Source organism: Rhodanobacter sp. 7MK24 (genome assembly GCF_014842995.1).
Classification (GTDB): domain Bacteria; phylum Pseudomonadota; class Gammaproteobacteria; order Xanthomonadales; family Rhodanobacteraceae; genus Rhodanobacter_A.
Genome location: NZ_JACYXL010000003.1, coordinates 113,407 through 571,636, shown reverse-complemented (window position 1 = coordinate 571,636; position 458,230 = coordinate 113,407). Strand labels below are relative to the sequence as shown.

At 65.2% G+C, this 458,230-nt stretch carries 395 protein-coding genes, 1 tRNA gene, 1 pseudogene and 1 riboswitch (1 of these 398 cut by a window edge); of the genes and pseudogenes, 224 read left to right on the top strand and 173 right to left on the bottom strand.

Features of this window, described 5'->3' with window-relative positions; genetic code table 11:
• Positions 1-370, top strand: the 3' end of a protein-coding gene (locus IHE49_RS09075) for a cytochrome c (RefSeq protein WP_192157024.1). Its footprint begins 923 nt before the window's first position; only the last 370 of its 1,293 coding nucleotides appear in the window; its start codon lies off the left edge, out of view; the stop codon is at positions 368-370.
• Between the two features lie 12 nt (positions 371-382).
• Here the strand turns inward: IHE49_RS09075 and IHE49_RS09070 are convergent, their stop codons facing one another.
• The 8 genes from IHE49_RS09070 to IHE49_RS09035 form a co-directional block, all read right to left on the bottom strand.
• A complete protein-coding gene (locus IHE49_RS09070; protein WP_192157022.1) occupies positions 383-1,036 on the bottom strand; it encodes a glutathione S-transferase family protein in 654 nt (217 codons plus the stop codon).
• Between the two features lie 28 nt (positions 1,037-1,064).
• The gene (locus IHE49_RS09065; protein ID WP_192157129.1) at positions 1,065-4,103 is read right to left on the bottom strand and encodes an efflux RND transporter permease subunit; all 3,039 of its coding nucleotides are present in this window, start codon (positions 4,101-4,103) and stop codon (positions 1,065-1,067) included.
• A gap of 29 nt (positions 4,104-4,132) precedes the next feature.
• Positions 4,133-5,251 carry an efflux RND transporter periplasmic adaptor subunit gene (locus tag IHE49_RS09060; RefSeq protein ID WP_192157020.1) on the bottom strand — a complete coding sequence of 373 codons (1,119 nt, stop codon included), beginning with the start codon at positions 5,249-5,251 and terminating at the stop codon, positions 4,133-4,135.
• Positions 5,248-6,621: a TolC family protein gene (locus tag IHE49_RS09055; protein ID WP_343227561.1), complete on the bottom strand. Its 1,374-nt coding sequence runs from the start codon at positions 6,619-6,621 to the stop codon at positions 5,248-5,250. The genes IHE49_RS09060 and IHE49_RS09055 overlap by 4 nt, the downstream gene beginning before the upstream one ends.
• A 243-nt stretch (positions 6,622-6,864) precedes the next feature.
• A complete protein-coding gene (locus tag IHE49_RS09050; RefSeq protein ID WP_192157016.1) occupies positions 6,865-7,404 on the bottom strand; it encodes a mismatch-specific DNA-glycosylase in 540 nt (179 codons plus the stop codon).
• The gene (locus tag IHE49_RS09045) at positions 7,388-8,086 is read right to left on the bottom strand and encodes an ATP-binding protein (protein WP_192157014.1); all 699 of its coding nucleotides are present in this window, start codon (positions 8,084-8,086) and stop codon (positions 7,388-7,390) included. The genes IHE49_RS09050 and IHE49_RS09045 overlap by 17 nt, the downstream gene beginning before the upstream one ends.
• Positions 8,083-9,453: a HAMP domain-containing sensor histidine kinase gene (locus IHE49_RS09040; protein ID WP_192157011.1), complete on the bottom strand. Its 1,371-nt coding sequence runs from the start codon at positions 9,451-9,453 to the stop codon at positions 8,083-8,085. Before IHE49_RS09040 ends, IHE49_RS09045 begins: the two co-directional genes overlap by 4 nt.
• Positions 9,454-10,338: 885 nt before the next feature.
• Positions 10,339-11,004: a response regulator transcription factor gene (locus tag IHE49_RS09035; RefSeq protein WP_192157009.1), complete on the bottom strand. Its 666-nt coding sequence runs from the start codon at positions 11,002-11,004 to the stop codon at positions 10,339-10,341.
• A gap of 147 nt (positions 11,005-11,151) precedes the next feature.
• Between IHE49_RS09035 and rng the strand changes: the two genes are divergently transcribed.
• From rng to IHE49_RS18590, 4 genes are all read left to right on the top strand, one after another.
• Entirely contained in the window at positions 11,152-12,630 is a 1,479-nt protein-coding gene (rng, locus tag IHE49_RS09030; RefSeq protein ID WP_192157008.1) for a ribonuclease G, read from the top strand.
• A 27-nt stretch (positions 12,631-12,657) separates the two neighbouring features.
• Entirely contained in the window at positions 12,658-16,641 is a 3,984-nt protein-coding gene (locus IHE49_RS09025) for a YhdP family protein (protein ID WP_192157006.1), read from the top strand.
• Positions 16,642-16,708: 67 nt separating this feature from the next.
• The gene (gene tldD / locus IHE49_RS09020; RefSeq protein WP_192157004.1) at positions 16,709-18,148 is read left to right on the top strand and encodes a metalloprotease TldD; all 1,440 of its coding nucleotides are present in this window, start codon (positions 16,709-16,711) and stop codon (positions 18,146-18,148) included.
• A gap of 114 nt (positions 18,149-18,262) precedes the next feature.
• On the top strand, positions 18,263-18,679 hold the full coding sequence (locus tag IHE49_RS18590) for a hypothetical protein (RefSeq protein WP_255523413.1): 417 nt from the start codon (positions 18,263-18,265) through the stop codon (positions 18,677-18,679).
• A 136-nt stretch (positions 18,680-18,815) separates the two neighbouring features.
• On the opposite strand, the gene IHE49_RS09010 is transcribed toward IHE49_RS18590, so the two are convergent.
• The 4 genes from IHE49_RS09010 to IHE49_RS08995 form a co-directional block, all read right to left on the bottom strand.
• Complete coding sequence (locus tag IHE49_RS09010) at positions 18,816-20,003, bottom strand: serine hydrolase domain-containing protein (protein WP_192157000.1); 1,188 nt, start codon at positions 20,001-20,003, stop codon at positions 18,816-18,818.
• A 378-nt stretch (positions 20,004-20,381) separates the two neighbouring features.
• Positions 20,382-20,786 carry a GFA family protein gene (locus IHE49_RS09005; RefSeq protein WP_343227560.1) on the bottom strand — a complete coding sequence of 135 codons (405 nt, stop codon included), beginning with the start codon at positions 20,784-20,786 and terminating at the stop codon, positions 20,382-20,384.
• Between the two features lie 77 nt (positions 20,787-20,863).
• Positions 20,864-21,304: a nuclear transport factor 2 family protein gene (locus IHE49_RS09000; protein ID WP_192156998.1), complete on the bottom strand. Its 441-nt coding sequence runs from the start codon at positions 21,302-21,304 to the stop codon at positions 20,864-20,866.
• 71 nt (positions 21,305-21,375) lie between these two features.
• Positions 21,376-21,702 carry a MazG nucleotide pyrophosphohydrolase domain-containing protein gene (locus tag IHE49_RS08995; RefSeq protein WP_192156996.1) on the bottom strand — a complete coding sequence of 109 codons (327 nt, stop codon included), beginning with the start codon at positions 21,700-21,702 and terminating at the stop codon, positions 21,376-21,378.
• A gap of 129 nt (positions 21,703-21,831) precedes the next feature.
• Between IHE49_RS08995 and IHE49_RS08990 the strand changes: the two genes are divergently transcribed.
• Positions 21,832-22,056, top strand: coding sequence for a hypothetical protein (locus tag IHE49_RS08990; RefSeq protein WP_192156994.1), 225 nt, complete (start codon positions 21,832-21,834; stop codon positions 22,054-22,056).
• A 236-nt stretch (positions 22,057-22,292) separates the two neighbouring features.
• On the opposite strand, the gene IHE49_RS08985 is transcribed toward IHE49_RS08990, so the two are convergent.
• Entirely contained in the window at positions 22,293-23,018 is a 726-nt protein-coding gene (locus IHE49_RS08985) for a type 1 glutamine amidotransferase domain-containing protein (protein ID WP_225578289.1), read from the bottom strand.
• A gap of 205 nt (positions 23,019-23,223) precedes the next feature.
• Here IHE49_RS08985 and ribE point away from each other — a divergent pair, with 205 nt between their 5' ends.
• Genes ribE through IHE49_RS08970 form a run of 3 tightly spaced genes read left to right on the top strand, consistent with a single transcriptional unit; the run spans position 23,224 to position 24,679 of the window.
• Entirely contained in the window at positions 23,224-23,700 is a 477-nt protein-coding gene (ribE, locus tag IHE49_RS08980; protein ID WP_192156992.1) for a 6,7-dimethyl-8-ribityllumazine synthase, read from the top strand.
• Positions 23,700-24,146 (top strand): transcription antitermination factor NusB, encoded by a 447-nt coding sequence (gene nusB / locus IHE49_RS08975; RefSeq protein ID WP_192156990.1) that lies wholly within the window; start codon positions 23,700-23,702, stop codon positions 24,144-24,146. Before ribE ends, nusB begins: the two co-directional genes overlap by 1 nt.
• Positions 24,146-24,679 carry a GNAT family N-acetyltransferase gene (locus IHE49_RS08970; RefSeq protein WP_192156988.1) on the top strand — a complete coding sequence of 178 codons (534 nt, stop codon included), beginning with the start codon at positions 24,146-24,148 and terminating at the stop codon, positions 24,677-24,679. The genes nusB and IHE49_RS08970 overlap by 1 nt, the downstream gene beginning before the upstream one ends.
• 9 nt (positions 24,680-24,688) lie before the next feature.
• Here the strand turns inward: IHE49_RS08970 and IHE49_RS08965 are convergent, their stop codons facing one another.
• Positions 24,689-25,150, bottom strand: a complete 462-nt coding sequence (locus IHE49_RS08965; RefSeq protein ID WP_192156986.1) for a nuclear transport factor 2 family protein — start codon at positions 25,148-25,150, stop codon at positions 24,689-24,691.
• A gap of 134 nt (positions 25,151-25,284) precedes the next feature.
• Here IHE49_RS08965 and thiL point away from each other — a divergent pair, with 134 nt between their 5' ends.
• From thiL to IHE49_RS08950, 3 genes are all read left to right on the top strand, one after another.
• A complete protein-coding gene (gene thiL, locus IHE49_RS08960; RefSeq protein ID WP_192156984.1) occupies positions 25,285-26,253 on the top strand; it encodes a thiamine-phosphate kinase in 969 nt (322 codons plus the stop codon).
• Positions 26,250-26,756: a phosphatidylglycerophosphatase A gene (locus IHE49_RS08955; RefSeq protein ID WP_192156982.1), complete on the top strand. Its 507-nt coding sequence runs from the start codon at positions 26,250-26,252 to the stop codon at positions 26,754-26,756. The genes thiL and IHE49_RS08955 overlap by 4 nt, the downstream gene beginning before the upstream one ends.
• Positions 26,757-26,945: 189 nt before the next feature.
• Positions 26,946-27,722, top strand: a complete 777-nt coding sequence (locus IHE49_RS08950; RefSeq protein WP_192156980.1) for a hypothetical protein — start codon at positions 26,946-26,948, stop codon at positions 27,720-27,722.
• A gap of 203 nt (positions 27,723-27,925) precedes the next feature.
• On the opposite strand, the gene IHE49_RS08945 is transcribed toward IHE49_RS08950, so the two are convergent.
• Positions 27,926-28,870 carry an NAD(P)H-binding protein gene (locus tag IHE49_RS08945; protein WP_192156978.1) on the bottom strand — a complete coding sequence of 315 codons (945 nt, stop codon included), beginning with the start codon at positions 28,868-28,870 and terminating at the stop codon, positions 27,926-27,928.
• Positions 28,871-28,960: 90 nt separating this feature from the next.
• Between IHE49_RS08945 and IHE49_RS08940 the strand changes: the two genes are divergently transcribed.
• From IHE49_RS08940 to IHE49_RS08930, 3 genes are all read left to right on the top strand, one after another.
• Positions 28,961-29,869, top strand: a complete 909-nt coding sequence (locus IHE49_RS08940) for a LysR family transcriptional regulator (RefSeq protein WP_192156976.1) — start codon at positions 28,961-28,963, stop codon at positions 29,867-29,869.
• 44 nt (positions 29,870-29,913) lie between these two features.
• Entirely contained in the window at positions 29,914-30,903 is a 990-nt protein-coding gene (locus IHE49_RS08935) for a hypothetical protein (protein WP_192156974.1), read from the top strand.
• A 191-nt stretch (positions 30,904-31,094) separates the two neighbouring features.
• The gene (locus IHE49_RS08930; protein WP_192156972.1) at positions 31,095-31,973 is read left to right on the top strand and encodes an alpha/beta fold hydrolase; all 879 of its coding nucleotides are present in this window, start codon (positions 31,095-31,097) and stop codon (positions 31,971-31,973) included.
• Between the two features lie 10 nt (positions 31,974-31,983).
• Here IHE49_RS08930 and IHE49_RS08925 read toward each other — a convergent pair whose 3' ends face one another.
• Complete coding sequence (locus IHE49_RS08925; protein ID WP_192156970.1) at positions 31,984-33,474, bottom strand: alpha-L-fucosidase; 1,491 nt, start codon at positions 33,472-33,474, stop codon at positions 31,984-31,986.
• Between the two features lie 230 nt (positions 33,475-33,704).
• Here IHE49_RS08925 and IHE49_RS08920 point away from each other — a divergent pair, with 230 nt between their 5' ends.
• From IHE49_RS08920 to IHE49_RS08910, 3 genes are all read left to right on the top strand, one after another.
• Complete coding sequence (locus IHE49_RS08920; protein WP_192156968.1) at positions 33,705-34,673, top strand: aldo/keto reductase; 969 nt, start codon at positions 33,705-33,707, stop codon at positions 34,671-34,673.
• 92 nt (positions 34,674-34,765) lie between these two features.
• Complete coding sequence (locus tag IHE49_RS08915) at positions 34,766-34,981, top strand: hemin uptake protein HemP (protein ID WP_192156966.1); 216 nt, start codon at positions 34,766-34,768, stop codon at positions 34,979-34,981.
• 170 nt (positions 34,982-35,151) lie between these two features.
• The gene (locus tag IHE49_RS08910; protein ID WP_225578288.1) at positions 35,152-35,562 is read left to right on the top strand and encodes a hypothetical protein; all 411 of its coding nucleotides are present in this window, start codon (positions 35,152-35,154) and stop codon (positions 35,560-35,562) included.
• A 74-nt stretch (positions 35,563-35,636) separates the two neighbouring features.
• Here the strand turns inward: IHE49_RS08910 and IHE49_RS08905 are convergent, their stop codons facing one another.
• From IHE49_RS08905 to IHE49_RS08895, 3 genes are read right to left on the bottom strand one after another with little or no spacing between them, the layout of a single operon-like run.
• Positions 35,637-37,718 carry an FAD-dependent oxidoreductase gene (locus IHE49_RS08905; protein ID WP_192156964.1) on the bottom strand — a complete coding sequence of 694 codons (2,082 nt, stop codon included), beginning with the start codon at positions 37,716-37,718 and terminating at the stop codon, positions 35,637-35,639.
• Positions 37,715-39,058 carry an amino acid permease gene (locus IHE49_RS08900; protein ID WP_192156962.1) on the bottom strand — a complete coding sequence of 448 codons (1,344 nt, stop codon included), beginning with the start codon at positions 39,056-39,058 and terminating at the stop codon, positions 37,715-37,717. The genes IHE49_RS08905 and IHE49_RS08900 overlap by 4 nt, the downstream gene beginning before the upstream one ends.
• A complete protein-coding gene (locus tag IHE49_RS08895; protein ID WP_192156960.1) occupies positions 39,055-40,125 on the bottom strand; it encodes an SRPBCC family protein in 1,071 nt (356 codons plus the stop codon). The genes IHE49_RS08900 and IHE49_RS08895 overlap by 4 nt, the downstream gene beginning before the upstream one ends.
• 276 nt (positions 40,126-40,401) lie before the next feature.
• Here IHE49_RS08895 and IHE49_RS08890 point away from each other — a divergent pair, with 276 nt between their 5' ends.
• The 30 genes from IHE49_RS08890 (at position 40,402) to IHE49_RS08745 (ending at position 80,829) form a co-directional block, all read left to right on the top strand.
• Positions 40,402-42,420: a tetratricopeptide repeat-containing sulfotransferase family protein gene (locus tag IHE49_RS08890; RefSeq protein WP_192156953.1), complete on the top strand. Its 2,019-nt coding sequence runs from the start codon at positions 40,402-40,404 to the stop codon at positions 42,418-42,420.
• Positions 42,421-42,493: 73 nt separating this feature from the next.
• Positions 42,494-45,043, top strand: a complete 2,550-nt coding sequence (locus IHE49_RS08885) for a TonB-dependent receptor (protein ID WP_192156951.1) — start codon at positions 42,494-42,496, stop codon at positions 45,041-45,043.
• A gap of 408 nt (positions 45,044-45,451) precedes the next feature.
• Entirely contained in the window at positions 45,452-46,723 is a 1,272-nt protein-coding gene (locus tag IHE49_RS08880) for an efflux RND transporter periplasmic adaptor subunit (RefSeq protein WP_192156949.1), read from the top strand.
• A gap of 154 nt (positions 46,724-46,877) precedes the next feature.
• Positions 46,878-47,603 (top strand): ABC transporter ATP-binding protein, encoded by a 726-nt coding sequence (locus IHE49_RS08875; protein WP_192156947.1) that lies wholly within the window; start codon positions 46,878-46,880, stop codon positions 47,601-47,603.
• 44 nt (positions 47,604-47,647) lie between these two features.
• A complete protein-coding gene (locus IHE49_RS08870; RefSeq protein WP_192156945.1) occupies positions 47,648-48,991 on the top strand; it encodes a TolC family outer membrane protein in 1,344 nt (447 codons plus the stop codon).
• 79 nt (positions 48,992-49,070) lie between these two features.
• Complete coding sequence (locus tag IHE49_RS08865; RefSeq protein ID WP_192156943.1) at positions 49,071-50,384, top strand: ABC transporter permease; 1,314 nt, start codon at positions 49,071-49,073, stop codon at positions 50,382-50,384.
• Positions 50,385-50,394: 10 nt separating this feature from the next.
• Positions 50,395-51,636 (top strand): FtsX-like permease family protein, encoded by a 1,242-nt coding sequence (locus tag IHE49_RS08860; protein ID WP_192156941.1) that lies wholly within the window; start codon positions 50,395-50,397, stop codon positions 51,634-51,636.
• Between the two features lie 89 nt (positions 51,637-51,725).
• On the top strand, positions 51,726-53,051 hold the full coding sequence (locus IHE49_RS08855; RefSeq protein ID WP_192156939.1) for an ABC transporter permease: 1,326 nt from the start codon (positions 51,726-51,728) through the stop codon (positions 53,049-53,051).
• A 10-nt stretch (positions 53,052-53,061) separates the two neighbouring features.
• A complete protein-coding gene (locus tag IHE49_RS08850) occupies positions 53,062-54,315 on the top strand; it encodes an FtsX-like permease family protein (protein ID WP_192156937.1) in 1,254 nt (417 codons plus the stop codon).
• Positions 54,316-54,376: 61 nt separating this feature from the next.
• Positions 54,377-55,684 carry an ABC transporter permease gene (locus IHE49_RS08845; RefSeq protein ID WP_192156935.1) on the top strand — a complete coding sequence of 436 codons (1,308 nt, stop codon included), beginning with the start codon at positions 54,377-54,379 and terminating at the stop codon, positions 55,682-55,684.
• Positions 55,685-55,694: 10 nt separating this feature from the next.
• A complete protein-coding gene (locus IHE49_RS08840; RefSeq protein ID WP_192156933.1) occupies positions 55,695-56,930 on the top strand; it encodes an FtsX-like permease family protein in 1,236 nt (411 codons plus the stop codon).
• A 58-nt stretch (positions 56,931-56,988) separates the two neighbouring features.
• Positions 56,989-58,296, top strand: a complete 1,308-nt coding sequence (locus IHE49_RS08835; RefSeq protein WP_192156931.1) for an ABC transporter permease — start codon at positions 56,989-56,991, stop codon at positions 58,294-58,296.
• A 10-nt stretch (positions 58,297-58,306) separates the two neighbouring features.
• Positions 58,307-59,536 (top strand): FtsX-like permease family protein, encoded by a 1,230-nt coding sequence (locus tag IHE49_RS08830; protein WP_192156929.1) that lies wholly within the window; start codon positions 58,307-58,309, stop codon positions 59,534-59,536.
• 54 nt (positions 59,537-59,590) lie between these two features.
• Positions 59,591-60,895, top strand: a complete 1,305-nt coding sequence (locus IHE49_RS08825; protein WP_192156927.1) for an ABC transporter permease — start codon at positions 59,591-59,593, stop codon at positions 60,893-60,895.
• A 60-nt stretch (positions 60,896-60,955) separates the two neighbouring features.
• On the top strand, positions 60,956-62,161 hold the full coding sequence (locus tag IHE49_RS08820; RefSeq protein WP_192156925.1) for an FtsX-like permease family protein: 1,206 nt from the start codon (positions 60,956-60,958) through the stop codon (positions 62,159-62,161).
• Between the two features lie 51 nt (positions 62,162-62,212).
• A complete protein-coding gene (locus IHE49_RS08815; RefSeq protein WP_192156923.1) occupies positions 62,213-63,517 on the top strand; it encodes an ABC transporter permease in 1,305 nt (434 codons plus the stop codon).
• 11 nt (positions 63,518-63,528) lie between these two features.
• Entirely contained in the window at positions 63,529-64,746 is a 1,218-nt protein-coding gene (locus IHE49_RS08810) for an FtsX-like permease family protein (protein ID WP_192156921.1), read from the top strand.
• Between the two features lie 54 nt (positions 64,747-64,800).
• A complete protein-coding gene (locus IHE49_RS08805; RefSeq protein ID WP_192156919.1) occupies positions 64,801-65,961 on the top strand; it encodes an alpha/beta hydrolase in 1,161 nt (386 codons plus the stop codon).
• A gap of 82 nt (positions 65,962-66,043) precedes the next feature.
• Entirely contained in the window at positions 66,044-67,354 is a 1,311-nt protein-coding gene (locus IHE49_RS08800) for an ABC transporter permease (protein ID WP_192156917.1), read from the top strand.
• 142 nt (positions 67,355-67,496) lie between these two features.
• Entirely contained in the window at positions 67,497-68,729 is a 1,233-nt protein-coding gene (locus tag IHE49_RS08795) for an FtsX-like permease family protein (protein ID WP_192156915.1), read from the top strand.
• 52 nt (positions 68,730-68,781) lie between these two features.
• Positions 68,782-70,095, top strand: coding sequence for an ABC transporter permease (locus IHE49_RS08790; RefSeq protein WP_192156913.1), 1,314 nt, complete (start codon positions 68,782-68,784; stop codon positions 70,093-70,095).
• Positions 70,096-70,099: 4 nt separating this feature from the next.
• The gene (locus tag IHE49_RS08785) at positions 70,100-71,326 is read left to right on the top strand and encodes an FtsX-like permease family protein (RefSeq protein WP_225578287.1); all 1,227 of its coding nucleotides are present in this window, start codon (positions 70,100-70,102) and stop codon (positions 71,324-71,326) included.
• Positions 71,327-71,436: 110 nt separating this feature from the next.
• A complete protein-coding gene (locus tag IHE49_RS08780) occupies positions 71,437-72,747 on the top strand; it encodes an ABC transporter permease (RefSeq protein WP_192156911.1) in 1,311 nt (436 codons plus the stop codon).
• 12 nt (positions 72,748-72,759) lie between these two features.
• Entirely contained in the window at positions 72,760-73,995 is a 1,236-nt protein-coding gene (locus IHE49_RS08775; RefSeq protein WP_192156909.1) for an FtsX-like permease family protein, read from the top strand.
• An 86-nt stretch (positions 73,996-74,081) separates the two neighbouring features.
• Positions 74,082-75,422, top strand: a complete 1,341-nt coding sequence (locus tag IHE49_RS08770) for a sigma-54 dependent transcriptional regulator (RefSeq protein WP_192156907.1) — start codon at positions 74,082-74,084, stop codon at positions 75,420-75,422.
• A 74-nt stretch (positions 75,423-75,496) separates the two neighbouring features.
• The gene (locus tag IHE49_RS08765) at positions 75,497-75,817 is read left to right on the top strand and encodes a hypothetical protein (RefSeq protein ID WP_192156905.1); all 321 of its coding nucleotides are present in this window, start codon (positions 75,497-75,499) and stop codon (positions 75,815-75,817) included.
• A gap of 10 nt (positions 75,818-75,827) precedes the next feature.
• Positions 75,828-77,213, top strand: a complete 1,386-nt coding sequence (locus tag IHE49_RS08760) for an ATP-binding protein (RefSeq protein ID WP_192156903.1) — start codon at positions 75,828-75,830, stop codon at positions 77,211-77,213.
• A gap of 142 nt (positions 77,214-77,355) precedes the next feature.
• Positions 77,356-78,300 carry an SPFH domain-containing protein gene (locus IHE49_RS08755; protein WP_192156901.1) on the top strand — a complete coding sequence of 315 codons (945 nt, stop codon included), beginning with the start codon at positions 77,356-77,358 and terminating at the stop codon, positions 78,298-78,300.
• Between the two features lie 823 nt (positions 78,301-79,123).
• Entirely contained in the window at positions 79,124-79,573 is a 450-nt protein-coding gene (locus tag IHE49_RS08750) for an NfeD family protein (protein ID WP_192156899.1), read from the top strand.
• A complete protein-coding gene (locus IHE49_RS08745; RefSeq protein WP_192156897.1) occupies positions 79,570-80,829 on the top strand; it encodes a threonine/serine exporter family protein in 1,260 nt (419 codons plus the stop codon). The genes IHE49_RS08750 and IHE49_RS08745 overlap by 4 nt, the downstream gene beginning before the upstream one ends.
• 170 nt (positions 80,830-80,999) lie before the next feature.
• Here IHE49_RS08745 and IHE49_RS08740 read toward each other — a convergent pair whose 3' ends face one another.
• The 3 genes from IHE49_RS08740 to IHE49_RS08730 form a co-directional block, all read right to left on the bottom strand.
• Positions 81,000-81,323, bottom strand: a complete 324-nt coding sequence (locus IHE49_RS08740) for an H-NS histone family protein (protein WP_192157121.1) — start codon at positions 81,321-81,323, stop codon at positions 81,000-81,002.
• 227 nt (positions 81,324-81,550) lie between these two features.
• Positions 81,551-83,248 (bottom strand): proline--tRNA ligase, encoded by a 1,698-nt coding sequence (locus tag IHE49_RS08735; protein WP_192156895.1) that lies wholly within the window; start codon positions 83,246-83,248, stop codon positions 81,551-81,553.
• A gap of 184 nt (positions 83,249-83,432) precedes the next feature.
• Entirely contained in the window at positions 83,433-83,876 is a 444-nt protein-coding gene (locus tag IHE49_RS08730) for a DUF4124 domain-containing protein (RefSeq protein ID WP_192156893.1), read from the bottom strand.
• 128 nt (positions 83,877-84,004) lie between these two features.
• On the opposite strand from IHE49_RS08730, the gene pssA reads away from it, so the two are divergent.
• Genes pssA through rimI form a run of 3 tightly spaced genes read left to right on the top strand, consistent with a single transcriptional unit; the run spans position 84,005 to position 85,751 of the window.
• Complete coding sequence (pssA, locus tag IHE49_RS08725; RefSeq protein ID WP_192156891.1) at positions 84,005-84,790, top strand: CDP-diacylglycerol--serine O-phosphatidyltransferase; 786 nt, start codon at positions 84,005-84,007, stop codon at positions 84,788-84,790.
• Positions 84,790-85,257, top strand: coding sequence for a hypothetical protein (locus IHE49_RS08720; RefSeq protein WP_192156889.1), 468 nt, complete (start codon positions 84,790-84,792; stop codon positions 85,255-85,257). Before pssA ends, IHE49_RS08720 begins: the two co-directional genes overlap by 1 nt.
• A 5-nt stretch (positions 85,258-85,262) precedes the next feature.
• Positions 85,263-85,751 carry a ribosomal protein S18-alanine N-acetyltransferase gene (gene rimI, locus IHE49_RS08715; RefSeq protein ID WP_192156887.1) on the top strand — a complete coding sequence of 163 codons (489 nt, stop codon included), beginning with the start codon at positions 85,263-85,265 and terminating at the stop codon, positions 85,749-85,751.
• A 77-nt stretch (positions 85,752-85,828) separates the two neighbouring features.
• Here the strand turns inward: rimI and IHE49_RS08710 are convergent, their stop codons facing one another.
• The 5 genes from IHE49_RS08710 to ettA form a co-directional block, all read right to left on the bottom strand.
• Positions 85,829-88,660 (bottom strand): valine--tRNA ligase, encoded by a 2,832-nt coding sequence (locus tag IHE49_RS08710; RefSeq protein WP_192156885.1) that lies wholly within the window; start codon positions 88,658-88,660, stop codon positions 85,829-85,831.
• Positions 88,661-88,790: 130 nt separating this feature from the next.
• Positions 88,791-89,207 carry a VOC family protein gene (locus IHE49_RS08705; RefSeq protein WP_192156880.1) on the bottom strand — a complete coding sequence of 139 codons (417 nt, stop codon included), beginning with the start codon at positions 89,205-89,207 and terminating at the stop codon, positions 88,791-88,793.
• 63 nt (positions 89,208-89,270) lie between these two features.
• Positions 89,271-89,783 (bottom strand): TrmH family RNA methyltransferase, encoded by a 513-nt coding sequence (locus IHE49_RS08700; RefSeq protein WP_192156879.1) that lies wholly within the window; start codon positions 89,781-89,783, stop codon positions 89,271-89,273.
• 109 nt (positions 89,784-89,892) lie between these two features.
• Positions 89,893-90,711, bottom strand: coding sequence for an orotidine-5'-phosphate decarboxylase (pyrF, locus tag IHE49_RS08695; protein ID WP_192156878.1), 819 nt, complete (start codon positions 90,709-90,711; stop codon positions 89,893-89,895).
• A gap of 225 nt (positions 90,712-90,936) precedes the next feature.
• On the bottom strand, positions 90,937-92,598 hold the full coding sequence (ettA, locus tag IHE49_RS08690) for an energy-dependent translational throttle protein EttA (protein ID WP_192156877.1): 1,662 nt from the start codon (positions 92,596-92,598) through the stop codon (positions 90,937-90,939).
• A 154-nt stretch (positions 92,599-92,752) separates the two neighbouring features.
• On the opposite strand from ettA, the gene IHE49_RS08685 reads away from it, so the two are divergent.
• The 9 genes from IHE49_RS08685 (at position 92,753) to ldcA (ending at position 102,357) form a co-directional block, all read left to right on the top strand.
• Positions 92,753-93,511 (top strand): sulfite exporter TauE/SafE family protein, encoded by a 759-nt coding sequence (locus IHE49_RS08685; RefSeq protein ID WP_192156876.1) that lies wholly within the window; start codon positions 92,753-92,755, stop codon positions 93,509-93,511.
• Between the two features lie 89 nt (positions 93,512-93,600).
• Positions 93,601-94,869, top strand: a complete 1,269-nt coding sequence (gene glyA / locus IHE49_RS08680) for a serine hydroxymethyltransferase (protein WP_192156875.1) — start codon at positions 93,601-93,603, stop codon at positions 94,867-94,869.
• 10 nt (positions 94,870-94,879) lie between these two features.
• Complete coding sequence (locus IHE49_RS08675; protein WP_192156873.1) at positions 94,880-95,578, top strand: CTP synthase; 699 nt, start codon at positions 94,880-94,882, stop codon at positions 95,576-95,578.
• 1 nt (position 95,579) lies between these two features.
• Positions 95,580-96,110 (top strand): transcriptional regulator NrdR, encoded by a 531-nt coding sequence (gene nrdR, locus IHE49_RS08670; protein WP_192156870.1) that lies wholly within the window; start codon positions 95,580-95,582, stop codon positions 96,108-96,110.
• A gap of 35 nt (positions 96,111-96,145) precedes the next feature.
• Positions 96,146-97,276: a bifunctional diaminohydroxyphosphoribosylaminopyrimidine deaminase/5-amino-6-(5-phosphoribosylamino)uracil reductase RibD gene (ribD, locus tag IHE49_RS08665; protein WP_225578286.1), complete on the top strand. Its 1,131-nt coding sequence runs from the start codon at positions 96,146-96,148 to the stop codon at positions 97,274-97,276.
• A 159-nt stretch (positions 97,277-97,435) separates the two neighbouring features.
• Positions 97,436-98,944 (top strand): glycosyltransferase family 39 protein, encoded by a 1,509-nt coding sequence (locus tag IHE49_RS08660; protein WP_192156868.1) that lies wholly within the window; start codon positions 97,436-97,438, stop codon positions 98,942-98,944.
• A gap of 108 nt (positions 98,945-99,052) precedes the next feature.
• Positions 99,053-99,231: riboswitch (FMN riboswitch) on the top strand.
• A gap of 125 nt (positions 99,232-99,356) precedes the next feature.
• A complete protein-coding gene (locus IHE49_RS08655) occupies positions 99,357-99,998 on the top strand; it encodes a riboflavin synthase (protein ID WP_192156866.1) in 642 nt (213 codons plus the stop codon).
• 169 nt (positions 99,999-100,167) lie between these two features.
• Complete coding sequence (gene ribB, locus IHE49_RS08650; protein ID WP_192156864.1) at positions 100,168-101,259, top strand: 3,4-dihydroxy-2-butanone-4-phosphate synthase; 1,092 nt, start codon at positions 100,168-100,170, stop codon at positions 101,257-101,259.
• A gap of 165 nt (positions 101,260-101,424) precedes the next feature.
• Positions 101,425-102,357, top strand: coding sequence for a muramoyltetrapeptide carboxypeptidase (gene ldcA / locus IHE49_RS08645; protein ID WP_192156862.1), 933 nt, complete (start codon positions 101,425-101,427; stop codon positions 102,355-102,357).
• Positions 102,358-102,411: 54 nt separating this feature from the next.
• On the opposite strand, the gene coaE is transcribed toward ldcA, so the two are convergent.
• The 4 genes from coaE to pilB all read right to left on the bottom strand — a co-directional run bounded on the left by coaE (position 102,412) and on the right by pilB (position 107,130).
• A complete protein-coding gene (gene coaE / locus IHE49_RS08640) occupies positions 102,412-103,020 on the bottom strand; it encodes a dephospho-CoA kinase (RefSeq protein WP_192156860.1) in 609 nt (202 codons plus the stop codon).
• Positions 103,017-103,874 (bottom strand): A24 family peptidase, encoded by an 858-nt coding sequence (locus IHE49_RS08635; RefSeq protein WP_192156858.1) that lies wholly within the window; start codon positions 103,872-103,874, stop codon positions 103,017-103,019. Before IHE49_RS08635 ends, coaE begins: the two co-directional genes overlap by 4 nt.
• A 114-nt stretch (positions 103,875-103,988) precedes the next feature.
• On the bottom strand, positions 103,989-105,260 hold the full coding sequence (locus IHE49_RS08630) for a type II secretion system F family protein (protein WP_192156856.1): 1,272 nt from the start codon (positions 105,258-105,260) through the stop codon (positions 103,989-103,991).
• Between the two features lie 148 nt (positions 105,261-105,408).
• Positions 105,409-107,130, bottom strand: coding sequence for a type IV-A pilus assembly ATPase PilB (pilB, locus tag IHE49_RS08625; protein ID WP_192156854.1), 1,722 nt, complete (start codon positions 107,128-107,130; stop codon positions 105,409-105,411).
• A gap of 140 nt (positions 107,131-107,270) precedes the next feature.
• On the opposite strand from pilB, the gene IHE49_RS08620 reads away from it, so the two are divergent.
• Both IHE49_RS08620 and IHE49_RS08615 read left to right on the top strand, forming a co-directional pair.
• Complete coding sequence (locus IHE49_RS08620; protein ID WP_192156852.1) at positions 107,271-108,146, top strand: glycosyltransferase family 2 protein; 876 nt, start codon at positions 107,271-107,273, stop codon at positions 108,144-108,146.
• Positions 108,147-108,293: 147 nt separating this feature from the next.
• On the top strand, positions 108,294-109,418 hold the full coding sequence (locus IHE49_RS08615) for a glycosyltransferase family 4 protein (RefSeq protein ID WP_343227559.1): 1,125 nt from the start codon (positions 108,294-108,296) through the stop codon (positions 109,416-109,418).
• Positions 109,419-109,459: 41 nt separating this feature from the next.
• Here IHE49_RS08615 and IHE49_RS08610 read toward each other — a convergent pair whose 3' ends face one another.
• The gene (locus tag IHE49_RS08610) at positions 109,460-110,398 is read right to left on the bottom strand and encodes a glycosyltransferase family A protein (protein ID WP_192156848.1); all 939 of its coding nucleotides are present in this window, start codon (positions 110,396-110,398) and stop codon (positions 109,460-109,462) included.
• Positions 110,399-110,518: 120 nt separating this feature from the next.
• On the opposite strand from IHE49_RS08610, the gene IHE49_RS08605 reads away from it, so the two are divergent.
• A complete protein-coding gene (locus IHE49_RS08605) occupies positions 110,519-111,337 on the top strand; it encodes a glycosyltransferase family 2 protein (protein WP_192156846.1) in 819 nt (272 codons plus the stop codon).
• Between the two features lie 2 nt (positions 111,338-111,339).
• On the opposite strand, the gene IHE49_RS08600 is transcribed toward IHE49_RS08605, so the two are convergent.
• From IHE49_RS08600 to IHE49_RS08525, 16 genes are all read right to left on the bottom strand, one after another.
• Positions 111,340-112,314 (bottom strand): GDP-mannose 4,6-dehydratase, encoded by a 975-nt coding sequence (locus tag IHE49_RS08600; RefSeq protein WP_192156844.1) that lies wholly within the window; start codon positions 112,312-112,314, stop codon positions 111,340-111,342.
• 6 nt (positions 112,315-112,320) lie between these two features.
• Complete coding sequence (locus IHE49_RS08595; RefSeq protein WP_192156842.1) at positions 112,321-113,427, bottom strand: glycosyltransferase family 1 protein; 1,107 nt, start codon at positions 113,425-113,427, stop codon at positions 112,321-112,323.
• Between the two features lie 7 nt (positions 113,428-113,434).
• Positions 113,435-114,340, bottom strand: coding sequence for a glycosyltransferase family 2 protein (locus IHE49_RS08590; RefSeq protein WP_192156840.1), 906 nt, complete (start codon positions 114,338-114,340; stop codon positions 113,435-113,437).
• A gap of 9 nt (positions 114,341-114,349) precedes the next feature.
• A complete protein-coding gene (locus tag IHE49_RS08585; protein WP_192156838.1) occupies positions 114,350-115,870 on the bottom strand; it encodes an oligosaccharide flippase family protein in 1,521 nt (506 codons plus the stop codon).
• Entirely contained in the window at positions 115,870-116,637 is a 768-nt protein-coding gene (locus tag IHE49_RS08580) for a cephalosporin hydroxylase family protein (RefSeq protein ID WP_192156836.1), read from the bottom strand. The genes IHE49_RS08585 and IHE49_RS08580 overlap by 1 nt, the downstream gene beginning before the upstream one ends.
• A 5-nt stretch (positions 116,638-116,642) precedes the next feature.
• Positions 116,643-117,554, bottom strand: a complete 912-nt coding sequence (locus tag IHE49_RS08575) for an NAD(P)-dependent oxidoreductase (protein WP_192156834.1) — start codon at positions 117,552-117,554, stop codon at positions 116,643-116,645.
• A gap of 4 nt (positions 117,555-117,558) precedes the next feature.
• Positions 117,559-118,782 carry a class I SAM-dependent methyltransferase gene (locus IHE49_RS08570; protein WP_192156832.1) on the bottom strand — a complete coding sequence of 408 codons (1,224 nt, stop codon included), beginning with the start codon at positions 118,780-118,782 and terminating at the stop codon, positions 117,559-117,561.
• Positions 118,779-119,330 carry a dTDP-4-dehydrorhamnose 3,5-epimerase family protein gene (locus IHE49_RS08565; RefSeq protein ID WP_192156830.1) on the bottom strand — a complete coding sequence of 184 codons (552 nt, stop codon included), beginning with the start codon at positions 119,328-119,330 and terminating at the stop codon, positions 118,779-118,781. The genes IHE49_RS08570 and IHE49_RS08565 overlap by 4 nt, the downstream gene beginning before the upstream one ends.
• Complete coding sequence (gene rfbG, locus IHE49_RS08560) at positions 119,327-120,412, bottom strand: CDP-glucose 4,6-dehydratase (RefSeq protein ID WP_192156828.1); 1,086 nt, start codon at positions 120,410-120,412, stop codon at positions 119,327-119,329. The genes IHE49_RS08565 and rfbG overlap by 4 nt, the downstream gene beginning before the upstream one ends.
• The gene (gene rfbF, locus IHE49_RS08555; protein ID WP_192156826.1) at positions 120,403-121,173 is read right to left on the bottom strand and encodes a glucose-1-phosphate cytidylyltransferase; all 771 of its coding nucleotides are present in this window, start codon (positions 121,171-121,173) and stop codon (positions 120,403-120,405) included. The genes rfbG and rfbF overlap by 10 nt, the downstream gene beginning before the upstream one ends.
• On the bottom strand, positions 121,170-122,153 hold the full coding sequence (locus tag IHE49_RS08550) for a GDP-L-fucose synthase (RefSeq protein ID WP_304626366.1): 984 nt from the start codon (positions 122,151-122,153) through the stop codon (positions 121,170-121,172). Before IHE49_RS08550 ends, rfbF begins: the two co-directional genes overlap by 4 nt.
• A 4-nt stretch (positions 122,154-122,157) precedes the next feature.
• A complete protein-coding gene (gmd, locus tag IHE49_RS08545) occupies positions 122,158-123,267 on the bottom strand; it encodes a GDP-mannose 4,6-dehydratase (protein WP_192156824.1) in 1,110 nt (369 codons plus the stop codon).
• Positions 123,268-123,283: 16 nt separating this feature from the next.
• Complete coding sequence (locus tag IHE49_RS08540; protein ID WP_225578285.1) at positions 123,284-125,320, bottom strand: hypothetical protein; 2,037 nt, start codon at positions 125,318-125,320, stop codon at positions 123,284-123,286.
• 17 nt (positions 125,321-125,337) lie between these two features.
• Complete coding sequence (locus IHE49_RS08535; protein WP_192156822.1) at positions 125,338-127,290, bottom strand: hypothetical protein; 1,953 nt, start codon at positions 127,288-127,290, stop codon at positions 125,338-125,340.
• Between the two features lie 47 nt (positions 127,291-127,337).
• Positions 127,338-127,766, bottom strand: coding sequence for a pilin (locus tag IHE49_RS08530; protein ID WP_192156819.1), 429 nt, complete (start codon positions 127,764-127,766; stop codon positions 127,338-127,340).
• 140 nt (positions 127,767-127,906) lie between these two features.
• The gene (locus tag IHE49_RS08525; protein ID WP_192156817.1) at positions 127,907-128,365 is read right to left on the bottom strand and encodes a pilin; all 459 of its coding nucleotides are present in this window, start codon (positions 128,363-128,365) and stop codon (positions 127,907-127,909) included.
• Between the two features lie 432 nt (positions 128,366-128,797).
• Here IHE49_RS08525 and IHE49_RS08520 point away from each other — a divergent pair, with 432 nt between their 5' ends.
• On the top strand, positions 128,798-130,936 hold the full coding sequence (locus tag IHE49_RS08520) for a S9 family peptidase (RefSeq protein WP_192156815.1): 2,139 nt from the start codon (positions 128,798-128,800) through the stop codon (positions 130,934-130,936).
• A gap of 33 nt (positions 130,937-130,969) precedes the next feature.
• Here IHE49_RS08520 and IHE49_RS08515 read toward each other — a convergent pair whose 3' ends face one another.
• On the bottom strand, positions 130,970-131,938 hold the full coding sequence (locus tag IHE49_RS08515) for a magnesium and cobalt transport protein CorA (RefSeq protein WP_192157114.1): 969 nt from the start codon (positions 131,936-131,938) through the stop codon (positions 130,970-130,972).
• Between the two features lie 197 nt (positions 131,939-132,135).
• On the opposite strand from IHE49_RS08515, the gene IHE49_RS08510 reads away from it, so the two are divergent.
• On the top strand, positions 132,136-134,160 hold the full coding sequence (locus tag IHE49_RS08510; protein ID WP_192156813.1) for an acyltransferase family protein: 2,025 nt from the start codon (positions 132,136-132,138) through the stop codon (positions 134,158-134,160).
• Between the two features lie 3 nt (positions 134,161-134,163).
• On the opposite strand, the gene IHE49_RS08505 is transcribed toward IHE49_RS08510, so the two are convergent.
• The 6 genes from IHE49_RS08505 to miaB all read right to left on the bottom strand — a co-directional run bounded on the left by IHE49_RS08505 (position 134,164) and on the right by miaB (position 140,085).
• Positions 134,164-135,384, bottom strand: coding sequence for a DUF4105 domain-containing protein (locus IHE49_RS08505; RefSeq protein ID WP_192156811.1), 1,221 nt, complete (start codon positions 135,382-135,384; stop codon positions 134,164-134,166).
• A 149-nt stretch (positions 135,385-135,533) separates the two neighbouring features.
• Complete coding sequence (locus IHE49_RS08500; RefSeq protein ID WP_192156809.1) at positions 135,534-136,385, bottom strand: transporter associated domain-containing protein; 852 nt, start codon at positions 136,383-136,385, stop codon at positions 135,534-135,536.
• A gap of 340 nt (positions 136,386-136,725) precedes the next feature.
• A complete protein-coding gene (gene ybeY, locus IHE49_RS08495) occupies positions 136,726-137,184 on the bottom strand; it encodes an rRNA maturation RNase YbeY (protein ID WP_192156807.1) in 459 nt (152 codons plus the stop codon).
• The gene (locus IHE49_RS08490; protein ID WP_192156805.1) at positions 137,181-138,167 is read right to left on the bottom strand and encodes a PhoH family protein; all 987 of its coding nucleotides are present in this window, start codon (positions 138,165-138,167) and stop codon (positions 137,181-137,183) included. The genes ybeY and IHE49_RS08490 overlap by 4 nt, the downstream gene beginning before the upstream one ends.
• Before the next feature lie 76 nt (positions 138,168-138,243).
• Positions 138,244-138,735: a hypothetical protein gene (locus tag IHE49_RS08485; protein WP_192156803.1), complete on the bottom strand. Its 492-nt coding sequence runs from the start codon at positions 138,733-138,735 to the stop codon at positions 138,244-138,246.
• A gap of 6 nt (positions 138,736-138,741) precedes the next feature.
• Positions 138,742-140,085 carry a tRNA (N6-isopentenyl adenosine(37)-C2)-methylthiotransferase MiaB gene (gene miaB, locus IHE49_RS08480; RefSeq protein ID WP_192156801.1) on the bottom strand — a complete coding sequence of 448 codons (1,344 nt, stop codon included), beginning with the start codon at positions 140,083-140,085 and terminating at the stop codon, positions 138,742-138,744.
• Between the two features lie 259 nt (positions 140,086-140,344).
• Between miaB and IHE49_RS08475 the strand changes: the two genes are divergently transcribed.
• Positions 140,345-141,358, top strand: a complete 1,014-nt coding sequence (locus IHE49_RS08475; RefSeq protein WP_225578284.1) for a lytic transglycosylase domain-containing protein — start codon at positions 140,345-140,347, stop codon at positions 141,356-141,358.
• Between the two features lies 1 nt (position 141,359).
• Here IHE49_RS08475 and IHE49_RS08470 read toward each other — a convergent pair whose 3' ends face one another.
• Positions 141,360-142,532, bottom strand: coding sequence for a trypsin-like peptidase domain-containing protein (locus IHE49_RS08470; protein ID WP_192156797.1), 1,173 nt, complete (start codon positions 142,530-142,532; stop codon positions 141,360-141,362).
• A gap of 189 nt (positions 142,533-142,721) precedes the next feature.
• Between IHE49_RS08470 and petA the strand changes: the two genes are divergently transcribed.
• The 5 genes from petA to IHE49_RS08445 all read left to right on the top strand — a co-directional run bounded on the left by petA (position 142,722) and on the right by IHE49_RS08445 (position 146,536).
• Complete coding sequence (petA, locus tag IHE49_RS08465; protein WP_192156795.1) at positions 142,722-143,327, top strand: ubiquinol-cytochrome c reductase iron-sulfur subunit; 606 nt, start codon at positions 142,722-142,724, stop codon at positions 143,325-143,327.
• Positions 143,327-144,628: a cytochrome bc complex cytochrome b subunit gene (locus IHE49_RS08460; protein ID WP_192156793.1), complete on the top strand. Its 1,302-nt coding sequence runs from the start codon at positions 143,327-143,329 to the stop codon at positions 144,626-144,628. The genes petA and IHE49_RS08460 overlap by 1 nt, the downstream gene beginning before the upstream one ends.
• Before the next feature lie 31 nt (positions 144,629-144,659).
• On the top strand, positions 144,660-145,391 hold the full coding sequence (locus tag IHE49_RS08455; protein ID WP_192156791.1) for a cytochrome c1: 732 nt from the start codon (positions 144,660-144,662) through the stop codon (positions 145,389-145,391).
• Between the two features lie 75 nt (positions 145,392-145,466).
• Positions 145,467-146,090, top strand: coding sequence for a glutathione S-transferase N-terminal domain-containing protein (locus IHE49_RS08450; protein ID WP_192156789.1), 624 nt, complete (start codon positions 145,467-145,469; stop codon positions 146,088-146,090).
• Between the two features lie 20 nt (positions 146,091-146,110).
• On the top strand, positions 146,111-146,536 hold the full coding sequence (locus IHE49_RS08445; RefSeq protein WP_192156787.1) for a ClpXP protease specificity-enhancing factor: 426 nt from the start codon (positions 146,111-146,113) through the stop codon (positions 146,534-146,536).
• 61 nt (positions 146,537-146,597) lie between these two features.
• Here IHE49_RS08445 and IHE49_RS08440 read toward each other — a convergent pair whose 3' ends face one another.
• The 4 genes from IHE49_RS08440 to IHE49_RS08425 all read right to left on the bottom strand — a co-directional run bounded on the left by IHE49_RS08440 (position 146,598) and on the right by IHE49_RS08425 (position 150,597).
• Positions 146,598-147,062: a DUF3301 domain-containing protein gene (locus tag IHE49_RS08440; RefSeq protein ID WP_192156785.1), complete on the bottom strand. Its 465-nt coding sequence runs from the start codon at positions 147,060-147,062 to the stop codon at positions 146,598-146,600.
• A 37-nt stretch (positions 147,063-147,099) separates the two neighbouring features.
• A complete protein-coding gene (gene nadC, locus IHE49_RS08435) occupies positions 147,100-147,957 on the bottom strand; it encodes a carboxylating nicotinate-nucleotide diphosphorylase (protein WP_192156783.1) in 858 nt (285 codons plus the stop codon).
• Complete coding sequence (locus tag IHE49_RS08430) at positions 147,954-150,236, bottom strand: DUF1631 domain-containing protein (protein WP_192156781.1); 2,283 nt, start codon at positions 150,234-150,236, stop codon at positions 147,954-147,956. Before IHE49_RS08430 ends, nadC begins: the two co-directional genes overlap by 4 nt.
• 88 nt (positions 150,237-150,324) lie before the next feature.
• Positions 150,325-150,597, bottom strand: coding sequence for a Trm112 family protein (locus IHE49_RS08425; protein ID WP_192156780.1), 273 nt, complete (start codon positions 150,595-150,597; stop codon positions 150,325-150,327).
• Between the two features lie 61 nt (positions 150,598-150,658).
• Between IHE49_RS08425 and purE the strand changes: the two genes are divergently transcribed.
• Together purE and IHE49_RS08415 are read left to right on the top strand one after the other, a co-directional pair.
• Entirely contained in the window at positions 150,659-151,162 is a 504-nt protein-coding gene (purE, locus tag IHE49_RS08420; RefSeq protein WP_192156778.1) for a 5-(carboxyamino)imidazole ribonucleotide mutase, read from the top strand.
• Positions 151,159-152,316 (top strand): 5-(carboxyamino)imidazole ribonucleotide synthase, encoded by a 1,158-nt coding sequence (locus IHE49_RS08415; protein WP_192156776.1) that lies wholly within the window; start codon positions 151,159-151,161, stop codon positions 152,314-152,316. Before purE ends, IHE49_RS08415 begins: the two co-directional genes overlap by 4 nt.
• A gap of 204 nt (positions 152,317-152,520) precedes the next feature.
• Here IHE49_RS08415 and tsf read toward each other — a convergent pair whose 3' ends face one another.
• Positions 152,521-153,399, bottom strand: a complete 879-nt coding sequence (gene tsf / locus IHE49_RS08410; protein WP_192156774.1) for a translation elongation factor Ts — start codon at positions 153,397-153,399, stop codon at positions 152,521-152,523.
• A 104-nt stretch (positions 153,400-153,503) separates the two neighbouring features.
• A complete protein-coding gene (gene rpsB, locus IHE49_RS08405; protein ID WP_192156772.1) occupies positions 153,504-154,379 on the bottom strand; it encodes a 30S ribosomal protein S2 in 876 nt (291 codons plus the stop codon).
• Positions 154,380-154,696: 317 nt separating this feature from the next.
• On the opposite strand from rpsB, the gene map reads away from it, so the two are divergent.
• From map to glnD, 3 genes are read left to right on the top strand one after another with little or no spacing between them, the layout of a single operon-like run.
• Positions 154,697-155,461 carry a type I methionyl aminopeptidase gene (gene map / locus IHE49_RS08400; RefSeq protein ID WP_192156771.1) on the top strand — a complete coding sequence of 255 codons (765 nt, stop codon included), beginning with the start codon at positions 154,697-154,699 and terminating at the stop codon, positions 155,459-155,461.
• 29 nt (positions 155,462-155,490) lie between these two features.
• A complete protein-coding gene (locus IHE49_RS08395; RefSeq protein WP_192156770.1) occupies positions 155,491-155,772 on the top strand; it encodes a hypothetical protein in 282 nt (93 codons plus the stop codon).
• A 31-nt stretch (positions 155,773-155,803) separates the two neighbouring features.
• Positions 155,804-158,437: a [protein-PII] uridylyltransferase gene (gene glnD / locus IHE49_RS08390; RefSeq protein WP_192156769.1), complete on the top strand. Its 2,634-nt coding sequence runs from the start codon at positions 155,804-155,806 to the stop codon at positions 158,435-158,437.
• 62 nt (positions 158,438-158,499) lie between these two features.
• On the opposite strand, the gene IHE49_RS08385 is transcribed toward glnD, so the two are convergent.
• Complete coding sequence (locus tag IHE49_RS08385; protein WP_192156768.1) at positions 158,500-159,627, bottom strand: HD domain-containing phosphohydrolase; 1,128 nt, start codon at positions 159,625-159,627, stop codon at positions 158,500-158,502.
• A gap of 40 nt (positions 159,628-159,667) precedes the next feature.
• A complete protein-coding gene (locus IHE49_RS08380; RefSeq protein ID WP_192156766.1) occupies positions 159,668-162,868 on the bottom strand; it encodes a diguanylate cyclase in 3,201 nt (1,066 codons plus the stop codon).
• Between the two features lie 163 nt (positions 162,869-163,031).
• Between IHE49_RS08380 and dapD the strand changes: the two genes are divergently transcribed.
• The 6 genes from dapD to IHE49_RS08350 are packed head-to-tail and all read left to right on the top strand — an operon-like array spanning position 163,032 to position 168,367.
• Positions 163,032-163,859, top strand: a complete 828-nt coding sequence (dapD, locus tag IHE49_RS08375; RefSeq protein WP_192156764.1) for a 2,3,4,5-tetrahydropyridine-2,6-dicarboxylate N-succinyltransferase — start codon at positions 163,032-163,034, stop codon at positions 163,857-163,859.
• The gene (locus tag IHE49_RS08370; protein WP_192156762.1) at positions 163,856-164,212 is read left to right on the top strand and encodes a Spx/MgsR family RNA polymerase-binding regulatory protein; all 357 of its coding nucleotides are present in this window, start codon (positions 163,856-163,858) and stop codon (positions 164,210-164,212) included. The genes dapD and IHE49_RS08370 overlap by 4 nt, the downstream gene beginning before the upstream one ends.
• Positions 164,213-164,215: 3 nt before the next feature.
• On the top strand, positions 164,216-164,713 hold the full coding sequence (locus tag IHE49_RS08365) for a DUF2165 domain-containing protein (protein ID WP_192156760.1): 498 nt from the start codon (positions 164,216-164,218) through the stop codon (positions 164,711-164,713).
• Between the two features lie 3 nt (positions 164,714-164,716).
• Positions 164,717-165,781 carry a VIT1/CCC1 transporter family protein gene (locus tag IHE49_RS08360; protein WP_192156758.1) on the top strand — a complete coding sequence of 355 codons (1,065 nt, stop codon included), beginning with the start codon at positions 164,717-164,719 and terminating at the stop codon, positions 165,779-165,781.
• Between the two features lie 50 nt (positions 165,782-165,831).
• The gene (gene dapE, locus IHE49_RS08355; protein ID WP_192156756.1) at positions 165,832-166,968 is read left to right on the top strand and encodes a succinyl-diaminopimelate desuccinylase; all 1,137 of its coding nucleotides are present in this window, start codon (positions 165,832-165,834) and stop codon (positions 166,966-166,968) included.
• 22 nt (positions 166,969-166,990) lie between these two features.
• Positions 166,991-168,367, top strand: coding sequence for an MBL fold metallo-hydrolase (locus IHE49_RS08350; RefSeq protein WP_192156749.1), 1,377 nt, complete (start codon positions 166,991-166,993; stop codon positions 168,365-168,367).
• Position 168,368: 1 nt separating this feature from the next.
• Here the strand turns inward: IHE49_RS08350 and IHE49_RS08345 are convergent, their stop codons facing one another.
• Positions 168,369-169,199 carry a helix-turn-helix domain-containing protein gene (locus IHE49_RS08345; RefSeq protein WP_225578283.1) on the bottom strand — a complete coding sequence of 277 codons (831 nt, stop codon included), beginning with the start codon at positions 169,197-169,199 and terminating at the stop codon, positions 168,369-168,371.
• Between the two features lie 141 nt (positions 169,200-169,340).
• Between IHE49_RS08345 and IHE49_RS08340 the strand changes: the two genes are divergently transcribed.
• Positions 169,341-169,727: a DUF3224 domain-containing protein gene (locus IHE49_RS08340; RefSeq protein WP_192156748.1), complete on the top strand. Its 387-nt coding sequence runs from the start codon at positions 169,341-169,343 to the stop codon at positions 169,725-169,727.
• Between the two features lie 7 nt (positions 169,728-169,734).
• Here IHE49_RS08340 and IHE49_RS08335 read toward each other — a convergent pair whose 3' ends face one another.
• Complete coding sequence (locus tag IHE49_RS08335; RefSeq protein ID WP_192156746.1) at positions 169,735-170,541, bottom strand: phosphodiester glycosidase family protein; 807 nt, start codon at positions 170,539-170,541, stop codon at positions 169,735-169,737.
• Positions 170,542-170,638: 97 nt separating this feature from the next.
• Here IHE49_RS08335 and IHE49_RS08330 point away from each other — a divergent pair, with 97 nt between their 5' ends.
• Positions 170,639-171,127: an 8-oxo-dGTP diphosphatase gene (locus IHE49_RS08330; RefSeq protein ID WP_192156740.1), complete on the top strand. Its 489-nt coding sequence runs from the start codon at positions 170,639-170,641 to the stop codon at positions 171,125-171,127.
• A gap of 179 nt (positions 171,128-171,306) precedes the next feature.
• On the opposite strand, the gene IHE49_RS08325 is transcribed toward IHE49_RS08330, so the two are convergent.
• On the bottom strand, positions 171,307-171,537 hold the full coding sequence (locus IHE49_RS08325; RefSeq protein ID WP_192156738.1) for a helix-turn-helix transcriptional regulator: 231 nt from the start codon (positions 171,535-171,537) through the stop codon (positions 171,307-171,309).
• 7 nt (positions 171,538-171,544) lie between these two features.
• Entirely contained in the window at positions 171,545-172,009 is a 465-nt protein-coding gene (locus IHE49_RS08320; protein WP_192156736.1) for a DUF2975 domain-containing protein, read from the bottom strand.
• A gap of 104 nt (positions 172,010-172,113) precedes the next feature.
• Here IHE49_RS08320 and IHE49_RS08315 point away from each other — a divergent pair, with 104 nt between their 5' ends.
• Genes IHE49_RS08315 through IHE49_RS08305 form a run of 3 tightly spaced genes read left to right on the top strand, consistent with a single transcriptional unit; the run spans position 172,114 to position 174,134 of the window.
• Positions 172,114-173,484, top strand: coding sequence for a retropepsin-like aspartic protease (locus tag IHE49_RS08315; RefSeq protein ID WP_192156735.1), 1,371 nt, complete (start codon positions 172,114-172,116; stop codon positions 173,482-173,484).
• Entirely contained in the window at positions 173,481-173,711 is a 231-nt protein-coding gene (locus IHE49_RS08310) for a hypothetical protein (RefSeq protein ID WP_192156733.1), read from the top strand. Before IHE49_RS08315 ends, IHE49_RS08310 begins: the two co-directional genes overlap by 4 nt.
• A gap of 45 nt (positions 173,712-173,756) precedes the next feature.
• Positions 173,757-174,134 carry an ACT domain-containing protein gene (locus IHE49_RS08305; RefSeq protein ID WP_225578282.1) on the top strand — a complete coding sequence of 126 codons (378 nt, stop codon included), beginning with the start codon at positions 173,757-173,759 and terminating at the stop codon, positions 174,132-174,134.
• Between the two features lie 143 nt (positions 174,135-174,277).
• Here the strand turns inward: IHE49_RS08305 and IHE49_RS08300 are convergent, their stop codons facing one another.
• The 3 genes from IHE49_RS08300 to IHE49_RS08290 all read right to left on the bottom strand — a co-directional run bounded on the left by IHE49_RS08300 (position 174,278) and on the right by IHE49_RS08290 (position 177,173).
• A complete protein-coding gene (locus tag IHE49_RS08300; RefSeq protein WP_192156723.1) occupies positions 174,278-174,751 on the bottom strand; it encodes a hypothetical protein in 474 nt (157 codons plus the stop codon).
• Positions 174,752-174,848: 97 nt separating this feature from the next.
• Positions 174,849-175,271, bottom strand: coding sequence for an FKBP-type peptidyl-prolyl cis-trans isomerase (locus tag IHE49_RS08295; protein WP_192156721.1), 423 nt, complete (start codon positions 175,269-175,271; stop codon positions 174,849-174,851).
• Positions 175,272-175,310: 39 nt separating this feature from the next.
• Positions 175,311-177,173, bottom strand: coding sequence for a 3'-5' exonuclease (locus IHE49_RS08290; RefSeq protein WP_192156719.1), 1,863 nt, complete (start codon positions 177,171-177,173; stop codon positions 175,311-175,313).
• A gap of 177 nt (positions 177,174-177,350) precedes the next feature.
• Here IHE49_RS08290 and IHE49_RS08285 point away from each other — a divergent pair, with 177 nt between their 5' ends.
• From IHE49_RS08285 to IHE49_RS08270, 4 genes are all read left to right on the top strand, one after another.
• Entirely contained in the window at positions 177,351-178,538 is a 1,188-nt protein-coding gene (locus tag IHE49_RS08285) for a GGDEF domain-containing protein (protein ID WP_192156717.1), read from the top strand.
• Positions 178,539-178,759: 221 nt separating this feature from the next.
• Positions 178,760-179,839, top strand: a complete 1,080-nt coding sequence (locus tag IHE49_RS08280) for a 3-deoxy-7-phosphoheptulonate synthase (RefSeq protein ID WP_192156715.1) — start codon at positions 178,760-178,762, stop codon at positions 179,837-179,839.
• 38 nt (positions 179,840-179,877) lie between these two features.
• Positions 179,878-180,153 (top strand): GNAT family N-acetyltransferase, encoded by a 276-nt coding sequence (locus IHE49_RS08275; RefSeq protein WP_192156713.1) that lies wholly within the window; start codon positions 179,878-179,880, stop codon positions 180,151-180,153.
• Positions 180,150-180,839: a DUF1345 domain-containing protein gene (locus tag IHE49_RS08270; protein WP_192156711.1), complete on the top strand. Its 690-nt coding sequence runs from the start codon at positions 180,150-180,152 to the stop codon at positions 180,837-180,839. Before IHE49_RS08275 ends, IHE49_RS08270 begins: the two co-directional genes overlap by 4 nt.
• Positions 180,840-180,977: 138 nt before the next feature.
• Here the strand turns inward: IHE49_RS08270 and IHE49_RS08265 are convergent, their stop codons facing one another.
• A complete protein-coding gene (locus tag IHE49_RS08265) occupies positions 180,978-181,460 on the bottom strand; it encodes a YajQ family cyclic di-GMP-binding protein (RefSeq protein WP_192156709.1) in 483 nt (160 codons plus the stop codon).
• A gap of 47 nt (positions 181,461-181,507) precedes the next feature.
• Between IHE49_RS08265 and IHE49_RS08260 the strand changes: the two genes are divergently transcribed.
• Positions 181,508-182,716: an NAD(P)/FAD-dependent oxidoreductase gene (locus IHE49_RS08260; protein ID WP_192156707.1), complete on the top strand. Its 1,209-nt coding sequence runs from the start codon at positions 181,508-181,510 to the stop codon at positions 182,714-182,716.
• A 107-nt stretch (positions 182,717-182,823) separates the two neighbouring features.
• Here IHE49_RS08260 and IHE49_RS08255 read toward each other — a convergent pair whose 3' ends face one another.
• The gene (locus tag IHE49_RS08255) at positions 182,824-183,285 is read right to left on the bottom strand and encodes a YaiI/YqxD family protein (protein ID WP_192156705.1); all 462 of its coding nucleotides are present in this window, start codon (positions 183,283-183,285) and stop codon (positions 182,824-182,826) included.
• Positions 183,282-184,163, bottom strand: coding sequence for a PhzF family phenazine biosynthesis protein (locus IHE49_RS08250; RefSeq protein WP_192156703.1), 882 nt, complete (start codon positions 184,161-184,163; stop codon positions 183,282-183,284). The genes IHE49_RS08255 and IHE49_RS08250 overlap by 4 nt, the downstream gene beginning before the upstream one ends.
• Positions 184,164-184,297: 134 nt before the next feature.
• Between IHE49_RS08250 and IHE49_RS08245 the strand changes: the two genes are divergently transcribed.
• The 3 genes from IHE49_RS08245 (at position 184,298) to IHE49_RS08235 (ending at position 186,484) form a co-directional block, all read left to right on the top strand.
• Positions 184,298-184,903: a rhomboid family intramembrane serine protease gene (locus IHE49_RS08245; protein WP_192156701.1), complete on the top strand. Its 606-nt coding sequence runs from the start codon at positions 184,298-184,300 to the stop codon at positions 184,901-184,903.
• A 126-nt stretch (positions 184,904-185,029) separates the two neighbouring features.
• A complete protein-coding gene (locus IHE49_RS08240) occupies positions 185,030-185,392 on the top strand; it encodes a hypothetical protein (protein ID WP_192156699.1) in 363 nt (120 codons plus the stop codon).
• A gap of 84 nt (positions 185,393-185,476) precedes the next feature.
• The gene (locus tag IHE49_RS08235) at positions 185,477-186,484 is read left to right on the top strand and encodes an aminopeptidase (RefSeq protein WP_225578309.1); all 1,008 of its coding nucleotides are present in this window, start codon (positions 185,477-185,479) and stop codon (positions 186,482-186,484) included.
• A 3-nt stretch (positions 186,485-186,487) separates the two neighbouring features.
• On the opposite strand, the gene IHE49_RS08230 is transcribed toward IHE49_RS08235, so the two are convergent.
• The 3 genes from IHE49_RS08230 to IHE49_RS18630 form a co-directional block, all read right to left on the bottom strand.
• Entirely contained in the window at positions 186,488-187,297 is an 810-nt protein-coding gene (locus tag IHE49_RS08230; protein WP_192156695.1) for a cytochrome c, read from the bottom strand.
• 53 nt (positions 187,298-187,350) lie between these two features.
• On the bottom strand, positions 187,351-188,307 hold the full coding sequence (locus IHE49_RS08225; RefSeq protein ID WP_192156693.1) for an alpha/beta hydrolase: 957 nt from the start codon (positions 188,305-188,307) through the stop codon (positions 187,351-187,353).
• Positions 188,308-188,417: 110 nt separating this feature from the next.
• Positions 188,418-189,065, bottom strand: coding sequence for a hypothetical protein (locus IHE49_RS18630; RefSeq protein ID WP_192156691.1), 648 nt, complete (start codon positions 189,063-189,065; stop codon positions 188,418-188,420).
• Between the two features lie 205 nt (positions 189,066-189,270).
• Between IHE49_RS18630 and ompR the strand changes: the two genes are divergently transcribed.
• The 4 genes from ompR (at position 189,271) to pncB (ending at position 193,734) form a co-directional block, all read left to right on the top strand.
• The gene (gene ompR / locus IHE49_RS08215) at positions 189,271-190,002 is read left to right on the top strand and encodes a two-component system response regulator OmpR (RefSeq protein ID WP_192156689.1); all 732 of its coding nucleotides are present in this window, start codon (positions 189,271-189,273) and stop codon (positions 190,000-190,002) included.
• Entirely contained in the window at positions 189,999-191,288 is a 1,290-nt protein-coding gene (locus IHE49_RS08210) for an ATP-binding protein (RefSeq protein WP_192156687.1), read from the top strand. The genes ompR and IHE49_RS08210 overlap by 4 nt, the downstream gene beginning before the upstream one ends.
• Positions 191,289-191,300: 12 nt before the next feature.
• On the top strand, positions 191,301-192,281 hold the full coding sequence (locus tag IHE49_RS08205; RefSeq protein WP_192156685.1) for a PHB depolymerase family esterase: 981 nt from the start codon (positions 191,301-191,303) through the stop codon (positions 192,279-192,281).
• 268 nt (positions 192,282-192,549) lie between these two features.
• Entirely contained in the window at positions 192,550-193,734 is a 1,185-nt protein-coding gene (gene pncB / locus IHE49_RS08200; protein ID WP_192157110.1) for a nicotinate phosphoribosyltransferase, read from the top strand.
• Positions 193,735-193,849: 115 nt separating this feature from the next.
• Here the strand turns inward: pncB and queG are convergent, their stop codons facing one another.
• The gene (gene queG / locus IHE49_RS08195) at positions 193,850-194,932 is read right to left on the bottom strand and encodes a tRNA epoxyqueuosine(34) reductase QueG (protein WP_192156683.1); all 1,083 of its coding nucleotides are present in this window, start codon (positions 194,930-194,932) and stop codon (positions 193,850-193,852) included.
• A gap of 41 nt (positions 194,933-194,973) precedes the next feature.
• On the opposite strand from queG, the gene IHE49_RS08190 reads away from it, so the two are divergent.
• The 5 genes from IHE49_RS08190 to IHE49_RS08170 all read left to right on the top strand — a co-directional run bounded on the left by IHE49_RS08190 (position 194,974) and on the right by IHE49_RS08170 (position 201,516).
• On the top strand, positions 194,974-196,455 hold the full coding sequence (locus tag IHE49_RS08190) for an NAD(P)H-hydrate dehydratase (protein WP_192156681.1): 1,482 nt from the start codon (positions 194,974-194,976) through the stop codon (positions 196,453-196,455).
• Positions 196,452-196,913, top strand: coding sequence for a tRNA (adenosine(37)-N6)-threonylcarbamoyltransferase complex ATPase subunit type 1 TsaE (gene tsaE / locus IHE49_RS08185; protein WP_192156679.1), 462 nt, complete (start codon positions 196,452-196,454; stop codon positions 196,911-196,913). Before IHE49_RS08190 ends, tsaE begins: the two co-directional genes overlap by 4 nt.
• Positions 196,914-197,117: 204 nt before the next feature.
• Positions 197,118-198,635 (top strand): N-acetylmuramoyl-L-alanine amidase, encoded by a 1,518-nt coding sequence (locus IHE49_RS08180; RefSeq protein ID WP_343227558.1) that lies wholly within the window; start codon positions 197,118-197,120, stop codon positions 198,633-198,635.
• Between the two features lie 38 nt (positions 198,636-198,673).
• A complete protein-coding gene (gene mutL / locus IHE49_RS08175) occupies positions 198,674-200,515 on the top strand; it encodes a DNA mismatch repair endonuclease MutL (RefSeq protein ID WP_192156675.1) in 1,842 nt (613 codons plus the stop codon).
• A gap of 77 nt (positions 200,516-200,592) precedes the next feature.
• A complete protein-coding gene (locus IHE49_RS08170) occupies positions 200,593-201,516 on the top strand; it encodes a DUF1684 domain-containing protein (RefSeq protein ID WP_192156673.1) in 924 nt (307 codons plus the stop codon).
• 51 nt (positions 201,517-201,567) lie between these two features.
• Here the strand turns inward: IHE49_RS08170 and IHE49_RS08165 are convergent, their stop codons facing one another.
• Complete coding sequence (locus IHE49_RS08165) at positions 201,568-202,350, bottom strand: enoyl-CoA hydratase-related protein (RefSeq protein ID WP_192156671.1); 783 nt, start codon at positions 202,348-202,350, stop codon at positions 201,568-201,570.
• 131 nt (positions 202,351-202,481) lie between these two features.
• Here IHE49_RS08165 and IHE49_RS08160 point away from each other — a divergent pair, with 131 nt between their 5' ends.
• The 4 genes and pseudogenes from IHE49_RS08160 to IHE49_RS08140 all read left to right on the top strand — a co-directional run bounded on the left by IHE49_RS08160 (position 202,482) and on the right by IHE49_RS08140 (position 205,453).
• Positions 202,482-203,225, top strand: coding sequence for an FKBP-type peptidyl-prolyl cis-trans isomerase (locus tag IHE49_RS08160; protein WP_225578281.1), 744 nt, complete (start codon positions 202,482-202,484; stop codon positions 203,223-203,225).
• A gap of 36 nt (positions 203,226-203,261) precedes the next feature.
• A pseudogene (locus tag IHE49_RS08150) lies at positions 203,262-204,043 on the top strand (DUF1289 domain-containing protein).
• Positions 204,040-204,888 (top strand): sulfurtransferase, encoded by an 849-nt coding sequence (locus IHE49_RS08145; protein WP_192156665.1) that lies wholly within the window; start codon positions 204,040-204,042, stop codon positions 204,886-204,888. Before IHE49_RS08150 ends, IHE49_RS08145 begins: the two are co-directional and overlap by 4 nt.
• A 76-nt stretch (positions 204,889-204,964) precedes the next feature.
• Entirely contained in the window at positions 204,965-205,453 is a 489-nt protein-coding gene (locus IHE49_RS08140) for a GNAT family N-acetyltransferase (protein WP_192156663.1), read from the top strand.
• A gap of 6 nt (positions 205,454-205,459) precedes the next feature.
• On the opposite strand, the gene IHE49_RS08135 is transcribed toward IHE49_RS08140, so the two are convergent.
• The 3 genes from IHE49_RS08135 to IHE49_RS08125 form a co-directional block, all read right to left on the bottom strand.
• Positions 205,460-206,215 carry an enoyl-CoA hydratase/isomerase family protein gene (locus IHE49_RS08135; protein WP_192156661.1) on the bottom strand — a complete coding sequence of 252 codons (756 nt, stop codon included), beginning with the start codon at positions 206,213-206,215 and terminating at the stop codon, positions 205,460-205,462.
• Positions 206,216-206,228: 13 nt separating this feature from the next.
• Positions 206,229-207,719 carry a DUF4139 domain-containing protein gene (locus IHE49_RS08130; protein ID WP_192156659.1) on the bottom strand — a complete coding sequence of 497 codons (1,491 nt, stop codon included), beginning with the start codon at positions 207,717-207,719 and terminating at the stop codon, positions 206,229-206,231.
• Positions 207,720-207,905: 186 nt separating this feature from the next.
• Positions 207,906-208,685 (bottom strand): IclR family transcriptional regulator, encoded by a 780-nt coding sequence (locus tag IHE49_RS08125; protein WP_192157106.1) that lies wholly within the window; start codon positions 208,683-208,685, stop codon positions 207,906-207,908.
• A gap of 168 nt (positions 208,686-208,853) precedes the next feature.
• Here IHE49_RS08125 and fucP point away from each other — a divergent pair, with 168 nt between their 5' ends.
• Together fucP and IHE49_RS08115 are read left to right on the top strand one after the other, a co-directional pair.
• Positions 208,854-210,140: an L-fucose:H+ symporter permease gene (gene fucP / locus IHE49_RS08120; protein ID WP_192156657.1), complete on the top strand. Its 1,287-nt coding sequence runs from the start codon at positions 208,854-208,856 to the stop codon at positions 210,138-210,140.
• 3 nt (positions 210,141-210,143) lie between these two features.
• Positions 210,144-210,512, top strand: coding sequence for an L-rhamnose mutarotase (locus tag IHE49_RS08115; protein ID WP_192156655.1), 369 nt, complete (start codon positions 210,144-210,146; stop codon positions 210,510-210,512).
• Between the two features lie 357 nt (positions 210,513-210,869).
• On the opposite strand, the gene IHE49_RS08110 is transcribed toward IHE49_RS08115, so the two are convergent.
• The 6 genes from IHE49_RS08110 to IHE49_RS08085 are packed head-to-tail and all read right to left on the bottom strand — an operon-like array spanning position 210,870 to position 217,156.
• Positions 210,870-212,282, bottom strand: coding sequence for an alpha-L-fucosidase (locus IHE49_RS08110; RefSeq protein ID WP_192156653.1), 1,413 nt, complete (start codon positions 212,280-212,282; stop codon positions 210,870-210,872).
• 17 nt (positions 212,283-212,299) lie between these two features.
• The gene (locus IHE49_RS08105; protein ID WP_192156651.1) at positions 212,300-213,634 is read right to left on the bottom strand and encodes an L-fuconate dehydratase; all 1,335 of its coding nucleotides are present in this window, start codon (positions 213,632-213,634) and stop codon (positions 212,300-212,302) included.
• A complete protein-coding gene (locus IHE49_RS08100) occupies positions 213,631-214,491 on the bottom strand; it encodes a fumarylacetoacetate hydrolase family protein (RefSeq protein ID WP_192156649.1) in 861 nt (286 codons plus the stop codon). The genes IHE49_RS08105 and IHE49_RS08100 overlap by 4 nt, the downstream gene beginning before the upstream one ends.
• 16 nt (positions 214,492-214,507) lie before the next feature.
• Entirely contained in the window at positions 214,508-215,254 is a 747-nt protein-coding gene (locus IHE49_RS08095) for an SDR family oxidoreductase (RefSeq protein WP_192156647.1), read from the bottom strand.
• Positions 215,255-215,291: 37 nt separating this feature from the next.
• Positions 215,292-216,167, bottom strand: coding sequence for an amidohydrolase family protein (locus IHE49_RS08090; RefSeq protein ID WP_192156645.1), 876 nt, complete (start codon positions 216,165-216,167; stop codon positions 215,292-215,294).
• Positions 216,164-217,156, bottom strand: coding sequence for an aldo/keto reductase (locus IHE49_RS08085; protein WP_192156643.1), 993 nt, complete (start codon positions 217,154-217,156; stop codon positions 216,164-216,166). The genes IHE49_RS08090 and IHE49_RS08085 overlap by 4 nt, the downstream gene beginning before the upstream one ends.
• A gap of 167 nt (positions 217,157-217,323) precedes the next feature.
• Between IHE49_RS08085 and IHE49_RS08080 the strand changes: the two genes are divergently transcribed.
• Both IHE49_RS08080 and IHE49_RS08075 read left to right on the top strand, forming a co-directional pair.
• Positions 217,324-219,570, top strand: a complete 2,247-nt coding sequence (locus IHE49_RS08080) for a family 20 glycosylhydrolase (RefSeq protein ID WP_192156641.1) — start codon at positions 217,324-217,326, stop codon at positions 219,568-219,570.
• 94 nt (positions 219,571-219,664) lie between these two features.
• Positions 219,665-220,150: a GNAT family N-acetyltransferase gene (locus IHE49_RS08075; protein ID WP_192156639.1), complete on the top strand. Its 486-nt coding sequence runs from the start codon at positions 219,665-219,667 to the stop codon at positions 220,148-220,150.
• A 6-nt stretch (positions 220,151-220,156) separates the two neighbouring features.
• Here the strand turns inward: IHE49_RS08075 and IHE49_RS08070 are convergent, their stop codons facing one another.
• The 3 genes from IHE49_RS08070 to uvrA all read right to left on the bottom strand — a co-directional run bounded on the left by IHE49_RS08070 (position 220,157) and on the right by uvrA (position 224,224).
• Positions 220,157-220,660, bottom strand: coding sequence for an AraC family transcriptional regulator (locus IHE49_RS08070; protein ID WP_343227562.1), 504 nt, complete (start codon positions 220,658-220,660; stop codon positions 220,157-220,159).
• A gap of 142 nt (positions 220,661-220,802) precedes the next feature.
• On the bottom strand, positions 220,803-221,297 hold the full coding sequence (locus tag IHE49_RS08065; protein ID WP_192156635.1) for a thioesterase family protein: 495 nt from the start codon (positions 221,295-221,297) through the stop codon (positions 220,803-220,805).
• Positions 221,294-224,224 (bottom strand): excinuclease ABC subunit UvrA, encoded by a 2,931-nt coding sequence (gene uvrA, locus IHE49_RS08060; protein ID WP_192156633.1) that lies wholly within the window; start codon positions 224,222-224,224, stop codon positions 221,294-221,296. Before uvrA ends, IHE49_RS08065 begins: the two co-directional genes overlap by 4 nt.
• Positions 224,225-224,406: 182 nt before the next feature.
• Here uvrA and IHE49_RS08055 point away from each other — a divergent pair, with 182 nt between their 5' ends.
• The 4 genes from IHE49_RS08055 (at position 224,407) to cgtA (ending at position 226,846) form a co-directional block, all read left to right on the top strand.
• Positions 224,407-224,901 carry a DUF2059 domain-containing protein gene (locus IHE49_RS08055; RefSeq protein ID WP_225578279.1) on the top strand — a complete coding sequence of 165 codons (495 nt, stop codon included), beginning with the start codon at positions 224,407-224,409 and terminating at the stop codon, positions 224,899-224,901.
• A gap of 145 nt (positions 224,902-225,046) precedes the next feature.
• Complete coding sequence (gene rplU / locus IHE49_RS08050) at positions 225,047-225,361, top strand: 50S ribosomal protein L21 (RefSeq protein ID WP_192156629.1); 315 nt, start codon at positions 225,047-225,049, stop codon at positions 225,359-225,361.
• A gap of 20 nt (positions 225,362-225,381) precedes the next feature.
• Complete coding sequence (rpmA, locus tag IHE49_RS08045; protein ID WP_192156627.1) at positions 225,382-225,639, top strand: 50S ribosomal protein L27; 258 nt, start codon at positions 225,382-225,384, stop codon at positions 225,637-225,639.
• Positions 225,640-225,775: 136 nt separating this feature from the next.
• Complete coding sequence (gene cgtA, locus IHE49_RS08040; protein WP_192156625.1) at positions 225,776-226,846, top strand: Obg family GTPase CgtA; 1,071 nt, start codon at positions 225,776-225,778, stop codon at positions 226,844-226,846.
• Between the two features lie 248 nt (positions 226,847-227,094).
• On the opposite strand, the gene ccsA is transcribed toward cgtA, so the two are convergent.
• Entirely contained in the window at positions 227,095-227,892 is a 798-nt protein-coding gene (gene ccsA / locus IHE49_RS08035; RefSeq protein WP_192156624.1) for a cytochrome c biogenesis protein CcsA, read from the bottom strand.
• 118 nt (positions 227,893-228,010) lie between these two features.
• Here ccsA and IHE49_RS08030 point away from each other — a divergent pair, with 118 nt between their 5' ends.
• From IHE49_RS08030 to rplS, 8 genes are all read left to right on the top strand, one after another.
• Positions 228,011-228,295 carry an autorepressor SdpR family transcription factor gene (locus IHE49_RS08030; protein WP_192156622.1) on the top strand — a complete coding sequence of 95 codons (285 nt, stop codon included), beginning with the start codon at positions 228,011-228,013 and terminating at the stop codon, positions 228,293-228,295.
• Positions 228,295-228,960 (top strand): SdpI family protein, encoded by a 666-nt coding sequence (locus tag IHE49_RS08025; protein ID WP_192156620.1) that lies wholly within the window; start codon positions 228,295-228,297, stop codon positions 228,958-228,960. The genes IHE49_RS08030 and IHE49_RS08025 overlap by 1 nt, the downstream gene beginning before the upstream one ends.
• A complete protein-coding gene (locus IHE49_RS08020) occupies positions 228,957-230,324 on the top strand; it encodes an alpha/beta fold hydrolase (RefSeq protein ID WP_192156618.1) in 1,368 nt (455 codons plus the stop codon). The genes IHE49_RS08025 and IHE49_RS08020 overlap by 4 nt, the downstream gene beginning before the upstream one ends.
• Positions 230,325-230,389: 65 nt before the next feature.
• The gene (gene ffh, locus IHE49_RS08015; protein WP_192156616.1) at positions 230,390-231,769 is read left to right on the top strand and encodes a signal recognition particle protein; all 1,380 of its coding nucleotides are present in this window, start codon (positions 230,390-230,392) and stop codon (positions 231,767-231,769) included.
• A gap of 246 nt (positions 231,770-232,015) precedes the next feature.
• Positions 232,016-232,270 carry a 30S ribosomal protein S16 gene (gene rpsP / locus IHE49_RS08010; RefSeq protein WP_192105606.1) on the top strand — a complete coding sequence of 85 codons (255 nt, stop codon included), beginning with the start codon at positions 232,016-232,018 and terminating at the stop codon, positions 232,268-232,270.
• Positions 232,271-232,280: 10 nt separating this feature from the next.
• Positions 232,281-232,802 (top strand): ribosome maturation factor RimM, encoded by a 522-nt coding sequence (gene rimM / locus IHE49_RS08005; RefSeq protein WP_192156614.1) that lies wholly within the window; start codon positions 232,281-232,283, stop codon positions 232,800-232,802.
• Positions 232,803-232,821: 19 nt separating this feature from the next.
• Positions 232,822-233,574 (top strand): tRNA (guanosine(37)-N1)-methyltransferase TrmD, encoded by a 753-nt coding sequence (trmD, locus tag IHE49_RS08000; RefSeq protein WP_192156612.1) that lies wholly within the window; start codon positions 232,822-232,824, stop codon positions 233,572-233,574.
• A gap of 135 nt (positions 233,575-233,709) precedes the next feature.
• Positions 233,710-234,105 carry a 50S ribosomal protein L19 gene (gene rplS / locus IHE49_RS07995; protein ID WP_192156610.1) on the top strand — a complete coding sequence of 132 codons (396 nt, stop codon included), beginning with the start codon at positions 233,710-233,712 and terminating at the stop codon, positions 234,103-234,105.
• A 145-nt stretch (positions 234,106-234,250) separates the two neighbouring features.
• Here rplS and IHE49_RS07990 read toward each other — a convergent pair whose 3' ends face one another.
• A complete protein-coding gene (locus IHE49_RS07990; protein ID WP_192156608.1) occupies positions 234,251-236,293 on the bottom strand; it encodes a bifunctional diguanylate cyclase/phosphodiesterase in 2,043 nt (680 codons plus the stop codon).
• A 132-nt stretch (positions 236,294-236,425) separates the two neighbouring features.
• Positions 236,426-237,448 carry an EF-P beta-lysylation protein EpmB gene (gene epmB, locus IHE49_RS07985; RefSeq protein WP_192156606.1) on the bottom strand — a complete coding sequence of 341 codons (1,023 nt, stop codon included), beginning with the start codon at positions 237,446-237,448 and terminating at the stop codon, positions 236,426-236,428.
• Positions 237,449-237,556: 108 nt separating this feature from the next.
• Here epmB and efp point away from each other — a divergent pair, with 108 nt between their 5' ends.
• The 7 genes from efp to folE2 all read left to right on the top strand — a co-directional run bounded on the left by efp (position 237,557) and on the right by folE2 (position 243,327).
• Complete coding sequence (gene efp, locus IHE49_RS07980; protein WP_192156604.1) at positions 237,557-238,126, top strand: elongation factor P; 570 nt, start codon at positions 237,557-237,559, stop codon at positions 238,124-238,126.
• Between the two features lie 204 nt (positions 238,127-238,330).
• Positions 238,331-239,662: a TRZ/ATZ family hydrolase gene (locus tag IHE49_RS07975; protein WP_192156602.1), complete on the top strand. Its 1,332-nt coding sequence runs from the start codon at positions 238,331-238,333 to the stop codon at positions 239,660-239,662.
• Positions 239,663-239,734: 72 nt separating this feature from the next.
• Entirely contained in the window at positions 239,735-239,989 is a 255-nt protein-coding gene (locus IHE49_RS07970) for a YciI family protein (RefSeq protein WP_192156600.1), read from the top strand.
• 87 nt (positions 239,990-240,076) lie between these two features.
• A complete protein-coding gene (gene ubiG, locus IHE49_RS07965) occupies positions 240,077-240,781 on the top strand; it encodes a bifunctional 2-polyprenyl-6-hydroxyphenol methylase/3-demethylubiquinol 3-O-methyltransferase UbiG (protein ID WP_192156598.1) in 705 nt (234 codons plus the stop codon).
• Positions 240,778-241,452 carry an HAD-IA family hydrolase gene (locus IHE49_RS07960; RefSeq protein ID WP_192156596.1) on the top strand — a complete coding sequence of 225 codons (675 nt, stop codon included), beginning with the start codon at positions 240,778-240,780 and terminating at the stop codon, positions 241,450-241,452. Before ubiG ends, IHE49_RS07960 begins: the two co-directional genes overlap by 4 nt.
• Positions 241,449-242,303 carry a squalene/phytoene synthase family protein gene (locus IHE49_RS07955; RefSeq protein ID WP_343227557.1) on the top strand — a complete coding sequence of 285 codons (855 nt, stop codon included), beginning with the start codon at positions 241,449-241,451 and terminating at the stop codon, positions 242,301-242,303. Before IHE49_RS07960 ends, IHE49_RS07955 begins: the two co-directional genes overlap by 4 nt.
• Positions 242,304-242,382: 79 nt before the next feature.
• Positions 242,383-243,327, top strand: coding sequence for a GTP cyclohydrolase FolE2 (folE2, locus tag IHE49_RS07950; protein WP_192156592.1), 945 nt, complete (start codon positions 242,383-242,385; stop codon positions 243,325-243,327).
• A 4-nt stretch (positions 243,328-243,331) separates the two neighbouring features.
• Here the strand turns inward: folE2 and yidD are convergent, their stop codons facing one another.
• Positions 243,332-243,625, bottom strand: coding sequence for a membrane protein insertion efficiency factor YidD (yidD, locus tag IHE49_RS07945; protein ID WP_192156590.1), 294 nt, complete (start codon positions 243,623-243,625; stop codon positions 243,332-243,334).
• Between the two features lie 117 nt (positions 243,626-243,742).
• Here yidD and dksA point away from each other — a divergent pair, with 117 nt between their 5' ends.
• The gene (gene dksA, locus IHE49_RS07940; RefSeq protein ID WP_192156588.1) at positions 243,743-244,831 is read left to right on the top strand and encodes an RNA polymerase-binding protein DksA; all 1,089 of its coding nucleotides are present in this window, start codon (positions 243,743-243,745) and stop codon (positions 244,829-244,831) included.
• 131 nt (positions 244,832-244,962) lie between these two features.
• Here dksA and IHE49_RS07935 read toward each other — a convergent pair whose 3' ends face one another.
• Both IHE49_RS07935 and cysS read right to left on the bottom strand, forming a co-directional pair.
• A complete protein-coding gene (locus IHE49_RS07935) occupies positions 244,963-245,409 on the bottom strand; it encodes a SufE family protein (protein WP_192156586.1) in 447 nt (148 codons plus the stop codon).
• Between the two features lie 55 nt (positions 245,410-245,464).
• A complete protein-coding gene (gene cysS / locus IHE49_RS07930; RefSeq protein ID WP_192156584.1) occupies positions 245,465-246,838 on the bottom strand; it encodes a cysteine--tRNA ligase in 1,374 nt (457 codons plus the stop codon).
• A gap of 335 nt (positions 246,839-247,173) precedes the next feature.
• On the opposite strand from cysS, the gene IHE49_RS07925 reads away from it, so the two are divergent.
• From IHE49_RS07925 to IHE49_RS07850, 16 genes are all read left to right on the top strand, one after another.
• Positions 247,174-247,731: a glycine zipper 2TM domain-containing protein gene (locus tag IHE49_RS07925; RefSeq protein WP_192156582.1), complete on the top strand. Its 558-nt coding sequence runs from the start codon at positions 247,174-247,176 to the stop codon at positions 247,729-247,731.
• A 462-nt stretch (positions 247,732-248,193) separates the two neighbouring features.
• Positions 248,194-249,201 carry an N-acetylornithine carbamoyltransferase gene (locus IHE49_RS07920; protein WP_192156580.1) on the top strand — a complete coding sequence of 336 codons (1,008 nt, stop codon included), beginning with the start codon at positions 248,194-248,196 and terminating at the stop codon, positions 249,199-249,201.
• Between the two features lie 7 nt (positions 249,202-249,208).
• On the top strand, positions 249,209-249,832 hold the full coding sequence (locus tag IHE49_RS07915) for an FMN-binding negative transcriptional regulator (RefSeq protein WP_192156578.1): 624 nt from the start codon (positions 249,209-249,211) through the stop codon (positions 249,830-249,832).
• Positions 249,829-250,302: an OsmC family protein gene (locus IHE49_RS07910; RefSeq protein ID WP_192156576.1), complete on the top strand. Its 474-nt coding sequence runs from the start codon at positions 249,829-249,831 to the stop codon at positions 250,300-250,302. The genes IHE49_RS07915 and IHE49_RS07910 overlap by 4 nt, the downstream gene beginning before the upstream one ends.
• A 28-nt stretch (positions 250,303-250,330) precedes the next feature.
• Entirely contained in the window at positions 250,331-251,521 is a 1,191-nt protein-coding gene (locus IHE49_RS07905; RefSeq protein WP_192156574.1) for an argininosuccinate synthase, read from the top strand.
• A gap of 1 nt (position 251,522) precedes the next feature.
• The gene (locus IHE49_RS07900) at positions 251,523-252,026 is read left to right on the top strand and encodes a DinB family protein (protein ID WP_192156572.1); all 504 of its coding nucleotides are present in this window, start codon (positions 251,523-251,525) and stop codon (positions 252,024-252,026) included.
• Positions 252,026-252,466, top strand: coding sequence for a GNAT family N-acetyltransferase (locus tag IHE49_RS07895; RefSeq protein WP_192156570.1), 441 nt, complete (start codon positions 252,026-252,028; stop codon positions 252,464-252,466). The genes IHE49_RS07900 and IHE49_RS07895 overlap by 1 nt, the downstream gene beginning before the upstream one ends.
• Positions 252,463-253,596, top strand: a complete 1,134-nt coding sequence (locus tag IHE49_RS07890; protein WP_192156568.1) for an acetylornithine deacetylase — start codon at positions 252,463-252,465, stop codon at positions 253,594-253,596. The genes IHE49_RS07895 and IHE49_RS07890 overlap by 4 nt, the downstream gene beginning before the upstream one ends.
• A 15-nt stretch (positions 253,597-253,611) precedes the next feature.
• Complete coding sequence (locus IHE49_RS07885; RefSeq protein ID WP_192156566.1) at positions 253,612-254,934, top strand: acetylglutamate kinase; 1,323 nt, start codon at positions 253,612-253,614, stop codon at positions 254,932-254,934.
• Entirely contained in the window at positions 254,934-255,551 is a 618-nt protein-coding gene (locus IHE49_RS07880; protein ID WP_192156564.1) for a GNAT family protein, read from the top strand. The genes IHE49_RS07885 and IHE49_RS07880 overlap by 1 nt, the downstream gene beginning before the upstream one ends.
• 1 nt (position 255,552) lies before the next feature.
• Positions 255,553-256,533, top strand: coding sequence for an N-acetyl-gamma-glutamyl-phosphate reductase (argC, locus tag IHE49_RS07875; protein ID WP_192156562.1), 981 nt, complete (start codon positions 255,553-255,555; stop codon positions 256,531-256,533).
• A gap of 55 nt (positions 256,534-256,588) precedes the next feature.
• Entirely contained in the window at positions 256,589-257,950 is a 1,362-nt protein-coding gene (gene proS / locus IHE49_RS07870) for a proline--tRNA ligase (protein ID WP_192156560.1), read from the top strand.
• Complete coding sequence (locus IHE49_RS07865; protein ID WP_192156559.1) at positions 257,947-259,242, top strand: argininosuccinate lyase; 1,296 nt, start codon at positions 257,947-257,949, stop codon at positions 259,240-259,242. Before proS ends, IHE49_RS07865 begins: the two co-directional genes overlap by 4 nt.
• Positions 259,243-259,254: 12 nt before the next feature.
• On the top strand, positions 259,255-259,614 hold the full coding sequence (locus IHE49_RS07860; protein WP_192156557.1) for a cupin domain-containing protein: 360 nt from the start codon (positions 259,255-259,257) through the stop codon (positions 259,612-259,614).
• Complete coding sequence (proB, locus tag IHE49_RS07855; RefSeq protein ID WP_192156555.1) at positions 259,611-260,762, top strand: glutamate 5-kinase; 1,152 nt, start codon at positions 259,611-259,613, stop codon at positions 260,760-260,762. The genes IHE49_RS07860 and proB overlap by 4 nt, the downstream gene beginning before the upstream one ends.
• Positions 260,759-262,024 carry a glutamate-5-semialdehyde dehydrogenase gene (locus tag IHE49_RS07850; protein ID WP_192156553.1) on the top strand — a complete coding sequence of 422 codons (1,266 nt, stop codon included), beginning with the start codon at positions 260,759-260,761 and terminating at the stop codon, positions 262,022-262,024. The genes proB and IHE49_RS07850 overlap by 4 nt, the downstream gene beginning before the upstream one ends.
• A gap of 47 nt (positions 262,025-262,071) precedes the next feature.
• Here the strand turns inward: IHE49_RS07850 and ggt are convergent, their stop codons facing one another.
• The 3 genes from ggt to IHE49_RS07835 all read right to left on the bottom strand — a co-directional run bounded on the left by ggt (position 262,072) and on the right by IHE49_RS07835 (position 268,876).
• Positions 262,072-263,898 (bottom strand): gamma-glutamyltransferase, encoded by a 1,827-nt coding sequence (gene ggt / locus IHE49_RS07845; RefSeq protein ID WP_225578276.1) that lies wholly within the window; start codon positions 263,896-263,898, stop codon positions 262,072-262,074.
• Positions 263,899-264,054: 156 nt separating this feature from the next.
• Entirely contained in the window at positions 264,055-265,650 is a 1,596-nt protein-coding gene (locus IHE49_RS07840; protein ID WP_192156551.1) for a tetratricopeptide repeat-containing sulfotransferase family protein, read from the bottom strand.
• A 112-nt stretch (positions 265,651-265,762) separates the two neighbouring features.
• Positions 265,763-268,876, bottom strand: a complete 3,114-nt coding sequence (locus IHE49_RS07835) for a TonB-dependent receptor (RefSeq protein ID WP_192156549.1) — start codon at positions 268,874-268,876, stop codon at positions 265,763-265,765.
• Between the two features lie 397 nt (positions 268,877-269,273).
• Between IHE49_RS07835 and IHE49_RS07830 the strand changes: the two genes are divergently transcribed.
• Complete coding sequence (locus IHE49_RS07830) at positions 269,274-271,163, top strand: M61 family metallopeptidase (protein ID WP_192156547.1); 1,890 nt, start codon at positions 269,274-269,276, stop codon at positions 271,161-271,163.
• A gap of 1,024 nt (positions 271,164-272,187) precedes the next feature.
• Here IHE49_RS07830 and gltS read toward each other — a convergent pair.
• Positions 272,188-273,393 carry a sodium/glutamate symporter gene (gltS, locus tag IHE49_RS07825; protein ID WP_192156545.1) on the bottom strand — a complete coding sequence of 402 codons (1,206 nt, stop codon included), beginning with the start codon at positions 273,391-273,393 and terminating at the stop codon, positions 272,188-272,190.
• A gap of 54 nt (positions 273,394-273,447) precedes the next feature.
• On the bottom strand, positions 273,448-274,488 hold the full coding sequence (dgcN, locus tag IHE49_RS07820; RefSeq protein ID WP_192156543.1) for an N-acetyltransferase DgcN: 1,041 nt from the start codon (positions 274,486-274,488) through the stop codon (positions 273,448-273,450).
• A gap of 217 nt (positions 274,489-274,705) precedes the next feature.
• Here dgcN and IHE49_RS07815 point away from each other — a divergent pair, with 217 nt between their 5' ends.
• Together IHE49_RS07815 and IHE49_RS07810 are read left to right on the top strand one after the other, a co-directional pair.
• Positions 274,706-275,611: a LysR substrate-binding domain-containing protein gene (locus IHE49_RS07815; RefSeq protein WP_192156541.1), complete on the top strand. Its 906-nt coding sequence runs from the start codon at positions 274,706-274,708 to the stop codon at positions 275,609-275,611.
• Positions 275,612-275,771: 160 nt separating this feature from the next.
• Positions 275,772-276,182, top strand: a complete 411-nt coding sequence (locus IHE49_RS07810; RefSeq protein WP_192156539.1) for a hemerythrin domain-containing protein — start codon at positions 275,772-275,774, stop codon at positions 276,180-276,182.
• 169 nt (positions 276,183-276,351) lie between these two features.
• On the opposite strand, the gene IHE49_RS07805 is transcribed toward IHE49_RS07810, so the two are convergent.
• The 4 genes from IHE49_RS07805 to IHE49_RS07790 form a co-directional block, all read right to left on the bottom strand.
• Complete coding sequence (locus tag IHE49_RS07805; protein ID WP_192156537.1) at positions 276,352-277,161, bottom strand: hypothetical protein; 810 nt, start codon at positions 277,159-277,161, stop codon at positions 276,352-276,354.
• Positions 277,162-277,403: 242 nt separating this feature from the next.
• Entirely contained in the window at positions 277,404-278,681 is a 1,278-nt protein-coding gene (kynU, locus tag IHE49_RS07800; protein WP_192156536.1) for a kynureninase, read from the bottom strand.
• 113 nt (positions 278,682-278,794) lie between these two features.
• Complete coding sequence (locus IHE49_RS07795) at positions 278,795-279,331, bottom strand: hypothetical protein (RefSeq protein WP_343227556.1); 537 nt, start codon at positions 279,329-279,331, stop codon at positions 278,795-278,797.
• Positions 279,332-279,340: 9 nt separating this feature from the next.
• A complete protein-coding gene (locus IHE49_RS07790) occupies positions 279,341-280,363 on the bottom strand; it encodes an amidohydrolase family protein (RefSeq protein ID WP_192156534.1) in 1,023 nt (340 codons plus the stop codon).
• Between the two features lie 147 nt (positions 280,364-280,510).
• Here IHE49_RS07790 and IHE49_RS07785 point away from each other — a divergent pair, with 147 nt between their 5' ends.
• Together IHE49_RS07785 and IHE49_RS07780 are read left to right on the top strand one after the other, a co-directional pair.
• The gene (locus tag IHE49_RS07785) at positions 280,511-283,303 is read left to right on the top strand and encodes a serine/threonine-protein kinase (protein ID WP_192156532.1); all 2,793 of its coding nucleotides are present in this window, start codon (positions 280,511-280,513) and stop codon (positions 283,301-283,303) included.
• Positions 283,300-283,860 carry an ECF-type sigma factor gene (locus IHE49_RS07780; protein ID WP_192156530.1) on the top strand — a complete coding sequence of 187 codons (561 nt, stop codon included), beginning with the start codon at positions 283,300-283,302 and terminating at the stop codon, positions 283,858-283,860. Before IHE49_RS07785 ends, IHE49_RS07780 begins: the two co-directional genes overlap by 4 nt.
• 70 nt (positions 283,861-283,930) lie before the next feature.
• Here IHE49_RS07780 and IHE49_RS07775 read toward each other — a convergent pair whose 3' ends face one another.
• Both IHE49_RS07775 and IHE49_RS07770 read right to left on the bottom strand, forming a co-directional pair.
• Entirely contained in the window at positions 283,931-284,488 is a 558-nt protein-coding gene (locus tag IHE49_RS07775) for a hypothetical protein (RefSeq protein ID WP_192156528.1), read from the bottom strand.
• A 105-nt stretch (positions 284,489-284,593) separates the two neighbouring features.
• A complete protein-coding gene (locus IHE49_RS07770; RefSeq protein WP_192156526.1) occupies positions 284,594-286,651 on the bottom strand; it encodes an FUSC family protein in 2,058 nt (685 codons plus the stop codon).
• 12 nt (positions 286,652-286,663) lie between these two features.
• Here IHE49_RS07770 and IHE49_RS07765 point away from each other — a divergent pair, with 12 nt between their 5' ends.
• Positions 286,664-287,299: a DinB family protein gene (locus tag IHE49_RS07765; protein ID WP_343227555.1), complete on the top strand. Its 636-nt coding sequence runs from the start codon at positions 286,664-286,666 to the stop codon at positions 287,297-287,299.
• A 33-nt stretch (positions 287,300-287,332) separates the two neighbouring features.
• Here the strand turns inward: IHE49_RS07765 and yeiP are convergent, their stop codons facing one another.
• The 5 genes from yeiP to IHE49_RS07740 all read right to left on the bottom strand — a co-directional run bounded on the left by yeiP (position 287,333) and on the right by IHE49_RS07740 (position 293,072).
• On the bottom strand, positions 287,333-287,896 hold the full coding sequence (gene yeiP / locus IHE49_RS07760) for an elongation factor P-like protein YeiP (protein WP_192156524.1): 564 nt from the start codon (positions 287,894-287,896) through the stop codon (positions 287,333-287,335).
• A gap of 196 nt (positions 287,897-288,092) precedes the next feature.
• A complete protein-coding gene (locus IHE49_RS07755; RefSeq protein ID WP_192156522.1) occupies positions 288,093-288,860 on the bottom strand; it encodes an SDR family NAD(P)-dependent oxidoreductase in 768 nt (255 codons plus the stop codon).
• Between the two features lie 272 nt (positions 288,861-289,132).
• Positions 289,133-290,032, bottom strand: a complete 900-nt coding sequence (locus IHE49_RS07750) for a hydroxymethylglutaryl-CoA lyase (protein ID WP_192156520.1) — start codon at positions 290,030-290,032, stop codon at positions 289,133-289,135.
• A gap of 105 nt (positions 290,033-290,137) precedes the next feature.
• The gene (locus tag IHE49_RS07745) at positions 290,138-292,126 is read right to left on the bottom strand and encodes an acetyl/propionyl/methylcrotonyl-CoA carboxylase subunit alpha (RefSeq protein WP_192156519.1); all 1,989 of its coding nucleotides are present in this window, start codon (positions 292,124-292,126) and stop codon (positions 290,138-290,140) included.
• Positions 292,127-292,280: 154 nt separating this feature from the next.
• On the bottom strand, positions 292,281-293,072 hold the full coding sequence (locus IHE49_RS07740; protein WP_192156517.1) for an enoyl-CoA hydratase-related protein: 792 nt from the start codon (positions 293,070-293,072) through the stop codon (positions 292,281-292,283).
• Between the two features lie 133 nt (positions 293,073-293,205).
• Between IHE49_RS07740 and IHE49_RS07735 the strand changes: the two genes are divergently transcribed.
• From IHE49_RS07735 to IHE49_RS07725, 3 genes are read left to right on the top strand one after another with little or no spacing between them, the layout of a single operon-like run.
• Entirely contained in the window at positions 293,206-293,448 is a 243-nt protein-coding gene (locus IHE49_RS07735) for a FeoA family protein (protein WP_192156515.1), read from the top strand.
• A complete protein-coding gene (locus tag IHE49_RS07730) occupies positions 293,445-295,280 on the top strand; it encodes a ferrous iron transporter B (RefSeq protein WP_192156513.1) in 1,836 nt (611 codons plus the stop codon). The genes IHE49_RS07735 and IHE49_RS07730 overlap by 4 nt, the downstream gene beginning before the upstream one ends.
• Entirely contained in the window at positions 295,277-295,621 is a 345-nt protein-coding gene (locus tag IHE49_RS07725; RefSeq protein WP_225578274.1) for a DUF6587 family protein, read from the top strand. The genes IHE49_RS07730 and IHE49_RS07725 overlap by 4 nt, the downstream gene beginning before the upstream one ends.
• Positions 295,622-295,632: 11 nt before the next feature.
• Here IHE49_RS07725 and IHE49_RS07720 read toward each other — a convergent pair whose 3' ends face one another.
• The 6 genes from IHE49_RS07720 to IHE49_RS07695 form a co-directional block, all read right to left on the bottom strand.
• Complete coding sequence (locus IHE49_RS07720) at positions 295,633-297,441, bottom strand: DnaJ domain-containing protein (protein WP_225578273.1); 1,809 nt, start codon at positions 297,439-297,441, stop codon at positions 295,633-295,635.
• 73 nt (positions 297,442-297,514) lie between these two features.
• Positions 297,515-299,407: a J domain-containing protein gene (locus tag IHE49_RS07715; protein WP_192156511.1), complete on the bottom strand. Its 1,893-nt coding sequence runs from the start codon at positions 299,405-299,407 to the stop codon at positions 297,515-297,517.
• The gene (locus IHE49_RS07710) at positions 299,404-301,095 is read right to left on the bottom strand and encodes a molecular chaperone HscC (protein WP_192156509.1); all 1,692 of its coding nucleotides are present in this window, start codon (positions 301,093-301,095) and stop codon (positions 299,404-299,406) included. The genes IHE49_RS07715 and IHE49_RS07710 overlap by 4 nt, the downstream gene beginning before the upstream one ends.
• Before the next feature lie 47 nt (positions 301,096-301,142).
• Positions 301,143-302,750 carry a carboxyl transferase domain-containing protein gene (locus tag IHE49_RS07705; RefSeq protein ID WP_192156507.1) on the bottom strand — a complete coding sequence of 536 codons (1,608 nt, stop codon included), beginning with the start codon at positions 302,748-302,750 and terminating at the stop codon, positions 301,143-301,145.
• A gap of 271 nt (positions 302,751-303,021) precedes the next feature.
• Positions 303,022-303,339 carry a hypothetical protein gene (locus IHE49_RS07700; RefSeq protein ID WP_192156505.1) on the bottom strand — a complete coding sequence of 106 codons (318 nt, stop codon included), beginning with the start codon at positions 303,337-303,339 and terminating at the stop codon, positions 303,022-303,024.
• Between the two features lie 132 nt (positions 303,340-303,471).
• Complete coding sequence (locus IHE49_RS07695) at positions 303,472-304,656, bottom strand: acetyl-CoA C-acyltransferase (protein ID WP_192156503.1); 1,185 nt, start codon at positions 304,654-304,656, stop codon at positions 303,472-303,474.
• A gap of 220 nt (positions 304,657-304,876) precedes the next feature.
• Between IHE49_RS07695 and IHE49_RS07690 the strand changes: the two genes are divergently transcribed.
• On the top strand, positions 304,877-307,702 hold the full coding sequence (locus tag IHE49_RS07690; RefSeq protein WP_225578272.1) for a S8 family serine peptidase: 2,826 nt from the start codon (positions 304,877-304,879) through the stop codon (positions 307,700-307,702).
• 272 nt (positions 307,703-307,974) lie between these two features.
• On the opposite strand, the gene IHE49_RS07685 is transcribed toward IHE49_RS07690, so the two are convergent.
• Positions 307,975-317,781, bottom strand: a complete 9,807-nt coding sequence (locus IHE49_RS07685; RefSeq protein ID WP_192156502.1) for an autotransporter-associated beta strand repeat-containing protein — start codon at positions 317,779-317,781, stop codon at positions 307,975-307,977.
• A 494-nt stretch (positions 317,782-318,275) separates the two neighbouring features.
• Here IHE49_RS07685 and IHE49_RS07680 point away from each other — a divergent pair, with 494 nt between their 5' ends.
• Together IHE49_RS07680 and IHE49_RS07675 are read left to right on the top strand one after the other, a co-directional pair.
• Entirely contained in the window at positions 318,276-318,974 is a 699-nt protein-coding gene (locus IHE49_RS07680) for a response regulator transcription factor (protein ID WP_192156501.1), read from the top strand.
• Entirely contained in the window at positions 318,974-320,833 is a 1,860-nt protein-coding gene (locus IHE49_RS07675; protein ID WP_192157094.1) for a 7TM diverse intracellular signaling domain-containing protein, read from the top strand. The genes IHE49_RS07680 and IHE49_RS07675 overlap by 1 nt, the downstream gene beginning before the upstream one ends.
• 165 nt (positions 320,834-320,998) lie before the next feature.
• On the opposite strand, the gene IHE49_RS07670 is transcribed toward IHE49_RS07675, so the two are convergent.
• The 5 genes from IHE49_RS07670 to IHE49_RS07650 all read right to left on the bottom strand — a co-directional run bounded on the left by IHE49_RS07670 (position 320,999) and on the right by IHE49_RS07650 (position 326,073).
• Positions 320,999-321,811 (bottom strand): sulfotransferase, encoded by an 813-nt coding sequence (locus tag IHE49_RS07670; RefSeq protein ID WP_192156500.1) that lies wholly within the window; start codon positions 321,809-321,811, stop codon positions 320,999-321,001.
• Between the two features lie 206 nt (positions 321,812-322,017).
• Positions 322,018-322,887, bottom strand: coding sequence for a DoxX family membrane protein (locus tag IHE49_RS07665; RefSeq protein WP_192156499.1), 870 nt, complete (start codon positions 322,885-322,887; stop codon positions 322,018-322,020).
• A 138-nt stretch (positions 322,888-323,025) separates the two neighbouring features.
• Positions 323,026-323,841, bottom strand: coding sequence for a DeoR/GlpR family DNA-binding transcription regulator (locus IHE49_RS07660; RefSeq protein ID WP_192156494.1), 816 nt, complete (start codon positions 323,839-323,841; stop codon positions 323,026-323,028).
• Positions 323,838-325,055 (bottom strand): amidohydrolase family protein, encoded by a 1,218-nt coding sequence (locus tag IHE49_RS07655; RefSeq protein WP_192156492.1) that lies wholly within the window; start codon positions 325,053-325,055, stop codon positions 323,838-323,840. Before IHE49_RS07655 ends, IHE49_RS07660 begins: the two co-directional genes overlap by 4 nt.
• A 151-nt stretch (positions 325,056-325,206) precedes the next feature.
• Positions 325,207-326,073: a fructose-bisphosphate aldolase gene (locus IHE49_RS07650; RefSeq protein WP_225578271.1), complete on the bottom strand. Its 867-nt coding sequence runs from the start codon at positions 326,071-326,073 to the stop codon at positions 325,207-325,209.
• A gap of 107 nt (positions 326,074-326,180) precedes the next feature.
• Between IHE49_RS07650 and IHE49_RS07645 the strand changes: the two genes are divergently transcribed.
• From IHE49_RS07645 to IHE49_RS07565, 17 genes are all read left to right on the top strand, one after another.
• Positions 326,181-327,383 carry an SIS domain-containing protein gene (locus IHE49_RS07645; protein ID WP_192156488.1) on the top strand — a complete coding sequence of 401 codons (1,203 nt, stop codon included), beginning with the start codon at positions 326,181-326,183 and terminating at the stop codon, positions 327,381-327,383.
• Entirely contained in the window at positions 327,380-328,306 is a 927-nt protein-coding gene (locus IHE49_RS07640; RefSeq protein ID WP_192156487.1) for a carbohydrate kinase family protein, read from the top strand. Before IHE49_RS07645 ends, IHE49_RS07640 begins: the two co-directional genes overlap by 4 nt.
• Positions 328,303-329,235 carry a 1-phosphofructokinase family hexose kinase gene (locus IHE49_RS07635; protein WP_192156485.1) on the top strand — a complete coding sequence of 311 codons (933 nt, stop codon included), beginning with the start codon at positions 328,303-328,305 and terminating at the stop codon, positions 329,233-329,235. The genes IHE49_RS07640 and IHE49_RS07635 overlap by 4 nt, the downstream gene beginning before the upstream one ends.
• 126 nt (positions 329,236-329,361) lie before the next feature.
• On the top strand, positions 329,362-332,388 hold the full coding sequence (locus tag IHE49_RS07630; RefSeq protein WP_192156483.1) for a TonB-dependent receptor: 3,027 nt from the start codon (positions 329,362-329,364) through the stop codon (positions 332,386-332,388).
• 122 nt (positions 332,389-332,510) lie between these two features.
• Complete coding sequence (locus IHE49_RS07625) at positions 332,511-334,574, top strand: enterotoxin (RefSeq protein WP_192156481.1); 2,064 nt, start codon at positions 332,511-332,513, stop codon at positions 334,572-334,574.
• Between the two features lie 87 nt (positions 334,575-334,661).
• Positions 334,662-336,917 (top strand): alpha-N-acetylglucosaminidase, encoded by a 2,256-nt coding sequence (locus tag IHE49_RS07620; RefSeq protein ID WP_192156480.1) that lies wholly within the window; start codon positions 334,662-334,664, stop codon positions 336,915-336,917.
• A gap of 116 nt (positions 336,918-337,033) precedes the next feature.
• A complete protein-coding gene (locus tag IHE49_RS07615) occupies positions 337,034-339,253 on the top strand; it encodes a glycoside hydrolase family 3 C-terminal domain-containing protein (protein ID WP_192156479.1) in 2,220 nt (739 codons plus the stop codon).
• Between the two features lie 159 nt (positions 339,254-339,412).
• Positions 339,413-340,864, top strand: a complete 1,452-nt coding sequence (locus IHE49_RS07610; protein WP_192156477.1) for a hypothetical protein — start codon at positions 339,413-339,415, stop codon at positions 340,862-340,864.
• 781 nt (positions 340,865-341,645) lie between these two features.
• A complete protein-coding gene (locus tag IHE49_RS07605) occupies positions 341,646-343,397 on the top strand; it encodes an alpha-L-fucosidase (protein ID WP_192156475.1) in 1,752 nt (583 codons plus the stop codon).
• A gap of 6 nt (positions 343,398-343,403) precedes the next feature.
• Positions 343,404-344,624: an FN3 domain-containing metallophosphoesterase family protein gene (locus tag IHE49_RS07600; protein ID WP_192156473.1), complete on the top strand. Its 1,221-nt coding sequence runs from the start codon at positions 343,404-343,406 to the stop codon at positions 344,622-344,624.
• Positions 344,625-344,640: 16 nt separating this feature from the next.
• Positions 344,641-346,110 (top strand): GH1 family beta-glucosidase, encoded by a 1,470-nt coding sequence (locus IHE49_RS07595; protein WP_192156471.1) that lies wholly within the window; start codon positions 344,641-344,643, stop codon positions 346,108-346,110.
• Complete coding sequence (locus IHE49_RS07590; protein WP_192156469.1) at positions 346,107-348,320, top strand: alpha-N-acetylglucosaminidase; 2,214 nt, start codon at positions 346,107-346,109, stop codon at positions 348,318-348,320. Before IHE49_RS07595 ends, IHE49_RS07590 begins: the two co-directional genes overlap by 4 nt.
• A gap of 189 nt (positions 348,321-348,509) precedes the next feature.
• Positions 348,510-350,342 (top strand): right-handed parallel beta-helix repeat-containing protein, encoded by a 1,833-nt coding sequence (locus IHE49_RS07585; protein WP_192156467.1) that lies wholly within the window; start codon positions 348,510-348,512, stop codon positions 350,340-350,342.
• Positions 350,343-350,895: 553 nt separating this feature from the next.
• Positions 350,896-354,015, top strand: coding sequence for a TonB-dependent receptor (locus IHE49_RS07580; protein WP_192156465.1), 3,120 nt, complete (start codon positions 350,896-350,898; stop codon positions 354,013-354,015).
• Positions 354,016-354,170: 155 nt separating this feature from the next.
• Positions 354,171-355,790, top strand: coding sequence for a tetratricopeptide repeat-containing sulfotransferase family protein (locus IHE49_RS07575; RefSeq protein ID WP_192156463.1), 1,620 nt, complete (start codon positions 354,171-354,173; stop codon positions 355,788-355,790).
• A 173-nt stretch (positions 355,791-355,963) separates the two neighbouring features.
• Complete coding sequence (locus IHE49_RS07570) at positions 355,964-358,444, top strand: glycoside hydrolase family 2 TIM barrel-domain containing protein (protein ID WP_192156461.1); 2,481 nt, start codon at positions 355,964-355,966, stop codon at positions 358,442-358,444.
• A 30-nt stretch (positions 358,445-358,474) separates the two neighbouring features.
• The gene (locus IHE49_RS07565; RefSeq protein ID WP_192156459.1) at positions 358,475-360,343 is read left to right on the top strand and encodes a beta-galactosidase; all 1,869 of its coding nucleotides are present in this window, start codon (positions 358,475-358,477) and stop codon (positions 360,341-360,343) included.
• Positions 360,344-360,504: 161 nt separating this feature from the next.
• Here the strand turns inward: IHE49_RS07565 and IHE49_RS07560 are convergent, their stop codons facing one another.
• From IHE49_RS07560 to IHE49_RS07545, 4 genes are read right to left on the bottom strand one after another with little or no spacing between them, the layout of a single operon-like run.
• Positions 360,505-362,844 (bottom strand): glycoside hydrolase, encoded by a 2,340-nt coding sequence (locus IHE49_RS07560; RefSeq protein WP_192156457.1) that lies wholly within the window; start codon positions 362,842-362,844, stop codon positions 360,505-360,507.
• Positions 362,844-363,905, bottom strand: a complete 1,062-nt coding sequence (locus IHE49_RS07555) for an alginate lyase family protein (protein ID WP_192156455.1) — start codon at positions 363,903-363,905, stop codon at positions 362,844-362,846. The genes IHE49_RS07560 and IHE49_RS07555 overlap by 1 nt, the downstream gene beginning before the upstream one ends.
• On the bottom strand, positions 363,902-365,077 hold the full coding sequence (locus tag IHE49_RS07550; RefSeq protein ID WP_192156453.1) for a glycoside hydrolase family 88 protein: 1,176 nt from the start codon (positions 365,075-365,077) through the stop codon (positions 363,902-363,904). The genes IHE49_RS07555 and IHE49_RS07550 overlap by 4 nt, the downstream gene beginning before the upstream one ends.
• A gap of 56 nt (positions 365,078-365,133) precedes the next feature.
• On the bottom strand, positions 365,134-365,307 hold the full coding sequence (locus IHE49_RS07545; protein WP_192156451.1) for a hypothetical protein: 174 nt from the start codon (positions 365,305-365,307) through the stop codon (positions 365,134-365,136).
• On the opposite strand from IHE49_RS07545, the gene IHE49_RS07540 reads away from it, so the two are divergent.
• The 3 genes from IHE49_RS07540 to IHE49_RS07530 all read left to right on the top strand — a co-directional run bounded on the left by IHE49_RS07540 (position 365,300) and on the right by IHE49_RS07530 (position 368,748).
• Positions 365,300-366,400: a DUF4861 family protein gene (locus IHE49_RS07540; RefSeq protein ID WP_192156449.1), complete on the top strand. Its 1,101-nt coding sequence runs from the start codon at positions 365,300-365,302 to the stop codon at positions 366,398-366,400. The genes IHE49_RS07545 and IHE49_RS07540 overlap by 8 nt on opposite strands.
• 23 nt (positions 366,401-366,423) lie before the next feature.
• Positions 366,424-368,289, top strand: coding sequence for a beta-galactosidase (locus tag IHE49_RS07535; protein WP_192156448.1), 1,866 nt, complete (start codon positions 366,424-366,426; stop codon positions 368,287-368,289).
• A gap of 72 nt (positions 368,290-368,361) precedes the next feature.
• The gene (locus tag IHE49_RS07530) at positions 368,362-368,748 is read left to right on the top strand and encodes a YkgJ family cysteine cluster protein (RefSeq protein ID WP_192156446.1); all 387 of its coding nucleotides are present in this window, start codon (positions 368,362-368,364) and stop codon (positions 368,746-368,748) included.
• On the opposite strand, the gene IHE49_RS07525 is transcribed toward IHE49_RS07530, so the two are convergent.
• Positions 368,745-369,536, bottom strand: a complete 792-nt coding sequence (locus tag IHE49_RS07525) for a zf-HC2 domain-containing protein (RefSeq protein WP_192156444.1) — start codon at positions 369,534-369,536, stop codon at positions 368,745-368,747. The genes IHE49_RS07530 and IHE49_RS07525 overlap by 4 nt on opposite strands.
• Positions 369,523-370,095: a sigma-70 family RNA polymerase sigma factor gene (locus IHE49_RS07520; protein ID WP_192156443.1), complete on the bottom strand. Its 573-nt coding sequence runs from the start codon at positions 370,093-370,095 to the stop codon at positions 369,523-369,525. The genes IHE49_RS07525 and IHE49_RS07520 overlap by 14 nt, the downstream gene beginning before the upstream one ends.
• A 122-nt stretch (positions 370,096-370,217) precedes the next feature.
• Between IHE49_RS07520 and IHE49_RS07515 the strand changes: the two genes are divergently transcribed.
• Positions 370,218-371,165 (top strand): metallophosphoesterase, encoded by a 948-nt coding sequence (locus tag IHE49_RS07515; RefSeq protein ID WP_192156441.1) that lies wholly within the window; start codon positions 370,218-370,220, stop codon positions 371,163-371,165.
• Positions 371,162-371,506, top strand: coding sequence for a cupredoxin family copper-binding protein (locus IHE49_RS07510; protein WP_192156439.1), 345 nt, complete (start codon positions 371,162-371,164; stop codon positions 371,504-371,506). The genes IHE49_RS07515 and IHE49_RS07510 overlap by 4 nt, the downstream gene beginning before the upstream one ends.
• A gap of 18 nt (positions 371,507-371,524) precedes the next feature.
• On the opposite strand, the gene IHE49_RS07505 is transcribed toward IHE49_RS07510, so the two are convergent.
• The 3 genes from IHE49_RS07505 to IHE49_RS07495 form a co-directional block, all read right to left on the bottom strand.
• The gene (locus tag IHE49_RS07505) at positions 371,525-371,800 is read right to left on the bottom strand and encodes a hypothetical protein (RefSeq protein WP_192156437.1); all 276 of its coding nucleotides are present in this window, start codon (positions 371,798-371,800) and stop codon (positions 371,525-371,527) included.
• Between the two features lie 216 nt (positions 371,801-372,016).
• On the bottom strand, positions 372,017-372,802 hold the full coding sequence (locus tag IHE49_RS07500; protein WP_192156435.1) for a class III extradiol ring-cleavage dioxygenase: 786 nt from the start codon (positions 372,800-372,802) through the stop codon (positions 372,017-372,019).
• A 137-nt stretch (positions 372,803-372,939) separates the two neighbouring features.
• On the bottom strand, positions 372,940-374,811 hold the full coding sequence (locus IHE49_RS07495) for a DEAD/DEAH box helicase (protein WP_192156433.1): 1,872 nt from the start codon (positions 374,809-374,811) through the stop codon (positions 372,940-372,942).
• An 86-nt stretch (positions 374,812-374,897) separates the two neighbouring features.
• On the opposite strand from IHE49_RS07495, the gene IHE49_RS07490 reads away from it, so the two are divergent.
• From IHE49_RS07490 to IHE49_RS07480, 3 genes are all read left to right on the top strand, one after another.
• On the top strand, positions 374,898-375,647 hold the full coding sequence (locus IHE49_RS07490) for an SDR family NAD(P)-dependent oxidoreductase (RefSeq protein ID WP_192156431.1): 750 nt from the start codon (positions 374,898-374,900) through the stop codon (positions 375,645-375,647).
• Between the two features lies 1 nt (position 375,648).
• The gene (rimJ, locus tag IHE49_RS07485) at positions 375,649-376,206 is read left to right on the top strand and encodes a ribosomal protein S5-alanine N-acetyltransferase (RefSeq protein ID WP_192156430.1); all 558 of its coding nucleotides are present in this window, start codon (positions 375,649-375,651) and stop codon (positions 376,204-376,206) included.
• 281 nt (positions 376,207-376,487) lie between these two features.
• On the top strand, positions 376,488-377,636 hold the full coding sequence (locus IHE49_RS07480; protein WP_343227554.1) for an MFS transporter: 1,149 nt from the start codon (positions 376,488-376,490) through the stop codon (positions 377,634-377,636).
• A gap of 110 nt (positions 377,637-377,746) precedes the next feature.
• Here the strand turns inward: IHE49_RS07480 and IHE49_RS07475 are convergent, their stop codons facing one another.
• The gene (locus tag IHE49_RS07475) at positions 377,747-379,090 is read right to left on the bottom strand and encodes a DEAD/DEAH box helicase (protein ID WP_192156429.1); all 1,344 of its coding nucleotides are present in this window, start codon (positions 379,088-379,090) and stop codon (positions 377,747-377,749) included.
• A 181-nt stretch (positions 379,091-379,271) separates the two neighbouring features.
• Between IHE49_RS07475 and IHE49_RS07470 the strand changes: the two genes are divergently transcribed.
• A complete protein-coding gene (locus tag IHE49_RS07470; RefSeq protein ID WP_192156427.1) occupies positions 379,272-380,504 on the top strand; it encodes an MFS transporter in 1,233 nt (410 codons plus the stop codon).
• Positions 380,505-380,823: 319 nt separating this feature from the next.
• On the top strand, positions 380,824-381,309 hold the full coding sequence (locus IHE49_RS07465; protein ID WP_192156425.1) for a peptidylprolyl isomerase: 486 nt from the start codon (positions 380,824-380,826) through the stop codon (positions 381,307-381,309).
• 150 nt (positions 381,310-381,459) lie between these two features.
• Here IHE49_RS07465 and IHE49_RS07460 read toward each other — a convergent pair whose 3' ends face one another.
• From IHE49_RS07460 to IHE49_RS07445, 4 genes are all read right to left on the bottom strand, one after another.
• Entirely contained in the window at positions 381,460-382,014 is a 555-nt protein-coding gene (locus IHE49_RS07460; protein WP_192156423.1) for a C40 family peptidase, read from the bottom strand.
• Positions 382,015-382,105: 91 nt separating this feature from the next.
• Complete coding sequence (locus tag IHE49_RS07455; RefSeq protein ID WP_192156421.1) at positions 382,106-383,323, bottom strand: TonB family protein; 1,218 nt, start codon at positions 383,321-383,323, stop codon at positions 382,106-382,108.
• A 1-nt stretch (position 383,324) separates the two neighbouring features.
• Positions 383,325-383,711 carry a BlaI/MecI/CopY family transcriptional regulator gene (locus tag IHE49_RS07450; protein ID WP_192156419.1) on the bottom strand — a complete coding sequence of 129 codons (387 nt, stop codon included), beginning with the start codon at positions 383,709-383,711 and terminating at the stop codon, positions 383,325-383,327.
• A gap of 72 nt (positions 383,712-383,783) precedes the next feature.
• Positions 383,784-385,115: a hypothetical protein gene (locus IHE49_RS07445; protein WP_192156417.1), complete on the bottom strand. Its 1,332-nt coding sequence runs from the start codon at positions 385,113-385,115 to the stop codon at positions 383,784-383,786.
• A gap of 91 nt (positions 385,116-385,206) precedes the next feature.
• Between IHE49_RS07445 and IHE49_RS07440 the strand changes: the two genes are divergently transcribed.
• Together IHE49_RS07440 and IHE49_RS07435 are read left to right on the top strand one after the other, a co-directional pair.
• On the top strand, positions 385,207-386,466 hold the full coding sequence (locus IHE49_RS07440; RefSeq protein ID WP_192156414.1) for an FAD-dependent oxidoreductase: 1,260 nt from the start codon (positions 385,207-385,209) through the stop codon (positions 386,464-386,466).
• Between the two features lie 427 nt (positions 386,467-386,893).
• Entirely contained in the window at positions 386,894-387,148 is a 255-nt protein-coding gene (locus IHE49_RS07435; RefSeq protein ID WP_192156412.1) for a hypothetical protein, read from the top strand.
• Positions 387,149-387,278: 130 nt separating this feature from the next.
• On the opposite strand, the gene IHE49_RS07430 is transcribed toward IHE49_RS07435, so the two are convergent.
• The 7 genes from IHE49_RS07430 to asnS form a co-directional block, all read right to left on the bottom strand.
• Positions 387,279-387,710 (bottom strand): Rid family hydrolase, encoded by a 432-nt coding sequence (locus tag IHE49_RS07430; RefSeq protein ID WP_192156410.1) that lies wholly within the window; start codon positions 387,708-387,710, stop codon positions 387,279-387,281.
• The gene (gene can / locus IHE49_RS07425) at positions 387,703-388,374 is read right to left on the bottom strand and encodes a carbonate dehydratase (RefSeq protein WP_192156408.1); all 672 of its coding nucleotides are present in this window, start codon (positions 388,372-388,374) and stop codon (positions 387,703-387,705) included. Before can ends, IHE49_RS07430 begins: the two co-directional genes overlap by 8 nt.
• Before the next feature lie 19 nt (positions 388,375-388,393).
• Positions 388,394-389,860 carry an aldehyde dehydrogenase gene (locus tag IHE49_RS07420; protein WP_192156406.1) on the bottom strand — a complete coding sequence of 489 codons (1,467 nt, stop codon included), beginning with the start codon at positions 389,858-389,860 and terminating at the stop codon, positions 388,394-388,396.
• A 213-nt stretch (positions 389,861-390,073) separates the two neighbouring features.
• On the bottom strand, positions 390,074-390,862 hold the full coding sequence (locus IHE49_RS07415; protein ID WP_192156404.1) for an SDR family oxidoreductase: 789 nt from the start codon (positions 390,860-390,862) through the stop codon (positions 390,074-390,076).
• 16 nt (positions 390,863-390,878) lie between these two features.
• Positions 390,879-391,193 carry a hypothetical protein gene (locus IHE49_RS07410; RefSeq protein ID WP_192156402.1) on the bottom strand — a complete coding sequence of 105 codons (315 nt, stop codon included), beginning with the start codon at positions 391,191-391,193 and terminating at the stop codon, positions 390,879-390,881.
• 2 nt (positions 391,194-391,195) lie between these two features.
• Positions 391,196-392,068 (bottom strand): MalM family protein, encoded by an 873-nt coding sequence (locus IHE49_RS07405; RefSeq protein WP_192156400.1) that lies wholly within the window; start codon positions 392,066-392,068, stop codon positions 391,196-391,198.
• Positions 392,069-392,082: 14 nt separating this feature from the next.
• On the bottom strand, positions 392,083-393,483 hold the full coding sequence (asnS, locus tag IHE49_RS07400; protein ID WP_192156398.1) for an asparagine--tRNA ligase: 1,401 nt from the start codon (positions 393,481-393,483) through the stop codon (positions 392,083-392,085).
• Between the two features lie 162 nt (positions 393,484-393,645).
• Here asnS and IHE49_RS07395 point away from each other — a divergent pair, with 162 nt between their 5' ends.
• The 6 genes from IHE49_RS07395 to alr all read left to right on the top strand — a co-directional run bounded on the left by IHE49_RS07395 (position 393,646) and on the right by alr (position 398,253).
• Positions 393,646-393,972 carry an iron-sulfur cluster assembly accessory protein gene (locus IHE49_RS07395; RefSeq protein ID WP_192156396.1) on the top strand — a complete coding sequence of 109 codons (327 nt, stop codon included), beginning with the start codon at positions 393,646-393,648 and terminating at the stop codon, positions 393,970-393,972.
• A gap of 274 nt (positions 393,973-394,246) precedes the next feature.
• Positions 394,247-394,651 (top strand): 30S ribosomal protein S6, encoded by a 405-nt coding sequence (rpsF, locus tag IHE49_RS07390; RefSeq protein WP_192156394.1) that lies wholly within the window; start codon positions 394,247-394,249, stop codon positions 394,649-394,651.
• Between the two features lie 14 nt (positions 394,652-394,665).
• Entirely contained in the window at positions 394,666-394,896 is a 231-nt protein-coding gene (gene rpsR / locus IHE49_RS07385; RefSeq protein WP_008213232.1) for a 30S ribosomal protein S18, read from the top strand.
• Positions 394,897-395,001: 105 nt separating this feature from the next.
• Positions 395,002-395,454: a 50S ribosomal protein L9 gene (gene rplI, locus IHE49_RS07380; protein WP_192156392.1), complete on the top strand. Its 453-nt coding sequence runs from the start codon at positions 395,002-395,004 to the stop codon at positions 395,452-395,454.
• Between the two features lie 302 nt (positions 395,455-395,756).
• Positions 395,757-397,151 carry a replicative DNA helicase gene (locus IHE49_RS07375; RefSeq protein WP_192156390.1) on the top strand — a complete coding sequence of 465 codons (1,395 nt, stop codon included), beginning with the start codon at positions 395,757-395,759 and terminating at the stop codon, positions 397,149-397,151.
• A gap of 13 nt (positions 397,152-397,164) precedes the next feature.
• Positions 397,165-398,253 carry an alanine racemase gene (gene alr, locus IHE49_RS07370; RefSeq protein WP_192156388.1) on the top strand — a complete coding sequence of 363 codons (1,089 nt, stop codon included), beginning with the start codon at positions 397,165-397,167 and terminating at the stop codon, positions 398,251-398,253.
• Positions 398,254-398,261: 8 nt separating this feature from the next.
• On the opposite strand, the gene IHE49_RS07365 is transcribed toward alr, so the two are convergent.
• Positions 398,262-399,620, bottom strand: a complete 1,359-nt coding sequence (locus IHE49_RS07365; RefSeq protein ID WP_225578269.1) for an MFS transporter — start codon at positions 399,618-399,620, stop codon at positions 398,262-398,264.
• A 252-nt stretch (positions 399,621-399,872) separates the two neighbouring features.
• Here IHE49_RS07365 and radA point away from each other — a divergent pair, with 252 nt between their 5' ends.
• Both radA and IHE49_RS07355 read left to right on the top strand, forming a co-directional pair.
• Positions 399,873-401,249: a DNA repair protein RadA gene (radA, locus tag IHE49_RS07360; RefSeq protein WP_192156385.1), complete on the top strand. Its 1,377-nt coding sequence runs from the start codon at positions 399,873-399,875 to the stop codon at positions 401,247-401,249.
• Positions 401,250-401,495: 246 nt separating this feature from the next.
• Positions 401,496-401,852 carry an RcnB family protein gene (locus IHE49_RS07355; protein WP_192156384.1) on the top strand — a complete coding sequence of 119 codons (357 nt, stop codon included), beginning with the start codon at positions 401,496-401,498 and terminating at the stop codon, positions 401,850-401,852.
• Between the two features lie 44 nt (positions 401,853-401,896).
• On the opposite strand, the gene IHE49_RS07350 is transcribed toward IHE49_RS07355, so the two are convergent.
• Genes IHE49_RS07350 through IHE49_RS07340 form a run of 3 tightly spaced genes read right to left on the bottom strand, consistent with a single transcriptional unit; the run spans position 401,897 to position 403,594 of the window.
• A complete protein-coding gene (locus IHE49_RS07350; protein ID WP_192156383.1) occupies positions 401,897-402,466 on the bottom strand; it encodes a GNAT family N-acetyltransferase in 570 nt (189 codons plus the stop codon).
• 13 nt (positions 402,467-402,479) lie between these two features.
• Positions 402,480-403,079 (bottom strand): YdeI/OmpD-associated family protein, encoded by a 600-nt coding sequence (locus IHE49_RS07345; RefSeq protein ID WP_192156382.1) that lies wholly within the window; start codon positions 403,077-403,079, stop codon positions 402,480-402,482.
• An 8-nt stretch (positions 403,080-403,087) separates the two neighbouring features.
• Complete coding sequence (locus tag IHE49_RS07340; protein ID WP_192156381.1) at positions 403,088-403,594, bottom strand: GNAT family N-acetyltransferase; 507 nt, start codon at positions 403,592-403,594, stop codon at positions 403,088-403,090.
• A 144-nt stretch (positions 403,595-403,738) separates the two neighbouring features.
• Here IHE49_RS07340 and IHE49_RS07335 point away from each other — a divergent pair, with 144 nt between their 5' ends.
• From IHE49_RS07335 to IHE49_RS07320, 4 genes are all read left to right on the top strand, one after another.
• Complete coding sequence (locus tag IHE49_RS07335; protein ID WP_225578268.1) at positions 403,739-405,262, top strand: serine hydrolase domain-containing protein; 1,524 nt, start codon at positions 403,739-403,741, stop codon at positions 405,260-405,262.
• Between the two features lie 73 nt (positions 405,263-405,335).
• On the top strand, positions 405,336-405,704 hold the full coding sequence (locus tag IHE49_RS07330) for a DUF6249 domain-containing protein (RefSeq protein WP_192156380.1): 369 nt from the start codon (positions 405,336-405,338) through the stop codon (positions 405,702-405,704).
• Positions 405,697-406,272, top strand: a complete 576-nt coding sequence (locus IHE49_RS07325) for an RNA polymerase sigma factor (RefSeq protein ID WP_192156378.1) — start codon at positions 405,697-405,699, stop codon at positions 406,270-406,272. The genes IHE49_RS07330 and IHE49_RS07325 overlap by 8 nt, the downstream gene beginning before the upstream one ends.
• Positions 406,269-406,592, top strand: coding sequence for a hypothetical protein (locus IHE49_RS07320; protein WP_192156376.1), 324 nt, complete (start codon positions 406,269-406,271; stop codon positions 406,590-406,592). Before IHE49_RS07325 ends, IHE49_RS07320 begins: the two co-directional genes overlap by 4 nt.
• A gap of 148 nt (positions 406,593-406,740) precedes the next feature.
• On the opposite strand, the gene rpsT is transcribed toward IHE49_RS07320, so the two are convergent.
• Positions 406,741-407,004 (bottom strand): 30S ribosomal protein S20, encoded by a 264-nt coding sequence (gene rpsT, locus IHE49_RS07315; RefSeq protein ID WP_192105491.1) that lies wholly within the window; start codon positions 407,002-407,004, stop codon positions 406,741-406,743.
• Between the two features lie 193 nt (positions 407,005-407,197).
• Here rpsT and murJ point away from each other — a divergent pair, with 193 nt between their 5' ends.
• From murJ to ispH, 5 genes are all read left to right on the top strand, one after another.
• Positions 407,198-408,805, top strand: coding sequence for a murein biosynthesis integral membrane protein MurJ (gene murJ, locus IHE49_RS07310; RefSeq protein ID WP_225578267.1), 1,608 nt, complete (start codon positions 407,198-407,200; stop codon positions 408,803-408,805).
• 171 nt (positions 408,806-408,976) lie between these two features.
• A complete protein-coding gene (locus IHE49_RS07305; RefSeq protein ID WP_192156374.1) occupies positions 408,977-409,930 on the top strand; it encodes a bifunctional riboflavin kinase/FAD synthetase in 954 nt (317 codons plus the stop codon).
• Between the two features lie 180 nt (positions 409,931-410,110).
• Positions 410,111-412,972, top strand: a complete 2,862-nt coding sequence (gene ileS, locus IHE49_RS07300; protein ID WP_192156372.1) for an isoleucine--tRNA ligase — start codon at positions 410,111-410,113, stop codon at positions 412,970-412,972.
• A gap of 171 nt (positions 412,973-413,143) precedes the next feature.
• Positions 413,144-413,644 carry a signal peptidase II gene (gene lspA, locus IHE49_RS07295; protein ID WP_192156370.1) on the top strand — a complete coding sequence of 167 codons (501 nt, stop codon included), beginning with the start codon at positions 413,144-413,146 and terminating at the stop codon, positions 413,642-413,644.
• Positions 413,645-413,759: 115 nt separating this feature from the next.
• Positions 413,760-414,719, top strand: a complete 960-nt coding sequence (gene ispH / locus IHE49_RS07290; RefSeq protein ID WP_192156368.1) for a 4-hydroxy-3-methylbut-2-enyl diphosphate reductase — start codon at positions 413,760-413,762, stop codon at positions 414,717-414,719.
• Between the two features lie 55 nt (positions 414,720-414,774).
• On the opposite strand, the gene IHE49_RS07285 is transcribed toward ispH, so the two are convergent.
• The 7 genes from IHE49_RS07285 to IHE49_RS07255 all read right to left on the bottom strand — a co-directional run bounded on the left by IHE49_RS07285 (position 414,775) and on the right by IHE49_RS07255 (position 426,720).
• Positions 414,775-414,850, bottom strand: a tRNA-Thr gene (locus tag IHE49_RS07285).
• Positions 414,851-414,868: 18 nt separating this feature from the next.
• A complete protein-coding gene (gene recD / locus IHE49_RS07280) occupies positions 414,869-416,869 on the bottom strand; it encodes an exodeoxyribonuclease V subunit alpha (protein WP_192156367.1) in 2,001 nt (666 codons plus the stop codon).
• Positions 416,859-420,500, bottom strand: a complete 3,642-nt coding sequence (recB, locus tag IHE49_RS07275; RefSeq protein ID WP_192156366.1) for an exodeoxyribonuclease V subunit beta — start codon at positions 420,498-420,500, stop codon at positions 416,859-416,861. The genes recD and recB overlap by 11 nt, the downstream gene beginning before the upstream one ends.
• Complete coding sequence (recC, locus tag IHE49_RS07270) at positions 420,497-424,036, bottom strand: exodeoxyribonuclease V subunit gamma (protein ID WP_192156365.1); 3,540 nt, start codon at positions 424,034-424,036, stop codon at positions 420,497-420,499. Before recC ends, recB begins: the two co-directional genes overlap by 4 nt.
• 236 nt (positions 424,037-424,272) lie before the next feature.
• Positions 424,273-424,635, bottom strand: coding sequence for a YXWGXW repeat-containing protein (locus tag IHE49_RS07265; protein WP_192156364.1), 363 nt, complete (start codon positions 424,633-424,635; stop codon positions 424,273-424,275).
• A gap of 135 nt (positions 424,636-424,770) precedes the next feature.
• A complete protein-coding gene (locus IHE49_RS07260) occupies positions 424,771-425,112 on the bottom strand; it encodes a hypothetical protein (protein ID WP_225578266.1) in 342 nt (113 codons plus the stop codon).
• A 135-nt stretch (positions 425,113-425,247) separates the two neighbouring features.
• Complete coding sequence (locus IHE49_RS07255) at positions 425,248-426,720, bottom strand: PLP-dependent aminotransferase family protein (RefSeq protein ID WP_192156362.1); 1,473 nt, start codon at positions 426,718-426,720, stop codon at positions 425,248-425,250.
• 157 nt (positions 426,721-426,877) lie between these two features.
• Here IHE49_RS07255 and IHE49_RS07250 point away from each other — a divergent pair, with 157 nt between their 5' ends.
• The 4 genes from IHE49_RS07250 to chaB all read left to right on the top strand — a co-directional run bounded on the left by IHE49_RS07250 (position 426,878) and on the right by chaB (position 429,816).
• On the top strand, positions 426,878-427,801 hold the full coding sequence (locus tag IHE49_RS07250) for a transporter (protein WP_343227553.1): 924 nt from the start codon (positions 426,878-426,880) through the stop codon (positions 427,799-427,801).
• 145 nt (positions 427,802-427,946) lie between these two features.
• On the top strand, positions 427,947-429,011 hold the full coding sequence (locus tag IHE49_RS07245) for a hypothetical protein (RefSeq protein WP_192156361.1): 1,065 nt from the start codon (positions 427,947-427,949) through the stop codon (positions 429,009-429,011).
• A 33-nt stretch (positions 429,012-429,044) separates the two neighbouring features.
• A complete protein-coding gene (locus IHE49_RS07240) occupies positions 429,045-429,452 on the top strand; it encodes an SRPBCC family protein (RefSeq protein WP_192156359.1) in 408 nt (135 codons plus the stop codon).
• A 136-nt stretch (positions 429,453-429,588) separates the two neighbouring features.
• Positions 429,589-429,816: a putative cation transport regulator ChaB gene (gene chaB, locus IHE49_RS07235; RefSeq protein WP_192156357.1), complete on the top strand. Its 228-nt coding sequence runs from the start codon at positions 429,589-429,591 to the stop codon at positions 429,814-429,816.
• Positions 429,817-429,912: 96 nt separating this feature from the next.
• Here chaB and IHE49_RS07230 read toward each other — a convergent pair whose 3' ends face one another.
• Genes IHE49_RS07230 through IHE49_RS07220 form a run of 3 tightly spaced genes read right to left on the bottom strand, consistent with a single transcriptional unit; the run spans position 429,913 to position 432,549 of the window.
• Positions 429,913-430,758 (bottom strand): energy transducer TonB, encoded by an 846-nt coding sequence (locus IHE49_RS07230; protein WP_192156355.1) that lies wholly within the window; start codon positions 430,756-430,758, stop codon positions 429,913-429,915.
• Between the two features lie 59 nt (positions 430,759-430,817).
• Complete coding sequence (locus IHE49_RS07225) at positions 430,818-431,645, bottom strand: energy transducer TonB (RefSeq protein ID WP_192156353.1); 828 nt, start codon at positions 431,643-431,645, stop codon at positions 430,818-430,820.
• Between the two features lie 58 nt (positions 431,646-431,703).
• Positions 431,704-432,549: an energy transducer TonB gene (locus IHE49_RS07220; protein WP_192156351.1), complete on the bottom strand. Its 846-nt coding sequence runs from the start codon at positions 432,547-432,549 to the stop codon at positions 431,704-431,706.
• A 332-nt stretch (positions 432,550-432,881) separates the two neighbouring features.
• On the opposite strand from IHE49_RS07220, the gene IHE49_RS07215 reads away from it, so the two are divergent.
• The 4 genes from IHE49_RS07215 (at position 432,882) to IHE49_RS07200 (ending at position 438,736) form a co-directional block, all read left to right on the top strand.
• Complete coding sequence (locus IHE49_RS07215) at positions 432,882-436,415, top strand: methylmalonyl-CoA mutase family protein (RefSeq protein WP_192156349.1); 3,534 nt, start codon at positions 432,882-432,884, stop codon at positions 436,413-436,415.
• A gap of 205 nt (positions 436,416-436,620) precedes the next feature.
• Complete coding sequence (locus IHE49_RS07210) at positions 436,621-437,667, top strand: hypothetical protein (protein ID WP_192156347.1); 1,047 nt, start codon at positions 436,621-436,623, stop codon at positions 437,665-437,667.
• Positions 437,668-437,675: 8 nt separating this feature from the next.
• Entirely contained in the window at positions 437,676-438,092 is a 417-nt protein-coding gene (locus tag IHE49_RS07205) for a hypothetical protein (protein ID WP_192156345.1), read from the top strand.
• Between the two features lie 161 nt (positions 438,093-438,253).
• Positions 438,254-438,736: a hypothetical protein gene (locus IHE49_RS07200; protein ID WP_192156343.1), complete on the top strand. Its 483-nt coding sequence runs from the start codon at positions 438,254-438,256 to the stop codon at positions 438,734-438,736.
• Between the two features lie 1,073 nt (positions 438,737-439,809).
• Here IHE49_RS07200 and IHE49_RS07190 read toward each other — a convergent pair.
• Together IHE49_RS07190 and IHE49_RS07185 are read right to left on the bottom strand one after the other, a co-directional pair.
• Positions 439,810-440,166 carry a hypothetical protein gene (locus tag IHE49_RS07190; RefSeq protein WP_192156339.1) on the bottom strand — a complete coding sequence of 119 codons (357 nt, stop codon included), beginning with the start codon at positions 440,164-440,166 and terminating at the stop codon, positions 439,810-439,812.
• A 300-nt stretch (positions 440,167-440,466) separates the two neighbouring features.
• The gene (locus tag IHE49_RS07185) at positions 440,467-441,930 is read right to left on the bottom strand and encodes a helix-turn-helix transcriptional regulator (RefSeq protein WP_192156337.1); all 1,464 of its coding nucleotides are present in this window, start codon (positions 441,928-441,930) and stop codon (positions 440,467-440,469) included.
• 170 nt (positions 441,931-442,100) lie between these two features.
• Here IHE49_RS07185 and IHE49_RS07180 point away from each other — a divergent pair, with 170 nt between their 5' ends.
• From IHE49_RS07180 to IHE49_RS07165, 4 genes are all read left to right on the top strand, one after another.
• Complete coding sequence (locus IHE49_RS07180) at positions 442,101-442,289, top strand: hypothetical protein (RefSeq protein ID WP_192156335.1); 189 nt, start codon at positions 442,101-442,103, stop codon at positions 442,287-442,289.
• A gap of 36 nt (positions 442,290-442,325) precedes the next feature.
• On the top strand, positions 442,326-442,673 hold the full coding sequence (locus IHE49_RS07175) for a BON domain-containing protein (protein ID WP_225578264.1): 348 nt from the start codon (positions 442,326-442,328) through the stop codon (positions 442,671-442,673).
• Positions 442,674-442,917: 244 nt separating this feature from the next.
• Complete coding sequence (locus tag IHE49_RS07170) at positions 442,918-443,121, top strand: CsbD family protein (protein ID WP_192156333.1); 204 nt, start codon at positions 442,918-442,920, stop codon at positions 443,119-443,121.
• A 424-nt stretch (positions 443,122-443,545) separates the two neighbouring features.
• Positions 443,546-443,707, top strand: a complete 162-nt coding sequence (locus tag IHE49_RS07165; RefSeq protein ID WP_192156331.1) for a DUF1328 domain-containing protein — start codon at positions 443,546-443,548, stop codon at positions 443,705-443,707.
• 169 nt (positions 443,708-443,876) lie between these two features.
• Here the strand turns inward: IHE49_RS07165 and IHE49_RS07160 are convergent, their stop codons facing one another.
• A complete protein-coding gene (locus tag IHE49_RS07160; RefSeq protein ID WP_192156329.1) occupies positions 443,877-444,794 on the bottom strand; it encodes a LysR family transcriptional regulator in 918 nt (305 codons plus the stop codon).
• 113 nt (positions 444,795-444,907) lie between these two features.
• Between IHE49_RS07160 and IHE49_RS07155 the strand changes: the two genes are divergently transcribed.
• Positions 444,908-445,786: an NmrA/HSCARG family protein gene (locus tag IHE49_RS07155; protein ID WP_192156327.1), complete on the top strand. Its 879-nt coding sequence runs from the start codon at positions 444,908-444,910 to the stop codon at positions 445,784-445,786.
• 350 nt (positions 445,787-446,136) lie between these two features.
• Here IHE49_RS07155 and IHE49_RS07150 read toward each other — a convergent pair whose 3' ends face one another.
• Complete coding sequence (locus IHE49_RS07150; RefSeq protein ID WP_225578263.1) at positions 446,137-446,649, bottom strand: hypothetical protein; 513 nt, start codon at positions 446,647-446,649, stop codon at positions 446,137-446,139.
• A 427-nt stretch (positions 446,650-447,076) separates the two neighbouring features.
• Between IHE49_RS07150 and IHE49_RS07145 the strand changes: the two genes are divergently transcribed.
• The gene (locus IHE49_RS07145; RefSeq protein ID WP_192156323.1) at positions 447,077-447,460 is read left to right on the top strand and encodes a DUF6632 domain-containing protein; all 384 of its coding nucleotides are present in this window, start codon (positions 447,077-447,079) and stop codon (positions 447,458-447,460) included.
• 94 nt (positions 447,461-447,554) lie between these two features.
• Here the strand turns inward: IHE49_RS07145 and IHE49_RS07140 are convergent, their stop codons facing one another.
• Complete coding sequence (locus IHE49_RS07140; protein ID WP_192156321.1) at positions 447,555-447,719, bottom strand: hypothetical protein; 165 nt, start codon at positions 447,717-447,719, stop codon at positions 447,555-447,557.
• 462 nt (positions 447,720-448,181) lie between these two features.
• Here IHE49_RS07140 and IHE49_RS07135 point away from each other — a divergent pair, with 462 nt between their 5' ends.
• Positions 448,182-448,973, top strand: a complete 792-nt coding sequence (locus IHE49_RS07135; RefSeq protein ID WP_192156319.1) for a hypothetical protein — start codon at positions 448,182-448,184, stop codon at positions 448,971-448,973.
• Positions 448,974-449,214: 241 nt separating this feature from the next.
• Here IHE49_RS07135 and IHE49_RS07130 read toward each other — a convergent pair whose 3' ends face one another.
• On the bottom strand, positions 449,215-450,459 hold the full coding sequence (locus tag IHE49_RS07130) for a DUF418 domain-containing protein (protein WP_192156317.1): 1,245 nt from the start codon (positions 450,457-450,459) through the stop codon (positions 449,215-449,217).
• A 399-nt stretch (positions 450,460-450,858) separates the two neighbouring features.
• On the opposite strand from IHE49_RS07130, the gene IHE49_RS07125 reads away from it, so the two are divergent.
• Positions 450,859-452,001: an alpha/beta hydrolase gene (locus IHE49_RS07125; RefSeq protein WP_192156315.1), complete on the top strand. Its 1,143-nt coding sequence runs from the start codon at positions 450,859-450,861 to the stop codon at positions 451,999-452,001.
• Between the two features lie 56 nt (positions 452,002-452,057).
• On the opposite strand, the gene IHE49_RS07120 is transcribed toward IHE49_RS07125, so the two are convergent.
• Positions 452,058-452,411, bottom strand: coding sequence for a hypothetical protein (locus tag IHE49_RS07120; protein WP_225578262.1), 354 nt, complete (start codon positions 452,409-452,411; stop codon positions 452,058-452,060).
• Between the two features lie 214 nt (positions 452,412-452,625).
• Complete coding sequence (locus tag IHE49_RS07115) at positions 452,626-453,105, bottom strand: hypothetical protein (RefSeq protein WP_192156313.1); 480 nt, start codon at positions 453,103-453,105, stop codon at positions 452,626-452,628.
• A gap of 344 nt (positions 453,106-453,449) precedes the next feature.
• Here IHE49_RS07115 and IHE49_RS07110 point away from each other — a divergent pair, with 344 nt between their 5' ends.
• Positions 453,450-453,947, top strand: a complete 498-nt coding sequence (locus IHE49_RS07110; RefSeq protein ID WP_192156311.1) for a DinB family protein — start codon at positions 453,450-453,452, stop codon at positions 453,945-453,947.
• A 60-nt stretch (positions 453,948-454,007) separates the two neighbouring features.
• On the opposite strand, the gene IHE49_RS07105 is transcribed toward IHE49_RS07110, so the two are convergent.
• Together IHE49_RS07105 and IHE49_RS07100 are read right to left on the bottom strand one after the other, a co-directional pair.
• Positions 454,008-454,496, bottom strand: a complete 489-nt coding sequence (locus IHE49_RS07105) for a hypothetical protein (RefSeq protein WP_192156309.1) — start codon at positions 454,494-454,496, stop codon at positions 454,008-454,010.
• A 223-nt stretch (positions 454,497-454,719) separates the two neighbouring features.
• Positions 454,720-455,418 (bottom strand): energy transducer TonB, encoded by a 699-nt coding sequence (locus tag IHE49_RS07100; protein WP_192156307.1) that lies wholly within the window; start codon positions 455,416-455,418, stop codon positions 454,720-454,722.
• Positions 455,419-455,724: 306 nt separating this feature from the next.
• On the opposite strand from IHE49_RS07100, the gene IHE49_RS07095 reads away from it, so the two are divergent.
• A complete protein-coding gene (locus tag IHE49_RS07095; RefSeq protein ID WP_192156305.1) occupies positions 455,725-456,240 on the top strand; it encodes a hypothetical protein in 516 nt (171 codons plus the stop codon).
• 143 nt (positions 456,241-456,383) lie between these two features.
• Here the strand turns inward: IHE49_RS07095 and IHE49_RS07090 are convergent, their stop codons facing one another.
• Both IHE49_RS07090 and IHE49_RS07085 read right to left on the bottom strand, forming a co-directional pair.
• Complete coding sequence (locus IHE49_RS07090; RefSeq protein ID WP_225578261.1) at positions 456,384-457,229, bottom strand: MBL fold metallo-hydrolase; 846 nt, start codon at positions 457,227-457,229, stop codon at positions 456,384-456,386.
• Positions 457,230-457,329: 100 nt separating this feature from the next.
• Positions 457,330-457,974, bottom strand: a complete 645-nt coding sequence (locus IHE49_RS07085) for a glutathione S-transferase family protein (protein WP_192156303.1) — start codon at positions 457,972-457,974, stop codon at positions 457,330-457,332.
• Positions 457,975-458,230: the final 256 nt, after the last annotated feature.

The following is a 458,230-nucleotide window of genomic DNA, read 5'->3' as shown; positions in this document are numbered from 1 at the left end:
GGTCTCACCGGCAGCGCCACCCGACGCTGCCCGCCTGGTGCAGCAGGGCAAGGACGTCTATCGGCAACGCTGTGCCGACTGCCACGGTGCCGACGGCCATGGCGCGCCTGGCACCTATCCGTCTCTGGACGGCAACGTCTCCGTTGTTGAGCCTGGCGCCATCAATGCCATCCGCATGGTGCTGCTCGGTGGCTTCGCCCCCAGCACCGTCGCCAACCCGCGGCCGTATTCCATGCCGCCGTATGCGCAGCAGCTCGACGATGCCGAAGTGGCTGCCGTGGTCAGCTACATCCGTCAAGCCTGGGGCAACCACGCGGGCGCCGTGAGCCCGCAGGATGTGGGAAGGTATCGGCATACTCCCGAGGACTAGGGTCGAACCCGGTCAGCCTGCGGGAGGTGGGCTTGCGTTGATTGCGAGTTGGGCGGCGAACGCCCGTTTGTACGCGGGGCGTGCTTCGCCGCGGGCCACATAGGCGGCTAGGTCCGGGAATTCGTCCAGGATGCCCGAGGATCTCGTCCTGAGCAGCACCGACACCATCATGAGGTCGCCTGCGCTGAACGCGCCGTCGAGCCAGTCGGCATCGCCAAGGCGAACGGAGAGCTCGCGCAGCCGGTGGCGGATGCGATCCTTGACGAGCGGCAGGCGCTCCGCGGCCCAGGGCTTGTCGCCCTCCATGAACTTGGCGGTTTGCAGGTCGAGGATGGGCGGCTCCACGGTGTTGAGCGCGGCGAACATCCACATGACCGCGCGCGCCCTGGCATCGGCATTGTCCGGCAGTAGGCCCGCATGGCGTTCGGCGATGTGGAACACGATCGCACCGGTTTCGAACAGGGCGAGATCGCCTTCCTCGTAGGTCGGGATCTGGCCGAAGGGATGCAGGCGCCGATGCGCGGGCTCCTTCATCGCACCGAACGAAACAAAGCGGACTTCGTAGGGCAGGCCCGTTTCCTCGAGCGCCCAGCGGACGCGCGTGTCGCGCGCCAGTCCCTTGCCGCCATCGGGCGAGCGTTCAAAGGCGGTAATCGTGATGGTCATCGCGGGGCTCCCGCAAAACAGGTATTGCCTATGGGTGGTCTGCGCTCTTCGACGGTTTGCGCAGCACCGAGTAAACCACCGGCAGCACCAGCAATACCAGCGGCACCTGCACCAGCATGCCGGCGATGATCGCCACCGCCAGTGGTTGCTGCATCTGCGAGCCTTCGCCGATGGCGAGCGCCAGCGGCAGCAAGGTGAGGATGGCGGCGATGGTGGACATCAGGATCGGCCGCATGCGGTGGTGGCCGGCGTGACGCAACGCTTCGTGCAGCGACATGTCTTGCTCGGCTTCGCGCAATTCGGTGAAGTAGAAGATCGCCAGCTCGGTGACGATGCCCACGATCATCGTCATGCCCATCATTGCCGAGATGTTGAGTTCGATACCGGTGATCCACAGCCCCACGAACACCGCCGCCAGCGCCAGCAACGGCGCCACCATGATCGCCAGCGCGACACGGAAGCTCTCGTACAGGAACAGCAACAGCGCGAACACCAGCGCGATGGCCGCCAGCATCACCAGGCGCAGGTCGTGGAAGGCGGTCTGCTGCTGCGCGTAGAGGCCGCCCAGCTCGTGGTACATGCCGGGTGGAAGCAGGCCCGGTTTGGCCAGTACCTGTTTCACGTCGTTGGCGGTGGAGCCTAGGTCGCGGCCCACGATGCGCGCAGTCACGGCGATCATGCGCTTGAGATTGTCGCGGTTGATTTCCGGCTGGCCCTGCACCGCGCGGATGGTGGCGAGTTCGGACAACGGGACGACGTGGCCGTCGCCTGCGCGTATCGGCAGCGTGGCGAGCTGTTCCACCTGCGCGCGCGAGGCAGGCGGCAGCCATACGCGCACACCGAGCATCTTCGGTCCCTGCGGCAGCTGCGCCGCCACGTTGCCGCCCATCGCGTCCGACACCTGCTGCGCCACCGTCGCCGGATCGAGGCCGAGCAGACCGGCCTTTGCCGGATCCACGCGCACGTCCAGCGCGTCGCCTGCGGGATTGATGCCGTTGTGCACTTCGGCGATGCCATCGACCTTGCCGATGGCGGCGGCCACCTTCTTCGCGGTGTCGTCCAGCTGCGTCTCGTCGTCGCCGTAGAGCATGATCTCGATGGGCTGCGGCACTTCGGTGAGGTCGCCGATCAGGTCTTCCATCAGCTGCGCGACGTCCACGTCGAGGCCCGGCACCCGTGCCGCGACCTGCTGGCGGATCTGCTCCATCACGTCGGCAGTGGCGGGGCGGGAGCCGTTCTTCAGGCGCACGAAGAAGTCGCCCGTATTCGCCTCGGTGAGCCCGCCGCCGAGCTGCAGGCCGGTGCGCCGCGAATAGGTGTCCACGTAGGGGTTGGCGCGGATGATTTTTTCCACCTGTTGCAGCAGGCGATCCGTCTCGTCCAGCGAGGTGCCGGGCGGCGAGAGATAGTCCAGTGTGAAACCGCCTTCGTCCATCTGCGGCATGAAGCCGCTGCCGACTTGCCGGTACGCCAGCGCGCCAGCCAGCAGCAACGGGATCACGCCGATCAGCACCAGCGCCGGGCGCTGCAGCAGACGGCCCAGCGTACGTTCGTAGCCGGCGAGCATGCGTTGCGAGAAGCGGCCTGGCGGATGTTCCGCGGCATGGCGTTCGTCGATCAGCCATTCGGCCAGCAGCGGCACCGCCACCCAGGTGAGCAGGTAGGAGATCACCAGCGCGCTGGCCATGGTCAGCGACAGCGCCTTGAAGAACGCGCCGGTGACGCCGCTCAGGAAAGCCAGCGGCAGGAAGATCACTGCCGTGGCGGCGCTGGAACCGGTGAGCGGGCGGGTGAATTCCAGCGCCGCGCCCGCGATGCGTTCGCGCACTTCGCCGGCGCCGCCGTCGCGCAGCCGGCGCATGATGTGTTCCAGCATCACGATCACATCGTCGATCAGCAGGCCCACCGCGGCGGCCATGCCGCCCAGCGTCATCATGTTGAAGCTCATGTGCAGCACGGTCAGCAGCAGCACGGTGACCGCCAGCGTGGCCGGTACCACGATCAGCGCGACCAGGATCACCCGCACGTTGCGCAGGAACACGAACAGCACCAGGGCCGCCAGAACGATGCCGATCAGGATCGCGTCGCGCACGCTGCCGGCCGCGCCCAGCACCAGTTGCGTCTGGTCGTACCAGTTGGCGATGTGCAGGCCCTTCGGCGCCTGCCGTTGGTACTCGGCCAGCCGCTGCTTCACGTCGTTGGCGATCTGTACGCTGTTGCCGTCGGGCTGCTGGAATACCTGCATCAACACGGCATCGTGGCCGTCGGCGGTGGTGCGTACCCACTGCGGCTCGTGACCCATGACTACCGTGGCCACGTCGGCCAGGCGCAGCAGGCCGTGCGCGTCGGCGCGCAGCACGATGTCGCCAAGCGCCTTGATGGTGGCGGGCTGGTTGTCGGCCAGCAGCAGGTACAGCTTGTAATGGTCCTGCAGGCGGCCCATCGATTGGATGGTGGCGGCGTTCGCCACCGCGTGCTCCACGTCGGTGAGCGCGAGGCCTTGCGCGCGCAGCTTCGCCGCATCCACATCCACATGGAACTCCGCGACTTCGCCACCCTGCACGTCCACCTGCGCGACGCCGGCGACGCCGGAGAGCAGCGGGCGCAGCTGGTATTCGGCAATGTCGTGCAATTGCGCGGGCGTTAGCGTGTCGGAGCGCAGGCTGTAGGCAAGGATGGGGAAGACGGTGGGATCGAGCCGGATCGCCTGCACGTCCACGCCGGGCGGCAGGTGCGGCAGCGCTTCGCCGACGGCGGCGTCGACGTCGAGCAGGGCGCGGCCCATGTCTGCGCCCCAGTCGAAACCGATGTTGATCTCGGCGCTGCCGCGACTGGTGGTGGAACGCAACTCGCGCACGCCGCGCACCTGGCGGATCGCTTCCTCGACCGGCCGCGTGACCATCGCCACCATCTGATCGGCGGGCTGGTCGCCGGTATCCAGCGTCACGCGTACGCGCGGGAACGACACGTCGGGGAACAGCGATACCGGCAGATTGAACGCGCCGAGGATGCCGCCGATGGCGAGGACGAAGGCGAGGAACAACAGCGAGCGGCGATGCCGGTGCATCCAGTCGGTGATCGTCGATGGCGTGGCGATCACGGTTTGCTCTCGCTGCCGGCCTTGTCGCCTGTCTGGTCGTCGTCGGCCTTGCTGTCGCCCGTGCGCACCGCCGAGCCGTCGTCGATTTCGTAGGCGCCCTGCACGATCACCGGAAGCCTTGCGTCGAGCTTGCCCAGCACGCCCACGGTATCGCCTTCCGGTTGGCGCAGCTGCACGTCCACGCGATGCGCCTTGTCGTGGTCGAGCTGGAACAGATAGTCGCCCTGCTCGTCGTTCAGCACGGCGGCGCGCGGCACGGCCCATGCGGTGTAGTCGTCGCTCTGGATCGTGGCGGCCAGCGCCACACCGGCCACCAGCGCCGCATGGCCGCTGGCGGCGATTTCCGCCTGCACGGGCAGCAGATGAGTCTGCGGATCGATCGCGCTGCCCACCATCGTCAGCTTGCCCGCGAACGGCTTGCCGTCGCCGTACACGCCGTGCAACTGCACAGGCATGCCCGCGTGGAGTAGCGCGCCGGCGTCGGGTTGCACGCCCAGTTCGGCGACCAGCGCGTGCGCGGGCATGAAGTTCAGCAGCGGCGCGTTCGCGGCGAAGCGGTCGCCCAGCGCCACCGACACGGCGGCCACCACGCCGTCGTCCGGCGCCGCGACAGTTTCCTGCGCAGTACCGCCGCCCAGCGCCTGCTGCGCTTCCAGGGCGGATTGCGCGTCGGACAACGCTTTGCGCGCGGTGGCGACCTGCGACTGCGTGGCCAGGTGCTGTGCCGCCATCTGTTCGGTGCGCCGCAATTCGCTGCCGGCCAGGGTCAGCGCGCCCTGCGCCTGCTGATAGGCGCTGCGCGCGACCGGATCGGGCGCAATCGTCAGCAGCGCGTCGCCGCGCTTCACCGTCTGTCCCGCGCTGACCTTCAACGCGATCACCTGGCCGCCGTGCGCGAGGCTGATGGTACGTGCGTGGTGCGGGTCGGCCACTGCACTGCCCCAGGCCTCCACGCTGTCGTGGAAGCGCTGCTGCGCCGGCATCACGGTGGTGACCAGTGCCACGCCCTTGGCGTCGCCGGATTGATCGTCGTCGCTTCCCTTGCCGCCGCAGGCAACCAGCAGCAGGGCTGTGGCGGCCAGCGCAGCACAGCGTACGAACAGGGATCGATTCATTGTCTGGGTGTCCGTTGCATGACGAAATCCGTACGGCCCAGCAGGGCTTCCAGCGCGATGGCCGTGGCGGAGCGCGATTGCCGCACCGCGATCAGGTCGGTGTCGGCGGCGAGTGCGTTGGCGCGTATCGAAAGATACGTCGGCCAGTCGATCAGGCCTTTCTGCCAAGCCTGCTGCGCGGCGTCGCGCGCGGCATCGAGCTGCTTTGCATGCACGGCCTGCGCCTGTTGCTGCGCATCCAGCGTACGCAGGTCGGCGGCAAGACGGCGCATGTCGCCGCGTGTGGCAAGCAGGCGCGCATCGTAGTCGTCCTTCAACTGCTGGCGCGTGGCTTTCTCGATGGCGATGTTGCCGCGGTTGCGGTCGAACAGCGGCAGGCTGAGGTTGATGCTGAAGCCGTTGGACTTGATGCCGGTATTGTCGCGAGCGTTGTTGAGGCCCACGCTGATCGCGGGGAATTGCGCGAGGATGGCGCCGCGCAAGGTGGCCTCCTGCGCGCGGTAGCCGGCTTGCAGCGCGAGCAGGTCGGGACGGTGCTTGGGCAGGTCGACCAATGCCTCTTGCAACTGCGCGTCATCCGGATCGGCGCGATATGGCTGGCCTACCAGGTCCAACGGGGCGTTGGGCGCAAGGCCAAGCAACTGGCGCAGGTCGCTTTCCGCCTGGTGCAAGGCCACTGCGTTGTCGGACGCCTGCTTGCGCGCGTCGGCCATCGCATTGAGCCCTGCGCTGGCGCCGTCGTAACTCAGGTTGCCGGCACGCACGGCGGCCTGCACCGCCTGGTCCACTGGCGCCAACGCCTGCTGCTCGGCATCGAGTTCGGCCTGCTGCGTGCGCAGATTCTGCACTTGCTCGAACAACAGCCGCGCCTGTGCGATGGTCTGCCATTCCGCCCACAGCAGGTCGAGGTTCACCTGCTCGGCCTGCGCATTTGCCGCGTGCTTGCGCGAGGAACGCAGCAGGATGGAACTGACGTCCTCGGCGATACCGAGGCTGTAGGCTCTGGTGACACCGCTTTCGCCGCCATCGCCATGCGGCAGATCCTCGCCGAAGCTCAATTGCGGATCGGGCAGCAGGCCCGCGGCGAAAGCCTGCGCGCGCGCGATGCCGAGTCCATCGCGCTGCGTCTTGAGGTCTGGATTGTTCGCCACCGCCAGCATCGCCACCTCGGTGACGTCGAGGCCATCGGCCGGATCGAAACGATGCGTCGCCAGTTCCGGCACGGGCATCGTGTTGGCCGGCACGCTGAGTTGCGTGGCACTGGCGGCACCCTCGCCGTTGCCCAAGGGCAGTGGGTGATAGGTGGCGCAGCTGCACAGCAGAGCTGCCGTGGCGAGCAGGGCAGCGCGAAGAAATGGGCGTGGGCGCACGTCGGAAATCATGCTGCATATGATTGCAGGGAGGCGCTTAGGGCTTTCTTATCGGTTGATGTTTTCGCAAGGTTCAAAGCGATTTCGAGCCGCTGTCGCGGCCTTTTCTCTGCGCGGCTGTATGGACCGGAGACATTGGTAACAGGTGTGCCAGGACATGGGTTACACCGCGGCAGGCGATCGAAAGCCCGCCGCAGGCGAGCCAAGTTGCGAAAGTGAAAACTTGTCGCGAGCCACCTGTCCTCATTCCATCCCTTTTTCCGGAGGGGAGAGGGAGACGAGCGCGGCCAGCGCGCGCCAGGGCTCGATGTCCCAATGTCCTCGCGCCTGTCCTGAGGGTGAGGGCAGCACGAACACGCTTGTCGTGCCAATGCACTCGTCCTGCAGGCCATACGAAACGGCGTGCCCCAATGCGGCGCGTGCCGCGTTCTTGCTGGTGAAGGCGATCACCCTAGGCGCATAGCGTTCCATCTTCGCGCGCAACGCCGGCACGTCGAACGCCCCGGGCGGCAGTTCGTCGTCGTTGCCGCTGTGGCGCTTGGCGAGATCGGTGAGGCCGATGCCGAATTGCGGCAGCAGAGGGAACTCCGCGGGAGCAAGCAGGCGTGCGGTGATGCCGGCTTCGTGCAGCGCACGCCAGAACAGGTTGCCCGGATGCGCGTAGTAGGCGCCTTCGGCGGCGGAGCGCTTGCCGGCCGCGGTACCGCAGAACACCAGCGCGAGACCGGGCTGCAGCGCGTCGGGCAGGACGTGTAGAGACAAGCTCCTAGCCTTGCGCGTCATCGTCGAGCAGGAAGTCGGTGAACTGGAAGCGGCCGTCGCGCAGCACGGATTCGCCGCGCTTGAGCCTGACCGGCTGGCGGAACAGCGGGCCGCCCCAGCTCAGAGTGTGGAACTCGCCGCGCTCGCCGCAGGGGTCGACGCCGGCGGGCAGCGCGTCGAGCAGGCTGGCGTCGTAGGCGCGGCCGCTGAACGCGGCGTCGAGCTGTTGCGTATCCACGCAGCACAACATGGCGCGGTGTCCCTCGGCCACGAAACGGCGCGACAGCGCAGCGGTGTCCTCGCCCCACAGCGGGAACACCGCACGCCAGTTGTCCCGGCCGAGCTGGCGCACGCGATAGTCGCGCACGTCTTCCAGGAACAGGTCGCCGAAGGCGCAATGGCGGATGCCGGGCCAGCGCATGCGTGCCTCGGCCAGTGCCTGTGCGTGGGCGGCTTCGTAGGATTCGTTGCTGCCCGGCCAATCCAGCAGCACTTCCACCAGCGGCAGGCCCAGCGCGGCCACCTGCGCCTGCAGCACGTCGTACCGCACGCCATGCATGGCGATGCGCTGATAGTTGCGGTTGATCGTGGTGAGCAGGGCGACCACCTCCCAGCGAGGATCGGTACGCAGGCGCTGCAGGGCCATCAGGCAATCCTTGCCGCCGCTCCAGGCGAGCAGGATGGGTGTGGGCGTGTCGCTCATGGCGTGGTCGTTTCCCGGATGACGGCTGCCTGCCAATCGAGTGTGGCATGCAGGCGTTGTTGCGGATCGAGGCGGAAGTCCAGTGCCATGCCCAGCGCGCGTGCGGCGGCGGCGGTGAGCGCCAGGCCGAGCCCGGCGTGCCCTGCATGGGGCAGCTGTTTGCGCCAGAAGCGTTGGCCGAAGCTGGCGAGGTCGGCGTCGGTGAGGCCGAACGCGGCGTTGTCGATGGCGAGGCCGCGTTCGCTGATGCTGAGCCGCACGGTGTCGCTTTCGGGAGCGTAGGCGCAGGCGTTGCCCAGCAGGTTGCCGACGATCACCTCCAGCAGGGCGGGATCGGTATGCAGTTCGGCCGGCGCCGTCCCCTTGATCACCAGCGCGATGCCGCGCGCGGCGACCGTTGCGTGCTGACGTTGCAGCTGGCGCTCCAGCCAGGGTGCCAGCGACAGTTGTTGCCACTGCGGCTGCTCCAGCCCGGACTGCAGGCGCGTGAGCAGGAGCAGGGCGGTGACGGTGGCTTCCAGCTCCGCGCCGATGCTGCCGATCTCCGCCAGCAGATCAGGCAGGCTGCGGCCGCTGGGGTAGCGCGCCTCCACCTCGGCCAGCGCACGCAGCTCGGCGAGACGCGTGCGTGTTTCATGGGCAAGGCCGCTGGCGAACTGGCGCTCGCGTGCAAGGCCGTCGTCCATGCGCGCCAACACATCGTTGAAGCGCGCCACCAGCGGGTCGAGTTCCTTGAGGCCGATGGGCGCAAGGCGCTGTCCTGGGGCCTGCGGGCCGATGCGTCCCATGTGATCCACCAGTGCACTCATCGGGCGCAGGCCGCGGCGTACCACCAGCGGCACGGCGATCAGGGCGATGGCGGCGGCGAGCAGCGGGCCCAGTGCGAGGATCCAGTCGAACGCCAGCATCAGTTCGTCGAGCGAGTGGCGGTCCTGTACGAACAGCAGGCGACAGGTGCCGGGCGCGGTGCTGCCGGGACGGGCGAAGCTCAGTCGCACCGTGTCCAGATGGTGCTGGTGGTGGCCGAGCCGTGCGTAGCGTGGCTTCGCATCCACGTTGTCGGGCCAGCCCTGCGGCACGGCTGGCGGTGGCGGGTCACTGCGTTGCGGTGGGGTACCGTCGCAGCGGAGTTCGTACCAGGCATCGTCGCCTGCCGGGCCGGCGACGACGTGGCCGGAAGGCGCGGCCTGTTCCTGGGCGAGCATGCTGCCGAGCGCGCGGGCCTGGTCGAGCAGGTTCTGGTGGAAGCGGCTGGACAGCTCATGGTCGATGCGCCAGTCCATCAGCTTTGCGCCGCCGCCCAGCACCAGCAGGCAGACGATGGCCAGCAGCACGGTGACGCGGGCGGAGAGGGAGGCGGGCTTCATGCTCGGCTTCGGTTTGCGGTCGGGGGCGTTGCTCTCGCCGGCCGTTTGTGGGCACGCGGGAAGGCGCCATGGATGGCGTCCGCTTTGAGGGATGGGGAGAGGTATCTGGGGCGACGGGCTTTTGCTTTCGCGCTATCGCAAGGAACAAGGCGGTTTCGTGCTGCTGCCGCAGCCCGAGCTACTTCTCTTTTGCATGCCCAAAAGAGAAGTAGCCAAGAGAAAAGGGCACCCCGCGGTGGCGCTCTCCGGGCATCCTGCCCCCCGAGTCCGTGAGGCGCGGCCGGGCTTTTCGGCCGGGCCTCCTGCCCGGTCGAAAAGGCGAGTCCATCCCTGGCCTCGCCCGCTGCGCGGCCTGATCGTCCTCGCCTCACCGCCACCGAGAGGGCCCGGAAGAGCAGGCGCGCATCGTGCGCGCCAGAAACAGAAACAGAAGCAAGTGCATCGTGAACTTGCAGCGCTTCGCGCCTGGTCTTGGCTTTGACTTGGCTTTGACTTGGCTTGAGTCTTTGGTTTTTGCTCTTTCCAGAAGTGCGCGCCTGGAGCGCGCTGCTTTACCCGGGGCCCCTATGGTGCGGCGGGTGGGTGGAGGAAAGCCCGCAGGGTGGCCCGCATGGATGCGGGCCAGTTTTTCGCCGGGACAGGAGTCCCGTCGAAAAAGCCCGCAGCCCAGCCGCGCACCCGCAGGGCAGGATGCCCGGAGGGCGCGCCATCGGGGTGCCCTTTCTCTTTGGGCACGCAAAGAGAAAAGAACTCGGCCACCGGCAGGTGGACGAAACCGCTCTGTTACTTGCCATAACGCAGCCAAAGCAAAAGCACCCTCTACCCCAACCCTTCTCCCGCAAGCCGGAGAAGGGAGAATGAGCGCAAGCGAGTAATGAAACGTCCTCACGGGATCAAATACCCCGCCCCGCGCCGCGTCTCGATCAACCCGGCGACGCCCGCCGCGTCCAGCTTGCGCCGCAGACCGAACACCAGCACCTCCACACTGCGGTCCGACACCTCACTGTCGCTGCCCGCGGTGCGGTCGAGGATCTCCTGCCGGCTGAAGGCGCGGCCCCGGTGGCGCAGCAGCAGGCCGAGCACGGCGAATTCGCGTGGCGTCAGCGCCAGCGGCTGGCCGTTGACGCTGGTGCTGTGCGAGCGCGGATCCCAGCTCAGCGCACCATGGCTGAGCACGTCGGGCCGGGCCTGCTGCGGGCGCCGCGACAGCGCGTGCAGGCGGGCCACCAGTTCGTCGAAGGCGAAGGGTTTGACCAGGTAGTCGTCGGCGCCGGCGTTCAGCGCCTCGATGCGGTCGGGCACCTGGTCGCGGGCGGACAGCACCAGCACGCGCGGCCGGCGCCCGCTGGCGGGCAGGCTGCGCAGCACGCCGATGCCGTCCAGCCGTGGCAGCATCAGGTCCAGCACCACCAGTTCGTAGTCGTAGCTGGTCAGGAAGCCGCAGGCTTCCATGCCGTCGCCGGCGGCATCCACGGTGAAACCCGCGCCCTGCAGGCCGTGGCGCAGGGTCTGGCGCAAGCGTTCGGAGTCTTCCACCAGCAGCAATTTCATGCCAGGTCCATTGTCCAAGCCGGGACGGGGAGGCCTATTGTCGCCGTTCGGGCTTAGCAAAACATTCGGCTTTTTGCACCCTGCGCCGCGCATCGACAGTTATGCCAGGCAACCGCTATAAAGGCTTTCTATTCGGGGAGTTACGCAGTGAGCGAAGAGATCCTGATCAACGTGACTCCGCGCGAGACGCGGGTGGGCGTGGTCGAGAACGGCATGTTGCAGGAAGTGCATGTCGAGCGCGCCTCCAAGCGCGGCTACGTGGGCAACATCTACAAGGGCCGGGTGCAACGGGTGATGCCGGGCATGCAGGCCGCGTTCGTGGAGATCGGGCTGGATCGCGCCGCCTTCCTGCACGCCTCGGACATCGTGCGCCCGGCGTTGCCGGAAGGCGCCGAGGGCAACGGCCACGGCAATGGCCATACGCCGTCGATCAGCGAGCTGGTGCACGAGGGCCAGGAGGTCGTGGTGCAGGTGGTGAAGGATCCCATCGGCAGCAAGGGGGCGCGCCTGTCCGCGCATCTGTCGATTCCCTCGCGTTACCTGGTGCTGCTGCCGTACGCCCATACCATGGGCATTTCCGCGCGCATCGAGGACGAGACCGAGCGCACGCGCCTGCGCGAGGTGATGGGCAGCCTGGTCGGCGAGAACCCGCTGGGCTACATCGTGCGCACCAATGCGGAAGGGCAGAGCGCCGAATCGCTGGCCTTCGACGTGACCTACCTCGGCAAAGTGTGGCGCGTGGTGCAGGAGAACATCGCCAAGACCCGCGTGGGCGAGCGCGTGTACGAGGAGCTTTCATTGCCGCTGCGCAGCCTGCGCGACATGCTCACCGACGACATCGAGAAGGTGCGCGTGGACTCGCGCGAAACCTTCGACAAGGTGGTGAAGTTCGTGCACAAGTTCATGCCCAGCCTGGACGACCGGGTGGAGCACTACGACGGCGAGCGGCCGATCTTCGACCTGTACAGCGTGGAGGACGAGATCCAGCACGCGCTGAAGAAGGAGGTGCCGCTGAAGTCGGGCGGCTATCTGGTGGTGGATCAGACCGAGGCGATGACCACCATCGACGTGAACACCGGCGCCTACCTCGGCACGCGCAATCTCGAGGAAACCGTCTACCGCACCAATCTCGAAGCGGCGCAGGCGGCGGCCCGGCAGCTCAGGCTGCGCAACCTCGGCGGCATCATCATCATCGATTTCATCGACATGGTCGACGAGGAGCACAAGCGCCAGGTGCTGCGCATGCTGGCCAAGGGGCTGGCGCGGGATCACGCCAAGACCACGGTATATCCGATGTCTTCGCTGGGCCTGGTGGAGATGACCCGCAAGCGCACCACCGAAAGCCTGGAACGCCAGCTGTGCGAACCGTGCCCGGCCTGCAGCGGGCGCGGCACGCTGAAGACCGCCGAGACGGTGACCTACGAGATCTTCCGCGAGATCACCCGCGCGGTGCGCCAGTTCAACGCCGAGAAGCTGCTGGTGATGGCCAGCCCCGCCGTGGTCGGCCGCATCCTCGAAGAAGAGTCCGCCGCGGTGGCCGAACTGGAGGAGTTCATCTCCAAAAGCATACGCTTCCAAGCCGAGGAACATTATTCGCAGGAACAGTTTGATGTGGTTCTGCTGTAACCCAGTCGCCATGGCCGTGGCCCCCCGATGAACGCCGGCTGGCAGCGGCGGCTGCACTTTGTCGCGCTCGCACTGGGCTGGTTCGCCGGCATCGCGGTGATCGCGCTGGCCGTGCTGATGGCGCTGGCGCAGTTGCTGGTGCCGCTGGTGGCACGGCATCCCGAGTGGGTGGCGCGCGAGTTGTCCGCGAAGCTGGAGCGCCCGATCAGCTTCGCCTCGCTGCAAAGCGGATGGAGCGGCTCCGGTCCGCGGTTCGTGCTGCGCGATGTCACCGTGGGCGTGCCGCCGGGGGGCGCAGGCAAGACCATCCACATTCCCGAATCCGAATTGCAGATCGATTTTGGCGGCTGGTTGCCCACGCGGCACCTGCTGAACCTGCGCACGCACGGCCTGCAGCTCGACCTCAGTCACGCCAGGGACGGCAGCTGGCACGTCAACGGCCTCGGCACCGGCGGCAGTTCGCAGCAGCCCGGTTTCGGCCGGCTCTCGGTGGAACTGTGGCTGGACGATCTGCGGCTCGACATCACCGAGGAGGCCAGCGGCAAGCATTACAGCCTGATCGCCAGTCAACTGCGGCTCAGCCGGCGGGGCAGCCACATCCGCGTCGGCGCGCTGCTGCGCCGCGAGGGTGCGCCGGGCGTGCTGCACGGTGCAGGAGATTTCCGCGACGACGGCAGCAGCGGCAGGGTGTGGCTGTCGGGGCGGCAGCTCGACCTCGCCGCGCTGTTTGCAGGAGTGGATCTGGGCGGCTACACCGTGCAGGGCGGCAAGGGCGACGTGGCCGCATGGCTGGACTGGAAGCAGGGCAAGGTGGTGCGCAACCTCAGCCGCTTCGATCTCGACGGCATGCGCATCACCGGCACGAACGGGAGTGCCGAGGTACCCGCGCTGCATGGCGAGGCCGAACTCACGCGCACTGCCAATGGTTATGAACTGCGCTGGGCTGGCGACGACCGCAGTGCGCTTGCGGTGTGGCTGCACGATCCCGGCACGCCTCGGCTCTCCGTGCAGGCCGCTGCGCGCGACCTGCAGATCGCGCCGTTGATGCCTTGGCTGGGTCTCGCTCCCAAACTGTCGCCCGCGCTGGCCGCATGGCTGGGCGGCGGGCGGCCACGCGGCAAGTTCGACAACGTGTCGCTGGCATGGTCGCAGGCCGGCGGCTTGCAGCGCCTGGGCGCCACGTTCAGCGGTCTTGCCATCGATCCGGTCGGCACGCTGCCCGGCGTGGACGGCCTCGATGGCACGTTGCGCGGCGACAGCGAGGCGGTATCGCTGGAGCTGCCCGCACAGGCGACGACGGTACGCGCCACGCACGTGTTCCGCCAACCCTTCGTCATGTCTAACGTGGCCGGTACGCTGGCGTTCTGGCATGCGGACGACGACTGGCATGTCGGCGTCGATGCGCTGGATTTCGAGGGACAGGGTTACGGCGGCCAGGCACGCGGCGAGATTCGCCTGCATGACGCCGGCGGTCCGCCGTTCCTCGACATCTATACCAGCCTGACGCATGCCGACGTCGTTGCCGCCAAGCTGTTCTGGCCGGTCAATGTGATGCCGCCGCCTACCGTGGCATGGCTGGATCGTGCGCTGGTCGGCGGCAGTATTGACCACGCCGAAGCGCTGGTACGTGGCGACCTCAGGGACTGGCCGTTCCAGCACAACGAAGGTCGTTTCGAAGCGCGCGCCGAAATCAGCGGCCTCGGCTTCCGCTACGCCGCCGACTGGCCCGAGGCCACCGGTGTCCACGCCATCGCCAGCTTCATCGACAGCGGCATGCTGGTGCAGGCCGATACCGGGCAGTCGCTCGGCGTGAAGGCCGACAAGGTGGTGGCGCTGATCCCGGAATTCGCCAACGGCACGCTGGATCTCAACGTCGATGGCCATGGCAACGGCGCCGACCTGTTGGGCTTCGTGCTGAAGAGCCCCATCGCGAGCAAGCAGGCCGACCAGCTGGCCAAGCTGACATTGGGCGGCAGCGGCAGCTTCGACTTCCATCTCTCGTTGCCGCTGGGCGCGCCGCAGAACTTCAAGCTCGCTGGCAATGCGCAATTGAACGATGTGGACGTGAACGACGAGGACTGGAGCCTCAAGCTCGACAAGCTCAACGGTCCGGCCACCTTCGACGGCAAGGGCTTCCATGCCGGCCCATTGAACGGCAGTGCACACGGCCAGCCCTCCACGCTGGACCTGGCCATTGCCGGCGCGACCGGCAATCCGAATACCGTGGTGGCGGCGAAGCTGAGCGGCATCTACAGCCTGACCGACATCACCAACGGCTATCCCTCGCTGGACTGGCTGGCGCCGCTGGGCGAGGGCCGCAGCGTCTTCAACATCGGTTTCAACCTCGCTGCGCCGGCCGATGGCGGCGAACTGGCGCAAACCCTCACCATCGACTCCACGCTGACCGGCATGGTGTTGAAGGTGCCGGTGCCGCTGAAGAAGGACGCCGCGACCGCGTTGCCGCTGCATCTCGTGCTGGCACTGCCGGTGAGCGGCGCCGATCTCAAGGTGCAGCTGGGCGAGCAGGCGCGCGGCCATCTGCGCCTGGCGGATGGCAGCAAGCCGCTGGCCGGCACGCTGGCGTTCGGTACGCAGATGCCCGCCGAGCTGCCCGCGCAAGGTCTGCGCATCCGCGGTCATGCGGCCAAGCTGGACGTGACCGGCTGGGTGCAGCAGGCCGTCGCCCTCACCTCCGGCAACAGCGGCGCCGCCACGGGCAGCGCAGGCAGCACGAGTAGCGCAGTGGGTGCGAGTAGCGCAGCGGGTACGAGCAGCGGCCCCGCGCTGGAAAGCGTGGACGTGAGCACCGACCACGCCGAGTGGTTCGACCACCCCTTGGGCGCGATGACTTTGCAGGCCACGCCAGCCGTCGGCCATTTGCAGGTGGACGTGGACGGCGCGGCGTTGGCAGGCCGCTTCACCGTGCCCGACAACGATCTCGACAAACGCGGCATCACCGCGCGTCTCACCCATCTGCACTGGCCCAACCCGCCTGCACCTGCCGGCAAGGCAGCCGCCAACCAGCCCGTCGAAGATCCCGCCAACACCGGCATCAATCCCGCCGCGCTGCCGCCGCTGCACCTGTGGGTGGGCGAATTGAGTTTCGGCGACGCCAAGCTGGGCGAGGCCCGGCTGGAAACCTGGCCCACGACGCAAGGCATGCACATCGACCAGTTGCGCGCGCTGTCGCCCAGCGTGCAGATCACCGGCAGCGGCGATTGGAACGGCACGCCTGCCAACAGCCACACCCGCATGCACATCGGCTTCGCCGCCGACGACCTCGGCAAGATGCTTGCCGCGTTCGGCTACACCGGTCTGGTCAACGGCGGCAAGACGGAAGACCAACTGGACGCGAGTTGGCCTGGCTCCCCCTCCGCCTTCAGCCTCGCCAACGCCACCGGCACGCTGGCTGTCGACGTCAGCGATGGGCGTATCCCCGAAGTGGCGCCCGGCATGGGGCGTTTGTTCGGCCTCATCTCGCTGGCCGAATTGCCGCGCCGCCTGACGCTGGATTTCGGCGACGTGTTCGGCAAGGGCCTCGGCTTCGATTCGATCAAGGGCGATTTCCAGCTCGCCGACGGCAATGCCACCACCAACAACCTGGCCATCAAGGGGCCGGCCGTGCAGATCAGCATCACCGGTCGCACCGGTTTGCGCGCCAAGGACTACGACCAGTACGTGCAGGCGACTCCGCATATCGGCAACAGCCTGCCGGTCATCGGCGCGGTGGTGGGCGGTCCGGTGGGCGCCGCCGCAGGCCTGGCCGTGCAGGGCATCCTGGGCAAGGGCCTCAACAAGATCGCCAGTACGCGCTACCGCTATCACGTCACCGGCAGCTGGGACAAACCGGTGATGACCCTGGTGGAGAAGAACGATGTGCCCGCCGCATCGGCCCCCGTGACCGTACCGCCCTTGTTGCCCGCCGCGTCGTCGTCCAGTCCCGCCATCACGATGCCGCTGCGCGATCCGTCGCAGGCGTTGCCCGCCGCGGCGTCCTCGACCGGTCGCTGACACGGCTTTGATTTCACGCGTTGCGCCCCCATTCTTACGACTCTCACCGCATCGACACTAAAGACCCATGGATTCCCTGATCGCCCAGGCCCAGAGCCGGCTGCTTACCCCCGGCGGACTCGCCACTGGCGACCTGGAGCGCGTATTCGCGCAATTGATGGGGCCGTCCATCGATGCCGCCGACCTGTATTTCCAGCACTCGCGCAGCGAGTCGTGGACACTGGAGGAGGGCATCGTCAAGGACGGCAGCCATTCCATCGAGCAGGGTGTGGGTGTGCGCGCGATTTCCGGCGAGAAAACTGGTTTCGCCTATTCCGACGAAATCGTGCTGCCGCAGCTGCTGGAAGCTTCCAGGGCCGCGCGCGCCATCGCGCAGGATGGTCGCGGTGCCGGCCAGCCGCTAGCGCTGGGCAACGCGCGGCAGCTCTATCCGGCCATCGACCCGGTGGAAAGCCTGCCCAATCCGGACAAAATTGCGTTGCTGCGTGAGGTGGACGCCTACGCACGCTCGCGCGACCCGCGCATTACCCAGGTCATCGTCAGCATCGCCGCCACGATCGACACCGTGCTGATCGCCGCCTCCGACGGCACGCTCGCGGCCGATGTGCGTCCGCTGGTGCGCCTCAACGTGCAGGTGATCGCCGAGGCCAACGGCCGCCGCGAGCAAGGCTATGCGGGCGGCGGCGGCCGTTACGGCTACCGCGAGCTGATCGAGAACGGCCGCGCACTGGCCTTCGCCGATGAGGCAGTGCGCCAGGCGCTGGTGAACCTGGATTCCGTCGATGCCCCTGCCGGCCAGATGACCGTGGTACTCGGTCCCGGCTGGCCCGGCGTGTTGCTGCACGAGGCGATCGGCCATGGCCTGGAGGGCGACTTCAACCGCAAGGGCAGCTCCGCCTTCGCCGGTCGCCTCGGCCAGCGCGTGGCTGCGCCCGGCGTCACCGTGGTGGACGACGGCACGCTGCCCGGTCGCCGCGGCTCGCTCAGCGTGGACGACGAAGGCACGCCGACCAACTGCACCGTGCTGATCGAGGACGGCATCCTCAAGGGCTACATGCAGGACAAGCTCAACGCACGCCTGATGGGCGTGGCACCTACAGGCAACGGCCGTCGCGAATCCTTCACCGCGCTGCCGATGCCGCGCATGACGAATACCTACATGCGCAGCGGCAGCCACGAGCCGGAGGAAATCATCCGTTCGGTGAAGAAGGGTCTTTATGCCCCCAACTTCGGCGGCGGCCAGGTGGACATCACCAACGGCAAGTTCGTGTTCTCCGCCAGCGAGGCCTACCTGATCGAGGACGGCAGGATCACCGCTCCCGTGAAGGGCGCCACCCTGATCGGCAGTGGCCCCGACGTGCTTACCCGCGTCTCCATGATCGGCAACGACATGAAGCTCGACGAGGGCGTGGGTGTCTGCGGCAAGGACGGCCAGAGCGTGCCGGTAGGCGTGGGCCAGCCCACGTTGAAGATCGATGCGATGACGGTGGGCGGGACTGCCGCGTAACGCCTGAGTTGCGCGGCTTTTGCCACCGGAGAATTTGATCGAGCAGGCAGCCAGCCCCTGCAGGCAGGGTCGAGCGCGTAGCTAGGCCGCGCTGCCGGGCGCGCCGGCAGCACAATGCGCAACTTGATCTTCCAGTCCTTTGATTTGCTCGCCAAGCGAATTCATGTGTCTCGCATTGGCCTCGTGATCAAAGACTTCCGGAGCATCGAGTGTCGAAGGATCTGCACCTGCGGCAAGCAAGTACGCCACGATGGCCGAGTGCCCGAAGTCGGAGGCTACCCGAAGTGGAGTAAAGCCGAATTCGCCCTTTTGATGCAGATTGATGCCGCTTTCGACGAGCAGTTTGGCGGCTTCGAGATCTCCCCAGACGCAGACGCAATGAAGCGCATTGTCCCCCAGGGCATTCGTATCGTTGATGCATTCGTATCGTTGATCGAGTGGAACGGCACGAAACCGAAGTCTGCGGTGCTCTGGACCTTTTCCAAGAGCTCTTGGATTTGCACTTTCATGGCGAAGCCTCGGAATGCTTGATGTTTGAATCAATCCGCGCCGCGAAATGGCGTCGGCTCATATGAACTGCCGCCCTTATTGCACGAGAAAAGCACCGCAGACGCTGTTGCCGTGCACTGGAAGATAGGCCCGATATCGAGGGCTCGCCAGCGCACTTCTAATTCGACTTCCCCGCCTGATCGCCGTATTCCCACTCGTAGGGCACACCGGTGTCGCCAAGGATGAAGCGGACAAGATCGGCAAAGCCGGCTTCGGCTCGCACGTCGTTGGCGAGGATCAGTACGCATCGCTCATGGGCCTCGATGCAGACAAGCGTGTTGCCGGTCTGCTCGTCATGGCCACCCTTGAAGAAGCCGTGCCCCTGCGGGCCATCGAACACGACCACGCCGAGCCCGGCATACAGGTCCTTGCGCTGCTGGTCGACAGGCAGGTCCTTCTGGACCGTCGGGAACTGCGTCCGCGTTCCGATGTGCAGTTGCGGCTTGACCATCTCCATGCGCGAAGCGGGTGACAAGCCCTTGCCGCTCACCAGAGCCGCGGCGAACTTCGAGAGGTCGTCGATGGTCGTGTCCATGGAGCCGGCGGCACGGACCTTCGAGCGCCTGTCATGCGGCTGCGGCTCGCCCTTGTCGTTCCAGCCGTCAGCGAGATTGCCGGCGAAGTCGGCACGCCACATCAGCGAGCTGCGCTTCATGTCGAGCGGCTCGAACACGTTCTCCTGCACGAGGTCGCCGACGTCCACGCCGAGGTGTTGTGACTTGCGGCCGTTCTCGATCGCAAACTGCAGCAGGATCATCCCTTCGCCCGAATAACTGAAATGCGAGCCCGGCTCGAAATGGATGCGCAGTTTGTGGTCGGGCTCAAGCCAATAGAAGTTCAGGAAGCCCGTCGAATGGGTCAGCACCATGCGCGGGGTGATCTTCTTCCAGCGCTCGTCGTCGGCGAGGTCCTTGTACGGACCGTACTTGTCCCGATAGATCGCCTCGGTGTCGTAGGCAGGGAGCGGCTTGTCGAGATATGCGGCGACCGGCGTGTCCAGATCGATGCGGTGCTGGTCGACCAGTCGCATCACCGTATAAGCAAAAACGGTCTTGGTCAGCGAAGCGCCGTACATGACCGTGTCGGTACGCAGCGGGTCGCCCTTGGCGTTCCGGTCGCCATAGGCCTTGATGTAGATCACCTTGCCGCGGTCGATGACGGCGATGGCCACGCCCCTGGCGCCCGTGTGCTCCATAAGCTTTTCGACCTGCCGGTCGATGGCACTGCCCGCAGGGAGTGCCCCGGGCTCGCGCGCCATGAGGGGAGCGGCGAACAACAGCAAGGCGAGTAGGCAGATACGCATCATGGTCGCTCCTACGATGAATTTCTGGGTGCCTGTTCGTGCGAGAGCCCGCGACTGCGCGGGCTGGCGTTTCAGTGCTCGTGCCTGCACGGACTCGGATCGGTACATGTCCCGATCAATCCCGGTCGAATGCCTGCCTGTGACCGATACGACTCATCTTCCTGTGGCTGGCGACTGAGCTAAGCGGTGGCGAAGCCATCCGCATTGAACGAAGCATTAGATGATTGCCTTGCCTTGCCTTGCCTCGCCTTGGCACAAGCGCAAGCGCAAGCGCAAGCGCAAGCGGCAGAATCATCATTGCAGAACTCGACGGGCAGGCAGCACCGTCTACCCGACATCCTCCCGCGTCCCCCAGATGCTGCCCATGACAGGGAGAACGATTCAAAACCAATAGTCAGCGACGCATCGACCGTCTCGTGGCAAGTCATCCGTAGTGGCAAGCCCGTCGTGACGGACGATGGGAATCTGCGCAACGCTCTCCAGGTCGGCCAGCCGCAGGTTGACCCCCATGGGGCGCAGCCTATTGTTGTCGTCCTTCAAACCGCGCCAGTAGGCCACGCAGCCGCAGACGGCGCAAAAATGAAACACGACCCATCTTCCCTGCGTGTAGGTTTGGGTAGGGCCCGAGACGTCAATGCCTTCCTCTTCATAAGCATAGGCCCACAGCGCGCCATAGCGGTGACATGCGGTGCAGTTGCACGCCGTAGCTGACTCGGGCACTCCTTTGAAGCGCCATCGAACAATGCCGCAGCGGCAGGAGCCATGGATCATTTCCGTCTTCGCCACGGGATTCTCCTTCGATCTCGCCGCCGCCATCCGACGCTTGATTTAAGCGGCGACAGGGCGTCCGCTCGGATGAATAATCAGTCGTTACCCGAATAGTTCAGTATGGCTTTCAAGGATTCTTGATCGATCGGTGCGGACGTGTGCTCGTGGAAGATTTTCCATGACTCGTCGGAGCGCTTTAACCCTATCGTTATGCGGTTGCTGAGCGATCGCAGCTCTTTCCCTTCGGCTGATACCGCGGTGTATGTAAGGATCGCGCGCCCAATGGCCAACGCCCCGGCCACAGTGGATTGAGCATCTCTGACATCAACAACAACGCGTTCGGTGCCGAGGGAAGAAAACCAGCCATCCGCCATGTTTCGCCACGACTGGATGCCGTGAAGCGACCATGTGCCCCACATGTCGAAGACATGCACGTCATCGTCATAGAGAGCTGCGAATGCGTCGACGTCTTTGGCAAAGACGGCTGCCTTGTACGAGTCGAGTATCTGTACAACCGGGTCGGTTCGTTCATTCATGCGAAATCTCCCTTGACGGCCGACGCCTGAACCAAAGCGCTCCGCGAAACGGTGCCGGCCCGGATGAATTGCTATGTGCCAAGCTCGCCAGATACATATTCGATCAGTTCTCGGGTGTTTCTGACAAACTCCGCCTCCAAATCAATGTCACACTTGCTTGCAAGAACCATGATCGACCACAAGCAATCCGACAATTCATGGCCAAGTTTTGCTTTGTAGCCGTCAATATCCCGGATGCCGGCGTTTGCCTGGATGAGCTTCGCCAGTTCGCCCACGTCCCCTACGAAACCAAGCATCAGTTCTTCCGTGGTCCAGGCGCGTCCATACTTCTTGATCTCAAGCTGCTCGTAGAGCTCATTCAGCTGCAGCGCCGATTTTTCAAGATCGCTGAGTTTCATATGGATTGCTCATGACTCTGGAGTTAAGCGGCGGCGGAGCCGTCCAACTTGGATGAAAGGTTAGAACTCTACGACGCGTACATGGCCTGCGAGCTCGCCTGAAAGCTGTTCTGCGAGAAGGACTGCGTCTTGAAGAGTTTCATTTGTGTCGTGGGAAGCGGTGAGCATGAAGTAGGGGTGCGAACCGTCTCCGACGCACAGCTCGTCAATGGCGCCCTCGATCCTTGCCGCGTCAACTCCAACCACTCCGACATGGCCGACCTGTTCCTTGATCCATTGCGCAACGATTCCATCGAGCTCAGTGCGATAGCCGTGCAGCGAATGAAGAACAACTTTGCGGGGAGGAGTCATTGAGTTTTAACTTGGATTCGGTTGTTGAATGAAGTCTAGTTCTGCAGCTTATCCCGACCTGCGGACTCCAGTCATGGATGGCTTTCTATACAGATCAACCATTCCCCCAGGTCGCGCTGTCTATTCCCAAGGCCTAATCCCGCAGCTTTTCCCGGATGCAACGATCGTGCGGCGATCCTCTCCTCAAAGCGGATGTCGGCAACCGCAAGGTGCGTGCAAGGCGTCGGCGTGCATCGAGCTCAGAGCAGCGCTGCAACCTTCTTCGCCGTCGCCCTGGCCGATTGCGGATTCTGGCCGGTTACCAGTCGGCCGTCGGCGACGACCTTCGAAGTGAACGGCAGCAACGCCTTCTCGTAGTGCGCGCCGCGCTGCCTCATGGCTTGCTCGGCGTTGTAGGGCACCTTTCGGGCGACCCCGGCCAGCACTTCCTCTGCCCATGCAAAGCCGGTGATCCGTCGTCCGGCGACCAGTAGCGTGCCGTCCGACAGCTTCGTGTTCAGCAGGCCGCAATAGCCATGGCAGACAGACGAAACGATGCCGCCGCGCTCATAGATGTCGCGCGTGATCCGCTGCAGCCCTGCGTCATCGGGGAAGTCCCACATGACCGCGTGTCCGCCCGTGAAATAGATCGCATCGAACTCCACCGGATCGATCTGGTCGGGCTGGGCGGTTTCCGACAGGAGTGCCATGCGGGCATCGTCGGTCAGCCATGCCTTCGCGGTCGCGTCGATGTTCGGCCATTTGAGGGAGCGCGGCTCCAGCGGCGAGATGCCACCCTTCGGGCTCACGATCCGCTGCGCCCAACCTCGCTCGGCGAAGACCTGATACGCGTGGGTCAGTTCCGACAGCCACAGGCCGGTCGGCTCGGATGGGTCGGCGTAGTGGGTCACGTTGGTGACGACGTGAAGTATGCGTTTGGTCATTGTGGCGACCCTGGCGGTGAGCACTTCCCAGGTGTGCACCATGGGTGCGGGATCGTCCAAAGCCAAGGTCTGCGTTGGCGACGCGATTCGTGACTAGCGCTGACAGCTGTCTTTCTTGGTTACTCATGAGCTGCGATGGGTGTAAGCGTCTTCAGGACTGAGGTAGGGATTCCAAGCAGCGTTGCCCCCAAACCCGTAAAATACCCTTCTCGCATGGGCGCCAGGCCCGTCAAGGATTGCTGCTGACATGAAGACCATCGAAGGCGATTTCGCCACGCCCAAGGGCCGATTTGCCATCGTCGCAGGCCGTTTCAACGGCTTCGTGGTGGAGCCGCTGGTGGCCGGAGCGCGCGATGCGCTGGTGCGCCATGGCGTGAAAGACGACGACATCGACCTGATCCGCGTGCCTGGCGCGTGGGAGATCGCTGCCGCCGTGCACAAGCTGCTCAATGGCTCCCGGGAGTGCGCCAATCGTTACGCCGCGGTGATCGCACTGGGCGCGGTGATCCGCGGTTCGACGCCGCATTTCGACTATGTGGCTGGCGAGTGCGCCAAGGGGCTGGCCAAGGCGGGCTTCGATTCCGGCGTGCCGGTGGCGTTCGGCGTGCTCACGACCGACTCCATCGAGCAGGCCATCGAACGCTCCGGCACCAAAGCCGGCAACAAGGGTGCCGACGCGGCGATGGCCGCGCTGGAGATGGTCAACCTGTACGGCCAGCTTTGATGCACGCGCGCCCCGAAGGCATCGACCTTGCCGCGCGCTCGCGCGCCCGCCGCCGTGCGCTGCAGGCGCTGTATGCGTGGCAGCTTTCCGGCAGCCACATGAATGCGGTGATCGAGCAGTTCCGCCACGAGCAGGACATGGAAGTGGCCGACCTCGACTACTTCGAGGATCTGCTGCATGGCGTGGAGCAGCACGTCGCCGAGCTGGACGCCTCGCTGCGCCCCTACCTCGATCGCGAAGTGGCCGAGGTCGATCCCATCGAGCGCGCCGCGTTGCGCCTCGCCGCCTACGAGCTGAAGCACCGTCCCGACGTTCCGTACCGCGTGGTCATCAACGAGGCGATCGAGGTCACCAAGCGCTTCGGTGCCGACCACGGCCACAGCTACGTCAACGGCGTGCTGGACAAGCTGGCTGCCGAACTGCGCAGCACCGAGAAGCGTGGCTGATGACCGGCATGGGCGTCTCGTCCGTGCCTGAGCTGGAAACTGCGCGGCTGCGCCTGCGCGCGCATCGTCCCGACGACCATGACGCCTGCACGGCAATGTGGGCCGATCCGGCGGTAGTGCGCTACATCGGCGGCCGGCCGTTCACCGCCGAGGAAACATGGCGCCGCATGCTGGGTTCGCGCGGCATGTGGAGCATGCTCGGGTTTGGCTACTGGGCCGTCGAGGAAAAGGCCGGCGGCCGTTACGTCGGCGACATCGGCTTCGGCGACTTCCGTCGCGAGATCGAGCCCTCGCTGGTCGGAATGCTGGAATTCGGTTGGGTGCTGTCACCGCAAGCCCATGGCCATGGCTATGCGAGCGAGGCGATCGCTGCGGCGACTGCCTGGGCCGATGTGCATCTGCCGGGTATGCGTGCGGTGTGCCTCATCAACGAAGGCAACGCCGCCTCCATCCGCGTGGCCGCGAAAGCCGGCTTCCGCGAGTGGCGGCGCACCACCTACCACGGCGAGCCTGCCCTGGTGTTTGCCCGCTGAGCGGGCGACTCACCTCGCCGGGCAATCGCGGCTGTTGTCGGCGATGCCGGTGATCAGCCAGCGCCCGTCCACCTGTGCCAGGTTGAAGACGTCGGTGCCGCAGTGGTGCGGCTTGCCGTCGAGCAGGAAGACATAGGGCGCCCATACCACGGCGATGTTGTCGTCCACGCGCACCTGCGGGTCGCGGATGCGTTCCTCGATGCTCGCCTTGCCCGGCTTCACATGGTCGACGAAGTCGCCCAGCGCGATTTGTTCCGGTTTGCCGTGGCGCATCAGCGTAGCCATGCCCGCAGGCAACACTTGCGCGCGCATGCCTGCCTGGTCGTAGCGCGACATGGCCGCGAAGAAGGCCTGGACCGGCGCCAGCACGGCTGCGTCGCCGGGTGCGGATGGCGAGGCTGCAGCCAGCATCGGTGCGGCCGCGAGCAGGGCAAGTGGCAGGACGGCAGGACGGAAACGGGCACAGTGCATGGCGGCAAGCTCCGGCGGGGAAGTGCAGCCAGCCTTGCACGCATGCGGCCCCGGCACATGCGCCGCAGGTCACGGGCTTGCGTCGCGTGCGCGCGGATGCTCTGCTCTTGGGTCATCCCTGCTGCAGATCCGCCATGGAATTCCGCCTCATTGACCGTATCCGCGAGCGCACGGCGCTGGGGCGCGAGGACGTGCGCCTGGGCATTGGCGACGACGCCGCACTGCTGGCCGTACCTGCGGGGCAGGAACTGGCGGTGGCGATCGACACCCTGGTCGAGGGCGTACATTTCCCGCAGGGCACCGCGCCGGCCGACATCGGCTGGAAGGCGCTGGCGGTGAACCTGTCCGATCTCGCCGCGATGGGGGCCGTACCGGCCTGGGCCTTGCTTGCGCTGACCTTGCCGCAGCCCGATGCGGCCTTCATCGACGGTCTTGCCGACGGCTTCGCGCAATTGGCACAGCCACATCGGCTGGCGCTGGTGGGAGGCGATACCACGCGCGGTCCGCTCACGCTCAGCGTGGCCGTGCACGGCTTCGTGCCGCCGGGACAGGCGTTGACACGCGCCGGCGCGCGCGTGGGGGACGCCGTGCTGGTCACCGGCACGCTGGGCGATGCGGCGGCAGGGCTACGCTGCCTGCAAGGGCCGATGCAGACGGACGCCCGGACGTCCATGCGCGATGTGCTGATCGATCGCCTGAATCGCCCCATGCCGCGGGTGGCGGCGGGATTGGCGCTGCGTGGCCGCGCCAGTGCCTGCCTCGACGTGTCCGACGGCCTGCTCGCCGACCTCGGTCATCTCTGCGACGCTGGCGGTGTGGGCGCGGAGATCGACGCGGCCCTGCTGCCGCGCTCGCCTGCATTGCTGGGTCTGTTCGACGAAGTGGCCGCACGCGATTTCGCGTTGGGCGGCGGCGACGACTACGAGTTGTGCTTCACCGTGCCTGTCGCGCGCGTGGCCGAGGTACAGATCGACCTGGCGCGGCTGGGCTGCGGCGCCACGCGCATCGGCAGCATCGTGGCGGGCGAGGGCGTGCGCGTGCGTGATGCGGACGGCCGCTGGCTGGAACCCGGACGTGCGGGCTGGGATCATTTCGCCGCATGAATACTCCCGTTGAACGCAAGGCACTCACCGCCGCGCAGCGCAGCGCACTGCTTGCCACGCCCGCGGGCTGGATCGCCTGCGGCCTCGGCTCCGGCCTCGCGCCGGTGGCGCAGGGCACCTTCGGCTCGCTGGCGGCGATCCTGCCGTGGCTGTTGCTGCGCGAGCTGTCGTTGCCGCTGAACCTGCTGGTGATCGTGCTGGGTTTCGCGTTGGGCGTATGGGCTTGCGAGGTGGCTGGCCGAGCACTGGGCGTGGACGACCATCGTGCCCTGGTGTGGGACGAGTTCATCGGCCAATGGATCGCGCTGCTGCCCGCGCTGCTGGCGCCATGGTGGGCGGTGATCCTCGGCTTCGCGCTGTTCCGCCTGTTCGACGTATGGAAGCCGTGGCCGATCCGCGTGTTCGACCGACGCCTCAAGGGTGGCATGGGCGTGATGGTGGACGATGTGATCGCCGGCGTGTTTGCTGGCTTGACCCTGCTGGCGGTCGTCAACTTGCTTTGAAGGGCACAGCGTACTCTGCTAATCGGTTGTGACAGGCCCGAATCCTTCCTCTTGCAAGGTCAGGACACCCTTGTGCAAGATGCCGAGATCGGTGTCGTGCAATGAAGATCATGGTATGGATTACGCGCCATACTGCTGGCCGCCATTGCGTCGTGAAGTCGGGAAGGCCTTCAAAACCAGGGGAAGCAAATGGATTCTGTCAGCAAGAAATTGTGGGCTGTTCTTGCCTTTGCAGTGCCGGCGACGGCGGTATGTGCTCAAGCCACCGGTTCGACCGTTGGGGGGCTGGACAGTCCTTCCGTCGCGGCGGTTCTGCACGACAAGGAGTCGTATCTGGCAAGGCAGTTCACGCCCGAGATGTTGCCCAAGCAGCTTATCGGCGCTGTTGTGCGAAGCGAGTCGGGCCATAACGACTTCAAGCGCATCAGCATTGACGCCAAGGTCGTATACGACAAGGCGGGAGCTGCCGTGCCGCAGGCGATGGAAAGTAGCGACTTGTATGTGGGTGCAGGCCATGGCTTTGTCAAACAATTGGTGGTGACAAAGGCAAATGGTTTCGAAGTCAGCGACCTCTTCGCGCTGACGTATCAGGGCTTGATCACTCTCAGTGCACAGACGGTTCCGGCTAACGCGACGGCGATGCCGCGAATCATAAACCTCTCCGATTTCCAGTATTCCGATGGATCCATCAGCGGTGCTCATTTTGGCTACCAAATCCGGGGTGGGGTAACGGAGCAACTTCGCTACGACTGCAAGGCGGGTGCTTCTTATCCAGGATCGCAACTCAACCCAGATATCCAGGGGCAGGCTCACGATGTGGACTGTCAGGTGCTAAATGCGAACGGGATTGCGATGAGTACCATTCGTTATAGCTACCTGGAAAAGTATGGTCTCGCCATCTTGATGCACTCCAAGACCATGGTCAGCGAATTCAGCAAAACCTTGGCTCACTTCTCGGCTGAGTAAAGGTTAAGGCGTCTCGCTGGTAGGCGGTGAGGCGCCAATGACCTGCCACTTTTCTACGGGACCATGCTGACTGCATCAGCGTCGTCAAGATCCCGACCGCATCGGCGAACTGAGTCTCGGTACAGGAACGGCCCAGGGTCACTCCAGAGACCGCGAACCATCAGAGCGCTGATCACATCAGATCAGCGTAGGCAATGTAGGGCTCACTCCACGCAACCGAAGCTGCGCAAGGTGGCTTCGACGGCCTGCTCCAGCGGGGTGTGCGGTTCCTCGCCCAGCCACGCCAGCAGCCGGCGATTGTCCAGTTGCAGCGGCTCGCTCCACAGGTAGCGCATCTCGCGCAGTTCGCGCAGCATCACCACGAACGGCGCGGCGAGCCATGTCAGCCACCATGGGAAGGCACGCAGCGGCAGCGCGGCATTGCCGGTGGTGCGACGCACGGCGGCAAGCAGGGCGGCTTCGTCCACGTGATGGCCGGCGAAGTGGAAGCGGGCATGGCGTTCCAGCTCGCCTTCGCGCTCCAGCAGGCGCGCCACCGTTTCGCCCACGTCGGGCAGATAGGCCCAGGCGTGCGGCAGGCCATGACGCCCCGGGTAAAGCAGGCTGCGTGCGGGGCGCCCCGGTTTGATCATCGCCGCGAACCAGTTGTTGCCCGCGCGCGGCCCGAAGAAGTCGCCGCAGCGCAGAGTCAGGCTGCGCACGTCGGTGGCCTCGGCCAGCCGCCGTTCCATGACCACGCGGATAGCGCCCTTGCGGGTCAGCGGTTGCTGCGGATCATCCTCGGCAAGCAGGGGGAAGGCGTCGGGGCCGTAGTTGTAGACCGTGCCCGGCAGCACCAGGCGTGCCGCATTGGCGCGCGCTGCGGCAAGGCTGTTGTCCAGCATCGGCAGCACCAGCTTGTCCCAGTCGCGGTAGCCCGGCGGATTCACCGCGTGGACCAGTACGTCTACGCCGGCGGCGGCTCGCGCCACGTCGCTGGCGTGCATCGCATCGCCTTCGCGCCATTCGATGCGTGGATCGAGGCCGGGGCGGTCAGCGTTGCGTACCAGCGCGCGCACCGTCCAGCCACGGCGCAGCAGGGCCGCGGCAATCGCGCCGCCAGCGCCGCCGGTGGCGCCGAGGATCAGGGTTGTCTTCGATGTGTTCATGGCGGTACTCCTGGATGGGTGGAGCCAGCCTGGTACAGGACTGCATATTTGAAAATTGCCTAATGTCGAATGTTTGCTATAAATAAATGTATGGATGTCAACGAGCCGGGTTGGGACCTCTACCGTTCCTTTCTCGCGGTAGCGAGCGAAGGCAGCCTGTCCGCGGCTGCGCGCATGCTGGGCATGACCCAGCCCAGCCTGGGGCGGCACGTGCGGCAATTGGAAACGACGCTGGGCGTGGCCCTGTTCACGCGCTCCCCGCAGGGATTGATGCTGACCGAGGTGGGGTCCGAACTGGCGGAACATGCGCGCGGCATGGCCGCCGCGTCATCCGCGCTGCGGCGCGCGGCTTCGGGCAGCCGGCAGGAGGTGCGCGGTGTGGTTCGCATCACTTGCAGCGAGGTGATCGGCGGCGAGGTGCTGCCCGCCATACTGGCCGGCCTGCGCCGGCAGCAGCCCGGCATCGTGATCGAGCTTTCGCTGTCGGACGCGCCCGAGGATCTGCTGCGCAAGGACGCCGACATCGCCGTGCGCATGTTGCGGCCCAGCCAGGCTGCATTGGTGGCGCGGCGCGTGGGTGCCATCGGCTTGGGGTTGTATGCCCACCGGCGATACCTGAAGGAACGCGGCACGCCGGACACGTTGGCCGATCTGCATCGGCACGCATTGATCGGTTTCGATCGCGAGACGCCGGCCCTGCGCGCGATGCGCGGCCGCGCACCGGGCGGAGAGGTGTTTGCGCGCGAGCATTTCGCGTTGCGCACCGACAGCGGGCTGGCGCAACTGGCGGCACTGCGCGCCGGCTACGGCATAGGTGCATGCCAGCGCGCGCTTGCCCGCCGCGAACGCCAACTGGTGCCGGTCTTGCCCGAGGCATTCGGACTGGACCTGGACACCTGGCTGGTGATGCACGAGGACCAGCGGGCGAACCGTCGCGTGCGGCTGGTCTACGACTACCTGTTCGAGGCACTGGCGGCCTACGCGGCCGAGAGCGCCTGAGGCCGCTCCACTTCCCGTTGTGCCTGGGCAGGACGGCGGGCGATATGGTTGCCAGTTTTTCGCAGCGGTTGAGCCAGAACCTTTGTCGCGCGGCTTGCGGGCATTTTGATCGTCGGCTTGGCTGGCAACGGGCGTTTATCGGTAATATCGGCGAACTGGTTTCGGTGGTGTGGAATGGTCGAAGCCATGCACCCACACCAGCTTTCTTGCATCGTGTTCACAGGGGGAGCGATATGCGTCAAGGGAAGATCGTAGGTGGCGTGTTTACGGCGACGGCTGCCGTTTTGCTGGCGGGTTGCGTGCCGCCTTCCGCGGTGCGGCCGCCAGTCACACAGGGGCAAACGACGGTCAAGTCGATCATGCAGGACACCGATGGCTATGTGAGCCGCGAGTTCTCGCCGTATGAGTTGTCTGCCGAGGTTCGCAACGATGTCGTCAACATGGATGCGAGTCCCGCCGGGTTCGGTCGGATCGTTGTGGAAGGGCAGACCATCAACAAGAAGATCGGCGGCACCGATGTTTCTCAATTCGATTACCACTGGGTGGTTGAAAATCAGGGAAACGGCATGATGCGCAGCGTCGTGACGATGTCGGCCAATGGCATTCCCGTGAACTTGGCGCTGAATCTCAATTATCGGAACATCTTCAATTTGCGTTCTCAGCTTGTGCGGCTGGACCAGACTTACGCCCCACGCATCATCGAGACCAACGCCATTTCCCATTTCGATGCCGTCTCGAGCGGCCGCAACCAACTGGACTATGAGTTCACCGAAACCTACGAGGGGCAGCCGCGCGGATCGGTCGACAGCCAGACCAAGTGCACCATGGGCGCCGCATTCAGTGCGGCGGATCTGAACCCGAAGATTGCCGGTTCCGCGCGCAGTCTCGACTGTGACTTCATCAACAGGAATGGTGTGACGACCAGCAGGTCGCATTACGCCTATCTGGACAAGTACGGCATTGCCATGCTGCTTGATCGCGAGAACGCCACGGCGCACATCACCTTCAAGGTCACCGACTTCACCGTCAACTGAGGTTCGTCGCTTTTCAGAGCGCACACGGCCCGTATCGAAAATGCGGGCCGAGTGCGCTCAGAGCATCGACTCGTGCGCGCGGCAGTCGTTGCAAGGGAGCAATGGCGGGGTGACGTGATTGCGGTTGTATTGCACTTTGCGCATTGGTTGGTGCAATGCGCGTGTCGCTTGATGGCTGGCTGGATGCATTCATGTCGAAGCGACGGACCCTGAAAACGGTCACGATCGGAGTGGGTGCCGTGGTACTCGCGCTGTCGGCGGCCATCTGGATCGCGGGCGTCGTATTGACGCATCCGGCGCGTGCCATCATCGGTGCGCCGCCAGCGGACTTTCCTGCGCGCGATGTGTCGATCGAGAGCGCCTCCGGCGCACTCCTGCACGGCTGGTTCGCACCGGGATCAGGAAAGGGTGCGGTGCTGCTGCTCCATGGCGTACGCGCCAATCGGCTGAGCATGTTGGACAGGGCGAGGTTCCTGCATGACGCCGGCTATTCCGTGATGCTCGTCGACTTCCAGGCTTCCGGCGAAAGCAGTGGCAGCGGGATCACCTTCGGTTATCTGGAGTCACGGGATGCGGCCGCGGCGTTGGCCGAACTGAAGCGACTGGCTCCGGGCGAGCGTGTGGGCATCGTGGGCACGTCGATGGGTGGTGCGGCGATCTTGTTGGCCGACCCGCCGCTGGATGCCAATGCGATAGTGCTCGAACAGGTTTATCCCACGCTGTCCCAGGCGCTGGATGATCGGTTGGAGTTGCACGCGGGTGTTGTAGGGCGTTGGCTTGCACCTTTGCTGGCTGTCACTGTCAAGCCGCGTCTTGGCGTAACAATGGAGCAGATGCGACCGATCGACCGGATCAGTCAGATTCGCGTACCGAAGCTGCTCATCGTCGGCGATGCCGACCAGCACACGCGCCTGGCCGAGTCGATGGCGATGTACCAGGCAGCGGCAGAACCCAAGGCATTATGGGTAGTCCGCGGCGCGGCCCATGTCGATCTTTGCAAGTACGGCGGCATGGAGTACCGGGCGCGCCTGTTGGCCTTCCTGGATCATTGGCTGCGCCCGTCTTCATGACCGGTTGCCGTCACTTCTCGTTGTGTCCCGGCCCGTATCGGCGATCCGGACCACGGTAGACCGCCACGCGCGAAAGCCGTGGCGTGTCGTAGGCGAATTCCAGCAACATGCGCAGCCTGCTCGTACGCACCGGGTCGAAGCGCGTGAGTTTCTTGTGGCCGATGGTGGTACCCCAGGCCAACGGTTGCCACGCGCCCTCGTTCCAGGTTTCCACGCGATGGTTGGCGATGCCCTGGCCCAGCGCGATTGCTTCGCCGAGTTCCAGCGTATCGAATTCGACCTCATGCGGCAGTTCGAATTCCAGCCACGCATTGCGCACGCTGCGCGCGGCGCTCCAGTACGCGTCGGGATTGGCGTCGAGCACGTTGGAGGCCGGGTGCGCGATGTCGCTGCTGCTGGCGTGCACGCTGGCGCCTTGCAGCAGATTGGCGGCGAGCAACGCGGTGCGCTTGGCGGTGAAGCCTTGCAGCGACGCGATGTCCGTATCTTCGAACAGCCCGTCGCGGTTCGGCGGCACGTTGAGCAGCAGTTTGCTGTTGCGGCCCACCGAGCTGAAGTAAAGCTCCATCAGCGCGTCGGGCGAGCGCACCTCGTCGTCCTCCTCGGGGTGCCAGAACCAACCGGGCCGGATCGACACGTCCGATTCGCCCGGGCGCCACGCGCTGCCGTGCGGGTCGCCGTGCCCCAGCAGGTCGCCGACCCAGGGGCGGTCGTAGCCGGGATAGGGCACGCTGGCCGGGGCGATGCTGGACCAGCAGGTTTCGCCGGCTACGCCTTTCTCGTCGCCGATCCAGCGTACGTCGGGGCCGGCATCGGAGAACATCACCGCGTCGGGTTGCAGCTTGCGTACGGTGGCGTGGATACGCGGCCAGTCGTAGGCCTGCTTGCGGCCGTTCGGGCCCTCGCCGTTGGCGCCGTCGAACCATACCTCCACGATCTTGCCGTAGTTGCCGAGCAGTTCGGTGAGTTGCGCTATGTAGTAGTCGTTGTAGGCCTCGCCGCTGCCGTAGACCTTCGCATTGCGATCCCACGGCGACAGATAGAGGCCGGCGCCGAGACCTTCGGCGCGGCAGGCGTCGGTGAACTCGCGCACAACGTCGCCTTGTCCGTTCCGCCATGGGCTGTTTTTCACCGAATGCTGGGTGGTGGCGGTTGGCCACAGGCAAAAGCCGTCGTGGTGCTTGGCGGTGAGGATCATGCTGCGGAAGCCGGCCTGCTTCGCCGTGCGCGCCCATTGCCGCGCGTCGAGCTTGCGCGGATTGAAGATGCCGGGCGATTCGGTGCCATCACCCCATTCCTTGCCAGTGAAGGTGTTCACCGTGAGATGCACGAACATGGCCAGTTCGTCGCGCTGCCAGCGCAACTGCTGCGGCGTGGGGCGCGGGCGCATTCCGACGGTGACGGGTGCGACCGTCGCGTCGGCGCGAGCGGTGCGGGTCAGGCCAAGCGCGCCCATCGAAGCGGCGGCCGAGCCGGCGAGCAGGAAACGGCGACGATCCATGGGCGAACCTCCGCGAGCGATGCCATGGCATCCGGTAGGCCACTATATTCAAATATGACCATATTGTTCAAATATGATCCATTCCGGCGACTGCATCCGGTGCCTGGCCTCATCGCTCATGCAAAGCACGCCGCGTACACGCGCAAGACTTGCATTGGTTCGATGCGCCGACGCAGCATGCGGAAGGATCGGCACACACCGATCGCCCCTGCCTGTCGATGGAGTCCCCCATGCAATACCGCCGCCTTGGCCAATCCGGCCTGCCTCTTTCGGTCCTCTCCTTCGGTGCCTGGGCCACGTTCGGCAAGAGCGTGGGGCGTTCGCTGGCGCGCGACATGCTGGCGCTGGCCTGGGATCGCGGGGTGAATTTCTTCGACAACGCCGAGACCTATGGCAACGGCGTGGCCGAGTCGCTGATGGGCGATGTGCTGGCCGACCTGCGCTTCCCGCGCGACAGCTGGTGCGTGTCCAGCAAGGTGTTCTTCGGTGCCAGCGATCATCCGAAGCCGACCCAGCGCGGGCTGTCGCGCAAGCACGTGGTCGAAGCCTGCCACCAGGCGCTGCAGCGGTTGCGCGTGGATTACCTGGATCTCTACTTCTGCCATCGCCCCGACCCGGACACGCCGATCGAAGAGACCGTGGCGGCGATGGATCTCCTGGTACGCCAGGGCAAGGTGCTGTATTGGGGCACCAGCGAGTGGCCCGCCGATGCGATCCGCGAGGCGTATCGCATCGCGCGCGAGAACCACCTGACGGCGCCGACGATGGAGCAGCCCCAGTACAACCTGCTGCACCGAGAGCGGGTCGAGGTGGAATACGCGCCGCTGTACCAGGACTTCGGCATGGGCACCACGATCTGGTCGCCGTTGGCCTCGGGCCTGCTCAGCGGCAAGTACGACGACGGCGTGCCTGCCGACTCGCGACTGGCGCACCCAGACTATGCATGGCTGCACGACACGGTGCTCGGCGAGCATGGCCAGCGTGTGGCGAAGGTGCAGCGGTTGCGGCCGCTTGCCGACGAGCTGGGTTGCAGCACCGCGCAACTGGCGATCGCCTGGTGCGTGGCCAATCCGCATGTGTCCACGGTGATGCTGGGCGCAAGCCGGCTGGAACAGCTGCAGCACAACCTAGACGCGCTGGACGTGTTGCCGAAGCTGGACGAGGCGATGCGTCAGCGGGTGGCGCAGGCAGTCGCGTAAGGCCGGCGACCGGCTCTGCCAATCGCGTCGATTGACATGTTAATGAGAATCATTATCATAAACTTCGCTTGAAGCTCACAGCGGAGTCATCCATGTCGATCGCCACTACCTTGAGTTTGCCGGCTGCCAGCATCCGCAAGCTGCCGCGTCTTTCACTGCGTTCCCGTGCCGACGAAACGACAGCCGCCGTGCGCCGCATCAGCAGCCAGTCGCTGCTGGAAGGCGGGCGCGAACTGGTGATCCAGCACCAGGGCAGCGAATACCACCTGCGGCTCACCCGCAACGACAAGCTGATCCTCACCAAGTAAGCGCATGGCCGGCGTTCGCAGGCGCAGCGGGCGACGGCGCGCGCTATTGCGGATCGGATGGCACGCGTTCGTGACGCTGGAGGCGGGCGATGCATGGTCCATGGTGGCGACAACGATTGACGCGATGCCTGCAGGCCGCACACGGGGACGTATGTCGACGCCATCTGCGCATGACGCCGGCGACGCTGGCCGCCGCGCTGCCGGCACTCGGCAGCGTGTTGTACATGCCGCTGGTTGTCTGCGGCCAGGATCTGCCGCAGCGGTCGTGCAAGGTGCTGGTGGCGACACCCGAGTTGGCGCCGCTGCTGCGGGTGGACTGGCTGTTGGCGGCCAGCGAAATCGCACCGGATGGTCCGCGCGAGTGGATCGACGGCATCGATCGTGAGGGGCATCCCTGCCTGCGCCTGCATCTTCTGCCGGATACCGACTACCTGGGCTGGGACCGCCTGTTGGCGCTTGGCAAACCGATATCGGTGCCGCCGCCGCCACACCTGCGGGCGCTGGACGCCCATCCGCTGCGCTTCCATCGCCAGCGGCTGTATGGCCTTGATTTGCTGCGCGGCGAAACGGTTGCCCGGTAGTCGCCTTTGGGTCGCCAACTGCTCGGACGCATCGTGGGTGCGCAGGCAGGGCAGGGAGATCGCGAACAAGGTTCTTAGCGCGAGCGAAGCAGGTCGTCGGCGTCAGGTGTGTGGAAATGCCGCTTGAATGCGACCTCGCCGGCGCGCGGTTCCTGCAGTTCGCGGGCGTAGCGATGGCCGGCGTAGACCGCGTGCGCGATCAGCCCTGGTGCCTCGGCGTCGCCGATGCAGCGCAGGCTGCGGATGCCGGCATCGGACCACTCAGCCTCACGCTGCTTCAATTCCCGGTACAGCGCATCGTCGGGCAGGCGGGCGGTGACGGTGACCACCGCATCGCAGGCCAGCTCGCGGCGCTGATGGGTCCAGACGTCCTCGACGGTGAGCGTGCCGCCGTCGTAACCGACGATGTCGTGCGATACCAGCGGCTCGATTCCCAGCTTGGCCATCCGCTTCCGGATATGCCGGTAGTCGAGCGTGTGCTGGCTCCACGGCGCGATGCCGTCGTCCGGGGTCAGGTGCACCACGTCGCAGCCGCGCAGGCGCAGCAGTTCGGCCGCTACGCTGCCGTGATAGAAGCCGTCGTCGTCGAACACCACCACGCGGCCTTGTGGCAGGCGACCGTCCATCAGGTCGTCGGGGGTGAACACGCACGGGTTGTCGGCGAAGCCGGGGATGTCGAAGCCGTTGCTGCGGCCGTAGCCGTCGCGGCGCCAATGACAGCCGGTAGCCAGCACCACGTGCTCGGCACCGAAGTCGAGCACGTCCTGGGCACTCAGCGCCGAGTCGAGATAGACGGCCACGTTTGCCAGCTTGTTGATCTGTCCGACGCGCCAGTCGCGCACGCGCGCCCATTCGGCCAGCCCCGGCATGCGCGACTCGCGGGTGACGCGTCCGCCCAGTTCGCGGCGTGCCTCGGCCACGCTCACATCACAGTCGCGCAGGCCCAGGGCACGCGCGGCTTCCAGTCCGGCAGGGCCGGCGCCGACCACCAGCACGCGGGTCGGGGTGCGTATTGGCGCGATGCGTTCGGGATGCCAATCCTTGCGCCACTCCTCGCCCATGGTCGGGTTTTGCGTGCAGCGGATCGGCGAGATGGTCATGTCGCCGGAGACGCAGATGTTGCAGCCGATGCATTCGCGGATGTCGTCGATGCGGCCCTCTTCGATCTTCCGCGGCAGGAACGGATCGGCGATCGACGGCCGCGCGCAGCCGATCATGTCCAGCACGCCGCGCTTGAGCTGCGACACCATAGTGTCGGGCGAAGTGAAGCGGCCAACACCCACCACCGGCTTGCTCGTGCTCTTCTTGACGAAGGCTATGAAGGGCTCCTGCGCACCCTCGGCGGCGAAGCGCGAAGGCACCGAGTCGTTGTACCAGGCGGCCAGGTTCACATCCCACAGGTCCGGCAGTTCGGCCAGCATGCCCACGATGTCCTGTGCCTCGGCAAGTTCCACGCCGCCGTGGCCAAGCAATTCCTCGGTGGCGAAGCGCAGCGCCACCGCGCAGCGGTCGCCCACCGCATCCTTCGTGTCCTCCAGCACCTCGCGCAGCAGGCGCACGCGGTTCTCCAGCGGGCCGCCGTATTCGTCGCTGCGCCGGTTGCGCCGTCGCTGCAGGAAGTGCATCGCCAGCGACAGGTCGTGCGCAGCGTAGACGTAGATGATGTCCATGCCTGCGCGCTTGCCGCGGATCGCCGCCTCGCGGTGCCAGCGCCGGTACTCGCGGATATCGTGCAACGTCATCTCGCGCGCCTGGTGCGGATAACCGTACTTGGTGGGCTGCGCTGAAGGTGCGAGCAGTACCTCGCGCGAATACAGGTTCGACGCGGTGGGGCCGTTGTGGGTCAGCTCCAGCGCAGCCAGCGCGCCGTGCGCGTGCACCTTGTCGCACATCAACGCCAGCGCGGGGATGTCGCGGTCGTCCCACAGCCGCGCCTCGACGTAAGGCGTGAGGTCGCCGCTGGGGTGGATTTCGCATTCCTCCGTGGAAACCACTGCCCAGCCGCCTTCGGCTTTGGTCTCGCGCATCGCCGCATGCGCCAGCGGCATCGCGTGGCCCATGCCATTGCAGTGCGGCACCTGGAAGAATCGGTTCTTCGCGGTGACGGGGCCGATCCTGAGCGGGGTGAACAGGATGTCGTAGCGCGGGTCCCTCATTCCGGCAGCACCCCGATGGTCGGGCCGGCATGGCGACGCAGGCGCATCAGCGCGTACAGCGGCAGGCCCGCGGCGATCAGCCCGAGTGCGTACAGAAAAGGTTCGCGGCCGGTGCCGACGAAGGCGAACACCACGAACAGCACGCAGACGCTCGCGACAATCATGGTCCGGCGCGTGGCGCAGGCGGCGTTGCGCCTGCGCCACAACACGGCCAGCGCCAGTCCGCAGCACAGGTAGAGCGGCAGGCTGGCGGCCGTGCCCACCCGGGTGAGGAAGGTGAACGCCGACACCAGCGACTTGCTGTAGCTCATCGCGATCATCGCCGAAGCCAGCGCACCAGTGACGAGCAGCGCCACCACCGGGGTGCCCTGGCGGTTGTGACGCGCCAGGACGGCGGGCAAGACGCCGTTGCCGGCCATCGTGCAGGTCAGCTCGCCCACCAGCAAGGTCCAGCCGTTCAACGCGCCCAGCCCGCTGATCGCCACGAACAGTGCCAGCCAGCGTCCGGAGCCGGCGACGGCATAGCGTTCCATCAGCAGCGCGAACGGCGCGCTGGCGTCGGCCAGTTCCTGCTGCCGGATCAGCAGCAAGGGCACGGCCGAGACGACGATGTAGATGGCCGCGGTGAGTATGGCGCCGACCATGGTGGAGCGCGGGATGGTGCGTGCCGGGTCGTCCACGCGTGCCGCCGGTACGCTGGCCGATTCGATGCCGATCATCGCGAACAGGGCGATGGTCGAGGCTGCGGTGACGCCGCCCAGGGTGATCGGCGTGGCGGGCAGGTGCGCGGTGTAGCTTGCCGGCGAGGTCAGCAGCACCCAGCCGCCCAGCAACGCGATCGCCAGCATCGGCAACAACTTCAGCACGGTGGTGAGGATCTGCATGCCGCCGCTGCTGCGCACGCCGCACAGGTTGACCGCCACCAGCGCGCACAACAGGCCTTGCGCGAACCACATGGGCGGCAGCGCGGCCAGCGGCGGGAACACCACGACCAGATAGCCGACCACGCCCGTCGCCAGCGCGGAATTGGTGAGCCACACCGACACCCAGTACGACCACAGCGCCAGATACGCCGTCAGCCTGCCCAGCGTGTGGCTGATGTAACCGTAAGGGCCGCCAACGTCCGGCAACGCCTGGGCCAGTTGCGAAAACACGCGGGCCAGCACCAGGCAGCCCGCCAGCACGATGCCCCAGCCGATCAGCGCGTTGAAGCCGTAAGGCGCCAGCGATGCCGGCAGCACGAAGATGCCCATGCCGATCACGTTGCCGATCACCAGCGCCGTGCAGGTCCAGAAGCCGATCTTGCGCTCGCCGTGCGCGGCGGCCGCGTTGTTGCTCATGCGGACTCCCCGGCAGGCCCGGCGTAGGCCGCGCGCAGCAGGTTCTGGAAATGCCAGACCCCGCTCTCGCGTTTCGGATTCAGCCGGCCGGGCACGTAGCGGCCGGAGGCGAGGCCCTTCTGTACCGCCTCGCAGATGGCGATGTCTTCGTGCTGCACCTCATCGCTGAAACCCTGGTCGGCGGCGATGCGCGCCTGCGCGCCCGCATCCTGCGCGTAGTAGTAGTCGAACACCACGCGGCAGCGACCGGGCCCCAGCGGCAGGATGCGGTTGGTCTGCAACCGCCCCGGCATGATGTTGAGCATCACGTTGGGATAGACGAAGTAATAGAACGCCTCGCCGTCGCCATAGATCTCGCTGCTGTTGCGCAGCGGCGAGGATTGCAGCGAGTGCCACGGGAACAGCTCGGTGTCGTAGGCGCGATAGTCGAGCACGCGCGACAGGCCGGGGTGCACATGCGGCAGGTGGTAGCCCTCGAGGAAGTTGTCGACGTAGACCTTCCAGTTGCATTCGATGTCGTAGGTGTCGCGGCGCAGGTAGCGCATCGCCGACAGGTCGATCGGCGCGATGCGCTCGGCGATGCCGCCGTAGACCGCATCGAATGGCGGCACCTCCGCGGCCAGCGCGACGAACACCAGGCCCTGCCATTCCTGCACGCGCAGCGGCGGCAGGCGGATGTCCTCGACCTTGAAGTCGCAGGCGTCCTGCATCTCCGGCGCGCTGCGCAACTGGCCTTCCAGCGTGTAGGTCCAGCCGTGGTATTTGCAATGCAGCGCGCGGATACCCTTGCCGTCGCACAGCGCCAGCGGGCCGGCGCGGTGGCGGCACACATTGGGGAAGGCGCGCAGCACGCCGTCCTGCCCGCGGACGAGCAGGATGGGAACGCCGGTCACCTGCTCGACCACGTGGTCGCCCGGCTCGGCCAGTTGCCCCTGCTGCGCGACCAACTGCCAGCTGCGTGCGAATACCGCGCGCTGCTCCATCGCCAGCATCGCCTCGCCGGCGTAGTAGCGGGCGGGCAGGGCATGCGCGCGATTGAGTTCCTCGACCCTGGTGTCGGCAGTCATGACGGCTTCGATTCCCCGGTGGCATGGGCGCAACGGGCCATCGTCTTCATCGGCGTCCCCGCTCGGCGCGTTCCGGCAGTGTATGTCCGATCACGGCGAGTGTGTCCATCGTCGCAGCGCCACCGTCGTGCCACTATCTGCCGGCCGGATTCGAATGCTAGATTGCCGCGAACCCAATGAGGAGCTGCCGTTGCCCATGCCACGCGCTGTGTTCCTGCCGTGCCGTTCGGGGATTGCCCCACAGGTACCTGTCGCATCGTCGCGGCAAGCCGGCGCATGACGGAAGTCGTCGTCACCGGCACGCTGGAGCAGGCCCTGGTTCACGCCGCGCGCTTGCTGGAGCGCGATCCGGCGCTTGCGGTCGGGCAGCTCGACGAGATCCTGCAGGCGGCTCCCGGTCACCCGGGCGCCCTGCAATTGCTGGCGACGGCGCGCTCGCTGCAGGGTGACTTGCCTGGCGCGCTGGACGTCCTCGCGCCGCTGGCGCGCGCCCAGCCGAACTGGGCGGCGATCCACTTCGACCTGGGCCTGGCCCTGGCGCGTAGCGGCCGCGGGCAGGAAGCCATCGCCGCGCTGCGCCGGGCGGTGATGCTGAAGCCGGATCTGCCGCAGGCCTGGCGCGTGCTCGGCGATTGCCTGATGGCGGCCGGCGAGCAGGAAGCTGGCGATGCGGCGTATGCCAGACACGTGCGCCATTCCACCCGCGATCCGCAATTGATGGCCGCCGCCGTCGCCTTGGTCGAGAACCGCATTCCCGAGGCCGAGCAACAGTTGCGCGCGCACCTGAAGCAGGTGCCCACCGATGTGGCGGCGATCCGCATGTTCGCCGAGGTCGCCGCCCGGCTGGGCCGCAACGAGGACGCCCTGCAACTGCTCGAGCGCTGCCTGGAGCTGGCGCCCGGTTTCCGCGAGGCGCGCCGCAACTACGCGCTGGTCCTGCATCGAAGCAATCTGCCGGAGCAGGCTCTGGCCGAGATCGAGCGCCTGCTCTCGGCCGATCCCGGCGACGCCAGTTGCCGCAACCTGAAGGCGGCGGTGTTGTGCCGGGTCGGCGACTACGAAGCGGCCATCCGCATCTACGCCGAACTGGTGGAGAGCTATCCGGACACGCCGAAGCTGTGGGTGAGCTACGGCCATGCGCTGAAGACTGCCGGCCATCTCGAACGCGCCGTCGCCGCCTATCGCCGCAGCCTGGAACTCGAACCCTCGTTCGGCGAAGTCTGGTGGAGCCTGGCCAATCTGAAGACCTTCCGCTTCGGCGCAGACGAACTGGCCGCGATGTGCGCGCAGCTGGCGCGCGCGGATCTGGCCGAGGGCGACCGTTTGCATCTGGAGTTCGCCGTCGGCAAGGCATTGGAGGATGCCGGCGAGTACGAACCGTCGTTCCGCCATTACGCGCAAGGCAACGCGATCCGCCGCGCGCAGTTGCACTACAGCGCCGACGACACCAGCGCGCGGGTGCGCTACATCCGCGAGCATTACACCCGCGATTTCTTCGCTGCGCGCGCCGGTGGCGGCAGTACGGCACCCGATCCGATCTTTGTGGTCGGCCTGCCGCGTGCCGGCTCCACCCTGATCGAACAGATCCTCTCCAGTCACAGCCAGGTCGAAGGCACGATGGAGTTGCCGGAGATCATCTCGATCACCCGCCTGCTGCGCCAGCAGGGCGACACCGACGAGGCGATGCCCTATCACGCTGCGCTGGCGGCGCTCGATGCCGACGCGCTGCGCGCGCTCGGCGAGCGCTACCTGGCGCACACCCGGATCCAGCGCAAGACTCCGGCACCGTTGTTCATCGACAAGATGCCGAACAACTTCATGCACATCGGCCTGATCCAATTGATGCTGCCGAACGCGAAGATCATCGACGCGCGCCGACATCCGCTGGCCTGCGGCTTCTCGGCTTTCAAGCAGCATTTCGCGCGCGGGCAGCATTTCAGTTACGACCTGACGGACGTAGGGCGCTACTACCGCGATTACGTGGCGCTGATGGCGCATTTCGACGCCGTGCTGCCTGGATGCGTCCACCGCGTGGCGTACGAGCGCATGGTCGAGGACACCGAGGGCGAAGTACGCCGGCTGCTCGACTACTGCGGTCTGCCGTTCGAAGACGCGTGTCTGCGCTTTTTTAAGAATCCGCGGCCGGTGCGCACGCCCAGCTCGGAACAGGTACGTCAGCCGATCTACCGGGAGGGGTTGGATCACTGGCGGCATTACATGGCGTGGCTGGAGCCGCTGGCATCGGCACTGGGGCCGGTGCTGGAGAGTTATCCGGAGGCGCCGGAAGGGGAGTAGCAGTTCGACAACGATCGACAGTCGTGGACTTGCCTGGGGAGGGTTTATGCACACGAGTAGATTGAAACGGATCATGGGGATGCGGCGGGTCCGGGTAGCCCGGCTGCCGCTGGCGGCGGCTATCTGCCTGGCCATCGCCGCGCCGGCCATTGCCCAGGACACAGGGCAACCTGCCGGGCAGGGCGGAACGGCGACGGCGACGGCGACGGCGAAGCAAGCAACGCCGCCGGCGAAGAAGCCAAAGACCACCACCCTGAGCGAGGTCACGGTGACCGCGCAGAAGCGCGTCGAGAACCTGCAGAAGGTGCCGATCAGCATCAACGTGCTGGAGAACGACCAGCTCCAGTCGTTGCAGGTGCAGGGCTTCAAGGACTACGTGCAATACCTGCCCAGCGTCGATTTCCAGGAAGGCGGCGGCGGCATCGCCACCGGACCGGGCTTCGCCTCGATCTACATGCGTGGCGTGGCCAGCGGCGGCAACACCAACCACTCCGGTTCGCAACCCAGCGTGGGCGTATACCTCGACGAGCAGCCGATCACCACGATCCAGGGGCCGCTCGACATCCACATGTACGACATCGCCCGCATCGAGGTGCTGGCCGGACCGCAGGGCACCTTGTACGGCGCCAGCGCCGAGGCCGGTGCGCTGCGTATCATCACCAACAAGCCCGACGCCAGCGCTTTCGCGGCGAACTATTCGCTGGATACCAACACGGTCACGCACGGCGGCATCGGCGGGACCGTGGAGGGGATGCTCAACATTCCGCTGAGCAGCGACGCGGCGATCCGCCTGGTGGGTTGGCACGAGCACGATGCCGGCTATGTCGACAACGTGGCCGGCACCCGCACCTACCCGACTTCCGGCATCACGATCAGCAACGCGGACAACTGCGTGCCCAGCGCCACGCTGCAGTGCGTGGGCCATGCCCGCAACGACTACAACGACGTCAACACCAGCGGCGGCCGCGCCGCGCTCAAGGTGGACCTGGACGACAACTGGTCGATCACCCCCACCCTGATGGGTCAGCAGACCATTTCGCACGGCACCTTCGCCAGCGACCCGACCGTCGGCTACCAGGACGTCACCCACTTCTATCCCGAATATGTCGACGACCGCTGGTGGCAGGGTGCGCTCACTGTGCAGGGCAAGATCGGCGATTTCGATCTCACCTACAACTACTCGCATCTCAAGCGCAACCAGGAGGAAGCGACCGATTACAGCGATTACTCCTTCTGGTACGACACGCTGGAGGGCTGGGGCAGCTATATCACTGACAACAGTGGCCAGCTGATCAATCCGTCCCAGTTCATCACCGACCGCGACCACTACACCGACAGCAGCCACGAGCTGCGCATCGCCTCGCCCAGCGACGACCGCTTGCGCTTGGTGGCCGGCGCGTTCTGGCAGAAGGACAAGCACGACATCATGCAGGACTACCAGATCGACGGCCTGGCGTCCTCGCTGTCGGTGCCCGGCTGGCCGAACACGATCTGGCTGACCCGGCAGATGCGCTACGACTACAACGAGGCGGTGTACGGCGAGCTGTCCTACGACTTCATTCCCGACGTGCTCACCCTGACGATCGGCGAGCGCTACTACCGGACCAAGAACAACCTCTACGGCTTCTACGGCTACAGCACCGGCTTCGACCCCACCTCGAGCTACGGTCAGGCCGGCTGCATCAACGCCTCGCCCTTCCTCGGCGCGCCATGCCTGGACTTCAACAAGTCAGTCAAGGACAGCGGTTCGCTGGGCAAGGCGAACCTGACCTGGAACATTTCGCACGACGCGATGATCTACCTCACCCACTCGGAGGGTTTTCGACCGGGTGGCATCAACCGCGCGGGCGATACACCGCCTTACCAAGCGGATTTCCTGACCAACTTCGAATTCGGCTGGAAGACCTCCTGGCTCGACAACCGCCTCTCGTTCAACGGCGCCGTGTTCCGCGAGAACTGGAACAACTTCCAGTTCAACATCCTCGGCCCCAACGGCCTGACCATCATCAAGAACGCGGGCTCCGCGCGCATCGACGGTTTCGAGTCGCAATTGGTCTGGCAGGCCAGCTACCACCTGAATCTCAGCGCAGGCGTCGCGTTCTACGATGCCAAGCTGACCTCGAACTACTGCGGTTTCACGGACAACGCAGGCAACCCGGTCACCAACTGCCCGGCCGGCACCATCAACCCGCAAACCGGCGACGCCGTGACCGGGCCGGAGGCGCCCACCGGCACCCACCTTCCGATCACGCCGCGCTTCAAGGGCAACCTCGTCGCGCGTTACACCTTCGACCTGGGCGACAACGATGCCTACGTGCAGGGCGCCCTGGTGCACGTGGGCGAGCGCAGCACCGACCTGCGAGTCGAGGAGAACAGCCTGTTCGGCGACCTGCCGGCGTACAACCTGGTCAACCTTTCCGCAGGTTTCGAGAAGGGCAGCTGGACGGCCAGCCTCTACCTCAACAACGCGTTCAACGCACACGCGGCACAGTACAAGTTCGCCGAGTGCGGCGTGGATATCTGCGGCGCCCACGGCGCATCGTCGCTGTATCCGGACGGGCAGGTCTATACCGGCTACAGCCAGCCGCGCACCTTCGGCGTCCGCTTCAAGCAGGACTTCTGATCGGCGGCCGCAGGCCGCCGATCAGGGCGATCCACGGACGGATCGCACACCGGTCAAGCGCTACGCTTGACCGGTGGAACTGCACCCGGACCCGGTCTGGGTGCAGCGAGCCCGGAAAGTGCAGTCCTGCACTTTCCGGACATCAGGCAAGCCGTTTCAAGCCGCTTCAAGGCGGATCGGCAAACCATCCGACGCCCTCAAACCGCGAATTGCTGCGTCCACCGAGCTTTTCGGCACCAGACCGCACTGCCCTGTCCGTTGTCCGCGCAGTGTCCGCGGACACCGGGTGGCCTCGGTGTCATGATCGCAAGTTGCAGTAATCAAAGGTGTTTTTGTGGAGTTTCGGGTTGGCATGCGGATTGCTGAAATGAGGGCAGGGTCGCACTGTCCGCGGCCGGGGAATACACGATGATCCGCGACACTTCCGCGCAAGACCGCATCGTCGAGGTCAAGCCCAACCGCAAGCGCCGCCTGCTGTTCATTGGCGGTGGCGTGGCCTTGCTGGTGGTGCTGGCGTTCGTCATGCCAAGCATCCTTCGCCTCTTCTCCGCCGATGCCTCGGTGAGCGCGTCGCGGTTGGCCTTCGCCACCGTCGAGCGCGGGCCGTTCGTGCGCGACATCGCCGCCGAGGGCAAGGTGGTGGCGGCGAACAGCCCCACGCTCTACGCCACCTACGGCGGCGCGGTGAAGCTGCTGGTGCACGCCGGCGACGTGGTGAAGAAGAACCAGGTGCTGGCCGTGGTGGACAGCCCCGAGCTGCGCAACAAGCTGGCGCAGGAACAGTCCAAGGCTGATGGGATGCAGGTTGACTACCTGCAGGCGCAGGTGGACGCCCGTACCAAGCGCGGCGACCTGCAGAAGGCCTACGACAACGCGCAGATCGACGCGAAGAGCGCCGCCAACAACCTCGACCGCGAGCAGAAGGCCTACGCCGCCGGCGCCTCCACCGGAGTCGCGGTCGACAAGGCCAAGGACGATCTGGAAAAGGCGCGCATCGCGCTGGACCACGCCAAGGCCGATCTCGGCATGAACAACGACAGCCTGAACTTCAACATCCAGGCGAAGAAGCTGGCGCACGACAACCAGATGCTGGTGGTGCAGGACCTGCAGCGCCAGGTGGACAACCTCAACGTGAAGTCGCCGGTGGACGGCCAGGTCGGCCAGCTGTTCATTGCGCCGGTGGCCACGGTGGCGAAGGACGCGCAACTGCTCAGCGTGATCGACCTCACCGCGCTGGAAGTGGAAGTGCAGGTGCCCGAGAGCTTCGCGCGCGACCTTGCCATCGGCATGGGTGGCGAGATCAGCGGCAACGGCACCACCTGGAAGGGCCTGGTCAGCGCGATCTCGCCCGAAGTGGTGAACGGCGAAGTGGCCGCCCGCGTGCGCTTCGAAGGCACCACGCCGAAGGAGCTGCGCCAGAACCAGCGCCTGTCCGTGCGCATCCTGCTCGACCAGCGCAGCAACGTGCTTACCGTGCAGCGTGGCTCTTTCGTCGACGAGTCCGGCGGCAGCTATGCCTACGTCGTCACCGACGGCATCGCCACCAAGACTCCGATCCGCGTCGGCGAAAGCAGCATCGACAAGGTGGAGATCCTGCAGGGCCTGAAGGAAGGCGACCGCATCGTGATCTCCGGTACCGACAGCTTCAAGGGCGCGCAGCGCGTAGCGATTAGCAGGTAAGGGCTTTTCCTCTCCCATCGGGAGAGGGTGCCCGCGGGGCGGGAGAGGGTACGGGCGGAGCACAACGTCTCGTTCCAGCCGAATCCTCTCCCCCAACCTCTCTCGCGGAGAGGGGCTTCAAAGAACCATCCACCACCACCGAGGAACGTGAACCATGCTGAAGATGACCCACCTGTCCAAGGTCTACCGCACCGAAGTGGTGGAGACCTACGCGCTGCGCGATTTCAATATCGACGTGAAGGAAGGCGAGTTCGTCGCCGTCACTGGTCCGTCCGGCTCGGGCAAGACCACCTTCCTCACCATCGCCGGCCTGCTGGAAACCTTCACCGGAGGCGAGTACCACCTCGACGGCATCGAGGTGAGCCAGCTCAACGACAACGCACGCTCGAAGATCCGCAACGAGAAGATCGGCTTCATCTTCCAGGCGTTCAACCTGATCCCCGACCTCAACGTGTTCGACAACGTGGAAGTGCCGTTGCGCTACCGCGGCATGAAGGCGCCCGAGCGCAAGCAGCGCATCATGGACGCGCTGGAGCGCGTGGGCCTGGCCTCGCGCTTCAAGCATTACCCGGCCGAGCTCTCCGGCGGCCAGCAGCAGCGCGTGGCGATCGCGCGTGCACTGGCCGGCTCGCCCCGTCTGCTGCTCGCCGACGAACCCACCGGCAACCTCGACACGCAGATGGCACGTGGCGTGATGGAGCTGCTGGAGGAAATCCACCGCGACGGCGCCACCATCGTGATGGTGACGCACGATCCTGAACTGGCAGCACGCGCGCAGCGCAACGTGCACATCATCGACGGCCAGGTGGTGGACCTGTCCGAGGATCCGCGCTTCCACGCCAGCGTGGCCGCCGCCCGCGGCAACGCCAGTCAGGCCTGAGCGCGCATGGCCGTCCACGTATCCATCAATCGCGAGTCTCATCCATGCGCCTGAAGCTGCTGCCCGTGCTGCTCCTGCTCGCCGTCGCCCCCGTCGCGGGGCACGGCGAGGATTTGATGGATGCCTACCGGCAGGCCATCGCCAACGATCCGGTGCTGGCCACGGCCGATGCGCAGCGGCTGATGGTGGCCGAGGGCGTGCCGGTGGCGCGCGCGGCGTTGCTGCCGCAGTTGTCCGGCGCGCTGGAGGTGGATCAGATCCACGGCGGTGGCGGTGAGACCACCAGCAGCAACGGCAACATCGTGAGCACCGGCAGCGGCGGTCACACGCGTGACCGCAACCTCTCCGGCAACCTCAGCCAGTCCATCCTCGACCTGTCCGCCATCAACAACCTGCGTGCAGCGGACGCCGCACGCGACTCGCAGGAGCAGACCTACCAGGCCGCGTTGCAGAGCCTCTACGTGCGCGTGGCCACGGCGTACTTCAACGTGTTGCAGGCACAGGACATGCTGGACATCGACCGCGCCTACGAGGACGGCTACAAGACGGAGTTCGAGCAGACTTCCACGCGCTTCAAGAGCGGTTTGTCGATGGAGGCGGACGTCAACCAGTCGAAGTCGTACTACCTGTACATCAAAGGTATGCGGATCAGCGCGGAGGACAATCTCAAGGACGCGCGTCGCGCACTGGAACAGATCACCGGCAAACCGACCGATGCGTTGAAGAAGTTGCGCGACGATATGCCCATGCAGGCACCGCAGCCGAACGACGAACAGACGTGGGTGGACGCGGCGATGAAGACCAACCCCACCGTGCTTGCCGCGCGCTACGCCGTGACCAGCGACGAGCACAAGGTGTCGGCCGCGCGCGCCGGCCACCTGCCCACGCTTACCGCGGGCGTGGGCTACAACAAATTCGGCCAGTGGTCGAACAGCATGCCGGGCACCGCCGCCTACGGGCCGGCCACCACCACCGTGGGCCTCACGCTCAACATTCCACTGTTCAGCGGCGGCCTGGTTCATGCGCAGGTCAAGCAGGCGCTTTACCAGCGCGATGCCGATCTCGGCACGCTGGAAAGCCAGCGCCGTCAGGCTGCGCGTGACGTCGCCAACTATTTCAACCTGGTCAACGACGGCATCGATCAGGTGGGCAGTGCGCGTGACGCGGTGGACGCTGCGCAGAAATCGCTGACCTCGATGCGCGCGGGTTATTCCATCGGTACGCAGACCCTGACCAGCGTGGTTTTCGCGATCCAGAACCTGGCCGAGACGCAGAGCCAGTACGCCGCGGCCAGGTACCAGTTCGTCCTCGACAAGCTGCTGCTCAAGCAGGCCGCAGGCACCATCGACATGCACGACCTGGAAGCGGTGAACGGGTTGCTGCAGTAACGCCAAAGCTCTCTCGCAGTCGAGAGAGAAGCAACGGGCCTCTCCCACGGGAGAGAGGAATCAACCAAGGAGCGAGGGCATGTTTGCCTATTACTTCCAACTCGGCCTGCGCAGCTTGCGCCGCAATCCCGCGCTTACCGCGTTGATGGTGATGGCAATCGGCTTCGGCGTGGCTGCGTCGATGACCACGTACTCCGTGTTCCGCGCGGTATCGGGCAATCCGATTCCCGACAAGTCGGCGCAATTGTTCACCCCACAGGTGGACAGTTGGGGGCCGCAGCAGAACCTGAAGGGCAACGAGCCACCTGATGCGCTGGATTACGTGGACGCGGTAGCGCTTCTGCATGCGCATGCGGCGAAGCGCCAGACCATGCTGTACAAGGTGCAGCTTGCCGTGATGCCGGATGCCAATCGCGATCTGCCGTTGAATGCGAGTGGCTACGCCGTGGGCAGCGACTTCTTCACCATGTTCGAAGTGCCGTTCCGCTATGGCGGCGGCTGGAGTGCGCAGGATGACGAGTCGCGCGCGGCCGACGTGGTCATCAGTGCGGACCTCAACCAAAAACTGTTCGGCGGTGCGAACAGCGTGGGGCGGACAATTAATTTCGGCGGCCATGACTATCGTGTCGTGGGCGTCGCCAGTCATTGGAACCCGCAACCGCGCTTCTACGACTTGTTCGACAACGACGATTTCGCCGAAGAGCCCGATTTCTACATGCCGTTCAGCCGTGCACTGGACCTGCAGATGTACACCGGTGCCCGCAACAGCTGCCGCGGCAAGCTCAGCTTCACAAATTGGACGGATTACACGCAAAGCAATTGCGTGTGGATCTCGCCATGGGTGGAATTGGACAGCCCGGCGGAAGTCGCGAGTTACCGCAGTTTCCTAACCAATTATTCCGCCGAGCAGCAGCGTGCAGGCCGCTTCGGCTGGGCGCCCAACATGCGCCTGCGCGACGTGGCGCAGTGGATGGACTACCAGCAGGTGGTGCCCCCGGAAAGCCGGATATCGCTCATGGTGGCGCTGGGCTTCTTCCTGATCTGCCTGGTTAACACCATCGGTTTGCTGTTGGCAAAGTTCATGCGCCGCGCCGGCGAAATCGGCGTGCGCCGTGCCCTTGGCGCAACGCGCGGCGAAATCTATACCCAGTACCTGATCGAGGCCGGCACGGTAGGCCTGGCCGGCGGCGTGCTCGGCTTGCTGCTCACTGCGGTGGGAGTGGGTGGTGTGGGCGTGTTATTCCGGCCCGAGATCGCGAGGCTGGCGAAGCTCGATCCGTCGCTGGTGGCGCTCACGTTTGCCCTGTCCATCGTCGCCACCGTGCTTGCGGCGTTCTATCCGGCGTGGCGCGCGGCGCACGTGCAGCCGGCCTGGCAATTGAAGTCGAGCTGAGGAAGACGCCATGAACATCCAGATCAGGCCCATCCTCGTCGCGCTGCGCCGGCACAAGGCGGGCACCTTGCTGATCGCGTTGCAGATCGCACTGACGCTGGCCATCGTGTGCAATGCGCTGTTCATCATCCACCAGCGGCTGACCAACCTGTCGGAAGTCAGCGGCGTAGATGAATCTAGCGTCTTCGTGATCCGCAACCAGTGGGCGGCCGACTGGCCGACGCCGCAGGTCGATGCACAGGTGAAAGCCGATCTGCTTGCGCTGCGGCAACTGCCTGCTGTGCGTGACGCCACGCCTGTCAGCGGCGGCTATCCGCTGTCGGGCGGCGGCTGGGACAACTTCGTCACGCTGACGCCTGACCAGCCCAAGCCGGTCACCGATTCCGCGGTATATACCGGTGACGAGCATTACATCGACACGTTGGGCCTGCGACTCATCGCCGGGCGCAATTTCCGGCCCGACGAGGTGATGGTGATGGGCACCCAGCAATCCATCACCCCAGCCGCGGCCATTGTGAGCAAGGCACTCGCCGACAAGCTGTTTCCCGATGGCAATGCGCTGGGCAAGAGCTTCTATGCGATGAGCCCCACGCCGAGCACCATCATCGGCATCGTCGATCCGCTGCACCGCCAGGGCGTGGATCAATACAGCAACGGCTATGCCGGGCAGGCGTTGATCTGGCCGCTGCGGGCAGACGATTCGCGCGGCATCTTCTATATGGTGCGCGCCAAACCCGGTCAGCTCGCCGCTGCGATGCGCGAAGCACCGCAGGCGCTGTATGCACAAAGTCGCATGCGCATCATCGACCCGAAGGACGGCATCCAGGACTACGCCACCATCCGTCGCAAGGTATTCGACAGCGACCGCGGCATGGCGATCCTGATGGGCATCATCTGCGTGGTACTGCTGGCGATCACCGCCGCGGGCATCGTGGGGCTCACCAGCTTCTGGGTCGGCCAGCGCCGCAAGCAGATCGGCGTGCGACGCGCACTGGGCGCACGGCAACGCGACATCCTCACGTATTTCCTCACCGAGAACTTCCTCATCAGTGCGGCGGGCGTGGCACTTGGCACCGTGCTCGCGATCGCCTTCAACCTGTGGACGGTGACCCGCTTCGCGATGAGTCCCATGTCGATGGCCTACGTGGGCGTTGGTGTGCTCGTGCTGATTCTGTTGGGACAGGGTGCCGTGCTGGCGCCGGCGCTGCGCGCCTCGCGCGTGTCGCCGGTCGAGGCGACGCGCTCGGTGTGACGTTTTTGATCCCTCGCCTGCCTGCAGGGGAGGGAAGGCAAACGTCTTCTCCTGATGAACAGGAGGAGACAAACCCCGGAGAGAACGAAATGTTCGCCTACTACCTTGACCTGGCACTGCGCAGCCTGAAACGCAGCCCCGGCCTCACCCTGCTGATGGTGCTCGCCATCGGCTTCGGTGTGGCCGCATCGATGACCACGTGGTCAGTGTTCCGCGCCGTGTCGGGCGATCCGATCCCGTGGAAGTCGTCCCGGCTGTTCGTGCCCCAGCTCGACATCTGGGGACCGGACAGCCGCAAGAAGGGTGGCTATACCGATATCTCCGATGCGTTCGACTACACCGACGCGTTGGCATTGATGCGCGACCACCGCGGCAAGCTGCAGTCGGCGATGTACCAGGTGTCGCCGTCGGTGGTGCCGGCGGATGCCGCCAAGCACCCGATCAACGTCAGCGGCCATGCCGTGTTCAGCGAGTTCTTCCCGATGGTGGAGGCGCCGTTCAAGTACGGCAGCGGCTGGAGCGCGCAGGACGACCAGAACCGCTCGCACGTGCTGGTGCTCAGCGACAAGCTCAACCAGAAGCTGTTCGGCGACGTCAACAGCGTGGGCAAGAGCGTCAACATCGAGGGCAAGGATTACCGCGTGGTCGGCGTGGTCGACCGCTGGAATCCGCAGCCGCGCTACTACGACGTGGTGAACACCGGCGGCTTCGTCGGCGACGGCGCCGAGGATGTGTTCCTGCCGTTCAATACCGCCATCGACGTGGGCATGCCCAACAACGGCAACACCAACTGCAACGAGATCCCGAAGGAAGCGGGCTTCATCGGCCTGCAGCATTCGAGCTGCGTATGGATCGCCTACATGGTGGAGCTGGACAGCGCCACCGACGTCGACAGCTACAAGAACTACCTCGATGGCTACATGCGCCAGCAGCAACAGGCCGGCCGCTTCAACTGGGCGCCCAAATACAAATTGAGCGACCTGCCCGCATGGCTGGACTCCGAGCACGTGGTGCCCGACGACACCAAGGTGTCGCTGCTGGTGGCGCTGGGCCTGCTGATCGTCTGCCTGGTCAACACGGCAGGGCTGCTGTTGGCGAAGTTCCTGCGCCGCAGCGGCGAGATCGGCGTGCGTCGCGCGCTGGGTGCTCCGCGCGCGGCGGTGTATGCGCAGTTCCTCACCGAGGCGGGCATGGTCGGTGCGGCGGGGGGCGTGCTGGGCCTGCTGCTCACCGGCGTGGGCGTGGCCTGCGTGGGTTGGGTGCTGCCGAAGGACATCGCCGCGCTGGCGAGGCTGGACGTGTCGCTGCTGGCCATGACCCTGGTGGTGGCGGTGATCGCCACCGTGCTGGCCGGTTTGTATCCCACCTGGCGAGCCTCGCGCGTGCAACCCGCGTGGCAGCTGAAGAGCAACTGAGGAGAGCGCCATGAAACTGCATCCCATGATCTCGGCGCTGCGCAGGCACAAGGCAGGCGTAGTGCTGATCGCGCTGCAAATCGCGTTGACGCTGGCCATCGTCTGCAACGCGGTCTTCATCATCGGCCATCGCGTGGAACGCGTGAATCGCGCCACCGGCCTCCAGGAGCAGGACCTGTACCTCGTCTCCCAGCAATGGGTAGGTGCGCCCACCGGCGACGATGCGGACAGCATCCAGAAGATGGACGCCATGCAGCGCGAGGATCTCGCCGCGCTGCGCGCGATGCCGGACGTGGCCTCGGTGACGCCGACGAATTCGCTGCCACTGCTCAACCAGAGCTGGAACGGCGCGATGTCGCTCAATGCGGACGCCAAGCTGCTCGACGGAAATGCGCGGACCACCTACTACTTCGGCGACGAGAATTTCGTGCATACGCTGGGCCTGCACCTGATCGCCGGACGCGACTTCAACGCAGGCGACGTCACCAACAAGGGCTTCCGCAACACCAGCGAACCCGCCGTGGTGATCGTGACCAAGGCGCTGGCCGACAAGCTGTTCCCGAAGGGCGATGCGGTGGGCAAGATCGTCTACCTCGACGGCAGCGGTACGCCCAGCACCATCATCGGCGAGGTCGAACGCCTGCAGGTGCCCTCGACGGGCAGCTGGGCCGGCAGCTTCGCCTGGAATGCGACGATCGAACCGGTGCGCCTCAACGGCAATTCGTCCAGCTACGCCGTGCGCGCCAAGCCGGGTCGCCTGCTGGCGGCGATGAAGGCCACCACGCCCCTGCTGTACAAGGTCAATCCCCTGCGCGTGCTGGACGACGACAGCGTCAAATCGTTCGCCGACATACGCAGCGACGCCTATCGCGCCGACGTGGGCATGGCCGCGCTGATGGGCGTGATCTGCGTGATCCTGCTCGGCGTCACCGCGGCCGGCATCGTGGGCCTCACCAGCTTCTGGGTGGGCCAGCGCCATCGCCAGATCGGCGTACGCCGCGCGCTGGGTGCGCGCAAAGTGGACATCCTGCGCTACTTCCAGATGGAGAACCTGCTGATCGCCGGCATCGGCGCCGTGATCGGAGTGGCATTGGCCATCGGCCTCAACCTGCTGCTGATGCAGCACTACGCGATGGACCGCATGCCCGTGCTCTACGTGCTGGTCGGCGTGGTGCTGGTGCTGCTGCTGGGGCAGGGCGCCGTGTTCAATCCTGCGCGCCGCGCCTCCAACGTGCCGCCGGTGGTGGCTACGCGGGCGGCTTGAGCTTTCGCTGTATCCCCCTCTCCCGCAGATGGGAGAGGGGCCAACCGGGGAGATGCACAGCGTGTTCGGCTACTACTTCGATCTGGCACTGCGCAGCCTCAGGCGCAACAACGCGCTCACCGCGCTGATGGTGCTGGCGATCGCGCTGGGCATCGGCGCGTCGATGACCACGCTCACGGTGCTGCACGTGCTGTCAGGCGATCCGCTGCCTGGACGCAGCGGATCGCTGTATTACCCGCAACTCGATCCGCGCGATGGCCATGGTTACGTGCCTGGAAAGGTGGAGCCGATGGACCAGCTGACCTGGATCGATGGCATGAACCTGCTGCAGGCGAAACGCGCCGATCGGCAGGCGCTGATGACCGGCGGCGACGTGGCGGTGCAACCCGACAACAGCACGCTTGATCCGTTCTACGAGGACACGCGCTTCACCACGACCGGATTCTTTCCGATGTTCGGCGTGCTCTTCGAGTACGGCCACGCCTGGGGCGACGCGGAAGACGAGGCGCATGCCAGGGTGGCGGTCATCAGCAGCCGGTTCAACGACAAGGTTTTCGGCGGCGGCGACAGCACCGGCAAGACGCTGCGGTTGGATGGTGCGGCCTTCCGCATCGTCGGCGTGACCGGCGACTGGCATCCCAACCCGAACTTCTACGACCTGAACCGCAAAAGCTACAACGAGGACGAAGGCGTGTTCATACCGCTGTCCACCTCGCAGGACCTGAGCATGGCCCACGACGGCAGCGTCAACTGCTGGGGCAACGGCGGCGCCGGTCAGGCGCCGGACCACGATTCCCCCTGCGCATGGATGCAGCTCTGGGTGCAACTGGACAGCCCGGCCGAGGTTGCCGCCTACAAGGAATTCCTCGTCCACTATTCCGAGCAGCAGAGGGCGCTGGGGCGTTTCCAGCGGTCGCCGAACGTCCGGCTGCGCAGCGTGATGCAGTGGCTGGACTACCAGCAAGTGGTGCCCGACGACGTGCGCCTGCAGACGGGGCTGGCCTTCGGCTTCCTGCTGGTGTGCCTGGTGAACACGGTGGGCTTGATGCTGGCGAAGTTCCTGCGCCGTGCCGGCGAACTGGGCGTGCGCCGGGCGCTGGGTGCCTCGCGTCGTGCACTGTTCGCGCAACTGCTGGTGGAGTCCGGCGTGGTCGGGCTGATCGGCGGCGTGGGCGGTCTGTTGCTGGCGCTGGTTGGCTTGTGGCTGGTACGCCGGCAGCCGGCGGAATACGCGCCGCTGGCGCACCTCGATCCTCTGATGTTGCTGGCCACCTTCCTGCTGGCACTGGGCGCGAGCCTGCTGGCCGGCCTGCTGCCCGCATGGCGCGCCTGCCAGGTGACGCCCGCCCTGCAATTGAAGAGCAACTGAGGACGCCACGATGGAGCTGCGACCGATCTTTTCCACCCTGCGGCGGCACAAGACCACGGCGTGGCTGCTGATACTGGAAATCGCGCTGACCTGCGCCATCGTCTGCAACGCGGTGTTCCTGATCGGGCAGCGCCTGCAGCGCATGGATCTTCCCAGTGGCATCGCCGAGCACGAGCTGGTGCAGATCCAACTGGGCCCCATCGGCAAGAACGCCGATGCCAAAGCGCAATCGGCCACGGATCTGGCTGCCCTGCGGCAGATCGCCGGAGTGCGGCAGGCGGCGATGACCAACCAGATGCCCTTCAGCTGCTGCAGTGATTCCACTGGCAGCATCATGCTCGATCCGCACCAGCAGCAAGGGACCGCGCAGGTCGCGGAGTTCATGGGCGGCGCCGGCTTGCTGAGCACGCTTGGAGCCGAACTGGTGGAAGGGCGCGACTTCCAGCCCAGCGAATACGTCGACTTCGATGCGGCGGTGCAGGCGCTGCACGATGGCAATGCGCGTGGCCTGCCGCAGGAAATCATTCTTACCCGAGGTCTTGCCGAACGCCTTTGGCCGGGACAGGAAGCCTTGGGCAGGACGGTTTACTTCGGCGACGCCTTGCCGTTCCGCGTCATCGGCGTGGTCGCGAGCCTGGCGCGGCCGAAACAGCTGGAGCAGGGAGTCCAGTACAGCGCGGTACTACCGATACGCATGACGGTAGCCGACGGCTCCAGCTACATCCTCCGCACGGCGCCGCAGGATCGCGAAGCGATACTCAAGGCCGCGGTGGCCAAGCTGAAGCAACTCGATCCCAACCGCGTGGTGCTGGTGAAGCGCACCTACGACGATGCGCGCCGAGAGTATTTCGCCGGTGACCGTGCGATGGCCGGCATCCTGGTGGGAGTGATCCTGGCGCTGCTCACCGTGACTGCGCTGGGCATCGTGGGCCTCGCCAGTTTCTGGGTGGGGCAGCGTCGCCGCACCATCGGCGTGCGCCGCGCATTGGGCGCTACCCGCGGCGACATCCTGCACTACTTCCAGGCCGAGAACTTTCTGCTGGCCAGCTTCGGCATCGCGCTCGGCATGGTGCTGGCCTATGGCATCAACCTGTTCCTGATGCTGCATTACGAATTGCCGCGGCTGCCCGGAATCTACTTCCCGGTGGGCGCCCTGGTGCTGTGGGGCATCGGCCAGCTGGCCGTGCTCGGCCCCGCGCTGCGGGCAGCGAACGTGCCGCCGGTGGTGGCGACGCGCAGCGTGTGAGTTTCCCTCTCCTTTCTTCCGTTTGCGGAAGAAGGGAATGCAGTAAGGAGAAAAGGATATGTTCGGCTATTACCTCGATCTCGCCTTGCGCAGCCTGAAGCGCCACAAGGTGCTCACCCTGTTGATGGTGCTGTCGCTGGCGCTGGGCATCGGCGCCTGCATCACCACCACGACCGTGCTGCGACTGCTTTCGGGCGACCCGCTGCCGCAGAAGAGCGGCCAGCTGTTCTATCCGCAGGTCGATCCCAACGCCAAAGAAGGCTATATCGCCGGCCAGACCGAGCCGCCGGCGACGATGACCTACGTCGACGCGATGTTCCTGCTGCACGCGCACCGCGCGAAGCGGCAGGCGGCGGTGGCGCTGACCTCGGGCAAGATCGCGCCGCAGCGGGCCAACGAGCGGCCCTTCTACAGCGACGGAGTGCAGACGACGGCGGATTTCTTCGGCCTGTTCGATGCGCCGTTCGAGTACGGCAGCGGCTGGACGGCGGCGGACGACGAGGGCGGCTCCCAGGTGATCGTGATCGCGGGCTTCCTAAACCAGAAGCTGTTCGGCGGCGCCAACAGCGTGGGCAAGACGATCCGCATGAACGACCACGACTTCCGCATCGTCGGCGTGCTCAAGCCGTGGTCGCCGCAGCCGCGCTTCTATGCGCTGGACCTGGGCGGCCATGACTACGGCGGCGATGGCGATGCGATGTTCCTGCCGCTGAAGACCGCCATGGATCTGAAGATGGGGCCGCAGGACATCGAGTGCTACAACGCAGTCACCGATGTCGACAACCTCGCGGCCGCGCCGTGCATGTGGCTGGGCGTGTGGGCGGAACTGCCGGACCAGGCGGCCGTGGCCGACTACCGGACGTTTCTCGCCAACTATGCGAAGCAACAGGTGGCCCAGGGTCGCTTCAGTCGCGACGAGACCGCGCTGCTGGATCTGATGGGCTGGCTGCGCGACCAGCAGGTAGTGCCCGACGACGTGCGGCTGCAAGCCGGCCTGGCGTACGGCTTTCTGCTGATCTGCGTGCTGAACACGGTCGGTCTGCTGCTGGCCAAGTGCCTGCGCCGCTCGCGCGAGATCGGTGTGCGTCGTGCGCTGGGCGCCACGCGCGGTGCGATCTTCGGCCAGTTCATGGTCGAAGCCGGCATCGTCGGCCTGGTCGGTGGCGTGCTCGGACTCTGCTTCGCCGAGCTGGGCCTGTTCGGGATACGCCACCAGCCCGCCGAGTACGCCAGCCTCGCGCATCTGGATCTGTCGATGTTCCTGTTTACCTTCGTGGTCGCAGTGATGGCCAGCCTGGTCGCCGGGCTGCTGCCCGCATGGCGCGCCTGCGCGGTGGCGCCGGCACCGCAACTCAAGGCCAGCTGAGGAGATACCTATGGAAATCCTTCCGATACTCGCCAGCCTGCGCAAGCACCGCATCCCGACCGTGCTCATCGTGCTGGAGATCGCGCTGACCTGCGCCGTGCTGTGCAATGCCGTCTTCATGATCGGCCAGCGCGTGAGCGCCATCCGCTTGCCCAATGCCATCGACGAGCACAGCCTGAGTACGGTCGGGCTGAGCGGCACCGACGAGAAAACCGCCGGCAGCGATATCCCGCGCAACCTCGCGGCGCTGCGCGGCATTCCCGGCGTGCAGGCGGTAGGGGCGATCAGCACCTTGCCGCTCAGCCACAACAACTGGGGATGGAGCTTCGGCACCTCGCCAGATGAGTCGATCTTCAACAAGAAGACGGTCAATTTCTCGCTGTTCTTCCTCGGCGAAGGTGCCGACAAGGCGCTGGGCCTGCGGCTGCTGGAGGGACGCTTCTTCAACGCCGACGACTACGCGGACAGCTCGTTCGGCAGCGCGCCCCTGCCGGAGACGCACGTGACCCTGGTGACGCACAGCATCGCGGAGCGCATGTGGCCGGGGCAGTCGGCGCTGGGCAAGACCTACTACACCACGTCGCATTACTACACTGTGGTCGGCGTGATCGCCGACGTGCTGCGGCCGAACATCGATGGCCAGGGCGAAGCGAGCAATTACTTCAGCGCCTTCTACCCGATGAGCGCGGAGGGCTCCAAGGGCAATCTTCGGCGCTATGTGCTGCGCAGCGCTCCGGGCGACCGCGACCGCGTGATGCGCGCGGCGGAGCAGAAGCTCATCGAACTGAATCCCAACGGCGTGACCAAGAGCGCGATCTACTCGGACATGCGCGATCAGTACTTCGCCGACATGCGCAGCATGGCGTGGATGCTGGTGCTGGTCTGCGTCGTGATGCTCGCGGTGACCGCGTTCGGCATCGTCGGCCTCACCAGCTTCTGGGTGGGGCAGCGGCGCCAGCAGATCGGCATCCGCCGCGCGGTGGGCGCCAGCCGCGGCCACATCATGCAGTACTTCCAGACCGAGAACTTCCTGCTCAGCGGCGCTGGCGTGGTGCTCGGCGTGGCGCTGGCCTACGGCATCAACCTGTATCTGATGCGGCATTACGAAATCACGCGGCTGCCCTGGTACTACCTGCCGGTCAGCGCGATCGTCCTGTGGGGGCTGGGCCAGCTGGCCGTGCTTGGCCCTGCACTGCGCGCGGCGAACGTGCCGCCGGTGGTGGCGACGCGTAGCGCGTGACGGCTCTTCCCCTCTTCCTTGGGGAGAGGGGAGCAATCGATGGAGGAGTATGAGATGTTCGGCTATTACCTCGATCTGGCCTTGCGCAGCCTGAAGCGCAACAGGGTGCTCACCGCCCTGATGGTGCTGGCGCTGGCGCTGGGCATCGGCGCCACGATCACCACGCTGACCGTGCTGCGGCTGCTGTCCGGCGATCCGCTGCCGCAGAAGAGCGCGCAGCTGTTCTACCCGCAGGTGGACCCTTATCCGGCGGGCAAGCCTTTCTCGCGCAGCGGCCAGATGCCGTGGCTGATGAGCTATGTCGATGCGATGAACCTGCTGCATGCGGGCAAGGCGCAGCGGCAGACGGCACTGGCGCGGTCGCGGGTCAAAGTGATGCCGAAGACGCAGGAGGGCAAGCCGTTCTACGCGGACAGTGTGATGACGACGGCGGACTTCTTCCCGATGTTCGATGCGCCGTTCCAGTACGGGGCTGGCTGGTCAGCGGCCGACGACGACAGCCGCGCGCAGGTCGCGGTGATTGCGGGCTTTCTCAATGACAAGCTATTCGGTGGTGCGAACAGCGTGGGCCGCATGATCCGCATTGAGGACCACGATTTCCGCGTCATCGGCGTACTCAAGCCCTGGGCGCCGCAGCCGCGTTTCTACGGGTTGCATCTGGGCGGCCGCGATTACGGCAACGGCGAAGGGGTGTTCATGCCGCTACTGGGTGCGCGCGCGGATGGCATCGGTCCCAGCATGATGATGTCCTACGGCCCCGGCGCCAGCATGGAGCACCTGGAGACTTCGCCCTCGATCTGGCTGGGCGTGTGGCTGGAGCTGCCGGATGCCTCCGCGGTTTCGGCTTACCGGCTGTTCCTTGCCGATTACGCGCAGCAGCAGGTGGCGCTGGGACGCTTCCAGAAGTCGCGCACGGCCTTGTCGGGACTGATGCAGTGGCTGCGCAACGAGCATGTGGTGCCGGATGATGCACGCTTGCAGACCGGCATGGCGTTCGGTTTCCTGCTGATCTGCGTGGTGAACACGGTGGGCCTGTTGCTGGCGAAATGCCTGCGTCGCTCGCGCGAAATAGGCGTGCGCCGCGCGCTGGGTGCCTCGCGCAGCGCGATCTTTGGGCAGTTCATGGCCGAGGCCGCCATCGTTGGCGTGGCCGGCGGCGCGCTGGGGCTCGTCTTTGCCGAGCTGGGGCTGTGGGGCATCCGTCATCAGCCGGCGCAATACGCCAGCCTCGCGCACCTCAACCTGCCGATGTTCCTGTTCACCTTCGTGGTGGCGCTGGCAGCCAGCCTGGTCGCCGGTCTGCTGCCCGCGTGGCGCGCCTGTGCGGTGGCGCCGGCTCCACAATTGAAAGCCAACTGATGCACTTTCCCTGTGCAGAAAGCGGTCACCCGTGGCCGCATTTTTCAAAGGAATCCAATCATGGAAATCCGTCCGATACTCACCAGCCTGCGCAAGCACCGCATTCCGGCCGCGCTGATCGTGCTGGAGATCGCACTGGCCTGCGCGGTGCTGTGCAATGCGGTGTTCATGATCGGCCAGCGCGTTGCCGATATCCATTGGCCCAACGCGATCGACGAGCAGGGCATTTCGGTGGTCACCGTGAACGGCGCCGATCCCAAGCTTGCCGTCAGCGACATTCCGCGCAACCTCGTCGCCTTGCGCGGAATTGCCGGGGCGACCGCAGTGGCCGCGGCGACCAGCATGCCGCTGGATCACAACGGGGCACTGTCGGACTTCACCGCCACGCCGAACGGCAAGACCACGGTGAACACCTCGATCTATTTCCTCGGTAGCGGCGGCGAGCAGGCACTGGGCCTGCACCTGCTGGAGGGGCGCTTCTTCAATGCCGAAGAGTATGCGGACAGCGGCTCCAAGGACTTCAATTCCACCGGTCACGTCGTGCTGATCACGCAAAGCGACGCGCAACGCTTGTGGCCGGGTCAGAGCGCCTTGGGCAAGACCCTGTACACCAATGACACCGGCTGGACGGTGATCGGCGTGGTCGCCGACGTGCTGGCACAGGATCCCAGGTTCAGCGGGCCGGGCGGCCGCTACTCCAGCGTGTTCTTCCCGCTGCATCCGGACGGGGTGATGGGCGACTACGTGCTGCGCAGCGCACCGCAGGACCGCGCACGCGTCGTGCGCGAGGCGGCGCAGCTGCTGGGTAAACTGGAGTCTGGCGCGGTGGTGGATGGAACGACCTACGCTGACATGCGCACCGACTACTTCGCCGACACCAGCAGCATGGTGTGGATGCTGGTGCTGGTCTGCGTCGTGATGCTCGCGGTGACCGCGTTCGGCATCGTCGGCCTCACCAGCTTCTGGGTGGGGCAGCGGCGCCAGCAGATCGGCATCCGCCGCGCGGTGGGCGCCAGCCGCGGCCACATCATGCAGTACTTCCAGACCGAGAACTTCCTGCTCAGCGCCGCCGGCGTGGTGCTCGGCACGGCGCTGGCCGATGGCATCAACCTGTACCTGATGCGGTACTACGAGATAACGCGCATGCCCTGGTACTACCTGCCGGTCAGCGCGGTCGCGCTGTGGGCCATCGGCCAGCTTGCTGTGCTCGGCCCTGCGTTGCGTGCGGCAGCCGTGCCGCCGGTGGTGGCGACGCGTAGCGCATGAGTTTTCCCTTCCTCGCGCGCGTGGAAGGAAATGCAACAAAGGAGAGATGCAATGTTTGGCTACTACCTCGACCTCGCCTTGCGCAGCCTCAAGCGCAACAGGGTGCTCACCGCGCTGATGGTATTGGCCATCGCGGTGGGCATCGGCGCCAGCATGACCACCTTGACGGTGGTGCATCTGCTGTCGGGCGATCCGATGCCCGGCAAGAGCAGCGTGCTGTTTTTCCCGCAGGTGGATCCGGAAAACCCGGTCACGCTCTCGCTGCATCGCAATCCATGGCCGGCCATGGATTACCGTTCAGCAGTCGACATCTGGAGTTCGCACCGAGCCGACCGTCAGGCGATTCTCACCAGCAGCTCCGTGAAAGTGCGCCTGCCGGATAGTGGTCAACCGCCATTGATGCTGAGCATGCTCTCCACGTCGACGGATTTTTTCCCGATGTTCGACGTGCCGTTCCAGTACGGCTCGGGCTGGAGTGCGGACGACGACGCCAGTCGTGCACGCGTGGCGGTGATCTCGGCCGACCTGAACCAGAAGCTGTTCGGCGGCGCCAACAGCGTGGGCCGCATCCTGCGCGTGCGCGATGCGGACATGCGCATCGTGGGTGTGCTGAAGCCCTGGCGCCCCACGCCGCTGTTCTACGACCCGTGGAGCCAGAACTTCAGCAAGTCGGAAGATGTCTTTGCTCCGTTCAGCAGCAGCCTCGAGATCAACAAGGGCAACTTCCAGGCCTACACCTGCTGGCACGTGCCGCCGTCGATGGGCAATCTGCAGGATGCCGATTGCGTATGGGTATGGGTGTGGGCCGAACTGGACAGCCCGGCCAAGGTGCGCGACTACGCGCGTTTCGTGGACGACTACGCCAACACGCAAAAGTCGCTGGGCCGATTTGCGGTGGGCAGCGAGCACGCGCGTTTGCACGACCTGATGACATGGCTGACCGATCGCGGCCAGGTGCCCGACGATGTGCGCTTGCAGGCATGGCTGGCGTCGGCCTTCCTCGTCATCTGCCTGTTCAACGCGGTAGGCCTGCTGCTGGCGAAATTCCTGCGCCGCAGCGGCGAGATCGGCGTGCGCCGCGCGCTGGGTGCCAGTCGTGGCGCCATCTTCGCGCAGTGCCTGGTCGAAGCCGGTTTGATCGGTTTGCTCGGCGGCTTCTTCGGCTGGCTGCTGACCCTGGTCGGCTTGTGGCTGGTGCGGCGGCAGCCTGTGGATTACGCCCATCTCGCGCATCTGGATACCGCCATGTTCTTCGTCACGTTCGCAATGGCCATCGGTGCCAGCCTGATCGCCGGGCTGATACCGGCGCTGCGCGCCAGTCGCGTGGTTCCCGGCTGGCAACTCAAGGCGCTGTGAGGAGGCCGAACATGCAGATCAAACCGATACTCGCGGCACTGCGCCGCCACCGCCTGGCCACTTTGCTGATCGCGATGGAAATCGCGTTCGCCTGTGCCGTGCTGTGCAACGCCTGTTTCCTGGTGGCGCGGCGCTGGACGATGATCCAGATCAACAGCGGCGTCGACGAGAGTTCGCTGGCGGTGTTGACGGTCAACGGCTTCGAACCGAGCCAAGCCGCCGACGTCAATGCGCGCATGCTGGCCGGCTTGCGGGCGATCCCGGGGATGCAGTCGGCCACCCTCATCAGCGAGGTGCCGTTCGGACCGCAAACAGGTGCAGCCGGCATCTCGCCAGATGCTGGCGGGTTCAAGGACCTGATCGGCGTGGTGGATTTCGTGATGGCAGGACCGGGCACGTACAAGGCGCTCGGTTTGAAACTGGTCGAAGGGCACCTGCCGCAGCCCGGTGACTACCAGCCTGCCACCAGCTTCGCTCCTGAGGATGTGCAGGTGCTGGTCACCCGCGCCCTGGCGGAACACGCATGGCCTGGCGAAAGCCCGCTGGGCAAGGATTTCTGGTGCGACAAGATGCATTTCCGCGTCATGGGCGTGGTCGATCACTTCGCCCGCGCCCAACCCGGTCAGTACGAGATGCAGCAGGGGGAGTGGACCGTGTTCACGCCGGTCGTGCCGGGTGGCTCGCTGGCCGGCACCTACCTGCTGCGGGGCCGGCCGCAGGATGTGCAGCGCGTGCTGCAGGTGGCGCGTGGTGCCGTGCAGAAGATCGCGCCCGACGTCGTTCTGGACCAGGACAACAGCAGGACCTTGAGCGACCTGCGCACGAAATACTTCCTGACCGACCGCATCATGATCGGCCTGCTGCTGGGCGTGGTCGCCCTCATGCTCGGTGTCACCGCTCTCGGCATCGTCGGCCTCACCAGTTTCTGGGTGGCGCAACGTCGCAAGCAGATCGGCATACGCCGTGCGATCGGAGCGACGCGCGGGGACATCCTGCGCTACTTCCAGACCGAGAACTTCCTCATCGTCACCTTCGGCATCGCCCTCGGCATGCTGCTGGCCTACGTGCTGAATGCGGTGTTGATGAAGTTCTACGAATTGCCGCACCTGCCGCTGTACTACCTGCCGATGGGCGCGCTTGCGCTATGGATGCTTGGCCAGCTCGCGGTGCTGGGTCCGGCCCTGCGCGCGGCGGCGGTGCCGCCGGTGGTGGCGACGCGATCCGTGTGATGTTCCAAATGGGCGGGAAGCCGCCACCAATCGTTGACCTTGATGGAGTGATGCATGAAGAAGATTCGGCGGGCAATCGGCACCGTATTGGCTACGGCCGTGCTCGTAACAGCAGGTGCCGCGAATGCCGCCCCGGCGGAGCAGGATGCCGCGCACTGGATGACACGTGCCCAGGTCACCGGCGTCATCGCCGCCAACCAGAAGATCGTTTCGTCGAACGGCATCCAGGAGCAGATCAAGGTACGCATCGGCGGCATCGACCAGTGGCTGACGATACGCGGCCGCGACCTGCGCAATCCCATCCTGCTGGTGCTGCATGGCGGCCCGGCTTCGACGGACATGCCGCAGGCCTGGACGTTCGAGTCGCCGTGGCAGGACTACTTCACCGTGGTCGAGTGGGACCAGCGCGGCGCGGGCAAGACCTATGCCGCGAATACCGAAGCGCAGATGGCACCGGGCATGAGCATCGCGGGGATGGCCGACGATGCGGCGCAGCTCGTCGACTACCTGCGCCAGCGCTTCCACAAGCAGAAGATCTTCGTGATGGGGCACTCCTGGGGCAGCGTGCTGGGCGTGGAACTGGCGCAGCGCCATCCGGACTGGCTCTACGCCTATGTCGGCGTGGGCCAGGTCGTGAACATGCGCCGGAACGAAGAGGACGGCTACGCCTTCGCCATGCGCGAGGCCAAGACGCATGGCAATGCCGCCGCCGTGCACGAGTTGGAATCGATCGCCCCTTATCCGGGGCCGAAGGACATCACGCTTGACCAGATCAGCGTGCGCGACAAATGGGAGATGTACTACGGCGGCCTCGCCTGGGGGCGCCAGGATTACCAGTTCGCGGCGGACACCTGGGACCTGTCGCCCGACTACAGCGAAAGCGATGTGGACGCCGTCGGCAAAGGCAGCCTTTTCTCGCTGAAGCATCTGCTGAAGCCGCTGCTGTCGGTCGATTTCGATCGCACCACCACCTTCGGCTGCCCGGTGGTGCTGTTCGTCGGCGCGCACGACAACACCACCTCGCACACCTTGGCCGAGCAGTGGTTCGACAAGCTCCAGGCACCGTCCAAGCATCTGGTGGTGTTCGCCGATTCGGCGCACATGATCATGCTGGAGCAGCCTGGTCGCTTCCTGGTTCATTTGGTGGACGACGTGTTGCCGTATGCGCAGAAGGCCGGCGATGCGGCGCCGACCGAGACCGAGCGCAACCACTGATCCTGGGCGAGGTTCCCGCGATGCTTCGGCATCGCGGGCGGCCTCGGGAGAAGTCTGTAGTAAGCATCTGGACGGGGAACCAATGCTCGGTTACTACCTGAATCTCGCACTGCGCAGCCTGAAGCGCACGCCGATCCTCACCGGCCTGATGGTGCTGGCAACCGGGCTCGGCATCGGCGCGTCGATGACGATGCTGACCGTGCTGCACGTGATGACCGACGATCCGCTGCCGGGGCGTAGCGCGCAGCTGTACACGCCGCATCTCGATCCGCTGCCGCTTGAGTACAAACTAAGAGACGACAGTCCCAATCCCACCGACGATCTGACCTGGCCCGATGCGATGGCGCTGCTCAAAGCCCATCGCGGCGTGCGGCAGGCGGCGATGGCGGGCGGCTCGTTGCTGCTGTGGCCGGGTCGCAGCGATCTGCGTCCTTTCTATGTGAACGGGCGCTACGCCACAGCAGACTTCTTCGCGCTGTTCGGCGTGCCGTTCGAGCGCGGCGGCGGCTGGAGCGCGGCAGACGATGCGGCCGCAGCGCAAGTGGTGGTGCTGACCGAAACGCTGGCGCGCAAGTTGTTCGGTACGGGCAACGCGGTCGGCCAGACGGTGCGCTTGGGCGAGCACGACTTCCGTGTGATCGGCGTCGCCGCCCATTGGGTGCCGAAGCCTCTGTTCTATGCCGACCAGACCGGCACCCAATACAGCGACGCCGATCTGTTCTTTCTGCCGCTCTCGGCGGCGGTGAGCCAGAAGTTGCAGGTCAGCGGCAATCGGTCTGGCTGGGCCAAGGGCGACGAGACTGCGCTGACCAGCGCGAACATGAGCTGGCTGCAGTTCTGGGCGCAACTGGATACGCCGGCACAGATCGCGGCATATCGGCAGTACCTTGTCGACTACTCCGCGCAGCAAAAGGCGCTGGGTCGTTTCCAGCGGCCGCCGACCAACGCGAAGCTGTACAGCCTGATGGGCTGGCTGGCGCACGAGAATCTGGTGCCCAACGACGTGCGTTTGCAGCTGTGGCTGGCGCTGGGTTTCCTGTTCGTGTGCATGGTCAACATCGTGGCGCTGCTGTTGGCGAAGTTCCTGCGCCGCAGCGGCGAGATCAGCGTGCGCCGTGCACTGGGCGCCCGGCGGCGCGACATCTTCGTGCAGCTGGGCATTGAGTCGGCGCTGATCGGCGTGGCCGGTGGCGCGCTGGGCGTGGCCATTGCGCAGCTGGGCTTGTGGAGCATCCGCCAGCGCCCGGACGACTACGCCAGACTGGCGCAGATGGACGCATCGATGCTGCTGGGCACGCTCATGTTCGCCGTCGTCGCCAGCGTATTGGCCGGCCTGCTGCCGGCGTGGCGTGCCTGCCGCGTGCCGCCGGCGCTGCAACTGAAAGCGATGTGATGGCGCGAAGCATCGCCATTTCTCATGTTCGTCCTCCCGGCGCAAGCCGGGGTCCAGTGGCGACCACGCCTGTACAGACCACACGGCCGCTGGATTCCGGCTTGCGCCGGAATGACGGTACGAATGCATCACGGGGCTGACCATGCAAATCCGACCCATCCTTTCCACCCTGCGCCACCACAAGCTCACCGCCACCTTGCTGACCCTGCAGGTGGCCTTCACCTGCGCCATCGTCTGCAACGTGGCCTTCATGGTGGCCAAGCGCGTGCAACGCATCAGCGTGCCAACCGGTATCGCTGAGAACGAACTGTCGGTGATCCACAGCGTCGGCATCGGAAAAGGCGAAAACATGCAGGCGCGGCAAACGACTGATCTGGCGGCCTTGCGCGCGATTCCCGGGGTGCGTTCCGCCGCGGCGGTCAGTTATTCGTTGCCGCTGAACCAGAACGAGTCGTCCAGTGGCATCTGCCCCAGCAAGCAGGCGCTGGATCGGGCGATACAGCTCAATTCGATCGATGGCAGCGGCTGCGTGCAACCTGCCTTGTACGACGGTACGCCGGGATTGATCGTCACGTTGGGCCTGCATCTCGTTGCAGGGCGCGATTTCCTGCCAGGCGAATACGTGAGCAAGGGCAAGCCCGCGGTTGCGATCGTCACGCGTGCGTTGGCGGAGAAGCTGTATCCGGGGCGGCCGGCGCTGGGGCAGAACATGTACGACGGCGACAATTTCATCCGCATCGTCGGCATCGTGGATACCCTGCTGCGGCCTGCCTTGCGCAAGCCGGGCGTCGACGCCGACAGCATGATCTGGCCGCAACGGCCCGACGACACCGGCGTCACCTACGTGTTGCGCAGCGCGCCGCAGGATCGCCAGCGCGTGCTCACGGCCGCCGAAGCCGCGTTGCTCCAGGCCAACCCCAACCGCATCGTCGATCCCCAGCAGATGCAGACCTACACGCAGATCCGCCGCGGCTACTTCCAGCGCGACACCACCATGATCGGCCTGCTGATCGCTTCCGCGCTAGGCCTGCTGTTCGTTACCGCGCTGGGCATCGCCGGGCTGGCGAATTTCTGGGTGCAGCAGCGCACGCGCAGCATCGGCATCCGTCGTGCCATCGGTGCAACGCGCGGCGACATCCTGCACTACTTCCAGGCCGAGAATTTCCTGATCGTTACCGCCGGCGTGGCGATCGGCGCACTGCTGGCCATCGGTCTGAACCTGCTGCTGATGACGCAGTACGAACTGCCACGCCTGCCATTGTGGTACCTGCCGGTCGGCGCGCTGGCACTGTGGGCGCTGGGCCAGCTTTCGGTGCTGTCGCCTGCGCGGCGTGCGGCGGCGGTGCAACCGGTGGTGGCGACGAGAAGCGTGTGATTTTTCTCCTCTCCCGCGGTGGGAGAGGACGGTGCGATTGAGGGAGACAGGAATGCTCGGCTACTACCTCGACCTGGCATGGCGCAGCCTCAAGCGCAACAGGGTGCTGACCGCGTTGATGGTGCTGGCCATCGCACTGGGTATCGGCGCGAGCATGACGATGATCACCGTGCTGCACGTGATGACGGCCGATCCGATACCGGGGCGAAGCGGACAACTGTTCTATCCGCAGGTCGATCCGCGTCCCATGGACAGCGACAACACGACACCCGATCCGCCGGATCAACTGACATGGATCGATGCGATGAACCTGCTGCATGCCAGTGAGGGTGTGCACAAGGTTGCGATGAGCGGGGGGCGCGTGACGGTGATTCCGCCACAAGGCGCTTCGCACGCCTTTTTCGTTCCACTGCGATCCACCACAGCAGATTTTTTTCCGATGTTCGATGTGCCTTTCGTTGACGGCAGTGGCTGGACGGCACGCGACGACGAGCAGCGTTCCCGCGTAGCGGTGATAGCGCGTGATCTGGCCGACAAGCTCTACGGTACGCCACATGCCGTCGGCCGGATGTTGCAGCTTGGCAAGTACGCCTTCCGCGTCGTTGGCGTGATCGACCAATGGAACCCATCGCCGCATTTCTACGATCTGGGCATGGGCAACTACACCAACCAACCGGAACAGGTGTATCTGCCCTTGCATGCCGGGCTGGATTTGAAACTCAGTACCTACAACAGCATCACTTGCTGGGGTGGCGGATATTTTCCTGACGACAACGACATGCGCAAGGCGACTGCTTGCGGCTGGATGACTCTCTGGGTGGAGCTGGACACGCCAGCGCAGGTCGCCGCCTACCGCGAGTTCCTCGTCAATTATTCGGAACAGCAAAAAGCACTCGGCCGCTTTGCGCGGTCGCCGAACACACGCCTGCGTGATGTGATGGCATGGCTGGACTACAACCATGTGTTGCCCGGCAGCGTGCAATTGCAAACGCTGCTGGCGCTGGGCTTCCTGCTGGTATGCCTGGTCAACACGGTGGCCATGCTGCTGGTCAAGTTCCTGCGCCGCGGTGGTGAGCTTTCCGTGCGTCGCGCGATGGGGGCGTCGAAGCGCGCGGTGTTCGCGCAATTGCTGGTGGAGGCATCACTGGTGGGAGCGGCAGGTGGTGTCGCCGGGCTGCTTCTTGCAGCCCTCGGCTTGTGGATCGTGCGTCAGCAGCCGGTGGAATACGCCGCGTTGGCGCACATGGATGGGGCGATGCTCGGCGCCACCATTGCACTTGCGGTGTGTGCCACCTTGCTGGCGGCCTTGTTTCCGGCGTGGCGCGCCTGCCGCATCGTACCGGCCCGTTTGCTCAAGACGCAGTGAGGCCATGACCATGCATCCGATCATTTCCGCACTGAAGCACCACAAGACCACCGTTGTTCTAGTAGCGCTGGAAATCGCGCTGACTTGCGCCATCGTCACCAACGCATTGTTTCTGATAGGAGATCGCGTGGCGGCCATACGCGCTCCTACCGGTGTATCCGACAACGAACTGGTGTGGGCCCAAACCAGTGGTCTCGATCTGGGACAGGGAGGCAAGGCAGGAGACGATACGGCTGCGGATATGGCCGCGTTGCAAGGCATGCCCGGTGTCGAATCGGTGGTGACGACCAGCGGGTTGCCGTTGTCCGGCGACATGTTCAGTAGATCCGTGTATCGCCGATCTGGCGACAAGGGAAGCAGTTTGGACAACGTCGTCGAGTACATGGGATCGCCCGGCATGCTCCGCACCCTTGGCATCAAGGTGTCAGAAGGACGCGACTTCCTGCCGAAGGAACACGTTGACTATGATCCGTTCAAGAAAGGTCAGCTGCCGCCGACGGTAGCCATCATCACGCGTACGTTGGCCGAAGAACTGTGGCCGGGCCAGGATCCACTGGGGAAGACCTTCTGGCAAGACAGCAACGGTAAGGATGCCCTCCAAGTGGTAGGCGTGGTGGACCACTTGCTCAATCCGCAAATCAACAATGCGCAAGGCATCGACCGCAGCTTCATCCTGCCTGTGGCCATGGTACGGGGCGGTCTTTACGTATTGCGTGTAAAGCCGGGTGCGCGCGGTGCGGTAAAGCGCGATTTGCCCGAGGTGCTCACCCGCATCGATCCACTGCGCATGGTCACCGAAGATCACATCTATTCCGATACCGTCTCGGACTTCTACCACGGCGACCGCGCCATGATCTGGGTGCTGGTGGTGGTCACGAGCTGCCTGCTGGCACTGACCGCGCTTGGCGTGGTGGGTCTGTCCAGTTTCTGGGTTCAGCAGCGCACCCGGCAGATCGGCATCCGCCGCGCCATCGGTGCCACGCGGCGCGACATCCTGCGCTACTTCCAGTTCGAGAACCTGTTGATCGTCACCGCCGGCATCGTGATCGGCTCGCTCGGTGCGGTCGGATTGAACCTGTGGCTGATGCAGCGCTACGAGTTGGCGCACATGCCGCTGGCGTGGCTGGCTACGGGCGCCGTCGTGCTGTGGCTGCTAGGCCAGCTCGCCGTGCTCGGGCCCGCATTGCGCGCTGCGCGCGTGCCACCGGTGGTGGCGACGCGGTCGGTATGAAGGTCGGCTAGAAGGAGCGTGCCAATGCGCGAGTGCACTGGCGCTAGATCGAAGCTATGAGCCATCGACCGCACGGTGCATTCCCGTGGGAAAGCGAAAGGGAGCGACATATGTTTGGCTATTACCTCGACCTGGCCTGGCGCAGCCTCAAGCGCACGCCGATCCTCACCGGCCTGATGGTTCTGGCGATCGGATTGGGTATCGGAGCGTCGATGACCATGCTCACGGTGCTGCATGTGATGACCGACGATCCGATGCCTGGGCGCAGCGCACAGCTGTATGTGCCGCATCTCAATCCGTTGCCGCTCAAGGGCAACTTTTTCGCCAATGGTTATGATCCCTCCGACCACCTCACCTGGCCGGATGCGATGGCCTTGCTCAAGGCGCATCGTGCCCGGCGGCAGGCGGCGCTGGCGGCGGGTTATTTGCTGGTGCGTCCAGCGGCTGCGGATTTGCGGACGTTCTACGTGAGCGGCCGCTACACCACGGTGGATTTCTTCGCCATGTTCGGCGTGCCTTTCGAGCATGGCAGTAGTTGGAACGAGGCTGAGGATTCGGCCAACGCGCATGTGGTGGTGCTGGCCGATTCGCTTGCGCGCAAGCTGTTCGGCGACACCGATGCCATCGGCAAGATGGTCAGGCTGGGTGAAAACGATTTTCGCGTGGTTGGCATAACTACCGACTGGCATCCGTCGCCCTTGTTCTATGCCGACGAGAGGGCCAAGAGGTACGCCGACCGCGACCTGTTCTTCCTGCCGTTGTCCACGGCAGTGGATTTGAATTTGAACACCGACGGTAGCGTGGACAGTTGGGGAAAAATGCCCAATGGCGATATGCGCAGCGCAACCACTGCATGGTTGCAGTTCTGGGTGCAACTCGATGGACCCACGCAGGCGGCTGCGTACAAGCGGTTCCTGATCGACTACTCCGCAGAGCAGAAATCGCTGGGCCGATTTCAGCGCCCGGCGACCGATGCCACGTTGTACAGCCTGATGGGCTGGCTGGCGCACGAAAACCTCGTGCCCGGCGACGTGCGCCTGCAAATGTGGCTGGCGCTGGGCTTCCTGCTCGTGTGCATGGTGAATGTCTTGGCCTTGCTGCTGGCGAAGTTCTTGCGCCGCAGCGGCGAGATCAGCGTACGCCGCGCCCTGGGTGCGCGGCGGCGTGACATCTTCGTGCAGTTCGGCATCGAGTCGGCAGTCATTGGCGTGGCCGGCGGCGTGCTTGGTGTGCTGATCTCGGAACTCGGGCTGTGGAGCGTGCGGCACAGACCCGACGACTACGCCCACATCGCGCGCATGGACGCGTCGATGCTGTTGACGACGCTGGCGTTGGCGGTTTTCGCCAGCACGATGGCTGGCTTGCTTCCCGCGTGGCGGGCCTGCCGCGTGGTGCCCGCGCTGCAACTCAAGACACTTTGAGGGGAGATCGCCATGCAGCTTCGACCGATTCTTTCTACCCTGCGCCACCACAAACTCACGGCCATGCTGCTGACGCTGCAGGTGGCGCTTACCTGCGCCATCGTCTGCAACGTGGCTTTCATGATCGCCAACCGCATCGCGGATGTTTTGATGCCTACGGGGATTGCTGAAAGCGGGCTGTCCACGATCCAGAGCATCGGCACCGACACCAAGCAGAACGCGCAGGCATTGCATGAAACCGATCTCGCGGCATTGCGTGCGATTCCAGGCGTGGAATCCGCCGTGGCGGTGAGCAGTGCGTTGCCGTTGAACCGTAACGACTCGTTTGGCCCCGCGTGCCCCAGTCGGCAGGTGTTCGACCAGGCGATGCGCACGTCATCGTTGTTCAAGGGGGGCGATTGCCCGTTGTCCAGTTTTTACGATGGCACACCCGGCCTGCTCCGCACGCTGGGGCTGCAACTGGTGGAGGGGCGCGATTTCCTTCCGGGGGAATACACGGCGAAAAACAATCCGTCCGTCGCGATCATCAGTCGCGAGCTGGCCGACAAGCTTTATCCGGGGCAGGATGCACTCGGTAAGGTGATGATTCTGGGCGGCAATGCCTTGCAGGTGGTTGGTGTTGTCGCTACGTTGGCGCGTCCGGAGTTGCATGGCATGGGGGATGGCTACCTGAGCGTTATCACGCCGCAGTTGCCGGACAGCACCAGCGAAGTCTATGTGCTGCGTGGGGCGCCGGGTGATCGCGAGCGCATCCTGAAGGCAGCGGAGGCAGCGCTGTTCAAGGTCGATCCCACACGCGTCATCGACCAGGATCAGGTGCAGACGTATTCGCAGATCCGCGACGCTTATTTCCAGCGCGACACCACCATGGTCGGCCTGCTCGTTGCTTCGGCGCTGTGCCTCTTGTTCGTTACTGCACTGGGTATCACTGGGCTGGCGAATTTCTGGGTACAGCAACGTACGCGCAGCATCGGTATCCGCCGCGCTATTGGTGCCACGCGCGGCGACATCCGGCGCTATTTTCAGGCTGAGAATTTACTGATCGTCACGATGGGCATCGTGCTTGGCGCGGTGCTGGCTGTGCTGCTCAATCTGTTGCTGATGATGCGCTACGAATTGCCGCGCTTGCCGCTCTGGTATCTGCCCCTGGGAGGCTTGGTATTGTGGGTACTGGGGCAGCTTTCGGTGCTTTCGCCCGCGCTACGCGCTGCGCGCGTACCGCCCGTGGTAGCCACGCGCAGCGTGTGATGCAGAATTTTTCGTGCATCTAGGTCGATGGTCATGGCAACCTTTTCCCTTGGAGCCGCATCCATGCGGACATGTGCAGGAACAAGATGCGTACCGTACTGATCGTCGATGACAACCCCGCCGTGGGCGAGGCGCTGTCGCTGCTGCTGTCGCTGCATGACATCCGCCCGCTGGTGGCGCTGAACCAGGCCGATGGCCTGGCTGCGCTGGAGCGCGAGCGGGTGGATGTGGTGATCCAGGACATGAACTTCACCGCCGACACCACCTCGGGCGAGGAGGGCGTGGAGCTGTTCCGCGCGATCCGCGAGCGGCACCCCGACCTGCCGGTGATCCTGCTCACCGCTTGGACGCACCTGGAAACCGCGGTGGAGCTGGTGAAGGCCGGCGCCGCCGACTACCTTGCCAAGCCGTGGGACGACAACAAGCTGCTGGCGACGGTGGAGAACCTGCTGGAGCTTTCCGAATCCACGCGCGAGGCAAGCCGCGTGCGGCGCGAGCGCCGCCGCCGCCGCGAGGTGTTGCAGAACACCTACGAGCTGGACGGCCTGGTGTTCGCTTCCGAGGCGATGGCGCGCACGCTGGACCTGGCCTGCCAGGTGGCGCGCGCCGAAGTGCCAATCCTCATCACCGGGCCGAACGGCGCGGGCAAGGAGCGCATTGCCGCCATCGTGCACGCGAACTCGCTGGTGAAGAAGGGGCCGTTCGTGGCGGTGAACTGCGGCGCGTTGCCGGGCGAGCTGATCGAGGCGGAGCTGTTCGGTGCCGACGCAGGTGCCTATACCGGCGCGAACAAGGCGCGCGAAGGCCGCTTCGAGCTGGCCGACGGCGGCACGCTGTTCCTCGACGAGATCGGCAACCTGCCGTTGCCGGGCCAGATGAAGCTGCTGCGGGTGCTGGAAACCGGGCAGTTCGAACGGCTGGGTTCCGGGCGTACGCGGCAGGCGAAGGTGCGCGTGCTTTCCGCCACGAATGCCGACCTCAAGGGGATGATACGCGCAGGCACCTTCCGTGAGGATCTCTATTACCGCCTCAACGTGATCGAAGTGAACCTGCCGCCGCTGTCCGAGCGCACGGACGACGTGCTGCCGCTGGCCGAACATTTCCTCGCCGGTCGCGCCGTGCTGGGTGACGCCGCGCGCGAGGCATTGCTGGCCTACCCATGGCCGGGCAACGTGCGCGAGCTGAAGAACGCCATCGAACGCGCGGCGCTGTTGGCCGGCGGCAAGCCGATCACGCCTGAGCTTCTCAACCTGCCGCAGGTCGCGCCGGCCGTCGCGCGCAACCTCGACGAACCCAGCCGCGAGGCAGTGGAGGGTGCGCTGCATCTGGCCGATGGCGTGGTGAGCCGCGCGGCGCAGTCGCTGGGTCTGTCGCGCCAGGCGTTGTATCGGCGCATGGAGCGTTATGGACTGACGGCACCGGCGTGACCTATGTCGCTTGCGGGCAGGGTGGCGGCATGGAAAGCTGCCGTGACGTTCGCGCTGCTCCACCGGGGGATCCCATGCGTATCCGAAGCCTTGCACTCCTGTCGCTCTGCCTGCCGTCCCTCGCGGCCACGGCGCAGACGGCATCCGACCAGTGGACCACGCCCGCGCCAGCCGCCAGCATCGCCACCGCACACGACTTCCGTTCGCAGGGCGACGATGCCGCGGCCAAGCCTTCGCCGTTCAAGTTCAAGGCCGAACGCAAGACATGGGAGGAGGAGCCTCCGCCGCCGCGCGCCAACGACCAGAACGCGGTGATGGGTACTGAACGCCCCTGGCAGAACGGGCAGCCGCCGGTGAGCTGCGCGCAGACGCCGCACGATCCCGCGTGCCATTGAGCAGGCTCCTATGTGGCGTCACCTGAATTCGTTGCAGTTCCGCCTGACCATGCTCCTCGCGGTGGCCGCGGTGGCGGGTGCATTGGTGTATGTGGGCCTTACCCAGTGGCCGCTGCCGCAGCTGATCGGGTGGCTGCACAAGGATCTGGCGGTGTCCTTGCGGACGCCAGCGCAGATGGGCATGTATGGCGGCCTCGTGGTCAGCGTACTGGTGCTGTTGCCGCTGGCATGGGGGTTGGCCTATCAGGTGATGGCGCCGGTGAGTCGGCTGCTGCGCGCGCTGGAAGGCGCGGTGGCGAGCTACCGGGACGGCGATTTCAGCTTCTCCATCGCAGCACGCCGCAGCGACGAACTGGGCGAGCTGATCCGCATGCACAACGCGCTGGGCCAGACCCTGCGCGACCAGCGCCAGCATCTGGTGCAGCGCGAGCTGTTGCTGGAGACGGTGGTGCAGAACACGCCGGTGGCGCTGGTGCTCACCGACATCAGCGGCCGCGTGGTGTACTCCAACATCGCTTCGCGCCATCTGTTCAACGATGGCAAGAGCCTCAACGGCTTGAACTTCGCCGACACGTTGACAGCTGCCCCGGAAGCCCTGTCCCGTGCGGTGGAAAGCGGCGAGGACGCGCTGCTCAGCGTGGAACTGGATGGTGCCGAGGAAACCTTCCACCTGTCGCAGCGGGCGTTCCGCCTGCAGGGTCGGCCGCATCGCCTGCACTTGTTCCGGCGCATGACGCGCGAGTTGTCGCGGCAGGAAGTGGCGACCTGGAAGCGGGTGATCCGCGTCATCAGTCATGAGCTCAACAACTCGCTGGCGCCGATTTCTTCGCTGGCGCATTCCGGCGCAGAACTGGCCCGTCGCGGCGACCTGGAACGCCTGCCCGGCGTGTTCGCCACCATCGGCGAACGCGCGCGGCATCTGCACGGCTTCATCGCCGGCTACGCCAGCTTCGCCAAACTGCCGGCGCCGCAGCCGCAGGCGGTGGAGTGGGAGCCGTTCCTTGCCTCGCTGGCCTTGCATTGCCGCTACCAGCTCGCTTCGCCCGTGCCTGCGCACCCCAGCCATTTCGACCCGGTGCAGATCGAGCAGGTGCTGATCAACCTGATCAAGAACGCGCACGAATCCGGCAGCGCCGAGGACGGGGTAAGCCTCGCCATCCTCGACGCCGGCAGCGAGTTGCGCATCGAAGTGGCCGATCGTGGCCCTGGCATGAGCGAAACCGTGCTGGCGCAGGCGTTGCTGCCGTTCTATTCCACCAAGCGCTCCGGCACCGGCCTGGGCCTTGCCCTGGCACGCGAGATCGCCGAGGCGCATGGCGGACGCGTACTGCTTGCCAATCGCGAGGGCGGCGGCCTGCGCGTGAGCCTGCGGCTGCCGCAATACGGTTCGCGCTAGGCACAAACCCGTAGAAGCGCACCCTGTGTGCGACGGCTCTTGGCTTCGGCCAGACACCGGAACATTCGCGCACAGGGTGCGCTCCTACGGCGGTCATCGCGCTCGCCTATACTGCCTTCCTCACCGGAAAGAGGGGCAAGTCATGGGATCGGTTCTTGCATTGGTCATCGTGGTGCTGGTGGTCGTCACCTTGCTCAAGATGGTGCGCATCGTGCCGCAGGGCTACGAATGGACGGTGGAGACTTTCGGCAAGTACACGCGCACGCTCACGCCGGGCCTGCACCTGCTGATTCCGGTCTACCAGGGCGTGGGCCGCAAGATGAACATGATGGAGCAGGTGCTGGACGTGCCCAGCCAGGACGTCATCACCAAGGACAACGCCGTGGTGCGCGTGGACGGCGTGGTGTTCTACCAGGTGCTGGACGCGGCCAAGGCCGCCTACGAGGTGGCCCAGCTGGAACAGGCCACGCTGGCGCTGATCATGACCAACATCCGTACCGTGCTGGGCTCGCTCGACCTCGACGAGAGCCTGAGCCAGCGCGACGCGATCAACGCCAAGCTGCTGCGCGTGGTGGACGAGGCCACCCATCCGTGGGGCGTCAAGGTCAACCGCATCGAGATCAAGGACATCGCGCCGCCGCGTGACCTCGTCGACGCGATGGCGCGGCAGATGAAGGCCGAGCGCGAGAAGCGCGCCAACATCCTCGATGCCGAGGGTTTCCGCCAGGCGGCGATCCTCAAGGCCGAGGGCGAGAAGCAGTCGGTGATCCTCGCCGCCGAAGGCGAGAAGGAAGCCGCGTTCCGCGCCGCCGAGGCGCGCGAGCGTTCGGCCGAAGCCGAGGCCAAGGCCACCACCATGGTGTCCACCGCGATCGCCAACGGCAACGTCAACGCGCTCAATTACTTCGTCGCCAACAACTACGTCGAGGCGCTGAAGGCGATGGCGGCCTCGCCCAACCAGAAGATGCTGTTGCTGCCGATCGAAGCCACCGGTGTGATCGGTGCGATGGCCGGCATCGCGGAGCTGGCCAAGGAGTCGCTGGGGCAGCAGCAGGCTGCCGCGAAGGCGATGCCGCCGGCACGGTGACGCGCAGGCCTCCCTCCCGCGGTGGGAGCTTTGTTTTCTTGTGGTTGGCAAGCGACGAAGTGATTTCGTGTGCCTGCCGGCGCCCGAACTACGTCTTTTTTGCGTGCCCAAAGAAAAGTGGCCAAGGGGTAAGGGCACTCCACGGAGGTGCTCTTCGGACGTCCTGCTCGGTCGAAAAGGTGTTGCCATCCCTCCTTGGCGACTCCCGTTGCGCAGCCTGATCCATGCGGCTCCGTCGCATAGTGGCTTCCAGGGAGCAGCGCGCTGATGCAATGGCCAGACGAGGGCTAAGCCGAAGCAGAGCGGAGCGAGGCGTTCGGGGCTCTGCTCGTCATCCCGGCGCAGGCCGGGATCCCGTGGCGACCAAGCTTGTCCATGCCGTCGCGCCAGTGGACGACCAGCTTCGTTGTTGTAAAGCTCCTCCGGCCTACGCCGGAATGACGAGCGCGTGGATCCTCGCTATCTGGGTATCGCGCGGTGTGGCCGTCCTGTCTATCGCGCAGGCGAGAGTGGCCTCCAAGTCCTCGACACGGCTTGCTCGTAGTTTCGGCGGATTGCGGATTCGGCCGGTTCATGCATACCAGCAAAGAGAGATGACCCGGGGCCGGTCGGTGACCGACACCGCTTTGCTCCTTGCTCCAGGCATCGAAAGCCGCATCGCCGCACCCACGGAAAGCAACGCCAACCACATATCCGAGAAAAGCCCGGTCAATGCGAGAAACGCCTGATCAACCTGCCCAATCTGGCCTATGATCGTTCGCCATCAGGACAAGCGAGCCCACTCCCCTAAGCAGGAGTGGAAACCAATCTTCTGGATACCTCCATGCTCGGACAGATCGCAACGCATTACCTGTGGTGGATCCTCGCCCTGGCGTTGATCGCCGGCGAGGTGATGATGCCCGGCTATTTCCTGCTGTGGATCGGCATCGCGGCGGCGGCGATGGGCGTGCTGCTCTGGCTGTTCCCTGGGTTGGGCCTGCTCGCACAAGCGGTACTGTTCGCCCTGCTGGCGCTGGCCGCATGCGTTGCCTATGCGCGCTGGTTGCGGCCGCGGATCGAGCGTGGCGCCCCTGGTGGCGAACGGCTCAACCGCCGTGGCGAGCAGATGATCGGCCAGCGCTACGATTTGATCGAACCCATCGTCAACGGTCGCGGCAAGGTGCGTGTAGGTGACGGCCAATGGCTGGTGAGCGGGCCGGACTTGCCCTTGGGCAGCACGGTGGAAGTGGTGGCGGTGGACGGCACCACGCTCAAGGTGCGCGCCGCCGCATGAGCGCCAGCTTCGCGGCCGCCACTGCGAATACGCGCATCGCTTTCCTGCTGGAACTGGCACGGCGACTGCATCAGTACGGCACCTCGGCACCCCGTCTGGAGATGTCGATCGACCTATGTGCGCGGCGGCTGGGCCTGCAAGCCGATGTGTGGTCCAGTCCCACCGCCATCATCATCTCCTTCGCGGATCTGGCACTGGGCGACGAGGGCGTGGCGCAGACCACGCAGGTGATGCGGCTTGCGCCCGGCGACGTGAACCTCGCACGCCTGTGCGACGTGGACGCCATCGCCGACCGTGTTATCGCGGGCGAACTGGATCTGCGCGAAGGCTTCCGCCTGCTGCGCACCCTCGGCGCGCCGGATACGCGCAAGGCGAAGGCCTATGTGGTCGCCAGCTACGGTTTGTCCGCGGCCAGCATCGCGGCGCTGTTCCTGCAGAGTTCCTGGGCCGACCTCGCGGTGGCCGCGGTGGTCGGCATGCTGATCGGTGCGATCACGTTGCTCTCCGCCACCCGCCCGCGCGTGGCCGCCGCCAGCGATGCGATCAGCGCCATCGTGGCGACCTCGGTGGCGATCCTGGTCAGCGCCTTCGTGGTGCCGCTGGCGATCAAGTCGGTGGTACTGGCGGCGCTGATCGTGCTGGTGCCTGGCATGTCGCTCACCACGGCGGTGCGCGAGGTTTCCAGCGGGCATCTGGTGTCCGGCATGGCGCGCATGGGAGGCGCCACCGCGACCTTGCTCAAGCTGGTGTTTGGCACGGTGGCGGCCACCGAGGTTTGCGCCGCGTTTGGCATCGAGCCGAACAATGCCGTTTTGCCGCCGTTGCCGGCTTGGACAGACTGGCCCGCCCTGCTGGTGGCCGCCGTGGCGTTTGCGATGCTGTTCCGTGCGGCCAGGCGCGACTGGCCGGCAGTGATCGTGGCGGTGATCGTCGGCTACCTGGCCACGCGTTGGGGCGGTGCCTTTTCCGGTCGCTTGCCCAGTGCGCCGTTCGGCGTATTCGTCGGCGGTCTGGTGGTCAGTGCGCTGGCCAATCTTTATGCGCGGACGCGGCACCGGCCGGGTGCGGTGATCCGCGAGCCGGGCATCCTGTTGCTGGTACCGGGTAGCGTGGGGTTTCGCAGCATGTCCTTCCTGCTCGAACGCGACACCACGCTGGGCATGGATACGGCCCTGCTGCTGGTTACCCTATTGGTATCGCTGGTGGCGGGTTTGCTGTTCGGCGAATTGCTGGTTTCGCCGCGTCGTTCTCTTTGAAGGGAGCGACGGTCCTGATCGGGGCCTGGGTTTTGCATCCGGCCTGTGGCGAACCCATCCGGTGCATTCCACCTGTTTCGCGCCAGGATAATCCGGGAAGAATCCGCTTGCGCCAGTAATAAAAACGCCGGCTCGGAAGCCGGCGTCTTCATGTCATGCAGAGAGGCGAATCAGACCAGCAGGTCCTTTTCCTTCTTGCCGGCCTTCAATGCATCGTTGAACCAGCGCGGACGCTTGCCGCGGCCGGACCAGGTCTGCTCGGCATTCGCCGGATTGCGATACTTCGGGGGCACTACGCCGCCGCTGCGGCGCTTGCCGCGCACGCCGCCGAAAATGTCGTCGAAGCTGTAGCCCTCGGCCTTGATCAGGGCATGGACCTTTTCACGCAGCTTGGAGACCTTTTCTTTCTTCAATTCATGCTGGCGCGACTGTGCCTTGGTGATGAGGTCATTGAGCTGGTTATGGTTGAGGTTCTTGATATCGATGGCGGCCATCGGAGACTCCAGTGACAGGATGGATTTGTGGCGACCCGGAAGCATGCGGACGAATGGCATTGCCGGCGCGGCGTTATTCTTACCTGAATAAACGACATTTTGCAAAGAAAATGGTTCCGGATTGGCCATTGCATGCATTTTGGCAATTATCCGGATAATCCCCGACATGGCCATGAAAGCAAACGGCCGCACAAGGCGGCCGTTTGTCGTTGCATTTGAAACCGATTTCAGCCGAGCATTTCAATCAACTCGTCGCGCGTCACGGCACGGCTTTCCGCTTCATGACGCGCACGGTATTCCAGCGTGCCGGCGGCGAGGCCGCGTTCGCTGACCACCACGCGATGGGGAATGCCGACCAGTTCCATGTCCGCAAACATCGCGCCGGGGCGCAGACCGCGATCGTCCAGCACGACTTCGATACCGCGCGCGGCGAGTTCCTGGTACAGCGATTCACCGGCAGCGGCGATATCCGGATTGCCCTTGGGATTGATCACGCATACGGCCACGCGCCACGGTGCCATCGCTTCCGGCCAGACGATGCCGGCATCGTCATGACGCTGTTCGATAGCCGCCGCCACGATGCGGCTGATGCCGATGCCGTAGCAGCCCATCATCATCACCTGGGACTTGCCCTGGTCGTCCAGCACGGTGGCGCCCAGTGCTTCGGCGTATTTGCTGCCAAGCTGGAACACATGGCCCACCTCGATGCCGCGGGCCAGGTGCAGCGTGCCCTTGCCGTCGGGCGAGGGATCGCCCTCGACCACCTGGCGCACGTCCTCGATGCGGGTGATGTGTGCGTCGCGCTCCCAATTGGCGCCGACGTGGTGCGTGCCGTCGGCGTTGCCGCCGCAGACGAAATCGGACAGCACGGCTGCGCTGCGATCCACGATCACCGGAATGGTGGCTGGCAAACCTGCCGGTCCGATGAAGCCGGGGCGCGTACCGGTGGCGGCGAGGATTTCCGCTTCGCTGGCCAGAACGACCTCATCGGGCAATTCGGCCAACTTGCCGGCCTTCACTTCGTTGAGTTCGTGGTCGCCGCGCAGGCACAGCGCCACCAGGCCGTCGCGGCCTTTCACCAGCAGGGTTTTCACGCATTGCATCGGCGATACGCCGAGAAATGCGCTCACTTCGGCAATCGTCTTCTGGGTGGGTGTATCGACGCGCTTCAATTCGGCGGCGGGAGCGGGGCGTGTGGTGGTGGGCGCCAATGCCTCGGCCTTTTCCACATTCGCCGCGTAATCGGAGCCATCGGAAAACACGATGGCGTCTTCGCCGGAAGCGGCCAGCACCTGGAATTCGTGACTGGCATTGCCGCCGATCGCGCCGGTGTCGGCCTGTACCGCGCGGAATTGCAAACCCAGCCGGCTGAAAATGCGCGAATAAGCGTCGTACATCGCCTGATAGGTTTCGGCCAGCGACTCCTGGCCGAGATGGAAGGAATAGGCGTCCTTCATCAGGAATTCGCGTGCACGCATCACGCCGAAACGGGGGCGGATCTCGTCACGGAACTTGGTCTGGATCTGATAGAAATTGACCGGCAGTTGCTTATAGCTGTTCAGCTCGTTGCGCGCGTAATCGGTGACGACTTCCTCGGCGGTGGGCGCGTAACAGAATTCCTGCTCCTTGCGGTCCTTGATCTTCAGCAGCTGCGGTCCGAATTTCGCCCAGCGGGCGGTTTCCTCCCACAGCTCCTTGGGCTGGATCGTGGGCATCAGCATTTCGATGGCGCCGGCGCGGTTCATTTCCTCGCGCACGACGTTTTCCACCTTGCGCAGCACGCGCAGGCCAAGCGGGGACCAGGTGTAGAGACCGGAGGCGAGTTTGCGGATCATGCCGGCGCGCAGCATCAGCCGGTGGCTGGCGATCTCGGCGTCGGCGGGTACTTCCTTGACGGTGGCCAGATGGAATTGGCTGAGGCGCATGCAGGCGGTTTCCGGCGTTGAAAGAGCCGGATTATAGCGGCGCGCGCAACCGCACCCGCGGGCCGCACTCGACGGCTCCGCGGATAGGCATGGCAGGGGAGATTCCGGTGCCGGTCGAGGTTGCGGCCGTTCCCGCAGCGAGTGCCTGCGTTGCAGGCACGGCACCAGCTGCGATCATTTGCGGTTATTTGCCTGCGCAGTACTGCTGGTATTGCGCGTTGGCGGTATCGACCTGCTGCTTGCGCTGGGCGTCGTCCAGCACGGCAGGCTTGCCGCCCTGCTGCATCACCACCGGGCCGCTTCCCTGCAGGGTGGTGAGGTTGGATTTCAGCGTGGCGCACAGCTTGGCGCGGTTGTCGGGCGTGTCGGCCATCGGGGCGGACGGGGCGGGGGGGGGAGTGTCGGCCTGCGTGGAGGCGTTGTCGGCAGCCGGTTGCTGGGCCGGTGCGTCGGCATCGGCGGATTCCACCCCGCCGGCCAGCTTCACCTGCTGGTATTTGGTGCCCTGTGCCGGCGCCGACTGCGAGTAGTGCACCGTGCCCGACGCATCGGTCCACTTGTAGATTTGCTGGGCGGTAGCCAGCGGGGCGAGCAACAGCAGCGCCACGGCGATCAGCGAACGGGACATGGGGTTCTCCAGAGGCTAGGTTGGGCGGGGCTCCCCACCCCGCACAGGTGCATTAGTAGAACTCCCGCGCGGCCGGGACTCAAGCGGGTGATGGTTTACACTTTCTGCACCCTGTCACGGATAGCTCCATGAGCGACTCGCTGCCCGCCCGCCAGCCAAGGCATCGCGGCATTTACCTGTTGCCGAACCTGTTCACCACCGGGGCGATGTTTGCCGGCTTCTACGCGATCCTGGCCAGCATCGGCGGCCGTTACGCCGATGCGGCGGTGGCGGTGTTCGTCGCCGCGCTGCTGGATGGGCTGGACGGCCGCGTGGCGCGGCTTACCGGCACCCAGAGCGAGTTCGGCGTGCAGTACGACTCGCTGTCGGACCTGGTGAGCTTCGGTTTGGCGCCGGCGCTGGTGATGTATACATGGTCGCTGTCCACGCTGCACGACTTCGGTCCACTGCTGGGCAAGCTGGGCTGGGCCGCCGCCTTCATCTATGCCGCCTGCGCCGCGCTGCGGCTGGCGCGCTTCAACACGCAGGTAGGCGTGGCGGACAAGCGTTATTTCCAGGGACTCGCCAGTCCGGCCGCGGCGGCGGTGTGCATGTCCTTCGTGTGGACGATGGACAAGTTCAAGATTCCCGGTGCCGAACTGTGCTTCGTCACGCCGTGGATCGCCGTGATCACCGGTCTGCTCATGGTCAGCCGCGTCCGCTATTTCAGCTTCAAGTCGCTGCCGCTGGGCGACCGCCAGCACGTGCCGTTCGGATGGATCGTGACGGCGCTGCTGATCCTGGTGTTGCTGTATCTCGACCCGCCGCGGGTGTTGTTCGTCGGCTTCAGCATCTATCTGTTGTCCGGCCCGGTGATGACGTTGTGGGGGCTGGCCCTGCATCGCCGGCGCGCACGGCGCGGGGGAGTCGGATGATGTCTGCCGCCGCGCATCGCGAGCGCGTGTTGCGCGCCCTGGGGCTGGAGACCTGGCAGCGCCGGCAGCAGGCCGTTGCCGACGCGCCGGTCATGGCCGCTGAAGCGCTGCCGTCGCCTGCGTCCAGTACCGATTGCGTGGTGTTGTTGCCGGCTGCCTGCGATGCACGCGAACTGGATCTGCTCGGCCGTGCATTGACCAGCGGCGGCGCGGCATTGGCACGTGCCGCGCGCGTGCGGGTGTCGCCAGGCGAAGCGGAAACGGCGATGCCGCAGGCGCGCGCCTACCTGGCCTGTGGGGAAGCGCAGGCGCACGCGCTGGGGCGCAGCTTGCCGATGCAGGTGACTGCACGGGCGCAGATCGTGCTGGTGGACGAGCCCGTGCGCCTGCTGGGCGACCCTTCGGCCAAGCGGCGGTTGTGGATCGCGTTGCGCACCTTGCGCCGCGGTCTTGCGGCGGGACGGTAGGCGCAATGGTCGCGGTGGCCAAACCGGCCAGCCACATGCGCCTGATGCGCATGGACGACCTCGATGCGGTCGCGGCGGTGGAGCAGGCTTCCTACGACTTTCCGTGGACGCGTGGCATCTTCGCCGACTGCATCAGGGCGGGGCATCCCTGCTGGGTGCTTTGCGTCGACGAGGAAGTGGCCGGCTACGGCATCCTCTCGGCAGGCGCGGGCGAGGCGCACGTCCTCAACATCTGCATCGCCGACGCATACCGCGGGCAGGGCTTGGGCCGGCACCTGTTGGGCCGTCTGCTGGACGTGTCGCGCTGGAGCGGCGCCCAGCGCGTGTTCCTGGAGGTGCGACCCTCGAACCCCTTGGCGAAGGCGTTGTACGAATCGGTGGGTTTTCGCGAGATCGGTCGCAGGCCGCGCTATTACCCTGCGAAGGACGGACGCGAGGACGCGATCGTGATGGAGCTCGATCCCAATACGGCCATGGGCCATATTGGGAAATAGGCGAGGGTGCTTTGCTTCTGTCGCAAGATTGGCCCCTCACCCCAACCCTCTCCCCAGGGGGAGAGGGGGAAAGTCAGTCAACCCTTCAGCTTTCCCGCCTGCTCCCGCATCGCCGCGAGCTGGGTGTTCCAGTCCACGATGCGTTGGCGCTCCTGTGCCACCACTTCCGCCGGTGCATTGGCGACGAAGTTCGCGTTGCCCAGCTTGCCCTCGCACTTCTTGATCTCGCCTTCGACGCGGGCGATTTCCTTGGCGAGGCGCGCCTGCTCGGCGCCGAGGTCGATCAGGCCGGCCAGCGGGATCAGCACGCGCAGGGAGCCGACCACGGCGGCAGCTGCGGCAGGTTCCTCTGCGCCTGGTTCGATCCACGCCGGCGATTCGGTGCGGGCCAGAAAGGCGATCTGCGCGGCGAACTTCGCGGCACGCGTGCTATCCGTGGCTTCGCCACCGGCGAGCAGCAGCGGGATGGTCTTGCCCGGTGCGATGTTCATTTCCGAACGGATCCTGCGGATGCCGGAGAGCACGGCCTTGAACCACTCGATCTCGGCGGCGGCCGCGGCATCGGATGCGAAGTCCGCAGCACACGGGTAGGGGCGCGCGTACACGCTGGATTCGGCGAGGCTGAGGCGCGGCGCCACTTCCTGGTAGATCTCTTCGGTGATGAACGGGATCACCGGGTGCAGCGCGCGCAGCACCGCTTCCAGCACTACCAGCAAAGTGTGGCGCGTCGACGCGGCCGCTGCCGCATCCTCGCCGTTGAGGGCAGGCTTCGACAGCTCCAGGAACCAGTCGCAATACTCGTTCCACACGAATTCGTACAGCGCCTGCGCCAGGTGGTCGAAGCGGTACGAGGCGAAATGCTGCTCCACTGCCGCCAGCGTCTGCCGGAGACGGGTGAGGATCCAGCGTTCGGCTTCGGTTGCCGGCGCACCGGCGGGTGCGGGAATCCGACCCTCGGGCAGGTTCATCAGCACGAAGCGTGCGGCGTTCCACAGCTTGTTGCAGAACGCCTTGTAGCCCTCGGCGCGCTTCAGGTCGAAGTTGATGGTGCGGCTGTAGCTGGCCAGCGCGGCGAAGGTGAAGCGCAGCGCGTCGGTGCCGATGGCCTTGATGCCCTCGGGGTATTCCTTGCGGATGCGCTTTTCCACCTTCTCGCGCACCTGCGGGATCAGCAACGACCGGGTGGACTTCGCCACCAGCGGCTCCAGCTCGATGCCGTCGATCAGGTCCAGCGGGTCCAGCGTGTTGCCCTTGGACTTGGACATCTTCTGGCCTTCGGCGTCGCGCACGATGGCGTTGATGTACACCTCGCGGAACGGCACCTGGCCGGTGAAGTACTTGGTCGCCATCACCATGCGCGCGACCCAGAAGAAGATGATGTCGAAGCCGGTGACCAGCACCGCGCTGGGCAGGAAGATCTTGTCGGCTTGCCAGTTGGCGATGACTTCGCCGCGCTCGTTCTTCACCGGGCCATCCAGTGGCCAGCCAAGGGTGGAGAACGGCCACAGCGCGGAGCTGAACCAGGTGTCCAGTACGTCCTCGTCCTGCTTCAGCGCGCCGACCGGCGCGACGGCGGCATGCGCGCGCGCGTCCGCCTCGTCCTCGCCCACGAAGATGCTGCCCGCTTCGTCGTACCACGCCGGGATGCGGTGGCCCCACCAGAGCTGGCGGCTGATGCACCAGTCTTGGATGTTGTCCAGCCACTGCGTGTAGGTGGTACTCCAGTTTTCCGGCACGAACTTGACCTCGCCCGAGCGCACGGCGTCGAGCGCGGGTTCGGTGATCGCCCTGCGGCCGCCCGGACGGCCGTCCGCCTGGATGTCCGACGTGAGGTCGACGAACCACTGGTCGGTAAGCATCGGTTCGATCACAGCGTCCGAGCGCTGGCTCACCGGCACCTGCAGCTTGTGCGCCTTGGTTTCGACCAGCAGGCCGGCGGCTTCGAGGTCGGCCAGCACACGCTTGCGTGCGTCGTAGCGGTCGAGGCCGCGATAGGCTTCCGGCCCGTTGTCGTTGACCTTTGCATCCAGCGTGAAGATGGTGATCGGCGCGAGCTTGTGGCGCTGGCCGATGGCGTAGTCGTTGAAATCGTGCGCGGGGGTGATCTTCACGCAGCCGGTGCCGAACTCGCGGTCCACATAGTCGTCGGCGATCACCGGGATCTCGCGGTTCGACAGAGGCAGCGTGAGCATCTTGCCGATGAGGTGCGCGTAGCGCTCATCCTCCGGATGCACGGCCACGGCGACGTCGCCCAGCATGGTTTCCGGACGCGTGGTGGCGACCACCAGCGATTCGTCGCTGCCGGTGACCGGGTAGCGAATCGACCACATGTGGCCGTCGCGCTCCACGTTGTTCACTTCGAGGTCGGAGACGGCGGTGCCCAGCACCGGGTCCCAGTTCACCAGCCGGTTGCCGCGGTAGACCAGGCCGGCGCGATACCACTCCACGAACACCTTGCGCACCGCGGCGGAGAGGCCTTCGTCCATGGTGAAGCGCTCGCGCGACCAATCCGCGGCGGCGCCGATGCGACGCATCTGGTTGGTGATGGTGGAGCCGGATTCCTCCTTCCACTGCCACACGCGTTCCACGAACGGCTCGCGTCCCAGGTCGTGGCGCGTCTTGCCCTCGGCGGCGAGCTGGTTCTCCACGATCTTCTGGGTGGCGATGCCTGCGTGGTCGGTGCCTACCTGCCAGAGCACGTTCATGCCGCGCATGCGCTGGTAGCGCACCAGCATGTCCATCACGGTCTGCTGGAAGGCATGGCCCATGTGCAGGGTGCCGGTGACGTTCGGCGGCGGCAGCAGGATGCAGTAGGGTTCGCCCTGGCCGGACGGCCTGAACGCGCCGCTGGCTTCCCAGCGGGCGTACCACGTCGACTCGATCTGGGCGGGTTCGAAACTCTTTTCCATGGGGGCTCGCGATGGCGCGCACCGGCCGGGTGCGGAATCTGGCGTCAAAGCCCTGAATTGTACGGGTGCGGGGGCGGAACTGACAAAGCGCCGGAACCGCCGGCGGTCGTGTCGCCAGGCGGGCGCAAGCTCAATGCTCGACCAGTTCGCCGCCCCAGCTGGCAGGGTCCGCATCGGCCACCGTCTGCGTGAACGTCCACAGGTGGCCGCCGATGTCCATGGCCGAATACTGGCGTTCGCCAAAGGGCCAGCTGGCCGGCTCGCGGACGATGCGCGCCCCCGCGGCGACGGCATGCGCATGATGTGCGTCGGCATCTTCCACCCGCACCATCACGGATTGCCGCGGCGGCTGTTCGTCGCTTTCCGGGCCGGCGTCGCTGACCACCATCGCGCCGTCACCGTAGACAAGCTGGATGCGATGGTCGCCGATGCGCAGCCTGGTACGGAACCCGAAAGCCCGGCACAGCCAATCGGCGGCCTCGTGCACGTCGGCGTAGCCGAGCACGGGGATGATGGTGGCGTTCGGGATGGACCGGTTGGTGCGCATGAGTGGACCTCGATGCGGGGTGGCGACTTCAGCCAGGTGCCGTGGCGACGCTTCCTTCGAGGATCATTCCAGCTTTCGCGCGATGACGTAAGTGGCGATGGCGCAGGCACTGGCGACGTTCATCGAGGAATTCTCGCCGCGCATCGGGATGTGCACGGTGGCGTCCGAGGCGTCCAGCAGCGGCTGGCAGACGCCGGCGCTCTCGTTGCCGAGGACCAGGCAGATGCGCTCGCCGGGCGTGATGGCGAGCTCGGCGAGGTCGATGCTGGTCGAGCTGATTTCCAGGCTGACGATGCGGTAACCGGCCCGTTTCAGCCCGGTCACGATCGGCAGCGGATCGTCGGCCTGCTCGAACGGCACGCGTTGCTCGGTGGTGCGCGCGGCCTTGCGTGCCTTCGGGTGCGCCGGCGTGCAGGAGCCGCCGGTCAGGAAAATCTTCTCGATGCCCAGCGCGTCGGCGAGACGGAACAGGCCGCCCACGTTCGCAGGTCGCCGCACGTCGTGCGCCAGCAGGCAGAGCGCGTGCTTCGCGGGCGCGGGCTGGTGCGTGCGGTGGCCGAGTTGCGTGTTCGACATGCCAGGAGGCGGCTGGTGGGTTTGTGTAGGAGCACCCTGTGCGCGATGGCTCTGGTACTGATCGGAGCAAAAGCCATCGCGCACAGGGTGCGCTCCTATGGAGGAGCAATCAGGCGCGGCGGTGCCGGTTGATGTTGTCGCGCAGTTCCTGCGCGGCCGCCCGCGCGGCCTGGGCGAAGTCCTCGCCGCTGCCGGCGTAGAGGATGGCACGCGAGGAGGAGATCATCAGGCCGCTGCCGCCGGCCGTGAGGCCATGCCTGAGCACGGCTTCCACATCGCCGCCCTGCGCACCGATGCCGGGCACCAGCAGGGGCATGTCGCCCACCACGCCGCGCACCTGGCCCAGTTCCTCCGGCCAGGTGGCGCCGGTGACCAGTGCGCAGTTGCCGTGCGCATTCCAGTCGCGGGCGATGGTTTCGGCCACGCGCAGGTAGAGCGGCGCACCGCCGCAGTCCAGCGCCTGGAAATCCGCGCCGCCGGGGTTGGAAGTGCGGCATAGCAGGATCGCGCCCTTATCGGCGCGCTCGAGGAAGGGAGCGATGGAGTCGCGGCCAAGGTAGGGATTCAGCGTCACCGCGTCCGCCTGGTAGCGCTCGAACGCTTCGCTGGCGTAGTGCTGCGCGGTGCTGCCGATGTCGCCGCGCTTGGCGTCGAGGATCACCGGCACGCCGGGGTGCCGGGCGTGGATGTGCGCAATCAGTCGTTCCAGCGCCTCTTCCGCGCGCAGGGCGGCGAAATGCGCGATCTGCGGCTTGAACGCGCAGGCCAGGTCGGCGGTGGCGTCGACGATGTCGCGGCAGAACTCGAACACCGCGTCAGTATGACCCTGCAAGTGCGCCGGGAATTTTGCGGGTTCGGGATCGAGGCCGACGCAGACGAGAGAACGGTGGCGCTGCCATGCGTTTTGCAGGGACTGCATGAAGTGCATCGGAATTTCCTCGTCGCCGCTTTGGTTTGCTCCCTCGCCCCTCCGGGAGAGGGTTGGGGTGAAGGACAATCTTGCGTTGCCGCCTGATGGTGGTGCTGTTCTTCCGGAGATCGAGGCCAGCCTTGGCCCCTCACCTCAATCCTCTTCCGCGCTCCTCAGAGCAGGGCCATCCATGGCCCTTCCCCACTCCCAGAGGGGAGAGGAGGCAAACGCAAAGAGTCGTGCTTACGCCAGCTTCTTGTACTTCACACGATGCGGCTTTGCGGCCTCGTCGCCCAGGCGGCGCTTCTTGTCCGCCTCGTACTCGTTGTAGTTGCCGGGGAAGAACTCGACGTGCGAGTCGCCTTCGAACGCGATGATGTGCGTGGCGATGCGGTCGAGGAACCAGCGGTCATGCGAGATCACGATCGCCGCGCCGGGGAATTCCAGCAGCGCATCTTCCAGCGCGCGCAGGGTTTCCACGTCGAGGTCGTTGGACGGTTCGTCGAGCAGCAGCACGTTGCCGCCCTGCAGCAGGGTCTTGGCCATGTGCAGGCGGCCGCGTTCGCCGCCGGACAGGCTGCCGACGATCTTCTGCTGGTCGGTGCCCTTGAAGTTGAAGCGGCCGATGTAGGCGCGCGACTGGATCTCGAAGTTGCCGATGGTGAGGATGTCCGAACCGCCGGAAACTTCCTGCCACACGTTGTTCTTCGGGTCGAGCGCGTCGCGCGACTGGTCGACGTAGGCCAGCTTGGTGGTGTGGCCCAGCTTCACCTCGCCCGAGTCCGGCGTCTCCTTGCCCATGATCATCTTCATCAGGGTGGACTTGCCGGCGCCGTTGGGGCCGATCACGCCGATGATGGCGCCCGGCGGCACCTTGAACGACAGGTCCTCGATCAGCACGCGGTCGCCGAACGACTTGGTGACGTTCTTGAACTCGATCACTTCCTGGCCCAGGCGCTCGCCCGGCGGAATGAAGATCTCGTTGGTTTCGTTGCGGCGCTGGTAGTCGACCGAGTTCAGTTCTTCGAAGCGGGCCAGGCGCGCCTTGCCCTTGGACTGGCGGCCCTTGGCGGCCGAACGCACCCACTCCAGTTCCTTCTCGATCGCCTTCTGGCGCGACTTCTCCTGGTTGGCTTCCTGCTTCAGGCGCGCGTCCTTCTGCTCCAGCCATTCGGTGTAGTTGCCCTTCCACGGGATGCCGCGGCCGCGGTCGAGTTCGAGGATCCACTCGGCTGCGTTGTCGAGGAAGTAGCGGTCATGGGTGACCGCCACCACGGTGCCGGGGTAATCGTGCAGAAACTGCTCCAGCCAGTCGACGGATTCGGCGTCGAGATGGTTGGTCGGTTCGTCCAGCAGCAGCATGTCCGGCTTGGACAGCAGCAGGCGGCACAGCGCCACGCGGCGCTTCTCGCCGCCGGACAGCGGGCCGACCTTGGCGTCCCACGGCGGCAGGCGCAGCGCGTCGGCGGCCACCTCGAGCTGGCGTTCCAGCGCGTGGGCGTCGTTCGCGGCCAGGATGCCTTCCAGCTGTTCCTGTTCCTTGGCGAGCGCGTCGAAGTCGGCGCCGTCCTCGGCATAGGCGGCATAGACTTCCTCCAGCCGCTTCTGCGCATCGAGGATCACCGATACGCCTTCCTCGACCACTTCGCGCACGGTCTTTTCCGGGTTCAGGTCCGGCTCCTGCGCCAGGTAGCCGACCTTGGTGCCGGGTTGCGCACGCGCCTCGCCCTGGAAGTCGGTATCCACGCCGGCCATGATTTTCAGCACGGTGGACTTGCCCGCGCCATTGACGCCGAGCAGGCCGATCTTCGCGCCGGGGAAGAAGCTCAGCGAGATGTCCTTGATGATCTGGCGCTTCGGCGGGACGATCTTGCTGACCCCGTTCATGGTGTAGATGTATTGCATGGGTGCTCCTCAGGGCAGCCCGCAGGCCGCGAAGGCGGTCTGGGCAGGCAGGGGAAAACAAAGACCGCCAATTATCGCCGATAGCCCCTTTTCCCGCCATGGCGGGCGCGCCGCGCTGGCAGAATGGCGTCTCGTGCCTATGGACCCGATGCCGATGCCCGCCGCCTGGTCGCTGCCCCTGCTCATCCTCGTCTCCTTTGCCGCCGGCGTGCAGAACGCGCTGGCGGGCGGCGGCTCGTTCATGACGTTCCCGGCGCTGCTGTTCGCCGGCCTCGATCCGCGCATGGCGAACATCGCTTCGACCATCGCGCTGTTCCCGGGACAGGTAACCACCGGACTGGCAGGGCGCAGGCAGGTTTCCGGCGCCGAGGGCCTGTCGTTCCGCATCCTGTTCTGGATCAGTCTGGCCGGCGGCGCGGCGGGCGCGGTGCTGCTGCTGGTGACGCCGGTCAGCGTGTTTACCAGGCTGGTGCCGTTCCTGGTGCTGTTCGCCACCGTGGTATTTGCCTGGGGCAGCTTCTTCCGCAAGCCGCGCAAGGAAGGCGAGCCGCCTGCGCTGGGCCACAAGGCGGCGTTGGCAGCGCAGGTCGGCATCGCCATCTACGGCGGTTACTTCGGCGCCGGCATCGGCATCCTGATGCTGGCGGCGCTGACGGCGGCGGGGCTGGCCGTGCGCGTGGCCGGTGCCACCAAGAACGTGCTGGCGGCGGTGATGAACGCGGCGGCGGTGGTGATCTTCATGGTGCAGGCACACACGTTGCCATGGCGGCTGATCGCCTGCGTGGCGGTGCCGGCCATCGTCGGCGGCCAGATCGGCGCCTACCTGCTGCGCCGGGTCAACGAGAAGGTGCTGCGCGTGGTCGTGGTGTGCATCGGCATCGCATTGACCGTGGGGCTGTTCGTCAAGCAGTAAATCGTGTCCGGACGGCTATTCGCAGCCGGATGCACTGGCTGCGCTATCATGGGCGGCCCCTTTCCCATCCCCGGATCCACGAGGTTCGAATGTTCCCGAAGGACTGCACCATCGCCGGCTACGACTCCGAGCTGGCCAAGGCCATTGCTGATGAAGGTCGTCGTCAGGAAGACCATGTCGAATTGATCGCCTCCGAGAACTACGCCAGTCCGCGGGTGATGGAAGCGCAGGGTTCCAAGCTCACCAACAAGTACGCCGAAGGCTATCCGGGCAAGCGCTATTACGGCGGTTGCGAGTACGTGGACGTGGCCGAGAAGCTGGCCATCGACCGCGTGAAGCTGCTGTTCGGCGCCGACTACGCCAACGTGCAGCCGCACTCCGGCTCGCAGGCCAACCAGGCGGTGTACTTCGCGCTGCTGCAGCCGGGCGACACCATCCTCGGCATGAGCCTGGCGCACGGCGGCCACCTTACCCACGGCGCCAAGGTCAACCTGTCGGGCAAGATCCTCAACGCCGTGCAGTACGGCGTGGACGGCAACGGCATTGTCGACATGGACGAGGTCGAGCGCCTCGCCCTCGAACACAAGCCCAAGATGATCGTGGCCGGCTTCAGCGCCTATTCGCAGGTGATGGACTGGGCGCGCTTCCGCGCCATCGCCGACAAGGTCGGCGCCTACCTGTTCGTGGACATGGCGCACGTCGCCGGTCTGATCGCCGCGGGCGTATACCCCAGTCCGCTGCCGCATGCGCACGTGGTTACCTCCACCACCCACAAGACCCTGCGCGGCCCGCGCGGCGGCATCATCGTCGCCAGCAAGCAGGGCATGGGCGAGGGTGCGGAGGAGATCGAGAAGAAGCTGCAGTCCATCGTGTTCCCCGGCATCCAGGGCGGCCCCCTGATGCACGTGATCGCCGCCAAGGCGGTGGCCTTCAAGGAAGCGCTGGAACCGGCCTTCAAGGACTACCAGGCGCAGGTGGTGAAGAACGCCCAGGCGATGGCCAAGACCATCATCGCGCGCGGCTACAAGATCGTTTCCGGCGGCACCGAGAACCACCTCATGCTGATCGACATGATCGGCAAGGGCGTCACCGGCAAGGACGCGGAAGCCGCGCTGGGCAAGGCGCACATTACGGTCAACAAGAACGCCGTGCCGAACGACCCGCAGAAGCCCTTCGTCACTTCCGGCCTGCGCGTGGGCACCCCGGCCGTCACCACTCGCGGCTATCAGGAGGCCGATTGCGTGGATCTGGCGAACTGGATCTGCGACGTGCTCGACGCGCCGAACGACGAGGCGGTGATCGCCGCCGTGCGCGCCAAGGTCGAGGCGCAGTGCAGGAAGTTTCCGGTCTACGGCTGAGCGATCCGGCATGCCAGCCCTGCAGGTAGGACTGATCGGCGATCGCAACGACGGGGTGATCGCCCATCGCGCCATCCCACTGGCGCTGCAGAAGGCGGCCGAGGCTTGCGAGATGACGGTCGAGCCGGTTTGGCTGCCGACCGATACGATCGGCGATGGGGCTGCATTGGCCGAGTTCGACGGACTCTGGTGCGTACCGGCCAGCCCTTATCGCGACATGGATGCTGCGCTTGCGGCCATCCGCGTGGCGCGTGAGCGGCACGTGCCCTTCCTGGGCACGTGCGGCGGCTTCCAGCATGCGGTGATCGAATACGCGCGCAACGTACTGGGATGGCGCGACGCAGAGCATGCCGAAACCGCGCCCGACGCGCAGCGCCAGGTCATCGTGCCGCTCTCGTGTCCGTTGGTCGAGGTGACCGATGCCCTGCGACTGGTCGAGGGTTCCCGGTTGGCGAAAGCCTATGGCGTCACCGAGGCCGCCGAGGGTTACCACTGCAACTACGGATTGAACCCGGAATTCCACACAGCACTCGCCGATGGCCCGCTGCGCATCAACGCGGTGGATCGCGTCGGTGACGTGCGTGGCCTGGAATTGGACGACCATCCGTTTTTCGTCGTCACGCTGTTCCAGCACGAGCGTGGTGCGCTGCAAGATCGGCTCCCGCCGCCGGTACGTGCATTCGTGCAGGCAATGATCGACACTCGCTGACATGCATTGCCCCTTCTGCCAGCACGAAGACACCCGCGTGATCGACTCGCGCCTCACCGACGACGGCTCCACCGTGCGCCGTCGTCGCGAGTGTCCGCAGTGCGGCGAACGCTTCAACACTTTCGAGACGGCCGAGCTCAAGCTGCCTGCCATCGTGAAGAGCGGCGAGCGACGCGAGGCCTTCGACGAGCGCAAGCTCAGGGTTAGCTTCGAGCGCGCGTTGCAGAAGCGCCCGGTGGCCAGCCACAACGTGGACAGCGCGGTGCGCGAGATCATCAACGACCTGCGCCGCAGCGGTGAGCGCGAGGTGCCTTCGCGCCAGGTCGGCGAGCTGGTGATGCGCGAGCTGAAGAAGCTCGACCAGGTAGCTTACGTGCGCTTCGCCTCGGTCTACCGCAAGTTCGAGGACGTGCAGGCTTTCCTCGAAGAAATCGCACGGCTGGAGCACGACTTGCCCGAGCTGGAAAAGCTGCAGTTGTCGCTGCTGGGCAGCGGCGAAGGTGCGGAGCCGCGCCGCTCCCGCAAAGGTTAGTCACCTTGCCGCTCTCCCCGGCGAGGAGGATCAGCATGAGCCAAGCCTTCACCGCCCTCGATCACCAGCACATGGCGCACGCACTGCGCCTTGCCGAGCGTGGCCTGTACACCACGCAACCCAACCCGCGCGTGGGTTGCGTGATCGCGCACGGCGACGAGGTGGTCGGCAGTGGCTGGCACCGGCGCGCGGGCGAACCGCATGCCGAGGTGCATGCACTGCGCGAGGCGGGTGAACGCGTACGCGGAGCCACCGCCTATGTGACGCTGGAACCCTGTGCCCATCACGGCCGCACGCCACCCTGCACGGATGCACTGGTCGCCGCCGGCGTGGCGCGCGTGGTGATCGCGGCGGAGGATCCCTTCCCGCAGGTGGCCGGTCGTGGCATCGCAAAGCTGCGCGCCGCCGGCATGACCGTGGACGCCGGTCTGCTGCGTGACGAAGCGAGAGAACTCAACGTCGGCTTCTTCAGCCGCCTCGAGCGCGGTCGCCCTTTCGTGCGGCTGAAGCTGGCGATGAGCCTGGACGGCCGTACCGCATTGGCCAATGGGGAGTCGAAGTGGATCACCGGCGAAGCCGCCCGCGCCGACGGGCACCGCTGGCGTGCGCGCTCAAGCGCCATTCTCACTGGCAGCGGCACGGTGCTGGCGGACGATCCCCATCTCACTGTGCGCCTGCCGGTGGCCGAAGCCTTCGCGACGCCGTTGCGGGTGGTGCTGGACCGCGACCTGCGCGTGCCGGCGCACTTTCACGTGATGGATGCCACCGCGCCCACCCTGTGCATCCACGATGCGCAACGGGCGCCGCCAACCGTTGCGCCGGCGTCCGTGCGCCATGCAGGCGTGCTGCTGGACGGAAACGGGCGGCTCGATCTGAACGCCGTGCTGGCGCTGCTGGCACGCCTCGAAGTCAACGAACTTCACGTGGAAGCGGGCTCCCGGCTCGGCGGCGCTCTGCTGGTTGCGGGCTTGGTCGACGAACTGCTGTTGTACGTCGCCCCAGTCCTGTTGGGCGACCTGGCATGCCCGCTGCTGGAGCTGCCGCCGCTGGCGTCGATGGCCGAACGCTGGCGGCTTGCCGTGGTCGAGCAACGCCAGGTTGGCGTGGACTGGCGGCTGCGCCTGCGGCCACAGCCAGCACGCCCATGGGCGGTCTCGCCGGACTGAACGGCGACCAACGTCCACGACAACGGAGACAACGCTGAAACATTGGTGGCGTTGGATGGCTGGGGAATCCTGCCGATCTTGCCGTCCGCCATGCCGTCGATGTACGCCGATACCGTCTTGCGCCCCGCTTCGCCGTCGTTCATGCGGGAGCCTCGCCCCATGGTCGGCGCCAGCTGGTCCCGCGGCGACTGGACGTGGCTGGTGCTGCTGTCGCTGCTGGCCTTGGCCGCTCGCTGCATCCGCCTGGGCCACCAGCCGTTCTGGCTGGACGAGGTTTTCACCTACCAACGCATCCGCCTGGACACCGCGACGCTGATCGCCGACAGCTTCGCCAACCGGCACATGCCCAATTATTTCCTGCTGCTGCGCTCACTGATGCCGGCGCAGCCGGACTTCGCCGCGTTGCGCCTGCCCTCGGCGCTGTTCGGCGCGCTGTCGGTCGGCGTGGTGTTCGCGATCGGGCGACGGGCCGCCGGGCGTTTTGCAGGTTGCATGGCCGCGCTGTTGATGGCGCTCGCGCCCACTCAGGTGCAGTACGGCCAGGAAGCGCGTTCGTATGCGCTGCTGTTGTTGCTGGTCGCGATCGCGCTGTGGGGCCTGATAGGTCTGGCGCAGCAGCCGGTACGCGCCGCCCTGGGCTGGCGCCGCCCGGACAACCTGTGGCTGGAGTGGGCGGCCTGGTTTGCCGGAACCATCGGTGCGCTGGACCTGCTGGGCGATGCGATGCCCTGGCTGCTGGCCTCCAACGGCACGCTGTTCTGCATCTGGCGGCACCTGCGCGTGACGCATCCACCGGCCCTGGCGCATGGATTTCTGCGTAACTGGTTGTGGATACAGGCGTTGGTGCTGGCGTGTTGCCTGCCGTTCTACGTCGCGATATGCGTCGCCAGCAACGCGCGCATGCTTGATGTCTTCGACTGGGTACCCGCGCTGAGCTGGCGCGGGCTGTGGGTGGCGGCCGGCAGCATCTACCTGATGCGCCCGGCCGAGGTGGTGCAGTTCGGCCTGATGCCGGCCGGGGCGGCCGTGCTCTCGCCTTGCGTGGTGGTGCTCTGCGGGCTGGGGCTGTTCCGTCTGCGCGGGCGCATGGAAGGACGCGTGCTGGGCCTGGCCTTCGCCGTGCTTCCCCTGCTGCTGCTGGCGGTGTCGCTGGTCAAGCCGATGCTGGTGCCGCGTTACCTGCTGTGGAGCGCGTTGGCGTTCTTCGTGCTGGCTGGCGTGGGCGCTGCCGCGCTGCCGCAGCGGTGGCGGCCGATCATCGCGGTAGCGTTGCCCTTGCTGTGCCTGCTCAACCTGTGGCCGGTGTATCGCGTCGAAGCCAAGCCGCGCTGGGATCGCACCGCCGCCATGTTGGCGACAGTCGCTCGGCCCGGCGACACGATCTACGTGGACGATCCGAATGCCCCCGCGATGCTGTCGACCCTGCAGCCACGCAGCCAGCCGCCGTTGGCCAGCAAGGCCCTGGTGACTGGCCGGCTGGATCTGGCTGTGGCGCGCTGGAGGCAGGGCAGCCGGGTATGGGCGGTGAACGGACGCTCGGCGCTGGGACAGCGCGAAAGTCTTGCGGGTTTCGAGGCGAAGCTCGCGGCACTCGGTCATCCGCAGCAAACAACGGCGCTGGGCCGCGAGATCACGGTGCTGGAGTTTGCGCCGCCTCCGGCGGGTTGATCCTGGTGTCGTGCGCCAGCGGAAACGCTGTGTCATGCCGCCGATCAGGGCTGCCAGGGGCATTGATGCTAGACTTTCGCTGTCGGCCCTTGAGGCCGGCGTTATGTTCAACGTCTTCAGGGCGGGGTGAAATTCCCCACCGGCGGTAGGTGTCCCCGCGGACACGAGCCCGCGAGCGCCTTCGCCGCAAGACGAAGGGTCAGCAGATCCGGTCCGACGCCGGAGCCGACGGTCAGGCCATCCCGGTTCACCGGGGCGGCGCACAGTCCGGATGAAAGAAGACGGTTCGACGCGCGGCCTTGCCGTGCGGCGGCCTCATGCCTTGGGGCGTTCTCGCTCGTTTCCACGGAGAACGTTTCATGATCCTGTTTGTGCCCCATGCCGTGGCGGCCTTCCCCGGGAGGCTGTGCTGATGTTCACCGGCATCATCCAGACCGTGGGCCGCATCGCGCGGCTCGAACCGCGCGGCGGCGACCTGCGTCTGCACATCGATACCGCCAACCTCGACCTTGCCGATGTGCAGCTGGGCGATTCCATCGCCGTTTCCGGCGTGTGCCTCACCGCGGTGGCGCTGGAAGCGCGCGGTTTCGCTGCCGACGTCTCGAATGAAACACTGTCGCTAACCACGCTGGGCGGGCTCAAAGCGGGCGATCCGGTGAACCTGGAGAAGGCGCTGCGCCTTGCCGACCGCCTGGGTGGCCATCTCGTCTCGGGCCACGTCGACGGCCTCGGCAAGGTGGTGTCGGTGACGCCCGATGGCCGTTCGCAGCGCTGGACCTTCGAAGTGGCGGCCAGCCTGGCGCGCTACATCGCCGCGAAGGGGTCGGTGTGCATCGACGGCACCAGCCTTACCGTCAACGAGGTCGCCGGCAATCGCTTCGGCGTCAACCTGATCCCGCACACCGTCGAGCGCACAACCTTCCACGCGAAGCGCGCGGGCGACGCGGTGAACATCGAAGTGGACGTGATCGCGCGCTATGTCGAGCGGCTGGTCGCTAGTGGGGATGCGCCGAAGCTCGACGAGGCTTTCCTCAAGCAGCACGGCTTCGCCTGACGCCCCAGCTTGTCATGCCGGCGCAGGCCGGCATCCAGTGACAAGAAGGCATCGCCAGGCGACGGCGTGCATTGCTTCCGGCTGATCGTGATCTCGTGCGTTGTCGTTACTGGATGCCGGCCGCGCCGACATGATTGAAAAACAAACTCCTGAATCATCTGGATTCCCCATGAGCTTCAACACCATCCCCGAAATCCTCGACGACCTGCGCGCCGGCCGCATGGTGGTGATCCTCGACGACGAGGACCGCGAGAACGAAGGCGACATCGTGATGGCTGCGCAGATGGTGCGGCCAGAGGACGTCAACTTCATGGTGCGCGAGGCGCGCGGCCTGCTGTGCCTCACGCTCACCGAGCAGCGCACGAGGCAGCTTGGCCTGCGCCCCATGGTCAGCGACAACACGTCGCCGTACCACACCAACTTCACCGTCTCGATCGAGGCGGCCGAGGGCGTCACCACCGGCATTTCCGCGCACGATCGCGCGCGCACCATCCAGGTGGCGGTGAAGAGCGACGCGCAGCCGCAGGATCTCTCGCAACCCGGGCACATCTTTCCGCTCACGGCGCAACCCGGTGGCGTACTGACCCGCGCTGGCCACACCGAGGCGGGTTGTGATCTCGCCGCGCTGGCCGGATTGGAGCCGGCCTCGGTGCTGATCGAGATCCTGCACGAGGACGGTTCGATGGCGCGCCGCCCGGAGCTGGAGGTGTTCGCGCAGAAGCACGGCCTCAAGATCGGCACTATCGCGGACTTGATCCGCTACCGGTTGGAAACCGAGAAAACCATCCAGCGCGAGCACGAAGAAGACGTCGACACCGAGTTCGGTCCGTTCCGGCTCATCGCCTGGCGCGACGCGATCCGCCATGGCCTGCACTACGCCCTGGTGCGCGGTACGGTGGACGATGGCGCGCCGGTGCTCAGCCGCGTGCACGTGCGCAACACCTTGTCGGATGTGCTGCACCTCAAGCGCGACGATCTGGGCCTCACCGTCACCAGCGCGTTGCGCCGCATCGCCGACGAAGGGCGCGGCGTGCTGTTGGTGCTCTCCGGCGAGGACACCCCGGATGCGCTGTTGGCCCGGCTCAGGCGCCAGCCCACGACGCTGGAGCCGGAAGCAGCGCAGCAGCAGGAATGGCGCCAACTCGGCCTGGGTGCGCAGATGCTGGCCGACCTCGGCGTGCACAAGCTGCGCGTGCTGGGTACGCCACGCAAGCTGGTGGGGTTGGGCGGCTTCGGCCTTGAAGTGGTCGAACACGTATAGGAGTGCCGCGCGCGCGATAGTCCTGTGTTTGGTCGAAGCCACGAAACGCCGTCAAACGTACACGGGGCGCTCCTGCACGATTGCCTGCGGCGTGCCACGCGCACGCCATATCTTGCGCGCCGCCTGCCCGCATAATCCGGGAATCCCAGCTGATCGACCATGGCCATGCCCGCGACCCGCGTCCGATTGATTGCCCCTTCCGGTTATCCGCGCGACAGCGTCGCGGTGGCACGCGGCGTGGATCGCCTGCGCGAGGCCGGTTGCACGCTGGACGGTCTGGACGTGCTGGATCGCATCGAACAACGCTACGCCGGCAGCGATGCCGAGCGTGCCGCCGACATCAACGCGCTTGCCACGCTGGATGTCTTGCCCGACATCGCGCTGGCGATCCGCGGCGGATACGGCGCCACGCGCCTGCTGGAACACCTGCGCTACGGTGCGTTGCGCGAGCGCCTGGCGGGCGCCGGCACCGTGCTGGTGGGACACAGTGACTTCACCGCAATCCAGTTGGCGCTGCATGCCAGGTGCGGCCTGATCACCTTTGGCGGGCCCATGTTCGATCCCGATTTCGACGCCGACGTTCCGAGCGAACTGACCTTGCCGCATTTCTGGCGCACGATTCGTTCGACGCAGGGATGCGCCGAGTGGAACAGCAGTGCCGAGTGCGAACTGGAGGTCGAAGGCCCGTTATGGGGCGGCAACCTCGCCATGCTGTGCAGCTTGCTTGGCACGCCGTATTTCCCGCGCATCGACGGCGGCATCCTGTTCGTGGAGGACGTGGGCGAGCCGCCGTTCCGCATCGAACGGCTGTTGTACCAGTTGCATCTTTCCGGTGTGCTGGGGCGCCAGCGTGCCCTGTTGCTTGGCGACTTCACCGAATGCAGGCATGGCATTCACGACAACGGCTACGACCTGGCTGCAGGTCTGGCGCAGATCCGCCGCGTCATCGGCATCCCCGTGCTGGAAGGTCTGCCGTTCGGCCATGTGCCGGACAAGTTCACGCTGCCATTCGGCGTGCCGGCGCGATTGCGCGCGAATGGCGGCAAGGCGAGGCTGGAATTCTCGAGCTACCCGCATTTGGGTGGTAGCGTACCCTAGTGCGATGGCTCAGGCGTTTGATCGAAGCCACGAGACCTCTCGCACGAGTGGCTCCTACCGGGTCGCTGCGAGTGCAAGGTAGCGCTGGTGCAGTGCAGCCACAGCCGCGTCCAGCGCGACCTCGTCGCCACTGTTGTCGATCACATCGTGGGCAAGCGCCAACCGTTGCTCGCGGCTGGCCTGTTGCGCCAGCATGCGCCGGGCCAGAGCCTCGTCGATGCCGTCGCGGGAAACCAGCCGTGCCAGTTGCAATTCGACCGGCGCATCGACCAGCAGCACGCGATCGATCCAGCGGTAGTGGTCGAGGTTTTCGACCAGCAGCGGGATCGCCAGCAGGCAGTACGGCGCTGTATCTGCCAGCGCCCGTTCGCGCAGCCATTGGCGAACGCGCGGATGGACGATGGCTTCAAGCGTTTCCCGCGCCGCAGGATCGGCGAACACGCGGCGGCGCATGGCAGGGCGATCCAGTCGACCTTCGGCATCCAGTGCCGTGTCCCCGAAAGCAGCCACCACGGTAGCCAGGCCTTCGCTGCCTGGTGCGACTACTTCGCGCGCGGCCACGTCGGCATCGTGTACCGGCACGCCCAGCGCGATGAATCGCTGCGTTACCGCGCTCTTGCCCGCGGCGATGCCGCCGGTGAGCGCGATAACGTCACTGCTCATCGCAAGCCCGTGAGCTGTAGATAGGTGTACAGCAAGCTATCGCCGGCTACGAACCAGACCCAGCCTGCCATGGCGATGAAGGGGCCAAAGGGCATGGGCACGCCACTTTCGTGGCGGCGCAAAGCGATCAGGCTGCCGCCCACGATCGCGCCGATCAGCGAGGAGATCAGCACGATAGGCAGCAGCGCCATCGGTCCCATCCACGCGCCCAGTGCGGCCAGCAGTTTGAAGTCGCCGTGGCCCATGCCTTCCTTGCCGGTGAGCAGCTTGAACAGCCAGTACACGCTCCACAGGCTGAGGTAGCCGATGGCCGCGCCAACAATGGCGGCGGACGTGGCGATGAACATGGCCTTCAGCGCAAGCAGCAGACCCAGCCACAGCAGGGGCAGGGTAAGTTGGTCCGGCAGCAATTGGGTTCGGAAATCGATGCCCGAGAGCGCGATCAGCGTCCAGGTAAACGCCAGTCCGGCCAGTGCACCCCAGGTCGCGCCGAACTTCCATACCACGATGGCGCTCAGCAAGCCGCTCAAGAGCTCCACTAGGGGGTACTGGATCGAGATCTTCGCCTTGCAGTAACGGCAACGCCCGCGCAGCAACAGCCAACCGAACAACGGGATGTTATCTGCAGCTGATAGTGGATGTTTGCAGTGAGGGCAATGAGAACGCTCGTGCACGATGCCGGGTGGCAGTGCTTCGTCGATGGCCTTCAACTCCAGAACATCACGTGCTTCGCGCCGCCATTCGACTGCCATGCGCTCGGGTAGGCGCAGGATCACCACGTTAACGAAGCTCCCAACCAGCAGGCCGAGCACGCTGGCTAGGGCTATCCATATGGAAAGAGGCAAATCGAGCATGCGCGTTAGGTAAAGTGTATATGGCGTTCAGAGCTTACGGTGTCGGCTGCGATAGCGCAGCCCGCATGCGATTTGTGCTTCTAAGCATTAAGGCACACATCTACAGCGGGAAGATCAGAACGTGCCGGCCAACTTGAAGATGGGCAAATACAACGCGATCACCATGCCGCCCACGACCACACCAAGAATCACCATGATCATAGGTTCAAGCAGGGTGGAAAGGGTATCGACGGCGTTTTCGACTTCTTCTTCGTAGAACTCGGCGACCTTGAACAACATGCTGTCTAACGCGCCTGATTCTTCGCCGATTGCGGTCATCTGCACCACCATATTTGGGAAAAGACCGGTTTGCCTCATCGCCAGTTGTAGTTGATGGCCTACCGAAACGTCGTCGCGGATCTGCTTCACAGCATCGCCATAGACCACGCTGCCGGTGGCGCCCGAAACCGAGTCTAGTGCCTCCACCAGCGGCACGCCGGCGTGAAAAGTCACACCCAAAGTCCGGGCAAAGCGTGCGATGGCTGATTCGCGCATGATTTTGCCAAACACCGGTAATTTCAGTGTTACGCGATCCATGAAATGAGCGAACTTCACCGAACGACGCTTACCCTCCACCAAACCGACCACGCTGCCGATGATGATGAGCAGTACCAGCCACCACCAGCTTTTCATGAAATTCGATGCACTGATTACGATTTGAGTGGGCGCAGGCAGAGCGGCACCGGCGTCATGGAAGGTTTGTGCAAATACAGGCACGACAAACAGCAGCATGATCATACTGACCAAGAAAGCCACTGCGATCACCATAATCGGATAGAATAACGCCTTCTTTATCTTTTTCTTCAATGCTTCCGTACGTTCCTTATACGTAGCCACGGTATCCAGCACCGTGTCCAACACGCCAGAAGCTTCGCCGGCGCGAACTAGATTGCGATACAGCTCGTCGAACTGCACGGGGTAGCGCCCCAATGCCTCGTGCAGTGATTGGCCACCTTCCAGGCCCTGCTTCACATCCATCAATATGTTTTTGAAGCGGATGTTTTTCTGGCCGTCGGCAATGATGTCGAAGGATTGCACCAACGGCACGCCGGACTTCATCATGGTAGCGATCTGGCGGCTGAACACTGCTACATCACGCGGCTTCACCGTGCTACCAGCAGATCCGAATAGAGGCTTGGCGCGCTCTTTCACGCTTTGCGGGTTCATCCCCTGGCGCCGCAGCTCCGCCTTCACTAGCGAAGCGTTCTTCGCCGGCATCTCGCCCTTCATAAGCTTGCCGCGCTTGTCCAGAGCTACCCAATCATAGGTGGTGAGCTTGCTGATCACGGCACGCTCGGCGCCGAGTGCGCGCGTGTCCTTTTTTACGGTGACGGATACCGTAGCCATATATGTCCCCTCATGATGCGTTCCGACAGGCCGTTGAGCCACGGAGTCGTTCTGATACCGTAGCTTACGTCATTTTCCTGCTGTAAAACCGTGGCGGCTGCCGCAGCTTCGCTGCTTATATCTGTCTGGCTTTTATGGTGGGCCAAGGTCAATCTTTGGTTACGCGATCGATCTCGGTAAGGCTGGTAAGGCCCTGTTTTACCTTGAGCATGGCTGACGCACGCAGGTCGTTGATGCCAGCTGCCCTGGCGACTTCGGCGATCTGCAGCGCGTTGCCGCCCTGCAGCACGATCTTCTGGATCTCTTCCAGCATGGGCATCACCTGATAGATGCCGACGCGCCCCTTGTAGCCCTCGTTGCACTCGTTGCAGCCCACTGCCTCGTAGAGAGTGAACCCCTCATCGATCTCTTTCTGGGTGAAGCCGGCGGCCAACAGGGCTTGCGGCGGCAGGTGCTGCTCGCGCTTGCAGCTATGCAAACGGCGCGCCAGGCGCTGGGCAATGATCAGAGTGACCGAAGAGGTGATGTTATACGGCGCGATGCCCATGTTCATCAGGCGCGAGATGGTCTGCGCCGCGTCATTGGTGTGCAGGGTGGAGAGCACCATGTGGCCGGTCTGCGCGGCCTTGATCGCGATCTCGGCGGTCTCCAGGTCGCGGATTTCGCCTACCATGATCACGTCCGGATCCTGGCGCAGGAAGGAGCGCAGTGCGCTGGCGAAGGTCATGCCGCGCTTGGCGTTTTGTTGCACCTGGTTGATGCCTTCGACGCGGATTTCCACTGGGTCTTCGGCCGTGGAGATGTTGCGCTCTGCGGTGTTCAGCATATTCAGACCGGTGTAGAGCGACACCGTCTTGCCGGAGCCGGTAGGGCCGGTGACCAGCACCATGCCGTAGGGTTTGTGGATGGCATCAATAAAGAGCTTCTGCTGATCCGCTTCGTATCCCAGCTTCTCGATGCCAATTTTCGCCGCCGCACCGTCGAGGATACGCAACACGATCTTCTCGCCGAACAGCGTAGGCAGCGTACTGACGCGAAAGTCCACCGCGCGGTTCTTGCTGAGGTTGAGCTTGATGCGGCCATCCTGCGGTACACGCTTTTCGGCAATGTCGAGCTGCGCCATCACTTTCAAGCGAGAGCTGATGCGACTGGCCATCTTCAGCGGTGGGCTGGCCACGGCGCGCAGCATGCCGTCCATGCGCAGGCGCACGCGATATTGGGTTTCGAACGGTTCGAAATGGATGTCCGAAGCGCCGCGGCGGATTGCATCCACCAATATCTTGTTGACGAATTTCACGACTGGGGCGTCGTCGTTGGCATTGGCGTCGATGCCAGTCGAGCCCTCCTCGCCGTCGCCACCTTCGGTATCAAGGTCGCTGAAGTCCTCGCCGCCCATGTCTGGCATCACGTCGTGCATGCTGTTTAGCGCGATGTCGATGGCTCGATTGAGCTGGGCTCGTTCGACCAGAATCGGCTCCACCATGCAGCCGGAGTGGAACTTGATCTCCTCCAGCGCATTCAGTTGCATAGGATCGGCGATGCCCACGAACAGACGCTTGCCGCGCTGGAAGAGCGGTAGGGCTCGGTGTTTGGTCAACAACGCCTCGCTGATTAGATTGATCGGTAGTTGCGCGGGGTTCATTGTCGTCACATCCAGTACCGGCATACCGAACTCCTGCGACGCGAGCCGTAGAAGGCGCAGACCGTCAACTAGGTTCCGATCTAGTAGCCACGACGTCAGAGTGACCCGTTGTTGAGTGCTTTCCTGCACGGCGCGGCGCGCATCTGCCTCGGGCAACAATTCTTCGGTTACCAGGCGGCGAGCAAGCCCGGTCAGTCCCATGAGCGGTGTTTGCATTGTCGATGACATGAATGGAGCCCCTTTACCCTTTATCTGCGGCCGAATCTACCCCAGTCCGCCCTGTAGGTCACCCGTGCGATGCAACTCGGAGTGCAGTCGCGCCCTCTGCTTCACGTTATGATTCGCGGAGACTTCAGGGGGAATAGCCGTTGAGCCGACTCAGCATCATCCTGCCCGCCAAGAACGAAGCGCCTGCGCTGGCCGGGTTGCTGTCACGCTTGCGCCTAGTTCAACCCGATGCGGAGGTCATCGTGGTGGACGATGGCTCCACCGATGACACTCGGCGGGTCTGTACCGAAGCAGGCGTCACTTGTCTTTCTTCACCGTACTCGATGGGCAACGGAGCGGCCATCAAGCGCGGCGCGCGGGCGGCCCAAGGCGATGTACTAGTATTCATGGACGGCGACGGCCAGCACGACCCGGTCGACGTGGGTCGCCTGCTGTCCATGCTTGACGAAGGTTACGACATGGTGGTCGGGGCCCGTGACTGGGGCAGCCAGGCGGGTGTGGGGCGCGGTGTCGCCAATACCTTATACAACTGGCTGGCCACACGGATGACCGGACACCAGGTGGTCGACCTCACTTCCGGCTTTCGCGCCGTGCGTGCGGACAAGTTCCGCGAGTTCATCCACCTGCTGCCGAATGGTTTCAGTTATCCCACAACCAGCACCATGGCCTTCTTTCGTAGCGCCTATCCGGTGGTCTATGTGCCGATCAAAGCGGCGCAGCGCGTGGGTAAGAGCCACATCAGACCACTCAGGGATGGAGTGCGCTTCCTGATGATCATCTTCAAGATAGCAACGCTGTATTCGCCGTTGAAGTTGTTTGCTCCGGTGGCTGCCTGCTTTGCTATCGCAGGTCTCGGGTGGTATGGATGGACCTTCCGCATGGGAGGTCGCTTTACTAACATGAGCATGTTGATGCTGAGTGCGGCTGTGATCATTTTTCTTATTGGATTGGTTTCGGAGCAGATTACCAGCCTCACTTATTTGGCGGCGCGTGATTCCAATGCCCGGTCATCGTGATCACCTGATTATTTTCGCAAGCCACTGCGCGCCTCAATCACACTGTCGTGGCTCGGAAGTTGACGCGTGACACCCGGTGTCCGTCCCGCCGTACTGGTGCTGACTTCTACATACCCGCGGTGGAAAGACGACCATGAGCCCGGATTCGTGCATGAACTGGCGAGGCGGCTAGTTGATCGTTTCCGCGTGATCGTATTGTGCCCTCATGCGATTGGTGCGTTGCCGCACGAAATCCTGGACGGTGTCGAAGTTGTCCGTTATCGCTATGCACCGGAGAGCTGGGAAACTTTGGTCAATGACGGCGGCATCGTCAATAACTTGCGACTCAACCGCTGGAAATATCTGCTGGTGCCGGGATTCGTGCTGGCCCAGGTTTGGCATGCGTGGAGAATACTATGCAAGGAAAATATTGAAGCCATCCATGCCCATTGGTTGATTCCGCAAGGCTTGATTGCCGCGTTACTCCAATGCTTGCCTGGAGCCAGAGTCCCATTCGTAGCTACGGCACACGGAAGTGACCTGCAGGCCCTGCATGGTCTTGCCATGGATGCATTGCGCCGATTTGTCGCACGGAAGGCCTCGAGGATTACAGTCGTCAGCAATATGCTTCGGGATGCTCTAGGGAGCACGGATGTATCACCGTCGAAAATCCGCGTACTTCCAATGGGGGTCGATCTCGATGGCCGCTTTGTACCAGACGGAAATAGTCGCCGTTCTGCGAATGAGATCCTGTTTGTGGGGCGGTTGGTAGACAAGAAAGGCGTGGATCGGTTGCTGGATGCCATGCCAGAGGTGCTACGACGCGTGCCGGGTGCAAAACTGGTCGTCGCAGGCCACGGTCCGATGTTCACGGCACTGAAAGAGCAGAGTGAGAGGCTCGGTGTGTCCGGCAGGGTGGATTTCCTCGGTGCCATCGCCCAGCGCGAGCTCCCTGCCTTGTATCGAAGAGCCGCTCTGTTTGTTGCGCCTTTCGACAAGGGAGAGGGGCTTGGGCTTGTGCTCGTTGAGGCCATAGGCTGCGGCTGCCCAGTCCTGGCGGGGGATGCGCCTGCGGCGGTCGACATTTTCGGCGAGGCCTGGGCTGAACACGTGGTCGACCCCAGAGATGCAGGGGCGCTTTCGGCCCGTATAGTCGCCGCATTGGAGTCCCCCAAGATTGCGTGCGAACGAGCGGAACGGTTACGTGGAAGGGTGTCAGCGCGATTCGGTTGGGATGGGGTGGCCGAGGCTTACGGGGCCATCCTCAAGGAGTGCGTCGCGGGGGAGGCATAGGCGCCTATCGGACAGGCTCGCCGAAATTGTCATGAACTGTCTCATCGTCGCGAGCGATCGTTAGAGCTATCCTGCGAGACTGAGCGGGTCGCGCTCCCGTACATGAAGGCGAGAGCGCTGGCCGATGCCACGAAGAAGGCGGAAAGAGTAAACGGCAAGCGCTGCAGGTGAGGGTCGATACGTCGGGCGAAGGGAAGCGCTAAAGGGCCCAGGGTGCGTGCAGGAATGCGCAGCCAATGATGTGCTTCCGTATCGAGATTCCCGTAGCCCAATGCATGATAGGCATCCGGATGATCTTTGGCGAACAGCGGCGCCGAGTGGCGCGCAGCCTCCACCATCTTTCTTGCGACGCCCTCAAGGCAGAGTTTGTCCGTGTGTATGGCTGGTGCTTCTTTGCTCCATGCGATATCACCCACTCGGGCGAGTCGCAGCAGCAGATCGCGGTCCTCGAAACCGTATTGGCGGTAACGTGTATCGAACCCCCCCACATCGCGAAAAGCGTCGGCCAGCACGGCCATGTTCTGTGAGCTTCCCATCCACACCTGCCCTGCGGCATGAGCGGACGCCCTGCGACACGATGCACGTTGCTGATAACGATCCCAGAATCCATGGCCTATGCCGAATACGTGACCTGTGCTGGCCACGACGCCTTGGGTCATGGCGTCGATATGTCCCCAGAGACTGCGGGTGCTCCCCGGGAGGCAGTCGCAGTCCATGAAGACAACGATGCGACCACTGGCTTTGGTGAAGCCTTCGTTGCGGGCGGCGGCGCGTCCGGCGTTTTTGAGGAGCGTCAGAAGAGTGGTATTCGATGTGGTGTCGATAACGGACGATTTACCGTCGTCGGAGCCATCATCGACGATGATGATTTCCAGCCTGGTCTCCGATGGCAATGCCTGGGACTGGAGCGATGCAATGAGCGACGATGCGCGTTGCCAGTCGCGATAGACCGGAACGACAACGCTTACGACTTCCGTCATGACAAACGCCCTTGGTGCATCAACAGTTCGGGCAACGATACATGACGCCGTGACGCGCTCGTTATGTCTGCGCGACAAGTGAGCGAGGTATCGATTGTCGATGGCTGCTTGAGTAGTGCCATGAAGGTAATTCGAGGGGATCAAAAAGAAATGAGTGTATTGAATGCTCCGGATGTATCAATCGTTACCGCAACATACAACGCGAATGCATCCATCGGGAGATGCCTGCTCAGCGTGGCGGGGCAGGTCGGTGTGACATGCGAGCACATCGTGATAGATGGCGGCTCAACGGACGGGACGGTGGAAACGCTTCGTGAACACGCGTCGGATCTGGCGTATTGGTGCTCCGAGCCCGATGCCGGTATTGCCGACGCCATGAACAAGGGGGTGGGGCATGCTGCTGGCGAATGGGTGGCATTCATCCATGCGGATGACAATTTGGCGAGCCCAGATGTTCTCGCGCAGGCGTTGAGAAAAGTCCCAGCCGATGCCGACATAGCCGCGTTCCCGGTGCTTTTTGGAGAGGGCCGGAGACGTAGGCTATTGCGCCCCAGGCCGGTTGGTCCTCTAACCCACTTCAAAATGGGAATGTGCCATCAGGGAATGCTTGTGCGCCGCGAGCTGTTCTGCCGCTTGGGAGGGTTCGATACAAGCTTCAAGGTATGCATGGACTATGAACACCTTGCGAGGGCTGTGCTAGCCGGGGCGCATGTATTCACGGCGGATATGCCCGTGCTGAGCTGCATGAGCGATGGGGGCATCAGCAGCCGCATGGATTGGCCATCTCTTAGTACACGGTTTTCCGAGGAGAAGCGTGTCAATGAGAAATACGCGGATACGCCCCTGTTGCAGCGCGTTTTGAGCGTGTACTGGTGGCTATATCTTCCGTACCGTCGATTGCGAGCGTGGATCCGCGATCTTGGTCGACATCGGCGTTGAGCTCAGCGGGTAGTGCTTGCAGGTTTTCCAAGTTCTGCGTCCAGCATCATGCGAACGACATCCCTGGCAGCGTGCCTGGCGCGCCAGCCAAGTGCCGACTGGGCCTTTGCCGGATTCGCTCTGCTTTCGGCCAGATCGGCTGGGCGAAACAGGGTTTCGTCAACGACGACATGTTCATGCCAGTGCAGTCCCACGGCATCGAACGCCGCATCGACGAATTCTTCCAAGGTGCAGGTCTGGCCGGTAGCTATCACGAAGTCCTGTGCTTGATCCAATTGCATCATCATCCACATTGCCTCGACATACTCGGGAGCCCAGCCCCAGTCGCGGGATATGGAAAGGTTGCCGAGATGGAGCTTTTCGTTGCTTCCGGAAGCAATCCGCGCCGCGGTGGCGATGATTTTTCTGGTGACGAAGCGCTCGGGTCGCAGCGGCGATTCGTGATTGAACAAGATTCCGGTGCAGGCGTGCAGCCCATACGCTTCGCGATAGTTCGCCACCGACCAGAATGCGGCTGCCTTGGCGACCGCATAGGGGCTGCGCGGGCGAAATGGCGTGTTTTCATCGCAAGGCTGCTTGGCCGATGCCCCGAAGCACTCGCTCGAGCCTGCGCTGTAAAATTTTGTATTGGCCGCTGTGAAACGTATGGCTTCAAGAAGATTGAGAGTGGAGATGCCAATGCTTTCCATCGTCTGTAAAGGCTGCTCGAACGACATTGCCACGGAGCTTTGCCCTGCGAGGTTGTATATCTCGTCGGGCGCCACGTGTGACACGGCATGCAAGACGCTTCGAAAGTCCGTTGTGGCCATCGATACGAGGTTTACTTTGTCCTTGATGCCCAAGGCTCGCAGGTTGTCAAACGACTGCATTTGGGCGTCGCGCGAGCTGCCGTAGACCTCGTATCCTTTCGAAATAAGAAGCCGCGCCAAATAACTGCCGTCCTGGCCGCTCACACCGCATATAAGCGCGCTTTTCATACTATTTCAGCCTCGGATAAGTTGCTTGTAAATATCGAGAGTTTCGCTGGCGCACTTGTCCCAGGAGAACTGGGCAATTCGCTCGCGGCCGCGAGCGATCAGTGATGTCGATACGACCCGAGATGACACGACTCGTTCGATAGCAGAGCGAATATCATCCGGGTCGTTTGGGTCAAAAAGCTCCGCTGCCACACCGACGACCTCTGGAAGCGAACTGGTATTCGAGCATAGCACCGGGCAGTTGTGCGCCATTGCTTCAAGTGGCGGTATGCCAAAACCCTCGTACAAGGACGGGTAGATGAATGCCGCCGCCCCGCTATACAAGCGAGACAACAAGCTGTCGTCGCCTTCGACATGAACGACGTGTTCGATTGGCAGACGGTGAGAGCGCACGAGTTCTCGTTCCTCTCGCGTGAATTTTCCGCCGCCGAAACAAACCAAGGCGTAGGTCTTTGGAAGGTCGATCGATTGCGCGTACGCCGCCACCAAATTGGCGAAATTCTTGTAGCCGGATCGATTGCCGACGTAGAGCAAATATGGGGTGTCTTGCGGTAATCGATAAGGCCTGCTGTCCGTTGCGACGCTGGTCAAGGAGTGGCCGAGGTACACGACGGAAGTCATGTGCGGTGGGACGCCGAAGAAATGGATCAGATCACGACGGGTGTTTTCCGAAATGCAGATGATGTGGTCGGCTTTCTGAACCGCAGAGCGCTTCTGTGCGGAGGTTTTTCCGCCATCCGCGAACGATTCGGGGAGGCGCTCATGTATCATGTCAAAAACTGTAAGTACGCGTTTTGACCACGCCGGTGCGTAGCTTCCTTTTGCATAATACGTGCTATGGAAAATATTAATATTTCTTTGCGATTTTATTAGTGCGTGTCCGATAATGCTGTTTACTGTGTCGATGGCGAGAGTCGATCCTCGAAATTTCGGCAGTCGCATGCCTCGGGCTGCATGGTCGGATTCAAGGTAAGCATTGATGTGAAAAGGGGCGAATATCTTTGCACTGTTGCTCTCTCCAAGAGGCATTCGGCGTGCAATTTCAAGAAAATAGCGCGATATTCCGCCATACTTCTGGCGCGCGAAGATTCGGTGGTCATAAATGATTTTCATGCGCTCTTCAATTCGCATGATGGCTTGTTTTTCGCCAAAGCTTGTTTATTCTGCGTGTGAAGACCGCCAGCAAGATTCTCGCTTCATAGACGACCTGAGTTCTCGCGGCTCGGACATTCAGCCAAAAAAGTCGCCGAAAGAGCAGTCGTTTGTATTTTCGATCGCCCTTGTCGAGCAAGCCGTTCGCGAGGCGTGACAGATCCAGGAACGGCACAATCCAGTGGGCAAGACGGGAACGGTACCTCGAAAAAATGTAAAGCTGATTGCTTGCTCCGTCCCGGCCAAGCTGCACATGGCCAGACTCCAGGCGTCGGAATTTGCCGCGTTTGAGCAGATGGATGATCAGTGCCCAATCCGCGCCCAAGAAGTTTTTTGGTTGCGCCAGCCAGAACGACAGTGTGCTTCGACGGAACAACGAATAGAACCTGCCGTTAGCGTGCCAGTGGTCAAAAAAGCTGGCGATATTAGCATTTGGATCGTCGTCGTCCAACGTGCGATCTCCCATGGCTACGGGGTCGGGTTGCGATCCGGTGAATCGAGTTGGACAGGTTGCACCGATGTAGTCACTGTTGTGATCGAGAAAATCGACGCACAGTGCGAGGAAGTCGGGTGAGCGCACATCGTCGGCCGCCGCCCACATGAAATATTCGCATTCGGCAGCGCGCAGTACGTAGTCGAAATTGGCCTCGGCCCCGATGTTGCTCTCTTGCCGGATGTATATGATGCGTGAGTCATGCCTTGCCATGGCTTGGCAGATCTTCGGTGTGGCATCGGTCGATGCATTGTCCGAGATGATCAGCGTGAAATTGCCATAGGTCTGTTGCGCAACCGATTCGATGGCGTCGGCCAAGGTTTTTTCGCCATTGAAGACTGGCATGCCGATGGCTACGCGAGGTTGATTGGTACCGGACATGTGGGGCATTTACCGAGAGAGCCAGGGGGGCGCAATCTGCTTCCAGCCCGCATGCCATGCGCAGGCCACCGTTGCCGCCAGGAAGGCCGCGGCAGCGAGTGCCAGTTGTCCGGTCATGGTGGACAAGTGGGTAGACAATGCGAACAGTGGCAATATCACCAGGGTCGACAAAACAACGGGAAGAAGCACGCATTTCACGAACCACGGTTTTCGTGCTTTCTCCAGCAGGCCATTGAAAGCCAGTGGCGCCGAAAACAGGATGTAGCCCAGATTCAAGACAAGCCATGGGCCAGACGCACCTTCAAGTCCGTAGTGCCTTACTAACGCCACGGTAAGGAGTGGCAGCAATGCTGCGGCGATGATGTTCTGTGCCAAGGGCAGACTGGTCTTTCTGTACGCCAGCAGTAATGCATATGGCATATGCATGAAGGCGTTGCACATGGTGCCCAGGGAAATGGCTGCCAGGGGCAGCCAGGCGAGGTCGGCGATGAGCTGGTTTCCAGTCCAGGCGCGCAACAATACTTGCCCGAAGAAAGCGAGAACCATTGCCGCCGGAACCACCATCACCGCGAGCAGTGCGCTGGCTTGGAGATACGTTTGTCTGAGATCGGATTTCTCCCCTGGTACATCGGCCAGCTCGGCAATTCTGGGGTAATAGGCGTTGAAGACGGGCCCGGTGGCGCGCAGGGTCAACGTGCCAGCCGACCATGCGATCATGTAGTACCCGAAGTATTCCAACGAGAGCAAGCGGGACAGGATGACTTTGTCGAGTTGCGTCAGGACCAGCCCCAGGATGTTGATGATGCCTAGGCTTGCGGTGAACCGTCCCGTGCCGCGTATCGAACCCCATCTGAATCGTGCAGGCGGTCGCCCGAGCGATCTCCAGGTCATGATATGGAAACAGACGAGAGCCAACGCGCCCACCACGCATTGCCATGCAAAAAAAACGGTCATGCTGGGCGAGTACAGCCATAGCAGCAAGATTGCCCCGGTGCCTCGCAAGGAAGACACGATGGCGTTTGCTGCATTCAGGCTTACTTGGCGTTGCAGCCCCACCAGGCATCCGATATGAAACCCCAGCACGAACTGCAAGGCGATGGCGATGCTGGCTAGAGCCAGTCCGCGACGGGTATCGTCAAGCCTCGCTGCAGGCACATGCAGCCAATGGGTAGCTAGGATTGGTGCCAGTAGCATCAAGATGACGCCCAGCACGGATGCGGCAGCCAGGAACAGGGTCTCGATGGTGTGGAACATGTCGATCAGGTGCTGTCGTTCCGTGCCGTTGCTGCTTGGATAGGCAACTGCCTCCCGGGTGACGGTGGCGCCCAGTCCTCCGTCCATGATTGCCAGCAGCGCGCTCAGGGTCGCGTAGAATCCGACCAGGCCGTACCCTGCTGCCCCCAGAAAGTGGAGATAGAACGGCACGAAGAGCAGCGCCATCAATGCAGACCAGCCTTGCCCCAAGAGATTGGCGAGCAGGTTGCGATTGATATGGCGCACAGGGTCGACGTTCGCTGTATCGCTGGTCATCAGGGACGGCGGCGCAGATAGCCGCCTGGGGCTACCGTGATGAGGAGCTTGGCTTCCATATCCTCATCCACCTCAAAGTCGTGGTTGCGAGACAGGAATTCGTGCACTGCCGTCTTGGGGTTGTTGCCTACATCCCAAGGACGATCAGGGTACATGCCAGCTGGCAGGTCCTCGATTACGGTATCGAACACCACGCAATAGCTACCCGGGCTGACCAAGGGGGAGTATGCATTTAGTTCTGCGAGCACATGTTCGTGCGTGTGGTTCGAGTCGAGAATCACCAGGATCCGGTTATAAGCGGCTGCTCGCCTGAGAACCTCGTCCACTATCTCTGGCGCGATTGACGAACCCTCGATCATATCGATGCGATGTGCCATCGGATGAGCCTCAATGGCTGTCCGGTTGTGGGCACGGATGTCGATGTCAATGCCAATTACCCGGCGGCGCGGCTTCCTTAGATCCAGTGCCTGGTCAGCCTCGACTGCGTCGCAGTAGTCCAATAAAGCAAGCATCGATGCGCTCAGAATCAGCGAGCCGCCGTGCGCGATACCGGTTTCTATGACGAGGTCGGGCCTGACCCTCCAGATCAGTTCCTGGAGAGCAACCATGTCCTGTGGGTACTGGATGATCGGGCGGCCCAGCATTGAGAAGTTGTACGAGTACTTTGGTTGCGTCGAGGCAACCATGAATTCGTGGGATGTGGCCTGGAGGACCTTGTCTTTCCTGTTCGCTTGAAGGCGTCCTTCAATTTCGAGAGCGAATTCCATTGAAATTATCCTGGGTTCGTTGATGGGGTGACCGGTGCCGGGGCAGGACGGTCCGGCGTGTCTTTATTTGGCTGAGCCGTGCTGTCGACGATAGCATCCAGCTTCTCGCGACTGCCCCAAAAGGCCATCGGCTCGTACGCTGAATAGGGTACCTTTCCTAGGTTCATTGCGATCTTCCCGCCAGACGCCTCTATCCAGGATTGCACCAGTTCGCGGACGGCAATCGGCCTTCCGCTGCAGACGTTGAAGATCCCGTTCAATTTCTCGTGCTGTGCAACCTCGACAATGATGCGTGCTGCTTCGTGGACTGGGAGAAAGTCACGCAGCTGTTCGCCGCCGCTCATGTCGAATGCCTTTGCATTGCGATCGATCGCAGCATGTAGCATGCGGTAAAGCGATTTCTCGGATTGCCCTTTGCCATACAGGTAGAACAGCCGCAGCCATGCCAAGTCCAGGCCGTGTTGCGTATGCAGGTCGAACAGCGCCTTGCGCAGCCTGTCCTTTGCTAGGCCATACTGCGTACACGGTCGCGTCGGGGTGTCTTCTATGAGGCCACCTGAGGCAAGCCCGTATTCGTAGCAGGTTCCAGTCACCACTAGTCTTTTCAGCCCGTGCCTGACGCACGAAGTAAGGAACGCCAGTTGTGTGGGCAGCTCGATCTCGACGTGACGACTGGCCTGATAATTCGGCAGTCCGCTCCATGCGAGGTGAATCAGAACATCTGGCGAACCCATGGCCTTGTACGGGTTGGCTGGCGCATTCGCGATATCCAACGCTACCCACCTGAAAGTCTCGGACTTTATGGCGCGCGGAGGAGCAGAGCGAGTAAGCGCAACAATATCGACGTCGCGCGCCTGCAACTCCCGGAGTACATACCGACCAATGAAGCCAGTGGCCCCGGATACGGCGATTCGCATGGGTCTATTCCACCCGTAAGGCAGGCACGGCAGTAACGAATTTTCCGCCCCATTCGCGGATGTAGTTCAACTGAGTCGTGATTTCCTCTCGCAGGTTCCAAGGCAAGATCACCACATAGTCGGGCCGGTCTTCACGGATATGCTTTTCGTCGACGACCGGGATGCGCGAGCCGGGTAGGTAACGACCCTGTTTGTGCGGTGAGGCATCAACTACGTAGTTGAGCAGATCGGGTCGCACCCCGGCGTAATTCAGCAGAGTGTTGCCCTTCGCCGCGGCTCCGTAACCAACGACCCGTTTGCCATCTCGCTTGCATTCGAGCAAAAAGGCCAGGAATGCGTTCTTGATGCCGTCAGCTAAGGGCTGGAAACCCAGATAGTGGCCTATATCCATCATGCCAGCGGCGGATTCTCTGGCCAGCAACGCGTCGACAGCAGATGTTTCATCTTGTGTTGCATTGAGATGGCAGGCCCACAGGCGCAGCGAGCCGCCATGGGTGGGCAGTTCTTCCACATCCCAGATGCGCAAGCCGTGGCTGACGAAAATCTGCCGAACGGTATGGAACGAGAAATAGGAGAAGTGCTCGTGATAGATGGTATCGAATTGGCAGTGCTCTAGCAGCTGCAGCAGGTGCGGAAACTCGACCGTGATAGTGCCATCAGGAGCAAGAGCAGCGCTGAGTCCGGCAACAAAGTCATTGAGGTCAGGTACGTGCGCCAGCACGTTGTTGGCGATGATCAGATCAGCTTTCTGACGCGTAACCGCAAATTCGCTCGCGAAGCGTTCGCTGAAAAAAAGCTCAATGGTTTCGATGCCGCGTGCTCGTGCCGCCGCCGCTGTGCTGGCGGTTGGTTCGATGCCAATGCATGGGATGCCGCATGCCTTGACGTATTGCAGCAGGTAGCCGTCGTTGGACGCTATTTCCATCACGAAATTATGCGAGCCTAAACCAAGCCGCCCGATGGCGTATGCCACGTACCGTTCGGCATGTGTCAGCCAAGTGCGCGAGTACGAGGAAAAGTAAGCGTAGTCACTGGAAAACAGCGCGTCGTGCCTCTGCACTTCGTCTACCTGCACCAGGTGGCAGTTGCTACAGGTATAAAGCCGCAGTGGGAAGTGCAGCTCAGGTGCGTCGAGGTCGGTCGCATTCAGGAGGGCATTGGACGGCGGCGCACTGCCCAGATCCAGGAATACGTCATGCAGAGAAGTATTGCAGTACCGGCATTTCATGCGGATACACCGGCGAATTCGCTGGAGATGAGGGCATAGCTGCGATCGCGATCGGAGGTCGTGGTCACAGCCAGTGGCCAGGCGATTGCCAGGCGAGGATCGTCATGGCGTAGGCCGCCCTCGCAAGCCGGAGTCCAGGGCGCGGTGTGCATATAGAGCAATTGGGCCTCGTCGGTCAGTGTCTGGAAACCATGTGCAAAACCTTCGGGAATGAACACTGCGCGGTCGTTGTCTTCGGCAAGCTCCATCGCGTGCCAGTGCAGGAAGGTAGGGGAGTCTGTGCGCAAGTCCACGGCTACGTCGAACACGCGTCCGCGCAAGCAGCGGATAAACTTGGCTTCGGCTGCCGGAGCTTTCTGGTAGTGAAGCCCCCGCAGAGTGCCAAGCCCACGGGTCTCGGACAGGTTGATCTGAGTGAAGTGCAGGCCAGGGCGAATCGCCGTGAGCTCCTGCTCGCAATACAGGCGAGTGAATCGCCCGCGTGCATCGCATATTGGCGTAGTGCGGATTTCGTGCAGACCTGCGAGTGGCGTGGTGAGCAATTTCATGCTGCCCACTCCAGACCGAGCCGCCGGGCGTCATTGATATAAGCGTTGAGGTCGTCGGTACTGCCAATTTGACCTGCTTCGTGGAAGCCTCGATACCAGTTGACGGTTCTGGTCAGCATGGTGCCGACGTTCCAGACGGGGCGCCAAGCAAGTCGCTGCGCCGCCTTATCGCAGTTCAGGCGCAGAATGGTCGCTTCGTGCGGCTGCACAGTCCGATCATGCTCGACGCGCAGGGCGGGCCAGTGCGTCTTCATTTGCGTGATGATCTGATCGACGCTGATTTCACCTGAAGTGCCAGGCCCGAAGTTCCATGCGCCGGCGAAATCCTTGCCACTCCACAGCTCTTGCCCAAGTCGAAGGTAGCCGGAGAGCGGCTCCAGCACATGCTGCCAAGGGCGTATCGACGACGGACTCCTGGCCAGCAGCGATTGGCCCGAAACGGCCGCACGCACCAGATCCGGCACCAAGCGGTCTTCGGCCCAGTCGCCACCGCCGATTACGTTGCCGGCGCGCGCGGTGGCGATGCGCGCTGTTGAATCCGGGGCGGTGAAGAAGGATTTGCGATAGCAATCCGAGACCAGTTCCGCGCATGCTTTGGAACTGCTGTAAGGATCGTGGCCGCCCAGCGGATCGGTTTCGCGATAGCCCTCGGTGGCAGCGCGTTCAGCATAGACTTTATCGGTCGTGGCGTTGACCAGCACGCGCACAGAGGGGCAGCTGCGGACGGCTTCGAGCAGATTGACGAGGCCCATAACGTTGCTGGCGAATGTCCCGGCAGGATCGCGGTAGCTATGCCGTACCAACGGTTGGGCAGCCAGGTGGAATACGAATTCGGGACGGTGTTCGTCGAAGACTTTGCGAACAGCCTGTGCGTCGCGCAAGTCCACCCGATGGTCAGAAACGTCATGCAAACCAAGCAACGACCAGTGCGATGGCTGCATGTATGGATCGAGCGCCAGACCGGCGACTCGAGCTCCGAGAGTATGCAGCCACAGCGTCAGCCAGGAGCCCTTGAAGCCGGTATGGCCGGTGACCAGCACGCGCCGATCGACGTAAACGTCACCGAACAGTTTCAAGGCCATACCTTCCACGGTGCCTTGCCGGATTGCCAGAGTTCCTCCAGTTTGATCTTGTCACGCAAGGTGTCCATCGGCTGCCAGAAGCCGCGATGCGTGTAGGCCGACAATTGCGCATCGCGCGCGAGGCGCTCCAGCGGGTCTCGTTCCCAGATCGTTGCATCGTTCTCGATATAGTCAAGGGCTCCTGGCTCTAGCACGAAGAAGCCGCCGTTGATCCATGTGCCGTCGCCCGCAGGCTTTTCTTCGAAGCGGGTGATGCGATGGCCATCGATGTCGATGGCACCGAAGCGCCCCGGAGGTTGAGCGGCGCACATAGTCGCCAACATGCCCTTTTCGCGGTGTAGAGCTAGCTCCGCATCGAGGTTGATATCGGCCAGCCCATCGCCGTAAGTGAAGAAGAACGTATCGCCATCGAGATAGGGAGCGACGCGCTTGAGTCGTCCACCGGTCTGCGTCGTGTCGCCGGTATCGACCAGGGTGACGCGCCAAGGCTCGGCATGTTTGTGGTGCACTTCCAGCTTGTTTGTGGACAGGTCGAAGGTGACGTCCGACATGTGCAGGAAGTAGTTGGCGAAGTACTCCTTGATCATGTAGCCCTTGTAGCCAAGGCAGATGATGAAGTCGTTAATGCCATAGTGCGAATAGATCTTGAGGATGTGCCACAGCACCGGCATACCGCCGATTTCTATCATCGGTTTGGGGCGCACGACGGTTTCCTCGCTGATGCGCGTCCCGAGACCGCCAGCAAGAAGGACGGCTTTCATGCCCCGTCATCCACAGTGTTGGCATTGCCTGCATCCACGTCCCTCTTTGCAGTGTTGCCAAGATAGTCGGCGTAGGTTTTCATGAGGCCGTTCTCGAGTGAGGTCATGTCCATTGGGCCGAGCAGCGAACGCATACGGCCGGAATCCAGCAGCTTTCGCGGTGTACCGTTGGGCTTGCTGGAGTCGAATGTTATCTTTCCTGCATACCCAGCCACGGTGGCGATCGTGCTCGCCAGCTCGGCGATGCTGACTTCATGGCCAGAGCCCACATTGACGATTTCCATGCCGCTATATCGCTCCATGAGTAGAACCAGCGCCTTCGCAAGATCGTCGACATACATAAATTCGCGCATCGGGGTGCCGTTTCCCCAGATCGCGATCTCTTGGCTGTCCGACAGTTTCGATTCGTGAAAACGCCGGATCAGCGCTGGAACGACATGGGCGTTCTCCGGGTGATAGTTGTCGCCAGGCCCGTACAGGTTGGTCGGCATGGCCACAATGGCGTTGAAGCCATGTTCAAGGCGGTAGGCCTGGCACATCCTTAACCCGGCGATTTTCGCGATCGCATAGGGTTCATTGGTTGGCTCCAGCGGTCCTGTCAGGAGATAGTCTTCCTTGATGGGCTGAGGGCAGTCGCGCGGATAGATACATGATGAGCCGAGGAAGAGTAGCTTCCTGACGCCATGCTTCCATGCCGAGTGGACGACATTGGTCTGAATGGCAAGATTGTCGCGGATGAATTCTGCAGGATACGTGCTGTTGGCATGGATGCCGCCGACTTTGGCGGCGGCAAGGAACACATAATCCGGGCGCTCGAAGGCGAAGAAATTATCGACAGAAGCCTGGCACGAAAGATCCAGTTCATCATGTGTACGCACGATCACATCGTGTGCACCAACGGATGCCAGGTAACGAACGATAGCGCTGCCGACCAGGCCCCGGTGGCCAGCGACATAGATGCGCCCGTGCAGCAAGTTCATTGCTTCATTCCTGCGCCGAATGGGTTTGGAAACCGGCCTGATGCATGAGGGCGTCGCGCTTTGCCAATGCCATGTCGGAATGCATCATCTCGGCGACGAGTTGCGAGAAACCGATACGGGGCGACCAACCCAGGCGCTGACGCGCCTTGCTGGCATCGCCGAGCAGCGAATCGACTTCGGCAGGGCGGTAGTAGCGTGAATCGATGGCCACGATGCGCTGGCCTGGTTTGACCGCCGAATCCGGCGGTACATCGATGGCGATACCTTCCTCGGCGGCTCGCTCGCCGCGCCAATCGAGCGTGATACCCATTTCGCGCGCGGCGCGTTCAACAAACTCACGAACAGTGTGCTGCTCGCCGGTCGCTATCACGAAGTCTTCAGGTTGCGGCTGCTGCAGCATTAGCCATTGCGCTTCCACATAATCGCGTGCGTGGCCCCAGTCACGCTTGGCGTCGAGGTTGCCGAGATGTAGGCACTCCTGAAGGCCTCGGTGAATACGTGCCAGACCACGGGTGATTTTGCGGGTCACGAATGTTTCGCCGCGCAAGGGGGACTCATGATTGAAAAGGATGCCATTGCAGGCATAGATCCCGTACGACTCGCGATAATTGACGGCAATCCAGTAGGCGTAAAGCTTGGCTACCCCATAAGGTGAGCGCGGATGAAAAGGAGTGGTTTCCCGCTGTGGCGTTTCCTTGGTCAATCCGTACAGTTCCGAGGTCGATGCCTGATAGAAGCGCGTCTTGTCGCCGAGTCCCAGGATGCGGATGGCTTCCAGCAAGCGCAGTGTGCCCAGGGCATCGGCATTGGCGGTGTATTCGGGTGTCTCGAACGACACCTGTACGTGACTCTGGGCGCCGAGATTGTAGATTTCGTCAGGCTGTACCTGCTGGACGATACGGATCAGATTGGTGGCATCCGTCAGGTCGCCATAGTGCAGGGAGAATTGGCGTTCCGGCTCGTGCGGGTCCTGATAGAGATGGTCGATGCGATTCGTGTTGAAAGACGATGCACGGCGCTTGATGCCGTGCACCTCATAGCCTTTTGCCAAGAGGAATTCGGCTAGATATGCCCCATCCTGGCCCGTGATACCCGAGATCAGCGCGCGCTTCATTGAAGAGTTCTTTGCCTTAGTGCAAGCGAAGGAGGTTGCTGAGCTCGCCCAATTGGCTGTCCAGCCTGCCACCAGTATCCAGCAAGCGTAGCCTATTCAGAGCCTTGATCGCTTCGTCCCGCTGCTCCTGCGAGGCAAGCATACGGATCATGGTGACCTGATAGGCAGGTTCGCTAGGGGCCCCCTTCACGGCGGATTCGATCATCCGTATGCCCAAGGCATGGTCGTCGAGCACATTCCATGCGTAGTCGGCATAGGCGGCCTGCAAACGCGGTGTTGGGTGCGCAAGCGCTGCCTGGAAAGCCTGGATCATGCGATCGGTGGGCAACGGGCACGCGCCATCCCGGGAGCACTGAACGAGGGCGACAAGGGAGCTCTCGTCCTGCACGCCAGGAGGCCGTTCCTTCAGCTTGGCGATCATGCTGTCCCACCACTCGGTCTTGAGCGGCAGGCCCATGCGCGAGTTCATGAAGATCAGTGCCTGTTGCGGAAGGATCGAGGATTCGGGAAAGCTCGCGGCCTTTTCCAGCGGTGCATAGGCTAGTCGGGTATAGAGTGAGGCAGGGTCGTAATGGGAATAGATGATGTAGGTGCGGCCGAGCTCGTATTGCGCGCGGGGCGAATCTGGCGCACGTTCGGCTAGCTCCTGCGCCAATCGCAGCGGGTTGCTCCAGGCAAAGGCAGTGATGGCGGTGAGAACCGTCCACCACAGCATCAAGCTGGCAAGCGCAATGCGGCGCAGCCACAGCCAAGCCGTTGCCTCTCGCCCTGCCTCTGCTAGCCATGGCACGACTGCCAACAGCACGCCGAGGCTGGCGAAATAGTTGCGATGTTCGTATACCAGTTCCAGTGGCAGGATGGTGCCTGTCAGCAGATGGCACCCGAGGTAGAGGGCGATGCCCAACGCAACCAGCGGTTGTCGACGACGCAACCGGAACATCGCGGCGACAAGTGCGATCAGGCCAAGCAGGCTGGCAAGGGTGGTCCACGGTGTCAGCAGGCCGGTCGAGACACGGACTTGGTCATGGTAAAACGACAACGCGTGGGGCGTGGGCAGCAGCGTCCATGCTAGATAGCCACAAACAATGCGTGCCTCGCTCAGCAATCGCGAATCAAGGGTGAAATTACGAGTGGCCCAGCCGGAGGCGCCTAGTACTTGCGGCAATAGCCACGCCGAGCCGACGGCCATTGGCAAGAGCAGTACAAGTACGAACAGGGTCGTGATGCGTTTATCCCGCGGTCCCGCGGAGGTCGGGCAATGTTGTCGAAAGTGGAATACGAGCCATTCGATCAGGAACGCATACAGCGGAAGCATTACTGCTGTTTCTTTGACGAGCAGACCAATAGCAGTGGGTAGCGTGATACAGACAATACACAGCCATAAGCCGCTCCGTCCATTTCGTACTTCATCTGTAAATGAGAAGTCAGTAATGCCATTGCCGCGCAACATTCTTTGCCGTCCAGCCACGTAGCCGATCAGCCCAAGCAGCACAAACAGATTCGCCAGACTTTCTTCGCGCTGCACTACATACAGCACGGCGGTAAGATTGATTGGCAGTAGCATCCAGCCGGCGGCGATCAATGCGGCAATCACGGTTCCGTTAGGAGGGGCATCCGCGGCTCTTATGTGGCTAACCGCTGTGGCCGAGGCCTTCGTCGTGGCGGTGACTAAGCGTCGCGCCAAAACGAATACAAGCACGCCATTCAACAGATGAATGATGAGATTCACTAGCTTCCATCCGAACGGATCCAGGCCGTCGGCCAGATAATTCGCTACGAAGCTTAGTGAGGCCAGCGGGCGTTTGAAGAACGCGCTAGCCGGAGAGGAAAGAGCGGCGCGCACCAAGACTGGTATGGTGACTTGGTGCGGTTGCACGCCTGGATTGTCCACGATATTCGGGTAGTCGTCGAACAGCCAGTATCCGAGCAGGCCCGGCCAATAGACGATCGTGACAACCAGCAGCGAAATCGGCAACAACCAGCGAGCTGCACGCGTTTTCCAAGAAAAGCTCATTTCATCGAAATCGTGAGAGGGGCCACTATTGTGGCGCATGGAGCGCCAAATGACCTTTATGGGGCCTTGCCGGTAGCCCTGCCCTCGGCAGTCTTGCGCATCTTCTCGATTTCGACGATGTCTGCTGCATTGATGGCGCGATCATTCACGAGCAGGCGGCGCAGCAACGGCAGGCGATTGTAGTCGACATCGCGCAGCACATTGACGGCTTGGTCATACAGCCCGGCGCTGACCATATATTTGGCCTCCAGACGCGGGATCTCTGCGTCTGGGTCATTCAGCCAGGTTGCCTCCAGTTCGTGGATGGCCATGCCGAGATTACCTTGGCTCACCGCCCAGCTATGCCGCTGGTAGTGCAGGAAGCCTGACGCGAGGCCGTTGTTGTGATATTCCGGATTGGCCAACAGCGCATCGGCGAGGCTCAACCAGGTCGCTGGCGTAAGAGCTGGACATTTCCCTTGAGCAGCCAGTTGGCGCAGCGTTTCTATGCCTTCCATGCCGCTGCGGTCGAAAATGGCGGTGCGCAGCAGCACATCCAGCTTGCTCAGGTCAGCCTGTGTCAGGTTGCCTTGTTCGCATTTGAGGAACGCGCCATTTTCGGCCAAGGAGGCGTCGTTCGGATGCAGTTGGGCGGCTTTGTCGATGACCTGCAGCGCCGCAGCTGACTGGCCGTGCTTGTAGAGGCGTTCGGCCAGATAGGTTTGGGCACGCACCGAGTCCGGTTGACTATTGGCCCAGACCAAGGCCAAGTGATCCTCGGACGCATACACGCGAGCGCTGAGCGTGGTCGTGATACAGCAGGCCAGTAACCAGAGGCCCGAAAGCATGGTCAGCATGCGTTGCTGATGCCCTTGGGGCAGCTGCGCTAAGGCCAGTGCCAAGGCCATCAACGGGCCGATCAACGGCACGTAATTGCGATGCTCGAAATACAGTTCCAGCATTACCGTGGAGCTTTCCAGCAACTGGCCGCCAAGGTACCAGAGCACCGCTAGGGCAAGCAGCGGCCAGCGGCGTAGGCCCAACGCCGCCATTACTAGTGAGCAGAGCAGGGCTAGCAGTGCAGGTAATGTCGTCCACGGAGAAGTGAGGCTGTGCGATACGACATAACCATCGTGATACAGGCCGTACAGGCCAAAGCGCGGTAGGAAAATCTTGCCGAGGTAGTCGCACAAGATGCGGGGTTCCGTCAAAAGCCGCTGCCCGACGGTGAAATCACGGGCATCATGGTGCCCCCACGCGGCGGGAAGTATCCAGATCAAGTAGCCGACAACGAACACCACGGCAGGCCAGATCAACAGCCGGCGCAGCCATGCCAACATCGGTGGCAGCCGTTGTACGTTCGTACGCAGCAGCGTGGCGTCCAGCACTAGCGCGTACATCGGAAGCAGAATGCCGTTTTCCTTGCTCAGGAAAGCGAGGCCCATGCATGCACCCAGCCCAAGCACCATCCACATGCCACGTCGCCGAGTGGACAATTCTGTGGCCAGCAATCCTTGTATGTACGCCAATAAACCCAACAACATGAACATGGCCATCAAAAGGGTCATGCGTTGAACCACAAGCACCACGCCCGAAAGCTGGATTGGGTTGAGCAACCACGCCGCCGCCGTCAGGCACGCAGCCAGGTAAGCGCTGTTGTCGAGTGAACCTGGCGTGGTTCGGCTACCAAGCCACTGGCGTGCAATGCGATAAACCAGCGCGAACACCAGCACACCGTTGAGCAGATGGATGCTCACGTTGACCAGGCGAAACGGGAACGGGTGATCCGGCCAGGAAGCCTTCTGCAGCAGAAAGCTCAACATGGCCACCGGTCGACCCGGAAAATTACGTGGCTGAGAAAGGTATATGCCCAAGTCCCGCCAGCTCGACACATGATCGATGCTGTCCAGCGCTGCTAGGTTGGGGAAATCATCGAACAGAAAGGGACCATGCATGGCCGGCCAATACAGCGCTAGGCATACGAGTACCGTGATCGTCAGCGCGAGCAGGGCGCGTGTTCGTGCAGGCATCAAAAGTCCTGATGGAGTGCGTCGGATTGAAGGCGCGGCGATGGAGGCTACTGACAAGTTTTGGGTAAATACATGGGGGCTGCGTTGCTGCTGCATTGCCAGCTCACAGCACCACCGGTTCCGCTCATGGTTAACGTGACCTGCTTGCCCTGCAATTGGGGGGCGACTGTATTGTTACGCATCAATGCGGTGATGGCGCATCCCGAGCCGCCAGCAGCGACGCTGATGCTGGCCACATATTTGCCGCTGTAGCTGGCGCCTGCTGGAAGGTCCGTACCCAGCGTAGGGCAGTTTCCGTTCTGCGTGTAGTAATCCGAAATATTGGATTTGACACCGTCGGCGATAGTGAAGGCCTCGCTCAGTTGTGCCTTAGTAATGGAGTTGGCATAGACCGATATGGCAATGCTGGCGAGGATGGCAATGATCGCCACCACGATCATCAACTCAATCAAGGTAAAGCCGCGTACATGTTTCATGTCGGTAGTGCCCCTTGTATATATGAATTACCAAGCAATTGGCACGCCAGCGGCCGGGTTCAAACGTGTTTTGCGTCGCAAAAAAAAGCCCCTCGAATGAGGGGCTTTTGGGTTGGGCGAATAATGCCCTTCTGAATCTATCAGTTGCCCACGCAGGCAGTCGGTTCATCCTGGGTGGGGATGCCGCTGGCGTGGCTCTTGTCGCACACCCACGAGAAGGAGCCGCCGTTGTTCGTGCCGGTGAAGACCACCGTCTTGCTACCCAGCGGGGTGGATACCGAACCTTGGGCCTTGAACGCAACCGTAATGGTGCAAGAGGGGGCGGTACCACCAGCCGTGGCCGTCGCGACATACTTGCCTACGTAGCTGGCGCCAGCAGCGGCGACACTGCCTTGGCCGTTGGTCGGGCAGTTACCGGTCTGGTTGAAGTACTCCACGATGGGGGTTTTCAGGCCATCGGCGATGGTCTGCGACTCCGAGAACTGCGACTTGGTGATGTAGTTCTGGTACTGCGGGATGGCGATGGCTGCCAGGATGGCGATGATCGCGACCACGATCATCAGTTCGATCAGGGTGAAGCCTTTCTGCAGGTTCTTCATGGTGGTTCCTCTGTTGGCTAGCTAGCGTTGTGGCCCCCCGGGTTCCGGCCCCGATACCCCCTAGGCGGGATCGAACCCTCACGACTCATGGTCAGGAACAACCAGGAAGCTGGCAGTATCAAAGCACCTAACGTGCCACGGCTACCGCGGCTATATTGCCTCATTTTTTGGTGCATGTGTGCTGTGCGTGTGATCACGAAAGCCTTCCGTCTCCAATATGGAATTGGATAGCTATATGCGGCCCCTGGAGATTGGGACTTTTTCACGGTACGCGGCTCATATGGTCAGCATGTGACGTTTTTTGTCAGTTCGTGGTTGATCGAGCTGACGCATGTCGTCCCAGGCATATGGTCGAGGGTTCTTGATCTTGGCTTGCGCAGCATTCGTACTCTGCTTACCTTGCTTCTTTGCCAATCCGTTTTGGGAATCATCATGAAGAGCACCCTGATTACCGCTCTATTGCTAGCGCTGGCGACTTCTCCCGCGCTGGCGGCGGATACCGACACCGTTGCGTCGGTGGACACCGCGATCACCGTGGACCACGCGCCGCATTCGTTCAACGTGCGCGACCTGGTGATGATGCAGCGGGTGAGCGACCCGCAGCTGTCGGCGGACGGACGCTACGCCGCATTTGGCGTGCGCAGCACGGATTACGCGGCGAACAAGGGCGTCAACGCCCTCGCGGTGCTGGACCTGTCGCACGACGGCAAGCCGGTGACAGTGGTGGACAAGGGGGCTTCGTCGCCGCGCTGGTCGGTTGACGGCAGAAGCCTTTATTACATAGCGCCGGGCGGTGCCGTGGCGCAGTTGTGGCGGCTGGATTTCGCGGCGGGCAACGGTGGTCTGGACCTCGCTGGCCACAAGGCGCCGATACAGGTGAGCCATGGTGCGCTGGACGTGCAGGCCTACAAGCTGGCGCCGGATGGCAAGAGCGTGCTGCTTTCCTACGCGGTGTTCACCGATTGCGGCACGCTTGCCTGCACCAAGCAGATGCAGGACAAGCGTGCGGCGGACAAGGCCAGCGGCACGATCTACAAGAAATTGTTCGTGCGGCATTGGGATACCTGGGCCGACGGCACGCGCAATCAGCTCTACCTCGGGCACTTCGATGCCAAAGGCCAGCTGCCCGCGGAGCCGACCCTGCTTTCGCGCGGCATCGATGGTGACATCCCAAGCAAGCCCTTCGGCGACGACGGCGAATTCGCGTTCTCACCCGACGGCAAGACGGTGTACTTCGACGTGCGCGTCGCCGGCAACAGCGAACCGTGGTCCACCAACTTCGACATATACAAGGTGCCGGCCGATGGTTCCGCGGCGCCGGTGAACCTCACTGCTGCGAACAAGGCCTGGGATGCCTATCCGGTGCCTTCGCCAGACGGCAAGACGCTGTACTACCTTGCGATGAAAACGCCGCGTTTCGAGGCGGACCGCTTCGGCATCATGGCGCTGAACCTGGCCACGGGTGCGACGCACGAGATCGACCCGCAGTGGGATCGCTCGCCGGGTGGCATGGGTATTTCCGCGGACGGCAAGACGCTTTACGTCACCGCCGACGACAATGGTCAGCATCCGCTGTTCGCCGTCGATGCGGCCAGCGGCAAGGTGCGCCAGATAGTGGGCGATGGCGAAGTGGACAGCTATTCGTTGGCCGGTTCGCGCTTGCTGATTGCGCGCAACGATCTGAAGCGTCCCACCGATCTCTACACTGTGGATGCCGACGGCAAGGATCTCAAACAGGTCACCCACTACAACGCTGCGATGCTTGCGAACGCGCACGAGGGCGACTTCGAGTTCTTCACCTTCAAGGGTTGGAACGACGAAACCGTGCAGGGTTACGTGGTGAAGCCGGTGGGCTACCAGCCAGGCAAGAAGTACCCGGTGGCCTTCATCATCCATGGCGGCCCGCAGGGCGCAATGACCAACAGCTGGAGCTACCGCTGGAACCCGCAGACCTATGCGGGGCAGGGCTTTGCGGTGGTCACCGTCAATTTCCACGGCTCTACCGGCTACGGGCAGAAGTTCACCGATGCCATCTCGGGCGACTGGGGCGGCAAGCCGCTGCAGGATCTCAAGCTCGGCTGGCAGGCCGCGCTGGGCAAGTACGGCTTCCTCGACGGCAATCGCGCGTGCGCCCTGGGAGCGAGCTACGGCGGTTACATGACCTACTGGATCGCCGGTGTGTGGAACCAGCCGTGGAAGTGTCTCGTCGACCACGACGGCGTGTTCGATGCACGCATGATGTATTACGCCACCGAGGAACTGTGGTTCGAGGAACACGAGAACGGTGGCCCGCAGTTCGAGGTGCCGGACAATTACGAGAAGTTCAATCCGATCGATCACGTCAAGGACTGGCGCGTGCCGATGCTGGTGGTGCACAGCGGGGACGACTTCCGCATCCCGATCACGCAGGGCCTGGGGGCGTTTACCGCGATGCAGCGTCGCGGTATCCCCAGCGAGTTCCTCACTTTCCCGGACGAGAATCACTGGGTGCTGAAGCCGCATAACAGCGTGCTCTGGCACGACACGGTGAATGAGTGGTTGAAGAAGTGGACCGCTGAGCCGCAGCAATAAGGGCTGGCCTGTAGGGGCGCGCAAGACGCGCCCCTACAGCCACTTCGCCCGCTTCAATCCGATGTAGATGCCGCCGACCAGGCAGGCCACCACTCCGATGATGAGCGGGTAGCTCCACGGCTTGGACAGTTCGGGCATGTGTTGGAAATTCATGCCGTACCAGCTGGTGATGAGGGTGGGGGCGGCGAGCATCGCGGCCCAGCCGGCGAGTTTTTTCATCACTTCGTTCTGGCCGAAAGTGACCAGTGAAAGATTCACGTTGATTGCTGCGGCGAGCATCTCGCGCATGGCGTTGATGGAGTCGTTCACCCGTGTCACATGGTCGTGCACGTCGCGGAAATACACCGCGAGCTCGTCGGGGATCAGTTGCGGATGCAGGCGCACCAGCTGGCTGATGACGTCCTGCAACGGGGCTACGGCAAGACGAAGCGTCATCAGGTCGCGCTGCATGTCGTACAGGCGACGCACGGTATCGCGGTTGAAGTTTTCGGAGAAAATGCTCTGCTCCAGCTCCTGCAGTTCCTCTCGGTGGTCGCGCACGATGGGCAGCAGGTTGTCCACGATGAAGTCCAGCACGCTGTACAGGCCATAGCTGGGGCCCAGCGCCAGCAGTTCCGGCGTGTGTTCGCAGCTGCGCCGCGCCGGGGCGTACGACAGCGATGCGCCGTGGCGAACGGTGACCAGGTAGCGTGGCCCCAGGAAGATATGCGTTTCGCCGAAGGCGATGTGGCCGTTGTCCAACTGCGCCGTCTGCACCACGATGAACAGCGAGTTGCCGTAGGCCTCGATCTTGGTGCGCTGGTGTGCGCTTTGCGCATCCTCGATGGCGAGATCGTGCAGGTCGAACTCTTCCTGCAGCTTCAGCAGTAACGCTTCATCGGGCTCGTTCAGTCCCACCCACACGAAGGTGTCCGGCTCCTTGAGTACGTCGCTGATCGAGTCGATGCTCACGTCGCCGATGCGTGTGCCATTGTTTTGATAGGCGACGCAGTTGATCTCCATATGAGCATCGATTGAGGTGATTGAGGGCATGGGCATATCTGCATGATGCCGCCTCGATACACATCCGGGCAATGCTGACGCGGCCTGGTATTGCCGCCGATTGCCGCGCATTTCACATAATGGGTGAGCTACCGTTAAGAGTGCCAACCTGTACCATTCCGAACTACATTTGCAACGGGAGCAGGGGTGTTGAGGCGATGAAGGATCGCGATTACAGGTTGGGTTATCGAGCTGATCTGGAGGGTCTGCGCGCTGTGGCCATCCTGTTGGTTGTAGCGATGCACGCAGGCGTGCCATGGCTGCTTGGAGGTTTCGTCGGCGTAGACGTGTTCTTCGTGCTGTCGGGCTTCCTGATCACCGGCTTGCTGGTACAGGAGGTGTCGAATACGGGGCGGCTGCGTTTCGCGGAGTTCTATGTGCGCCGTCTGCGCCGCTTGCTACCGGCGCTGCTGACGATGTTGCTGGTGGTTGGGGTATGCGCAGCGCTCCTGTTAGCTCCAACTGAGCAGCAGGAGCAATCTTGCACCGCAGCGATGGTGGCGTTGTGGTTGAGCAATATCCATTTTGCATTTGCTCAACTGGATTACTTCGCGCCCGGCACCGGAACTAATCTGTTTCTGCACACTTGGTCGCTTGGTGTGGAAGAGCAGTTCTACCTGATCTGGCCGATGCTGCTGGTATGGTTGCTTGGGTGTGATGGTGAGCGCGGCCTGTCGCGTCTAAAGGTCGGCATGCTCGTGGTGGCAACCGCCAGCTTTGCTACGTGCGTGTGGCTGAGCTATGAGGCGCCGCAGCTGGCGTTCTACATGATGCCGATGCGCGCGTGGCAGTTCGCCGCAGGTGCACTGGTCTGGCTGTGTTTCAAGGTGCCCGGCGCATCGACGGCCACACCGTGGTGGGATCGCCACGTGATGTGGTCGCATACGGCTGGTTGGCTAGGGCTGGCATTAATCGTGCTGACGGGATGGCGGTTCAGTGCCGATATTCCATATCCCGGCGCATACGCGTTGCTGCCGACACTGGGTGCGATCGGTGTCGTCGCGACCGGTTCCGTAACCGCAGCGCCAGTTGGTGCATCGCGACTACTGTCATGGCGACCACTGCAGTGGTTCGGTAGCATCTCTTATTCATGGTATCTCTGGCATTGGCCGATCTTGCTGCTCGGTCGAGCGATCACGGGCTCGAATGCGCCGTTATATCGTGCATGCTGGGTGCTGCTTTCGTTGTTGTTGGCCTGGATCTCCTGTCGATTTATCGAGACGCCGATCCGCAATCTGCGTGAGTGGCTGGTGCACCCACGCATGTCGATCTTCGGTGCTTTGGTGCTAATGCTGTTGGCCACCAGCTTGTGTGAGCACTGGTACAACCAAGCTTCCGAGCGAGTGCAACTACCCATCGTGCAGCGCTACGCTGCAGCACATTTCGATGGACCGGCAATTTATGGCATGCACTGTGATGACTGGTATCACAGTGATCAAGTGCACATCTGTGCATTCGGTCCAGCCGACGCGAGGCATACGGCGGTACTGATTGGCGACAGTCATGTCGGGCAGTGGTTTCCCGCAGTTGCCAAGGCTTTTGATCGGCCAGGTTGGCGCCTGCTAGTGCTGACCAAGTCGTCATGCCCGATGGTGGATGAGCCGTTCTTCTACGCACGCATCGGGAAGGAGTACACCGTGTGCTCGGTTTGGAGGGAAAATGCACTGAAGCAGGTTGCTGCGATCAAGCCAGATGTTGTAATGCTTGGCAGCGCCGAATATGGCTTCACCAGAGAGCAATGGATCGTCGGTACGGGCAAGGTACTTGGCATATTGGCTGCTGCTACAGGTCACATCTACATCTTGCGTGATACGCCGACCTTGCCCTTCGATGGGCCGGACTGTCTGGCAGAGCATGCGGGGCGCCCGTCATGGCTCGGGCTGCAGCATAACTGCAGTGCCCCGGCAGCGAATCCGAATGCATATCAGGTGTATTTGTGGTTAGAACAGGTTGCGGCCCACTACGGTAACGTCAGCATGCTGGATATGAACCAGCTGGTTTGTCCAAATGGGATGTGCTCGGCGGAACAGCGAGGATTAGTAGTTTTTCGTGATTCACAGCATCTGACCGGAAGCTTTGCTGCATCTCTCGGGCCGGTTCTGGCACAAATGCTCGGGCTCGACGCAGCAAGCAAGGGCGAAGCAGCCGGAACGTCCTCCACCAAGCCTTCGGTTACGCGTTGATACTCATTGTTTCAGTCGGGGCTTGTTTGTCCGCAAGCCCCTCGCCACTGCCAGCCACACCGGCAACGCAAACAGGATCCACGGCTGGTTCTGCTGCACGGTACCGGGCAGCAGGTGCAGCAGCACTGCGACTAGCGTGGCGAACAGTTGCAATGCCAGCACGGTGTTGGCGAAACGCGTGGGTGTGGTTCCGCATCGTGTACGCATTGGTGAGCGCAGAAGCAGGAAAGCGAGCGGGCTGAACAACAGCAGGTTGGCGTTGGCCCAGGCGGAGTGGTGGCTGGTGAGCGTCCATAGCGCGAGCAACACGACGCCGACGAGGCCGGCGGCGAAGAGGTAGAGTGTGCTGAGTAGTGCGTGCGCCGTTGGCCAGCGTTGCGCGGTCAGCGCGAGCGCGATGGCGAAGATCAAGCCGGCTATGCCGAGCGGCATGCGTAGATCGGGTGCCAGTGCCGGCGGCACCGAAACATGGTTGGGTGACAGCAGTTGCTCGTCCTGCACCAATGGTCGCTTGCCACCCTGATCGTCGGTTACGCGGACGTCGCGCAGGTTCGCCTGCAACTCGGCGGGAAGGAAGCTTCCCTGCCACGCATTGAGCGGTTGGTCGGCATAGGGGCCGAGTCCCAGGTCGAGCAGCAACATGAGCCAGGGCTGGGCGCTCATCAGGCGGTCGGTCTGCTGGCGGTAGGTCATGCCGGCCGCTTGTGCAGTCAGGTGCGCCTTGATGACACCGCCAAGCGCCTTGTCCAATGCATCCCGCACGCGGGTGGTGCAGTTGTCGGCGTAGTAGTCGTAGTTGTAGCCGGCGTTTTCCGGGCGCAGGTTCCAGAGCAGGAAGTCGCGCAGCGCGGCAGCCTGCCCCGGCGAGAGGGCGAGATGCTGGCGCGTGATCGAACGGCCTACCTGCACGTAGTAGCTCTCCTCGTCCTCGGTGGGCTCTGCATCCATCAGGTAGTGCATGCGGCCGCGTGCGAAGTTGAGGAAGAAGTTCTTCTCGTTGAAGTCGAACACGCCGTAGTTGAAGTTCATCGCCTCGCCGCTGACGGTGTCACGCAGCTCCAGCGCGTCGTGGCCGAAGCGCTCCCAATACACGTCGCCGGGCCCATAGGTGACCAGCGAGACTTCCAGGTTGGCGCCAGGAGCATTGGCGATGCTGGCATGGGCAGGCAAGACGGCCAACAGGAGCAGGACAAGGAAGGTGAGCAGGCGGGTGGTAGGGCGCATGGGTTCCGGGCTTTTCATCTTCCCCTGAACGCAGGGAAAGCATGGGACAAGGGAAGGCTTGTGACGAGAGGTGTATCCCGCCGCACCCCTCCTCTGCAACCAGGGGAGGGGTGAAAGCCATAGCCCATTGGTCACAGCAGATGCGTGGTTCAGGCGTCCGACGCGCGGCGCGTTACGTGGAACTGTTGCACGCGGCGGTCATCGGCTTCGGTGACGTGGAACCGGAATTCACCTGCCGTAGTTTCCTCGTCCACTTCGGGCAGATGGCCAAACTCGGCGGTGACGAGGCCGCCGATGGTGTCGAACTCTTCGTCGGAGAAGTCCGCGCCGATTTCCTCGTTGAAGTCCTCGATGGGCGTGAGCGCGCTGACCAGCCATGAGCCGTCGGCCTGGACATGAATCTGCGCCGGCTCTTCCGCGTCGTCGTGCTCGTCGTCGATCTCGCCGACGATCTGCTCGAGCACGTCCTCAATGGTGATGAGGCCGGCCACGCCGCCGTATTCGTCCACCACCATCGCCAGGTGGTTGCGGCTGCGGCGGAACTCCGCCAGCAGCACGTTGAGGCGCATCGACTCGGGAATCAGCACCGCGGGGCGCAGGATCGCGCGGATGTCGAAATCGGCACCGTTGCCGAAGTACTTCAACAGGTCCTTGGCCAGCAGCACGCCGAGGATCTCGTCCTTGTCCTCGCCGTGCACGGGAAAGCGCGAATGGCCCGATTCGACTACGGCGGAAAGGATGTCGGAAAGCGGGGCGTCGGCGGCGATCATCACGATCTGCACGCGCGGCACCATCACGTCGTCCACGGTGAGCTCGGTGACCTTGAGCGCGCCCTCCAGCATGGGCAGCGTGTCGGCGCTCAGCAAGCCGTTGGCCTGGGCGGTGCGCAGCTCGTCGATCAGTTCCGCGCGGTTGCGCGGTTCGCCGGAAAACAGGTGGCCCAGTCGATCCCACCATTTGCGATGGGCCGGGCCGCTGGTACTGCCGGGGTCGTCGTTCATTACTCGGGTTGCAACTGCCCGGATGCGGGCGGAAGCACGAGTCTAGCGGAAAAAGCGTGACAGTTCAGGGTGTAAGAGCCTGCTCACGATCTCCAAGCACCCCCGCGTTGCCATCGATTGGGCGTCCGGTGGAAGTGCGTGGCGCAATGCCAGACTACTGTCAGGTCAAGCCGCGCGCTGCCGTATGGCGCTCAATCGATGACAACGCGAAGGGCCGGGTTTGTTTGCGCGTAGGCTTGCGTCATCGCTCGGTCGTGGACGCACGTCCACTCCTTCGCTCTTCCTTGGCCTGCACGCAAACAGCCTCCGGCGCAGAGCGTTTGGAAATCATGGGCAGCCGTCACGCATAGGGATCGGCGATGCCCAGGCCTGCGAGGATGCGCGTTTCCAGCGCCTCCATCGCCACGGCTTCGGCCTCGACGATGTGGTCATGGCCGAGCAGATGCAGCACGCCGTGCACGGTGAGGTGGGCCCAGTGGTCGTGTGCGCGCTTGCCTTGTTCGGCGGCTTCGCGTGCCACCACGGGGGCGCAGATCACCATGTCGCCGATCAGCGGCAACTTCATGCCCGGCGGCAGTTCCGCCTCGAAGGACAGCACGTTGGTGGCGTAGTCCTTGCCGCGGTAATCGCGGTTGAGCGCACGGCCTTCGCCGGCATCGACGATGCGGATGGAAAGCTCGGTGGCTTTGCGCCGCTTGGCCCCACGCAGGGCGGCTTCCACCCAACAGCGGAAGCTGGTGGACGACGGGATGCCGGCGCGTGGTACGGCATAGCCCACATGCAGAGTCGTCGTGCTCACCGCGTTTGTTCCTCGGATGCCTGCTCGAAGGCCTCGTAGGCGCGCACGATCTTCGCCACCAGCGGGTGACGCACGACGTCGCGCGAGGTGAAGAAGGTGAAACTGATGCCGTCCACGCCACGCAGCACTTCCACGGCATGGCGCAGGCCGGAGCGCACATTGCGGGGCAGGTCGACCTGGCTGACGTCGCCGGTGATCACCGCCACCGAGCCGAAGCCGATGCGGGTGAGGAACATCTTCATCTGTTCGACGGTGGTGTTCTGCGCCTCGTCGAGGATCACGTAGGAGTCGTTGAGCGTACGGCCTCGCATGTACGCCAGCGGCGCGATCTCGATCACGTTGCGCTCGATCAGTTTGGCCACCTTTTCGAAGCCGAGCATCTCGTACAGCGCGTCGTACAGCGGGCGCAGGTAGGGGTCGACTTTCTGCGAGAGGTCCCCGGGCAGAAAGCCCAGTTTCTCGCCAGCCTCGACGGCAGGACGAACTAGCAGCAGGCGTTGCACGCGGTTCGCCTCCAGCGCCTCCACCGCGCTGGCCACGGCGAGGTAGGTCTTGCCGGTGCCGGCCGGGCCCACGCCGAAATTGATGTCGTGGCGCGCGATGGCGTGCAGGTAGCGCGCCTGGTTCGCGCCGCGGCCTTTGATCACGCCGCGCTTCACCTTGATGGCGACTTCCTGTGCGCCCTCGCCCGCGTCGTCGGTGAGAGAATCCACGCCCGACTCGGCGAGGTGCAGATTGATCTTCGCGCCGTTGAGGATCTCGTTCTCGGTGACGACGTACAACGCGCGCAGCACCTTCTCGGCGGCGCGCGCGCCGGTTTCCTCACCGATCACCCGGAACAGGTTGCCGCGGTGGTCGATCTCCACGCCCAGGCGCAGCTCGATCTGGCGCAGGTGCTCGTCGAACGGCCCGCACAGGCTGGCGAGCCGGGCGTTGTCTTCCGGGTCTAGGGCGAAATCGCGTTGGTTTAGATCATTGGGCATGGACGCGCTCTTAGAGGGAGGTGATGCATGGCATAGAGGCCGATAGGGCTAATTTCGTGGACCTGCAAGGAGCCACTCATGGATGCCCGACAACCTGGAGCGATGATCGATAGCGCGCCTCGACGATCAGGCCGGTGGCAAGCATCAGGATCATGCTGATCAGCCATAGCCAGTAACCGGCCTGATAGTGTGCGATAGCCGCGTAATGGCCGGCTTCGTCCGTGGGAATTTCACGATAGAACAGGAAGCTAAGTCCGAAGGCGATAGCGCTAGCGCTGGCGTACACCACGCCTTGTCCGCGCTGCCTGAACGACAGTATCCAGGCAAGCAGCAGGAAAGGATTGGCCAGCCAAGGGACGATGCCCATAAACACGCCGAGCCAGCCTATCAACAGGAGAGCTAATCCTCCCCAGGATCCGTCGTTGGCAGGTCCCACTTGCTGGTACGGATCCATATAGAGCGCCACTGCGTAGACCAACAGGCTACCCGCGACCAGCGCGCGTTTGATCATGATGTGACGGGTTTTGTCCGGCTGATGGTAGAGCACGGGTGGCAGGGGATTGGACATACGGGATTAGGCAGCTTGGTGCTCGGAAAGATGCACCCGGCCGCGCAGCGAGTTGGCCATGGCCTCGGTGACCAGCACGTCCACGAAGCGGCCGATCATGCGCGCGTCGCCGGGGAAGTTCACGTAGCGCATGTTCTCGGTGCGACCGGCGAGTTCGTGCGGGTTCTTGGTGCTGGGCTTTTCCACCAGCACGCGTTGCACGGTGCCGACCATCGCCTCGTTGATGGCCCTTGCCTTGGCGTTGATCGCGGCCTGCAGGCGTTCCAGCCGCTGATGCTTCACCGCCATCGGCGTGTCGTCGGCAAGGCTGGCCGCCGGGGTGCCGGGGCGAGCGGAGAAGATGAAACTGAAGCTCTGGTCGAAGCCCACGTCCTCGATCAGCTTCATGGTCTTCTCGAAATCCTCGTCGGTTTCGCCGGGGAAACCCACGATGAAGTCGGACGACACGCAGATGTCCGGGCGCACCGCGCGCAGCTTGCGGATCTTCTGCTTGAACTCCAGCGCGGTGTAGCCGCGCTTCATCGCCGCGAGGATACGGTCCGAGCCGGCCTGCACCGGCAGGTGCAGGAAGTTGGCGAGCTTGGGCACGCTGGCGTAGGCCTCGATCAGCGAGTCGGAGAACTCCAGCGGATGCGAGGTGGTGAAGCGGATGCGGCCGATGCCCTCGATCTGCGCGATAGCGTGGATCAGCACGGCAAGATCCGCGATGCCGCCGTCGTGCATCGGGCCCCGGTAGGCGTTGACGTTCTGGCCCAGCAGGTTCACTTCGCGAACGCCCTGTTCGGCGAGCTGCGCCACTTCCACCAGCACGTCGTCGAACGGACGGCTGATCTCGGTGCCGCGGGTGTAGGGCACCACGCAGTAGCTGCAGTACTTCGAGCAGCCTTCCATGATCGAGACGAAGGCGGTGGGGCCTTCGGCGCGCGGCTCGGGCAGCTTGTCGAACTTCTCGATCTCGGGGAAGGAGATGTCCACCTGCGGCTTGCCACTTTCGCGGCGCGACTCGATCAGCTCGGGCAGGCGGTGCAGGGTCTGCGGGCCAAACACCAGGTCCACGTAGGGGGCGCGCTTGATGATGGCCTCGCCTTCCTGTGAGGCGACGCAGCCGCCCACGCCGATCAGCACTGGCCTGCCGCCCTGCTTGTGTTCCTTCCAGCGGCCGAGCTGGCTGAACACCTTCTCCTGCGCCTTCTCGCGAATCGAGCAGGTGTTGACCAGGATCACGTCCGCCTCGGACTCGTCCTGGGTCAGCTCCAGGCCGTGCGATGCCTTGAGCACATCGGCCATCTTGGCCGAGTCGTACTCGTTCATCTGACAGCCGTGGGTCTTGATGAAAAGCTTGCCGCTCATGGTGCTGGTTACCGTGGTTGCGCGAGGCGCGGCGCGGATTGCGCCGAACCGCGCATTTTACGCCGGCTGGCTCTTACCTGCCATCAGCGGGCTTGTCGGATCAGATACTTGAGGCGGTTCGTTGCGCGGGCATGGTGCACGAAACGATGCGATCGCTCTTGGCGCGGAAGTCGCACGGCGGCACACTGCCGCCATGTTTGAAGCCGTGCGCCACAGGGGGAACGCCGGCCGGCCTGTTCCCGGTTCCCCAACGACCAGCATGATCCTTGCACGGATCGCGCTGGGCTGCGCCCTGCTGGCAGCATTCTGGCTGCCAAAGGCGCACGCCAGCACCCTGTACCGCTGCACCGGAGCCAGCGGCGAAGTGGCATATACCACCAGTACGGTGGGCTTTCGGGGATGCAGCCGCATAGCGGGTCCCCAAGGTCCGGCGCCGCGTCGTGCCGTGGCGAAACCGGCGGCGTCCCTGTCCGGCGTGACGGGGCGCGTGTACAGCGCGAGCATCGACCGATTGCCTCTGGCATCGCTGGCGCAGGTAACCAGCGAGGTATTCACCACGGCCCGGCCAGCATCGGAAGGAATGAGGGGAGTCGCTGCAGCCGAGGCCATGCCGAAGACAAATTCGGCGGCAGACAGCGGTCCAGGCGCTAACCCCGCACAGGATCAACAGACGCGCCACTACATAGAAACGCACTACTACAAAGTAGTGCACGCCGACGGCAGTGTGTATTTCGGCGATTCCATACCCATGCGGCAAAACGGCGATGTGCTGACGAAGAACGTGTTGATGATACTCACCTGTATCGCCTGCGATCTGCACTCGAATATCCATTGGGACACCGTGCATCTCAACACGGCCGACTACGCGGATGCCATCCAGCTGGCCAGCCGGGAATCGGGCGTGGACGAAGCCTTCATCCGGGCGATCATCCACGCCGAGAGCGCGTTCAATCCGCGCGTGCAGTCGATCAAGGGGGCGCAGGGATTGATGCAGCTGATGCCGGGCACGGCTGTCAGCATGGGGGTCCTCGACGCGTTCGACCCCAGCCAGAACATCCGCGGCGGAGCGCGTTACCTGGCCTTGCTGCTGCGCACCTTCAACGGGAACAAGCACCTCGCCGCTGCGGCCTACAACGCCGGCCCCGGGGCGGTGGAGAAGTACAACGGCGTACCACCCTATGCGGAAACGCAGGTGTACGTGGAACGTGTGGATACCCTGCGCAAACGTTACGAGGCGAAGCTGCACGAGCCGCAGGCGGAGCGCTCGGGCTGAGTCACTGCTGCTCGCCGTTGTCGGTCGCCGCGGCCGCGCTCATCGGCGGCCGTTCGGCCAGCGTGGCCGTGACATGGAATGGGCTGCCGTTGCGCAGCCCGGAGATTTCCACCTTGGTGCCGGGCTTGATTGCCGCTTCGCGCCGGCGCAGGTCTGCCGGGTCGCGGATGTCGTCGTCGCCGATGCGCAGCAGGATGTCGCGCGGCTGGATGCCGGCCAGCGCTGCGGGACTGCCCGGGTAAACGTCGACGACCGAGGCGCCGCGCGCCGCCGGCGGCAGGCCGCTGTTGGCGTCCACCGGCACGAACGTGTAATCAGCGCCCAGCCAGCCGCGCACCACGTGACCGGTGGCGACGATCTGATCCAGCACTTTCTTGGCGGTCCCGGCCGGAATGGCGAAGCCGATGTTTTTGGTGTTCGTGGTCTGGTTGATCAGCAAGGTGTTGATGCCCACCAGCTGGCCCGTGGTGTTGACCAGGGCGCCGCCGGAATTGCCGAGGTTGATCGCCGCATCGGTCTGGATGAAATCCTCGGCGCTGGAGGCGTTCAACTGGCGCCCCACTGCGCTGACGATGCCCATGGTCACGGTCTGGTTGAGGCCCAGGGGGTTGCCGATCGCCAGCACCACGTCGCCGGGGCGCAGGTTCTGCTCGGCGAGCTGGATCACCGGCAGGTTGCCGGCGTCGATCTTCAACACGGCGAGATCGGTTTCATCGTCCGCACCGACCAGGGTGGCCTTGGCCACGCGGCCGTCGTACAACAGTACCTGGATGTCGGTGGCGTGCGAGATCACATGGTAGTTGGTGAGCACATAGCCCTGCGCGCTGACGATCACACCCGACCCGAGCGTCTGTTCGCGGCGCGCATAAGTAGTGAGCGTGCCGCCGAGCATCTGCTGCAGGATGGGGTTGTCGTACATCTTGATCGCCCGTTCGTTGACGATCTTGTCGGCATAGATGTTCACCACCGAGGGCGCCGCCGCGGCGACCGCATCGGCATAGGACGCGGGGGCATGGAGGGGCGGTGCGTCGTTGGTCTGCGCGACAGGCAAGTGCAGGCGCGCACGAAGGCGCTCGCCGCTGGCCGGCCAGAGCAGGCCGATCACGAAGGCCGCGGCCAAGCCGGCGACGACACAGCGGGCGAGGAAGGCGAGCGTGCCGGCGGCATGTTTCATGTCGTGCTACGAGTCCGTGACGGGCGGGCTGGCGGTGGGTTAGGCTGGCGACGACGAGCAGCGTCGAATAGCCGCAGCCCTTTTATTGTACGGTGTGGGGGCTGACGCTAGACTAACGCGATTCACAGGGGTTCCAATCTGATTGCTGGGCGCGAGCCCTTCTTGACGCAGCAAGTACCGGAGAGCCTGATGGCGAACGAAGTCGTCGATCATGGCCGCCGCCGGTTTCTCACGTCGGCCACCGCAGTGGTCGGTGGCGTGGGGATCGTGTCGGCAGCCGTGCCCTTCATCAAGTCGTGGGAACCCAGCGCGCGAGCCAAAGCCGCAGGGGCTCCGGTCACCCAATCCCTCAAAAAGATAGAACCAGGCCAGCAATTGATCGTCGGCTGGCGCAGCCTGCCGGTATTCATCGTCAACCGCTCGCCGTCGCAGTTGGCCGCATTGCCCAAGCAGGACGCGCGGCTCGTCGACCCGAAATCCGACGGCGCCTCCGCCGCCCAGCAACCCAAGTACGCACAGAACGAAACGCGCTCGATCAAGCCAGAGTGGCTGGTGATGATCGGCATCTGCACCCACTTGGGCTGCGTGCCGAATTACGTGCCGGACCTCAAGCCCGAGCCGTTCGACCCGAACTGGCAAGGCGGCTACTACTGCCCCTGCCACCACTCGCGCTACGACATGGCCGGCCGTGTATACCAGGGTGTGCCTGCGCCCAAGAACATGGAAATTCCGCCGTACCACTTCATCGACGATACGACCGTGCAGATCGGCGTGGATCCGAAGGAGGGCGCGTGATGGCCAACGTATTCGTCCGCATCGGCGACTGGGTCAACGAGCGTGCGCCCGGCCTCGCGCCGACGTACCGCAAGCACATGACCGAGTACTACGCGCCGAAGAACTTCAACCTCTGGTACTACTTTGGCTCGCTGGCAATCCTGGTGCTGGTCAACCAGATCGTCACCGGCATCTTCCTCACGATGAACTACAACCCGAGCGCGGCCGGCGCCTTCGACTCGGTGCAGTACATCATGCGCGACGTGGAGTGGGGCTGGCTGATCCGCTACATGCATTCCACCGGCGCATCGCTGTTCTTCGTGGTGGTGTTCCTGCACATGTTCCGCGGCCTCATGTACGGCTCGTACAAGAAGCCACGCGAGCTGGTGTGGCTGCTCGGCATGCTGATCTTCCTGGTGTTGATGGCCGAGGCCTTCATGGGCTACGTGCTGCCCTGGGGCAACATGTCGTTCTGGGGCGCCAAGGTGATCGTGTCGCTGTTCGGCACCATCCCGGTGATCGGCAGCCACCTGGTCGAGTGGATCATGGGCGACTTCCTGCCCGCCGACGCCACGCTCAACCGCTTCTTCGCGTTGCACGTGATCGCGCTGCCGATCGTGCTGCTGCTGCTGGTAGTGCTGCACCTGGCCGCGTTGCACGAGGTGGGTTCCAACAACCCCGACGGCGTCGACGTCAAGCACGGCCCCAAGGGCAACCGCTGGGACGCGCTGAAGCCGGCCGACGGCATCCCGTTCCATCCGTACTACACGGTGAAGGATCTGTTCGGGGTTGGTTTCTTCCTGATCGTGGCAGCCTTCATCATCTTCTTCGCGCCGACCTTCGGCGGCTGGTTCCTAGAGCACGACAACTCGATCCCGGCCAATAACCTGGTTACCCCGGCAGAGATCAAGCCGGTGTGGTACTTCACTCCGTTCTACGCGATCGTGCGCATGATCCCGTCATTCGCAGGCACGGCCGTGTGGGGCGTGCTGGCGATGTTCGGCGCAATCGCGGTGCTGTTCCTGCTGCCCTGGTTCGACCGTGGCCAGGTCAAGTCGGTCCGCTACCGGGGCACCGGCTACAAGGTGGCGCTGACGTTGTTCGTGATCGCGTTCTTCGGCCTCGGTGCGGTGGGTGCGGGCATCACCGCGGAGGTGATCCCCGCATGGTTCGGCAACGTCGACCTGACCACGTGGGAGAACGCGTTCGGCCGCACGATGACGCTGATCTATTTCGGCTTCTTCGCTTTCCTGTGGGCCTACACACATTTCGGCTGGGAAAAGACCAAGCCGGTTCCGGATCGGGTGACGACGCATGACTAAGCCGACGCTCTTGATGAAGCCCGAGCTCCTGATGAAGCGACTCCTTCCTGCATTTGCGCTGGCTCTTGGCCTGCTGTTTGCCGGTCAGCCGGTGGCGCATGCCGAAGGCGAAGGGCAGTTGATGGCGTCCGGCTCCAACATCCGCGACCAGGCCTCCCTGCAGCGCGGCGCCAAGCTGTTCTTCAACTACTGCGTGGGCTGCCACTCGCTGAAGTACATGCGTTACTCGCGCATCGCCGACGATCTCGGGCTGACCGAGCAGCAGGTGATGCAGAACCTCAACTTCACCGGCGCCAAGTTCGAGGATCCGGTGATCTCGCACATGCCGGCGGAGGACGCGACGAAGTGGTTCGGCAAGGCCCCGCCGGACCTGTCGCTGGAAGTGAGTGCGAAGACCGCCGACTGGGTCTACACCTACCTCAATACCTTCTACCTCGACCCGAAGAGCCCGATCGGCTGGAACAACACCACGCTGCCGAACGCAGCGATGCCGTTCCCGCTGTGGGAACTGCAGGGCGAGCAGGTGGCGGTGACCAAACCCGGCTCCGATGAAGCGGAGAAGCTGGAGCTGGCGCATCCCGGCAAGCTGACCCCTGGGCAATACCAGCAGGCCACGCGTGACCTGGTGAACTTCCTGGAGTACGTTTCGGAGCCGGCGGCCCTGCAGCGGCATCACTACGGGGTCTGGGTCCTGCTGTTCCTGGCGCTGTTCACCCTGCTGGCCTACCTGCTCAAGAAGGAATACTGGAAAGACGTCCACTGATTCCCGGCAGCAATACCATCGAATGCGGCGGCCAGGGGCTGCCGCATTCGCGCAACCGCAACAGGAATATCGCGCATGGTTCCAAGCGCCCGCTCACGCAATGCACTCACCCTCTACACCACGGCCGATGACATCCAGTGCCATCGTGCCAGGCTGGTGTTGGCCGCCAAGGGCGTCAGCTACGAGCGCGCACTGGTCGAGCCGGGCAAGCCGCCGGAGGATCTGCGCGACCTCAACCCCTACGGCAGCACGCCCACCCTGGTGGATCGTGACCTGACCCTGTACGACGCGGCCGTGGTGTGCGAATACCTCGACGAGCGCTACCCGCACCCGCCGCTGATGCCGATCGACCCGCTCTCGCGTGCCAGGCTGCGCGTCGCTGCGGTGCGCATCGAGAAAGACTGGCTGGTTGAGGTGGATACCATTCGTGCCGGCGGGCGCACCGCCGAACCTGCGCGCAAGCGCCTGCGTGCGCACCTGCTGGCGGCGTTGCCGTTGTTCAAGGCATCCAAGTTCTTCCTCAATCCCGAGATGAGCCTGGCAGATTGCCTGGTGGCGCCGGTGGTCTGGCGCTTGCCGTGGCTGGGCGTGGATCTGGGGCGCGAGGGCAAGCCGATCTTGGATTATGGTGAGCGGCTATTCCACAGCCAGGGTTTTGCGCGCAGCATGACCGAGCAAGAAAAGGCCATGCGACCCTGATGAGCGAAGCAACGCAACCGATGACTTCCAATCGCCCCTACCTGTTGCGGGCGATCTACGACTGGATCAGCGACAACGGCCTGACCCCGTACCTCTTGATCGACGCCAGCGGCGAAGGCGTGCGCGTGCCGCCGCAAGTGATCAAGAACGGCCAGGTGGTACTCAACATCGCGATGCGCGCGGTGGCGAACCTGGAACTCGGCAACGACTGGATTGGGTTCTCTGCGCGCTTCTCTGGCGTCAGCCAGGTGGTGCGCATCCCGGTCGGCTCGGTGCTCGCGCTGTATGCGCAAGAGAACGGGCAGGGGATGATGTTCCCGACCGACGAGGAAGGTGGCGATACGCCACCGCCCGCGCCAGCGCCCGACGAGCCGCCATCCAGTCAGGGTGGTGCGGGCGGCGACAAACCCAAGCGCGGTGCACCGTTCCTGCGGGTCATCAAATAAGACAATGTTCCCGGATGCGGGGCGCTCGACGAGCGTACCGGGCTCCGGGTGCCGATCGATCTCAGTGCAGTGTGTTGCCGCCGCTGGAGCGGCGGCGTGGACGTAGCGGGATCACATTGCTGCCGGCAGCGCCGTCCGCGTGAGGTGCGCCCGGCTCGGTGGGTGGATGCCACGTTTCCGTGCCGGCGGCCGGGATATCGAGCTGATCCGACGGCGAGAGCACGACCGTGGGCAGCCGCAGCTCGCTGAGTGTATCGCCCAGTACCCACAACGAAGCCTGTTCGCGATCCGCGCCGTCGATGCTCACTTCGAAGCCGTAGCAGCGTTCCAGTCGCTGGCGGCCGGCCACGCGACGCAGCCGCAATGCACGCAATCCCACGGACTCGTCCAGCATTTGCAGGCCGTAGCGTTCGCACTGCAGGCGCGCTTCGGTGGCCGCGCGGTCGCGCGCGGCGCTCAACTTCAGCCACAACGCTATCGCGGCGACCAGCGCCAGCAGTATCAGGAGGTCATGGATGTTGCCCATGCATGCAGTGTGTGGGCAGGCGGCGCGGCGTGCAAGTTCAGGAAATGCGCAGGCGCAGCGAAAGGTCAACCGCGTGTACGTGCTTGGTCAACGCACCGACCGAGATGAAATCGACCCCGGTGCGTGCGTATTCGCCAATCGTGCGCAGGTCGACGTTGCCGGAGGCTTCCAGCGGTACGCGTCCCGCGGTGAGCTGCACGGCCTCGTCCATCAGCGGCACGTCGAAGTTGTCGAGCATGATGCGATCCACGCCTGCGTCCAGCGCCTGCTCCAGTTCGTCGAGGTTCTCCACTTCGACTTCCAGCAGCAGGTCGGGATGCAGACGGCGCGCGGCCGTCACCGCGGGAACGATCCCGCCGGCGGCGATGATGTGGTTCTCCTTGACCAGGATCGCGTCGTAAAGGCCGATGCGGTGGTTGTGGCCACCGCCGCAGCGCACGGCGTATTTCTGCGCCAGACGCAGGCCCGGCACGGTCTTGCGGGTGTCGAGCACGCGCGTGCGGGTTCCGGCCACAGCTGCCACGTAGGTGGCCGTAGCGGTGGCGGTGCCGGAGAGCAGTTGCAGGAAGTTCAGCGCCGAACGCTCGGCGCTCACCAGCGAACGGGCATGGCCGGACAGCCGGCAGATCGTGGTATCCGGTGCCACGCGCTCACCCTCGCGCACCTGCCAATGGATTTGCACGGCGGGATCCAGGCGCCGGAAGCAGGCATCGAACCATGGCGCGCCAGCAATCACCGCGTTGTCGCGGCAAGTGAGCACGGCATCGGCCACGGCGTCGGCCGGCAGCAATTCAGCGGTGGCGTCGCCCTTGCCGAAATCCTCGGCAAAAGCGCGTTCCACGTCGGTGGCGATCAACTCGGAGCTGGGCGGGTCGAACATGAAACCAGAATTCATCCGGCGTCCGGGCTGTTGGGTGCGTCGGGCTGGCGCAGGCGGCTGACGATGGCGCTCATCGCGCGGTCGAACAGCGCATTGGTGGCCAATACCTGGGCGTGGCCGCTGGCCAGCAGCACGGCCAGTTCCTGCGGCGAGTAATCGGCCACCTTCAGCCCGCGCCGGTTGACGAAAAGATAGCGGCCGCTCATCGGGCTGACCCAGGAAAGCTTGGCGCGCACCATCGGTTCGTCCGGCAGCTGGAACTCCAGCCATATGCCGGGCTGCAATGCCTCCACCTGTTTCCATTCGGGGCTGTCGGTGTCGACCGGTACGCTTTCCTCGGGCAATTCCTCCGGCTCGGCGTGCTGCTCGACGATGGGCTGGATGCTTTCCGGAATCGCGGCGACAGGGGCCGTTTCGGCGACTGTTGGTGCGTTGGGTGCGGCGACGCGCGCCGGCTCGCCCAGTTGCTGACCGTACCAGTCGCGCAGTTGGGCCAGCAGGCGCTCGATGTCCTGCGGCTGGAAAGCGACATTGGCCAGGCCCTGGCGCAGCGCGCGTTCGATGGCAGGCAGCAGTTGGCGCAATTGCTGGCGCGAGGTGGCGTCCGGCACGGGCCGCGTGCTGGCGATGAAGTCGTCCACAAAGCGCAGGGCGTCACGGAATTCGCCCGACTCTTCGCCCTGGCGCAGCAGCACCAGCACCAGATGGTTGGCCCAGGCGCGAGCCAGCACTTCATGCACCAGCGGCGGCAACTTGCGGCCGTCGATGCGTTCGACGATCTCGCGGGCGGCGCGTCGGCGCGCCTGCTCCAGCTTTTCGCGGCCGCGCGTGGACTCGGCCACACGCTGCTCGGCCAGTTCGGAGCGGCGCCGGTTGGATTCGTGGAACTGCTGCAGCCCCTGCAGCAGGCGCTCGAATAGGCCGAGATCGTCGTCGAACTCGTGGAGCAACTGGTCGACGATGCTCTTGATCGTGTCGTGCAGGCGATTGTCGCGATCGGACTCCGGCGACCAGCCCTTGGCCTGCTCGGCGAGGGCGTCAAGCAGGCGGCGCGCCGGATGCTGGCGATGGGCGAACAGCTTGCGGTCGAGGATCGCTGCCTTGAGGTAGGGAATCTGCAGCCGCGCCAGCAGCGCTTGCATCTCGGGCGGAAGGGTATGGTCGTCGAGGATGAACTCGAACAGCATGCCGACCAGGTCGATGGTGTCCTCGTCGACCCCGGCGACATGGCTGGGTCGCATACCGCGCAGCGCCCCGAGCTGGCCCAGCAGTTGTTCCTTGAGCTGCGAGACCGCTTCGCGATCGAAATTGCCGGTGCCGTCCACCATGGACGGTGACTGCTGGGCGCTACCGGCCGCCAGTTGGGTCTGCAGCACGCTGAGCGCACCCAGCAGTTCGCCGGCGGAAGGCGGTGGGCCACCCGCATGGCCTGCATGAGACGATGCCGGTGCTTCGCCGCCACGGCGGGCGACGAACAGACTATGCAGGGTCTGCAGCAGTTCGACGGCAGCGGGATCGGCAGCTTCGTCCGTGCCGGTTCCACCCGTGGCCGCGGATGCCGTTGACGTGGCGGTGCGCGTAGCGGTGCCGCCGCGCGGCGCCGCCACCCGCAGCTGCGGCAACACGCCTGCGCGCGCCAGCGTTTCGTTCGCATCGGCGTACAGTTCTTCCAGCGTGGACAGCACGTAGCGGTCGAACAGCTTGTAGATCAGAAGCTTGACGCGCATGTCCGCGGCCAGCTCTTTCAGCGCCAGGCGAAAGGCCTGCGACAGCGCTGCCGGGGCGATGGGGTTGCTGGAGTCCTCGACCTTGCGGCCGCCGCAGATCACCGAGAGGCGCTGGTTGATCGCAAACAGGTCGCGCGCCAGCCGGCTCTCGTGCTTGCTGCCCATGCTGGTGATCGCCAGCGACTCCTCCAGGTCGGCATCGGCCACCAGCGAAAGCTCGGCCATCGCTGGCGCCGGCGTGGCGGATGCCGTGGTGGCATTTCCGGTCAGACCGCCCAGCTCCCGGTTCACCGTGGCGAGGAAGCTGCGTTCGACCGCCGGCCGGCGCTTGCGCACCTCTCGCATGCCGTCGAAGTAATGCGTCTGGGTGGCGTTGTTCTCGGCCTTTTCGGCGAGATCGAACAGCGCGTCGTCCACATGCTCGAACAGGTTGCCCAGGCACTGCTGCAGCCGCTTGCCGGCAATGCCGCGCACGGCGTTGAGCAACTCGCCCACGCGTTCGCCCGTGTTGGCGTCGAGACGTGGCCCTAGCGGCACGATCTTGGGCGGTTCGAAGGCGTCGGTCATGGCCATACCGGGAGTCTGTCGTTGGCTAGGTGGCGTCTTGCGGGCGGGCCGGTCCATCGGCGGGTTCGTGGCGAGGGAAGGGGGGGGCTCAGGCGGCGGTCGGGAAGTCGTGCAGTTGGATAGTGGCGATCCCTTCCTCCGGCAGCATTACAGGGATGCCGTCGGCGACACGATAAACCAGCTTGCGGTCGATGGTGATCAGGCCTTCTTCAAGACGCTCGCCCACGGTGTTGCCGGCTGTCGTCACCAGGCCGCCGGCCGCTATGGCGCCGTTGAGCGCGCCCAGCTCGGCGCGACCGAGCAGGCGCACCGGTGTCTTGCTTACGGGGCAGCACAGGATGTCGAGCAGACGCTTGTCCATGGGGCAAAATCGTTGCGAAACCGGAAAGCCCGTACAATAACCCCTTTTGGACGGCCGAACCATGACAGCAACGACGGAAACGCCGCGGGTGGGCGTGGTAATGGGCTCGCGCTCGGACTGGGAAACCATGGAGCACGCCTCCGCGGTGCTGACCGAGCTGGGCGTTGCACACGAAGTGCAGGTAGTGTCCGCCCACCGCACGCCGGATCTGTTGTTTCGTTATGCCGAGCATGCAGCCGGGCGCGGTATCCAGGTGATCGTTGCCGGTGCCGGCGGTGCTGCCCATCTGCCGGGCATGCTGGCGGCCAAGACCCGGTTGCCGGTGCTCGGGGTGCCGGTGCAGTCGAAGGCGCTGAACGGCATGGATTCCCTGCTTTCCATCGCGCAGATGCCGGCCGGTATCCCGGTAGGCACGCTGGCGATCGGCCGCGCCGGTGCAGTAAACGCAGGCCTGCTCGCCGCCGCGGTGCTGGCGCTGCACGATACCCGCCTTGCGCAGGCGCTGGAGAACTGGCGCGCCAAGCAGACGCAGGCCGTGCTCGATCAGCCGGACCCGCGTGCATGAGCGAGTCGCGCCAACCCGTGCTCGGCATCCTCGGCGGAGGCCAGTTGGCGCGCATGCTGGCGCTGGCGGCGGCGCCACTGGGCGTGAACAGCCTGGTGGTGGACAGTGCCGCCGATGCCTGCGCCGGCCAGGTGGCGCCGCTGGTCAAGGCCGACTGGGGCGACTACGCCACGCTGGAAGAGTTTGCGCGCAAGGTCGACGTGGTTACCTTCGATTTCGAAAACGTGCCGGCCGAGACAGCGCAGTGGCTGGCCGAGCGCGTGGCGGTATTCCCGAACCCGCGCGCCCTGGCGGTGGCGCAGGATCGCCTCGCCGAGAAGACCCTGTTCCGCGAGTGTGGCCTGCACACGCCCGAGTTCATGGCGGTGGACGATCGAACCGGCCTCGATCGAGCGTTGGCCGCGGTGGGTGTTCCGGCCATCCTCAAGACGCGACGTTTGGGTTACGACGGCAAGGGTCAGTTTCGCCTGAAGTCGTTGGCTGACGCCGATGCGGCCTGGGCCGCGCTGGGGGCGCAGGCGGCGAAGCACGGCCTGATTCTGGAAGCCTTCGTACCGTTCCAGCGCGAGCTGTCGGTGGTGGCGGTACGTGGCCGCGACGGCGATTTCCGTACCTGGCCGTTGACCCGCAACTGGCATGTGGATGGAGTGTTGTCGATGAGCCTGGCTCCGGCGCCGCAGATCGACGAGCTGCAGCCGCGCGCTACTGCACTGGCGCGCACGCTGGCCGAGCATCTGGATTACGTGGGCGTGTTCGCGCTCGAGTTGTTCGTGAAGGATGGCGAGCTGCTGGGCAACGAGATGGCACCGCGCGTGCACAACTCCGGGCACTGGACCATCGAGGGAGCGCATACCAGCCAGTTCGAGAATCACGTGCGCGCCGTGCTCGGCCTGCCACTGGGCGACACCGGCGCACGCGGGCAGTCGGCCATGTTCAACTGGATCGGCGAGCTGCCCGACCCGGCGCCCGTGCTGCGGGGCGTCGATGCGCACTGGCATGACTACGGCAAGTCGGCCCGTGCCGGTCGCAAAGTGGGGCACGCCACGGTTTGCGCGCCGGACGCGGTGCAACTGGCACAACGGCTGGAAGTGTTGGGCCGTGAGTTGAACCGCGAAGCGCAGGTGGCGCCGACAGTGGAAGCGCTGCACGGCTAAACTGCCTGTCGCTTCAGGCATGAAAAAGCCGCGGGTGTCCGCGGCTTTTTGTTTACGGGCGTTTGGAAGGCTAGAGCAAGAGCATTCGTGCCTGATGGTCAAAAAGGGACTTTTGCTCTTTTTTGACTCGCCTGATTCGCAGGGCGAATCAGGCTCCGCTTCGCGTGCGCTCATTCCAGAGCGGGGAGCGCACGAGCGCGCTCCTCAGCCCTGCATCGCCTTGGCGACTTCGGCCAGATAGTCTTCCTGCACCTTCTCGATGCCTTCGCCCACGGCCAGGCGCACCACCGAAACCACGTCGGCGCCTTCCTTCTTCAGCGCGTCGCCCACGGTGACGTTGGTGTCCAGCACGTAGGGCTGGCCGACCAGGGTGACCTCGGAGACGATCTTGTTGATCTTGCCCGAGACGATCTTTTCCAGGATGTCGGCCGGCTTGGCCTTTTCCTTGTCCGACATCGCGGCCAGCGCGATTTCCTTTTCCTTGGCGATGAAGTCGGCAGGGACGTCCTCGGCCTTCACGTAGGGCGGGTTCATCGCCGCCACGTGCATGGCGATGCCCTTGGCCAGCTCGTCCGAGCCGCCCTTGAGCGCCACGATCACGCCGATCTTGCCGCCGTGCGAGTAGGTGGCCAGCGGGCCATCGTTCTCGACGCGCGCCGCGCGGCGCACTTCGATCTTTTCGCCGATGGTCGCGGTCTGCGCCTTGGCGGCTTCCTCGATGCTGGCGGCGCCCGGGAAGGCGGCGGCCTTCACGGCGTCGATGTCGCCGGCGCTGGCCTTCAGCGCGGCCTCGGCGACGGCGTTGGTGAACTCGATGAAGTTCGGCGCCTTGGCGACGAAGTCGGTCTCGCTGTTGACCTCGATCAGCACGGCCTTGCCACTGGCCTGCGCGGCGGCGATGCGGCCTTCGGCGGCAATGCGGTCGGCCTTCTTCTCGGCCTTGACCATGCCGGTCTTGCGCAGCCATTCCATCGCGGCGTCGATGTCGCCGTTGTTCTCGACCAGCGCCTTCTTGCACTCCATCATGCCGGCGCCGGAACGCTCGCGCAGTTCCTTCACGAGTTGGGCGGAGATATTGCTCATCGGTATTCCTCGAATGCTTGAGGCGTCGTGGCGGATCGCGCCACGACGCCGGGATGGGCTTCGTCGTTGTCGAAGCGACGGCGGTCGCCCGCCGTCACGTCGCCTTACTTGGCGTCGCGCGGAGCGCGGCCTTCGCGACCGCCGTCACGACGCGGCGCACCGGCACCCTTGCGCGGGGCGGCATCGCGGTCACGGCGCGGAGCAGCCTTGCGCTCGCTGCGCTCGGCCTTGGCGACCGGATTGCCTTCCTCGTCCAGCTCGACGAACTCGTCGGCGTCGCCCTGGGCGGCAGCCGGGGCAGCGGCCTTGCCTTCCAGGATCGAGTCGGCGGCAGCGCGGGCGTACAGCTGGATCGCGCGGATCGCGTCGTCGTTGCCGGGAATCGCGTAGTCCACCAGCTCCGGGTTGTAGTTGGTGTCGACCACCGCCACCACCGGGATGCCCAGCTTGCGGGCTTCCTGCACGGCGATGTCTTCGTGGCCGATGTCGATCACGAACAGCGCGTCGGGCAGGCGGTTCATGTTCTTGATGCCGCCCAGCGAGTTCTGCAGCTTCTCGCGCTCACGACGGCGTGCCAGCACTTCGTGCTTGACCAGCTTTTCGAAGCTGCCGTCGGTTTCGGCCGCTTCCAGCTCCTTGAGCTTGGCCACCGACTGCTTCACGGTGCGGAAATTGGTGAGCATGCCGCCCAGCCAGCGCGCGGTGACGAAGGGCATGCCAGCACGGGATGCTTCCTCGGCCAGCGCCTCGCGAGCGGAACGCTTGGTGCCCACGAACAGGATGGTGCCGCGCTTCTGCGCCAGGCCCGACAGGAAGTTCATCGCGTCGGTGAACAGCGGCAGGGTCTTTTCGAGGTTGATGATGTGGATCTTGCCGCGGGCGCCGAAGATGTACGGACCCATCTTCGGATTCCAGTAACGGGTCTGGTGACCGAAATGCACGCCGGCTTCGAGCATTTCGCGCATGGTGACTTGAGCCATGGTGTAACTCCTTAAAGCATTGGGCCTTGTGTAGGCGGCCCGGGGGTTGGGACCTCCACGCATCCCCGGCTTCGACCGCGGCAGCGAATGCTGCGCGCGGCACCCCGAAGAACGGTGCCGATGCGTGTGTGGCGTTGGGTTTGGGATGCTGCCGCGGCGCGGTTACAATCCCGTTTCGCCTTGCAGTGCGCACCGGTCGAAAGCCTCGATGACGGTCTGCAAAACTGTGAGATTGTAGCCGGTACGCCGGCGCGGCGGCAAGTTGCCTGCGATGCCGGCTTGATCGGCACAAGGACGCCGCCATCTGGGTTCCCACTATGGCCATTACGCTGAAATCCCCGAAGGACCTTGAAGGCATGCGCGAGGCCGGCCGGCTGGCCGCCGAGGTGCTGGCCATGCTCAAGGAGCACGTCAAGCCCGGCGTCACCACCGAGGAGCTGGACCGGCTGGCCTACGAGCACATCGTCAACGTGCAGAAGGCGGTGCCGGCCAACGTGGGCTATCACGGCTTCCCGAAGACGCTGTGCACCTCGGTCAACCACGTGATCTGCCACGGCATCCCCAGTCCCGGCAAGGCATTGAAGGAAGGCGACATCGTCAATCTCGACGTCACCGTCATCAAGGACGGCTGGCACGGCGACACCAGCCGCATGTATTTCGTGGGCACCCCCTCGGTACTGGCCAAGCGGCTGGTGGAGACCACGCACGAGGCGATGATGCGCGGCATCCGCGCGGTGCGCCCAGGCGCCACGCTGGGCGACGTCGGCCATGCGATCCAGCAGCACGCTGAAGCCGCCGGCTTCAGCGTGGTGCGCGAGTACTGCGGCCACGGTATCGGCAAGGTCTACCACGACGAGCCGCAGGTGCTGCACTACGGCAAGCCTGGCACCGGCGTGGAGCTGCAGGAGGGCATGACCTTCACCGTCGAGCCGATGGTCAACGCCGGCAAGCCGCAGACCAAGCAGCTGCCCGACGGCTGGACCGTGGTTACCAAGGACCACTCGCTTTCCGCGCAGTGGGAGCACACCATTGCGGTCACCTCCGACGGCTTCGAAATCCTCACGCCTTGGCCGGATGCCTAAAGCGTGGGTGCGGCAAGGTGGCATCAGGCGTGATCATCGTCTTTCTCGCTTCCCTGGTATTAATCGCGCTCTGCATCCTCTGGTTGCCAGCATGGTCGGCGGCATTGCTGCTGCGTCGCATGGGAGTGCCGCAACCGCATCGCGTATTGCGCGTCGTCATGCCGTCGCAGTTGCTGGTCGCTGCGGCTCTGATCTGGGCGGCCGATGCGACCGGATTGACCAATCCTGCCGGCTATTCGCTGGCAATCCTGCTGCTGACCGGCATCGCCGGCGCCGCCATCGTATGGCGCCAGCGGCGCGGAAACGTTTGACTGGTGCTGAGGCCGTGCTGTACTGGGCGCCATGACGACTGCGCCTCGGTTGCCCTTGCCTCCCTTACCGCGTCTGCCGCCGGCCGTGCCGCGTTCCGGCGTATCCGTGGACGCGCGGCGTGCGTTGCGGCAACTGCTCGGTGATGTGGACCGCGACCTGGCGACCGTCTTCCGCGAAGGTGCCGATGCCAGCATGCTGGCACGACGGCGTGCCGAGGCGGTGGCGCGCATCGTCGTGCATGTGTGGACGGCCTGCCTCGGCGAAGTGAGCGGCGCGGCGCTGTTCGCGGTCGGCGGATTCGGTCGCGGCCTGCTGTTTCCCCATTCCGACGTGGATCTGCTGGTGCTCGTCACGCAGCCCGAGCCGGCGCGCCTGCGTGCGCTGGAGCAATGCTTCGCCACGCTGTGGGACGTGGGTCTGAAAGTGGGGCATGCGGTGCGCGAGCCGGCACAGTGCCGTGCCCTGGCGGCCGAAGATGCCAGCGTGTTCACAAGCCTTCTCGATGCGCAATGGATGGCGGGCGATGCGGCATTGGAAGTCGCGCTGCGCGCCATCGTGGACGATCCCTCGCTGTGGCCGCCGCGCGATTACCTCGCCGCGCGACTGGCCGAGCGCGACGCGCGCCATGCGCGCCACGGCGACACGGCGAGCAATCTTGAACCCAATCTCAAGGACGGCCCCGGCGGCTTGCGCACGCTGGATTCGCTGCGCTGGCTGGGGCGCCGGCTCGCGCATGCCGGCGGTTTCGAGGCAATGCAGGATGCGGGCCTGCTGGATCCCGCCGAGCGCGCCAGCCTGTGCGATGCCGAAACCACGCTGCGGCGTTACCGCTGGGCGCTGCACCAGGAGGCCGCGCGGCCGGAAGAGCGCCTGCTGTTCGACTACCAGCGCGCGCTCGCCGTGCAGCTGGGTTTCGAGGACGAGCACGAAAAGAACCTCGGCGTCGAGCAGTTCATGCAGGGGTATTACCGCGCGGCCAGCCAGGTCGAGCGATTGGGTGTGCAGATCGCCGAACGTTTCGTCGAGCTGCTGGAGCCGCCCGGCGAAGCGAAGCCGGTGGGCGAGCATTTCGTGCGTTACGGCACGCGGCTGGCGGCGCGCGATCCAGAGTTATTCGCGCAGCGGCCGGCGGCGCTGGTGGAAATCTTCATCGCGCGGCTGGACGAGCCGGGCCTGATCGGCTTCACCGCCGACACCATGCGGCGCATCCACCAGGCTACCGCGCAACACGACGGCAAGCTGGCCGACGATCCCGCGGTGCTGGCGGCATTCCTGCACCTGCTCAAGCGCGGCGCGCCAGCGGTGGATGCGCTGTGGCGGATGAACCGGCACGGCCTGCTCGCCGCGATCCTGCCTGCGTTCGGCAAGGTGTTCGGGCGCATGCAGTACGACCTGTTCCACGTCTATACCGTGGACGAGCACACGCTGCGCGTGCTGCGCCAGATGGCGCGTTTCGCCGATCCGGATGCGCGCCGCGAATTCCCTGTCGCCTGCGATGTCTGGTCCAGCCTGGGGCAGCCGGAACTGATGCTGCTGGCTGGCCTTTTCCACGATATCGCCAAGGGGCGAGGCGGCGACCATTCCGTGCTGGGTGAGAGCGATGCACGCGCGTTCTGCGCCAGGCTGGGCTTGCCCGCTGCCGACGGCGAGCGCGTGGCATGGCTGGTGCGCTGGCACCTGCTGATGAGCACCACCGCGCAGCGGCAGGACATCACCGATCCCGACGTCGTGCGCAAGTTCACCGACGCCGTGGGCGACCGCGAGCGACTTGGCCGGCTTTACCTGCTGACCGTGGCCGACATCATCGGCACCAGCCCCAAGCTGTGGAACGGCTGGAAGGATCGCCTGCTGGTCGATCTCTACGTGGCGGCACGGCAGGCATTGCGCAGCGACACGCGGCCGGGACACGACGCAGCGGCACGCATCGACGCCTGTCGCGCGCAGGCGCTGATCCTGCTGCAGGAAGACGGTATCGCCGCGGCGACTGCCGAGCAGGCGTGGGGAGCATTCCCGGCATCCAGTTTCCTGCGTCATCGCCCCGAGCAGATTGCCTGGCAGACCGCGGCCATCGTGCGCGCGGGCGGCGTGTGGCCACTGGTCGCCGTGCATCCGCTCTCGGTGCGCGGCAGCACCGAGCTGTTCGTCTGCACGCCCGATCGCGACGGCCTGTTCGCCAGCGTCACCGCGATGCTGGACCGGCTGCATTTTTCGGTGGTGGAGGCGCGCATCCTCGGTTCGAACGCCGGCATGGCGATGGACACTTTTCTGTTGCTGGAGGCGGATGGCCAACATCCGGCCAGCGCGGATCGTGCGGAAGAACTGCACCAGCGCATGCAGCGCGCGCTGGCGCAGGGCGGGCGGATCCTGCCACCGCGGCGCAGCATGTCGCGCCAGCTGAAGCACTTCCAGATGCCGCCGCGCATCGACTTCCGGCAGGAGAGCGGGCGTACGCGCATGGCGCTGGTATGCAGCGATCGCCCAGGCCTGCTGGCTGCGGTGGCCCAGGTGCTGGTGGCCTGCGATGCGCGCGTGCACGACGCCCGCATCGCCACCTTCGGCGAGCGCGTGGAGGATTTCTTCCAGCTCACCGATCGCCATGATGCTCCGTTGGACGAAGCGCGGCGACAGCGACTGCGGCGGGCCTTGCTGGAGCGGCTGGGCTAGCCTTGCAGTGGCTCCTGTGGACGACGGGTTTCCGCACAAGGAACGCGTCCCCGGGGGAAACTTCAATCCGTTGCGTCGGCACCCCACAGCGCTTCCATGTTCACGTCGAGGTTCAGGTTCCACAGGTCCGCCACCTCGACGATGCCAAACGATTCCACGTCTCCGCTGCGCCGGATCGGCGAAACCAGGCGCAGGCCCTCCGGCGTGGTGAGCGAAGCCACCACGGGCTGGTGGCCGGCGATGCCGCGCTGGACCACGATGCCGGCCGAGCCGTTGCGCAGGCGCACGCCGGTGCCGGGCGGATAGATCCCCAGCGTCTTGATGAACACCCGGGCCAGTTGTTCGTCCAGCACGGCGTTCTCGTTGAGGAACAACCAGCGCAACGCCTGCTTCGGTGGCAGTGGCGAGCGGTGGTCGCGGCCGACGATGCGCGCGCAGTACACGTCCGCCATGGCCAGCAGGCGGGCGGGTCGGCCGACTTCCGCACCATGCTTGCCGGCGGGGTAGCCGCTGCCGTCGCCGCGTTCGTGGTGGTCGCGCACGGCGTCCAGCCAGATCGCATCGTCGATGCCCAGTTCGCGCAGGCGCGTTGCGCCGCGTTCGCAGTGCGCACGCACCGCCGCCCGCTGGGCGTGACTGATCGGGCCTTTATGCATGGCGAGTGCATCGTGCAGGGCGGACATGCCGATGTTCATCGTCAAGGCGGCGCAGACGGTGGAGGCCAATTCGTCGGCATCCAGCTCCAGTGCGATGCCGGTGATCTGGCAGACGATGGCCACGTTCACCGCGTGGCGGCTGCTGTAAGGCCCTTTGATGCACAGCAGGGCGCTGGCCAGTGCCACATCGGGGTTTGCCTCGCAGGCAGCACGCACCTGCGTGGCGATGTTCGCCAGTGTGGCCGAGAAGTTCTCACGCGCCGGGTTGGACAGCAAGGCATGCAGGCTCCGGCGAGCGCCCAGCACGCGTGCCAGTGGCGATGGCGGGGGCTCCTGCGACTCCAGCGGCAACGGTCCGCGGCATTCCTCTTCGGAGCCGTAGAACAGGCCGTGTTGCAACAGCATGTCCCGCAACGCCTCGCTGACGATGACCTGGCCTGAGCACAGCAGCAGATTGCCCCGCGCATCGTAGGCGTTGAAGCGCATGGGGCGGCCGACGATCAGCTCGCTAGTGTCGATGGGACGCCGCGGCACGGATCCTCCTTCGATTCGGTTGAGGTGGTGGAGAGGCTGTTCACTTCATCGCCTCCTGCGGTCCCGCACCAGCCCATGACGCCAGGATGGGAAGCGGCCCAGGCCCGGGCAGGCGGGCAAGCGCTTCCCGCAGCGCATCGGCGGTGTCGCCAGCCGGCGACGGAGTGGCCACGGGGGGGACGCCGGCCCAGGCATTGCGGCCTTGCCGCTTGGCCGCGTACAGGCACTCGTCGGCGAGGTTCACTACTTGTTCCCAGCGGAGTTTTTCCGGTTCGCCGGCAAAGAACGGGTAGTTGGCGAAGCCGATCGAGCAGGTGAGGTGCACGTGCTCGCCGTTGCCCAGGTCGAAGCGCTCGGCGGCCACGGCCGCACGGATGCGTTCGGCGAACTGCGGCCCGGCGTCCGGCGGGGCGGACCGGGCCAGGATCAGGAATTCCTCGCCACCCATGCGCACGGGCGTGTCGGCGCCACGGGTGGCCGACAGCAGCATGTCGCGGAACTGCTGCAGCACGCGGTCGCCGCTGGAGTGGCCCCAGGTGTCGTTGACCCGCTTGAAGTGGTCGATGTCCACCATCAGGAACAACAGGTGCATCGGCGGCAGGCCATGCATCAGCGCGTCCTGGTGATATCTGCGTGCGCTGGCCAGGTCGGGCTCGATGTGCTCGCTGAGGTAGCGGCGGTTCTTCAGGCCGGTGAGCGGATCGATGAGAACCTGCCGGGCGAGCGCTTCATTGGCCTGTTGCAATGCTTCGTTGGCCTGCGCCAACTCGGCGGTACGTTGCGTGACCAGCGTTGCCAGCGCGCGGTTGCGCCGACGCAGCGCCGTCGAGCGCCAGTGCACGAGCTGGGCCAGCACCAGCAAGGCCGAAGCGATCCATAACAGCCAGGCCCAGGTAGAGCGGTACCACGGCGGCAGGATGCGGAAGTCGAACGTGGCCTCGCGGCCCTGCTGGCCATAGACATTGCGCGCACGCACGTGGAAGCGGTAATGGCCATCGGGGAGATTGGTGTAGTCGCGGTAGGTGCTTTCGCTCCATGCCGACCAGTCGCGATCAAGCCCCTGCAGCCAGATCTGGTAGCGGGTGGCGTCGGAGAGGGTATAGCTGGGCAGGGCGAACTCGAAGCGGATCGAGTTCTGTTCCCAGGGTATGTCGGGCGAACCGGCTGTCGCGAAGTTGTCGGCGAACAGTACGTGATTGTCCGGACCGGTCGCGCGGCGCAGCAACGTGCTCAGCTGTGCATCCTGCGGTATGACGCGCGTGGAGTCGTAACGGAACAGGCCCGCGTCGCCACCCATCCACAGAATGCCGTCGGCGTCGTCCAATAGCGTGGAAATGTTGGTCCCCGCCAGCGGCTGCAGCGGGGCGGCCTTCCAACGCCAGCCTCGGGCGGTATGCACGGCATGGCGGACCTCTTTCAATCCATCGCCATGGCCGGTGTACATCCACAATTCGCCGTTGCTGTTCTGATGCAGTGCATCGATCTGCGGCGGCCCATCCGGGAACAGGTCGGCGAGCGCGGGGTCGGGTCCGAAGCGATTGCTTCGTTCGTCGAATCGATAGATGCCGTGCGCGGTGGTGAAGTGCAACGTGCCGTCGATGACGACGATATCGTTCTGCTCGGCGGGCAGGCCCGCCTCGTTGCCGTAGCGCTCGATCTTGAGGGTCCTGGGATCGCCGGGCCCCTGCCAGTCCGGCGGCAGGCCCAGGCGAATCGCGCCGCCGCCCCACAGGCTCAGCCATACATGGCCCGCTGCGTCCTGCCGGATGGTGCGCACTTCGTTCCGCACGCCGGGGATGTGGCCCTCGTCGATCCAATGATTGTTCTCGTATTTCAGCGTGCTGACGCCGTCCGTGCGGCCCACGAAGACGCGCGAGGGATCGGTGGTGGATTGCCGCAGGGAAAGCGCGGTGATCGAGAGCTGGGACTGTTGCGGAGCCAGCAGCTGTTGGAACGTGCCGCCGGAAACGGCGAACACCCCGCTGTCGCTGGCGATCAGCATCTGGTCGCCGATCTCGGCGAAACCCCAGATGACTCCTGGCACCTGCGTCACATCCTCGAAATGGGGGTTGGTGCCGCTCGCCAGGCGATACAAGCCTTCGGTGGACCCTGCGTAAAGCGTGCCGGCATGGCGATGCAATGCCTGTACGCTGCCCGGCAGTCCGCTGGACCGGTCGAAGATGGTCAGCGGACTGCCGATGTCGATGCGGGTGATGCCGTAGCCGCCGGCAATCCAGAGGCCACCCTCGCGATCCTGCATCAGCGCCAGCACCGCATTCGAGGTCAGGCCACTGTCGCGGGTCAGGGTGCGCAACAGATGGCCTTGTGCGTCGAGCAGGAGCAGGCCGCTGCGCAAGGTGCCGACGGCGAGCCGGCCGTCGGCCAGTCGGATGGCGTCATACAACTGGCCTTGCCGGACCGCGTCGTCAGCCTCGGTAATCCAGGGATGCCATGCGCCGCCATGGCTGACGAACCAACCCTGCGTACGAGTGCCTGCCAAAAGGTCGCCCGGCTGTGCGCCCGGGCCGCGCCATGCCAGCAGCGCGTAGACTTTCTCGTTGGCAAAGCGCTCGCCGCCGGGTACCGGCACCAGCTTGTCGCCGTCCAGTTGCATGAGGCCCACGCCTGTCTCGCGGACGTAGAACCGGCCGTCAACCACGAAACTCGTATGGAAGACGGCTCGCGGCTTCCATGTTTGCATTGCGCCGTTGCGATAGCGGAACAGCGTCGTCGTCGTGACGAAGACCATGCCGTCGGCCGTGGAATGGGTGGCCCAGACGTCGGCGAAGTTGCGTTCGCTCGGCGGAATCCTGTCCCGCAAGGAAACGAAGGCCAGTTGCCCGGTGGCATCCGGCTTCAGATAGCCCAGGTCGCCCACGGTGCCCATGTACATGCGACCATCCGCACCCAGTGCCAGCGAGCGCACGGTGGCCTGCTTGGGAGCCGGGATGTGTTGCCAGCGGGCACCGTCCCAGACCAGCACGGTGCCATCGTCGTTGCCTACGTAGATCGCACCTTGCTTGTCCTGCGCCAGCGCCCAGTTCTGCGCGGCGCCGCCGTAGCTCTTGGGGCTGAAGCTGTGGATGTAGTGGCGGCCGCCTTCGTAGTGGGCTGCCGTCGCGGTGGCGGACAGCGCGGGTGCGATCCATGCCATGCCGGCCAGCAGGCAACACGCAACCAACGCCAGCGCGCGGGCGAGGCGTTGCATTTGCTTGTCTATGGCGGCGACCCTTTCATCCATTGCACCCTCGCGGCAGGCCGCGTGTTGGCTGGCTCTTCTCGCAAGGTCATATCGGCCGCCGGGCACGAATCTTGAGTGGGCTGGCGATGTCTGCCGGTTTCGCTACGCCGTGCGGGCGGGCACAATGGGCATTCCCCCGCGACGATTTGGACGTCCATTCGCCATGCAGAGCATTGAATCCCTGATCGACGACGCCTTCGAGCGCCGCAACGAGCTGACCCAGGCCGAGGTCGAAACCCATCTGCGCCCAGCGGTGGGACAGGTGCTGGACCTGCTCGAATCCGGCGAGCGCCGCGTGGCCGAGCCGGACGGGCAGGGCGGCTGGAACGTCAACCAGTGGCTGAAGAAGGCGGTGCTGCTGTACTTCCGCATCAACGGCAATCGCGTGGTCGACGGAGGCCCGGCGCTCGCTTTCGACAAGGTGCCCCTGCGTTTTGCCCACGGCAGCGACGCCGAACTCGAGGGTTTGGGCGCGCGCGTGGTGCCAGGCGCGCTGGTGCGCCGCGGCGCGCACATCGCGAAGGACGCGGTGTTGATGCCCAGCTACGTGAATATCGGCGCCCATGTCGGGTCTGGCACGATGGTGGACACCTGGGCCACGGTGGGTTCCTGCGCGCAGATTGGCGCGGGCGTGCACCTCTCCGGCGGGGTCGGGATCGGCGGTGTGCTTGAGCCGCTGCAGGCCAGTCCCACCATCATCGAGGACCACTGTTTCATCGGTGCGCGCTCGGAAGTGGTCGAGGGAGTGGTGGTGGAGAAGGGCAGCGTGATCGGCATGGGGGTGTTCCTGGGCCAGTCCACCCGCATCTACAACCGCGCCACCGGCGAAACCAGCTACGGCCGCGTGCCGGCCGGCAGCGTGGTGGTGGCCGGCAGTCTGCCTGCGAAGGACGGTTCGCACAGCCTGTACGCCGCGATCATCGTGAAGCAGGTGGACGAGAAGACCCGGGGCAAGACCTCGATCAACGAATTGCTGCGGAGCGGCGAATGAGCACGACCGTCTACGGCCTGTCAACCTGCGATACCTGCCGCAAGGCGCGCAACTGGCTGGACCGCTTTACGGTGCCCTACACGTTCGTGGACTACCGCGCCAACCCGGTACCGGCGGCCACACTGAAGACCTGGGCTCAGCAGCTCGGCGGCTGGGAGGCGCTGGTCAACAAGTCCTCCACCACCTGGCGCAGCCTGTTGCCACAGCGCAAGAACCCCGGCACCGATCCCGAGTGGACCCTGCTGCTGAAGGAATATCCGGCACTGATCCGCCGCCCGGTGGTGCTGCAGGAAGACGGCAGCGTCAGCGTCGGTTTCAGCGACAACGGCTTCAAGAAACTGTTCGGTCGCTGACGGATGCTCCTGCGCCTGTGCAAGATCGCGGTGCTGGCGGCGATCGCGCTGTGGATCGCGCTGGTGGCCTTCGGCAACCTCAGCGACTACGGCAGCAACTGGCCGTTCGTACAACATGTGCTGGCGATGGACACGATCTTCCCCGACGCAAACATCCGTTACCGCGCCATCCATTCGCCGCTGCTGCAGCATGCGGCCTATGCGCTGATCATCGCGGTCGAGGTGTCGGCCGCCCTGCTGTGCTGGCTGGGCACGTGGCAGCTGTGGCGCACCCGGCGGGGCACGGCCGCGGCGTTCCAGCGCGCCAAGCGCATTGCCGTGCTGGGGCTGTCTGCCGGCGTGCTGCTGTGGCTGGGCGGCTTCGTGGCGATCGGCGGCGAGTGGTTCGGCATGTGGATGTCCAGCCAGTGGAACGGCATCGCCAGCGCGTTCCGCTTCACCATCGTGCTGCTGGCGATGTTGCTGTGGCTGGGCCAGCGCGACGACGAACTGGAAGGCTGACGCATGAGCGACCACCGCATCCGCCACTACCGCATCAATCTGCGCATCGAGCGCGACAACGCCGCCTTGTACACGCGGCTGGCCGGGCTGGCTGCCGACCCGCGGCTGGCGCGTGCGTACCGGCGCATCGCGGAGGGCGAACAGGTCAACGCGGCCTTTTGGGAATCGCGCCTGCGCGCATCGGGCGCCGCCGTGCCGTCGCCACGCATCGGTCTGCGCATACGGGTGCTGGGCTGGTTCGCGCAGGCTTTCGGCACCGAATTCGTGATGCCCACCGTGGTGCGGCTGGAACATGCCGACCACGATGCGACGCCGGTGGACCGTAGCGGCCACCGCGACCACTTCCTGCCGCCGCACCTGCGCACCGTGCGCGGCCACAGCCACCGGGCGCAGAGCGGCAACACGCTGCGCGCCGCTGTGCTGGGCGCCAATGACGGACTGGTTTCCAACGTCAGCCTGGTGATGGGCATGGCCGGTGCCTCCGCCAGCGACCGCGCCGTATTGCTGGCCGGCCTGGCCGGGCTGGTCGCCGGCGCCTGCTCGATGGCGCTGGGCGAGTGGCTGAGCGTGAACAGCTCGCGCGAGTTCTACCAGGCGCAGATCACCGAGCGGGCGGAGCGCCTCGCGGTGGCGCCCGAGGACGGTGTGAGCCATATCGCCGGCATCTATCGCGAAAAGGGCCTGGGCCACGCCGAGGCCGAACACCTGGCCGAGCACCTCACCGAGACGCCGCGCGCCGCGCTGGATACCGTTGTGCGCGAGGACCTTGGCGTCGATCCCTCCGAACTGGGTGGCTCGGCCTGGAGTGCGGCGATCTCCTCGTTCTGCCTGTTCGCGTTCGGCGCCGCGTTTCCGGTGGCGCCGTACCTGTTCCTGCGCGGACATGCCGCGTTGCTTGGGAGTGCCGCTGCCGCCGCAGTGGGGCTGGCATTGATTGGCACGGGGACCTCGCTGTTCACCGGACGCAGCATGCTGTTTTCGATCGCGCGCCAATTCGCCATCACGGTGGCCGCGGCGGCGATCACCTACGGTGTGGGGCACCTGCTCGGCACGGTGATCGCCGGCTAGGAACGGCTTGCTATGCTGCAGAGTCACGAATGCCTGCGGTGGCCTGTTTCATGTCCGATGTCCTCGACCTTGCCTGCGAACTGATCCGCCGCCGCTCGGTGACGCCGGAAGATGCCGGCTGCCAGGCGCTGCTGGCCGCACGCCTGCAGCGCGTGGGCTTCCGCATCGAGCACCTGCGCCACGGCGAGGTGGACAACCTGTGGGCCGTGCATGGTGCCGGCGGACCGACGCTTGCCTTCCTCGGTCACACGGACGTGGTGCCGAGCGGGCCGGAAACATCGTGGCAAAGCGCGCCGTTCGAACCGTCGATCCGCGAAGGAAAGTTGTACGGACGTGGTGCCGCCGACATGAAAGGTTCCGTGGCGGCGATGACCGTGGCGCTGGAGCACTTCGTTTCGACGCATCCCGGGCATGCCGGCCGCGTGGCGCTGCTGCTGACCAGCGACGAGGAAGGTCCGACCAACCTCGACGGTGTGCGCAAGGTGGCCGAAGGTTTCCGCGTCCGCGGCGAACGCATCGACTGGTGCGTGGTGGGCGAACCCTCGGCGAAGGAGAGGCTCGGCGACCTGATCCGCGTGGGACGGCGCGGCTCGCTCTCGGGCACGCTTGCCGTGCGCGGCGTGCAGGGCCATGTGGCCTATCCCGAGAAGGCGCTGAATCCCATCCACGCCTTCGCGCCGGCCCTGGCGGCGCTCGCCGCCGAACGCTGGGACCAGGGTAACGCCGATTTCCCGCCCACCTCGTTCCAGGTCTCCAACCTCAACGCGGGCACCGGCGCGACCAACGTCATCCCGGGCGAGCTCACCGCACTCATCAACTTCCGCTACTGCACCGCGAGTCGCGCCGAGGACCTGCGCGCGCGCGCCGAATCCATCCTCGCGCAGCACGGCCTGAACTACACGCTGGCGTGGAACCTCTCCGGCGAACCCTTCCTCACGCCGCCAGGCGGCCGCCTGCGCGAAACCGTGGTGGCGGTGTGCCGCGAACTGTGCGGCACGGAGCCCGAGCAAAGCACCGGGGGCGGCACTTCGGACGGTCGTTTCATCGCGCCGCTGGGTGCGGAAGTGGTGGAGCTCGGCCCGGTCAACGCCACCATCCACAAAGTGGACGAGTGCGTGGACGTCGCCGAGCTGGAGCGCCTGCCGGCCTTGTATCAGGCGATCTGCGAGCGGATGCTGGCGATCTGACTACGCGACAGACGGAGGCGGTATGCGTATCGAGTTCCACGGTGCGGCAGGTGGCGAGGTCACCGGGTCATGCCATCTCATCGAAGCGGCGGGCAAGCGCATCCTGTTCGATTGCGGCATGGTGCAGGGCGGCCGCGAGGCTGACGCGCGCAACGCCGAGCCGTTCGCGTTCGCCCCGGCCTCCATCGATGCGCTGGTCATCAGCCATGCGCACATCGACCACATCGGCCGCGTACCGCTGCTGGTCAAGCGCGGCTTCAAGGGTCCGATCTATGCGCAGGCAGCCACCTGCGACCTGTTTCCCATCATGCTGCTCGACGCCGCCTCGTTGTCGGAGCACAACGCCGAGCGCACGAACCGCGAACACGCATCCGGCCAACCCGAGGTCGCGCCGCTCTACACCGCCGCCGATGTCATCGCCGCGCAAGCGCAGCTGCATCCGCTGCCCTACGAAGCCGACACGGACATCCTCCCCGGCGTGACGCTGCGCCTGCACGAGGCGGGGCACATCCTCGGTTCGGCGATGCTGGAGCTGCGCGCGGACAGCCGTTCGGTGCTGTTCACCGGCGACCTCGGCATGCGCGGCACGCCCATCCTGCGCGACCCGGCACCGGCACCGCGCACCGACCTGATCCTGATGGAATCCACCTACGGCGACCGCAACCACAAGGATCGCGCCGCGACCGTGGCCGAGCTGGGTCAGATCCTCGCCGCGGCGCGTGCCGACGGCGGCAACGTGGTGATCCCCGCGTTCGCGGTGGGGCGCAGCCAGGAGTTGCTCTATTGGTTCGCCGAACACTTCGAAGACTGGAACCTCGCGCCGTGGACGATCTTCCTCGACAGCCCGATGGCGGCCAAGGTGATGGCGGTCTACGACCACCACGAAGAATTGTTCGACGCCGATGCCGCGAAGGTCTGGCAAGGGCGCATCAAGCCATTCAAGCTGCCTAACCTGCGCGTCAGCGCGGGCGTGGAGGACAGCAAGGCGATCAACCGCATCCATGGCGGCGCCATCGTCATCGCCGGCTCCGGCATGGCCAACGGCGGGCGCGTGCGCCATCACCTGGCCAACAACCTCGCCTTCGCGCGCAATCACGTGATCTTCGTGGGCTACCAGGCCGCCGGCACGCTGGGCCGGCTGCTGGTCAACGGCGTGAAGCAGGTGCGCCTGTTCGGCGAGGAGATTACGGTGCGCGCGCGCATCCATACCGTGGGCGGTCTGTCCGCGCATGCCGACCAGCAAGGCTTGCTGGAGTGGTACGGCGACAGCCCCAGCCATCCGCCGGTGGCACTGGCGCATGGCGAGAACCCCGCGCGCGAAGCGCTGGTGGCGATGCTGAAGCAGCGCTTCGGTATCACGGTAACGCTGTCGCAGCCGGGCATGCGGCTGGAGGTCTGACTCAATCCGCGTGCTGGCGCCGCGCGTAATCCGCCGGTGCGCAACCGACCAGGCGGCGGAAGTCGCGGATGAAATGCGCCTGGTCGTAGTAGCCGAGGGCCAGCGCCAGCTCGGTCCAGGCCAGCTCGCGGCCAGCTTGCAATTGCGCCACCGCTTCGTGCAGGCGATAGCGTGCAATCACCCATTTCGGACTGACTCCCACGTAGTCGCGGAACAGCCGCTGCAGGGCGCGCAGGCCCATGCCGGCGCGCTCGGCCAGTTGCTCGGCGCGTAGCAGTTCGCGATCGTTCGCTGCCTGCGCTACCAGGGCGCGAGCCTGCACTGCGAGCGGGTCGGGAGCGGGCGCCGTCGCCAACAACAGAGGTTCGACCAGGGCCACCATCGCGGCGATGTCGGTGCAGGCGGGAATGGCGGGCACGACGTCGTCGATGCCGGCTCCGAATACTTCGCGGGCGTGCAACGAGCGATTCGCCAACGCGCCTACCGATCCGCGCAGGAAGGCGTGAAAGCCGCCTGCGGCGAACTTCACTCCGAACACCGTTTCGCAGCCTTCCAACGTGCGACGGTAGCGACCTTCGTGCACGCCCCATACTCTCGCTTCGCCGCGTTCCAGCACCAGGTGCACGTTCGGGTGCGGCAGCGTCTCCTGCTGTTGCGGCGGACGATCGCGCAGGTCCCAGCGCACGCACCAGTAGTGTTCGACGAAGGCGGCCAGCGCCGGCGCGGGCGCCTGCCGTGCATGCCCGAACGCGCCATCGCCGAGGCGCATGTGCAGCACACCGCGCGGCGCATCGGTGGCGATGGAGTCGGTGTGTCGCGTTTTTCCAATCATCGGCGGCGGGGCGGTGCTGGAATGTGCAGGTGCCAGCCACGATCATCGCAGAGGCTTCGCCACGACACGATGGTTTCGTCGCAGCCCTGTCTCGCCACCCGGTCTCGTCGCAGCGGCCGCCACCCCTACGGAGGATTCACCATGCAAGCCAGCGGCATCTTCACGGTAAAACTCGAACCGCAATCGCCTGCACATGCCGACAGCGGGTTGGGCCGCATGGGCATCGACAAGCGGTTCAGCGGTGACCTCGAGGCGCACAGCCTGGGCGAAATGCTGGCTTACCGCAGCGCGGTGGACGGTTCGGCAGGTTACGTCGCGATGGAGCGCGTGGCGGGCGCGCTGCACGGCCGGCATGGCACATTCGTGCTGCAGCATTCGGGCACGATGGATCGCGGCGCTTCCGCGTTGCTGGTGAGCGTGGTGCCGGACTCGGGCACCGAAGAATTGTCCGGATTGACCGGCACGCTGGCGATCCACATCGATGCGCAGGGCGGTCACTCGTACACGTTCGACTACCAGCTGCCGTGATGCGGAATCACTGCGGCACGAATACCGCGAAGATGCCCGCATAGGGCTTCACGAGAAAGGCCGGTGCGCCGGCATAGCCTTCGCCTTCCACGAAGATCTGCGAGATGCTGCCGTCGAGATACAGCGCGTCGCGGCAGCCGAGCTTGTCGCGGAACAACCGCGCGAAGCCGTGGAAATTCACCGGTACTTCGCTCACCGCAAAGACCACTTCGGTGGGCGATTTCGCGCATACCCCGCTGCGCCACTTCAGACTGCCCGAGTCGTCCACGAAATTGGGGTTGAGCTGGCCGTCGATGACCAGCATCGGGCCGGACTGGGTGGCCCAGCGCACCGGCTTGCCGTCGGCCTTGAACGCCGCGCTGGTGCGCACCGCCGCGTGGCCGTCGGGGTAGATCGCGAACACGCCGTTCGGCAGCAGCGAAAAGTTGCCCGAGGCCGGGTTGCCGTGCGCCATGTTCAGCGGCACCAGCGTCTTGCCGTCTTCCACGTACAGGCCCAGCGGCTTGCTCTGGCGGTCGTAGATGCCGGCGTTGGCAGCGAACAGCAGGTGCTGGCCGCGCGACTCGCCCCACTGTTGCAGGGTTTCGACATCGCCAAAGGCATCGCCGCTGTCCGGGTCGCGCCAATGCAGGCTGAGTGGATCATGCTTCAGATCAAGCGACACCACGCGATAGTTCTGTCCATCGAACACCAGTTCGCGGCTCACCGGTATGCGCGACGACGCGCCGCAGGCGGCCGTGCCGGCGAGCAGCGCCAGCAACACGAACTGGCGGGGGAAACAGGCAGCGAAGCGGGAGCGAAACGTCGTGCACATCTGCCGATGGTCGCATGCCCGGTGCGGGTCGATGCAAGCCTGCGGCGCGGCCGCGTTGGCAGACGCTAGAATGGCCGCTTTCCCCAGCAATTTCGCCATGCCCTATACGCCCATCGTCGCCACCCTCGGCTACGTGCTTTCACCCGACCGCGGCCAGGTGCTGATGATCCACCGCAACGCACGGCCCGACGACCAGCACCTCGGCAAATACAACGGCCTCGGCGGCAAGATGGAGCCGGGAGAGGACATCGCTGCCTGCATGCGCCGCGAGATTCGCGAGGAGGCCGGTATCGAATGCCTCTCCATGCAGTTGCGCGGCACGCTCAACTGGCCCGGCTTCGGCAAGCAGGGCGAGGACTGGCTGGGTTTCATCTTCCTGATCGACCGCTACGAGGGCACGCCGCTGGCGAGCAACCCCGAAGGCACGCTGGAATGGGTGGCGCGCGACAAGCTGATGGAACTGCCGATGTGGGAGGGCGATCGCCACTTCCTGCCGCTGGTGTTCGACGACGACGCACGCCCCTTCCATGGCGTGATGCCGTACAAGGAAGGGCGCATGCAGTCGTGGTCGTACACGCGCTTGTGAGCGGAACGCCGTGATTCGCATTGTCGCCGTGGTGATCTGCGACGGTTAGGGCGACCTTTCCGCACCCGCGTGCGAATTGCGCGAGGAACTGGGTCGTACCCTGGACCGGTTCGGCACGTTCCCTCTGCCGTGCCAGTGAGCTGATTGCAGTTGCCGGGACTCCAGACCGACTTTCCAGCCTAATTGCCGCTTTTTTCCGCTTCGTCGTCGGGCACCCAGACCAGCAGGTCGCCGGGCTGGCATTGCAGGAATTCGCAGATCTTCCCCAGCGTCTCGAAGCGCACGCCGCGCACGTGCCCGGATTTGAGCAGCGACAGGTTGGATTCCGTGATGCCCACGAACTGGGCCAGGTCGCGCGAGCGGATCTTGCGCAGCGCGAGCATCACGTCGAGTCGGACGACTATGGCCATTGGCGCCTCACACGATCGAGCGGCTGTCGTCTTCGAGGCGTGCTGCTTCGTCGAACAGTCGCGCCACGAGGAAGAACACCGCCGTGATCAGCAATGCCAGCAGGTCGCCACCGTCGAATGTCAGCGTGGCGGCATGGCGGCCCGCCTGGCGGGCCGCGGCAATGGCGGCGAACGCCGGCAGCACGACGCGCAGCGCGGCCGCCAGCGCCAGCAGGCCGGCGAAGTGGCGGAAGTGGCGCGTCGCCGCCGGCGCGAACAGGGCGTGTTCCCGCACTTGGCCCAGCATGCGCGCCAATTCGATCAGGGCGGCGGCGCTGACCAGGGCCAACACCAGCACGATGCCTGCAGCCCAGGCATGGGGCAGGTCGCTGCCGGTCAAGGTGGCGGCGACCGGTGCCGTGGCGCCCGGCGGCACCAGCACGCCGACCACGGTGACGAGCACGCAGGCGGCGGCGCCCACCCAGGCGGCCATGCGCAGGATGCGAGCGGTCCTGACGATGTTTGAATTTGTTGTTGATCGCATAATTATTTCTGTAATACAATAAATTATGTTCATGAGACAGTGGTGAATCTAGCATGCCGTACCGGTTCGTTCGTGCGTGGGGTTGCCGCGGGGCGGCGCTCGTCGTCGGCATGCTGCTGTCGCTGGGCGGCGCCAGCGTCAGCGTGATGGCGGTGCAGGCGTCACCGATGCCGCCCGAGCCAGTCGCCAGCGTGGAGTCGATGCTGGCTGCGCCAGCGCAGGAGATCTTCGCCTTGCGCACGGCCTTGCCGCAGATCGAACCTCCGCTGGCGCTGCTGGCCCGGGCGCGCGTCGCAGCGGCACGATTGGACGGCAGGCGATCGGCGCAACTGGTGGAACAGTTCCTCGCCACCGGCAAAGCGTCCGATCCGCGGCAGCGCGCCATCGCCTGGGAAATCGCCGCCGACGCTGCCTTCGCCGATGGCGATTACGCACGTGCGGCCAAGGCGGCGCAGCAACTACAAGCCGCATTGGTGGCATCCCGCGCCGACGCGGCGGAGCAGGCCGGCGCCGCCCAGACGGCGGCGATGGCCGTGCAATTGGCCGCATTGCCGATGCAGCAGAAGGTCGCATACCAGCCGAAGGCGGAACCGGTGCGCAGGGACAAGGTGGGGTTGCCGCGTGCGACGGCGAGCATCGACGGTCGCGTGCAGGAAGTAGTGCTGGATACCGGCGCCAATCTGTCGGTGCTGTCGTTGTCGACCGCGCGCCGGCTGGGCCTGCACCTGCAACAGGGCGGCGCCAGCGTGGGCAGTTCCAGTCGCGACGCGGTGGCGGTGCGCTTGGGCTTGGCCGATACCCTGAGCTTCGCCGGGCTCACCCTGCACGATGTGCCGTTCCTGGTGCTGGACGATGCGCAACTGGCCATGCCGGTGCCGGGCGGCTACCGGATCGATGCCATCCTGGGCTTCCCCGTGCTGCGTGCCTTGCAGCGGTTCCGCATCACTGCCGCCGGGCGTCTGGAGCCGTCGCTGTCGACGGCGAATCCCGCGGCGGCGGAAACGGGAAACCTGCTGATGGTCGGCAACGACATGTACGTGCAGGCGAACGTCGGCGGTGCGTCGTCGGTCGCGATGCATCTGGACAGCGGCGCGGCAAGTTCCGCGCTGTCCGCCGGTTTCGCCCGGCGCCATGCGGCGTTGCTGAAGGGCCTGCCGTCACGTCGCGCCCACGTGGCGGGCGCCGGCGGCGCGGTGGAGCGACGTACGACGATCTGGCCCGCCGTGCAGGTGCGCGTGGGCGACCGCACGACGACATTGGCCCGCATGGACGTGGAACTGGCCGGCGATGCGGACACTGCACCGAATGTGCTTGGCGAGGACGTACTGGGCGCGTTCGAGTGGTGGTCGGTCGATTTCGGGCGGATGCGGCTGGAGCTCGGTCCGCCGAATCCAGAGGCGCCGCGGGCGAGGCATGTGCCATGAGCGTATCCCTGGCTACCGAACGCTCCTGCGGCGACACGCAGGCAACCCTTGCGGACAGGCTTGCGGTACTGCGGGTCGCCGGCGAAGTTGAACCCGATCCCGGCCGTGCGTTGACGTGGTACCAGGAAACGCCCATCGCCCGGTTCGGTTCCTGCACGGCCGACGAACTGGTCAGGCTAGGGCGCGTGGCGGACGTGATGGCTTTCCTGCATTCGATAGCGAAATAGTATCCGGCGTTGCAATCCGCGTATCTCGGGTGGGGCATGGACAAAATGATTGAACTGCAGGTGCTGGAGGGTCGCCACGGCATCGTTCGTCTGGACGGCGATGCGGCCATTCCGACGTGGGCCGATGGTGCGGGGTTTGTTTCGATCACCCGGAATGGCGATGAGTTGTCGATCACCTGCCGGGTCGAGCGGATCCCGGCGGGCGTCCGTGCCGACCTGGATTGGGTTTGCCTGAGGTTCGTGGGGCCATTCGCCTTTGGCGAAACGGGTATCGTGCTCTCCGTCGTGAAGCCACTGTCGGAAAACGGGTTGGGCGTTTTCCTCGTGTCCACGTTCGATGGCGATTGCCTGCTGCTCAAGTCGGAGGATCTGGAAGCCGGGAAACGACTGCTTGCCGCCGCAGGACACACGGTCACCGGCTAGACCGGAAATTCCGCGGCAGTTTCCTTAAGGAATTGCACGAACCGATGTGGAGCGTGGGTATCGGCATCGCGGCCCACGCAACCGCTTTGGTGCCCGCTCGTGATCGAACATCGATTCCCGCATTGAGGCTGCGGCTAGCGCTGCTACCACCCGCGCCCATGGAATTGCCCCTGGCTCACGCCCACGGAGAAGCTGACGCCGCCGCTGGGGTGATCGCAGTCGCCAAGGTTCTTGGTGACGCTGACCGCGCCGCTCTGGTAGCTGCCGCTCGTGTGGTTGCCGGACATCACGCCCATGCCCACGTCGCCGTGCACCTGCGGCTGGTTGTAGGTGGAGTCGTCGCAGGTTTGCGATGCGCTGGCGGTATGGGTGTCGGCGTTGCCCATGCGACCGCTGGTATCGCCGTAGTACGCACCGGGAGCGCTGGCCGCGCCGGAACTGTTGGCGGGCTTGGCCGAGCTGCCGCTGGCGGCCGGCAGGTCGGAGGGCATGTTGTTGACCTGCGGCAGCTTGAGGTTGAGCGGCGGCGGCGCCTGGTTGGACGAGGTCTGCGCCCAGGCCGTGCCGGCGAGCAGGCAGGCGGCGAGCAGGGCAACGGCAGTGCGGGTGGTCTTCATGGGGAACTCCGGGGCTTGCCGCTTCCAACGCGCGAGCCGATGTTGGGGAATACAGGCTTGGACGCCGCGGTCGGCGGATGGTTCCGTGCGCGGCGGGTCAATGCACGCCCACCAGCTCGACCTCGAACACCAGCGTGGCGTTCGGTGGCACCGCGTCACCCGCGCCGCGGCTGCCATAGGCCAGTCGCGCCGGGATGACGAGGGTGCGTTTGCCGCCTACGTGCATGCCCTGGATGCCCTGGTCCCAGCCGGCGATCACTTCACCCGCACCCAGCGTGAAGCTGATCGGCTCGCCGCTTTCCTCCGAGCTGTCGAACTCGGCGCCATGGTGGTCCTTCGCGCCAGCGTCGTACAGCCAACCGGTGTAATTCACCCGTACCACGTCGCCATCGCGCGCCACCGTGCCAGTGCCGACCACCAGGTCGGTTTTCTGCAGCAGGGTGACCTGATCCGTCGCCGGCGCGGGCAGCGGCGCGCCGGCAGCGAAGGCGAGCGTGGCGGCGAGAAGCAGGCGGCGCATGATGGGATTCCCGGGTGAGGTGCGCGCAGTCTATCGGGATCAGTGCGCCAACTGCCCCTGTACCTGGTTGATCGAATCGCGGATGCGCTTGGAGAAAACGGAGTCGAGGTGGTGGATCAGCACCAGCCGTTCGGTGGCGCGGGTCATCGCCACGTAGAGCAGGCGCGCCTCGTCCACTTCGCGCTGGCCTTCGTGCGGCAGCGAGCCGAGGCCGGGCACGATCACGAAGGGGAATTCCAGGCCCTTGCAGGAGTGCATGGTGAGCAGCTTCACGCTGTCCTTCACCACGAACAGCGCCTGCTTGCCGCGCTCGTCGGCGAGGCTGGAGGGGATGTCGATGCGCGTCAGTGCCTCGTGCAGCTTCTCGCCTTCCCAGTTGTTGCGATAGATCACTGCCATGTCGCTCCACGGACGGCCGTGCGCGTGCTCGTCGCGCAACTGGGCGATCAAGGCATCGAGCTGGGCGCCGGCCGTGTCGGTGCGGATCAGCTCGGGCAGCGGGCCGCGGCGGCCGGCGCTTTCCGGGGCGATCAGCGGCACGCCGTCGTCGTCCTCGCTGCGTGCGGCGAGCAGTTCGCTGGCGAAATTGCGCGCCACCGCGAGGATCTCCAGCGTGTTGCGGTAGTTGAGCTTGAGGATGGTGGTGCGGCCCTGCGCCTGTACGCCGAGGCTTTTCCAGCTGATGCGGCGGCGGTCGGCTTTGCCGTAGATGTTCTGCGCGTCGTCGTAAAGCACCAGCAGCGAGTTGGTGGCCGGGTCGATCATCTGCACGATGAGCTTGTACCAGTCCGGCTCGAAGTCATGGCCTTCGTCCACCAGCACGGCGCCGTACTGGAAGCGCGGGATCTGGCCCTTGTCCACGCCTTCGATCACCCGCTCTACCATCTGCTCGAAGAAGCGCTCGCCCTTGGGCGGCAGCTCCACGTGGTAGCTGGTGAGCATGCGCCGGCACCAGCGGTGGAAGTTGTATACCTGCACCTTGTCGCCGAGGCCGCGTTCGCCGATGAGTTCTTCCAGCCGTGCCGCCAGTGCCTTGTTGTAGCAGAGCACCAGGATCGGACGGCTCATCGAGCGCGCCAGCTGCATGGCACGGAAGCCGAGGATCATGGTTTTGCCGGAGCCCGCGACGCCGTGGATGATGCGGTGCTCGTCGCCCAGCGAACGCGCCAGCTGCTCCTGCTGCGCATCCATCACCTTCACCAGTTCGGGGATTTCCAGCGGGCGCGCGTCCTTGCCCGCGGCGGCGAACAGGCCGAACTGGCCGCTGCCCGGTTCCACACGGATCTCGGGAAACAGGTGCCAGCGCACGCGGTCGATCTGCGGCAGGGTGAGCGCCACCGGGAACACCTGCGGGAACATCGCCCACAGCTGCTCCTGGAAGGCTTCGGAATCCACCGTCTCGTACAGGTCGTCCCGGCAGATCGCAAGATGAGCGGGGATCACCGCGTCCAATCCACCTTCCTCGAACTGCTTGCGGGTGATGTTGGCCAGCACCACGCCGTAGCCCCAGGGCATGACCAGCTTGCCGGCGTAGCGATGGCCGTCCGGGTTGCGCAGCGCCGGGTCGTTCTCCAGCACCACGCCGATTTCCAGCGCATAGGCCCGTGCCTGCAGCAGCGGGCTGGTTTCCTTCGCCAGCCCGCGCTCGGTGACCAGGGTGAACTGGGTCTTGTCGGCGTGGCGGATGGTGTCCGCCTTCCAGTCCTTCACTTCCAGCACCAGCAAGCCGCGGCGCGGATGGAATACCACGAAGTCGGGCTGGCGCTGCTTCAGCCCCACCGGCACGTCGTACCAGAGCAGGTAATCGCTTTCGAGCTTCTGTTCCAGCCGTTCGGATACGCGCTTCTCGCCGCCGGTCATGCGCGGCAGGCAGCTGTTGCGGGAGGGTATGAGGGTGGCCATGCCTGCTTCCGTGGAGGGCTTGCCGGAAAGTAGCCGAACGCTGCGGCCTGTCAACGGCGCCTTGCATCGGCCGCTCTGCGGGTGTCGTATGCTTGAAAATGTGAACTGCGTCTCAAGAATTCCGGGCTGAGGCCGATACGACTTCGATATCCCAGACGTCTTGTTCGGGGAGGGTGGATGTCCGTTTTGGTGCAGAGCCTGTCGTTGCTGGGCGCGATGCAGGCCGCGACCGTGGCGTTGATGCTGTGGTTGGGCGTGCATTCGGACGAAAGCCGAGCAGTACGCAGCCTGCATCTGCGCGCCAGCGCGTTGGCGGTGGAAGCGTTGGGCTACAGCACGGTGGCATTCAGGCATTACCTGCCTGCAGGCACGGCGACCCTGGGCGGCAATGCCCTCAACCTGCTCGCGCAGGCGATGAGCGTGGTTGCGCTGCGGATGCTGCTGGGCGCGCCGTTGCGTTGGCGCGCGGCGGTTGCGGTAGGCGTGATCGGTTGGGTGGGCGTGGCCTGGTTCGCCGCCGTCCAGCCCGATTACCGGAGCCGTGTGCTGTGGGGCTCGGTGGCCATTGCCTGCAACCTCATGCTCAACATCGAGGCGCTGGTGCGCGGGCGCTGGGACAACTGGTCGCGAGCGCGCCATGCGCTGCTGTGGATCTTCGCGTTGTCGTTGCTGTTGCTGGTGTGGCGCAACGGCATGCTGTGGCTGGGGGACACGCGGCTGGACAGCGTGCTTGCGCCCAGCTCGATCAACGTCTTCTGGATGCTGCTTTCGGGCATGCAGTCGCTGTTCTACGGCCTGGGCTTCCTGCTGCTGTACAACGAGCTGCTGCAGCGCCAGCTGCACGTGATGGCGCGCGTGGATTCGTTGACCGGCGTGCCGAACCGGCTGGCCTTGGAAGAGCGGTTCACCGGCATGCTTGCCACGGATGCCGGCGCGCATGCGCCGTTCTGCCTGCTGCTGCTGGACATCGACCATTTCAAGAGCGTGAACGACCGTTTCGGGCACGACTGCGGCGACAAGGCGCTGAAGGCGCTGACGCGCCGCGTCCGCGACGTGCTGCGCGGCACCGACATGGTCGGCAGGCTGGGCGGCGAAGAGTTCATCGTGCTGGCACCGGACGTGGGCCGGGCGGCCGGCGAAGCGTTGGCGGAACGGATTCGCGAGGCGGTTGCCGGCGCACCGGTAAGCATCGACGACCGCGACCTGCCGCTCACCGTTTCGGTGGGCGTGGCCGAGGCCGAACTGCACGAGCGGGACATGTCTACCACGCTGCGGCGCGCCGACAAGGCGCTCTACGTCGCCAAGCACGGCGGCCGCAACCGGGTGGTGGTGGCGCCGACGTATGCCGGCGGCATGGCGCGATAGTCGCACCGGTTATTTGCAGTGCGCCGGGCGTGGTGCTATTGATGGACGTCATGAATCCCACCGCCCGCCAGTATTTTTGGTTTTATGGCTATCCGAAGCCGCTGGCGGAGGCATGGGTGCGATCGTCCTGACGAAACACTGAAACCCCATCCCGAAAGCCGCCAGCAATACCGAGGCGGCTTTTTTCATGGCCGCCGCACCCCACACGAGGAGCCGCCGCCATGTCCCACGTTTCCACCGATGATCTGCGCATCCGCAGTATCCATCCGCTCGCCACGCCTCTCGAGGTGATGGACGAGTGTCCCGCCACCAACGCGATGCTGGACACCGTGGGCAATGCGCGCGTGGCACTGCACCGCATCCTCGATGGCCTGGACGATCGGCTCGCGGTGGTGATCGGCCCATGCTCGATCCATGATCCGCGCGCCGCGCTGGATTATGCGCAGCGGCTGGCGGCGCAGCGCGAACGCCTCGGTGACGAGCTGGAAATCGTGATGCGCGTGTATTTCGAGAAGCCGCGCACCACCGTGGGCTGGAAAGGACTCATCAACGACCCCGACCTCGACGGCAGCTTCCGCATCGACAAGGGCCTGCGCGTTGCGCGCAAGCTGCTGTGCGGCATCAACGCGTTGGGGGTGCCGGCGGCTTGCGAATTCCTCGACATCATTTCGCCGCAATATCTCGCGGACCTGGTGGCGTGGGGCGCCATCGGTGCGCGCACCACCGAGAGCCAGGTGCACCGCGAGATGGCCTCGGGCCTGTCGTGCCCGGTGGGCTTCAAGAACGGCACCGACGGCAACGTGAAGATCGCGGTGGACGCGGTGCAGGCCGCCTCGCATCCGCACCATTTCCTCGCCGTGACCAAGCAGGGGCAGGCCGCCATCGCCGCCACCAGCGGCAACCGCGATTGCCACGTGATCCTGCGCGGCGGCAAGGTTCCGAACTATGACGCGGCCAACGTGGAAGCGGCATGCGCCGCCATCGCCAAGGCTGGCCTGCCGGCGCGGGTGATGATCGACGCCAGCCATGCCAACAGCAGCAAGAAGCCGGAGAACCAGCCGCTGGTTATCGCCGACATCGCCGGACAGCTCGAAGCGGGTGAACGGCGCATCGTGGGCACGATGGTGGAAAGCCATCTCGTCGCCGGCCGCCAGGACCTGCTGGAGGGCCATCCGCTGACCTACGGCCAGAGCATCACCGACGGCTGCATCGGCTGGGACGAATCGGTGCGCGTGCTGGAACAGCTGGCCGCCGCCGTACGCCACCGCCGCGCGGCGGCACGGAAAGGGCTTGCGGCATGAGAGAGGTATGCTTGACGGCATCGTCCACGGAGGCCGCCATGCATCTGGAGATTCATCATGACCGCGCCGCACAGCGCTTCGAGACGCGGGTAGAGGGCATGCATTGCGTGCTCGACTACAGGCTGGCTGCTGGCGTGATGACGATTACCCACACCATGGTGCCGCCGCCTGTCGGCGGCCGTGGCGTGGCCGGTGAGCTGGTGCGCTCGGCGCTGGAGTTTGCACGCGACGAGGGCCTGTTGGTGCAGGCGGCCTGCTCGTATGCTGCAGCATGGATGGAGCGTCACCCCGACTACGCGGAGCTGCGTGCATGAGCCACGGCCCGCTCGACTCCAACGGTGCGGCCAAGCCGCGACGCTGGCGACCGTTCCGCTACGTGAGGGCACGGCCGCGGCTGAGCGTGTCGTTCGTGATTTTCGTGGTCAGCGGTACGGTGCTGATCGCGCTGGGTCTGCGCCTGGCCACCGCGATCCTGCTGGGCTTCGACTTCGCTGCAGTGGTCTATCTGTTGGCGCTGGCGCGGCTGTTCAATCATTCCACGCCCGCGCATATGCGGCTGCAGGCCAAGGCGCAGGACACCGGGCGCTGGGGCGTGCTGTGGAGCGCGGTGGTGCTTTCCGGTGTGGTGTTGGTGGCGCTGGGCACCGAGCTGCACGCGGCGAAGGGTGGCGGCCTGCCTGCGCTGGGCGTGGGCGCGCTCAGCGTGGTACTGAGCTGGCTGTTCCTCAACATCATGTTCGCGCTGCACTATGCGCACGGCTTCTATGGTGATTTCGGCGAGAAGCACGCGGGGCTGCAGTTCCCGGACACGCCCAAACCCGACTACTGGGACTTCACCTACTTCGCCATCGTGATCGGCATGACCTTCCAGGTCTCCGACGTGCAGATCAGCAGCCGCTACCTGCGTCGCGTGGCGCTGCTGCACAGCGTGATCGCATTCTTCTTCAACGTGTTCATCATCGCGATCACGGTGAATATCGTGGCGGGGATGGGCGGATAACTGGCTGCCGTCAGACAGCCAGTTATCCCGATCCACGGATGGATTGGCCGGCGGAGCCGAGTCCGGCGAGCGCCGGATCCGGCGAGCCGGGAAAGGGCGGGAAAGCACTTTCCCGACAACAGGCAAGCCGCTTCGGCTTCAATCGCGGAAATTGTCGAACTGCAACGGCAATTCCACGTCGGCCTTGCGCAGCACCGCCATCGCCAGCTGCAGGTCGTCACGCTTCTTGCCCGTCACGCGCAGCTTGTCGCCGTTGATCTGCGCTTCGACCTTGAGCTTGGCTTCCTTCAGCGTGGCCACCAGTTTCTTCGCCACGGGCTGCTCGATGCCCTGCTTCACCGTGACCTTCTGCCGCGCGCCGGCCAGGTTGGTTTCCACCTCGCCGATGTCCAGCGCACGGATGTCGATCTTCCGCGTGGTGAGCCGGCCGCGCAGGATGTCCAGCATCTGCTGCAGCTGGAAGTCGCTGGGCGCGGTGAGCAGGATCTCGGACTGCTCCAGCGCGAACTTCGCCTCCGAGCCCTTGAAGTCGAAGCGGTTCGCCAGCTCGCGGTTGGCCTGGTCCACGGCATTGGTGAGTTCGTGCTTGTCGACTTCGGAGATCACGTCGAAGGAGGGCATGGCGAAAGCTCGCATGTGGGAAGGCGCAAAGTGTACGCGATGCGATAATGCGCGCCTTGCATGGCGGGAGTGGCCGGTTGAAAACGGATGTACTGATCGTCGGCGCCGGCGCCGCGGGCCTGATGTGCGCGATCACCGCGGGGCGGCGCGGTCGCCGCGTGCTGGTGGTGGATCACGCGAACCGCGTCGGCAAGAAGATCCTGATGTCCGGTGGTGGCCGCTGCAACTTCACCAACACCGGCACGTCTCCCGCCAACTACCTCAGCGCCAATCCGCATTTCGCCAAGTCGGCGCTGGCGCGCTATACGCCGGCGGACTTCGTCGCGCTGGTGGAAAAGCACGGCATCGCCTACCACGAAAAGGAGCTCGGGCAGCTGTTCTGCGACGATTCCTCCAAGCAGATCGTGCGCTTGCTGCTGGACGAATGCGCCGCCGCTGGCGTACGCGTCGAAACCAGCTGCGGTGTCGAGCGCGTGCGCAGAACGGACGAGGGTTTCGCCGTGCTCACTGCGCGCGGCGAGGTGCATGCGGAGTCGTTGGTGGTGGCGACGGGCGGCCTGTCGATCCCCAGCATGGGTGCCAGCGGTTTCGGCTACGAACTGGCGCGGCAGTTCGGCCATGCCGTGCTGCCCGTGCGTGCGGCGCTGGTGCCGCTGACCCTGAGTGGCAAGCACCAGGAGCATTACGCCGATCTCGCCGGCGTGGCGCTGCCGCTGGCCGGAACGCGCGTGGGCAAGCGCGCGTTCCGCGCGGGTCTGCTGTTCACGCATCGCGGCCTGAGCGGGCCGTCCATCTTGCAGATTTCCTCGTACTGGCAACCGGGCGACGACTTGCGGCTCGACCTCGCGCCGGATGTCGGCCTGGGCGACTGGCTGGTGCAGCAGCGCGGCGCGCGACCGGCGGCAGAACTGAAGAACGTGCTGGCTGACGCGCTGCCGAAGCGCCTCGCGCAGCGCCTGTGCGAACTGGTCTTCGAAAGCCGCCCCATGCGCCAGTACCGCGACGCGGATTTGCGCGAGATCGGCCGGCAGTTGCACGACTGGCCGATCACGGCCAGCGGCACCGAGGGTTACCGCACCGCCGAGGTGACGTTGGGCGGCGTGGACACCGACGGGCTTTCCTCAAGCACGATGCAATCGAGGCTGGTGCCAGGCCTGTATTTCATCGGCGAAGTGGTGGACGTCACCGGCTGGCTGGGTGGCTACAACTTCCAATGGGCATGGGCTTCGGGCCATGCGGCAGGTGAGGTTGCCTGAGCTCGTAGGAGCACCCTGTGCGCGATTGCCTTGCGCTTCGGTCGGAGCGAATGGCAATCGCGCATAGGGTGCCTTCCTGCATGAGCCCCGTGGGCGGGAGTGGCGCGTCAGCGCCGCCGCTGCTGCAGCCAGTGGTCGAGCTGGTTCGCGAACGCCTGCTTGTCACGTGCATGGAACGGCGCGTGGCCGCCGGTGTCGACGCCGGTGCTGCGCAACTCATCCATGAAATTGCGCATGGTCAGTCGTTGGGCGATGGTGTCGGGCGTGTGCAGCGTGCCGCGCGGATCGAGTGCCAGCGCGCCTTTTTCAACCACCATTGCGGCCAGCGGAATGTCCTGCGTGACGACGAGGTCGCCGGCATTCGCGCGACGCGCGATCTCTTGGTCGGCGACGTCGAAGCCGCCGGGCACCTGCACGGCGCGCACGTAGCGCGAGGGCGGCGTACGCAGGTACTGGTTCGCCACCAGCGTCACCATCACCTGTTCGCGATCGGCGGCGCGGAACAGCATTTCCTTGATGACTACCGGGCAGGCATCGGCATCGACGAGGATCTGCGCCGCGTTGCTCACGCCGCATTCCAGTGCAGCGTGCCGTCGACGATGGTATGGGTGCGGCCACCGACCCAGACCGTGCCGTTCACGATGTGGACGACAAGCTGGGCATCGTGGCCGATCTCGCGTCCCTGGCTCACGACATACCCGCCGGCTAGCGATCCGCCTGGTTCGGCGTGAGCGATGTATGCGGCGATCAAGCCGTTGGCAGCGCCGGAAGCGGGGTCCTCGACGATGCCCACGCCGGCTGGGAAGGCGCGCACTACCAGCTGGTAGTCGGGATGGGTGCTGCGCGCGAACGCGCACAGCCCCATGCTGTCGCTGGCATGGGCCAGCGCACCGATGGCGCTGTGATCGGGCTTCCAGGCGCGTAGCGCCGCCTCGCTTTCCAGCTCGGCCAGCCACCAACGGCGGCCGCCATCGACCAGAGCAGGTGGCAGGGCACCGCAGCCGGCTCCGGCCAACGAGGCAGCCAGCAGGGGATGCGCGTCATGGCCGGTGTCCAGCACGCGCTCGCCGGGAGATTTCAACAGCATGCAACGATTCGCACCTTCGCCTTCCACGCGCATCGGCAGCACGCCGGCACCGCACTCCTGCCACAGCTGGCCATCGACGGGGCGCACTAGTCCGCACTCCAGCGCGGCGTGCGCGCTGCCTACGCTGGGATGGCCGGCGAACGGGATCTCCTTGTGCGGCGTGAAGATGCGCACGCGGTAGCTGGCCGAAGGATCGGCGGGCGGCAGCAGAAAGGTGGTTTCGACCAGGTTCGTCCAGCGCGCGAAGCGCTGCATCGCGTCGCCGCTCCAATGCTCGGCGCCGACCACCACGCCGAGGTGGTTGCCGCCGCCGTGTGTGGCCGCAAAGACGTCCAAATGAAGGTAGCGAATCGCAGGCATGGGCATAGGGTTCGTGGGGAAGCGCGCATGATAGTCGCGTCCGCCAGCCGGCGGGGCGTTTTATCGCGGATTCGACAAGTGCGCGCGCTGCGGCCAAGATGCCGCCACCTCATCACCCGGGCGCGGAACCGTTCATGTTGATTACCCTCATCATCATCGCGATCACCTGCATCGTCTCGTTCATGGCGTTCAAGAACGGGCGGCTGATGAACGACCTGATCCTGTGGCCGCCGGCGATCAGCCGACAGCGCGAGTACCACCGGTTGGTGACCTACGGGCTGGTGCATGCGGACTTCAACCATCTGCTTTTCAACATGATCACGCTGTTCTTCTTCGGTCAGCAGATGGAGCGTTTCTACACCATGGCAATGGGTACGTTCGGCTTCGTGCTGTTCTACATCGGCGCGCTGGTGGTCTCGATCCTGCCTACGTATTTCCAGAACCGCGGCAATCCGAATTACCGCAGTCTTGGCGCGTCGGGCGCGGTGTCGGCGGTACTGTTCTCCTTCATCATGCTGGCACCGTGGTCGCGCATCATCGTGTTCGTGCTGCCGATGCCGGCGATCGTCTATGCCGTGCTTTACACCGCATACTCGATCTACATGGACAGGAGCGGGCGGGGCAACGTCAACCACAACGCGCACCTGTGGGGCGCCGCCTACGGTGTCGCATTCACCCTGCTGGTGGATCCGCAAGTGCTCTCGAGTTTCCTCGGCCAGTTGTCGCATCCGCGGTTCTGAACTCGGCTTCTGTTGGAGGCTCCCGCAAGGCCTCCTGCCGCATCCGGATGCCCCCGGCCGGCTCTCAGCACCGGTTCAAGCGGGTCGGCGCAAGCTGGCGTTGTCGTCTCCCAAGGAGGCCGTGTCATGAAACGTCTGATTTGCGGTTTCATCCTCATCGTGGTGGCCGCCTTGCTGTCCGGTTGCTACTACGAGCCTGGCTACGGCTACGTGCGCGCCACGCCGTATGCCGGCCCTGCCTATTACGGCAACGCCGTCGTCTATGGCGACAGTTACTACGCTGCGTCAGGCTGGTACGGCTATGGCGGCTGGTACGACGGTTATGGCTATGGTTGTTGTTATGCACCGGGCCTGGTGGTCGGCGGCGTGTGGTACGACCACTGGGGCCATCGCCATTATCGCGGGGGCTACTACGGACACGGTCCCGTCCACTCGGCTGGCGGCGTGCACGGCCACGTCAGCGTCCACACCGGCACCACGCACCACTGAGCACAGCTGCGGCATGATGGCGGGATGACCCGCCATCATGCCTTTGTTCGCCGCCTGCGGCCCGGGTACCTCGCGCTTGCGACGCTGGGTCTTGCGCTATGTGCCTGCAGCAGCCTCCGCTACTACGCGCAGGCAGTGCACGGGCAAGGCGAGTTGGTGCTGAGACGAGAGCCGGTAAGCAAGCTGTTGCGCAATCCGGCCACCGATCCGAAGCTCGCGGCGCGCCTGTCGCTCGCGCTCGCCGCACGCGAATTCGCTTCGCGGAAGCTGGGCCTTCCCGACAACCGCAGTTACACCAGTTACGTGGCGTTGCCTCGGCCGTACGTGGTGTGGAACGTGTTTGCCACCCCGCGCTATTCGGTGGAGGCAGTGCGGCACTGTTTCCCCGTGGCGGGTTGTGTTGCCTATCGCGGCTGGTTCAGCGAGGCCGCAGCCGAGGCCGATGCAGCGCGTCTGCGCAGCACGGGCGACGACGTATGGGTGGGCGGCGTGCCGGCGTATTCCACGCTGGGCTGGTTCGCCGATCCCATCCTCTCCAGCATGCTGCGCTGGGACGACGACGAACTGGCCGCCACGATCTTCCACGAGCTGGCGCACCAGCTGATCTATGCGAAGGGCGACACGGCGTTCAATGAATCCTTCGCCATGTTCGTGCAGACCGAGGGCCTGCGCGAATGGCGCGAATCGCGGGGCCTGCCGCCGGAGGATGGCCGCGCCCAGGCGATGGACGACGGCTTCACGAAATTGGTGCTGGATCTGCGCGACAGGCTGCAAGCTCTTTATGCCAGTCGCGCGGATCTTGAGGCGATGGAGGCGGGCAAGCAACGCGAGATCGCTGCGTTTCGCGAGCGCTATGCGCAGTGGCGCGATACGGACTGGCCGGGTGACCATCGCTACGACACGTGGATGACCAAGCCCATCAACAACGCCCGGTTGTTGCCGTTCGGCCTTTACGATCAGTGGACGCCGGCCTTCGCAGCGCTGTTCCGCGTGAGTGGCAGGCAATGGTCGGCGTTCTACGCGCGCGTGCGGGCGCTGGCTCGCGAGCCGAAGGCGGCGCGCGATGCGGAGCTCCATGCGCTGCTTCCTTGAGGGTCAATGCGCGGCCTTGTGTTTCGCCATGTAACGCAGGTAGGCAAGCACCGCGTCGAGGTCGGTATCGCTGAGCGATTCCTGGGTGGGGAAACCGATCATCCTTGCCTCGGGCCAGCGGCGCAGCGATTGCGGGTTGCGGATGTAGCCGCGCAGCAGATCCGCGCGCAGGTATTCGATGGGACTGTACGGCAGGTTGAGGTCGGGGCCAAGTTTCGAATCGCCCTCGCCGTTCATGGTGTGGCAGGCGAAGCAGGTGCGCTTGAATACGTCGAAGCCTCGGCGCACCTCGGCGGTTGCGCCGACCGCGGGCACGATGGCAGGAAAGCGCGCATCCACGCCCGAAAGCGTGCGGATCACGGCCAACTGGTAAGGCCACTGTTCCGGACTGACATGTACGCCCTGCGGATGCGTCCACACCAGGTAGAACGGGCCGGCGCCCTTGGCGTTTTCGGGCAGCGCTGGCCAGGGCCGCGCCGGATCTTCCACCGCCAGCCATGCCTGCGAACCCTGCTGGTTGAGTATCGTCGTGGCGGGAATTTCCGCCGCGAAGCCATCGGCGGCAACGAACTGCAGGTGCTGACCGGCACTCAGGCCCGGCAACAGCGCAAGCAGCGGCACGGCGCGATAGTGCATAGGGCGTCGGAACGCCACGTCGTCCGTAATCGTCATCGTGGTCGCATCGGCACGCGAAAGCAGCTCTGCGGTGCTCCAGGTTTTCGCGCCGTGGCCCAGGTCGATGCGCAAATCTGCCGCATGGACGAGCGGTAGCAGGCAGAGCCAGAGCAGGCAGCAGCAAAGCAGCGATTTCATGAAGGCACCGGCGATGGGAGGCGAAAACTCCGATTCATCTTCGCATGCCGGCATCAGCGCGAGTCCGCGTCGAGCCTCCTGGCCACGGCAGGATCGAGGCTGCGCATGAACGCTTCCACTGCAGCGGTGTAGTCCGAGGGCTGGCCGAGTTGCTCGTTGATCTCCTCGTGCGACAGATCTTCGGGTCGTACCTGCGCAAGCGTGCCCAGGCCCGCAGCCTTGGCCACGAAGCGTCGCGCCTGTGGGCAGGAATCTGCACGTTGCGTCGAACACACGGCGAGGAAGGGCGCGAGGCGCGAATCGAGTTGCTGCTGGGGCGAGGCCGCCGCCCAGTGGGAAGGATCGTTGCCGAATGCGGTGTCGTAGAGGCGCAAATGGCGGTTCTGCATGATCTCCGTCACATCGTAGGCGGCGCTGTCCAACGCTACGGTTCCCAGCCAGGGTGTGGCTCCCTGCCGCAGCGCCAGCGACGGCAGGGCGCTGATGAGGCTCACCAGATGCGCACCCGCCGAGTGACCCATCAGGATGAAGCGCAGACGGTCGCCACCCCAGCTGGCGGCCATGCGCTGCGCGGTTGCCAGCGCGAGGCCAAGATCCTGCGCCTGCCGCAAAGGTGTTGCCGCGGGTATCAGCGGGTAGTTTGCCGAGACCACGATGAAGCCGCGGGGTACCCAGCGCGCCACCTTGTTCTCCACTACCCGCGCGGAGGCCTTGTCACCGAATGCCCACGCTCCGCCATGCACCAGGAAAATCACCGGTGCGCCGCGCACAGGTTGCTGGGGCAGATAGACGTCGAAGCGTTCTTGCGCATCGCTGCCATAAGCCACGTCGTGGATGGCGCGTACGCCGGGTGGCAACACGGCCATGGGGTCTTGCGCACCCTGCTGTTGCAGGCGGCGCTGCATCAGCGCACGACGGAACATCCCTGTCTGCGCCGACGCAGACGGCGGCACCAGCATGGCCATGGCGATCGCGCCACCGAGCGCGGCGAGCCAGTTTTTGGGTTTCATGTCTGCTCTCCGGAAAGTGCACGGCTGCACGCTGGTCCGCTGGCCGTGACGACCACCGTGCACGCAGTTGAAGACTGTAGCGACGTGCGACGCGGACGGGGTTCGTTTCGTCAGCGTGGGCAGGAAATGGTGGTGCCGCTGGAGTCGGTGCAGGTTCCGGTGTGGGTGATGCCCTGGCCCTTGGTATAGCTCGTCTGGCCGGTATAGGTGTCGCCGGCGGCGTTGGTGATGGTGCTGTCATGGGTCGCGGTGCCGTTGGAGGCAGTCGTGCTGCCGTCGTAGCTGCCGCGCGTGCCGCTGGCCGTGGTCTGCCTGCTGCTGCTCCAACTGCCCGAACTGTTGCGCACATAGCTGCCGCTGCTGTCGTAGGAACCGCCAGCCGCATTGCTGCCGCTGCGCTGGAAGCTGCCCTGGGCGGAACCGTCGGCGTTCCGCGTGTAGTTGTTGCTGCCAGTGAAGCTGCCGCCGTTGACGCCATTGGCCTGAGTGCCGCCGCGGTGGCTGATGCTGCCATCCGGGTTCGCCGAGGTCACCGAGCCGTGCGTCACCGTGCCGTCGGCGCCGGAGACGCGCGTTGCGCGGAAGTGTTCGAGACCGCCCTGGCCGTTGCCAGTCGTGCCGCCCACGTGGCCTACCGTGTTGCCGTTGTGCTGAACGCGGAAGCCATGGACGCGCGCCTGTACTGGCAGGGTCGTGCCTGCGGCCAGGATCCCAATCAAGGCGAAGGAAGCAAGACGAGGGGCGTAGCAAGTGTTCATCGCGGAACTCCTGTGAAGGGGAGGGCCGGTCGCCCCGCCGGGCGACCGGTGCAGCGCGACTGTCGCGCAGACGCACCGCCAGAGTGTTTCCGCGCCGGTGCCAGATGTGAGCACCTGTTGCGGTCTGACCGTCCGGAAACAATTGCTTGCAATTGCCCTCACGGTCCGCTTGCCGTTGCCGCCGGACGCGCGGGATAGTCGCGCCATGGACACTCCCCACATCCTTGTCGTTGACGACGACCTGCGCTTGCGCGATCTGCTGGAACGTTATCTCGCCCAGCAGGGTTTCCATGTGCGCGGCGCCGCGCATGCCGCGGCCATGCATCGGGAGCTGGCCATGCATCACGTCGACCTCATCGTGCTGGACCTGATGCTCCCGGACGGCGACGGCCTCGAACTGTGTCGCGTGCTGCGTGCCCAGGGCATGGATATGCCCGTGATCATGCTTACCGCGAAGGGCGACGAGGTGGACCGCATCGTGGGGCTGGAGATCGGCGCCGACGATTACCTGTCCAAGCCATGCAATCCGCGCGAACTGGTGGCCCGCATCCGGGCCGTGTTGCGCCGCCGCCCGCGCGCTCCCGCGGGTGCGCCGCAGGCCGAGCGCGAACCGGTGTACTTCGGCCGCTTCAGCTTCGATCCGGCCGCCCGCCAACTGCGCGACGGCGACGAGTCAGTCAAGCTGACCAGCGGGGAGTTCGCCGTGCTGGCTGTCTTGGTGGACCATCCTTACGAGACGCTCAGCCGCGAGCGCCTGATCGCGTTGGCGCGCGGACGCGATCACGAGTCTTTCGACCGCAGCATCGATGTGATGGTGTCGCGGCTGCGTCGTTGCCTGGAGGACGACCCGCGGCGGCCGCGCTGGCTGCAGACGGTATGGGGCAAGGGTTATGTATTCGTGCCGGATGGCACGGCGCGGGACGGGGAGGGCGCATGAACCGCAAACCCACCACTTTTACGCTGGTACTGGCGCTGCTCGCGCTTGCGTTGCTGTTGGCGCTGGGCCTGTCCTCCGCGCTGTCGGTGCACTTCAACCGGCAGATCGCAGCCAATATTTACGGACGCCTCGCCAGCGCCACCGCGGTGGCCACCGACGAATTGGCGCTGCGCCACGACGCCGAGGCCGGACGCGTGCTTGCGCGGCTCGCCGAATGGGGCGTGCGTGTGGAGACAGGGACGCCGCCGCCGTCCACGGTACGTGTGGCCCCGGTCGCGCTGGCGGTAGGCAAGCAAGTCGGCGAGCAGTTGCGGCTTGCCGACCCTGCGCGCGTGGCAGTCGTGCAGACCCCCGATACGCACATCTGGGTTCCCAGCGCCCACGTGCCAGGCCAATGGGTCGTCATGAGCGAGCCGAGCAACCGAGCGCGGCTGCTGGCCTCGTCGGTAGGGATTGCCATGCTCGCCGGTCTGATCGCGCTCGTGCTTGCGGCCTTGCTGGCGCGCCTGTTGACGCAGCCGCTCGAACGGCTCGCCGGGAGCGCCGGTGCGCTGCTGGCAGGCGAGCCGGTGGCGCTGGACGGCAGCTCGCGCGAAGTCGAGCGCTTGGCCCAGTCGTTTCGCGAAGCGGGAGCGCGCCTGCGCGGCAGCGCCCGCGAGCGTGAATTGATGCTGGCCGGCATCTCCCACGATCTGCGCACGCCGCTGGCCAGGCTGCGGCTGGCGCTGGAACTGGGCGATGCCGCCGACCTGCAGCGCCGCGAAGCGATGGTGTCCGACCTCGAGGAGCTCGACGCCGCGTTGGAACAATGTCTTGCCTTTGTGCGCGACGGCCGCGACGAGGTTCCCGATGCCATCGATCTCGCCACTTTGCTTGGCCAGTTGCTGGGCTTGCGCCGAGAGCCCGATGCCTGGCAACTGGACGGCCCCGACAGCCTGCGCGTGGTCGCGCGCCCCCGCCTGCTGCGCCGCGCGATCAGCAACTTGATGGACAACGCCGAGCACCACGGCGCCGCGCCGTTCCGCGCGGTCATCGGCAGGGATGCGTGCGGTGTCTTCGTCAGCGTTGCCGACAAGGGGCTGGGCGTGCCGGAGCTGCTGCTGCCGCAACTCGGCCGGCCGTTCCTCCGCGGCGACCGCGCGCGCAGTACCGCCGGCACCGGTCTGGGCATCGGCATCGCTATGCGCGCTGCCGAGTTGCATGGAGGTGCGCTCGAACTCGCCAACATTTCCGGCGGCGGCTTCGTTGCCACGATGCGTCTGCCCGATCCTTCCTCTTCGCACTGACGAACCCTGGCCATGCTCCCGACTATCCGCTTCGCGCTCTTGTGCCTGCTGCTGTCGCTGGGCGTTCTCGCACCGGCGTTTGCCGGCGAGAACACGCTCTACACATTGCGTGCCGGCGGCCTCGAACGCAGTTACCTGGTGCACATGTCTCCCGGCAATGCGGACTCGCCACGCCCGCTGCTGCTGGTTTTCCATGGTGGCGGCGGTACCGCGCGCGGCATGCCGCGCTTCACCCATCTGGACGAGATCGCCGATCGCGAAGGCATGATCGTGGTCTATCCACAGGGCGTGGACCGGCATTGGAACGATGGCCGCGACTCGATCAAGCGCAAGGTGGATGACGTGGGTTTCGTGCGTGCGTTGCTGGACGACATGGAGAGCAACTTCGCCGTTGACCGCTCGCGCATCTATGCCGCCGGAATTTCCAATGGCGCGATCTTCGTCGAGCGGCTGGCCTGCGACATGTCCGACCGTATCGCCGGCATCGCGGCCGTGGCCGGCACCTTGGCGCGGGACTACCAGCCGCAGTGCCAGCCGCAGCATCCGGTGTCGGTCGTGCAGTTCGACGGCACCGCCGACCCGATCGTGCCCTACGCGGGCGGTGAGGTGGCCAATTTCGGCGGCCATGGCGAAGGAGGTCCGGTGCTTTCGGTCGATGCCACCACCGCGTTCTGGGCGCGCATGGATGGTTGCCCCGCGGCGGGCGCGCCGGCATTGCTGCCGCCGGAGGCGCCGCTCGATCCCACGCGGGTGTTCCGCAGCCAGTGGCGATCTTGCCGTGACGGCCGTGCCGTGGTGCTTTATTCCATCCAGGAGGGCGGCCATACCTGGCCTGGTGGGCCGCAATACCTGCCGAAGTTCATCGTGGGCCGTGTCAGCAGGCAGATCGACGCCAGCGAGACGATGGTGCGCTTCTTTCTCGACCACTCACGCGCCGGTTCCTTGGCGCGCGTCATGCCATCGCCGCCGTCGCCGCGGCTTGCTGGAAACTGAATCAGCCCCAAAAATTTGGTCGGATTACCTTGAACTTCAGCTTCATCGGCTACACTAAGCCTACGTATCGCCGTGAGGCGAAAGGAGACGAAGCAAAACATCGCATCGTCGAGGGGTCGGCCCCTCTCTCCCCTCTTGACGCGCCGACCTGACGAATCCCGGTAGCTACTCCCCTGGCTACCGGGATTTTTTATGCCCGCGATTCGGCTCCGGCATGGATAATCAACCTCTTGGCGCAACGGGCGCCGCCGTGCTGTACGGGCGACGCATGATTGTCGAATCGCTGCTGGACACCGATCTCTACAAGTTCTCGATGATGCAGCTGGTGCTGCATCACTACCCGGCCGCGCAGGTCGAGTACCGGTTCAAGTGTCGGAATCCGGGCATCGACCTGGTTCCGTACATCGCCGAGATCCGCGCCGAGCTGGAAGAGCTGTGCGAGCTGCGTTTCAGCGCGGAAGAGTTGGATTACCTGCGTGCGATGCGCTTCATCAAGAGCGATTTCGTGGACTTCCTGGGCCTGTTCCGGCTCAACGCGAAATACGTGACCATCGCACCGGCCGAGGCCAACAACGGCGAGATCGAGATCCGCATCAAGGGCCCCTGGCTGCATACCATCCTGTTCGAGGTGCCGCTGCTCGCCATCGTCAACGAGGTGTACTTCCGCAACACGCAGCCACAACACGATCTCGCTGAGGGCCGGCGCAGGCTGCAGGAGAAGATCGCGCTGCTGCACGGCACGCCTGGCTACGAGCACTGCCGCATCGCCGACTACGGCACGCGGCGGCGGTTCTCGCGCATCTGGCACGAGGAAGTTCTGGTTGCCTTGCGCGACGGACTGGGCACGCAGCTCGCCGGTACCAGCAACGTGTGGTTCGCCATGCGGCTGGGCCTCACCCCGCTGGGCACGCTGGCGCATGAGTACCTGCAGGCGCACCAGGCACTGGGCCCGCGCCTGCGCGATTCGCAGGTGGCCGCGCTGGAGGCCTGGGCGAAGGAATACCGCGGCGACCTCGGCATCGCGTTGTCCGATGTCTACGGGCTGGCCGCCTTCCTGCGCGACTTCGACATGTACTTCTGCAAGCTGTTCGACGGCGCGCGCCACGATTCCGGCGACCCGTTCGACTGGGGCGAGCGCATGCTGGCGCACTACCGCGCCAACCGCGTCGACCCGCGCGGCAAGGTGCTGGTGTTCAGCGACGGGCTGGACATACCCAAGGTGATGCAACTCTACGAACACTTCCGTGGCCGCTGCCTGCTGGCCTTCGGCGTGGGCACCAATCTCAGCAACGACACCGGGCCGACGCCGCTCAACATCGTGATCAAGATGATCCGCTGCAACGGCCAGCCGGTGGCCAAGCTCAGCGATTCGCCGGGCAAGAACATGTGCGAGGACGAGGCCTACGTGACCTACCTGCGGCAGGTGTTCGGCATTCCTGACACGCAGGGCTGACGCCGGGAGCGGAGCGTGTCTGCTCGTCATTCCGGGGCAGGCCGGAATCCAGTGGCCGCATAGCCCGGGCAAGCGTGACCGTTACTGGATCCCTGCCTGCGCCCGGATGACGGGTTTAGGTCGGGCCATGCTCGCAGCGGGCTTGCTGCGCCAATGCCCAGGCCACGTGCTCGCGCACGACGGGCGATGGATGGTCGGCGCGCGCATTGAGCGCCTCGCGCACCGCCGCCGAGACCGGTGCATTGCCCAGCGCCACCGCGATGTTGCGCAGCCAGCCTTCGTAGCCGGTGCGGCGGATCGCCATGCCTTCGGTGCGTTTCAGAAACTCGTCCTCGCTCCAGGCGAAAAGTTCGACCAGCTTCGCGCCGTCAAGGCTGTGACGCGGCGCGAAATCCGGTTCGTCGGTGTCCTGTGCGAACTTGTTCCACGGGCAGATCAGCTGGCAATCGTCGCAGCCGAAGATGCGGTTGCCCATGGGCGCACGCAGCTCCTCGGGAATCGTGCCCTTCAGTTCGATGGTGAGATAGGAAATACAGCGGCGCGCGTCGAGCCGGTACGGCGCCAGGATCGCCTGCGTGGGGCAGATGTCGATGCAGCGTCGGCAGGAGCCGCAATGCGCGCTGGCAGGGTCGTCCACCGGCAGCGGCAGGTCGGTGTACAGCTCGCCGAGGAAAAAGTACGAACCGGCACGACGGTTGATCAGCACCGTGTGCTTGCCGATCCAGCCCAGTCCCGCGTTGCGCGCCAGCGCCTTCTCCAGTACCGGCGCGGAATCGACATAGGCGCGGTAGCCGAAGTCGCCCACCACGGCGTGGATGCGTTCGGCCAGCTTCTGCAGGCGGTTGCGCATCAGCTTGTGGTAGTCGCGGCCCAGCGCATAGCGCGCCACGTAGCCGGCTTCGCCGTCGCGGATGACCTCCCAGGCATTGCGCGTGCCAGGCGGCACGTAGTCCATGCGCACCGAAATCACCCGCTGCGTGCCCGGTTCGAGTTCGGCTGGCCGCGCCCGCTTGGCGCCATGGCGCGCCATGTATTCCATCTCGCCATGGTGCCCATCGGCCAGCCAGCGCTCGAGGTGTCGCTCGTCCTCACCCAATGCCACGCCGCTTATGCCTGCTTCGGCGAAGCCCAATTCGAGCGCCCACTGCTTGATGTCGCGGGCGAGGGTGGCGTAGTCGATGGCGATGCTGGAAGGCATGCGCGCATTGTAGGTGCGCGGCGCTGCCTATAATCCGCGGCATGTGCGATCACCTTCATAGCCATCAGCTCTATACCGTCGCGCAGGTGCGCGAACTGGATCGCCGCGCGATCGAAGAACTGGGCGTGCCGGGTTTCGAACTGATGCGGCGCGCGGCGTGGGCGGCACTCTCCAGCCTTCGCCGGCATTGGCCGCAGGCGCGCCGCATCGCCGTGTATTGCGGGCCGGGCAACAACGGCGGCGACGGCTTCCTGCTGGCGGTACTGGCGCGCGAGGCCGGCCTGCAGGTGGACGTGTTCGCGCTGAATGAGGCGTCCGCGGGCGATGCCGCCACGGCCCGGCAGGCGTGGAAGGATGCCGGTGGCGCCGTGCGCCTTTGGCACTCGGGCGATGCCTTGCCTACCGTCGATGTCCATGTCGATGCGCTTTATGGGACAGGCTTGCGGCGTGCGCCCGAGACATCGGTGGCAGCGCTGATCGAAGCGATCAACGCCAGCGGTACGCCTGTCCTGGCGCTGGACGTGCCCTCCGGGCTGGATGCCGATACCGGTCGGACGCCCGGCACGGCGGTCCGCGCCGAACGCACGGTGAGTTTCATCGCGGCCAAGCGCGGCCTGCATACCGGTCGCGCGGCGAATGTCGTGGGCTCGCTGGAGCTTGATGCGCTGGGTTTGCCGGAATCGTTGTGGCGGGACGTTTCACCCGACGCACGGTTGCTGATGCCCGCGCACCTGCCGCCGCGCCTGCGTGACGCAAACAAGGGCACGAACGGCCACGTGCTGGCGATCGGCGGCGAGCACGGCATGGCTGGGGCGATCCGCCTGAGTGGCGAAGCGGCGTTGCGCACCGGCGCGGGTCTGGCCAGCGTGGCGACGCGCACGGAGCACCTGCTCGCGTTGAACGCCGCGCGTCCCGAGCTGATGGCACATGGCGTGGATGGCCCGCAGGCGCTGGAGCCGCTGCTGGCCCGCGCCAATGTGCTGGCCGTGGGGCCGGGCCTGGGGCAGGGTGCATGGAGCCACGCGCTGTGGCTCACCGCGTTGGACAGCGGCAAGCCGCTGGTGCTCGATGCCGATGGGCTCAACCTGCTGGCACGCGAGCCGCGCCGCTTCACGCAGCAGGCGGTGCTGACGCCGCATCCCGGCGAGGCCGCGCGCCTGCTCGGCGGCACGGTGGCCGAGGTGGAGGCGGATCGTTTCGCCGCCGCGCGCGCGCTGGCGCATCGTTTCCAGGCCGTGGTCGTGCTGAAAGGCTCCGGCAGCCTGATCGCCAATCCGGACGGACGTCTGAACGTTTGTCCCTGGGGCAATCCCGGCATGGCCGCGGGCGGCATGGGCGACCTGCTTACCGGCATCGTGGCGGCGCTGCTGGCGCAGGGCTGCGACGCCTGGCAGGCGGCCAGCCTTGGCGTCGGCCTGCATGCGCGCGCCGGCGACTGCGCGGCAAGGCAGGGCGAGCGGGGCCTGCTTGCCACGGATCTCCTCGCGCCATTGCGCGCACTGTGCAATGGAATCGACGCATGAACAGGCAACGCTGGGCATTGGCCGACGAGTCCGCCACCGATGCGCTGGGCCGCTGCTTCGCCGCCGCACTGGCCGGAGCCGGCATGGTGATCTACCTGCATGGCGACCTGGGTGCGGGCAAGACCACGTTCGCGCGTGCGTTGCTGGGCGCGCTGGAAGTGGGCGAGCGCATCAAAAGCCCCACCTACAGCCTGATCGAAGGCTATGCCGCCCAGGGGCGGCCGGCCTGGCATTTGGATCTCTACCGCATCGCCGATCCAGGCGAGCTCGAATGGCTGGGGTTGGACGCGCTGGCTGATCCCGCGGCGCTGGTACTGGTGGAATGGCCCGAACGTGGCCGCGGTGCGTTGCCGGCTCCCGATCTCACCTTGCACCTGGCTTACGCCGGGGCTGGCCGGCAAGTGCAGCTCGAAGCACATACCGCGCGTGGCCGCGATCTCTTGCAGCGCTTGCGCTGATTGAAGCCGGCAAGTCGCTATTTCTTCTGGAAAAACCCTCGTGGGCCTGGCGGGTGCTGGTGGCTCGGAGAATGGCAACTTGCGAGCCATAGCTAGATGTTGACTGATGAATGACCTGCAGGTCATGGATATTCAAAGGAAAACTTCTTGCTTTCCTGATCCGCCTGCGATTCAATGCGCCCCATGCGGGGATACCTGAACAGCTTGGGTGGGATAGTCGTCGTCGCTTTGGCCGCGGCGATGGCGCCCGTTGCCGCGCATGCGACCGATTTGATGGCGGCGCGCGTCTGGTCCGACGCCAGCCACACCCGGCTGGTGCTCGATCTGGATGGCAAGCCGAACTACCGCATCGATCGCCAGAGCGACCAGGTCGTGGTGGATTTCGCCCGCGGCCGGATCGCGGACGGCTATGCCGATCCGACAGCGCACGGCCTGTTTCGTGGCATCAGCCACAGCAGGCAAGGTGGCAGCCTGCAGCTCACCGCAAAGATGGCCGCTGGCAGCCAGGTGCGCAGCTTCGTGCTCGCGCCCAGTCAGGGTGACCATTACCGCTTGGTGCTGGATTTGTTGCCGGGTGGCGGTACGGGCGCAGCGGATGCTGCCGCCATCACCAAGCCCACCGGCGCCGCGGTCGCTGATGACGATGTGGCGGCCCCTTCGCCCGTCGTCGTGGCGGTGACCAATCGCCGCGGCGGCCAATCCATCGGTTCCACCCGGAGGGTCACCCAGCAGGCCGCCGCGTTGCTGAACGGCCAGCGCAAAGTGGTGGTGTGTATCGACGCCGGCCACGGCGGCAAGGACTCTGGCGCGATCGGTCCCGACGGCACGATGGAGAAGAATGTCACCCTGGCGGTGGCGCGCGACCTCGCGGCGCAGATCAACAAGCAGCCGGGAATGACGGCCATCCTCACCCGCGACAGCGATTACTTCATTCCGCTGGAGCGCCGCTACCAGATCGCACGCGAGCACGATGCCGACCTGTTCGTCGCCATCCACGCCGACTCCTATCTCAGCGGCGATGCGCGCGGCTCCTCGGTGTGGGTGCTATCTTCGCGCGGCAAGAGCTCGGTGGCGGCGCAGATGCTGGCCGACCGCGAAAACAGCTCCGACCTGATCGGCGGCGTATCGCTGAGCGACCAGAGCGATGGCCTCGCCAAGGTGTTGCTGGATATGCAGCAGGGCTGGGCGGTGCAGGCCAGCGACGTGGTCGCCGGCAACGTGCTCAAGGCGCTGGGGCAGATCGGTCCAACCCACCGTGGTTATGTCGAGCGTGCCAACTTCGTGGTGCTGCGTTCGCCCGACGTGCCTTCGATCCTGGTCGAGACGGCCTTCATCAGCAATCCGGACGAGGAACAGAAGCTGCGCGACCCCGGACACCAGCAAGCGTTGGCCGCGGCGGTGATGAGCGGCGTGAAAAGCTACTTCGAATCTTCGCCGCCGCAGGGCAGCTGGTTTGCGGCACAGGCCGCGCAGCGCAGCGGCGTTCAACTGGCTTCGGCCAAGTCCGGTCGATCGGATGGTGGCGACGATGGCGCTTCGGTCGCCGATGCCTCACCCGTCGCCGACGCCGGCGTACGCGACCTGCATCGCGTGGGCGAGGGCGAAAGCCTGCGCAGCATCGCGCGGCAATACGGCATCAGTGTCGGTGCGTTGAAGAGTGCCAACCACATCGACGGCAACGTGGTGCGCACGGGCACCGTGCTGGCCATTCCCGCAGGTTGATCCGGCGGCCTGATCGCCCCAACTGCTAAAATCCGCGGATGCCTGTCATCCGCCCGCTGCCTCCCGAGCTCATCAACCAGATCGCCGCCGGCGAGGTAATCGAGCGCCCTTCGTCCGTGGTCAAGGAACTGGTCGAGAACAGTCTCGACGCGGGCGCCTCGCGCATCGAGGTGGACATCGAGCAGGGCGGTGCACGCCTGATCCGCGTGCGCGACGACGGCGGCGGCATCGCGCCCGATGAACTGCCGCTGGCGGTGGCCTCGCATGCCACCAGCAAGATCGGCAGCTTCGACGATCTCGAACATGTCGCCAGCATGGGCTTCCGTGGCGAGGCGCTGGCCTCGGTGTCCTCGGTGGCGCGCTTCGCGCTCACCTCGCGCCTGCGCGAGGCAGACGCCGCGTTCCGCATCGAAGTGGATGGCGGCAGGCTGCAGGCCGCGCGCCCTGCGCAGCATCCGGCCGGTACCAGCGTGGAAGTACGCGACCTGTTCTACAACGTACCCGCGCGCAAGAAGTTCATGCGCGCCGAACGCACCGAGTTCGCGCACATCGACGATCTTCTGAAGTCACTGGCGCTGGCGCGTGGCGGCGTGGAATTCCGGCTCAGCCACAACGGCAAGCCGGTGCGCATCTGGAAAGCCGCGCGCGATGCGCAGGCGCAACTGGCGCGCGTGGCCGAAGTGCTGGGCGATGATTTCCCCGCCCAGAGTCTGCGCGTGGATCACGCCGCCGCCGGCATGCGTCTGTCCGGCTGGGTTGGCCTGCCCACTGCCTCGCGTTCGCAGGCGGACCAGCAGTACTTCTACGTCAACGGCCGGCTGGTGCGCGACCGCGTGGTGGCGCACGCGGTGCGCCAGGCCTACGCCGACGTGCTGTTCCACGGACGCCATCCGGCCTTCGTGCTGTATCTCGAACTCGATCCCGTTGGGGTGGACGTCAACGTGCATCCGGCCAAGCACGAGGTGCGTTTCCGCGAGCAGCGGCTGGTGCACGACTTCCTGTACCGCACCTTGCACGAGGCGTTGGCGCAGACGCGCGCGGGGCAGGTGGAATCGCATGCGCAGGACGACGATGGCCGCCTGCACATGAGCACCGCGGGAGCGGGCGCCATGCATGCGCACGCTCCCGGCCTGCCGTCCATCGCACGTACCGCAGTGTGGCCAGCGCGCGCGGAGCAGAACCGCCTTGCGCTTGGCGTGCGCGACGAGCCGCTGGCCGATTACGCGGCCTTGCTGGGCGAGTCGCCGCGCTCCGCATCTGCCGCGGTGGCGATGCCCGTCGCGGAGGAGGGCGAAGCGCCGCCATTGGGCTACGCGATCGCCCAGCTCAAGAGCATCTATGTGCTCGCCGAAAATGCGCAGGGCCTGGTGCTGGTGGACATGCACGCCGCGCACGAGCGCATCACCTACGAGAAGCTCAAGGCCGGCCGCACCAGCAGCAACCTGCGTTCGCAGCTGCTGCTGGTGCCGCTCAATCTTGCAGTGAGCGCGAAGGAGGCCGCCGCCGCGGAGGAGCACGGCGATGCGTTGGCCGAATGGGGTCTGGAGCTGTCGCGCAGCGGTCCGTCCGGTGTGGTGGTGCGGCGCATTCCCGCCTTGCTCGAAGGTGCCGATGTGACGCAGCTGACCCGCGACGTGCTGGCCGAACTCGCCCAGCACGGCAGTTCTCGCCGCCTGCAGGAGCTCGAAAACGAGCTGCTTTCCACCATGGCCTGCCACGGTTCGGTGCGCGCGGGGCGGCGCCTCAGCCTTCCCGAGATGAATGCGCTGCTGCGCGAGATGGAGGCCACTGAGCGCTCCGGGCAGTGCAACCACGGCCGTCCCACCTGGACGCAGCTGTCGCTTTCGGAACTGGACCGGTTGTTCATGCGCGGGCGATGAGGGCGTGCTGGATGTCCGCTTGCCTGTCCGGCATTTGGACGTCCATACTCGGACTTTCATTGCCGCGGATCGTCCCCATGTCGCGAATCGCCGCCGTCCTGTTCGCCTCGTTTTTCGGAGTCGTTGCCGTGTCTTTTGCCGAAACCCCCTCGTCCTATACGCACGAAATCGAACAATGGCGCGCCGACCGCGTCGCGCGGCTCACCGGCCCGGACGGCTGGCTCAGCCTGATCGGACTGGAGTGGCTGCACGAAGGTGCGAACCGCGTGGGCAGTGCCGCGAACAACGACATCGTGTTGAAAGCCGGTCCTGCGCATCTTGGTACGGTGACGTTGGCGGCGGACGGCGCGGTACGCGTTGCGCTGGACAAGGACAGCGGCGCCACCGTGGACGGCAAGCCTGTCGCCGAAGCTGCGCTGGTCGACGACATGCATGCTGCCGCGAACAGCGGCCCCACCATCGTGCGTTTCGGCAACGCCAGCTTCTTCGTGATCGACCGCGACGGCCGCAAGGCGCTCCGGGTGAAGGATGTCGACGCCGAGGCGCGCCGCGGTTTCCTGGGCATCGATTACTTCCCCATCGATGCGTCCTGGCGCATCGAGGCCGACTGGGTGCCCTTCGTGCCGGAGCACGATCTCGAGATCGGCACCGCCATCGGCACCATCGACAAGGTGAAAGTACCCGGCAAGGCGGTGTTCCGGCGCGACGGCCACACGTTCGAGCTATTGCCGTACCAGGAAGAGCCAGGTGGCGAACTGTTCTTCGTGATCGCCGACAAGACCTCGGGCAAGGAAACCTATGGCGCCGCACGTTTCCTCTACGCGGCGTTACCTGCCGGAGGCGTGGCCACGCCCGGCAAGGTCGTGCTGGATTTCAACAAGGCCTACAACCCGCCTTGCGCATTCACTCCGTTCGCCACCTGCCCGCTGGCGCCGCCGGAGAACCGTCTCGACGTCGCGGTGACGGCGGGCGAGAAGAAGTATCGCGGCGGCCATCACTGATCGCCGCTTTTCGCAGCGATCAGGATCAGGGGCCACGCTCGGCTTTCTGGCTTATCGTCCGCTGAATGCTGCCTTGCGCTTTTCCAGGAAGGCGTTGGTGCCTTCGCGCATGTCCTCGGTCGAAAACATCAGCGAGAAACCCTGCGTTTCGAATTCCAGCCCCTGGTCGAGCGAGGCCTCGCCACCTTGCAGCACCGCATCGAGGATGCCGGCGGCCGCCAGTGGTGCGGCGGCGGCGAGCTGGTCGGCCAATGCGTTCACCGTATCGTCCAGCGCCTCCGGTGCCACCACGCGGTTGACGACGCCCAGCTCGTAGGCGCGTTGGGCGTTGATCGTCGCGCCGGTGAGGCACAGTTCCAGCGCGGCGCTGCGGCCGGCGAGACGCAGCAGGCGCTGGGTGCCGCCGAAGCCGGGGATCAGGCCCAGGTTGATTTCGGGCTGGCCGAACTTCGCCTTTTCGCTGGCCACGCGCAGATGACAGGCCATCGCCAGTTCCATGCCGCCGCCCAGCGCAAAGCCCTGGATGCGTGCGATCACCGGTTTGCCGAGGCGCTCGATGCTCGTCATCAGGCGTTGGCCGGTACGCGAAAAGCCTTGTGCCTGTACGGGCGTGTAGCCGTTCATCTCGGCGATGTCGGCGCCGGCTACGAAGGCCTTTTCGCCCGCGCCGGCCAATACCACCACGCGCACGGCGTCTTCCTGCGCGGCCTGGGCGAAGGCGATGGTGAGTTCGTTGAGCGTGTCGCGGTTCAGAGCGTTCAGCTTGTCGGGGCGGTTCACCGTGATGATGCGCACCGCGCCGCGGTTGGCGATTTCCAGGTTGCGATAGGCCATGGGCCGGTTCCAGTGCTGCCGAAACGCTTATGGTAACAGCGGGAACCTTTGTGGCTGCGAGAGGTTCTCAACCTGCACTCGGCGGGCGAAACCCTTACGATGTGGCGCCTTGGTACGCGATGGAGAACGGCATGATTCGACTGCGTTGGTTGCTGCCCTGCCTGTTGCTGGCCGGCGTCGCGCATGCGCAGGATCAGGCGCAGTTGCCGGCACCGGTGAAGCTGGACAAGGTCAAGCTTTCCTACGCCATCGGCTACCAGATCGGCAGCCAGTTCGCTGCGGGCCGCAACCAGCCCGGCGTACCGGAAATCGACATCGCCACGTTGCAGCGCGCGATCCAGGACGCTTACGAGAAGCGCCAGCCCAGCGTGTCGATGCAGGCGATGCACCAGCAGTTGAGCTCCCTCAACCAGCAGTTGCGCACCGACGCGCAGGTCGAGTTCGAGCAGATCGCGGAAGCCAATGCACGCAAGAGCGCCGCGTTCATGGTGCGCAACGCCAAGCAGCCCGGCGTGATCCGGCTGCCCTCCGGCATCCAGTATTCCGTGATCAAGCGCGGCGACGGCACCGCCACTCCCATGGCCACCAGCACGGTGGTGGTGGACTATCGCGGCATGCTGGTGGACGGCACCGAATTCGACAGTACCTGGGCGCACAATGCGCCAGCGAGCATCACCGTGGATCACATGATCCCCGGCTGGCGTGATGTGATCCCGCGCATGCACGTGGGTGACCGCTGGAAGGTGGTGATCCCGCCGCAGCTCGCCTACGGCAAGGAAGGCCAGTTGCCGCGCATCGGCCCCAACGAGGCGCTGGTGTTCGAGATCGAGCTGCTGGCGATCAAGCCACCTGCATCCGACCAGGATTCGCACTGAGAGGGCGCTTGTCCCTGCTGCTAAAATCGCAGGGTCATGCCGAACGAACTTCCCACCGCACCGCCGCCCGTGGCCACGCCGTGCATCGGCGTCTGCCAGCTGGATCCGCAGGGTTACTGCATCGGCTGCCGCCGGACGATCGACGAAATCGGACGCTGGCGTGCGATGAGCGACGCCGAGCGCCTGCGCGTGATGCGCGACGTGCTGCCCGCGCGGAAGCACCCATGAACGACGATCTGCTGCAGGCGCTGTTGCCGCTCTCCACATCAACCGACACGCCCGGCTGGAACCACGCCGACATGAACGAGCTGCTGGGTACGGCACAGCGTCGCCCCGCGGCGGTCTTGCTGGCCTTGCGCGATGGCGAATCGCCGCTGGTGGTATTCACTGTCCGCACCGACAACCTGCAATCGCATGCGGGGCAGGTGGCGCTTCCCGGCGGCCGGGCGGACCCCGGCGATGCCGACGCGCTGGCCACCGCGCTGCGCGAAAGCGAGGAAGAGATCGGCCTGGATCCTGCCCAGGTCACGCCGCTGGGCTACCTCGACAACTTCGATACGATCAGCGGCTACCGCATCACGCCGGTGGTGGCGCGCATCGCAGAGCACAGCCAGTTGAAAGCCGCGCCCGCCGAAGTCGCCGAAGTGTTCGAGGTGCCGCTGGCGTTCTTTCTCGATCCGGCCAATCTGCGCCGCTACACCATGGAATTCCGCGGCCATCGCCGCGAAATGGTGGAGTTCGTGCACGGCGGCCATCGCATATGGGGCGCCACTGCGGCGATCCTGCTCAATCTGCTGAAGAGGATGGGACGCGCATGAAGACCACGTTGATTTCCGCGACCGAACTCGCCGCGCTGCCACCGGATGCGGTGCTGATCGTCGATTGCCGCATGGATCTCGCCGATCCTGCGCAGGGCCGCCGCGACTACCTTGCAGGCCATATCCCAGGCGCCGTATACGCCGAGCTGGACACCGACCTCTCCGACCTTTCGCTGCAATCGCAAGGGATGGGGCGCCACCCGCTGCCGTCGGCGGAAGCGTTTTCCGCCGTGCTCGGCTGCTGGGGCTGGCGGCCGGGCCTGCAGGTGGTTGCCTACGACGCGGGCAACGGTGCATTGGCCGCAGCGCGCCTGTGGTGGATGCTGCGCTTTGCCGGCGAACGGGCCGTGACGGTGCTCGATGGAGGCTACGCTGGATGGCAGAGAGCAGGCCTGCCGGTGGAAACCACTGTGCCGCTGCGCGCGGCGACCTCGGTCGCCGTGCAGTTCGATCCGGCCCAGGTCGTGCTCGATCACACCGCCTTGCACGCGGCACCTGCGCCGCTGCTGATCGACGCCCGCGCCGCGCCGCGCTACCGCGGCGATACCGAACCGCTCGATCCCGTCGCGGGCCATGTGCCCGGTGCGCGCAATCGCCCCTTCGCCGACAACCTCGCCGCCGATGGTCGTTTCAAGGATGCGGCGGAGCTGAGGCGCGATTTCCTCGCCGTACTCGGTACGCGAGCTCCTGCCGAAGTCGTGCACATGTGCGGCTCCGGCGTCACTGCGTGCCACAACCTGCTGGCGATGGAACACGCCGGCCTCGCCGGCTCACGGCTCTACGCGCCGTCGTGGAGCGGCTGGGTGAGCGACCGCTCGCGACCGGCGGCGACGGGCGAGGAGTGATCGCTGCATTTCGCGCATGGCGCGGAACGCGGAAGCATCGCCGACTCCGGCAACCGGTGTCTCACGGGAAGCGCGAATGACCACCCCGGCACGGCAAGACAATATCCGCATCGTCGGCTTCGACCCGCGCTGGCGCACGGCGTTCGCTGCGCTAAACATCGAATGGCTGGAGCACTGGTTCGTGGTCGAGGACTACGACCGCGAAGTGCTTGGCAACCCCGAGGGGCACATCCTCGCGAATGGGGGACACATCCTTTTTGCCATCGGCGAGGACGACCAGGCGCTCGGTACCGTCGCGTTGAAATACGAGGGCGACGGCGTCTACGAGCTCACCAAGATGGCGGTATCGCCCGAGGCGCGCGGTCGCGGGGTCGGTCGCCTGCTGATGGACGCAGCACTGGACTTGTACCGCGGGCTTGGTGCACGCGAACTGTTCCTGGAGTCCAGCAGCCTGCTCGGGCCGGCGCTGGCGCTGTATGAGAGCGTCGGCTTCCGACATCATCCCGCGCCACGCGCGGGGTCACACTACGCTCGGGCGGATGTGCACATGATCTGGGAACCCTAAGCGGGTTCAGCCTTTGCTCTTGAGCCTGGCCGCCAGCGCTTGCAGCGTGGCCTGCGTCTGCGGGTGATAGAAGCCTTCGACGAACTCACCGATGGGCAGCGTATCCAGGTCGGCATAGGTGGCGATGAGGTCGGCGCGCGCGACGCGGCGGGTGGCGAGCATGGCGTGCGGGGGCAGGGCGAGCAACCCGTTCATCCAGTGCAACGCGCGCGTCACCACCTGGTCGATGCCGGTGGTTTCGTCCACGAAGCCGCAGGCCAGCGCCTGTTCCGCGTCGATCATCTCGCCGGCAACCAGCAATCGCTCCGCGCGGTAGGCGCCCACCACGCGGCGCAGCGCGAGCTGGATGCAGTCGGGCACGGCAAGCCCCACCTGCACTTCGTTGAGGCCGATCTTGTAAGGCCCTTGCGCCATCACGCGGTAGTCGCACATCAGTGCCATCACCGCACCGCCGGCGGGACTGTGGCCGGTGACCGCGGCAGCCACCGGCACCGGCGAGCAGGCCAGCACGGAGGCCGTGGCGAAGAATTCGCGCCAGAAGGCCTGCACGCCGGCGCGGTCCGCATGCAACAGTGCCGGCACGTCTACGCCGGCGGAAAACATGCCAGGCACGCCGGAGAGCACGATGCCGCGTGCGCCATCGGCCACTGCCTTGTCCAGCGCGGCATGCAGCGTTTGCAGCAACTCCAGGTTCAGTGCGTTGACGGGCGGTCGTGCGAGATGGACTTCCGCAACGGCATCGTGATGGATGACTTCGATCATGGGATTGCTCCGGTCAGGGCTGCGGTTGCTGTTCCGCCGTCCAGGCGTAGTGCACGGCATAGTCCAGTACGGCCTTGCCGCCGGCTGGTACGTCGATGCGGAACTCCAGCGTGTCGGTGGTCTGCTTGCTGGGCGGCGTACTGGACGAAGCCAGCTTCCATTCGCGCCAGCGGTTGGGATGCTCGCGCACGGTGACGGTGCGCGCGCTGTCGCCGGCATTGGTGAGGGTGATGCGGAAGGCTTCGTCCATCGTGCGGCCAGCCTTGTCCACGTGGAAGGCGGTGCGTTCGCGCGTGGAGCGAAGATCGAAGGCGCTGCCCAGCTCGATGGTGGCGGCGCTGCCCTTGGGCGTGTCGCTGATGCGTCCTTCGCCGATGAATTGCGGGGTGCCGTGGCTGTCCTGCGTGAGCACGCGCAGGTAGCCGGCGGGCAGGCTGTCGAAGGCGGTGAACTTGAGCGTGCTGACGACGTTGCTTTCGCCGCCCGCGACGGGATCGGAACTCAGCATTGGCTGTTCGGGTTGCCAGACGCCGCCGCTTTCCACGAGATTGGTGCGTTCGCATGAAAGCGGGCGCGTGTCGTACAGCGGCACCTGGCTCACGCTGCCGTCGGGCAGGTTCACTGGAGACGGCAACGTGTAGCTGCGGTAGTTGTCCATTTGCTCCTGCTGCGGCTCCGTCTTGGCGGAGAACGAAAGAGCGGCTGCCCTCATCATCATCGGGCGCGGTGCGGAAGGCTTGGCGAAGTTCGGCTCGCCCGCGATCAGGGTGAGCTTCGCGTCGTTCCAGTCGCGCCCGCTGCGGTTAGCGATGCTGGCGCGCGATTCGAACTGCATGCGGCAACCGTTGTTGCCTGGCTGCAGTGCGGCCACGTAAGCGGCGCGCCAGCCCAGGCCGGAAGTGGGATAGCTGAGCACGGCCTCGCTGTTGCCGCCACGCGCGGCATCCACACGCAGGCGCAGGCTGGAGCCGGTGGGGAAATCGCCGCCGTTCACGCGCACGCCGGCGTACTGGCGGATCCAGGTCGTGCCCAGCACGCTTTTGCCGGAGACGCTTTCAATCATCAAGCCATCGTTGCTGACACGCTTCAATGTGCCAGTGGCAAGTGCCTCGCCGTTGTCACCCAGTATGGTGACCTCGCGGCCGATCAGGCCGGTCAGTGCGGCGCTCTCGCCCTGGCCCAGCAGCAGGCGCTGAGAAACCACTTTCGCGCCGCCATCGGGAAAGCCCAGCGCCAGCGCTTCGGCGTCGAGCTGGTCGGGCAGGTCGCCGAGGGTGATGTCCTGCACGCCGGGCTGCAGGGCGAGCGCGCGGCGCTCGCGGATCACCGCGTAGCCGTCGCTGACATTGCCGTCGCCGCTGCTGGCGTACAGCGCCGTGCTGTCGCTGCGGTAAAGCGTGATGTCGGCGCCACTCGCGGCAGGCGTGGCCGCGCCAACGGGCATGGCGACGGCGAGGCCGGCGACGCAGGCCAGTGCGAGGGCCGACAGGGCGGGCTGGTTCATGGCAGGGCTCCTTGCGTGGGAAGAGTTGCAATGAAGATCATGCACGGACTGTTGCGGTTTCCATCGCGTCCGGAGCTGTATCGCACGGCATCCGTTCATCTGAAGGCAGTCGAACAGCGAATGGATGGAGGGAGCAGGGCGCGTCGCATGCCCAGCTCCTTATTCGCTTTCAAGCCATCCATCGCTTCATCGTTTTTGCGTCGCCGTGCCGTAATGCAGGATGTCGGAGATTTCCGCGGTGGCTTTGCACAAGGCGGCGATGGTGCGCTGCTGGGTCTGCGCGGAGGCGCGCTGCGCGATGAAAGGCACGGTGAGCGCACACACGGCGCGACCGTGCTGCAGCACCGGCGCCGAGAGGTCGGTGACCGCGTCCACCACGTGGCTGCGCGCGCAGGCATAGCCCTGGTTGCGCACCTGCGCGAGTTGGCGGACCAGCTTCTTGCGGTCCAGGTCGGCCTCCTGGCCGGCGATGACGTCCAGCCAGTGCTCGCGCAGCTGTTCGTCCTGGAAGGCCAGCAGCACGTGGCCGGAGGTGGATTGAGACATCGGCCGGCGATGGCCGATGCGCACCACCAGGGCGATCTCGCCCGGCGGGTCGGCGCGGGCGATCACCACGATCTGGTCGCGCGAGGGCACCACGAGATGGCAGGCCTGCTCGGTGGTTTCGGCGAGGCGGTGCATCACCGGCAGTGCGGCTTCGATGGCGCTTTTCACGGGCGGCTGTTCCATCGCCAGCAGGAACAGCCGCGGCGTGATGCTGTAGCCGCCGTCGCCTTCCGTGCGTGCGAGGTAGTCGCGTTCCTCCAGCACCTGCAGCATGCGGAAGATTTCGCCGCGCGAGCGGCCGACGCCTTCGGAGATTTCCACGATGCTCAGCGGCTTGTGCGCGCTGGCCAGCAGTTCGAGGATGTCCAGGCCCTTGTCGAGCGCGGGAGCGCGGTATTTGGGAGCAGGCTTCGTCATGATCTTGCTAGCTTGCCGCATGTGGTGGACGACTTCCATGCGGAGGGGCATGTTGCAGCGCGTCTTTGCGCTGGTGAATAACTGTTTCATATTTGCACTGCCGTGTCCGGCATCTGTGAGTCGCAACGGGAGATCGGGGTGGATGCACGAATGACGACGGAATATCCGGCCATGTCGGCCACCGATGCGCCGCAAGGCCTTCGCCGCTGGCTGCCATTGTTCCTGATCGTTGGCCTGTTCTTCCTGTGGGGTGCCGCCAACAACCTCAACGACGTGCTGATCGCGCAGTTCAAGAAGGCCTTCGTGCTGGACGATTTCCAGGCGGGCCTGGTGCAGAGCGCGTTCTACCTCGGCTATTTCCTGGTGGCGATGCCGGCGGCGATGTTCATGCGCCGCTACGGTTACAAGCAGGCGGTGGTGCTGGGGCTGGTGCTGTACGGCGCGGGGGCGCTGCTGTTCTGGCCGGCGGCGGAGCTGCACACCTATGGCGTGTTCCTGTTCGCGCTGTTCGTGATCGCCACCGGGCTGGCCTTCCTGGAAACCTCGGCCAACCCGTTGATGACGGTGCTGGGTACGCCCGATGGCGCGACGCGCCGGCTCAATTTCGCACAGGCGTTCAACCCGCTGGGCTCCATCGCCGGCGTGCTGGTCGGCCAGCATTTCATCCTCGCGGGCGTGGAACACACGCCGGTGCAGTTGGCTGCGATGAGCGCCGCCGAGCGCGCCACGTATTACGCGGATGCGACGCACGCGGTGCAGCTGCCTTACCTTTGCATCGGCCTGGTCGTGCTGGCCTGGGCCGTGCTGGTGTTGCTGGCCCGCTTCCCTGCGGTGACTGCGCCGCATGCGCTTGCAACGCATGCCACCGGACGCGATGGCGTGCTGGCGCGGCTGCTGCGCGATCGCCGCTTCACCGGTGCGATGGCGGCGCAGTTTTTCTACGTGGGCGCGCAGGTCGGCGTGTGGAGCTACACCATCCGCTACGTGCAGGCGACGATGCCGGGCACGTCGGCAGCGTCGGCAGCCAACTTCATCCTCGCCGGGCTGGTGTGCTTCATGCTCGGCCGCTTTGCGGGCACGGCGCTGATGAAATACCTGGCGCCAGTGCGCCTGCTGCTGGCATTCGCGCTGATCAATGTCGTGCTTGCGCTGTATGCGCTGGCTTGGCCCGGCCTGAGCGGCGCCCTCGCGCTGGTGGCCTGCAGCTTCTTCATGTCGGTGATGTATCCGACCATCTTCGCGTTGGGCGTCGAAGGCATGGACGACGACGAGCGCAAGCTCGGTTCGGCCTTGCTGGTGATGACCATCATCGGCGGCGCGGTGCTCACGGCGGCGATGGGCAAGGTGTCCGACCTCGCCGGCATTGCGCGTGCGCTGAGCGTGCCGGCGCTGGGTTTCGCTGTGGTGGCCTGGTTTGCATGGCGGCGGCTGCCGCGTGCCGGCAACGCGGGGGGCTGATCGGTGCCTCGCCTCTACTACGCGCTCGATCTGCACGACGATGCGGCGGCCATCGCCGAGTACGAAAACTGGCACCGCCCCGATGTGGTCTGGCCGGAAATCGTTGCCTCGATCCGAGCTGCGGGCATCGAGGACATGGAGATCTTCCGCACCGGGAACCGGCTGGTGATGGTGATGCAGGTGCCCGACGGCTACGACGCCGCGGGCAAGCAGGCGGCTGATGCGACCAACCCGCGAGTGCAGGCCTGGGAGCGGCTGATGGATGGTTATCAGCAGCGCCTGCCGTGGGCGAAGCCGGGCGAAAAGTGGGTGGCGATGCGCGGGATTTTCTCTCTGAAAGACGCGTTGGCGGCGCCCGGAACCAGTCGTTAGTGTCAGTGCGAGATCATCAGCTCTTCCCTGGCCGGCAGATCGGGGTGCGTGCGCCGGTGCAAGTAACAAAGCGGTTTCGGTCGCCTGCCGGCGCCCGAGTTACCTCTCTTCGCTGGCCCACTCCGCCGCAGGAGCGGCGGCGAACATGAAGGGCGGAGGGCAGGGTGCCCGGAGTGAAGAGAGAGGTAACCCAGAGAAACGGCCTGAGTTCAATCCGCCGGAACTACGAGCAGGCCGCGCCGAGGATTTCGGAATCCTTCTTGCCTACGCGATTGACGGCGTGGCCCACCGCGCCGTATCTGGGAACTGAGGGGACTCGTTTCCAGCGCGGGATGTACCAGGGTTTTGAGTGCGTTCTCAGCGAGGGTTGGTGGTGACAACCAGCACGGTATCGATCGGATCGAGTGGCTTGGCGGGCAACTGCACATCAAGCTGCGTGCCGTGCTGGGTGAACTTGAGCGGGGTGTGCCGCGGATCGGCCAGCAGGTAGGCGCCGGTGGCGTGAATGTTCGCGTCGGCGACGTGGAACGAGCTTCCGGGCCATTCGAGCAGGTGGATGTAGACCTTGCCGGGCCGGCTGGTGGCACGCCAGTCCCAGGTGGGCACCCATGCAGGTTTGCCGTCGGAATCCTTCTGCGTGGTCGAGTAGCTGCCATGCGGATCGGCGAATGGCGTGGGGTGCGTGCCGTAGATCGATTCGCCGTTGATCTTGAGCCACTGGCCGATGGCCTGCAGGCGTTCGGCTTCGGCCGCGGGAATCACGCCGTGCGCGTCGGGTCCGACGTTGAGCAGGTAATTGCCGCCCTTGCTGGCGATGTCGACCAGGTTGCGCAGCAGCACGGTGGTCGACTTGAAATCGGTGTCGGCGGACTTGTAGCCCCAGGTGTCGTTGATCGTCATGCAGGTTTCCCAGTCCTTGCCGGGAAAGCCTTGCGGCGGGATGTGCTGCTCGGGCGTCTCGGTGTCGCCTGCGTAGCCGCCGCCCAGCCGATTGTTCCAGATCAGCTGCGGATACCGGTCGAGCAGCTTCACGATCTCTGAGGCTAGCTGCGGCGTCATCTCGCGGGTGGGTGTATCGAACCACAGCACCGCCGGGTGGTACTTCACCAGCAGTTCCTTGATCTGCGGGATCGCCTTGGTCTGCAGGTAGGTGGCGAAGTCGCCGTCCTGCGCCTTGTCCCAGTGGCCGCCGATCGCGGCGCCGCCCGGCGCGGTCCAGTCCTGGTCCTGCGAGTAGTAGACCCCGAACTTGATGCCCTGCCGCTTCGCCTCGTCGGCCAGTGCGCGCAGCGGGTCGTGCTTGAACGGCGTGGCGTCGACGATGTTGAACGCGTTCGCCTTGGAGTCGAACATCGCGAAGCCGTCGTGGTGCTTGGCCGTGATCACGATGTACTTCATGCCCGCGGCCTTGGCCAGCGAAACCCAGGTATGCGCGTCGAACTGCATCGGATCGAAGCGCGCGGGCAACTGTTTGTACTCGGCCACCGGGATGCGCGCGTCGTGCATGATCCATTCGCCCGCGCCGTCCACCGGCTTGCCCTGCCACACGCCTGCGGGCACCGAATACACGCCCCAGTGGATGAACATGCCGTAGCGTGCCGCGCGCCACCAGGCCATGCGTGCGTCGCGCTGCGCCGGCGTTTCGGTGTCCTGGATCGCGGCGACCGGATGCGTGCCGGCGTTTGCCGGCGTCGCGGCGTGCGCCATGGCGCACGTGGAGGCGAGGGCGCAGGCGAGGGCGGATTTCACGAGGCGATACGGCATGTTCATCATGCGACTCCGGTTTGTCAGGATTGCCACACCACGCCTTGCGGGAAGGCATAGTCGCGCAGCGAGCTTTCCTTCATCTCCGCAGAAAAACCCGGTGCCGTGGGCGCGATGTAACGGCCTTCGCGTATCACCACCGGATCAATGAAGTGCTCGTGCAGGTGGTCGACGAACTCGATGGCGCGGTCTTCCTTCTTGCCGGTGATCGCCACGAAGTCGGCCATCGCCAGGTGCTGCACCAGTTCGCACAGGCCCACGCCGCCGGCGTGCGGGAACACGCGCACGCCGAACTTGGCGGCCAGCAGCAGGATCGCCAGGTTCTCGTTGACGCCGGCCACGCGGGCCGCGTCGATCTGCACCAGATCCACCGCGCCGGCCTGGAACAGCTGCTTGAACATCACGCGGTTGTGGGTGTGCTCGCCGGTGGAGACCGGCATCGGCGCGACCGCGCGGCGGATCGCCGCGTGGCCGAGGATGTCGTCGGGGCTGGTCGGCTCCTCGATCCACGCGATGTCGAAGGCGATGAGCTGCTTCAGCCACGCGATGGCGTCGGGCACGTCCCAGCGCTGGTTGGCGTCGATGGCGATGCCGATGTCGGGACCGACGGCCTCACGCGCGAGGCGGCAGCGGCGCACGTCGTCCGCTGCGTCGAGGCCCACCTTGAGCTTGATCGTGCGGAAACCGTCGGCGACCGCTTCGTGCGCCAGCCGCTGCATCTTCTCGTCGCTGTAGCCCAGCCACCCGGGCGAGGTGGTGTAGGCGGGGTAGCCTTCGGCCAGCAGCTGTTCGATGCGCTGCTGCCGATGCGGCACCGCCGCGCGCAGGATGGCCAGCGCCTCGTCGGGCGTGAGCGCGTCGCTGAGATAGCGGAAATCGATGGCAGCGACGATTTCCTCCGGCGACAGCTCGGCGATGTAGCGCCACAGCGGCTTGCCGGCGAGGCGCGCAGCGAGATCCCAGGCGGCGTTGATCACCGCGCCGATCGCCATGTGCATCACGCCCTTCTCGGGGCCGAGCCAGCGCAGCTGCGAATCGCCGACCAAGCGCTTGGCGAAGCCGCCGAGGTCGTTGACGATGGCGTCGACGGAGAGGCCGGCGACGTGCTCGGCCAGCGCGGCCAGCGCGGCGGTCTGCACGTCGTTTCCGCGGCCGATGGTGAACACGAAGCCGTGGCCCACTATGTCAGGCCGGTCGGTGCGCAGCGTGACGCAGGCGGCCGAGTAGTCCGGATCGGGGTTCATCGCGTCCGAGCCGTCCAGCTCACGCGAAGTGGGGAAACGCACGTCCAGCGTGTCGAGCGCCACGATGCGCGTGGCACCGATGTTGGCAGGCGTGATGTCGATGGCGCTGCTCATGATTGCGCCGCGTCGCTGTAGGCCACGGTGCGCTGGCGCTGCGTGCCCAGCCCGTCGATGCCGAGCTCGATCACGTCGCCGGCACGCAGGTACACAGGCGGCTTGAAGCCCAGGCCTACGCCCGCCGGCGTGCCGGTGCTGATGACGTCGCCCGGCTGCAGGGTCATGTAGCGGCTGATGTAGCTCACCAGCTCGGCCACGCCGAAGATCATGTTGCGCGTGTTGCCGTTCTGGTAGCGATGGCCGTTGACCTCCAGCCACATCGCCAGGTCCTGCGGGTCGGCCACTTCGTCGGCGGTGAGCAGCCACGGGCCGATCGGGCCGAAGGTGTCGCAGCTCTTGCCCTTCACCCACTGGCCGCCATGCTCGAGCTGGAACTCGCGTTCGGAAAGGTCGTTCACCAGCACATAGCCGGCGACGTGGTCCAGCGCATCGGCCACGCTCACGTGGCGCGCGGTGTCGCCGATCACCACGCCGAGCTCGACCTCCCAGTCGGTCTTGACCGAATCCTTCGGGATGATGACGTCATCGTTCGGACCCATGATGGCGCTGGTGGCCTTCATGAACAGGATGGGTTGCTCCGGCGGCGTCGCGCCGGTCTCGGCGGCGTGGTCGGTGTAGTTCAGGCCCACGCAGATCATCTTGCCCACGTGCGCCACCGGTGCGCCGTGGCGCGGCCTGCCGGCGACTTCCGGCAGCGTGGCCGGATCGATGGCTGCCAGCCGCACACGACCGGCGCGCACCAGCGTAGCGGCGTCGATGTCACTGACGTGGGCGGAGAGGTCGCGCAGCTTGCCCTGCGTGTCGATCAGGCCGGGGCGCTCCTGACCGGGTGCGCCGTAGCGAACGAGTTTCATGATGATGTGTCCGTGTTCAGTTGGACCAGCCGCCGTCCACGACGTGGGTGGTGCCGGTGGTGAAAGAGGATTCGTCGGAGGCGAGATACAGCGCGAGGGCGGCGATCTCCTCCGGCGTGCCAAGGCGGCCCATCGGCTGGCGGTCGGTGAAGCTCTTCCACACTGCCTGTTCGTCGCCACCCAGCGCGCGCACACGGTCGGCCAGCGACGGCGTCTTCACCGTGCCGGGACAGATCGCGTTGCAGCGCACGCCGCGTGCCACGTAGTCGGCGGCGATGGAGCGGGTGAGGCCGATCACCGCGGCCTTGGTCGTGCTGTAGGCGAAGCGGTTGGGCACGCCCTTGATGCTGGATGCCACCGAGGACATGTTGATGATGCTGCCATGGCCGCGCTCCAGCATCGCCGGCAACACCGCGCGGCACAGCCAGTACATGCTGTCCACGTTGATGCGGAACGAGCGCTGCCAGGCGTCGTCGTCGGTGTCGAGGATGGTGCCTGCGTGCACGAAGCCGGCGCAGTTGAACAGCACGTCGAACGGCGCGTTGGCTTCGACCAGCGTGCGGATGGCGGCGTTGCTGGTGACGTCCAGCGTCTGGGTGCGGATGGCCGAGTGTTCCTGCGCGAGGCTGGCCAGCGCAGCGGCGTCGATGTCGGTGGCCAGCACCTGCGCACCCTCGCGCGCGAAGGCGAGTGCGGTAGCACGGCCGATGCCGGCACCGGCCGCGGTGACCAGGGCGTGCTTGCCTTGCAGCCGGGCGCTCATGCGCGTGGCCTCGGTTGGGTATTCATGGCGGCGGTATTCACGGGATAGCTCCTGCGGAGGCGGTGGATGCGCGTGCGCGTTGCGGCCGATAGAACGCCAGGGCGTTGCGACCGAAGATGTCGTCGAGTGCGTGCGGCGCGCGTTGCTGCGCCAGCGTGCGGGCGAGTTCCAGCCAGTGCGCGTAGTTGTCGCGCAGCGTGAGCACCGGCCAGTCGCTGCCCCAGATCAGCCGGTCCGCACCGAAGCAGGCGAACAGGTGGTCGACGTAGGGATCGAGTGCGTCGCCCGGCATGCCGGGCGCAAGCTCGGTCAGCAGGCCGGAAAACTTGCAGTGGACGTTGGGCAGCGCGGCGAGTTCGCGGATGTGCGCGGCCCAGTCGTCGAAATGGCCGTGAGCGATATCGGGCTTGCCGGCATGGTCCAGCACCACCCGCAGTTCGTGTTCGCGTTGCAGGCGTTTTTGCAGCGCCGGCAGTTGTGTCGGCTTTACCAGGGCATCGAAAGCAAGGCCCTGTTCCTGCATGCGGTCGAACGCCGCATCGAGTGTGGGATGCGCCAGCCAGTTCGGATCGGGATGGTCCTGCGCCATCGGTCGCAGCCCGAGCAGCAGGCCGCCGCCGTCGCGCAGCAGCGCATTGATGTGCGACGGCGCGTCTGGCGCCTCGAAATCCACCCAACCCACCACGCCGAGGATGCTGGGGTCGGCGCGGGCCAATTCAAACAGGTAGCGCGTTTCCGCCTCGGTTGCCGCAGCCTGCACCAGCACGCTGCCGGTCACCTTGGCGGTGATGCGCTGTGCTTGCAGATCAGAGGGAAGGAAATCGCGTTGCAGCGAGGTGGGTGCGCCGTGCAGCCACGCGTAATCGCCGCGATCCACACGCCAGTAATGCTGGTGGGCGTCGATCAGGTTCATGGTGTGCGCGCGTTGGCGTCGAGCACGCCAGCCTGGCGCAGCTGGTCCCACAGTGTTGGCGGCAGGGCGGTCTGCAAGCGCCGCACGGCACTGTCCACTTCCGTCATGGAACGCAAGCCGCACACCACGGTGGCGACGGCGGGGTGGCCCAGCGGGAATTGCAGCGCGGCGGCACCGACGCTGGCACCGAACTGGCCGCAGACGTCGTAGAAGCGTTGCGCGCGGGCGCGCGTCGCCTGGTCGGCAGCTGCGTAGTTATACGTATCGCCGGGTGCGTCGTCGGCACCGAGCAATCCTGAGTTGTACGGACCGGCCGCCATGATCGCGACATCCTGTTGCATGGCCAGCGCCATCAATTGCGCGCTGTCGCGTTGTTCGAACAAGGTGTAGCGGCCCGCCAGCATGATGACGTCGAGAGGAAATTCCGGCAGCACCTGCAGGCACACGTCCTGCTCGTTGACGCCGAGGCCGATCGCACCGCACACCCCCTGGCTGCACAGTTCGGCCATGGCCGGCAGGGCTTCGTCCAGCGCTTGCCGCAGGATGCTTGCGTGATTGGCGCCGTGGGTGAGTGCGCCGATGTCGTGCAGCAAAAGGATCTCGACATGATCGGTGCCCAGCCGGCGCAGACTGGATTCGACCGAGCGCAGGATGCCGTCGCGGCTATAGTCGAACACGGCGCGGTGGCCCTGCACGGCGAAGCCATCATCCGCTGCCGGAGCACTGCCGTCGGCGTCCAGCAAGAGTCGGCCCACTTTCGTGGACAGGCTGTAGTCGCCGCGCGGAACGCCGGCCAGCGCAGTCCCGAGTCGCGATTCGCTGAGGCCGTAGCCGTAATAGGGGGCCGTATCGAAATGGCGCACGCCGAGATGCAAGGCGTGGCGTACCGCATCGAGCGCGTCGCGCTCTTCCACGCCCGCATACAGGTTGCCGATGGGTGCGCCACCGAAGGACAGTCGCGGCAACTGGCGCGCTACGGGCTTCCGCATTTTTGCGGAGTGTGTCGAGTCGGGGGCCGTATTGGCGTGCGTCATGGATTCAAACCGCCTTGTGCCTTGCATGCTAGTGTGCACATATGAAACGATGATTTACAAGTGATTATGGATGTTGCCGCCACGGACTCCAGGCAACCCGAACCAACTGAGGGGTAGCACTGATGTCGAAGTTGCTTGCGCGATGCCTGCTGGGCCTGTCCACGCTAATGCCGGCCTTGGGCATGGCGTCAGGCATTTCGATCATTCCCGAGCCGCAGCATATGCAGGTCGGGCAGGGCAGTTACCAGTTGGATGCGCATGCACGCGTATCGGCGCCCGACGATGCGCGCGGCCGCGAAATTGCTGCCTTCCTGCGCGATGCGATCCGCGCGCAGACCGGCATTGCAGTACAGGAAGGTGATGCCGCGCACGGCATCGCCCTGAAACTCGACCCGGCCGTGAAAGGCGAGGAAGCCTATCGCCTCGCGGTGACGCCATCCGGCATCACGATCAGCGCTTCCGCCGAGAAAGGCCTGTTCTGGGGCGTACAGACGCTGCGCCAGCTGCTGCCGGTGCAGAAATCGACGAAGGTGGCGGTGCCCGTCGTGGACATCGAGGACGCGCCAGCCTACCCGTGGCGCGGCGTGATGCTGGACGTCGGCCGGCATTTCTATCCGGCGAGCTTCGTCGAGAAGCAGCTAGACCTGCTCAGCTACTACAAGATCAACACCTTCCACTGGCACCTCACCGACGACCAGGGCTGGCGCATCGAGATCAAGCGCTATCCGAAGCTCACCAGTGTCGGTGCATGGCGTACCGAGGCGGACGGTTCGCGCTACGGCGGCTTCTACACGCAGGCGCAGATCCGCGAAGTGGTGGATTACGCGCGCCGGCTCAACATCACCGTGATCCCCGAGATCGAAATGCCGGGGCACAGCGTGGCGGCGATCGCGGCCTATCCCGAATTGTCCTGCAGCAAGAAACAGGTGGCCGTGACCACTGCCTGGGGCGTGCACAAGAACATCGACTGCGTGGGCGACGAAGGCACCTTCACCTTCCTCGAGAACGTGCTGGACGAAGTGCTGCCGCTGTTTCCGTCGCAGTACGTGCACATCGGCGGCGACGAGACGCCGAAGGTCGCCTGGCACGAGTGCGCGTCCTGCCAGGCGCTGATGCACAAGCTGGGATTGAAAGATGAGGACGGTCTGCAGAGCTACTTCATCAAGCGCATCCAGCGTTACCTCGAAGGCAAGGGCAAGACCCTGGTCGGCTGGGACGAGATCCTCGAAGGCGGCGCCGACACGCAGGCCATCATCGAAGCCTGGCGCGGTGCGGACGAACAGGCCAAGGCCTTGGCGAATGGCAACCATGTGGTGGTCGCCGGGCCGTTCTACATCGACCAGGCGCTGGATTCGCTGACGGTGAAGGACGTTTTCCGCACCGACATCGCCAACGACAGCAGCCCGGACGATGCAAAGACGGACGCCGCCGTGTTCGCGGCGCACCGCTCGCAGCTGCTGGGCGGCGAGGCCCCGTTGTGGAGCGAGCGTGCGAACCCGGACAACGCCGAGTCCAAAATGTATCCGCGCGTGCTGGCCTTCGCCGAGAACCTGTGGCGCGGCAATGCGCACGACGATGCGGCCTGGGCGGATTTCCAGCAGCGCCTGCAGGCGCAGTACCCGCGACTGGATGCGTGGCACGTGGCCTACGGCCCGGAAGATCGTGTCGTGGCGAAGTACTCGATCGCGGCGGACGCGCAGGGCGGCTGGGAACTGCACGCGCAACGCGGTTTTGATGACCTGGTGAACCACTACACGCTGGACGGCAGCGTGCCTACGGCCAGCTCGCCTTCGTTCACCGACTCGGTGACCCTGCACCATGCGGGCACGCTGCAGGTGGTGCCGTTCCGCAAGGGCCTGCGCTACGACAACCCGGCCCGTTTCACGCTGGTGGACAACCTGGCCACTGGCACGCCGCTGAGCCTCGTCCAGCCACCTTCGACGAAGTATGCGCCTGCTGCTGCGTTGACCGATGGCGTGCTGGGCGGTGACGATTTCCACAACGGTCAATGGTCGGGTTGGAATGACGCCGACGTGGATGCTGCCATCGACCTGCAGAAGCCTTCGGTGGTTCATGCGATTGCGGTGGATTTCCTGCAGGACACGGGTTCGCGCATCCTGCCGCCGCAACTGGTGAGCTTCCAGGTTTCCGCGGACGGGAAGCACTGGACCGCGGTCGATACGGAGCAACCCAAAGCTGACGTGCTGGACTCGAGTCCCCACGTATTCCACATCGTGTTCAAACCGACCAAACCGTTGGGGACGCGGTATGTGCGCGTCGTGGCAGGCCGCTACACCACATTGCCGGCGGCCTTTCCGAATGGAGCGGCGAATACCTGGCTATTCGCGGACGAGATACTGGTGAAGTAATTCGAGCGGGGCGCTCCGGGTCAGAACGGTCCAAGCGCGCAACGAAGGCCTCCGGCAGACTGTCGCAATGACAGTCTGCCGGAGGCGGTTCAACATGACGACATCGGAAATCGGCATTGCGTCGGCCCGTTTTCCCGAAGACGGCGACGTGGTACGCGAGCTGTTCGCGGAATACGCGGACAGCCTCGGCATCGATCTCTCCTTCCAGGGTTTCACGGCGGAGCTGGCGGAACTGCCCGGCAAGTACGCGCCGCCGCTGGGCGACATCCTGATCGCTCGCGGCATCGCGGGCCTGCCGCTGGGTTGCGTGGCGCTGCGACCGGCAGTCATGCCGGGTGCCGGAGAGATCAAGCGTCTCTATCTGCGCCCCGCTGCGCGCGGGCAAGCGCTGGGGCGCCGTCTGGCGGAAGCGGCCATCACGCGCGCGCGGGAGCTGGGTCATGCACGCGTGGTGCTGGATACGCTGGCAACCATGGATACCGCGCGACATCTGTATGCAGCACTGGGGTTCCTTCCGGTGCCCCCTTACTACGACAACCCGTTGCCGGGCACGCTATACATGGCGCTGGAGCTTGGCTGAGCGGTCTTATGCGGCAGCAGCCCAACCACCACGAAAGGCAGCCGGCGTCATGCCATAGGTGCGGACGAATTCGCGGTTGAGGTGCGCCTGGTCATAGAAGCCGGCTGCCAAGGCGGCCTCCGCTACGGGAGCCTGCCGGCGCAATAGTGCCTTGGCTTGCTGCAGGGCGAGCACTACGTGGAAATTGTGCAGGCTGCTACCGGTCTCGCGGCGGAATGTGCGTGACAGGTGGCCTTCGGACACGGTACAGCCCTGTGCGATGGTGGCGACATCGGTGCGCAACGTTGGCCGTTGTGCAAGCAGCGTGGTAGCCCGTGCAGACAGCGTTACGGTTTCGTGGGCACTTGTATGCGACGGGGACGCGAAGCGCGAAACGAACGCCCAGCCATGTCGATCAAGCGGCTCGAAGCGATGAATCACGCCGGCTGGCACCACCAGCGTGTCGCCGGCAGCTACCTCGCGGCAGCCTTCGGGCAGGCGCAGTCTTGCGCGGCCGGCAAGTACGTGCACGATTTCGTCGCCGGCGTGGAAATGCGGGCGAAAGCACCAGGCATGGCGCGCGCCCGCAATGCTCTCGACCGGGCCGTCTGCGTCACGGTTGACCGCAAATGCGGTGCGGACGAGAGCGGGGCGGTCGCGCATTGCCGGCGATCTAGCTGACCGCGTCGCGGATCGCCTGCGGCAGCGATACCGGCTTGCCGCTGGTCGGGTCCATCCACACCATCACCACGTTGCCGTCGCAGTAGAGGATGCCGGCGTCGGCGGCGTCCACCAGGCGATGGGCGATGGTCATCGAGCTGTTGCCGATGCGCTCGCAATAGAGCTGCACATGCAGCTGCGCCGGCCACTCGATCGGGCGGCGGTAGTTGAGCTGCACGGCGGCCATCACCGGCATGCTGTGCTCGTCGAACCACGGACCGGGCACGTGGCTCAGCCACTGCAGCCGCGCCTCCTCCAGATAGGTGAGGTAGTTGGAGTTGTTGACGTGGTTGAAGGCGTCGAGGTCGCGCCAGCGCGCGGCGATGTCCGCGGTGAACAGCGGTGCCGGCGTGGCCTGCGCCGCATCCGCGATTGCAGGTGCAGCAGCCGGTTCGGCTTTCTTGCCGCGGCGCGCTGGCCTGGGTGATTCGTTGTCGGTGTTGCTCATGGGGTCTTCTTCTTTCCCCGCATCGGCTTGTACTTGTCGGCCGAGGCGATGTGCTTGAGTTCGTTCTTCGTCCGCTTGGTGGTAGCGGGTTTGGCCTTGGTCTGTTTCAGGTGCGGCGCGAGGAAATGGCCGGTGTGCGACGCGGGCGTGGCGGCCACGGTTTCCGGCGTGCCGCTGACCAGGATGCGGCCGCCGCCGCCGCCGCCCTCGGGGCCGAGGTCGACGATCCAGTCGGCGGTCTTGATCACGTCGAGGTTGTGCTCGATCACCACCACCGTGTTGCCCTGGTCCACCAGCTGGTGCAGCACGTCGAGCAGCTGCTCAATGTCATGGAAGTGCAGGCCGGTGGTGGGTTCGTCGAGGATGTACAGCGTGTTGCCGGTGTCGCGCTTGCTGAGCTCCTTGGAAAGCTTCACGCGCTGCGCCTCGCCGCCGGACAGCGTGGTCGCGCTCTGGCCGAGCTTGATGTAGTCCAGCCCCACCGCGCGCAGGGTGTCGAGTTTGCGCGCGATGGTGGGCACGTTCTCGAACAGCTTCAGCGCATCCTCTACTGTCATGTCGAGCACGTCGGCGATGGTGTGTCCCTTGTAGTGGATCTCCAGCGTCTCGCGGTTGTAGCGCTTGCCGTGGCAGACGTCGCAGGGCACGTAGACGTCGGGCAGGAAGTGCATTTCCACCTTCAGCATGCCGTCGCCTTCGCAGGCCTCGCAGCGTCCGCCGCGCACGTTGAAGCTGAAGCGGCCCGGCTCGTAGCCGCGCGCGCGTGCCTCGGGCACCTGCGCGAACAGCTCGCGCAGCGGGGTGAACAGGCCGGTGTAGGTGGCCGGGTTGGAGCGCGGTGTGCGGCCGATCGGCGACTGGTCGATGTCCACCACCTTGTCGAACAGTTGCAGCCCTTCCACCGACTTGAACGGAGCGGACTGCGCGCTGGCGCCGTTGAGCTCGGCGGCGGCGAGGCGGAACAGGGTGTCGTTGATCAGCGTGGACTTGCCCGACCCGGATACGCCGGTGACGCAGGTGAACAGACCGGCGGGAATCGCCAGGTCCACGTTCTTCAGGTTGTTGCCGTTGGCGCCGCGCAGGTGCAGCCAGTACGAGTCGTCGTTGGGCTGGCGGCGCTGCTTCGGCACTTCGATCGCGCGCGCACCGGAAAGGAACTGGCCGGTGACGGAACGCTTGGCGGCAAGGATGTCCTTCACCAGGCCCTGCGCCACCACTTCGCCGCCGTGCACGCCAGCGCCGGGGCCGATGTCGAGCACGTGATCGGCCATGCGGATGGCGTCTTCGTCATGCTCGACCACGATCACCGTGTTGCCGAGGTCGCGCAGGCGGGTGAGCGTGCCGAGCAGGCGTTCGTTGTCGCGCTGGTGCAGGCCAATGGAGGGCTCGTCCAGCACGTACATCACCCCGACCAGGCCCGCGCCGATCTGCGAGGCGAGGCGGATGCGCTGTGCTTCGCCGCCGGAAAGCGTGTCGGCCTGGCGGTCCAGCGTGAGGTAGTTGAGGCCCACGTCGTTCAAGAAGGTCAGCCGCTCGCGGATCTCCTTGACGATCTTCGCAGCGATCTCGCCACGCCAGCCGGCGAGCGTCAGTTCCGCGAAGAACGCGAGCGCGTCGTCGATGGAGCGGTTGGTGAGCGCGGGCAGCGCGCGGTCGGCCACGAACACGTTGCGCGCCGACCGGTTCAGACGCTGGCCTTCGCACTCGGGGCAGGGGTGGTCGCTGATGTACTTGGCCAGCTCTTCGCGCACCGCGGCGGATTCGGTTTCCTTGTAGCGCCGTTCGAGGTTGGGGAGGATGCCTTCGAAGGCGTGCTCGCGCGTGACGCGGCCGCCGCGTTCGGTGAGATAGCGGAAGGCGATCTTCTCCTTGCCGCTACCGTGCAGGATCGCCTGCTGGGTGGCCTTGGGCAGGTCCTGCCAGTGGGTGTCCACGTCGAAGCCGTAGTGCGCGGCCAGCGACTGCAGCATCTGGAAGTAGTGCGGGTTGCGTCGGTCCCAGCCGCGGATCGCGCCGCCGGACAGCGGCAGCTCCGGATGGCCGACCACGCGCGCGGGGTCGAACACCTGAGTCACGCCGAGGCCGTCGCAGGACGGGCAGGCGCCCACCGGCGAGTTGAACGAGAACAGGCGTGGTTCCAGCTCCGGCAGCGAGTAGTCGCACACCGGGCAGGAATAGCGCGAGGAGAGCAGTTGCTCCTTCGCGGACGGCTCGTCCATGTCCGCCAGGATCACCAGGCCGTCGCCCAGCCGCAACGCAGTCTCGAAGGATTCGGCGAGGCGCTGCTTGATGTCGTCGCGCGGACGGAAGCGGTCGATCACCGCCTCGATGGTGTGCTTGATGCGCAGGCCCAGCGGCGGCACCGCGTCGAGGTCGTACACCTGGCCGTCCACGCGGGCACGCACGAAGCCTTGGGCACGCAGTTGCTCGAACACCTGCACGTGCTCGCCTTTGCGCTCGCGCACCACTGGGGCGAGCAGCATGTAGCGCTTCTCCGGGTCGAGCGCGAGGGTGGCGTCCACCATCTGGCTCACCGTCTGCGCCTCCAGCGGGATGCCGTGATCGGGGCAACGCGGCGTGCCCACGCGGGCATACAGCAGACGCAGGTAGTCGTAGATCTCGGTGATCGTGCCTACGGTGGAGCGCGGATTGTGCGAGGTGGACTTCTGTTCGATGGAGATCGCCGGCGACAGCCCCTCGATATGGTCGACGTCGGGCTTTTCCATCATCGACAGGAACTGGCGGGCATAGGCCGACAGCGACTCGACGTAGCGCCGCTGGCCTTCCGCGTAGATGGTGTCGAAGGCCAGCGAGGACTTGCCGGAGCCGGACAGGCCGGTGATCACGATCAGCTTGTCGCGGGGCAGGTCGAGATCGATGTTCTTGAGGTTGTGCGTGCGCGCGCCGCGGATGCGGATGGTGTCCATGACGCCCTGGGGTCGTGGGGGAGCCCTTTACTATACCAAACAGTTTAGTTCGGTTCGCTTTATGGGCGTCTTGCGGCGGCATTCCCGGATATTCGTCGGTATGGCTAAATGCCCAGCGACCGCGGCCATGAGGGCCGTGGCCTCATCTTCAAGGGGAGAGGAGCATGGCTAGGCACAGGTGGATGGGCGCCATCGCAGGCGCCGCGATGTTGCTCGGAGCGGCAGGGCCGGCACTGGCCACGCAACCGAGCGAACAGCAGGTGCGCAAGTTGTTTCAGGTCATGCATCTGGATCAGAGGGTGATCCAGATGGGCAAGCAATTCTCCGGCACAATGGGGCACAACGTGCCGTGCGTACCCGCCAGCTACTGGGACGGTTTCGTCGACGAAGCAAGCGTCAACGATCTCATGGGGCGCATGGTGCCCATCTACCAGGCTCATTTCACGGCCGAGGACATTGCCGGTCTGCTGAAGTTCTACCAGTCGCCGCTGGGTCAGAAAGTGGTTACCGAATTGCCGAAGACCATGGAAGAAGGGATGTCGGTCGGCAGGCTCTGGGGTGAGGAGCGTGCCATGGCGCTGATCCAGGCCTTGCAGAAGAAAGGGACGCTCAATGTCGAGGGCAAATGCCCGGCCAGTCCGGCGGCGGATGGCACTGCGTTCGAACCCGGCAAGTGAGGTTTTCGCTGTCGTGGCGGCGGACTTGGCAGAGGGGTTGGTCACGATTTGACCAGCGCCGCGCCGGTTGGCTACAATCCCAGGTTCGTCCGGCTCGAAAGGCCGTGACGGAACCCAAGAGAATAACGACAGAAGGGCCATTCCCATGAGTTACGCAGTCATCAAGACTGGCGGCAAGCAGTACCGCGTGCAGCAGGGCGACGTCCTGCGCGTGGAGCTGCTGGACGCCGAAGAAGGCGCCGCCGTGAAGTTCGACCAGGTGCTGCTGGTTGGCGAAGGTGAGTCGATCACCGTTGGCGCGCCGGTCGTGGCCGGTGCCACCGTGTCCGCCACCGTGCGCAAGCACGGCCGTGCCGACAAGGTGCGCATCATCAAGTTCCGCCGCCGCAAGCATTACAAGAGGCAGCAGGGCCACCGCCAGCATTTCACCGAAGTCGAGATCACGGGCATCAACGCCTGATATAGCCGGAGTAAACAGTCATGGCACATAAAAAAGGCGTAGGTTCGTCCCGCAACGGTCGCGACTCCAACCCGAAGTACCTGGGCGTGAAGGTGTACGGTGGCCAGGCCGTCGAGGCCGGCAACATCATCGTGCGTCAGCGCGGCACCCAGTTCCATGCCGGTACCGGCGTGGGCCTCGGTCGCGACCACACCCTGTTCGCCCTGCTGGACGGCAAGGTGGAGTTCAAGGTTCGCGGCGAGAACAATCGTCGTTTTGTCAGCGTCGTGAAGGCCTGACCCTTCCGAAGCTGCTGCAAGAGCCCCGCTTCGGCGGGGCTTTTGTTTTGCGAGGCGGCCAGCGGGATTTTCCCGAGTAAGCTTGTTTCCCGCTTCATTCTTTCCTTTCCGATTCCTCGCTCCTGGTCCCCATGTCATGAAATTCGTCGACGAAGCCATCATCAAGGTCCAGGCCGGCGACGGCGGCAACGGCTGCGCGAGTTTCCGGCGCGAGAAGTTCATCCCGTTCGGCGGCCCGAACGGAGGCGACGGCGGCAGCGGCGGCTCGGTGTGGCTGGTGGCCGATGAGGGCATCAACACCTTGATCGATTTCCGCCACCAGCGCAGCTACAAGGCGCAGCGTGGCGAGAACGGCAGGGGCAGCGACATGTACGGCAAGGGTGGCGAGGACGCCACGATCCGCGTGCCGGTAGGCACCATGATCACCAACGTCGATACCGACGAGACCATCGGCGACCTCACTGCGCATGGCCAGCGCCTGCTGGTGGCAGAGGGCGGCAAGGGTGGCCTCGGCAACATCCATTTCAAGAGCTCGGTGAACCGTGCGCCGCGCCAGTTCACCAACGGCACGCCGGGCGAATCGCGCGAGCTGAAGCTGGAGCTGCGTCTGCTTGCGGACGTGGGTTTGCTCGGTTTCCCGAACGCGGGCAAGTCCACTTTCATCCGCGCGGTGTCGGCGGCGACGCCGCGCGTGGCGGATTACCCGTTCACCACCTTGCATCCGAACCTCGGTGTGGTGAGCCTGGGTACCGATCAGAGTTTCGTGATCGCCGACATTCCGGGCCTGATCGAAGGTGCGGCTGACGGCGCAGGTCTGGGCATCCAGTTCCTGCGCCATGTGGCGCGTACCAGCCTGCTGCTGCACCTGGTGGATGTCGCGCCCGTCGACGACACCGATCCGGTGGAGCAGGTGCGCGCGATCGAGCACGAGCTGGCGAAGTTCAACCCCGAACTGCTGGAGCGCCCGCGCTGGCTCGTGCTGAACAAGTCCGATGCCCTGCCCGAGGACGAGCGCCAGCAGGTGGCCGAGAGCATCGTGCGCCGCCTCGAATGGCAGGAGCCGTGGTTCCTCGTCTCCGCGCTGGCGCGCGAAAACACCATGGCAGTGTGCCAGCAGGTGCAACGCTTCTTCGAGGAGCAGCGCGCCGCGCGCGCGGAAGAGCGTGCCGAGATCGCGCCTGGCGACGTGCGCCTGCGCGGCGAGTGAGCGGTATCGCGGCACGGTTGTGCGCGGCGCGAATCTGAATTTGCTGCAGGAGCGTGGCGTGGGTGAGGTGGTGTGGGTCACGCGGCCGTGGCAGTTGCCCGAAAACAGGCGATGTCATCGCTTGATCGTGCCGGCTGTTCCTGAAGAGCGCGGCCATGGATGGCCGCGGTTGGCGCTCGGGTAAAGCGGACACTTGAAGCTAGCCGTATTACTGCGTCGAGTCGCGATTCCGGACGAATCGCACCAACTTACACGCTCCTGTGCAGGATCAATTCCAGCACCGCCTTGCTGCCGAAGAAGGCCAGCAACAGCACGGCCATGCCGGTCAGGCACAGGTTCACCGCGCTGCGCCCGCGCCAGCCATGCTTCCAGCGGCCCCACAGCAAGGTGCCGAAGATCAGCCACGCAAGTACGCTGAGCACCGTGGTGTGGATCAAGTGCTGGGCGCGGATGTTCTGGATGAACAACGAGCCGCTCAACAGGGTGAGCGTGAGCAGGGCAAAGCCGGCGCCGATCAGGCGGAACAGCAGCGATTCGGTCTGCGTCAATGGAGGCAGCGCGCGCATCAGCTGGATCGGGCGATGCGTGCGCAGTGCGCGTTCCTGCACGGCCAGCAGCACGGCCAATACCGCGGCGATCGACAACACACTGTAGCCAAGCAGGGCAATCGCCACGTGCAGGCTGATCTGCCAGTCCAGCGGATTCGGCGTGGTGGGCGGCGCGAAAAAGACGTCCAGTCCCAGCAGCAGCGCCGCCAGCGGAAACACGATCATGCCCAGTCCGGCCACCGGCTTCGACAGGTTCACCAGCAGGGTCAGTGCCGCGACCACGCAGGCGACCAGTGACAGCGCGGCGAAGAAGTGCAGGTCGACTCGTCCGCCATGCGCGCCTAGCAACACCGCGATGTGCAACAGCAAAGCCAGGGTTGCGGCACCCAGGCCGAGGCGCTGCGGCGTGCGCGGACAGCCGGTCAGCGGTGCGGCCAGCAGGCTGGCGCTGCCGAGGTAGAACACGATGGCGAGGGTGGTGGGCAGTGCGAGTGGCATGGCTTGGAAGTGTCGCACACGCTTCCGTGAGTCGTGAACGTGGCAAATAGTGCGATGGCACTTGCAATATTTAGAAAAATATCTAATTATCTAGAAACGCTCTCCAATGGCATCCCACATGAAGCAGCAGGAAGTATTCAAGGCCATGGCCGATCCCACCCGGCGCGCGATCCTCAAGCGCCTGCAGGGCGGTCCGCTCACTGCAGGCGAAATCGGCGAGGCGTTCGACATCACGCCGGCATCGCTGTCGCACCACTTCGCCGTGCTCAAGCACGCCGACCTGGTGCGCACCGAGCGTCGCGGCCAATACATCGTTTATTCGCTCAACAGCACCGTGTTCGAGGACCTCGCCCGGGTGCTGATGGATCTGTTCCCCACCAAGGGCAAGGCTGGAGGCAAGTGATGAAAACCGCACGTACCTTGATCGTTTCCGCCGTTTTCGTGGCCGTCGCCGTGGGTGTGGCGGTTTGGCTTTATCCGCAGATGCCGGCACGCGTGGCGACCCACTGGGGCGTCAGCGGGCAACCGAATGGCTATTCGCCCCGATTCTGGGCCGCGACCATGTGGCCTTTGCTGATTGCCGCCCTAGCCGTGCTGACGGTGACGTTGCCGCGGATCTCGCCGAAGCGTTTCGAAATGGAATCCTTCGCCGGCGTCTATGGCGTGCTGATGCTGGTGATTCAGGGCGTGATGCTGGTACTGGGCGTCACCGCGATGCTGGCCGGGGCCGGCCATGCCGTACCCATGGCGACCATAGCGCCACTGGGAGTCGGTGTGCTGCTGATCGTACTGGGCAATTACATGGGCAAGTTGCGCCGCAACTTCTTCGTCGGCATCCGCACGCCATGGACGTTGGCCAGCGAGGCAGCGTGGGAACGCACGCACCGGCTGGCTGGCTGGGTGTACGTGCTGGCCGGCGCGGCGATGGTCGTGCTGGGGCTGATCGGTGCCATGGCGGGATGGATGCTGGCTGCGGTGGTGGTCGTGCTGCTGATCCCGCACGTGTGTTCGTACTTCATCTATCGACGCCTCGAGGGGCATCATTCATCAGAGGGAGATTCGCCATGAAACTGCGTTCGATCCCGTACGTCACGCTTGCTGCGGGCATGTTGCTGGCCACTCCGTTCGTGCACGCAGCAGCGGGAGAGCTGACAGAGCCGTGCGCGGCGCGTTCCGCAACCCTGCTGGATGCGCTGGTGCATGCCAAGTACGCCGGGGCCGGCAGGAACTTCGGTCCGGAACTGGCCGCGAAGTTGGATGAGGACAAGCTCAAGCAGGCTTGGGCCGCCCTCCAGGGGCAGAGCGGCTCCTACGTCTCCAGTACTCCGGTGCAAAAGCTGTACGCGAACGACCAGCCGGTATTCGTCACGCAACTGAACCTTGCCAAGGGGGCGCTGGACATGGTGACCGCCTGCGATGCGCAGGGCCGGATCGCAATGTTGCGCTTCGCGCCCCCGACGATGGTGGCGATAACGACGCAGAAGACTGCGCCGCATGGCGTGGAGGCGCATGTCGAGGCTGACGGTGTTCGGGTTTCGCCGCTGGACGTGCCGACACCGTTCGGCCCGCTGCGCGGGGCCTTGACCTTGCCGGCGGGCCATGGACCGTTCCCTGCGGTGGTGCTGGTGGCGGGTTCCGGATCACACGACATGGACGAAACCATCGGCCCGAACAAGCCGTTGCGTGACATCGCCGAGGGACTGGCCCGCGCCGGTATCGCCACGCTGCGCTACGACAAGCGCCCCTACGATCATCCTGAAAGCGCCCGCGGCATGGTGATCGACACGGAGGTGACCGATGACGCCGTGGCGGCGGCCCATCTGCTGGCGCAGCAGAATGGGATCGATCCGAAGCGCGTGTTCGTGCTCGGCCACAGCCTGGGCGCGATGATGGCGCCGCGCATCGGTCAACGTGATCCGCAATTGGCCGGGTTGGTGCTGATGGGGGCGCCGGCGCGGAACATTCTCGATGTCATGGAGCAGCAGGGGCACGAGCAGCTTGCCAAGGAGCATGCTTCGCCCTCGGCGATTGCGCAGGACGACCAGGACTATGCGAGGGAGCGGCAATTGCTGGCCGCAGTCGGTACCGGGCAGCCGGCGCCACCGGGCAACTTCAATGGTGGCCCGCAGGAGTATTGGCTGAGCTGGTCGCGGATTGATTCGGTTGCCGATGCGAAGTCGATTGCGACGCCCATGCTGATTCTGCAAGGCGGCAGCGACTTCCATGTATCGCCCACGCTGGACTTCGCGCGCTGGCGGCAGGAGCTGGCTGGCCGGTCGCATACGTCGTTCCATCTGTACCCCGGCCTCAGCCACCTGTTCATGCCTGCCGGCAAGACGGGGACGCTGGCCGATTACAAGACGCCCGGCCATGTGGATGCGAAGGTGATCGACGACATCGCGGCCTGGGTGAAGGCGCAGCCCGCGCATTGAGCGTCAAACAGGTCCCGGGCGGCCTCGGCTATAATCATCCGTTCGCTCATACCGATGCCGCATTCATGTTCGAATCGCTCAGCCAACGCCTTTCAGCCACCGTCAACCGCCTGCGCGGCCGCGGCCGGCTGACCGAGGAAAACATCCGCGAGGCCTTGCGCGAAGTGCGTATCGCCTTGCTCGAGGCCGACGTGGCGCTGCCGGTGGTGCAGGCCCTGGTCCAGCGCGTGAAGGTGCGCGCGGTGGGCCAGGACGTGATGAAGAGCCTCACGCCCGGCCAGGCGCTGGTAAAGGTGGTCAGTGACGAGCTGACCGCGGTGATGGGCACGGCCAACAGCGAGCTGAACCTCGCCGTCACGCCGCCGGCGGTGGTGCTGATGGCCGGCCTGCAGGGCGCGGGCAAGACCACCACGGTGGCGAAGCTGGCGCGCCTGCTCACCGAGCGCAAGAAGAAAAAGGTGATGGTGGTGAGCTGCGACGTGTACCGTCCGGCCGCCATCGAGCAGCTGCACACGCTGGCCGAGCAGGTGGGCGTGAAGTTCTTCCCGTCCGAAGCGGGGCAGGATCCGGTCGAGATCGCCAAGGCGGCGATCATCGCCGCGCGCAAGGAAGTGGTGGACGTACTGCTGGTGGATACCGCCGGCCGCCTGCATGTGGACGAGGCGATGATGGCCGAGATCAAGGCGCTGCACGCCGCGATCACGCCGGTCGAAACCCTGTTCGTGGTCGATTCGATGACCGGCCAGGACGCCGCCATCACCGCCAAGGCGTTCGCCGACGCACTGCCGCTCACCGGCGTGGTGCTGACCAAGACCGACGGCGACGCCCGCGGCGGCGCGGCACTGTCGGTGCGCTACATCACCGGCCGCCCGATCAAGTTCCTCGGCGCCGGCGAGAAGACGGACGCGCTGGAGCCCTTCCATCCTGACCGCCTGGCGCAGCGCATCCTCGGCATGGGCGATGTGCTGTCGCTGGTCGAGGAGGTCGAGCGCAAGGTCGACCAGGAAAAGGCGCAGAAGCTGGCCCAGAAGGTGATGAAGGGCAAGCGCTTCGACCTCGAGGACATGCGCGACCAGCTGGAACAGATGAACAACATGGGCGGCCTGGCCGGCCTAATGGACAAGCTGCCCGGCGTCTCCGGCCTGCCCGACAGCGTGAAGTCCAAGGTCAACGATGGCGAGATCAAGCGCATGGTGGCGATCATCGGCTCGATGACGCCCAAGGAGCGCCGCCATCCCGACCTGCTGAACGGTTCGCGTCGCGCCCGCGTGGCCAAGGGCTCGGGCACCCAGCCCGCCGACGTCAACCGCCTGCTCAAGCAGTACATGCAGATGGAGAAGATGATGTCCAAGCTGTCCAAGGGCGGCGGCAAGGGGCTGCTGCGCCAGATGAGCGGCGCCCTGAAGGGCATGGGCGGAATGGGCGGCATGCCGCCCATGCGCTGACACGGCAGATCTCGTCACCCGTCGCGTAGCAACGGGTGATAGAGCCGGGGCCTGCCTGCTGGCCTTGGCGAACCTTGAAAGGGCAGGAAAGCCCTTCCAAGGCAATCAGGCAGTCGCTGCGGCTCTCGATAGGCCAAAGCATCGCCAACACTTCCTTTTTTGTGCCAATGTCCCTAAAATGCCGGATTCACCGCGCACGATACGCGTGCGCGAGGCCGGCACACCGGCATCTCTGGAGCTTTCATCATGGTCAAGATTCGTCTTTCGCGCGGTGGCGCCAAGGGCCGTCCCTTCTACCACGTCGTGGTCACCGATCAGCGCAACAAGCGCGATGGCCGCAACATCGAGAGCGTGGGTTTCTACAACCCGGTCGCCTCGGGCAAGGACAAGCGTCTCGAGCTGAACGTCGCGCGCGTGCAAGAGTGGGTGGGCAAGGGCGCCCAGCTGAGCGACAAGGTCGCCGCGCTCGTCAAGGAAGCCGGCAAGCAGCAGGCGGCCTGAGCCGGCTCTGATGAGTGAAGCGGTAGCCGGTCGCCGCGTCCCGGTCGGGCGCATCGTCGGGCTGTATGGCGTGCAGGGCTGGGTCAAGATCGAATCCTGGACCGAGCCGCGCACGAAGATCTTCGATTACCACCCCTGGCTGCTGGCAACGGCGCCGGGTGCGGTCACGGAGATCGCGGGAGCGAAAGGGCGCCCGCAGGGCAAGGGTCTGGTGGCCTGCCTGCCCGGCGTGGACGACCGCGACACGGCAGCCGCCCTCGTCGGCAGCGACATCCATGTCGCCCGCGAGCAGCTGCCGCCTCCCGGCAAGGACGAATATTACTGGGTCGACCTCGAAGGGCTTGAGGTCGTCACCACCGAAGGCACGGCGCTCGGGCGGGTCAGCCACCTGTTCGCCACCGGTGCCAATGACGTGGTGGTGGTGCGGGACGGCGAGCGCGAGCGGCTGATCCCCTTCGTCCAGGGCAATTACGTGCGTACGGTGGACTTGTCCAGCGGGCGCATGGTGGTGGACTGGGACCCCGAATTCTGAAGACTGGAGTTTGAGGTCCATGCGCATCGATGTCGTCACGCTGTTTCCCGACTTCATGCGCCAGTGTGCCGCCGTTGGTGTAGTGGGGCGCGCTCAGCAACGCGAGTTGCTGCAGGTGGAAACCTGGAACCCGCGCGACTACGCCACCGACAATTACCGTACCGTGGACGGTCGCACCTGCGGCGGCGGACCCGGGATGGTGATGCTGATCGAACCCTTGCGGGCGGCCATCAAGGCCATGCGCGAGGCGGCGCCGGAACCGGCGCACGTGATTTACCTCAGTCCGCAGGGAGCGCGGCTGACGCAGGGCAGGGTGGAGGCGCTGGCCAGGTTGCCGCGCATCGCCTTGCTCTGTGGGCGCTACGAAGGAGTGGACGAGCGTCTGCTGGCGCACGAGGTCGACGAGGAGCTTTCCATCGGCGACTATGTGCTGTCCGGCGGCGAACTGGGTGCCGCGGTCATCATTGACGCGGTGGGTCGGCTGCAGGATGGCGCGTTGAACGATGCGCAATCCGCTGCGCAGGATTCGTTCTCGGACGGCCTGCTGGACTGCCCGCACTACGCGAAACCGGTGCGGGACGCCTACGGCGATGTGCCGGCGGTGCTGCTTTCCGGCGATCACGCGGCAATCCGCCGCTGGCGCCTGAAGCAGGCGCTGGGCCGGACCTGGTTGCGGCGCCCGGAGCTGTTGGCGCAACGCGCGCTGGATGCGGAGTCCCGCGCGTTGCTGGAAGAATTCCGTCGCGAATACCACGCGGCGGGCGTATGTTGAAGAGTGCGGACAGGACGACCGCCGTTTGATCTCCGCGATCAGGACGATCGCAATTAACCAATGACAATTGCGGCCACGGACAGCCGCTGCTAGAAACCACGCGGTCAGGGATGCCCGCAAACCACTGAGGTCGCCATGAACAAGATCATCCAGCAGTTCGAAGCCGAGCAGATCACCCGTCCCTTGCCGGAGTTCGGCGCTGGCGACACCGTGGTGGTCAACGTCAAGGTGAAGGAAGGCAATCGCGAGCGCGTGCAGGCTTTCGAAGGCATCGTCATCGCCAAGCGCAACCGTGGCCTGCATTCGGCCTTCACGGTGCGCAAGATTTCCCACGGTACCGGCGTGGAGCGCGTGTTCCAGGCCCACAGCCCGGCCATCGAATCGCTGGAAGTGAAGCGCAAGGGCAAGGTGCGTGGCGCCAAGCTGTACTACCTGCGCAACCTGGAAGGCAAGGCTGCCCGCATCAAGGAAGACGTCGCCGCTGCCGCTGCCATCAAGGCTGCGAACAAGGCTGCTGCCCGCGCCGAGTAAGCGCGAACGCCTGCTTCGAGGCAAAGCAAAAACCCGCGGATTGCTCCGCGGGTTTTTTGTTGCCCGTCTGTTGCCGCGGGAGCGGCGCCAGGGCAGCAGGGCCAAGACCCGGATGCGCTTGGGTGCATGCCTCGGCAGTCGCGGTTCAGTCCAGCCGCTGCGGCACCTGCAGGAAATTGCCTTGCACGAAATCCACGCCCGCGGCGAACAGCAGCGAGGTGCTGGTGGCATCTTCGACCCACTCGGCGATGGTCTGCTTCTTCAGTTCGCGCGCCTGCTGACAGATCTCGGCGACCTTTTTCTGGTTGTCAGGCGACTTCGGCAGGTCGGCCATGTAGCTGCGGTCGATCTTGAGGTAGTCCACGTCGATGTGGCTGAGCAGTTGGAACGAGTTGAGGCCCGAGCCGAACTGTTCCAGCGCGAAACGGCCGCCCAGTTTTTTCCAGCCGGCGAGGAACTCCTGCGCGGGACGCAGCAGGGTCATCACCTTGCTCTCGGTCATCTCCAGCACCAGTCGGCCGCGCTTCAACCCGGCTTGTGCAAGGCGCTCACCCAGCCAGACGAGGAGGGTGGGATCCTGCAGCGAAGCGGCGGTGATCTTGACGAAGAATGTGGTCTGCTGGCCCATGCCTTCGCGTCGTTGCAGTGCGGTGATGGCCTGGTCCAGCACCCAGCGGTCGATGGCGCCGGTGAGGCCGTGCTTGTCGGCGATCGGCATGAAGAAACCCGGCAGCACCTCGCCTTGCGGGCCATCCATGCGCAGCAGGATTTCCGAGTAATCGCCCTCGGCATCCTGCAGACTGATGGTGTGCTGGTGGTAGAGCATCAGGCCCTTGCCGTCCAGCGCCTTCTGCAGCAGATCCAGCCAGTAGCGCTCGCGTTCCTCGTCGGCCTTCTCGCGCGCGGAGGGGTCGTGCAAGTCGGCCTGGTTGCTGCCGAGGCTCTGCGCCGTGCGCAGGGCCTGGCTGGCCTGGTTGAGCAGCAATTCGGTGTTGGCGTTCTTCTCGCCGAGCAGGCTGCCGCCGATGCTGGCGGTGGCGGTGATCGAGCGCGAGCCGGCATCGAAGATCGCGCCGGCGATGCTTTGCTGCAACTTGGCGATCCATTCGCGGATGGCTTCGTCCGAGCGCGAGTCGAGGATCACCCCCAGCGTGTGTTCGGCCAGCATGCCGGCGGTGTCGTTCGTGCCCAGCAGGATGCGTACGCGGTCGGAGAAGCTGGCCAGCAGCTCGTCGGCCTTGGCCAGCCCGATGCCGCCGACCATCGTTGCCCAGTTGTCCGGCTCGATCAGCAGCAGCGCCTGACCCTTCTTGCCCTTGGCCGCATCGGTCACCGCATGGTCGATGCACTCCAGCATGTGGGCGCGGTTGTACAGGCCGGTGACCGGGTCGCGCTGCAGTTGTTCCAGCATGGCCGGGTCGATCGTCTGGCGCCGGAACACGATCTGCAGGCAGGGCTCGCCCTCGAAGGTGGCCGGGGCGAATTCCACGGTGGCGTCGAACGGGCTGCCATCTGCACGGCGTGCGCGCAGGCTGACCTGGTTCGCCAGTTTCTCCTGACGGGTATGGCCGCGCAGCAGGTTCTTGAATTCGTCGACGCTGGAGGCGTCGATCATGTCGAGGATGGGCATGCCGAGCAGGTCGTCGAAGCTTTCGTGACCGAAGGCTTCCAGGTAGGCCTGGTTGGCGCGCACGTGCACGCCTTCGTGCACGTAGGTGATGGCATCGCGGGACGAGTCGAGCAAGGCGTCGCAACGGCGCTCCAGCTCGCGCTGCGTGCCTTCCAGCAAACGCAGCATGCGGCGGTTCTGCAGGGCGTCGAATTCGCGCCGGACCACGGCCAGCAACTGGCCGGGCATGCCGCGCGTGACGATGCCATGCACCCCCTGCTCGAACAAGGTGGCCACTTGCTGGTTGTCCAGGGTTCCGACCAGGCCAAGCACCGAATAGTCGATACCCTGCACATCCAGCATGCGGATCACCTCAACCAGGGTGATGGCGCCATTGCCGGGGTCGAACATCACCAGATCCGGTTCCAGCTCGGTCAGCGCGGCCTGCACCTGATCGGCGGCAGTGGCGCGCGCCGGACGCACCGCGATGCCGGTATTGCGCAGCAGGCTGATGATTTGTTCAGCATCCTCGACCGAATGTTCGATGAAGAGGATCTTGATGACGAAATCTTTTTTCATGGATTGTCGGCGTCGCGAAAAGCTGGTGGTGGTTGTTCGCGTCCCCCGCGAGGCGATCCGCAAGGGCGGTTGTAACGGATTGGCGCGGGAACCGCCAGCCGAGATTTGAACAGGCGAAGGTGCAACGGGTGTTTACAGGGGACGCTTCGAGGGGTCGCCACCCACCTCGCGCACCAGTTTCGGCACGAGGTAACCGGGCAGGCGCGCGCGCAACGTATCGAGCAACGCCAGCGCGCGGGCGTCGTCGACCTCGAAGTGCGCGGCTCCCTGGACGCGGTCGAGCTGGTGCAGGTAATACGGCAGCGCGCCGGCGGCAAAGAGGCGCTCGGACAGCGCGGCCAGCGTGTCGGCATCATCGTTCACCCCGCGCAACAGCACCGACTGGTTGAGCAAGGTGGCCCCGGCGTCGCGCAGACGGGCGCAGGCGGCATCCACGTTGGCGTCGAATTCGTTGGCGTGGTTTGCGTGCAGTACCACCACTTTCTGCAGCGGCAGCGTAGCGAGCCAGCTCGTGAAGGTCTCGTCGATGCGTTCGGGCAGCACCACCGGCAGCCGGGTGTGGATGCGCAGGCGGGTGACGTGCGGGATATCGGCCAGTCCGCGCGAAAGCTCTTCCAGCTTGGCGGTGGACAGCGCCAGCGGATCGCCACCGGAGAGGATCAGTTCCCGGATGCTGGCGTCCTGCCGCACGTGTTCCAGCGCCTTGCGCCACTGGCCGGCGGCAGCCATCTCCTCGCCGTAGGGAAAGTGCCTGCGGAAACAGTAACGGCAATTGATCGCGCAACTGCCGCTGGCGATCAGCAGCGCGCGCCCGTGGTACTTGTGCAGCACGCCCTGCGCCTCGCGGGCGGCGAGGTCGCCCACTGCGTCGGCGACGAAGCCGGGCACCTCGTCCAATTCGGCCAGTTGCGGCAAGACCTGCAGCAGCAGCGGATCGCGCGCATCGCCATGGCGCATGCGAGCCACGAAGCCGCGCGGCACGCGCAGGGCGAAGCCGGCATCCGCGGGTGGCAGCCGCACAGCAAGCGGCGACAGGCCCACCAGGGCGAGCAGTTCGGCGGCGTCGGTGACGGCCTCGCGCCACACCTGCCGCCAGTCGCCGGCTGGCGTGGCGGCGGCCTGTGTAATGCGTGCGCCGGGGCTTGCGGTTATCATGTATGGCCTTGTCCGGGCCGTACCGGACCCTCGAATCGCCCATTTTAGCCGCCGTTGCGGCACGAGGGGCGTTCGGGCCCCGACCCATTCACCTTTGGAGTTCATCGCATGGCCACCGCTGGTCTCAACGACGTCAAGAAGGGCATGAAGATCCTTCACAACAACGATCCTTGGATCATCACCGAAGCCGAGTTCATCAAGCCCGGCAAGGGCCAGGCGTTCACCCGCATCTTCATCCGCAACCTGAAGACCGGCCGCACCACCGAGCAGACGATGAAATCCAGCGACAGCTTCGAAGTCGCCGACGTCACCGACACCGACATGCAGTACCTGTACTCCGACGGCGAGTTCTGGCACTTCATGCACCAGGAGAGCTTCGAACAGCACCAGGCCTCCAAGGCAGGTATCGGCGACACCGCGAAGTGGCTGAAGGGCGAGGAAGAGTGCGTGGTCACCCTGTTCAACGGCGAGATCATCGCGGTACAGGCGCCGAACTTCGTCGAGCTGAAGATCACCGAGACCGACCCCGGCGTGCGTGGCGACACCTCCGGCGGCGGCGGCAAGCCGGCCACGCTGGAAACCGGCGCCGTGGTGCGTGTGCCCCTGTTCGTTGGTCAGGACGAAGTCGTCAAGGTCGACACCCGCACCGGCGAATACGTCAGCCGCGTCGGCAAGTGACGCAACGGCCCGCGCGCAGGCGCGCGGGCCGTTGCGTCATCCCGGCGTAGGCCGGGATCCAGTGAAGTACCTGCGCGCAGCGTTCGTTACTGATGTGCTTCGCATGAATACTGGACTGGGTCCCGGCCTGCGCCGGAATGACGAGCCAAGGGGCGGCGCCGCAAGGTTGGCCGCCCTTCGCTTATCCGCTTGATGGAGTTTTTCATGAGCGACACGCAGCCCCAACCTGTCGACCTCCTCATCGAAGCCCGCTGGATCGTCCCCGTCCAGCCGCATGGCGTTGCGCTGGAAGACCACGCGGTGGCGGTCGACGGCGACCGCATCGTGGCCCTGCTGCCCATCGCCGAGGCGCGCGCCGCCTACGCTCCGCGCGAAACCGTGCGGTTGCAGGAGCATGCGCTGATCCCCGGTCTGGTGAACGCCCACACGCACAACCCGATGACCCTGCTGCGCGGACTGGCCGACGACCTGCCGCTGATGGTCTGGCTGCAGCAGCACATCTGGCCGGCCGAGGCCAAGGTGATCGGCCCTGAATTCGTGCGCGACGGCGTGGAGTTGGCGGTGGCCGAGATGCTGCGCGGCGGCACCACTTGCGCCAACGAGAATTACTTCTTTCCCGACGCCATCGGCGCCACCTACCGCAAGCTTGGCTTCCGCGCGGTGGTGGGCCTGCCGGTGATCGAATTCCCAACCGCATGGGCGAAGTCGCAGGACGAATACTTCGAACGCGCCAGCGAAGTGCATGACAGCTTCCGCGGCGATGCGCTGGTATCCACCGCGTTCGCGCCGCACGCGCCGTATACCGTCTCCGACGAGAGCTTCGCGCGCATCCGCGTGCTGGCCGACCAGCTCGACATTCCGGTGCACCTGCACCTGCACGAGACCGCGCACGAGGTCGAGGAAGAGAAGCAGAAAAGCGGCCTGCGTCCGTTCCAGCGCCTGCAGAAGCTGGGCCTGGTCAACGACCGCCTGATCGCCGTGCACATGACCCAGCTCACTGACGGCGAGATCGTTGCCTGCGCCGAGGCCGGAGTATCGGTGGTGCATTGCCCGGAGTCCAACCTCAAGCTCGCTTCCGGCTTCTGTCCGGCAGAGAAGCTGCACAAGGCTGGCGTGAACCTCGCCATAGGTACGGACGGCTGCGCCTCGAACAACGACCTCGACATGTTTGGCGAACTGCGTACTGCCGCGTTGCTGGCCAAGGCAGTGGCACAGGACGCCGCGGCCCTGGATGCCGCCAGCGCACTGCGCGCGGCCACGTTGGGCAGCGCGAAGGCGATGGGACTCGACGCGAAGATCGGTTCGATCGAGCCGGGCAAGCAAGCCGACCTTGCCGCGGTGCGGTTGTCGGACCTGGAAACCCAGCCGCTGTATCACGTGGCCTCGCAACTGGCCTATGCCACGGGGCGCCACCAGGTCAGCGACGTGTGGATTGCCGGTCGCCGCAAACTGGCCGCGCGAGAGCTGGTAGGCATGGACGTCGATGCCATCCTTGCCCGTACCCGCGCCTGGCGCGAACGCATCGCGACGCATTGAGCTTGCATGCGTCTCCGAGTTTTAGGCTCAAGAGGCGCCGTTCTTGGCTGCGCTTTTCAACAGGCACCTATCATGCACCGTTATCTCGTCCTACTCATGCGTCGCCCGCAGTGCGATCCGGCAATCGTCCCGTTGCATCGCGAGTTTCTCGAGACCTTGCGCGCGCAGGGGCGCAACGAGTTGTCGGGCCCGTTCGGCGACAAGAGCGGCGGCGCCTACCTATTGCGCGCAGAGTCGCTGGACGAAGCATGCGCGATAGCCCATGGCGATCCGGCCTACGCCAGTGGAGGCTGGGACATCACGTTGCATGAATGGCATGCTGCTTAAGCTCTTGCGCCCATCCATGACATGCAGATCAACGACGCGACCGTCCATGGGCACACTTTTCAATAAACTCATGCGATGAGTACCGTCATGACCGCAAGCAACGTCAGCCACGCCGAGATCGCCCGCTTCGACCAACTGGCCGCGCGCTGGTGGGATCTCGACGGCGAGTCGCGCCCGCTGCATGATCTCAACCCCGTGCGCGCCGATTACGTCGCTGCGCGCGTGAACCTGCGCGGCGCGAAGATCGCCGACGTGGGTTGTGGCGGCGGCCTGCTCAGCGAGGCGCTGGCGCGTGCTGGCGCACAGGTCACCGGCATCGACATGGGCCTCAAGGTGATCGAGATCGCGCGCCTGCACCTGCACGAATCCGGCCTCAAGGTGGACTACCGCAAACAGTCGTCGGCCGAACTGGCCGCTACTGAGCCGGAGACGTTCGACGCCGTGTGTTGCCTAGAGTTGATCGAGCACGTGCCCGATCCCGCCGCTCTGGTGCGCGACCTCGCAGCCATGCTCAAGCCCGGCGGGCGCGTATTCCTGTCGACGCTCAACCGCACGCCGGCCGCATTCGGTGCGGCCATCCTCGGTGCGGAGTACCTGATGCGCCTGCTGCCGCGTGGCACGCATCACTACGCGCAGTTCCTGAAGCCCTCCGAGCTGGCGCGCCTGCTGCGCACGGAAGGGCTGGAGCTGGAGGACGTCAGCGGCCTGGGCTACAACCCGCTCAGCCGGAAGGCATGGCTCAGCCGCATCACCGCGGTGAACTACATCCTTTGCGCGAGGAAGCCGGCGTGAAGGCCCCGCCTGCGGACATCGAAGGCGTGCTGTTCGACCTCGACGGCACCCTGCTCGACAGCGCTCCCGACCTGCATGCCGCGCTCGTGGCCTATTGCGCGGAAGTCGGCGCACCCGCGCCGGAATACGCCGCGGTGCGCAATGTGGTTTCGCGCGGCAGCCGTGCGATCCTGCGTTGTGCCTTCGACGAAGGCGACGAGGTTCTGCTGGCGCGCATGCCGCGCTACCTCGAGCTATACCAGGGCATGCTAGCCATGCATACGCGGCCATTCGAGGGCATCGCCTCGCTGCTGGAAAACATCGAGTCGCGCGGACAGCGCTGGGGCATCGTCACCAACAAGCCTGGCTTCCTCACCGAAGAACTGATCGCGCGCATGGATTGGGACCTGCGTGCCAGCGCGGTGGTTTGCGGCGATACCTTGCCGGTGAAGAAGCCCGATCCCGCACCGGTGCTGCTGGCCTGCGCGCGAGCTAGCGTGGCGCCCGCGCGTTGCGTGTTTGTCGGCGACGACGCGCGCGATGTCGAAGCCGGACGAGCGGCCGGGCTGTACACGGTAGCCGTGCGATGGGGCTACCTGGATGGCGGCGACCCGGATCATTGGGGCGCCGACGTGGTGGTCGACGATCCGTATCAGCTGGCGTCCCTGCTGGGATTGCAGGTGGCCGCGTGAGCGAACCGGTGGTCTCGCACGGAGCGTTGCAAAGTTACGTCGACAAATGGCTGGCAGTGCAGCCGGCGCAGCGCATGGCCCTGGTCTTCGTCGATCCGGGGAAATACTCCGGACACATTGCGCTGGCTGCGCTTGAGCAGGAACTGCTCTCTGCGGCCTACGGTATCCGCGAACCGCACGTGGCCTTGGGCAAGCTCAACTGGTGGGCCGAGGAATTGTCAGGAGCCGGCGCCAGCGGCGGTCGCCACCCCCTGACCCAGGTGCTGTTCGACGACGAGCGCGCCCATGCGATCGCCACCGAACTCTGGATGGCCCCCGTGCTCGCCGCCATGGCGCAACTGGAAGAGGGCACGGCGGCGGATTTTCCCGCCCAGATCGCCGCCGCCAGTTCATTGCACGGCGCGCTGGCCGAATTGGAAACCGCATGGTGGTATGGCAACGGGGCGGCGTCGGAACGCGCCGCGCGCGTGGCCACGCTCAGTCACCTGCTACATGTGTTGCGTCGGTTGGAGGACGATGCCGAGCGTGACCGCCTGCCGTTGCCAATGGCGCGGCTGGCCCGCTACGGCCTTGCCCGCGACGCCTTGCGGCGGCGCAGCGAAGCGCGCGACGAGGCGATCAGGGCGCAATTGGCCGACCTGCAATCGAGCTGGCGCGAGGCAGGGCGGCTATCCGGGACGCTCAGCGTGTTCCGCGCACTGGAGTCGCGTGAAGCCGAACGCTTGCTGGGCCGTGCGCGCGGAGCGGACGATCCACTGGCCGCGCTGCAACAGGGCGGGCGGGGCAACTTCGGCACCACCTTCGCCGCGTGGCGGGCGGCACGTCGCTGGCGGACAGCGGCGGCCGACTGAACGCAGCGTTTCCCGCCGTTGTCTGTTGCAATGCGCCAGACCGGCCCAAAATAGACGACTCCGCGCCACGAGTACGCTCATGCATAGCCACGAGAACACTATCCGCCTGATGCCCGACGTCGCCACACAGGCGCAGCCGCATCTGCGTGGGGCGCTGGACTGGGTGGGCATGGACGGCATCGAGGTGCCGGTGCGGTTCGATGCGGGCGACGGCGAGGTGCAGCGCGCCAGCGCGCAGGTCGGCGCCTTCGTCAACCTTGTGCAACCCGACAAGCGTGGCATCCACATGTCGCGGTTGTACCTGTTGGTCGATCACCACCTGGGCACGCAGCCGCTCAGCGCGGCGATGCTGGAAAGCCTGCTGCACGCCTTCCTCGAATCGCATGGTGGGCTGTCCGACCACGCGCGCCTCAGCATCCGCTTCGACGCGCTGGTGCGCCGAAACGCCTTGCGCAGCGCACACAGCGGCTGGCGCAGCTATCCGGTGTCGGTCGAAGCGAGCTTGGGGCCGGAGGGTTTCCGACTGGAATTGGGCACCGAGGTGGTCTACTCCTCCACGTGCCCGGCTTCCGCGGCGCTGTCGCGCCAGCTGATACAAGAGCAGTTCGCGCGCGACTTCGACGCGGCCACGCCAGTCGATCATGCTGCCGTGCTGGCGTGGCTGGGCAGCGAGCGCGGCATCGTCGCCACGCCGCATGCGCAGCGCAGCGCGGCGCGCCTGCTGGTGCGGTTGAAGGAAGGCGTGCCGTTCGACCTCCTGGCCACGCTCGACCGCGTGGAGCAGGCCCTGGGCACGCCGGTACAGACGGCGGTGAAGCGCGAAGACGAACAGGCCTTCGCGCTCGCCAATGGCGGCAACCTGATGTTCTGCGAGGATGCGGCGAGACGCATACAGCAGGCACTCGATGCGGACGCCCGCCTTGCCGATTTCCATGTGCGCGTGGAGCATCAGGAAAGCCTGCATCCGCACGATGCGGTGGCCTACGCCAGCAAGGGCGTGGAGGGCGGCTTCGGTTCGCCTTGACTCCTCAATGCCCCTCGCCCGCTTGTGGGGGAGGGACGTTCGATTCGCCCTGGTGCCGGCAGCGCACGAAGTGGAAGTGCCCCGGGACGGGATCCTCTCCCCCGGCGCACAGCGGCTGGCAGCGCAAAAGCCGCCAGGCGGCGAGCAGGCAACCGCGCCACGGGCCGAAGCGCACGATCGCGCCGCGTGCATAATCGGAGCAAGTGGGGTAGAAACGGCAGTGCTGTCCGATCAGGGGGCTGAGCCAGCGTTTGTAGAGGCGCAGCAGGAGCAGCAGGAATCGGCTAGGCACATTCACGTTGCTGGAACAACTTGTTGCTGGTTAATGTGGCGAGTATCCCAGAAGCCGGCTTGCCGGTGCAGGGTACATGGGCTATAACACGCGGCCGCCTAGGCCAATAAATGGTGAAGGAAGATGGCGAAAACCACGCGCAGTTCGACCGCCGCCAAGGCTTCGAAAGGGAAAGCCGCAGCTAGCAACGCATCCGCCAAGGCGAAAGCTGCCGGCGCGAAGGCGTCTGCGAAAAAGCCTGTCGCCAAGAAGGCGGTCAGGCCGGCAGCGAAGAAGCCTGTCGCGAAGAAGGCCGCGGTGAAGAAGGTCGTGGCGAAGAAAGCCCCGGCCAAGAAGCCGTCGCCGGCAAGCAAGCCTGCCGCAAAGAAGCCGTTAAAGGCGGCCACGAAGAAAGCGGCCAAACCCGCGGCCAAGAAGCCGGCAGCCAAGCCGACCCCGAAGGCTGTAGCGAAGAAGCCGCTGAAGCCCGCAGCCAAGGCGGCAACCAACAAGGCCGTGGCCAAACCGGCAGTCATCGCCAAGCCGGCCAAGGGCAAGACCGCCGCTCCCCAGCCGGTGGCCGTACCGGTCAAGGCACCGCCTGTCGAGAAGAAAACATCCCCGTCGCCCGTCACCCCGCCGATTAAAGGCAAGGTGGCGAGCGCCACGGCCATGGTGCTGCCACGTACCGCAGATACCATCGCTTCCGCATCCCACAAGCCATCGAAAAACGCATCATCCGCAATGAACAAAAAGGCAGAGAAGAACACCGACAATGGCGTCACCCGCGAAGACGGGCGCTACGCGTTGCCGGCTACCACCCAGATCGCGTTGCCCAAGGGTTACCGCCCCTCCTCCAAGGAGGAGTACATGAACCCGATGCATCTGGCCTATTTCCGCAACAAGCTGCGCGACTGGCGCGATCAGCTGGTCGAAGAGTCGCGCCAGACCATGGACAACCTGCGTGACGAAGTGCGCGACGTGGGTGACGAGGCCGAGCGCGCCACGCGCGAAACCGAGAACTCGCTGGAACTGCGTACCCGCGACCGCTACCGCAAACTGATCTCCAAGATCGACAAGGCGCTGCGTCGCATCGAGGACGGCAGCTACGGTTACTGCGAGGAAACCGACGAGGAGATCGGCGTGGAGCGCCTGGACGCGCGTCCGATCGCCACGCTGTCGCTGGATGCGCAGGAGCGTCGCGAACATCTGCAGAAGCAGATGGGGGATTGATTTCTGCGCTCCCTCGTGAGCGTAAAGATCAAACCCGACATCCATGCCGGACTTTTCAAAGGAGCCCCGCTTCGAGCGGGGCTCCTGCGTGGAGCGAAGCGAAAGGCGCGGTGCTGCGCCGCTCCCTTTGCTCACTCCTTACTTGCGGCCGCAGCGGCGTAGCCTTTCAGCTTGGTGAGCATCGCCGCCAGCCCGTTCGAGCGCGTCGGCGAAAGGTGCTTGGCGAGGCCGATGGCCTGGATGAAATCCGGCTCGGTGGACACGATCTCCGCCGCCGGGCGGTCGGAGTACACGCGCAGCACCAGTGCAATCAGTCCGGACACGATGGCCGAGTCGCTGGCCGCGGCGAAGTGCATCTTCGAAGCGTCGCCGCTGGGTACCAGCCATACCATCGACTGGCAACCGTGCACGCGCCACGCATCGGTGCGGTACTGCTCGGGGAAGGGCGGCAGCTGTCTGCCCAGGTCGATCAGGTACTGGTAGCGCTCGCTCCATTCGCTGAAGTAGGCAAACTCTTCGGCGATCTCGCGTTGTGCCTCGGCGGCGCTGGTGGTGGTGCTCGTGGCGATGTCGTTCATGCGCACATTATCGCGCGCATGCCGACGATGCGCTAAGTATCTCCCGCTGCGGCGATCACGTCTTGGCCACACTCCAGCGCGTGCCCTGCGCGCCATCCTCGATGGTCACGCCCATGGCGGAAAGCTCGGCGCGGATCGCATCGGCGCGGGCGAAGTCGCGTGCGGCGCGCGCGGCGCGGCGTTCCTCCAGCAAGGCTTCCACCTTGGTGGCATCGACTTCGCTGCCGCCAGCCTGCTTGAACCATGCCTCGGGGTCCTGCTGCAACAGGCCGAGCAGGGCGCCACCGCCAAGCAGGACGGCTTTGGCTTCGGGCGTGCCCTGCATGCGGGCGGCATCGGCCAGTACGGAGATTTCGGCCAGCGCTTGCGGGGTATTGAGGTCGTCGCACAATGCGGCTTCGATGGCGGCAGGCACCGGCAATTGCGCGGTGTCCACCGCGACATGCGCCAGATCGCGCAGCACGCGGTACCAGCCGTCCAGCGTGCTCACCGACTGCGCAATCGCAGCGTCGGACCAGTCCAGCGGCTGGCGGTAGTGGCCGCTCATCAGGCGCAGGCGCAGCGCCTCGGCCGGATGGCGCTTGAGCATCTCATGCAGCTGCAGCACGTTGCCCAGCGACTTGGACATCTTGCGGCCGTCGAAGGTGAGCATGCCGTTGTGCAGCCACCAGCGCGAGAAGGTCTTGCCGCCGTGGGCGCAGGTGGATTGCGCGACCTCGTTCTCGTGGTGCGGGAACAGCAGGTCCACGCCGCCGGCGTGGATATCGATGGTCTCGCCCAGGTGCGTGGCGCTCATCGCCGAGCATTCGATATGCCAGCCGGGACGGCCGCGGCCCCAGGGGCTCTCCCAGCCGGGCAGCTCGGGTGTGGAGGGCTTCCACAACACGAAGTCGACGGGGTTTTTCTTGTAAGGCGCCACTTCCACACGGGCGCCGGCGATCAGCTCCTCGGTGTCGCGGCCGGAGAGCTTGCCGTAGTCGGGATAGCTGGCCACGTCGAACAGCACGTGCCCCTCGACAGCATAGGCGTGGCCGTCTGAGATCAGTTTCTCGATCATCGTCACGATCGGGGCGATGTGCGCGGTGGCGCAGGGTTCCATGTCAGGAGGGGCGATGCCCAGCGCAGCCATGTCTTCGCGGTAGGCGGCAGTGAACCGACCGGCGATCGTCTCGATGCCCACGCCTTGTTCCAGCGCGGCGGCATTGATCTTGTCGTCCACGTCGGTGATGTTGCGGGCGTACACCACGTTCGGGTAATGCCGGCGCAGCAGCCTGGCCAGCACGTCGAACACCACCGGGCCGCGCGCGTTGCCGATGTGCACGTAGCTGTACACCGTGGGCCCGCACAAATACATCGTCACGCGCTGCGGATCGAGCGGCGCGAAGGTTTCGGTGCGGCGCGTAAGGCTGTTGTAGAGCGAAATCGGCATCGTGATGAAATTCCAGCAATGGCCGCAGGTACGGCCCAGCCTTGCATCTTAACAAGGCGTAAGCGACGCGTTGGCAAGCCGATGCAGTCGGGGAATTTCAGGGGCCGTCCGCGGTCTGCGCATGGCTCGTGCTGGGGGTGTTTCGCGCAGGCCACGGAAGAACGAAGGTACGCAGGGAGGCATCGGGGGATCGGGCACCGCTCCGCGACTGCGGGGTGGCGTCGTCCCCGTTCCTGCGGAGACATCGAACCGGCTCTAAGCCTCGATTCAGCATCCCTTTGCTGCAATCTGCCATGCGCCGAAGCTGCGCCCAAAAGAATGTCCCGGAGTCCGCAATGCCTAAGTTTCTTTTTGTTCCGCTGGTGCTGGCCCTGGTCGCCGTCACCGGCGTCCAGGCGCAGGATGCGAATTACCCACCCCCGCCGCCGCCCGGTGCGCAGCCAGGACCGCCACAGGACGACAGTGCCCATTTCGGTTGGGCCGACGTGTTGCGGGTCGATCCGGTCTATGTGCAGGTGACCGCGCCACGCCAGGTTTGCCAGAACCAGACCGTGGTCGAGCAGCATCCGGGCAATACCACGGCGGGCTCGATCCTGGGCGCCGTCGTCGGTGGCGTGCTGGGCAACACGGTTGGCAGGGGCAATGGGCGCGTGCTCACCACGGCGGTCGGTGCCGTGGCAGGCAGTGCGGTAGGCGGCCAGGTGGCGGCCAACAGCGGCACCCAGACTGCACAGACGGTGACCAACTGCAGCATGGTCAACACGGGCAGCCAGCAACAGATCGCGGGTTACGACGTGGAGTACCGCTACCGCGGCGAGATCTACGAGTCGCGCCTGAACTACGATCCCGGCGAGCGCCTGCGCGTGCGGGTGAGCGTGACCCCCGCCGAGTGATGTTCGCAGACGCCGCCTTCGGGCGGCGTCTTCGTAGGGGGTTTCCGGAAAGGTCGCCGCCAGCGACTTTGGCATCGCGCACCGGCGTCGGCCCGAAGTGCGAGATCCCTGGATGGCGGTCGCAAAAACGCATGTTGCATGGCAGCGAAAATCCCGTCATGATGTCGGCTCGCTCGACCGGAAGCCCCATGTCTACAGCCGTCTATACCGCCAATGTCCTGACCAGCGCCCGCATGGCTGCTGGCATGACGTCGCGTGCGCGCCGACCGCTGGACGAACATTCGGCCGGGTAGGCTGTCGCGCGCTGCTGCATCACGTATCGACAAAAACCCGGCCATCGTGCCGGGTTTTTTTGTTTCTGGTTTTGGAGTTGTTTCACGCGGTTCCATCCGCGAACGGCAATACCGGCCACCCATGGCCGCACTATCAACAAGAGCGATTTCACTGAGGGCGATCCAACCCATGACCATCCGCCACTTCCTCACCACCCAGGACTGGAGCCGCGCCGAGATCGATGCGCTGCTGGAACAGGCCGCCGCGTTCAAGCGCTCGCCCGCGGGCGCACAACTGGCCGGCAAGTCGGTGGCACTGCTGTTCTTCAATCCTTCGATGCGCACGCGCACCAGCTTCGAGCTGGGCACGTTCCAGTTGGGCGGTCACGCGGTGGTGCTGGCGCCCGGCAAGGATGCGTGGCCGATCGAGTTCGAAGCGGGTACGGTGATGGATGGCGACACCGAGGAGCACATCGCCGAAGTGGCGCGGGTGCTCAGCCGCTACGCCGACCTCATCTGCGTGCGCGCCTTCCCGAAGTTCCAGGACTGGTCGGTGGACCGCGAGGACAAGGTCATCAAGGCGTTCGCGAAGTACGCCACGGTGCCGGTGATCAACATGGAGACGATCACCCATCCCTGCCAGGAGCTGGCGCACGCGCTGGCGATGCGCGAGCACCTTGGCGACCTCGCCAGGAAGAAGTACGTGCTCACCTGGACCTACCATCCCAAGCCGCTCAACACCGCGGTGGCCAACTCCGCGCTGCTGATCGCCACCAAGATGGGCATGGACGTGACCCTGCTGTGCCCCACGCCCGAGTACGTGCTGGACGAACGCTACATGGAGTTCGGTCGTCTGAACGCCGAGCAGAACGGCGGCTCGCTCAAGGTCAGCCACGACATCGAAGAGGCCTACAGCGGTGCCGACGTGGTGTATGCCAAGAGCTGGGGCGCGCTGCCGTACTTCGGCAAGTGGGAACAGGAGAAGCCCATCCGCGACGCGCACAAGCATTTCATCGTGGACGAGGCCAAGATGGCGCTCACCAACAACGGCCTCTTCAGTCATTGCCTGCCGCTGCGCCGCAACGTCAAGGCCACCGATGCGGTGATGGACGCGCCGTACTGCATCGCCATCGACGAGGCCGAGAACCGCCTGCATGTGCAGAAAGCGGTGATGGCGTCATTGATCGGCCAGCGTTGAGCCCGCCATGTACATGCCGAAGTCGTTCGTCGAAACGCGCCCGGAAGCCTTGCATGGGCTGATCCGCGACTACCCGTTCGCTACCGTGGTGGCGAGCACGGTGGGGGGCGTCGTCGCCAATCACTTTCCGCTGGAATGGGTGAAGGGCGCTCTGTATGGCCACGTGGCGCGAGGCAACGAGCTGGCGCGGATGGATGGCGCCGAAGTGATGGCGATCTTCCAGGGACCGCAAGGCTATGTCAGCCCGAACTGGTACCCGACCAAGGCGGAGACGCACCGCGAAGTGCCCACGTGGAACTACGCGGTAGTGCATGTTCGCGGCCGGCTGAAAATCGTCGAGGACGCCATCTGGCTGCGTGCGTTGCTGGAGCGTCTGACCGATCACCACGAGGCCGCCGAACCGCAGCCGTGGCACGTCGGCGACGCACCCGACGATCACGTCGAGAAGCTGATGCAGGCCATCGTCGGCATCGAGATCGCCGTCGAGCACGTCGAGGGCAAGTTCAAGCTCAGCCAGAACCACCCGGAGCGCAACCGTCTCGGCGTGATCGCCGGCCTTCGCCGCCGCGGCGGCGCAGGCGACGCGGCGCTGGCCGAATGGATGGCCAAACTGGAAGAGGAAAAATCGTGAACCATCCTCACCGCTACCGCGTGGACGTGGTCTGGACCGGCAACCGCGGCACCGGCACCGACGGCTACCGCAACTACAGCCGCAACCATGTGATCCGCGTCCCCGGCAAACCCGACCTCGCCGGCTCGTCCGACCCGACCTTCCGCGGCGATGCCACCAGGCATAACCCGGAGGACATGCTGGTGGCGGCGCTCTCGACCTGCCACATGCTGTCCTACCTGCACATGGCCACCGTGGCCGGCGTCGTGGTCGTCGCCTATGACGACAGCGCCGAAGGCACGATGGTCACCGAGGGCGACGGCGGCCGCTTCACCGAAGTCGTGTTGCGCCCGGTAGTCACCATCCGCGCCGACAGCGATTCCGACAAGGCGCTGGCCGCGCATGAGGACGCGCACCACGCCTGCTTTATCGCCAATTCCGTGAACTTCCCGGTGCGCTGCGAGCCGCGCATCGTCGTTTCCTCCGACTGACATCATCCCCGACCAGGATTCGCAAGCCATGAGCAAAGACATCGTCCTCGCCTTTTCCGGCGGCCTCGACACCAGTTTCTGCGTGCCCTATCTCAAGGAGCGCGGCTGGGCCGTGCATACCGTGTTCGCCGACACCGGCGGCGTGGATGCCGAGGAGCGCGCCTTCATCGAGAACCGTGCGAAGGAGCTGGGCGTGGCCAGCCACGTCACCGTGGACGGCGGTCCGGCGATCTGGAGCGGCTTCGTGAAGCCCTTCGTGTGGGCGGGCGAGGGTTACCAGGGCCAGTACCCGCTGCTGGTGTCCGACCGCTACCTGATCGTTGAAGCCGCGCTGAAGCGCGCGGCCGAGCTCGGCACGCGCGCCATCGCGCACGGCTGCACCGGCATGGGCAACGACCAGGTGCGCTTCGACCTCGCGGTGAAGTCGCTGGGCGACTACGAGATCGTGGCGCCGATCCGCGAGATCCAGAAGGAGCATACGCAGACGCGCGCCTACGAGCAGAAGTTCCTCGAAGAGCGCGGCTTCGGCGTGCGCGCCAAGCAGCAGGCCTACACCATCAACGAAAACCTGCTGGGCGTCACCATGTCCGGCGGCGAGATCGACAAGTGGGAAGCTCCGGGCGAGGGCGCGCGCGGCTGGTGCAAGCCGCGCGCTGAATGGCCGGTCGCGCCGCTGCGCGTGAAGATCGGTTTCGAAAAAGGCGAGGCGGTGTCGCTGAACGGCGAGAAGCTCGCCGGCCACAAGATCCTGGCCAAGCTCAATGCGCTGTTCGCGCCCTACGGCGTGGGCCGCGGCCTCTACACCGGTGACACCACCATCGGCCTCAAGGGCCGCATCATCTTCGAGGCACCGGGCCTGATCTCCCTGCTGACTGCGCACCGCGCGCTGGAAGAGGCCGTGCTGAGCAAGCAGCAGAACCGCTTCAAGCCGGACGTGGCGCGCAAGTGGGTGGAAGTGGTGTACGAAGGCTTCTTCCACGATCCGCTGAAGGCCGACCTGGAGGCCTTCCTCGCTTCCAGCCAGTCCACCGTCAACGGCGAGGTCACGCTGGAGACGAATGGCGGCGTGGTCAACGCCGTGGCGATCGAATCGAAGCACATCCTCAACGCCAAGGGCGCCACCTACGCGCAGTCGGCCGACTGGGGCGTGGCCGAGGCCGAAGGCTTCATCAAGCTGTTCGGCATGAGCAGCACGCTGTGGGCGGAGGTCAACCGCTGACATGTTCGCCTCCCTGTTCGCGTACAAGGCGTGGGCGAATGCGCAGATGCTGGAGGCCATGGCCGCCATCGACGGCGAGCGCCATGTGGAGCAGCGGCGCAAGGCCATCCGCGTGATGAACCACACGTTCGTGGTGGACCGGATCTTCGCGGCGCATCTGCTGGGCGATCCGCATCCGTACACCGCCACCAATACCGAGGAAACGCCGGAGCTTCCGGCGTTGACCGCAAGCATCCGTGCCAGCGACGCGTGGCTGGTCGACTATGCGCGCGAATTGCCAGCGGAACGCCTGGACGAACGCATCAGCTTTCATTTCACCGATGGCAAGGCGGGCGGGATGTCGCGCGCCGAAATGCTGCAGCACCTGATCGTGCACGGCGCGTATCACCGAGGTGCAGTCGGGCAGATCCTCGATAGCTTGTCACTCCCGCGTCCCGCCGACACGATCAACGTCTACCTGCACGCGGCAGAGCCGTCGCGGCGCGAACACAGGAGCGCTGCCTGATGGGCGCACTGCAGGTCAGTACGGACAAGGAGCGGCTCGATATCGGGTTGATCCACCGCTTCCTCACCGCCGAGGCTTACTGGTGCCGAGGCATTCCGCGCGAGACGGTGGAACGGGCCATAGCCGGCTCGCTGTGCTTTGGCGGTTTCGTCGACGGATGCCAGGTGGCATTTGCCCGCGTGGTCACCGATGGCGCCACGTTTGCCTACCTGGCGGACGTGTTCGTGCTGCCGGAGCATCGCGGGCAGGGCCATTCCAAGGCACTCATGGCGGAAGTGATGGCGCACCCGCAGCTGCAGGGCCTGCGCCGTTTCAGCCTGGCCACCGGTGATGCGCACAGCTTGTATGCCGGCTTCGGTTTCACCGCGCCCGTGCGGCCGCAGAACCTGATGGAAAAACTCGATCAGGACGTCTATACGAGAGCATCAGCCCAGCCATGAATCCCTTGCTGCAATCCACCCTGGAACACCTCAAGGCGCTGGTGTCGTTCGACACCCGCAATCCGCCGCGCGCGATCACCACCGGCGGCATCTTCGACTACCTCCGCGCGCAACTGCCGGGTTTCGACATCGTGGTGACCGACCACGGTGCCGGCGCGGTGAGACTGCACGCAGTGCGCGGTCGGCCGAAGCTGCTGTTCAACGTGCACCTGGACACGGTGCCCGATTCGCCGGCATGGACGGCCAGCCCGCACGGGCTGCGTGTGACGGCGGACCGTGCCATCGGCCTCGGCGCCTGCGACATCAAGGGGGCGGCTGCGGCATTGCTGGCGGTGGCGAATGCCAGCAGCGGCGACATGGCACTGCTGTTCACCACGGACGAAGAGGCCAACGATCCGCGCTGCATCGCCGGCTTCCTCGCGAACAAGCCGGCTTACGATGCGGTGATCGTGGCCGAGCCCACCAAAGGCGAGGCCGTGCTGGCCCATCGCGGCATCCAGTCGGTGCTGATGCGCTTTGCCGGCCACGCCGGGCACGCCTCGGGCGAGCAGAAGCCCAGCGACAGCGCGCTGCACCAGGCGGTGCGTTGGGGCGATGCCGCGCTGGATTTTGTGGCCGCGCAATCGCACGAGCGCTTCGGCGGCCTCACCGGCCTGCGTTTCAATATCGGCCGCATCGAAGGCGGCATCAAGGCCAACATGATCGCACCCAGCGCCGAAGTGCGCTTCGGCATGCGGCCCTTGCCAACGATGCATCCCGACGGATTGCTCGAACGCTTCCGCACGCTGACCGAGCCGGTGCCCGCGCATTTCGAGGAGACCTTCCGCGGCCCCTCGCTGCCGGCCGGCGATACCGCTACTGCCGAGGCGCGGCGCCTGGCTGCGCGCGACCTGGCCGACGAGCTGGACATCCCCGTGGGCAACGCGGTGGATTTCTGGACCGAGGCCTCGCTGTTTTCCGCCGCCGGCTACATCGCCTTCGTCTATGGCCCCGGCGACATCGCGCAGGCGCATACCGCTGACGAGTGGGTCGCGCTGGACCAGTTGCAGCACTACGCGGAAGTGATTTTCCGCCTTGTTGAGAAGTGCGGCCATGGAAGGTCGCTTCTTGATTCCCGCGATCATGGATGAGCGCAAAGGATGACCATGGAAACTCATACGCATACACGGAAAACCATCGTGCGCCTGCTCTCCAGCATGGGCAGCGCGAAGGAAATCCAGCAATACCTCAAGCGCTTCTCCGAACTGGATTCCAAACGCTTCGCCGTGGTGAAGGTCGGCGGCGCGGTGCTGCGCGACGAGCTGCAGGATCTCGCTTCCTCACTCACCTTCCTGCAGCAGGTCGGCCTCACGCCCATCGTGCTCCACGGTGCCGGACCGCAGCTGGACGAGGAGCTGTCTGCCGCCGGTATCGTCAAGCAGACGGTGAACGGCCTGCGCGTCACTTCACCGAAGGCGCTGGGCATCGTGCGCAAGGTGTTCATGCAGCAGAACCTCAAGCTGGTCGAGGCGCTGCAGGCGATGGACACGCGCGCCACCGCCGTGCCTTCGGGCGTGTTCATGGCCAGCTACCTCGATCGCGATCAGCTCGGCATGGTGGGCAAGGTGGAGGGCATCAACCTCGCGCCGATCGAGGCCAGCCTGCGCGCCAACTCGATCCCGGTGATCGCCAGCCTGGGCGAAACCGATGAAGGGCAGATCCTCAACATCAACGCCGACGTCGCCGCCAACGAACTGGTGCGCGTGTTGCAGCCGTACAAGATCGTGTTCCTCACCGGCACCGGCGGCCTGCTCGATGGCGAGGGCAAGCTGATCGACTCGATCAATCTCAGCACCGAGTACGAACACCTGATGGCGCAGCCGTGGATTAACGGTGGCATGCGCCTGAAGATCGAGCAGATCGCCGACCTGCTGAACAGCCTGCCGCTCACCTCGTCGGTGTCGATCACGCGCCCCGCCGAGCTGGCCAAGGAGCTGTTCACCCACAAGGGTTCGGGCACGCTCGTGCGGCGCGGCGAGAAGGTGCTGCGCTTCGAGTCGTGGGACGGCATCGACCGGGTGCGCATGCGCGAGCTGATCGAGTCCAGCTTTGGCCGCACCCTGGTGCCGGACTACTTCGAACGCACTAGGCCTTACCGCATCTATGTGAGCGAGAACTATCGCGCGGCGATGATCCTGACCGAGGAAGACGGCCTGCCGTACCTCGACAAGTTCGCCGTGCTCGACGACGCTCAGGGCGAAGGGCTGGGCCGCGCCGTGTGGCAGGTGATGCGCGAGGAAAATCCGCAATTGTTCTGGCGCTCGCGCCACCACAACCAGGTCAACATCTTCTACTACGCCGAATCCGACGGCTGCCTCAAGCAGCCGCGCTGGAAGGTGTTCTGGTACGGCCTGGACAGCAACTTCGACACCATCGCACGCTGCGTGGCGCATTGCGCGCAACGCCAACCTACCCTGGTGGACCCATGATGACCGATACCGACCTGCCGCTGGCCTGGCGCGATACTCCCTCGATGGCGGGGCGATACGTTTCCCTCGTTCCGTTGGAGGCGACGCACCTCGAGGGGCTGCGCAAGGCGCGCGACCATGCGGGACTCGACGGCCTGTGGTTCACCAATACGCCTTCGATGGACGACATGCCTTCCTATCTGGACGCCGCGCTGCAGGCGCGCGACGAAGGCAAGGTGCTGCCGTTCGCCGTGCTCGACCCGCACGGCGAGCTGGTGGGCACCACGCGGTTCTACGGCCTGGAACCGTCGGTGCCGCGGATCAGCATCGGCTACACCTGGTACGCGCCGCGCGTGCAGCGTACGGGCGCCAACACCGAGACCAAGTTGCTGCTGCTCGGTTACGCCTTCGACACGCTGGGCAGCATTTGCGTGAACCTGGAGACCAGCACGCTCAACGCTCGCTCGCGAGCCGCCATCGCAAGGTTGGGCGCGAAGCAGGATGGCATCCTTCGCAACCACAAGCGCCATGCCGACGGCAGTCCGCGTGACACGGTGATGTTCTCGATCATCGACGGCGAGTGGCCCGAGGTGAAACGCAATCTGCGGGCGAAACTGCAGCAGCACGGAAACGCATGACATGAACAGGAAAACCATCGGCATCGTCGGCGCACGCGGCCACACCGGGGCGGAACTGATCCGCCTGATCGCGGCGCACCCGTCGCTGGAGCTGCGCTTCGTCTCCTCTCGCGAGCTGGACGGCCAGCGCGTCAGCGAACACAGCGATGCCTACGCGGGCGAGCTGCGCTACGAGAACCTCGATTCCGCTGCCGTGGCTGCCAAGCACGCCGACGTGGTGATCCTTGCGTTGCCCAACGGCAAGGCCGCACCTTACGTGGAAGCCATCGACAAGGATGCGCCGGACACGGTGGTGGTCGACCTCTCCGCCGACTACCGGTTCGACAAGGCGTGGTACTACGGCCTACCCGAACTCACCCGCCACAAGTGGCGCGGCGACGGTACCTATCAAAGCCGGCGCATCAGCAACCCCGGTTGCTACGCCACGGCGATGCAGCTTTCCATCGCGCCGCTGAAGGAGCTGCTGGCCGCGCCGCCGGTGTGTTTCGGCGTGTCCGGCTATTCCGGCGCGGGCACCACGCCCTCGGACAAGAACGATCCGGAAAAGCTGCGCGACAACCTGATGCCGTATTCGCTCACCGGCCACACGCACGAGAAGGAGGCCAGCTTTCAGCTCGGCCTGCCGGTGGAGTTCATGCCGCACGTGGCGCCGCATTTCCGCGGCCTTACCGTCACCACCAACCTCTACCTTGCCAAGCCGCTGAAGCGCGAGGAGGTGCTGGCGCGCTTCCGTCACGCCTACGCGGGCGAGCCGCTGGTGCAGGTGCTGGATGAGGCGCCGTGGGTGAGCCGCATTGCGCATCGGCACCACGTCGAGATCGGCGGCTTCGCGCTGTCGGCCGACGGCAAGCGCGTGGTGGTGGTCGCGACGCTGGACAACCTGTTGAAGGGCGCGGCCACCCAGGCCATGCAGAACGTCAACCGCGCCATAGGCAGCCCGGAGCTGGCCGGCATTCCGCTGGACGTCGCCGCACGACCGTGAAGCGGCATGCCGCCGCTTCCGCCGTCGTTCGCCACGTTCCTCCGGAGTTCCCGCCATGCGTCTTTCGCATTATCTGTTGCCCACCCTCAAGGAGAATCCTGCCGAAGCGCAGATCGCCTCGCACCGGCTGATGCTGCGCGCCGGCCTGATCCGGCAGGAAGCCGCCGGCATCTATGCCTGGCTGCCGCTGGGGTTGCGCGTGCTGCGCAACATAGAACGCATCGTGCGCGAGGAGATGGATCGCGCCGGTGCGGTCGAGCTGCTGATGCCCACGCTGCAGCTGGCCGAGCTGTGGCGGGAGAGCGGCCGCTACGACGCCTACGGTCCGGAGATGCTGCGCATCCGCGATCGCCATGAGCGCGAGCTGCTGTACGGGCCAACCAACGAGGAAATGGTCACGGAGATCTTCCGTGCCTGCGTGCATTCCTGGCGCAACCTGCCGCTGACCCTGTACCAGGTGCAGTGGAAGTTCCGCGACGAGCAGCGGCCGCGCTTCGGCGTGATGCGCGGCCGCGAGTTCCTGATGAAGGACGCCTATTCGTTCGATCTCGACGAGGCGGCCGCGCGGCGCTCGTACCAGCGCATGTTCGTCGCCTACCTGCGCATGTTCGCGCGCATGGGCCTGCGCGCGATCCCGATGCGTGCCGAGACCGGGCCGATCGGCGGCGACCTGTCGCACGAGTTCATCGTGCTGGCGCAGACCGGCGAGTCGGCGGTGTACTGCGACCAGGCATTGTTGCAATTGCCGGTGCCGGGCGAAGACGTGGACTATGCGGGCGATCTGTCGCCGTTGATCGCGCAGTGGACCGGCCCCTACGCGGCCACCGAGGATGTGCACGACGCGGCGCGCTTCGAGCACGAGGTGCCGGAGACACGGCGCGTGTTGGCGCGCGGCATCGAAGTCGGCCAGATCTTCTACTACGGCACCAAGTACGCGCTGCCCATGAAGGCGCACGTGACCGGCCCGGACGGGGCCGAGCGGCCGGTCCACGGCGGCTGCTACGGCGTGGGCGTGTCGCGCCTGCTCGGTGCGATCATCGAAGCCGGCCATGACGGGCAGGGCATCGTCTGGCCCGAAGCCGTGGCGCCGTATCGCGTGGGGCTGGTCAACCTCAAGATCGGCGACGCGCGTACCGACGCGGCCTGCGCGATGCTGCAGGAACGCCTGGCGCAGGCCGGCACCGAAGTGCTGTACGACGATACCGACGAGCGCCCTGGCGCCAAGTTCGCCCGGATGGATCTGATCGGCCTGCCCTGGCAGCTGATCGTGGGGCCGCGCGGACTGGAAGCCGGCACGGTCGAGCTGAAGCACCGGGCCAGCGGCGAGCGCCGCGAACTCACGGCGGAGGCCGCGCTGCAAGCGCTGGCCGCGCCACACCCTTTCGATACCGACCAGACAGGCAGGCAATCACCATGAGCGATCTTTTGTGGCAGAAGGCGGGCGTTGCGACCAACGAACGCATCATGCGTTTCCTAGCCGGCGACGACGTCGTGCTCGACCGCGAGTTCTTCCTGCACGACATCGCCGCCAGCAAGGCGCACGTGGAAGGCCTGGCGCACATCGGCGTGGTGAGCGCCGACGAAGCAGCCGCGCTGAAGCGCGAGCTGGATGTGTTGGCGGAGGATTTCAAAGGCGGAGCCTTCGTGCTGGACGAACGCTACGAGGACGGCCACTCCGCCATCGAGGCGCGCCTCACCGAGCGGCTGGGCGACGCCGGGCGTCGCGTGCACACCGGGCGCAGCCGCAACGACCAGATCCTGGTCGCCACGCGGCTGTGGCTGAAGGAAAAGCTCGAGGCGCTGGAAACGCATTGCCGCGCCATTGCCGAAGTGTGCCTGCAGCGTGCCGCGCAGCCGGCCATCCCGCTGCCGGGCTACACCCACCTGCAGCGCGCAGTGGTGTCGTCCACCGGTATGTGGTTCGCGGGTTTCGCCGAGGGCTTCATCGACAACGCCTTCCGCGCCCGCGGCACGCGCGAGCTGGTCGACGCGAATCCGCTCGGCACCGCCGCCGGCTACGGCGTGAACCTGCCGCTGGACCGCGCGCACACCACCGCCGCGCTCGGCTTCGGGCGCATGCAGGTGTCGCCGATCTACGCCCAGCTCTCGCGCGGCAAGTACGAGATCGCGGTGCTGGAAGCGATCGGCGCGGCGATGCTGGACGTGCGCCGCATGGCCTGGGACCTGTCGCTGTTCACCACCGCCGAATTCGATTTCGTGAAGCTGCCGGGCGAGTACACCACCGGCAGTTCGATCATGCCGAACAAGCGCAACCCTGACGTGGTGGAGCTGTTGCGCGCCAGCTACGCCAGCGTGGCGGCGGCGCGCACCGAGATCGAGCAGCTGCTGTCGCTGCCCTCGGGCTACCAGCGCGACCTGCAGTTCTCGAAGGGATCGATCTTCCACGGCGTGCGCCACGGCTTGATGGCGCTGGAGCTGGTGCCTGACCTGCTGGCGCGGCTGCAATGGAACGAAGCCGCGATGCGCGCCGCGATCGAGCCGGCGATGTACGCCACCGACGTGGCCATCGAACAAGCCGCCGCAGGCGTGCCGTTCCGCGATGCCTACCGTGCCGCCGCCGAGACGGCGGCCTCGGCGGGGCAAGGGCGCACGCCCGAGTCCAGCCTTGCGCAACGCGTTTCGCCGGGATCCGGCAACGACCTTCGCCTGCATGAATTGCATGCTAGGCTTGGACGTCTGGACGTCTAAACGGAGATGGTCATGTCGGTGGTCGGTACGCGCAATGCCGAGCATTATCGCTGGGGACAAGGCTGCGATGGCTGGCACCTGCTGGCAGGTGGCGACCTCAGCGTGATCGAGGAACGCATGCCGCCCGGGACGGCCGAGTTGCGTCACCGCCACATACACGCGCGGCAGTTCTTCTACGTGCTGGAAGGCGAGGCCGTGCTGGAGCTGGAAGGTGCCCCGCACCGGCTGAACCGCGGCGAAGGCCTGCACGTGCCGCCCGGCGTGGCGCACCAGATGCGTAACGACAGCGACGCAGACACGCGCTTCTTGGTGGTCTCGTCGCCGAAAAGCCACGGCGACCGCGTCGCCACGCCGCTGGGGGCAGGCGCGTGAGCGCGCACCTGCCGGAACAGGCGCTGCCCGGCTGGCGATGCGCCGTGCTTAAGGTCGGCAGCAACCTGCTGGCCGCGGACGGCGGCGGCTTGACCGATCGCTATGCCTTGGCACTTGCCGGTTTCATCAACGCCAGCCACGTCGCAGGACGGAAAGTGGTGCTGGTGTCCTCCGGCGCGGTGGCCGCGGGGCGTGCCCTGTTGCGCGAGCATGCGCCGGCCGCGGGCGACCTCGCGGCACGGCAGGCGCTGGCTGCACTGGGACAGGCACCGATGATCGCCTTGTGGCAGTCGCTTTCCGCGCGCCCGGTGGCGCAGGTGCTGCTCACCCACGACGACTTGCGCAACCGCCGCCGCTACCTCAACGCGCGCAGCACGCTGCGCGGACTGCTGGCGCTGGACGTGCTGCCGGTGGTGAACGAAAACGACACGGTGGCGGTGGACGAACTGAAGCTCGGCGACAACGACAATCTCGCCGCCATCGTCGCGGCGCTGGTCGATGCCGACCTGCTGCTGATCGCCTCGGACATCGATGCGCTGTACAGCGCCGATCCGCGTCGCGATCCGCAGGCGGCACCGATCGCCCGCGTGGGGGCGTTGACGCCCGAGGTGCTGGCGATGGCGGGGGGCAGCGGCAGCGTGGTCGGTACCGGCGGCATGCGCACCAAATTGGAAGCGGCGAGCAAGGCTGCCGCTGCGGGCATCCCCACCGTGCTGTTCGGCGGGCGCGATGCGGTGACGGTGGAGGCGCTGGGCCGCGATCGCCTGCGCGGCACCCTGATCGATGCCGCCGCGACGCGCATGCAGGCACGCAAATACTGGCTGCGCCACGCACCGGCCGCAGCGGGGTGCATCAGCGTGGATGCCGGCGCGGCGCACGCGCTGGCGGGTGGTCGCGCGTCGCTGCTGCCGGGCGGCATCGCCGGTGCGCAGGGCGAATTCCAGCGCGGTGACCTGGTGGAGATCGTGGATGCCGGCGGCAAGGCGGTGGCGCGCGGTCTTTGCCAATACGCCGCGGGCGAAGTGCGTCGGCTCGCCGGGAGGCACAGCCGCGACATCGAGGCGGTGCTGGGTTACAGCTACGGCAGCGAGGTGGTGCACCGCGACGACCTCGTCGCGCTTGAAACCGCGGGAGGCATGACGGTATGAGCGAGATACGTTCCCTGGCACAGGCCTGCCGCGATGCGGTGCCGGCGATGGCCGGGCTAGACACCGATACCAAGGCGGCGTTGCTGCGCGACATGGCGGCTGCCCTGGAAGCCCGTTCCGCCGATGTGCTCGCCGCAAACGCGCAGGACATGGCGCAGGCCGCCGCCAAGGGCGTGCAGGGCGCGATGCTGGATCGCCTGCGGCTGGACGAAGCGCGCGTAGCGGCCATCGCCAACGCCTTGCGCGAAGTGGCCGAGCTGCCCGACCCGGTCGGCCAGGTGACGCGTCGCGAGACGCGCCCGAACGGTCTTGCGGTGGAGCGCGTGCGCATCCCGCTGGGCGTGGTGGCGATGATCTACGAGGCACGCCCCAACGTCACCGCCGATGCTGCGGCGCTGTGCCTGAAGGCCGGCAATGCGGTGATCCTGCGCGGCGGTTCCGAGGCCATCCATTCCAACACCGCCATCGCCGCGGCCCTGCACGATGCCTTGCGCGCGCATGGCCTGCCGACGGCGGCGGTGACGCTGATGGAGGACCTGCGCCGCGAGGCCATGGTCGAGCTGCTGCAGTTGGCCGACCTCGTCGACCTCGCCATTCCGCGTGGCGGCGAGGGATTGATCCGCTTCGTCGCCGAGCACGCGCGCGTGCCGGTCATCAAGCACTACAAGGGTGTCTGCCATCTCTACGTGGACCGCGCGGCCGACCTCGACCTGGCGCTGGATCTGCTGGTCGACGGCAAGACCTCGCGCCCCGGCGTGTGCAATGCGCTGGAGACCCTGCTGGTGCATCGCGACGTGGCGGTCGATTTCCTGCAGCGCGCCGCGCTTACGTTGCGCGAACGCGGTGTGGAACTGCGCGGTGATGCGCGTACGTGCGAACTGGTGCCCGATGCGAAACCCGCCATCGAGGACGACTACGCCGCCGAGTTCCTCGACCTGATCCTGGCTGTGCGCACGGTGGACAGCTTGGACGAGGCCATCGCGCACATCCGCCGCTACGGCTCCGACCACACCGAGGTCATCGCCACCCGCGACGAAGCCGCCGCGCAACATTTCGTGCAGGCGATGCGCTCGGCGGTGGTGATGGTCAACGCCTCCTCGCGTTTCAGCGACGGCGGCGAGCTGGGGCTGGGTGCCGAGATCGGCATCTCCACCACGCGGTTGCACGCCTACGGCCCGATGGGCGCGGAGGCCCTCACCATCGAACGTTTCGTGGTGCGTGGCGAAGGGCAGGTCAGGCACGCGCAGAGCCGCGTGCGGTAACGCCATGCATGCGGAAGCGGCGACGCTCCCGCATGCACGAAAGCAGGTCAGTAGCCTGCGGCCAGACCGGCAGGCGTTCTGGGGTCGCTGGCGCCTTCCCGGAGTCCGGTGCGGGGATCGATAAGGATGGCCTCGTCATCGCCGATCCCCTTGCGCATCTCGAACTGGTAGCCCATGGCCTCCAGGGCCTTGCGGGTCTGCGGTGTCACCAGCCCGGGCTCGATGTAGACGACGTCGGGATACCATTGATGGTGCATACGCGGCGCGTCGATCGCCTGCTGCACGTTCATGCCGAAATCGATCACGTTGACGATGCTTTCCATCGTGGTCGAGATGATCGTCGCGCTGCCGGGGCTGCCGGTCAGCAGGAACGGCTTGCCGTCGCGCAGCACGATGGTGGGCGTCATCGAACTCAGCGGGCGCTTGCCGGGTTCGACCTGGTTGACCACGCCCTGCACCAGGCCGGCGCCGTTCGCCACGCCGGGCTTGCCGGTGAGGTCGTCCATCTCGTCGTTGAGGAAGAAGCCGGTGTCGCCGGCGATCTGGCGGATGCCGAACAGGTAGTTGATGGTGTAGGTCACCGCGACGGCGTTGCCGTCCTTGTCGATCACCGAGTAGTGCGTCGTGTGGGTGCCCTCGGGCTGCCCCAGGCTGCCCTTGATATCGGACGAAGGCGTGGCCTTGTCGGGCTGGATGCCGGCCCTGATTTCGGCCAGGTGGCCGGCGGAAAGCAGCCGGTCGACTGGGTTGTGCGCGAAGGCCGGATCGCCGAGGTAGGTATTGCGGTCGGCGAAGGCACGACGCTCTGCTTCGACCAGGTAGTGCAGGCTTTTGACCGACCCATAGCCCCATTGGCCGAGCGCATAGGGTTCGACCAGCTTGAGAATCATGCAGACGGTGACGCCGCCAGAACTGGGCGGCGGCGCTGAAACGATCGTGTAGCCACGGTAGTCGCACTGCACCGGCTTGTCCCATTGCACGGTGTAATCGGCGAAATCCTTCATCGAGAGGATGCCGTGGTTGGCCGCGCTCGCCTCGACCAGCTTGCGGGCGATCGACCCCTTGTAGAACGCATCGGTGCCGCCCTTTGCGATCTGCTCCAGCGTTTGCGCCAATTGCTTCTGCACCAGGCGCTGCCCGGCCACGTAGGGTTTGCCGTGGTCGAGGAAGATAGCCGCTACGTTCGGGTACTTGGCGAAATCCTCCGCGCTGTCGTCCAGGAAGTCCACGTCGCCCTGTTCGAGCACATAGCCTTCGTCGGCCAGCCGGATCGCCGGCGCGATGACCTGCTGCAGCGACATCGTGCCGTATTTCTTCAGCGCCTCATCCAGCCCCATCACCGTGCCCGGCACGCCTACGCCGAGATAGCTGTCCGTGCTGAGCCCTGGGATCACGTTGCCCTTGGCGTCCTGGAACATGGTCGGCGTGGCCTTCAGCGGGGCCTTTTCGCGGAAGTCCAGGAAGACGTTGCGGCCGTCCTTGAAATGGATGGTCATGAAGCCACCGCCGCCGATGTTGCCGCAGCAGGGATGCACCACGGCCTCGGCGTAGCCGACCGCCACCGCGGCGTCGATGGCGTTGCCGCCGCGCTTGAGTATGTCCAGCCCGACCATGGAGGCCAGGTGTTGCGCGCTGACCACCATGCCGTGTTTTGCGATGACCGGTTTCGCCTGCTTCAGCGCGGACTGGGTGGAGGCGGGCGCACTGGTCATTGCGACGGTTTGTGGCGGGTTTGCATCGCGCGCGTGCAATGGCAGGCAGCACGTGACGAACGCAGTCGCCAGGACGTGGCGTTGCCATTCCGGCAATACGCGACGCCTATGTCCCGCCTGGTCCGCTCCGCGTTGTGGCTGCGGTGTGCTGGTGTCGGACATCCGTTCAGTCTCCTCGCCATGTCGCAGCAGCATAGCCATGCGTGCGACGGCCACTCCAATGAAAAGACACGCAAGGGGCATAACCGGCGGTTGTGGGCACGCATGCCGCTCCCACCGATGGCTGGATTTCAGTTCATGCGTTCCGGCTTGCCGCGCTCAATCCGCCAATACGCCCGCATTGCGCAGGCGTTGGCGCAGGCCATCCAGTTTGTCGCCGTAACGCGCGCTGCGCGCGGTATCGCGGCGCATGGGTTGCCGCACTTGCGCGGCACTGGGCGAGCTCAGCACGGCACGCGAGGTTTTGTGGAAGTCCAGGCAGGCCGAATCGAACGGCAGGCCACAGAAATCCAGCAGGCGGCGGATGGTCGGCTCGGGCTCGGCGGTCAGCGTCTCGTATTCGAGATCGAACACCTGGCCCGGGTAACGCTCCAGCCAGAAGCGCGTCAGGCGGATGAAGTCGATGCAGTAGTCGGCCATCTCGTCGAGATCGCAGGTGAAGCTGCTCTGCTCGGTGAAGAGCTGGCGGAAGCACGCCAGGCAGGTTTCCAGCGGATCGCGTCGCACCACCACCACGCGTGCCGACGGCAGCATCGCCAGCGCGGCGCCCACGAGATACCAGGTCACCAGGCTCTTGTCAGTGAAGCGCGGCTTGGTCCTGCGCCACTGCGCAGTGCGCGCGAGGTATTCCTTGCCCAGGCGTTGCCAGTCCGTTGCGCTGGCGTGCGGCGTCCACAACGGGAATGCGGAGTGGCGGCGGCGCGTTTCCGCGTCGATTACCTGCGACAGGTCCTTGATCTCGTTCGCGCCCTCGACCTCGGGATGCGAGGCCAGGATCTGCTCGACCAGGGTGGAGCCGGAACGCGGCACGCTGACGATGAAGATGGCTTCGCGGCCCATTGCGGGATCCAGCGGCGCTGGCGTGTCGTGCGCAAAGATGCGTTGGATCGCCTCCACCCGTCTCCGTTCACCCGCGGCATCCCAGTGCACGCGCTTGCGTCGCGAGGCATTGGCTTGCCGGAACAAGTCGAAGGCCTGGGTGTAATCGCCCTGGTCCTCCAGGGCCTTGGCCAGCGAGAAACCCAGCAGTTCGTGGTGGCGGGGCGATTGCCCGCCACGCGCCAATGCCTGTCGCAGATGAGCTGCGTCGGAGGCGTCGAAGCGCACGGTATTGAGGTTGGACAGGCCGAACCACGCTTCGGCGTTGCCCGGATCGCGCCTGAGCACCTCGCGGAAGCCGGCCACCGCGGTATCGATCTGGCCCTGGCTGGCTTGCGCCTTGGCCAATGACAGGCGAGCAGGGAGATGCGCGGGCACGAGCTCGAGCGCGCGGCGCAGTGCGCCGATGGCTTCATTGGCGTGTGCCTGCCGCCAAAGCGCCTCACCCAGATTGAACCAGGCTGATGCAGAGGCAGGGTCCAATTCGCAGCCGCGCCGAAGGTGCGCCAAGGCTTCTTCGATCTCGCCGCGTTCGTGCAACGCGATGCCCAGCCCTACATGCAGGTCGGAGTCGTCGGGCCACACCGGCAGCACGCGCCGGAAACAGTCGACGGCCTTGGTCTGGTCGCCGCGGTGCTGAGCCATGACTCCGAGCATCCGCAATGCGTCCGCGTTGCCGGGGGCGAGCGCCAGCACCTGCTGGATAGAACGCTCTGCGGCATCAGGTTGCCGTTGCTGCCATTCCGCGCGCGCCCGTGCCAGCAACTGGACGACTGCGTGAGGCGGGGACGAGGGATGCGTGGTTTCGCTGCTCATGCCACCAAGCTACACAAGTCGTCCGCGGGCTGCAAAAAATCGCCAGGAGCGATGTTCGACATCAAAAAATGCGCCGGGCAAGTGCCCGGCGCGTGGGGAGGCCATGCATGGCTCAGAAATCGTAGGCAACCGAAAGACGCACGTAGCGTGGGTTGTACGTGTCCTGCACGCGGCCGTAGTCCGGGTTGGGCGTGGAGGTGGTGCTGTAGAAGTCGTTGTAGAAGATCGTCGTCTGGTCGTTGAGCACGTTGAACACTGCGAGATTGAAGTCGAGCTTCTGTTGTGCCCACTTCGGCTTGTAGTCCAGGCTGAGGTCGACGTCATGCACCCACGGGGTGTAGCCGAGCGAACCAGGTGGTACAGGGATGCCGCCGCACCAATAATAGGTGTGCGAACCGTGCAGGGGTTCCTGGGTTGGACCATAGCCGCCGCGGCACATCACCGGCGTGCCCGAGGTGATGTACAGGTTGGCGCCGACCGTCCATTCCGGCGTGAGCGCATAGGAGCCGAAGATCTTGAACTGGTGCGGGCGATTGTTCGGAAGCACGCCACCTGAATACTGCATTCGCTCCGGGAAGTCCCAGGCGGTGGTGATGGATTCGTATGAGCCGCCCTGTTGCGAATACGTACTCACCGGACCTTCGTCATTGCCCCAGTTGCGCGAGAATACGTAATCGAACTTGGCGAACCACTTGCCGTCCCATGCGTGTTCCAGCGACAGGTCCAGCGAGTAGTAGCGCCGCTCCGGCCCCTTCGGGAAGCCCTGGTCGGCGCCGGTGAGCGTCACTGGCACGGCGGCACCGTTGGGTGACAGCATCCAGATATCATTGGTTACGCCGGGGTTGATCAGCACCAGGCTCTGCGCGTAATTGGAGCAGTTTTGCGGCGTCATCCACGAGTAGCCCTGCGCACGGCCGGCCGCGCATTCGATCTGCTCGTCGTCGAAGTCGTCGATGATGCGGTTCATGCGCTGGTAGGTGCCGGTGGCGCTGAACACCCAGTTCGTGCCCAACATGTTGAACTGCTGCTGCAGGCCCAGCACGTAGTTGTCGGAGAACTCGGCCTTGGCATTGCTCGCGGCAGAGAGGCGCGGATCCTTGGCCTGGCCGTATTCGCTGTCGATCGACACACCCGTAGACGGATTCTGCGGCAGCGGCGTGAAACCGGTCGGCACACCGGTCACCGGATCGATGCCGGTGTAAGTGCCGTAGATGCCGGCATTCGTCACCGGGGCGGCAATGGACAAGGCCACATTGGTCGGCAGTGATAGGTAGTAGCGGCCGGCATTGCCGAACACCTTCAGCGATGCATCGCCGTGCACGTCCCAGCTGAAGCCCAGACGCGGTGCCCATTGCGGCTTGGTTTCTCGGATGTAGGGCACGCCGGAGGCATCGTAGTTCACGAACTGGTCGTTGCGTATGCCGAGGTTGAGCAGCAGGTTCGGGGTGACCTGCCAGTTGTCCATGATGTATTGCGCACGCTGCGTCACGCGTACGGTGGCGGCGCTGATGTCGGTGTGCTTTTGTACGTAATAGCAGGTCTGGCCGGCGCACTGGGTGGAGGGGGCGACATAGGGCGGAGTGTTTGGATTGGTGCCGAACACGGGCTGGCCAGCCGTGCTTTCGCCATATATCCACTGGTAACCCGGGCCGGTGTCTACGGAACCGTCGTCGATATCGTAGGAGGTGATGTTGTCGATACCGACCTGGAAGTCATGATTGCCCAGCTTCCAGTCGAGGCTGAGGCGGTAGTTGGTGATCGACTCGCGATGGTCGGGGTCGTTGAGTGTCGAGTTGAACTGCGAGTTTGAGACCCCGCCCGGTGGGACGAAAGCCGGATCTTGCATGGATGCGTAAGCGACGTGCGGCAATGTGGGGTTGTAGCCCGGCTGCACGGAATAGTACTGGCCGTGCATCTTGCCGAAGGTGGCATTCAGCGTGAGGTCGTCGGTGATGTAGGAGGTGTAGTTCAGTACCCCCATCTTGAATACGTTCTTGGAACTTTGGTTGTAGCTGTTGAAGGCGCCGGTCTGCAATGTGTCGTAATCGAAGTTGTAGATCGAGCCTTGCATGCTGTGCGAGTTCTGCAGGTAACTTAGGGTCAGAACGTTGCTGTCGTTGATGTTCCAGTTCAATTTGCCGTAGAACTTCGGATCCTGCTCATTGGTTATGGTGGTGGTGGGACTGGAGCCGAATTCCGAGGTGTTGCGATACGTGCTGTCGTCCTTCTCTGCGCTCAGGAAGAAGAACAATTTGTCCTTGATGAGCGGGCCGCTAACGTAGGCGTCGTAGATCTTTTCCTCGGAGGTGTTGCCGTTGCGGTACACGGCCAAGTCGCCGGGCGAGTAGACCGGGTCGCCCGCCAGCAGCGGATTGGCGTAGTAGAGGTTTTCCGGGTCGGCACGCATGCTGGCTGGTTGCCACAGCGCGCGTACGCCGAAGTGCCAATCATTGGTGCCGCTCTTGCCGATCTGGTTGATCACGCCGCCGATGGAACGTCCATATCGGGCGTCGTAGCCGCTGATGTAGGTCTGCTGCTGGTCGATGGCGCCATAGGGCAGGGCGATGCCGCCTGAGCTGTTGAGAGCCTCGGTAGTGTTCATGCCATCGACGTAGTAAGCGTTCTCCGCCGTGGAGGCGCCGCCGAACACGTTCATCGGCGTGCCGAGCGGGCCGGTGCCGAGCTCGGGTGAGCCCATGTTGACGCCAGGCGCCAGCATGGCGATGTCTTCGGCATTGCGCGCCAGCGGCAGCTGCTGCAACTGCTTTGAGGTGATCGTGGTGACCTGGTTGGTGGTGGTCACGTCGATCGGCGGGGTGGTATTGGCCGTGACCCGGATTGAATTGAGGTTGACCGCGTTCGCGGGGCCGCCGGCGGCTGAGGTGAAATCGACCGCCACCGCACCTGCCGCCACCGGCGTGACGTCGGTGCGGGTCTGCACGACCTGACCGTTCTGCAGCAGCGATACCGTGTAGTTGCCCACCGGCAGGGTGATCGAATACCTGCCGGAATCGCTCACCGGAATGCTGCGATTGAAGCCGCTACCGCTGGTGATCTGGACGGTTTCGCCGGGTGCCACCGGCACCGTGCCGTAGATGGTGCCATTGGTCGCCTGCGCCCACGCCGTGCCTGCAGCGCCGCAGGCCAGCAGGCCTATGGCAAGGGGCAATGCCTTGCGCTTGAGAACGTTGTTACGGTGCATCACGCGCTGGGATTTGCCCTTCATGTATTCACTCCACTGTGGTGAAACGCGGGGTATCGCGACTGGATTCGCAAGCGGGTGCCATCGTCCGGACGATCCGCGCGCCCAGAATGGGCGGCGCGCGTGCGTGTCGTCGGATCGAATGCGGGCGTGGAGATGCCGAAACGTGGCGGCATCGCGGCAGGTCACGGCGCTGGCGTCCCCTGGGTTCGCCCTGCGTCTGGCAGCGATGCGCATCGAGCGGACATCCTCCATGCCCACAGTGCTGATCGAGCGTAGTCCGCGGCGAGCGAGAGCCGCCAATGAAAAGTCTTGGGACCGCCATAACTGCGGGTTATGCGTGTCGTTTGGCGCTTGAAAAATTTCTCGTCGTGCGCTTCATTCGCGATCTCTCGATCCAATCGAAGGCACGGGGAAACGCATGAAACGATGGCCATCACTGGTGGGCGCAGCTGCGCTCGCCGCATCTGCAGCCTGCGCGGCGCACGCCGACACGAACGCTCCTGCCAACGTCGTTGCATTGACGGTGACCCTGCCCAACCCGGCACAGAAAGTGTTTTACGTGCACGAGACGATGCCTGTCGCGCCGGGCAAGCTCACGCTGTACTACCCGAAGTACATTCCCGGGGACCATGCGCCCGACGGCCCCATTGGCGCGATGATGGGTCTGGAGATCAGCGCCGGTGGCAGGCGCATCGCGTGGCAGCGCGATCCCGTGGACATGTTCACTTTCCACCTGGATGTGCCGGCCGGAGTCGGCAGCATCGACATCCGTTTCCAGATCCCGGACACGGACCGGATCACGCCGAACCTGATGGATCTCACCTGGGATCACATGGCGCTGTACCGTGCAGGCGAGCCAACCAAGGATCAGCTGTTCCGGCCCACGCTGGAAATGCCGGCGACTTGGGGTTACGGCACGGCATTGGAGACCGACGCGCGCGATGGCGGACGCATCCGCTTCAAGCCCGTGCCGTTCAACACCCTGGTCGACTCGCCGGTGATCGCCGGCCAGTATTTCCGGCAGATCGACGTCACTCCGGCGGATTCCAGCGTGCATCGCTGGCTCGACCTGGTGGGCGACAGTGAGGCCGCGCTGCAGATCAAGCCCGAACAGCTTGAGGGTTACCGCAACCTGGTCGTGCAAGCGCAGAACCTGTTCCATTCGCACCACTACGCCAACTACCACTTCCTGCTGACGCTCAGCGACCACACTTCGGTCGGCGGCCTGGAGCACCACCAGTCCAGCGACGATCGCGCGCGCGGCGGTTCGCACATGTTCGCCGACCCCGAACACTTCATGCTCGACGGCTCGCTGCTGCCGCACGAATACACGCACTCGTGGAACGGGAAGTTCATGCGTCCAGCAGGCCTGTGGCAACCCGATTTCGAGCAGCCCGAGATCGCCGACGGGCTATGGGTGTACGAAGGTCTCACCGTCTACCTGGGCGATGCGCTGACCGCGCGCAGCGGCCTGTGGTCTGCACAGGACTGGCGCGATGCGCTGGCTTATCGCGCGGCGACGTTCGCGCATCGTCCGGGCCGCGAATGGCGGCCCTTGTCGGACACCACCCGGGCCGCGCAGCTCCTTTACGGCGGCGATCTTGGCTGGGTGAATTGGCGCCGTGGCACCGACTTCTACCGCGAAGGCCAACTGCTGTGGCTGGCCGTGGACACGAAGATCCGCGCGCTCAGCCACGACAAGCGCACCCTGGACGATTTCGCGCAACGCTTCTTCAGCAAGGACGACGGCAGCTACGTCACCCAGACCTACACCTCCGACGACGTCGTCGCCGCGTTGAACGCAGTGCAGCCCTGGGACTGGGCGAAATTCCTGCACGGCTGGATGGACGGCGTGGGCGACGAGGTGCCGCTGCTGTCCGGCATCGAGCAGAGCGGCTGGAAGCTGGTCTACACCGATACGCCTTCGCGCTACCAGAACGCCGTCGAGAACGTGGGCAAGAGCGAGTTCAGCGCGTCGGGTGTCGACGAGACGTTCTCGGTAGGCCTCTTCATCAACCACGACGGCAACATCATGGATGTGCTGTGGCAGGGGCCCGCCTTCAAGGCCGGACTCGCGCCGGAGATGAAACTGCAGGCGGTCGACGGGCATGCGTATACCCCGCGTGTCCTGCGTGACGCGATCGTGCGTGCGCAGAAGGACAAGCGGCCGATCCAGATCCAGGCGGAGATGGATGGGATCAGTCGGACGTATGCGGTGGATTACTTTGGCGGGCTGAGGTATCCGCATCTGGTGCGGGTGGCGGGGACGCCGGATTATTTGAGCGAAATACTGGCAGCGAAGCACTGAGGTAGCCGTTTTTATTTCCCTTCTTCCACTTGCGTGCGGGAGAGGGCATTGCTCTTTAAAGTCGTGTGGTTTCCGCAAGTAACAAAGCGGTTTCGAGCCGCTGCCGCGGCCCGAGCCACTTCTCTTTTGCGTGCCCAAAAGAGAAGTAGCCAAGAGAAAAGGGCACCCCGATGCGGCGCTCTCTGGGCATCCTGCCCTGCGAGTGCGTGAGGCGTGGCCGGGCTTTTCGGCCGGGCTTCCTGCCCGGTCGAAAAGGCGAGTCCATCCTTGGACTCGCCCGCTGCGCGGCCTGATCGTCCCCACCTCACCGCTGCATAGGGGCCCCGAAGAGCAGCGCGCTCCCTGCGCGCAGAAGCAACGGCCAGAGCAGAATCAAACCAAAGCAGAGCCAAGCTAAAGCAGAGCCAAGCTAAAGCGGGGCCAAGCTAAAGCCGGGCCAAGCTAAAGCCGGGCCAAGCTAAAGCCGGGCCAAGCTAAAGCCGGGCCAAGCTAAAGCCGGGCCAAGCTAAAGCCGGGCGAGGGACCAGCGTCTCTGCTCGTCATTCCGGCCTGCGCCGGAATGACGAGCAAGACATGCAGAGCGAAGCGGCCCAGGATCCAGCCCCCAGTTCCCAGATACGGCGAGGTGTGGCAGCTGTGCAGGACGTGTCGCCGCGAGTGGTTCCAACCTCCTCGACACAGCCTGCTCGTAGTTCCGGCGGATTGAACTAGGCCCTTTCTCTGGGTCACTTCTCTTGACTTCGGGCATCCTGCCCTCCGCCCTTCGGGCCGGCCCCGCCGTTCGCCATCGCTCCTGCGACGGCGTGAGCCAGCGAAGAAAAGAGAAGGGACTCGGGCGCCGGCAGGCGACCGAAACCGCTTTGTCCCTTGCGAATTAGGGGGCAGTCGATTCCGTTATCGAAGCTCGAAGCTCGGGACCTGGGGTTCTGAGCGTCGAACTTGGAGTTCAAAGCTCAGAGCCCGGCGCTCGGAGATCGAGACTCGAAGCTTCAAGCGCCAGGGCGCAAAGTCCAAGTCTCGCCCATCAATGCCACCCGTTGACGAACCCCGTAATGATGATCGCGTTGGTGAAATCGATCAGGAACGCCCCCACCACCGGCGCCACCAGAAACGCCCGCGGTGCCGGACCATAGCGCTCCGTCAGCGCACTCATGCAAGCCACCGCATTCGCGGTAGTACCCAGCATGAAGCCGGTGAATCCACTCGCCATCACGGCAGCGTCGTAGTCGCGTCCCATCAGCTGCAGCAGCGGCCAGCAGCAGAACGCCAGCACCAGGACCGATTGCACTGCCAGGTTCGCCAGCAGCGGCAGCGCCAGTCCGGCCAGGTCCCACAGGTGCAGGTTCATCAGCGCCACGACGAGGAACAGCGACAGCGCGGTGTTGCCGATCAGCTCCATGCCGCGCGTCGACAGGCCAAACCAGCCCAAGGCGTCGTCGATGTTGCGGATCACCGCCCCGACCAGCATGGCGCCGATGTAGCTTGGCAGGGTCACGCCGAGCCGGTTCAGGCCGCCGCTGATCCACGCGCCGATGCCCATCGCCAGCAGCATGAACACCAGGGTCTTCAGTCCTGCGTAGGCCGGGTCGATGACGCGCTCGGGTTCGGCGGACGTGATCGTCGCAGGCGCGTCCGCGCTGATATCGTCAACTGCAATGGCCGGGCGCAAGTTGAAGCGCTCGATCAGCATCGCCGCGATGGGCGAACCGAAAATGGAGCCGAGTACGATACCGGCCATTGCATTGGCCAGCGCCACGCTTTGCGCACCGTGCACGCCCACCTTTTCGAACAGCGGCGCGAAAGCCATCCCGGTGGCGGGTCCGCCCGCCAGCGTGACCGAGCCGGTGATCACGCCGAACAGCGGCGGCAGGCCGAAGGCCTTGGCCATGGCGATGCCCAGGAAGTTCTGCGCGATCGCCAGCACGCTGGCCAGGGTGAGAAACAGCAGGATCTGGCGGCCGCCGATCTTGAGCAGGCTTGCGCTGGCGTTGAAGCCGATGCCGGTGAAGAACGCGATCATCAGCGGTTGCTGCCACGCGGTGTCGAAGCGCAAGGGCGTGACGTTCCAGTGCCTGCACGCGAGCATGAACAGCGCCACCAGCAGGCCGCCGATCACGGGTGCCGGAATGCTGAAGCGCATCAACAGCGGCACGCGCCGCCGGATCATGTAACCGGCCAGCAGGAACACGCCGCCGCAGGCCAGGGTCTGGATCGAATCGAGGGTCAGCACGCTGGGTTGTCCCGGGCGGCGATCAGGCCACGAAAGGGCCACTATGCCGGATGTTCAATCGGGGAAGCACGCGACGAGGTTGTCCACGATGGCTTCGACACCCATGGTGACCGGATCCTGGCAGGGCAGCCCGAACAGTGCGGCGACCCGTTCGCACGCAGCCTGCGCATCCTGTGCAGGCATCTTCGAGGTGTTCAAGGCGATGCCCACGGGCTGCACGGCGGGGTTGGTCAGCCGCGCGGCGGCAAGGTTGGCTTCCATGCAGGCCACCAGATCCGGGAGCGGGTAGTGCGACAGTCCGCGCATGTGCCGCCGCGTCGGCTCGTGGCAGAGCACGATGGCGTCGGGTTGCGAACCGTGCAGCAGACCCAGCGACACCCCGGCGAAGGACGGATGGAACAGCGAGCCCTGGCCTTCGATCAGATCCCAGCCGTTGTCGTCGCGCGCGGGCGAAATCGCTTCGGCGGCACCGGAGATGAAGTCCGCCACCACGGCATCCACCGGGATGCCTGCGCCGGCGATCAGGATGCCGGTCTGTCCGGTGGCGCGGAAATCCGCGGCATGGCCACGCGCGCGCATTGAGCGCTCCAGTGCCAGCGTGGTGTACATCTTGCCGACCGAGCAGTCCGTGCCCACTGTCAGCAGGCGCCGGCCCGCGCGCGGCTTGCCGTTGCCTACCGGGATGTTCGGGCCGGCTGCGCGTGCATCGAACAGCGCGCGGCTGTTCCGGTGCGCAGCGGCCACGATGTCGGCGTTGTCGCGCAGCTTGTGGTGCAGGCCGGAGACCACGTTGAGTCCGGCGTCCAGGGCGGCAACGGCATCGGCGACGATCTCGGGGCCCATCACGCCGCCCGCGTTCGCCGCGCCGATCACCATGGTGTCGGCGCCCATGGCTTTGGCCTGGACAAAGCCGAGCTCAGGCAGCTCCAGGGTCACTTTGCAATCAGGGCGCCGATGCTGCCCGAGGCAATGCTCCGACCGCCAGAACGCCAGGCCGCGCGCAGTCTTGATCGACAGATCGTCGACGGCGCTGCCCAGATACAGCAGGTACGGCGGCCCCCAGCGGACTGCGGTTTCTGCACCTTGGTTCGACATGTGGGCACTCGCTCCAGAGTTTGTGGACTTCCGCCTCTCGCGGTGCGGCGAGCATAGTCAGCGGCCGATGTGCGTCGCCAATGAAAAGACGGGCAGATGGCATAACCGGCGGTTGTAGGTGTCGCGTAGTCTGCATGCAATGTGCATGCAGTTTGCCTGCAAAAACGTTATGTGTTGCACTCGAACGGAGCATGCCGGAAGCGGGACGGGGAGTGAGATGCGACTGCGCTACATCGAGTTGTTCCATGCCGTATTGAGCACCGGCAGCCTGACCGGCGCGGCGAACCTGCTGAACATCTCGCAGCCCGCCGCGAGCAAGGCTCTGCAGCAGGCCGAAAACCACCTGGGCTTTCCACTGTTCAGCCGGGTGCGCGGTCGCCTGCACCCCACGCAGCAGGCCTTGCTGATGCGTCATCACATCGACCGCATCATGCAGGAGATGTATGACCTGCAGCGCCTCTCGGCCAACATCACCCGGCCCGAGAGCCATCCGTTGCGGGTGACCTGCACGCCCACCCTGGCGCAGACCCTGGTGCCCGACGCGATCGCGCGGCTGGGCAAGGTCTACCCGGACACCAGCATCGAGCTGTATACCCAGCACTCGGCGGCGATGTGCGAGTCGCTGATGCTGCGCGAAAGCGACATCGGACTCACCCTGCAGGACATGAGCCATCACGGGCTGGTGCAGCAACCACTGTGCGACGGCAATATCATGGTGATCGCACCGCCGGGCTGGTGGCCGCAACGCGACCTTGCGAAGCCTTTGCCGATCAGCGCGCTTGCTGGCCAGCCGATGATCGGCATCACGGTGCAGGACGCGATGGGCAACATGCTGCACGGCCACCTTGCCGAAGTCGAACCCGCCCCGCGTGCACACGTCTGGGTGCAGACCTACCAGCTGGCCTGCTCGCTGGTTGCGCGCGGCGGCGGCCTGGCGCTGGTGGACCCCTTCACCGCGCGATGCAGCAAAGAGCCCTTGCAGACACGCCCGCTGAAACTGGAACTCGACGTCACCCTGCGTGCCGTCTATCGGCCGGACAGCCCGTTGAACGGTGTGCAGACACGCTTCCTTGATTATGTGCGTGACTTTGCGCAAGGGTTGCTTGCAGCCGGCGCGGCGTAGGATCTTGCTCGAAATCCCTTGGCACGGGTGCCAAGGAGGCGACTGTGATGTCGAGCTTGCGCGGATGGGTTCGAGCAGCCTTTGAACCATCTAAGGAAAGCGGCAGGGCCGCCGATATCAATGGCGGTGGGCCTCATGCAGCCAACGGGGGAGAAGCAACGTGGATATTGAAAGGTTCAAGAAGGAGCACGTGGACCTGCTTTCGGCCGTGACGCTCTTGCGTGAGCTGGTACAGCAGGGATGCAAGGAACACGCTGAGGCGATACATCGGCAACTGTCGGCAATGAGTTCGGCGATCAAGCTGCACCTTGCTGCGGAAGACCGGATGCTCTATCCGGCCCTGATGAGGGCGGCCGATCCGGCGATTGCGCAAACCGGGCAGAGATTCCAGGAAGAGATGGGCGGATTGGCCACCACCTACATGGCGTTTGCCACACGCTGGGGATTGGCCAACAAGATTGCCGCGGACCCGCAAGGTTTCAGGGACGACGCCAACGAAGTGTTCAAGGCGCTGCACCAGCGCGTGCAGCGGGAGAACAGGGAACTGTATCCGTTGGCGGAGCGCTTGTAGGCACGCCCGAATCGAGCTGGTGGCCTTATTGCTTAGGATGGCCGCTTGGCGTGAGGTTGCGTGCGGCCTGCCGGGTGGGCAATTTCTTGAGCGATGTGCCGACGCGCCTCCTCTGTTGCGCGTACCCGTTGGTGCGCGGGTTTTGGCGAAGTGCTCGCGGCGGCGCGCGTCAGGGGACACGCTCCGTCGCGACTTGTGCGCGGCCAGACTGACCGGACTGATAAGAGCCGTAGTAGCGGGACATCAGATACAGCGTGCAGAAGGGGAGCAGCAGGTATTTCGACGTGATGCAGAGTAGTTGGGAAACAAGCCCGTAGTTTCCGCTGATGCCGTCGCCGCCAAAGAACGAGAAGAACCAGAAGGCAGTCAATGTCACCAGGACGATGAAGTTGTTGCCGCAACCGCCGGTGATTTTTTGCTGGCAGAGCGGGAACGTCCTGCGGAAGAAGTGCTGGACGATGTAGAGCGAAGGCGCGGCGACGAACGGGAACAACGCCCACACGGACACATGCAGGCCTTCGGCAGCGAGCGCGATGTCGGCGTGCGTGGTGATCGCCCTGAGCGGGACGTAGCCCCATACGTTGCCGGCGCACATCAGAGAGAACCAGTAGGCGAACGCGATGCCGGGACGGTTTGTTCCAACGGCCGTTCGCCGGATCAGGCTGTAGACGATGAAGTACGCCAGCCCATTGCCGACAAAGGGACCGGCGAGGGCGATAAGCGCGGCATCGAGCCCGTGCCCACTGGCGAATATCGGCGGATAGTTGACGTTGTCGCCGACGTCGTCGAGGAAGAGGAAGTTGTAGAGCGTCGGGTGTCCGTAGTCGATCCCGAACGGCTTGCTCATCCAGCCGAGGCTCCATGCCGTCAGCGAATGGGAGTACTCGTGAGTAAGATAGGCGATGGCGTGGGTCACCAGCAGCAGGACGAATGAAACGACGCCGAAGCGGATGTTCTCGCCGGTGATCTTCCTTTCCATGGCTGCCCTCCGAGTAATCCGCCTGCCTGGTTACGCCCCCAGAGCCTGTCCATGATCTACCCGTGGGCCACGGCGAGGCAATCCGCAGGGCCGCGTCTGATTGCGCGCATCCCTGCGTCATCACTCAGTCGTGGACGGACGGCCACCCCTTCGCTCTTCCTTAGGTCCGCGCGCAAACAGCTTGTGGCGCAGGCCATGAGGAGCTCGCGAACAGGCTCTCACGGCACGGACGCGATAGAGCGTCAGCCAGCCTGCTGCCAGTCGCGCACCACTTCCGCGAACCTCAGGCAATCCGCGAAGCGGTTGTACAGCGGCGCGGGCGAGATGCGAATGACGTCGGGTTCGCGCCAATCGCCGATCACGCCGTGTTCCATCAGGTATTCGAACAGCGCGCGGCCACGCTCGCGACCGCCGCGCACCCGGATGGAAAGCTGTGAGCCTCGGCGCGCGGGATCGGCGGGCGTGAGCACTTCCAGCGCATCGGCGAGCTGCGTCTGCACCAGCCACTCCAGGTAGCCGGTGAGCTTGAGCGACTTCTCGCGCAGTTTCGCCATGCCGGCGCGATGGAAGATTTCCAGCGACACGCGCAGCGGAGCCAGCGCGAGGATCGGCGGGTTGGACAGCTGCCAGCCGTCGGCGCCGGGCGTGGGCACGAATTCGGGGCCCATGCGGAAGCGGGTGGTCTTGTCGTGGCCCCACCAGCCGGCGAAGCGTGGCAGCGCCGCATGCGCGTGGCGCTCGTGCACGAAGGCGCCGCCCACCGCGCCAGGGCCGCTGTTGAGGTACTTGTAGCTGCACCAGATCGCAAAGTCGGCGCCGCTGTCGTGCAATTGGATCGGTAGGTTGCCTACCGCGTGGGCGAGATCGAAGCCCACCACGCAACCGTGCCGGTGGCCGAGTTCGGTGATGGCCTTGAGGTCGAAGGCCTGGCCGGTGCGGTATTGCACGCCGGGCAGCATCACCAGGGCGATGCGCGAGCCATGCTGAGCCAGCGCGCGTTCGATGGCAGCCATCGACAGCGTGCCGTTCGACTCGTCGGCCTGCAGTTCGATCAGCGCTTCCGCCGGATCGAAGCCGTGGAAGTGGATCTGCGATTCCAGCGCATAGCGGTCGGTGGGAAAAGCACCCGCTTCCATCAGGATGGCGGCCCGCTCGGGAGTGGGGCGGTAGAAGCTCACCATCATCAGGTGCAGGTTCACGCCCAGCGTGTTCATCGCCACCACCTCGGAAGGTCTGGCTCCCACGATTTCGGCCAGGTGGTCGCGCACGAATTCGTGGTAGTCCATCCATGGCAGGCGGCCCTTGAAGTGGCCCTCCACGCCCAGTGCGGCCCAGTCATCCAGTTCTGCCGCGAGCGCGGTGCGTACAACACGCGGCTGCAAGCCCAGCGAATTGCCGCAAAAATAAGTGCTGTCGCCGCCTTCGTGCGGCGGTATCAGGAATTCGTCGCGGAACGCGCGCAGCGGATCGGCAGCATCGGCGGCTTGCGCCCAGGCGGCGCTGGCTTGGTAATCGGACATCGGGGTTCCCGCGTAACGTGTGTCTGTTGCCGTAACGCTTTCTGCACGCGATGGCTTTGCGCTTCGATCAAGGCACAAGGCAATCGTGCGTTGGGCGCGATCCTGCCGAGCGGTTATTTCAGCCGCGCGGCGATGGCATCGCAGCCGCGGTCAAAGGCAGCGATCCACGCGGCGCCCGCCTGGCTTTGCTGGGGGCGCACGCAGCGCAGCTGGATCGCATGGCCGTCCTTGAACCAGTAGCGCTCGCGGTAGCTGGAGGCAACGCCGGCTTCCTGTGCGGTGTAGCTGACGTTGCGCGGGTCGGTCGTGTTGACGGCCTTGTAGCTGGGCAGCATCGTTGCCTTGGCGGTGGCCTGGTTCTGGTAGGCCTGGAAGCCGTCGACACCGGCTATCTGCGTCACGGTCACCGTGACGCGCGCCAGCACGGCCTGCCCGGTGGGCGAAGGGTCGGGCACTTCGAATGCGCGCACCTCCGGGTCGCCGTCGGTTTCGAGTATCTCCATCCAGCCATCCGGCGTGCTGAAGTTCACGCTGCCGTTGGCCATGCTGACGTCGGCGGCTGGTGCCGGCGTGGAGGCAAGCAGGCCGATGGCGAGCACGACGGCGGCGATGGCGGTACGCGGAAAATCCATGCGGAGTCCTAAGGTCATGAACAGATTCTAGACAGTGGTATCGGGTGCGAAGCGGTGCATGGGCAGGCCCAGCCATTCCAGCGCAGTGCCATGGAACAGGCGGGCACGGTCGGCATCCCCCAGCCCCAGGGCCTCGATGCTTTCGCCTGGCTCCTGTTCACCCAACGGGAAAGGATAATCGGTGCCCAGCATCACCTGGCGGACGCCCGTCACATGCAGCAACCAGCGCAACGCCTGGTCGTCGTGCACGCAGGAGTCGTAGTAGAAACGTTTGAGGTATTCGCGCGGGTTGCGCGGATTGTCCGTGGCCACCAGGTCGGGTCGCATCTTGAAGCCATGCTCGATGCGGCCGATCGTCCACGGGAAGCTGCCGCCGCCGTGGGCCAGCATCACGCGCAGTTTCGGCAGCCGCTCCAGCACGCCGCCGAAGGCGAGGCAGCAAGCGGCACGCGCCTGCTCGGCAGGCATACCCACCAGCCACGGCAGCCAGTATTTGGGCATGCTGGCCATGCCCATCATGTCCCAGGGATGCACCAGCACCGCGGCGCCTAGGTCGGCGGCGGCCTCGAAAAACGGGAACAGCTCGGGCGCGTCGAGGTTCCAGTCGTTGCAGTGCGAGCCGATCTGCACGCCCTGCAGGCCGAGCTCGTCGATGCAGCGCTCCAGCTCGCGTACGGCGAGGTCGGGCGCCTGCAGCGGCACGGTGCCGATGCCGGCGTAGTGGCGCGGGTAGTCGCGGCACATGCCGGCCATGTGGTCGTTGAGGTGCCGGTGCAGCTCCAGTGCCTGGTACCCCGGGGCCCAGTACGAAAACAGCACCGGCACGGTGGAGATCACCTGCACGTCCACGCCGAAACGGGCGTAGTCGGCGATGCGCATATTCGCGTCGAAGGCCGAGTCCCACACTTCCCGAAAGAACTTGCCGTCCTTGTAGATGCGATGCCGGCCGTCGGTATGGGTCATCACCGGGAAGCGTTCGTCGCCGAACTTGGCGGCAAGGTTGGGCCAGTCCTTGGGCAGGATGTGCGCGTGAGTGTCGATCTTGAGCATCCACCAAGTTTAGGGCCTTGGGGCGTGGGCGTCGTGCGGCGGGTGCACATCGTGCCTGGCACATGCGCGGCGGTTTCGGGAAGGCCTATAATTGCAATTCTGTGAGGCGCATCACGGAAAATGCGCTGGGGGCCACAGGGGGAACCCGTGAACGAGGAATGCCGAACACGCTACCTCCGCGCGAAACCGATCGCATTGGCGGCGTTGGATCTGGTTGAAGCGGAGCGTGAGCAGTATGTCACCGCGAACTGCGGCGACGACGAGGTGCTGCGCAAAGAAGTGCGCTGGATGCTGGAGGCTGCCGAGGCGACGGTGGGTACCACGTTGCCGCGGTTGGCTGTGGCGTCCGCAGTCATCGGCTCCACGGTCAACACCGCTGCCAGCAGCAGCGGCTATCGCATCCTGCGCCAGTTGGGCGAAGGCGGCGGCGGCGTGGTGTATCTCGCCGAGCGTTCGCTCGGCGAGGGCACGCCGGACGAGCTGCGCCAGCAGGTGGCGATCAAGCTCCTGCACACCAAGGGTGTTCCTGGGCGCGAGCCGCTGAAGCGTTTCGCGGAGGAGCGTCGCATCCTCGCCACGCTCAACCATCCCAACATCGCACACCTGATCGATGGGGGCACTACCAGCGACGGCCGTTCGTTCCTGGCGCTGGAATACGTGCAGGGCGAGCGTATCGACCGCTGGTGCGAGCACCGGCAGTTGCCGTTGCGCGAGCGGGTGGCGCTGTTCCTCAAGGTATGCGCGGCGGTGCATTACGCGCACCAGCGTCTGGTGATCCACCGCGACCTCAAGCCGAGCAATATCCTGGTGACCGACGAAGGCGAGCCGAAGCTGCTGGATTTCGGCATCGCCAGGCTGCTCGACCACGTTGGCGGCGTGGCTGCCGTGCAGACCCGCACCGACATGCGCACCCTGACGCTGGCTTACGCCAGCCCCGAGCAATTGCGCGGCCGACCGCTGGGCACCAGTGCCGACGTCTGGTCCCTTGGCGTGGTGCTGTACCAGCTGGTTTGCGGCATGCGCCCGTTCGGCGACGCGGAGGAAATTTCTCCAGTGAGCCTGTCGCTGGCCATCGACACCGGCAAGCTGCTGCCGCCAAGCCGGCGCCTGCGCCAGTCCGGCGGTGCCACGCCGCTGCGGCGCGAGGTGTCGGCGGACCTCGACGCCATCGTGATGAAGGCGTTGCGGCGCGACCCATGCGATCGCTATGCGGGTGTGGATGCGCTGGCCGATGATCTGCAACGCTTCCTGGCGGCACGGCCGGTGCGCGCCCGGCACGGTGCGGCCTGGTATCGCGCACGGCTGTACCTGCGCCGCCATGCGGTGGGTGTCGGTGCGGCGATGCTGATCCTGGCGTTGCTGGCCGGCTTCGCGGTGCAGCGCATGCAGCAGCTGCGACGGTTGGAGCTGGAACGCGACAAGACGGCGGCCATCGCCGGGTTCCTGCAAAACCTGTTCGAAAACGCCGACCCCACGCATGCGCACGGCAGCAACATCACGGTGCGCGAGGTGCTCGATCGCGGTGCGGCCACCCTGATGTCACGGCACGACATCGCGGCACCGGTGCGGGTCAGCCTGCTGCTGTCGATGGGGCGTTCCTACAACCAGCTGGGGCTGGGCGGTCAGGCGATTCCGTTGCTGGCGGAAGCGCGCAAGCTGCAGACTTTTTACGATGCCGCTCCACTGGAGCGGGGGCAGGTGCTGGCCGCCTTGGGCCGCGCCTATTCGACGGTGATGAATCTGAACACGGCGATTCCCCTGGATCGCGCAGCCATCAACCTGTTGGCACAGGCGCCCGGCGATCACGCCGACGAAATCCTGCGGGTGCGCATCAACTTGCTGTACAACGAGCTGGGCGGCCCAGGCGCCACGCCGGAGGCCATCGTGCGCGAGACGCGCCAGATTCTCGCCCAGCTTGATGCGGCTCCGTCGTCGGATCGCGAACTGCATTTGCAGGCGCAGGCCGTGCTGGCGATGGCGCAAGCCGCGATGGACGACGACGCCGGCTCGATCGCCAGTGCTCAGGCTGCGTTGGGGGAGGCCCGGCACCTCTATGCCAAGGACGATCCGGCGCTGGTCTACTACCGCTTCGTGCTGGCGCTGGTCTCGATGCGGCGCGACCCTGCCGGCGCGATGCAATTGTTCCGCCGCTCCATTGCCGACTACGACAGGCAGGTTGGTTCGGTCGGACCCAGCATGTCCGGCATGCTCACCTATTTCGGCATGGCGCTGATGCAGGCCGGTGACTTGCCGGATGCGTGCGACGCGTTGGAGCGTTCGGTGAAGCTGGCGCGGTCCTTCGCGCAGGTGTCACCCGATTTCGAACTGTACACACTGACCGGGCTGGCGAAGGTTTACGTGGGGTTAGGACGCGCGGCCGATGCCACCGCCCTGCTGCAGCCGCAGTTGGAGCGGCTCGACCAGCGCGCGCTCACCGGCTTGCCGTGGGCGAGGGAAAATCGCGTCAATGCCTTGATCGCGCTGGGTCAGGCGGATCTGGCGCGCGACGACGCAGCGTCGGCCACCCGGGATTTCGGTGCGGCGATGGCGCAGATGGGCACGCAAGGGCCACGCGAGATGCCCGAAGCCTGGGTCGGCACGCTGGCGGGTCTTGGCGAAGCCGCCTTGCTCGACCGGCAAATGGACCGGGCGGGGCAATGGTTGGCGCAACTGCTGGCGTTCAACCGTACGGGCAAGGCTGGGCCCAGCGACCCGGGCGTGGTCGAGGCGACATTGCTGGACGCCAAGCTGCGGCAGGCGCGCAACGGCACCGTGGCCGTGGCCGATCTCGCCGGGCGAGCACGTGGTACGACGTCAGGTAGCGACAATTGCCAGGCGACGACAACCGGCCCGGTAGTCGATTCGTCACCGCCGACGTGTCACGATTCGGCGGCTGGCGGCGCCGCAAAGGTGCTCCGCGAAACGGGAGCGAAGCATTGAACGATACGGTCGAGGTGACCCGACTGCTGCATGACGCACAGGCCGGTGACCCGGCAGCGCTGAACGAGGCGCTGCGCCAGATGTACGACGCCCTGCGCGGCATAGCACGTGCGCAATTGAGTGGCGAGCAGATGGAGCGCACCTTGAGCGCCACAGCTCTGGTCAACGAGGCTTACCTCAAGGTCTTCGGTGGTTCGCAGCCGCCGGATTGGGCGAGCCGCCGTCACCTGCTGGGCGTGGCGGCACGCGCGATGCGCGAAGTGCTGGTGGACTCGGCGCGCCGACGCAACGCCGCCAAGCGGCCGCAGGAAGCGGACCGACTGCAGCTCACCGAAATCTCCATGGAATTGTCCGACGGCGTGGACTACGGCGCCTTGGTCGAATGCCTGGACATGCTGGCCACGCTGGATCGCCGCCAGGCGGACATTGTGGCAATGCGGTTCTTCATGGGCATGAGCGTGGAGCAGATCGCCATGGCGATGGAGATCTCCAGCAGTACCGTGCAACGCGAATGGCGGTTGGCGCGTGCCTGGTTGCAGCGCGAATTGGGCGGATAAGTCGCGACCCTAGCGCGCTTTTGGAAAGCAGGCCGGAAGCGATCCCGACCCCGGCTTTCATTTTGCCGTTTCAGGCCACGGTGTCGACAAAGACTCCGCGCAATCCCGAAATGCCGCTTTCGCCAAAGTTGCTTGCCAGCGATTGCAGGAACGCTGGCAGGCTAGGGATGGCAGGGGCGCCCGAAGAGCCGGTCGATGTTCCCGGTGTCGCGCCCAGCGAAGTCCAGAGGTTCTGGAACGTCGAGGTCAGGCCGCTGGGCTGGCTGGCGGCGGCCGAAGTGCCGCTTGCACTGGATTCCAATGCCCGGGCCAGGCTGGAGAAGGTCGACGCCATGTCTTTGTACTGCCGCACCTGCCGCGATCCGGGCAGGACGGTAGCCGAGGTATTGCCTTGCGCCGGCGTGGTGCCGTTTGCGGTCTGGCCTAGTGAGGCCGTCAGCCCCAGTTGCGCCATTGCCGCGGCAATGGCGGCAGCCATCTGGCCGGCGTGTTCAGTGGTGATGCTCGACGCGGCTGCGGCGGGAACGACTTGCGATCCGAGAGGCTGCTTTTGGTACTGCGCATAGCCGGATGTGACCAGGCCGCTCGCGGATTGCCATTGGGTACCGTAGATGCTTGAAACATTCATGGCAGGTGGCCCGCGCGGGGATGGTTGGCCCTCGCCATGTTATCGCATCGGTTTATCGGCGCACACGGTATTGAGCGATGCGGCCAGACGGCGCCGGACGGCCAATTACGCATTCGCGGAGGCTGCCTGCGCGCGCTTGAGCACATGAGCAAGCGTATTGATGTTGTTGGCCAACCGGTCGCTGATCTGGAGCAGTGCTTCGTTGGTTGACGGATCGCCGACTTGTGCCAGCGCGCCGGGCAGCGATTGCTGCAAGGCGCGCAGGTCCGGCGCGCTTTCGGGCGCGTGCCGTTCGCGCAGGGCATCGGCGATGGATTGTGTGGCATGGGCGCAGGCGACGACGAAATCGTTGACGGCGGCGGGGCGTGGCGACGGATCGGCGCCCAGCGCCTCCAGCGCCATCGCCGTGCGTGCCAGCCGGTTGCCGTTGGCGAACAGCGCGCGCGCCAGTTCCAGCAATGCCTGCGGCGTAGCCGGTTCGGTGCGCATGCGTTCGAGCGAGGCGGCCGCATTGCTGCGCGCGGTACGCGCCAGACTGCGCGTCTCACGCTGCGCCTCGCGCTGCTCCGGCATGGCAAGTGCGTGCAGGTAGCCGGCGTAGGCGTCCAGCATTTCGGCGAGCGCGAAGCGGGCGCGTACGCGTTCCCAGGTCGGCCACATGAGGTAGGTGGCCATCGCCATGCCGCAGCCCAGCGCCGTGTTGATGACGCGGTCGGTCACTGCCACGCCCGAGTTCACGCCTTCGTACGAGAGCAGGATCACCACGGTGCCGGTGAGCGCGGCCACGGCGATGCCGTAGTGCGCATTGGCCAGCCAGCGGAACGCCATGCACAGCAGCGCCATCAGCGCGAGATGCGCCCATGGCGAGGCCGGCGTGAGACGCAGCAGGGCCGTGGTCAGCACGAGTCCGAGCACCGTGCCCACCACGCGCAGCAGGCCGAAGTTAAAGGTGGCGGCGAAGTCGGCGCGCAGCACGATGGCCGTGGTCATCGGCAACCAGTAGCCGTGCGGCAGATTGAGCAGGCGGGATACCAGCAGCGCCGTGCTGAGGCAGGCCGCCGTGCGTATCGCATGGCGGAAGGCTACCGAGCGTGGCGTAAGGTTGGCGCGCAACACGGCCCATGCCGAGCTGCTTTGCAAGGTGCGCGGCAGTTGCGTTTCCGCAGCCGCGGCGCGCAGTTCGCCACGACTGCCCGCCCAGTTTGCATTGCGCACGGCGGCGGCCAGTTGGCCATCCAGTGCGCGCAGATGCGGAACCAGCCCGGCCGGCGCGGTGCGGGCATCGCTACGCAAGGTTTGCAGCGCTTGCTCTGCTTGTTGCGGCGGCTCTGCGGTTTCCAGTGCGCGCGCGATGGCGTCCAGCACGCGCGCGGCGTCATCACGGTAGCGTGCGTGCGGAGCGGGATCGGCATACAGCGCGGAAATCGCCGTCAATTCCAGCCGGATGCGTTCGGCCAGTTCCAGCAGTACGGCGAATGCTTCCATCGCGCGACCGTGCGCGCGATAGCGGCCGAGCAGGGTGTGCTGCAACGAAGTCATGGCGTCGGTGAGCGCGGGATTCGCGTTTTCGTCGTCACCCGGTTGGCGTGCCAACATGGCGAGGCCCGCGTACACGCCGGCCAGCGCATGGCGCTCCGGACGATAGCGTTGCAACGGCCATGCGGCTACGGCGAACAGGGTGAGCAGCAGTCCGCCGCAGGCGATCAGGCTGGAGGCGAGCAGGGCATTCCTGGGCGAGATCGGCGTGGCGGCGGCGATCACCAGCAGGATCATGCTGGTCATGCCCACGCGCGCCGCGTCCGTGCCGAACACCACCAGCATGCCGCCACAGAAGCCGAACACGGCGGTGATCAGCAGCATCGGCAGCAACTGGTCGCCGATGGTGAAGCCCAGCAGCGCAGCCAGCCCCGCCACCAGCGTCGCCAGCAGCAACCAGCGCATGCGTTGGCGGTAGGGGCCTGGCTGGTCGGAGAACATCGTGTCCAGCGCGCCTGCGCTCACGCCGAGGCCGACCTCGGGATAACCCGTGGCCAGCCCGACGGCCAGGGGCAGGACCACCGCCATCGTATTGCGCAGGACCACCCACAGCGGCACCTCCGGCCGCTTGAACAGCGTCAGGGTTTCGACGAATTGTGCGCGCAGGGAATAGCCGCGGTTGGGCATGGGATCTGGATATTGCGGGGGTATCGGGATTCTGCCCTAAGCCGTTTGAAACTGTCGTGCCGGCGCATTGTTTCGCTACCATCGGTGACACACTACGGCCATGCCATGACCATGTCGCTCAAGAACCAGTTCGAACTGATGGCCGGATACAACCGGTGGATGAATGACAAGCTTTACGCCGCCGCATCGCGGCTGGACGCGGCGGCCATGCATGAAGATCGGGGTGCGTTCTTCGGTTCGGTGTTCGGCACGCTCAATCACCTGTTGGTGGCCGACACCATCTGGCTGAAGCGGTTCGCCGATCATCCAGCGGTGTTTCGTTCGCTAGATCGAGTGCGTGGCTTGCCGCATCCGTACTCGCTAGCGGAGGTCCTGTACGCCGAATTCGACCCATTGCGCGAGGCGCGTCGCGACATGGATGAAACGATCGTGCGGCTCTGCGCGGAAGCGACGAACGATGCATACGATCAGGCCTTGACCTACAGCAACCGCTCAGGCCAGGTGTTCGTCAGGAAGTTCGGGCATCTGATGCAGCATTTCTTCAACCATCAGACGCACCACCGCGGGCAGGTCACCACCCTGCTCAGCCAATCGGGCATCGATGTGGGCGTGACGGACTTGTCGGCGATGCTGCCCGAGGCGGATTGACGGCGCCGGCTTGCCGGGCGCCGTCCTTGCGTGTCAGGCGCGTCCGGCGAACTCGCCGGTCAGCGTGTTCACCCACACCTTCTCGTCGTTGGTGATGTATTCGGGCACCTGGATCTCGACGCCGGTGTTGAGCTTGGCCGGCTTGGTGCGCTTGGTGGCGCTGGCGCCCTTCAGCTCCGGCGCGGTGTCGACCACGGTGAGCACCACGCTGGTGGGCACCTGCAGGCCGACCGGCGCATCGTCGATAACCTGCACGTAAAAACCTTCCACGTCTTCCACGATGTAGCCGGCATTGTCGCCCACCAGTTCGGGGCCGAGCAGGTACTGGGTGTAATCCTCCGCGTCCATGAACACGAAGGCCTCGCCGTCCTTGTAGGAGAAGTTGGCGGCGCGGCGCACCAGGTCCATCTCCTTCAGGTCGTCGTCGGCGCGCAGGCTGAGGTCGAACTTGCGACCGCCAGGGATGGAATACAGGGTGAAGCGGAAGGTGACGTTGCCGCCACGCGCGGTAGGCGAGCTGCGCTCGATGTCGCGCACCTGGTAGACGATGCCTTCGTGCTCGACCACGTTGCCTTTCTTGACGTCGGAAGCTTTCATGGATTGGAACCGGGTGTTGGTTGATGGAAGGTACGGCATTCCGTCGAAAGCCGGAATCCAGTGGAATGTGCAGCGCGAAGCGCTCGAAACAGATTATGCGTGCTGAACACGAGTGCCCGGCTGGATTCCGGCTTTCGCCGGAATGACGGCGAAGGAACCGGATTCCGTGTCATCGGCCGTCCACGGCCCGCACGGCTCACTTCGGCTGCAAGCGCACCGCGCCGTCGAGGCGGATGGTCTCGCCGTTGATGTAGCGATTGCCGAGGATGAAAGCCACCGTCTGCGCGAACTCCTCCGGCTTGCCGAGGCGCGAGGGGAACGGGATCGAGGCGGACAGCGATTCCTGCACCTGCGGCGGCATGCCATCCACCATCGGAGTCCAGAAAATGCCCGGCGCGATGGTCGCCACACGGATGCCGAAGCGCGACAGCTCGCGCGCCATCGGCAAGGTCATGCCCACCACGCCACCCTTGGAGGCGGAATACGCGGCCTGGCCGATCTGGCCTTCGTAGGCGGCAACCGAAGCGGTGTTGACGATCACGCCGCGCTCGCCGTCCTCGCCCGCCTCGTTGTGCTGCATCAGTGCCGCTGCGGCCTTGGCCACGTTGAAGCTGCCGACCAGGTTCACCATGATGGTGCTGGCGAAGGTGGAAAGCGGCATCGGGCCTTCCTTGCCCAGCACGCGACCAGCACCAAGGATGCCGGCGCAGTTCATCACCACGTTGAGCCCCCCCATCGCCTCGCGCGCGGCGGCGACATTGGCGGTGACGCCGTCCTCGCTGGTCACGTCGGTCTTGTAGAAGCGGGCAACGTCGCCCAGCGCCTTGGCGGCGGCGTGGCCCTTTTCCTCGTTGACGTCGAAGAGCGCCACTTTGGCGCCATGGGCGACGAGGTGTTGCGCTACCGCGTGGCCGAGACCGGAAGCGCCGCCGGTGATGATCGCCTTGACCTGATCGAGTTGCATGTCGGGTATTCCGTGGATGACGAAACGGCCATTTTAGCAGCCCTACCGTCACCTCAATCGTTTGGCTTGGACGTCGGCGTACCGGATCTCCGGGGCATGGCAGGGTGCGAGCGCGCATGGTGCGCCGGCCTCCTCTCCCCTCTGGGGAGAGGATTGAGGTGAGGGGCCAAGACTTGCGGTTATGTAGTTCGAAGTGCGCTTCGAAACGCAATCACTCCGCGAGTCCGTCGCTTGGCCTGGTTCTCCCCCCCGGCGGGGCGAAGGAGAAAAGGCTACGCCGCCGTGCGCGCCCGCGTCACGCGGCTGGCGGTGTCCTTGTGCAACTGCGCGGCCAACCAGGCGCCGGTGGCGACCAGCAGGTCGAGATCGACGCCGGTCGCCATGCCCATGCCGTGCAGCATGTACACCACGTCCTCGCTGGCCACGTTGCCGGTGGCACCCTTGGCGTACGGGCAGCCGCCAGTGCCGGAAACCGCGCTGTCCACCACACGCACACCTTCTTCGAGGCAGGCAAGGATGTTCGCCAGCGCCTGGCCGTAGGTGTCATGGAAATGCACCGCCAGCGCGCCGATTGGCACGGATTGCGCCACCGCATGCAGCATGGCGCGCGCTTTCGCCGGCGTGCCGACGCCGATGGTGTCGCCCAGCGAGACTTCATAGCAGCCGAGTTCGTGCAGCCGCCGCGCCACGCGCACCACGTCGCTCACCGGCACGTCGCCCTGGTAAGGGCAACCAAGCACGGTGGACACGTAGCCGCGCACCGCCACGCCGTCGGCCTTGGCACGCTCCAGCACGGGCATGAAGCGTTCGATGGATTCGTCGATGGAGGCGTTGATGTTCTTGCGGTTGAACGCCTCGCTGGCGGCAGTGAACACGGCGATTTCATTGGCGCCAACTTCGCGCGCACGCTCGTAGCCCTGCAGGTTCGGTACCAGCACCGGGTAACTCACGCCCGGCACCTTGCGGATGCCGGCGAACACCTCGGTCGCGTCGGCGAGTTGCGGCACCCATTTCGGGCTGACGAAGCTGGTGGCCTCGATGGTCTTGAGGCCGGTGGAGGAGAGACGGTCGATCAGCGCGATCTTCACTTCGGCGGGAAGCAGGGTCTTCTCGTTCTGCAGGCCGTCGCGGGCGCCGACTTCGACGATGCGGACGTGGTTGGATGCAGTCATCACGGTTCTCCGAAGGTAGGAACGCACCCTGTGCGCGATGGCTCTGATGCCTGATCGAAGCAAAAGCATTCGCGCACAGGGTGCGCTCCTACAGGTGTGGGGCGGTCAGGCGACGAATTTCACCAGCACCGAGTCGGCCTCGACGAAGTCGCCCTGGCTTGCGGTGACGCTTTCGATGGTGCCCGCGCGCGGCGCCTTCAGGGCCAGCTCCATCTTCATGGCTTCCATCACCAGCAGCTCCTGGCCTTCCTCGACGTGGTCGCCAGGCTTGGCCTTCACCAGCACGATGCGACCCGGCATGGGGGCGACGACCTGGTTGCCGCCCGCGCTGTCCTTCGATGACCACGCATAGGCGGCCGCGCGGCTCAGGTGCCAGCGGCGGCCATGGGTGTCGTGCAGCAGCACGCGATGTGCGCTGCTGCGCAGGGCGTGGCGTTCGGCTTCGTCGTCGAAGCGGGCGCTGAGCGCATCGCCGTCGAATCGTGCGCCGCGCACTTCGCAAGCGTGTTCGCCATGGTGCAGTCGATAGTTGCCTGCGTGGCCGTGGGCTTCGATTTCGTAGCGCGTCTCGCCGCGCGCCAGCGCCACGATGCGCTTGCCCGCATGGCCCACGCGCCATGCATCGGCGCTGGCCCACGGGGAATGCGGATCGGCAGGGTTCGCCGCGACGTGCGTCTCGTCATGCAGCAGGGCGGCGGCGGCGGCGGCAAACAGCGTGCGCGCATCGGGTTCTTCATCGCCAATGACGAATTCGTCGAGATGACGGTCGAGGTAGCCGGTATCGATGCTTGCCCCGGTGATCGCCGGGTGGCGCGCCAGCCGTTCGAGGAAGGCGATGTTGGATTTCGGGCCTTCGATCTCGCACTCGGCCAGGGCTTCGCGCAGCCGCTGCAGGGCCTGCGGGCGGTCTGCGTCCCACACGATCAGCTTGGCGATCATCGGGTCGTAGAAGATCGTCACCGTGTCGCCCTGCGCCACGCCGCCGTCGATGCGCACGTGGCGCGAAGGCGCGGGCAGGCGCAGCGTGTGCAACTTGCCGGAGCCGGGCAGGAAGTTCTGCTCGGGGTCTTCCGCATACAGGCGCACCTCGATCGCATGGCCGTGCGAGGCAACCTGTTCCTGCGTGAATGGCAATGGCTCGCCGTGCGCGATGCGCAGCTGCCATTCGACCAGGTCGAAGCCGTGGGTGAGCTCGGTGACCGGGTGCTCCACCTGCAGGCGCGTGTTCATTTCCATGAAGTGGAAATCGCCCTGCGGCCCCACGATGAACTCCACCGTGCCCGCGCCCACGTAGTTCACGGCCTTCGCGGCGGCCACCGCGGCAGCGCCCATGGCCGCGCGCTTCTCCGGCGTGAGGAAGGGCGAGGGCGTTTCCTCCAGCACCTTCTGATAGCGGCGCTGCGCCGAGCATTCGCGCTCGTCGAGGTGGATCACGTGGCCGTGGCGGTCGCCGAAGATCTGGAACTCGATATGGCGCGGGTGTTCGACGTAGCGCTCCAGCAGCATGCTGGCGTCGCCGAACGCGGCCTGCGCCACGCGCTGCGCGGTGGCCAGCGCCTCGGGGAAATCCGCGTCGCTGCGCACGATCTGCATGCCCTTGCCGCCGCCGCCCGCCGAGGGCTTGATGATCAGCGGATAGCCGACGGCATGGGCCTGCTGGGCGAGAAAGGCGTTGTCCTGGTTGTCGCCGTTGTAGCCGGGCACCAGCGGCACGTCGTGTTTCGCCATCAACGCCTTGGCGGCGGATTTGGAACCCATCGCCTCGATGCTCGCGGGATCCGGCCCGATGAACACGATGCCCGCGTCGGCGCAGGCGCGGGAGAAGGCGGTGTTCTCGGACAGGAAGCCGTAGCCGGGATGGATGGCCTGCGCGCCGCTCTTCTTCGCGGCCTCGAGGATCGCATCGATGCGCAGGTAGGATTCCGCCGGGCGCGGGCCGCCGATGGGCCAGGCCTCATCGGCTAGGCGCACGTGCTGCGCGTCGCGGTCCGCTTCCGAATACACCGCGATGCTGCGGATGCCGAGCCGCCGGCAGGTGCGGATCACGCGGCAGGCGATCTCGCCGCGGTTGGCGATCAGTACGCGTTCGAACATGCGGGTTCCTTGCGATGCCTTGGTTTTGTCGCCATTCCGGGGCAAGCCGGGATGGCGGGGGCTGCAGGCTTGCCTTTGACAGGGCGCGCGATGCAAAGCCTCGGAAAACTAGCAGATGCGTCGCCTTGCGCCGATGCGCAGCGCAGCATGAGGGTCAGCCAGCAACCCATTGCGGCGCGCGCTTGTCCAGGAAGGCGGAGAGCCCTTCCTGGCCTTCCGGTGAAACGCGCAGGCGGGCGATCAGTTCGGCGTTGTCACGATCGATGGATTCGGCGCAGGTTTCGTCGAGCCCTTCCACGCGGAAGGCGAGTCGCTTGGCCTCGCGCAGTGCCACGGGCCCGGCCTTGGCCAACAGCTTCAATGCGAAGGCCACGGCCTCGTCCAAGGCTTCGGGGGCCACGACCTGGTGCAACAGGCCGATGCGCTGTGCTTCGGCGGCATCGAATATTTCACCGGTGAGGAACAGCTTGCGTGCCTGGCGCAGGCCGATGGCGGCGAGCACATAGGGCGAGATCACGGCAGGCACCAGGCCCAGCTTCACCTCGGTGAGGCCGAACTTGGCGCCATCCGTGCCGATGGCGACGTCGCAGCAGGCGACCAGGCCCACGCCGCCGCCGTAGGCCGCGCCATTGACGCGGGCGAGGGTGGGTTTGGGGCAGAACTGCAGGCTGCGCATCAGTCGCGCGAGCCGCAGCGAATCGTCGCGATTCTCCGCCTCGCTGGCTTTGGCCATGCCGCGCATCCAGTTGAGGTCCGCACCGGCCGAGAAGCTGGCGCCGCTGCCGGTGAGCACCACGGCGCGCACCGCCGGGTCGCGGCCCGCGTCTTCGATGGCGGCGGTGAGCTCGGCGATCAGCGCGTCGTCGAAGGCGTTGTGCACCTCGGGGCGGTGCATGGCCAGCGTGCGCACGCCGGCGAGATCGGTGATCCGTACGGAGGAAGCCATCGGAGGATCCTGCGGAGAAAGCCGGCATTTTAAATCGTTGTGCAACCCCCGGCCGGATGCCCAGCAGAAGCCCTGCAATACGCGCGTAATGTGGCTACAATGCGAACCATTCTTATTTGTACTCGGATTGACCGTGCGCTTGTCCGACTTGCCGAAGGGTGTCACCGCCGTGGTGGACCGCGTGGACGACGCGCACGCCAATGACACCGTGGCGCAGCGGCTGCGCGACCTCGGCTTCGTCGATGGCGAGCCGGTGCGCGTGGTGGCGAGGGCGCCATTGGGAGCCGATCCGTTGCTGATCCAGATCGGCTTCACCCGCTTTGCCCTGCGTCGTGCGGAAGCGAACCGGGTCAGCGTGCGGGCGGAGGCAGCATGAGCGCCGACGCCCTGCGCATTGCCCTGGTTGGCAATCCGAACTGCGGCAAGACCGCGTTGTTCAACCTGCTCACCGGCGGTCGGCAGAAGGTGGCCAATTACGCCGGCGTGACCATCGAGCGCAAGGAAGGGCGTTTCCTGGCGCCGTCCGGGCGCATGTTGCAGATACTCGACTTGCCGGGTGCGTACAGCTTCGATGCAGTCAGCCCCGACGAGCAGATCACCCGCGACGTGCTGGAGGGCAACTATCCCGGCGAGGCGCCCCCCGACCTGATCGTGTGCGTGGCCGATGCCACCAACCTGCGCCTGCACCTGCGCTTCCTGCTGGAAGTGCGGCGGCTGGGTCGCCCGGTGGTGCTGGCCTTGAACATGATGGATGCGGCGCGTCGGCGCGGCATCGAGATCGACGTGCCGGAACTGTCGCGTCGCCTGGGTCTCCCGGTGGTGGAAACCGTTGCGGTAAAGCGTGGCGGCGCACAGGCCCTGGTGGAGCGCGTGGACGGTGAGCTGCCGCAGGCTGCGCCTGCGCAAGCCGACGACGCGGCCAGCCGCGCCGATCTGCATGCCGACGTGCGGGCCTTGCTCGCCGCCACGGTGCGCATGCCGCGCCAGACGGCGGAGCTGGACGATGCGCTAGACCGCTGGGCGCTGCATCCGGCGTTCGGCCTCGCCATCCTCGCGGTGGTGATGTTCCTGGTGTTCCAGGCGGTATATGCCGCCGGCAAGCCGATGACCGACCTGATCGGCGACGGCTTCGGCTGGCTGGGTGCGCACGTCGCCGCGTGGTTGCCGGCAGGGCCGCTGCAGGGACTGATCAACGATGGCATCTTCACCGGCCTGGGCACGGTGCTGGGCTTCATGCCCGAGATCCTGGTGCTGTTCTTCTTCATCCTCGTGCTGGAGGAATCCGGCTACCTGCCGCGAGCGGCCTTCCTGCTGGACCGGCTGATGGTGTCGGTGGGGCTGACCGGGCGCTCCTTCATCCCGCTGCTGTCCAGCTTCGCCTGCGCCATCCCCGGCATCATGGGCACGCGCTCGATCACCGATCCGCGCGACCGCGTGGCCACCATCCTCGTGGCGCCACTGATGACCTGCTCGGCACGCCTGCCGGTGTATGCGCTCTTGATCGGCGCCTTCATTCCGGCACATCGCGTGTTCGGCCTGTTCAACCTGCAGGGACTGGTGCTGTTCGCGCTCTATCTCGCAGGCATCATCGGCGCGATGCTTGTGGGCTGGGTGATGAAGCGTATCCGCCGTGATCAGGGCGACCATGCGCTGCTGATGGAACTGCCTTCGTACCGCCTGCCCAAGGTGCGCGACGTGGCGATCGGCCTGTACGAGCGCAGCATGATCTTCCTGAAGCGGCTGACCGGCGTGATCCTCGCGCTCACCGTGCTGATGTGGGCGCTGTCCAGCTTTCCCGCGCCGCCGGCGGGCGCCAGCGGGCCGGCGATCGACTACAGCTTTGCCGGCCATCTTGGCCATTGGCTGGCGTATCCGTTCGCACCGATCGGCTTCAACTGGCAGATGAGCCTGGCGCTGATCCCCGCCTTCGCCGCGCGCGAGACCGCGGTGGCGGCACTGGCCACGGTGTACGCGGTGGGCGGCGATGCGGGCCAGCTCGCGCCGGCCCTGGCCTCGCATGTCTCGCTGGCTTCCGCGCTGTCGCTGCTGGTGTGGTTCGCCTACGCGCCGCAGTGCATGTCCACGCTGGCCGTCATCAAGCGCGAGACCGGCGAGTGGCGCAACGTGGTCGTCTCGTTCGGCTACCAGTTCGTGATGGCCTACGCGGCTTCCTTCCTCGTCTATCAGGTCGCGAGCATGCTTGCATGAGCACCGGCCTGCTGATTCAGTACATCGTGCTCGGCCTGATCGTGGCGGCCAGCGCGCTGGTGGTGTTCCGCAAGCTGGCGCCGCAGCTCACCAGCCGCTGGCTGGCGGCGGTTTCGATGCGTTTGTCGCGCAGCGATTCGCGCCTGCTGAAGGCCCTGGGACGACGCCTGCAGCCGAAGCAGGGCACGGGCGATTGCAGTGACGGTTGCAGCACCTGCGGCGCTTGCGGGCCGAAGAAGCCGGTAGCGGCTTCGACGGAGTCGCGTGCTCCCGGTTCATCCGGGCAGGCGCGCACGGCGGTGGAGCCGATGCCGCTGCATTTCAGGTCGCGTTCGCGCTGACTCGGACAGCGTCAGCCCCTGGCTTGCTTCACCCGCCAATGCGCGCGGTGACGAAACATGTCGATGCCCCAAATGACGAGCGTCGTGGCTGCGGCCATGGCCAGCAGCGGAACGTTGTCGAGTGCTCCCCCATTCACGGCCTGGGTTGCCACGCTGCCGATAATGGATGCGCAGGCCAGCAAGAGGTACGTGAGGGCACGCGGACTGAGGTTGAGGATGGGTTTCCTGCTGCGTTTCGGCGTGCGAAGCCTGTACCGACGGATGGCCAGGGCCAACGCGCCAAGTACGATCGGCGTCGCCACGATGGGCTTGTCCAGCAGGTAGTCCATTCCAAGTCCAAGGGCGCACAGCGAAGGGATGAGTAATCGCCGCCGCCATGGATTGGCCTCGCTTGAAGACTCCGGCGCGCCTTGCCAGCGATTGATCCACCTGACGCCGATCAGGGCGGACAGAAAGAGCGCGATGCCAGCGAACATCACGGCCGAGACGGACCCGATGCCTAGCCAGGCGGCCGGCTTGGTGATGTCGCCCTGTTGCGATGCCGCCCAGAACAGCACGATGGCGGTGATGGCAGCGCCTGCCAGGGCCATGGCGAGCACGCGGATGGCGACGAGTGTCCAGTATTCGCGGCTATTGCCATTGCTGCCCACGGCACGCAACCAGAATTGCGCATGTTCCCGATTCAACGTGGCTGGCAATTGCTCGGGGACGCCCAGGCAAAGCGCGTGCGCGATGCGCGCGAGGTTCGCGGATTTTTCGCGCGTCAGGGTCACGCCAATGGTTCGGTACCAGCTGCGCGGCTGTTGCAGCAGGGCGATGCAACTGCGCACCCTCCAAGGATGAGGCTGGCCTTTCTCGGTCAGGGTGCGCGATCGTCTTGCCAGCGATGTATGGTCGTTGAACATCTCCCAGTGTGCCGCCAGCCTGCTGCGTAATTTTTCCAGGGCAACCGGGTTCAGGCCTGTCAGCACGTTGTTGAGATCGAAGAAGCCCAGCAGTGCATCGAAGTTGGCGGACTGCATGGGACGTGACTCTTGCGCCAGTCCCTGCATCATCCGCTGCCCGGTGAGTTGCTTGATGCGGAACGACCATAGTTCCGGGCAGCGGGCCAGCCAGTTGGCAAGCCCCACCGGGCCTTCGGCGCGGCATGCTTCGTCGATCACGCGCTTGGCCAGTTCGGCGATATTGACCGCCGTCGCTGGTCGCGACGCCGCCGGTCGCAGGGTCTCGACCGGTGGAAGCACTCGGGCCGGCGTGGAGGCGGGGCCCGCCGGCTTCAGGATTTCCACTGGCGCAGGCGCCAGGCCGGGCCTGGAGGTTTCGGGTGGCGACAGGGTTTCGAGCGCGTGCGCTGCCTTGGGTGCGATCGATGGCCCGGGCTTGAGCGTTTCCAGCGGCGAGGGCACCAGGTCGGGCCCGGAAATTTCGGGTTGCGACAGGGTTTCGAGCACATGCGGTGCCCTGGGTGCGATCGATGGCCCGGTCCTGAGCGTTTCCAGCGGTACAGCGGGGCGGCTGGGTTGGACGACCACATGCGGCGGCGCTGCTGGCGGCTGGGTGTCGCCGGTGGATACGGGGATGACGTGGGTATCGCGTTTCGGTGTCGCCGGGGGCGGGATAGGTGCGGGTTGTGCCATCGGGGGGCGGGTCGTCTGCCTGCCCGCTTGCGTGAGTGCTATCTGGTATGCGGTGTTCAGGCGCTGGAACGCTTCAGCATCCTCGTCCGGCCGCGTCGTGCGCAGCAGGCGCGCATAGGCGCGCTTGATCGTGGCGGCATCGGCATCGGCGGCAACGCCGAGCAATTCGTAGGCCCAGATCAAAGCTGGTGACCCGCAAGATAAGCAAATGAATGACAAGGGCCGGGATTGATGGCTGCATTCATCTGTCGGTGCCTCATGGATCCATGTTGCGGTTGGCTGACATCCGTGTCGCAGGTGAATCGTCGGGAATGATCTGACCTGTGCGCTCCCGTGTGGCCAAGCCGGCAATCCAAAGTGAGAAGGCGCCCGCCGCGATTGCGCTTGGGCTGAGTTGGCCATGCGCAATATTGGAGCTGTAGGCGATAACGAATGCCGCCAGTACGGCGGTTACGGCGTATTTGCGATAACGCGATGGATTGTTTCCGCAGCGGACGAGTGCGAACAAGGCGGCGGCCACGCCGAAACCATAGGCAAATGGACGGAGCGGTGCTTCTCCATGCGCTGCGCCTATGCATAGCAGACACACCCATGGAACGACGGAAGTGTGAAATCTGGCTAATGGGATGTGGGCTGGTTCTGGCCTCGCTTGCCATGCCAAAAGGCGCAAGGAGATCGAGATGGGCAGTACGACGCATATGGTTGACTGCACTAAGATGATGACGAGGTCGGTGGCGGACAGGTTGCTTGCGCCATTCGGTGTCGCGGGGATTTGTGCCAAACAGGCTACGACTTCGATTGCGAGTAGTGCCAGGATATGGCTTCCGAGGATCAGTGATCTTTCGCGTGTTTTCCAGGTCGGCGAGGCGGCCTTGGGCCAAAAGCGAATGGCTTTTGGGTTGAAGAAATTGGATAGCGGTTGTGTGCATTCAAGTTTGCATTCGAAGCATATGCTGTAGATGAAGTCAGCAATTCGTTTCGGTCCTTTGAATTCAATGCAATGCAGGGCGATTTCCCACCAGGCGAAACGCGAAAGTGTCTTGCGTATGGAGCGCATTCGTTGGATGTCTGGAGGATTTTCGTAAGGGCTTTTTGTGATTCGAGTCAATGCGTATTCGTTGGTCGGTAATAGCAGCCAGTGCAGGTGGTTTTCGGCGATGCGGCGTGATGTGTTTTGCTCATGATCGTCGAGTACGTCAGCTGGCCATTGAAAGTGCTCGCGTAATACCTCGAAGCAGGCTCGTGGCATGGGGGTGTGGCGAACCAGGTTTAGCGTTGCTTCCGAAATGGATTTTCGTTTGAGGTTTGGCCATGCCAATCCTGTAACCGCCAGCCATGCATGCAGGCGGTCACTATCTCCTGATGAGCATGTTTCTCGAAGTTGTTGCAGATAACTTTGTTCGTCTAACTCGTGGCTGGGATCGACCCATTGATCAAGAAAGTTTTTGTACTTGGTTATAGGGGAGTACAAGCTGCGGAGAAGGTCGACCAGTTTGGTCTGTGCTGATTTGTCCGGTATGGCACTGACGTCATTGAGCTGGAAATAGTCGAGCAAAGTGTCGAAGCAGGAGCTTGGCATGGGTATCGGAACTTGCTTCAGTCTTGCCAGCAGTGTGCGTGCAAAAGCTTGCTTGACAGGGAGCGACCAAAGTTCGGGTTGCGCGTCCAGCCAGCTGCGCACGGTATCTGCGTCCCCTTTGATGGCAATCATTGCCAGCGCTCGATGGAGCGCATCGAAGTCTACCGAGGATGGAGTCGATGGGTCTGGCGTGAGGTGTGGCGAAATATCTCGTGTTTTCTGTGCGGAATTGCTTTGCGGATTCGAAAAAAAGAGAGCGGGAGGGTTCAGGATTTCCAGTGCGGAAGATTCCGCTGGCCTTGGCGCGGCCTGAGGAGGTTTGTGCATTTCCAATCGGACGGGGTCGCATGGTTTCGCTGATGCGGGCGTTTGCGATGGAGATGCTGACGAAGGTTGAGCAACACGTTTTCCCAACTGCGCAATTGCAGTTTGGTACGCAGTATTCAGGCGCTGGAACGCCGCGGCGTCATCGTCCGGCCGCGTCGTGCGCAGCAGGCGCGCATAGGCGCGCTTGATCGTGGCGGCATCAGCATCGGCGGCAACGCCGAGCAATTCGTGGACCCAGGTCAAAGCTGGCGTTCCAGTTCGTCCATGGCCTGGCCGAAGCGCGTGCGGTGTTCGCCGATCAGCCGCTCGTCCTGCGATTCCAGCGTCTGCGTGAAGCGGCCTATCCATTCGCGCAACACGTCGCGCGCGGCGATGTATTCCTCGAACAGGCGCTCGGCGCGCGCCAGCAGTGCGAGGTTTTCCTGCTTGGAGCGGGGGTGGATCTTCAGTTCCGACAGGGCATCCAGCCTGGCGCGGATTTCCTCCTTGCTCAGGATGCCCGGGTTCTGCTCCAGCACCAGTTCGTGGCGCGTGCCGCTGGCGGCGGGCGCGGCCTCCACCTGCAGCACGCCGTTGATGTCGTAAGTGAAGCGGACGACCACGGCGTTGTCCGCGATGGGCAGGGTGGGGTTGAGCGGCACGTCCAGTTGCCCGAGCTTGATGTTGCGCGCCACCATCGGGCTTTCGCCCTGGTAGATCTTGAGCGACAGCAGCTTCTGCCGCTCGGTCATCGGGAAATAGGTGGATTCGCGGCTGATCGGCACCACGCTGTTGCGCTGGATGAGAGGCGAGAACAGCCCGTTCTGCACGTTCCCGTGCTCGTCCTTTTGCCCAACTTCCACGCCCAGCGTGTACGGGCAGACGTCGGTGAGGATGATCTCGTCCAGCTTGACGTTGCGGCTCTTGAGGCCGGCGGCCACGCAGGCGCCCATGGCGATGGCTTCGTCCGGGTTGATGTGGCGCAGCGGCAGCCGGCCGAACATGCGCGCGATCAGCCGCGACACCAGCGGCATGCGGCTGGCGCCGCCGACCAGCACGATCTCGTTGAGTTGTTCCGGTTGCAGCCGCGCGTCGCGCAAGGCGCGTTCGAGCGGGGCGCGCATGCGCTGCAGCAGCGGCTCGGCCAGTTGTAGGAAACGGTCCTGGTCGATCTGCCAGCGGATGACGCGTTCGCCGACCTGGCAATCGATGCGCTGCTCGGATTGCTGGCTCAACGCGCGCTTGAGTACTTCCAGGCGTCGGCGCAGCAGGCCGCGTTCGACGGGCGAGAAGTCCGCGGCATTCAACTTGAGGTCGGCGAGGCAGGTGTTTTCCAGCAGGTCGAGGAAGTCCTCGCCGCCCAGGAAGTTGTCGCCGGCGCTGGCATGCACTTCGACCACGCCTTCGAAAGTCTCCAGCACCGAGACGTCAAACGTGCCGCCGCCGAGGTCGAAGACCAGGAAACGCGTGCCCTCGGGCTTGGCTTCCAGGCCGTAAGCGAGGGCGGCGGCGGTGGGTTCGTTGATCAGGCGTTCCACCTTGATGCCGGCCAGTTCGCCGGCCGCGCGCGTGGCCTTGCGCTGCGCATCGGAAAAATAGGCCGGCACGCTGATCACGGCTTCATCCACTTTCTCGCCGAGCGCGGCTTCGGCGTCGGCGATCAGCGAGCGGAGCACCAGGGCCGACAACTCCTCGGGGCGAAACTGGCGGTTGCCGAGCGGCGTCTCGCGCGACGACCCCATCCAGCGCTTGAAGGCCGCAACGGTGCTTTTGGGATGGCTCACCAGGCGGTCGCGCGCGGCTTCGCCGATGATCATGTGGCCGTCGTCGTCGATGCTGACGACGGAGGGCGTGAGCAATTCGCCCAGCGCATTTGGGAAAAGCCGCGGGCCGTCCTCGCCGAAACAGCCGATCAGCGAATGCGTGGTGCCCAGGTCAATGCCGACGATCACTGGTTGTTCCCCCTTGGTCTTGCATCCATGGCCGTCCGGCCAGTGTGTTACATCCGGAACACGCCGTAGCGCTGCGGCTCGATCGGCGCATTCATCGAAGCGGAGATGGCGAGCCCCAGCACGCGGCGCGTGTCGGCCGGGTCGATGATGCCGTCGTCCCACAGGCGCGCGCTGGCGTAGTAGGGATGGCCTTGATGTTCGTATTGTTCGCGGATCGGCGTCTTGAAGGCGTCCTCTTCTTCCGCGCTCCACGACTTGCCGGCGGCCTCGATGCCGTCGCGTTTCACGGTGGCGAGCACCGACGCGGCCTGTTCGCCGCCCATCACGCTGATGCGCGCGTTCGGCCACATCCACAGGAAGCGGGCGCCGTAGGCGCGGCCGCACATGGCGTAATTGCCGGCGCCGAAGCTGCCGCCGATCACCACGGTGAACTTGGGCACGTGGGAGCAGGCGACCGCCGTCACCATCTTCGCGCCGTCCTTCGCAATGCCGGCTTGTTCGTATTTCTTGCCGACCATGAAGCCGGTGATATTCTGCAGGAACACCAGTGGCACGTTGCGCTGGTTGCACAGCTCGATGAAGTGCGCGCCCTTGAGCGCGCTCTCGGCGAACAGGATGCCGTTGTTGGCGACAATGCCCACCGGGTAGCCGTGGATGTGTGCGAAGCCGCACACCAGGGTCTTGCCATAACGGGCCTTGAATTCATGGAATTCCGAGCCGTCCACGATGCGCGCGATCACCTCGCGGATGTCGAACGGGCGGCGGGTGTCCTCGGGGATCACGCCGTACAGCTCGCTGGACGGGTATTTCGGTTCGGCGGGTTCGCGCAGCGCCAGCGGCACGGTCTTCCTGCGGTTGAGGCTCGCCACGATGTCGCGGGCGATGGACAGTGCATGCGCATCGTTCTCGGCGTAATGGTCGGCCACCCCCGAGATGGAGGTATGGACGTCCGCGCCGCCCAGCGTCTCCGCGTCGACCACCTCGCCGGTGGCGGCCTTCACCAGTGGCGGCCCGCCGAGGAAGATCGTGCCTTGCTCTCGCACGATGATGGTTTCGTCGCTCATCGCCGGCACGTAGGCGCCGCCGGCGGTGCAACTGCCCATCACCACTGCGATCTGCGGGATGCCCAGGCCCGACATGCGTGCCTGGTTGTAGAAGATGCGGCCGAAGTGTTCCTTGTCCGGGAACACCTCATCCTGCAGGGGCAGGAAGGCGCCGCCGGAGTCGACCAGGTAGACGCAGGGCAGGCGGTTTTCCAGCGCCACCTCCTGCGCCCGAAGGTGTTTTTTCACCGTCATCGGAAAGTAGGTGCCGCCCTTGACGGTGGCATCGTTGGCGACCACCACCACTTCGATGCCGTTGACCCGGCCGATGCCGGTGATGACGCCTGCCGCGGGCGCCGCATCGTCGTACATGCCATGCGCCGCCAGCGGCGAAAGTTCGAGGAAGGGCGAGCCGGGGTCGAGCAGGGCACGGATGCGTTCGCGCGGCAGCAGCTTGCCGCGGGCGACGTGCTTCTCCCGAGCCTTGGCGCCGCCGCCCTCGGAGCTGCGTGCCAGTTCGCGGCGCAGATCTTCGGTGAGCGCGCGCAGGCGTTCGCCGGCGGACTGGAATTCGGGGGAACGCGGGTCGATCTGCGAGACGATGACACTCATGCGCGGCTGCCGTCGGCGGAATGAATCCGCGCATGATACCGGGAGTGCCATGCAGCAAGGCGGCCCCGGAGCGGCGCTCCCTAAAGAGTGCGGCCATGGATGGCCGCCCGTGTGGCTTCCGCGTTCAAGGATGAACGCACAAGTACAGACGAAGGGCGGCCGTCCGTTTGATCTTCGCGCTTTTGGACGAACGCACGTGTGCGTTCGCACGGATACATCCAAAAAAAACGGCCGCTCGAGGCGGCCGTTTTCTCGAACTGCGTAACGAGGATCAGTGACCCTTCATCGCGTCCTTGGCCTTGTCGGCAGCCTTGCCGGCAGCGCTGGCAGCAGCGGCGGGAGCGGCAGCAGTGGAAGCCGGAGCAGCAGCGGTCGAAGCCGGGGCAGCAGCGGTGGAAGCCGGAGCGGCAGCCGGAGCAGCAGCGGTCGAAGCCGGGGCGGTCGCCGCAGCCTGCTGAGCCTGGTCAGCGGAGGCCTGCTGGGCCTGATCGCTCGACTGGGCGTTCTGCGCGGAATCCTGCGCGCCGTTGCTGCAAGCCGCCAGCAGCGCGACGAGCGCGGAGGCGAGAAGGGTACGCGTCAACTTCATGGTGTATCTCCTAAGCCGTGGAATGCCGAATGGCGGATTATTATTAGCGCTTTCCCGCGCCGCGCGCCATAACTTTCGGCGAGCCGCTTCAGACTCCGTTGAAAGCCGGCATGGCGCCTTTGCGGAGAAACCTCAGTCGAGACGTTCCACCGCGATCGCGGTGGCCTCGCCGCCGCCGATGCACAGGCTGGCGACGCCGCGCTTGAGGCCGCGCACCGTCAGGGCGTTGAGCAGGGTCACCACGAGGCGTGCGCCGCTGGCGCCGATCGGGTGGCCCAGCGCGCAGGCGCCGCCGTTGACGTTGACCTTCTCATGCGGGATGCCGAGCTCCTTGATCGGCGCCATCGCCACCACCGCGAAAGCCTCGTTGATCTCGAAGAGGTCGACATCGGCCACCTTCCAGCCGGCCTTGTCCAGCACTTTCTGGATGGCACTGACCGGGGCGGTGGTGAACCACTCCGGCTCCTGCGAATGGGTGGCATGGGCGACGATGCGCGCCAGCGGCTTGAGGCCGCGCTTGTGCGCGTCGTCGGCCGACAGCAGCACCACGGCGGCGGCGCCGTCGGAGATGCTGGAAGAGCTGGCCGCCGTGATGGTGCCGTTCTCCTTGCGGAAAGCAGGCTTCAGCGAAGGAATCTTGGCGATATCGGAACGGCCGGGCTGCTCGTCGGTGTCCACCACCACGTCGCCCTTGCGGCCGGCCACGGTCACCGGAGCGATCTCGCCGGCGAAGGCGCCGGACTGCTGCGCGGCCTGCGAGCGCTTCACCGATTCGATGGCGAAGGCATCCTGGTCCTCGCGGCTGAAGTGGTACTTGTCGGCGCACAGTTCGCCGAACACGCCCATCGCCTTGCCGTCGTAGGGATTGGTGAGGCCGTCCCACGCCATGTGGTCGATCAGCTTGCCGTCGCCGTAGCGGATGCCGGTGCGGGCATTGACCAGGTGCGGCGCGTTGGTCATCGACTCCATGCCGCCGGCCACCACCACATTGGCCGAGCCGGCCTTGATCAGGTCGTGGCCCAGCATGATCGCCTTCATGCCCGAGCCGCACACCTTGTTGATGGTGGTGCAGCCGACAGACTTCGGCAGGTCGGCTTCCAGCGCGGCCTGGCGGGCGGGCGCCTGGCCGAGGCCGGCCGGCAGCACGCAGCCCATGATGACCTCGCCGACGTCGGCGGGCGCGACACCGGATTGTTCCAGCGCGGCACGGATCGCCGTGGCGCCCAGCTTCGGGGTGGGCACGCCGGTGAACTGGCCGAGGAAGGAACCAATGGCGGTGCGCTTGGCACCGACGATGACAACGCTGACGTCGGACATGGGGATCTCCACGCAATCACGAATGGCGCAAGGCGCCGGGGGACGATTGCAGGATTATCGCAGGCCCCAGCGAAACGCGGCAAACTGCGTGGCTCGATCGCAAGGTTTTGCAGGGCGTTCGCCGCGCCGGCGTTGTGAGAAACTGGGCTTCCACCGGATCCGCGCCGGTAGCCGCGGCTCTTTGAGGTGGCTGGCGCTGTTCGTGGATCGGGGAGGAATCATGAAGCCGCATGGAGAGATGGGCAGTCGCGTCCTGCGTCGTTGCCGTTTGGCTGGTGCAGTGGGCCTGGCGTTGAGTCTGGCTGCTTGCGGCGGGGGCGGTGGCAGCAACGTCAAATCGACTCCCTCGTCGTCGCCTGCGTCATCCTCGACCGCGCCGGCGCAGCCGCCGATAGACGCCCAGCTTTCGATCACCAACACCTATGCCGCCCACAACCAGGGTTACACCGGAGCGGGCGTCACCATCGGCATCGTGGACAGCGGCATCATGGCGAGCAACCCGACGGTTGCGGGGCGCGTGACGCAGGAACTGATCTACGTCGATCCGAGCACCAACAACACGAAGGTGGACGACGTGGTGGGCCACGGCACCTGGGTGTCGGAGATCGCGGCGGGCACGCCGTTCGCCCAGTTCCCCGGCGGCATCGCGCCGGGCGCCGACCTGGTGTCGGCGCGCATCATCGACGACAACTCGCCGGACGACAACGGCTCGACGGCGCCGTCGACGGTCACCGCCAGCGATGCGCAGTTCTTCGGCCAGGTCAATTCGGACCTGATCAATGCCGGCGTCAAGGTGATGAACAATTCCTGGGGCGGCATCACCTGGGATACCACCAATGCCAGCCTGAACCAGGCTTTCGACCAGGCCTACAGCCCGTTCGTGAACCAGCAGGGCGGACTCGTGGTGTTCGCCGCCGGCAACGATTCGGAAGCCAACCCGAGCACCATCGCGACCCTGCCCAACGTCGCGCCGGATCTTGCCAAGGGCTGGCTGGTGGCGGTGGCGGTCAACAGCAACAACCCGACCCAGTTGGAAGGCTATTCGAACAAGTGCGGTTCGGCGATGAACTACTGCCTGGCCGCACCTGGCGACGTGATCGTGCTCGACAAGGACACCACGGCCAGCACCAGCAATCCCAGCTACTACATCGTGGAGGGCACCTCGTTCGCGGCACCGGAGGTGTCGGGCGCAGCTGCGCTGGTGTGGCAGGCCTATCCGTATTTCACCAACGACTTGGTGCGGCAGACCTTGCTAGGTACCGCCGATCCGCTGGGTGGCTCGCAGCCCAATCCCACCTACGGCTATGGCGAACTGGACGTGGGTCGCGCGGTAAATGGCCCGATGCAGTTCAACTGGGGCGACGTCACCGTCAGTTTCAGCGGAAACTCCAGCTGGAACAATCCGATCTCCGGCGCCGGCGGCCTGATCAAGCAGGGCAGCGGTACGCTCAACCTCACCCAGCCTTCCAGCTACACCGGCGAGACGCAGGTGCAGGGCGGCGTGCTGACCGCGGTATCGCTGGCCGGAGCGGCTGCCGTCAGCAGCGGCGCCACTCTGGGCGGCATGTCCGCCATCGGCGGCAACGTGAGCAACGCCGGCACGCTCGCCATCGCGAACACCAACGTCAGTGTGGGCGGCAACTACACGCAACAGAGCGGTGGCCAGTTGGCGGTGTCGCTGGGTTCGACGCTCAACGTGGCCGGCACGGCCAGCATCGCCGGCAATCTTCTGGTGATCGGCGCCAACTCGGGCTACACCGCCAACTCGCAGACCAATGTGATCCTTGCCAAGGGCGGCCTCAGCGGTACGTTCGCCAGCATGACCACGGCGTCGAACATACTGCTTACCGCCTCGCTCAACTACAGCGCGACTGCGGCATGGCTCGACGTGCAGCAAGTGAAGGTGAGTGCGGTGCAGGGCACCAGCTATACCAGTGCCTCGTCCGGCGCGGCGCAGCGCGTGGATGCGGCCTTTGGCCAGATCAATGCGCAGTTGGCCAACGCCGCGGCGGCAGGCTCGCCAGTGGCCAGCAGCTTCATTTCCGGTGCGGCCACCCTGCAGCAGACGACCACTCTGGGCAATTTGCAGCAATCGCTGGAAAGCCTCTCCGGTCAGCTGCACGCCGCCAGTGCGGCGATGACCTTCGAGGCGATCGACGCCGGCACGCGCGCCTTGACCGACCATTTCGACCAGTTGCTGTCCGCGCCATCGCAGCAGCCGATCGGTGCGTGGGTGCAAAGCCTCGGTTATCAGGGCTCCATGTCGCGCAGCGGTTACAGCAACGTGGCCTATGACCTCAACGGTTGGCTGGTGGGGCAGGACTTCCGTGTCGGTGGCAGCGGCGTGGCCGGCTTTGCGTTGAGCGGTACGCAAGGATTGGGACGCCTGACCGAAAGCGCAGACCAGGGCTACAGCCGCGCCGTGGAAGGCATGCTCTACGGCGGCACGATGCGTGGCAACTGGTACGCGATGGGCCGCTTCGGCTTTGGTACCTACCAGGAAACCATGCAGCGCCAGCTGCAACTCGGTGGTCAGGCCACCGGCGTGGGCAGCGACAGCAGTGGCCGCTATGGCGTGGCCTATGGCGAGAGCGGCTACCGCATGATGCTGGGTGAAACCCGCGTCACGCCGTATGCGAGTCTGGAATACGCGCAGATCCAGCGCGACGGCTTCGACGAAATGGGCGGCGACGGCTTCGGCCTGAAATCCGACGGGCTCACCACCGCGCGTTGGCAGGCTGGCCTGGGCCTGCGCGCCAGTCACAACTGGCAACTCGGACGCGCCGGCAGCCTCAGCCTGCAGGGACAGATGGCGTGGCAGCAATCCTTCGGCCTGCGCGGCGAAGTATTCGACGCCAGCTTCACCGGCGTGAACCAATGGGCACCGCTGGGCGGCATCGGGCTGGCACGCTACGGCGGTTTGGCCGGGGCTTCGCTGGACTGGAGCATGAACACGCACAACAGCCTGTCGCTGGGTTACGACCAGTACTTCGGTCAGGGGCAGCAGGCGACGATGGCGATGCTCAACTACAAGTGGACGTTCTGAACCCGGTTGCCAGCCAGGAATGGTCCGGTCGATCAGCCGCTTGCCATGTCATTCCTGCGTAAGCAGGGACATGCGCGAAGCGCGCATAACGCCTGCAGGGCGGCCGTGAAGGAGCGGGTGCGGCGAGCCATCAAGTGACTTTGCACACGAGGGACCGCAGGCATCGGATCCAGGACTGGCTAGCCATCGGCCTTTGAAAAACGCTTCGTTGGAAAATCGAGGGTCACTCCGGAAGCCCTCCCCTTGCGGGGAGGGCTTTTTGCTCCTATCCGTCAGAACTTCCAGTCCAGGCTGATGCGGCCGGACTGGTCGCGCGACTGCTTGCCGAACTGGCCCTGATAGGTGCCATCCACCGTCACGTTGGGCGCGATGGTGAAGCTGATGCCCACGTTGGCGACGCCGGCATTGCGCAGCACCGGCGTACCGGTGATGTCGAAGCTGTCGCTGCCGCTGGCGAAGCGCATCGTATCCACCGGCAACACGTCGCCCCAGGCATGTTGCCAGCCGAGGCTGGCGTGGGCATGCAGGCCGTGGTTCGCCGCGCCGAGGTCGAAGCTGGCGCGCAGGCCCAGCGTGCCGTAGCCCACGGTGCTGTCCTGACCCGCCACATCGAGCGCGGCCGGCGTGCCGTTCTCCTGCACGCTCGGCGTGCTCAGGCGTTCCACTGCCAGGTTGGCGAACGGCGCCAACGTGGTGTTGCCCTGCACGAACGGCAGGCTGCCATCGAGGTACGCCTGTGCGGTGTGCGCGTGGTAGCTGCTGTCGGCGACGCCGTCGAACGAGCCAAAGTCGATGGCGCGATGGGTGTCCACCTTCTGCCAGCCGTAGATCGCCGCGCCCTGCCACAGCAGGGCACCGGTCTGCGCGCTGCCATAGACGCCGAGGTGCTGGTCGAGGGTGTGTGCGGCCGAGCCTTGCGCGTCGATGCGCGTGCTGCCTTCGCCCGTGCTCATCACTGCGCCGAGACGTGCCGTGCCCAGCGGCAGATCGGCGCCGAACAGCAGGCCGCTGCCGTTGGAATCCATGGTCGAGGCGTTGCTGTTGCCGTCGTGGCTGCCCCAGTGGCCCCACGTGGACGTCCAGGCCGTGATGCCGTCGGCATCGGTGACGTTGAGGCCGTTGGCGTCGTTGCTCTGACCGGCGATGTGCTGGTTGATCGCGTCGCGCACGTAGTGGTCGTCGTCCATGATCGCGGTGCGGGTGGAGGCGTGGATTTCGCCGCCGAGCTGGGCGAAGGCCGAGCGGGCGGTGGCGGCATTCAGCGTAACCACCGCGTCGTACACCGGATTGCCCGTGCCCAGCGCCTGCGTGGCGGCGGCGGTCGCGGTCTGGTTCGGCGTCTGTCCGACGGAGGGGAAGCTGACGTTGTTGCGTGCCATCGTCAGGGTCAGAGCCACGTTGTTACCCGCGTAACTCACGGTGGGCGTGAGGAAAGCGAAGTTCGACGCGCCCGCGATGGTGGTGCTGCCGAACGTGCCGTTCACGCTGCCGGCCGAAAGCAATGTGAGCTGCTGGCCTTGCGTGTAGGTGCCGGCGTCGACGGTCAGCGCCAGCGTGCCGGCCAGCGTGGCCGTACCGCCCACCTTCAGTTCCGAAGCGGCCGTCGCGCCGACTTCGATGTCCAGCGTGGCGTTGCTGGCCTGCGTGTAGTTGCCCGCAATCGTCAGCGTGCCGATGGAGCCGCCCGGCCACACTGTGCCGTTGTTGACCACGTTGCCGCCGATGCTGCCGTGGCCGCGCAGCGTGGCGCCGCTGTTGACGGTGACGTTGCTGCCCAGCGCGGCCGACGGCGTGGATGCATCGCCCACTTCCAGCATGCCGGCCTGCACGGTCGTCGTGCCGGCGAACGCGCTGCTGTCGCCGTCGAGGATCAGGATGCCCGCACCACTCTTGGTCAAGCTGCCGCTGCCGGCGATGGCACCGGCGAGGGTGCCGTCGCTGGCCTGGTCGAACACCAGTGCCGCGTTGTCGGTGACCTTGCCCGGCAGGCTTGCGCTGCTGGCCACCAGCGTACCCGTGTTGATCGTGGTGCCGCCGGTGTAGTCGTTGGCGCCGGTCAAGGTGAGCGTGCCGCTGCCGTTCTGCACCAGCGCGCCGCTGCCGGTAATCGCACCGGCGAAGGTCGTATCGCCGGAGAGCTTGAAGGCCAGCGTGCCGTTGTCCGCCACGTTGCCGGTGATCGAGCCGGCCGAACCGCCGTTGCCGACCTGCAAGGTGCCGCTGCTGATCGTGGTGCCGCCGGTGTAGGTGTTCGCACCCGTCAACGTGAGCGTGCCCGCGCCTTGCTGGGTCAACGTGCCGCTGCCGGAAATCACGCCGGCATACGTGCTGGCGGCTGCGTTGTCGAATACCAGCGCGGCATTGTCGGTGACGCTGCCGGTCAACGCGCCGTCGCCGCCGTTGTGGCCGCTGCCCACTTGCAGTGTGCCGTCGCTGATCGTCCAGGTTGCGGTGGACGCCGTGCTGCCGGTGACGACCCAGGTGCTGCTGCCGGTCTTGGCGAAGTTGGCGAAGCCGTCGTACTGCACCGTGCCGGTCCAGCCCGTGGGTGTGGTGGCAACGATCTGCGACAGGTCGAACGTGGCGTTGGTGCTGCCGCCCAGCGCCAGCGTGTCGCCACCGTTGGTGGTGCCGCTGCTGCTGATGACATTGCCGGTGAAGCTGTAGCCGCTTTCCAGCGTCAGCGTGTTGCCGCCGCCGGAGAACTCCACCGCATCCGCCTGCGCACCGCTGCCGCCATCGGCCTTGCCGCCGGCGATGCTGCCGACGTTGGTCACGTTGCTGTTGCCCGTGGCGATCAGGCCCACGCCGCCGAGGCCGCCGGTACCGTTGCTGCCAGCGGTGCCCGCCATGCCGGCATTGCCGTTGCTGCCGACGTTGCCGGTGGTTCCATTGATACCAGGGGCTGATTCATAGCCGCCGCTCATGCCACCGACGCCCAAGGTGCCGCCGGCGCCGCCATAGCCTGCGGCGCCTGCTGCGCCTCCGGCACCGCCGCTGCCGCCCGTGCCGCCATTGCCGCCGACGATGCTGCCCGTATTGGTCAGGGTGAAATCACTGCCGCTGACGCCGGCTCCGCCGTTGCCGCCGTTGCCACCGTTACCGCCATTGCCGCCATTGCCGCCATTGCCTCCGGTGCCTCCGTCCCCACCGTTGCCGCCTGCGCCGCCAGGGGTGCCGGGAATACCTGGAAGGGTCAGGGTGGTACCGCCAGGACCCGGTAGGGTCATGCCGGGGATGCCCCCAACGCCAGGAGTGCCCATAGCACCCGCGCCGCCCGCGCCACCCGCGCCACCCGCGCCGCCATTGCCGCCGGTGCCACCATCGCTGCCATAGGCACCTTCACCACCGGCGATGGTGCCGGTGTTGGTCATGGCGAAGTTGGTGCCACTCACGCCTGCACCGCCATTGCTGCCATTGCCGCCGTTGGTACCCGCGGTGCCGTCGGTGCCGTTGCCGCCCACGCCACCGTTGCCGCCGTTGCTGCCCGCTGCGCTGGCGTTGGTGCCTGCCGTGCCGGTGGCACCGGTGCCACCGGCTGATCCGTTGATGATGACGCCATTGCCGCCCACGCCGCCGCTGATCGTGCCGGCGTTGGCGATCGTGGCCTGGTTACTGCTGGCTTCCACCTGCACGCCCGCACCGCCGTTGCCGCTGGCGCCATTGGCGTAGTTGCCGCCGCCGGTGCCGCCGAAGATGATGCCGGTGCTGGTGTTGGTCAGGGTGATGCCGCTGCCGTCGATGCCCGCGCCGCCCACGCCACCCGTGCCGCTGCTGCCACCTGGGCCCGTGGTGTAGTTGCCGAAGCCGCCGGCGATGCTGCCGGCGTTGTTGACGGTGAAGCCGCTGCCGGCGATGCCTGCGCCGCCTGCGCCGCCGCGTGAGGCGGTGGCGCTGGCATCGGCATAGGTGGCGCCGCCCATGCCGCCGCGGACGTATGCTCCCTTGGCATTGTTGACGGTGAAGTTGCTGCCGCTGATGCCCGCGCCGCCCGCGCCGCCGCCGATGTCGCTGAAGCCGCCGCCGCCGCCCTTGATGAGGGCCGACGACAACGTGGTGCCGCTGACCACCGCGGGTGCGTTGTTGACGGAAAAGCCGGTGCCGCTGACACCCGCGCCGCCGTTGCCGCCAACGGCGTTTGGAGAATAGCTGGCGCCGCCACCTTTAACGTAGCCGGCGTTGTTCAGGGTATTGGCGCTGCTGCTGGCGCCGAAATAGATGCCTGCGCCGCCGGTGCCGGCGGTTGTACCTGTTCCGCTGACATTGCCCCAGCCACCGCTCACGCTGCCCCTGGCGTTGATGGTGGCGGTAAAGCCCGCACCCGAAACCGTGTTGGTGCCGTTCAATGTGCTGCCGGTGGCGTTGAGGCTCCACACACGCCCGTCGTCCACTACCAGCGTGGTGTCGCTGTCCATGCTGATGGGGGTGTTCAGAAAGCCGGCTTGGCTGGCGCTGGTCGAGCCGAGCTGCAAGGTGCCGCCGGCCACGGTGATGCCGCCGCTCAACGAGTTCTGGCTGTTGCCGGTCAGCACCAGCGTGCCGAGGTCGGTCTTGGTGAAGCCGTCGGTGCCGGTGAGCCTGCTGTTGAGGGTGGCGGTCATGCTTGCGCCGTCGGCGCTGCCGTCACCCACGCGGATGACGGGCGCGGTGGTGGTGCTGCCATCGGTGGTGGGATCCAACTGGAAGTTGCCGTTCACCGTGTAGCCGTCCACCGCGAACTGCATGCCGGTGGCATCCACGCTGCCGTTCACCGTCACCGTGCCCGCCGTGCCGCCGAACACGGCAAAGTTGCCGTTGACCCACGTGCCGTTGGCGGCGCTGCCGTCGGCGTTCGTCCAGTTGGCGCCGTTGGTGCCGTTGGTGCTGGAGGTGGTACCCCACGAGCCGCTGCCGCCACCCATCTGCGTGGCGCTGGCCGCGCCGTTGGCGTTCCAGTAGTTGAGCGTGACGCCGGTGCTGTCCACCAGGTTGATCTGGCCAGCAAGGCTCTGCAGGGCCAGCGACTGCACACTCGGCGTGGTGCCAAGGGTGAGGCCGCCATTGAGCTGGGTGAGCGTGCCGGTGTAGCTGATCACCTTGTACACGCCCGGCCCCATGATGCCGGCGTTGGTGACGTTGAGCGTGGCGCCGTCCAATGCCAGGGCGCCGTTGACCTGGATGCTGTCGCCCGAGGTCGGTGCGCCGTAGGCAATGTCGATGATGCTGCCGTTGGCGGCGGTGAGGCTGCCGACCGTGAGCGTGCCGAGGGCGGTGTCGTTGGTGTTGCCGGTGCCACCCAATGCCAGGGTGGCCAGATCATTCAGCGTCACGTTGCCAAGGATGCTGCCGTGGCCGCTCAGCGTGCCGTCGCCGTTCACCACCACGTTGCCGGCCACTTGTGCCGTGGTGTTCGAGGCATCGCCCACCATCAGGCTGGCGCCGCTGTCCACCGTGGTTGGGCCGGTGTAGGTGTTGATGCCGTTGAGCGTTTCCGTGCCGCCGCTCACTTCGAGGCTGCCGGTGTTGCTTGCACCGCCGTCGGAGATCACACCGCTGAACGTCCCGCTGGCATCGGTAAGCGTGAGGTGGCTTTGACCAAGGTGGACGCTGCCGCTGCCATCGAGCGAGGTGATGTAGGCATTGCCCTCGTTGGACGTATCAAGCGTGGCACCGCTGCCCACGTTCACGTCGGACGAAGCGGCGATGCTGCCGCCGTACAGCGTCAGCGTACCGCCCACGATGTCCGTGGCGCCGGTGTAGGTGTTGGCGGCGGTGAGCGACAGCGTGCCCGTGCCGGTCTTCTCCAGCGTGCCGGCCGGGGTGCCGTCGGAAATGATGCCGCTGTAGGTGGCGCTGTCGCTGCCATCCACTTCGATGGTGGGGTCGCCGTTGATGGTGAGCGCATTGGCAACGGCCACGCCGTTGCTGAGCACCAGGGTGGTGCCCGCCGCCATGTTCAGCGTGCCGGTGCCCAGTGCAGAGCTGTTGCCCACCGTCAGCGTGCCGCTGCTGAGGGTGGTGCCGCCGGTGTAGGTGTTTGCGTTGGTGAGCGTTTCGCTGCCGCCGTCGATGACGAGCTTGCCGCCGATGCCGCCCATGGTTCCGCCCATGTCGCTGATCGTGCCGTTGAACGTGCCGGTGGCACTGGTCAGCGTGAGCGTGTTGCCGCCCAGATACACATTGCCGCTGCTGCCGCCGTCCAGACTGGTGATGGATACGTCGAGGTTGGCGCTGCTGCTGATGTCGAGCGAGCCGTTGGCGACCACATCGCTGGAGCTGGCGATGCTACCCGTGCCGGCCAGAAGCAGAGTCGCGCCGGAATCGATGGTGGTGGCGCCTGTGTAGGTGTTGCCGCCAGTGAGTGTCTGTGTGCCGCTGACGAGTTCCAGCTGGCCGCCAGTGCCCGTGGTGGCGCCTCCAGCGTCGCCGATGACGCCGCCGAACGAGTTGCCGCCACCAGCCAGTTGCAGTTTCTGGCCGCCCAGCTTCACGCTGCCGCCGCCGGTCAGGTCGTTGATGGACGCGCCGCTGGTGGTGCTGCTGATGTCCAGCGTGCCGTCGACTTCCACGCCGCCGGAGCTGGCGATGCTGCCCGAGCCGGCCAGCGCCAGCGTTGCGCCCGCGTCGATGATGGTGTCGCCGGTATAGCTGTTGGCGCCGGTGAGCGTTTCGGTGCCGCCATCCGCGACGACACTGGCGGCGCTGCCACCGTGTATGCCGTTGTCCTGGATCGCGCCACCAAACGTGTCGTTGGCGTTGGTGAACACGAGACGGGCGCTGCCGAGTGCGACGTTGCCGCTGCCTGCCAGACTCGTGATGTGAATGGCACCGCTGTCGCCGCTGACGTCGAGTATCGCGCCGCTGCCCACGTCCACGCTGGACGAACTGGCAATGTTGCCGCCGCCGGCCAGCGCCAGTGTGCCGGCGCTGATGGTGGTGGTGCCGGTGTAGATGCTGCCGCCGTAGTACGTCAGGGTGCCCGCACCGGTTTTGGTCAGTGAACCAGTGGAGCCAGCCAGATTTGAGTACAAGGTGCCGGTGCCGGATGCCACATCGACGCTGGCGTTGCCGTTCAGCACGACGGTGTTGTTGAGGCCGACGCCATCGGCCAGCCCCAGCGTGGCGCCATCCTCGATGGTCACGCTGCCGCTGAAGAGCAGCACGCTGCTGTTGCCCACCAGCAGTTCGCCGCCCTTGATGTCTGTGGTGCCGCCGAAGCTGGCGCCTGTGTTGTTGAGGGTCAGCGTGCCGTCGTCGATCTTGACGAGCGTGCCGCCGCCGCTGAGGTTTCCGCTGTAAGTGCCGGTGCTGGCGCCGCCGGTATTGGCGTTGCCGCTGCCCACGTCGAATGCCACCGTGGCGCCGGAATCCGCCGTGACGTTGCCGGCCAGCGAGTTGGGGTCGCCCTGCAAGGTTCCAGCTGCCACCGTCCACGTCTGGCTGCCATTGCCGGTGAGCGTCCACGTGCTGGTGCCGGTCTTGGCGTAGTTGTTGAAGTTGAAGAATTGCGGCGTGCCGGTGTACGACGAGGGCGAGTTGGTGGTGATCTGCGACACGTCGAACGAGGCCGCGCCGCTGCCACCCAGCGCCAGCGTGTCGCCACCGCCGTTGCTGAACACGTTGCCGCCAAGCTGATAGCCGCTTTCCAGCGTGAACGTGTTGCTGCTGCCGGAGAGAACCACGGCATTGATGGTGCCGGAGTAGGGCGTGATGCTGCCGCCCAGCGTCAACTGCTGGCCACCTTGCAGCATCCACTGCGTGTTGCTGCTGGTGCCGGTATAGACGACCGAGCCGCTGCCGCCTGACAGGTTCAGGGTCGGGTTGGTACCGAGGCCGTTGACGTTGCCACTGAGCGTCAGCGTGGTGGGGGTGCCGTTGGTGTCATCGCCAACATTGATCCATGCGCCTTCGGTACTGCCGCCGTTTAGCACATTGATCGAGCGGGCCGAGGTGAAGTTTCCCGTGGTTTGCAGCCAGCCGCCGCCAAAGTTGAGGTGGCCCGTGGTGTCGCCGACACCGGCGGGTGCCTCGCCGAGGTCGGCGTCGCTGGACACCGACACGGTACCGCCACCGCTGATGGTGGTGCCGCCGCTGTAGTTGTTGCTGGTGTTGCTCAGTACCAGTGTGCCGTAGTCGCTCTTGGCCAGCGTACCTGCGCCAGTCACCTGACCTGCCAGAGTGAGGTTGCCGCCGCCAACGACATCGAAGATTTCGCCACCGGTACCACTCAGGTTGACGGTTCTTGTAGAGGTGACGCTGGATGTGCTTTGGTCGTACAGCTCTCCGGCATTGGAGAGCGTGAGGCTGCCAGTGGCCGCGCCGAGGTTGCCATCGCTGCTGATCGTTAGCATGCCGCCATTGATGGTGGTGCCGCCGGTGTAGGTGTTGTTGCCGGTGAGCGTGAGCGAGGCGCCGCTGCCTATGGTCAGGCTGCCGCCGCTGCCCTGGATCACGCCGCCGAAGGTGCCGCCGTTGCCGCTGATCGTGAGCGCCTTGCTGCCGAGGTTCACCGTGCCGCCGCCGTTGAGCGCCTCAATGGTCGCGCCGCTGGTGGTGCCGCTGATGTTGAACGTCCCCGCCGCGCCGCTGAAGACCACGTTGGAGGACTGGGCGATGCTGCCGCTGCCGCTCAACGCCAGCGTGCCGCCGTTGATGGTGGTGGCACCGGTGAAGCCGTTGTTGCCGGCGAGGGTTTCGGTGCCGGCGCTCAATGCCAGGCCGCCGCTGCCGTTGATCGCGCCGCTGAAGGTGCCGCTGGCGTTGGTGAGCGCGAGCGTCTTGCTGCCGAGGGTCACCGTGCCGATGTTGCCGCTGAGCGAGGGGATGGACGCACCGTTGGTGGTGCCGCTGATGTCGAACGTGCCGTTGTCGTAGATGCTCGAGTCAGAGAGGCTGCCGTTGCCGGACAGTTTCAGCGTACCGCCACTGTTGGTGCTGGTGGAGCCGGAGAAAGTGTTGACACCAGTCAGCGTGAGCGTGCCGGAGTTGGCGATCAGGCTGCCGTTGCCTGTGATGGCTCCGGAGATGGTGATTGCACTGCTGGTGGCGTTGATCGTGGTGGTGCCGTTGTCGATCAGCGCAGTGGAGGTGGCCACGCCATTGATGGTGCCGCCGGAAAGATTCGGAGCGCTGACAGCGTCGCTGGTGATGGTGGCGCTGGCAACGTTCGTCACTTCCACCGCGCCATTCAACACGGAGCCATCGAACAGATTCAGATGGTTGCTGCCGCCGGTGAACAACACAGCGTCACCGTTGCCGCCGGCGTTGCCAGCGTTGCCGGAACTGCCGGTCCCGCCTGCGCCGCCCGCACCGCCGGTAATGGTGCCTCGGTTGTTGATGGTGACGCCGTAGCCGGCAATGCCGTTGCCGCCGCCGCCACCGCCGCCGCCCGAGGTGCCGCCGTTGCCACCTGCGCCACCTGCGCCGCCGGTGATGGTGCCGTAGTTGTAGAGCGTGGCTCCGTTTGTGGCGAGTACGCCATTGCCGCCGCCGCCGCCGCCGCCGCCGAAGCCGCTGCTGGCCGCGCCACCTGCGCCGCCGTAGCCGCCGGTGACACCCATGCCGCTTGAGACATGGAGAACCGGGGCGCTGCCGTTCATGTACACACCCACGCCGCCGCCGCCGCCGCCGCCGCCGCTGTGGCCTGACGCGGAGTCGCTGCCACCATACTGGCCGCCAATGGCCGTGATGCTGCCGAGTGTTGTGTAGGAGGCTCCAATCACATGCGCGCCATAGAGTCCGCCCGAGCCGCCCGCACCGGTGAAGCCATTGCTGCCCTGACCACCACTGCCGTAGTTGTTGCTGCTGTATCCGGCCCTGGCACCGCTGCCACCCGCGCCGCCCGCACCACTGCTGCCGCCCGCGCCGGCACTGGCACCGCTCGTGCCGCCTCGCCCACCCACGGTTTGCGCGGCCGCCTGCGGCGCAACGACCCCCAACGCCACGCCCAACACCATGCTCAAGGCCAGCGCCAGCGGATGCCTGCGCATCGGCGACGTGCCTTCACCGGTGGCCGCGCCGCCTTGCGAGTGCGCGAATTCGGAGGCGACCTGCAGCACGCGCAGCGCGCGGTTCCAGACGAGACGGTAGATGCGGTTCATGGTGTAGCCCCTGTGATGTTGCGTTGTCGATGTGGTGGGTGCAGCCCCTCGTCACTGCACAGCGCAGGGCGAGGTTGGGAATGGGTGGAGGCGAGGGGAGACGGAGCACGACACGACCACCCGGTGGGGTGGCTCAGGTGACGTGCATGCCTCAGGGGTGCAAGTGGGCGCGATGGCCTAGGCGGGTGGCCCATGCCGGCGTTGCAACGCGAGTCGGTTGCGCGTGGCAAGCCGTGGATGAAGCGGGTGGATACGCTGGTGCATGGGGAGCCCCCTTCCCATGGGGCGGCTGGGTAGCCGTCGATTGTGTGATGGTGTTCACATTAACGTTGCGCGCGGCTTGCGCCCATCCCCCAAATGGGGGGGCATGTGTCGACGGAGTCGTCCTTGTCCGTGCACTTCGCGCCTCTCTGGCTTTCACCCGGACAGCGAGCCAACCCAGGCTCGTCGGGTGTGGTTGGGGGAAGGGGCAAAACCGCTAGACTTGTGTGCTGATGACTGACACCAATCCCCCTGCAGCCGATCCCTTGCCCGCCCCCGTCCTGATCGTGGAAGACGAACCCCTGCTGCAGCAGCGGTTGCACCGCGTGCTGGTGGGGTTGGGGTATGCGGCGGATGCGGTGATGTCCGCCGCGTCGCTGGCGCAGGCGCGCGCCTGCTTGGCCGTGCGGCCGGCGGCGCTGGTGCTGCTGGATTTGAAGCTGCCGGATGGCAACGGGCTGGCGCTGATGCCCGAGTTGCGCGCGCAGGACCCGCAACCGGCCGTCCTGGTGGTCTCGGGGTGGAGCGCGGAGGACGCCATCCTCGACGCCTTCCGCGCCGGGGCTACGGGCTACGTGCTCAAGGGCCGCGACGACGCGGAGGTTTCGTTCTCCATCCGCAACGTGTTGCGCGGCGGCGTGTCCATCGATCCGTTCATCGCACGCCGCATCCTGGATCTGCTGCCGCCCCCCAAACCCGTGGCTGCGCCCGCACCCGCGGCGGATGCCCTGCTGGAAGAAACGCTGACCAAGCGCGAAGCGGAGATCCTGCGACGGGTGGCCGGAGGCCTCACCAACCGCGAGATCGCCGAGCAGCTCGCCATTTCCCGCCACACCGTGAACGACCACGTCAAAGGCATCTACCGCAAGCTCATGGTTTCCACACGTATGGGTGCCGTGGGCGCGGCCCGCTCCCGGGGTTTCCTGGCGTGATGCGCTGGCTGGTGGTGTGGGGCCTGCTGCTGGCGGCGGGCTTGCTGCCTTGCCGGGCTTTGGCCGAACAGGGGTGCATGGCGCATATCGTGGCGGTGCGGGTGGCGCGCGCACCCGACGGGGCGCGCCCCGCGCAAGGCTGGGAGAGCGTCAAGCTGCCTGACGGCTGGGACAGCCGCTGGCCGGGCTACGACGGTTCGGCGTGGTACCGCATCGACTGGATGCGTGATTGCGCGTCGGGTGCCGATGCCGCGCAGCCGATGGGGCTAGGCATCGACGGCATGAACATGGCAGGCGAGGTCTTCATCAACGACGACCTGCTATGGCGCGATGCCTCGCTGGTGGAGCCGCTGTCGCGCAGCTGGAACATCCCGCGCTGGTGGCCGCTGCCCGCATCCAGCCTGCATGCCGGGATGAATACGGTGTGGGTGCGCCTGGTGGGCGTTTCGGCGCTGTCCCCCGGGTTGTGGGGGCTGCGCATCGGGCCGGCGGCGGAGGTAGAGGCCGTGCAGGTGCATCACCAGTGGCGGCAGCGCAGGGTGTTCGATCTCTCGGCCGGGTTGTCGATGTCGGTGGGATGCCTGTTCGGCGTGGTGTGGTGTCTGCGCCGCAAGGAACGCGCCTTCGGCTGGTACGCGTTGATGTCGCTGGCCTGGATGGCTTACCTCTACACGATATTGGCCACCAGCTCGTGGCCGTTCGCGAATGCGCTGGGCATGTCGCGCGTGAACGTCGCCGTCTTCGCGTTCTACGTGCTGTGCTTCTGCCTCTTCACCTGGCGCTTTGGCGGGCAGGCGATACCGCGCGTGGAGCGCACGCTATGGGGCCTGACCGTCGCCGGCGCGGCGGCGGCGCTGCTGGCGCCGGTCGCCATGGTGCCGGTGGTCTTTCCCGTGGTGTGGCTGAGCTTCGCCCTGGTGTTTTTCGCCACCTGCCTGCAGTTCCAGTGGCACGCCTGGCGCACGCGCGAGCCGCAGCATGTGCTGCTGGCGTTGTGCTGGCTGGTGTTCGTGGTGGTGGGTGTACACGATCTGCTGATGGTGTTCGGCGGACATCCCGCGGACGAAAGCTGGGCGGCCGTCGCGGCCCCCGTGACCACGGTGTGCATGGCCCTGCTGCTGGGCGGCCGGTTGGCCACCGGCATGCGGCGCATCGAGGGCTTCAATGCCGAGCTGGTGGCGCATGTCGAGCAGGCGCGCGCCGAACTCGCCCAGGTGCTGGCGCGCGAGCATGCGCATGCGCTCGACCACGCCAAATTGCAGGAACGCATGGAGATCGCCCACGACCTGCACGACGGCCTGGGCGGCAGCCTGATGCGCAGCATGGCGCTGCTGGAACAGTCGGCACCGCTGCCCAATGAGCGCGTGCTGTCGATGCTCAAGGTGCTGCACGACGACCTGCGCGAAGTGATCGACCACGGTTCCAGCGCGGGTGCCAGCGTGCCCGACACGCCGGTGCAGTGGGCCGCGCCGCTGCGCCACCGCTTTACGCACATCTTCGACGAGATGGAGGTGGATTCCGTCTGGCAGGTCTCTCCGCTTTGGCAGGGCCAGCCCAGCGCGCTGCAATGCATCGGCCTGACGCGCCTGGTGCAGGAGGCGCTTGCCAACGTCATCAAGCACAGCCGGGCGCGCCGCGTGCGGGTGGACGTGGAGACTCGACCGGGCAGGCTCACCGTGCGCGTCGCGGACGATGGCCGCGGCTTCGACGTGGAGGCCGTGCGCAGCGCGGGCATCTCGGTGGGCATGCGCAGCATGGCCGCGCGTGCCGAGCGCTTGGGTGCCAGCTTCGACGTGGATTCCGGGGCGGGCGGCACGGTGGTGGAGTCGAGCATCACGTACCCGTTGGCCGGGCAGTGAATCCCTCTCCCTTCGGGAGTGAAACGGGGCGTTGAGCTTTTCCCTTCTCTCTCCGGGAAAAGGTGCCTGCAGGACGGGTGGGGGTTCGGGCGTAGCGCGGTATTGTGCGCAGGCCGGACCCTTACCTAGGCCCTCTCCCGCAGGAGAGGGGCAAGCAGGGTTTCGTCAGACGATGCGCACGCCGCGCAGGTTGAGCTTGGGCTCGCGCCAGAACGCGTCGTTGGCGAAGCGCGCGAACAGGTCGGGCGGCAGGATGGTGGCGCGCTCGTTGACCTGCACGCGCGGGCGCACCGTGTGCAGGCCCGGCGTGCCGGCCTTGGCGTCGAAGGCGCTGGCGTCGTATTCGATGTGCTCGACGTCGTGCTGGAAGGCCGGCTCGCCGATGAAGTCGTAGACGGCCCTGAGCGCCTTGGCCGGATCGCTGGTGAGGGTTTCGTATTGCACCAGCAGAAGGCGGTCGGCGTGCTCGCCGAAGTAGGCCTCTTTCAGCGCGTCGTAGGCGTAGCCCAGCATGCCCTCGCCTCCGGCGATGCCGTTGGCGCGGGTGAACACGGTGCCGCCGGGGGCGTAGTTGAAGATGGAGGACGGCTGGAAGGCGTTGCTGCGGATCAGCCGTTCGATGCTGTCCACGATCCACGGCACGTCGCGCACGCAGGCGATCACCCTGGCCTGGGGAAACAGGTGCGACAGCGCGGGCAGGCGGGTGCACCAGCCGCGATTGGTGTCGAACACCACCTCGGCCGGCGTGTCGGCGTAGAACTGCTCGAACACGCCGCGCAGCACGCGCTTGCGCTGGGCATCGTCGATGAAAACGGAGAACTCGTTGCGGGCGCTCATTTCGCCGAGCAGGGCGCCGAACAGGCCGGCCAGCGGGCCGCTCATGCCGGCCTGGAAGCGCGGGTTCTGGCACAGCAGGGCGGACAACAGGGTGGAACCCGATCGTGGCAGGCCCGAGATGAAATGGATGCGCTGGAACATGGAGCCTCTTGCCGTTGGGCGAAGCGACCGCCTATGGGCCGCGACGAAAGTGTCCGGCGCCACGTTAGCCGGTATCGGCGAGTCCGGATATCCCCAAAACAGAGGAATGGCACCAAGCACGCTCCCGGCTTTTGCCCATCATGCCGACTCGGAGCGGAATGACGGGCCGGTTTGCGTGGCCCGGGCCTGCGCCTGGGGCGCGCGATTCAGTGGTGCGGGCCCCGTGCCGTCCAGCCGATGCCGCGATAGGAATCCGCGACGGCCGCCGCGCCTGCGGCGATGGCGCCGGACATCAGGAAGGCCGACCACGCATCCGTGTCGTGTGCATGTGCGAGCAACGGTGGCAGCCAGACCAGCAAGGTGATGACGCCCAGCATGGCCGCTTCCAGCACGGCCGCCAGGCGCGGCCATGCCGCGAACAGGATGGCCAGTGCCGTGGCCAGGCTGCCTGCGCCGGTCAGGTAGGCCCAGCCATGCCTCCACGGCAGCCACGCGGGAACGAAGCCCGCAGTGATGTCGGCGTAGAAGTAGTGCGAGAGGCCGATGGTCGGCAGGGCCAGTACGAAGAGCAGCCGCGCGTTGCGGATGCCGCGGCGGCCCGCGAAGAAGTGCCCGTCGGGCTTCGCCAGCGAGGCGAAGACGATCCACGCGCCGGCAAGGATCGCCGCGATCTCGCCCGCACCCAGCCAGGTCGCCTCCATCGCAGGCGCATAGATGACAGCAGGGAATTTCAGCAGCACCATCCACAGCAGCGCGAACACCGACAACAGGCCGGCCGCCGCCTTCGCAACGCGCGGAACCAGCATGCCGGCACCTGTCGCGAGCTCGACCAGCGCCGCGAGGTAGACGAAGAAATCGTGTGCCGGAAGATGCGCGATCGGGATGCGTTGCCAGATGCCGGCGAAGTCGCCGAACAGCAATCCGCGCAAGCCCAGCGCAATCATCACCAGCGCCAGCAATACGCGGCCGGGGCCCATGCCGCGCGCGATCTGGTTGCCGGCACCTGCGGCCAGGCATGCCGCCAGCCATGCGGGCGCCGCCGTGCGCCCGCTACCCACACCGGATGTTGCGTCCATCACCCATCCTCTTGCGAAGCTGCGCGAGCACAAGGCGTCGAGCCTAATCAGGCTGGTTCTTCCAGACAATAGACCGCAGTACGGAAGCAGGTGCCGCGATGGATGGCGGGACTTTCGCCCAGGACCTTCCGACGAGGCTCAGACCAGTTCGACCTGCACCCCGGCGTTGCGCAGCGCTTCGACGACTTCCGCCGGCGCACCGGCGTCACTGAGCACCTTGTGCACGAGGCGCACCGGCGCGATCACCGACAGGCTGCGCTGGCCCAGTTTGCTGGAGTCGCACACGGCCACGGTCTGCCGCGCCACGCGTATCATCAAGGCGTTGAGCGCGGATTCCAGCGGATCGGGCGTGGTCACGCCCACCTCGGGATCGAGGCCGTCCACGCCGAGGAACAGGCGGTCGGCGGAAAGCTTGGCCAGTGCATGCTCCGCGTCGGGGCCGACCAGCGAATAGGAGGTCTGGCGCAGCAGGCCGCCCAGCATCATCACGCGTATCGACGGCTGGCCAGACAGCTCCAGCGCGATGTTCAGCGCATTGGTGATGACGGTGAGCGATTCGAAGCGGCGCTGGCGGATCTGCCGCGCGATCTCCACCGTGGTGGAGCCGGAGTCGAGGATGATGGTCTCGCCGTCGCGGATCATCGCCGCCGCCGCCTGGCCGATGCGCAGCTTCTGCGCGTGGTGGCGGGTTTCCTTGATGTTGAGCGGGATGTCGCTGCTGACCGGCACTACCGGCAGCGCGCCGCCATGCGAGCGCACGATGGCCGAGGCATTCGCCAGGGCTTCGAGGTCGGCGCGGATGGTGACGGCGGAGGTGTGGAACTTCTTCGCCAGCTCCTCCACCGTGGCGCGGCCTTGCTCTTCCACGTGCTCAACGATCAGGCGGCGGCGCTCGCCGAGCAGCAGGCGATGGCGGGGTTTGGCGGCGGGTCTGGTGGTCTGGGCTTTGCTCATTCGGCAGCAATATGCAGGAGTCGGGCGGCGTTGTCATGATAGACCTTGCGCAGCACGGTGTCCGGCAGCTTCAAGCCGTAGATCGACCAGCGCCCCTGCGGGGGCACGTCAGCGGGGGCGTAATCGAAGTATTCGTCCTCGGTTTCGAGGAAACGGTAGTAGATCTCGTACAGCGCGTCGCCGAACAGCTGCTGCGGCACATCGTCGCCCCAGGGCGAGGGCACCGCGTCGGTACCGAACAGGATGCGATCCTGGTAGCGGTCGAAGAAGCGCTGCGCGATGCGCGGCTGGCGCCCCAGTTCGCCGATGCGCGCGCTGATGTCCACCAGAGTATTGGGGAAACGCTCCAGGCAGGACTCGACGGCGGCGAGGTTTTCGGCGTTGTTGCCCACGTGCAGCAGCACGAAAGTGGTTTTCGGGTGGCGCGCGATCATGCGGTCGCGCGCGGCGATCAGTTCCTGGTGGCTGGGGAACTCGGGACCGTAGAACGACCAGTCCGGGTGGTTGGCCAGTTCCTCGTAGCGCTCGTTCTCGCCGTCCGTGGGGAGGAAGAAGGCCTCGGGGTCGGAGACGTGCAGGAACACCGGCATGTCATACGCGGCGCAGGTTTCCCACATCGGGTCGAAGCGGCGGTCGTCCACGCCCACCAGCGGGCCTTCGTCGATGCGTTCGCGCAGGTACAGGCCCAGCGTCTTCAGCAGCTTCAGGCCGCGGGCGCCGATGCGGTGCGCGTGCGCGATGGCGTCGGCCTGGCGTTGCGGATAGTCCGCCTCGGGGAACAGCGCGAACGAGGGTTCAGTGAGGGTGAGGAAGCGCCCCGGGGCAGCCTGGTCGAACAAACGGATGCTTTCCTCCAGGCCCTTGCCGACACCACCGGTGAGGTTCACCAGCGTGCGCACGCCCTTGCGGTCCATCACCGGCAGCAGTTCTTCCGGCGTGGTGAACACGGTGATTTCATCGCCTACCGAGACGCCGCTGCGTACGTTCTTCGACCAGGTCAGGTGCGCGTGCACGTCGATCACCGGGAAGCGCGGGCGCTCGATGCGCGTCTGTGGCACGCGCAGCATGCTGCGCGGCTTGAAATCCTTCAGGCGCAACTCGCCCTTGCTGTCGTCGCGCGCGGTCTGCAGCGGGTTCTTGCTGCTGTTCTCGATGCGCACGGTGCCGGCGCCGGTGGGCGGGGCGCAGCAGAGGCAGGCTTTCTGGTGGGTCATCGTTTTTCTCCCTCTCCCCTCGGGGAGAGGATTGAGGTGAGGGGCGGGTGCTTGCGACGAGGATGCTAGTGCGAACTGCTTCGTTGGAAGCGTGCCGCAAGATTGGCCCCTCACCCCAGCCCTCTCCCCCGGGGGAGAGGGGGGGCAGGCGTCAGCGCGGGTACTTTGCCATGATGCCGTGCACCTGGCGAACCAGGGCAACCGCCTGATCGAACGGGCGCAGCCACATGTTGCGGCCGAACATCACGCCGGTGGCGCCGCTCTGCATGTAGTGCTCCACCTTGCGCAGCACCGCCGCATCGTCGTCGTTCTTCTCGCCGCCGGAGAACAGCACCATGGTGCGGCCGGCCGAACGCACCACGCGGGCGCAACGGGCAGCGGAATCTTCCTGCAACTTGTCGTAGGGCGCCGGCACGTTGGCCACGCTGTCGTTCGGCTCGTGCAGCTTCACGAGGTCGGCGCCCATTTCCAGCGCCACGCGCGCAGCGTAGTCCTGCGCGTACAGCGTATTGGTGCCGCCCTTGGCATTGACCGCGCTGCCGCGCGGGTACGACCACACCACCAGCGGCATGCCGTAGCGTTCGCAATCCTGGCGTACCTTCTCGAACTGGTGGAACTCGTCACCCTGGCGCGGCGAGCCCACGTACATGGTGTAGCCCACCGCCTCGGCGCCCAGGCGCACGGCGTCCTCCACCGAGGCGAACAGCGGCGAGGTGGCCTCGGCGTCGCTGGGGATGTTGGTCTTGCCGTTGAGCTTGAGGATCAGCGGCACGCGGCCGCAGTACTCGGTCATGTACTTCTCGGCCAGGCCGATGCCCAGCGCGATGGCAGAAAAGCCGCCCGCCGCGGCCATCTCGAATTGGTAGCTGGGATCCACGGCGGGCGGGTGGGGAAAGAAATCGGTAGGGCCGTGCTCGAGGCCCTGGTCCAGCGGCAGCACCAGCAGGCTGCCGTTCTTCGGGCCGGAGCCGTACAGAAGGCGCCACAGGCGCGTGCGCTTGCCATGCGAGAGCGGCAATTTCGAAAACTTTTCGGAAGCTTGCGAAGGGACTTGTAAGTTCTGATTCATTTCGAATACGCTGGGCTGGTGGACGAATGGCTTCACATTCGGACGAAATGAGTCAAATGTCAATACTCGAAACCAAAACGAAAGAAATCGACAGTTTTGCCGCATTGAAGGCTGCTGCTCCGGCGATGCAGCGCGAGCGCGGCTATGCCGATACCCTGCGCGAAATCCTGCAGCAACCGGCGACCTGGCAAGCCACGGCGTTGCTGTTGCGCGAGCCCTCGATACGCGCGCAATTGCAGGCCGCGCTGACGCCGCGCCCTGCGCACGTCGTGCTGACTGGTTCGGGCAGTTCGATCTATGCCGGCGAATGCATAGCTCCGGATCTGCAGCAGACGCTGGGCGTGCCGGTGCTGGCGATTCCCGCAGGCACCCTGCTCACGCATCGCAGGGCGCTGCCGCCGGGCGGTGGCCTGCTGATCTCGATCGCACGCTCGGGCGACAGCCCGGAAAGCTCCGCCGTGGTGGACCAGTTGCTGGCGCACGCGCCGGACTGGAGCCATCTCGCCATCACCTGCAACGCCAACGGCAAGCTCGCCACGCAGTATGAGAGTTCGCCGCATTACACGACGCTGGTGCTGGACGAGCGTACCAATGACCGCAGTCTGGTGATGACCAGCAGCTTCACCAACCTGGTGTTGTCCGGCAGCGCCCTGGGCGGTCGCGCCGATACCGCCGAATGGCAGGACGGCGTGAAACGCCTCGCCGATTGCGTGCAGCACGTGTTCGATCACCAGTCCGCTGCGCTGGCGGCCGTCGCCCATCGCAACTTCGAGCAGGCCGTGTACCTCGGCAGTGGCGGCGCGCTGGGCGCCGCGCGCGAGGCCGCACTGAAGATGCTGGAAATGACCGGCGGCAAGGTCATCACGATGGCCGAAACTTTCCTCGGCCTGCGCCACGGTCCGATGTCCAGCCTCGACGGGAACACCCTCGTGGTGGCTTATCTCTCGCCCGATCCGGCGGTGCGGGCCTATGAATACGACTTGCTGCGCGAACTCACCCGCAAGCAGCTGGGCACGGTGCGCGTGCTGGTTGGCGAGGGCATTGCCGACGACGTGATCGGTGCGCAGGACGTGGTGGTGGATCTGCAGGGCCTGCAGGCCAGCGACGACGCGCTGCCGCTGCTCGCCGACGTGGCCGTGGGGCAGGTGCTGGCGTTCTTCCGCTGCCTGGCGCTGGGCGGCAAGCCGGACACGCCCTCGCAAGGCGTGCTCACCCGCGTGGTCGAAGCCTTCGCGTTGCACGCGGGAGGCAATGCGTGAAGCGCATCCTCGTCGCCGGCGAACTCAATGTCGACCTGGTGTTCCGGGACTGCCAGTCGTTTCCTGCGCCTGGGCACGAAGTACTGGCCGAGGACGCGCAGGTCGTGCCGGGCAGCTCCTCGATGATCTGCGCGATGGGGCTGGCGCGGTTGGGCGGCAAGGTCACCTTCGCCGGCAGGACGGGGGCGGACGGCTGGGGCGATTTCTGCGTGTCGGCGCTGCAGAACGCCGGCATCGACGTGACTGCGGTGCAACGCGATCCCGCGCTGCGCACCGGCATCACCGCATCGTTTTCCACGCACAGCGATCGCGCGCTGGTGACCTTCGCCGGCGCCATTGGCGCGTTGCGCGCCGATGACATCGAAGATGCACTGCTGGCAGGCGCCGATCACCTGCACGTATCGTCGTATTACCTGCAGGGTGCGCTGCGGCCGGATCTGAAGGCCTTGTTCGCGCGCGCACGTGCGCAGGGATTGAGCACTTCGCTCGACCCGGGCTTCGATCCCGAACAGCGCTGGGGCAACGAATGGCTAGGCCTGCTCGCCGAGGTCGATCTGTTCCTGCCCAATGACAAGGAGCTTGCAGGTATCAGCGGCTGCGTTTCGCCGCTTGATGGCTTGCGTGCGCTGGACAATGGTCGCACCCGCATCGTGGTGAAGCTCGGTCGATACGGTTGCGCCACGCTGGGTCACGCGGGCGACCTGCTCGAATCGCCGGCATTCAAAGTGAGTGCGGTGGACAGCACCGGTGCCGGCGATTCCTTCGATGCCGGCTTCCTGCACGCGTGGCTGTGCGGTCGTCCGCTGGTTGACGCCATGCGCTGGGGTAACGCCTGTGGCGCGCTTTCCACGCGTGGCGTGGGCGGCACGGCGCGACAGGCCGATGCGGGCGAGCTGGAAGCTCTGCTGGAGTCCGCGCCGTGATTGCCGTACTCGGCATCAACACCGCCATCGACCACCTGATGCAGGTGAGCGAACTGCGCGTCGGCGAAGTCAATCGCACGGTGCACGAGCAGGTGCTGCCGGGCGGCAAGGGCTTGCACGTAGCGCAGACCGTCGCCGCATTGCGCGAGCCCGTGCAGCTGATCGGCTTGATCGACGCCGCGCACCGCAATCTCACCGCACGCCGCATGAGCGAACGTGGGGTGCTGTTCCACGGCGTGGAGATCGACGCGCCGTTGCGCCATTGCATCGCATTGCAGGACGCGCACGGGCAGATCACCGAAGTGCTGGGGCAGGGGCCGGAGCTGGGCGAGCGCGACAACGCGGCCTTGCAGCGTGCCTTCCGTCGTGCGCTGGAAGAAAGCGATCTGGTGGTGATCTCCGGCAGCCTGCCGCGTGGCCTGGCCGCTGGCACCTATGCCGAACTGGCGCAGCAGGTACGCGCCGCCGGCAAGCGCTGCCTGATCGACGCCAGCGGCGAAGTATTGAAGCAGGCGGTGGCGGCGCGGCCCTTCCTGTTGAAGCCGAACCGCGACGAAGCCGAGGCCTTGTTCGGCCGCGCCATCGACAGCGTCGACGCTGCGGTTGTCGCGCTGCGCGAACTCCATGCGCGTGGCGTGGCGATGCCGGTATTGAGCCTTGGCGCGCTGGGCGCCGTGGGCATGGACGACAGCGGTGCGTGGCATGCCGCGGTGGAGCTGGAGCAGGTGCGCAACACCGTCGGTTCGGGCGATTGCTTCCTGGCCGGCATGGCGGTGGCGCTTGCGCGCGGCGAGCCCTTGCGCGAGGCGCTGCGCCTCGCGGTGGCCTGCGGTGCCGCCAACGCTATGGATGTGGAAACGGGTTACGTACGTCCGGATCAGGTCGAGGCATTGCTCGGCCGGATCCAAGTGAGGGAATGGACACGCTGAGCATAGACGGAGCCAGCCAGCTTGCCGATGAGGATGAGCCATCGGCGTTTGAACAGTTAGCGAGCGCGGGGAGTGCAGCGGCTCGCGACTATCCACATGTAAGGCGATCCTATGAGAGGGGCAATCATGAAATCCGGCAGAAGCGTTTTGCTACGACAGACCAGTTTGGCATCGGCACTGGGTCTGCTTCTGGCATCCATGGCCGCGCACGGCCAGTCGACCACCAGCAGCATTTTCGGCCATGTGCCGGTGCAGGCTGGCGAGAGCGTGATGGTCAGCAATGGCTCCGGCTTGACCCGTACCGTCGGCGTCGACAGCCAGGGCCGGTACAACGCCAATCAGTTGCCCATCGGCACGTACACGGTGAGCCTGATGCTTGATGGCAAGACCATCCAGCAGCGCGCCAACGTATTGCTGAAGGTGGGCGTGGGCTCGGAAGTCTCCTTCAGTGAGGAGGCTGCCGCAGCCAGTGCGACCAACGCAAAGCAGCTGTCGGGGGTGAGCGTTTCGGCCAATGCCCTGCCGCCGATCGATGTCAGCTCGGTGGACTCGCGCACGGTTCTCACCGCCGACCAGTTGGCCAAGCTGCCGCTGGGTCATACCGCGGAGGCGGTCGCGCTGCTGGCACCGGCAGCCAACCTCGGTGCGGGCGGGGCGGCGAGCACCACGGGCGAGCCGCTGATCAGCTTCGGCGGTTCATCATCCACGGAGAACGCGTACTACCTCAACGGCTTCAACACCACCGATCCGAATATTGCCGAAGGCGGCATTACCCTGCCGTACGGCTCCATCGATCAGGAGGAGGTCTATACCGGCGGCTACAGCGCGCAGTACGGCCGCAGCGACGGTGGCGTGCTCAACATGATCGGCAAGAGCGGCACCAACGACTGGCATTTCGGTGGACAGTTCCTCTACGAACCGTCGTCGATGGTCGGGAGCCAGAACAACGTCGATTACGCGAACGGCCTGCCGCCTTCGCCGGTGGCCGGTCGCCTGTACCAGCCCAACAGCAAGAACGACTACTGGTCCTCGGTGTACGACCTCTACGTCGGCGGCCCGATCATCAAGGACAAGCTGTTCTTCTTCGCCTCGGCCGAGATGACCAACACGCAGGGCAATACGGTCAATAGCGTCGAGGCCGGTACCGACTCGCATTACAAGGACAAGCTGCCCAAGTGGTATGCCAAGGTCAACTGGAACATCACCGACAGCAACCTGCTGGAGCTGACGGGCGCCTCGGAAAAGAGCGAAGACTCCGGCACCGTCTACAACTACGACTACAACAATCTCACCGATACGAGCTTCAAGTCTTACGCCAACAACACCAAGCACGGTGGCGACCTGTGGCTGGCGAAGTACACCGGCTACATCACGGACAAGCTGACCCTCACTGCCATGTACGGCAGCATGAAGACGCGAAGCTACAGCGAGAATCCCGCCTACGATCCGAGCGAGACGTATATCGCCGGCTACACGTACGAGAATCCGGCGCTGAACGGTGGCAACCCGATCACCAACAACCAGAACGTCAGCGATATCACCAACCCTGGTCAGAACTTCGTGACGACCAACCTGCGTGTCGCGCTGACCTATGCCCTAGGTGATCACACGATCACGGCGGGTATCGACAATCTGCGCACGGCGGCCAGGGATCAGGACGAGCTGACCTCCGGCCCGGGCTACTACTGGGGCTACGGTTACACCAACACGCCGAATCAACCGCTGGTTCCCGCACTCGGGGTGGGCGCGCTGAGCAATTATCCCAACGGCTCGAGCGGTTATTACGTCTCCAAGAACATCTTCAACCAGGGCGGCAACCTGTTCTCCACCGAGCGTGCCGAATACATAGAGGACCAGTGGCAGTTCAACGATAGGCTGCTGTTCTCCATCGGCCTGCGCGACGACGGTTTCACCAACACCAATGCCAGCGCGCTGGCCTATATGCGGCAGACCAAGCCGCAATGGGCGCCGCGCCTGGGCTTCAGCTGGGACGTGTTCGGCGACAGCTCCTTCAAGGTGTTCGGCAACGCTGGCCGCTACTACCTCGGCTCGCCGATCGCCCCGGGCGATCCTGCCAATGGTTACGTCTCCACGCAGCAGTACTTCACGTACAGCGGCATTTCGTCCAGCGGCACGCCGACCGGTCTGACCCAGGTCTCGGTACCCGTCTCGGCGGACGGCGCCTATGGCCAGACACCCGACCCGCGCACCATGACGGTGACCAGCCTCAAGGCCATGGACCAGGACGAGTTCATGCTGGGCTTCCAGAAGACCGCCGGTCCGAGCTGGGTCTATGGCGCCAAGCTCACCCGCCGCATCCTGCGCCACATCATCGACGATTACTGCGATGCGGCGGCTGTGGTCGCCAAGGCGGCGACGGAAGGCATCACCGACGTCAACAACGCCACCTGCTACTACATCAATCCGGGTGAGGCCAACACCTTCGCAGTGCAGGATCCGACCGGAGCTTTCCACAGCGTGACGATGTCCAATGCCGACATGGGCTTCCCGCATGCCGTGCGCCGCTACTACGGCCTGGACACCTTCCTGGAGCATCCGTTCGACGGCAAGTGGTACGCCAAGATCGATTACACCTTCTCGCGCAGCTATGGCAACAGCGAAGGCGAGGGGCAGTCCGACATCAAGGCCATCGGCGGCACGCAGAACGTGGACTGGGATTTTCCGCCGCTCATGGTGTATGCCAACGGCCCGCAGGGCAACGACCACACCAACGTGATCAAGGCCTACGGTTACTACGCGGTCACGCCGGAGTGGCTGGTGTCGGCCAACCTCAACCTGACCTCGGGTGGACCGAAGTACTGCCTCGGTTACTACGGCCCCAATGGCAGCGATCCGGTTGGCTACGGTTCGCTCTACCACTGGTGCAACGGCCAGCCGTCGCCTCCGGGAGCGCAGGGACGTTTGCCCTGGGTGAAGCAGCTTGACCTGGGTGTCCACTATCGCCCGGCGTTCGCCGACCACAAGCTCTCCTTCAGCGTGGACGTGTTCAACGTGTTCAACGGTCAGGCGCCGCTCAACTTGTCGCCAGAGCTGAATACGAGCAGCTCTACCACGTACAGCGCGCTCTACGGCACGCCACTCGTGCTGCAGCAGCCACGGTACGTGCGGTTCGGCGTCACCTACGACTACTGAGCCCGCTTGCAACAACCCGCGCCGCCCGGCAACACCGGGCGGCGCTTTACTTCGAGCCGCATCGACCGGTTTCTCCACGCAAAGGCCCGGTCGATGGCAATGGACCAACACGAGAGGCAACCATGGCAGCATCGCATCCGCATTCCCTTCGTTCGTCGCGCATGAGCGTGCTGGCTTCCTGCCTGCTGGCCGTGCTGACAGGTTTCGGCGCGGCACACGCCGAGGACAGCGTCGCCACCGGCAAGCGGGTGCTCGAACCCGGTGCTGCAGCGTTTGCCGACCGGCAGGGCGCGGAGAGCTTCGGCAATGCCGCGATCGAGGCGAACTGGAAGCTGGATGGCAAGCATCTCGTCGACTTGACGGTGACCGACCGCGTGCACAACCGCACGTTCGCGGTACCCGCGCCGTTCGCGCTGGCAATGGCCGACGGAAGCACGATCAAGGCTTCCGACATGGATCTGCTGTCGGCGCCGCGTGTGGTGGCGCTGCCGGTGGACGTGCAGGCTTCGCGCTATTCCTCGCGCATTCCCGGCAAGGCGGTGGAGGCCAGCTTCGGCGATGCGGGCGGCCGTTTCCGCGTGGACTGGAAACTCGTACAGCGTGACGGCTCGCCCTACCTGCGCGAGGAGGTGAGCATCACCGCGCTGAAGCAGGACGAGAAGATCGCCAAGGTGTCGCTGCTGCAGTCGAAGGTGGAAGCGCCTGAAGTGGTGGGCACGGTGAACGGCTCGCCGGTGGTCGACGGTGACGTTTACCTCGGCTTCGAAAACCCGCTGTCCGACAGCACGGCGTACCACAACCTGGCGAAGCTCACGCTGTCGCGCACGCTGCCGCTGGAGAAGGGCAAGACGGTGGATTACTCCGCGGTGGTCGGCGTGGTGCGCGACGGCCAGCTACGACGCGACTTCAACAGTTACGTCGAGCGCGAGCGCGCGCACCCGTACCGCACCTTCCTGCACTACAACTCCTGGTACGACATCGGCTACTTCACGCCGTACACCGAGGCGGAGGCGCTGGATCGCATCAATACCTTCGGCCAGGAACTCGCCGTGAAGCGCGGCGTGAAGCTCGACTCCTTCCTGTTCGACGACGGCTGGGACGACCGCAGCGGCGCCTGGAACTTCAGCAAGGATTTCCCGCACGGCTTCGTGCCGCTGCGCGACGCCGCCGCGAAGTACGGCGCCGCGCCGGGCATCTGGCTGTCGCCGTGGGGCGGCTACGGCAAGCCGCACGACGAACGCATCAAGAACGGCAAGGCAGCCGGCTACGAGATCATCGACGACGGCCTCGCGCTGTCCGGGCCAACCTACTACCCGCGCTTCCATCAGGTCGTGATGGACATGATCGACAAGCAGGGCATCAACCAGTTCAAGTTCGACGGCACCGGCAACGTCAGCAGCGTGTTCCCCGGCAGCCGCTTCGACAGCGATTTCGCCGCGGCGATCCAGCTGATCAGCGACATCCGCAAGGACAAGCCGAACACCTTCATCAACCTCACCACCGGCACCTGGGCCTCGCCGTTCTGGCTGCGCTACGCCGACACCATCTGGCGCGACGGCGAGGACGACTGGTACACCGGCGTGGGCACGATGCGCGAGCAATGGATCACCTACCGCGACCAGCAGACCTACCAGAACATTGTGCTGAAGGGCCCGCTGTTCCCGATCGACTCGCTGATGCTCCACGGCATCATCTACGCGCAGAAGAACCCGCGCCTCAACACCGACCCGGGCCACGACTTCGCCAACGAGGTGCGTTCCTACTTCGCCACCGGCACCGAGCTGCAGGAGATGTACATCACGCCCTCGCTGCTCACGCCGCAGGACTGGGACACGCTGGCCGACGGCGCGAAGTGGTCGCGCGCCAACGCCGACGTGCTGCGCGATAACCACTGGATCGGCGGCGATCCGGGGCGCCTGGACGTCTACGGCTGGGCCGCGTGGTCGCCGAAGAAGGCCATCGTCACCTTCCGCAATCCCGACGACAAGCCGCAGATCGCGGTGGTCGACCTGCAGCGCCAGTTGCAGCTGCCGCCGGGCGTGGCGCGCCGCTTCAGCGTGCACGACGTGTGGAAGAACGGCGGCACTGACGTGCCGAAGACGCTGGACGCCGACCATGCAAGCACGATCACGCTGGCGCCCTTCGAGGTGCTGACGCTGGAACTGACGCCGGCATCCGTGGATTGAAGGGCGCCAGCCATGCTCAAGCCAAAGCGAAGGTATTTGCTGACTGGGCGAGGAGGTGATGAGCAGCCGACACATCCGCGATCTGCAATGCTGCATCGCTTTGCCGGCGTCGCTTTGGCACCGGCGTTGGCCTTGGCCTGTGCACTGTTCTTTGGTTTCGTGCCGCCTACGCGCGCATGGGAAGCCGCAGGGAATGACGATCACGTTCCTCGTGCGGCAGCCAAACTCGCTCCGGCACAGGATGCAGCAGTGCTCGAGGCGCAAGGTGTCATCGCGCGGGAGTTCGGGCAGGAGGCATTGCGGAATGTGCAGCTTGACCTGATCAAGAGCGCGGATCAGAACGACGTCTTCGAATATGAGGCGACCAAAGGCCGCCTCACGGTGCACGGGTCATCCGCCGTGGCGTTATGCAGCGGGTTCTACCAGTACATCAAGCGCAATCATCTCGGCATCGCGAGCTGGTCAGGGAATCGACTCGACCTCGCGCATGGCTGGCCGGACGCAGCACTCGAGCGCGAGAGCTCGCCGTATCGCTATCGCTACTATCTCAACGTCGTGACCTATGGTTACACGATGCCCTACTGGACCTGGGATCGCTGGCAGCGGGAAATCGACTGGATGGCCTTGCATGGGGTCAACATGCCGCTGTCGCTCGTCGCTACCGAGGCCATCGGCGAGCGGGTCTGGAAGAAGCTGGGATTGACGCAGAAGGAAATCGATGCCTATTACACGGGGCCGGCGTACCTTCCCTGGGAGCGGATGGGAAACATAGCCGGGCTCGACGGCCCATTGGCTCCCGATTGGAACGAGAGCCAGATTGCTCTGGAACACAAGATATTGGACCGCGAACGGGCGCTGGGGATGTATCCGGTCGCGCAAGGGTTCGCTGGCTTTGTTCCGACGCAGTTGGAGCGCCTGCATCCCGGGATAAAGCTGTCCTCGATGGCATGGGCGGGGTTTTCAAAGCAGTACCGGAACCACATTCTCCCGCCCGATTCCCCGCTCTTTTCCAAGATAGGATCGTTGACCATCAAGGAATGGGAAGCCGAATTCGGCAAGGTCCGGTTCTTTCTTTCGGACAGCTTCAATGAAATGCATATACCGGCCAGCACGGAAGCTGCGAAGGATGCACTGCTCAAGCGCTACGGCGCAGCTATCTACCGTTCGATCCGCGATGGCGATCCCGACGCGGTCTGGGTGATGCAAGGCTGGATGTTCGGCTACATGCGCGATGTGTGGACGAAGGATTCGCTGCGCTCGCTCCTGAGCGAGGTCCCCGACGACAAAATGCTCATCCTCGACGAGGCCATGGATTACAACGCCAACTTCTGGCGCAACGGCATGGATCGCGATGTCTACGACGGGTTCTGGGGAAAGCAATGGATCGGCGGCTATATCCCGAACATGGGAGGCAAGACCGCGTTCACAGGTGTTCTCGACTTCTACGCTCATGCGGGCAGCGATGCGCTTGCATCGAAGAATCGCGGCAATCTCGTTGGATTGGGCATGGCGCCCGAGGGCATCGAAAACAACGAAGCGATCTATGAGCTGATTTCGGACACGTTCTGGCAGTCGGGCCCGATCGACCTCGATGCCTGGATCGCTAATTACTCGTTCGCGCGCTACGGAGCCCAGGACGACGACATCGCGAAGGCATGGCACCTGCTGATCGAAAGCAGCTACGGGTCGTTCGTCGACCACCCGCGTTTCATCTGGCAGCTCGAGCCTGGCAGCAGTCGGTCCAGCATCAGACCGGATGAGAAGGTGATCGAGGCGGCGGAGCATTTTCTGGCCGCGTCAGGCCGATTGAAGGCAAATCCCCTCTATCGGGACGATGCCATCGAAGTCGTTGCCATGGCGGCAGGAATCCGCGCCGACCAGCTGATCAAGCAGGCGACGAAACTTTACGAGGCGCATGATTTTTCCCGTGGAAGAGCCTCCGCGGACAGGGCGTTCGCGATACTCGGGGATCTCGACAGGCTGCTCGCCTCCCATCCGAATCTGCAGTTGAAGAACTGGGCCGATTCGGCAAGGGCCTATGGGGCGACCCCGTCGGAAAAGGACCATGACGAGCGGGATGCAAAGATGCTCATCACGCTCTGGGGCCGCAATGGGGAAATCGACGACTATTCGAGCAGGATGTGGTCGGGTCTGATCGGCGGCTATTACATACCGCGCTGGCGCATGTACTTCGAAAACCTTGCCGGAGCACACAACGACATCCGGGCGTGGGAAAAGCAGTGGGTGCGTTCGGCTGCCGTGGATCAGCCGCAACCCTTCCCGGACCCCATGGAGGCTGCCGGAAATATCCTCGCCCATTTGCGCGATAAGACGCCGGAATAGGCTTCCCTGATGCGGAGTGTGCGCGGCATGTCGAGCCTGTATTCCCCCTTCACGCGAGCACGGCCACGCTGGCACCTTTCATGGCGCAGGTGCCGAGCCGGCATGGGAGCGCCTGCATGACGGTGCATCACTTGCGACGGTCGCTGCTCCGGTGCGGCGTTGGTGCGCTTGTGCTGGCGTGGCTGCCCATGCCGTCGCTGGCGCAGGCGGCGCAGCCCACGGACGCGGATGCGCGCGCAGAGCGCATCGTGCAGAAGATGCCGCCGGAAGCGCTGCATGGCCTGGTGCAGAGCTACTTCATGGGCGGCACGGCGAAGCAGCCGCCCGGCAGCATCGGCGCGGCTGGTTACGTGCCGGCGCTGCCAGCCTACGGTATCCCCGCGCAGCAGCAGAACGATGCCGGCGTTGGCCCGAACAATTATCCGGTGGGTTTCGACGCGCGCGGCTGGCCCACCGGCGTGCGTGGCAATGCGGGCGATGCCACGCCACTGCCGTCGACCTTGGCACTTGCCGCCACATGGAATCCCCGTTTGGCCGAGACCGGCGGCAGGATGATTGCGGACGAGGCTCGTGCACAAGGCATCAACGTGCTGCTGGCCGGCGGGATCAATCTTTCGCGCGAACCGCGCAACGGGCGCACCTTCGAATACTTCGGCGAGGATCCGCTGCTGGCCGGCACCATGGACGGCGCGGAGATCCGTGGCATCCAGTCCCGGCACGTCGTCTCCACCATCAAGCATTTCGCGCTCAATGCGCAGGAGACGAACCGCCTCGCGATCAGTTCCGACATCGGGGAGCGCGCGATGCGCGAGTCCGACCTGCTGGCATTCGAGCTGGCGATCGAGCAGGGCCACCCTGGCGCGGTGATGTGCGGCTACAACAAGGTCAACGGCATCTACGACTGTTCGAACGCGCACCTGCTCAACGACGTGCTCAAGCGCGACTGGCACTACCCGGGCTGGGTGATGACAGACTGGGGCGGCGACCACGGCGTGACGGACGCGCTGGCCGGGGTGGATCAGGTCTCGGGCGAGGATTTCACCGGGGATGACAATGGCAAGGGCAATTTCGGCGCGCCGCTGATGCGCGCCATCGCCGACCACACGATTCCCGTGAGCCGCCTGCAGGACATGGCGCGGCGCATCCTGCGCTCGATGCTGGCGAATGGGTTGTTCGATGCGCCGCCGCCGAAGCCGGTGGATTTCGAGGCCGATGCCAAGGTGTCGCAGGACGCCGAGGAACAAGCACTGGTATTGCTGAAGAACGATGCCGCGCAATTGCCGCTGGACGCCCATGTGCAACGCATCGCCGTGATCGGTGGCCACGCCGATGTGGGCGTGCTTTCCGGCGGCGGTTCCGCGCAGGTGTGGCCGGTGCATGGCCCGGCGATCAAGCCGGTGCATCCCGATCTGCACGACAGCGCCTCGCCATGGATCGTGTACGACCCTTCATCGCCGCTGCGGGCCCTGCAGCAGCGTTTTCGTAAGGCGCGCATCGACTACGTCGACGGCGACGATCCCGCGCGCGCCACAGCATTAGCGAAGTCCGCCGATGTGGTCATCGTGTTCGCGACGCAATGGGAGGCCGAGGGCATCGACTTGCCAAACTTGTCTTTGCCTGGGCATCAGGATGCACTGATCACCGCGGTGGCAGCGGCGAATCCGCATACCGTCGTTGTGCTGGAAAGCGGCACCGCGGTGCGCATGCCGTGGTTGCCGAACGTGGCGGCGGTGTTGGAAGCGTGGTACCCGGGTGCGCGTGGCGGCGAGGCCATTGCAGACGTCTTGAGCGGTCGCGTGAATCCCAGCGGTCGCTTGCCCATCACTTTTCCGCGCGACGAGCGGCAATTGCCGAGGCCGGTCATTGCCGGAGGCGCTTCCGTTGACTACGACGTCGAAGGAGCGGCGGTCGGTTACAAGTGGTTCGACCGACAGAAACTCGAGCCGCTGTTTCCCTTCGGCTATGGCCTCTCGTACACGCGCTTTGTCTATTCGGATCTCAAGGTGAGCACGGGGCCGCGCGTGACGGTGAGTTTCGTGGTGCGCAACATGGGCTCGCGCGCCGGCATGGATACACCCCAGGTCTACGTCGACATGCCGACTGCCGATGGTGAAGCGCCCAGGCGGCTGGCCGGCTTCGACAAGGTTGATCTGAAGCCGGGTGAGCAGGCGGTCGTGTCGGCGACGATCGATCCGCGGCTTTTTGCAGTGTTCGACGTTGCCGCGAATCGCTGGCGCATCGATGCCGGCCGCTATACGGTCGAAGTGGGCCATTCGTCGCGTGATCTCGCGTTGCGTGGAACCACCGGCACGAAGGCGGCGAGCATCGCGCCATGAGCGCGGCCGCTTCCATTGAGAGTGCGGCCAAGGATGGCCGTCCATTCAAGCTTCGCGATCAAGGATGATCTCAACGATTCGAGAAGTGCGCCACGGATGGTCGTTGTTTGATCCACGCGATCAAGCGCGATCGCAAAAAAACTGAGGAGTGTGCAGATCATGGTGAACAAGTCACGCCGCAACCTGCTCAAGGCCGCCGCGCTGCTGCCGCTGGCCGCCGCCTGCGATGGCCTGGTCTGGGGGGCTGAGGGATCCGCGGCGCAGGCGAGCTTCGCGTTGGACATGACTGGCTCGGGGCGGCGCGTCGACACCAGCCTCGCCAGCCTCAGCTACGAGACGCTGGAACTTTCCGATCCCACCTTCTTCGCAGCGGACAACCACGGCCTGGTGCGCCTGTTCCGCGAGATGAACCCGCACGGCGTGCTGCGCATCGGCGGCAACACCAGCGACGACACTGTGTGGGGCGGCTACAAGGGCAAGATGCCGACCTATGTCCCGCGCAGACACGGCAAACTGCTGCAGCCGCATGTGCTCAAGCCCGAGGGCCTGGAAGCTCTGGCCGGCTTCGTGCGCGCCACCGGCTGGAAACTGGTGTTCGGCGTGAACCTGCGCATTGGTTCGCCGGAGATGGCGCTGGACCTGGCGCAGACCGTGCAACATCTCGTGGGCGATCAACTGCTGTCGATCCAGATCGGCAACGAGGCGAACAACTACGAGCACGACTACGCCGAGTTCGATGCGGCGTGGGTACCTTATGCCAAGGTGCTGCACGCTGCTGGTCTGCCCATCGCCGGGCCGGACACCGGCGCGAACACCGACTGGGTGATCGAGTACGCGAAGCGCCACGCCAGGGAGAACGTCTTCCTCAGCCGGCACTACTATCGCGAGGCGGCGGAGAACGGTTCGATCCCGGACATGCTTGCCGGCGATCCCGGTTTCTTCGGTGAGGTCGAGCAGATCATGCGCGTGGCGGACCAGTACGCGTTGCCGTTCCGCATCTCCGAAGGCAACTCGTACTACAACGGAGGCCGCGACGGCACCAGCAACGTGTTCGCTTCCGCGCTGTGGGGAGCGGATTTCATGTTGGCACTGGCGCAGCGCGGCGTGGCCGGCATGCACTTCCACGGCGGTACGCTGCTCTCGGTGGAAACCTCGCTGGGGCGCGTGGCGAAGGCGCCCACGGGCGGCGACATCGTGGCGCAGCGTGATGCGCAGGCCTCGCGCTACTCGGCCATCGCGGGCAGCCGCGCTCTGGGCTACCAGCAGCGACCGCTGTTCCATGGCATCACGCTGGCGCAGCGCTTCGCCGGTGCGCAGATGCTGCCCGGCCAGCTCGATGCCGGTGGCGCCAACCTCACGGCCTACGCCGCGAAGCAGGGCGATGCGGTGCTGGTCGCGATGATCAACAAGGACGCGCAGCGCGATGCCTCGGTAGCGTTGAGTGGTTTGCCGCATGGCGCGAAGGGCGAATTGATGCGCCTGCGCGCGCCTGCACTGGACAGCCGACGCGACGTGAGTTTTGCGGCGGATGGCCATGTGTCGGCGGATGCTGGCGGTGCGTGCCGCATCGCGGTGCCCAAAGCCAGCGCTGCCTGGGTGCGCTGGGCGTGATGACCGCCGTGGCTCGGTTGCGCAAGACCGGGTCTTGTCTCCCCTCTACCGCTTGCGGGCATGCGGAGAGGCGCCATGGATGGCGCCAGCTTTGGGGAGCGAGGAGAGGGGTTGGGGGAGAGGGGTTTTTGTTTCTGTTTTCTCGCAAGCGACGAAGCGGTTTCGAGCCGCTGCCGCGACCCGAGTTACTTTTCTCTGCGTGGCCAGAGAAAAGTAACCAAAAGAGAGGCCACCCCGATGCGGCGCTCTCCGGGCATCCTGCCCTCCGAGTGCGTGAGGCGTGGCCGGGCTTTTCGGCCGGGCATTCTGTCCGGTCGAAAAGGCATCGCCGTCCATGGCGATGCCCGCTGCGCAGCCTGATCGTCCACGCCTCACCGTCGCATAGGGGCCCCGAAGAGCAGCGCGCTCCTGCGCGCAGAAGCAAAGCGCAGAAGCAAAGCGAAAAGGCGGGATGCCGCGAGATTCGGTTCCTCAGCTCCCAGATACGACGCGGCATGGCGGTGGCAATGGGCGTGTCGCGGGATGTAGTTCCAGCATCCTCGAAACAGCCCGCTTGTAATTCCGGCGGATTAAGCAAGGCCATTTCTTTGGGTCACCTTTCTTTGGGCCAGCAAAGAAAGGTGGCTCGAGCGTCGGCAGGCGATCGAAAGGCCGCCGCAGGCGAGCCAGGCCGCGGAAGTGAAAGGTTGTCGCGAGCAACCAACCCTCACTCCGTCCCTCTCCTCGGACGGGAGGCAAGGGCCCCGTCGATTGCGACGGAAGAAAATTCAAGGAGTGACCGATGAAAACCATCATGCGAACGACGCTGACACTGGCGCTGACCTGTCTGCTCCCGATGACCACGGTCGCCACCACCCTCAGCGACCAGCCACTGCCGCTGCCCGGCCCACGTCCCAGCGCCGCCACCGTGCAAGCCTGGCAGGCGCGCAAGTTCGGCCTGTTCATCCACTTCGGCCTGTACTCGGAACTGGGCGGCGTATGGGATGGCCGCAAGATCACGAATGGCTACAGCGAGCAGATCCAGTCCTTCGCACCGGTGCCGATAGCCCAGTACGAGGCGCTGGCCAAGCGTTTCGATCCGGAGAAGTTCGACCCGGACGCCATCGTCGCGCTGGCCAAGGCGGCGGGCATGAAGTTCATCGTGATCACCGCCAAGCACCACGACGGCTTCGCGATGTTCCACACCGCGCAGGACGACTACGACATCGTCGATGCCACGCCGTACAAGCGCGACGTGGTGAAGGAGCTGGCCGATGCCTGCACGCGGGCGCACATGCCGTTCGGCGTCTACTACTCCACCATCGACTGGCACTGGATGCACGGCCAGTACCTGCCTGACAACGACAACCCGATCACGCCCGCGCAGGCCGACTTCAACGTGGCGCAGATCCGCGAGCTGATGAGCCATTACGGCCCGATCAGCGAAGTGTGGTTCGACATGGGCAGGCCCACGCCGGCGCAGAGCGCGCGCTTCGCGCGCACCGTGCACGTGCTGCAGCCGCAGACCATGGTGTCCGGCCGCGTCTGGAACCATCAGGGCGACTTCAGCGTGATGGGCGACAACAGCGAGCCGGGCGAGGGCATGGAAAAGCCCTGGCAATCACCGGCGTCGATATTCCCGGAAACCTGGGGTTACCGCTCCTGGCAGGTGCGCGACGACCTGCCGGGCAAGGTGCGCGAGAACATCGCGCGGCTGGTGCGCGTGGTCAGCGGCGGTGGCAACTACATCCTCAACATCGGCCCGGAGGGCGATGGCTCGGTGGTGCCTTACGAGGCCGACGTGCTGCGCGGCATCGGCGCGTGGCTCAAGCCGCGCGGCGAGGCGGTCTACGGCACGCATGCCTCGCCGTTCAAGAAGCTGGATTTCGGCTACGCCACGCTGGGCGCCGACACGTTGTACCTGTTCGTGGAGAAGCCGCCGGTGGATGGTGTGCTGCATCTGCCCGGCGTGGTCGATACCCGTTTCGGGCAAGGGCACGTGCTGGGCGATACGCAGGCGAGCGTTGGTAGCGTCGCGGTCGATGCGGCGGATGCGAGCGTGAAAGTGAACGGCCTGGCCGAGGCGGGCTACATGCCGGTGGTGGCGATTCCGCTGGCTGGTGCCCTGCATGTGCGGCCCGATACCGTGACGCCGGGCGCGGATGGGCGCGTGGATCTTGCGGCCGCGCAGGCCGAACATTTCCTCAACTACAACGGCTACGGCTACGACGATCCATCCACCCTCTACAAGTTGCGCTGGCATGCGCAGGCCGGTGCGGGCGATTACGTGCTGACCGTGCATTACCGCGACGCGCATGCGCCGGCGCAATTGGATGTCTGGGTGGACGGCCATCCCCGCACGCTGGCGCTGCCGGCAGGCAAGGGCACCGCCAGCCTGCGTGTGAGCCGCGACCTGCATGCTTTCCCGTATGCGATGCAGGTCGAGCTGACCCCGGTGGCGCCCTTCCACAAGGGCGACAAGCTGCCGGCGGCCATCGAGGCGGTGGAGCTTGCGCCGCTCACGAATCCATCCACGCCGCAACACGGAGGATGAAGATCGATGCCCCATGCACGTTCGCCGAGACCATTCCGCCGGGCAGGCATCGGCTTCGTCCTGGCCGGCCTGTTGCTGGTTTTGCCCGCACTGGCCGTCACGAAGCAGGCCCAGCTCTCACACGATGACGAGGCGGATGCGCCCTACAAGGTGTGGAACAGCACGCCGGCGATCACCATGCCGCCATTGCTGCTCGACGTCTCCGGCTCGTCGGTGGTGGTGGAGTGGATGACCGACAGCGACGCCGACGGCAGCGTGCGCTATGGGGAGCACGCGCTGGACCATACCGCGGTGGCCGCACACGACGGTCTGCTTGATGTCGGCGCATTTCATCGCGTGGTGATAGCCGGCCTCGAACCGGGCCACAGCTACCAGTACCAGGTGGCCTCGCGTCGCGTGGTGGCGGTCAAGCCCTACTGGCCCGAGCGCGGCAACACCGTGCAGGGTGAGACGCTGCACTTCACCACGCTCGATCCGTCGCATGCCAGTGCGCGCTTCGCGGTGATCACCGACACGCACGAGAAGGTCTCGCGCATCCACACCCTGCTCGGCGAGATCCGCAAGACGCCCGAGGACTTCGTGGCGCACCTGGGTGACACGGTGAACTGGGCGGCGAGCGAACAGCAGCTCAAGGACGTGTTCCTTTCGCCCACCGCGGAGGATCTCGGCGGCAGCACGCCGCTGCTCTACGTGCACGGCAACCACGAATACCGCGGCTCGTTCGCGCGTGAGCTGGGTCCGTACCTGCACGCACAGAACGGCCGCTACGACTACGTCCGCGACGACGGCCCACTGCACCTGATCGCGGTGGACACCGGCGAGGACAAGCCCGACGACACCAACGTCTACGCCGGCCTCAACGACCTGCGCGACTACCGCCACGAAGGGCTGGTCCGCTTCGGCGCGGCGCTGGCCGAAGCACGCACACGCAGCGCGCCGTTCACCGTGGTGCTCGGCCACCAGCCGGACTGGGGCTGGACTGGCGGCGACAACGCGAAGTGGACGCAACTGGCCAACCAGGCGCACGTCGACCTGTTCATTGCCGGTCACCTGCACTATTTCAAGCACATCAAGCCAGGCGAGCAGGGCAACGACTTCCCCATCCTTGTCGTTGGGCAGGACCAGGTGGCATGGGTGGAGGCCACCGACACCGCGCTGAAGGTCAGGGTGACCGACAGCAACGGCAAGTTGATCGACGCGTTCACGCTGGCGCGCAAGACCAAATAAACACTGAGGCCCACACATGAATCCCATCCTGACACGCCGGCAATTCACCAAGGCCCTGGGCGGCCTCGTGGCGGCTTGTGCCGTTCCGCTGGCGGCGAAAGCAAGCGCGGCAACCGCCGCCGCCTCGGGCGCGCAAGGCAGCGCAGCGAAACGTGCTTTCCCCAAGGGCTTCGTGTGGGGCACCGCCACCGCGGCCTACCAGGTGGAAGGCGCGGTCAAGGCGGATGGACGCGGCGAGTCGATCTGGGACGTGTACGCGCACACGCCGGGCAGGATCGTGCATGGCGACACCGCCGACGTGGCCGACGACAGCTACCACCGTTACCCCGAGGACATCGCCCTGATGCGCGGGTTGGGCGTGGGTGCGTACCGGTTTTCGGTGGCCTGGCCGCGCATCTTTCCCGAGGGCACGGGCAAGCCGAATGCCAAAGGCGTGGATTACTGCAAGCGCCTCGTCGATGCGCTGCACGCGGCCGGCATCGAGCCGTATTGCACGCTGTACCACTGGGACCTGCCCGAGGCGTTGCAGCGCAAGGGCGGCTGGCAGAACCGCGACACCGCCAAGGCGTTCGCCGATTACGCCGGCTACATGGCCGGCCAGCTCGATGGTCGCGTGCGGCACTTCATGACCATGAACGAGATCAGCACCTTCATCGGCAACGGTTACGGCAGCACGTCGATGGCGCCGGGACTGGGGCTGAAAGGGCAGGCCCTGGAGCAGGCGCGGCACTACGCCTTGCTGGGCCATGGTCTGGCCGTGCAGGCGATACGCGCGGCCACCAACGCGAAGACCAGGGTGGGTTCGGCCGAAGGCATCAATGCAGCCATGCCGGCCTTCGACGCGCCCGAGCACGTGGCCGCCGCGCGCAAGGCCGCGGTGGAGGAGAACGCCGGCTACCTCACCGCCATGCATACGGGGCGCTACACCGACCAGTATCTCAAGACGCTAGGCGCGGACGCGCCGAAGTTCACCGCCGACGAGATGCGCATCATCGGCAGCAAGACCGATTTCCAGGGCCTCAACATCTACACCGGCGATTACTACATCGCGGCCGACAACGAGCGCGGCTACGAGGCCGTGCCGTTCCCCTCGTCCTATCCGAACATGCAGAGCAGCTGGATCCAGTTCGCGCCGGGTGCCATTTACTGGGGGCCGAAGCTGATGGCGGAGGCGCTGGGCATTGGCGACATCTACATCACCGAGAACGGCACCTCCAGCACGGCAGCGCCGGACTCTCAGGGGCGCGTGCTGGACACCGATCGCGTGATGTTCCTGCAGCAATACCTAGCCGAGCTGCAGCGCGGGATCGCGGACGGCGCGCCGGTGCGCGGCTATTTCCTGTGGAGCCTGCTGGACAACTTCGAGTGGAGCCGTGGCTTTTCCGAACGCTTCGGCATCACGTATGTCGATTTCGCCACGCAGAAGCGCACGCCGAAACTCAGTTCGCGGTTCTACCGCGGCGTGATTGCGGGCAATGCGATATGAAACGAGCACTGCAACGATGGCTGGTGTGCCTGCTGCTGGTCGGTACCGGCATGCCTGTCGCCTTCGCAGGCGAGCCGGCAAAGCCTGCCTTTGACATCGCGCCTGCACGCGCGGCCCTGCTGCGCTTGCTGCCGAAGCAACAGGCGCAGTTCGCCCTGGTTGCGCTGGATCGTGGCCAAGGCGCGGATCGCTTCGAGGTCCGCGGCACGCCGGGCCATATCGTGGTAGCGGGTACCTCACCAGCAGTCATCCTCACCGGCGTGGAAACCTATTTGCAGCAGGCAGCGCACGTCGACATCGGTTGGCCGGGTGACAGCCTTGCGCGCTTGCCGGCCACGCTGCCCGCGCCGGCGTCGCCCATCGAGCATCGCGCCGTGGTGCCAGACCGTTATGCGCTCAACGACACCGACGATGGCTATTCGAATGCCTACCTGGCTTGGCCGGCGTGGGAGCACAAGATCGATCTGCTCGCCTTGCATGGCATCGACGAAGTGTTCATGCCGATTGGCACGGAGGAAGTGTATCGCCGCACCTTCCAGGATTTCGGCTACAGCGATGCGGCGATGCGCGCGTGGATCCCCGCCACCGCGCACCAGCCGTGGTGGCTGCTGCAGAACATGTCCGGCTTCGACGCGCCGCTGTCGCCGCAACAGTACGCACGTCGCGTGGCGCTTGCACAGAAGATCGTGGCGCGCCTGCGCGAGCTGGGCATCACGCCGGTGTTCCCCGGCTGGTTCGGCACCGTGCCGCCGGACTTCGTGGCGAAGCATCCAGGCGCAAACGTGGTGCCGCAGGGCAGGTGGGTGGGCTTCACACGCCCCGACTGGCTCGACCCGCGCGATCCGCTCTACGCGAAGGTTGCGGCGGATTTCTACCGCCAGCAGCGTGCGCTGTTCGGCGACAGCTCGATGTACAAGATGGATCTGCTGCACGAAGGCGGCCGCGCCGGCAACGTGCCGGTGGCGGATGCCGCGCGCGGCGTGATGGCCGCGCTGCAGGCCGCGCATCCGGGCGCACGCTGGGTAATGCTGGGCTGGCAGCACAACCCATTGCCGGCGGTGATTGATGCGGTAGACCGTCAACGTCTGTTGATCGTCGACGGTCTGTCGGATCGCTACGACGGGCTGGACCGCGAGAAGGACTGGCACGGCGCGCCGTACGCCTTCGGCAGCATCCCCAACTTCGGCGGCCATACCACGCTGGGCGCGAATGCGGACGTGTGGTTCAGACGCTTCGCCGCGTGGCAAAGCAAGCCCGGCAGCAAGCTGCGCGGTATCGCCTGGATGCCCGAGGCCAGCGGCATCGATCCGGCGGCGTTCGCGCTGTTCACCGCGCTGGCATGGTCGCATCCACCGAGCGATGGCTCCGAATGGTACGAAGAATCATCATGGTTCAAGATGTATGCCGATAGCCGCTACGGCGGCGCCGACGCGCATGCCGAAGCCGCGTGGCGCATCCTCGCCGAAACCGCCTACGCAATGCCATCCGACGGCGACTCGGAGCCGCAGGACAGCCTGTTCGAGGCGCGTCCCTCGCAGGACGTGTCCACGGCGGCGAGCTGGTCGCCCAGGGCGATGCGCTACGACGCCGGACATTTCGCGCAGGCCATCTGCGAACTGCTGCAGGTGGCACCGGCGCTGCGCGACACCAGCGCCTACCACCACGACGTGGTGGACGTGGCGCGACAGACACTGGCCAACCGTGCCCGCGTGCTGCTGCCGCAGATCGAGGCGGCCTACGCTGCGAAGGATGCCGCCCGTCTGCATGCACTCGATACCGAATGGCTGGGCGACATGGCCTTGCTTGACCGCCTGCTCGCCAGCGATCCGGACTTCCTGCTCGGCAACTGGCTCGCGCCGGCACGCGCGGAGGCGGGCAACGAGGCCGAAGCGGCGCAGTTCGTTTACGACCAGCGCGCGATCATCACCGTGTGGGGCGAACGCGAAGGCGCCGACATGGGTGGCCTGCACGACTACGCCAACCGCGAACTGTCCGGCCTGGTGAGCGGTTTGTACGAGCCGCGCTGGCGGCGTTTCTTCGCTTCGCTCGAGCAGTCGCTGGCCACGGGCAAGCCGCCGGAAAAGATCGACTGGTACGCGATGGAGCATGCGTGGGCGGTCTCGCATGAGGAGGAGCCGGCCACGCCGCAGGGCGACCCGTGGCAGCTGGCGACCGAAGTGACGCAGCGGCTGGGGCTATGCAAGCCGTGAGACTGCCAACGAAAGAGGTAATGTTCCATGCATTTGGATGAGTTCATGTCGTTTACGCAAACGTCGCCGAGTGAATCCCTCTCCCTCCGGGAGAGGGTGGCAACAGCCGGGAGAGGGTTCGGTCGAAGCGAGGCGCAGCGGTGTACCCGAACCCTCATTCCCAACCCCTCTCCCGAGGGGAGAGGGGCTTTGCGTCACGGACTTGCGTTTGCTGCGTTGTTGTTGTTGCCGCTCGCATCCCATGCGCAAACCCTGCACGTCGCGCCTGGGGGGACGGCCAACGGCACCTGCGATGCGTCATCACCTTGCACGCTGCAGTCCGCGCAGGCGCGGGTACGCACGTTGCGTGCCCAAGGCCGCAATGACATCACCGTTCAATTGCAGGACGGCACCTATCGCCTGCAACAGCCCTTGCAATTCGATGCCTCGGACAGCGGCGCAGACGGCCATCCGGTGCACTGGCAGGCCGCGCCGGGCGCACATCCGCTGCTGTCCGGCAGCCGGCTGGTGCAGGGTGCGCGTGATGGAGTGTTGTGGAGCTTTACTCTGCCGTCTGACGCAGCGCCGTCGAGCATCTACATTGACGGCCAGCGCCGCTGGCCGTCGCGCACCGAAGCCTGCCCGCATTGCGTGGTGGATGCGAAGGGCTTGTCGAACGTGCCGCCGGCGATCCTGCACAGCCTGCAGGTGGGCTCGCTGGCGGTGATGCACGAGCGCTGGCGCGATTTCCGCTGCAGCGTGGTTGCGCTGGGACAGGGCCGTGTCGACCTGGCGCAGCCGTGCTGGCACAACGCCACGCTGGACTCGGCCAAGAACGGTTGGTCGGTGGCCAGCCCCGTGGGCAAGTACTACGCCGGCGTGGACTGGTTCGAAAACCTTGCCGGCGATCCGTCCGCCCCCGGTGGCTATACGGTGGATACGGCGCACCACGTGCTGCGCTATCGGCCGCTGCCCGCTGAAGCCGCGCATGCGCCGTCCATCGAGCTGCCCGTGCTCGAACAGCTGCTGGTATTGAACGGGACCCTCAAGGCGCCGGTGCACGACCTGATGTTCAGCGGCATCACCTTCGTCGGCACTGAATGGCGCAAGCCGGCATCCGCCGATGGCTATGTGCCGCTGCAGGCGGGCTATCTGGTCGACGGAAACAGCCGCGCTGCGCTGCCCGACAATGGCGAGGGCATGACGCGCATCGGCAGCGCGGTGGCCGTGGAGGCCGGCCGCGACATCGTGTTCGATCGCGACAGCTTCCAGCATCTTGCGGCGGCAGGCATCGCCCTGGCGGGCGACACGCACGGCGCGGCGGTGACGAACTCCCGCTTCACCGACATCGGCGGTGGCGGCGTGTTCGCGGGCGATACAGAGGGGCACCCCGTCGACCCGGCCAGCAAGACCTCCGACATCGTGATCGCCGACAACCACATCGACCATGTGGCGCTGGCCTACCGCGACAACGTGGCGATCATGGCCGGCTTCGTCAACGGCCTCGTCATCGCGCACAACACCATCAGCGACCTGCCGTACAGCGGCATCTCGGTGGGCTGGGGCTGGGATTACGAAGGCGAGGCGCCGGTGCAGTCGTCCATCCACATCGTGGCCAACCGCATCGAACGCGTGATGCTGCAGCTGGCCGACGGCGGCGCGATCTACACGCAGGCGCAATCGACGCCAGGTACCTCGTGCGTGGTTCGCAACGTCACCGATATGCGCCACAGCGGCGAAGGCAACGGCATCTATCTCGACGAGCACAGTACGTATTTCGACGTGGAACGCAACGTGGTGCTGGGCGCCTGGATAAGTGCGTGGGCCTCGTGGAGCGGCCACCTGCGCATTACCGGCAACTGGACGGATGACGCAGGGAAACCGCACAACGCCGGCCCCACCAAAGTGTGGTCGCCCAACTTCACTCATCTGATAACGCTGCCGGCTGCGGCGCTGGCGGTGCAGCAGGCGGCTGGTGCGCGCGATCACGCGATTGCACTAGGCCTGCCGATCCATGTCGACAGGATGTGCCCGGCACCTTGAGACCGGCCATGGGTCGAACGGGGTCGATACGAGCCCCGTACTTCGCGACCAGCCATGTCATGAAATCACAAGATGACGAAACCATTGACAAGAGCGTCTTGCATGGTTACGTTACAAAACGTAAGTATATGTAGTATTTTATGCTTACATTTTCATTCGTGGCTTGCGGTCACTTGAGTGGAGTGACCGCAACATCCAATCGATCCGATAGTTGCCGATCAGGCCACTGGGCCGTCGGATGCGCGGTAGGGGAGGGTGTCGTGGCAATTTCAGATGTTCCTCTGGGGAGCTGTGAAGGCTGTCTGTCCGAGAGAGTCGTCCACGTCGAGTGAGATGCCACTCGCAAAGCAAAGCGTGCCCCTGAATCTGCGGAACCAGGCTGTGTCTGATCTCGCCAGCCCACTGGATGCGAGAACCCGGGCATGCGCTTGGCAAACGCGCACGTTGAGCACGTCACCAAAGACGCTACCTCCGTCTATGGCGGTAGTCGGGTGAGGTGCTGGCGCTTGATCGAGATAGCAAGCAGGTTCACCCGCTTGCGGAAGTTGTCCTGATGCCCGTGCTGATGCCCATGTTTCTTTTCTGGCAGTGGGAGCAATCGGCGCTTTTCGACTTTTCTTTGAAGGAGGTGATGAGCATGCGCAAGGCAATGAAGACATCGGGTCGACAGGGAACAGGCGAGCGCGTTTCACTGACGCTTGCTGTGATGCTTGCACTTGGAGCCTCGGGAGTCGCCTCTGCACAATCCGTGACCGGTGGCATATACGGGCAGGCAGCGGCAGGCGAAACCATCCATATCCAATCCGCGACGACGGGTGTGCAGCGCACTGTGGCACCGGGCGCCAACGGTCAATTCATGATCAATGCGCTGAATCCCGGCTCGTACAGCGTTGAGTTGCTCAAAAGCGGGGCCGTGGTCGGAAGGGCTACCGTGGTCGTGCGTGCGGGCATGATGTCGCCCGCCTCGGTGGCTTCGTCCGCAACTGCACCGGTCGGCGGAGAAAAGTCGGCCACGAACCTCGGAGCAGTGCAAGTCAGCGCAACCGAAGCGCCTGAGAAGCAGAAATTCGACATCAGTCCGATCGACGTGAGCACGTCGCAGCTCATCAGTCACTACAGCATGGACCTGGTCAATGATTTGCCCACGGGACGAAGCGCGGAAAGCATTGCGTTGCTCAACTCGAACACCACATACGATTCGCAAACCACCGGAAGCATCGAGATGAACGGCGCGACATCGGCCGAAAACCGTTTTTACGTCAACGGATTCGATGCGACGAACAACAGTACCAACATCGGCAGCTTCAACATACCGGCCGAGGCCATCGGCAGCACGAATACGATAGACGGCAACTTTGATGCATCCTGGTCGAACACGACGGGTGGCATCCTTGCCTCCACCGTGCGCCAGGGCGACAACACCTTCCGGGCCGGCTATTCGATGTATTTCACGCCCCCTACGTCTGCCCTGTTGATGCCAATCGGTCACAACACGTTCAATTCGATAGGCGATTACTACAGCTACCGCACCACGGCGGATCACTATGCGCCGTCGACCACCCAGTACGAATGGGCATCGGGCCCGATCATCAAGGACAAGTTGTTCGTGTTTGCGGAACTTGGCCAGACCATTCCCGCTACAAGCACTACATACGGTGGATATTCAGCCTCGACCAGCAGCAATCGCGATGACAATCAGCTTCTCAACCTGACGTGGAACATCACCAACAACCAGACCCTGGATGTGCTGGCCATCCACGACTCGGGAAGCTCGTTCTCGACCAACTACACCCTCAACACGCCCTATGTCCCCTCGTCGATCGGCGCTTCAACAGGATGGTCGCATCCGGAGAACTGGTCCCATCTGCTGATCGGCGATTACCAGTGGGACATCAGCGACAACTTCAGCATGCATCTGATGGTGGGCAATTCCCAGCAAGGCAGCGTGACGCCATCCTCGAGCAACAGCGGCATCAGCGCGCCCTACGTTTCCTCGACCAATCCCCTGACCCAGGTCACCACGGTCATCGGGCCGACCAGCCAGTTCTTCGTCTATTCCCCGAGCATGGTGACCGAGCACGGCTACAAGGCTGATTTCGACTGGTGGGTGGGGGAGAACAAGATCAAGTTCGGTGCCGAGTATTACCGTGACTTCCAGTCCGGGCAGTGGGGAACCCAGCCCGACGGCAACTACATGTATTACGACCAGCCGGGTGCCGTGCTGGCCAATGGATCCACGGTGTCGAGTACCAACGGCAACTATGTCGAGCAGTATTTCGACAACGAGTGGTTCGCCGTGCGGAGCCACCGGAAATCCGCCTATGTGGAGGATACCTGGCAGGCGTCGACCAACGTGGTGCTGTATGGCGGCGTCAGGTGGGACAGCAACACCTACACCGATGGCCTCGGCGACCCGGTCATGACCCTGCCCATCTTCACGCCCCGCCTGGGCGTGTCCTGGGACGTGGATGGCGACAGCTCATTCAAGGTGGGTGCGAACCTTGGACGGTATTCGATCGCCATGCCGGCAAATTTCAATGCCGGTATAGGCATGGCGCAACTGCAGTACGAGAATTTCTATACCTACACCGGGCGTGACGGCAACAACGCACCCACCGGGTTGACGCAAATTGGCCCGACGTTCCTGATGAACAACGGACTGCCGGCCACGCCAGATCAGATCGGTGCGAAGAACATCCATGCGCCGTACCAGTACGCTGCAAATTTGTACGCGCAAAAAACCTTTTCCGATGGCTGGAGCGGGCTGGGTGTGCTTGGCTTCACGGATCTGAAGCGCTTGGTCGAGGATACCTGCGAGGAGGATGCCATTACGGCATACGCCCAATCGCATGGATATCCCAACTACGTTGCGAGCAACGAGGTTCACCAATGCTATGAAGTGAATCCCGGCAACCACCAGGTGCTGATTCGTGATTTTGCCGGCAATGGCGGATTGCAGGAGTTGGACATCCCGGCGTCCGTGCTCGGCATCAAGCCGCCGCTGCACAAGTATTACCGCATGACGCTCGGCCTTACCCATCAGCCCACGTCGACTGCGCATTATTACCTCGATCTCAGCTACACGTTTGCGAGGTCCTTCGGCAATACCGATGGCCTGCTCGATCTGTCGCACCGCGATCCAGGCTACATCGGGCAGACATACGCGTTCTACTACCCGGAGATCCAGGTTGCCGGGGATGGCAACCTGTCCGATGACGTCCGCAATACCTTCGTCGCTTCGGGTGCGTACTACTTCCAGAACGGACTGAAGGGGCTGCATGTTGGTTCGATCCTGCGCATGAATTCGGGTGCCCCCATCAGTTGCCTGGGTAGTTATCCGGATGCTTCATCTCCTGCGAACTACAACGTTGGTCCGAATACCTACTTCTGTGACGGTGTGCCCAACAGCCGTGGTTCGATGCGCTTGCCATGGATGTGGACGCTTGGGTTCAGCGTGGGCTATGACTGGAAGATCGGCAACCAGAACAAGCTCAGCCTGAATCTGCAGGTCCAGAACCTCACCGACCACCAGGGCATCAATGACCGCAATCAGACCTTCGATACGGGCCAGATGATCAGCCAGACGCAGGCGGTGCAAAGCGTCAACTACATGGCTTACACCTTGACCGCGCCCCGGACCACATCGCTGATACTGCGTTACCGGTTCAACTAGTGGGCACGTTGCAGGCAGCGCGACTCGAAAGCTGCACAGGCATGACGGCCTGTGCAGTCCAATCCATGTCCTTGGTCAGGGATTTACAGTCAGGGTGATGCCGGCAGGTCGCCTGTCTGCATCGTCTCCGATTCCACCACATCGCGTGATCCTGCATGACCCCAACTCCCGATCCCGGTGTCGCCGCTGATCCACGACTGTCATCTCCGACGGCGGCCCGTCTCTTCAGGCAGGCCACGACCGAGTTCAATCAGCGGCGATTTGCGAATGCGGCGCATGCGTTGACCAGCGTGCTGGCGCTCGCGCCTGACAATCCCACGGCGCTCAAGATGATGGCGGTCGCCAGCCAGCGCCTGGGCAATCACGCCGGCGCCGTCGAATGTTTCCTCAGGACCACCCGGACCTGGCCCGAGGATCCGATGTTGCGGATCGGGCTTGGGGTTTCGCTGACCGAACTGGATCGTGGCGACGAGGCGATCGAACAATTCCGCCTGGCCTGCAAGTTGGCCCCGACCTTCGCGGATGCGTGGTATGACCTGGGCGAGGCGCTTGCCCGGCAGAGCTACACGCAGGAGGCGGCGACTGCGCTGCAAAAGGCGCTGGCACTCAGTCCGGATCATCTGCTGGCCAGGTTGTCCCTTGCCAGGGTCTGGACGAACTTCGGTCAGCTCGACGAGGCCGTGAAGGAGTTCCGCGAGGTGTTGCGCCGTGATCCAGGCAATGCCGAGGGCTGGTTCGGACTTTCGTACCTGAATACCGATTGCTTCGAGCCCGGCGATTTCGAGCTGCTCGCACGTGCGTTGGAGCGCCCGGGGCGACCGGCCGACGAGCAGGAGCGACTCTGGTTTGTGCAGGCCAAGCTGCTTGAAATGCGCGGCGATTACATCCGGGCATTCGATGCATTCCGGGCCGCAAACGAACTGGGGCGCAAGCGGGTGCGCTGGAACCCTGCTGCCGCGCATGAACGCGCGCAAGCTGTGCTCGGGGCTTTCCAGGGAACGATTCCGTCCCCGTCAGACACCGAATTCGGCCGCGAGGCCATCTTCGTTGCCAGCATGCCGCGTTCGGGGTCGTCGCTGGTCGAGCAGATCCTCGCCTCACACCCGGACGTGGAAGGTGCCAACGAAATAAAGAGCATGGCGCAGGTTCTGGAAGCCGAGACACGGCGCCGACGCTCGCTGTTTCCAAGCTGGATACCGGATGCCGGCGCGCAGGACTGGTCTCGGCTGGGACACGAATACCTCACGCTGACTTCCCGCTGGCGCGAGACGAAACCACGATTCACGGACAAGAGCCTGGCCAACTGGCTGTTCGCGGGTACCGCTCTGTCCATGCTGCCGGGGGCACGCGTCATCGTGGTCCGACGCGATCCGGTGGAAACCTGTCTGGCCTGCTACCGGCAGTGCCTTGGTTCCATGTATGGCTTTGCCTGCGACTTGGCTGACGCTGCCGACTATTACATCGATTTCATGCGGCTGACGCGCTTCTGGATCCAGAAGTATCCGGATCGTGTGATGGATCTCGAATACGAGACGCTGGTGGCCGAGCCGGATGCCACCATCCGTCGACTGCTGGATTTCTGCGACCTGCCTTTCGACCCTGCCTGCCTTGCGTTCCACAAGACGCGCCGCGCCGTGCAGAGTTTGCCGAGCGCAGTGCAGATTCGGCAGGGCATGCGCTCCGATACTGCCCGGGCAGCATGCTATGGCGACCAGCTGGATGCGTTGCGCGCCCGCTTGCGGGCGGGCGGCATCCAGCTCGCCGACGATCCATGACAAGAACGATGTGCCGAATGGATGACCGGTATGGCCGACCTCGCGTTCACACCGTCTGGCCGGATAACTGCAACAAACCGCCGGAAATTCGCATATGAACCCTCTCTCTTTCGTCGGCAATTCACCTATTGATGGCTTGAGCGGTCTGCGTGCGACGGGAAGGGTTTGAATACATGAAACTGTCGCGCCGCAGCTTCAACAAACTGGTGCTGGCCACCCTGGCGAGCCCGCTGCTTGCGCGCGCTGGCGCGGCTTCGCTGCAAGGGCAGGGAGCCGGGCATGCACTGGACTGGAACGACGACTGGCACTTCAAGCTGGGTGACGAACCAGCGGCAACCGCCGCCGGTTTCGATGACGCGGGCTGGGAGCGGGTGAACCTGCCGCACTGGGGGCGGTTGGAGCCTTGCAACGTTTCCCGCAGCTACCAGGGCTTCTGCTGGTACCGCAAACGGCTGCGCCTCGATGAGGATCTGCGCGGGCGCAAGGTGTGGTTCCTGAGCGAAGCCGCCATGCAGGTCGCCGACGTGTGGGTGAACGGCGTGCACCGATTGCGGCACGCGGGCGGCTACCTGCCGTTCGGCGTGGACCTTTCGGACGACCTGCGCGCGCGCGGCAAAGCGGTGATCGCGATACGGCTGGACAACCGCTACAACCCCGACGTGCCACCCGGCAAGTCGCCGGAGCAACTCGATTTCTGCTACTTCAGCGGCATGTACCGCAACGTCGCGCTGCGCGTCGGTGATGCCCTGCACATCACCGATCCGGTGCTGGCCGACAGCGTCGCAGGTGGCGGTGTCTTCGCGCGATGCATGCAGGCTTCGGCGAGGCGAGCCGTGCTCGATGTGTCGACGCATGTGCGCAACGACGGCGACGATGTCGCCGCGTTCGTGGTGCATGCGACGCTGCATGATGCGGATGGCCGACTGGTGGCGCGGGCGGAAACCGGCCGCCAATCCTGCAATACAGAGCAAAGCGCGACGGTGCGGCAACAACTCGAAGTCGATTCGCCCGCGTTGTGGTCGCCGGAGTCGCCCAGCCTGCATCGGCTCACGGTACGCCTGCTGCGTGACAGCAAGGTGGTCGATGAAGCGCGCCAGTGCATCGGCATTCGCTGGCTGGAAACCGACCCGCGCCGCGGCTTCTTCCTCAACGGCAAGCATCGCGTGCCGTGCGGCGCAAACCGCCACCAGGCCTACCCATACGTCGGCAATGCATTGTCCGACCGGGCGCAGTACCGCGATGCAAAGAAGCTGAAGGCGGCCGGCTTCGACCTGATCCGTCTGTCGCACTACCCGCAGTCGCCCGCGTTCCTCGATGCCTGCGACGCGCTGGGCATGATGGTGATCGAGTGTATTCCCGGCTGGCAGCACTTCACCGACGACGCGGTGTTCCGTGCCGCGGTGGAGCAGAACCTGCGCGACACGATTCGTCGCGACCGCAACCACGCCTGCGCCGTGCTGTGGGAGGTCACACTCAACGAGACCTACGGCCACGACGATTTTTTCCGGCACATGGTCGACGTGGCACGCCAGGAATACCCGGGCAGCCAGATGCTGACCTGCGGCGATGCCGAAGGCCACGACGACGCACTGATCCGCAGTTACGACGTGCCCTACAGCGGCTGGGACGATGCAACGCACAGCCGCCCCAGCCGCGCACACGGTGCGATGAGCCTGCATCGCGAATATGGCGACAACCAGTTCGGCGCCTACAGCCGTTACGACCGCGGCAGCGGCGAATACCTGATGCTGGTGCAGGCGTGGAATTACCAGACGGCGCTCAACCAGCAACTGCAGCTGCCGTGGACCTGGGGCCAGTGTGCGTGGGAGGCCATCGACAACAACCGCGGCATGTCCACGCAGGTCGCCACCTGCGGCGCGATGGACCTGTTCCGTCTGCCCAAGTTCCTCTACCAGTTCTTCAGGAGCCAGCGTTCGCCAGAGTTGCGTGATCCGCGCTTCGAAAGCGGCCCCGTGGTTTTCATCGCCAATTACTGGACGGCCAAATCCCCGCATGACGTGGTGGTGTTCTCCAATGCCGACGAAGTGGCGTTGCTGGTCAACGGACGCGAGGTGCAGCGGCGGAAACCGGACAGCGGCCCGGACGTTCCCTTTGGCGACGGCAGCGGTTTCGACCTCAATTACTGGCAACACCAGTCCGGCGCGCCGCGCGACGAGCGCGCCAGCAACGTGAACCAGCCTATCTACGGCGGCGGCAACGCCAGGGCGCTGGCGCATCCGCCGTTCACCTTCAAGGATGTGCCCTTTGAAGCGGGCGAACTGAAGGCGGTTGCGTACATAGGCGGGCATGTCGTGGCGAGCCAGGTGCGCAAGACGCCGGGCGAAGCCGTCGCGTTGGCCATGGATGTGGATCTGCAAGGCATGGATCTTGCCGCGGATGGCAGTGACCTCGTGTTCGTGCATGCCACGGTCGTCGACGCACACGGCACCACGGTGCCGGACGCCACGCAGCTCGTTGCCTTCGAGGTGGATGGCCCGGCTGAACTGATCGGTGACAACCCGCGCATGGCCGAGGCAGGCATCGCTTCGGTGCTGCTGCGTTCGCGCAAAGCGAGCGGAATGATCCGGCTGCGCGCCAAGGCACCATCGCTGGCTGCGGCGGAATTCGAATTGCGTCCCCGGAAACCGGGATAAGCCTCAGAGCTTGGCAACAGGAGAGAACCGATGCAACGCAGACACTTTCTCAAACTCGGTGCGCTCGGCGTGGCCGGCACGCTCGCCGCGGACTTTCGCCTGCGTGCCGACGCACTACCCGCGCAAGACGGCCACGCGCCGCGGCCGAACGACGGCAAGCCGCACCGCTTCAGCTTCGGCAAGCGGCAGTTCCTGCTCGACGGCAAGCCGTTCCAGATCAAGAGTGGCGAGATGCACCCGATCCGCATCCCGCCCGTGTACTGGCGGCAGCGCATCCGCATGGCGAAGGCGATGGGCCTCAACACCGTCAGCTTGTACTTGATGTGGAACGCCTACGAATCCGAGCCCGGTGTGTTCGACATGGCCACCGGCGGGCGCGACTTCGCGCGCTTCATCCGCCTGTGCGCGGAGGAGGGCATGTGGGTGTACCTGCGCCCCGGTCCCTTCATCGCCGGCGAATGGGACTTCGGCGGACTGCCGTCGTACCTGCTGCGCGACCCGAGCATCGTCGTGCGCACCAAGGACGACGCGCGCTACATGACGGCGGTGCGCCGCTACTTCGATCATGTCGCACCGCGCATCGCGCCGCTGCTGGTGGCGAACGGCGGCCCGATCCTGATGCTGCAGATCGAGAACGAATATGCCTCGTATGGGCGCGACCTCGGTTACCTCGAAGTGCTGCGCCAGCTGTGGCTGGAGCGTGGCATCGAAGGCCCGTTCTCGATTTCCGACGGACTCAGCCAGATCCAGTCCACACATACCTACCTGCCGGGCGTCGCACTCGGTCTGGATGGCGATACCGATTTCGAGGCGGCACAGGCGATCGCCGGCGATCATCCGGTATGGATGGGCGAGGGCTATCCCGGCTGGATTTCCTCCTGGGGCGAGAAGGATTTCCCGAAGGACGATTTCGAGCCGACGCTGAAGCAACTGGTGGCTGCCGGACGTTCGTTCAATCTCTACGTGGTGCACGGCGGCACCAACTTCGGCCTCACCTCCAGCGGCATTTCGCGCGCGGACGGCAGCGGTTTCCTGTCGGTGACCACGAGCTACGACTACGGCTCGCCGATCAACGAACACGGTGCACCCGCGCCGGCCTATCACCGCTTCCGCGCCTTGCTCGCGCAACACTCATCGCATAGCCTGCCAGAAGTGCCGGCGACGCCACCCATCGCGGGTTTCGATCCGGTGGTGGCGAAGCCGGTGGCCTCGTTGTGGGATCTTCTCCCGGCACCGCAGAAGGTGCACGCGCCGCGCTCCAACGAGGAACTGTTCGCGCAGAATCAGGGCATGGTGCTCTACCGCAAGCGCGTGCGCGGCCGGCAACTGCAGCTCACCGGCGTGCACGACTACGCCACGGTGTTCACCGACGGCAACTATGTGGACTACGTCTCGCGCGTCGTCGATCCCCGCCTGCACACCACGGGCAAGTTCACGCTGGACGGGCAGGAGCGCGTGCTCGACCTGCTGATCGACAGTTTCGGCCACATCGGCAATGCGCAGATATACAACGACCGCAAGGGCTTGGTCGGCGGCGCGCAACTGGACGGCCAGACGCTGCTGGACTGGGACGTGTACAGCCTGCCGGTGGACGATGCGTTGCTGCAGCGCGTGCGCAACGCGCCATCGCCGTCGGCACCCGATCGGCCGGGCCTGTTCTTCCGCGCTGAAGTGACGCGCGACGTCGAAGCCGATGCGTACGTGGACATGAGCGCGTGGCGCAAGGGCTACCTGTGGGTCAACGGCCACCTGCTCGGGCGCTACTGGAACCTGGGCCCGCAGCAGCGGCTGTATTGCCCCGCGCCGTGGTGGCGCAAGGGCGTCAACGAAATCCTCGTACTGGATTTTCACCGCACGAGCGGTGTGCCTATTGGCGGGGTCACCAGCTTGCACGGTTGAGGTATGTGTCGAGGCCGGCTCTTTCACTCGTCATCCCGACGCAGGCCCACCGCTGTCCGGAATAATTTCGAACTCCGATGTCCACGTAGAACGCATGCCGCCATCGTGCTTTGTTCGTCATTCCGGCGCAGGCCGGAATGACGATCTGGGTAGCCGAGGCCTTACGGCAAGCCGATATGCCTCGTGCCCAACGTTTTCGGTTCGCTGGCCGCGCTGCCGTTGATGGCTGCATACGGAAGATTCGCGCTCGGCTGATCGACACGCTGGATCAGATAAGCGTTGCCGGCCTGGGCATCGAAACTCAGCACGTTCTGCTTGTCTGCGCCGGCAACGCGCTTGCCGCTACCTGACTCGACGGCTTCGATCGATTTTCCTGGCCACGGATTGCGCACCGTCATGCGTCCATCGGCTCCCGCCTCGATCACTACCGTGCCAGGCACGCCATCGCGTATCTGCAGGTCGACCTTACTGCTCTGCTTGATGTACACCGTGGCGTCGGCGTTCCAGCCTTTCGGCCATGCAGGCGCGATGCGGATCAGGCCGTCGTGGTCTTGCACCAGCGCGTCCTGCAGCGTGGCGGCGACCACGCCGATCTGTTCGACGTAGAACTCGCCGCCGGTGAATTTGGCGAAGCCGGAGGGGTATTGCTGGTATTTGCCGGTGAGCGTGAGCAGGGCGGTTTTCACCTCATCGGCGAGGCCGAGGCGCGCAGCCTGCAGCGGGTCGTAGCTCCAGTCGTTCTCGAACTTGTTCGGGCGCTGCAGGTAGGTGTGCACGCCAAGTGCATGCTGCGGGCCGTCCTCGTCGATCAGTGCATAGGGCCAGACGGGTTCGAGGCCGATGTTCTCCGTGTTCTGGATTTCCGCGCCGGCGTCGTATGACGGACCGATCACGCTGCCGTCGCCGGATTTCTGCAGCGGGAACGCGGGGATCTTTGGCAACGCCCCCCGCAACTCGGCGACCAGCGCGGCATCGGTGTGCAGGGTCTGCGCCGCCTCGATGATGACGGGGAACACCGCCTTCATCGCCGCGATGTCGGTGGTGGGGTCGTGCACGTCCCATTGCGTTTCGTGCGCGTTGGAGGGGAAGGTGTGCCGCAGGCCGTCCACGCCGGGTCTGGCGTAGGCGAGCAGGAAGCGCGCAGAGGCGGCCATCACCGGATAGTTGGCGGCGAGAAAGGTGCGATCCTGCGTGGCGAGGTATTGCTGCCAGATCCACAGCGAGACTTCGGCGCCGGTGCTCAGCGTGCGTGCGTTGTAATACGGCAGCGACTTGGCGCTGCAGTTGATGCCTGGCCCGCCCATCCAGCTTTCGTTCTCGTAGCCGCGACCGTTGAAGCGCATGGTCTCCGGCACGCAGGCACCGGGGCGGCCATCCATCTGTGCGCGCGTCCACGCCTCGATGTTGGCGAGGTTGCTGCGGTAGAGGTTGAAGTACGGCGCGTTCAACTCGTACAGGCCAGCGCCGAGGTTGGCGGCAACCTGCATGCGCAGGTTCCAGTGCCAGTAGGCGGAGGGTGCCCAACGATGCTGGTCGCGCGTGGAGGCAAACAGGTCGGCGATGCCGGCCTGCGAGCCGGGCAGTGGGCCGCGGCTTTCGGCGGCGGTGGCGTAAAGATCGATGGCGCGCAGGTTCTCTATGTACTCTGCGCTGCCGTCGGCCGAGCCGAGTTTCATCAGACCGGCGCGCAGCCAGAATGCGTTCCACCAGTCGCGATGCGCGGCGTCGGGAATCCTGCCGGCGTTGGCGAGCAACGGCTGCGCACGCCGTAGGGCATCACCGCCTTCCCACTCCGGCGCGGCGACCAGCACGCGGAACGAGCCATCCATCTCTGGCTTGAACGACAGTTCCACCGTCTGTGGCCCTTGCACCTGCGCATGCACGTCGCGGGCATGCGCCGTGATCGCGGCCAGCGACCCGAAGGTTTGTCCGGACGCACCCGCCTCGCTGTCGTCCTTCCACGTTTCGGCAAGCACGGCCACGCCTTGTTGCGCCATGGCCTGTGGCTTGCGCGGTTGCCATAGGTGCAGCAACACCGACTGCCGCACATTTGGATCGGCGCCATGCACTTCGACCACGGCAACGTCGGTGTCGGGTTGCACGTAGACCATGGCCTGCATGCCTGCGCCGCTCTCGCGGAACTCGCCATCGTGGAGGGCGAGCCGGCCCGCATAGTCGGATGCTTTGGCCAAGGGCTTGAGGCCAGCGAACACCACCTGGCCCGGCGACAGGCGCCCCGGCAAGGTGTCCGCGCGATTGAGCTGCAGGGTCAGGCCGTCTTGCGACCAGACGGCGAGGCCAAGGCGCCCGTTGCCCAGCGGCATCGCCTCGTCGGCGCGCAGGTTCGCGTGCTTCAGCACGATGTCGGAGCGGCTCACCACGCCGCCGACGTCCGCGTTGAAGCGCTGGTCGTGCCATGCGGTGGTGGCGTCGGCGGCATGGCACACGGATATGACCAGACCGGTGGCGAATGCGAGCGTGGCAAGCACAGTGCGCTTCATCACTTGCGCTCCGGGGACAGCGCGCAGGCTTGCAACACGGGTGGTGCACTGCCCAGTTGTCCAGACAGCGCCCGGTACTTCGGCAGCAGCACCGCCGCCTGCGCATACAGCGCGGCGCTGTTGCGCGGATCCCAGGTGCCGCCGTAGCCCTTCAGTCCGGCCTTTTGCCGCTCGATGTCGAAAGGCTCGCTGGTATGTACGAATTCCTGATGTGCGCGCCGGCCCTCGGCATAGGGTTCCAGCCAATCCAGCGCGGCGGCGATGGAGCTGCCGGTGGAGGAACGGGCCTCGAGCAGGTTGTCCTTGCCATAGGGCGAGAGTGCCAGTGCGGCCTGCACCAGGGGTTCCAGGTCGTAGGTGACGTAGTGCAGGGCGTCACGTTGTGCGAAGTCCACCGTCCTGCCATCGGGGCGAATGTTGGCGGCCACCTGGAGAAGCAGCCGCTCGCGCGCTGCGGCGATCAGTGGCGGATCGCTCAGCGCGGCGGCACTGACGGCAAGCAGCTTGATGCGATGACTCTGCCAGTTGTTGATGTCGTTGATGTAGGTGGAGCCGGCCTTGGCCTGCAGGCGGGCGAGGTAGCCCTCGGCAATACGGTGTATCAGTGTGGCCATTGCGTTGCGGGTGGCAGCAGGCAACGCGTCGCGGGTGAGTGCGTAGGCCTGGAACAGATTGGCGAGGTTGGTCTCGTCGATGGGGTTGAAGTCGGGCTGGTAGGTGTTGGCCCAGGCGTCGAGGTAGCGCGCCGTCTGTTGCAGCAGCTCGGGCTTGCCGCTCAGTCGCCATGCCACCGCGGCGCGCAATGCCAGCGGCCAGTCGCGTTCGGCTTCGTCGCTGGCGTCGTGGATGCCCTGGTGCGGCAACAGGCCCTGCGTGTGCACGTGGGCCATGGGGTGTGGCTGGGCATCCAGGTGCGCGAGCGCGTCGGTTACCACGGCATCGTTCGCATGCGCGGGCGATGGTGCGGTCAGCGGGCACCACCAGCGGGGCGCATCGCCGGCGTGGGCTGCGGCGCAGGTGAGAGTGAGCAGGGCGACGGGAATGAGGTGGCGCGTGTTCATCGCGATGTCTCCTTGCTCAGCGCATCGACTTCGCCGGCTGCAAGCAGGAAGGCACCCACGCCGTACACGTAGCTGGCGCCGGGCGGGTAGTCGCCCGGCGCGGCACCGATGGGCTGGATATCGCCGAGGCGGCCATCGGCGTAGATCTCGTCGACCAGCCCGCGCCAGCCGCGCGCTATCACTGGACGATAGCCGGCTTCGTCCAGCACGCCGTGGTGCACGCCCCACGCCAGTGCGTAGACGATGAAGGCGGAGCCGGAGGTTTCGGGGCGCGGGTAGTCCGCCGCATCGAGCAGGCCAGCGCGCCAAAGGCCATCGCGGCCCTGCAGTTGCGCCAACCGTGCGGCCATCTCGCGGAACTGCTGCACGTAGCGCGGACGCTGCGGATAGTCGGCCGGCATCAGCGTCAGCACGCGCGCCAGGCCGGCCATCACCCAGCCGTTGCCACGGCTCCAGAACAGCTTGCTGCCGTTGCGCTCGTGCTTGTGCAGGTAGGAAGCGTCGCGGCTGTAGAGGTGTTCCACCGGGTCGTACAGCAGCGCGCTGGTGATCCACCACTGGCGATCCATGTAGTCGAGGTACGTCTTGTCGTGCGTGGCGTCGGCGAGACCGGCCCAGGTTGCCGGCGCCATGAACAGCGCATCGCACCACCACCACAGCGGATGCTGGGCGTCGTCGGCTGTGCGCATCTGCATGTCGTAGCGTTCGCGCAGCGGCGCGAGCATCGCGGGGTCGGGCATGCGCGCGTAAAGCGCCAGCCAGGCCTGCGCCACCGCCTGGTCGTCGGCGTGGTGCACGCGCGGGCCGAGACCCCAATGCGTGTGTTCGCCCACGCTGCGCACGTAGCCTGCGTAACGCGGGTCATGCAACTGATCGCTGGCGCTGAGAAAGCCGAGGTAGAGCGGAGCGAAGGTCCAGTCCAGGCTGTCGTCATCCTTCACCCGCGCGTATTGCCACGCGGCGACCTTGGCTGCGGCGCTTCGGATGTCGGCTGCACGCATCGCGCCGGAGAGCTGCGCGCGCGGGCCGGGGGCGGCCGGCGCGTCGCCGGCCCTGGGGTCGTCGGCGTGCGCCGGGCGTGGCAGGGCCAGCAGCGTGGCAGCCAGCAGACTGAGCACGCACAGCAGCAGGCGCGATGAGAACGGGGGCGGGGCGAGGCGTGCAGCGGGCATGTCGGTTCCGGCGCGGGCTGGCGTGTTGTGACCGGAACCGAGCTTAGGCTAGAGTTTCAAAAAGTTTCAATAACTTTTGAAACTTTCGAATTCTTTCTGTCGGGCAAAGCAGACATGACGGCAGCGACACGCGGCATCAGATGGGGCTTGGCGTCGTTGACGGCCTTGGGGATGGTTGCGGCTGCTGCCGCGCCGGTGGCTTCAGCGCCGCTGGAGCTGACAGTGCGCAACCCGCTAGCGCTGGCCAGGCACGGCGAGGTGCTGACGCTGCCGATGGCCGACGTGCTGCAACGCCGGCCGCAGTGGCGCACGCGCGCGCTGGCCGTGCGCGTGGCGGGCAGCGTCGACTGGTTGCCCGCGCAGGCGTATGCCAGCGACGGCGGCAAGACGCCGGATCAATTGCTGGTGCAGTTGGACATCGCGCCGAAGGCGACCGAGCAACTGGAAATCCTTCCCGCGCCTGCGTCGATGCCGGAACCCGCGAACCCGCTGTACGCGCGCCTCGTGCCCGAGCGCGACGACGACTTCGCGTGGGAAAACGAGCAGGTGGCGTATCGCATCTACGGCACCGCACTGGAAAAGGCCGGACAGGTGTTTCCGGGCATCGACGTGTGGTCGAAGCGGCCGCCGCGGCACGTGGTGGATGCCTGGTACAAGCGCGACGCCGAAGGACAGCGCCTGAACGACCCCTCGATGTCGTACCACATCGACCACGGCGATGGCCTGGACAGCTACGACGTGGGGCATACACCGGGCGACGGCGGCACCGCGGGCTGGCTGGACGGTGCGCCGGTGGCTTCGCGCAACGCTTCGCAGGTACGCATCACGGCGCCGGGGCCGGTGCGGCTGCGCTTCGAGGTGGACTATCCGCCATGGCACGTGGGCAACGCGCTGCTGCATCAACACAAGGTCGTCACGCTGGATGCCGGCTCGCATCTCAACCGGCAGTTGGTGACGTACCGCATCGAAGGCGCGTCGCGCGCCATCGTGGCCGCGGGCGTGGCGGTGCATGCCGGGGCCGATGTCGTGCACGACGGTGCCACCCGGATCGCCGTGTGGGATACGCCGCAGAAAGCCAGCGCCGGCCGCATCGCCACGGCACTGTTGCTGGCGCCGGGCGAAACGGCGCGCTACGCAAGCACGCGCGATGCGTCATGGGCATTGTTCGACGTCAACGATGACAGCGTCATTCGCTTCGCTTCCGGCTCGGGCTGGTCGCAGGGCGACATGCCGGACTTTCGCGCATGGCAGTCATATTTGTATGATTATTCGATGCGCTGGTCGAATCCCTTGCAGGTGCACTGGCTGCGCGATCGCCAATGACGAAATCCACCGAGGAGTACGCCATGCAACGTCGAACCTTCCTGCGCCTGAGTATGCTGACTCCATTGGCTCTTGGAGCCGGTTGGCGCATCGACAAGGCGAATGCCGCTGCGGCTACGGCCATACCCGGCGTCAGGCCGGATGGCAAGCCGCACCGCTTCGGGCTTTCCGCACAGCATTTCCTGCTCGACGGCAAGCCGTTCCAGATCATGAGCGGCGAGATGCATCCGATCCGCATCCCCGTCGAGTACTGGCGCCAGCGCATCCAGATGGCGAAGGCGATGGGACTCAACACCATCGCGGTCTACCTGATGTGGAACGCGATGGAATCGGAACCCGGCGTGTTCGATCTGCACACCGGCAACCGCGATTTCGCGAAGTTCATCCGCCTCTGCCAGGAAGAGGGCATGTGGGTGTACCTGCGTCCCGGTCCCTACGTCTGCGGCGAATGGGACTTTGGCGGCTTGCCGCCGTACCTGCTGCGCCATCCGCACATCCGCGTGCGCGACAAGGACGACGCCGACTACATGGCCGCGGTGCGCCGCTACATCGCCACCGTGGCACCGGTGGTGAAGCCGCTGCTGGCGGAGAACGGCGGTCCGATCCTGATGGTGCAGGTGGAAAACGAGTACGCCTCGTTCGGCCGCGACCTCGCTTATCTCGAAACGGTTCGCACGCTATGGCAGGAAAACGGCGTGCACGGGCCGTTCTCGATCTCCGACGGGCTGGCCCAGGTGCGCGAAGCGAAGACCTACCTGCCCGGCGCCGCACTGGGCATCGACGGCGACACCGATTTCGCGGGTGCGCAGGCCATCGCGGGCGAGCTGCCGGTATGGATGGGCGAAGGCTATCCCGGCTGGATCACCCACTGGGGCGACAAGGAATTCGCGCGCGGCGATTTCGCCGGCACGCTGGCCAAGTTGTTGGCCCAAGGCCGCTCGTTCAACATGTACGTGGTGCACGGCGGCACCAACTTCGGCTTCGGCGCGGGCGCCAATGCGGACAACGATTATTCGAACTTCCAGCCGGTCATCACCAGCTACGACTACGGCTCGCCCATCGACGAACATGGCGCACCCACCGCGGACTATCACGCCTTCCGCAAGCTGATCGCCGCGCACACGAAGCAGCAGCCTCCCGCGTTGCCGGCGGTGCCGCCGATGGCGAGCTTCGCCGCCGTCACACCGCAGCCGTACGCTTCGTTGTGGGACAACCTGCCGGCTGCCCGGCATGTACAGCGGCCGCAGCCCAACGAACTGCTGTTCGCGCAGGACCACGGCATGGTGCTGTATCGCCACGGCTTGAAGGGCGGCGGCGAGCTGATCCTGGACGGCGCGCGCGACTACGCCACGGTGTTCCACGGCGGCCGTTACGTGGATTACGTCTCGCGCGTGAAGCATCCCAAGCTGCGCGCGGACAACAAGGTGCAGCTGCCGGCGAGGCAGGACGAGGCACCGTTGGAAATCCTTGTCGACAGCTTCGGCCACGTGAACTTCGGCCACGCCATGGCGGACCGCAAGGGCCTGGTCGGCGACGTGCAACTCGACGGCAAGCCGCTGGAAGGCTGGGAGGCGGTGGGCCTGCCGCTGGACGATGCGTGGCTGGCCGCGCTGAAACCGCTGCAGGGCAAGCCAGCGCGCCCCGGCATCTTTTTCAAGGGCGCGCTGTCGCTCGCGCAGCCAGGCGACTGCTATCTCGACATGGCGGACTGGGCCAAGGGCTATCTGTGGGTCAACGGCCACCTGCTGGGCCGTTACTGGAACCTTGGTCCGCAGCAGCGCCTGTATTGCCCTGCGCCATGGCTGCGCACCGGCGACAACGAAGTGCTGGTGCTCGACATGCATCGCACCGAGGCGGCGGCGATCCGCAGCGCCGCAGGCTTGCAGTAGCGACCACTATCAGGGCGCCCTGCAATAGAATCCGCAGCCTGCGCGCCTCGGGGCGCGTTCCGTTGCATCCGCATGAACCATCCCTGCCTGAGCTGCGGCGCCTGCTGCGCCTATTTCCGCATCGCCTTCCACTGGGCCGAGACCGACCCGTCGCTGGGCGGGACCGTCCCCGTCGAGCTGACCGAGAAACTCGATCCGCATCGCGTCGTGATGCGCGGCACGCAGTCGAAGACGCCGCGTTGCGTGGCGCTGGTGGGCGAGATCGGTGTGGCCGCGCACTGCGGCATCCACCCGATCAAGCCTTCGGTGTGCCGTGAAGTGGAGCCGTCGTGGGAGTTCGGTCGGCACAGTCCGCAGTGCGACAAAGGCCGCATCGCCCACGGCCTGACGCCGCTGACGCCGGAGGACTGGATCGATTTTTCGGATGCGGCTCTTCCCGCACCGCCAGAAAACGTCTAGCGCAAGTCGCCGCCGTCCGATGCCTGGCGCAACTTCTGCGTGAATTCGTGCAGGGCGGCTGGATCGACGTCGGAGACCACAACGTACTGCATGCCGCCCTCGGTCCAGCGCAGCACGGTGTAGCCATGCTGCTGTGATTCGCTCAAGGCGGCGCTGGCCGCAAGCGCGGCGGCCGGCCACTCGTACACGCTGATCAGGTGCAGGTGTCGGCGATACACCAGCGCGGCCACGCTGCGCCCGCCCAGGGCATCGAGGCGGCCGCCCACCAGCGGAAAGCCCGCGCCGGCCAGGTCCACCACGCGCGGCGAGAAATCCAGCTTGCCATCGAACCACGGTTTCACCGTGTGCTGATCGGTCGATACAACGTCCATCAGATGCTGCGGCTGCAACGCGCGCAGGTGGCTGGAGACTGCCTCGTCGGCCAGCATATCGCCGGCCGCGCCGTGCTGCTGCAAGGCATAGAACAAGGGCGTAGCCAGCAGCAGCGCGCCGGCAAAGCCTGCCGCCAGTGCCCAGACGATCGGTCCACGCCGCGATCGGTAGGGTGCCGCGGGCGCGACGGCGTCAGCGGGTTCGCGCCGCGGCGTCCAGCGTTCGCGCAGTGCCGCCGGAGCGTGCCGGTACAGGTCCGGTTGCGCCAACGCGTGACGCAGCCGCTGGTGTTCGCGAAAGCCGGCGGCGCAGGTGGCGCAACCCTGCAGATGGGTGGCCATCGCCGCGCTCTGGGCGACGTCGAGTTCGTCATCCAGGTAGGCGTGCAGCAGCTGTCGGGCATCAGCGCAGATCATGACGGCGCGCCTCCCCGGATCGACCGGACAATTCGAGTTTCAATCGCTCGCGGGCGCGGGCGAGCCGGGACATCACGGTGCCGATTTTCTGGCCGGTGATGCTGGCGATTTCCTTGTAGGAACATTCTTCCAGCTCGCGCAGGACGATGACTTCGCGCCATGGCGCCGGCAACCGCTCCAGCGCCTGTCGCAGCGAGCCGATATCGACCGCGAGCAGGGTCAGTGCCTCGGGCGAGGCCTGTTCGTCGACCAGTGGATGCACGTCCTCGTCGATGGGTTCCAGCAGATGCCCGGGCAGCGCCTTCGTGCAGAGCGTGAAGTAGGTGTTGCGTACGATGGCCAGCAGCCACACGCGCGCATCGCCACCGCGGAAGCTGTCGAAATAGCGCAGCGCGCGCAGCATCGCCTCCTGCACCACGTCCTGCGCGTCGGCGTCGTCGCGAGTCAGCCAGCGCGCGAGGTTCCACGCGGCATCCAGCCACGGCAGCACCACGGCTTCGAAGCGCGCGCCGATGGCGGGCTGCAGGGGGGGAGGTGCGGCTGGCGCTTCGATGGGCATAAAGGAATTACCGCGTTGGCGGCGACTTTATTCCCGGCCCGAAAAAACCGGAATAGGGCGCCGGGACGCACGGTATTGCATGGCGAAGGGCGCCTTCCGCACCCGCCATGGAGTGAACGTACATGACAAACCAGCGCGACAACGAGAACCCGGACCGCCGCGGATTCCTCAAGTGCATGGCCTGGGCCGGAGCCGGCACCCTGCTGATGATGAAGGGCGGCGTGCTGCACGCGCGCGTCCTGGGCCTCGACGCGGGCACCGAGGCGAAAGATGCCACCTTCAGCTTCGCCCAGATCAGCGATTCGCACATCGGCTTCCATTTCGCGCCGAACCCGGACCCGGCCTCGACGCTGCGCGGCGCGCTCGCCCAGGTCGACGCATTGCCGGTGCGTCCGGATTTCCTGCTGCATACCGGCGATTTGACCCACCTCTCGCGGCCGGATCAGTTCGACACGCTGGCCGGGCTGATGCAGGAATCGCGCGCCGGCAAGGGCAAGGCGTTCTACGTGCCGGGCGAGCACGACGTGATCGGCGACAACGGCGCCGAATTCTTCCGGCGCTTTGGCGAGCGGCAGCAGCCCGGTGGCTGGTACAGCTTCGATCATCGTGGCGTGCACTTCGTGGGTCTGATCAACGTGCTCGCCCTCAAGGCCGGCGGCCTGGGTTTCCTGGGTAACGAGCAGCTCGCGTGGCTGAAGAAGGACCTGGCGCCGCTTTCCGCCGAAACCCCGGTGCTGGTGTTTGCGCACATGCCGATGTGGGCGCTGTATCCGGCGTGGGGCTGGGGCACCGACGACAGCGTGGAGGCGATGGGCTATCTGCGCCGCTTCGGTTCGGTCAGCGTGCTCAACGGCCACATCCACCAGATCCAGCAGAAGGTGGAAGGCAACATCACGTTCTACACGGCGCGCTCGACGGCTTATCCGCAGCCGGCACCCGGCGTGGGGCCGGCGCCGGGGCCGCTGAAGACCGTGGTGCCGGATCGGCTGCACAGTTACCTGGGGATCCGCAGCGTGCGCCACGTGCAGGGCAAGGATGCGTTGGCTATCACCGAGGGGGTGATGGCATGAACCGTCTTGCCTGCGCGGCATGTTTGCTGTCGACCTTGGCGGCCTGGACGCCGCCGCACGCTGCAGCGAGCAGTCGTGTGCCTGCGGAGAAGTCGAATCAGATCGAAATTCGCAATTTCATGTTCACGCCGAAGACGCTCACCGTGCCGGTGGGCGCCAAGGTGGTGTGGATCAACCGCGACGAGGAGCCGCACACTGTAGTGAGCGCAAACGGCCAATTCGCGCCGTCGAAGGCGCTGGACAGCAACGACAGCTACGTGGCTACCTTTGGCAAGCCAGGCACCTACGTGTACTACTGCACGGTGCATCCGTTCATGACCGGAACCATCGTCGTGAAATGACGGCCGGGTATGCGACGCTCAGTGCGAGGATGCGATGGAGCTGTTCGGCGCGTAGAGCGTCCTGTCGTCTGTATGGCCGTCAATGGCGACGCGTGTGACAAATGCCACGCAACCGGGGTCCGGGTATGGGCTGTCGCTATCCGTGCCTGCTGTGGCCTGCACATCCATCGCGTAGGCGTGATTGCTATCGATTCCGCGGCACAACGCAGGCAGGCCGGCGACAATCTTCATCACCATAGGCTTGGCGCAATCGTGCTTGCCGTCGAACACCTGACCCTTGAGCTCCTCTGCCATACAGGCCGCGAAGCAGGCTTGAAACTCGCGTGCGTGGTTTGCGGCAAGGCCCAAGGTCGACCTCGTTGACCAATGTGGGCATCGTGAACTTGCGGCCGTGAAGCAGGAAGCCATCCGCCACGATCATGCAACCGGGAACGCCGTCCGGCTTGGTTCCTGCCAGCGCAGCGGCTTCCTGTTTGCGTGTCGCGCCCCTTGGCATGCACGCCGTAGTGGTCAATCGAAGCGATAGATATCCATCGCCAGAAAGCCCAGGTCGATGCCCGCATCGATGCGTTGCGCACGGGTACCCTCGCCCGCTGCGCCGAGTGCGAAGAACAGCGGCAGAAGATGCTCGTCGGTCGGATGTGCATGCCGGGCGAACGGCGCCTGGCGACGGTAGTCGAGCAGGGCATCGACATCGCCCGCCGCGAGTTTCTGTTCGATCCAGCCGATGAACGGACGCACGTACGGTGCCTCGCGCTCCGCGCTATAGCCGCTGCGCAGGTCATGCAGGTTGTGGGTGATGCTGCCTGAGCCGATCAGCAGCACGCCTTGTTCGCGCAGCGGCGCCAGCGCGCGGCCCAGCGCGTACTGGTGCGCCGGACCTGCTTGTCCGGGCTGGACGGAAACCGGCACCACCGGGATGTCGGCGGCTGGATAGAGCAGGCGCAGTGGCACCCACGCGCCGTGGTCCAGTCCGCGCTGCGGATCGAGGCTGGGTGCAAGGCCGGCCTGGTCAAGCAGCTCGACCACCTGTGTGGCGAGCGCGGGCGCGCCCGGCGCCGGGTAGCGCAGCTGGTACAGCTCGGGCGGAAAGCCGTGGAAATCGTGGATCGTTTCCGACTGCAGGGCGCCGCCGACCAGCGGCGAATGCGCCAGCCAATGCGCGCTGGCGATCACGATGGCCTTGGGGCGCGGCAGGGCACGCGCCAGCTCTGCCAGCCGCTCGCCGGTGGCGCCGGGCTGCAGCGCGGTCATCGGCGAGCCGTGGGAGACGTACAGGCTGGGCAGGGCAGGCATGGCGGGTCGCCTCGTGGGGGATCACCCCAGAGTAAGGGCTGCGGCCGCATTTGCAGCAGGCACGACCGGAACGCTGCGTTGCCGCCCGCGAACACTGGTGTTCTCCTCCCGTCATCAGCGGAGGAGGGAGCAGAGTCTTATTTGCGCGGCGGTTTGCCGCCGTGCGTGCGTGGCTTGCGTGCGTCGGATTTGGGGCCACCGGGCTTGAAGCCGCCAGGCTTGCGGAAGCCGCCTGGGCTGCGCGCGGGATGCGCGCCCTGTTCGCCGGCACCGTCGTCCTTGCCGTCCCACGCATGGATCTGCAACTGCTGGCGCGCCACCCAGACCTTCTTCAAATGCTCGAAGACTTCCTTCGGCATGCCTTCGGGCAGGTCGACCAGGCTGTGGTCGCCACGGATGCTGAGGCGGCCGATGTATTGGCTGTCCAGACCCGCCTCGTTGGCGATGGCGCCGATGATGTTGCCGGGCTTCACGCCGTGTTCGTGACCTACTTCGATGCGGTAGGTGATCTTGCCCGCCTCGGTGTGGTGTGGGCGCGGCGCATGGCCGGCGAAGGCACGCGGCTGTTCGCGTTCGTGACGATCGCGCGCCTGGTGTTCGCGCGGCGCGCGTTCAGGCCGGCCATGGTGATCGCCATGTTCACGTGGCGCGGCGGGTTCGCGCTTCGGCGGGGGCGCCAGCAGCAGCGGGCGGTCGCCCTGGGCGATGCGCGCCAGCGCGGCGGCGATCTCGATCGCCGGTATGTCGTGTTCCTGCTCGTACTGTTCGATCACCTGCTGGAACAATTCCAGCTCGCCAGCCGCCAGGGTGTCGCTGATGCGCTGCTTGAACTTGGCGATGCGCTGGTCGTTCACAGCTTCCACCGTGGGCAGCTTCATCTCCTCGATCTTCTGCCGGGTGGCGCGCTCGATGGCATGCAGCATGCCCTTTTCGCGCGGCGTGACGAACAGGATCGCATCGCCGCTGCGCCCCGCGCGTCCGGTGCGGCCGATGCGGTGCACGTAGCTCTCGGTGTCGTAGGGAATGTCGTAGTTCAGCACGTGGCTGATGCGTTCCACGTCCAGGCCGCGCGCGGCCACGTCGGTGGCGACCAGGATGTCGAGCTTGCCGTCCTTCAGTTGCTGGATCACCCGCTCGCGTTGCGGCTGGGCGATGTCGCCGTTGATCGCGGCGGCGGCAAGGCCGCGCGCCTGCAGCTTCTCGGCCAGTTCCTCGGTGGCCTGCTTGGTGCGCGCGAAGATGATCATCGCGTCGAACGGCTCGGCCTCGAGGATGCGCGTCATCGCGTCCAGCTTGTGCACGCCGCTGACGAACCAGTAGCGCTGGCGGATGTTCGCCGCGGTGGTGGTGGCCGCCTTGATGGCGATCTCCACCGGCTCCTTCAGGTGCCGCTGCGCTATCTTGCGGATCGGCACCGGCATGGTGGCGGAGAACAGCGCCACCTGGCGGGTCGGCGGCGTTGCCTCCAGCACTTTCTCCACGTCATCGACGAAGCCCATGCGCAGCATCTCGTCGGCTTCGTCGAGCACCAGGTACTTCAGCTCGGAGAGGTCGAGCGTGCCCTTGTCCAGATGATCGATCACGCGGCCAGGCGTGCCCACGATGACGTGCACGCCCCGGCGCAGCGCATGCAGCTGCGGGCCGTAGCTCTGCCCGCCATAGATCGGCAGCACCTGCAGGCCGGGCAGGTGCGCGGCGTAGCGCTGGAACGCCTCGGCCACCTGGATCGCCAGCTCGCGCGTGGGTGCCAGCACCAGCGCCTGCGGCTTGCCGGGCTTGAGGTCGATGCGCGACAGGATCGGCAGCGCGAACGCGGCGGTCTTGCCGGTGCCGGTCTGCGCCTGGCCCAGCACGTCGCGGCCCTCCAGCAACGGCGGGATGGTGGCGGCCTGGATCGGCGAGGGCGACTCGTAGCCCACGTCGGCCAGCGCTTTCTGCACCTCGGGCGAAAGCGCGAGCGCGCCGAAGCCGGCGGCAGCCGGGGCGGAATCGGAAGACGGGGCGGACATGGGGAACCTCGGGGTGGCATGCGCGGCGGCATGCGGGAGAATGGGTGATTGTACCAGTCCCCACGTCATCCCATCGGGAGAGAACCATGCAGAACCGTTTGAAAGACCGCATTGCACTGGTAACCGGCGCCTCCTCCGGCATCGGCGAGGCCACGGCACTGGAGCTGGCCCGGCAGGGCGCAAGGGTGGCGATTGCGGCGCGTCGTCGCGACCGGCTCGATGCACTGGCAAAGGAATTGACGGCACTTGGCGCCGAGCCGCTGGTGCTGGTAGCCGACCTCGCCGACGAAGTCGATGCGCAGCGCATCGTGCACGAGACCGAGCAGCGCTTCGGCCGTCTGGACATCCTCGTCAACAACGCCGGCGTGATGTACCTGGAACCGATCGCCGAAGCCGACCTCGGTCGCTGGCGTCACATGCTGGAGCTCAACGTGCTCGGCCTGATCGCTTCCACGCAGGCGGCGCTGGCCGGCATGCGCGCGCGGCGCGACGGCCATATCGTCAATATCTCCTCCACCGCCGGCCGCATCGCCAACCCGAACGCCGGCGGCTACTCGGCCACCAAGTTCGGCGTGGTGGCGTTCTCCGAATCGCTGCGCCGCGAGGTATACAAGGACAACATCCGCGTCAGCGTGATCGAGCCGGGCGCAGTGGCCACCGAATTGCGCGAGCACATCGGTCACGCCGCCACCAAGGACGCGCTCAATGCCTGGGCCGACAGCATGCGCCAGCTGCAAAGCCAGGACATCGCGGAGGTGATCGCGTTCTGCGTCGGCCGTCCTGCGCACGTCAACATCAACGAAGTACTGATGCGACCGACCGACCAGGAGCGTTGAGATGGGCTTCTCGCCACGATTGCTGACGGAGCGTACGCGCATCCGCCTCGCCGAGGAGGCCGATGCGCCGGAATTGCTGCGTTATCGCGTGGCGAATCGCGCGCATCTCGCGCCGTGGGAGCCGCTGCGCGAGGAAGCCTTTTACACGCTGGGCCAATGCGTGCAGGCCGTCGCCGAATGGCGGGAGCATGCGCGGCTGGATCGCGGCTATCCGTTGTTGGTATTCGACCGCGACGAGCGGGAAGTCCTCGCCACACTTACCTTTGCCAACGTCGTGCGCGGCGCGTTCCAGGCCTGCCATCTCGGCTATGGCACGGCGGCGCGCGTGCAAGGGCAGGGCCTCATGCACGAGGCCCTGCAGGCCGGCCTGGCCTGGGCCTTCGGCGAACTGGACCTGCATCGCGTGATGGCCAACTATTTGCCGCGCAACGAACGCAGCGCGCGCCTGCTGGCACGGTTGGGTTTCGAGCGCGAGGGCTATGCGAAACGCTACTTGCAGATCGCCGGCGCGTGGGAAGACCACGTGCTTACTGCCCTGGTCCGGTCCAGAGTGGAGTAGGAGCGCACCCTGTGCGCGATTGCCTCTGCCTTGATCGAGGCGCAGGGCAGTCGCGCACGGGGTGCGCTCCTGCGCAAAGGCATGTGCGTCGCGCATGTCGATTTTCCGGTGCGTCATCCGTCGTACCCATGTCGACCGGGTGAGCGGCCACATTGGAGTGGCGGCCTGACATGCCACCGTTGCCTGGTTCCCGAGGGTGGCCGATACGAGAGAGGAGACGCCAGATGCATGACTCCCGATACCGCTGGGTGATCGTCGCCGCGGGCGGCCTGATGGGTTGCGTGGCGATCGGCGCGATGTTTTCGCTGCCGGTGCTCCTGCGATCCATCGCACGCGACACGGGCTGGTCGATGACCGGCATCTCCGCCGCGATGACACTGGCCTTCATCGCGATGGCGTTCGGGAGCATGGCGTGGGGAAGCCTGTCGGACCGCATCGGCACGCGTGTAGTCGTCATGACCGGCGCCGTCCTGTTGCCGACGAGCGTCGCGCTGGCCAGCCGTGCGCCCTCGCTGCTCGCGTTTCAGCTGATCTTCGGCGTTGCCGTCGGCGGTGCGACGGCCGCGGTATTCGCACCGATGATGGCCTGCGTCACCGGCTGGTTCGACACGCACCGCAGCCTCGCGGTGTCGCTCGTGTCGGCCGGCATGGGCATGGCGCCGATGACGATGTCGCCGCTGGCTGCGTGGCTGGTGTCCAGGCACGACTGGCGCACGTCGATGCTGATCCTTGCCGCGTTGGCGGCCGTTGTCATGATTCCCATGTCGCTACTCGTGCGCCGAGCGCCCGCGCTTGAAGGAGCACCGGAAGTGCCGGCCAGCGGACCAGCGCCGATGTCGGTCAAGGATGCGCTGCGCTCGCCGCAGTTTGTCGTCCTGCTGCTGACCAACTTCTGCTGCTGCGCGACGCACTCCGGCCCGATCTTCCATACGGTGAGCTACGCGGTGACTTGCGGGATACCGCTGATCGCTGCCGTATCGATCTACAGCGTCGAAGGACTCGCGGGCATGGGAGGGCGGATCGTGTTCGGCTTCCTGAGCGACCGTATCGGAGCGAAGCGCATGCTGGTGGCGGGACTGCTCACGCAGGCGCTCGGTGCGCTCGGCTACTACTTCGTGAACACGCTCGACGGGTTCTATGCGGTCGCGACGCTGTTTGGCTTCATCTACGCGGGCGTGATGCCGCTGTACTCAGTGCTGGCGCGCGAAAACTTCCCGCTGCGCATGATAGGTACCGTGATCGGCGGCTGTGCGATGGCCGGCAGCCTGGGCATGGCCACGGGGCCGGTCGCCGGCGGCCTGATCGTCGACACGTTTGGCAGTTATGGAGGGCTGTACATCGGTTCGTCCGTGATCGGGCTTGGTGCATTCCTGATCGCGACGACGTTCCGTCCGTTCGCCAAGGTGCGGCCCGAAGCCGCTGTGGCGTGACGACGCGTCCCGCAATCGAAGCGGGACGGTCTTGGTTTCGCCGGATTGGCGAGGCTGCGCTCGCCTGTCGTCACTAGGGAGGACAGGGAGCGCTGCTGCAAATGCGCCGGTCAGGCCTTGGCGGCGGGATGTGGCCGACGATGGCGCTTGCGGTTGCCTGCAGCGTGCTCGCCGCTGCTCTTCTGTGCATGCCCATGCGGGCGGTGCGCCTGCGACGAGCCTTGCGAACGCTGCTGCTGGGAGCCCTGCGAGCGCTGCGGTGCGCGCGGCTGGCGCTGGCCCTGCTTGGGACGCGGCGCGCCAGCGTCCAGGCGCAGCGGCGAGGAGGGCTCGAAGCCGGCCACGTGGTCGATGGCGATCTCGTCCTTGAGCAGCTTGCGGATGTCGCGCAACAGGCCGGATTCGTCGTGGCTCACCAGCGACACCGCCATGCCCTCGCTGCCGGCGCGACCGGTGCGGCCGATGCGGTGCACGTAGTCCTCGGCCACCATCGGCAGGTCGAAGTTGATCACCATCGGCAACTGGTCGATATCGATGCCGCGCGCGGCGATGTCGGTGGCCACCAGCACGGTGATGCGGCTGCTCTTGAAGTCGGCGAGCGCCTTGGTGCGCGCGTTCTGGCTCTTGTTGCCGTGGATCGCGGCGGTGCGCAGGCCAGAGGCATTGAGGAAGGTCACCAGCTTGTCGGCGCCATGCTTGGTGCGGCTGAACACCAGCGTCTGCCGACGGCTGTCCTGGCTCAGCACGTGCAGCAGCAGGTCGCGCTTGCGCGAGGCATCGACCGGATGCACGTGATGGCTGACCAGGGCGGCCACGGTGTTCGGCGGCGTCACCGTGACCTCGCGCGGCTCGCGCATGAACTGCATCGCCAGCGCCTTGATCTCGGGTGCGAAGGTGGCGGAGAACAGCAGGGTCTGCCGCTGCCTGGGCAACGCGCCGAGGATGCGCTTCAGCGCCGGCAGGAAGCCCATGTCGAGCATGCGGTCGGCTTCGTCCAGCACCAGCGTCTCGATGCCGGAAAGGTCGATCGTGCGCTGCTGCATGTGGTCGATGAGGCGCCCCGGCGTGGCGATCACGATGTCCACGCCGCGGCGCAGCGCGTTGATCTGCGGGCCCATGCCGACGCCGCCGAAGATGGTGGCGGCGCTGATACGCAAGTGCTTGCCATAGGCCTGCGCGTTGTCGAGGATCTGCGCGGCCAGCTCGCGGGTAGGCGTGAGCACCAGTGCGCGCGGGCGGCGCGTCATGGTGGCCGGCGCGTCGATCAGCTTGTGCAACAGCGGCAGCGCGAACGCCGCGGTCTTGCCGGTGCCGGTCTGCGCGGCAGCGAGCAGATCGTGGCCTTGCAGCACCAAGGGGATGGCTCCGGCCTGCACCGGGGTGGGTTCGGCGTAGCCCTGTTCGGCAAGCGCACGCAGCAACGCGGGCGCAAGGCCCAGCGATTCGAAAGACATGGAACGACTCCTGTGCAACCCGGAGCGTTCAAGCAGGACCGCGTTGCGATATTTGAGAGGGAATGGGGGCGGCGAGGCCGCCAACGGCTGGGGAGCCGTGGCGCATAGTGTAGCCGATAAGCGTGGCGGCCGTATTTTTGCTGCATGCTAGCCTGCGCCACCGCCTCACGGAGTGCCTTCCATGTCGCTGCTGTCGTCCCTGCGCGAACTGAACCATGAGCAGCGCCACACCGTGCTGGCCAGCTTTCTCGGCTGGACGCTGGATGCATTCGACTACTTCCTGCTCACGCTGGTGATCGTGGGTGTGGCGCAGGAATTCCACACCGACAACAAGGCGGTGACCTACGGCCTGTTCCTCACGCTGGCCGCGCGCCCGCTGGGCGCCCTGGTCTTCGGCCGGCTGGCGGATCGCTACGGCCGGCGGCCGGTGCTGATGGTGGACGTGATCCTGTTCTCGGTGTTCGAGCTGGCCACCGCCTTCTCGACGTCGCTGACCATGCTGCTGGCGCTGCGCTTCCTGTTCGGTGTGGCGATGGGCGGCGAATGGGGCATCGGTGCCTCGCTGGCGATGGAGTCGATACCGCCGAAGTCGCGCGGCCTGGTTTCCGGCCTGTTGCAGAGCGGCTACCCCTGCGGCTTCTTCCTCGCTGCACTGGCGAACTGGCTGCTGGTCGACGCCATCGGCTGGCGCGGACTGTTCGTGGTGGGCGCGCTGCCGGCGGTGCTGGTGCTGTACATCCGGCGCAAGGTGCCGGAGTCGCCGGTGTGGCAGGCCGGGCGGCACGAGCATGCCCGCGCGGACGTGTGGCAGGCGATGCGCGGCCACTGGAAACTGTTTGCCTACATGATCGTGCTGATGTGCGCGTTCAACGCCTTCAGCCACGGCTCGCAGGACATGTACCACACCTTCGAGGAAGTGAACCTGCACCTGCCCACCGGCTCGGGCACGGCCTTCGTACTGGTGGCGCTGCTCAACCTCGGTGCCCTGGTGGGCGGCCTGTGCTTCGGCGCGTGGTCGGAGCGGGTGGGACGTCGCAAGGCCATGATCATCGCCGCGCTGCTGGCGATTCCGGTGATTCCGTTGTGGATGTATGGCGGTTCGCTTTGGCTGTTGGGCCTCGGCGCCTTCCTGATCCAGGTGATGGTGCAGGGCGCCTGGGGCGTGGTGCCCACGCACCTCAACGAACTCTCGCCGGACGCGGTGCGCGGCACCTTGCCGGGCTTCGCCTATCAGCTCGGCAACCTGCTCGCGGCCGGCACCGCCACCGTGCAGACATGGTTGGCCCACCAGCACGGCGGCGATTTCGCCTGGGCGATGTCGCTGTGGATCGCGGTAGTGGCCGTGGTGCTGGCCCTGCTGGTGTGGTTGGGGCCGGAGGCGCGTGGCGTGGGCTTCGGCGAGCATCGGTCTTGAGGGCCTGTTCACGATCTCCCTTGGCCCGTGCCGGGAGCTGTTTGCGCGCCTGCCCAAGGAAGTAAAGAGTTAGTGGACGTCCGTCCGCGACCGAGCGATGACGCCTGCATGAGGGCAAACAAACCCGGCCGCTTGGGTTGCCTTGCCGTGGCCATCATGCGGCAGCGCGCGGCCTGATCTGTCAGCCAGGGGGGCGCTGCGCCACGCACTACCACCTGGCGGCCACGGCAAGGCAACGCGGGCCACGGGAGATCGTGAACAGGCTCTGGCAAAGCACTCCTGATAAACTTCGCGCTTTGCATCATTCGAGAGACGGGCAATGAAGGCTGGCAAGGACAAAGTCGTCGCGCTGCACTACACGCTGCATGTGGACGGTGAAAAGGTGGAAAGCTCGCACGACAACGGCGAGCCGTTGTGGATCCTGCTCGGTCACGGTCAGCTGATCGCTGGCCTGGAAAAGGCGCTGGAAGACCACGCTGCCGGCGACGAGGTCAAGGCGACGATCGCACCGGCCGACGGTTACGGCGAGCGCCAGGATGGCCAGGTCCAGCGCGTGCCGAAGAAGTATTTCCAGCACGCCAAGCACCTCAAGCCCGGCATGACCGCCGTGCTCGCCCTGAAGGAAGGCGGCCACCGTGCCGTGACCGTGCAGAAGGTCGGCATGAGCACCATCGACGTCGACCTGAACCACCCGATGGCCGGCAAGACGCTGGACTTCGACGTGAGCATCCAGGAAGTGCGCGACGCCACCGAGGAAGAAATGCAGCACGGCCACGCGCATCCGCCGGGCAGTGCTCCGCACTGACCGACGGATCAAGGGTCAAAGTAAAACGGCGCCCCGGGCGCCGTTTTTTCGTTTGCCCCTCTCCCCTCCGGGGACAGGGCTTGGGTGAGGAGGCCGCGCCTGCGGAAGACTGCTTTCGGCCCAGTCGGCCGGCGAGCAGCCAGCAGCACTTCAATCCAGCACCCGCCTCCCATACTCGAAATGGTCGCGCCAATATGGCCCGTCGATGTCGTCCAGTCGTACGGTGCCGCCGCTGTTGGGGGCATGTACGAAGCGGCCCTTGCCCACGTACACGCCCACGTGGCTGATGCGGCCATGGTTGCCGAAAAACACCAGGTCGCCGCTGACCAGGGCGGTCATACCTCTGATCTTTTCGCCCATGTCGGCCATTTCGCCGGAGGTACGCGGCAACTGCATGCCGGTGGCGTTGCGGTAGATGTAGCCGACCAGGCCGCTGCAGTCGAAGCCACCGGCAGGCGTGTTGCCGCCCCAGTGGTAGGGCGTGCCGACCAGGGCCATCGCACGGAACAGCACATCGTTGGCGGCGGCGGCCTGGCCGTCGGGCGCACGCGCGGGTTCGTTGGCGAGGGCGGACTCTGTGGCCGAGGCGGATCGTCGCGGTGCACTGGCGCAGGCGGTGAGCAGGGCGAGAACGACGGCCAGCAACGCGAAGCGGGCGATGCGCGTGGGTGAAGCTGCGGATCGGGCGACGGACGGCGGGTTCACCGGGCAACCTCGGCGTGGGCTGCGCCGAGGTTATCAGGGTGATAAACCATATTCAAATCAAAAAGCTCTGGGGTGTTTTGAAGCTGATTTATCAGCTTCGTTGGGCGGTCTTTTCAGGAAGCGGTTCGAGGTTGAACGTGACGGGGACGCGCGCATAGCCATCGACTGGTTTGCCGTCCTCCATCTGCGGGCTGAAGTGCCATCGTTCTGCGGCCTCCATGGCTGCCCTGCCAAGTGCAGATGAAGCATCGCTTACGGGATCGATGGTGATCTTGCGTGGGCTGCCGTTTTTGTCGACCAGGATCACCAGGACCACCGTGCCCTGCTCTTTGTTTTTGATCGCCGACTCTGGATAGTGAGGCGTAATGTTCGCGTTGTAGGTGAGATCCGCTTCGGCATTCTGGTTTCCACGGTTGTCCGCGGCTGCTTGGGCCATGAATACGCAGCCCGCCAGCAACGCGGCAAGCGTGACAAAACCCGCACGCCGGCGCAGGTCGCCGGGACGATGACGCTGGATCATGGTGAGTCGCTCCTTCAGTTGCGATTGGGTCAGCCAGGAGTTCAGCACCGGCACGGGCGACAGGCCGACGCTGTGCAGCAAGGTGCGGGCGTAGCCAGCTTCGTCGTTCGGCGCATCGCGCAGCACACGTTCGTCGCAGGCCAGCTCCTGGTCGGGCCGGAAGCGCGAACGCGCCAGCCACGCCAGCGGGTGGAACCACAACAATGCGAACATCAGCTCGGCGATGAGGTTCCACAGCGCGTCACCACGACGCAGGTGGGCGAGCTCGTGACGCAGCACGATACGGCGTTCGTCGGCGTCGAAGCGTTCGAGGAAGTCCGCCGGCAACAGCAGCAGGCTGCGCGGTGCCCATAGCAGGGCGGGGCCGGCCGGATGCAGGCGCAGTCGGCGCGGGTCGATGCTATCCAGCTCACTCTGCAAGAGCTCGGCCGTCGCTGCCGGCAACGGGTGGCATTGGCGGCGCAATCGGAGGTGATGCTCGATCAGCCGCAGCATCATTGCGATCGTACCGGCCAGCCACAACCAGTGTGGCCACGACGAGGATGCGACGACTTGCGGGTCGATGGCGCCCGACGCGATGGCATCGGGCAGCACGCGGAAGGCCGGGAGTGCCACCCAGTGCGCGGGTAGTTCGGGCAGGCATGGCAGCAGCATCGCCAGCACCGGCAACAACCAGAGGCCAAAGGCGGGGCTGGCGCCGAAGGCGCGCCGAGCAGGGCGGCGACCCAGCAGGACCAGCACCAGCGCCGCGGTCACGAACAGCAGGTTGCGCAGCAGCATGGGGCCCATTTCAGTGCCCCTTCTTCTCGATGGCATCGAGCAGTTTGCGCAGTTCCGCGATGTCCTTCGCGCCCAGCTTTTCGTGTTCGCTGAAATGCGCCAGCAGCGGGCTGAGCCGGCCTCCGAACACGCGGTCGAGCAGGCTGTGGCTTTCCTGTGACTGCCACTGTTTGCGGGCCAGTGCCGGTGAGTACAGGTAGCGACGGCCGTCTTTCTCTGCATTCACTGCACCCTTGGCCACCAGGCGGCCGAGCAGGGTGCGTATGGTCTTTTCGTGCCAGTCGCTGGCCTGTTGTACCGCGGCGACGATGTCTTCCGAGCTCTGTGGTGCACGGCGCCACAGCACCTCCATTACGTGGCTTTCGGCTTCGCTGATCGTTGGGGTGAGATTGCTCATGAGCGCGCCGCAGAAAAATTACGAGTGTAGTTCTCATTTAGACTACGCTCGTAATTCATTTGGCGCAAGAGCCTATTGCGACGCTATGTCGATGCTGCTTTCCGACAGGGTATGACCGTCGCTGTCGCTGGCGCGCAACCGGTAGCGGCCAGGACGCAGGTAAAGCTCGGTGGATTCGTTGAAACCCATGATGGCGTACCGGTCGGCGGCGATGGCGTCGTTCGGTTCGCCGAAGTAGTGCGCACTGACGAGGCAAGGGATTGTGCCCCGGCACAGTTCTGCACCGATGGAGTGTGGGCGTCGCTTGCCGTCCAGCGAAAGCCAGCTCGCCCGCTGCATTTCATTGTGATCCATCACTTGTGGCAACGGGGCGCCTTCGCCGTTGATCCGATACCCGTACTTGTACTTGCCGAAGGCGTCGAGGGTGAGGCTGGGAGGCAGGATCACGTTGACGTCATAAGCCGTCGGTCGCGCGCTCCATGGCTGGCCGGTCTGACGGTTTAGCAGGACCTCGGGCTTTTCCGATGGAAACGTGTGTTCGAGCTGATGGTAGGCGTCCGACGTATCCAGTCCGGTTTCAAGGAAGTCGGTCTGGTCGATGGACAGCGGCACCTGGCCGGTCAGCGCCTGGAGCCGCAATGCCATGGGCTGCAGGTCGCCGAGACGCCCTGTAGCCTTGTCGATGTGCGCGTAGCCGGCATGCACGAACAAGCGCGCCTTGGGATCCTTCGCAAACACCGTTTGGTACAAGGTCTGGGCTTGCGCGTTCTCGCGCGCCTGCCCGTTGAGCCCGTTGTCGTAGGGAACGAGGGTGAAGCCCAGCCGGATCGCCTCGCGCACGATGTCGCCGTACAGCGGATCGCGCAGGTATTCCGTGCCGCTCTTGCGAGTGGGATAGCCGCGCTTGGCCAAGTCGGGATCGTCCGTGCCCAGCGCTTCGGCGGCGAAATAGGTGAAGCCCAGGGCGCGCAACCGTGGTAGCAATTCGAGAGTGAGCTGGCGGGTATGCGCGTCGTGGTGCGCCTCGTTGACCATCACGAGGTGTCGCTGTGCTGCAAGCGCGACGATGGTGTCGACGGCATCGGCCGACTTCCAATCGGCTGACGTTGGCAGCTTGAGATCTTCAGGCAGGTCGTCCTTCAGCGGAAAACTGAAGACGGCCTGATCGTAGAGCCCGAGTTCGTCCTGCGAGAAGGACATGAACTGCAATGCGAGCACCTGGTCGCTGGATCGCAGCGAAGGCTCCTCGTGGATGAGGTACTGGTAGCGGGCCAGCGTGGTGGGTTCGCGCCCCATCGCCTGCAGCAGTTTGAGCGCGGACGGATCGAACGATTGTGCGGCGGCGCTGGAACAAACCAGCAGCGCGGCGACAAGGCCTGCACGAACGGCGGAATGGGCCAGCATGGCGACGCCTTGAATGAGTAGGCGACTCGCATGGTGCATGCACTGCGAAGCGCGTGCATGACGCGTCGCAGCAGATGGTTACAATCGGCGGATGAATGCGACTCGTGGGGATGTACTGATACTCGGCGGCGGGGTGATCGGCCTCGCCAGCGCCTTGCACTTGTTGCGCAAGGGCGTGGCCGTACGGGTGCTGGAACAGGGCACGCCGGGTTGCGGCGCTTCGCATGGCAATTGCGGCACGATCACGCCCAGCCATGCCGCGCCGCTGGCGATGCCGGGAACGCTGGGCATTGCCTTGCGTTCGATGCTGCGCGCCGATGCACCGCTGTACCTCAATCCGCGTTTCGACGGCCCGCGTCTGCGCTGGTTGCTGGGTTTCGCACGGCACTGCAACTGGACCGATTTCCATCGCGCGACCGTGGCGCGTTCGATGATCCTGCAGCGCTCGCGCCAACTCCTCGGCGAACTGGTGCGCGACGAGGGGCTGGATTGCGAATTCGCCGAGGAAGGAGAACTGTACGTGTACCGCACTGCGCGGGCGCTGGCGGCGGACGAACAGCATCATGCCGCCGTGCTCGACCGCCTTGGGGTCGAAGTGCGGCGCTTGCGCGGCGACGAGGTGGGAGCGATGGAGCCGGCACTGAAGCCCGGTGTGACGGGTGGCCTGTTCCATCCCGGTGATGCACGTTTGCGGCCGGACCGTTATGTCGCCGAGCTGGCGCGATGCGTGCGGGAACTGGGCGGCAAGATCGAATCCGGCGCGCGCATCGAAGGCTTCGACACCGATGGCGAAAGCATCGCCCGGGTGCGCACTTCGCGCGGCACGTTTGCCGGGGAGCGCGTGTTGCTGGCGTTGGGGGCGTGGTCGCCGCTGCTGGCCCGTTCGCTGGGTCTGCGCCTGCCGATGCAGCCGGGCAAGGGCTACTCGATCACCTATACGCGTCCTGTGCGGGCGCCACGGCATGCGCTGGTGTTGCGCGAGGCGCAGGTATGCGTCACTACCTGGGCCGACGGCTACCGGCTGGGCAGCACGATGGAATTTTCCGGCTATGCCGAGGGCCTCAATCGTGCCCGCCTCGATGCTTTGCGCCGCGGCGCCGCCACGGGCCTGCATGAACCGGAAGGGCCGCAGCAACTGGAGGAGTGGTGGGGCTGGCGGCCGATGAGCGTGGACGAAGTGCCGATCATCGGCCCGAGCACGCGCTGGGCGAACCTGCACCTGGCCACCGCGCACGGCATGCTCGGCGTGAGCATGTCGGCGGCCACCGGCGAACTGGTCGCCGACCAGCTGTGCGGCAACACGCCGGCAATTGATCCAAAACCCTATGCGCCGGCGCGGTTCGGGCTTTGAATCGCCCCAGGATCCAACCACGGTCTTGCTATGCCCGCACTGCCCTTGGAGCTGTCGGATGGTTGTGCGTGGCATCGTGTCGGACTTGCGCGCTTTCGCTTGGCGGCCACCTCAGGAACAGTGCGTAAGGTTTGATCCATTTGGCCGTGCTCCCAACATCACCTGCCGGGAACGCACGTTTCGTCGCCACTCCGTGGTCGATGCGCAGTTGGCGTGCATACAAACAGTTTCCGGCGCGGTGCGTCTGAAAACCTCGAGCAGGCAGCAAGCTGAAGCGTGAATATCCGCGCTCGCACAATTTGGCGGAACCGTGTCCTGTTCAGTCTCGGTATGCCGGTGAAGCTGGTATGGTGGTTGCGTCGCGCCACCCGTGGCGCCGGGGTCCGGCCGGGTTCGCGATACAATAAAATTATCGAGGTTCGCCATCATGCGTAAGTTCGCGATCGCTTCCCTGCTCGTCGCTGGTGTGGCCCTGTCCGCTTCCGTGTTTGCCCAGCAGGCGGCTCCGGCTGCAGCTCCGCAGACTGCCCCGGCTACCGACGCTCCCGCCGCTGCCTCTTCCACCCACAAGGCCGCCGCGCATCACAAGTCCACCACCAAGCATCACACCACCAGCAAGACCCATAAGAAGGCTGCAACCAAGACCGATGCCGCTCCTGCGTCGACCGCTTCCGGCGGTTGATTCCACCGGAATTTCGTCCGTACGAAAAGCCCGCCGATCTATCGGCGGGCTTTTTTTATGCGTACGGATGGTCGCAGAAACTGCGGTTGGAAGGCGCGAAAAAGGATGGCCGCTTGTGTGCCCCGCGCGATCAGGGAGTAGCGTGCGGATCGATCGCCGCCACGCATTTCAGCTCGATGGCGATGGGCGTGGGCAGCGCGGTGATGCCCAACGTGGTGCGGCACGCGTCCACGCCGGCGAAATGCTCGCTGTAGAGGCGGTTGTAGGTGGCGAAATCGCGCGCCATGTCGGTCAAGAACACGGTGACGTCGACCAGATCCTCCCAGCGTGCGCCGCCGGCTTCCAGCACTGCGCGCACATTGGCGAACACCTGCCGGCACTGCGCCTCGATGTCATAGCCAACCAGCTTGCCCTCGATGTCGTAGACGTTGCCGGGGATCGCATTCGTACCCGGTTGGCGCGGCCCCACGCCGGACAGGAACAGGAGATTGCCCAGGCGCCGCGCATGCGGGTAGGCACCCACCGGCGCCGGAGCCGCCTCGGTGCGGATGGTTTCAGCCATGGCGCGGAGCCGGGACGCCGCTGAGCCGCTGCAGAGCCGCCTCGTAAGCGGGCCAAAGCGCGTCGCGCGCGTCGACATGCATGCCGAGGTCGTTGATGTGGCCGTTGGCGAGGCTGTAACACCATGCGTGCACGGAGAGTTTCTGGCCGCGCTCCCAGGCATCCATCACCATCGTGGTGTTGCACACGTTGACTACGCCCTCGATGGCGTTGAGCTCGCACAGGCGCGCGTTGCGCAGATCCATCAGCTCGAGCGAACCGAGCAGGCTGTCGTGCTTCCGCGCCACATCGCCCACATGGCGCAGCCAGTTGTCCACCAGGCCGAGGCGGCGATCGTCCAGCACGGCCTGCACGCCGCCGCAGCCGTAGTGGCCGACGATGATGATGTGCTCCACCTTGAGCGCGTCGACCGCGAACTGGATCGTGCTCAGGCAGTTGAGGTCGGTGTGCGACACCACATTGGCGACGTTGCGTTGCACGAAGATCTCGCCGGGAGGCAGGTCGACGATCTGGGTGGCCGGCACGCGCGAGTCCGAGCAGCCGATCCACAGGTATTTCGGCGACTGCTGCTGCGCCAGCTGTTCGAAGAAGCGCGGATCCTGCGCGGTAACGTCGGCGGACCAGCGGCGGTTGCTGTCGAGCAGGGATTGCAGTGGGCTTTTCAAGAAAGACTCCTCGGGGTTTTCAATAGCGGATGCAGACGTTCTTCGCCTCGGTGAAGAAGCGCAGCGCTTCGCCGCCGCCCTCCCGGCCGAGGCCCGAGTGCTTCATGCCGCCGAATGGCGTGCGCAGGTCGCGCAGCATCCAGCAGTTGATCCACACGATGCCGAACTCGAGCTGGCTGGCGAGGCGGTGCGCGCGATTGAGATCGCGCGTCCATAGCGAGGCGGCGAGGCCGTAGCCGGTGCCGTTGGCGATGGCCAGGGCTTCCGTCTCGTCCTCGAACGGAATCAGCGTCACCACCGGGCCGAAGATTTCCTGTTGGTTGGTGGCGGCGTCGGCCGCCAGTCCTTCGATCACCGTGGGTGCCACGAACCAGCCGCGCTCGCAGCGGCCCGGTACGGCAACCGCTTCGCCGCCGCAAGCCACGTGCCCACCTTCGGCGCGGGCCTGGCTGATACAGGCCATCACCTTGTCGAAATGCGGCTTGGACACCAGCGCACCCAGGTCGCTGGCGTCGTCGCCGGGATCGCCCACGCGCAGTGTGCGCACGCGCGCGACATAGCGCTCGCGGAAGTCCCGGTAGATCGAGCGCTGCACCAGCAGGCGCGAACCGCACAGGCAGATCTCGCCCTGGTTGGCGAAACCCGATCGCACGATGCTGTCGAGGTTGGCGTCGGAAAGCTCTGCGTCGGCGAACACGATGGCCGGATTCTTCCCGCCCATCTCCAGCGACACCTTCTTGAACTGTGCGGCCGCCGCCGCGGCGATGTGCGCACCGGTGGCGGTGCTGCCGGTGAAGGAAACCGCCTTGATACGCGGGTGCTCGGCGATGGCTTGGCCCACCGTGGGGCCACGGCCCTGCACGATGTTCAGCACGCCGGGTGGCAAGCCAGCCTCGATGCTCAATGCGCCCAGCAGGGCGGCCGTGCAGGGGGTTACTTCCGAGGGCTTGGCCACCACAGCGTTGCCCGCGGCCAATGCGGGCGCGATCTTCCACGTGAACAGGTAGAGCGGCAGGTTCCACGGACTGATGCAACCCACCACGCCCAGCGACTGGCGCAGCGTGTAGTTGATCGCGCCCTGGTCCGGCTGACCCAGCGCCATGGCGTGCGATTCGCCGTTCCACGTTTCGATGGCGGCGGCGAAAAAGCGCAGGTTGCTCACCGCGCGCGGAATGTCCACGCTGCGCGCAAGCTTTACCGGCTTGCCGCTGTCGCGCGACTCCAGCGCAGCGAATTCGTCCAATCGCGCCTCGACCAAGTCGGCGAGGCGCTGCAGCAGGCGTGCGCGTTGTTCGGCGGGCGTGTTGGCCCAAACCGGTGCGGCGCGTTGCGCGGCTTCGACGGCGGCCTCGACGTCGGTGGCATCACCGTCGGGGCAATGGGCGAAGACTTCGCCGGTGGCGGGCTCGAATACATCGAGCCAGCGGTCGTTGCGCGGCGGTGCTAGGCGACCGTCGATCAGGTTGGCGAGGCGCGTGATGGGCATCCCTGCAAGCTTACGCCGCGCCTCCGGCGATTGCACCGGACGCGGGCGTATTTTCCTGGAACATGCGCTTGCTCCCAATGCCTGATTTTGCGCGGACGCCAGATGAAGAGCGAAGGATCGGATGTCCGGCCATGATCGGGTGATGACGTCGGTGCTCGGGCGAACAGCCCGGTCCGATGGCAACTTGGGTCATGGAGAATCGGGAATAGGCGCTTACAGCGAACGCATGCGTCCACCGTCCACCGGCAGGCTGACGCCGGTGATGTAACTCGCGGCGGGTGAGGCGAGAAAAGCCACTGCGGCGGCGATCTCCGAGGCGTCGGCGAAACGGTGCATGGGCACCTCGGCTTCCATTGCCTGCTGCACTTCGATCAGCGGTTTGCCGCTCTTCTGCGCCCGCGCGGCGACGATCTGCTCGATGCGCGGCGTACGGGTGGAGCCGGGCAACACGTTGTTGACGGTGATGCCGAACGGCGCCAGTTCCCCGGCCAGGGTCTTGGCCCAGCTGGCCACCGCGCCGCGCGTGGTATTGGATACGCCGATGCCCGGGATCGGTTCGCGCACCGAGGTCGAGATCACGTTGACGATGCGACCCCAGCCGGCCGCGCGCATGCCGGGCACGACGGCCTGCGCCAGCGTATGGCAGGCCAGCAGATGCTGCTGCCACGCGGCGAGGAAATCCTGCGTCGTGGCGTCCAGTACGCTGCCGGGCGGCGGCCCGCCACTGTTGTTGACGAGGATATGCACGGGCGCACGGGCGACCAGTGCTTCGGTATGTGCGCGCAGGGCGAGAGCGTCGCCGACATCGACGGCGATGAATCCGTGGTGCTGCTCCGGATGGATGCGAGGCAATGCGGCGGCGAGGGTCTCCAGCACCTCGGCGCGGCGCGCCAGCAGGGTGACATCGGCGCCAAGCTGCGCCAATTCGATCGCGCTGGCGTGGCCGATGCCTTGCGAGGCGCCGCAGACCAGGGCGTGACGGCCTTCGAGATTCAATTGCATGGAGGCTCCGGTGGTCTCAGCCCCAGCGCAGGCGCATGCCCAGCGCGGCCAGCCAGCACGACCAGCCCAGCCACTGGCTGTAGCGCCAGATGCCGCGCCAGCGGTTGATGTCGCGGTCACCCAGCAGGGTCAGCGCGGGCGAGCGCAGCACGTATTGCATGCGCATCCAGATCCGCAGCGGACCGATCCTGCCTTTGGCCGACTCGATTACTACCTCCCAGTGCTGGGGTTGGCGTTGGCGCATCAGCGAAGCCACCCGGAACGGTGCCACGTAGGAGAGCACGAACAGCACGACGCCGATGGCCAGCAGGCCGAGGTAGATGGCCAGCACGCTCAGCCCTCCGTGGCCTTGGGGGCAGCGGTATTGGTGCCGGGAGTCGCACCAGGACTGGTGCTGTTGCTGCCATTCGAGCCGCCACCGCTGCCGCCCCAGGGCAGGGCGGTGCGCAAGGTGTTCAAGAGGCCATCGCCCTGCGGGGGCTTTTTGCAGATCGCATTGTCCACGGCCTTGGCATAGGTGGCATCCATCATACCTACCCAGATCGTGCCATCAGGGCCGTGCGGCACGCTGAAGGTGCCGCTGGCATCCATGCCCAGTGTGGCCTGGGTGTTCTGGGTGGAAAACGCGGTGGGCGACTGCTCCCAGTAGGTCTTGCCCTTCTGCTGATCGGCCGAGCTGTAGATCAGCAGGTAGCGCGCCTGCTTGCTGTTGACGGTGTAGACACCGAACGCACCGGAACTCGCATCGCTCCAGCCCATGTGCTCGCACAGGGAGACATCGTCGGAGGCGATCGGCTGGAAGCCGCTGTCAAGCAACACCACGGTAGGCGCAAACAGGTAGCTGGACTTCAGCCAGCGGCCGTTCAATTCGGACTTGAACGCCAGTCGGTAGGGCAGCTTGGCGCCTTCCGGCAGGCGAAAGGCGAGGAAATAGCTGTGCGTGCCGTTGATGTCCGCCACGCTGCTGCCGCTGCCCAGCGTGTACGCCTGCGGCTGCCACGGCAGCATGTCCTGGTAGGAGAAGTCCGCAAAGCTGGTACAGCAGGGCGAGGCGTCGAGCAGTTGCTTCTGCGCCAGCTTGAGCGGTGCATTGCTGGTGTCTGGCGGGCGCAGGTTGGGCGGCACCAGCGTCTTCACGGTGTGACAACCAGCCAGCAGCGTGCCGGCGGCGAGGATGAGGGGCAGGGTGGGGGGCCGGCGCTTCATTCGCATCAGTTAACTCAGAATTCGGCCGTCCCTGCCGCACGCGGATAGGGGATGGCATCGCGGATGTTGGAGAGACCGCACACATAGACCAGCAGGCGCTCGAAGCCGAGGCCGAAGCCAGCGTGCGGCACGGTACCGTAACGGCGGAGGTCACGGTACCAGCCATAAGTGGCAGGATCGAGTCCGAATTTGGCCATCCGGGCGTCCAAATGATCGAGGCGCTCCTCGCGTTGTGCACCGCCGATGATCTCGCCGATGCCGGGCGCCAGTACATCCATCGCCGCCACGGTCTTTTCGTCATCGTTCAAACGCATGTAGAAGGCCTTGATTGCCTCTGGATAGTTCATTACGACCACGGGACGGCCGATATGTTTCTCGGCGAGATAGCGCTCGTGCTCGGTCTGCAGGTCGATGCCCCAGGCTACCGGGTATTCGAATTTCTGCCCGGACTTCTTGAGGATCTCTACGGCCTCGGTGTAATCGATGCGCTCGAACGGCTGGGCGATGAAGGCTTCCAGGCGGCTGATCGCATCCGGTTGCACGCGCTCGGCGAAGAACGCCATGTCGTCCGCGCGCTCCTCCAGCACGGCCTTGAAGATGGCCTTGAGGAAGCCCTCCGCGCAGTCGGCATTGTCGTTGAGATCGGCGAAGGCGATCTCCGGTTCCACCATCCAGAACTCGGCGAGGTGGCGCGGGGTGTTGGAGTTTTCTGCGCGGAAGGTGGGGCCGAAGGTGTAGACCTTGCTCATCGCGAGGCAGTAGGCCTCCACGTTGAGCTGGCCGGACACGGTGAGGAAGGCTTCACGGCCGAAGAAGTCCTTGCGGAAATCGATCTTGCCGTCCGGCGTGCGCGGCAGGTTTGCCAGGTCCAGGGTGGACAGGCGGAACATGTCGCCGGCGCCTTCCGCGTCCGAGGTGGTGATGATCGGCGTGTTGATCCAGAAGAAGCCCTGTTCGGTGAGCCAGCGGTGGATCGCCGTCATCATGGTGTGGCGCACGCGCGTCACCGCGCCGAACAGGTTGGTGCGCGGGCGCAGGTGCGCCACTTCGCGCAGGAATTCCATGGTGTGCGGCTTGGGCTGGATCGGATAGGTCAGCGGATCGTCCACGAAGCCGGTGACTTCCACCGTGTCGGCCTGGATCTCGAAACGCTGGCCCTTGCCCTGCGACGGCGCCAGCGTACCGGTGACGATCACGCCCGCGCCGGTGGTGAGGTGCTTCACCTCGCTCTCGTAGTTGGCCAGCTTGTCGGTGGCCACGGCCTGGATCGGGTCGAAACAGGAGCCGTCGGTCACGTTGACGAAGGACAGGCCGCCCTTGGCATCGCGGATCGTGCGCACCCAGCCGCGTACCGTGACCACGTTGCCGGCCTCGATGGCACCGGAAAGAGCCTGTTTGACGCTGACCACCGTCATGAATGGGAACTCCTGTTGAAATGTGCCGCAGCGGGCGCATTTAGTAGGGGAACGCGCGTCCTGTGGGGCGCGTGGACAAACCCGCATGATAATCTAGGCCCCGCACGTGCCGCGACCGAAATGGCATGTGTCTTTCCACGTTTCGCACGATTGCCGACAGCCATGACCATCACGATCACCCCCGCCGCCAGCGAACGCATGCGCCGCTTCCTCGCGCAGTCGCCGGACGCCGCCGGCGTGCGTTTCGGCGTGAAGCGCACCGGCTGCTCCGGTTTCGGCTACGTGGTGGACCTGGCCCAGTCGCTGGGCGAAGGCGACCGGCTGGTCAGCATCGACGGCGTGCCGCTGGTGGTGGACGACAAGAGCCTGCCGCTGGTGGACGGTACCGTGATCGACTTCCAGAAGCAGGGCCTCAACGCCAGCTTCGTGTTCCACAATCCCAACGCTACCGGCGAGTGCGGTTGCGGCGAAAGCTTCACGGTGGGGTGAACGGGGGGGCGGTACCTATTGCGCTCTTCCCTGAGCGCAAAAGTCAAACGGGCGGCCATGCGGTATTTGTGCGCTCATCCTTGATCGCCAAGGTCAGGCGGGCAGCCATCCATGGCTGCGCTCTTCAAATTCAGTTACTTGCGTCTCCCCTTGCGTTCCCCGTACAATTCCGCTTCTGTCCGCCCCGCAAGGGACGTGATGGGCACTTGCCTCACCGCATCCGGCGGGAGGCTGCGAGGCCATTCCGGCCGCATCCACAAGGAGTCGAACCACGATGTCCCTGCGACATTACGAAGTCGTGTTTCTGGTCCACCCTGACCAGAGCGAGCAGGTCCCTGCCATGATCGAGCGCTACAAGTCGCTGATCGAGGCCGACGGCGGCAAGATCCACCGCCTGGAAGACTGGGGCCGCCGCCAGCTGGCCTACCCGATCGTCAACCTGGCCAAGGCGCACTACGTGCTGCTGAACATCGAAGTCGGCCAGAACGCGCTGAACGAGCTGGAGTCGGGCTTCCGCTTCAACGACGCCGTGCTGCGTCACCTCGTCGTCAAGCGTGACAGCGCCGATACCGAGCAGTCCTTCATCCTGAAGAGCAAGGAAAAGGACGACGCCCGCTCGTCGCGTCGCCGTGATGATGACGTCGACAGCCGCGACAACGACAGCGACAGCGAAGACTGAGAGGAACCACGACCATGTCCAAGTTTTTCCGCCGCCGCAAGTTCTGCCGCTTCACCGCGGAGAAGGTGAAGGAGATCGACTACAAGGATCTCAACACCCTGCGCCAGTACATCACCGAGAACGGCAAGATCGTGCCGAGCCGCATCACCGGCACCAAGGCGCGCTACCAGCGCCAGCTGGCGACCGCGATCAAGCGCGCGCGCTTCCTCTCGCTGCTGCCGTACACCGACAACCACGACGTCTGATGCTCCGGCGCTCTTCTCCTCCGGAGGAGAGCGCCGAAAGCAGGACCTTCGGACAGCCGTCCACGGCTGCGTCGGCCATCCCGGCGCTAACGAAAAGGAATACCCATGGAACTCATTCTTCTGCAGAAAGTGCGCAACCTCGGCGACCTCGGTGACAAGGTCAGCGTGAAGCCGGGCTACGGCCGCAACTTCCTGATCCCGCAGGGCAAGGCCGTACGCGTGAACGCCGCCAACCTGGCTGCGTTCGAGCAGCGCCGTGCCGAGTACGAGGCGCGCGCCAAGAACATGCTGAGCGAGGCCGAAGGCCGCAAGGCCAAGCTGGCCGACGTGTCGGTGACGATCGAAGCGCACGCCAGCCCCGAAGGCAAGCTGTACGGCTCGGTGGGCCCGCGCGACATCGCCGAGGCGCTGCAGGCCGTCGGCCACGACATCCACAAGGGTGAAGTGATCCTGGGCGAAGGCCCGCTGCGCAACGTCGGCGAGTTCGAGGTGGCCATCCACCTGCATGCCGATGTGCAGACCAGCGTCAAGGTGATCGTGGTCGGCGAGAAGAAGTAAGGCCGTCGCCACACGTTTGCGACCACCATCCTTGGTGGTCGCCTTACAGGCCATCGCTGCACGATGTCAAAAATCGCTCCAGGCGATTTTTCGCGAACGGGCGCCTTCGGGCGCCCGTTCGTTTTGGAGCTGGAAGGCGGTTGAGGAGGTGTGCTGCTTATCCCCAACTTTCCCCAGCTTTTCCACAGCTTTCCATCTCGACCCATGAGACGCCGCCGCGCATCATGTGGGTCTTGCCCGCTGTCGAGCGTCGGCGTGTGCCGCGGCGAACGCGGCCGGTTCGTCTTTCCCGAGGTAGCCCGATGTCCTACGTGCCCGAACGCAAGCCTTCGTCGCCGGCCATCGAGGCGCTGCGCGTGCCGCCGCATTCCATCGATGCCGAGCAGGCGGTGCTGGGCGGCCTGATGCTGGCGCCCGACGCGCTGGACAAGGTGGCCGACCGCCTCGGCGAAGAGGATTTCTACCGCCGCGACCACCGCCTGATCTGGCGCGCGATCACCGAGCTGGCGAACAAGGGCATGCCCTGCGACGCGGTGACCCTGGGCGACTGGTTCGAGGCCAACGGACTGGCCGAGATGGTCGGCGGCGCGAGCTACTTGATCGAGCTGGCCAACAGCACGCCCAGCGCGGCGAACATCGCCGCCTACGCGGAAATCGTGCGCGAGAAATCCGTACTGCGTCAGCTGATCGACGCCGGCACCTCGATCACCGAGGACGGCTACCGCCCCGAAGGCAAGAGCGTGCAGGAGGTGCTGGAAAGCGCCGAGCAGCGTGTGTTCCACATCGCCGAATCGGGTGCGCGCGGCAAGAAGGATTCCGTCTCCATGCGCGAGGCGGTGAAGGATGCGTTCCGCCTGCTCACCGAGCGCTACGAGAATCGCGGCCAGCTCACCGGCATCACCAGCGGCTTCACCGACCTCGACAATCTCACCTCGGGCCTGCAGCCCTCCGATCTGATCATCGTGGCCGCGCGCCCCTCGATGGGCAAGACGGCCTTCGCGCTGAACATCGCAGAGAGCGCCGCGTTGCGCGCGAAGAAGGCGGTGGTGGTGTTCTCGATGGAAATGTCCGCCTCGCAGCTGGCGTTCCGCCTGATTTCCTCAGTGGGCCGCATCCATCAGCAAGCGCTGCGCAACGGCGACCTCAACGAGGAGGATTGGCCGCGCGTCTCCAACGCCATCGCCATTCTCTCGGAAGCGAAGATCTTCATCGACGACACGCCGGGCCTGTCGCCGGTGGAAATGCGCTCGCGCGCCCGTCGCCTGCACCGCGAGCACGGCGGCCTGGGCCTGATCGTGATCGACTACCTGCAGCTGATGCAGGTGCCCGGGAACAAGGAGAATCGCGCCACCGAGATTTCAGAAATCTCGCGTTCACTGAAGGGGCTCGCCAAGGAACTCAACGTGCCCGTGATCGCCCTTTCGCAGTTGAACCGCTCGCTGGAACAGCGCGCCGACAAGCGTCCGATGATGTCCGACCTGCGCGAATCGGGCGCCATCGAGCAGGATGCCGACGTGATCATGTTCATCTACCGCGACGAGTACTACAACAAGGAATCGGCGGACAAGGGTCTGGCCGAGATCATCATCGGCAAGCAGCGTAATGGCCCCACCGATACGGTGAAGCTCACCTTCCTCGGTCATTACACCAAGTTCGAGAACTACGCTGCCGATTCGTTCGTCGGCAGCTTCGAGTAACCGCGCGCCCCGCATGAGCCGCACAACCGTCGCCACCATTCATCTGGGCGCTCTGCGCCACAATCTTGCCCGCATCAAGGCCATGGCCGCGCCAGCGAAGGTGATGGCGGTGGTCAAAGCCGACGCCTACGGCCACGGGCTGGAGCGCGTGGCGCGCGCGCTGGACGCCGAGGCCGAATGCTTCGCGGTGGCTGCGCTGGGCGACGGCCTGCGTTTGCGTGCGGCGGGTCACCGCCAGCGCATCGTGGTGCTGTCCGGCCCCGACCAGCCTGGCGACATCGCCGAGATGCAGCGGCTCGGGCTGGAGGCGGCGATCCATCACGAGGCACAGTTGGCGTGGCTGTCCGAAGCCAGCACGGCGCGCGGACGCCTGCGCATATGGTTGAAGATCGACAGCGGCATGCATCGCCTGGGCTTTGCTCCCGAGCGCGTGGCCGAGGTGCATATGCGGCTTGCCGCGATGCCCGGCATCGATGCCGAGATCGGCCTGCTCACACACTTCGCCGAGTCGGAAGTGTTCGACGGCGATGTCACGCGCGCGCAGATCGCGCGCTTCAACGAAGTGACCCATGGCCTCGATGGTCCGCGCTCGCTGTCCAACTCGGCCGCCGTGCTGGGTTGGCCCGAGGCGCGCGCCGACTGGGTGCGCACCGGTGGTCTGCTGTATGGCCTGTCGGTGGTGGACGACAAGAGCGGCGTGGATTTCGGCTTCCGTCCCGCGATGACGCTGTCCACGCGGCTGATCGCGATCAACCGCATCGGCAAGGGCGAGCGTATCGGTTACAACGGCACATGGATCTGCCCCGAGGACATGCCGGTGGGCGTGGCCGCCGTCGGCTATGGCGACGGCTACCCACGCAGCGCTGCCAGTGGCACGCCGGTGTTGGTGGGCGACGCGCGCGTGCCGCTGATCGGCCGCGTTTCGATGGATCTTGTCACGCTCGACCTGCGCACGGCGCCACAGGCGAAAGTGGGCGACCGCGTCACCCTTTGGGGCGATGGCCTGCCGGCGGAAACCGTCGCAGCCAATGCCGGCACCATCAGCTACGACCTCACCTGCGGCATGACGCGCCGCGTGCTGTTCGTCGAGGACGAAGGCTAGGGCGCGCGCTAGGAAGATGGAGCTTGTCCGCCCGCATCCATGTGGCTTGTGCGACCGATAGTCAGCCAGGCGAGAAGCGCACCGCCCAGTTGCACCAGACCACCGGTGACGAGTGCAACGCTGAGCGCATGGGCACCGCTCCCACAGAGCGCGTAGAGCGTGCCCAGGCCGGCGACCCCGAGCGTGGCACCGACCATGCGGGCGACATTGATGAGCGCCGAGGCGGTGCCCGAGCGGGCAGCGGACACCGATGCCACGGCGACGCCCATGAGTGGCCCCGTATTCGCACCCATGCCCAGGCCGGTCAGTACGAGTCCCGCTTGAGCCAGACCCATCGGACGACCGCCTTCGGTCAACGCGACGACCAGCAGGCCGAGGCCGATGATTCCCGTACCGGCGGCGATGGTCGCGCGTGTGCCGAACCGCTCGGTCAGTGCGCCGGAACACCGGGAGACCATGACGAAGATTGCGGCCATCGGCAGCAGACCCAGGCCGGCCTGCACGGGGTCGAGCGGACTGGCATTCGCGCCAGCGGTCTGCCAGCAGAGCGGCAGCAGGAACAGCAGGCCGTACATCCCGAAGGTCATCGCGGCCGTCGCGCCGATGGCTCCCGTGAAATCCGCTATGCGGAACAGGGAAATCGGTACCAGGGCGGCGTCGCCATGGCGGCGCTCGACTGCCACGAACAACGCGATGGCGAGCGCCGTGACCGGCAGCGTAACGGCGAGCAGGCCGGGTGTTTCGCGGCCTTCAATGGCAGTCAATGCCAGGCCGCCCAGGGCGACGGCACCAAAGATCTGGCCGGCCAGATCGAAGCGTCGACCTTGCGGGTCGGCCGATTCCGGCACGGACAGCCGCGCGAGTACGCAGGCCAGGGCACCCACCGGCAGGACAATCAGAAACACGCTGCGCCAGCCGAAGCCCTGGATCAACATGCCGCCAAGCGTCGGACCGATCGCGAAGGCCAGACCGTTGCAACCGGCCCAGATGCCCAGCGCACGACCTCGTTCTGCCGGATCGGTCCATTCGACCCGCAGTATCGCCAGCGACGCAGGCAGCAGAAATGCCGCCCCCAATCCGGCGACAACACGGCCCAGAATGAGTACCGCTGCGTCGTTGGCCACCCCGCAGGTCAGACAGCCTGCGCAGAAGATGGCGACGCCGGCGGTGAAGATGCGGCGCCGGCCGAACAGGTCACCCAGCAGTCCGCCGGTGAGAAGAAAAAGCGCGTACGTCAGGTTGTAGCCATCGACGATCCACTGCAGCGGAGCAACCCCGAGACTCAAGGCGGTCGCTATGGGATGCAACGCGAGGTTGACGACCGAAGTGTCGATCTGCGCAAGCAGGACGCCGAGACACAGGGTCAACAGGAGGCAGCCGCGTCCCTGCGACGACCGATGCGTCGGCACTGCCGTTGCTGCTGCATGCTGTGTGGGAATGGATCGGCGCGATCGCACGAGTGTCGGTCACTGGTGGCAGAGTAGGGGATGAAACTTACGCGGCCTCTGCTGACAGCCTGTTGTCAGCAGACGCGTACGTGGCATCGCGGGGACACGGGTCTCGTGATTTGTGACGATGGGCGACTAAGCTCACTACTTTGCGCTCCGGGAAATGAATCCATGGCCAAGCCAAAGACCGCCTATGTCTGCACCGATTGCGGCGCCGAGCATCCCAAGTGGCAGGGCTCATGCGTGGAGTGCGGGGCGTGGAACACACTTTCCGAGATCGTGCTGCAGCCTGCGGTGAAGTCGGCTGGCGCCGCGCGCGGCGGTTATGCAGGCAAGGCAGCCGGCGCCAGCCGGGTGATGCCGTTGACTGAAGTGGCGGTGACTGCCGAGGCGCGCACACTCACCGGCATTGGCGAACTGGATCGCGTACTGGGCGGCGGCCTGGTCGAGGGCTCGGTGGTGCTGGTGGGCGGCGACCCGGGCATCGGCAAGTCGACTCTGTTGCTGCAGATGCTTGGCACGCTGGGTGTGCAATTGCCCAGCGTCTACGTCACCGGCGAGGAGTCGCTGGCGCAGGTGGCGTCGCGCGCGCAGCGCCTGGGCCTGCCCCTAGAACCGCTGCAGGCGCTGGCCGAAACCTGCATCGAACGCATCCTGGAACAGGCGGCGGTGGCGAAGCCGCGCGTGCTGGTGATCGATTCGATCCAGACGATCTGGACCGAACTGCTCACCGCTGCGCCGGGTTCGGTGTCCCAGGTGCGCGAATCGGCGGCGCGGCTCACGCGCTTCGCCAAGGAAACCGGCACCAGCGTGTTCCTCGTCGGCCATGTCACCAAGGAGGGCGGCATCGCCGGTCCGCGCGTGCTGGAGCACATGGTGGATGCGGTGCTGTATTTCGAGGGCGAATCCGGCAGCCGCTTCCGCGTGCTGCGCGCGTTCAAGAACCGCTTCGGCGCGGTCAACGAACTGGGCGTGTTCGCGATGGGCGACAAGGGCCTGCGCGAAGTGCCCAATCCGTCCGCGATCTTCCTTTCCGTGCATGCCGGCCCCACGCCGGGCAGCGCGGTGATGGTGACTCGCGAAGGCACCCGGCCGCTGCTGGTCGAGGTGCAGGCATTGGTGGATCAATCTTCGCTGGGCAATCCGCGCCGGGTGGCGCTGGGTCTGGAGCAGAACCGCCTGGCGATGCTGCTGGCCGTGCTGCACCGGCATGGAGGCGTGGCTGCCTATGACCAGGATGTGTTCATCAACGTGGTGGGTGGCATCCGGGTGCAGGAGACCGCCGCGGACCTGCCGACGCTGCTGGCGGTGTTGTCTTCACTGCGTGACCGGCCGCTGCCGGAAAAGACCATCGCGTTTGGCGAAGTGGGCCTGTCCGGCGAAATCCGCCCGGTGCCGAACGGCGAGGAACGCCTGAAGGAGGCCGCGCACCACGGTTTCCGCCGCGCCATCGTGCCCAAGGCGAACGCGCCAAAGTCCGGCCGCGTGGGCGAACTGGAAGTGGTCGGTGTGGAACGGTTGGCGCAGGCGATCGACGCTTGCCGTTGATCTTCGGGCTGGGCGTGAGGTTTCGGGTTGGTACAGGTTCCGCGGGCGGGACGGCAAAGGCCGTCGTAAACAGACGGAGTCGCGGCATCGTCCGCCGGTCGGGCAACAGGGGCGCTTCGAGGATTCACGCAAGGTTGAGGGTGTTGGTTGGATCGTGGGGTTGCCACGGTAGGTCTTGTAACCGGACAGGAGCCAGCAGGTGCGTTGCAGCATCGCGGGCCGTGGAAATTGACCGAGGAGGATTCCATGAAGAAGCTTATTGGCGTCATCGTGTTGAGCGGTTCCCTGCTGGCTTCGGCCGGCGCCGCTGTCGCCCAGCAGTACGGGCCACCCGGTCAAGGCTATCCGCCGCCGGGTCATGGCCCGCAGCACTTTCACGGCATGTATGACCAGGGACGCCACGAGGGCTGGTACAAAAGGGGCGGTCACCTGCCGCCCTCGTATCGCGGTCGGCAATACGTGGTATCCGATTGGCACAGCGCCCATCTGCGCCCGCCACCGCGCGGCTATCACTGGGTACGCAGCGACAACGGCGACTTCCTGCTGGTGGCGGTCACCACAGGCGTGATTGCCAGCATCATCGCGGCGACGGCCGGCCACTGATGTCATTCGATCTCCTGTCGATGCCATGGCATCGGCAGGAGACTTCAGGCCGACTCCATGACGTGCGCAAGCGCGGCGGTTGAAACCAGGGCGGCGAATGGCGTGGGCGACGGCGGTGGAATCGTCGCCGCCTGCAACTCCTTCTGCCACACGCCCACGTCCCACCAGCGGCCCAGTTTCCAGCCGCTCTGTCGCCACACGCCAGCCGGCGCGAAGCCCATCGCTTCGTGCAACGCCACGCTGGCCGTGCCGGGCAAGGTGATGACGCCCACGGCCTGCGTAAGGCCCTGCAGGCGCATCGCATCGAACAGGCAGCCGTAGAGTCGGCGTGCAATGCCGCGACCCTGCGCGTCGGCATGCACGTAGATCGAGGTCTCGGCGATCCAGTCGTAAGCCGCGCGCTCGCGGAAACGGTAGGCATAGGCATAGGCCAGTACTTCGCCGCCTTCTTCCCATACCAGCCACGGGTAGTGCGGCAATCGTGCGCGCACGCGTTCGCGCATCGCGTCCACGCCGGGCAGCACGGTTTCGAACGTGGCCATGCCATCGGTGACGTGCGGCGCGTAGATCGCGTGGATGGCGGCGGCGTCTGCTTCGTGTGCAACGCGGATCATCGGACGGCGGTCCTCATTTCTCGTATTTCCAGTTGCGACGCTTGCCTTCGGCCAGCCACTCCAGTGTGGTGGCGAGGCGTTTCTGGCGGGTGGCGTCGGTTTTCGCCTCGACGATCCAGGCGATGTACTCGCGTTTGCAGCCATCCGGAAAAGCTTCCCAGGTCTTGCGGGCGGCGGCGTGCTTGCGCTGGGCGAGCAGGGCAATGAAATCCTCGGGCGGTGTGAGCGGCGGTTTGGTGCCCGCTTTGGCACGCGCCGACTTCACGCCTGCTTCGTTCAACGCCATCGCCTTGCCGATCAGGGCGATCAGCGTTTTCTTCGCAGGCAAATCCTTCGTCGAGGCGAGTTTGCCGAACTGGCCCATGCCGTCTTCCGCGTCGCTGCCCGTGACCTGCTTGCTCAACCAGAAGCCGAAGCCGCAGTGCTGCTTGAACGAGGCCATCATGCATAGCGGGGCATCGCGATAGACGAAGAACGGCATGCCCCACTTGATCGCTTCCTCGATTTCCGGGCAGGCCGAATGCACCACCGCACGCAGGTATTCGAGGATGGGTCGGGCGAACTCGGCGGACTTGGCGATGTAGGCGTCGATGCGCGGATCGTGGTTCGCCATGGCCTGCCTCAAAGCTCGCGTATGAAGAAACGGTCGCAACTGAAGTGCCCGGTGCCGCCCATCGGCGCGCACAGCGGAGTGAAGCCGGACTTCGCGTAGAGCGCCTGTGCCGCATCCATGCCGGTGAGCGTTTCCAGGTAGCAACGGCGGAAGCCGTGCGTGCGCGCCGCGTCGAGGCAGCGCTGCATCATCGCCGCGCCAGCGCCGATGCCGCGCGCCTCCGGCAGGAAGTACATCTTGCGCAGCTCGCACACGTCCGCTTCGCCGTTCACCAGCGGCGCGATGCCGCCGCCGCCGATCACCCTGCCGTCGCGCTCGACCACGAAGTAGCTGCAGTGCGGTTGCGCGTAGGCCGCGCTCATCGCGTCCACCTCGGCGTCGTGGATCGCGAAGCCGGGGCCGTCGGCGCCGAACTCGGGCATCACCGCGCGGATGATCGCTGCAACCGCGGCGTCGTCGCGCGGCTCAATGGGACGGATCAGGAGCTCTATGGGATGGATCGGGATCGGCGGCATGTCGGCTCCGGCGGGTGGTCGTGCCGATTATTCCATTCCCCGCTGCGGGCGCCAGTGGCGCATTGAATCCAATCGCCCGGTTCTTTGCATCCAAGCCTTCGACATCCGCGCTTGTGCGGACAGGATACCGATCAGGAGAGCGCAATGAGGAACCGACCCATCCATGCCCGCTTGCCCAAGGTACGGAGGCGTTTGCTGGCCTTCGTTCTAGCCTCCGCGGCAGGCATGCCCGTAGCCATGGCGGCGACCCAGACGATGAACCCCACACTGCCAGACACGCCCGTCGGAAAGCTCGCCGGCACGCTGGTCCGGCATATCGATACCGACAATCCGGCGCAGATCCGGCACTGGGCTTCCAGCATCTTGTCGGCGTCCGTCGACCCCGACGACAAGACGGACTTCATTGCTGGTCTGGTTTCGGCCGTGCGCGACGAAGGCGGCGTGGACGTGTTCGACGTGCGTACGGATCCGCATCAGCCGGGATTGCTCGAAGTCGCGGTCAAGGGACGACGCAATGCGCAAGCCGGTCTGTTCTGGCTGGTCGTCGATCCGGCGCATCCCGACCGGTTCGCGCAGGTGCACCTGGTCGGGATGGACAATCCGCTTTACGCCGACTGGCCCAAGGGACCGGTGTCGCATGCGGAGCTGGGGAAACAGATACACGCCGTGCTGGACCGGCTGGTGAGCGTGTCCGATTTCTCCGGTTGCGTGACCGTACTCGATGGCGGCGAGACCGTATTCGACGAATGCCGCGGGCAGGCCGACCGCAGCTTCAACGTGCCGGTCGATCACCAGACGAAGTTCCATGTCGGCTCGGTCGGCAAGATGTTCACCGCGGTCGCCATCGCGCAACTGGTCGAGGCCGGCAAGCTGTCATGGGACGACACGCTGGCGAAGCGGGTGCCGGAGTATCCCGATCAGGCGACGGCGAAGAAGATCACCGTGTGGGAACTGCTGCACCACACTTCGGGCCTGGGCGATTTCATGGTGCCGGACTATTTCGAGCACGCCCAGCGCTACGTCAACCCGGCGGACTACCTGGGTCTGATCGCCCGTCAGCCCAAGGTGGGCGAACCGGACAAGGGGCTGAGCTACAGCAACGCCGGCTACGTCCTGCTCGGCCGCATCATCGAGAACGCCTCCGGCGAAAGCTATTTCGACTATATCCAGCATCACATCTTCGAGCCCGCACATATGACATCCAGCGGCTTCGACAGCGAAGACGAGATCGTGCCCGGGCTGGCGGTCGGCTACTACCACGACGACGGGGTGTTCTCTCGCAAGTGGAAGGCCAACTGGGTGCTGGGCGTCTACAAGGGCAGTCCCGCCGGTGGCGGTTATTCCACCAATGCCGACCTGTTGCGGTTCGCCGCGGCCCTGCACGGCGGCAAGCTGCTCAAGCCCGCCACGCTGGCGAAGATGTTCGACGGCGAAGTGCCGAATGAAGGCGGCCCCGGTGCCATTGGCGCCGGCATCGACGAACGCCTCTCGCACGGCCGTCACATCCGCGGCCACCAGGGCGGCATCGAAGGCACCACGGCAGACCTGGAGATGATTTCGGAAACCAGCGCGGCCGTGGCCCTGACCAGCAACGAAGGGCCCTCGCAACATTGGTTGCTGGCCGAGCAGATTGCCGATCTGCTTGCCGCCGAAGGCGCGAAGAACTGAGTTCCGGAAAGCGCGTCGTCCAATCAACCGTCATCAAAGCCGCACGGCCCGATACATCTTCTGGAGCAAGCCCATGGAATTCCTTTTCATTCCCTTCGTGGTGATGTCGGCCCCGGTCCTCATCGTCCTGATCCTGCTGCGTTACCGCTATCTGCAGACACAGGCGCGCTACCGCGCCTTGATGCAATTGGCCGACAAGGGCGTGGAGCTGCCGCCGCAACTGCTGGTGGAGCCGCAGGTGGCCTATTGCGAACGACGCCGTGCGCTGGTGCTGATCGGCATCGGCCTCGGGCTGATGGCGATGCTGCTCGCCTTGCCTGGCCAGCTCGACGACGGCCGCAGCATCGGCAGCTTGTGGGGGCTGGGCCTGCTGCCCCTGATGACCGGCCTGGGCTATCTCGCCAGTTGGTGGTTGAACCGGCGCGACAGCCGGCATGGCTGACGGCGATGCCGAGGCACGCGTCGACCAGGCCCTGGTGGCGCGTGCCCTGCTGGACCAGGACCGCAGGGCGTTCGAGCAGCTGGTGCGCCGCCATCAGGGCATGGTGCGCGCCCAGCTGCGCCGGCTGCTGCACGGCGACGAGGCGGCGGCCGACGATCTGGCGCAGGAAAGCTTCCTGCTCGCGTGGCGCAAGCTGGACCAGTTCCGTGGCGAATCGCGCTTCTCCACCTGGCTCTATCGCATCGCCTACAGCTGTTTTCTGCAGGCACTGCGCAAGCGGTCATGGACCGTCGACGAAACTGGCGAAGGCGAACTCGAGCGGTTCCCGGCATCGCGGCAGACGGTCGACTTGCAACTGGATATCGAGCGCGCAATGCAGCGCCTCTCAGCCGGCGAGCAGGCGGTACTGCTGCATTGCGTGCAGCTCGGCCTCAGTCACGAAGAGGCAGCCTATGTGCTGGCGATGCCGTTGGGTACCGTGAAGACCCATGCGCTGCGCGGCAAGACGAAACTCAAGGCCTGGCTCTCGGCCTGGCAGGAAACCATCGGTGAGGAGCGGACATCATGAGCCACACATCTGACGATGAACTCGATGCATTGCTGCGTAGGAGCTTCGATGGGCCCGTGCCAGACGAGGGCTTCAGCGAGAAGCTGATGCAGCGACTGCCACCACATAGGCGCCGCATCGCATGGCCGTTGTGGAGCGGAGTCCTGGCCGGGGTAGGGGCTGGCGGGTTGAGCTTGCTGCGCTCGCCCTTGCTGGGTGACGGCCTGCGCGATTGGCTGCGTGGCGAGTGGTCGGCACCGGCGGTGGCGCTGTTGTTGGCGGCGACCGGCATGTCGCTGCTGGCTTGCTGGTGGAGCATGGCCGAGGCGGATACACGCTGACCCGCAAGGTGGTCACTCACGGGCAAAAGTCGCCTGAAGCGATTTTGACTATGTGCCAGGGATGGCCTGAAAGGCAGCCGGCAAGGTCGGTGGCTGCAAAAAAAGCCGGCATCAGCCGGCTTTTTTCGTGACGTGCGAAGCGAGCGGCTTACGCCAGCTCGTGGATCTTCGCGTTCAGGCGGCTCTTGTGGCGAGCGGCCTTGTTCTTGTGGATCAGGCCACGCGAAGCGTAGCGATCCATCACTGGCTGGGCAGCGGCGAAAGCTTCCACGGCCGCAGCCTTGTCCTTGGCCTCGATGGCCTTGACGACCTTCTTCAGCGCGGTGCGCACCATGGAACGGGCGCTGATGTTGCGCAGGCGGCGCTGCTCGGACTGGCGCGCACGCTTCTTCGCGGACTTGATGTTGGCCAAGGTAAAACTCCCGAATCGCGGGTTGCAGGTTGGAGAAAGAGGGAAATTATGCGGGTGATTCGCCCACGCGTCAAGCATTTAGGCAGCAACGGATAGGGGCGCCCGCATTCGGCCATGATCCACCGATGATCTTGCCCGCGACGGCTGGCAGACTGTGCGCCCATTGCCCGCACTATCCAGGATTCCCTACCGGATGAAGTCCCCCAGCATGTTCCGCGGGCTGCTCTCGTTCAGCAGCATGACGATGATATCGCGCGTGCTCGGACTGGTCCGGGATATGTCGCTCAACGTGGTGTTCGGCGCCAATGCGGTCACCGACGCGTTCTGGGTGGCGTTCCGCATTCCCAACTTCATGCGCCGGCTGTTTGCCGAAGGCTCCTTCTCCACGGCTTTCGTGCCGGTGTTCACCGAGGTGAAGGAAAAGGGTACGCACGAGGACCTGCAGCGCCTGATGTCGCGTGTTTCCGGCACGCTGGGCGCGGTGCTGCTGGTGGTTACCGCGTTGGGGCTGATCTTCGCGCCGCAGGTGGCCACGGTGTTCGAGCCGGGCGCGCTGGACCAGCCGCACAAGTTCGACCTCACCATCGACCTTTTGCGGCTGACGTTTCCCTTCCTGCTGTTCGTCTCACTGACCGCGCTGGCAGGGGGCGTGCTCAACAGCTTCCACCGCTTCGCCCTCCCGGCGCTGGCGCCGGTGATCCTCAACGTGTGCATGATCGTGGGCGCGCTGTGGCTGTCGAAGCACCTCGCCGTGCCGATCATGGCGATGGGCTGGGCGGTGCTGGTGGCGGGCGTGCTGCAATTGCTGTTCCTGCTGCCGTCGCTGCGCAAACTCGACCTGTTGGTGTGGCCGCGCTGGGGCTGGAGCCATCCGGAGGTGAGGCGCATCCTCAAGCTGATGGTGCCTACGTTGTTCGGCTCATCGGTGGCGCAGATCAACCTGCTGCTGGATACGGTGATCGCCTCGCTGCTGATCACCGGGTCGCAGAGCTGGTTGTCGCTGTCCACGCGTTTCCTCGAACTGCCGCTAGGCGTGTTCGGTGTGGCGCTGGGCTCGGTGGTATTGCCGTCGCTGTCGCGCCATCACGTGAATACGGATCGCGAGGGTTTTTCGCGGGCGCTGGACTGGGGGCTGCGGCTCACCTTGTTGATCTCGGTGCCGGCGATGTGCGCGCTGCTGCTGCTGAGCGAGCCCATCGTGAGCACGTTGTTCCAGCATGGTCGTTTCAATGCCTTCGATACGCACATGTCCACGCTGTCCATCCTCGCGCTGTGCTGCGGCTTGCCGGCCTTCGCGCTGGTGAAGGTGCTGCTTCCGGCGTTCTATGCGCGGCAGGACACCAGGACCCCGGTGCGCGCCGGCGTGGCAGCGATGGTGATGAACATGCTGTTCAACGGCGTCTTCATCGCGATGCTGTTCGAAATGTGGGCGACGCCGGCGGCGCGGCAGGTGGGCTGGCTGGCCGGGATCGCGCAGGTGCCGGGGCTGCACCTGGGACTGGGTATCGCCAGCTCGCTGTCCAGCTACCTCAACTTCGTGCTGCTGTGGCATTGGCTGAAGCGCACCGGCGTGTACCAGCGCCAGCCGGGCTGGCTGCGCCACTGGGCACGGCTGGCGCTGGCCTGTGCCGCGATGGTGCTGGTGCTGGCGGCAGGCCGCTGGCTGTGGCCGGACTGGGACCATGCCGCCACCTTCACCCGCGTCTGGCGCCTTGCCGTGCTGGTGGCGGCGGGCGGAGCGGCCTACGTCGCGACGCTGTTTGCTGCCGGCTTGAGGATGCGGGACCTGCGGGCGGTTTGAATGTGACCCCTCGCGGGCGAAGATTGGCAGGCGGATATCCATGGCCGCGCTTTTTTGGATGCAGTTTTCCGCGGTCGCGAAGACGCAGGCGGCAGGCCACCCTGCCTGCACTTTTCATCGAAGCCATGCCAATTAGCGGCGTGATCGGAGGCAGCCCGATATACTGGTGCTATGACGAAACTTTCCCGCGATATAGCCGGCCCATGCCTTGCACCCAACGGCAGCGTGGTGGCCATAGGCGCGTTCGACGGGCTGCATCGCGGGCACCAGGCCTTGTTTGCACAAGTGCAGCGCCGTGCACGATCTCTGGGCTGCGCCTCGGCGGTGGTGACGTTCGAGCCGCTGCCGCGGACCTATTTCTCATCCGAACCTGTGCCACGCCTTTCCAGCGTGCGTGAAAAACTGCTCGGCTTTGCGGCGGCGGATTTCGAACAGGTGCACATGCTGCGCTTCAATGCCGAGCTGGCCGCCATGTCCGCCAGGGACTTCGTGCAGCGCGTATTGGTCGAACGCCTGGCAGCCAAAGAAGTATGGGTGGGCGCGGACTTCCGCTTCGGACACAAGCGTGGCGGCGATGTGGCCTTGCTGCGCGAACTGGGCGAAAAGGCCGGGTTCGCCGGCTGCGTGATGCCGTCGATCCTGCTGGATGGCGCCCGCGTCTCCGCCAGCCGGGTGCGCCAATTGCTGGGCGCAGGCGATTTCGCTGCTGCTGCTGCGCTGCTCGGTCGCCCGTTCGTGATCGAGGGCAAGGTGGAATACGGCAACCAGCTTGGTCGTACGCTGGGTTTCCCAACGGCCAACGTGCATCTGCGCGAGCGGGTCAGCCCGGTGCAGGGCATCTTCGCCGTGCGCGTGGGGTTGGGCGAGGGCGAATGCAGCTGGCCGGGCGTGGCCAGCCTGGGCGTGCGCCCCACGGTGAACCAGGTCAGCCGGCCGCTGCTGGAAACCCACCTGTTCGATTTCGAGGGCGACCTGTACGGCCGGCGCATTGCAGTGGAGTTCGTCGCCAAGCTGCGCGACGAACAGAAATTCCAGGACCTGGATGCACTGAAGGCGCAGATGAATCATGATGCGCACTCGGCCCGGGAAATCCTGGGCATGAATCCGGTACTGGCCCGCGCATGAGCACCTGCAAGCCCAACCTGCCGCATTCCATGCGCGAGCGCGCCAGCGCAGTCGCGGCGATCATTATTATTTGAAGGCATCCGCCCGCAGCGCGAGCGCCTGCCGCCGCGCGCGGCGGGCGGCACGATAGCGCCTCGGGCCGGCCGGCTCCGGGGCGGGAACCGAGAGGCACCCGAAGCGATGAGCACCGATTACAAGAGCACGATCAACCTGCCGCAGACGGATTTCCCGATGCGCGGCGACCTGCCCAAGCGCGAGCCGGGCTGGCTGGCCGGCTGGGAGACAGGCGGCCGCTACGCGCGGATCCAGCAGGCCACGGCAGGGCGCGACAAGGCCTTCGTGCTGCATGACGGGCCGCCCTACGCGAACGGCGCGATCCACATCGGACACGCGGTCAACAAGATCCTCAAGGACATGGTGGTGCGCTCCAAGCTGCTCGCCGGACACCGCGCGCCTTATGTGCCGGGCTGGGACTGCCACGGGCTGCCGATCGAGATCGCGGTGGAGAAGCAGCACGGCAAGCCGGGCGAGAAGCTCGACGCGCGCGCGTTCCGCCAGAAGTGCCGCGAATACGCCGCCGAACAGATCGACACCCAGCGTGCCGGCTTCAAGCGCCTGGGCGTGCTGGGCGACTGGGAAAACCCGTACCGCACGATGGACTTCAAGTACGAGGCCGACATGGTGCGCGCCTTGTCGCGCATCGTCGCCAACGGCCACGTGGTACGCGGCGCCAAGCCGGTGTACTGGTGCTTCGATTGCGGCTCGGCGCTGGCCGAGGCGGAGATCGAATACGGCGACAAGGTCTCGCCGGCGGTGGACGTGGCCTACGACGCGGTCGATCCTAAAGAGCTGGCTGCGAAGTTCGGCGTGGACGCTGGCGATGCCGTTGTCGCCGTGCCGATCTGGACCACCACGCCGTGGACGTTGCCGGAAAGCCAGGCCGTGTCGCTGGGCGCGGAGCTGGAGTACGCGCTGGTCGATGGCCCCGCGCGCAACGGCAAGCGCGTGCTGCTGGTGATCGCCGCTGCGCTGGTGGAGAAGGCGCTGGCGCGCTACGGCGTAGAGTCGCCCACGGTGCTCGGCCATGCCAGCGGTGCCGCGCTCAATGGCACGAAGCTGCAGCATCCGTTCTACGAGCGCGTCGTGCCGGTGATTCTCGGCGACCATGTCAGCGCCGAGGACGGCACCGGCGCGGTGCACACCTCGCCCGACCATGGCGTGGAGGATTTCGTGGTCGGCCGCGAGAACGGCATCGGCCTGCTCAACTACATCGGCGCGCGCGGCACCTACCGCGACGACACGCCGAAGGCCGGCGATCTGGACCTGGCCGGCATGCACGTGTGGAAGGCCAACGACGCCATCGTCGAGCTGTTGCGCGCGCGCGGCGTGCTGCTGGCTTACGCGAAGATCGAGCACAGCTATCCGAACTGCTGGCGCCACAAGACGCCGGTGATCTTCCGCGCCACGCCGCAGTGGTTCATCGGCATGGAACAGGCCGGGCTGCGTGCCACCGCGCTGAAGTCGATCAAGGACGTGCGCTGGGTGCCGGGCTGGGGCGAGGAGCGTATCGCCGGCATGGTGGCCGGACGTCCCGACTGGTGCATCAGCCGCCAGCGCACCTGGGGCGTGCCGATCGCGTTGTTCGTGCACAAGGCGACGCAGGAGCCGCATCCCGATTCCGTGGCGCTGATGGAACAAGTGGCCAAGCGCATGGAGCAGGGCGGCATCGACGCGTGGTACGACCTCGATTCCGCCGACTTGCTGGGTGACCAGGCGAAGGACTACGACAAGGTCACCGACGTGCTGGACGTGTGGTTCGACTCCGGCGTCACCCACTTCGGCGTGATCGGCCAGCGTCCCGAGCTGCAGCAGGGCAGCGCGTCGCAGTACAAGGTGATGTACCTCGAAGGTTCCGACCAGCACCGCGGCTGGTTCCAGTCCTCGCTGCTCACTTCGGCGGCGATCCATGGCCGCGCGCCCTACGACGACGTGCTCACCCATGGCTTCACCGTGGACGCCTCGGGCCGCAAGATGTCCAAGTCGCTGGGCAACGTGGTGGCGCCGCAGAAGGTGATGGATACGCTGGGCGCCGACGTGCTGCGCCTGTGGGTGGCCTCGGCCGACTACCGCAACGAGATGAGCGTCTCCGACGAGATCCTCAAGCGCGTGTCGGATGGCTACCGCCGCCTGCGCAACACCGCGCGCTTCCTGCTCGGCAACCTCGACGGCTTCGATCCGGCGAAGCACCTGGTGACGGTGGAAGACAGCTTGCTGCTCGACCAGTGGGCCGTGCAGCAGGCCTACGACGTGCAACAAGCGGTGGCCGCCGCCTACGAGCGCTACGACTTCCCCGAGGTGGTGGCGCGCGTGCAGAACTTCTGCACCAACGAGATGGGTGCGCTGTACCTGGACATCACCAAGGACCGCCTCTACACCATGCCCACCGACAGCCACGGCCGGCGCAGCGCGCAGAGCGCGATGTACCGCATCGCCGAGGCGCTGGTGCGCTGGCTGGCGCCGATCCTGGCCTTCACCGCCGAGGAAATCTGGCAGGCGCTGCCGGGCGAACGCGGCGAAAGCGTGCTGCTGGAGACCTGGTACGAAGGCCTGGTAGCAACGCAGGCTTCGCCGGAACAGCGGCGCTGGTGGAGCGACCTGCTGGCGGTGCGCGACGGCGCCGCGCGCGTGCTCGAAGGCATGCGCAAGGCCGAGCAGATCGGCGCGGCGCTGGAGGCGAGGCTGGCGATCCACGCCGACGCCGCCACGGTGGCGCGCTATGCGCCGGCGCTGGACGAACTGCGTTTCTTCTTCATCACTTCCGACGCGAGCCTCGTGGCCGCCGAAGCCCAACCCGCCGGCGCGGAGGCCGTGGAACTGGATGGCGCCAAGGCCTGGGTCTCGGCCAGCGTCAGTGAGGCCGCCAAGTGCGTACGCTGCTGGCACCGCCGCGACGACGTGGGCAGCCACGCCGATCACCCGGAACTCTGCAGTCGCTGCGTGAGCAATGTGGAAGGGCCGGGCGAGACGCGCCGCTGGTTCTGATGCTTTGCTTTTCCTCCTCTCCCCTTCGGGGAGAGGATCGAGGTGAGGGGCGGGTGCTCGCGGAAATCCCTCCTGACACATGCTCCGATTTAGCCTCACAGCAAGATTGACCCCTCACCCCCAGCCCTCTCCCCAAAGGGGAGAGGGAGCAAAACCAACCAGATCGCGATCATGACCGTCAAACCCAACGCACTCCCCTGGCTGCTGCTTTCCGCCCTGGTCATCGCCCTCGACCAGCTCAGCAAATGGTGGGTGCTGGCCGCCTTGCAGCCTGCCGGCGTGCCGCACCCGGTGATTCCCGGCTTCCTCAACTGGACGCTGATCTACAACCGCGGCGCGGCATTCAGCTTCCTCACCTGGGCCGGCGGCTGGCAGCGCTGGCTGTTCGTGGCGCTGGCGCTGGTCATCAGCGCCGTGCTGGTGGCCTGGCTCGCGCGCACCGCGCGACGCGACTGGCGCACTGCGCTGCCGCTCTCGCTGATCGTCGGCGGCGCCATCGGCAACCTGATCGACCGCCTGCATGCGGCCCAGGTCACCGACTTCATCGACGTGTACTTCCGCGACTGGCACTACCCCGTGTTCAACATCGCCGACTGCGGCATCACCGTGGGTGCGGTGATGCTGGTGGCGTTCGGCCTGTTCGGGGGCAAGGGGCAGGACGGCGTGCGATAATCGTCATCCGCCTGCAGGAGCGCACCCTGTGCGCGAATGCTTTCGCTTCGATCAGGGCGCAACGCAATCGTGCACAGGGTGCGCTCCTACGGCTATCTCTCCTGCCGGTGCTTCCATGGACATCCTGCTCGCCAATCCCCGCGGTTTCTGCGCCGGCGTCGACCGCGCCATTGCCATCGTAGAACGCGCGCTGGAGTCCTACGGCGCGCCGATCTACGTGCGCCACGAGGTGGTGCACAACCGCTACGTGGTGGACAAGTTGCGCCACGACGGCGCCGTATTCGTGGAAGAACTGCACGAGGTGCCCGATGGCGCCACGGTGATCTTCAGTGCCCACGGCGTGTCGCAGGCGGTGCGCGAGGAGGCCGAACAGCGCGATCTCAAGGTGTTCGACGCCACCTGTCCGCTGGTCACCAAGGTGCACATGGAAGTGGCGCGGCTGGGTCGCGTGGGGCGCAGCGTGGTGCTGATCGGCCACGCCGGCCATCCCGAGGTGGAAGGCACCATGGGCCAGTGGAACCCGACCAATAGCGGCGAGATCCTGCTGGTGGAATCGGTGGAGGATGTCGCCGCGCTCGTGCCGAAGTTCCCGCACCTGCTGTCCTACGTCACCCAGACCACGCTGTCGGTGGACGACACCAAGGCGATCATCGAAGCGCTGCGCCTGAAGTTCGCCGACATCGAAGGCCCGCGCAAGGACGACATCTGCTACGCCACGCAAAACCGCCAGGATGCCGTGCGCCGCCTTGCCGACGCGGTGGATCTGATGCTGGTGGTGGGTTCGGTCAACAGCTCCAACTCCAACCGCCTGCGCGAGCTTGCCGAAAAGCAGGGCGTGCGCGCCCACCTGATCGATGGCGCCGAATACATCGAGCGCTCGTGGCTGGAAGGCGTGCAGCGCATCGGTCTCACCGCGGGCGCCTCCGCCCCCGAGAAACTGGTGCGCGACGTGATCGCCCGCCTGCAATCCTGGGGGGCGGGCGCAGTGCGCGAGCTGGACGGCGAACCGGAAACCATCACCTTCGCCCTGCCCAAGGAACTGCGCCTGTCGGCGGGCGGACAGGCAGCGGGCTGATCCGCTCCGCCAGACACAAAAGGCCCGCATCGCTGCGGGCCTTTTGCTTGTTCAATGGTGCCGGAAACAGGAGTCGAACCTGCGACCTACGCATTACGAATGCGCCGCTCTACCAACTGAGCTATTCCGGCGATGTTGAATCGCGGATTTTACGGGGCGGCCGGGTGGGGCGCAAGCCGCGCGGCCAGGCCGGAGTGGCGCCGGGTGCGGCGGGCGATGGTCTGTTCGACGATGGCGGCGCTCCCGACCAGGCTGAAGCGATGGCGGGCGCGGGTGATGGCGGTGTAGAGCAGTTCGCGGCCGAGCATGCTGTTGAACGCGGAGCCGTCCGGATCGTGCGGCAGCAGCAGGGCCGCGTGTTCGAACTCCGAGCCCTGCGACTTGTGCACGGTCAATGCCCACGCGGTTTCCGCGTCCGACAATCGCGAGGGCGAGACGAAGCGCAGCCGCGTGCCGTCTTCGTGGTTCGTGTCGGCGGCGAGAAAGGCAACCGCCAGGCGCGTGCCGCCGCTGCCGTCGGCGACGGGCAGGCGCAGGCACACGCCCACATCGCCGTTCATCAGGCCGAGGCTGTAGTCGTTGCGGGTGAGCAGCACCGGGCGACCTTCGTACCAGCCCGGATTGTCGAGGGCATGGCCGCCGTCGATCAGGCCGCGTGCGCGCAGCGCGGCAGCGAGTTGCCGGTTCAGCCCTTCCGCGCCGTGTGGTCCGCGGCGCAGCGCGCACAGCAATTGGAAGCGGTTGAATGCTTGCAGCACGCCGCGGGCCCAGTCCGCGTGCGCCGCTTCGCCGGCATGGGCCGCCGGGCGATGCGCGCTTAGCCATTCGAGGTAGTGGCGATAGCCGCCGACATTGTCGTGTGGCGAGACCGAGCCGTCGACGGCCAGCGTCGTCAGTGTGCCGGCGTCGCCATACGGCTCCCACGCGAGATCCGGCGCAGGTGTTTGCAGAAGTGCCAGCGCGGCGCGTGCATCTCCCGTGTTCACCGCCTGCGCCAATCGGCCGATGCCGCTGGTCGCGCCGAAGCGATGGCTTTCGCGCAGCATCGCGATGCGCTGGTCCAGCGGCTGCGCATCGGTCTGCACGAAGGCGGCAATGTCGTCGCCGGTGGTGTTGGCGATCCATTGCACGGTGGCGTCGTCGTAGTGGCCGGCTTCCGCGCGTCGGCACAGATCGCCGAGCACTGCGCCGGCTTCCACCGAGGAGAGCTGGTCCTTGTCGCCGAGCAGGATCAGCCGCGCCGACGCCGGCAGCGCGTCGAGCACGGCGGCCAGCATTTCCAGGTCGACCATCGAGGCTTCGTCGATCACTAGCACATCCAGGTGCAGCGGGTTGCGGCGGTCGTGGCGGTAGCGGCGTGTGTCCGGCCGCGCGCCCAGCAGGCGATGCAGGGTGAGTACTTCGGCGGGGATCGCCGCACGCGCGGCATCGTCCACGGCCAACCGCTCGAGTTGTCCGGAGATCGAGGCATTGAGTCGCGCCGCAGCTTTGCCGGTGGGCGCGGCGAGGCGGATGCGCAGTGGTTGCGCGTGTCCCCGCAAGTGCAGCGTCTGCAACAGGCCGAGCAGGCGCACCACGGTGGTGGTCTTGCCGGTGCCGGGACCACCGGTGATCACGCCGAAGGCACCGCGCGCGGCGAGTGCGCAGGCGATGCGCTGCCAGTCGTGCGATGTGGCATCAGGGAACAGTCGCGCGAGTTCATCGGCGAAATGTGCGGCGGGTGCTTCGTCGCGCGTCACGCGATCAAGGATGCCTTGGGCCACGTTGCGCTCGTGGTTCCAGTAGCGACGCAGGTAAAGCCGCGTACCGTCCAGCACCAGCGGTGCGTCAATGGGCGTGCCGTTGCTGGTCGCTGCAAGCAAGGGTGAGGCTGGCAGGTGCATGGTGTCGCCATCGCGCAACGCGTCTGCGAGTACGCGCCAGTCTTCGGGCCAGTCCTGTTCCTGCGCCAGCGAGGGCAGCAGTTCGAGGTCCAGGCAGAGGTGGCCGTCGGCCAGTTGCCGGCTCAGCATGGCGGCCAGCCACAGCAGCGCGGGGGCGATTTGCGCATCGCGTTCGGCGAGGAAATGCGCGAAGGCCACGTCCAGCGGGCGCAGGCGCTGTTGTTCCAGCGCGCGGTCGAGCAGGGCGGATAGGTGCTCATGCCGCATGCGCGATGTCCCCCCTGGCAAACAGCTTGTCCAGCGCATCGACCAGCTCGAACGGCAGGCGCTCGCGGTGCACGCCATGGCCATCGCCATCCACGCCGCGCAGATAGAGGTAGAGCACGCCACCCATGTGGCGCTCGTAGTCATAGCCGGGCAGGCGTGCCTTGAGCTGGCGGTGCAGGGCCAGCGTGTAGATCGCGTATTGCAGGTCGTAACGGCTTTGCAGCACCGATTCGCGCATGGCCTCCACGGTGTAGGCCCCGGCGTCGCGGCCCAGCCAGTTGGACTTGTAGTCGGCTACGTACCAGCGGCCCTCGTGCTCGAACACCAGGTCGATGAAGCCCTTGAGCATGCCATTGACCAGCTTGGGCGCGATGGCGGGCCGCGGCGCGCCGGCCAGGGTGTGCGTCGTGACGAACTGATCCAGTGCCTGCGCCTGCACGTGCCTGGCCTCGAACCAGAACTCCAGTTCGGCGCGGTAGCGTTGCGGATCGGTGAGCGCGGCCAGCGGCATCGCATCGCCGCTGGACAGCGGCAGGGGCGTGCGCAGCAGGGTGGGCAACCAGGTGCTCAAGGGCGCGATCCAGCGTTTCCAGTTGTGGGCCTGACAGCGCCGCGCGATGGTTTCCAGCAGCAACGGCGAGGGCGCGGCTGCGCGGGCGAAGCCCTCCTCGGCGCAGTGCTCCAGCAACTCATGCAGGAAGGTGCCGGGCGCAGCGCCGCGGTCGAAGGCGTGGATGCCTTGCGCGGCAGGGGTGGCATCGGCAGCGGCGTCCGCGTGCGCGGTTTCGGCCAGCGTGGATTGGGCGGCGGTTTCCGGTGCGGCATGCGGCGTGGCCTCGTCGTGCTGGGCCAGCGCGCTGTAGCTGGCAATCCACCACGGCGTGTGCGAAGTCAGCCTGCAACGGCGCGCATCGCGCGGCTGTGTCGCGTTGCCTTGGGGCAGGTAGCGCTGCGTGTCGCCCTGCTCGGGCAGTTCGGCAACGACGATGGCCGGCTGGCCTTCGGCGAGCTGGTCGACGCGCGTGCGCAGCTCCGCGGGCTCGATGGGCTGGCCGCCGGCCAGCACGTAGCCGAAGGCGGATTTGTGCAGTTCCGACGCCTTGCCGTTGCCGTTCTTCAGGCAGGCCACGCCCAGCCAGCACAGATGGCGGGCGCGGGTGAGCGCCACGTAGAGCAGGCGCAGATCTTCCTGCAGGCGTTCGGCCTCGGCCTGCTTCCAGGCCTCGGCATCGGGGCGCAGGTCGAAGTGCGCCGCGCCGTGCATGTCGTGCCACAGCAGCGGTTTCTTGTCGCTGGTTTCGCGGAAGCCGCAGACGAAGGGCAGCAGCACCACGGGGTATTCCAGACCCTTGGATTTGTGGATGGTGACGATCTTGATCAGCGCGGCCTCGCTCTCCAGCCGCACGATCTGTTCCTCGGCGGCCTCGCCGCCGACGGGGTTGGCGATCTGTGCGGCGAGGTGACGGATCAGCGCGTGTTCGCCGTCCAACCCGGTAGCGGCCTGCTGCAGCAGTTCGGCCAGGTGCAGGAGATTGGTGAGCGCGCGCTCGCCGTCGACACGGGCAAGCAGACGCGCCGGTACACCGAAGCGGTGCAGCAGTTCGTGCAGCATCGCCAGCACCCCATGGCGCTGCCACAGCGCGTGCAATTGGCGGAAGTGTTCGCCGCAGGTTTCCCAGTGCGCCTCGTCGGTGTTCAGGCGCTCCAGTTCGGCCACGCTCTGCCCCATGCACGGCGTGGCCAGCGCGGCACGCATGGCGCGATCGTTGCCGGGCTGGGCGCAGGCGGCCAGCCACGCGAGCAGTTCCGCGGCCTCGGTGCTGGCGTAGACGGACTGGTTGTCCGAGAGATACACGTGGGCGAGGCCGCGCGCGTGCAGCGCCGTGCGCATCGCTGCGGCGTCGTGCCTGTCGCGCACCAGGATGGCGATATCGCCGGGTTGCAGCGGGCTGAGCTGGCCGTCCTCGTCCGCGAAGCCGCAGCGGCCTTGCTGCGCGGCGGCCAGCCACGCCACCAGCTGCGCCGCGGCGTGTTCGGCCATGGTCTCGCGCCAGACGCCCGAGCTGAGTGTCGGTGTGGGTGTATGGACGGCCATTTGCATGGCGGGCAGGTTTCCGCCATCGAGCTGCAGTTGCTCCTTGCGGCCCTTGGCGTCCACCGCGATGAAGGGCAGCGCCTTGCCGAAGCCGAAGGCGCCGTCGTCGTATTGGTCGGCAAACAGGAAGACCCGATTGACGGCCTTGACCAGTGCTTTGGTGGAGCGGTGGTTGGTGCCCAACGTCCAGTGCGGTTCGTTGGCTTGCTCGCGCGCGACGAGGTAGGTGTGGATGTCGGCGCCGCGAAAACCGTAGATGGCCTGCTTGGGGTCGCCAATCAGCAGCAGCGCTTTGCCTTCGACACCCACGTAGCAGCGTTGCAGGATGCGCCACTGCAACGGGTCGGTATCCTGGAACTCATCGACCAGGGCCACTGGGTATTGCGTGGCGATCAGCTGTGCCAGCGCATCGCCAGTCGCGCCGTGCAGGGCGGCGTCCAGTCGCTTCAGCATGTCGTCGTAGCCGAGCTGGGCCAGCCGGCGGCGGGCTTCGTCCATGTGCTGAGCCACCCATGGTGCGGCGTGGGCAAGCAGCAGCGGGGGAAGCGCCGAGGTTTCGGCCCGGCGAGCTTGCAAGTGCTCCAGCGCGGCAAAGGCAGGATGCGAAGGAGCTTGCCTGTCCTTGGCAGTGCACTCGACCAGGCGCGGTTGCGTGAAGCGAGCCAAGGTGTCGTCGTCGAGTTCGTTGCCCTGGGCCCACGCGCGCATGGTGGCGAGGTGGCCGGGAAGGTTTTTCGGTACGACCAGGTTGCCCTTGAGCACCTTGGTTTCCGAAGCGGTGAGCAGCATGGCCTCGATCGCATCGACAGCGGCCAGCCAGGTTTGGCGGCCCGTGGCCTCGGCCTCGTGCAGCGCGGCGGCGGGGGCGTCGAGCAGGTCCTTCGGCGCGCGCGGCGCGGGCAGCGGCTGGCCGCCCAGCTGCAGGCGACCCGCGTGGGGCAGCAGGGGCGCGAGCGCCTTTTGCAGATCCGCCGGGGTCTTCCATGCGCCGAGGAACACGGCGGCCGCTTCGCGACCCAGCGTGAACACATGGCCGCGCCAGTAGTCGCGCACCGCTTCGGCCAGCAGTTCGGCTTCGTCGGTTACTTCGTCGCTGGCGGCCGCCTCACCGCTGGCGAAGGCGTGCTGACTGAGCATGCGCTGGCACCAGCCGTGGATGGTGAACACCGCGGCCTCGTCCATCCATTGCGCGGCCAGTTCGAGCTGGCGTGCGGCGCGGGCGCGCTGCTCGGCGTCGGGGTAGTCGGCGATCAACGTGGTGAGGAAGTCGTCGGGGGGGCGCTTGCCACGGAAGGCTTCGGCCGCGTCCGCGAGCCGGGTGCGGATGCGCTCGCGCAGCTCGGCGGTGGCAGCCTTGGTGAAGGTCATCACCAAGATCTGTGCGGGCAACAGCGGCGTGCCGCCGCCGTGGCCCAGCACCAGGCGCAGGTACAGCGCGGCGATCGTCCAGGTCTTGCCGGTGCCGGCGCTGGCTTCGATGAGCTGGGTGCCGGCCAGCGGCAGGCGCAGCGGGTCGAGCGCTTGCGTGCTGCTCATGCGGCACCGTCCACGACGCACGCGGCGTCGAGCAGGGGGCGGTACAGGTGTAGCCAGTCTTCGAAGCCGGCGGCATGCAGGGCGGCGAAGTCGGGCCAGCTGCGGGCGAGGGCGGGCTCCTCGTCCACTTCGCCGCGGCCGTGCTCGCCGTCGCTGTGGTCGTAGCGCTTGCTGGCGACCGCAACGGCTGCGTCTGCGAGGGCGGCGGCGGACTTCTGTTTGTCCGGCGGGGCTTTTGCGTTTGCCGCCTCGACCTGCAGCCAGGCGAAGGCGGTCTTGCGCGCGAGCGGCAGCGGCGCGCGCAGGCCGGCGGCGAACGCAGCGAGCAGCGCGTCGAGATGGCGCTTCGCGTCGGCGGTATCCAGCGGGCGCAGTTGCACCATGGCATCGGGCGCCACGATGTGGGTAGTGGTGGACAGCGCATTGGCGTTCACCAGCAAGTGCGTCGCCCAATAGGCCAGCAGCTTGTCGTGGCGCAGCTTCTTGTCCGGCATGAGCTGGCTCGCCGTGGCCACGAGGCAAACGTGGCCGCCGTCGTCGTCCGTGCGTAAATCGTCCAGCGTGTCCTCGATGCTCAGCCCGTGCGCCGCGCCGTGCAGCGCGTGACTTTCACCGATGCGTGGATAGTGGGCGTCCAGCGCGTGCCAGCGTGTGGCGGCGCGCCTCGCGGCGGCTTCCATCGGTGCCAGCGTCAGTGCGCCGAAACTGCCCGGCGGCAGCTCGCCCTGTTCGTGCAGGCGTTGTGCGGCCGGCGCCAGCGCGGCGTCGCCGGCGTGGATGGCGGTGCGCAGCAGGGCGTCGGTGAGCTGATGGTTTTCCAGCGGGCCAAGGGCGAAGGGCTCGTTGTCCGTGTCGGCATCCTCGTCGCCGGCGAAATGCACGCCCAGGCGCTCAGCGTAGAAGAGCTTGGCCGGTGAGCGGAGGAAGCCTTGCAGCAGGGCAAGATTCAAGGGTGTTTCGCGCGGCCACGGCGCGAGCGGGATGGCTTCGGTCTCGCGGCGTGGCTGCCGCGCGCGCTGCCACTCGGCGGCGTAGGTGAACAGGCGTGCGTCGCTGGCAGCGTCGAAATAGCTGGGACTGAAGGCTTGCAGTGGATAGTCGGTGGTGAGGGCAAAAAGGGGGGCAGGGTCGCCTTTCGATGACGGGTCTGTTTCTGATTCGATTGCCTCGCTCGAAAGGCGACTCTGCCCCCTTTTTTGCCAGCCGGCGGCGAGGTAATCGCGCAGCTGGCCCACCAGCACCGAGGGTGGCAGCTCGCTGTTGTCGCGCGCGCTCTTGCCTACCCAGCTCACGTACAGGGTGTCGCGGGCGGAGAGCAGAGCTTCCAGGAACAGGTAGCGGTCGTCCTCGCGGCGCGAGCGGTCACCGGGGCGTTGCTGGCCGGGCGTGGCCATCAAGTCGAAATCCGGTGCGTTCGTGCGGCGCGGGTAGTCGCCGTCGTTCATGCCGAGCAGGCAGACCACGCGGAACGGAATCGCGCGCATCGGCAGCAGGGTGCCGAAGCTCACCGCACCGCCGAGGAAGCGTTGCGACAGGCGGCTTTCGTCGATGGCGGCCAGCCAGTGCTCGCGCACTACGGCGAGCGGCAGCGTACCGTCGAAGCCGGCCTCGGCGCAGGACTGTTCCCACGCGGAAAGCGCATCGTCCAGTCGCTGCAACACGAGTGCGTCGTCATCGTCTCGCCCGGCGTCAAACATGTCCGCAAGGAGGTTGCGCAAGCGTTCGATCCAGTGCGCGGGCGTGGCCGGCATGACGAACAGGCGCCACCAATGTTCCAGCCGCTCCAGCAGCATGGCGAGCGGGCCGACCAGCGCGGCGTCGAGGCCGCCGACTTCGGCGTAGGGTGCAATGCCATGTAGCGATGGGCCGTCGCCCACCGCATAACCCAGCAGCATGCGGCGCAGGCCGAAGCGCCAGCTGTTCTGCTCTTCGGGCGGTAGGCCGAGGCTTTCCTTTTGCGCGCCGTCCAGACCCCAGCGGATGCCGGCGCCTTCGATCCAGCGGCGCAGCACGGGCAGGTCGGCCTCGTCCAGATGGAGGCGGCGGCGCAGTGCGGGTACGTCAAGCAGATCCAGGATGTCGCCTGCGGCGAAACGCGATTCGGGCAGGCGCAGCAGCTGCTCCAGCGCCACCAGCAGCGGGGCGCTGCCGCGCGCGGGGCGGTCGGCGATGCTGCACGGCAGGTAGCGCGGATCGTCGGGCGGAATGCGGCCGAACACGGCCTGGATGTGCGGCGCGTAGGTCTGGATGTCCGGCACCATCACCATCACGTCGCGCGGCGCCAGCGGCCGGCCTTGGCGCGCGGTGCGCTCGAACAGCGCCAGCAATTCGTCGTGCAGGACCTCCACTTCGCGCTGCGGGTTGTGTACCACGTGGAAGCGCAGCGACTCGTCGTCGTCTCTCCATGGCTGGCGTTGCGCAGGATCGGCGGGCAGTGGCTCGAGATCGAGGATGGCCTGCTGCACCTGGTGCAGCAGGTTGTCGCGGCCCGGTTCGGTGAACAGGTCAATGTCGCGGTTCAACGCGGCGAAGCGCGCGCGGTAGATCTCCGGCGCGTCGAAGCCGTCGAGCAGGCGGATGTAGTCACGGCCCTGCTTGCCCCAGGCGGCGAGCAGCGGATTGGCGTGCAGATGCAGTTCCTCGTACTGCGGCATTTCCGGTGATCCGGGCTTGGCCACCTGGCGATGCCGCTCGGCCTTGAGCAGTTCGCGATCCTCGATGATGTCGGCCCAGTAGTGCCGGCACGGATTGGTGACCAGCAAGAACACCTGGCACACGCGGCCCAACGCGGTGAGGGCTTCCAATGTCTGCTGTGGCAGCGAGGAAATGCCGAACACCACGATGCGCCGCGGCAAGGCGACAGGGCGCGCCTCCAGCGTGGCGATGCGCGCGAGGAAGGCGCGATGCATGGCGGCACGATGGCTGCCGCGCTGCGCGGCGCCCACGTCGTGCAGCAGTGCGCGCCACAGTTGCGCCTGCCAGCGCTGCGTGGCGGGCAGCGGCAGGCGTTGTCCGCGCGGGTCGTCGCGCAGCACGTCGCGGCCATGTTCCCAGTCGTCCAGCCAGTCGGCGCGATAGACCTGGTACTGGTCGAACAGGTCGGCGACCTGCTGCGCGAGCTGGAACAGCCTGGCCGGATCGACGTGGCCCTCGCCGAGGAACTGGCGCAAGGGCGCGAAGGCTTCATCGCCAAGCTGCGCGGGCAGCAGGCGCATCAGGCGCCAGGCGAGGCGCGACTTGTCGAACGGCGAATCCGCCGGCACCGCCTCGCGGCCCAGCACGGCGCGATACGCGCGCCACAGGAAGCGGCCGGGCAACTGCATGTCCACCGCCGCGCTGATGCCCATGCCGCCCGCGTCGCGCGGGCGCGCCAGCGCCAGTTTCAACCACTGCGCGATGCCGTTGCTCTGCACCAGCATCAGCTCGTCTTCCAGCGGTGCCAGTGGCGCACGCGCCAGCCATTCGACCAGCAGGTCGCGCAGGTCCTCCAGGCGGTTGCCGTGCACGACCATCAGGCCGGGCTGGATGTCTTCCATGGGGGGCGGAGCTGTCGGCATCCGCAGATTCTGCCCAGCTTTCGTCTCGGCGTCTGCGATTCGGGAAATCGCAGGGAGCGATTCCTGTCATTCCGCCGGCAACGGCATGCAAGGCGGTCGCTCGTAACAGGAGCAAAAAAACGGCCCGGAGTGTCCGGGCCGTTTCCTTGAGCAGGGCGGCCATGGATGGCTGCCACTTTGATTCTCGCGATCAAGGACGATCGCAAAGACCCATCTCAGCCGTTCACCCAGACGCCCACGTGGAAGTGCCAGCCATCGCCGCGCTGCTCCCAGTGCGGGTGCACGTAGTGGTAGCCCGGACGGATCGTCTCCCAGTGGCCGCCCACGCCGACATAGCGGTGGCCGTTCCAGTGCCAGTAGCCGCGTGCCCAGATGAAACCGGGACGGGGCGGCGGAATCACCTCCTCGATCGGCGGCGGCGGAGGCTGCGGCGCGATCACTTCCACCACCGGCGGCGGGGGCGCCTCGTAGATCACCGGACGCGGGCGCGGACGCGGCGGCGGTTCCACCACGCAACCCGCGGCGGACACAGCCGCGGCGGAGACAATCAACAGACCTGCAAGACGACGTGACAGCATGAGGTTCCTCCCTCGTTTGATGTAGCGAAGCGGATTCGCGGCGTTGCCGCGCCGCGAAAGTGGTTGGAGTCTAGAGGCGATCGGCGCGATGGAAAGGGTGTCTTGGCACCGATTCCATCGCAGGTTGTTGCGTATTCAGCGCGCCCAGTAACCGTCGCTGAAATGCCAGTTGCCGTGCGGCCCGCGGTCCCAGTGCGGCGGCAGGTAGCGCCAGCCGGGGCGCCCGCGTACCCAGCGGCCGCCGACCCACACATGGCGATGCATGCGCGGGCTCCACATCCAGTAACCGGGTGCCCAGACGTAGCCGAAGCGCGGTGCCGGCACCGGCTCGTAACGCGGCGGCGGCGGGGGTACGCCGATCCCTACGCTTACACCCACGCCGATCCCCTGGGCTTGCGCGGCAGGCGTGGCCACGAAACCAACGCAGGCCAGCGCCAAGCCGGCGCACAGGATCAGGGCGGAAGACTTGCGGTTCATCGTGCTCTCCATGATCGCCGCGAAAGGCGGCGTGCAGGTCGGGAAACGCCAGCTTGCCCGAGTGTGTTGACGTCGCGCCAGTGGTGCGTTCAGGAAAGAGTGGGGCGGACGCCTGGGCACCGTTACGCAGGACGCTCAGAGACAGCGGGCGAGTTGTCGGATGCCCTCCTGGATAGCGTGTTCGTCCACGCTGCCGTAACCTAGGATCAGGCCGCTGCGCCGCACCTCGCCGCGATAGCAGGGCGACAGCGGCCGCACCGATACGCCCGCCTGCGCTGCTCGTCGTGACACGGCCACGTCGTCCACGTCCGGCGGCAACAAGGCGGTCAACTGCATGCCAGCCTCGGCACCGACGATCTGCAGCACATCGGGCAAATAACGCTGGATCGCTGCCTGCAGCACCGCGCGCCGCGCCGCGTACAGCATGCGCATGCGGCGGATGTGCCGCGCGAAGTGACCCTCGCGAATGAAGTCGTGCAGCGCACGCTGCGGCAGCATCGGCGAGCAGGTGTCCAGCGCGTCGCGGGCCGCGCGGAAGGCCGGCAGCAGATCCTTCGGCACCACCAGGTAGCCGAGCCGCAGCGCGGGGAACAGCACCTTGCTGAAGGTGCCCACGTAGATCACCCGCGCGTCGGCATCCAGTCCCTGCAAGGCGGCGATCGGCTTGCTGCCGTAGCGGTATTCGCTGTCGTAGTCGTCCTCGACGATCCAGCTGCCCGCGCGCGTCGCCCACTGCAGCAGCTCGATGCGCCGCGCGGCGCTCATCGTGGCGCCCAGCGGAAACTGGTGCGAGGGCGTGACGTAGGCCAGGCGTGCCGCCGGCGCGCGGCGGATGCCCGCGGCCACGTCCATGCCGTCGCCATCCACCGGCACCAGCACGGGCAGGGCATTCACCGCCCCGAGTGCCTGGTGTGCGCCGGAGTAGCCGGGCTCCTCCACCCAGGCCTGGTCGCCGGGGTCGAGCAGGGCGTGCGCACAGATCTGCAGGCCGTGCTGCGAGCCGCTGGTGATCAGGATCTGTTCGGCGTCGGCATGCACCGCGCGCACCGTCGCCAGGTATTCGGCGATCGCCGCGCGCAACGGCGCGTGGCCCATGGTGTCGCCGTAGACCAGCGCGTCGGTGCCGACGTGGCGCGCATGCCGGCTCAGCAGGCGCGACCACACGCCGTGCGGGAAGTGGTCGAGCGCGGGCACGCCCACGCGGAACGCACCCTGGCTCTCCAGCCAGGTCTGCGGCGGCGAGGCCATCGCCGCCACCCGCGCGGCGACCCGGCGCGGCGCGGGCGCGGCGGATGCCACCGGTGCGCGTTGCACGCGGCGACGCGGCGTGGCTGGTCCCTCGTGTGGAATCGCCGCGGCCACGCAGGTGCCAGTGCCGGTGAAGCTCTCCAGATAGCCCTCGGCATGCAGTTGCTCGTAGGCGCCCAGCACCGGCAGGCGCGAAACGCCGAGCTCGCCGGCCAGCGAGCGGGTGGAGGGCACGCGCTGCCCCGGGCGCAGCCGACCCTCGGCGATGGCGCGGCGAAACCACTCCGCCAGCTGCAGGTAGATCGGGCCGCTGCCCTCCAGTGCGATCGACGGCACCAGGCTGGCGGACGCATGTCTCATGGTGGGCTCCCGAGTGGTCATGTCATATTCTCGCTTGGTGGCTATTTGTTCGAACCACCTGGCTGCCTAGTCTGCCCGTGAAGCGCAAACGGTGGAGGTGTCGGTGGTCATGCTGGGAAGGGCGACAAAAGCACACGCATGGGGGCGCTGTCTCGCCGTGCTGCTCCTGCTGCTGTCCGGCATGGGGGCGGTCATGGCGCAGGACAGCGTCCCGTCGCGCCAGTCGCTGGACGACGCCTGGTGGACCGGTCCGATGCTGGCGAATTCCGCCGAGACGCTGCCGCAAGGGCACATCCTGGTCGAACCCTATTTCTATGACGTTACTTCGAAGGGCTCGGACGCCTTCGGTTCGCGCGCTTACGTGCTCTACGGGCTGACCGATCGGCTTACCGTGGGCCTGATCCCGATCATCGGCTACAACCGCGTAAGCAACGGGCCGAACAGTTCGGGCATCGGCCTCGGCGACCAAATCCTGCAGGCGCAGTACCGACTCACCCGTTTCCACGAAGGCAGTTGGCTGCCCACGCTCGCCGTGCAGTTGCAGGAAACCTTGCCCACCGGCCGCTACGACCGGCTCGCGCGCGCCAGCGACGGCATGGGCGGTGGCGCCTGGGCCACCACGCTGGGCCTCAATGCGCAGAGCTATTTCTGGATGCCGAACGGCCGCCTGCTGCGCGTGCGGCTCAACCTCACGCGCACCTTCAACGGCGATGCCGACGTGACCGGCGCCAGCGTCTACGGCACCGCGCCCGGCTTCCGCGGCACGGCGCGTCCGGGCGACGCGTTCTACATCGGCACCTCGGCTGAATACAGCCTCACCCGACGCTGGGTGCTGGCGCTGGACCTGTTCCGCAGCTACGGCGCGGCCACCCGCGTCGACGGCAGCACCGACCCGGTCGATGCCTTGCCCGTGCCCACCCACCTGCAGGCCGGTCCCAGCGACGTCTATGGCTACGCGCCCGCGGTCGAATACAACTTCTCGGCGAACCTCGGCGTGCTGTTGGGCGCGCGCGTGATCGTGGGCGGCCACAACGCGACGCATTCGGTGACCCCGGCCATCGCGATCAACTATGTCCATTGATGGTCATGGAACGACGCGCGAAACCTGGCTGACGGTTGGCCGCAAGTAAGGGCAGATGCGATCAAGGTCGACCCGTCGGAGTTTCAGTTGTGATGGGGAAACTTCATTCCACGCTGGCACGTAATCCAATCAAGAGAGCGACCACATGCATACAACGAAGATCCTCCTGCGCGCTTGCACGCTTGCCCTGGCAGCCATGGTCGGATGGCAATCGCCGTCGATCGCCGGCCCGGCGCAGGGCGACGACCAGCAGCACGCCTTCGATTTCCACTTCGGCACCTGGAAGACCCAGATCATGAGCCGGGACGTCACGGCATCGGGCATCGGTGCATGGGGCAAATTCGCCGGCACGGTGATCGATCAGCCCCTGTGGAACGGACACGCCAACGTCGAGAAGATCGAAGCCTCCGGCTCAGGCGGCCACTTCCAGGGCGTGACGCTCTTTCTCTACAACCCGAAGTCGCAGCAATGGAGCGAACGGTTCGCCGGCAGCGACGACGGCACCCTGCAGGACCCTTCGTACGGCGAGTTCAAGAACGGGGTCGGCGTGTTCCATGCCTGGACCGAGTCCGGCGGCAAGAAAGTTCTCCAGCGCGACATCTGGTCGAACATCACGCCGGACTCGTACCACTACGAGATCGCGGTTTCGCTCGACGGTGGCAAGACCTGGACCACGGATTTCGTCGCGCAGCTCACCCGAGTGAACAAAGCGCCGGACTACGAGGTGCAGCACACCCCGGGCAACGGGCCGGAGCACGACTACGACTTCAACATGGGGCAGTGGACGACCCGCATACGCGCCGTGCTGAATCCGCTGTCCTCGCCCAGCGCATGGAGTAATTTGAACGGCACGCACGCCGTGTATCGCCTATGGGAAGACTGGGCCAACATTGGTCAACTCGAAGTCGATGGACCCGACGGCCACACCGAGGACCTGGCGCTTCGCCTCTACGACCGCAAGACGCAGCAATGGCGCGTTTATTTCGCGAACAGCAAATCCGGCACCCTCAATCAGCCGATGGTGGGCAAATTCGAGAATGGCGTGGGCACCTTCGTCGGCATGGACGAGATCGATGGCAAGACCGTGTTGATCCGGAACACCTGGTCGGGCATCACCGCGAAATCCTGCCAGCAGGATTGGGCCATCTCGACGGACGGCGGCAAGACCTGGGTGCCCACCTGGACATCCACCGACACATTGGGCGGCTGATCCCGAGGCACTGCCCTTCGACGGGGAGACACCATGGCTTCGATACACCGGGAAATACTGCTGGATGCCGATCCCGCGGACGTGTGGGCAGCCATCAGCGATATCGGCGCGGCCCACGAACGCCTCGTACCGGGCGTTCTGGTGGACACGCAGCTTGAAGGAAACGCCAGGGTCGTCACCTTCGCCAATGGCCTGGCAGTGCGCGAGCTGATCGTCACGCTCGACCATGACGCCCGTCGCTTCGTCTATGCCTCCGTCGGTGGGCGGGCAACGCACCACAATGCGTCCTTCCAGGTCTTCGCCGACGGCGACCAACGCACGCGCCTGGTCTGGATCACCGATGTCCTGCCGGACGAACTGGCCGGTCCTATCGGCCAGAACGTCGAACTGGGCATTGCCGCCATCAAGCGAACGCTGGAAAGGAAAACCAACGCCTCGTAACGTCGACGATGGCCTGCGCGGCTGCGGCGCACTCGACCCGAACATCATCAGCGTGCACAGGACTATCGCCTCCGCTTGACGGCCGCTTTATCCCGCATCACCCAAGCTGACAGGCCCGTCCCCACGGAGCCCCGCCATGCCTTACCGGAGTATCAGCCAGCTGCCCGACGCAGTGCGCGACAACCTGCCAAAGCACGCCCAGGAGATCTACAAGGAAGCCTTCAACCACGCCTGGGAGGAATACGCCGACGAGAGCAAGCGTCGCGGCGATGATTCGCGCGACGAGACGGCGCGCAAGGTGGCCTGGTCGGCGGTGAAGCAGGGATACGCCAAGGGCGATGACGACCATTGGCACGCGAAATAGAATGATCGACGCCGCCGCGTCTGCATAAGTACTCAAGTAGATCGACCACGGCAGCAGCTCTGCAGGCAGGACGCCTGCAGAGGATTTCACCGCATGTCAGCCATGATTGGGTGCGGAGAGCAGCGTTGGCCCCGCACCATCCGTTTGCACGCCGCTGCCGGCCAGGGCATCGGCGGCGCCCATGTTGGGTTTGTCGACCCATGGCGCCGGCGTGTATGGGCCCGGGACATAGGTTCGCCACACGACTTCGGGGGCGGTGGTCTGGCCGGGTGGCGCAAGATTGAAAATGACCGGTACACGAGCCGTCCAGCTGTCCTGTTTGGCCAGCCTTCCGGTCGTGGGGATCGTATAAGTCCAACGACGCGCTGCCTGGAGTGCCGCATCCGCCAGCATCTTTCGGCACTCGTTGAGCAGAGTGTCCGGGCCGATGTTGTCGAGATTGACCTGTTCGACAACGGCATCGGTGACATGGCCGCCGTGGTCTATATGCAACGCCAAGTACACCTCACCTTGCACATGGGCACGGAGCGCCATCTCGGGGTAGTGCGGGAATATCTTCTTGTCGTCCTCGGTGATGTGCAGTGTGTCGGTGTCGGTCGAGTTGTAGTCGCCGAACGTGACCCCCTTGATGCGCGCCGTGTAGTTGCCGTCAGGCTTTTGCTTCAGCACCACGCGTGCATGCATGCTGGCCTTGGCGACCACGGGCTGGCCGTCCTGCAGCAAGGGCTGGAAGTGCCACTGCAGCGCGGCGTTGCGCACCATGTCCGCAATGGGCTGGCCGTACTTGGCCGGATCATCGATCACCGCGCTTTGCACGGTGCCGTCCTGGGTCAGCACGATGGTTCCATTGACGACGGCGGAGGACTCGACGTCCTGGCGGGTAGCGGCCTGAGCAGTCATCACCGCCATGGCGAGGAGTGCACCGAGCATTGCCTTCTTCATGCGATTTCCTTGGCCTGCGTTGTAGTCAGTCGATTCGACGGCAAAGGCGGCGCCGCGTATCAGCTGTGGTCGGATGCTGCAGGGACCTGGGCTGGGCCCGCGCCATCCGTCTGCAGGCCGCCATCGGCAAGGGCGTCGGCTGCATTCGCATCAGGTTTGTGGACCCAAGGGGCGGGTGTGTACGGTCCGGGAACGTAGGTTTGCCACACAGAGTTGGACTTGGAGTATTTCCATACGTAGGTGATTGGCACACGCGCAGTCCAACTGTCTTGCTTGGCTAGCCTTCCTGTCGTGGGGGGAAGGAAAGTCCACTTGCGAACTGCCATGAGGGCCGATTGCGCCAAAGTTTCGCGGTAACGGCTGAGTACATCTCCGGAGGCTCGTACGCCTACGTTGACTTGTTCGGCGACGGCCTGGGTCACATGGCCGCTGCGATCCACCTGCAATGCCACGTAGACTGTGCCCTGCACGTGGCCCAGTACCGCCCCCAGAGGGTAAGTTGGAGCAATCTTCTTGCCCTCGCGCAGCGCGCTGGTGTCGTTCGGGTCGTTGTCACCGAACGTAACGCCCTTGATGTGCGCGTTGTAGTTGCCGTCGGGTTTCTGCGTAAGCACCACGCGGGCATGCATGCTGGCCTTGGCGACCACGGGCTGGCCGTCCTGCAGCACGGGCTGGAAGTGCCACTGCAGCGCGGCGTTGCGCACCATGTCCGCGATGGGTTGGCCGTACTTGGCCGGGTCATCGATGACCGCGCTTTGCACCGTGCCGTCCTTGGCCAGCACGATGGTGCCGTTCACGACCGCGGATGACTCGACGGCAGGTTCGGTCGCGGCCTGTGTGCCCATCACCGCCATGGCGAGGAGTGCACCGAGTATTGCCTTCTTCATGCGATTTCCTTGGCTTGCGTTCAGTCAGTCGATTCGACGGCAATGGCGCTGCTGTGCGTCAGCCGTGGTTGGAACCAGTGGGGAGCAGAGTCGGCCCCGCGCCATCCGTCTGCACGGTGCCGTCGGCAATGGCATCCGCTGCATTCGCGTCGGGCTTGTCGACCCAGGGTGCCGGCGTGTACGGGCCGGGGATATAGGTTTGCCAGGTGTGATCGGGCTTGGGTGCGCCCCATACATTCAAGTTGTAGATAACCGGCACGCGCACTGTCCAACTGTTCTGCTGGGCCAGCTTGCCCGTGGTGGGAATTTCGTAAGTCCATCGATTCGCGGCCTGGCAGGCCGACCTCGCCAGGATTTCGCGATAACGCTTGAGCGTGCCTTCCTGGCCGAGGACTCCAAGATTCACCTGCAAGGCCACGGCATCGGTCACATGGCCGCTGCGGTCCACGTGTAGCGCCAGATACACCGTTCCCTGCACGCGTTCCTTGATCGCTGCCATGGGGTAATCCGGCACGAGCTTTTTGTTGAGCGGCGAATTGTGCAGTGTGCTGGTGTCGTTCGGGTCGTCGTCGCCGAACGAGGCGCCCTTGATGCGCACCTCGAAGTTGCCATCGGGCTTCTGCTTCAGCACGACGCGGGCATGCATGCTGGCCTTGGCCACCACGGGCTGGCCGTCTTGCAGCACGGGTTGGAAGTGCCACTGCATGGCGGCGTTATGCACGAAGTCGGCGATGGCTTGGCCGTACTTGGCCGGGTTGTCGATGACTGCGCTTTGTACTGTGCCGTCCTTCGCCAGCACGATGGTTCCATTGACGACGGCGGAGGATTCGACGTCCTGGCGGGTAGCGGCCAGGGTTCCCATCGCCGCCATGGTGAGGACTGCGCCTAGTATTGCCTTCTTCATACGATTTCCCTGTCAGCGTTGAAGTCGATCAACCCCATACGGCAGACGCCGGCGGCATGCTGTCCGCTGCGTGCCTGATCCACCACGTACGTCGGCCCCATGCCAGGCATGGCGGCCGCTTCCTGCATTACGGTGGCTTGTCCCCTTGCCGGATGCCCGGCTGTCGATATCCAAATTATGTAGGCAAATCATGGCCGGCGTAAGCCGGTCAGGGGGCCAGATACGGCCCGCTGCCGTCGCTCCATACGCTCCGGTGCACGCGCTGCAACAAGCTCTTACAGCCGATCCCCATTAAAATCGTCCGGTTCATCGCACACGATGTCGGAGTCGCCATGAGTTCCCCCGCCAAGCACGTCCCCGTCGGCTCGCCCCAGGCCGAGACCACCCCGCTGCGTTTCGTCACCGCGGCCAGCCTGTTCGATGGCCACGACGCGGCGATCAACATCATGCGCCGCATCATCCAGAGCCAGGGCGCGGAGGTGATCCACCTGGGCCACAACCGCTCGGTGGAAGACGTGGTGCGCGCCGCGCTGCAGGAGGATGCGGACGCCATCGCGCTGTCGTCCTACCAGGGCGGCCACGTCGAGTACTTCAAGTACATGGTGGACATGCTCAAGGAGCGTGGCGCCGCACACATCCGCGTGTTCGGTGGCGGCGGCGGCACCATCACGCCGGAAGAGATCAAAGAGCTGCAGGCCTACGGCGTGGAGCGCATCTACCACCCCAACGACGGCATGAAGCTCGGCCTCACCGAGATGATCGAGGACGTGATGCAGCGCGCCAGCCGTGCCGCCGCGCAGCGCGCGCCCGACACCGCCGCGTCCAAGGTGGACGTGGACGATGAAATCTCCATCGGCCACATGCTCAGCGCCATCGAGGAGGGCAAGCTCTCAGCCACCGACCTCGACCACCTGCGCAAGCAGTGGAAACTGGCCGGCAAGGCCACGCCCGTGCTTGGCCTCACCGGCACCGGCGGCGCGGGCAAGTCCTCCGTGGTGGACGAACTGCTGCTGCGCTTCCTGCATGCCTTCCCGCAGATGCGCATCGCGGTGCTCGCCATCGACCCCACGCGCCGCCGCTCCGGCGGCGCGCTGCTGGGCGACCGCATCCGCATGAATGCGCTGCGCAGCCACCGCGTCTACATGCGCTCCATGGCCACGCGCCGCCAGCACGCCGCCACCAACGAAGTGCTGCACGACTGCATCGACTTCCTCAAGGCGCAGCCCTACGACCTGGTGATCGTGGAAACCGCCGGCATCGGCCAGAGCGATTCCGAGATCGTCGACCTGGTGGATTTCCCGGTCTACGTGATGACCAGCGACTACGGCGCGGCCAGCCAGCTGGAGAAGATCGACATGATCGACTTCGCGGAACTCGTCGTGCTCAACAAGTTCGACAAGCGCGGCGCGGAAGACGCCCTGCGCGACGTGCGCAAGCAGTGGAAGCGCAACCGCACCGCCTTCGCCGTCAAGGACGAAGACGTGCCGGTCTACCCCTCCATCGCCAGCCAGTTCAACGACCCAGGTGTCACCTGGATGTTCGCCAACCTGTGCCGCCTGATGCGCGACAAGCTGCACCTGCCCGCGGAGAAGTGGACGCCGCAGATCGACACCACGCTGAAGGAGCCGCGCGCCACCGTGCTGATCCCCGGCAGCCGCGTGCGCTACCTCGCCGAGATCGCCGAGCAGGGGCGCGGCATCAATGCTTCCGTGGCGCACCAGGCCGAGGCCGCCAGCAAGGCGCAGCACTACTACGAGTCGCTGAAGGAACTGGGCGACGACAAGCTGCCCAAGCCGCTGGAGCTGTATCACGCCGAAGACCTGCAGGCGCACGACGCGCAGGCCGCCGACCGCACCCTGCTGCTCCTCCGCCAGCGCTACAACGTCGCCCTCAAGGAACTCACCCACGAGTCCATCCACCTGCTGCGCGACTGGCCGAAGCTGCGCGAATCGGTGACCAAGGACGTCAACGAATACAAGGTGCGCGACAAGACCATCCGCGTCGAGAACTACCGCGAATCGTTGAGCCACCAGAAGATCCCGAAAGTCGCGCCGCCCAAGACCGCAAGCTGGGGCGACCAGTTGCTGTTCCTTGGCAAGGAAAATCTGCCCGGCCACTACCCCTACACCGGTGGCGTGTACCCGTACCGCCGCAGCGGCGAAGACCCCACCCGCATGTTCGCGGGCGAGGGCACGCCCGAGCGCACCAACCGCCGCTTCCACTACCTCAGCCAGGGCGGCGCGGCCACGCGCCTCTCCACCGCGTTCGACTCCGTCACCCTGTACGGCGAAGACCCGGCGCCGCGCCCCGACATCTACGGCAAGATCGGCAACTCCGGCGTCAACATCGCCACGCTGGACGACATGAAGAAGCTGTACTCCGGCTTCGACCTCAGCGCGCCCACCAGCTCGGTGTCGATGACCATCAACGGCCCCGCGCCGATCATCCTCGCGATGTTCATGAACACCGCGATCGACCAGAACGTGGAGAAGTACCTCAAGGAAGATCCCGCGCGCTGGGCCGCGGCGGAAAAGCAGATCGCTGCGATGTACCCGAATGGCCGCCCGCAGTATTCCGGCGAGCTACCCAAGGGCAATGAAGGCCTGGGCCTGGGCCTGCTCGGCGTCACCGGCAACCAGCTGGTGGATGCGGAGACCTACGCGCGCATCAAGGCCGAGACGCTCAGCAGCGTGCGCGGCACGGTGCAGGCCGACATCCTCAAGGAGGACCAGGCGCAGAACACCTGCATCTTCTCCACCGAATTCGCCCTGCGCATGATGGGCGACATCCAGCAGTACTTCGTGGAGCACAAGGTCCGCAACTTCTACTCCGTCTCCATCTCCGGCTACCACATCGCCGAAGCCGGGGCCAACCCGATCAGCCAGCTCGCCTTCACCCTAAGCAACGGCTTCACCATCGTGGAGTACTACCTCGCGCGCGGCATGAAGATCGACGACTTCGCGCCCAACCTGTCGTTCTTCTTCTCCAACGGCATGGACCCGGAGTACACCGTGATCGGCCGCGTGGCCCGCCGCATCTGGGCCCGCGCCATGCGCGAGCGCTATGGCGCCAGCGCGCGCAGCCAGATGATGAAGTACCACATCCAGACCAGCGGCCGCTCCCTGCACGCGCAGGAAATCCAGTTCAACGACATCCGCACCACGCTGCAGGCCCTGTACGCCCTGTTCGACAACTGCAACAGCCTGCACACCAACGCCTACGACGAAGCCATCACCACGCCCACCGAAGAAAGCGTGCGCCGCGCCGTGGCCATCCAGATGATCATCAACAAAGAGCTGGGCCTCAATTTCAACGAGAACCCCTGGCAGGGCAGCTACGTCGTCGAAGAGCTCACCGACCTGGTGGAAGAGGCCGTGTACAAGGAGTTCGAAGCCATCAGCGAGCGCGGCGGCGTACTCGGCGCCATGGACACCATGTACCAGCGCGGCAAGATCCAGGAAGAGAGCCTGTACTACGAGCACAAGAAGCACGACGGCAGCCTGCCGCTGATCGGCGTCAACACCTTCCTGCCCAAGGACCACGGCGGCGAGATCGCCACCGAGATCGAGCTGATCCGCTCGACGGAGGAGGAGAAGGGGCAGCAGATTGAGAACGTGCAGGCGTTCCAGAAGGCGCGGAATGCGCTGGCGCCTGCGGGTGAGACGTCACATGCGCATGGCACCGATTCCACCGATGCGCCCGTGACGCAGGCGCACGACAACCACGGCTTGGCCTATCTGCAGAACACCGCGCGTGATCGCAAGAACGTGTTCAACGCGCTGATGGAGGCAGTGAAGACGCACTCGCTGGGGCAGATCAGTCATGCGTTGTATGACGTGGGTGGGGAGTATCGGCGGAACATGTGAGGCCAACACGAGATCAAGTGAAAGACAGTTGATTCGGAGTTGTTAACTTTTTGCTCTCGAGAAGGCGCATGGGATAGCCGCCTGTAGTCTCCATCCATGCGACTCCATAGCCCTACCCTATGGTGGTGTCAGGAGGGATGGCTGATGAGAGCTTGACTGCGAGCGTTCATCCCAGCACGCTCCAAGCTACACAGGGGGGGAAGACATGGATATCACTGGGTTGTTGCATAGCTTACGCATGCGCGCGTCATGGTTTGACGCTCGGAAAGTCCTTCTATTAGCCGGGCTCGATCCAGGCCAAGGATGGGATCGAACGGTGGATCGATATGAAGACCTAGACGTTGAAGATGAGCAAGGCGATACGCTGTCAGATTTGCTTATCGAGCACACTATAGCTGGCGAGAAAGCACTTCAATTCTACCGGCTTAAGCGGAATCAGCTGGATGCTTTGAAAGATAAGGTTGACAAATTGCGAGTGCCAAAATCTCCGGCATCGGAAGCTTATCCAGAATTGATTGAACTTCCCACTGGGACTCTTGACGGTGCGAGTCAATCTGAAGTTGTTTACAAGAGTGAAACAGCTGATGGTGTATTTGTTGTCTCGTCGGCTGTGCGAGAGTATGACGAACGCGTCGAAATTGAGATGGATAACTTGGCTACTGGGACTCGAAACGCATTCGTTGGGTACTCGCATCTGATCGGAGTGCGCTCAGTAAGGAGGCAGGTATTCGATGTCTTGTGGCTTCCGACTCAAGGAACAACGGTCTGCGTAGCGGCAGATTGCCCGCGCGGTGCTCCTGGTGACTTCGTACATAAAAGTCAGACGGCTATTCGCAGCTTCATGACTAAAAGTATTGGCGAAAAAGTTGAGCCCAAGAACCTTTTCCCGGCTATTGAGAAATCATACGAATCAGATTGGGGCAAAGTGGTCGAGTTGGGTTTTACTACAGATACGGCCTCCGTAAAGCACGAACGAATGCGTCTAAAGCGACAATGTTTAAGGGAGGAATTATTTCACGTCGGTGGAAAAGAGGCTGTGGATGGCATTATCCATCCATTTCAAATATCGATTGATTGGAAGTCGGTTTACTCACAGGATCCGCGTGTTCAGGGTAGGCCTGAGGCTACGCTTCACGGGACGGCTCGTATGCTTCATCAGCCAGTGCCCACAATCTACGACGTGGTGTTCCGTCATGGTCTAAGAGTTAAAGATCTGCGGCTCGTTAAGTCAAAAATTATGAGTTTTCTGTAGAGCTGGCCATGCCTGATTTCGAGAGAATTCGCAAAGATGTACTTGGATATCTTTCGGGTCAGCCGGAAGCGGATGTCTGTGTGCAAGTTTTGAGCGATCTCGAAAACCGTGAGCGTGAAAACTTGAAAATTCTCACGTATCAATCTTTTACGAAATCGACACGACGATCGGCTGTAGACCCTCTTCTCGTTAAGGCATTAAATTTCTTTGTGACATCTTCGAAGTTTCATCTTTTGGATCAAAGATTTTTAATGTTTGATGAGCAGAATGAGTTCGGCGTCGAAATTCCCAATAAAGATGTTGCGATGGCTTACCAGGTTGGTTCTCTAACACTTCCGGATGGTACGGAGGTAGAAGATATTGATGCTCATCTCCTTCCGTATTTTACGGCCTCGGCTGAGTTGTTGGCTATGAAGGTTCGTTAACTGTGGGGCGCGTAACAGTTCGAGATCTCAAGTTAATTCATGCCGGCCACCCCGCGACCTTGATTGCAATCGAGTGGGGTGAGAGGGTCGCGCTACAAAATCATAGCTACGCGGATTTCGTAGATTTGGTTCGCCGGGGAGTGATATACGCCGCATGTGAAATGAGCCAAAATCCCAAGGGTGCGAATGTTCGCGATGAAAATGATCTTACGCGAGAAGTGGTTGGTTACCTTCGCACCATGGGATTTGAGGCGGAATTTGATGCTACGGTTGGCGGGCATGCTGACGTTGTGGTGAAGTTTGGCGACTACCAATGGATTGGTGAGGCGAAGATATTTACTAATGTTCCATGGCTATATAAGGGGTATTTGCAGCTTTTGACAAGGTATTCCACCGGCATGGTCAACCAGGATCGTGGTGGGATGCTGATCTACATCAAAACAGGTAATTGTCCCGAAAAGATGGCGGATTGGCAAAAGCGCTTGGGTGAGTATGTGAATAAGAAAGTGGGCTCTGGTGCGATTATCAATGCACTCAATAATCCCGCATTAGCATTCGAGTCTACGCAGAAGCATCGGCGCAGTGGGCGAGACTATCAGGTCATTCATATGCCCTTCCTGCTTACTTGGGATCCGGCTGTCTGAATTTCAAAAAAGGGTGTCAGGGACAATTTCTGACAGGGGGTTGGCGGCTGGGATGAGGGTGGGGCGCGGCTTGCACTGATCGCGGTGCGCAGGGCCGTGGGCGATGCTGTACGGCATGGCTCGACTTCCACGCTTCGAACTTGCCGGTGTCCCGCAGTACGTGGTGCAGCGGGGAAACAATCGTCTGCCGTGTTTTCTGGACGACGAGGACCGTCAGCGTTATCTGCAATGTCTGCGGCAAGCACTGTTGCGCTTCGGCTGCAAGCTTCACGCCTATGTACTGAAAAAAAGGTGTCAGGGACAATTTCTGAGAGGAGACTGGCGGCCGGGACGAGGGTGGAGTGGTGGGGCTGGTACTCAAGGCGGCATCAGTGTCAGTGGGGGCCGGTTTGAAGATGGCTTAATCGCCTTCGGCCGTTTTGCCAGAAACTTGGACACAAGATTAGACAAGTGGGCTTTCCGGTGGGTTGGGTGTGCAAACCACACCTCGACTTCAGTCTAGATTTGGATGATTTCAACGCGAGGGAACTATGCTATTGCGCCGCATCGGCATTTCGGTGGCACTAATACTATTGGCTGGTTGTGTGCCGGTGAAGCACGATCCTGTGATTGTTCCTGTAACCATTGTTAGTCGAGCACAGATACATTACCCGTACCAGGCGATTCGGGAAGCCCATGAAGGGACAGCTGTTGTCCTTGTTCTAGTTGGTGCAAATGGACAGAACGTGGACATGCGGATAGATAAGAGCAGTGGGTACCGCGAACTGGATAGGGCTGCCCTTGCTTGTTTGCGCGAGTGGGTGTTCAGGCCAGAGACGATCGATGGTGTGCCAACCCAGGCTTACGCAAGAATCCCGGTTAATTTCGATTTCGGCGCGCAAAGGAAGCGAATTCAATTGGATGCGGCTAATCGTCCAATACTTCAGTACTTCCCGAATTCCACTGCGCTGCCGCCACCTCCGCCTCCGCCTCCGCCTCCGCCTCCGCCTCAACATTAACGAAACAGAGGTCAGAGTGCTCTTTTCGGGGACACTCAGGCCTCTGTTTCTGTTGATGTAGCCGTCCAGCGGAGCTCAGTACGACACGTCGTTCGAATGGCTCGGGGTGGGCAAGGGCAACTGGCTGAGCCCCTCGGCTTGTTCGCTGAGGAAGTACAGGGCGGTGAACAAGCCTTCGGTGGTGGGCGCATCCAGCGGGCAACAGCCGGGGTCGATGGTGTCGCTTTGGCTGTTGGTGTGGAGGTCGCGGAAAGCTTCGTTGTTCGCGAGGACGCGAGCGAGGGCATGGATGGCGCTGGTGAGGCCGGCCAGGGTGGCGGCGTCCTGCTGGTCGGGGTCGGCTTCGATGAGCGTCCAGTAAGGGCGCGAGAGCGGGTTGGTGGGGATGCGCGCGTCGTCGGGCGCGACTGCCGTATGATCGGGCTTAGCCATGATCAACTCTCCTGGAGTTGGTTGTGGTTAGCGGGTCGTATGGGTTCCAGCCCATGCGGCCCGCGCTGCTTTTGGTCTTGCGGATTTCCTTCGGTTGGCTTTTCATCTGTCGACAGCATTGCGCTGCGACAGTTTTCATAATAAGGCGCCAGTAAAATAAAGTCTGTCGGCGAATGGAGTTAATGTGTAGGCATTGGACTTTATTTTGTGGTCGATGGATTTTGATTAATGGAGGATCGGTGATTGGCGCTTTTTGAACGGAGATAAAAAGGCCAAGTGATCTTCGCGACTACCGCAGTGTCAGTAGCTGGCAACGCCGCGTTCACGTCCCCAGACCACGGCGGCACCGCGCCGTTTCACGCCGATCTTGCTGTACAGGTTGGCCACGTGGTTGCGGATGGTGTGGCGTGAAAGGTTCAGCGCGTTCGCGATTTCGGCGTCGTCGTGGCCCTTGCAGATGAGTCCGAGGATTTCCAGCTCACGCGGCGTCAGCGCCGCCAGTTCGCTGCTGGCGCCGCCCGGCTGGCGTATCTGCGCCAGTTTTTCCATCACGGTGTGACTGAACCACGTGGTGTCCTTCATCACGGTCTCGATGGCAAGAATCACGTCGGCTTCCGCGCGTTTGCGTTCGGTGACGTCCTGTACCACGCACAGCACGCACGCTTCGTCCTGGATGGTCACCGGCTGGGCGGAAAGCAGGCAGTCGATGGCCGCGCCGTCGCGCGTTACCAGCGGCACTTCGAGGTTGCGCGTTTCCTGTCCGGCATCAAGGCCGACGCGCAAGTCATCGAGGATCCTGGCGCTTTTCCAGAGCCCGGTTTCCCGAAGGGTCTGACCCTGGATGTCGGGGTGGTGGTATCCGGTCGCGTCGCCAAAGGCGTCATTCGCCGCCATGATGCGCCAGTCCGGCCGTGCGCAGATCAGCATCGGCACGGGCGCCGAGCGGAACGCCTTGGCGAATTGCTCCTCGCTGCGGAGCAGTGACATTTCGGCGCGTTTGCGCGCATCGAGATCGGCGAAGGTGAACAGCATGCAGGCTTCTTTGTCCATCTCGATCGGCTGGGCTGCGACGATCACGAACTTGTCGGTGCCGTCGCTCACCCGCGCCAGTGCCTCCTGTTGCGGGATGGAGCGGTGCTCGCGCATGGACTCGAGCGCGGCCTCCCGGTGCTCGGCTTCGCGCAGTACGTCCAGTTCATGGAAGGGGCGGTCGATCACCGCTTCCTGCGTGAAGCCGGTCATTTCGAGGAAGCCGCGGTTCACCCGCACATAGCGCGAGTCCGCAAGCCGCAGGATCACCGCGGGTGCGGGATTGGCCGCGAACGCACGCTCGAAACGATCGGCGGCACTCTCGAGTTCGGTCACGTCGCTGACGATGAGCACCAGCGATTCGATGATCTTCAGCGAGCTTACGACCGGGAACCCGCGAAGCTCCAGCACGCGGCGGAATTCGTTCTGTGACCGATGGGTCACTTCCACCTTTACGTTGTCGAAGCGTTCTCCGGCGACAAGCCGGTCCAGCGGGTATTGCTTGGCCGTGAGCCGATGGTTGTTGAGGTAGCGCAACGCAAACTGCTTGCGGTAGCCCACCTTGCCGGCGCCCAACTGAGCGAGCTCGGCGCAGCCGTGCATCTCCAGCGCGGCGTCGTTCGCCCAGGCGATCGAGCCGTCCAGTTCGGCTACCAGCACACCCTGGATCAGGTTCGCGAGGATCTGCTGAAGTTCGCTGCGATCCCTCGGTGCTTTCGATGCTTTGGCGCTCATCGGAAATCCTGCAAGTCTCTGGGAGGGGATCATTTCGCGAGCGAACGCTGCGCATTGCAACCGGTAGAAACCTACCAGGCGCACTGGTAGCAACTTCTCTATCACAAAGCGCACGAGGTCCCTAGGGTGGATTGCGGCCGACAACCGGCCGTTCGAGAAAGGAGTTCCCCATGCAGACCACACGTACACCCAAGCAGGGCAGCCATTCCGACAAACCGCAGGAGCCGTCGCCGCCGCATCGTCCGGAGCGTAAGTCACCGGGCCACGAGGGGCAGGGTGACGGCCGTCATGCCGACACGCCGCGCCGTCCCGGTGAAGACAAGCCACACGAAGACCGCAAGCCAGCGAATCGCCGCTGAGGCGGAATCGTCGACCGAACCTGGAGGCAACCCCGCATGAAAGCATTCCGTACGATGCCGGTACTCGCCCTCGCCGTAGCGCTTGGGGCGGGAATGATGGCCAACGCCGCGCTCGCCGCGCCGCAGACGTCGTCGAGCACTGATCACTCGGCCGACGCAGGCCAGGCGGTCAGCGATGCGTGGATCACGACCAAGGTGAAAAGCGAACTCGGAACCACCAAGGGTGTGAAAAGCATGGACGTGACGGTGAAGACCGTAAACGGCGTAGTCACGCTGACCGGGGTGCTCGCCACCCAGACAGACGTCAGGAAAGCGGTCGCCGCGGCCAAGAGCGTGAAGGGCGTCCAGGACGTCGATGCGTCCGGGCTGAAGTCGAAGGACTGACCAGGGCAGCACGGCTGCCCAGGAACCCGCCGCATCGCGATGGAGCGCATGCGAGCGCCACGACAGCGTCAGCGAAGCGTGGCCGCGGATCCCGGCGCGGCGTTGCAGGATCGCGACGCATCGACAAGCGTGAAGCGCTGCCGCAGACCCGCGCATTCCACTGCGGCCTGTGGCAGGAAGCGCACCCGGCCCTGGCATTGCTGCCTCGGCAAAGAGCGAATCAACCCCTACCGGAGAACCAGCCATGAATGAAGACAAGATCAAGGGCCGTTGGAAGCAGCTCCACGGCAAGCTCAAGGCACGCTGGGGCAAGCTGACGGACGACGACCTCACGGTCGCCGACGGCAGTACCGAGTACCTGGCGGGCAAGCTGCAGGAGCGCTACGGCATCGCCCGCGACGAAGCGAAAAAGCAGATCCAGGATTTCGACCTCGATTTGGAGTTGTAAGCGTCGGTGACGAGGGTGCTCCAGGGTGGAGCACCCTCGCTCGGGTCTTTGCACCTGGGAAGCGCCTCCACCAGGCGTTTCCGTGTGAAACCACCGATGGCACCAGGCTGGGCGGTTCGCCCCCTGCGAAGCCGCCGGAAACCTGCAGGGTGCCGACAGCACGGCGGGCTTCACGCATGGCAAGCAGACACGGACGCGTCTGCGCGGAGCGCTTGTCCGCCGGCAACCCGGCGATGCCGTGGCCAGTGAGTCGATCGGCCGCCGGTTGCACGGTATGCCCAGCCATGGACGGCGCCGTGGCGCGAATAGGCGGCTACGGGATCGTCTGTCCAGCCGCTGCCCGTTACACGACAAACGTTTCTCTATCACGCAGAACGGACATCCCTCCCCGGCCACATCCATCCCCCACACTGAGGAAAACGCCATGCTCTGGTATGCCGTCGTATTTCTGATCATTGCCATCATCGCCGGCGCCTTCGGCTTCTTTGCCGTTGCAGGCGTCGCCGCGACGATCGCCAAGATCCTGTTTGCCGTCTTCCTCATTCTGTTCCTCGTCTCCCTCCTCTCCGGGCGCAGGCGGGGCTAGGCATGGCCTTGCACGGGCGCGGCCCGTGCTTCGCGTCGTCATCCACGCGCTGGGCCATTGTGCAGCAGCACGTTTGGCCGCCATGACGGCCCTGCAGCCTTAGTCGCCGACGGGTTCATCGGCGACGCCGGCCACCGCGTGGTGGTGGCGATTCACGGGGACGCCAAGTTCACCTATGCCCCGGGGAGGGCGCCGAGGCGAGCCGCGCGAACGCGCTGGGCGAGGCGTTTTCGAAGCGGTCCACCAGCAGCTGCACGAACGCGCTCACCCGTGCGCTCACATGCCGATGCGAGGGATACAGCGCCCAGACTTCGATCGGCCGGCCGGCGAGCCTGCCCCAGTCCACCAGCCGGCCGGCGTCGATATCGGCCTGCACCAGCGAGCGCGGCATGGCGGCGGCGCCGGCGCCGGCGAGTACGGCGTCGTGGATCATGGCCATGGAGGAGAGGCGCAGCACGCTGCGGGTGGCCACGGTCAACGTGCTGCGCGTGCGATGCAGTTGCCAGGTGGCTTCGGACGGCGCGCGGGGCAGGGTGACGACGGGCACGGGCAGGTCGCGTGGCCTCGCCGGGCGCGGCAGCGAGGGGGCGGCCACGGCCACCAGCGTGTCGCGCAGGAAGCAGCGTCCCGCCAGTTCGGTCGAGGGGTCGGGATTGGCGCGGATGACCAGGTCGAAGTCGTCGTCCACCGGATGGACGAAGCGGTCTTCGGCGACCACTTCCAACTGCACCTGCGGGTAGGCAAGCGCGTAGTCCGCGGCGATGCGGCCCAGCCCGCGCTGGCCGAACAGCACCGGCGCGCTGATGCGCAGCCGGCCGCGCGGCGTGCGGATGCCTTGCCGCAGCGTGTCGCCCACCTCGTCGATGTGCTCCAGCAGCGATTGCGTCTGCTCCTGCAGTTCGCGGCCTTCCTCGGTAAGCCGCAGCTCGTGGCCGCCGCGTTCGAACAGGCGCACGCCGAGCGCGTCTTCGAGCTGGCGCACCCGGCGCGACAGCGTGGCCTTGGGCCGCCCGGTGACCCGCGCGGCGCGACCGACGCCGCCATGGCGTGCCACGTCATTGAAATCGGCCAACGCGAGCAGGTCCATGGGTGTTCCATTGGTGGGACAGGATGTCCAGATTATGCGGCTATCGTTGGCTCCGGTGAAACAGCAGGATGGGGCCGTCCACCACCCAACCCCATCATTGAAGGAGACACCCCATGAAGATTCTCGTTACCGGCAGCACCGGCACCATCGGCGGCCTGGTCGTCCGCGGGCTGGCCGCCCAGGGCGCGCAGGTGCATGCGCTGACGCGCGATCCGGACAAGGCCGTGTTTCCGGCGGGCGTGACTGCCGTCAAGGGCGACATGACCGATGTCCCGTCGATGCGCGCGGCATTGAAGGAGGTCGATGCGCTGTTCCTGCTCAACGCGGTGGTCGCCGACGAGGTGACCCAGGCGATCGCCACGCTGAGCCTGGCGCGCGAAGCCGGCATCCAGCGCATCGTGTACCTGTCGGTGCTCAACAGCGATGCCTACACCGACGTGCCGCATTTCACCGGCAAGTACACGGTGGAGCGGATGATCGAGCAGTTCGACCTGCCGGCGACGGTGTTGCGCCCGTCCTATTTCATGCAGAACGACGCCATGCTCCGCGACGGCCTGCTGAAGCATGGCCGCTACGGCATGCCGATCGGCGATGTCGGGGTGGCGATGGCCGATGTGCGCGATATCGCGGAGATCGCGGTGGCCTCGCTGCTGCGGCGTGCGCGTGCGCAGGCGCCGTTGCCGCGCGAGGTGATCGAGATCACCGGGCCGGACGTGCTGACCGGCAAGGACCTTGCGGCGATCTGGTCCGACGTGCTCGGCCGGCCAATCACCGATGGCGGAACGGACCTCGATGCCTACGAAGCGTTCATGGCCGGCGTCATGCCGTCCTGGGCGGCGCACGATCTGCGTCTGATGCTGGGGCGTTTCCATGCCGACGGCATGCTCGGCAAGCCGGGTGCGGCCGATGTCCTCACCGGTCTGCTGGGCCACGCGCCGCGCAGCTATCGCGATTTCGCGACGGAGTTGGCGAAGACGTGGCAGCCGGCCTGACAACGCATCGCGCCAGCCAGGCCCAGGTCACGGAGAAGGTGTCGGGCGTAGTCTCCCGACACCTTTCCCGGAGGGGGCTGCAGCGCATTCGTTTCCACTCTCGCTGGCGTCGGGAACACTGTGAACTGCCTACGTGCCACCTGCGCCAGTTTTGCCGGGGAAATGTCTGGCACAGGCTGCGGATGGCATTCCGTGTCGGGCCGTAACGGTGGCAATGCCGCTGGCGCAGCCTCCGTCGCTCCGAAATTCACCGGGACTCGAACATAGGCGGAGGCTGGGAACGCTGGACAAGAACGCGCGTGCTCGTTGAGCCGAAAGATCAGCTCAGGCCGGCTTGGTGCACGTCCGCGTCACGGTGCGAGCGCTTTTTTCAGAAGCATGTCGTACAGCTCCAGGCGAAATCGCACTCCAACCTGCAACACGCTCAGCCAGTAAAGGCCCATCAGCAAAGCAAACAGGAAGACTTCGGGCCAGCTTGCCTGTGGCGGCCAATGCATATCCTTGAGCTGGATGACCAGGGCTGCGAGGATCGGCAGGATGCCCAACCTGTCCAGCCCGCCGATCAGCAGCGGGAGTTTGCTGCGCAACCGCTCCACGCGGAAACCGGCGAAGTCGCTCATGGCCTGCAGGCGTTCGCGCGGAAAATCCCGCAGCCAATCGATCAGCGCTTCGTGATGCGGCATGTCGAAGTCCAGGATCTCGGCAGACTCGCGTCGCTCGCTGGACGGCTTCAAGTTGAAGCCTGGAAGTTCTGCGGTCCAAGCCACAATGAATGCGGTCAGCTCGATGACCAGCAGCACCACGACGGTGGCAAGTGCCCAGCGACTGTTGGGCAGCGTCTTGCTGATGATCTGGCCAAGCAAGGCTGACGCGAAGCCGATGCTGTTGCCCCATGCCATGCGGCGGCTGGGAGTGAACTGGTAGGACGGATGTAGCGGCAAGCTTTCGATCCGCTTGTCCAGCATGGCAAACGTCAGTGTCGATGATTCCATTCGCGTTGATCCCCTGTGATCGACGTTTGTGAGGCTCCTAGCCTGCCACGGAAACCTGAGCCCTGTCCTCTGTCCGGAGGAAACCGGAGCGGTGAAAGTTGCAAGGTCTTTGCTTGACTTCCTCCGTTCCGCTTTTGTGCATTTGCCGCTGTTTTTGTTTTTGCCGCGGCAGCATATCGTTCGTCGGGATGACGACCGGCACGTGAGGCCAGGCTCCCACAGGGTGTATCACCTTCCGTGGATCGAGCCGGGATTGACTACGCTGCCGTACAGCATCGAACCCGCAGGGGAGGGCACCATGTCGCGAGAATGGGCGCTGAAAATCGTGATGGTCGTAAGCGGGCTGCTTTTTCTGGCGGCCGTCTATCCGCTGGCCATGTCGTTATGGCAGTGGCAGCACGTCGATGTCCTCATGCCGATGTTCCTCAGCCTTTACGTCACGCTCGGGGCTTTCCTGCTGATGGCGGTGCGGAACCCCTCGGAGCATCGCAGCCTCATCGGGTTCGCGGCGTGGTCCAGCTTCGCGCATGCGGGCGTGATGCTGGTTCAGGCCTACGGCAACATTGCCGGCCGGCCGGAGTTGTTCGGCATGTCCGCCATCTTGGTCGTCATCGGCGTGCCGCTGATCGCTCTGATGCCTAGGAAGCCGTCAACGGCATCGGCAGTCGCGTCCCGGGTTTAGGGAACCAAAAACGGTGTCAGGCTCATTTATTTGACCCTCAAGCGAACCTCACTCCGTTTCAGAAGGCGAGGTGCTCGAAGCGCGCTTGCCGTGATCACCTAAGCGGCGGGAATCCGAGCAAGGCATAGATCACGTAAATCCATGACAGGAAGAAATCGATGATCGCCCAGAAGATCGAGTGGTTGTGCGACCAGCTGATCAGCACGGCCAGCAGGCTGCCCAGGGTGATGCCGGTGCCGCTGTAGCTGTAGCGATTCATGGTGATGTCCTGTTCCTTGAAGAGGAGGCACTTGGACGTTTACGAAGGAGCGCACTGGCCGATGCGGTGAGCGTCAGTTCCGCATCGACGTGATGCTGCCGCACGCCATGTTCGGGCGATCATGGCTGTACGTCCATAGCCAGCGGGTGGTCATGCATGCCGTAAAAAGGGAAGGTTCATTTTTCCACTCCGTCCGGCGGCAGGAAAATGAACCTGATCCCTTTCAGACAAGGGGCAGAGCACATTTTTATCCTCAAAAAGCGCACTCTGCCGCCGGATTTTTCGGTCGCTCGACCGTGGGCGCCTACCGGGTCGCGGTAAAGAATTGCCGCCCGCCCGCTAGCTGCTGCAGCACGACATCGTGCCGATCGACTGCGGCATGGCTTTGGCTCAATACTCCTTTGGGGCTGTGCTGCCGTTTCGTGACTACGGATCGTCGAAAGGATTCCCATGGCTTACTCAATGAATCAGGTTGCCCTGTATCTCAACCTTGCTGCCGCACGGGTCAAGGCAGATGGCGATCTCCGATATCTGATGGGGCCAGGGGCGCCAAAGCTCAGTGGCGGGGGCAATCTGCAGGAGACGCAGATACTCTTCGTGCGCGACGCACTGTGGGTCGCCAATAACGACGATGCCGACACGGCGTTGCAGAAAGACATACTCGATAAGCTGAAGATCGGTACGCCCGAGGCACTGATTGAGCATGTCGAGGCTTTCCAGACACGCGTCTTCGAGCGCATGAAACTTGGTGCGAAGGAGATTTTCGTGCCGCCCGGCTCACCCGCAGAAATCCTGCTTGCCGAACTCGCTGGCCTCGACGATGCCGGGGACAAACGTGACCTGACTTATCCACCCGCCCTCGGCGCCTTGCCCATCGCCGGCAAAAAGCCCGTCGGCTACGCGCTGAAGTCGCCGGGAACGGGTGAAGGGCCGGCGGTCTCGGGCATCGTTTTTGTCACCGGCAACTACGAAGGTGTGGCCGGCTCGGGGGACAATGAGCACGCCGAGCAGAAGCTGCTCGCGGCCTTGAGCCGGGTGCCCGACAATGTTCGCGGCACGCTGGCGCTGTATGGCTGCAAGCAGCAATGCAGCATTTGCAAAGGCGTGTTCGACAAGGCGATCCCGAAAGTGGCGTCGTCTTATCGCTACCTCAATTGCCGCGCCCACGACGATCCCGCGATCGAGAATTACCAGGCGCAGGCGCATCCCTCGGGGATCAAGGCGCTGGATGTCGATCGGTACTTTCCGGTGTAGGGTTTCGAGCCCTGCATGCGCAGATCGTGTCGACGCTGGCGGAGGCCAACTTCAACGTGGCGCTCACCATGCGGAAGATCCTCGATCAGGTCGACGGGCAGAAGCTTTCGCCGAAAGCGGCGGCTGGCATCGGAGTCGGCATCGTCCCAGTGCCGGCAACGCACTCTGCGAGCGGGGCAGGTTTGCCTGTCGGACGCGAAAGTGGGCGGCGCGGGCTGGATGCCGGCAAAGCGTCTACCAGCTAGCGGAGAAGGCTTACCTGGCGCGCGGTGCTGGATGGAGTCATCGGCTGGCGTGCTCCATACATGCAGGTGCGCCATAACCACTCGACGGGTCCGAATCGGTATCGGCGGAGCCAGACGGCGCTGAGGCCGATTTGGCACATGTAGACGACCACGCCAAGGACGAGTGCTTCGGCCAGCCCCATTCGCCCGAAATACCCCAGCCCATAGCCAAAAAATACCCAGGTAAAGATCACGGACTGCATCAGGTAGTTGGTGAAGGCCATGCGGCCAAGCGGCGCAAAGACTCTGAGCACGCGCGAAGCGCGGGTGAACTCAACGAGTACGATGACCGCCGCAGCGTATCCCAGGCCCATGAAGATGTTGGCTGCGTTTGCGAGACAGGCGCTTGCCGCGGCGGACGTGAGCCAGGGCGCTGCTGTTCGCAGCACATCCGGCATGCCCATCAACGTGCCAAGTATCAGCCCGAAGCCCGCCACCGCCGACAACAATCGCCGGTGTCGTTGCGGATCGCGCAGCACACCGGTACGCCACGCTGCCATGCCGAGCAGGAAAAGCCCCAAGGTGCGCGGAAACACGTATACGTGCAGCGACAGGATGTAGGGCAGCTCGGCCCAGCTGAAGCGCACGATCCTTCCGTATGTGCCCGTCGCATAGACGTGGTTTGCCGCAACGACGTGATGCTGCAGCCACGCCACGGAAGGCCAGGCGATCGGTAGCGAAAGGGCTGGCATGGCCGCATAAAAAGTCAGCAGTCCGGCGGCGGCGAGCGCGGCGGCTCTCGCCGGAACCCACAAAAACGGCAGCACCACGAATCCCGCCAACGCGTACTCGGTGAGGATGTCGCCGTTCCAGAGCAGCAGCAGGTGCGCCAGGCCGATGGCCAGCAATATCAGCAGGCGACGGATGAGCAGACGCCGCCGCGGACCGCGACGAGCCAGACGCTCGAACTGGATCGCCAGGCCGACGCCGAACAGAATGGAAAAGAGTGCGAATGCCTTCATCTCGAGGAACATGGAGATGAAGCGTGCAATGGCACCTTCAAGCGGAAGCGCCGATGGTTGATAGGGCAGGAACTGCTGGAACAGCGATACCCGGAACTCATCGACCAGGTTGACTACAAGCACGCCGAACAAGGCGATGCCACGAAGTATGTCGATGGAGCGGATGCGGTCCTTGTCCGCGACGGGTTGTGCCGCTGCATCGATGGAGGAAGGCAACGCATCCGCTCTTCCACGTGTCATGAATGATCCTTGGTCAAGGTTTTCATTGCCGCTTTCGCACGCCGCATAAGTGCCCTACGCGGATGGGCGGTCATATATGAGGTTGCCCACACGAACCCTCGTCGCTGACCAGTGCCGACAGCAACCCGCTTCGGCCGCCCGACTTGAGTTGGTTCGAGCCGATCGGCGGAAGCAGGCGGCTGATCATACTGCCGGCAGGGTGACGGGCGACGGTCGACCGAACGGTGCATTCGCTGCGAGGTAGACGTTTATTTCGCGCCGGAATACTCCGTGGTTGTTCCCCGCGAGCTGTAAATTTCCGACGATTCACCACCTGGGTCGCTTGCGTAACCTTGGACAGGTTGACTACACGTGTAGCCATGGGTTAGCTTGACTACACGAGTAGTCAAGGAGTGCAAGATGCCAACCATCAGCAGGGCGTGTGCAGCGGTCATCCTGGGCATGGCCTTCATGCATGCGGCTTCAGGGGCCACAGCTTGCTCGGCGGCTTCGACCTTCCAGGCGGAAAGTGCCGGCCACCACCGACAATTTGTTTCAGTGACGGATGGCGTGCGGCTGGAAGTACTCGATTGGGGCGGAACCGGGCGACCTCTCGTGCTCTTGCCGGGCCTGGGCAACACGGCGCATGTGTTTGATTCGATCGCCCCGGCATTGGCGCGCCATTTTCACGTCTACGGCATTACCGGGCGGGGCTTCGGCGCTTCGTCGATCCCCAAGAGCGGCTATGGTGCGGATCGGTTGGCCGACGACGTCATGGCCGTCGTCAAGGCGCTCGACATCCGCCGGCCCATCCTTGCAGGCCATTCGATCGCCGGCGAGGAGTTGAGCGCGATAGGAACCCGTTATCAAAGCCAGATCGCAGGCTTGATCTACCTCGATGCCGCACACGGTTATGCGATCTATGATCCGGATCGCGGGGCTTATCTTCCGGACCTCGGTCACCTGGCTGCGCAGATATCGCGCATGCACGACGGCCCTTCGGACAAGTCACAGATGACTGCACTGCTGGACGAAGTCTCCGTTCTGCAACGCAGCCTTCGAGCCGAGCTCGCGGGGATCGCCGCCGATGACGCAAGCACGACCGGCGCCGCGCCTTCCGACCCAACGCCCGCGGATCTGGCCAGCTTCCCCGCGTTTCGCTGCTTCGTTTCCGCACAACTCGGCGGAGTCATACCCGAAGACGAGATACGCCAGACGTTTGCGGCCACCGCCACGGGTGGCGTCGGGGAACAGAAGGCGCCGGCGTTCGTCTACAACGCCATCCTTGAAGGCGAAGAGCGCTTCCACGCACCCGACGTGCCCATACTCGCCATTGTCCCCGTCCCGCGCGCGTCGGATCTCCCTGTCGGCAGCGATAAGGCGAAACGCCAGGCGGCCGAAGAGCTGCACACCCGCATGCAGGAGCAGGAGATCGCCACGCTCCAGCGTCAGCAGCCGTCGGCAACGGTCGTGCGAATACCCTACGGCCACCACTTCATCTTCCTGTCGAACCCGACCGAGGTGGTGAGCGCCATGATCAAGTTTGGGGCGCAATTACCGTAGGCCTGCGCTTGGCCAAGGCCGGCCGGTCGGCTCCTGTTGCTGACTGAAGAACGGGGTCAGGAAGAACGAGGTCCGTCCCCCTTTGCTGCACCTTCAGCCATTCTCAGTGCCTGCATGACCGCCTTGACCATCGCCCCCGGCTGATCGACCTGGATGTCATGCGAGGTATCTGCCACGTGCACCAGCGTGCCGCGGGGGGAGGTGGCGACGATCTGCGCCTGCGTGTGGGCGCGCGCTGCTTCCAGCCCTTGGCGGTCGCGCGGCAGCGCATCGGCAAAGGTGTTGGCGGCGGACAGCACGATCAGGGGCGCCGCGCCGTGCGTCTCCTGCATTGACACCGGCGGCTTGAACACCGCGGGGTTGTTCTGGAGCATCGACAGCACGGTGTGCCGGTACGCAGGCTTCGACATCAGGGCCACGTTCACCGCGTTGAGCTTGGCGCTGGCGTGCGGGTTGGGCTCGCCGAGGCACTGGCTCAGTTCTTTATTGGTCGCGAGAAACCGGGGTCGGAAACCGGGTCAGAGTGCATTTTTATCCTCAGCACCCGCCGTCTAGAAAAGTGTTCTGACCCATTTGCTTTGTTCTCGGCTTGTACCCTCAAAGCGGGTTGATGGGCTAATCAGGTCAATCTGAGTCCGCTGATCCCTGCGTCTGCTTGTACTCCGCCACGACCTCATGGAGCGTGGGATTGGACTTGCCCATGCCGTTGATGAAAACCGAAGGTGCTCCGCGGCTCATAACCAGGTTCGCGCGCTTGAACGAGTCCAGCTGATCCATGCGAATCGCCCTAGGGACGGGGAGGTGATCGTCGCGCTTGGCGGGAATACCCATGCCACGGAGCCGCTCCACCATGTCATCAGCGCGTTGGGAGGCATCTTTGGGGCAGTTGAGTGCGGCCAGGACGAGCACGACACCGTGCTCCACCCCGGTCGGCACGTCAGTTGGAATAAAGCCCTGAGCGTCAGCGTCGGCTTGAACTGGAGCGTCAATCCGGGCTTGAGCCTGCTCTATTTGTTCAAACGGGCTCAAAGGCCGTCGCGGGCCCCACATGTGATACGCAAATCCGACTGCGGCGAGCAGCAGTAATAACCGCAAAAGATTCATGGAGCCCCCCTGGCTTTGGTCTTGTTGCTCGTCGATAAAATGAAACGGTACTGAAACAGTATCTAGCCGATGCCGTATCGGACGCCCACGAAGGCGATGACGTCAAGCACCAGCGGAACAGGCCAGGACATCGATGCGAATAGCTCGAAGCCACCACTCTTGCGCTTTGCCATGCTTCTCTCCTTCCGTTGGAATGCTGAAGTCAAACGAGACCGTGTAGCGTCGGGTTCCTTGCTCGGAACTCCGGGTGACCGGGAAGTGAACCTGACCCCGTTGGGCTGCCCTAATATAGCTACTCCTCACTTCGTACTTGATTGGCCAAGGCAGGGAGATGCGTGGACGTCTTGTCTGACACGGTGCATTCGCTGGAAAGCGTTCCGGCACGACTCGACCGGCTCTATCGCACGATGCCGGCGTCCTACTGGGACTGGAAACCGGCTTCGTGGGAGGCCTGCCCAGGGGAGGAATTTTCCTTTCGCGAACATGCTTGCCACATGCTCGACTTCGACACCTTGGTCTATCACGTTCGCATACAGCGAACACGCGACGAGAGTCACCCCAGGTTCGAGCGTGTCTTCGGCAACGAACTCGCTGCAAAGCGCCGCTACTCGGAAATCCATCCGCTCGAGGCCATCGCGGATTTCGTGGCCGCCCGCCAGGCGACGGTGGCCACGATCAAGGCGCTGGACGACCAGCAACTTCAGCGCAAGGCTGATTTGGCGCAATACGGCGAGATCACTCTCGCTGGCTTGGTTCACCTGCTGTGCGATCACGATTCGCGCCATTTGGCGTGCATGCATTGGTTGCTTGCCAAGCTGGCATGCAGCGGCCGTCCCATTTGATTTGCGAAGATCAAAGCGAACCTGGCCCAGTTCGTGTGTTGCTGCCTGCAACGATCCCGACTAACGCTGCGAATCGGGCTTGCACCAACTCGAACTCTCGGCCAGTCCAGTGCGAAATCTGCGCTGTGTTACAGGGACGGGCTGTCCCGTCGAACCGGAGGCGAGCACTTCGTCTACGGCAAGGTAGCAATGCTGGATGCCGTCTTCCGTTACCGCGTGCGCAACGTAGCGTTTGCCGCGCTCCGGAATGAAGGTGCCGATGGCCGGGCAGGTGCCCCAGCTATTCCCGACGTCGACGGAAATGGTGATGGGGTGGCCGCCCGTCACGTTGATCCACTTCGGCGGGCCGGCCACCCCACCGGAAACCCATTGCCGGCCCGCGCAGGTTTCCGCATCACGATAAACATGAGTGGCAAGCGTGTACTCCGGCTTTCCAATCATCAGCAGCTGGGCGGTGTCGCTGCTGGCGGGCGGCGATGCATATTGCGGCACGCAGGACGTCAGAAGCATGGTCGCGCAAAGCATCCCAGCCATCGGCGTCAGTTTCATGAAGTGCCCCCTGATATCGACGCTACATTAAGAGAGTCGGTGCGCTTTGGCCAAGCGGCGTTTCCGGCTGATCCCTGAGATATCTGGAGGCGTACCGGCTAGTTTCCGCGCGTTGGTCATTGACGATCGGTGCTATCGGTCATCGCGAAGCGGGGCAGGCCAAGGGCGCGGAGATGGATGCGGAGAACCATCTCTCGACGCCCTCTCTGAAGTGGTTTGCAGCTCATTCGCCTCCGTGGAAATGGAACGACACCACGTCCCAATGCTGCACGTCGCTGGATGCGAAGGTCATCTTGGCTACCGTCTGCGCCGCATTCGCGCTGAAAGCCGGGTATTTGCTGGGCTTGAGGCTATCGATTGCAACAATGCGCCCTGACGTATCCACCAAGACTTTCTCCCAGGCGTCAACAGTGACCGGCCTACCATTCGCGTCTGTAGGCCACGGCTGGTCGACTCCCGGTACCTCCCTTGCTTGCGTGGGTGAAATCGTGAACTGCTTGCCTGACACCAGCGCCAGTTCCGCAGGGGAAACGCCGGGCACCGGCTGTGGCTGGCACTCCCTGTGGGGCGGCACAGGCGGCAATGCCACTGATGGGGTTCCTTCTGGTACGAAATTCACGGGAACTCGAGCATAGGCGGAGGCAAAAAATCCATTCTTTATCTCCGGGTTGTACTGTGACGTAGTCGTACGCCTTAGCGCGGAAGCATCCAACGCATTGTTGCCGCTGCTTTTCTCGATGCAGGCTTCTACCGCGACTCCGTGATAATCGACGAGTATCAGCAATACGGTTTCCCCGGTAACGATGTTTCCATCGGCGTCCAGCGGCCATGGCGCACCATCCAGCATGGCCCGATGCTGTGACGGCGGAACACATCCCGCCAAGCCAGCCAAAAGCGCCAAAACGATCCATCTCTTGCGCATCACAACGTCCCCTTTTTGTTGGATAGACACAACGCAACGGCGAGTGAGGCTAACTCATCAGGATGCCGTTTTGGCGATCTCCGAGCAGCCATATCGGCACCCTCGATCAGGTCGATGAGGAGGCCTCACAACCATCGCGCTTGCTCTCGTCGATCGGTGGCTGCACGCCTGTCAGAGCCGAAGCGATAGCTATCACCCAAGAGTTCGCCGCCCATGACGGCGTGACTCAAACCCAATCGCCTGCGGCAACGCCAAGCCGGGCCGGTTCATAATGGGCCCGGCTCAATCAGGGTGGCGGCTCGTCGCATGAAACAGGATCTGCTTCCGAGTGAGGATCGAGGCGCACTCACTCCTGGCGCGTACCCGCGGAGCTATCGCACCCCCGTTTCTTTTCGCTTGTGGCGATTGGGCCTGGCGGTGGCCTTTCTTTACATCCTCCACGTCATCACCCAGGTGGTGCCTCCTGTGCACCAGACCAGTGACCATCTGGCATACGCATTGATCCTCTTGATCCTGATCGGTTGCGTGACGGCCTGCCTAAGGTCGGTCGTCGTCGCGAAGAAGGTCGAGCTGACCGCTACGTCGCTCATCGTCACCCAGACGTTCTCCAGGACGGCACGCATGCTGCGCAAGGATATCGCTGCGTGCTACCTGACCCGTACGCGATGGATGTGCGTCGTCGTCAAGCACCGGAATCCGAAGGTGGCGTCCATCCGGCTGTTCTACCTGAATTACGATGACGCGTTCTGGGATTGGTTTGCCGACATTCCCGGCGAACGCGATGCACGCGGCCAGAGTTGGTGGTCCAGGCCGCAATGGTGAGCGCACGCCTGCGGCTTCAAACGAAGTAGCGATGACCGGCCAAATTCACTTGTCTGGTGCGCTCTGCTTGCGGATACATCGGTTGCTTCCCAATGCCCCGTTTTTGATGGACGCCACGGCCACGGGAGCGGCCGTGATCGCCCTCACACCACGAACCGGAACGCTGCGCCATCGCGAACAACGTGGCCAGCAGTTGGTGCGGCAAAGTGGGTGCCGATGACCAGCAGGGGCTGGTCGGCCCATTCGGCGAAGAGGCGCGAACGGGTGAGCACGGCGGCTTCCGGGTCGTGGTCGCCGAATACCCAGTCGGGGTGCGCCAGTTGGCAAGGGTGGTGGGTCATGTCGCCGGTGATCACCGCGCGCGCACCCTCGGATTCGATCAGCACGCTGACGTGTCCCGGCGTGTGGCCGATGGAAGGCGTGAGCCGGACTTCCGGCGATATCACGTGGTCCAGCTCCACCAATTGCACGAGCCCGGCATCGAAGACCGGTTGGATGCTGTCGCCGAGCATCGCCTGTTGCTCGGCGTCGTCATGGTGGCGCCAGAAGTCGTATTCCTGCCGGCCGATGAGGTAGCGCGCCTTCGGGAAGGTCGGCACCCACTGACCGTTTTCGAGCATGGTGTTCCAGCCGACATGGTCGACATGCAGATGCGTGCATACCACGGCGTCGACACCCTCGCGCGACCAGCCGACTTCGCCCAGCTGCTCCAGAAACGGCGTCGACAAGGGTTGGTCGCAGGTGATCTCGCGTGGCCGGTCGTTGCCGATGCAGGTGTCGACGACCAGCTTCAACCCTGGCGCTTCGACCAGCAGCGCATGGATGCTGAGCTTCAGCGTGCTGTCGTCCTCGCTTACGAAGTGCGGATACAGCCATGGCGACTTGCGCAGCTCAGCCGTCGTGGCCTGTCGCAGGCAGGCAATCGGCACCGGCAAATCCATCTCGACAACGCGGGTGATCTTCACTCGACCGACTTGCCAGCTCAGCATTGCGTTCGCCTCATCGCAAGGGTCAACTCCAAAATGGAGTCAGGTTTATTTCTTGGCTGGGCACTCACGGCGGGGAGTGTCAGAGCTGAAGAAACGGGGGTTATTGAACCGGCGTTCTGGCGAACCACGCCTTCCGGGACTCGCAGGTCTCCATGGCGCGCTGGTAGCTTGCGCGTGCGCTGGTGCGGGCGAGATAGGCTTTCTCTGTTTCGCCCAGGGCGATGCCTGCGCCATGTTGCGCCAACTCCAGCGCGTACGTCACCGAGATGTCGGCGGCCGTGAACCTGTCACCGGCGAGGTAGGGCGTGCGCGCCAGCTGCCGTGTCACCAGACCCAGTCGTGTTTGGAAAACGTCCAGCGCCTGACCGGCGCTCCAGTTCTCCCGCTCGGACTCCGGCGCGAAACTGCGCGCGCCGACGACGAAGTAGACGGAGGCCGCGAGGCCGGCTTCGCCAAGGTGGAGGAACTGCTGGTAAGCAGGGAACGCCGGATCGTGCGGGGCGGGTGCCAGTGGCGTGGGTCCGTAGCGGGCCATCAGGTACTCCATGATCGCGATGGACTCGACCATGGTGACGTCGCCGTCCCGGATCGCCGGGATGAAACCGGCGGGGTTGATGGCCAGGAACTCCGGGTCGTTCTCAACGCCGGCCAGAAGATCCACCGGTCGCAGCCGGTGCGCGAGTCCCATCTCTTCCAGCAGCCAGACGACCCGGAAGCCTCTTCCCTCACCAAAGACCGTAATCATCGTTCGTCATCCTCCTGAGTTCGGCCTTGTCGGCCCTATGACAGGATGACGAATGGGGTCTCCAGAAATCGACATTGGCTACTCGCGGTCGCGTCGTCGAACGCCCAAGGGCCGACGGCTCTAGCTCGAAAGTCAGCGGGCCACCTTCGGGGAGGGTCGGGAGCACGTGAATTCCAAAACGGAGTCAGGTGCGTTTGTTGCTTCCGAACTGGGGGCGTTGGCGGCACACCAGTGGTTACGCCGATCGGTGGGCCAT

What these genes read in the sequence shown, in the direction of transcription:
- IHE49_RS08765 (WP_192156905.1), top strand. Translation starts at nt 75,497, where the DNA reads ATGCGTATCCGAAGCCTTGCACTCCTGTCGCTCTGCCTGCCGTCCCTC.
- purE (WP_192156778.1), top strand. Translation starts at nt 150,659, where the DNA reads ATGACAGCAACGACGGAAACGCCGCGGGTGGGCGTGGTAATGGGCTCG.
- ubiG (WP_192156598.1), top strand. Translation starts at nt 240,077, where the DNA reads ATGACCGCAAGCAACGTCAGCCACGCCGAGATCGCCCGCTTCGACCAA.
- IHE49_RS07570 (WP_192156461.1), top strand. Translation starts at nt 355,964, where the DNA reads ATGAAACTGTCGCGCCGCAGCTTCAACAAACTGGTGCTGGCCACCCTG.
- IHE49_RS08260 (WP_192156707.1), top strand. Translation starts at nt 181,508, where the DNA reads ATGCGCGCCTTGCATGGCGGGAGTGGCCGGTTGAAAACGGATGTACTG.
- IHE49_RS07900 (WP_192156572.1), top strand. Translation starts at nt 251,523, where the DNA reads ATGTTCGCCTCCCTGTTCGCGTACAAGGCGTGGGCGAATGCGCAGATG.
- IHE49_RS07590 (WP_192156469.1), top strand. Translation starts at nt 346,107, where the DNA reads ATGAAACGAGCACTGCAACGATGGCTGGTGTGCCTGCTGCTGGTCGGT.
- IHE49_RS07245 (WP_192156361.1), top strand. Translation starts at nt 427,947, where the DNA reads ATGCATACAACGAAGATCCTCCTGCGCGCTTGCACGCTTGCCCTGGCA.
- IHE49_RS07990 (WP_192156608.1), bottom strand. Translation starts at nt 236,293, where the DNA reads ATGAAAAAAGATTTCGTCATCAAGATCCTCTTCATCGAACATTCGGTC.
- IHE49_RS07725 (WP_225578274.1), top strand. Translation starts at nt 295,277, where the DNA reads ATGAGCACCGGCCTGCTGATTCAGTACATCGTGCTCGGCCTGATCGTG.
- thiL (WP_192156984.1), top strand. Translation starts at nt 25,285, where the DNA reads ATGGAATTCCGCCTCATTGACCGTATCCGCGAGCGCACGGCGCTGGGG.
- IHE49_RS07925 (WP_192156582.1), top strand. Translation starts at nt 247,174, where the DNA reads ATGCCTAAGTTTCTTTTTGTTCCGCTGGTGCTGGCCCTGGTCGCCGTC.
- IHE49_RS07850 (WP_192156553.1), top strand. Translation starts at nt 260,759, where the DNA reads ATGAGCGAGATACGTTCCCTGGCACAGGCCTGCCGCGATGCGGTGCCG.
- radA (WP_192156385.1), top strand. Translation starts at nt 399,873, where the DNA reads ATGGCCAAGCCAAAGACCGCCTATGTCTGCACCGATTGCGGCGCCGAG.
- ettA (WP_192156877.1), bottom strand. Translation starts at nt 92,598, where the DNA reads ATGCAATACATCTACACCATGAACGGGGTCAGCAAGATCGTCCCGCCG.
- IHE49_RS08440 (WP_192156785.1), bottom strand. Translation starts at nt 147,062, where the DNA reads ATGGGCAACATCCATGACCTCCTGATACTGCTGGCGCTGGTCGCCGCG.
- IHE49_RS08330 (WP_192156740.1), top strand. Translation starts at nt 170,639, where the DNA reads ATGCCCTATACGCCCATCGTCGCCACCCTCGGCTACGTGCTTTCACCC.
- rfbG (WP_192156828.1), bottom strand. Translation starts at nt 120,412, where the DNA reads ATGGCCTTGAAACTGTTCGGTGACGTTTACGTCGATCGGCGCGTGCTG.
- IHE49_RS08700 (WP_192156879.1), bottom strand. Translation starts at nt 89,783, where the DNA reads ATGTCGAACACGCAACTCGGCCACCGCACGCACCAGCCCGCGCCCGCG.
- IHE49_RS08095 (WP_192156647.1), bottom strand. Translation starts at nt 215,254, where the DNA reads ATGAGCGCCCGGCTGCAAGGCAAGCACGCCCTGGTCACCGCGGCCGGT.
- IHE49_RS07340 (WP_192156381.1), bottom strand. Translation starts at nt 403,594, where the DNA reads ATGCCGCCGATCCCGATCCATCCCATAGAGCTCCTGATCCGTCCCATT.
- IHE49_RS07890 (WP_192156568.1), top strand. Translation starts at nt 252,463, where the DNA reads ATGAATCCCTTGCTGCAATCCACCCTGGAACACCTCAAGGCGCTGGTG.
- pncB (WP_192157110.1), top strand. Translation starts at nt 192,550, where the DNA reads ATGATTGTCGAATCGCTGCTGGACACCGATCTCTACAAGTTCTCGATG.
- IHE49_RS07220 (WP_192156351.1), bottom strand. Translation starts at nt 432,549, where the DNA reads ATGAAGAAGGCAATACTAGGCGCAGTCCTCACCATGGCGGCGATGGGA.
- IHE49_RS07100 (WP_192156307.1), bottom strand. Translation starts at nt 455,418, where the DNA reads ATGCGCAAGAGATGGATCGTTTTGGCGCTTTTGGCTGGCTTGGCGGGA.
- IHE49_RS07435 (WP_192156412.1), top strand. Translation starts at nt 386,894, where the DNA reads ATGCGTAAGTTCGCGATCGCTTCCCTGCTCGTCGCTGGTGTGGCCCTG.
- IHE49_RS07320 (WP_192156376.1), top strand. Translation starts at nt 406,269, where the DNA reads ATGAGCCACACATCTGACGATGAACTCGATGCATTGCTGCGTAGGAGC.
- IHE49_RS07730 (WP_192156513.1), top strand. Translation starts at nt 293,445, where the DNA reads ATGAGCGCCGACGCCCTGCGCATTGCCCTGGTTGGCAATCCGAACTGC.
- ggt (WP_225578276.1), bottom strand. Translation starts at nt 263,898, where the DNA reads ATGTCCGACACCAGCACACCGCAGCCACAACGCGGAGCGGACCAGGCG.
- IHE49_RS07600 (WP_192156473.1), top strand. Translation starts at nt 343,404, where the DNA reads ATGCCCCATGCACGTTCGCCGAGACCATTCCGCCGGGCAGGCATCGGC.
- IHE49_RS07265 (WP_192156364.1), bottom strand. Translation starts at nt 424,635, where the DNA reads ATGCTGTCACGTCGTCTTGCAGGTCTGTTGATTGTCTCCGCCGCGGCT.
- IHE49_RS07120 (WP_225578262.1), bottom strand. Translation starts at nt 452,411, where the DNA reads ATGTCGAAGCCTGCGTACCGGCACACCGTGCTGTCGATGCTCCAGAAC.
- IHE49_RS07690 (WP_225578272.1), top strand. Translation starts at nt 304,877, where the DNA reads ATGAAGCCGCATGGAGAGATGGGCAGTCGCGTCCTGCGTCGTTGCCGT.
- IHE49_RS08595 (WP_192156842.1), bottom strand. Translation starts at nt 113,427, where the DNA reads ATGAAAATCATTTATGACCACCGAATCTTCGCGCGCCAGAAGTATGGC.
- IHE49_RS08160 (WP_225578281.1), top strand. Translation starts at nt 202,482, where the DNA reads ATGATTCGACTGCGTTGGTTGCTGCCCTGCCTGTTGCTGGCCGGCGTC.
- IHE49_RS08660 (WP_192156868.1), top strand. Translation starts at nt 97,436, where the DNA reads ATGGTCGGCGCCAGCTGGTCCCGCGGCGACTGGACGTGGCTGGTGCTG.
- IHE49_RS08295 (WP_192156721.1), bottom strand. Translation starts at nt 175,271, where the DNA reads ATGCGCCGCCTGCTTCTCGCCGCCACGCTCGCCTTCGCTGCCGGCGCG.
- IHE49_RS08785 (WP_225578287.1), top strand. Translation starts at nt 70,100, where the DNA reads ATGACCATGCATCCGATCATTTCCGCACTGAAGCACCACAAGACCACC.
- IHE49_RS07835 (WP_192156549.1), bottom strand. Translation starts at nt 268,876, where the DNA reads ATGAAGGGCAAATCCCAGCGCGTGATGCACCGTAACAACGTTCTCAAG.
- IHE49_RS07515 (WP_192156441.1), top strand. Translation starts at nt 370,218, where the DNA reads ATGACAAACCAGCGCGACAACGAGAACCCGGACCGCCGCGGATTCCTC.
- IHE49_RS09025 (WP_192157006.1), top strand. Translation starts at nt 12,658, where the DNA reads ATGAACGCCGGCTGGCAGCGGCGGCTGCACTTTGTCGCGCTCGCACTG.
- IHE49_RS09060 (WP_192157020.1), bottom strand. Translation starts at nt 5,251, where the DNA reads ATGAATCGATCCCTGTTCGTACGCTGTGCTGCGCTGGCCGCCACAGCC.
- rimJ (WP_192156430.1), top strand. Translation starts at nt 375,649, where the DNA reads ATGGGCTTCTCGCCACGATTGCTGACGGAGCGTACGCGCATCCGCCTC.
- IHE49_RS07750 (WP_192156520.1), bottom strand. Translation starts at nt 290,032, where the DNA reads ATGACTGCATCCAACCACGTCCGCATCGTCGAAGTCGGCGCCCGCGAC.
- IHE49_RS08450 (WP_192156789.1), top strand. Translation starts at nt 145,467, where the DNA reads ATGGTTCCAAGCGCCCGCTCACGCAATGCACTCACCCTCTACACCACG.
- IHE49_RS08370 (WP_192156762.1), top strand. Translation starts at nt 163,856, where the DNA reads ATGAGCACGACCGTCTACGGCCTGTCAACCTGCGATACCTGCCGCAAG.
- IHE49_RS07475 (WP_192156429.1), bottom strand. Translation starts at nt 379,090, where the DNA reads ATGTCTTTCGAATCGCTGGGCCTTGCGCCCGCGTTGCTGCGTGCGCTT.
- IHE49_RS07755 (WP_192156522.1), bottom strand. Translation starts at nt 288,860, where the DNA reads ATGCAACTCGATCAGGTCAAGGCGATCATCACCGGCGGCGCTTCCGGT.
- IHE49_RS08810 (WP_192156921.1), top strand. Translation starts at nt 63,529, where the DNA reads ATGCAGATCAAACCGATACTCGCGGCACTGCGCCGCCACCGCCTGGCC.
- gmd (WP_192156824.1), bottom strand. Translation starts at nt 123,267, where the DNA reads ATGAAGCGCGCGCTGATCTCGGGTATCACGGGCCAGGATGGGGCATAT.
- IHE49_RS08855 (WP_192156939.1), top strand. Translation starts at nt 51,726, where the DNA reads ATGTTCGCCTACTACCTTGACCTGGCACTGCGCAGCCTGAAACGCAGC.
- glnD (WP_192156769.1), top strand. Translation starts at nt 155,804, where the DNA reads ATGACGACTGCGCCTCGGTTGCCCTTGCCTCCCTTACCGCGTCTGCCG.
- IHE49_RS07180 (WP_192156335.1), top strand. Translation starts at nt 442,101, where the DNA reads ATGCAGACCACACGTACACCCAAGCAGGGCAGCCATTCCGACAAACCG.
- IHE49_RS08825 (WP_192156927.1), top strand. Translation starts at nt 59,591, where the DNA reads ATGTTCGGCTATTACCTCGATCTGGCCTTGCGCAGCCTGAAGCGCAAC.
- IHE49_RS08170 (WP_192156673.1), top strand. Translation starts at nt 200,593, where the DNA reads ATGTCGCGAATCGCCGCCGTCCTGTTCGCCTCGTTTTTCGGAGTCGTT.
- IHE49_RS09065 (WP_192157129.1), bottom strand. Translation starts at nt 4,103, where the DNA reads ATGCACCGGCATCGCCGCTCGCTGTTGTTCCTCGCCTTCGTCCTCGCC.
- IHE49_RS07530 (WP_192156446.1), top strand. Translation starts at nt 368,362, where the DNA reads ATGAACCATCCCTGCCTGAGCTGCGGCGCCTGCTGCGCCTATTTCCGC.
- IHE49_RS08520 (WP_192156815.1), top strand. Translation starts at nt 128,798, where the DNA reads ATGAAGAGCACCCTGATTACCGCTCTATTGCTAGCGCTGGCGACTTCT.
- IHE49_RS07190 (WP_192156339.1), bottom strand. Translation starts at nt 440,166, where the DNA reads ATGGCTAAGCCCGATCATACGGCAGTCGCGCCCGACGACGCGCGCATC.
- IHE49_RS08915 (WP_192156966.1), top strand. Translation starts at nt 34,766, where the DNA reads ATGTCGATCGCCACTACCTTGAGTTTGCCGGCTGCCAGCATCCGCAAG.
- IHE49_RS07685 (WP_192156502.1), bottom strand. Translation starts at nt 317,781, where the DNA reads ATGAACCGCATCTACCGTCTCGTCTGGAACCGCGCGCTGCGCGTGCTG.
- nrdR (WP_192156870.1), top strand. Translation starts at nt 95,580, where the DNA reads ATGCATTGCCCCTTCTGCCAGCACGAAGACACCCGCGTGATCGACTCG.
- IHE49_RS08930 (WP_192156972.1), top strand. Translation starts at nt 31,095, where the DNA reads ATGTCGAAGCGACGGACCCTGAAAACGGTCACGATCGGAGTGGGTGCC.
- IHE49_RS07200 (WP_192156343.1), top strand. Translation starts at nt 438,254, where the DNA reads ATGAGCCAAAATCCCAAGGGTGCGAATGTTCGCGATGAAAATGATCTT.
- IHE49_RS07865 (WP_192156559.1), top strand. Translation starts at nt 257,947, where the DNA reads ATGAGCGATCTTTTGTGGCAGAAGGCGGGCGTTGCGACCAACGAACGC.
- IHE49_RS08245 (WP_192156701.1), top strand. Translation starts at nt 184,298, where the DNA reads ATGTTGATTACCCTCATCATCATCGCGATCACCTGCATCGTCTCGTTC.
- rpsF (WP_192156394.1), top strand. Translation starts at nt 394,247, where the DNA reads ATGTCCCTGCGACATTACGAAGTCGTGTTTCTGGTCCACCCTGACCAG.
- IHE49_RS09050 (WP_192157016.1), bottom strand. Translation starts at nt 7,404, where the DNA reads ATGACGCGCAAGGCTAGGAGCTTGTCTCTACACGTCCTGCCCGACGCG.
- IHE49_RS07225 (WP_192156353.1), bottom strand. Translation starts at nt 431,645, where the DNA reads ATGAAGAAGGCAATACTCGGTGCACTCCTCGCCATGGCGGTGATGGGC.
- IHE49_RS08100 (WP_192156649.1), bottom strand. Translation starts at nt 214,491, where the DNA reads ATGAAACTCGTTCGCTACGGCGCACCCGGTCAGGAGCGCCCCGGCCTG.
- IHE49_RS07535 (WP_192156448.1), top strand. Translation starts at nt 366,424, where the DNA reads ATGCAACGTCGAACCTTCCTGCGCCTGAGTATGCTGACTCCATTGGCT.
- IHE49_RS08430 (WP_192156781.1), bottom strand. Translation starts at nt 150,236, where the DNA reads ATGACCGACGCCTTCGAACCGCCCAAGATCGTGCCGCTAGGGCCACGT.
- IHE49_RS07695 (WP_192156503.1), bottom strand. Translation starts at nt 304,656, where the DNA reads ATGTCCGACGTCAGCGTTGTCATCGTCGGTGCCAAGCGCACCGCCATT.
- IHE49_RS07655 (WP_192156492.1), bottom strand. Translation starts at nt 325,055, where the DNA reads ATGACCCACCAGAAAGCCTGCCTCTGCTGCGCCCCGCCCACCGGCGCC.
- IHE49_RS08350 (WP_192156749.1), top strand. Translation starts at nt 166,991, where the DNA reads ATGCGTATCGAGTTCCACGGTGCGGCAGGTGGCGAGGTCACCGGGTCA.
- IHE49_RS08580 (WP_192156836.1), bottom strand. Translation starts at nt 116,637, where the DNA reads ATGGAATTCGCTCTCGAAATTGAAGGACGCCTTCAAGCGAACAGGAAA.
- IHE49_RS07860 (WP_192156557.1), top strand. Translation starts at nt 259,255, where the DNA reads ATGTCGGTGGTCGGTACGCGCAATGCCGAGCATTATCGCTGGGGACAA.
- chaB (WP_192156357.1), top strand. Translation starts at nt 429,589, where the DNA reads ATGCCTTACCGGAGTATCAGCCAGCTGCCCGACGCAGTGCGCGACAAC.
- IHE49_RS08485 (WP_192156803.1), bottom strand. Translation starts at nt 138,735, where the DNA reads ATGTCCAATCCCCTGCCACCCGTGCTCTACCATCAGCCGGACAAAACC.
- IHE49_RS08305 (WP_225578282.1), top strand. Translation starts at nt 173,757, where the DNA reads ATGATTGAACTGCAGGTGCTGGAGGGTCGCCACGGCATCGTTCGTCTG.
- IHE49_RS08315 (WP_192156735.1), top strand. Translation starts at nt 172,114, where the DNA reads ATGCCGTACCGGTTCGTTCGTGCGTGGGGTTGCCGCGGGGCGGCGCTC.
- petA (WP_192156795.1), top strand. Translation starts at nt 142,722, where the DNA reads ATGGCGAACGAAGTCGTCGATCATGGCCGCCGCCGGTTTCTCACGTCG.
- IHE49_RS07095 (WP_192156305.1), top strand. Translation starts at nt 455,725, where the DNA reads ATGAAACAGGATCTGCTTCCGAGTGAGGATCGAGGCGCACTCACTCCT.
- IHE49_RS07550 (WP_192156453.1), bottom strand. Translation starts at nt 365,077, where the DNA reads ATGCCCGCTGCACGCCTCGCCCCGCCCCCGTTCTCATCGCGCCTGCTG.
- IHE49_RS08920 (WP_192156968.1), top strand. Translation starts at nt 33,705, where the DNA reads ATGCAATACCGCCGCCTTGGCCAATCCGGCCTGCCTCTTTCGGTCCTC.
- IHE49_RS07325 (WP_192156378.1), top strand. Translation starts at nt 405,697, where the DNA reads ATGGCTGACGGCGATGCCGAGGCACGCGTCGACCAGGCCCTGGTGGCG.
- IHE49_RS08250 (WP_192156703.1), bottom strand. Translation starts at nt 184,163, where the DNA reads ATGCCTGCGATTCGCTACCTTCATTTGGACGTCTTTGCGGCCACACAC.
- IHE49_RS08860 (WP_192156941.1), top strand. Translation starts at nt 50,395, where the DNA reads ATGAACATCCAGATCAGGCCCATCCTCGTCGCGCTGCGCCGGCACAAG.
- IHE49_RS07215 (WP_192156349.1), top strand. Translation starts at nt 432,882, where the DNA reads ATGAGTTCCCCCGCCAAGCACGTCCCCGTCGGCTCGCCCCAGGCCGAG.
- IHE49_RS07420 (WP_192156406.1), bottom strand. Translation starts at nt 389,860, where the DNA reads ATGCCCATCACGCGCCTCGCCAACCTGATCGACGGTCGCCTAGCACCG.
- ispH (WP_192156368.1), top strand. Translation starts at nt 413,760, where the DNA reads ATGGACATCCTGCTCGCCAATCCCCGCGGTTTCTGCGCCGGCGTCGAC.
- IHE49_RS07105 (WP_192156309.1), bottom strand. Translation starts at nt 454,496, where the DNA reads ATGAAACTGACGCCGATGGCTGGGATGCTTTGCGCGACCATGCTTCTG.
- IHE49_RS08335 (WP_192156746.1), bottom strand. Translation starts at nt 170,541, where the DNA reads ATGTGCACGACGTTTCGCTCCCGCTTCGCTGCCTGTTTCCCCCGCCAG.
- IHE49_RS08020 (WP_192156618.1), top strand. Translation starts at nt 228,957, where the DNA reads ATGAAACTGCGTTCGATCCCGTACGTCACGCTTGCTGCGGGCATGTTG.
- IHE49_RS08570 (WP_192156832.1), bottom strand. Translation starts at nt 118,782, where the DNA reads ATGAAATGCCGGTACTGCAATACTTCTCTGCATGACGTATTCCTGGAT.
- IHE49_RS18590 (WP_255523413.1), top strand. Translation starts at nt 18,263, where the DNA reads ATGCGCAACTTGATCTTCCAGTCCTTTGATTTGCTCGCCAAGCGAATT.
- IHE49_RS08140 (WP_192156663.1), top strand. Translation starts at nt 204,965, where the DNA reads ATGACCACCCCGGCACGGCAAGACAATATCCGCATCGTCGGCTTCGAC.
- tsaE (WP_192156679.1), top strand. Translation starts at nt 196,452, where the DNA reads ATGAACAGGCAACGCTGGGCATTGGCCGACGAGTCCGCCACCGATGCG.
- IHE49_RS07440 (WP_192156414.1), top strand. Translation starts at nt 385,207, where the DNA reads ATGAATGCGACTCGTGGGGATGTACTGATACTCGGCGGCGGGGTGATC.
- murJ (WP_225578267.1), top strand. Translation starts at nt 407,198, where the DNA reads ATGAAGTCCCCCAGCATGTTCCGCGGGCTGCTCTCGTTCAGCAGCATG.
- IHE49_RS08760 (WP_192156903.1), top strand. Translation starts at nt 75,828, where the DNA reads ATGTGGCGTCACCTGAATTCGTTGCAGTTCCGCCTGACCATGCTCCTC.
- IHE49_RS07575 (WP_192156463.1), top strand. Translation starts at nt 354,171, where the DNA reads ATGACCCCAACTCCCGATCCCGGTGTCGCCGCTGATCCACGACTGTCA.
- IHE49_RS08490 (WP_192156805.1), bottom strand. Translation starts at nt 138,167, where the DNA reads ATGCCCAATGATCTAAACCAACGCGATTTCGCCCTAGACCCGGAAGAC.
- IHE49_RS08575 (WP_192156834.1), bottom strand. Translation starts at nt 117,554, where the DNA reads ATGCGAATCGCCGTATCCGGGGCCACTGGCTTCATTGGTCGGTATGTA.
- IHE49_RS07125 (WP_192156315.1), top strand. Translation starts at nt 450,859, where the DNA reads ATGCCAACCATCAGCAGGGCGTGTGCAGCGGTCATCCTGGGCATGGCC.
- IHE49_RS07885 (WP_192156566.1), top strand. Translation starts at nt 253,612, where the DNA reads ATGGAAACTCATACGCATACACGGAAAACCATCGTGCGCCTGCTCTCC.
- IHE49_RS07160 (WP_192156329.1), bottom strand. Translation starts at nt 444,794, where the DNA reads ATGGACCTGCTCGCGTTGGCCGATTTCAATGACGTGGCACGCCATGGC.
- IHE49_RS08460 (WP_192156793.1), top strand. Translation starts at nt 143,327, where the DNA reads ATGGCCAACGTATTCGTCCGCATCGGCGACTGGGTCAACGAGCGTGCG.
- IHE49_RS08630 (WP_192156856.1), bottom strand. Translation starts at nt 105,260, where the DNA reads ATGGCTACGGTATCCGTCACCGTAAAAAAGGACACGCGCGCACTCGGC.
- queG (WP_192156683.1), bottom strand. Translation starts at nt 194,932, where the DNA reads ATGCCTTCCAGCATCGCCATCGACTACGCCACCCTCGCCCGCGACATC.
- IHE49_RS08735 (WP_192156895.1), bottom strand. Translation starts at nt 83,248, where the DNA reads ATGCGCCTCAGCCAATTCCATCTGGCCACCGTCAAGGAAGTACCCGCC.
- IHE49_RS08270 (WP_192156711.1), top strand. Translation starts at nt 180,150, where the DNA reads ATGAGCCACGGCCCGCTCGACTCCAACGGTGCGGCCAAGCCGCGACGC.
- IHE49_RS07395 (WP_192156396.1), top strand. Translation starts at nt 393,646, where the DNA reads ATGACCATCACGATCACCCCCGCCGCCAGCGAACGCATGCGCCGCTTC.
- IHE49_RS07700 (WP_192156505.1), bottom strand. Translation starts at nt 303,339, where the DNA reads ATGAAGTTGACGCGTACCCTTCTCGCCTCCGCGCTCGTCGCGCTGCTG.
- ribD (WP_225578286.1), top strand. Translation starts at nt 96,146, where the DNA reads ATGAGCCAAGCCTTCACCGCCCTCGATCACCAGCACATGGCGCACGCA.
- IHE49_RS07430 (WP_192156410.1), bottom strand. Translation starts at nt 387,710, where the DNA reads ATGGCTGAAACCATCCGCACCGAGGCGGCTCCGGCGCCGGTGGGTGCC.
- folE2 (WP_192156592.1), top strand. Translation starts at nt 242,383, where the DNA reads ATGCATAGCCACGAGAACACTATCCGCCTGATGCCCGACGTCGCCACA.
- IHE49_RS07140 (WP_192156321.1), bottom strand. Translation starts at nt 447,719, where the DNA reads ATGAATCGCTACAGCTACAGCGGCACCGGCATCACCCTGGGCAGCCTG.
- IHE49_RS09035 (WP_192157009.1), bottom strand. Translation starts at nt 11,004, where the DNA reads ATGAAATTGCTGCTGGTGGAAGACTCCGAACGCTTGCGCCAGACCCTG.
- IHE49_RS08455 (WP_192156791.1), top strand. Translation starts at nt 144,660, where the DNA reads ATGAAGCGACTCCTTCCTGCATTTGCGCTGGCTCTTGGCCTGCTGTTT.
- IHE49_RS07610 (WP_192156477.1), top strand. Translation starts at nt 339,413, where the DNA reads ATGGTGAACAAGTCACGCCGCAACCTGCTCAAGGCCGCCGCGCTGCTG.
- IHE49_RS08345 (WP_225578283.1), bottom strand. Translation starts at nt 169,199, where the DNA reads ATGATTGGAAAAACGCGACACACCGACTCCATCGCCACCGATGCGCCG.
- IHE49_RS09045 (WP_192157014.1), bottom strand. Translation starts at nt 8,086, where the DNA reads ATGAGCGACACGCCCACACCCATCCTGCTCGCCTGGAGCGGCGGCAAG.
- IHE49_RS09040 (WP_192157011.1), bottom strand. Translation starts at nt 9,453, where the DNA reads ATGAAGCCCGCCTCCCTCTCCGCCCGCGTCACCGTGCTGCTGGCCATC.
- IHE49_RS07915 (WP_192156578.1), top strand. Translation starts at nt 249,209, where the DNA reads ATGTACATGCCGAAGTCGTTCGTCGAAACGCGCCCGGAAGCCTTGCAT.
- tsf (WP_192156774.1), bottom strand. Translation starts at nt 153,399, where the DNA reads ATGAGCAATATCTCCGCCCAACTCGTGAAGGAACTGCGCGAGCGTTCC.
- IHE49_RS08740 (WP_192157121.1), bottom strand. Translation starts at nt 81,323, where the DNA reads ATGGCCGCCATCGATATCAAGAACCTCAACCATAACCAGCTCAATGAC.
- IHE49_RS07895 (WP_192156570.1), top strand. Translation starts at nt 252,026, where the DNA reads ATGGGCGCACTGCAGGTCAGTACGGACAAGGAGCGGCTCGATATCGGG.
- IHE49_RS08895 (WP_192156960.1), bottom strand. Translation starts at nt 40,125, where the DNA reads ATGACTGCCGACACCAGGGTCGAGGAACTCAATCGCGCGCATGCCCTG.
- IHE49_RS08280 (WP_192156715.1), top strand. Translation starts at nt 178,760, where the DNA reads ATGTCCCACGTTTCCACCGATGATCTGCGCATCCGCAGTATCCATCCG.
- epmB (WP_192156606.1), bottom strand. Translation starts at nt 237,448, where the DNA reads ATGATAACCGCAAGCCCCGGCGCACGCATTACACAGGCCGCCGCCACG.
- IHE49_RS08085 (WP_192156643.1), bottom strand. Translation starts at nt 217,156, where the DNA reads ATGCGGAAGCCCGTAGCGCGCCAGTTGCCGCGACTGTCCTTCGGTGGC.
- IHE49_RS08135 (WP_192156661.1), bottom strand. Translation starts at nt 206,215, where the DNA reads ATGATCGAAGTCATCCATCACGATGCCGTTGCGGAAGTCCATCTCGCA.
- alr (WP_192156388.1), top strand. Translation starts at nt 397,165, where the DNA reads ATGAGCCGCACAACCGTCGCCACCATTCATCTGGGCGCTCTGCGCCAC.
- IHE49_RS07670 (WP_192156500.1), bottom strand. Translation starts at nt 321,811, where the DNA reads ATGTTCCAGCGCATCCATTTCATCTCGGGCCTGCCACGATCGGGTTCC.
- IHE49_RS08850 (WP_192156937.1), top strand. Translation starts at nt 53,062, where the DNA reads ATGAAACTGCATCCCATGATCTCGGCGCTGCGCAGGCACAAGGCAGGC.
- IHE49_RS08985 (WP_225578289.1), bottom strand. Translation starts at nt 23,018, where the DNA reads ATGGTGCACACCTGGGAAGTGCTCACCGCCAGGGTCGCCACAATGACC.
- IHE49_RS08835 (WP_192156931.1), top strand. Translation starts at nt 56,989, where the DNA reads ATGTTCGGCTATTACCTCGATCTCGCCTTGCGCAGCCTGAAGCGCCAC.
- IHE49_RS08205 (WP_192156685.1), top strand. Translation starts at nt 191,301, where the DNA reads ATGCTCCCGACTATCCGCTTCGCGCTCTTGTGCCTGCTGCTGTCGCTG.
- IHE49_RS07705 (WP_192156507.1), bottom strand. Translation starts at nt 302,750, where the DNA reads ATGAGTGTCATCGTCTCGCAGATCGACCCGCGTTCCCCCGAATTCCAG.
- IHE49_RS07455 (WP_192156421.1), bottom strand. Translation starts at nt 383,323, where the DNA reads ATGGGCCCCATGCTGCTGCGCAACCTGCTGTTCGTGACCGCGGCGCTG.
- IHE49_RS07745 (WP_192156519.1), bottom strand. Translation starts at nt 292,126, where the DNA reads ATGTTCGAACGCGTACTGATCGCCAACCGCGGCGAGATCGCCTGCCGC.
- IHE49_RS08475 (WP_225578284.1), top strand. Translation starts at nt 140,345, where the DNA reads ATGATCCTTGCACGGATCGCGCTGGGCTGCGCCCTGCTGGCAGCATTC.
- IHE49_RS07350 (WP_192156383.1), bottom strand. Translation starts at nt 402,466, where the DNA reads ATGATCCGCGTTGCACACGAAGCAGACGCCGCCGCCATCCACGCGATC.
- IHE49_RS08875 (WP_192156947.1), top strand. Translation starts at nt 46,878, where the DNA reads ATGCTGAAGATGACCCACCTGTCCAAGGTCTACCGCACCGAAGTGGTG.
- IHE49_RS07465 (WP_192156425.1), top strand. Translation starts at nt 380,824, where the DNA reads ATGAAGGCTGGCAAGGACAAAGTCGTCGCGCTGCACTACACGCTGCAT.
- IHE49_RS08800 (WP_192156917.1), top strand. Translation starts at nt 66,044, where the DNA reads ATGCTCGGTTACTACCTGAATCTCGCACTGCGCAGCCTGAAGCGCACG.
- IHE49_RS07355 (WP_192156384.1), top strand. Translation starts at nt 401,496, where the DNA reads ATGAAGAAGCTTATTGGCGTCATCGTGTTGAGCGGTTCCCTGCTGGCT.
- pyrF (WP_192156878.1), bottom strand. Translation starts at nt 90,711, where the DNA reads ATGCACTTCATGCAGTCCCTGCAAAACGCATGGCAGCGCCACCGTTCT.
- IHE49_RS07255 (WP_192156362.1), bottom strand. Translation starts at nt 426,720, where the DNA reads ATGAGACATGCGTCCGCCAGCCTGGTGCCGTCGATCGCACTGGAGGGC.
- IHE49_RS07665 (WP_192156499.1), bottom strand. Translation starts at nt 322,887, where the DNA reads ATGGACGCAACATCCGGTGTGGGTAGCGGGCGCACGGCGGCGCCCGCA.
- IHE49_RS07175 (WP_225578264.1), top strand. Translation starts at nt 442,326, where the DNA reads ATGAAAGCATTCCGTACGATGCCGGTACTCGCCCTCGCCGTAGCGCTT.
- nusB (WP_192156990.1), top strand. Translation starts at nt 23,700, where the DNA reads ATGCACGCGCGCCCCGAAGGCATCGACCTTGCCGCGCGCTCGCGCGCC.
- argC (WP_192156562.1), top strand. Translation starts at nt 255,553, where the DNA reads ATGAACAGGAAAACCATCGGCATCGTCGGCGCACGCGGCCACACCGGG.
- IHE49_RS08705 (WP_192156880.1), bottom strand. Translation starts at nt 89,207, where the DNA reads ATGCGCACCAACCGGTCCATCCCGAACGCCACCATCATCCCCGTGCTC.
- ribB (WP_192156864.1), top strand. Translation starts at nt 100,168, where the DNA reads ATGAGCTTCAACACCATCCCCGAAATCCTCGACGACCTGCGCGCCGGC.
- IHE49_RS08210 (WP_192156687.1), top strand. Translation starts at nt 189,999, where the DNA reads ATGAACCGCAAACCCACCACTTTTACGCTGGTACTGGCGCTGCTCGCG.
- IHE49_RS07680 (WP_192156501.1), top strand. Translation starts at nt 318,276, where the DNA reads ATGACTGACACCAATCCCCCTGCAGCCGATCCCTTGCCCGCCCCCGTC.
- IHE49_RS08265 (WP_192156709.1), bottom strand. Translation starts at nt 181,460, where the DNA reads ATGCCCTCCTTCGACGTGATCTCCGAAGTCGACAAGCACGAACTCACC.
- IHE49_RS07555 (WP_192156455.1), bottom strand. Translation starts at nt 363,905, where the DNA reads ATGAACACGCGCCACCTCATTCCCGTCGCCCTGCTCACTCTCACCTGC.
- IHE49_RS08030 (WP_192156622.1), top strand. Translation starts at nt 228,011, where the DNA reads ATGAAGCAGCAGGAAGTATTCAAGGCCATGGCCGATCCCACCCGGCGC.
- IHE49_RS08635 (WP_192156858.1), bottom strand. Translation starts at nt 103,874, where the DNA reads ATGCTCGATTTGCCTCTTTCCATATGGATAGCCCTAGCCAGCGTGCTC.
- IHE49_RS08655 (WP_192156866.1), top strand. Translation starts at nt 99,357, where the DNA reads ATGTTCACCGGCATCATCCAGACCGTGGGCCGCATCGCGCGGCTCGAA.
- IHE49_RS07790 (WP_192156534.1), bottom strand. Translation starts at nt 280,363, where the DNA reads ATGCTCAAGATCGACACTCACGCGCACATCCTGCCCAAGGACTGGCCC.
- IHE49_RS08500 (WP_192156809.1), bottom strand. Translation starts at nt 136,385, where the DNA reads ATGAACGACGACCCCGGCAGTACCAGCGGCCCGGCCCATCGCAAATGG.
- IHE49_RS08775 (WP_192156909.1), top strand. Translation starts at nt 72,760, where the DNA reads ATGCAGCTTCGACCGATTCTTTCTACCCTGCGCCACCACAAACTCACG.
- IHE49_RS09000 (WP_192156998.1), bottom strand. Translation starts at nt 21,304, where the DNA reads ATGAATGAACGAACCGACCCGGTTGTACAGATACTCGACTCGTACAAG.
- IHE49_RS08365 (WP_192156760.1), top strand. Translation starts at nt 164,216, where the DNA reads ATGCTCCTGCGCCTGTGCAAGATCGCGGTGCTGGCGGCGATCGCGCTG.
- IHE49_RS08525 (WP_192156817.1), bottom strand. Translation starts at nt 128,365, where the DNA reads ATGAAGAACCTGCAGAAAGGCTTCACCCTGATCGAACTGATGATCGTG.
- IHE49_RS08065 (WP_192156635.1), bottom strand. Translation starts at nt 221,297, where the DNA reads ATGAGCAACACCGACAACGAATCACCCAGGCCAGCGCGCCGCGGCAAG.
- ompR (WP_192156689.1), top strand. Translation starts at nt 189,271, where the DNA reads ATGGACACTCCCCACATCCTTGTCGTTGACGACGACCTGCGCTTGCGC.
- IHE49_RS08505 (WP_192156811.1), bottom strand. Translation starts at nt 135,384, where the DNA reads ATGCGCCCTACCACCCGCCTGCTCACCTTCCTTGTCCTGCTCCTGTTG.
- IHE49_RS08935 (WP_192156974.1), top strand. Translation starts at nt 29,914, where the DNA reads ATGGTTGCCAGTTTTTCGCAGCGGTTGAGCCAGAACCTTTGTCGCGCG.
- IHE49_RS07605 (WP_192156475.1), top strand. Translation starts at nt 341,646, where the DNA reads ATGAAAACCATCATGCGAACGACGCTGACACTGGCGCTGACCTGTCTG.
- IHE49_RS07205 (WP_192156345.1), top strand. Translation starts at nt 437,676, where the DNA reads ATGCCTGATTTCGAGAGAATTCGCAAAGATGTACTTGGATATCTTTCG.
- IHE49_RS07560 (WP_192156457.1), bottom strand. Translation starts at nt 362,844, where the DNA reads ATGAAGCGCACTGTGCTTGCCACGCTCGCATTCGCCACCGGTCTGGTC.
- coaE (WP_192156860.1), bottom strand. Translation starts at nt 103,020, where the DNA reads ATGAGCAGTGACGTTATCGCGCTCACCGGCGGCATCGCCGCGGGCAAG.
- IHE49_RS07565 (WP_192156459.1), top strand. Translation starts at nt 358,475, where the DNA reads ATGCAACGCAGACACTTTCTCAAACTCGGTGCGCTCGGCGTGGCCGGC.
- dapE (WP_192156756.1), top strand. Translation starts at nt 165,832, where the DNA reads ATGTCCGATGTCCTCGACCTTGCCTGCGAACTGATCCGCCGCCGCTCG.
- IHE49_RS08230 (WP_192156695.1), bottom strand. Translation starts at nt 187,297, where the DNA reads ATGAAATCGCTGCTTTGCTGCTGCCTGCTCTGGCTCTGCCTGCTACCG.
- rplS (WP_192156610.1), top strand. Translation starts at nt 233,710, where the DNA reads ATGAACAAGATCATCCAGCAGTTCGAAGCCGAGCAGATCACCCGTCCC.
- IHE49_RS07970 (WP_192156600.1), top strand. Translation starts at nt 239,735, where the DNA reads ATGCACCGTTATCTCGTCCTACTCATGCGTCGCCCGCAGTGCGATCCG.
- IHE49_RS08910 (WP_225578288.1), top strand. Translation starts at nt 35,152, where the DNA reads ATGACGCCGGCGACGCTGGCCGCCGCGCTGCCGGCACTCGGCAGCGTG.
- IHE49_RS07230 (WP_192156355.1), bottom strand. Translation starts at nt 430,758, where the DNA reads ATGAAGAAGGCAATGCTCGGTGCACTCCTCGCCATGGCGGTGATGACT.
- IHE49_RS08970 (WP_192156988.1), top strand. Translation starts at nt 24,146, where the DNA reads ATGACCGGCATGGGCGTCTCGTCCGTGCCTGAGCTGGAAACTGCGCGG.
- pssA (WP_192156891.1), top strand. Translation starts at nt 84,005, where the DNA reads ATGAGCGACTCGCTGCCCGCCCGCCAGCCAAGGCATCGCGGCATTTAC.
- rpsP (WP_192105606.1), top strand. Translation starts at nt 232,016, where the DNA reads ATGGTCAAGATTCGTCTTTCGCGCGGTGGCGCCAAGGGCCGTCCCTTC.
- IHE49_RS08925 (WP_192156970.1), bottom strand. Translation starts at nt 33,474, where the DNA reads ATGGATCGTCGCCGTTTCCTGCTCGCCGGCTCGGCCGCCGCTTCGATG.
- rpsR (WP_008213232.1), top strand. Translation starts at nt 394,666, where the DNA reads ATGTCCAAGTTTTTCCGCCGCCGCAAGTTCTGCCGCTTCACCGCGGAG.
- IHE49_RS08290 (WP_192156719.1), bottom strand. Translation starts at nt 177,173, where the DNA reads ATGGCCACCCTCATACCCTCCCGCAACAGCTGCCTGCCGCGCATGACC.
- IHE49_RS08815 (WP_192156923.1), top strand. Translation starts at nt 62,213, where the DNA reads ATGTTTGGCTACTACCTCGACCTCGCCTTGCGCAGCCTCAAGCGCAAC.
- IHE49_RS07580 (WP_192156465.1), top strand. Translation starts at nt 350,896, where the DNA reads ATGCCCGTGCTGATGCCCATGTTTCTTTTCTGGCAGTGGGAGCAATCG.
- IHE49_RS07450 (WP_192156419.1), bottom strand. Translation starts at nt 383,711, where the DNA reads ATGAGCAATCTCACCCCAACGATCAGCGAAGCCGAAAGCCACGTAATG.
- IHE49_RS08885 (WP_192156951.1), top strand. Translation starts at nt 42,494, where the DNA reads ATGGGGATGCGGCGGGTCCGGGTAGCCCGGCTGCCGCTGGCGGCGGCT.
- tldD (WP_192157004.1), top strand. Translation starts at nt 16,709, where the DNA reads ATGGATTCCCTGATCGCCCAGGCCCAGAGCCGGCTGCTTACCCCCGGC.
- IHE49_RS07880 (WP_192156564.1), top strand. Translation starts at nt 254,934, where the DNA reads ATGACCGATACCGACCTGCCGCTGGCCTGGCGCGATACTCCCTCGATG.
- ccsA (WP_192156624.1), bottom strand. Translation starts at nt 227,892, where the DNA reads ATGCCACTCGCACTGCCCACCACCCTCGCCATCGTGTTCTACCTCGGC.
- IHE49_RS08610 (WP_192156848.1), bottom strand. Translation starts at nt 110,398, where the DNA reads ATGACGGAAGTCGTAAGCGTTGTCGTTCCGGTCTATCGCGACTGGCAA.
- IHE49_RS08685 (WP_192156876.1), top strand. Translation starts at nt 92,753, where the DNA reads ATGCCCGCCGCCTGGTCGCTGCCCCTGCTCATCCTCGTCTCCTTTGCC.
- rpmA (WP_192156627.1), top strand. Translation starts at nt 225,382, where the DNA reads ATGGCACATAAAAAAGGCGTAGGTTCGTCCCGCAACGGTCGCGACTCC.
- IHE49_RS07740 (WP_192156517.1), bottom strand. Translation starts at nt 293,072, where the DNA reads ATGGCTTCCTCCGTACGGATCACCGATCTCGCCGGCGTGCGCACGCTG.
- IHE49_RS07770 (WP_192156526.1), bottom strand. Translation starts at nt 286,651, where the DNA reads ATGCCCAACCGCGGCTATTCCCTGCGCGCACAATTCGTCGAAACCCTG.
- ribE (WP_192156992.1), top strand. Translation starts at nt 23,224, where the DNA reads ATGAAGACCATCGAAGGCGATTTCGCCACGCCCAAGGGCCGATTTGCC.
- IHE49_RS08445 (WP_192156787.1), top strand. Translation starts at nt 146,111, where the DNA reads ATGACTTCCAATCGCCCCTACCTGTTGCGGGCGATCTACGACTGGATC.
- IHE49_RS08600 (WP_192156844.1), bottom strand. Translation starts at nt 112,314, where the DNA reads ATGAAAAGCGCGCTTATATGCGGTGTGAGCGGCCAGGACGGCAGTTAT.
- IHE49_RS08470 (WP_192156797.1), bottom strand. Translation starts at nt 142,532, where the DNA reads ATGAAACATGCCGCCGGCACGCTCGCCTTCCTCGCCCGCTGTGTCGTC.
- IHE49_RS07795 (WP_343227556.1), bottom strand. Translation starts at nt 279,331, where the DNA reads ATGACCTTAGGACTCCGCATGGATTTTCCGCGTACCGCCATCGCCGCC.
- IHE49_RS07625 (WP_192156481.1), top strand. Translation starts at nt 332,511, where the DNA reads ATGGCAGCATCGCATCCGCATTCCCTTCGTTCGTCGCGCATGAGCGTG.
- rpsB (WP_192156772.1), bottom strand. Translation starts at nt 154,379, where the DNA reads ATGGCTCAAGTCACCATGCGCGAAATGCTCGAAGCCGGCGTGCATTTC.
- IHE49_RS07525 (WP_192156444.1), bottom strand. Translation starts at nt 369,536, where the DNA reads ATGATCTGCGCTGATGCCCGACAGCTGCTGCACGCCTACCTGGATGAC.
- IHE49_RS07115 (WP_192156313.1), bottom strand. Translation starts at nt 453,105, where the DNA reads ATGAATCTTTTGCGGTTATTACTGCTGCTCGCCGCAGTCGGATTTGCG.
- recC (WP_192156365.1), bottom strand. Translation starts at nt 424,036, where the DNA reads ATGGAAGACATCCAGCCCGGCCTGATGGTCGTGCACGGCAACCGCCTG.
- IHE49_RS08535 (WP_192156822.1), bottom strand. Translation starts at nt 127,290, where the DNA reads ATGCCTGCACGAACACGCGCCCTGCTCGCGCTGACGATCACGGTACTC.
- IHE49_RS08320 (WP_192156736.1), bottom strand. Translation starts at nt 172,009, where the DNA reads ATGGCCGCCTGGGTGGGCGCCGCCGCCTGCGTGCTCGTCACCGTGGTC.
- IHE49_RS08380 (WP_192156766.1), bottom strand. Translation starts at nt 162,868, where the DNA reads ATGGATGAAAGGGTCGCCGCCATAGACAAGCAAATGCAACGCCTCGCC.
- IHE49_RS08080 (WP_192156641.1), top strand. Translation starts at nt 217,324, where the DNA reads ATGTCGAAGTTGCTTGCGCGATGCCTGCTGGGCCTGTCCACGCTAATG.
- fucP (WP_192156657.1), top strand. Translation starts at nt 208,854, where the DNA reads ATGTCGGCCACCGATGCGCCGCAAGGCCTTCGCCGCTGGCTGCCATTG.
- IHE49_RS07165 (WP_192156331.1), top strand. Translation starts at nt 443,546, where the DNA reads ATGCTCTGGTATGCCGTCGTATTTCTGATCATTGCCATCATCGCCGGC.
- mutL (WP_192156675.1), top strand. Translation starts at nt 198,674, where the DNA reads ATGCCTGTCATCCGCCCGCTGCCTCCCGAGCTCATCAACCAGATCGCC.
- kynU (WP_192156536.1), bottom strand. Translation starts at nt 278,681, where the DNA reads ATGTCCGATTACCAAGCCAGCGCCGCCTGGGCGCAAGCCGCCGATGCT.
- IHE49_RS08510 (WP_192156813.1), top strand. Translation starts at nt 132,136, where the DNA reads ATGAAGGATCGCGATTACAGGTTGGGTTATCGAGCTGATCTGGAGGGT.
- IHE49_RS07260 (WP_225578266.1), bottom strand. Translation starts at nt 425,112, where the DNA reads ATGAACCGCAAGTCTTCCGCCCTGATCCTGTGCGCCGGCTTGGCGCTG.
- IHE49_RS08360 (WP_192156758.1), top strand. Translation starts at nt 164,717, where the DNA reads ATGAGCGACCACCGCATCCGCCACTACCGCATCAATCTGCGCATCGAG.
- IHE49_RS08750 (WP_192156899.1), top strand. Translation starts at nt 79,124, where the DNA reads ATGCTCGGACAGATCGCAACGCATTACCTGTGGTGGATCCTCGCCCTG.
- IHE49_RS07185 (WP_192156337.1), bottom strand. Translation starts at nt 441,930, where the DNA reads ATGAGCGCCAAAGCATCGAAAGCACCGAGGGATCGCAGCGAACTTCAG.
- IHE49_RS07305 (WP_192156374.1), top strand. Translation starts at nt 408,977, where the DNA reads ATGACGAAACTTTCCCGCGATATAGCCGGCCCATGCCTTGCACCCAAC.
- IHE49_RS07330 (WP_192156380.1), top strand. Translation starts at nt 405,336, where the DNA reads ATGGAATTCCTTTTCATTCCCTTCGTGGTGATGTCGGCCCCGGTCCTC.
- IHE49_RS08310 (WP_192156733.1), top strand. Translation starts at nt 173,481, where the DNA reads ATGAGCGTATCCCTGGCTACCGAACGCTCCTGCGGCGACACGCAGGCA.
- IHE49_RS08225 (WP_192156693.1), bottom strand. Translation starts at nt 188,307, where the DNA reads ATGAAACCCAAAAACTGGCTCGCCGCGCTCGGTGGCGCGATCGCCATG.
- IHE49_RS08790 (WP_192156913.1), top strand. Translation starts at nt 68,782, where the DNA reads ATGCTCGGCTACTACCTCGACCTGGCATGGCGCAGCCTCAAGCGCAAC.
- IHE49_RS07145 (WP_192156323.1), top strand. Translation starts at nt 447,077, where the DNA reads ATGTCGCGAGAATGGGCGCTGAAAATCGTGATGGTCGTAAGCGGGCTG.
- proS (WP_192156560.1), top strand. Translation starts at nt 256,589, where the DNA reads ATGCGTCTTTCGCATTATCTGTTGCCCACCCTCAAGGAGAATCCTGCC.
- IHE49_RS07520 (WP_192156443.1), bottom strand. Translation starts at nt 370,095, where the DNA reads ATGCCCATCGAAGCGCCAGCCGCACCTCCCCCCCTGCAGCCCGCCATC.
- glyA (WP_192156875.1), top strand. Translation starts at nt 93,601, where the DNA reads ATGTTCCCGAAGGACTGCACCATCGCCGGCTACGACTCCGAGCTGGCC.
- IHE49_RS07920 (WP_192156580.1), top strand. Translation starts at nt 248,194, where the DNA reads ATGACCATCCGCCACTTCCTCACCACCCAGGACTGGAGCCGCGCCGAG.
- ffh (WP_192156616.1), top strand. Translation starts at nt 230,390, where the DNA reads ATGTTCGAATCGCTCAGCCAACGCCTTTCAGCCACCGTCAACCGCCTG.
- dgcN (WP_192156543.1), bottom strand. Translation starts at nt 274,488, where the DNA reads ATGTCGAACCAAGGTGCAGAAACCGCAGTCCGCTGGGGGCCGCCGTAC.
- IHE49_RS08165 (WP_192156671.1), bottom strand. Translation starts at nt 202,350, where the DNA reads ATGGCCTATCGCAACCTGGAAATCGCCAACCGCGGCGCGGTGCGCATC.
- rimI (WP_192156887.1), top strand. Translation starts at nt 85,263, where the DNA reads ATGGTCGCGGTGGCCAAACCGGCCAGCCACATGCGCCTGATGCGCATG.
- IHE49_RS18630 (WP_192156691.1), bottom strand. Translation starts at nt 189,065, where the DNA reads ATGAACACTTGCTACGCCCCTCGTCTTGCTTCCTTCGCCTTGATTGGG.
- IHE49_RS08950 (WP_192156980.1), top strand. Translation starts at nt 26,946, where the DNA reads ATGGATTCTGTCAGCAAGAAATTGTGGGCTGTTCTTGCCTTTGCAGTG.
- IHE49_RS08515 (WP_192157114.1), bottom strand. Translation starts at nt 131,938, where the DNA reads ATGGAGATCAACTGCGTCGCCTATCAAAACAATGGCACACGCATCGGC.
- IHE49_RS09070 (WP_192157022.1), bottom strand. Translation starts at nt 1,036, where the DNA reads ATGACCATCACGATTACCGCCTTTGAACGCTCGCCCGATGGCGGCAAG.
- IHE49_RS07630 (WP_192156483.1), top strand. Translation starts at nt 329,362, where the DNA reads ATGAAATCCGGCAGAAGCGTTTTGCTACGACAGACCAGTTTGGCATCG.
- rfbF (WP_192156826.1), bottom strand. Translation starts at nt 121,173, where the DNA reads ATGAAAGCCGTCCTTCTTGCTGGCGGTCTCGGGACGCGCATCAGCGAG.
- IHE49_RS08130 (WP_192156659.1), bottom strand. Translation starts at nt 207,719, where the DNA reads ATGAACCAGCCCGCCCTGTCGGCCCTCGCACTGGCCTGCGTCGCCGGC.
- IHE49_RS08550 (WP_304626366.1), bottom strand. Translation starts at nt 122,153, where the DNA reads ATGAACTTGCTGCACGGGCGCATCTATGTCGCTGGCCACCGGGGCCTG.
- IHE49_RS08745 (WP_192156897.1), top strand. Translation starts at nt 79,570, where the DNA reads ATGAGCGCCAGCTTCGCGGCCGCCACTGCGAATACGCGCATCGCTTTC.
- IHE49_RS08105 (WP_192156651.1), bottom strand. Translation starts at nt 213,634, where the DNA reads ATGAGCAGCGCCATCGACATCACGCCTGCCAACATCGGTGCCACGCGC.
- IHE49_RS07840 (WP_192156551.1), bottom strand. Translation starts at nt 265,650, where the DNA reads ATGAGCAGCGAAACCACGCATCCCTCGTCCCCGCCTCACGCAGTCGTC.
- IHE49_RS08865 (WP_192156943.1), top strand. Translation starts at nt 49,071, where the DNA reads ATGTTTGCCTATTACTTCCAACTCGGCCTGCGCAGCTTGCGCCGCAAT.
- IHE49_RS08840 (WP_192156933.1), top strand. Translation starts at nt 55,695, where the DNA reads ATGGAGCTGCGACCGATCTTTTCCACCCTGCGGCGGCACAAGACCACG.
- recB (WP_192156366.1), bottom strand. Translation starts at nt 420,500, where the DNA reads ATGAGCAGCACGCAAGCGCTCGACCCGCTGCGCCTGCCGCTGGCCGGC.
- IHE49_RS08945 (WP_192156978.1), bottom strand. Translation starts at nt 28,870, where the DNA reads ATGAACACATCGAAGACAACCCTGATCCTCGGCGCCACCGGCGGCGCT.
- IHE49_RS07240 (WP_192156359.1), top strand. Translation starts at nt 429,045, where the DNA reads ATGGCTTCGATACACCGGGAAATACTGCTGGATGCCGATCCCGCGGAC.
- IHE49_RS08190 (WP_192156681.1), top strand. Translation starts at nt 194,974, where the DNA reads ATGTGCGATCACCTTCATAGCCATCAGCTCTATACCGTCGCGCAGGTG.
- IHE49_RS08995 (WP_192156996.1), bottom strand. Translation starts at nt 21,702, where the DNA reads ATGAAACTCAGCGATCTTGAAAAATCGGCGCTGCAGCTGAATGAGCTC.
- rplI (WP_192156392.1), top strand. Translation starts at nt 395,002, where the DNA reads ATGGAACTCATTCTTCTGCAGAAAGTGCGCAACCTCGGCGACCTCGGT.
- IHE49_RS07170 (WP_192156333.1), top strand. Translation starts at nt 442,918, where the DNA reads ATGAATGAAGACAAGATCAAGGGCCGTTGGAAGCAGCTCCACGGCAAG.
- IHE49_RS09010 (WP_192157000.1), bottom strand. Translation starts at nt 20,003, where the DNA reads ATGATGCGTATCTGCCTACTCGCCTTGCTGTTGTTCGCCGCTCCCCTC.
- IHE49_RS07935 (WP_192156586.1), bottom strand. Translation starts at nt 245,409, where the DNA reads ATGAACGACATCGCCACGAGCACCACCACCAGCGCCGCCGAGGCACAA.
- IHE49_RS07675 (WP_192157094.1), top strand. Translation starts at nt 318,974, where the DNA reads ATGCGCTGGCTGGTGGTGTGGGGCCTGCTGCTGGCGGCGGGCTTGCTG.
- ldcA (WP_192156862.1), top strand. Translation starts at nt 101,425, where the DNA reads ATGCCCGCGACCCGCGTCCGATTGATTGCCCCTTCCGGTTATCCGCGC.
- IHE49_RS08240 (WP_192156699.1), top strand. Translation starts at nt 185,030, where the DNA reads ATGAAACGTCTGATTTGCGGTTTCATCCTCATCGTGGTGGCCGCCTTG.
- IHE49_RS08820 (WP_192156925.1), top strand. Translation starts at nt 60,956, where the DNA reads ATGGAAATCCGTCCGATACTCACCAGCCTGCGCAAGCACCGCATTCCG.
- IHE49_RS08325 (WP_192156738.1), bottom strand. Translation starts at nt 171,537, where the DNA reads ATGGCCATAGTCGTCCGACTCGACGTGATGCTCGCGCTGCGCAAGATC.
- IHE49_RS07595 (WP_192156471.1), top strand. Translation starts at nt 344,641, where the DNA reads ATGAATCCCATCCTGACACGCCGGCAATTCACCAAGGCCCTGGGCGGC.
- IHE49_RS08530 (WP_192156819.1), bottom strand. Translation starts at nt 127,766, where the DNA reads ATGAAACATGTACGCGGCTTTACCTTGATTGAGTTGATGATCGTGGTG.
- IHE49_RS07130 (WP_192156317.1), bottom strand. Translation starts at nt 450,459, where the DNA reads ATGACACGTGGAAGAGCGGATGCGTTGCCTTCCTCCATCGATGCAGCG.
- asnS (WP_192156398.1), bottom strand. Translation starts at nt 393,483, where the DNA reads ATGACGGTGGTCAGCGTCAAACAGGCTCTTTCCGGTGCCATCGAGGCC.
- IHE49_RS07815 (WP_192156541.1), top strand. Translation starts at nt 274,706, where the DNA reads ATGCGACTGCGCTACATCGAGTTGTTCCATGCCGTATTGAGCACCGGC.
- IHE49_RS08585 (WP_192156838.1), bottom strand. Translation starts at nt 115,870, where the DNA reads ATGACCAGCGATACAGCGAACGTCGACCCTGTGCGCCATATCAATCGC.
- IHE49_RS07510 (WP_192156439.1), top strand. Translation starts at nt 371,162, where the DNA reads ATGAACCGTCTTGCCTGCGCGGCATGTTTGCTGTCGACCTTGGCGGCC.
- IHE49_RS08730 (WP_192156893.1), bottom strand. Translation starts at nt 83,876, where the DNA reads ATGTCCCGTTCGCTGATCGCCGTGGCGCTGCTGTTGCTCGCCCCGCTG.
- IHE49_RS07975 (WP_192156602.1), top strand. Translation starts at nt 238,331, where the DNA reads ATGAGCGACACGCAGCCCCAACCTGTCGACCTCCTCATCGAAGCCCGC.
- IHE49_RS08275 (WP_192156713.1), top strand. Translation starts at nt 179,878, where the DNA reads ATGCATCTGGAGATTCATCATGACCGCGCCGCACAGCGCTTCGAGACG.
- trmD (WP_192156612.1), top strand. Translation starts at nt 232,822, where the DNA reads ATGCGCATCGATGTCGTCACGCTGTTTCCCGACTTCATGCGCCAGTGT.
- IHE49_RS07085 (WP_192156303.1), bottom strand. Translation starts at nt 457,974, where the DNA reads ATGATTACGGTCTTTGGTGAGGGAAGAGGCTTCCGGGTCGTCTGGCTG.
- recD (WP_192156367.1), bottom strand. Translation starts at nt 416,869, where the DNA reads ATGCGGCATGAGCACCTATCCGCCCTGCTCGACCGCGCGCTGGAACAA.
- IHE49_RS07495 (WP_192156433.1), bottom strand. Translation starts at nt 374,811, where the DNA reads ATGTCCGCCCCGTCTTCCGATTCCGCCCCGGCTGCCGCCGGCTTCGGC.
- cysS (WP_192156584.1), bottom strand. Translation starts at nt 246,838, where the DNA reads ATGCCGATTTCGCTCTACAACAGCCTTACGCGCCGCACCGAAACCTTC.
- IHE49_RS08795 (WP_192156915.1), top strand. Translation starts at nt 67,497, where the DNA reads ATGCAAATCCGACCCATCCTTTCCACCCTGCGCCACCACAAGCTCACC.
- IHE49_RS08590 (WP_192156840.1), bottom strand. Translation starts at nt 114,340, where the DNA reads ATGTCCGGTACCAATCAACCTCGCGTAGCCATCGGCATGCCAGTCTTC.
- IHE49_RS08890 (WP_192156953.1), top strand. Translation starts at nt 40,402, where the DNA reads ATGACGGAAGTCGTCGTCACCGGCACGCTGGAGCAGGCCCTGGTTCAC.
- IHE49_RS07660 (WP_192156494.1), bottom strand. Translation starts at nt 323,841, where the DNA reads ATGAGCAAAGCCCAGACCACCAGACCCGCCGCCAAACCCCGCCATCGC.
- IHE49_RS07445 (WP_192156417.1), bottom strand. Translation starts at nt 385,115, where the DNA reads ATGCTGGCCCATTCCGCCGTTCGTGCAGGCCTTGTCGCCGCGCTGCTG.
- IHE49_RS07415 (WP_192156404.1), bottom strand. Translation starts at nt 390,862, where the DNA reads ATGCAATTGAATCTCGAAGGCCGTCACGCCCTGGTCTGCGGCGCCTCG.
- IHE49_RS08780 (WP_192156911.1), top strand. Translation starts at nt 71,437, where the DNA reads ATGTTTGGCTATTACCTCGACCTGGCCTGGCGCAGCCTCAAGCGCACG.
- IHE49_RS08675 (WP_192156873.1), top strand. Translation starts at nt 94,880, where the DNA reads ATGCCAGCCCTGCAGGTAGGACTGATCGGCGATCGCAACGACGGGGTG.
- IHE49_RS08285 (WP_192156717.1), top strand. Translation starts at nt 177,351, where the DNA reads ATGTCCGTTTTGGTGCAGAGCCTGTCGTTGCTGGGCGCGATGCAGGCC.
- dksA (WP_192156588.1), top strand. Translation starts at nt 243,743, where the DNA reads ATGGCGAAAACCACGCGCAGTTCGACCGCCGCCAAGGCTTCGAAAGGG.
- IHE49_RS08425 (WP_192156780.1), bottom strand. Translation starts at nt 150,597, where the DNA reads ATGGACAAGCGTCTGCTCGACATCCTGTGCTGCCCCGTAAGCAAGACA.
- IHE49_RS08955 (WP_192156982.1), top strand. Translation starts at nt 26,250, where the DNA reads ATGAATACTCCCGTTGAACGCAAGGCACTCACCGCCGCGCAGCGCAGC.
- IHE49_RS07505 (WP_192156437.1), bottom strand. Translation starts at nt 371,800, where the DNA reads ATGGCAGAGGAGCTCAAGGGTCAGGTGTTCGACGGCAAGCACGATTGC.
- map (WP_192156771.1), top strand. Translation starts at nt 154,697, where the DNA reads ATGGCCATTACGCTGAAATCCCCGAAGGACCTTGAAGGCATGCGCGAG.
- IHE49_RS08965 (WP_192156986.1), bottom strand. Translation starts at nt 25,150, where the DNA reads ATGCACTGTGCCCGTTTCCGTCCTGCCGTCCTGCCACTTGCCCTGCTC.
- IHE49_RS07620 (WP_192156480.1), top strand. Translation starts at nt 334,662, where the DNA reads ATGCTGCATCGCTTTGCCGGCGTCGCTTTGGCACCGGCGTTGGCCTTG.
- IHE49_RS07490 (WP_192156431.1), top strand. Translation starts at nt 374,898, where the DNA reads ATGCAGAACCGTTTGAAAGACCGCATTGCACTGGTAACCGGCGCCTCC.
- IHE49_RS08830 (WP_192156929.1), top strand. Translation starts at nt 58,307, where the DNA reads ATGGAAATCCTTCCGATACTCGCCAGCCTGCGCAAGCACCGCATCCCG.
- IHE49_RS08905 (WP_192156964.1), bottom strand. Translation starts at nt 37,718, where the DNA reads ATGAGGGACCCGCGCTACGACATCCTGTTCACCCCGCTCAGGATCGGC.
- IHE49_RS08900 (WP_192156962.1), bottom strand. Translation starts at nt 39,058, where the DNA reads ATGAGCAACAACGCGGCCGCCGCGCACGGCGAGCGCAAGATCGGCTTC.
- IHE49_RS08415 (WP_192156776.1), top strand. Translation starts at nt 151,159, where the DNA reads ATGAGCGAGTCGCGCCAACCCGTGCTCGGCATCCTCGGCGGAGGCCAG.
- IHE49_RS08720 (WP_192156889.1), top strand. Translation starts at nt 84,790, where the DNA reads ATGTCTGCCGCCGCGCATCGCGAGCGCGTGTTGCGCGCCCTGGGGCTG.
- IHE49_RS08300 (WP_192156723.1), bottom strand. Translation starts at nt 174,751, where the DNA reads ATGAAGACCACCCGCACTGCCGTTGCCCTGCTCGCCGCCTGCCTGCTC.
- lspA (WP_192156370.1), top strand. Translation starts at nt 413,144, where the DNA reads ATGACCGTCAAACCCAACGCACTCCCCTGGCTGCTGCTTTCCGCCCTG.
- IHE49_RS08025 (WP_192156620.1), top strand. Translation starts at nt 228,295, where the DNA reads ATGAAAACCGCACGTACCTTGATCGTTTCCGCCGTTTTCGTGGCCGTC.
- IHE49_RS08805 (WP_192156919.1), top strand. Translation starts at nt 64,801, where the DNA reads ATGAAGAAGATTCGGCGGGCAATCGGCACCGTATTGGCTACGGCCGTG.
- IHE49_RS07905 (WP_192156574.1), top strand. Translation starts at nt 250,331, where the DNA reads ATGAGCAAAGACATCGTCCTCGCCTTTTCCGGCGGCCTCGACACCAGT.
- IHE49_RS08090 (WP_192156645.1), bottom strand. Translation starts at nt 216,167, where the DNA reads ATGAACCTGATCGACGCCCACCAGCATTACTGGCGTGTGGATCGCGGC.
- dapD (WP_192156764.1), top strand. Translation starts at nt 163,032, where the DNA reads ATGCAGAGCATTGAATCCCTGATCGACGACGCCTTCGAGCGCCGCAAC.
- miaB (WP_192156801.1), bottom strand. Translation starts at nt 140,085, where the DNA reads ATGAGCGGCAAGCTTTTCATCAAGACCCACGGCTGTCAGATGAACGAG.
- yeiP (WP_192156524.1), bottom strand. Translation starts at nt 287,896, where the DNA reads ATGAAAGCTTCCGACGTCAAGAAAGGCAACGTGGTCGAGCACGAAGGC.
- IHE49_RS07335 (WP_225578268.1), top strand. Translation starts at nt 403,739, where the DNA reads ATGAGGAACCGACCCATCCATGCCCGCTTGCCCAAGGTACGGAGGCGT.
- uvrA (WP_192156633.1), bottom strand. Translation starts at nt 224,224, where the DNA reads ATGGACACCATCCGCATCCGCGGCGCGCGCACGCACAACCTCAAGAAC.
- IHE49_RS08710 (WP_192156885.1), bottom strand. Translation starts at nt 88,660, where the DNA reads ATGGAAAAGAGTTTCGAACCCGCCCAGATCGAGTCGACGTGGTACGCC.
- IHE49_RS08940 (WP_192156976.1), top strand. Translation starts at nt 28,961, where the DNA reads ATGGATGTCAACGAGCCGGGTTGGGACCTCTACCGTTCCTTTCTCGCG.
- IHE49_RS07345 (WP_192156382.1), bottom strand. Translation starts at nt 403,079, where the DNA reads ATGGCGAACCACGATCCGCGCATCGACGCCTACATCGCCAAGTCCGCC.
- IHE49_RS07805 (WP_192156537.1), bottom strand. Translation starts at nt 277,161, where the DNA reads ATGGAAAGGAAGATCACCGGCGAGAACATCCGCTTCGGCGTCGTTTCA.
- IHE49_RS07155 (WP_192156327.1), top strand. Translation starts at nt 444,908, where the DNA reads ATGAAGATTCTCGTTACCGGCAGCACCGGCACCATCGGCGGCCTGGTC.
- IHE49_RS08075 (WP_192156639.1), top strand. Translation starts at nt 219,665, where the DNA reads ATGACGACATCGGAAATCGGCATTGCGTCGGCCCGTTTTCCCGAAGAC.
- ileS (WP_192156372.1), top strand. Translation starts at nt 410,111, where the DNA reads ATGAGCACCGATTACAAGAGCACGATCAACCTGCCGCAGACGGATTTC.
- IHE49_RS07615 (WP_192156479.1), top strand. Translation starts at nt 337,034, where the DNA reads ATGACGGTGCATCACTTGCGACGGTCGCTGCTCCGGTGCGGCGTTGGT.
- IHE49_RS08565 (WP_192156830.1), bottom strand. Translation starts at nt 119,330, where the DNA reads ATGAAATTGCTCACCACGCCACTCGCAGGTCTGCACGAAATCCGCACT.
- IHE49_RS08755 (WP_192156901.1), top strand. Translation starts at nt 77,356, where the DNA reads ATGGGATCGGTTCTTGCATTGGTCATCGTGGTGCTGGTGGTCGTCACC.
- IHE49_RS07500 (WP_192156435.1), bottom strand. Translation starts at nt 372,802, where the DNA reads ATGCCTGCCCTGCCCAGCCTGTACGTCTCCCACGGCTCGCCGATGACC.
- IHE49_RS07090 (WP_225578261.1), bottom strand. Translation starts at nt 457,229, where the DNA reads ATGCTGAGCTGGCAAGTCGGTCGAGTGAAGATCACCCGCGTTGTCGAG.
- IHE49_RS07830 (WP_192156547.1), top strand. Translation starts at nt 269,274, where the DNA reads ATGAAACGATGGCCATCACTGGTGGGCGCAGCTGCGCTCGCCGCATCT.
- efp (WP_192156604.1), top strand. Translation starts at nt 237,557, where the DNA reads ATGGCCACCGCTGGTCTCAACGACGTCAAGAAGGGCATGAAGATCCTT.
- pilB (WP_192156854.1), bottom strand. Translation starts at nt 107,130, where the DNA reads ATGTCATCGACAATGCAAACACCGCTCATGGGACTGACCGGGCTTGCT.
- rplU (WP_192156629.1), top strand. Translation starts at nt 225,047, where the DNA reads ATGAGTTACGCAGTCATCAAGACTGGCGGCAAGCAGTACCGCGTGCAG.
- nadC (WP_192156783.1), bottom strand. Translation starts at nt 147,957, where the DNA reads ATGAATTCTGGTTTCATGTTCGACCCGCCCAGCTCCGAGTTGATCGCC.
- IHE49_RS07470 (WP_192156427.1), top strand. Translation starts at nt 379,272, where the DNA reads ATGTCGCTGCTGTCGTCCCTGCGCGAACTGAACCATGAGCAGCGCCAC.
- IHE49_RS08605 (WP_192156846.1), top strand. Translation starts at nt 110,519, where the DNA reads ATGAAGGTAATTCGAGGGGATCAAAAAGAAATGAGTGTATTGAATGCT.
- IHE49_RS08770 (WP_192156907.1), top strand. Translation starts at nt 74,082, where the DNA reads ATGCGTACCGTACTGATCGTCGATGACAACCCCGCCGTGGGCGAGGCG.
- IHE49_RS08540 (WP_225578285.1), bottom strand. Translation starts at nt 125,320, where the DNA reads ATGCGCCACAATAGTGGCCCCTCTCACGATTTCGATGAAATGAGCTTT.
- IHE49_RS08340 (WP_192156748.1), top strand. Translation starts at nt 169,341, where the DNA reads ATGCAAGCCAGCGGCATCTTCACGGTAAAACTCGAACCGCAATCGCCT.
- IHE49_RS07775 (WP_192156528.1), bottom strand. Translation starts at nt 284,488, where the DNA reads ATGAATGTTTCAAGCATCTACGGTACCCAATGGCAATCCGCGAGCGGC.
- IHE49_RS08880 (WP_192156949.1), top strand. Translation starts at nt 45,452, where the DNA reads ATGATCCGCGACACTTCCGCGCAAGACCGCATCGTCGAGGTCAAGCCC.
- IHE49_RS07210 (WP_192156347.1), top strand. Translation starts at nt 436,621, where the DNA reads ATGGATATCACTGGGTTGTTGCATAGCTTACGCATGCGCGCGTCATGG.
- rimM (WP_192156614.1), top strand. Translation starts at nt 232,281, where the DNA reads ATGAGTGAAGCGGTAGCCGGTCGCCGCGTCCCGGTCGGGCGCATCGTC.
- IHE49_RS08055 (WP_225578279.1), top strand. Translation starts at nt 224,407, where the DNA reads ATGGGCGCCATCGCAGGCGCCGCGATGTTGCTCGGAGCGGCAGGGCCG.
- IHE49_RS08145 (WP_192156665.1), top strand. Translation starts at nt 204,040, where the DNA reads ATGAAGACCACGTTGATTTCCGCGACCGAACTCGCCGCGCTGCCACCG.
- IHE49_RS07405 (WP_192156400.1), bottom strand. Translation starts at nt 392,068, where the DNA reads ATGAAGCGCCGGCCCCCCACCCTGCCCCTCATCCTCGCCGCCGGCACG.
- IHE49_RS07135 (WP_192156319.1), top strand. Translation starts at nt 448,182, where the DNA reads ATGAATCAGGTTGCCCTGTATCTCAACCTTGCTGCCGCACGGGTCAAG.
- IHE49_RS08110 (WP_192156653.1), bottom strand. Translation starts at nt 212,282, where the DNA reads ATGAACATGCCGTATCGCCTCGTGAAATCCGCCCTCGCCTGCGCCCTC.
- IHE49_RS08870 (WP_192156945.1), top strand. Translation starts at nt 47,648, where the DNA reads ATGCGCCTGAAGCTGCTGCCCGTGCTGCTCCTGCTCGCCGTCGCCCCC.
- IHE49_RS07645 (WP_192156488.1), top strand. Translation starts at nt 326,181, where the DNA reads ATGTCAATACTCGAAACCAAAACGAAAGAAATCGACAGTTTTGCCGCA.
- cgtA (WP_192156625.1), top strand. Translation starts at nt 225,776, where the DNA reads ATGAAATTCGTCGACGAAGCCATCATCAAGGTCCAGGCCGGCGACGGC.
- IHE49_RS07375 (WP_192156390.1), top strand. Translation starts at nt 395,757, where the DNA reads ATGTCCTACGTGCCCGAACGCAAGCCTTCGTCGCCGGCCATCGAGGCG.